At 73.2% G+C, this 454,866-nt stretch carries 388 protein-coding genes, 10 tRNA genes and 9 pseudogenes (2 of these 407 only partly in view); 210 read left to right on the top strand and 197 right to left on the bottom strand.

Going from position 1 to position 454,866, the window contains the following annotated elements:
- Together ACZ7MY_RS03600 and ACZ7MY_RS03595 are read left to right on the top strand one after the other, a co-directional pair.
- Positions 1-973: the 3' portion of a M6 family metalloprotease domain-containing protein gene (locus tag ACZ7MY_RS03600; protein WP_499599369.1), read on the top strand. 209 nt of this gene lie to the left of the window's left edge; only the last 973 of its 1,182 coding nucleotides appear in the window; its start codon lies beyond the left edge, outside the window; its stop codon occupies positions 971-973.
- A 4-nt stretch (positions 974-977) separates the two neighbouring features.
- The gene (locus tag ACZ7MY_RS03595; protein WP_499599203.1) at positions 978-2,210 is read left to right on the top strand and encodes a M6 family metalloprotease domain-containing protein; all 1,233 of its coding nucleotides are present in this window, start codon (positions 978-980) and stop codon (positions 2,208-2,210) included.
- 80 nt (positions 2,211-2,290) lie between these two features.
- Here ACZ7MY_RS03595 and ACZ7MY_RS03590 read toward each other — a convergent pair.
- The 7 genes from ACZ7MY_RS03590 to ACZ7MY_RS03560 all read right to left on the bottom strand — a co-directional run bounded on the left by ACZ7MY_RS03590 (position 2,291) and on the right by ACZ7MY_RS03560 (position 8,456).
- Positions 2,291-2,363, bottom strand: a tRNA-Lys gene (locus tag ACZ7MY_RS03590).
- 53 nt (positions 2,364-2,416) lie between these two features.
- On the bottom strand, positions 2,417-2,965 hold the full coding sequence (locus tag ACZ7MY_RS03585; RefSeq protein ID WP_499599201.1) for a bifunctional DNA primase/polymerase: 549 nt from the start codon (positions 2,963-2,965) through the stop codon (positions 2,417-2,419).
- A 112-nt stretch (positions 2,966-3,077) separates the two neighbouring features.
- Positions 3,078-3,449, bottom strand: a complete 372-nt coding sequence (locus ACZ7MY_RS03580) for a DUF8844 domain-containing protein (RefSeq protein ID WP_499599200.1) — start codon at positions 3,447-3,449, stop codon at positions 3,078-3,080.
- A gap of 77 nt (positions 3,450-3,526) precedes the next feature.
- Entirely contained in the window at positions 3,527-4,852 is a 1,326-nt protein-coding gene (locus ACZ7MY_RS03575; RefSeq protein ID WP_499599198.1) for an AAA domain-containing protein, read from the bottom strand.
- Positions 4,849-6,408: a hypothetical protein gene (locus ACZ7MY_RS03570; protein ID WP_499599196.1), complete on the bottom strand. Its 1,560-nt coding sequence runs from the start codon at positions 6,406-6,408 to the stop codon at positions 4,849-4,851. The genes ACZ7MY_RS03575 and ACZ7MY_RS03570 overlap by 4 nt, the downstream gene beginning before the upstream one ends.
- Positions 6,399-7,493: a hypothetical protein gene (locus tag ACZ7MY_RS03565; protein ID WP_499599194.1), complete on the bottom strand. Its 1,095-nt coding sequence runs from the start codon at positions 7,491-7,493 to the stop codon at positions 6,399-6,401. Before ACZ7MY_RS03565 ends, ACZ7MY_RS03570 begins: the two co-directional genes overlap by 10 nt.
- A gap of 78 nt (positions 7,494-7,571) precedes the next feature.
- Positions 7,572-8,456 (bottom strand): phosphatase PAP2 family protein, encoded by an 885-nt coding sequence (locus ACZ7MY_RS03560; RefSeq protein ID WP_499599192.1) that lies wholly within the window; start codon positions 8,454-8,456, stop codon positions 7,572-7,574.
- 260 nt (positions 8,457-8,716) lie between these two features.
- Here ACZ7MY_RS03560 and ACZ7MY_RS03555 point away from each other — a divergent pair, with 260 nt between their 5' ends.
- On the top strand, positions 8,717-9,400 hold the full coding sequence (locus ACZ7MY_RS03555; RefSeq protein WP_499599190.1) for a TetR/AcrR family transcriptional regulator: 684 nt from the start codon (positions 8,717-8,719) through the stop codon (positions 9,398-9,400).
- Between the two features lie 398 nt (positions 9,401-9,798).
- Here the strand turns inward: ACZ7MY_RS03555 and ACZ7MY_RS03550 are convergent, their stop codons facing one another.
- On the bottom strand, positions 9,799-11,187 hold the full coding sequence (locus ACZ7MY_RS03550; RefSeq protein ID WP_499599188.1) for a sensor histidine kinase: 1,389 nt from the start codon (positions 11,185-11,187) through the stop codon (positions 9,799-9,801).
- Complete coding sequence (locus ACZ7MY_RS03545; protein ID WP_499599186.1) at positions 11,184-11,861, bottom strand: response regulator transcription factor; 678 nt, start codon at positions 11,859-11,861, stop codon at positions 11,184-11,186. The genes ACZ7MY_RS03550 and ACZ7MY_RS03545 overlap by 4 nt, the downstream gene beginning before the upstream one ends.
- 108 nt (positions 11,862-11,969) lie before the next feature.
- Here ACZ7MY_RS03545 and ACZ7MY_RS03540 point away from each other — a divergent pair, with 108 nt between their 5' ends.
- On the top strand, positions 11,970-12,527 hold the full coding sequence (locus tag ACZ7MY_RS03540; protein WP_499599185.1) for a hypothetical protein: 558 nt from the start codon (positions 11,970-11,972) through the stop codon (positions 12,525-12,527).
- Positions 12,528-12,545: 18 nt separating this feature from the next.
- Here ACZ7MY_RS03540 and ACZ7MY_RS03535 read toward each other — a convergent pair whose 3' ends face one another.
- Both ACZ7MY_RS03535 and ACZ7MY_RS03530 read right to left on the bottom strand, forming a co-directional pair.
- Complete coding sequence (locus ACZ7MY_RS03535) at positions 12,546-13,409, bottom strand: spermidine synthase (RefSeq protein WP_499599183.1); 864 nt, start codon at positions 13,407-13,409, stop codon at positions 12,546-12,548.
- 34 nt (positions 13,410-13,443) lie between these two features.
- Positions 13,444-13,842, bottom strand: coding sequence for a hypothetical protein (locus ACZ7MY_RS03530; RefSeq protein ID WP_499599182.1), 399 nt, complete (start codon positions 13,840-13,842; stop codon positions 13,444-13,446).
- Between the two features lie 177 nt (positions 13,843-14,019).
- On the opposite strand from ACZ7MY_RS03530, the gene ACZ7MY_RS03525 reads away from it, so the two are divergent.
- The gene (locus ACZ7MY_RS03525) at positions 14,020-15,342 is read left to right on the top strand and encodes an NsdA family TPR-like regulatory protein (protein WP_499599181.1); all 1,323 of its coding nucleotides are present in this window, start codon (positions 14,020-14,022) and stop codon (positions 15,340-15,342) included.
- A 44-nt stretch (positions 15,343-15,386) separates the two neighbouring features.
- Here ACZ7MY_RS03525 and ACZ7MY_RS03520 read toward each other — a convergent pair whose 3' ends face one another.
- The 5 genes from ACZ7MY_RS03520 to ACZ7MY_RS03500 all read right to left on the bottom strand — a co-directional run bounded on the left by ACZ7MY_RS03520 (position 15,387) and on the right by ACZ7MY_RS03500 (position 21,547).
- Positions 15,387-17,360: a hypothetical protein gene (locus tag ACZ7MY_RS03520; RefSeq protein ID WP_499599179.1), complete on the bottom strand. Its 1,974-nt coding sequence runs from the start codon at positions 17,358-17,360 to the stop codon at positions 15,387-15,389.
- A 5-nt stretch (positions 17,361-17,365) separates the two neighbouring features.
- Positions 17,366-18,178 carry a nucleic acid/nucleotide deaminase domain-containing protein gene (locus tag ACZ7MY_RS03515; protein ID WP_499599178.1) on the bottom strand — a complete coding sequence of 271 codons (813 nt, stop codon included), beginning with the start codon at positions 18,176-18,178 and terminating at the stop codon, positions 17,366-17,368.
- Positions 18,179-18,221: 43 nt separating this feature from the next.
- Positions 18,222-18,785, bottom strand: coding sequence for an SUKH-4 family immunity protein (locus ACZ7MY_RS03510; RefSeq protein ID WP_499599177.1), 564 nt, complete (start codon positions 18,783-18,785; stop codon positions 18,222-18,224).
- 74 nt (positions 18,786-18,859) lie between these two features.
- Entirely contained in the window at positions 18,860-20,584 is a 1,725-nt protein-coding gene (locus ACZ7MY_RS03505; protein WP_499599176.1) for a nucleic acid/nucleotide deaminase domain-containing protein, read from the bottom strand.
- A 342-nt stretch (positions 20,585-20,926) separates the two neighbouring features.
- Positions 20,927-21,547 carry a hypothetical protein gene (locus tag ACZ7MY_RS03500; RefSeq protein WP_499599175.1) on the bottom strand — a complete coding sequence of 207 codons (621 nt, stop codon included), beginning with the start codon at positions 21,545-21,547 and terminating at the stop codon, positions 20,927-20,929.
- Between the two features lie 37 nt (positions 21,548-21,584).
- Between ACZ7MY_RS03500 and ACZ7MY_RS03495 the strand changes: the two genes are divergently transcribed.
- From ACZ7MY_RS03495 to ACZ7MY_RS03485, 3 genes are read left to right on the top strand one after another with little or no spacing between them, the layout of a single operon-like run.
- Positions 21,585-22,346, top strand: coding sequence for a GNAT family N-acetyltransferase (locus ACZ7MY_RS03495; RefSeq protein WP_499599173.1), 762 nt, complete (start codon positions 21,585-21,587; stop codon positions 22,344-22,346).
- 51 nt (positions 22,347-22,397) lie between these two features.
- Complete coding sequence (locus ACZ7MY_RS03490) at positions 22,398-23,213, top strand: helix-turn-helix domain-containing protein (RefSeq protein ID WP_499599172.1); 816 nt, start codon at positions 22,398-22,400, stop codon at positions 23,211-23,213.
- Positions 23,210-23,410 (top strand): DUF397 domain-containing protein, encoded by a 201-nt coding sequence (locus ACZ7MY_RS03485; protein ID WP_499599170.1) that lies wholly within the window; start codon positions 23,210-23,212, stop codon positions 23,408-23,410. Before ACZ7MY_RS03490 ends, ACZ7MY_RS03485 begins: the two co-directional genes overlap by 4 nt.
- A 22-nt stretch (positions 23,411-23,432) precedes the next feature.
- On the opposite strand, the gene ACZ7MY_RS03480 is transcribed toward ACZ7MY_RS03485, so the two are convergent.
- From ACZ7MY_RS03480 to ACZ7MY_RS03465, 4 genes are all read right to left on the bottom strand, one after another.
- Entirely contained in the window at positions 23,433-24,905 is a 1,473-nt protein-coding gene (locus ACZ7MY_RS03480) for a GH1 family beta-glucosidase (RefSeq protein WP_499599168.1), read from the bottom strand.
- A gap of 74 nt (positions 24,906-24,979) precedes the next feature.
- Entirely contained in the window at positions 24,980-25,897 is a 918-nt protein-coding gene (locus ACZ7MY_RS03475) for a carbohydrate ABC transporter permease (protein WP_499599166.1), read from the bottom strand.
- A 5-nt stretch (positions 25,898-25,902) separates the two neighbouring features.
- On the bottom strand, positions 25,903-26,934 hold the full coding sequence (locus ACZ7MY_RS03470; RefSeq protein WP_499599164.1) for a carbohydrate ABC transporter permease: 1,032 nt from the start codon (positions 26,932-26,934) through the stop codon (positions 25,903-25,905).
- A gap of 5 nt (positions 26,935-26,939) precedes the next feature.
- Complete coding sequence (locus tag ACZ7MY_RS03465) at positions 26,940-28,286, bottom strand: ABC transporter substrate-binding protein (RefSeq protein WP_499599162.1); 1,347 nt, start codon at positions 28,284-28,286, stop codon at positions 26,940-26,942.
- 157 nt (positions 28,287-28,443) lie between these two features.
- Here ACZ7MY_RS03465 and ACZ7MY_RS03460 point away from each other — a divergent pair, with 157 nt between their 5' ends.
- The 4 genes and pseudogenes from ACZ7MY_RS03460 (at position 28,444) to ACZ7MY_RS03445 (ending at position 31,332) form a co-directional block, all read left to right on the top strand.
- A complete protein-coding gene (locus ACZ7MY_RS03460; protein ID WP_499599160.1) occupies positions 28,444-29,472 on the top strand; it encodes a LacI family DNA-binding transcriptional regulator in 1,029 nt (342 codons plus the stop codon).
- Between the two features lie 107 nt (positions 29,473-29,579).
- Positions 29,580-30,365: pseudogene (locus ACZ7MY_RS03455) on the top strand (RNA-guided endonuclease InsQ/TnpB family protein); the annotation flags it as partial.
- 216 nt (positions 30,366-30,581) lie between these two features.
- Complete coding sequence (locus ACZ7MY_RS03450) at positions 30,582-30,773, top strand: hypothetical protein (protein WP_499599158.1); 192 nt, start codon at positions 30,582-30,584, stop codon at positions 30,771-30,773.
- A 55-nt stretch (positions 30,774-30,828) separates the two neighbouring features.
- A complete protein-coding gene (locus tag ACZ7MY_RS03445) occupies positions 30,829-31,332 on the top strand; it encodes a pyridoxamine 5'-phosphate oxidase family protein (protein WP_499599156.1) in 504 nt (167 codons plus the stop codon).
- 7 nt (positions 31,333-31,339) lie between these two features.
- On the opposite strand, the gene ACZ7MY_RS03440 is transcribed toward ACZ7MY_RS03445, so the two are convergent.
- The gene (locus ACZ7MY_RS03440) at positions 31,340-32,134 is read right to left on the bottom strand and encodes an isocitrate lyase/PEP mutase family protein (protein ID WP_499599154.1); all 795 of its coding nucleotides are present in this window, start codon (positions 32,132-32,134) and stop codon (positions 31,340-31,342) included.
- Positions 32,135-32,258: 124 nt separating this feature from the next.
- Between ACZ7MY_RS03440 and ACZ7MY_RS03435 the strand changes: the two genes are divergently transcribed.
- A complete protein-coding gene (locus tag ACZ7MY_RS03435; RefSeq protein WP_499599153.1) occupies positions 32,259-32,465 on the top strand; it encodes a hypothetical protein in 207 nt (68 codons plus the stop codon).
- Positions 32,466-32,532: 67 nt separating this feature from the next.
- Positions 32,533-33,042, top strand: a complete 510-nt coding sequence (locus ACZ7MY_RS03430) for a flavoprotein (RefSeq protein WP_499599151.1) — start codon at positions 32,533-32,535, stop codon at positions 33,040-33,042.
- 130 nt (positions 33,043-33,172) lie between these two features.
- Here ACZ7MY_RS03430 and ACZ7MY_RS03425 read toward each other — a convergent pair.
- The 3 genes from ACZ7MY_RS03425 to ACZ7MY_RS03415 form a co-directional block, all read right to left on the bottom strand.
- Positions 33,173-33,245, bottom strand: a tRNA-His gene (locus ACZ7MY_RS03425).
- A gap of 91 nt (positions 33,246-33,336) precedes the next feature.
- Positions 33,337-33,948 carry an oligoribonuclease gene (orn, locus tag ACZ7MY_RS03420; protein WP_499599149.1) on the bottom strand — a complete coding sequence of 204 codons (612 nt, stop codon included), beginning with the start codon at positions 33,946-33,948 and terminating at the stop codon, positions 33,337-33,339.
- Between the two features lie 5 nt (positions 33,949-33,953).
- Entirely contained in the window at positions 33,954-35,468 is a 1,515-nt protein-coding gene (locus tag ACZ7MY_RS03415; RefSeq protein ID WP_499599147.1) for a helix-turn-helix domain-containing protein, read from the bottom strand.
- A 714-nt stretch (positions 35,469-36,182) separates the two neighbouring features.
- Here ACZ7MY_RS03415 and ACZ7MY_RS03410 point away from each other — a divergent pair.
- Positions 36,183-36,704 carry a universal stress protein gene (locus ACZ7MY_RS03410; protein ID WP_499599145.1) on the top strand — a complete coding sequence of 174 codons (522 nt, stop codon included), beginning with the start codon at positions 36,183-36,185 and terminating at the stop codon, positions 36,702-36,704.
- Between the two features lie 107 nt (positions 36,705-36,811).
- The gene (locus ACZ7MY_RS03405; RefSeq protein WP_499599144.1) at positions 36,812-37,408 is read left to right on the top strand and encodes an acetate uptake transporter; all 597 of its coding nucleotides are present in this window, start codon (positions 36,812-36,814) and stop codon (positions 37,406-37,408) included.
- 72 nt (positions 37,409-37,480) lie between these two features.
- On the opposite strand, the gene glmS is transcribed toward ACZ7MY_RS03405, so the two are convergent.
- The 6 genes from glmS to ACZ7MY_RS03375 form a co-directional block, all read right to left on the bottom strand.
- Positions 37,481-39,295, bottom strand: a complete 1,815-nt coding sequence (glmS, locus tag ACZ7MY_RS03400) for a glutamine--fructose-6-phosphate transaminase (isomerizing) (RefSeq protein ID WP_499599143.1) — start codon at positions 39,293-39,295, stop codon at positions 37,481-37,483.
- A 43-nt stretch (positions 39,296-39,338) separates the two neighbouring features.
- A complete protein-coding gene (locus ACZ7MY_RS03395) occupies positions 39,339-39,614 on the bottom strand; it encodes a hypothetical protein (protein WP_499599141.1) in 276 nt (91 codons plus the stop codon).
- A 72-nt stretch (positions 39,615-39,686) separates the two neighbouring features.
- The gene (locus ACZ7MY_RS03390) at positions 39,687-40,853 is read right to left on the bottom strand and encodes an acyl-CoA dehydrogenase family protein (RefSeq protein WP_499599139.1); all 1,167 of its coding nucleotides are present in this window, start codon (positions 40,851-40,853) and stop codon (positions 39,687-39,689) included.
- A gap of 8 nt (positions 40,854-40,861) precedes the next feature.
- The gene (locus ACZ7MY_RS03385) at positions 40,862-41,785 is read right to left on the bottom strand and encodes a hydroxymethylglutaryl-CoA lyase (RefSeq protein ID WP_499599368.1); all 924 of its coding nucleotides are present in this window, start codon (positions 41,783-41,785) and stop codon (positions 40,862-40,864) included.
- Positions 41,786-41,814: 29 nt separating this feature from the next.
- Positions 41,815-43,812: an acetyl/propionyl/methylcrotonyl-CoA carboxylase subunit alpha gene (locus tag ACZ7MY_RS03380; RefSeq protein WP_499599366.1), complete on the bottom strand. Its 1,998-nt coding sequence runs from the start codon at positions 43,810-43,812 to the stop codon at positions 41,815-41,817.
- 22 nt (positions 43,813-43,834) lie between these two features.
- Positions 43,835-45,463: a carboxyl transferase domain-containing protein gene (locus tag ACZ7MY_RS03375; protein ID WP_499599137.1), complete on the bottom strand. Its 1,629-nt coding sequence runs from the start codon at positions 45,461-45,463 to the stop codon at positions 43,835-43,837.
- Positions 45,464-45,603: 140 nt separating this feature from the next.
- Here ACZ7MY_RS03375 and ACZ7MY_RS03370 point away from each other — a divergent pair, with 140 nt between their 5' ends.
- The 3 genes from ACZ7MY_RS03370 to ACZ7MY_RS03360 are packed head-to-tail and all read left to right on the top strand — an operon-like array spanning position 45,604 to position 48,345.
- A complete protein-coding gene (locus ACZ7MY_RS03370) occupies positions 45,604-46,227 on the top strand; it encodes an SACE_7040 family transcriptional regulator (protein WP_499599135.1) in 624 nt (207 codons plus the stop codon).
- Between the two features lie 38 nt (positions 46,228-46,265).
- Complete coding sequence (locus ACZ7MY_RS03365; RefSeq protein ID WP_499599133.1) at positions 46,266-47,423, top strand: acyl-CoA dehydrogenase family protein; 1,158 nt, start codon at positions 46,266-46,268, stop codon at positions 47,421-47,423.
- Between the two features lie 31 nt (positions 47,424-47,454).
- On the top strand, positions 47,455-48,345 hold the full coding sequence (locus ACZ7MY_RS03360; RefSeq protein WP_499599131.1) for an acyl-CoA thioesterase: 891 nt from the start codon (positions 47,455-47,457) through the stop codon (positions 48,343-48,345).
- A 40-nt stretch (positions 48,346-48,385) separates the two neighbouring features.
- On the opposite strand, the gene ACZ7MY_RS03355 is transcribed toward ACZ7MY_RS03360, so the two are convergent.
- The 4 genes from ACZ7MY_RS03355 to ACZ7MY_RS03340 all read right to left on the bottom strand — a co-directional run bounded on the left by ACZ7MY_RS03355 (position 48,386) and on the right by ACZ7MY_RS03340 (position 52,983).
- Positions 48,386-49,561 (bottom strand): sensor histidine kinase, encoded by a 1,176-nt coding sequence (locus ACZ7MY_RS03355; protein WP_499599129.1) that lies wholly within the window; start codon positions 49,559-49,561, stop codon positions 48,386-48,388.
- A complete protein-coding gene (locus tag ACZ7MY_RS03350) occupies positions 49,558-50,220 on the bottom strand; it encodes a response regulator (RefSeq protein WP_499599364.1) in 663 nt (220 codons plus the stop codon). Before ACZ7MY_RS03350 ends, ACZ7MY_RS03355 begins: the two co-directional genes overlap by 4 nt.
- 353 nt (positions 50,221-50,573) lie before the next feature.
- Complete coding sequence (locus tag ACZ7MY_RS03345) at positions 50,574-51,383, bottom strand: phosphatase (RefSeq protein ID WP_499599127.1); 810 nt, start codon at positions 51,381-51,383, stop codon at positions 50,574-50,576.
- A 103-nt stretch (positions 51,384-51,486) separates the two neighbouring features.
- Positions 51,487-52,983, bottom strand: a complete 1,497-nt coding sequence (locus ACZ7MY_RS03340) for a PucR family transcriptional regulator (protein WP_499599125.1) — start codon at positions 52,981-52,983, stop codon at positions 51,487-51,489.
- 175 nt (positions 52,984-53,158) lie between these two features.
- Here ACZ7MY_RS03340 and ACZ7MY_RS03335 point away from each other — a divergent pair, with 175 nt between their 5' ends.
- From ACZ7MY_RS03335 to ACZ7MY_RS03315, 5 genes are all read left to right on the top strand, one after another.
- Positions 53,159-54,631 carry a sodium:solute symporter family protein gene (locus ACZ7MY_RS03335; RefSeq protein ID WP_499599123.1) on the top strand — a complete coding sequence of 491 codons (1,473 nt, stop codon included), beginning with the start codon at positions 53,159-53,161 and terminating at the stop codon, positions 54,629-54,631.
- Between the two features lie 52 nt (positions 54,632-54,683).
- Positions 54,684-55,646: an agmatinase gene (gene speB / locus ACZ7MY_RS03330; protein ID WP_499599121.1), complete on the top strand. Its 963-nt coding sequence runs from the start codon at positions 54,684-54,686 to the stop codon at positions 55,644-55,646.
- On the top strand, positions 55,643-57,250 hold the full coding sequence (locus ACZ7MY_RS03325; protein ID WP_499599119.1) for a thiamine pyrophosphate-binding protein: 1,608 nt from the start codon (positions 55,643-55,645) through the stop codon (positions 57,248-57,250). The genes speB and ACZ7MY_RS03325 overlap by 4 nt, the downstream gene beginning before the upstream one ends.
- A 246-nt stretch (positions 57,251-57,496) precedes the next feature.
- Positions 57,497-61,273 carry an ABC transporter ATP-binding protein gene (locus ACZ7MY_RS03320; protein WP_499599362.1) on the top strand — a complete coding sequence of 1,259 codons (3,777 nt, stop codon included), beginning with the start codon at positions 57,497-57,499 and terminating at the stop codon, positions 61,271-61,273.
- 136 nt (positions 61,274-61,409) lie between these two features.
- Entirely contained in the window at positions 61,410-62,819 is a 1,410-nt protein-coding gene (locus ACZ7MY_RS03315) for a S28 family serine protease (RefSeq protein WP_499599117.1), read from the top strand.
- Positions 62,820-62,826: 7 nt separating this feature from the next.
- Here the strand turns inward: ACZ7MY_RS03315 and ACZ7MY_RS03310 are convergent, their stop codons facing one another.
- The 7 genes from ACZ7MY_RS03310 to ACZ7MY_RS03280 all read right to left on the bottom strand — a co-directional run bounded on the left by ACZ7MY_RS03310 (position 62,827) and on the right by ACZ7MY_RS03280 (position 70,489).
- Complete coding sequence (locus tag ACZ7MY_RS03310) at positions 62,827-63,447, bottom strand: hypothetical protein (RefSeq protein WP_499599116.1); 621 nt, start codon at positions 63,445-63,447, stop codon at positions 62,827-62,829.
- A gap of 98 nt (positions 63,448-63,545) precedes the next feature.
- Positions 63,546-65,339, bottom strand: coding sequence for a glycoside hydrolase family 3 protein (locus tag ACZ7MY_RS03305; protein ID WP_499599114.1), 1,794 nt, complete (start codon positions 65,337-65,339; stop codon positions 63,546-63,548).
- Positions 65,340-65,418: 79 nt separating this feature from the next.
- Complete coding sequence (locus ACZ7MY_RS03300) at positions 65,419-66,402, bottom strand: hypothetical protein (RefSeq protein ID WP_499599112.1); 984 nt, start codon at positions 66,400-66,402, stop codon at positions 65,419-65,421.
- An 88-nt stretch (positions 66,403-66,490) separates the two neighbouring features.
- Positions 66,491-67,396, bottom strand: a complete 906-nt coding sequence (locus tag ACZ7MY_RS03295) for a LysR family transcriptional regulator (protein WP_499599110.1) — start codon at positions 67,394-67,396, stop codon at positions 66,491-66,493.
- A 151-nt stretch (positions 67,397-67,547) separates the two neighbouring features.
- Entirely contained in the window at positions 67,548-68,345 is a 798-nt protein-coding gene (locus tag ACZ7MY_RS03290) for a sugar phosphate isomerase/epimerase family protein (protein ID WP_499599109.1), read from the bottom strand.
- A gap of 10 nt (positions 68,346-68,355) precedes the next feature.
- A complete protein-coding gene (locus ACZ7MY_RS03285; RefSeq protein ID WP_499599107.1) occupies positions 68,356-69,270 on the bottom strand; it encodes a bifunctional helix-turn-helix transcriptional regulator/GNAT family N-acetyltransferase in 915 nt (304 codons plus the stop codon).
- A gap of 112 nt (positions 69,271-69,382) precedes the next feature.
- Positions 69,383-70,489, bottom strand: coding sequence for a LacI family DNA-binding transcriptional regulator (locus ACZ7MY_RS03280; protein ID WP_499599105.1), 1,107 nt, complete (start codon positions 70,487-70,489; stop codon positions 69,383-69,385).
- 650 nt (positions 70,490-71,139) lie between these two features.
- Here ACZ7MY_RS03280 and ACZ7MY_RS03275 point away from each other — a divergent pair.
- The 3 genes from ACZ7MY_RS03275 to ACZ7MY_RS03265 are packed head-to-tail and all read left to right on the top strand — an operon-like array spanning position 71,140 to position 74,362.
- Positions 71,140-72,297 carry a Gfo/Idh/MocA family protein gene (locus ACZ7MY_RS03275; RefSeq protein ID WP_499599103.1) on the top strand — a complete coding sequence of 386 codons (1,158 nt, stop codon included), beginning with the start codon at positions 71,140-71,142 and terminating at the stop codon, positions 72,295-72,297.
- Positions 72,294-73,505: a dihydrodipicolinate synthase family protein gene (locus tag ACZ7MY_RS03270; protein ID WP_499599101.1), complete on the top strand. Its 1,212-nt coding sequence runs from the start codon at positions 72,294-72,296 to the stop codon at positions 73,503-73,505. The genes ACZ7MY_RS03275 and ACZ7MY_RS03270 overlap by 4 nt, the downstream gene beginning before the upstream one ends.
- A gap of 2 nt (positions 73,506-73,507) precedes the next feature.
- Positions 73,508-74,362, top strand: a complete 855-nt coding sequence (locus ACZ7MY_RS03265) for a sugar phosphate isomerase/epimerase family protein (protein ID WP_499599099.1) — start codon at positions 73,508-73,510, stop codon at positions 74,360-74,362.
- Positions 74,363-74,605: 243 nt separating this feature from the next.
- On the opposite strand, the gene ACZ7MY_RS03260 is transcribed toward ACZ7MY_RS03265, so the two are convergent.
- The 7 genes and pseudogenes from ACZ7MY_RS03260 to ACZ7MY_RS03230 form a co-directional block, all read right to left on the bottom strand.
- Positions 74,606-75,049, bottom strand: coding sequence for a DUF937 domain-containing protein (locus tag ACZ7MY_RS03260; protein WP_499599097.1), 444 nt, complete (start codon positions 75,047-75,049; stop codon positions 74,606-74,608).
- A 75-nt stretch (positions 75,050-75,124) separates the two neighbouring features.
- A complete protein-coding gene (gene rbsD / locus ACZ7MY_RS03255; RefSeq protein ID WP_499599096.1) occupies positions 75,125-75,514 on the bottom strand; it encodes a D-ribose pyranase in 390 nt (129 codons plus the stop codon).
- Positions 75,511-76,413: a ribokinase gene (rbsK, locus tag ACZ7MY_RS03250; protein WP_499599094.1), complete on the bottom strand. Its 903-nt coding sequence runs from the start codon at positions 76,411-76,413 to the stop codon at positions 75,511-75,513. The genes rbsD and rbsK overlap by 4 nt, the downstream gene beginning before the upstream one ends.
- 41 nt (positions 76,414-76,454) lie before the next feature.
- Positions 76,455-77,294, bottom strand: a pseudogene (locus ACZ7MY_RS03245) (D-ribose ABC transporter substrate-binding protein); the annotation flags it as partial.
- Positions 77,295-77,450: 156 nt separating this feature from the next.
- Positions 77,451-78,422, bottom strand: a pseudogene (locus ACZ7MY_RS03240) (ABC transporter permease); the annotation flags it as partial.
- The gene (locus ACZ7MY_RS03235) at positions 78,412-79,932 is read right to left on the bottom strand and encodes a sugar ABC transporter ATP-binding protein (protein WP_499599360.1); all 1,521 of its coding nucleotides are present in this window, start codon (positions 79,930-79,932) and stop codon (positions 78,412-78,414) included. The pseudogene ACZ7MY_RS03240 and the gene ACZ7MY_RS03235, both read right to left, overlap by 11 nt.
- 26 nt (positions 79,933-79,958) lie before the next feature.
- Positions 79,959-80,972, bottom strand: coding sequence for a LacI family DNA-binding transcriptional regulator (locus ACZ7MY_RS03230; RefSeq protein ID WP_499599093.1), 1,014 nt, complete (start codon positions 80,970-80,972; stop codon positions 79,959-79,961).
- Between the two features lie 193 nt (positions 80,973-81,165).
- Here ACZ7MY_RS03230 and recD2 point away from each other — a divergent pair, with 193 nt between their 5' ends.
- The 4 genes from recD2 (at position 81,166) to ACZ7MY_RS03210 (ending at position 86,964) form a co-directional block, all read left to right on the top strand.
- Positions 81,166-83,385, top strand: coding sequence for an SF1B family DNA helicase RecD2 (recD2, locus tag ACZ7MY_RS03225; protein ID WP_499599092.1), 2,220 nt, complete (start codon positions 81,166-81,168; stop codon positions 83,383-83,385).
- 131 nt (positions 83,386-83,516) lie between these two features.
- The gene (locus tag ACZ7MY_RS03220) at positions 83,517-84,806 is read left to right on the top strand and encodes a citrate synthase (protein ID WP_499599090.1); all 1,290 of its coding nucleotides are present in this window, start codon (positions 83,517-83,519) and stop codon (positions 84,804-84,806) included.
- Between the two features lie 424 nt (positions 84,807-85,230).
- On the top strand, positions 85,231-85,977 hold the full coding sequence (locus ACZ7MY_RS03215) for an SDR family NAD(P)-dependent oxidoreductase (protein WP_499599088.1): 747 nt from the start codon (positions 85,231-85,233) through the stop codon (positions 85,975-85,977).
- 219 nt (positions 85,978-86,196) lie between these two features.
- A complete protein-coding gene (locus ACZ7MY_RS03210; protein WP_499599086.1) occupies positions 86,197-86,964 on the top strand; it encodes a DedA family protein in 768 nt (255 codons plus the stop codon).
- A 46-nt stretch (positions 86,965-87,010) separates the two neighbouring features.
- On the opposite strand, the gene ACZ7MY_RS03205 is transcribed toward ACZ7MY_RS03210, so the two are convergent.
- Positions 87,011-87,673 carry a TetR/AcrR family transcriptional regulator gene (locus ACZ7MY_RS03205; RefSeq protein WP_499599084.1) on the bottom strand — a complete coding sequence of 221 codons (663 nt, stop codon included), beginning with the start codon at positions 87,671-87,673 and terminating at the stop codon, positions 87,011-87,013.
- A gap of 119 nt (positions 87,674-87,792) precedes the next feature.
- Here ACZ7MY_RS03205 and ACZ7MY_RS03200 point away from each other — a divergent pair, with 119 nt between their 5' ends.
- Complete coding sequence (locus ACZ7MY_RS03200) at positions 87,793-90,090, top strand: MMPL family transporter (RefSeq protein ID WP_499599082.1); 2,298 nt, start codon at positions 87,793-87,795, stop codon at positions 90,088-90,090.
- Between the two features lie 18 nt (positions 90,091-90,108).
- On the opposite strand, the gene ACZ7MY_RS03195 is transcribed toward ACZ7MY_RS03200, so the two are convergent.
- Together ACZ7MY_RS03195 and ACZ7MY_RS03190 are read right to left on the bottom strand one after the other, a co-directional pair.
- Complete coding sequence (locus ACZ7MY_RS03195; RefSeq protein WP_499599080.1) at positions 90,109-90,312, bottom strand: MarR family transcriptional regulator; 204 nt, start codon at positions 90,310-90,312, stop codon at positions 90,109-90,111.
- Positions 90,313-90,519: 207 nt separating this feature from the next.
- Positions 90,520-91,191, bottom strand: coding sequence for a TetR/AcrR family transcriptional regulator (locus ACZ7MY_RS03190; RefSeq protein WP_499599079.1), 672 nt, complete (start codon positions 91,189-91,191; stop codon positions 90,520-90,522).
- Between the two features lie 59 nt (positions 91,192-91,250).
- Here ACZ7MY_RS03190 and ACZ7MY_RS03185 point away from each other — a divergent pair, with 59 nt between their 5' ends.
- The 18 genes from ACZ7MY_RS03185 to ACZ7MY_RS03100 all read left to right on the top strand — a co-directional run bounded on the left by ACZ7MY_RS03185 (position 91,251) and on the right by ACZ7MY_RS03100 (position 114,863).
- Entirely contained in the window at positions 91,251-93,272 is a 2,022-nt protein-coding gene (locus ACZ7MY_RS03185; protein WP_499599078.1) for a M3 family metallopeptidase, read from the top strand.
- A gap of 293 nt (positions 93,273-93,565) precedes the next feature.
- A complete protein-coding gene (locus ACZ7MY_RS03180; RefSeq protein ID WP_499599076.1) occupies positions 93,566-94,084 on the top strand; it encodes a hypothetical protein in 519 nt (172 codons plus the stop codon).
- A 747-nt stretch (positions 94,085-94,831) separates the two neighbouring features.
- A complete protein-coding gene (locus tag ACZ7MY_RS03175) occupies positions 94,832-95,374 on the top strand; it encodes a hypothetical protein (RefSeq protein WP_499599075.1) in 543 nt (180 codons plus the stop codon).
- Complete coding sequence (gene pstC, locus ACZ7MY_RS03170; protein ID WP_499599074.1) at positions 95,371-96,399, top strand: phosphate ABC transporter permease subunit PstC; 1,029 nt, start codon at positions 95,371-95,373, stop codon at positions 96,397-96,399. The genes ACZ7MY_RS03175 and pstC overlap by 4 nt, the downstream gene beginning before the upstream one ends.
- Position 96,400: 1 nt before the next feature.
- The gene (gene pstA, locus ACZ7MY_RS03165) at positions 96,401-97,612 is read left to right on the top strand and encodes a phosphate ABC transporter permease PstA (protein ID WP_499599072.1); all 1,212 of its coding nucleotides are present in this window, start codon (positions 96,401-96,403) and stop codon (positions 97,610-97,612) included.
- 65 nt (positions 97,613-97,677) lie between these two features.
- On the top strand, positions 97,678-99,375 hold the full coding sequence (locus ACZ7MY_RS03160) for a phosphate ABC transporter substrate-binding protein PstS (protein ID WP_499599071.1): 1,698 nt from the start codon (positions 97,678-97,680) through the stop codon (positions 99,373-99,375).
- On the top strand, positions 99,372-101,873 hold the full coding sequence (locus ACZ7MY_RS03155; protein ID WP_499599069.1) for a hypothetical protein: 2,502 nt from the start codon (positions 99,372-99,374) through the stop codon (positions 101,871-101,873). The genes ACZ7MY_RS03160 and ACZ7MY_RS03155 overlap by 4 nt, the downstream gene beginning before the upstream one ends.
- 106 nt (positions 101,874-101,979) lie before the next feature.
- Positions 101,980-102,963: a hypothetical protein gene (locus ACZ7MY_RS03150; RefSeq protein WP_499599067.1), complete on the top strand. Its 984-nt coding sequence runs from the start codon at positions 101,980-101,982 to the stop codon at positions 102,961-102,963.
- Positions 102,964-103,018: 55 nt separating this feature from the next.
- Positions 103,019-104,593, top strand: coding sequence for an Ig-like domain-containing protein (locus ACZ7MY_RS03145; RefSeq protein WP_499599065.1), 1,575 nt, complete (start codon positions 103,019-103,021; stop codon positions 104,591-104,593).
- Positions 104,594-104,774: 181 nt separating this feature from the next.
- Positions 104,775-106,661 (top strand): hypothetical protein, encoded by a 1,887-nt coding sequence (locus tag ACZ7MY_RS03140; protein ID WP_499599064.1) that lies wholly within the window; start codon positions 104,775-104,777, stop codon positions 106,659-106,661.
- A gap of 44 nt (positions 106,662-106,705) precedes the next feature.
- Positions 106,706-107,575 (top strand): hypothetical protein, encoded by an 870-nt coding sequence (locus ACZ7MY_RS03135; RefSeq protein WP_499599062.1) that lies wholly within the window; start codon positions 106,706-106,708, stop codon positions 107,573-107,575.
- A gap of 17 nt (positions 107,576-107,592) precedes the next feature.
- On the top strand, positions 107,593-108,900 hold the full coding sequence (locus ACZ7MY_RS03130) for an Ig-like domain repeat protein (protein WP_499599061.1): 1,308 nt from the start codon (positions 107,593-107,595) through the stop codon (positions 108,898-108,900).
- On the top strand, positions 108,897-109,868 hold the full coding sequence (locus ACZ7MY_RS03125; RefSeq protein WP_499599059.1) for a sortase domain-containing protein: 972 nt from the start codon (positions 108,897-108,899) through the stop codon (positions 109,866-109,868). Before ACZ7MY_RS03130 ends, ACZ7MY_RS03125 begins: the two co-directional genes overlap by 4 nt.
- A 70-nt stretch (positions 109,869-109,938) precedes the next feature.
- Entirely contained in the window at positions 109,939-110,703 is a 765-nt protein-coding gene (locus ACZ7MY_RS03120) for a phosphate ABC transporter ATP-binding protein (RefSeq protein WP_499599358.1), read from the top strand.
- A gap of 9 nt (positions 110,704-110,712) precedes the next feature.
- Positions 110,713-111,318, top strand: coding sequence for a flavoprotein (locus ACZ7MY_RS03115; RefSeq protein ID WP_499599058.1), 606 nt, complete (start codon positions 110,713-110,715; stop codon positions 111,316-111,318).
- 358 nt (positions 111,319-111,676) lie between these two features.
- Positions 111,677-113,440 (top strand): phosphate ABC transporter substrate-binding protein PstS, encoded by a 1,764-nt coding sequence (pstS, locus tag ACZ7MY_RS03110; RefSeq protein ID WP_499599056.1) that lies wholly within the window; start codon positions 111,677-111,679, stop codon positions 113,438-113,440.
- Positions 113,441-113,743: 303 nt separating this feature from the next.
- Positions 113,744-114,184: a VOC family protein gene (locus ACZ7MY_RS03105; RefSeq protein ID WP_499599054.1), complete on the top strand. Its 441-nt coding sequence runs from the start codon at positions 113,744-113,746 to the stop codon at positions 114,182-114,184.
- A gap of 271 nt (positions 114,185-114,455) precedes the next feature.
- Positions 114,456-114,863, top strand: coding sequence for a DUF6416 domain-containing protein (locus ACZ7MY_RS03100; protein WP_499599053.1), 408 nt, complete (start codon positions 114,456-114,458; stop codon positions 114,861-114,863).
- Between the two features lie 409 nt (positions 114,864-115,272).
- Here ACZ7MY_RS03100 and ACZ7MY_RS03095 read toward each other — a convergent pair whose 3' ends face one another.
- Entirely contained in the window at positions 115,273-115,560 is a 288-nt protein-coding gene (locus tag ACZ7MY_RS03095) for a hypothetical protein (protein WP_499599052.1), read from the bottom strand.
- A 154-nt stretch (positions 115,561-115,714) separates the two neighbouring features.
- On the opposite strand from ACZ7MY_RS03095, the gene ACZ7MY_RS03090 reads away from it, so the two are divergent.
- Positions 115,715-116,200: a DUF5959 family protein gene (locus ACZ7MY_RS03090; protein WP_499599051.1), complete on the top strand. Its 486-nt coding sequence runs from the start codon at positions 115,715-115,717 to the stop codon at positions 116,198-116,200.
- Between the two features lie 233 nt (positions 116,201-116,433).
- Here the strand turns inward: ACZ7MY_RS03090 and ACZ7MY_RS03085 are convergent, their stop codons facing one another.
- Positions 116,434-116,730, bottom strand: coding sequence for a putative DNA-mimic protein (locus ACZ7MY_RS03085; protein WP_499599356.1), 297 nt, complete (start codon positions 116,728-116,730; stop codon positions 116,434-116,436).
- Between the two features lie 128 nt (positions 116,731-116,858).
- Here ACZ7MY_RS03085 and ACZ7MY_RS03080 point away from each other — a divergent pair, with 128 nt between their 5' ends.
- A complete protein-coding gene (locus tag ACZ7MY_RS03080; protein WP_499599049.1) occupies positions 116,859-117,449 on the top strand; it encodes an Imm21 family immunity protein in 591 nt (196 codons plus the stop codon).
- A gap of 86 nt (positions 117,450-117,535) precedes the next feature.
- On the opposite strand, the pseudogene ACZ7MY_RS03075 reads toward ACZ7MY_RS03080, so the two are convergent.
- Both ACZ7MY_RS03075 and ACZ7MY_RS03070 read right to left on the bottom strand, forming a co-directional pair.
- Positions 117,536-117,721: pseudogene (locus ACZ7MY_RS03075) on the bottom strand (NUDIX hydrolase); the annotation flags it as partial.
- Positions 117,722-118,105: 384 nt separating this feature from the next.
- Entirely contained in the window at positions 118,106-121,255 is a 3,150-nt protein-coding gene (locus ACZ7MY_RS03070) for an FG-GAP-like repeat-containing protein (protein ID WP_499599048.1), read from the bottom strand.
- 1,276 nt (positions 121,256-122,531) lie between these two features.
- Between ACZ7MY_RS03070 and ACZ7MY_RS03065 the strand changes: the two genes are divergently transcribed.
- Both ACZ7MY_RS03065 and ACZ7MY_RS03060 read left to right on the top strand, forming a co-directional pair.
- Complete coding sequence (locus ACZ7MY_RS03065) at positions 122,532-124,202, top strand: YVTN family beta-propeller repeat protein (RefSeq protein ID WP_499599047.1); 1,671 nt, start codon at positions 122,532-122,534, stop codon at positions 124,200-124,202.
- Positions 124,203-124,246: 44 nt separating this feature from the next.
- A pseudogene (locus ACZ7MY_RS03060) lies at positions 124,247-124,417 on the top strand (site-specific integrase); the annotation flags it as partial.
- A gap of 64 nt (positions 124,418-124,481) precedes the next feature.
- Here the strand turns inward: ACZ7MY_RS03060 and ACZ7MY_RS03055 are convergent.
- The gene (locus ACZ7MY_RS03055) at positions 124,482-124,838 is read right to left on the bottom strand and encodes a hypothetical protein (protein WP_499599046.1); all 357 of its coding nucleotides are present in this window, start codon (positions 124,836-124,838) and stop codon (positions 124,482-124,484) included.
- Between the two features lie 124 nt (positions 124,839-124,962).
- Between ACZ7MY_RS03055 and ACZ7MY_RS03050 the strand changes: the two genes are divergently transcribed.
- A complete protein-coding gene (locus ACZ7MY_RS03050; protein ID WP_499599045.1) occupies positions 124,963-125,328 on the top strand; it encodes a tyrosine-type recombinase/integrase in 366 nt (121 codons plus the stop codon).
- Between the two features lie 90 nt (positions 125,329-125,418).
- Here ACZ7MY_RS03050 and ACZ7MY_RS03045 read toward each other — a convergent pair.
- A tRNA-Arg gene (locus ACZ7MY_RS03045) sits at positions 125,419-125,491 on the bottom strand.
- Between the two features lie 304 nt (positions 125,492-125,795).
- Here ACZ7MY_RS03045 and ACZ7MY_RS03040 point away from each other — a divergent pair.
- From ACZ7MY_RS03040 to ACZ7MY_RS03025, 4 genes are all read left to right on the top strand, one after another.
- Positions 125,796-127,463, top strand: a complete 1,668-nt coding sequence (locus tag ACZ7MY_RS03040) for a dynamin family protein (RefSeq protein WP_499599044.1) — start codon at positions 125,796-125,798, stop codon at positions 127,461-127,463.
- A gap of 4 nt (positions 127,464-127,467) precedes the next feature.
- Positions 127,468-129,066 carry a GTPase gene (locus tag ACZ7MY_RS03035; protein ID WP_499599043.1) on the top strand — a complete coding sequence of 533 codons (1,599 nt, stop codon included), beginning with the start codon at positions 127,468-127,470 and terminating at the stop codon, positions 129,064-129,066.
- A gap of 115 nt (positions 129,067-129,181) precedes the next feature.
- Positions 129,182-129,625 (top strand): single-stranded DNA-binding protein, encoded by a 444-nt coding sequence (locus ACZ7MY_RS03030; protein WP_499599042.1) that lies wholly within the window; start codon positions 129,182-129,184, stop codon positions 129,623-129,625.
- Positions 129,626-129,857: 232 nt separating this feature from the next.
- Positions 129,858-131,279 (top strand): LAETG motif-containing sortase-dependent surface protein, encoded by a 1,422-nt coding sequence (locus ACZ7MY_RS03025; protein WP_499599040.1) that lies wholly within the window; start codon positions 129,858-129,860, stop codon positions 131,277-131,279.
- A gap of 195 nt (positions 131,280-131,474) precedes the next feature.
- Here ACZ7MY_RS03025 and ACZ7MY_RS03020 read toward each other — a convergent pair whose 3' ends face one another.
- On the bottom strand, positions 131,475-132,491 hold the full coding sequence (locus ACZ7MY_RS03020) for a DNA-directed RNA polymerase subunit alpha (RefSeq protein ID WP_499599038.1): 1,017 nt from the start codon (positions 132,489-132,491) through the stop codon (positions 131,475-131,477).
- A gap of 209 nt (positions 132,492-132,700) precedes the next feature.
- On the opposite strand from ACZ7MY_RS03020, the gene ACZ7MY_RS03015 reads away from it, so the two are divergent.
- From ACZ7MY_RS03015 to ACZ7MY_RS02995, 5 genes are all read left to right on the top strand, one after another.
- Positions 132,701-132,922 (top strand): hypothetical protein, encoded by a 222-nt coding sequence (locus ACZ7MY_RS03015; protein ID WP_499599037.1) that lies wholly within the window; start codon positions 132,701-132,703, stop codon positions 132,920-132,922.
- Between the two features lie 113 nt (positions 132,923-133,035).
- Positions 133,036-133,170, top strand: coding sequence for a hypothetical protein (locus ACZ7MY_RS03010; protein ID WP_499599035.1), 135 nt, complete (start codon positions 133,036-133,038; stop codon positions 133,168-133,170).
- Between the two features lie 354 nt (positions 133,171-133,524).
- Positions 133,525-135,189 carry an energy-dependent translational throttle protein EttA gene (ettA, locus tag ACZ7MY_RS03005; protein ID WP_499599034.1) on the top strand — a complete coding sequence of 555 codons (1,665 nt, stop codon included), beginning with the start codon at positions 133,525-133,527 and terminating at the stop codon, positions 135,187-135,189.
- Between the two features lie 7 nt (positions 135,190-135,196).
- On the top strand, positions 135,197-135,649 hold the full coding sequence (locus tag ACZ7MY_RS03000) for an acyl-CoA thioesterase (RefSeq protein ID WP_499599032.1): 453 nt from the start codon (positions 135,197-135,199) through the stop codon (positions 135,647-135,649).
- On the top strand, positions 135,646-136,341 hold the full coding sequence (locus ACZ7MY_RS02995; RefSeq protein WP_499599031.1) for a DUF8185 domain-containing protein: 696 nt from the start codon (positions 135,646-135,648) through the stop codon (positions 136,339-136,341). The genes ACZ7MY_RS03000 and ACZ7MY_RS02995 overlap by 4 nt, the downstream gene beginning before the upstream one ends.
- On the opposite strand, the gene ACZ7MY_RS02990 is transcribed toward ACZ7MY_RS02995, so the two are convergent.
- From ACZ7MY_RS02990 to ACZ7MY_RS02965, 6 genes are all read right to left on the bottom strand, one after another.
- Positions 136,338-136,895: a Pycsar system effector family protein gene (locus ACZ7MY_RS02990; RefSeq protein WP_499599030.1), complete on the bottom strand. Its 558-nt coding sequence runs from the start codon at positions 136,893-136,895 to the stop codon at positions 136,338-136,340. The two genes, ACZ7MY_RS02995 and ACZ7MY_RS02990, sit on opposite strands and share 4 nt — an antisense overlap.
- Positions 136,892-138,067, bottom strand: a complete 1,176-nt coding sequence (locus ACZ7MY_RS02985) for a hypothetical protein (protein WP_499599029.1) — start codon at positions 138,065-138,067, stop codon at positions 136,892-136,894. The genes ACZ7MY_RS02990 and ACZ7MY_RS02985 overlap by 4 nt, the downstream gene beginning before the upstream one ends.
- 37 nt (positions 138,068-138,104) lie before the next feature.
- Positions 138,105-140,279 carry a hypothetical protein gene (locus ACZ7MY_RS02980; protein ID WP_499599028.1) on the bottom strand — a complete coding sequence of 725 codons (2,175 nt, stop codon included), beginning with the start codon at positions 140,277-140,279 and terminating at the stop codon, positions 138,105-138,107.
- A gap of 5 nt (positions 140,280-140,284) precedes the next feature.
- Positions 140,285-141,085, bottom strand: a complete 801-nt coding sequence (locus tag ACZ7MY_RS02975; RefSeq protein ID WP_499599027.1) for a hypothetical protein — start codon at positions 141,083-141,085, stop codon at positions 140,285-140,287.
- Positions 141,082-141,936 carry a Crp/Fnr family transcriptional regulator gene (locus tag ACZ7MY_RS02970; RefSeq protein ID WP_499599026.1) on the bottom strand — a complete coding sequence of 285 codons (855 nt, stop codon included), beginning with the start codon at positions 141,934-141,936 and terminating at the stop codon, positions 141,082-141,084. Before ACZ7MY_RS02970 ends, ACZ7MY_RS02975 begins: the two co-directional genes overlap by 4 nt.
- Positions 141,937-142,034: 98 nt before the next feature.
- A complete protein-coding gene (locus ACZ7MY_RS02965) occupies positions 142,035-142,439 on the bottom strand; it encodes a globin (RefSeq protein WP_499599025.1) in 405 nt (134 codons plus the stop codon).
- A gap of 62 nt (positions 142,440-142,501) precedes the next feature.
- Between ACZ7MY_RS02965 and ACZ7MY_RS02960 the strand changes: the two genes are divergently transcribed.
- Positions 142,502-143,650 carry a methyltransferase domain-containing protein gene (locus ACZ7MY_RS02960; protein WP_499599023.1) on the top strand — a complete coding sequence of 383 codons (1,149 nt, stop codon included), beginning with the start codon at positions 142,502-142,504 and terminating at the stop codon, positions 143,648-143,650.
- Here the strand turns inward: ACZ7MY_RS02960 and ACZ7MY_RS02955 are convergent.
- From ACZ7MY_RS02955 to ACZ7MY_RS02915, 9 genes are all read right to left on the bottom strand, one after another.
- Entirely contained in the window at positions 143,631-144,563 is a 933-nt protein-coding gene (locus ACZ7MY_RS02955; RefSeq protein ID WP_499599021.1) for an FHA domain-containing protein, read from the bottom strand. The genes ACZ7MY_RS02960 and ACZ7MY_RS02955 overlap by 20 nt on opposite strands.
- A 99-nt stretch (positions 144,564-144,662) precedes the next feature.
- Positions 144,663-146,012, bottom strand: coding sequence for a VWA domain-containing protein (locus ACZ7MY_RS02950; RefSeq protein WP_499599019.1), 1,350 nt, complete (start codon positions 146,010-146,012; stop codon positions 144,663-144,665).
- A 53-nt stretch (positions 146,013-146,065) separates the two neighbouring features.
- Entirely contained in the window at positions 146,066-147,259 is a 1,194-nt protein-coding gene (locus tag ACZ7MY_RS02945; protein ID WP_499599017.1) for a protein phosphatase 2C domain-containing protein, read from the bottom strand.
- Positions 147,260-147,264: 5 nt separating this feature from the next.
- Positions 147,265-149,910 carry a serine/threonine-protein kinase gene (locus ACZ7MY_RS02940; RefSeq protein ID WP_499599015.1) on the bottom strand — a complete coding sequence of 882 codons (2,646 nt, stop codon included), beginning with the start codon at positions 149,908-149,910 and terminating at the stop codon, positions 147,265-147,267.
- Positions 149,907-151,163 (bottom strand): hypothetical protein, encoded by a 1,257-nt coding sequence (locus ACZ7MY_RS02935; RefSeq protein WP_499599013.1) that lies wholly within the window; start codon positions 151,161-151,163, stop codon positions 149,907-149,909. Before ACZ7MY_RS02935 ends, ACZ7MY_RS02940 begins: the two co-directional genes overlap by 4 nt.
- A 69-nt stretch (positions 151,164-151,232) precedes the next feature.
- Complete coding sequence (locus ACZ7MY_RS02930) at positions 151,233-152,258, bottom strand: glutamate ABC transporter substrate-binding protein (protein ID WP_499599012.1); 1,026 nt, start codon at positions 152,256-152,258, stop codon at positions 151,233-151,235.
- A 17-nt stretch (positions 152,259-152,275) separates the two neighbouring features.
- Complete coding sequence (locus ACZ7MY_RS02925) at positions 152,276-153,679, bottom strand: GlnX family signal transduction membrane protein (RefSeq protein WP_499599010.1); 1,404 nt, start codon at positions 153,677-153,679, stop codon at positions 152,276-152,278.
- A gap of 216 nt (positions 153,680-153,895) precedes the next feature.
- The gene (locus ACZ7MY_RS02920; RefSeq protein ID WP_499599008.1) at positions 153,896-154,912 is read right to left on the bottom strand and encodes an N-acetylglucosamine kinase; all 1,017 of its coding nucleotides are present in this window, start codon (positions 154,910-154,912) and stop codon (positions 153,896-153,898) included.
- Complete coding sequence (locus tag ACZ7MY_RS02915) at positions 154,903-156,165, bottom strand: 6-phospho-beta-glucosidase (RefSeq protein ID WP_499599006.1); 1,263 nt, start codon at positions 156,163-156,165, stop codon at positions 154,903-154,905. Before ACZ7MY_RS02915 ends, ACZ7MY_RS02920 begins: the two co-directional genes overlap by 10 nt.
- A gap of 154 nt (positions 156,166-156,319) precedes the next feature.
- Between ACZ7MY_RS02915 and ACZ7MY_RS02910 the strand changes: the two genes are divergently transcribed.
- Positions 156,320-156,604 carry a helix-turn-helix domain-containing protein gene (locus ACZ7MY_RS02910; RefSeq protein WP_499599004.1) on the top strand — a complete coding sequence of 95 codons (285 nt, stop codon included), beginning with the start codon at positions 156,320-156,322 and terminating at the stop codon, positions 156,602-156,604.
- Here ACZ7MY_RS02910 and ACZ7MY_RS02905 read toward each other — a convergent pair.
- The 5 genes from ACZ7MY_RS02905 to ACZ7MY_RS02885 form a co-directional block, all read right to left on the bottom strand.
- On the bottom strand, positions 156,594-157,499 hold the full coding sequence (locus ACZ7MY_RS02905; RefSeq protein ID WP_499599002.1) for a carbohydrate ABC transporter permease: 906 nt from the start codon (positions 157,497-157,499) through the stop codon (positions 156,594-156,596). The two genes, ACZ7MY_RS02910 and ACZ7MY_RS02905, sit on opposite strands and share 11 nt — an antisense overlap.
- A gap of 5 nt (positions 157,500-157,504) precedes the next feature.
- Positions 157,505-158,452, bottom strand: a complete 948-nt coding sequence (locus tag ACZ7MY_RS02900) for a carbohydrate ABC transporter permease (protein ID WP_499599000.1) — start codon at positions 158,450-158,452, stop codon at positions 157,505-157,507.
- Complete coding sequence (locus ACZ7MY_RS02895; protein WP_499598998.1) at positions 158,452-159,789, bottom strand: ABC transporter substrate-binding protein; 1,338 nt, start codon at positions 159,787-159,789, stop codon at positions 158,452-158,454. Before ACZ7MY_RS02895 ends, ACZ7MY_RS02900 begins: the two co-directional genes overlap by 1 nt.
- 110 nt (positions 159,790-159,899) lie before the next feature.
- On the bottom strand, positions 159,900-161,066 hold the full coding sequence (locus ACZ7MY_RS02890; protein ID WP_499598996.1) for an ROK family transcriptional regulator: 1,167 nt from the start codon (positions 161,064-161,066) through the stop codon (positions 159,900-159,902).
- A gap of 323 nt (positions 161,067-161,389) precedes the next feature.
- Positions 161,390-162,448, bottom strand: a complete 1,059-nt coding sequence (locus ACZ7MY_RS02885; protein WP_499598994.1) for a mechanosensitive ion channel family protein — start codon at positions 162,446-162,448, stop codon at positions 161,390-161,392.
- A gap of 233 nt (positions 162,449-162,681) precedes the next feature.
- Here ACZ7MY_RS02885 and ACZ7MY_RS02880 point away from each other — a divergent pair, with 233 nt between their 5' ends.
- On the top strand, positions 162,682-163,218 hold the full coding sequence (locus tag ACZ7MY_RS02880; protein ID WP_499598993.1) for an HNH endonuclease: 537 nt from the start codon (positions 162,682-162,684) through the stop codon (positions 163,216-163,218).
- A gap of 124 nt (positions 163,219-163,342) precedes the next feature.
- Here ACZ7MY_RS02880 and ACZ7MY_RS02875 read toward each other — a convergent pair whose 3' ends face one another.
- From ACZ7MY_RS02875 to ACZ7MY_RS02860, 4 genes are all read right to left on the bottom strand, one after another.
- Positions 163,343-164,722 carry an FtsX-like permease family protein gene (locus tag ACZ7MY_RS02875; protein WP_499598992.1) on the bottom strand — a complete coding sequence of 460 codons (1,380 nt, stop codon included), beginning with the start codon at positions 164,720-164,722 and terminating at the stop codon, positions 163,343-163,345.
- Positions 164,719-165,414, bottom strand: a complete 696-nt coding sequence (locus ACZ7MY_RS02870; RefSeq protein ID WP_499598991.1) for an ABC transporter ATP-binding protein — start codon at positions 165,412-165,414, stop codon at positions 164,719-164,721. The genes ACZ7MY_RS02875 and ACZ7MY_RS02870 overlap by 4 nt, the downstream gene beginning before the upstream one ends.
- The gene (locus tag ACZ7MY_RS02865) at positions 165,411-165,950 is read right to left on the bottom strand and encodes a PadR family transcriptional regulator (RefSeq protein ID WP_499598990.1); all 540 of its coding nucleotides are present in this window, start codon (positions 165,948-165,950) and stop codon (positions 165,411-165,413) included. The genes ACZ7MY_RS02870 and ACZ7MY_RS02865 overlap by 4 nt, the downstream gene beginning before the upstream one ends.
- Before the next feature lie 120 nt (positions 165,951-166,070).
- A complete protein-coding gene (locus ACZ7MY_RS02860; RefSeq protein WP_499598989.1) occupies positions 166,071-169,511 on the bottom strand; it encodes a beta-N-acetylglucosaminidase domain-containing protein in 3,441 nt (1,146 codons plus the stop codon).
- Positions 169,512-169,706: 195 nt separating this feature from the next.
- On the opposite strand from ACZ7MY_RS02860, the gene pepN (ACZ7MY_RS02855) reads away from it, so the two are divergent.
- Positions 169,707-172,277: an aminopeptidase N gene (gene pepN, locus ACZ7MY_RS02855; protein ID WP_499598988.1), complete on the top strand. Its 2,571-nt coding sequence runs from the start codon at positions 169,707-169,709 to the stop codon at positions 172,275-172,277.
- A gap of 181 nt (positions 172,278-172,458) precedes the next feature.
- Here pepN (ACZ7MY_RS02855) and ACZ7MY_RS02850 read toward each other — a convergent pair whose 3' ends face one another.
- From ACZ7MY_RS02850 to ACZ7MY_RS02840, 3 genes are all read right to left on the bottom strand, one after another.
- Positions 172,459-172,695, bottom strand: coding sequence for a hypothetical protein (locus tag ACZ7MY_RS02850; protein ID WP_499599376.1), 237 nt, complete (start codon positions 172,693-172,695; stop codon positions 172,459-172,461).
- A 48-nt stretch (positions 172,696-172,743) separates the two neighbouring features.
- Complete coding sequence (malQ, locus tag ACZ7MY_RS02845; protein ID WP_499598986.1) at positions 172,744-174,828, bottom strand: 4-alpha-glucanotransferase; 2,085 nt, start codon at positions 174,826-174,828, stop codon at positions 172,744-172,746.
- Positions 174,829-175,255: 427 nt separating this feature from the next.
- Entirely contained in the window at positions 175,256-176,695 is a 1,440-nt protein-coding gene (locus tag ACZ7MY_RS02840; protein WP_499598985.1) for an amidase, read from the bottom strand.
- 96 nt (positions 176,696-176,791) lie between these two features.
- Between ACZ7MY_RS02840 and ACZ7MY_RS02835 the strand changes: the two genes are divergently transcribed.
- Genes ACZ7MY_RS02835 through ACZ7MY_RS02825 form a run of 3 tightly spaced genes read left to right on the top strand, consistent with a single transcriptional unit; the run spans position 176,792 to position 178,469 of the window.
- A complete protein-coding gene (locus tag ACZ7MY_RS02835; RefSeq protein WP_499599355.1) occupies positions 176,792-177,316 on the top strand; it encodes a sigma-70 family RNA polymerase sigma factor in 525 nt (174 codons plus the stop codon).
- Positions 177,313-177,990, top strand: coding sequence for a hypothetical protein (locus tag ACZ7MY_RS02830; RefSeq protein WP_499598984.1), 678 nt, complete (start codon positions 177,313-177,315; stop codon positions 177,988-177,990). Before ACZ7MY_RS02835 ends, ACZ7MY_RS02830 begins: the two co-directional genes overlap by 4 nt.
- Before the next feature lie 14 nt (positions 177,991-178,004).
- Complete coding sequence (locus ACZ7MY_RS02825) at positions 178,005-178,469, top strand: hypothetical protein (protein ID WP_499598982.1); 465 nt, start codon at positions 178,005-178,007, stop codon at positions 178,467-178,469.
- A gap of 61 nt (positions 178,470-178,530) precedes the next feature.
- On the opposite strand, the gene ACZ7MY_RS02820 is transcribed toward ACZ7MY_RS02825, so the two are convergent.
- Positions 178,531-181,848, bottom strand: coding sequence for a S8 family serine peptidase (locus ACZ7MY_RS02820; RefSeq protein WP_499598980.1), 3,318 nt, complete (start codon positions 181,846-181,848; stop codon positions 178,531-178,533).
- A 407-nt stretch (positions 181,849-182,255) separates the two neighbouring features.
- Here ACZ7MY_RS02820 and ACZ7MY_RS02815 point away from each other — a divergent pair, with 407 nt between their 5' ends.
- Positions 182,256-184,004: a TIGR03767 family metallophosphoesterase gene (locus ACZ7MY_RS02815; protein WP_499598979.1), complete on the top strand. Its 1,749-nt coding sequence runs from the start codon at positions 182,256-182,258 to the stop codon at positions 184,002-184,004.
- A gap of 10 nt (positions 184,005-184,014) precedes the next feature.
- On the opposite strand, the gene ACZ7MY_RS02810 is transcribed toward ACZ7MY_RS02815, so the two are convergent.
- Both ACZ7MY_RS02810 and pepN (ACZ7MY_RS02805) read right to left on the bottom strand, forming a co-directional pair.
- On the bottom strand, positions 184,015-184,989 hold the full coding sequence (locus tag ACZ7MY_RS02810) for a hypothetical protein (RefSeq protein WP_499598978.1): 975 nt from the start codon (positions 184,987-184,989) through the stop codon (positions 184,015-184,017).
- 246 nt (positions 184,990-185,235) lie between these two features.
- Complete coding sequence (pepN, locus tag ACZ7MY_RS02805) at positions 185,236-187,815, bottom strand: aminopeptidase N (RefSeq protein ID WP_499598977.1); 2,580 nt, start codon at positions 187,813-187,815, stop codon at positions 185,236-185,238.
- A gap of 161 nt (positions 187,816-187,976) precedes the next feature.
- Here pepN (ACZ7MY_RS02805) and ACZ7MY_RS02800 point away from each other — a divergent pair, with 161 nt between their 5' ends.
- The gene (locus ACZ7MY_RS02800; protein WP_499598976.1) at positions 187,977-188,618 is read left to right on the top strand and encodes a mycothiol-dependent nitroreductase Rv2466c family protein; all 642 of its coding nucleotides are present in this window, start codon (positions 187,977-187,979) and stop codon (positions 188,616-188,618) included.
- 15 nt (positions 188,619-188,633) lie between these two features.
- Here ACZ7MY_RS02800 and ACZ7MY_RS02795 read toward each other — a convergent pair whose 3' ends face one another.
- Both ACZ7MY_RS02795 and ACZ7MY_RS02790 read right to left on the bottom strand, forming a co-directional pair.
- On the bottom strand, positions 188,634-189,335 hold the full coding sequence (locus ACZ7MY_RS02795) for an HAD family hydrolase (RefSeq protein ID WP_499598975.1): 702 nt from the start codon (positions 189,333-189,335) through the stop codon (positions 188,634-188,636).
- A gap of 54 nt (positions 189,336-189,389) precedes the next feature.
- Positions 189,390-190,319, bottom strand: a complete 930-nt coding sequence (locus tag ACZ7MY_RS02790; protein WP_499598974.1) for a carbohydrate kinase family protein — start codon at positions 190,317-190,319, stop codon at positions 189,390-189,392.
- 263 nt (positions 190,320-190,582) lie between these two features.
- Here ACZ7MY_RS02790 and ACZ7MY_RS02785 point away from each other — a divergent pair, with 263 nt between their 5' ends.
- Positions 190,583-191,176, top strand: coding sequence for a biotin transporter BioY (locus tag ACZ7MY_RS02785; RefSeq protein WP_499598973.1), 594 nt, complete (start codon positions 190,583-190,585; stop codon positions 191,174-191,176).
- Between the two features lie 72 nt (positions 191,177-191,248).
- On the opposite strand, the gene ACZ7MY_RS02780 is transcribed toward ACZ7MY_RS02785, so the two are convergent.
- Complete coding sequence (locus tag ACZ7MY_RS02780) at positions 191,249-191,995, bottom strand: hypothetical protein (protein WP_499598972.1); 747 nt, start codon at positions 191,993-191,995, stop codon at positions 191,249-191,251.
- A 178-nt stretch (positions 191,996-192,173) separates the two neighbouring features.
- Here ACZ7MY_RS02780 and ACZ7MY_RS02775 point away from each other — a divergent pair, with 178 nt between their 5' ends.
- Positions 192,174-193,928: a serine/threonine-protein kinase gene (locus tag ACZ7MY_RS02775; RefSeq protein ID WP_499598971.1), complete on the top strand. Its 1,755-nt coding sequence runs from the start codon at positions 192,174-192,176 to the stop codon at positions 193,926-193,928.
- On the opposite strand, the gene ACZ7MY_RS02770 is transcribed toward ACZ7MY_RS02775, so the two are convergent.
- Positions 193,892-195,355 (bottom strand): amino acid permease, encoded by a 1,464-nt coding sequence (locus ACZ7MY_RS02770; protein WP_499598970.1) that lies wholly within the window; start codon positions 195,353-195,355, stop codon positions 193,892-193,894. The two genes, ACZ7MY_RS02775 and ACZ7MY_RS02770, sit on opposite strands and share 37 nt — an antisense overlap.
- Positions 195,356-195,496: 141 nt before the next feature.
- Between ACZ7MY_RS02770 and ACZ7MY_RS02765 the strand changes: the two genes are divergently transcribed.
- Together ACZ7MY_RS02765 and ACZ7MY_RS02760 are read left to right on the top strand one after the other, a co-directional pair.
- Positions 195,497-195,985 (top strand): ribose-5-phosphate isomerase, encoded by a 489-nt coding sequence (locus tag ACZ7MY_RS02765; protein WP_499598968.1) that lies wholly within the window; start codon positions 195,497-195,499, stop codon positions 195,983-195,985.
- Between the two features lie 7 nt (positions 195,986-195,992).
- A complete protein-coding gene (locus ACZ7MY_RS02760; RefSeq protein ID WP_499598967.1) occupies positions 195,993-196,808 on the top strand; it encodes an Fpg/Nei family DNA glycosylase in 816 nt (271 codons plus the stop codon).
- An 82-nt stretch (positions 196,809-196,890) separates the two neighbouring features.
- Here ACZ7MY_RS02760 and ACZ7MY_RS02755 read toward each other — a convergent pair whose 3' ends face one another.
- Complete coding sequence (locus ACZ7MY_RS02755) at positions 196,891-198,120, bottom strand: GNAT family N-acetyltransferase (protein ID WP_499598965.1); 1,230 nt, start codon at positions 198,118-198,120, stop codon at positions 196,891-196,893.
- A gap of 128 nt (positions 198,121-198,248) precedes the next feature.
- On the opposite strand from ACZ7MY_RS02755, the gene ACZ7MY_RS02750 reads away from it, so the two are divergent.
- Positions 198,249-199,391: a SpoIIE family protein phosphatase gene (locus ACZ7MY_RS02750; protein WP_499598963.1), complete on the top strand. Its 1,143-nt coding sequence runs from the start codon at positions 198,249-198,251 to the stop codon at positions 199,389-199,391.
- On the opposite strand, the gene ACZ7MY_RS02745 is transcribed toward ACZ7MY_RS02750, so the two are convergent.
- Positions 199,372-200,541 carry an acyltransferase family protein gene (locus tag ACZ7MY_RS02745; protein WP_499598962.1) on the bottom strand — a complete coding sequence of 390 codons (1,170 nt, stop codon included), beginning with the start codon at positions 200,539-200,541 and terminating at the stop codon, positions 199,372-199,374. The genes ACZ7MY_RS02750 and ACZ7MY_RS02745 overlap by 20 nt on opposite strands.
- A gap of 452 nt (positions 200,542-200,993) precedes the next feature.
- On the opposite strand from ACZ7MY_RS02745, the gene ACZ7MY_RS02740 reads away from it, so the two are divergent.
- Entirely contained in the window at positions 200,994-201,188 is a 195-nt protein-coding gene (locus ACZ7MY_RS02740) for a hypothetical protein (RefSeq protein ID WP_499598960.1), read from the top strand.
- A 134-nt stretch (positions 201,189-201,322) separates the two neighbouring features.
- Here ACZ7MY_RS02740 and ACZ7MY_RS02735 read toward each other — a convergent pair whose 3' ends face one another.
- A complete protein-coding gene (locus ACZ7MY_RS02735; RefSeq protein ID WP_499598958.1) occupies positions 201,323-202,327 on the bottom strand; it encodes an asparaginase in 1,005 nt (334 codons plus the stop codon).
- 117 nt (positions 202,328-202,444) lie between these two features.
- On the opposite strand from ACZ7MY_RS02735, the gene ACZ7MY_RS02730 reads away from it, so the two are divergent.
- Positions 202,445-202,897, top strand: a complete 453-nt coding sequence (locus tag ACZ7MY_RS02730) for an Lrp/AsnC family transcriptional regulator (RefSeq protein WP_499598957.1) — start codon at positions 202,445-202,447, stop codon at positions 202,895-202,897.
- Positions 202,898-203,061: 164 nt separating this feature from the next.
- On the opposite strand, the gene ACZ7MY_RS02725 is transcribed toward ACZ7MY_RS02730, so the two are convergent.
- Together ACZ7MY_RS02725 and ACZ7MY_RS02720 are read right to left on the bottom strand one after the other, a co-directional pair.
- The gene (locus ACZ7MY_RS02725; RefSeq protein WP_499598955.1) at positions 203,062-203,475 is read right to left on the bottom strand and encodes an arsenate reductase family protein; all 414 of its coding nucleotides are present in this window, start codon (positions 203,473-203,475) and stop codon (positions 203,062-203,064) included.
- A gap of 21 nt (positions 203,476-203,496) precedes the next feature.
- The gene (locus ACZ7MY_RS02720) at positions 203,497-204,483 is read right to left on the bottom strand and encodes a magnesium transporter CorA family protein (RefSeq protein WP_499598954.1); all 987 of its coding nucleotides are present in this window, start codon (positions 204,481-204,483) and stop codon (positions 203,497-203,499) included.
- Positions 204,484-204,790: 307 nt separating this feature from the next.
- Here ACZ7MY_RS02720 and ACZ7MY_RS02715 point away from each other — a divergent pair, with 307 nt between their 5' ends.
- Both ACZ7MY_RS02715 and ACZ7MY_RS02710 read left to right on the top strand, forming a co-directional pair.
- Positions 204,791-204,997: a hypothetical protein gene (locus ACZ7MY_RS02715; RefSeq protein ID WP_499598953.1), complete on the top strand. Its 207-nt coding sequence runs from the start codon at positions 204,791-204,793 to the stop codon at positions 204,995-204,997.
- A gap of 159 nt (positions 204,998-205,156) precedes the next feature.
- A complete protein-coding gene (locus ACZ7MY_RS02710; RefSeq protein ID WP_499598952.1) occupies positions 205,157-205,903 on the top strand; it encodes an SDR family oxidoreductase in 747 nt (248 codons plus the stop codon).
- Positions 205,904-206,173: 270 nt separating this feature from the next.
- Here the strand turns inward: ACZ7MY_RS02710 and ACZ7MY_RS02705 are convergent, their stop codons facing one another.
- Positions 206,174-206,665, bottom strand: a complete 492-nt coding sequence (locus ACZ7MY_RS02705; RefSeq protein WP_499598951.1) for an ArsI/CadI family heavy metal resistance metalloenzyme — start codon at positions 206,663-206,665, stop codon at positions 206,174-206,176.
- Positions 206,666-206,769: 104 nt separating this feature from the next.
- Between ACZ7MY_RS02705 and ACZ7MY_RS02700 the strand changes: the two genes are divergently transcribed.
- The 3 genes from ACZ7MY_RS02700 to ACZ7MY_RS02690 are packed head-to-tail and all read left to right on the top strand — an operon-like array spanning position 206,770 to position 208,328.
- Positions 206,770-207,156 carry an ArsR/SmtB family transcription factor gene (locus tag ACZ7MY_RS02700; protein WP_499598949.1) on the top strand — a complete coding sequence of 129 codons (387 nt, stop codon included), beginning with the start codon at positions 206,770-206,772 and terminating at the stop codon, positions 207,154-207,156.
- Positions 207,153-207,893: an aquaporin gene (locus ACZ7MY_RS02695; protein WP_499598948.1), complete on the top strand. Its 741-nt coding sequence runs from the start codon at positions 207,153-207,155 to the stop codon at positions 207,891-207,893. The genes ACZ7MY_RS02700 and ACZ7MY_RS02695 overlap by 4 nt, the downstream gene beginning before the upstream one ends.
- Positions 207,894-207,908: 15 nt before the next feature.
- Positions 207,909-208,328, top strand: a complete 420-nt coding sequence (locus ACZ7MY_RS02690; protein WP_499598946.1) for an arsenate reductase ArsC — start codon at positions 207,909-207,911, stop codon at positions 208,326-208,328.
- Between the two features lie 326 nt (positions 208,329-208,654).
- Here the strand turns inward: ACZ7MY_RS02690 and ACZ7MY_RS02685 are convergent.
- A tRNA-Gly gene (locus ACZ7MY_RS02685) sits at positions 208,655-208,725 on the bottom strand.
- 111 nt (positions 208,726-208,836) lie between these two features.
- Here ACZ7MY_RS02685 and ACZ7MY_RS02680 point away from each other — a divergent pair.
- The 5 genes from ACZ7MY_RS02680 (at position 208,837) to clpX (ending at position 213,510) form a co-directional block, all read left to right on the top strand.
- Positions 208,837-208,913, top strand: a tRNA-Pro gene (locus ACZ7MY_RS02680).
- Positions 208,914-209,076: 163 nt separating this feature from the next.
- Positions 209,077-210,471, top strand: a complete 1,395-nt coding sequence (gene tig / locus ACZ7MY_RS02675; RefSeq protein ID WP_499598945.1) for a trigger factor — start codon at positions 209,077-209,079, stop codon at positions 210,469-210,471.
- A gap of 241 nt (positions 210,472-210,712) precedes the next feature.
- Positions 210,713-211,315 (top strand): ATP-dependent Clp protease proteolytic subunit, encoded by a 603-nt coding sequence (locus tag ACZ7MY_RS02670; protein ID WP_018556566.1) that lies wholly within the window; start codon positions 210,713-210,715, stop codon positions 211,313-211,315.
- Positions 211,316-211,377: 62 nt separating this feature from the next.
- Entirely contained in the window at positions 211,378-212,049 is a 672-nt protein-coding gene (locus ACZ7MY_RS02665; protein ID WP_499598943.1) for an ATP-dependent Clp protease proteolytic subunit, read from the top strand.
- 174 nt (positions 212,050-212,223) lie between these two features.
- Positions 212,224-213,510, top strand: a complete 1,287-nt coding sequence (gene clpX / locus ACZ7MY_RS02660) for an ATP-dependent Clp protease ATP-binding subunit ClpX (protein ID WP_018556568.1) — start codon at positions 212,224-212,226, stop codon at positions 213,508-213,510.
- 71 nt (positions 213,511-213,581) lie between these two features.
- Here clpX and ACZ7MY_RS02655 read toward each other — a convergent pair whose 3' ends face one another.
- The gene (locus ACZ7MY_RS02655; protein ID WP_499598942.1) at positions 213,582-214,421 is read right to left on the bottom strand and encodes a hypothetical protein; all 840 of its coding nucleotides are present in this window, start codon (positions 214,419-214,421) and stop codon (positions 213,582-213,584) included.
- 459 nt (positions 214,422-214,880) lie between these two features.
- Here ACZ7MY_RS02655 and ACZ7MY_RS02650 point away from each other — a divergent pair, with 459 nt between their 5' ends.
- The 17 genes from ACZ7MY_RS02650 to obgE all read left to right on the top strand — a co-directional run bounded on the left by ACZ7MY_RS02650 (position 214,881) and on the right by obgE (position 238,975).
- A complete protein-coding gene (locus ACZ7MY_RS02650) occupies positions 214,881-217,517 on the top strand; it encodes a valine--tRNA ligase (RefSeq protein ID WP_499598940.1) in 2,637 nt (878 codons plus the stop codon).
- Between the two features lie 127 nt (positions 217,518-217,644).
- On the top strand, positions 217,645-219,129 hold the full coding sequence (gene folC, locus ACZ7MY_RS02645) for a bifunctional tetrahydrofolate synthase/dihydrofolate synthase (protein ID WP_499599353.1): 1,485 nt from the start codon (positions 217,645-217,647) through the stop codon (positions 219,127-219,129).
- Positions 219,130-219,153: 24 nt separating this feature from the next.
- Complete coding sequence (locus ACZ7MY_RS02640; protein WP_499598939.1) at positions 219,154-219,489, top strand: DUF4233 domain-containing protein; 336 nt, start codon at positions 219,154-219,156, stop codon at positions 219,487-219,489.
- 96 nt (positions 219,490-219,585) lie between these two features.
- Positions 219,586-219,999, top strand: coding sequence for a nucleoside-diphosphate kinase (gene ndk / locus ACZ7MY_RS02635; RefSeq protein ID WP_499598938.1), 414 nt, complete (start codon positions 219,586-219,588; stop codon positions 219,997-219,999).
- Positions 220,000-220,314: 315 nt separating this feature from the next.
- The gene (locus tag ACZ7MY_RS02630) at positions 220,315-221,334 is read left to right on the top strand and encodes a rod shape-determining protein (RefSeq protein WP_499599351.1); all 1,020 of its coding nucleotides are present in this window, start codon (positions 220,315-220,317) and stop codon (positions 221,332-221,334) included.
- 122 nt (positions 221,335-221,456) lie between these two features.
- The gene (gene mreC / locus ACZ7MY_RS02625) at positions 221,457-222,404 is read left to right on the top strand and encodes a rod shape-determining protein MreC (RefSeq protein ID WP_499598937.1); all 948 of its coding nucleotides are present in this window, start codon (positions 221,457-221,459) and stop codon (positions 222,402-222,404) included.
- Positions 222,401-223,009, top strand: coding sequence for a rod shape-determining protein MreD (gene mreD, locus ACZ7MY_RS02620; protein ID WP_499598935.1), 609 nt, complete (start codon positions 222,401-222,403; stop codon positions 223,007-223,009). The genes mreC and mreD overlap by 4 nt, the downstream gene beginning before the upstream one ends.
- Before the next feature lie 85 nt (positions 223,010-223,094).
- Positions 223,095-225,305, top strand: a complete 2,211-nt coding sequence (mrdA, locus tag ACZ7MY_RS02615; RefSeq protein WP_499598934.1) for a penicillin-binding protein 2 — start codon at positions 223,095-223,097, stop codon at positions 225,303-225,305.
- Entirely contained in the window at positions 225,302-226,498 is a 1,197-nt protein-coding gene (gene rodA, locus ACZ7MY_RS02610; RefSeq protein ID WP_499598933.1) for a rod shape-determining protein RodA, read from the top strand. The genes mrdA and rodA overlap by 4 nt, the downstream gene beginning before the upstream one ends.
- Before the next feature lie 60 nt (positions 226,499-226,558).
- Complete coding sequence (locus ACZ7MY_RS02605) at positions 226,559-228,091, top strand: CYTH and CHAD domain-containing protein (RefSeq protein ID WP_499598932.1); 1,533 nt, start codon at positions 226,559-226,561, stop codon at positions 228,089-228,091.
- Between the two features lie 117 nt (positions 228,092-228,208).
- Entirely contained in the window at positions 228,209-230,134 is a 1,926-nt protein-coding gene (locus ACZ7MY_RS02600; protein WP_499598931.1) for a TIGR03960 family B12-binding radical SAM protein, read from the top strand.
- 162 nt (positions 230,135-230,296) lie between these two features.
- Positions 230,297-231,400 (top strand): hypothetical protein, encoded by a 1,104-nt coding sequence (locus ACZ7MY_RS02595; RefSeq protein ID WP_499598930.1) that lies wholly within the window; start codon positions 230,297-230,299, stop codon positions 231,398-231,400.
- A gap of 68 nt (positions 231,401-231,468) precedes the next feature.
- Positions 231,469-232,242, top strand: a complete 774-nt coding sequence (locus tag ACZ7MY_RS02590) for a TIGR03936 family radical SAM-associated protein (RefSeq protein ID WP_499598929.1) — start codon at positions 231,469-231,471, stop codon at positions 232,240-232,242.
- A gap of 219 nt (positions 232,243-232,461) precedes the next feature.
- Positions 232,462-236,592, top strand: coding sequence for an Rne/Rng family ribonuclease (locus ACZ7MY_RS02585; RefSeq protein ID WP_499598928.1), 4,131 nt, complete (start codon positions 232,462-232,464; stop codon positions 236,590-236,592).
- Between the two features lie 239 nt (positions 236,593-236,831).
- Positions 236,832-237,152, top strand: coding sequence for a 50S ribosomal protein L21 (gene rplU, locus ACZ7MY_RS02580; protein WP_499598927.1), 321 nt, complete (start codon positions 236,832-236,834; stop codon positions 237,150-237,152).
- A 14-nt stretch (positions 237,153-237,166) separates the two neighbouring features.
- Positions 237,167-237,421, top strand: a complete 255-nt coding sequence (gene rpmA / locus ACZ7MY_RS02575; protein ID WP_499598926.1) for a 50S ribosomal protein L27 — start codon at positions 237,167-237,169, stop codon at positions 237,419-237,421.
- 114 nt (positions 237,422-237,535) lie between these two features.
- The gene (gene obgE / locus ACZ7MY_RS02570) at positions 237,536-238,975 is read left to right on the top strand and encodes a GTPase ObgE (protein ID WP_499598925.1); all 1,440 of its coding nucleotides are present in this window, start codon (positions 237,536-237,538) and stop codon (positions 238,973-238,975) included.
- Between the two features lie 76 nt (positions 238,976-239,051).
- Here the strand turns inward: obgE and ACZ7MY_RS02565 are convergent, their stop codons facing one another.
- Positions 239,052-240,164: a CDP-alcohol phosphatidyltransferase family protein gene (locus tag ACZ7MY_RS02565; RefSeq protein ID WP_499598924.1), complete on the bottom strand. Its 1,113-nt coding sequence runs from the start codon at positions 240,162-240,164 to the stop codon at positions 239,052-239,054.
- Between the two features lie 296 nt (positions 240,165-240,460).
- Positions 240,461-242,494, bottom strand: coding sequence for a hypothetical protein (locus ACZ7MY_RS02560; RefSeq protein WP_499598923.1), 2,034 nt, complete (start codon positions 242,492-242,494; stop codon positions 240,461-240,463).
- A 340-nt stretch (positions 242,495-242,834) separates the two neighbouring features.
- Between ACZ7MY_RS02560 and proB the strand changes: the two genes are divergently transcribed.
- The 5 genes from proB to ACZ7MY_RS02535 all read left to right on the top strand — a co-directional run bounded on the left by proB (position 242,835) and on the right by ACZ7MY_RS02535 (position 247,752).
- On the top strand, positions 242,835-243,989 hold the full coding sequence (gene proB / locus ACZ7MY_RS02555; RefSeq protein ID WP_499598921.1) for a glutamate 5-kinase: 1,155 nt from the start codon (positions 242,835-242,837) through the stop codon (positions 243,987-243,989).
- A 126-nt stretch (positions 243,990-244,115) separates the two neighbouring features.
- Positions 244,116-244,565: a DUF8830 family protein gene (locus tag ACZ7MY_RS02550; RefSeq protein WP_499598920.1), complete on the top strand. Its 450-nt coding sequence runs from the start codon at positions 244,116-244,118 to the stop codon at positions 244,563-244,565.
- 91 nt (positions 244,566-244,656) lie between these two features.
- Complete coding sequence (locus ACZ7MY_RS02545) at positions 244,657-245,982, top strand: glutamate-5-semialdehyde dehydrogenase (RefSeq protein ID WP_499598919.1); 1,326 nt, start codon at positions 244,657-244,659, stop codon at positions 245,980-245,982.
- A 73-nt stretch (positions 245,983-246,055) separates the two neighbouring features.
- Entirely contained in the window at positions 246,056-246,544 is a 489-nt protein-coding gene (locus ACZ7MY_RS02540; RefSeq protein WP_499598918.1) for an SCO2584 family spore wall biosynthesis protein, read from the top strand.
- A gap of 65 nt (positions 246,545-246,609) precedes the next feature.
- Positions 246,610-247,752, top strand: a complete 1,143-nt coding sequence (locus tag ACZ7MY_RS02535) for an SCO2583 family membrane protein (RefSeq protein ID WP_499598916.1) — start codon at positions 246,610-246,612, stop codon at positions 247,750-247,752.
- Here the strand turns inward: ACZ7MY_RS02535 and ACZ7MY_RS02530 are convergent.
- The gene (locus ACZ7MY_RS02530) at positions 247,673-248,791 is read right to left on the bottom strand and encodes a M48 family metallopeptidase (RefSeq protein WP_499598914.1); all 1,119 of its coding nucleotides are present in this window, start codon (positions 248,789-248,791) and stop codon (positions 247,673-247,675) included. The genes ACZ7MY_RS02535 and ACZ7MY_RS02530 overlap by 80 nt on opposite strands.
- A 141-nt stretch (positions 248,792-248,932) precedes the next feature.
- On the opposite strand from ACZ7MY_RS02530, the gene ACZ7MY_RS02525 reads away from it, so the two are divergent.
- The 6 genes from ACZ7MY_RS02525 (at position 248,933) to ACZ7MY_RS02500 (ending at position 252,902) form a co-directional block, all read left to right on the top strand.
- Positions 248,933-249,091: a hypothetical protein gene (locus ACZ7MY_RS02525; RefSeq protein ID WP_018556595.1), complete on the top strand. Its 159-nt coding sequence runs from the start codon at positions 248,933-248,935 to the stop codon at positions 249,089-249,091.
- A gap of 34 nt (positions 249,092-249,125) precedes the next feature.
- Complete coding sequence (gene nadD, locus ACZ7MY_RS02520; protein WP_499598912.1) at positions 249,126-249,707, top strand: nicotinate-nucleotide adenylyltransferase; 582 nt, start codon at positions 249,126-249,128, stop codon at positions 249,705-249,707.
- A 37-nt stretch (positions 249,708-249,744) separates the two neighbouring features.
- Positions 249,745-251,538, top strand: coding sequence for an LCP family protein (locus ACZ7MY_RS02515; protein ID WP_499598910.1), 1,794 nt, complete (start codon positions 249,745-249,747; stop codon positions 251,536-251,538).
- An 85-nt stretch (positions 251,539-251,623) separates the two neighbouring features.
- Positions 251,624-252,061, top strand: coding sequence for a ribosome silencing factor (rsfS, locus tag ACZ7MY_RS02510; RefSeq protein ID WP_499599349.1), 438 nt, complete (start codon positions 251,624-251,626; stop codon positions 252,059-252,061).
- Entirely contained in the window at positions 252,058-252,711 is a 654-nt protein-coding gene (locus ACZ7MY_RS02505; protein WP_499599347.1) for a histidine phosphatase family protein, read from the top strand. Before rsfS ends, ACZ7MY_RS02505 begins: the two co-directional genes overlap by 4 nt.
- A gap of 118 nt (positions 252,712-252,829) precedes the next feature.
- Positions 252,830-252,902 (top strand) — tRNA-Ala (locus tag ACZ7MY_RS02500).
- Between the two features lie 175 nt (positions 252,903-253,077).
- On the opposite strand, the gene ACZ7MY_RS02495 is transcribed toward ACZ7MY_RS02500, so the two are convergent.
- Entirely contained in the window at positions 253,078-254,397 is a 1,320-nt protein-coding gene (locus ACZ7MY_RS02495) for a glycosyltransferase 87 family protein (RefSeq protein WP_499598909.1), read from the bottom strand.
- A gap of 148 nt (positions 254,398-254,545) precedes the next feature.
- Between ACZ7MY_RS02495 and ACZ7MY_RS02490 the strand changes: the two genes are divergently transcribed.
- A tRNA-Ala gene (locus ACZ7MY_RS02490) sits at positions 254,546-254,618 on the top strand.
- A 161-nt stretch (positions 254,619-254,779) separates the two neighbouring features.
- Here ACZ7MY_RS02490 and ACZ7MY_RS02485 read toward each other — a convergent pair.
- Together ACZ7MY_RS02485 and ACZ7MY_RS02480 are read right to left on the bottom strand one after the other, a co-directional pair.
- Entirely contained in the window at positions 254,780-256,360 is a 1,581-nt protein-coding gene (locus tag ACZ7MY_RS02485) for an NADH-ubiquinone oxidoreductase-F iron-sulfur binding region domain-containing protein (RefSeq protein WP_499598907.1), read from the bottom strand.
- Positions 256,357-257,508: a hypothetical protein gene (locus ACZ7MY_RS02480; RefSeq protein ID WP_499598906.1), complete on the bottom strand. Its 1,152-nt coding sequence runs from the start codon at positions 257,506-257,508 to the stop codon at positions 256,357-256,359. The genes ACZ7MY_RS02485 and ACZ7MY_RS02480 overlap by 4 nt, the downstream gene beginning before the upstream one ends.
- A 335-nt stretch (positions 257,509-257,843) precedes the next feature.
- On the opposite strand from ACZ7MY_RS02480, the gene ACZ7MY_RS02475 reads away from it, so the two are divergent.
- The 6 genes and pseudogenes from ACZ7MY_RS02475 to ACZ7MY_RS02450 all read left to right on the top strand — a co-directional run.
- On the top strand, positions 257,844-259,814 hold the full coding sequence (locus ACZ7MY_RS02475; protein ID WP_499598904.1) for a S53 family peptidase: 1,971 nt from the start codon (positions 257,844-257,846) through the stop codon (positions 259,812-259,814).
- A gap of 258 nt (positions 259,815-260,072) precedes the next feature.
- Positions 260,073-262,958 carry a leucine--tRNA ligase gene (gene leuS / locus ACZ7MY_RS02470; RefSeq protein WP_499598902.1) on the top strand — a complete coding sequence of 962 codons (2,886 nt, stop codon included), beginning with the start codon at positions 260,073-260,075 and terminating at the stop codon, positions 262,956-262,958.
- A gap of 253 nt (positions 262,959-263,211) precedes the next feature.
- Positions 263,212-263,886: a hypothetical protein gene (locus ACZ7MY_RS02465; protein WP_499598900.1), complete on the top strand. Its 675-nt coding sequence runs from the start codon at positions 263,212-263,214 to the stop codon at positions 263,884-263,886.
- 102 nt (positions 263,887-263,988) lie between these two features.
- A complete protein-coding gene (locus ACZ7MY_RS02460) occupies positions 263,989-264,834 on the top strand; it encodes a DegV family protein (protein ID WP_499598899.1) in 846 nt (281 codons plus the stop codon).
- 97 nt (positions 264,835-264,931) lie between these two features.
- Entirely contained in the window at positions 264,932-265,921 is a 990-nt protein-coding gene (locus ACZ7MY_RS02455; protein ID WP_499598898.1) for a ComEA family DNA-binding protein, read from the top strand.
- A pseudogene (locus tag ACZ7MY_RS02450) lies at positions 265,918-268,365 on the top strand (ComEC/Rec2 family competence protein); the annotation flags it as partial. The gene ACZ7MY_RS02455 and the pseudogene ACZ7MY_RS02450, both read left to right, overlap by 4 nt.
- Before the next feature lie 102 nt (positions 268,366-268,467).
- Here ACZ7MY_RS02450 and ACZ7MY_RS02445 read toward each other — a convergent pair.
- Positions 268,468-269,889 carry an APC family permease gene (locus ACZ7MY_RS02445; RefSeq protein WP_499598896.1) on the bottom strand — a complete coding sequence of 474 codons (1,422 nt, stop codon included), beginning with the start codon at positions 269,887-269,889 and terminating at the stop codon, positions 268,468-268,470.
- A gap of 215 nt (positions 269,890-270,104) precedes the next feature.
- Positions 270,105-270,548: a pyridoxamine 5'-phosphate oxidase family protein gene (locus ACZ7MY_RS02440; protein WP_499598895.1), complete on the bottom strand. Its 444-nt coding sequence runs from the start codon at positions 270,546-270,548 to the stop codon at positions 270,105-270,107.
- A 57-nt stretch (positions 270,549-270,605) separates the two neighbouring features.
- Here ACZ7MY_RS02440 and ACZ7MY_RS02435 point away from each other — a divergent pair, with 57 nt between their 5' ends.
- Entirely contained in the window at positions 270,606-271,394 is a 789-nt protein-coding gene (locus ACZ7MY_RS02435) for an arylamine N-acetyltransferase family protein (RefSeq protein ID WP_499598894.1), read from the top strand.
- Positions 271,395-271,409: 15 nt separating this feature from the next.
- On the opposite strand, the gene ACZ7MY_RS02430 is transcribed toward ACZ7MY_RS02435, so the two are convergent.
- The gene (locus ACZ7MY_RS02430) at positions 271,410-271,808 is read right to left on the bottom strand and encodes a RidA family protein (RefSeq protein WP_499598893.1); all 399 of its coding nucleotides are present in this window, start codon (positions 271,806-271,808) and stop codon (positions 271,410-271,412) included.
- A 227-nt stretch (positions 271,809-272,035) separates the two neighbouring features.
- Between ACZ7MY_RS02430 and ACZ7MY_RS02425 the strand changes: the two genes are divergently transcribed.
- Positions 272,036-272,302: a GlsB/YeaQ/YmgE family stress response membrane protein gene (locus ACZ7MY_RS02425; protein ID WP_499598892.1), complete on the top strand. Its 267-nt coding sequence runs from the start codon at positions 272,036-272,038 to the stop codon at positions 272,300-272,302.
- Here ACZ7MY_RS02425 and ACZ7MY_RS02420 read toward each other — a convergent pair.
- Both ACZ7MY_RS02420 and ACZ7MY_RS02415 read right to left on the bottom strand, forming a co-directional pair.
- Positions 272,265-273,731, bottom strand: coding sequence for a hypothetical protein (locus tag ACZ7MY_RS02420; protein WP_499598890.1), 1,467 nt, complete (start codon positions 273,729-273,731; stop codon positions 272,265-272,267). The two genes, ACZ7MY_RS02425 and ACZ7MY_RS02420, sit on opposite strands and share 38 nt — an antisense overlap.
- Positions 273,732-273,734: 3 nt before the next feature.
- A complete protein-coding gene (locus tag ACZ7MY_RS02415; protein ID WP_499598889.1) occupies positions 273,735-273,983 on the bottom strand; it encodes a hypothetical protein in 249 nt (82 codons plus the stop codon).
- A 40-nt stretch (positions 273,984-274,023) separates the two neighbouring features.
- Here ACZ7MY_RS02415 and holA point away from each other — a divergent pair, with 40 nt between their 5' ends.
- The gene (gene holA, locus ACZ7MY_RS02410; protein WP_499598888.1) at positions 274,024-275,007 is read left to right on the top strand and encodes a DNA polymerase III subunit delta; all 984 of its coding nucleotides are present in this window, start codon (positions 274,024-274,026) and stop codon (positions 275,005-275,007) included.
- 183 nt (positions 275,008-275,190) lie between these two features.
- Here the strand turns inward: holA and rpsT are convergent, their stop codons facing one another.
- A complete protein-coding gene (rpsT, locus tag ACZ7MY_RS02405) occupies positions 275,191-275,457 on the bottom strand; it encodes a 30S ribosomal protein S20 (RefSeq protein ID WP_499598887.1) in 267 nt (88 codons plus the stop codon).
- A 236-nt stretch (positions 275,458-275,693) separates the two neighbouring features.
- Here rpsT and lepA point away from each other — a divergent pair, with 236 nt between their 5' ends.
- The 3 genes from lepA to ACZ7MY_RS02390 all read left to right on the top strand — a co-directional run bounded on the left by lepA (position 275,694) and on the right by ACZ7MY_RS02390 (position 280,127).
- Positions 275,694-277,559 carry a translation elongation factor 4 gene (gene lepA, locus ACZ7MY_RS02400; protein ID WP_499598886.1) on the top strand — a complete coding sequence of 622 codons (1,866 nt, stop codon included), beginning with the start codon at positions 275,694-275,696 and terminating at the stop codon, positions 277,557-277,559.
- Between the two features lie 202 nt (positions 277,560-277,761).
- Positions 277,762-278,019: a hypothetical protein gene (locus ACZ7MY_RS02395; protein ID WP_018556619.1), complete on the top strand. Its 258-nt coding sequence runs from the start codon at positions 277,762-277,764 to the stop codon at positions 278,017-278,019.
- Positions 278,020-278,252: 233 nt separating this feature from the next.
- Positions 278,253-280,127 carry an AMP-dependent synthetase/ligase gene (locus ACZ7MY_RS02390; protein ID WP_499598884.1) on the top strand — a complete coding sequence of 625 codons (1,875 nt, stop codon included), beginning with the start codon at positions 278,253-278,255 and terminating at the stop codon, positions 280,125-280,127.
- 57 nt (positions 280,128-280,184) lie between these two features.
- On the opposite strand, the gene ACZ7MY_RS02385 is transcribed toward ACZ7MY_RS02390, so the two are convergent.
- On the bottom strand, positions 280,185-280,724 hold the full coding sequence (locus ACZ7MY_RS02385) for a response regulator (RefSeq protein ID WP_499599345.1): 540 nt from the start codon (positions 280,722-280,724) through the stop codon (positions 280,185-280,187).
- Between the two features lie 110 nt (positions 280,725-280,834).
- A pseudogene (locus tag ACZ7MY_RS02380) lies at positions 280,835-281,518 on the bottom strand (HAMP domain-containing protein); the annotation flags it as partial.
- A gap of 116 nt (positions 281,519-281,634) precedes the next feature.
- On the opposite strand from ACZ7MY_RS02380, the gene ACZ7MY_RS02375 reads away from it, so the two are divergent.
- Both ACZ7MY_RS02375 and hemW read left to right on the top strand, forming a co-directional pair.
- On the top strand, positions 281,635-283,470 hold the full coding sequence (locus ACZ7MY_RS02375) for a SpoIIE family protein phosphatase (RefSeq protein WP_499598883.1): 1,836 nt from the start codon (positions 281,635-281,637) through the stop codon (positions 283,468-283,470).
- 1,044 nt (positions 283,471-284,514) lie between these two features.
- A complete protein-coding gene (gene hemW / locus ACZ7MY_RS02370; protein WP_499599343.1) occupies positions 284,515-285,717 on the top strand; it encodes a radical SAM family heme chaperone HemW in 1,203 nt (400 codons plus the stop codon).
- Between the two features lies 1 nt (position 285,718).
- Here hemW and ACZ7MY_RS02365 read toward each other — a convergent pair whose 3' ends face one another.
- Entirely contained in the window at positions 285,719-286,549 is an 831-nt protein-coding gene (locus ACZ7MY_RS02365; RefSeq protein ID WP_499598881.1) for a DUF3097 domain-containing protein, read from the bottom strand.
- A gap of 30 nt (positions 286,550-286,579) precedes the next feature.
- Positions 286,580-287,314: an MBL fold metallo-hydrolase gene (locus ACZ7MY_RS02360; protein ID WP_499598880.1), complete on the bottom strand. Its 735-nt coding sequence runs from the start codon at positions 287,312-287,314 to the stop codon at positions 286,580-286,582.
- A gap of 208 nt (positions 287,315-287,522) precedes the next feature.
- Between ACZ7MY_RS02360 and hrcA the strand changes: the two genes are divergently transcribed.
- From hrcA to ACZ7MY_RS02320, 8 genes are all read left to right on the top strand, one after another.
- Complete coding sequence (gene hrcA / locus ACZ7MY_RS02355) at positions 287,523-288,539, top strand: heat-inducible transcriptional repressor HrcA (protein ID WP_499598879.1); 1,017 nt, start codon at positions 287,523-287,525, stop codon at positions 288,537-288,539.
- On the top strand, positions 288,539-289,678 hold the full coding sequence (dnaJ, locus tag ACZ7MY_RS02350) for a molecular chaperone DnaJ (RefSeq protein WP_499598877.1): 1,140 nt from the start codon (positions 288,539-288,541) through the stop codon (positions 289,676-289,678). Before hrcA ends, dnaJ begins: the two co-directional genes overlap by 1 nt.
- A gap of 114 nt (positions 289,679-289,792) precedes the next feature.
- Positions 289,793-290,530 (top strand): 16S rRNA (uracil(1498)-N(3))-methyltransferase, encoded by a 738-nt coding sequence (locus ACZ7MY_RS02345; protein ID WP_499598875.1) that lies wholly within the window; start codon positions 289,793-289,795, stop codon positions 290,528-290,530.
- A gap of 86 nt (positions 290,531-290,616) precedes the next feature.
- Complete coding sequence (locus ACZ7MY_RS02340) at positions 290,617-293,913, top strand: S41 family peptidase (RefSeq protein ID WP_499598873.1); 3,297 nt, start codon at positions 290,617-290,619, stop codon at positions 293,911-293,913.
- Positions 293,914-294,022: 109 nt separating this feature from the next.
- Positions 294,023-294,382, top strand: coding sequence for a histidine triad nucleotide-binding protein (locus ACZ7MY_RS02335; RefSeq protein WP_499598871.1), 360 nt, complete (start codon positions 294,023-294,025; stop codon positions 294,380-294,382).
- 6 nt (positions 294,383-294,388) lie between these two features.
- The gene (locus ACZ7MY_RS02330) at positions 294,389-295,303 is read left to right on the top strand and encodes a ribonuclease Z (protein ID WP_499598870.1); all 915 of its coding nucleotides are present in this window, start codon (positions 294,389-294,391) and stop codon (positions 295,301-295,303) included.
- A 547-nt stretch (positions 295,304-295,850) separates the two neighbouring features.
- Positions 295,851-296,840 (top strand): adenosine deaminase, encoded by a 990-nt coding sequence (locus tag ACZ7MY_RS02325; protein WP_499598868.1) that lies wholly within the window; start codon positions 295,851-295,853, stop codon positions 296,838-296,840.
- Positions 296,841-296,910: 70 nt separating this feature from the next.
- Entirely contained in the window at positions 296,911-297,426 is a 516-nt protein-coding gene (locus ACZ7MY_RS02320; protein WP_499598867.1) for a hypothetical protein, read from the top strand.
- Between the two features lie 86 nt (positions 297,427-297,512).
- Here ACZ7MY_RS02320 and ACZ7MY_RS02315 read toward each other — a convergent pair whose 3' ends face one another.
- A complete protein-coding gene (locus ACZ7MY_RS02315) occupies positions 297,513-298,415 on the bottom strand; it encodes an FHA domain-containing protein (protein ID WP_499598866.1) in 903 nt (300 codons plus the stop codon).
- 127 nt (positions 298,416-298,542) lie between these two features.
- Here ACZ7MY_RS02315 and ACZ7MY_RS02310 point away from each other — a divergent pair, with 127 nt between their 5' ends.
- On the top strand, positions 298,543-299,640 hold the full coding sequence (locus tag ACZ7MY_RS02310) for a carbohydrate kinase family protein (RefSeq protein ID WP_499598865.1): 1,098 nt from the start codon (positions 298,543-298,545) through the stop codon (positions 299,638-299,640).
- Between the two features lie 117 nt (positions 299,641-299,757).
- Here the strand turns inward: ACZ7MY_RS02310 and ACZ7MY_RS02305 are convergent, their stop codons facing one another.
- Together ACZ7MY_RS02305 and ACZ7MY_RS02300 are read right to left on the bottom strand one after the other, a co-directional pair.
- Positions 299,758-299,988, bottom strand: coding sequence for a hypothetical protein (locus ACZ7MY_RS02305; RefSeq protein ID WP_499598864.1), 231 nt, complete (start codon positions 299,986-299,988; stop codon positions 299,758-299,760).
- Positions 299,989-300,039: 51 nt separating this feature from the next.
- On the bottom strand, positions 300,040-300,555 hold the full coding sequence (locus ACZ7MY_RS02300; RefSeq protein WP_499598863.1) for a GNAT family N-acetyltransferase: 516 nt from the start codon (positions 300,553-300,555) through the stop codon (positions 300,040-300,042).
- A 136-nt stretch (positions 300,556-300,691) separates the two neighbouring features.
- On the opposite strand from ACZ7MY_RS02300, the gene ACZ7MY_RS02295 reads away from it, so the two are divergent.
- The 4 genes from ACZ7MY_RS02295 (at position 300,692) to ACZ7MY_RS02280 (ending at position 303,968) form a co-directional block, all read left to right on the top strand.
- Entirely contained in the window at positions 300,692-301,705 is a 1,014-nt protein-coding gene (locus ACZ7MY_RS02295) for a PhoH family protein (protein ID WP_499598862.1), read from the top strand.
- A gap of 13 nt (positions 301,706-301,718) precedes the next feature.
- Entirely contained in the window at positions 301,719-302,216 is a 498-nt protein-coding gene (ybeY, locus tag ACZ7MY_RS02290; protein ID WP_499598861.1) for an rRNA maturation RNase YbeY, read from the top strand.
- A 5-nt stretch (positions 302,217-302,221) separates the two neighbouring features.
- Positions 302,222-303,556 carry a hemolysin family protein gene (locus ACZ7MY_RS02285; RefSeq protein WP_499598860.1) on the top strand — a complete coding sequence of 445 codons (1,335 nt, stop codon included), beginning with the start codon at positions 302,222-302,224 and terminating at the stop codon, positions 303,554-303,556.
- A gap of 64 nt (positions 303,557-303,620) precedes the next feature.
- The gene (locus tag ACZ7MY_RS02280; RefSeq protein WP_499598859.1) at positions 303,621-303,968 is read left to right on the top strand and encodes a cytidine deaminase-like protein; all 348 of its coding nucleotides are present in this window, start codon (positions 303,621-303,623) and stop codon (positions 303,966-303,968) included.
- Between the two features lie 47 nt (positions 303,969-304,015).
- On the opposite strand, the pseudogene ACZ7MY_RS02275 reads toward ACZ7MY_RS02280, so the two are convergent.
- Positions 304,016-304,285 (bottom strand): annotated as a pseudogene (locus ACZ7MY_RS02275) (helix-turn-helix domain-containing protein); the annotation flags it as partial.
- A gap of 226 nt (positions 304,286-304,511) precedes the next feature.
- Here ACZ7MY_RS02275 and era point away from each other — a divergent pair.
- A complete protein-coding gene (gene era, locus ACZ7MY_RS02270) occupies positions 304,512-305,465 on the top strand; it encodes a GTPase Era (protein WP_499598858.1) in 954 nt (317 codons plus the stop codon).
- On the opposite strand, the gene ACZ7MY_RS02265 is transcribed toward era, so the two are convergent.
- Genes ACZ7MY_RS02265 through ACZ7MY_RS02255 form a run of 3 tightly spaced genes read right to left on the bottom strand, consistent with a single transcriptional unit; the run spans position 305,462 to position 308,305 of the window.
- Positions 305,462-306,907 carry a carotenoid oxygenase family protein gene (locus ACZ7MY_RS02265; RefSeq protein WP_499598857.1) on the bottom strand — a complete coding sequence of 482 codons (1,446 nt, stop codon included), beginning with the start codon at positions 306,905-306,907 and terminating at the stop codon, positions 305,462-305,464. The two genes, era and ACZ7MY_RS02265, sit on opposite strands and share 4 nt — an antisense overlap.
- 3 nt (positions 306,908-306,910) lie before the next feature.
- Positions 306,911-307,177 carry a protealysin inhibitor emfourin gene (locus ACZ7MY_RS02260; RefSeq protein ID WP_499598855.1) on the bottom strand — a complete coding sequence of 89 codons (267 nt, stop codon included), beginning with the start codon at positions 307,175-307,177 and terminating at the stop codon, positions 306,911-306,913.
- 9 nt (positions 307,178-307,186) lie between these two features.
- A complete protein-coding gene (locus ACZ7MY_RS02255) occupies positions 307,187-308,305 on the bottom strand; it encodes a M4 family metallopeptidase (protein ID WP_499598854.1) in 1,119 nt (372 codons plus the stop codon).
- Positions 308,306-308,609: 304 nt separating this feature from the next.
- On the opposite strand from ACZ7MY_RS02255, the gene leuA reads away from it, so the two are divergent.
- From leuA to ACZ7MY_RS02230, 5 genes are all read left to right on the top strand, one after another.
- Entirely contained in the window at positions 308,610-310,373 is a 1,764-nt protein-coding gene (leuA, locus tag ACZ7MY_RS02250) for a 2-isopropylmalate synthase (RefSeq protein ID WP_499598852.1), read from the top strand.
- A 357-nt stretch (positions 310,374-310,730) separates the two neighbouring features.
- The gene (locus ACZ7MY_RS02245; protein ID WP_499598850.1) at positions 310,731-311,468 is read left to right on the top strand and encodes a TerB family tellurite resistance protein; all 738 of its coding nucleotides are present in this window, start codon (positions 310,731-310,733) and stop codon (positions 311,466-311,468) included.
- A gap of 178 nt (positions 311,469-311,646) precedes the next feature.
- Entirely contained in the window at positions 311,647-313,776 is a 2,130-nt protein-coding gene (locus ACZ7MY_RS02240; protein WP_499598849.1) for an MMPL family transporter, read from the top strand.
- Positions 313,773-315,062: a sensor histidine kinase gene (locus ACZ7MY_RS02235; RefSeq protein ID WP_499598847.1), complete on the top strand. Its 1,290-nt coding sequence runs from the start codon at positions 313,773-313,775 to the stop codon at positions 315,060-315,062. Before ACZ7MY_RS02240 ends, ACZ7MY_RS02235 begins: the two co-directional genes overlap by 4 nt.
- Entirely contained in the window at positions 315,059-315,748 is a 690-nt protein-coding gene (locus ACZ7MY_RS02230; protein WP_499598846.1) for a response regulator transcription factor, read from the top strand. Before ACZ7MY_RS02235 ends, ACZ7MY_RS02230 begins: the two co-directional genes overlap by 4 nt.
- Positions 315,749-315,842: 94 nt before the next feature.
- On the opposite strand, the gene ACZ7MY_RS02225 is transcribed toward ACZ7MY_RS02230, so the two are convergent.
- Positions 315,843-316,205, bottom strand: coding sequence for a DUF1304 domain-containing protein (locus tag ACZ7MY_RS02225; protein WP_499598845.1), 363 nt, complete (start codon positions 316,203-316,205; stop codon positions 315,843-315,845).
- 56 nt (positions 316,206-316,261) lie between these two features.
- Between ACZ7MY_RS02225 and recO the strand changes: the two genes are divergently transcribed.
- Both recO and ACZ7MY_RS02215 read left to right on the top strand, forming a co-directional pair.
- Positions 316,262-317,008: a DNA repair protein RecO gene (gene recO, locus ACZ7MY_RS02220; RefSeq protein ID WP_018556655.1), complete on the top strand. Its 747-nt coding sequence runs from the start codon at positions 316,262-316,264 to the stop codon at positions 317,006-317,008.
- A 60-nt stretch (positions 317,009-317,068) separates the two neighbouring features.
- Positions 317,069-317,908, top strand: coding sequence for an isoprenyl transferase (locus ACZ7MY_RS02215; protein ID WP_499598843.1), 840 nt, complete (start codon positions 317,069-317,071; stop codon positions 317,906-317,908).
- A gap of 81 nt (positions 317,909-317,989) precedes the next feature.
- On the opposite strand, the gene ACZ7MY_RS02210 is transcribed toward ACZ7MY_RS02215, so the two are convergent.
- From ACZ7MY_RS02210 to ACZ7MY_RS02195, 4 genes are read right to left on the bottom strand one after another with little or no spacing between them, the layout of a single operon-like run.
- Entirely contained in the window at positions 317,990-318,415 is a 426-nt protein-coding gene (locus tag ACZ7MY_RS02210; RefSeq protein WP_499598842.1) for a Fur family transcriptional regulator, read from the bottom strand.
- Positions 318,416-318,468: 53 nt separating this feature from the next.
- Complete coding sequence (locus ACZ7MY_RS02205) at positions 318,469-319,362, bottom strand: metal ABC transporter permease (RefSeq protein WP_499598841.1); 894 nt, start codon at positions 319,360-319,362, stop codon at positions 318,469-318,471.
- Positions 319,362-320,153 carry a metal ABC transporter ATP-binding protein gene (locus ACZ7MY_RS02200; protein WP_499598839.1) on the bottom strand — a complete coding sequence of 264 codons (792 nt, stop codon included), beginning with the start codon at positions 320,151-320,153 and terminating at the stop codon, positions 319,362-319,364. The genes ACZ7MY_RS02205 and ACZ7MY_RS02200 overlap by 1 nt, the downstream gene beginning before the upstream one ends.
- A gap of 4 nt (positions 320,154-320,157) precedes the next feature.
- Complete coding sequence (locus ACZ7MY_RS02195; protein ID WP_499598837.1) at positions 320,158-321,114, bottom strand: metal ABC transporter substrate-binding protein; 957 nt, start codon at positions 321,112-321,114, stop codon at positions 320,158-320,160.
- A 194-nt stretch (positions 321,115-321,308) separates the two neighbouring features.
- Here ACZ7MY_RS02195 and ACZ7MY_RS02190 point away from each other — a divergent pair, with 194 nt between their 5' ends.
- Positions 321,309-322,691, top strand: coding sequence for a glycine--tRNA ligase (locus tag ACZ7MY_RS02190; RefSeq protein ID WP_499598835.1), 1,383 nt, complete (start codon positions 321,309-321,311; stop codon positions 322,689-322,691).
- A 93-nt stretch (positions 322,692-322,784) separates the two neighbouring features.
- Here the strand turns inward: ACZ7MY_RS02190 and ACZ7MY_RS02185 are convergent, their stop codons facing one another.
- The 3 genes from ACZ7MY_RS02185 to ACZ7MY_RS02175 all read right to left on the bottom strand — a co-directional run bounded on the left by ACZ7MY_RS02185 (position 322,785) and on the right by ACZ7MY_RS02175 (position 326,108).
- Positions 322,785-323,369: a TetR/AcrR family transcriptional regulator gene (locus tag ACZ7MY_RS02185; protein ID WP_499598833.1), complete on the bottom strand. Its 585-nt coding sequence runs from the start codon at positions 323,367-323,369 to the stop codon at positions 322,785-322,787.
- Positions 323,370-323,403: 34 nt separating this feature from the next.
- Positions 323,404-324,411 (bottom strand): aldo/keto reductase, encoded by a 1,008-nt coding sequence (locus ACZ7MY_RS02180; RefSeq protein ID WP_499598831.1) that lies wholly within the window; start codon positions 324,409-324,411, stop codon positions 323,404-323,406.
- Between the two features lie 164 nt (positions 324,412-324,575).
- Positions 324,576-326,108, bottom strand: a complete 1,533-nt coding sequence (locus ACZ7MY_RS02175; RefSeq protein WP_499598829.1) for an MFS transporter — start codon at positions 326,106-326,108, stop codon at positions 324,576-324,578.
- Between the two features lie 101 nt (positions 326,109-326,209).
- On the opposite strand from ACZ7MY_RS02175, the gene ACZ7MY_RS02170 reads away from it, so the two are divergent.
- Positions 326,210-327,076: a helix-turn-helix transcriptional regulator gene (locus ACZ7MY_RS02170; RefSeq protein WP_499598827.1), complete on the top strand. Its 867-nt coding sequence runs from the start codon at positions 326,210-326,212 to the stop codon at positions 327,074-327,076.
- On the opposite strand, the gene ybiA is transcribed toward ACZ7MY_RS02170, so the two are convergent.
- Positions 327,057-327,644 carry a riboflavin biosynthesis intermediates N-glycosidase gene (ybiA, locus tag ACZ7MY_RS02165; protein WP_499598825.1) on the bottom strand — a complete coding sequence of 196 codons (588 nt, stop codon included), beginning with the start codon at positions 327,642-327,644 and terminating at the stop codon, positions 327,057-327,059. The two genes, ACZ7MY_RS02170 and ybiA, sit on opposite strands and share 20 nt — an antisense overlap.
- Before the next feature lie 172 nt (positions 327,645-327,816).
- On the opposite strand from ybiA, the gene ACZ7MY_RS02160 reads away from it, so the two are divergent.
- The gene (locus tag ACZ7MY_RS02160; protein ID WP_499598824.1) at positions 327,817-328,767 is read left to right on the top strand and encodes a helix-turn-helix domain-containing protein; all 951 of its coding nucleotides are present in this window, start codon (positions 327,817-327,819) and stop codon (positions 328,765-328,767) included.
- 20 nt (positions 328,768-328,787) lie between these two features.
- Here ACZ7MY_RS02160 and ACZ7MY_RS02155 read toward each other — a convergent pair whose 3' ends face one another.
- Together ACZ7MY_RS02155 and ACZ7MY_RS02150 are read right to left on the bottom strand one after the other, a co-directional pair.
- Positions 328,788-329,243: a MarR family winged helix-turn-helix transcriptional regulator gene (locus tag ACZ7MY_RS02155; protein WP_499598823.1), complete on the bottom strand. Its 456-nt coding sequence runs from the start codon at positions 329,241-329,243 to the stop codon at positions 328,788-328,790.
- The gene (locus ACZ7MY_RS02150; RefSeq protein ID WP_499598821.1) at positions 329,240-330,652 is read right to left on the bottom strand and encodes an MFS transporter; all 1,413 of its coding nucleotides are present in this window, start codon (positions 330,650-330,652) and stop codon (positions 329,240-329,242) included. Before ACZ7MY_RS02150 ends, ACZ7MY_RS02155 begins: the two co-directional genes overlap by 4 nt.
- A gap of 97 nt (positions 330,653-330,749) precedes the next feature.
- On the opposite strand from ACZ7MY_RS02150, the gene dusB reads away from it, so the two are divergent.
- Complete coding sequence (dusB, locus tag ACZ7MY_RS02145; RefSeq protein WP_499598819.1) at positions 330,750-331,898, top strand: tRNA dihydrouridine synthase DusB; 1,149 nt, start codon at positions 330,750-330,752, stop codon at positions 331,896-331,898.
- A 439-nt stretch (positions 331,899-332,337) separates the two neighbouring features.
- Complete coding sequence (gene ppdK, locus ACZ7MY_RS02140) at positions 332,338-335,034, top strand: pyruvate, phosphate dikinase (RefSeq protein WP_499599342.1); 2,697 nt, start codon at positions 332,338-332,340, stop codon at positions 335,032-335,034.
- A gap of 84 nt (positions 335,035-335,118) precedes the next feature.
- Here ppdK and ACZ7MY_RS02135 read toward each other — a convergent pair whose 3' ends face one another.
- The 13 genes from ACZ7MY_RS02135 to ACZ7MY_RS02075 form a co-directional block, all read right to left on the bottom strand.
- Positions 335,119-336,276, bottom strand: a complete 1,158-nt coding sequence (locus tag ACZ7MY_RS02135) for an alkaline phosphatase PhoX (protein WP_499598818.1) — start codon at positions 336,274-336,276, stop codon at positions 335,119-335,121.
- A gap of 165 nt (positions 336,277-336,441) precedes the next feature.
- Positions 336,442-337,368 carry an oxidoreductase gene (locus tag ACZ7MY_RS02130; protein WP_499598816.1) on the bottom strand — a complete coding sequence of 309 codons (927 nt, stop codon included), beginning with the start codon at positions 337,366-337,368 and terminating at the stop codon, positions 336,442-336,444.
- 60 nt (positions 337,369-337,428) lie between these two features.
- Positions 337,429-337,626, bottom strand: a complete 198-nt coding sequence (locus tag ACZ7MY_RS02125) for an antitoxin (RefSeq protein ID WP_499598814.1) — start codon at positions 337,624-337,626, stop codon at positions 337,429-337,431.
- A 374-nt stretch (positions 337,627-338,000) separates the two neighbouring features.
- Positions 338,001-338,648: a PhzF family phenazine biosynthesis protein gene (locus tag ACZ7MY_RS02120; RefSeq protein WP_499598813.1), complete on the bottom strand. Its 648-nt coding sequence runs from the start codon at positions 338,646-338,648 to the stop codon at positions 338,001-338,003.
- A 28-nt stretch (positions 338,649-338,676) separates the two neighbouring features.
- The gene (nirD, locus tag ACZ7MY_RS02115) at positions 338,677-339,009 is read right to left on the bottom strand and encodes a nitrite reductase small subunit NirD (protein WP_499598811.1); all 333 of its coding nucleotides are present in this window, start codon (positions 339,007-339,009) and stop codon (positions 338,677-338,679) included.
- Positions 339,006-341,591 (bottom strand): nitrite reductase large subunit NirB, encoded by a 2,586-nt coding sequence (nirB, locus tag ACZ7MY_RS02110; RefSeq protein WP_499598810.1) that lies wholly within the window; start codon positions 341,589-341,591, stop codon positions 339,006-339,008. Before nirB ends, nirD begins: the two co-directional genes overlap by 4 nt.
- 1 nt (position 341,592) lies before the next feature.
- Positions 341,593-342,846, bottom strand: a complete 1,254-nt coding sequence (locus ACZ7MY_RS02105) for an NAD(P)/FAD-dependent oxidoreductase (RefSeq protein ID WP_499598809.1) — start codon at positions 342,844-342,846, stop codon at positions 341,593-341,595.
- A gap of 111 nt (positions 342,847-342,957) precedes the next feature.
- Entirely contained in the window at positions 342,958-343,362 is a 405-nt protein-coding gene (locus ACZ7MY_RS02100; RefSeq protein ID WP_499598808.1) for a PIN domain-containing protein, read from the bottom strand.
- On the bottom strand, positions 343,359-343,577 hold the full coding sequence (locus ACZ7MY_RS02095) for a type II toxin-antitoxin system VapB family antitoxin (RefSeq protein WP_319140420.1): 219 nt from the start codon (positions 343,575-343,577) through the stop codon (positions 343,359-343,361). The genes ACZ7MY_RS02100 and ACZ7MY_RS02095 overlap by 4 nt, the downstream gene beginning before the upstream one ends.
- Positions 343,578-343,629: 52 nt before the next feature.
- A complete protein-coding gene (locus tag ACZ7MY_RS02090; RefSeq protein WP_499598807.1) occupies positions 343,630-345,747 on the bottom strand; it encodes a molybdopterin oxidoreductase family protein in 2,118 nt (705 codons plus the stop codon).
- A gap of 347 nt (positions 345,748-346,094) precedes the next feature.
- Positions 346,095-346,850: an IclR family transcriptional regulator gene (locus tag ACZ7MY_RS02085; RefSeq protein ID WP_499598806.1), complete on the bottom strand. Its 756-nt coding sequence runs from the start codon at positions 346,848-346,850 to the stop codon at positions 346,095-346,097.
- Positions 346,851-346,985: 135 nt separating this feature from the next.
- The gene (locus ACZ7MY_RS02080; RefSeq protein WP_499598805.1) at positions 346,986-347,840 is read right to left on the bottom strand and encodes an alpha/beta fold hydrolase; all 855 of its coding nucleotides are present in this window, start codon (positions 347,838-347,840) and stop codon (positions 346,986-346,988) included.
- Between the two features lie 197 nt (positions 347,841-348,037).
- On the bottom strand, positions 348,038-348,859 hold the full coding sequence (locus tag ACZ7MY_RS02075) for an alpha/beta hydrolase (protein WP_499598804.1): 822 nt from the start codon (positions 348,857-348,859) through the stop codon (positions 348,038-348,040).
- Positions 348,860-349,462: 603 nt separating this feature from the next.
- Here ACZ7MY_RS02075 and ACZ7MY_RS02070 point away from each other — a divergent pair.
- On the top strand, positions 349,463-350,254 hold the full coding sequence (locus tag ACZ7MY_RS02070; protein WP_499598803.1) for an SDR family NAD(P)-dependent oxidoreductase: 792 nt from the start codon (positions 349,463-349,465) through the stop codon (positions 350,252-350,254).
- A gap of 79 nt (positions 350,255-350,333) precedes the next feature.
- Here ACZ7MY_RS02070 and ACZ7MY_RS02065 read toward each other — a convergent pair whose 3' ends face one another.
- The gene (locus ACZ7MY_RS02065) at positions 350,334-353,120 is read right to left on the bottom strand and encodes a helix-turn-helix transcriptional regulator (RefSeq protein ID WP_499598801.1); all 2,787 of its coding nucleotides are present in this window, start codon (positions 353,118-353,120) and stop codon (positions 350,334-350,336) included.
- 645 nt (positions 353,121-353,765) lie between these two features.
- On the opposite strand from ACZ7MY_RS02065, the gene ACZ7MY_RS02060 reads away from it, so the two are divergent.
- Positions 353,766-354,356 (top strand): TetR/AcrR family transcriptional regulator, encoded by a 591-nt coding sequence (locus ACZ7MY_RS02060; protein ID WP_499598800.1) that lies wholly within the window; start codon positions 353,766-353,768, stop codon positions 354,354-354,356.
- 72 nt (positions 354,357-354,428) lie between these two features.
- Here the strand turns inward: ACZ7MY_RS02060 and ACZ7MY_RS02055 are convergent, their stop codons facing one another.
- Complete coding sequence (locus ACZ7MY_RS02055) at positions 354,429-355,103, bottom strand: SanA/YdcF family protein (protein ID WP_499599340.1); 675 nt, start codon at positions 355,101-355,103, stop codon at positions 354,429-354,431.
- 95 nt (positions 355,104-355,198) lie between these two features.
- Here ACZ7MY_RS02055 and ACZ7MY_RS02050 point away from each other — a divergent pair, with 95 nt between their 5' ends.
- The 7 genes from ACZ7MY_RS02050 to ACZ7MY_RS02020 all read left to right on the top strand — a co-directional run bounded on the left by ACZ7MY_RS02050 (position 355,199) and on the right by ACZ7MY_RS02020 (position 363,254).
- The gene (locus tag ACZ7MY_RS02050; protein WP_499598799.1) at positions 355,199-355,621 is read left to right on the top strand and encodes a gamma-glutamylcyclotransferase family protein; all 423 of its coding nucleotides are present in this window, start codon (positions 355,199-355,201) and stop codon (positions 355,619-355,621) included.
- A gap of 108 nt (positions 355,622-355,729) precedes the next feature.
- Complete coding sequence (locus tag ACZ7MY_RS02045) at positions 355,730-356,608, top strand: sirohydrochlorin chelatase (RefSeq protein WP_499598798.1); 879 nt, start codon at positions 355,730-355,732, stop codon at positions 356,606-356,608.
- A 36-nt stretch (positions 356,609-356,644) separates the two neighbouring features.
- Positions 356,645-357,952 carry a deoxyguanosinetriphosphate triphosphohydrolase gene (locus ACZ7MY_RS02040; RefSeq protein ID WP_499598797.1) on the top strand — a complete coding sequence of 436 codons (1,308 nt, stop codon included), beginning with the start codon at positions 356,645-356,647 and terminating at the stop codon, positions 357,950-357,952.
- 174 nt (positions 357,953-358,126) lie between these two features.
- Positions 358,127-359,389: an NAD(P)/FAD-dependent oxidoreductase gene (locus ACZ7MY_RS02035; RefSeq protein WP_499598796.1), complete on the top strand. Its 1,263-nt coding sequence runs from the start codon at positions 358,127-358,129 to the stop codon at positions 359,387-359,389.
- 30 nt (positions 359,390-359,419) lie between these two features.
- Positions 359,420-359,869, top strand: coding sequence for a GNAT family N-acetyltransferase (locus ACZ7MY_RS02030; protein WP_499598794.1), 450 nt, complete (start codon positions 359,420-359,422; stop codon positions 359,867-359,869).
- Between the two features lie 31 nt (positions 359,870-359,900).
- The gene (gene dnaG, locus ACZ7MY_RS02025; protein ID WP_499598792.1) at positions 359,901-361,811 is read left to right on the top strand and encodes a DNA primase; all 1,911 of its coding nucleotides are present in this window, start codon (positions 359,901-359,903) and stop codon (positions 361,809-361,811) included.
- Positions 361,812-361,943: 132 nt separating this feature from the next.
- Positions 361,944-363,254: an RNA polymerase sigma factor gene (locus ACZ7MY_RS02020; protein WP_499598790.1), complete on the top strand. Its 1,311-nt coding sequence runs from the start codon at positions 361,944-361,946 to the stop codon at positions 363,252-363,254.
- Between the two features lie 59 nt (positions 363,255-363,313).
- Here the strand turns inward: ACZ7MY_RS02020 and ACZ7MY_RS02015 are convergent, their stop codons facing one another.
- The 4 genes from ACZ7MY_RS02015 to ACZ7MY_RS02000 all read right to left on the bottom strand — a co-directional run bounded on the left by ACZ7MY_RS02015 (position 363,314) and on the right by ACZ7MY_RS02000 (position 368,924).
- Entirely contained in the window at positions 363,314-365,269 is a 1,956-nt protein-coding gene (locus ACZ7MY_RS02015) for an ABC transporter ATP-binding protein (protein ID WP_499598788.1), read from the bottom strand.
- On the bottom strand, positions 365,266-367,014 hold the full coding sequence (locus ACZ7MY_RS02010; RefSeq protein ID WP_499598787.1) for an ABC transporter ATP-binding protein: 1,749 nt from the start codon (positions 367,012-367,014) through the stop codon (positions 365,266-365,268). Before ACZ7MY_RS02010 ends, ACZ7MY_RS02015 begins: the two co-directional genes overlap by 4 nt.
- Positions 367,015-367,083: 69 nt before the next feature.
- Positions 367,084-368,538 (bottom strand): FGGY family carbohydrate kinase, encoded by a 1,455-nt coding sequence (locus ACZ7MY_RS02005; protein WP_499598786.1) that lies wholly within the window; start codon positions 368,536-368,538, stop codon positions 367,084-367,086.
- Positions 368,539-368,624: 86 nt separating this feature from the next.
- Positions 368,625-368,924, bottom strand: coding sequence for a YtxH domain-containing protein (locus tag ACZ7MY_RS02000; RefSeq protein ID WP_499598784.1), 300 nt, complete (start codon positions 368,922-368,924; stop codon positions 368,625-368,627).
- 177 nt (positions 368,925-369,101) lie between these two features.
- On the opposite strand from ACZ7MY_RS02000, the gene ACZ7MY_RS01995 reads away from it, so the two are divergent.
- The 3 genes from ACZ7MY_RS01995 to ACZ7MY_RS01985 all read left to right on the top strand — a co-directional run bounded on the left by ACZ7MY_RS01995 (position 369,102) and on the right by ACZ7MY_RS01985 (position 369,506).
- A tRNA-Asn gene (locus tag ACZ7MY_RS01995) sits at positions 369,102-369,174 on the top strand.
- A 14-nt stretch (positions 369,175-369,188) separates the two neighbouring features.
- Positions 369,189-369,261 (top strand) — tRNA-Asn (locus tag ACZ7MY_RS01990).
- Between the two features lie 168 nt (positions 369,262-369,429).
- Positions 369,430-369,506: transfer RNA gene (locus ACZ7MY_RS01985), tRNA-Ile, on the top strand.
- 171 nt (positions 369,507-369,677) lie between these two features.
- Here ACZ7MY_RS01985 and ACZ7MY_RS01980 read toward each other — a convergent pair.
- Complete coding sequence (locus ACZ7MY_RS01980; protein ID WP_499598783.1) at positions 369,678-369,857, bottom strand: hypothetical protein; 180 nt, start codon at positions 369,855-369,857, stop codon at positions 369,678-369,680.
- The gene (locus ACZ7MY_RS01975) at positions 369,854-370,060 is read right to left on the bottom strand and encodes a hypothetical protein (protein ID WP_499598781.1); all 207 of its coding nucleotides are present in this window, start codon (positions 370,058-370,060) and stop codon (positions 369,854-369,856) included. The genes ACZ7MY_RS01980 and ACZ7MY_RS01975 overlap by 4 nt, the downstream gene beginning before the upstream one ends.
- 140 nt (positions 370,061-370,200) lie before the next feature.
- Between ACZ7MY_RS01975 and ACZ7MY_RS01970 the strand changes: the two genes are divergently transcribed.
- Positions 370,201-370,443 (top strand): GntR family transcriptional regulator, encoded by a 243-nt coding sequence (locus ACZ7MY_RS01970; protein ID WP_499598779.1) that lies wholly within the window; start codon positions 370,201-370,203, stop codon positions 370,441-370,443.
- 107 nt (positions 370,444-370,550) lie between these two features.
- Here the strand turns inward: ACZ7MY_RS01970 and ACZ7MY_RS01965 are convergent, their stop codons facing one another.
- Positions 370,551-371,795 carry a glycoside hydrolase family 88 protein gene (locus ACZ7MY_RS01965; protein WP_499598777.1) on the bottom strand — a complete coding sequence of 415 codons (1,245 nt, stop codon included), beginning with the start codon at positions 371,793-371,795 and terminating at the stop codon, positions 370,551-370,553.
- 232 nt (positions 371,796-372,027) lie between these two features.
- Here ACZ7MY_RS01965 and ACZ7MY_RS01960 point away from each other — a divergent pair, with 232 nt between their 5' ends.
- The 3 genes from ACZ7MY_RS01960 (at position 372,028) to ACZ7MY_RS01950 (ending at position 374,893) form a co-directional block, all read left to right on the top strand.
- Positions 372,028-373,341 (top strand): alginate lyase family protein, encoded by a 1,314-nt coding sequence (locus ACZ7MY_RS01960; protein ID WP_499598775.1) that lies wholly within the window; start codon positions 372,028-372,030, stop codon positions 373,339-373,341.
- 235 nt (positions 373,342-373,576) lie between these two features.
- Positions 373,577-373,957: a hypothetical protein gene (locus ACZ7MY_RS01955; RefSeq protein WP_499598774.1), complete on the top strand. Its 381-nt coding sequence runs from the start codon at positions 373,577-373,579 to the stop codon at positions 373,955-373,957.
- Between the two features lie 21 nt (positions 373,958-373,978).
- On the top strand, positions 373,979-374,893 hold the full coding sequence (locus ACZ7MY_RS01950) for an NmrA family NAD(P)-binding protein (RefSeq protein ID WP_499598772.1): 915 nt from the start codon (positions 373,979-373,981) through the stop codon (positions 374,891-374,893).
- 11 nt (positions 374,894-374,904) lie between these two features.
- On the opposite strand, the gene ACZ7MY_RS01945 is transcribed toward ACZ7MY_RS01950, so the two are convergent.
- Together ACZ7MY_RS01945 and ACZ7MY_RS01940 are read right to left on the bottom strand one after the other, a co-directional pair.
- Positions 374,905-375,165 carry a hypothetical protein gene (locus ACZ7MY_RS01945; protein WP_499598770.1) on the bottom strand — a complete coding sequence of 87 codons (261 nt, stop codon included), beginning with the start codon at positions 375,163-375,165 and terminating at the stop codon, positions 374,905-374,907.
- 343 nt (positions 375,166-375,508) lie between these two features.
- A pseudogene (locus ACZ7MY_RS01940) lies at positions 375,509-376,122 on the bottom strand (histidinol-phosphatase); the annotation flags it as partial.
- Between the two features lie 97 nt (positions 376,123-376,219).
- Between ACZ7MY_RS01940 and ACZ7MY_RS01935 the strand changes: the two are divergent.
- Positions 376,220-377,473 (top strand): cytochrome P450 family protein, encoded by a 1,254-nt coding sequence (locus ACZ7MY_RS01935; RefSeq protein ID WP_499598769.1) that lies wholly within the window; start codon positions 376,220-376,222, stop codon positions 377,471-377,473.
- A 20-nt stretch (positions 377,474-377,493) separates the two neighbouring features.
- Here the strand turns inward: ACZ7MY_RS01935 and ACZ7MY_RS01930 are convergent, their stop codons facing one another.
- On the bottom strand, positions 377,494-378,153 hold the full coding sequence (locus ACZ7MY_RS01930) for a YoaK family protein (RefSeq protein ID WP_499598768.1): 660 nt from the start codon (positions 378,151-378,153) through the stop codon (positions 377,494-377,496).
- Between the two features lie 124 nt (positions 378,154-378,277).
- Here ACZ7MY_RS01930 and ACZ7MY_RS01925 point away from each other — a divergent pair, with 124 nt between their 5' ends.
- The 8 genes from ACZ7MY_RS01925 (at position 378,278) to ACZ7MY_RS01890 (ending at position 385,198) form a co-directional block, all read left to right on the top strand.
- Entirely contained in the window at positions 378,278-379,279 is a 1,002-nt protein-coding gene (locus ACZ7MY_RS01925) for a Dyp-type peroxidase (protein ID WP_499598766.1), read from the top strand.
- A complete protein-coding gene (locus tag ACZ7MY_RS01920; RefSeq protein WP_499598765.1) occupies positions 379,276-380,076 on the top strand; it encodes a family 1 encapsulin nanocompartment shell protein in 801 nt (266 codons plus the stop codon). Before ACZ7MY_RS01925 ends, ACZ7MY_RS01920 begins: the two co-directional genes overlap by 4 nt.
- Before the next feature lie 29 nt (positions 380,077-380,105).
- Positions 380,106-380,306, top strand: coding sequence for a hypothetical protein (locus tag ACZ7MY_RS01915; RefSeq protein WP_499598764.1), 201 nt, complete (start codon positions 380,106-380,108; stop codon positions 380,304-380,306).
- A gap of 11 nt (positions 380,307-380,317) precedes the next feature.
- Positions 380,318-381,103: an Fpg/Nei family DNA glycosylase gene (locus ACZ7MY_RS01910; RefSeq protein ID WP_499599338.1), complete on the top strand. Its 786-nt coding sequence runs from the start codon at positions 380,318-380,320 to the stop codon at positions 381,101-381,103.
- Between the two features lie 222 nt (positions 381,104-381,325).
- Positions 381,326-382,231, top strand: coding sequence for a cupin domain-containing protein (locus tag ACZ7MY_RS01905; RefSeq protein WP_499598762.1), 906 nt, complete (start codon positions 381,326-381,328; stop codon positions 382,229-382,231).
- Positions 382,228-383,526 (top strand): beta-ketoacyl-[acyl-carrier-protein] synthase family protein, encoded by a 1,299-nt coding sequence (locus ACZ7MY_RS01900; protein ID WP_499598760.1) that lies wholly within the window; start codon positions 382,228-382,230, stop codon positions 383,524-383,526. Before ACZ7MY_RS01905 ends, ACZ7MY_RS01900 begins: the two co-directional genes overlap by 4 nt.
- Positions 383,523-384,779: a beta-ketoacyl synthase N-terminal-like domain-containing protein gene (locus ACZ7MY_RS01895; protein WP_499598759.1), complete on the top strand. Its 1,257-nt coding sequence runs from the start codon at positions 383,523-383,525 to the stop codon at positions 384,777-384,779. Before ACZ7MY_RS01900 ends, ACZ7MY_RS01895 begins: the two co-directional genes overlap by 4 nt.
- A gap of 134 nt (positions 384,780-384,913) precedes the next feature.
- Positions 384,914-385,198 carry a hypothetical protein gene (locus ACZ7MY_RS01890; protein ID WP_499598758.1) on the top strand — a complete coding sequence of 95 codons (285 nt, stop codon included), beginning with the start codon at positions 384,914-384,916 and terminating at the stop codon, positions 385,196-385,198.
- A 162-nt stretch (positions 385,199-385,360) separates the two neighbouring features.
- Here ACZ7MY_RS01890 and ACZ7MY_RS01885 read toward each other — a convergent pair whose 3' ends face one another.
- Both ACZ7MY_RS01885 and ACZ7MY_RS01880 read right to left on the bottom strand, forming a co-directional pair.
- Positions 385,361-385,654: a hypothetical protein gene (locus tag ACZ7MY_RS01885; RefSeq protein ID WP_499598756.1), complete on the bottom strand. Its 294-nt coding sequence runs from the start codon at positions 385,652-385,654 to the stop codon at positions 385,361-385,363.
- 61 nt (positions 385,655-385,715) lie between these two features.
- A complete protein-coding gene (locus ACZ7MY_RS01880; protein ID WP_499598755.1) occupies positions 385,716-385,991 on the bottom strand; it encodes a chaplin in 276 nt (91 codons plus the stop codon).
- Between the two features lie 173 nt (positions 385,992-386,164).
- On the opposite strand from ACZ7MY_RS01880, the gene ACZ7MY_RS01875 reads away from it, so the two are divergent.
- The gene (locus ACZ7MY_RS01875) at positions 386,165-387,784 is read left to right on the top strand and encodes a S8 family peptidase (RefSeq protein ID WP_499598753.1); all 1,620 of its coding nucleotides are present in this window, start codon (positions 386,165-386,167) and stop codon (positions 387,782-387,784) included.
- Between the two features lie 61 nt (positions 387,785-387,845).
- On the opposite strand, the gene ACZ7MY_RS01870 is transcribed toward ACZ7MY_RS01875, so the two are convergent.
- Positions 387,846-388,187: a chaplin gene (locus tag ACZ7MY_RS01870; protein WP_499598752.1), complete on the bottom strand. Its 342-nt coding sequence runs from the start codon at positions 388,185-388,187 to the stop codon at positions 387,846-387,848.
- A 432-nt stretch (positions 388,188-388,619) separates the two neighbouring features.
- Positions 388,620-390,518 (bottom strand): glycosyltransferase family 2 protein, encoded by a 1,899-nt coding sequence (locus tag ACZ7MY_RS01865; protein ID WP_499598750.1) that lies wholly within the window; start codon positions 390,516-390,518, stop codon positions 388,620-388,622.
- A 239-nt stretch (positions 390,519-390,757) separates the two neighbouring features.
- Between ACZ7MY_RS01865 and ACZ7MY_RS01860 the strand changes: the two genes are divergently transcribed.
- From ACZ7MY_RS01860 to ACZ7MY_RS01845, 4 genes are all read left to right on the top strand, one after another.
- Positions 390,758-391,534, top strand: coding sequence for an IclR family transcriptional regulator (locus ACZ7MY_RS01860; RefSeq protein WP_499598749.1), 777 nt, complete (start codon positions 390,758-390,760; stop codon positions 391,532-391,534).
- Positions 391,531-392,394: an SMP-30/gluconolactonase/LRE family protein gene (locus ACZ7MY_RS01855; RefSeq protein ID WP_499598747.1), complete on the top strand. Its 864-nt coding sequence runs from the start codon at positions 391,531-391,533 to the stop codon at positions 392,392-392,394. Before ACZ7MY_RS01860 ends, ACZ7MY_RS01855 begins: the two co-directional genes overlap by 4 nt.
- 138 nt (positions 392,395-392,532) lie before the next feature.
- Positions 392,533-393,243: an SCO2400 family protein gene (locus ACZ7MY_RS01850; protein ID WP_499598745.1), complete on the top strand. Its 711-nt coding sequence runs from the start codon at positions 392,533-392,535 to the stop codon at positions 393,241-393,243.
- A gap of 171 nt (positions 393,244-393,414) precedes the next feature.
- Positions 393,415-394,422 (top strand): NADP-dependent oxidoreductase, encoded by a 1,008-nt coding sequence (locus tag ACZ7MY_RS01845; protein ID WP_499598744.1) that lies wholly within the window; start codon positions 393,415-393,417, stop codon positions 394,420-394,422.
- A 76-nt stretch (positions 394,423-394,498) separates the two neighbouring features.
- On the opposite strand, the gene ACZ7MY_RS01840 is transcribed toward ACZ7MY_RS01845, so the two are convergent.
- On the bottom strand, positions 394,499-395,122 hold the full coding sequence (locus ACZ7MY_RS01840; protein ID WP_499598742.1) for a TetR/AcrR family transcriptional regulator: 624 nt from the start codon (positions 395,120-395,122) through the stop codon (positions 394,499-394,501).
- 155 nt (positions 395,123-395,277) lie between these two features.
- Between ACZ7MY_RS01840 and ACZ7MY_RS01835 the strand changes: the two genes are divergently transcribed.
- The 6 genes from ACZ7MY_RS01835 (at position 395,278) to ACZ7MY_RS01810 (ending at position 404,036) form a co-directional block, all read left to right on the top strand.
- A complete protein-coding gene (locus ACZ7MY_RS01835; protein WP_499598741.1) occupies positions 395,278-397,794 on the top strand; it encodes a beta-glucosidase in 2,517 nt (838 codons plus the stop codon).
- A 271-nt stretch (positions 397,795-398,065) separates the two neighbouring features.
- Positions 398,066-398,608, top strand: coding sequence for a hypothetical protein (locus tag ACZ7MY_RS01830; protein ID WP_499598740.1), 543 nt, complete (start codon positions 398,066-398,068; stop codon positions 398,606-398,608).
- 40 nt (positions 398,609-398,648) lie between these two features.
- The gene (locus tag ACZ7MY_RS01825; RefSeq protein ID WP_499598738.1) at positions 398,649-399,455 is read left to right on the top strand and encodes an EI24 domain-containing protein; all 807 of its coding nucleotides are present in this window, start codon (positions 398,649-398,651) and stop codon (positions 399,453-399,455) included.
- 87 nt (positions 399,456-399,542) lie between these two features.
- Complete coding sequence (locus ACZ7MY_RS01820) at positions 399,543-400,313, top strand: class I SAM-dependent methyltransferase (protein WP_499598737.1); 771 nt, start codon at positions 399,543-399,545, stop codon at positions 400,311-400,313.
- A gap of 738 nt (positions 400,314-401,051) precedes the next feature.
- Positions 401,052-402,272: a PA0049 C-terminal domain-containing protein gene (locus tag ACZ7MY_RS01815; RefSeq protein WP_499598736.1), complete on the top strand. Its 1,221-nt coding sequence runs from the start codon at positions 401,052-401,054 to the stop codon at positions 402,270-402,272.
- A 153-nt stretch (positions 402,273-402,425) separates the two neighbouring features.
- Positions 402,426-404,036: a pyridoxal phosphate-dependent aminotransferase gene (locus ACZ7MY_RS01810; RefSeq protein WP_499598735.1), complete on the top strand. Its 1,611-nt coding sequence runs from the start codon at positions 402,426-402,428 to the stop codon at positions 404,034-404,036.
- A gap of 51 nt (positions 404,037-404,087) precedes the next feature.
- Here ACZ7MY_RS01810 and ACZ7MY_RS01805 read toward each other — a convergent pair whose 3' ends face one another.
- The 9 genes from ACZ7MY_RS01805 to ACZ7MY_RS01765 form a co-directional block, all read right to left on the bottom strand.
- The gene (locus ACZ7MY_RS01805; protein ID WP_499598733.1) at positions 404,088-404,963 is read right to left on the bottom strand and encodes a hypothetical protein; all 876 of its coding nucleotides are present in this window, start codon (positions 404,961-404,963) and stop codon (positions 404,088-404,090) included.
- 215 nt (positions 404,964-405,178) lie between these two features.
- A complete protein-coding gene (locus ACZ7MY_RS01800) occupies positions 405,179-406,360 on the bottom strand; it encodes an aldose epimerase family protein (protein ID WP_499599337.1) in 1,182 nt (393 codons plus the stop codon).
- Between the two features lie 42 nt (positions 406,361-406,402).
- Positions 406,403-407,662 carry a multiple monosaccharide ABC transporter permease gene (gene mmsB, locus ACZ7MY_RS01795; RefSeq protein WP_499598731.1) on the bottom strand — a complete coding sequence of 420 codons (1,260 nt, stop codon included), beginning with the start codon at positions 407,660-407,662 and terminating at the stop codon, positions 406,403-406,405.
- A 1-nt stretch (position 407,663) separates the two neighbouring features.
- Positions 407,664-409,214, bottom strand: a complete 1,551-nt coding sequence (mmsA, locus tag ACZ7MY_RS01790; RefSeq protein ID WP_499598729.1) for a multiple monosaccharide ABC transporter ATP-binding protein — start codon at positions 409,212-409,214, stop codon at positions 407,664-407,666.
- Positions 409,215-409,279: 65 nt separating this feature from the next.
- The gene (chvE, locus tag ACZ7MY_RS01785; protein WP_499598728.1) at positions 409,280-410,401 is read right to left on the bottom strand and encodes a multiple monosaccharide ABC transporter substrate-binding protein; all 1,122 of its coding nucleotides are present in this window, start codon (positions 410,399-410,401) and stop codon (positions 409,280-409,282) included.
- Positions 410,402-410,407: 6 nt separating this feature from the next.
- Positions 410,408-411,454 (bottom strand): hypothetical protein, encoded by a 1,047-nt coding sequence (locus ACZ7MY_RS01780; RefSeq protein WP_499598727.1) that lies wholly within the window; start codon positions 411,452-411,454, stop codon positions 410,408-410,410.
- A 103-nt stretch (positions 411,455-411,557) separates the two neighbouring features.
- On the bottom strand, positions 411,558-412,580 hold the full coding sequence (locus ACZ7MY_RS01775) for a zinc-dependent alcohol dehydrogenase (protein WP_499598725.1): 1,023 nt from the start codon (positions 412,578-412,580) through the stop codon (positions 411,558-411,560).
- Complete coding sequence (locus ACZ7MY_RS01770; RefSeq protein WP_499598724.1) at positions 412,577-413,737, bottom strand: mandelate racemase/muconate lactonizing enzyme family protein; 1,161 nt, start codon at positions 413,735-413,737, stop codon at positions 412,577-412,579. Before ACZ7MY_RS01770 ends, ACZ7MY_RS01775 begins: the two co-directional genes overlap by 4 nt.
- A 200-nt stretch (positions 413,738-413,937) precedes the next feature.
- Positions 413,938-414,846: an SGNH/GDSL hydrolase family protein gene (locus ACZ7MY_RS01765; RefSeq protein WP_499598723.1), complete on the bottom strand. Its 909-nt coding sequence runs from the start codon at positions 414,844-414,846 to the stop codon at positions 413,938-413,940.
- Between the two features lie 236 nt (positions 414,847-415,082).
- Between ACZ7MY_RS01765 and ACZ7MY_RS01760 the strand changes: the two genes are divergently transcribed.
- Positions 415,083-415,577 carry a DUF3145 domain-containing protein gene (locus tag ACZ7MY_RS01760; RefSeq protein ID WP_499598721.1) on the top strand — a complete coding sequence of 165 codons (495 nt, stop codon included), beginning with the start codon at positions 415,083-415,085 and terminating at the stop codon, positions 415,575-415,577.
- On the opposite strand, the gene ACZ7MY_RS01755 is transcribed toward ACZ7MY_RS01760, so the two are convergent.
- Positions 415,565-417,700 carry an MMPL family transporter gene (locus tag ACZ7MY_RS01755; protein ID WP_499598720.1) on the bottom strand — a complete coding sequence of 712 codons (2,136 nt, stop codon included), beginning with the start codon at positions 417,698-417,700 and terminating at the stop codon, positions 415,565-415,567. The two genes, ACZ7MY_RS01760 and ACZ7MY_RS01755, sit on opposite strands and share 13 nt — an antisense overlap.
- 170 nt (positions 417,701-417,870) lie before the next feature.
- Here ACZ7MY_RS01755 and ACZ7MY_RS01750 point away from each other — a divergent pair, with 170 nt between their 5' ends.
- A complete protein-coding gene (locus ACZ7MY_RS01750) occupies positions 417,871-418,287 on the top strand; it encodes a MarR family winged helix-turn-helix transcriptional regulator (protein ID WP_499599335.1) in 417 nt (138 codons plus the stop codon).
- Positions 418,288-418,297: 10 nt separating this feature from the next.
- Here ACZ7MY_RS01750 and ACZ7MY_RS01745 read toward each other — a convergent pair whose 3' ends face one another.
- Genes ACZ7MY_RS01745 through ACZ7MY_RS01735 form a run of 3 tightly spaced genes read right to left on the bottom strand, consistent with a single transcriptional unit; the run spans position 418,298 to position 420,704 of the window.
- A complete protein-coding gene (locus tag ACZ7MY_RS01745; RefSeq protein ID WP_499598718.1) occupies positions 418,298-419,782 on the bottom strand; it encodes an SDR family oxidoreductase in 1,485 nt (494 codons plus the stop codon).
- Entirely contained in the window at positions 419,779-419,997 is a 219-nt protein-coding gene (locus ACZ7MY_RS01740; protein ID WP_499598716.1) for a hypothetical protein, read from the bottom strand. The genes ACZ7MY_RS01745 and ACZ7MY_RS01740 overlap by 4 nt, the downstream gene beginning before the upstream one ends.
- Positions 419,994-420,704: an alpha/beta hydrolase gene (locus ACZ7MY_RS01735; protein ID WP_499598714.1), complete on the bottom strand. Its 711-nt coding sequence runs from the start codon at positions 420,702-420,704 to the stop codon at positions 419,994-419,996. Before ACZ7MY_RS01735 ends, ACZ7MY_RS01740 begins: the two co-directional genes overlap by 4 nt.
- A 182-nt stretch (positions 420,705-420,886) precedes the next feature.
- On the opposite strand from ACZ7MY_RS01735, the gene ACZ7MY_RS01730 reads away from it, so the two are divergent.
- Genes ACZ7MY_RS01730 through ACZ7MY_RS01710 form a run of 5 tightly spaced genes read left to right on the top strand, consistent with a single transcriptional unit; the run spans position 420,887 to position 426,294 of the window.
- Positions 420,887-422,158, top strand: a complete 1,272-nt coding sequence (locus tag ACZ7MY_RS01730) for an NAD(P)/FAD-dependent oxidoreductase (protein WP_499598712.1) — start codon at positions 420,887-420,889, stop codon at positions 422,156-422,158.
- On the top strand, positions 422,152-422,907 hold the full coding sequence (locus ACZ7MY_RS01725; RefSeq protein WP_499599333.1) for a DUF1365 domain-containing protein: 756 nt from the start codon (positions 422,152-422,154) through the stop codon (positions 422,905-422,907). Before ACZ7MY_RS01730 ends, ACZ7MY_RS01725 begins: the two co-directional genes overlap by 7 nt.
- Positions 422,904-424,190, top strand: a complete 1,287-nt coding sequence (locus ACZ7MY_RS01720; protein WP_499598710.1) for a class I SAM-dependent methyltransferase — start codon at positions 422,904-422,906, stop codon at positions 424,188-424,190. Before ACZ7MY_RS01725 ends, ACZ7MY_RS01720 begins: the two co-directional genes overlap by 4 nt.
- Positions 424,187-425,473: a class I SAM-dependent methyltransferase gene (locus ACZ7MY_RS01715; protein WP_499598708.1), complete on the top strand. Its 1,287-nt coding sequence runs from the start codon at positions 424,187-424,189 to the stop codon at positions 425,471-425,473. Before ACZ7MY_RS01720 ends, ACZ7MY_RS01715 begins: the two co-directional genes overlap by 4 nt.
- Before the next feature lie 5 nt (positions 425,474-425,478).
- Complete coding sequence (locus tag ACZ7MY_RS01710) at positions 425,479-426,294, top strand: DUF1295 domain-containing protein (RefSeq protein ID WP_499598706.1); 816 nt, start codon at positions 425,479-425,481, stop codon at positions 426,292-426,294.
- Positions 426,295-426,687: 393 nt separating this feature from the next.
- On the opposite strand, the gene ACZ7MY_RS01705 is transcribed toward ACZ7MY_RS01710, so the two are convergent.
- The 3 genes from ACZ7MY_RS01705 to ACZ7MY_RS01695 all read right to left on the bottom strand — a co-directional run bounded on the left by ACZ7MY_RS01705 (position 426,688) and on the right by ACZ7MY_RS01695 (position 429,906).
- On the bottom strand, positions 426,688-428,046 hold the full coding sequence (locus ACZ7MY_RS01705) for a cryptochrome/photolyase family protein (protein ID WP_499598704.1): 1,359 nt from the start codon (positions 428,044-428,046) through the stop codon (positions 426,688-426,690).
- A gap of 496 nt (positions 428,047-428,542) precedes the next feature.
- On the bottom strand, positions 428,543-429,325 hold the full coding sequence (locus ACZ7MY_RS01700) for an anti-sigma factor (RefSeq protein ID WP_499598702.1): 783 nt from the start codon (positions 429,323-429,325) through the stop codon (positions 428,543-428,545).
- Positions 429,322-429,906: a sigma-70 family RNA polymerase sigma factor gene (locus ACZ7MY_RS01695; RefSeq protein WP_499599331.1), complete on the bottom strand. Its 585-nt coding sequence runs from the start codon at positions 429,904-429,906 to the stop codon at positions 429,322-429,324. The genes ACZ7MY_RS01700 and ACZ7MY_RS01695 overlap by 4 nt, the downstream gene beginning before the upstream one ends.
- A 99-nt stretch (positions 429,907-430,005) precedes the next feature.
- Here ACZ7MY_RS01695 and ACZ7MY_RS01690 point away from each other — a divergent pair, with 99 nt between their 5' ends.
- Entirely contained in the window at positions 430,006-430,881 is an 876-nt protein-coding gene (locus ACZ7MY_RS01690) for an NAD(P)-dependent oxidoreductase (RefSeq protein WP_499598701.1), read from the top strand.
- On the opposite strand, the gene ACZ7MY_RS01685 is transcribed toward ACZ7MY_RS01690, so the two are convergent.
- From ACZ7MY_RS01685 to ACZ7MY_RS01675, 3 genes are all read right to left on the bottom strand, one after another.
- Positions 430,882-431,643, bottom strand: a complete 762-nt coding sequence (locus ACZ7MY_RS01685; protein WP_499598699.1) for a bestrophin-like domain — start codon at positions 431,641-431,643, stop codon at positions 430,882-430,884.
- Positions 431,644-431,646: 3 nt separating this feature from the next.
- A complete protein-coding gene (locus ACZ7MY_RS01680) occupies positions 431,647-432,315 on the bottom strand; it encodes a hypothetical protein (protein ID WP_499598698.1) in 669 nt (222 codons plus the stop codon).
- Positions 432,316-432,387: 72 nt separating this feature from the next.
- A complete protein-coding gene (locus tag ACZ7MY_RS01675; RefSeq protein WP_499598697.1) occupies positions 432,388-432,990 on the bottom strand; it encodes a TetR/AcrR family transcriptional regulator in 603 nt (200 codons plus the stop codon).
- A 62-nt stretch (positions 432,991-433,052) separates the two neighbouring features.
- Between ACZ7MY_RS01675 and ACZ7MY_RS01670 the strand changes: the two genes are divergently transcribed.
- Positions 433,053-434,009: a beta-ketoacyl-ACP synthase III gene (locus ACZ7MY_RS01670; protein WP_499598695.1), complete on the top strand. Its 957-nt coding sequence runs from the start codon at positions 433,053-433,055 to the stop codon at positions 434,007-434,009.
- A 67-nt stretch (positions 434,010-434,076) separates the two neighbouring features.
- Here the strand turns inward: ACZ7MY_RS01670 and fabF are convergent, their stop codons facing one another.
- From fabF to ACZ7MY_RS01625, 9 genes are all read right to left on the bottom strand, one after another.
- Positions 434,077-435,339: a beta-ketoacyl-ACP synthase II gene (gene fabF / locus ACZ7MY_RS01665; protein ID WP_499598694.1), complete on the bottom strand. Its 1,263-nt coding sequence runs from the start codon at positions 435,337-435,339 to the stop codon at positions 434,077-434,079.
- A 64-nt stretch (positions 435,340-435,403) separates the two neighbouring features.
- Complete coding sequence (locus ACZ7MY_RS01660; RefSeq protein ID WP_018556746.1) at positions 435,404-435,649, bottom strand: acyl carrier protein; 246 nt, start codon at positions 435,647-435,649, stop codon at positions 435,404-435,406.
- A 76-nt stretch (positions 435,650-435,725) separates the two neighbouring features.
- Positions 435,726-436,757, bottom strand: coding sequence for a ketoacyl-ACP synthase III (locus tag ACZ7MY_RS01655; protein WP_499598692.1), 1,032 nt, complete (start codon positions 436,755-436,757; stop codon positions 435,726-435,728).
- Between the two features lie 14 nt (positions 436,758-436,771).
- Positions 436,772-437,707, bottom strand: coding sequence for an ACP S-malonyltransferase (locus ACZ7MY_RS01650; protein WP_499598690.1), 936 nt, complete (start codon positions 437,705-437,707; stop codon positions 436,772-436,774).
- Between the two features lie 100 nt (positions 437,708-437,807).
- A complete protein-coding gene (locus tag ACZ7MY_RS01645; RefSeq protein ID WP_499598689.1) occupies positions 437,808-439,007 on the bottom strand; it encodes a PucR family transcriptional regulator in 1,200 nt (399 codons plus the stop codon).
- A gap of 67 nt (positions 439,008-439,074) precedes the next feature.
- Entirely contained in the window at positions 439,075-439,890 is an 816-nt protein-coding gene (locus tag ACZ7MY_RS01640; protein ID WP_499598688.1) for an ABC transporter permease, read from the bottom strand.
- Positions 439,891-439,901: 11 nt separating this feature from the next.
- Positions 439,902-440,810, bottom strand: a complete 909-nt coding sequence (locus ACZ7MY_RS01635) for an ABC transporter permease (RefSeq protein WP_499598686.1) — start codon at positions 440,808-440,810, stop codon at positions 439,902-439,904.
- 7 nt (positions 440,811-440,817) lie between these two features.
- Positions 440,818-442,017 (bottom strand): ABC transporter substrate-binding protein, encoded by a 1,200-nt coding sequence (locus ACZ7MY_RS01630; protein ID WP_499598685.1) that lies wholly within the window; start codon positions 442,015-442,017, stop codon positions 440,818-440,820.
- Entirely contained in the window at positions 442,008-443,096 is a 1,089-nt protein-coding gene (locus ACZ7MY_RS01625; RefSeq protein ID WP_499598683.1) for an ABC transporter ATP-binding protein, read from the bottom strand. Before ACZ7MY_RS01625 ends, ACZ7MY_RS01630 begins: the two co-directional genes overlap by 10 nt.
- A 114-nt stretch (positions 443,097-443,210) precedes the next feature.
- On the opposite strand from ACZ7MY_RS01625, the gene ACZ7MY_RS01620 reads away from it, so the two are divergent.
- Positions 443,211-443,957 carry a FadR/GntR family transcriptional regulator gene (locus ACZ7MY_RS01620; protein WP_499598681.1) on the top strand — a complete coding sequence of 249 codons (747 nt, stop codon included), beginning with the start codon at positions 443,211-443,213 and terminating at the stop codon, positions 443,955-443,957.
- A 47-nt stretch (positions 443,958-444,004) separates the two neighbouring features.
- On the top strand, positions 444,005-444,727 hold the full coding sequence (locus ACZ7MY_RS01615; protein ID WP_499598679.1) for a cache domain-containing protein: 723 nt from the start codon (positions 444,005-444,007) through the stop codon (positions 444,725-444,727).
- On the opposite strand, the gene ACZ7MY_RS01610 is transcribed toward ACZ7MY_RS01615, so the two are convergent.
- Complete coding sequence (locus tag ACZ7MY_RS01610) at positions 444,699-445,517, bottom strand: serine hydrolase domain-containing protein (protein ID WP_499598677.1); 819 nt, start codon at positions 445,515-445,517, stop codon at positions 444,699-444,701. The two genes, ACZ7MY_RS01615 and ACZ7MY_RS01610, sit on opposite strands and share 29 nt — an antisense overlap.
- A 61-nt stretch (positions 445,518-445,578) precedes the next feature.
- On the opposite strand from ACZ7MY_RS01610, the gene ACZ7MY_RS01605 reads away from it, so the two are divergent.
- Both ACZ7MY_RS01605 and ACZ7MY_RS01600 read left to right on the top strand, forming a co-directional pair.
- Positions 445,579-446,040: a MerR family transcriptional regulator gene (locus ACZ7MY_RS01605; protein WP_499598675.1), complete on the top strand. Its 462-nt coding sequence runs from the start codon at positions 445,579-445,581 to the stop codon at positions 446,038-446,040.
- A 5-nt stretch (positions 446,041-446,045) separates the two neighbouring features.
- The gene (locus tag ACZ7MY_RS01600) at positions 446,046-447,071 is read left to right on the top strand and encodes an aldo/keto reductase (RefSeq protein ID WP_499598673.1); all 1,026 of its coding nucleotides are present in this window, start codon (positions 446,046-446,048) and stop codon (positions 447,069-447,071) included.
- Here the strand turns inward: ACZ7MY_RS01600 and ACZ7MY_RS01595 are convergent.
- The 3 genes from ACZ7MY_RS01595 to ACZ7MY_RS01585 form a co-directional block, all read right to left on the bottom strand.
- Complete coding sequence (locus ACZ7MY_RS01595; protein WP_499598671.1) at positions 447,032-447,820, bottom strand: DUF4429 domain-containing protein; 789 nt, start codon at positions 447,818-447,820, stop codon at positions 447,032-447,034. The two genes, ACZ7MY_RS01600 and ACZ7MY_RS01595, sit on opposite strands and share 40 nt — an antisense overlap.
- A gap of 146 nt (positions 447,821-447,966) precedes the next feature.
- The gene (locus ACZ7MY_RS01590; RefSeq protein ID WP_499598670.1) at positions 447,967-449,166 is read right to left on the bottom strand and encodes an alpha/beta hydrolase; all 1,200 of its coding nucleotides are present in this window, start codon (positions 449,164-449,166) and stop codon (positions 447,967-447,969) included.
- 53 nt (positions 449,167-449,219) lie between these two features.
- On the bottom strand, positions 449,220-449,903 hold the full coding sequence (locus tag ACZ7MY_RS01585) for a TetR/AcrR family transcriptional regulator (RefSeq protein ID WP_499598668.1): 684 nt from the start codon (positions 449,901-449,903) through the stop codon (positions 449,220-449,222).
- 106 nt (positions 449,904-450,009) lie between these two features.
- Between ACZ7MY_RS01585 and ACZ7MY_RS01580 the strand changes: the two genes are divergently transcribed.
- Entirely contained in the window at positions 450,010-451,611 is a 1,602-nt protein-coding gene (locus ACZ7MY_RS01580) for an MFS transporter (RefSeq protein ID WP_499598667.1), read from the top strand.
- 104 nt (positions 451,612-451,715) lie between these two features.
- Positions 451,716-452,108: a peptidase inhibitor family I36 protein gene (locus ACZ7MY_RS01575; RefSeq protein ID WP_499598665.1), complete on the top strand. Its 393-nt coding sequence runs from the start codon at positions 451,716-451,718 to the stop codon at positions 452,106-452,108.
- 80 nt (positions 452,109-452,188) lie between these two features.
- On the opposite strand, the gene aceE is transcribed toward ACZ7MY_RS01575, so the two are convergent.
- Positions 452,189-454,866: the 3' portion of a pyruvate dehydrogenase (acetyl-transferring), homodimeric type gene (gene aceE, locus ACZ7MY_RS01570; RefSeq protein ID WP_499598663.1), read on the bottom strand. 67 nt of this gene lie beyond the right edge of the window; only the last 2,678 of its 2,745 coding nucleotides appear in the window; its start codon lies off the right edge, out of view; the stop codon is at positions 452,189-452,191.

Genomic DNA, 454,866 nt, shown 5'->3' with positions numbered 1-454,866 from the left:
CGACGCCGCCCCCACCATCAGCCCCGGCGAACTGGCGGCCGATCACTTCCCGGCCACCACCGACTTCTTCGCCCGCGCCTCGTACGGCACCTTCCGGCTGCGGCCGCGCATCCTGCCGCACTGGCTGCGCATGCCCGCGCCGTCCACCGCGTACGGCATCGGCCGCGACTGGAGCCCCGCGCTGCGCGCCCGCTACCTGAGGGACGCCGTGGTCGCGGCCGACCGGCAGGTGGACTTCTCCCGGTACGGGGTCGTCTACCTGGTCGCCGACCCCGACGCCCCGGGCGTCGACCCGGACGCCACCAAGGTGGTCAACCTCGGCCGGCCGGTCCAGGTCGACGGCGCGGACCTGCACCGCTTCGTCACCGTCTTCGAGGGCCACCCGCCGGACATCAACGTGCTGGCCCACGAGACCGGCCACGCCTTCGACCTGCCCGACCTCTACTACCGGCCGCCCGCGGGCAGCATCGCCGACTGGGACACCCACGTCGGGGACTGGGACCTCATGGGCAGTCAGTTCGGCCTGGCCCCCGACTTCTTCGCCTGGCACAAGTGGAAACTGGGCTGGCTCCGGCCGTCCCAGGTCCGCTGCGTCATCGAGGGCGGCACGCACACCTTCCGCCTCAGCCCCGTCGAGCGGCCCGGGGGCACCAAGCTGCTGGTGCTGCCCGCGGGCCTGGAGGGCGCCGTCGCCATCGAGGCCCGCGCCGCCCTCGGCAACGACCGCCTCGCCTGCAGCCAGGGCGTGCTGATGTACCGCGTCCGGGCCGACGTGTCGTCGGGCGACGGTCCCGTGGACGTCGTCGACGCCCACCCGGGCAGCGAGGGGTGCGGCGAGTCCTCGGTGTACCCGCCGCTCGCCGACGCCCCGCTGCGGACGGGGGAGACGTACGCCCTCGGCCGCTCGGCGCGCGTCCGCGTCGCCGACCGCCACTCCGACGGATCCTGGACCGTCCAGGTCACCCAGGGCTGAGGCGATGCGCGGTCCCCGGGCGCTCGCGGTCCTGGCCTCGGTGCTCCTGTTCGCCGCCGGCAGCACCGCCGTCACCGAGGGCGCGCCCGCCGCGGCCCCGCCGGCCGACCGCCCCTGTGCGCTGCGCGCGGCGCCGGGCGTCACGATGTCCGAGGGGTTCGGGGGCGCCGACGGCCGGGAGTTCGCCCGCGCCACCGGCGAGGTGCGGGCGCTCACCCTGCTCGTCGACTTCCCCGACAAGCCCGCCCCCTACAGCGCCGCCGAGCGCTACAGCGAGTTCTTCCCCGCCGTGCGTCACTGGTTCTACCGCGCCTCGTACGGGAAACTGCGCTACGTCTCCACGCCGGTGCTGCGTTACATCCGCATGCCCCGGCCCTTCGAGTCGTACGGGATAGGGCGCGGCTACGGCTGGCGGACGCACACCGCCATGATGCGGGACCTGCTGCGCGTCGCCGACCGCGAGGTCGACTTCTCGGGGTACGACCTGGTCAACGTCCTGGTGACGCCCAACGCCGGTCCGCCCGCCGAACAGGCCGTCCTCTCCGTGACCTGGACCGGCGCCTCGGCCGCCACCACCGACGACGGCACGAGCCTGGACCGGGTCTCCCTGGTGTACGGCCACGACCAGTCCGGGGCACGGGTGCTCAGCCACGAGAACGGCCACGCCTTCGGGCTGCCCGACCTGTACTCCGTCGAGGACTTCGGGCACACCGACACCCTCGCGGGCCAGTGGGACAGCATGTCGCTGGACTGGGGCCTGCAGGGCGACCTCTTCGCCTGGCACAAGTGGCGGCTGGGCTGGCTGGACGACTGGCAGGTCGTCTGCGTCCGCGACCCGGGCGCCCGCTCGGTGCACCTCACCCCGGTCGAGGTGCCCGGCGGCCGCAAGGCGGCGGTCATCCCCCTGGGCCGGACCCGGGCGTACGTGGTCGAGGCGCGCGCCGCCCGCGGCAACGACAGCGAGGCCTGCCGCGAGGGGGTGCTCGTCTACCAGGTGCGCACCGACGTCGACTCGGGGCACGGCCCCGTCACGGTCGCGGACGCCCACCCGCGCACCTCCGCCTGCGAGTACAGCAGCGCCACCTTCAACGCGCTCAACGACGCCCCGTTCTCCACCGGCGGACGCTTCACCGACCGCGCCCGCGGCCTCACCGTCGAGGTCCTCGGCCGTGACCGGGAGGACGAGGGCTGGACGGTGCGCATCACCACCACGCGCCCCCTGTGGGACGGCCCGTAGCGGCCCCGGGAGCACGGCACGGAATGACGAAAGGCGCCCTCCCGATGGGAGAGCGCCCAGGTCAACGGCCTTGCCGTGAGTGCGCCGCCAGGGACTCGAACCCCGAACCCGCTGATTAAGAGTCAGCTGCTCTGCCAGTTGAGCTAGCGGCGCTCGCTGACGTCGTAGACATTAGCATCCGCTTGCGGGCGGGTGAAAATCGATAATCATCCGGCCTCCGCGCGGGCCGCCCGGACGCAGGCCCACAGCAGGACGTCGGCACCGGGGAGCCAGGGCCGGCGGGTGTCGGGGGCGACCAGCCAGCGGGAACGCGCGTGGCCGGTGTCCCCGTACGGCGGGGGCAGCGCCACCGAGTCCCCCGCGCCGTGGCACAGCATCGGCGGCACCGTCAGGCCCCACTCCTCCCAGCCCAGCAGCGTGGGGAGGCGTGCGGCGGTGCCCGGCTCGGCGAGCAGCAGCAGCCGTCCGCGCAGCGTCGCGGCCGGGCCGGAGCCCGGTCCCGCCGACCACAACTGCTCCAGGACCCGGCGCCCGAACAGGGCCGGCAGGTTCACCGCGTCGAAGGCCGTCCCGCAGGGCAGCACGCTGGGCGCGGTGGGCCGGGCGGACCACAGCGCACGCACGCTGCGCGGGAAGGCGCTGGCGGAGGCGAGCCAGTCGGCCCCGTCGGGGGTGGGGTACTGCGCGTACGGATATGGGTGGGAGGCGGACTCCGGCACGCCCCCCGGCCATGTGTGCCACTGCCAATCACTCATGACCCATACAACTACCGTGAGTGAACGTTTCGCTACGCGACATCTCCCGAAGGCCGGACACGCCCGCCATGTGTCGGGTACCTTGCCCCGAACGCATATGCCAGGTGCGCCGTCAGGACAGCGCCGCGTCCCCGCCCCGCATCAGGCCCTCGCCGAACTCGATCATCCGCTTCGCGTAGTCCTCGGACCAGCCCGCCTGCTCGGCGATGGCGGCGGGGGTCAGCCGGTCGAAGCGCTTGGGGTCGGCGAGCTGCGCGGCGGCCATGGCCTGGAACTCCGTCGCCCGGTCCGCGGCCGCGCGGAAGGCGAGGGTGAGCTCCGACGCACGCGACAGCAGCTCCCGGGGGTCCTCGATGGACTCCAGGTCGAAGAAGTGCTCCTCGTCCTCGGCCAGGGCGGCGGGCTCGAACAGCAGCTGGGCGGGTTTCAGGCGCGGGGCGGGCTGCTTGCCCGCCGCGCTGTGAGCCGACTGCGGCTCGGACATGAACGTACCTCCAGGATCGTCAGCGCCTTCCATTGTCCCGCCTCGCGCAAGAGTGCCCCGGGCGGACGGCCGGCGCGCTACGGCCGCCAGGCCACGCGGTGCTCGGACAGCTGGGCCAGCACGGCGTGGTTGGCCTCCCAGCCGTCCGGGAACTTCACGGTCACGCCGAGCTGCACCGGCTCCGTCGAGGGGTGCTCGTCCAGCAGCTCCGAGACCCCCGCCCGGCACACCACGATGCAGGCGTGCCGGTGACGCGAGGCCAGCACGCACAGCCGACCGGTTTCCAGGTGGAACGCCGTGGCGTCGGGACGCCCCGACAGCGGGTGCAGCACCACGGTGACGTCGAACTCCCGGCCCTGCAGCCGGTTGGCGGTGTCCACGGTGACCCCGGTCACCCCCAGGCCGGCCAGCGCCGTGCGGACCGCCGCCGCCTGGTCGCGGTGGGCGGTGCCCACCGCGATCCGGTCCGGGCCCACCGGGGCGGTACCCCGTTCGGAGACCGCCACGCCGCCGCGGTCCAGCAGCCGCCGGACGACCAGCGCGACCGCGCGCACCGCCTCCGGGTCCGTGCGCGGGGTGCGCCGCGCGGGCAGCTCCAGCAGCCCCCAGCCGGAAGCGGCGGCCTCGTCCACCACCCGGTCCGGGCCCGAGCCGTCACCGGGGACGCCGAAGGACAGCCGCCGGTCACCGTGGTCGGTGCCGCTGCGGAACGGGGTGTACGGGTAGAAGGCGTCCGAGACCAGCGGAGCGGCGGAGGCCGGCAGCCGCCAGGACACCGGCAGCCGGTGCTGCGGCAGCCCCGGGTTGTGCGCCAGCAAGGTGACCACCGCGCTGGCCGACGGGTCGTAGCTCAGGCCCGCCCACTGCTCGGCGCCGACCACGCTGAACGGGTCCAGCTGGCCGGGGTCGCCGACGAACAGCGCCCGCTCGAACAGCCCGGCCACCTGTAGCAGCGCGTCCGAGCGCATCTGGTAGGCCTCGTCGACGATGGCGTGCCGCCAGGGCTCGGTGTCCTTGACGAAGGCCCACTTGGCGGCGGTCGCGATCACCACCTTGGCCCCGGCGAGGTCCGCCGCCTTGGCGGACTTCAGCACCGCCTCGTGGCGGTCGAGCACCGGGTCCGGCGGCGAGTCGCTGCCGTGCAGCCGGCCGATCGGCAGCCCCGGGTCGGCGGTGGCCAGCCGGTCCACCAGGTCGTCCACCTGCGCGTTGGTCTGGGCGACCACCATCAGGGACTCGCCGGCCGCGACCAGCTCCTGCGCGGCGCGCACCACGAGGGTGGACTTGCCCGCGCCGGGCGGCGAGTCCACGACGACGCCGCGGTGCGTGCCGTGCAGGGTGTCGTGCAGGATCCGCTCGGTCGCGGTGCCGGCCGCCCGGGCGGCGTCGCTCACCGGGCTCACAGGTAGTCCTCCGTGGTCGCGGGGTCGGGGCTCTCGGCGGGGACGACGACGGCGGGGACGACGGCCGCGGGCGTGCCGCCGCCCGCGGTGGCGGCGCCCGGGGGCCCGCCGTGGGTCCACGGCGTGTCCTCCGGCTCCGGCAGCCCGGCGCCGCCGCGCGGCGCGTGCTCGAACAGCGTCCAGCACACCTCGTCCCCTTCCTCCGGCACCGTGCCGGGGTCGGGGACCTTGCCGCGGCCCATGCCGTTCACCACCCGCAGGAGCACCGCCCCGGTCCCCGCCCACTCGACGAACCGGGCCTGCTGGGTACGGCCGTCCGGCAGCGCGCGGTAGAGCTTCGCGTCCTCGTCCAGGTGGGGCCGGTCCTGTGTGAGGACCGTCACCAGGGGGCGCGGCTTGGGCACCTTGCCCTCGCTCATCGCCATCTCCACCCGGTCCACCCGGCCCGCGAAGGCCTCCCCGGCCAGCCGCCGCCCGGCCATCACCAGCGGGTCGTCCAGCGCCTCCTGGGCCTCCAGCCGCACCTGCGCGGTCTCCCGGCCGGCGAGCTTCTGGGCCGCCGACACGGCGTCGTCCCGGCGGGGCTGCGGCGGTTCCCCGGCGCGCACCCGGTCCCGGTGGGAGGTGTACGACCAGCGATCGCGCTTCCAGCGGTCCGCGACGTGGCCGCCCTCGGGCAGCTCGCGCAGCAGGTCCAGCGACCGCCACACCGCGTCCCAGGTGGGGCGCATCTGGCCGGCCAGCAGGCGGGCGATCTCCTCCCCGGCACCGCTGATCCCGGCGTCGTAGCGGGCGGTCGCCGGGGCGAGCACGGCGTTGTCGAAGACCGGGTCGGTCGCCGGGCCGGCCGGCGGGCAGACCAGCAGGCCGTCCGCGCCGCGGTGGGACTCCGCGCGGCGGGCCGCCGCCATGCCCGTCGTGCCCTCGGGCGGGTCGATCCAGGCCAGCAGCGCGCCCAGGTGCTGGTCCTCGAGGTTGCTCTGGCCGGTCGCCCAGTGCCGGGAGAGCAGTTCGGTCGCGGACAGCAGCAGCGCGGAGCCGGGGGTGCGGGCGCGTTCCCCGTAGTGGGTGAGCCAGCGGCCGAGCAGCGGCACCCGGGCCGGCACCGGGTGCGGCTCGTCGGGGTCGTCCTCGGCGGTGCGGCGGAAGCGGGTCGAGCGCCCGAGCAGACGCACGTACTCCGCCGCGGGCGTGTTGGCGACCACGATCTGGGGCGCGTCGGCGCAGACCTCGGACTCCTCCCGGTTGCGGGTCGCCGGCTCGGTCTCCGTGTCGTCCGCGTAGGACTCCAGGTAGGGGAGGACGACCTGGGCCAGTTCGGCGAGGAAGGCGAAGCGCAGGTCGCGGTCGCGCGGCTGCGGCACCGCCAGCACCCGCGGCGCGTCCCGGTCCGTGCCGACCAGGGCGCCCAGCGGTGCGCCGACCTCGCCTGCGGTGGTCAGCGGGACGAGGACCAGCGGCCGGTCCGACAGATGGCGGTGGCGCACCGTCGCGAGCGGGGTCGCCCGGCCGGTCGCCATGGCCTCCGCCCGGGCCAGCACGGAGATCAGCGACATCCCAGCGCCTCCGCCCGCAGGGCTTGCGCCCGCCGCAGCGCGGCGACCGCGGGATCGTCGGGATCGCCCTCGGTGCCGAGCGCTGCCGCCAGCACCTGCTCCACCTCGGTCAGCGAGCCCAGTTCACCGCGCACGCCGCGGCCGAGGACCTCCACCGCGCCGCAGCCCCGGGCCTGTTCACGGCAGTGGAAGGACAGCTCGCAACTGGCCAGGCACTCGGGCGCGTAGGCCGCGGGCAGCCGGTCCACCGCGTCGGAGAGCTCCGCGGCGGGGCGGGTCGCCGTCCGTCCGTCGTCGGTCAGCCGCAGGTCGAAGGTCGTGCCCTCGGGCAGGGCGGCGGCGATCTCCTCGATCCGGGTCAGCCGGTTCAGCTGCCGCCGGGTGACCGAGAGCTGCTTGCGGACGTCGACGAACTCGGAGGCGGGCAGGTTGGAGAAGTCCTTCGGGCACACCAGCAGCACCCGCTGCTCCGGGGTGCCGAACCCCAGCCGCTCCAGGGCCAGGACGTACACCGCTGCCTGCCGGGCCGCCGCGCCGACCTTCACCGCGTCCGCCGAACCGTCCAGGATCGGGAAGGACTTGACCTCCACCACCGTCCACGAGCCGTCCGGCCGTACGGCGATGGCGTCCGGCTCGAGGTAGACGGGCGAGTCCGCGACCTCGAGCACCAGCAGGGGGTGGTCGAGCAGGGTCCACCGGCCCGCCGCGGTCGCCTCCTTGAGCGCGAGGCGGGTACGGGCGACCCGGCCCTCGGGGCCCGGGGCGGACAGGTCGGGCAGCACGGCTTCGGTGTTCTCGGGCGCGCCCAGCAGGCGCAGCAGTTCCGCGCACCCCTCGGCCTTCACCCGGGCCTCGAAGGCATGGCCCCGTACGAAGGCGAACTGCGACTGCCCGAAGGGCGCGGGGTTGCCCAGCACACGGGCCACCGCCGCCTTGTCCACCCCCGCGGCGTCCAGCAGCGCCCGGCGCCGGCACCCGGGGTTCGCGGCGAGCGCCGCCAGGGCGCGCGCGTCCATCGGGCGCGGCACGGTCGTCGGGCCACGCAGCGCGGCCAGCCGCTCTCGCAGATCGTGCGTAGTGCTCACCCGCGCAAGTCTCGCACCCCCCACCGACAACGCGGGCCACAACGTGGACGCCGCCGGTCCGCGGCCCCGGCCGCGGCGTCAGTGCCGCGGTTCGACCGCGGGTTCCGGCAGGATCCCGACGTCCGCCGGGGCGAGGTCGCGGGAGGTCGCGACGACCGTGGAGGGGGCGGGCCGCGGTGCCGCGAACCGGGCGCGCGCCGCGTCCGTCGTGAGGTCCACCACACGCAGCGCGGGGCGCGCCAGCAGGAACCCGATGCCCATCACGGCGATGCCGGCCAGGGCGTCCAGCAGGTAGTGGTTGGCGGTGCCCATGACCACGAGGGTCGTGCCGAGGGGGTAGAGGACGCCCAGGGCGCGGACGAAGGACGTGCGTCCGTGGCGCCAGAGCATGATGCCGCACCACAGCGACCAGCCCACGTGCAGGCTCGGCATGGCCGCGTACTGGTTGGTCATCCCGCCCAGCCCGCGCGGCGCGCTCGCCTCGGCGCCCCACCAGCCGTAGGAGCCGTACTGCGCCATGGTGTCGACGAAGCCGTGGCCGGCGGCCAGCAGCCGCGGCGGGGCGGTGGGCATGAGCGTGAAGCCGATCAGCCCGATGAGGGTGGACATCAGCAGCCAGGTGCGGGCGAGCCGGTAGACGGTGGGCCGCCGGCGCCACAGCCAGACCAGCACCACGGGGGTGACCAGGTAGTGGAGGGAGGCGTACCAGAAGTCGGCGGGAACACCGAGCGCCCGGTAGCGGCTGAAGAGGGAGTTGAGCCAGCGCTCGGGGTCGAGGCTGAGCGCTCCCTCCAGGTGGAGTATGGCGATGCCGTGGTCGACGGCCCGGCCCACGTCGCCGCGTACGAGGAGGCGGCCCGCGGTGTAGAGGCCGTAGACCACCGCGATCAGCGGCAGTTCGGTCCACCAGCGGAGCCCGCCCCGGTAGGCGGACGCCCGCGGGGCGGTCATGCTCATGGTCATCCGGCCGTTCTCCCCCCATCTCTCCCTGTGAGAGTCACATCGGTCTACCGTACGACGTACGCTAGGGAACCCGGGCACCGCCCCCGCCTATTCCCTTCACCCCCGATTCGTCCTGGATTCAAGTAGCTGTGCTCGGGAAGACGTGCGAAAAGACGCCCCGACTCCTCCCCGGGTTGCCCGGGAACGCGGGAGAATCAAGGAAACCGCTCGACCCGCAGACCGCTCACCCACGATTCCCCCCGACCGGACACACATTCCACATGACTGTGACCCCGCCGGCCCGCTCCCCACGGCGCCGCGTCCCCCGCAACACCCTGAACCCGGACCGCGTCCTCGACGCCGCCGTCGCGCTCCTCGACCGCCACGGGCCCGAGGCCTTCACCATGCGTGCGCTCGCCCAGGAACTCGGCGTCGGCACCATGGCCGTCTACTCCCACTTCAAGGGCAAGGACGAGATCATCGACGCCGTCAACGAACGGATGCTCGGCGAGATCGAACTGCCCCCCGGCTCCGGCGAGCCGCGCGGGCAGCTTATTGAACTCTGTGTCGGTGTGTACCGGCTTTTCAGTGAGCATCCCTCCGCGCTCCAGTTGCTGACGAGCCGCCCGCTCCGCGGCGACGAGGCCATCGCCGTCATCGACCGCATGCTCTGCCTGCTGATCACGGCCGGACTCGATCCGCCGGCCGCCGCCCGGGCCCAAGTGGCCCTGATGCAGTACACGGTGGGCGCCGCCCTGTGGGTGGTCCGCCGCAAACGCGCGGAGTGCGAGGAGGCCGAGGCCGGGCTGCGCGAGAGGATCCGCAGCCGGCTCGCCGACCTGCCGCCGGACCGGTACCCCTCGCTCGCCGGGGTCGCCCCCGAACTCGTCGCGGCCCAGCAGTCGAGCCGCGCGCAGTACGAGTCCGGGCTGTCCGCGCTGCTGGACGGTCTGCTCCCCGGCTGAGCGCGCGGCGCGCACACGGGAGCGCCCCGGCCGGGGCGGGGTGCTGAACTGCCGGCCGGGGCGCCCGTGTGGGGGGAGCGGGGATGGTCGTGTGTTGCGGCCTCAGCCGCCGTGGGCCGCGAAGGGCCCGGCGCCCGCGGTCGTGCCCGTGGCCGTGCCCCGGAGGAGGGCGGCCCCGCGGGTGGGACGACGGCGATGCGAGTTCCTCATGGAGCCGCACGCTAGCGCCGCCGATTCGGACAAATGCCCAGAGCCGCGCGGGCGTTCGATCTTTTATGGCGCGCTTAAGGGAGCCATCGGGGCCGGTTAATGGTTCGGACCTCCGCGGGCCTCCCGGGGGGACGGGGTGACCCGGCGGCCGGGGCCCGCCCCGGGATCCGGCCGGGTCCCGGGGCGGGTCAGGCCTCCGTGGCCGCGGCGGGGCGCTTCAGCCGGCGGCGGCGCACCACCCGGTGGTTGCGCTTGCCGCCCGTCGCGAGCGGGCGCAGCGCGATCCACACCCGGATCTCCGCGCCTCCCAGCACCGAGGCGCCGAGGCGTACGTCGCCGCCGGTGGATTCCGCCATGCGCCGCACGATGTCCAGCCCGAGGCCCGTCGAACCGTCGCCGCCCGCGCCCTGGCCGCGTCGCATCGCGGCCGCGGGGTCCTTGATGCCGGGGCCGGCGTCGGAGACCAGCACGATCACCGCGTCCTGGCTGCTGTGCACGTCCACCGCGAAGGCCGTGCCCTCCGGGGTGTGCCGGAAGACGTTGCCGAGCATCGCGTCCAGCGACGCCACCAGGTCGGCCCGGGCCACCGGCACCCGCACCGGGCGTTCGACGCCGGCGGTGCTCACCTCGCGCCCCTGGTCCTCCGCGAGCGCCGACCAGAAGGCCATCCGCTCCCGGATCACCTCGGCCGCGTCGCAGCCCACCGCGACCGGCTGGCTCTGCGCCTGCTGGGCGCGGGCGGTGCGGATGACCTGGTCCACCTCGCGCTCCAGCTGGGCCACCGCGTGCCGGGTCTGCTCCCCGGCCGGACCGTCGCCCAGCGAGGCCGCGTTGAGCCGCAGCACGGTCAGCGGGGTGCGCAGCCGGTGCGACAGGTCGGCGGCCAGTTCCCGTTCGTTGGCGAGCAGTTGCACGACCTGGTCGGCCATCGCGTTGAACGCGGCGGCGGCGGAGCGCAGTTCGGCGGGGCCGTCCTCCGGGACGCGTACGGTCAGGTCCCCGCGCCCCAGGCCGTGCGCGGCCTCCGCGAGACGCCTGGCCGGGCGCACCATGCGTGTGCCCAGCCGGTCCGCCACCGCCACCGCGCCCACGATCAGGGCCACGCCGACCAGCGCCAGCACGGCCCAGGCGGTGGTGACCCCGCGGCTGACCTCCGCGTCCGGCACGAACACCTCGACCACGGCCACCGAGCCCGAACTGACCGCGGTCGGCTGCAGCAGGGCGTAGCCGCCGGCCACCGGGACGGTGGAGGCCCGGCCCAGTTCGGAGGCCCGGTCGAGGTCGGCGTCCGGCGCGTGCGGGTCGCCGATCCGGACCCCGGCCGTGCCCTCCGTCGCCGGCACCCGTACGGCGATGCGCCCGTCGGCGCCGGCCTGCGTGGAGGCGACGGCCCGCTCCAACTGGGTGCGGTCGGTGGTGATCGCCAGCGCCGGCCCTATCGCCGCGGCCTGCCGCTCGGCGTTGCCGATCGCCCGGTCCCGGGCCATCTCCTTGACCGTGAGCGCCAGCGGCACCGCGAAGGCGATGACGACCATCGCCGTCACCGCGACGCAGACCTTGACCAGCGCCCACCTCACCGGGGTGGCTCCAGTTTCACTCCCACCCCGCGCAGCGTGTGCAGGTAGCGCGGCCGGGCCGCCGTCTCCCCCAGTTTGCGGCGCAGCCACGACAGGTGGACGTCGATGGTCTGGTCGTCGCCGTACGACTGCTGCCACACCTCCGACAGCAGTTCGCGCCGCGCCACCACCACGCCCGGCCGGGCCGCCAGGAAGGACAGCAGGTCGAACTCGCGGCGCGTCAGGTCCAGTTGCGTCCCGTCCAGGACGGCCTCGCGGCGCAGGACGTCTATCCGGAGCCCGCCCACCCGCAGCACCCGGTCGGCCTCGTGGGTACGGGAGCGGCGCAGCACGGCCGTCATGCGCGCCGACAGGTGCTCGACCGAGAACGGTTTGATGAGGTAGTCGTCGGCGCCGGCGTTGAGCAGCCGTACGATCTCCGACTCGTCGTCCCGCGCCGTGGCGATGATCACCGGCACGTCGGTGATGCCGCGCAGCATCTTCAGCGCCTCGGCCCCGTCCAGGTCCGGCAGGCCGAGGTCCAGGATCACCACGTCGAAACCGACCTGTGCGACCTCCCGCAGCGCTTCCAGGGCCGTGCCCACGCTCCGTACGGTGTGCGCGGCCTCGGTGAGGTGCCGGATGAGGGCGGAGCGCACGAACTGGTCGTCCTCGACCACGAGCACACTTGCCATGGCCCGCAACCTAGCCCATCCGGGGGATGCCGGGTGGGCGCGAGCACGTCAGAACGCGAAGCGCAACCCCCAACCCCGCCCGGCGGTTGCGTCCGGCACCATGGACGGATGCGAAGAGGACTGGCGCACGCCGGAGCGTGGACGCTCGCCACGAGCGCCGCCGTCGCACTGTCGTGGTTCGGCGTCCACCACGTGCTGGCGGGTACGGCCTACGACCCGCCGCGGGCCCTGCCGATCTCCGAGCCGGTCGCCGACGAGGTCCGCGCCCCCACCCGGTCCCCGGACGGCGCCGCCACGCACCGTGCCGACCGGCCCGGGGCCGGCGGCAGCCCGGACCGTACCGCCCGGGCCAGACCGCGCACCCCCTCCACCGCCCCGGCCCGCCCGCCCGGTTCGGCCACCCCGGCCGCGACCTCCTCCGCCGACACCGGCACCGTGCACGGCTACACGGTCGAGGGCGGACGGGTCGTGCTCGACCTCGGCGCGGACTCCGCGACCCTGGTGTCGGCGACACCCGACGCCGGCTGGGAGATGAAGGTGTGGAAGCAACCGGAGTGGATCCGGGTCGACTTCGTCTCCGCCACCACGACGTCCTCGCTCTTCTGCACCTGGAACGGGCACCCGCCCACGGTCGACACCTACAAGGCGCGGAACACCGGCGGTTAGGGTCCGCCCCGGTCGCGCCTACCGGAACACCGACTCCGGGGGAACGGGGGAGGCCGCCGCCGTCGCGTCCGTGACCGCCGTCGCGCCGCCCGCGAAGGCCGCCAGCTCCCGGCCGTGCTCGACCCGTCCCGGGTGCGGGTCGGAGGCCACCCGCCGGGTGAACTCCGCGACCGGCAGCTCGCCGTCCGCGGCGACCAGGATCACGTTGCCGAAGCGCCGCCCCCGCAGCACGGCGGGATCCGCCGCCAGGCACGCGTGCGGGAAGCACGCCCGCACCGTGGCGATCTGCGCCCGCAGGAACTCCAGCCGTCCGCCGTCCGCCACATTGGCGGCGTAGACCCCGCCCGGCGCCATCGCGCGCCGCACCTGCGCCAGGAACTCCGTGCTGGTGAGGTGGGCAGGCGTCCTGGCCCCGCCGAAGACGTCCGTGATGACCAGGTCGGCCCAGCCCTCCGGGACCTTCGTCAGGCCCTCGCGGGCGTCGCCGCCGCGTACCTTGATGCGCCACGTGCGGTCCCAGGGCAGTTCCCGCCGCACCAGTTCGACCAGCGGGGTGTCCAGCTCCACCACCTGCTGGGTCGAGCGCGGTCTGGTCGCCGCCGTGTAGCGGGCCATGGTCAGCGCGCCGCCCCCGAGGTGCAGCACCCGCAACGGGCGGCCGGGCGGTGCGGCGAGGTCGACGACGTGGCCGAGGCGGCGCTGGTAGGAGAAGTCCAGGTACGCGGGGTCGTCGAGGTCGACGTGCGACTGCGGGGCGCCGTCGATCAGCAGCGACCAGCCGCGCGGCCGGTCCCGGTCCGGCACGAGCTCGGCGAGACCCCCGCCGACCTGCTCGCGTATGCCGTCCGGTGCCTTCGTCGTCCTCGTCCTGCGCGGTGCCATGCCCCCCAGTATGGGCGGCGGTCCGCGGGCGGGCTCAGAGCCGGTCGGCCAGCTCGATCATCCGGGCCGCCTCGCCCAGGGCGTCGCGCAGCACCGCCGGGTCCGTCACGGCGGTGTCGTTGTGCGGCGGCACCAGCCAGCCGGTGCCCTCCACCGGGGGCTCCCGCAGCTCGCCGGGGACGGTGAAGCCGCCGCCCGCGGTCTGGGTGCAGGCGCTGCCCGGCATGTCCCAGCCGTCGGCCGTGCCCGGCGGCACCAGGAAGCCGAGGCTGTCTCCCGAGCTGTCGTGCAGCACGGGCCCGAGGCCGGTCCGCAGGCGCAGGATGTCCACGGCCTCCAGCCCCTGCCGGGCCGGGACGGTGACCAGATCCCATGGCTCGTCCAACAAGGCGCATCCTCCTCGGGCTCGGACGGTGGGTTGCACGGTGTCCAACGCGCGCGGACGTCAACAGCTACGCCTCCTTGACGCCGCCAGGGGTGGCGTTTCATGGCGAATGGAGGGTGAGATATCCCTTTTGTAGCCAAACTCCCGGTACTTGGACCGTCACAGCGAGTACGGTCGTCGCGCCGCCACCCGGCACCGCACCGACCGTCCATCGGGAGCCCGGCGATGCACTCGTCACCGTCCACCCCCAACACCGCCTTCCGGCGCCTGCGCGGAGACCGGTCGCCCGGTGAGTTCGCCGCCGCCGTGCGCCGCGCGGGACGGGACATCGGTGAGCAGGTCAGTTGCGACGCCCGCTACATCGGCCGCGTGGAGTCCGGTGAGATCCGCTGCCCCAACTACGCCTACGAGCGGGTCTTCCGGCACATGTTCCCCGGCCGCGACCTCGCCGACATGGGCTTCGAGCCGCGCGAACTGGTCCGCGGCCGGCGCCTCCCGGCGACACCGGCCCCCCGGCCGGCCCCGTACGAGACCGAAACCGACGAGGAGAGCGACGTGCTGCGTCGCGCGTTCATGACCGGCGGCCCGGCCGCCATCGCCACGACCCTCATGCTGGGGCCGGCCGCCGCGGCGGAGGCGGTGCACAAGGTGGGCAGACCTCAGGCCCGCGCCGTCCGCGCGGCCGTCCGGGAGATCCGCCTGCACGACGACCGGCACGGCGCCGGCGCGCTCTACCGTCAGGCCGGCCACTCCCTCGGCGTCGCCTACCGCCTCCTCGACGAGGGCACGTACAGCCAGGCCGTCGCCGAGGACCTGATGGGCGGCGCCGGTGAACTCGCCATCTCCGTGGGCTGGCTGGCCCACGACTCCGGGCGCCTCGCCGACGCCCGCTCCTTCTACGGCGAGGCCCTCGCCACCGCCCGCATGGCCGGCGACCGCGCCCTGGAGTCGCACGCCTTCTGCAACGCGTCCTTCCTCGCCCGCGACGCCGGCCGCTCCCGCGAGGCCGTCCGCGCCGCCCAGGCCGCCCAGCAGGCCGCCCGCCACCTCGGCTCACCCCGCCTGCTGTCGCTGCTCGCCCTCCGCGAGGCGGGCGGCTGGGCGGGCCTCGGCGACCGCCCGGGCTGCGAACGCGCCCTGTCCCGCGCCCAGACCCTGTTCGGCCGCGGGCCCAGCGCCGCGGACCCGGAGTGGATGACCTTCTACGGCGAGGCCGAACTCGCCGGCCTGGAGGCCCAGTCCTGGTCCGCCCTCGGCGACCACCACCGCGCCGCGGAGCACGCGCGGCGCGCGGTGGGCCTGCAGGCACCGCACTTCACCCGCAACGCCGCGCTGTACACCGCCGAACTCGCCAACAACCTCGCCTCCGCGCGCCGCGTCGACGAGGCCACCGACGCCGGCATCCGCGTCCTCGACCTCCTCGGCCGCGTCCAGTCCCCGCGCGTACGGGGCATGCTCGCCTCCGCCGCCCAGACCCTCCAGCCGTACACCCGGCGCCCGGACGTCGCCGAATTCCTGCGCCGGCAGGCGGAGTCGCGACCGGCGTGAGCCGGCGACGCCTTACGGGCGGGTACGGCGGACGTCGCCACGGTCTACTGGGCCCACAGCCGGTCGAAGTGGAGCCGGAGGCCGTACGTCCCGCCGGGGCCGGTGACGGTGAGGGCGCCGTCGGGCGTGAGGGCGATCCCGTCGGCCCGGTGCAGCAACGGAAGGAGGTGGACGCGGGCGCCGAGCAGGTCCCAGACGCCGGCCCGGCCGTCGGCCCAGGCGGCGACGGCGACCGGGCCGTGGGCGGGGGTGTCCGCGGCGGCCAGGGCGGTGATGACGCAGTCGCGCCGCTCCACGGGGTCCGGCATCGGTTCGCCCGAGGTCGCCCACAGGCGCAGGGTGCCGTCCAGCCCGCCGCTGAGGCAGAACGACAGGTCGTGCCGGGCCGAATGGACGTGGGCGAGCGTGGAGACCGGCGCCTGGTGCAGGAGGCGGCTGAGGGGCTCGGGGTCGTACGCGGGGGAGCGCCACAGGTGGACGCGGCCCTCGGCGTCACCGACGGCCAGGAGACCGGAGGCGGGCACCGAGGCCACGGCCGACGGACCGTCCTGGTTGTGGCGGTGGGCGGCCTCGCCGAAGGCGACCGTGCCGGGCGGGAAGGCGTGCAGGACCTGGTCGCGGTCGAGGAGCAGCACGCCGTCGCCGAGAGCCGCCAGGGCCAGCGGCCGTACTTCGGTGGGGGCGGGCACCCTGCGCAGGTCCGCGCCCGTGGCGGGATCGAGGGCGTGCAGCCGGCCGAGGGGATCGGCCGCGAGCAGCTCCCCCTCGACCGTGCCGGGGCCGAGGGCGGTGAAGGAATCGCCGGGGCGGAACCACTCCGCGGTCCAGGTGTGCCGCTCGGCGACGGGGCGCAGCAGAGCGGCCATCTGCGGCGCGTCGGCGAGCGCGGCGGCGTGCAGGACGGCGGCGCGCTCGGGGTCGCTCAAGCCGGGGGTCGTCAGCACGGGCGCCGCGCGGCGCCACACGGGGGCCAGCACCGCGGGGGCCGCGGCTGCGGTGTCCGGGTCCGAGAGAGCCGCCGTCACGGCGGTCGCGGAGCCGTGGACGAGGAAGCCCGCGTCGCGCAGCAACCGGTCCGCCGTACCGGCGGCGACGGCGTGGCCGAGCACGTGTTCCCGGGCGAAGGAGCTGGTCAGGGCACGGGACTTGAGGACGTCGACGATGCGCTGGTCCAGGTCCGCGACGACCGGTCCCCCGGGCGGCACCTCGTACCGGGCTCCCGCGGGCAGGCGCTCCACGGCGGCGGCGACGGCCTCGCGCGCCGCGGGGTCGCCCGTCAGGTGCGCGTGGAGCAACTCCCACACGTCCCGGGGGACGGGGCCGCGCAGCGCGGCCAGAGTGTGCAGCGCGGGGCGGGCCGCCTCGGGCAGCCGCGCCCACCACACGGCCGGTACGGGCCCCTCGGCGGGGGGCCCGGGGACCGTCGCGGCGAGGCGGGCCGTGGCGGGGTGCGGGAACACCTGGTCCGCGGTGAAGGCGGCGCCGGCCGGGACCAGCCCGGCGTACCAGGCGGCGAACTCCGCGTGATCGGTCAGCACGGGGTCGTCCAGATCGACCACGATGGCGCCGTCCGGAACGCTGCCCGCATCCCCCGCTTCGAGGAGCATGCGCACGTGCGGGAAGTCCAGCAGGGGGTCCACGAGGCCCTCCCGGCAGCCGGGCCGGGCGCGGTGCAGGTCGGCGAAGCCCAGGGTCAGCGGCCGCGGGTCGGCCAGGATCCGCCCCAGCAGGTCATCCGGGGAGAGCGGCCCGTATCCCAGTTGCCGTCCCAGTTCCCAGGACATGGCGTCCACGGTCAGACCGCGGGCGGGGGCGAGGCCGTGCACCATGGTGCCGGGGGCTTCGTGCGCGCCGGCCACGAACCACGCCAGCAGATGGCTCTTGCCGGCCCCGGGGGAACCGGTCACCGCCAGCGGTGCCTTGGTGCCCGACGTCGCCCACTCCAGGATCCGCCGCCCGGAGGGCCCCCGGCCGGCCCCGAGAGCGGGCCGGTCCGCCGTCCCCAGTTCCCCGTTCATGTTCCTCAGCCTTCCTGTGCCGCCGCCTCGCGCAGCTTCCGGATGCCGGCGGCCCGGGACTCGGCCGTCTCCCCGTAGGGGAAGTTGTGCGTCAGCCCGGCTTCCGGGAAGAGGTCCGCGAGCATCATCGAGCAGTAGTGCCCCGGCATGAAGCACGACTCCAGTTCGGTGTGGATGCGCCTGACCTGCTCCGGTTCCACCCCGGACGCCCGCAGGTTCGCCCACAGCCGCTCCTCGGGGTGCACGCAGATCCCGCCCGAGGAGGTCAGGATCTTCGCCTCCCCGTCGGCGTCGACGACCTCGAACGCCGCGAACCACTCCGCGCTCGCGGTGTCCCGGATGTCGTCCAGCACCTGCGGCCACCAGTCCTCGCGGTCCGCGAACGCCGTCCCGTCCAGTTCCCGCAGCCGCGTCTCCAGTGCCGCGAACGCCTGCGACGCCGTCTCGGGCCGGTCGGTGGCCGCGATCGCCGTGAGGGCCTCGTCCAGCGCCACCAGGCTCCGGGCGAACGCCTCCAGAGTGCCGTTCACATGCCGCTCGGGCTCGTCGTACTCCACGAGGACGCCGCGTACGGCGCCGTTGGGGGCCAGGCAGATCTCGTACCCGCGGTCGTTGCCGAGCCGGACGTACTCGCGCGCCCGTTCGGGAACTCCCACCTCAAGGGTCGCCGCGTACTCGACCAGCGACTCCGGATCCTCCGGTGCGGTCGCGAAGTACGGTCCCACCTGGAGCGGCACCACCACGCCCGGAGCGCTCGCGAAGCGGCGGACGCCGCCCTCGCCGAACCGCGCGACCACGGGTTGCCCAAGGTCGGTCACTTGCCCTCTTCCTCCTCGACGGGCGCTCCGTCGCGTCGGTCCGTCAGTAATGCTCGGCGATGCTTTCCAGGAGACGCGTGTACGTGCCTTCCTCGTCGGCCAGCGCGCCGGGGTCGACGGAGCGGAAGCGCGCCGTGATCCGCTCCACGCTCTCCTCGCGGAGTTGCCGGTCCGTGCCGTCGCCGTAGTTGGCCCGCTCCTCGTACAGAACGGTCAGGAACTCCGCGAGTTCGGCGAGGCCCGGGTGAAGCGGCTCGGAGAGGGACTCACCCTGGGGGAGTGCGTGGACGGAACCGTCCACGCCGTCCACGACCAGACCGTCGTCGTAGCCGATCCAGCCGATGAAGACCCAGCTGCCCGATGTCCGCGGGAGGTCCTCCATGTCGCCGAAGAATTCGTACACCTCACCCGCGAGCCTCATGCCGCCGGCGACACCCGGTTCCAGTCCGAACAGGAAGTCCTTGGGATCGGGAAGACCCGCCTCGGCGAGGAAACGCCTGGTCTCCCCATGCGTGATGGCCGGGTTGAGGGAGTCCTCGGGTACACGGACGACGGCCTCGGGTCCGAAGACCTCAACGAGATGTGCGTGCGTCTGCTCGAGCGACATTCACCGGTCCTTCCTGCTCACGCCATGACGCCGCACGACCTGTCGGTGGGCGTCGGACCAGCGGAGTCTACTCATCACGCCCGACCGTGGCGTTGCTTGAGCCGCTCCATGTAGCGCTGGTGCTCCTCGTTGCCGGCGTCCTCGCTCGCCTTGGTGGGCCCGTACTGGAACGTGTGTTCCACCGAGGCGTTGGGGAAGTAGTGCTGCAGCCATGCGGCACACACGGGTGACCTGCGTTCGCAGGGTGCTCTCTCCGTATAGAGCTCCGTGATGTGGTCCTGGTTCCCGGTGTTCATGATGGGGACGCCGAGCACCCGCTCGGAGTGCGCGTAGATGGCGCGGTTGCTCCGCCCGACGAGGATGAACTCACCCCCCCGGTCGTCCTTGTACCGGACCGCGGCGTAGTTGTTGTCGCCGTAGTCGCCCGTGCCGTTGTGCGCCTGGCGCGCCAATTGGGTGGCTCGCGCCAGTTCCGACCCGCCCTCGGGAATCTGGCGCGAGTCCACCTTGGTCCGGATGTCGCCCTTCTTCTTCGGCGGGAGCGGGTAGTCACCCTTCTTGATGGGGGTCGTGGAGGACTTGCCGCCCGTGATGTTGTGGATCCCCGAGGTGTCCAGGGGGTGCACGTCGCTCGTCGAGGCGTCGGGATGGACGCGCTGGACCCTGCCGTCGTCGTGCAGCAGGTAGACCGGGGTCGGGTTGTTGGGATCGCGGTTCCGGGCCCCGTGAATGGTGTTCAGTTCGGTCGCGATGTGGTCGTCGTTGTCGCGGTGGTTCTGGTGCATCTGCTTGAGGCCCTTGCGCATGTCGCCGCGCAGATGGCCCACGGCCTTCTCGGCCGCCTCGCCGATGCCGTCCACGATCTTCGTGGCGATCGGCATGACGTGCTCGGCGATCTCGCCGCGGCCGCCGGTGCGGCTCTTGGCGTTGCGGGCGCGGCCTATGTGCCCCTTCGACTTGCCGTGCAGGGAGCCGGTGATGCCGTCGAGCTGGGTGTCGATCCGGTCGAAGCTGTCCCCGTCGCTCTGGAAGTGGGTGCCCCCGCCGCCACCGCCGGTTCCCGCGCCCCCGCCCCCGCCTCCACCTCCGCCTCCGCCGCCTCCGGCGCTGGCGAGCGTGAAGCTGTCGGCCTGCTTCTTGGCGCCGTCGACGCCCTCGCCGAAGCCCTCCTTGCCGGCGTCGGCGGTCCGGCCGAGGTCGACGCCCTTCTGGAGGCCGAGGGCATTGGAACCGACCTGGATGATCAGGTCGGCCGCCATCGACTCCAGGGCGGCGTAGATCGGGGCGGTGGCGATGGACATCAACTGGTCCACGACCTGGTTGATGACCTCGCGGAAGATCTTCTTCACGATCATCCGGGTCGCCTGTGTCGCGGCGGCCCCGGCGAAGCTCGACAGGCCGAGGGTGAAGGGCGCGGAGGCGATGGTCGCGACGATCTCCGCTGCCAGGATGCCGAGTTGGACGATCGCCGCGACCTTGGCGACCTCGATCGCGATCGCCACCCCGTCGAGCGCCGTCGCCCCCATCCGCGCGGCCTCGGCGAGATTGGCCAGATGCGTGCCCTTGACCTTGCCCCAGTGCGCCTCGAAGGCGTCCATCGCGGCGCCCGCGTTCGCGCCCAGCAGCTCCTGCACGGCGGTGTGGGCGTCCATGGCGCCGCCGTCCATGTCGTCCGCGAAGTCCCGCAGCGACGTGGCCATCTCGCGGTAGTCGTCCTCGTCGACGTTCGGCCACGCGATGCCTATCAGGTCGAGCACGTACGCCAGCTCGTCGGGCAGTACGACACCCACCGCGGACACCCCCGTGTCTCTTCTTGACTGCAGCAGCAGAGAAATTGACGCTACGTAAGAGGTATCAGTTCCTCAACTGCCGTGGGAATGACGGGCTGTGTATCGGACGTACGCTTGAGCACGCCGCCGTCGCGCACCCCGCCACGCGTCCCCGCCGACCGCGTCAGTTCAACCGCTCGCCGCCTGCTCGGCTGCGGCGCTCACGGTCAGTCCGAGTCGTCAGTGGTCGCCGGTGGCTCGGCGGGCCCCGTCTGGGTGGCGCCCGCCCTTCGACCACCCCGGCGACACAACCGGCTCAAGCAGCACCGACCCGTGGCCGCCAGGTACGGCACGTGATCGCCCGGAGCAGTCCTAGCGCCGCGGCCGGACGACGACGCCCGCCCGGCGGTAGGCGCCGTACGACATGGCGTCGTTCCCGTCGAGCAGGATCACGTACGCCTCGCCCCGCGGCCAGCGGACGTGCCGGGTGGCGTCGATGTCCTTGTACGGCCAGGGGCCCGCGGGTTCCGGCTCCCCGAGGCGGTCGCGCAGCAGGGCCCCCACCCGCCGGTACTCGGCGTCGTGGTCCTCCGCCGTCGCCTCGCGCCGCACGTCGGGGCGGCTGTGCCAGGGCCCGAACTCGTTGTCCCACTCGGCCGGGTCGTCGGGGTCGGCGAAGTACGCGAAGGGGTGCAGGACGTAGCTCCCCTCACCGCATCCGGCGTGGGCGCACACGGCGTCGGGGGAGCCGTCGTCCATGCAGTCGGGAGCCTCGCCCAGCTCCAGCCACCAGTCGTCGACGCCCTCCTCGCGCCCGGGGAGGAATTGCACCTCCCACCAGCCGATGACGGGTCCCTCCTCCTCGTCCTCCTGGACCTCCCAGCCGTTGGCCACGAACGCGTCCTCGACCGCCCGGCGGCTCCACGGCAGGTCCGCGAGCGCGATCATCCGGTCCACGAAAGCCTCGTCGGCGCCGAAGAGTTGTATCGCCATGGCACGCGACCCTAGCGGCCCGGCCTAGGCTGCCCCCATGTCAGGACCGCAAATGCCGCAGATCCGCGCCTTCGTCGCCGCCTTCGCCCGCCGCCAGGCCGCGCGCACCGTCGAACTACCCGGCGCCTTCGCCGTACTCGACGATGCCTACGCGTACTCGCACGGCAACAACCAGGTGGTCGTGGACGGGGCCGTGGACCCCGAGGCGCTGCCGGCCCTCGCCGACGAGGCGCTGGGCCACCTGAAGCACCGCGCGATCACCGTCCTGGACGACGCGGCGGGCACCGCCTGCGCCGGGCCCCTGATCCGTGCCGGCTACCACCACTCCGCCGAGCTCGTCATGCTGCACACCGGCCCGGTGCCGGACGGCGGTCCCGCGGAGGAGGTGGACCTCGACGCCTTCCGCGAACCCCTCGCCCGGCGCTGGCGCAGCTTCCTCCCGGAGGCCGACGACGAGACCGTCCGCCAGCTCGTCGACCGCCGTGAGGCCCGCCGCCGCGGCGCGGACGTCGTCCGCTTCATCGGCGCGCGGACGCCCGAGGGCGACGTCGCCTCCTGGGCGGATCTCTACATCGACCCCGCGTCCGGCACCGCCCAGGTCGAGGACCTCATCACCGCCGAGGCCCACCTCGGCCGCGGCTACGCCGACGCAGTCCTGTCCACGGCGTTGCGCCAGGCCGTCGACGCCGGGTGCCCCACCCGCTTCCTCGTCGCCGACGAGGACGACTGGCCCCGGCACTGGTACGGCCGCCGCGGCTTCACGGCCACCGGCCGCTTCCACAGCTTCGGGCGCGACTGACACTGCCTTTCCGTAGTCTGGTGACCACGGAGAGTACGGGGGTGGGTGCGGATGACCGGCGAGGTGACCCAGCCGCCGATGGCGTGGCGGTACTGCGGCAACCAGGTCAAACTCTGGCGCGAGCAAGCGGGCGTCACGCGTGAGCAGTTGGCCCGCGAGGCGGCGTACGGCTACGAGACGGTGAAGTCCATGGAGCAGGGCCGCCGCCGGCCCACCACTCGACTGCTCCAGGTCGCGGACCAGCTCTGCGGGGCCCACGGGAAGCTCTCCGCGGCGGAGGCGTACCTCAAACCGGAGCGGTTCCCCGCGAGGTCGCAGGAGTTCTTCCGTTATGAGGCGGAGGCCGTCAGCCTCTGGTCGTACGAGCCGCTGCTGATCCCCGGGTTGCTCCAGATCGAGGGAACCGTACGGGCGCTGCTCGGCGCGCATCGGCCGCCGCTCGACGACGAGGTCCTGGAGGAACGGGTCCGGGCACGGCTGGAGCGCCAGACCTTGTTGCGGCGCAGTCCACCCGTCGAGTTCAGCTTCGTGGTGTACGAGGCGGCCCTGCGCTGTCCCGTGGGCGGCCCGGCCACGGCGCGGCGGCAGTTCCTGCACCTGCTGGAGGTGGCAGGACTGCGCAACGTGTCCCTGCAGGTGCTGCCGTTCGCCGCCGGCGCCCACCCCGGGCTGAACGGCCCCATCGTTCTGTTGGAGAGCCGGGAGCACGAACGGCTCGCCCTCACCGAGGGGCAGTCACTCAGCCTGCTGACCGCGGACCCGGCACAAGTGGGGGCACTGACGCAACGGCATGGCATGATCCGAACGGAGGCCCTCGGAGCCGACGAGTCGGCGCGGTTCATCGAGCGGATGGCGGGTGAGGCATGAACGGCGCACTGTCCTGGCGGAAGTCCACGTACAGCGACACCGAGGGCAGCAACTGCGTCGAGGTCGCCACCACCCCCCACCGCGTGCACGTGCGCGACAGCAAGGACCCGGACGGGCCCTCCCTGTCCTTCACCCCCGCGGCCTGGACGGAGTTCCTCCGCGACGTGGGACGGGACGCGGCGCTCCCCTCCAAGTAGCGCGCCGCGTCCCGTCGCCGCGTCACGACGAGGCGTCGGCCTCCGCCGCGTCGGGGAGCGCGCCGTTGCGGGCGACGCCCGCGTACCAGTGGGCGCTGGACTTCGGGATGCGCTCCTGCGTCTCGTAGTCGACCCAGACCGCGCCGAAGCGCTTGCTGTACCCGTACGCCCACTCGAAGTTGTCCATCAGGGACCACAGGAAGTAGCCCCGGACGTCGGCGCCGTCGCGCATGGCGCGGTGGACCGCCTCGAGGTGGACGCGCAGGTACTCCACCCGCTCGGGGTCGTGCACCGCGCCGTCGGGGCCCACGGAGTCCTCGTAGGCCGCGCCGTTCTCGGTGATGAGCAGCGGGAGGTCGGGGAACTCGCGGTTCATCCGCATCAGCAGGTCGTACAGGCCCGTCGGGTCGACGGACCAGCCCATCGCCGTCCGCTCGCCCGGGGGCTGGTGGAAGGCGACGTCGTCCGCGCCCGGCCAGGGCGAGAACGCGCTGGAGCCGTGGCCGTCGCTGCGCGGTCCGTCCACGGAGGCGCCGTCCGACACCAGGGTGGGCGTGTAGTAGTTGATGCCGAGCACGTCCAGCGGGTGGCGCTTGATCGCGGCGAGGTCGCCGTCCTGGACGAAGGACCAGTCGGTCAGGCCGCGGGTGTCCTCGAGCAGGTCCCGCGGGTACGCGCCCTTGAGCAGCGGGCCGGTGAAGACCCGGTTGCCGACGGCGTCGATGCGGCGGGCGGCGTCCACGTCGGCGGCGGAGCCGGTGAGCGCGCGGACCTGGTGCAGGTTGAGGGTGATGCCGAGCTGGGCGCGGGCCGGGAGGACCGAGCGCAGCGCCTCGGCGGCGCGGCCGTGGCCGAGGTTGAGGTGGTGGGCGGCGCGCAGGGCGGCGACCGGGTCGGTGCGGCCCGGGGCGTGGACGCCGGAGCCGTAGCCGAGGAAGGCGCTGCACCAGGGCTCGTTGAGGGTGGTCCACAGCTGGACGCGGTCGCCGAGCGCCTCGGCGACGATCCGCGCGTACTCGCCGAAGCGCTCCGCGGTGTCGCGGGCGGGCCAGCCGCCGGCGTCCTCGAGCTCCTGCGGCAGGTCCCAGTGGTAGAGGGTGACGGCGGGCTGGATGCCGTGCTCCAGCAGCTCGTCGGTGAGCGCGCGGTAGAAGTCGAGGCCGCGTTCCACCGCCGGCCCGCGGCCGGTGGGCTGGACGCGGGACCAGGAGACGGAGAACCGGTAGGCGCTCAGACCGAGGTCGGCCATGAGGCGCACGTCGTCGCGGAACCGGTGGTAGTGGTCGGCGGCGACGTCGCCGGTGTGGCCCTCGAAGACCTTGCCGGGGGTGTGGCTGAAGGTGTCCCAGATCGACGGGGTGCGCCCGTCCTCGGCAGCGCCGCCCTCGATCTGGTACGCGGCGGTGGCCGCACCCCACAGGAAGCCGGGCGGGAACTGGTGGCCGCCGGCTGCGGCGGTGCCGCTCGCTGCGGGACGGATGTCGGACGCTGTCATACGGGAGCGCTCCCATCGGAACGAGTGAACAAGAGGAGTAAGGGGGAGGGGCGCGGCCGCGGCCGGGGGAGGGCTCAGCCCTTGACCGCGCCCTGCATGATGCCGCCGACGATCTGCTTGCCGAAGATCACGAAGACCAGCAGCAGGGGGAGCGTGCCGAGCAGCGCGCCGGCCATGATGACGGACTCGTCGGGGATGTAGCCGCGGCCGAGGCTGGTGAGCGCGACCTGCACGGTCGGGTTCTCCTGGGTCAACGCGATGATCGGCCAGAAGAAGTCGTTCCAGGCCGCGACGAAGGTCAGCATGCCCAGGACCGCCATCGCGGGCCGGGCGGCCGGGAAGACCACGTGCCAGACGATCCGCAGGCTGCTGGCGCCGTCGACGCGGGCGGCCTCGATGATCTCGGTGGGCAGCGCCTGGGAGAGGTACTGCCGCATGAAGAAGACACCGAAGGCGCTGACGAAGGTCGGCAGGACGACCGCCTGGAGGTGGTTCGTCCAGTCGAGGTCCGCGATCCACAGGAACAGCGGCACCACGCTCAGCTGCGGCGGCACCATCATGGTGCCGATGGTCAGCATCAGCAGGAAGTTCTTCATCTTGAACTGCAGCTTGGCGAAGGCGAAGCCGGCGATCGTGGAGAACAGCACCGTGCCGATGGTGATGCTGCCCGCGACGATGGTCGTGTTCAGCAGCGCCGTGCTGAGGTTGGCCTCGGTCCACGCGGTCTGCAGGTTGCTGAAGAGGTTCGAGCCGAACCAGAACGGCGGCGGGGTCTGCGCCAGCCGCGAGTTCGTCCGGGAGGCGGCGATCGCGGTCCACACCAGGGGGAAGAGCGATATCGCGGTGAAGACGATCAGCACGATGTAGGTGAACGGGCCCGCGTGCAGCTGCCGTCCGGCCTTGGGCGCCCCGGGGGTGCGGCGCTTGGCCTTGCGGGGCGCGTCCGCCGCGCCGGCCGCCTGATCCGCCGGGTTGGTCGAGATGGTGGCCATCGTCGTCACCCCTCGTGGTTCTTGCGCAGCCAGCGGGCGACCAGCCCGTTGACGGCGGCGATCAGCAGCAGGAGCAGGAACATCGCCCAGGCGATGGCCGAGGCCCGCCCGAGGTGGTAGTTCGTCCAGCCCTGCTCGTACAGGTACAGGCCCAGCGTCTGGAACTGGTGGGAGGAGCCGCCCTTCTCGCCGCCGGGGCCGCCGAAGAGGAACGGTTCGCCGAAGAGCTGGGTGGCACCGATCGTCGAGACCACGATCGTGAAGAGGATCGTCGGCCGCAGCATCGGGATCGTCACATGGCGGAACTGCTGCCAGCGCGAGGCGCCGTCCAGCGCGGCGGACTCGTACAGGTCGTGCGGCACGGCCTGCATCGCGGCCAGGTAGATCAAGGTGTTGTAACCGGTCCACCGCCAGATCACGATCGACGAGACCGCGATCTGCGAGGACCAGGTGCCCGCCCGCCAGTCGATGTGGTTGCTGAACCCGAGGTGCTCGAGGCCCCAGTTGATCATGCCGTAGTCGGTGCCGAACATCAGCGTGAAGACCAGCGTCGCGGCGGCGACCGAGGTGGCGTACGGGGTGAGCATCGCGACCCGGAAGAAGGTCGAGCCGCGCAGCTTGTAGTTGAGCAGGTGGGCCAGGCCCAGCGCGATCAGCAGCTGCGGGACGGTCGAGATCACACCGATGGTGAACGTGTTCTTCAGGGCGTTCCAGAAGAACTCGTCCTCCAGCAGACGGGTGTAGTTGTGGAAGCCGACGAACTCGCGCGCGTCGAGGTTGGTCAGCTCCACCCGGTAGAAGGAGGACCAGCCCGTGTAGATCAGCGGGAAGAGGCCGAAGGCGGCGAAGAACAGGAAGAAGGGCGAGACGAAGGCGTACGGCATCGCCTTGACGTCCCACCGGTAGCGGCGGCTGCGCCAGCGGCCGCGTCGCTCGTCACGTGCGTCGCGCGGACGGCCGGAGCCGCCGCGCGGGGCCGCGCCCCCCTCGGAGGGGGGCGCGGTCACTGCGGTCATGTCGGAGGTCTCCGAAGCCATGCGGGTCACTGGTCCAGTGCGTTGTCGATTTCCTTCTCGGCAGCCGCCCAGCCCTGAGCAGGGGTCTTGCCCTGCTGCTCGACCTGCAGGATGCCGACGTCGGTGATGGCCGTGTAGATCTGCTGGTCCTTCGGGCCGATCACCAGGGTCGGGATGCTCTTGGCCGCGTCGGCGAAGATCTGGCCGATCGGCGCGTTGTTGAAGTACTCGTGCTTGGCGTCCTTGACCTCGGGCAGGTCATAGGCGCCCGGGGCGCTCGGGAAGCTCGCCTGCTTGGCGAAGACCTTGGCCTGCTGGGCGGGGGCGGTCAGCCACGCGGCCAGCTTGACGGCCTCCGCCTTGTTCTTGCCGGCCGAGGGCACGCCCACGAAGGAGCCGCCCCAGTTGGCGGGCTTCGGCGCGGCGGCGACGTCCCACTTGCCCTTGCCCGCGTCGCCGGCCTTCTCCTGGATGTAGCCGAGCATCCACGACGGGCAGGGGAGCGAGGCGAAGCGGCCGTTGGCGAAGCCCTGGTCCCAGGCCTTGTCGAACAGCTTCAGCTTGGCGGTCATCTTGCCGGTGGTGGCCTCCATGGCCAGGTTCCAGGCCTCCTTCACGGAGGGGCTGGTCTTGTAGATGACCTTGCCGCTGCTGTCGTAGTAGCGCTCGGAGGCGGAGTTGCTGATCGCCTGGTAGAGACCGGCGGACGAGTCCAGGAACGTGGTGTTCTTGGGCGCGTGCTCGGTGTAGGTCTTGCCCGCGTCCAGGTACTTGCTCCAGTCACCGGCCCACAGCTTGCCGACCTCTTCGCGGTCGGTGGGCAGACCGGCCGCCTTGAACAGGTCGGTGCGGTAGCAGATGGCCATCGGGCCGATGTCGGTGCCGAGCGCGACCGTCTTGCCGTCGGAGGTGCTGGCCTGCGCCCACTTCCAGTCGAGGTAGTTCGACTTGTCGACGCCCTCGGCCTTGGAGAGGTCCTCGAACTTCGCCGCCTGGGTGGTGACGACCTCGTTGATGTTGCCGACCTCGATGGCCTGGATGTCGCTCAGGCCGCTGCCGGCGGCGAGGTGGGTCAGCAGCTGCGGGTAGTAGGCGTCGTTCCGCTCGATCACGTTCTCCTTGATCGTGATGTTCGGATGCGCCTTCTCGTACTCCTCGTACAGACCGGCCTGCTTGTAGCCGAAGACACCGAAGGTGCCGACCGTGAGGGTGATCTTGCCCTTGCCGTCACCCTCCGAGCCACCGGCCTTGGCCGGCTCGTCGCTGTCCTTGGAGCAGCCGGCGAGCAGGCTCACTCCCAGCGCTGCCACCGCGGTTATCGCGACGGCCGCGGTACGGCCTCGCGGCCGGGACGACTTCCTTGTCGTGCGCATTCGGGTCCTCCGGGTACGTGCGGGAAGTGTACGTGTTCGATAGTGTGGGAGCGCTCCCATACGTGATGTGTTGAAGAGTCTCCGTTCCCCGATGAGGTGTCAAGGGAGCAGACGCTCTAAGTTGGCGCAGTTACCACCTCGTGATTGGGAGGCCGCAATGGTGATCGGCGGACGGCGCAGCGGCAGGCCGACGCTTGAGGAGGTCGCCGCGCGTGCCGGAGTGGGCCGCGGCACGGTCTCCCGGGTGATCAACGGATCGCCCCGGGTGAGCGACCGCGCCAAGACCGCGGTCGAGGCCGCCATCGCCGAGCTCGGCTACGTCCCCAACCGCGCGGCGCGCGCCCTGGCGGGCAACCGGACGGACGCGATCGCCCTGGTCATCCCGGAGGCGGAGACCAGGCTCTTCGCCGAGCCGTACTTCTCCGACATCATCCGGGGCGTCGGCGCCGAGCTCGCCGACACCGACATGCAGCTGCTGCTCACGCTGCTGCGGACGCCCAAGGAACGGCAGCGCTTCGCCCAGTACCTCGGCGCGCACCGGGTCGACGGCGTCCTGCTGGTCTCGGTGCACGAGGACGACCCGCTGCCCGACCTGCTGGAGCAGCTGGAGATGCCGACGGTGCTGAGCGGCCGCCGCTCCGACCTGGAGTCGGTGTCGTACGTCGACTCCGACAACGTCGGCGGCGCCCGTTCGGCCGTCGCCCACCTGCTGGGGCGCGGGCGCAAGGCGGTGGCCACCATCACCGGGCCCCTGGACATGTACGTCGCCCGCTCCCGGCTCGACGGCTACCGCCAGGCGGTCGAGGGTGCCGGACTGGCCCACGACCACGCGCTGGTCGCGGCCGGCGACTTCACCGAGGAGGGCGGGCGTGCCGCGATGCGGGCGCTGCTGGAGCGCCGGCCGGACGTCGACGCGGTCTTCGCGGCCTCCGACGTGATGGCCAGCGGAGCGCTGCAGGTGCTGCGGGAGAAGGGGCGGCGCGTGCCCGACGACGTGGCGCTGATCGGCTTCGACGACTCGGCCATCGCCCGCCACACCGACCCGCCGCTCACCAGCGTGCGGCAGCCGATCGAGGAGATGGGCCGCACCATGGCGCGGGTACTGCTGGAGGAGATCGCGGCGAGCACCGCCACCCGCCGGCAGGTGGTGCTGTCGACGGAGCTCGTGCGCCGCGAGTCGGCCTGACCGCCGCGGGGCCGGAGTGCCGGAGCTCTCTGCACGTCCGATCTGACCTGCGTTCCCTTTTGTTGTCGGTGCGGGCTGTTAGGTTCCGGGGTGTGACGTCGACGGCGATGGCTGAGCAGGGGTCCGGGCCTGCCCGGTTCACCTTTCGGCTGCGGGTGTCGTCCACCGCGCGGGCCGGCCTGGAGGCGGAGTGGGCGCGATGCCGGTGGGTGTGGAACGAGTGCGTGGCGGTGTCCCGCAAGGTCCACCGCCTGAACAGGACCGCCGAGCAGAAGGTGACGTGCGGTCCCGCGCAGCTGGACAGGATGCTGACCGAGGCGCGGCGGTCGATGGCGTGGCTGCGGGAGGGCAGCTCGGTGCCGCAGCAGCAGGTCATCCGGGACTTCGCCAAGTCCCGTGCCAAGGCGTTGAAGGACATCGCGGCGGGGTTGCCGATGCGGCAGCGGGCCGGGATGCCCCGGGTCAAGCGCAAGCGCGAGGCCGCCCCGACGCTGAACCACACCACCCGCGGTTTCAGGCTCAAGGACGGACGCCTGCACCTGGCGGGCGGCATCGTTGTGACGGTGGTGTGGTCCCGCGACCTGCCCTCCGCACCCTCGTCGGTGCGGGTGTACCGGGACAGCCTTGGCCACTGGTACGCCTCGTTCGTCGTCGCCACAACCACAGAGCCGCTGCCCGCCACCGGCGCAGTGATCGGTATCGACTGGGGCGTGCGTGAGACCGCCACCACGACCAGCGACGCCCACGACCTGCCGCACGCCCAGCACGGGAAGAGCGCCGCGCAGCGCCTCGCGCGGTACCGGAGGACGATGGCCCGTCGGCGTACCCCACGGAACAGGCCAGACACCGGCGGGTACCGGAAGGCCCGCCGTGCCGCTGCGAAGGTGTCCAGAACTCCGCACGCGTGATGCTGGTCCGGGCTGGTCTCAACCCGGCTGGTGCCCGATCGTGTAAGCGCTGGAGGACCGCTGGTCCCCAGCCCACGTGAGCCAGGAATCCCCGCCCTCTGGGACGGGGAGGATGTCAAGTGAGGAGGCTCACGGTGTGACATGGGCCCACGAGGCCGTCAACCAGGGCTCTTTGTCACACCTCTCTCCTAAAATCAAGGCATGCCACCGACCGTTGTTCTTGACCGCCGATCCGTCGAAGCCGCCAATGAGGCCATACGGCGGTACGTCGCGGGCCGGCGCACCTGGTCGCGTGCTGAACTGGCCGAGCTGGACCGCCTGCGCGGCATCTGGCAGGCGGCCCGCCAGGGACAGGGCGACGCCCCGGCCCGCCGCCTTCCGGGCGAGGAGTGACGCCGCCCCGGCAATGCCGACAGAGGATGTCGGGTATGCCGGGCAGCATGGCGGCATGACGACCAGCTGGACAGACTTCCAGGAAGCGCAGCCCGGCCTCGCCGAGGCCGTGCGCACCCGATTCGGCGGCTACAAGCACCACGTCCTCGGCACCCTCCGCGCCGACGGCGCTCCCCGGCTCAGCGGCATCGAGGCCGAGTTCCGGTTCGGCGAGCTGTGGCTCGGCATGATGCCCCGCTCCCGCAAGGCCCTCGACCTGCGGCGCGACCCGCGCTTCGCGCTCCACGTCAACCCCGGCCCGGACACCTCCATGGACGGCGGCGACGTGCGGATCTCCGGGCGCGCCGTCGAGGTCACCGACCCGGCGGCGCTCGCCCGCTTCACCGGCGAGGTGACGGTGCCCGAGGGGCCCTTCCACCTCTTCCGCGCCGAGATCGCCGAGGTCGTACGCACCTACGTCGAGGACCCCGACCTCGTCCTGCAGGTGTGGCGGCCCGGCGGCCCGTTGCGCACGATCCGGCGCGGCAACGACGAGTCGCCGCCGCGCACGGACGGCTGACGGCCCGTCAGGCCTGCGTGAACGGGCTGTCCCCGCGTGCGACCGCCGCCAGGAGACCGGCGAAGTACCCCTGGACCAGCTGGTGGAGCTGATGACCGAAGCTGATCCTGGCCACCCCCAGCTCCGCCAGACGGGCCCGTGAGGGCCCGCCGGGCCGGGACAGAACGTTGACCGGACGGCCGTCCACGGCCTCGCTGACGGCCGCCACGGCCGGCTCGTCCAGCGCCCCGATCGGGTAGACGCAGTCCGCACCGGCCGCCAGGTACGCCCGTGCCCGCTCCACCGCCTCCGCCAGGCGCCGCGCGGGGTCGGCGTCGTGGCGCAGGAAGCAGTCCGTCCGGGCGTTGATCACCAGCTCGGGGTCCGCCGCGCGCAGGGCGGCGATGTACTCCGCCTGCTCCCCGGCGTCGGCCAGGAGGCCTGTGCGGTGGTCGGTGTCCTCCAGGTTGCAGCCCACGGCGCCGGTCGAGGCCAGCCGCTCCGCCAGCTCCGCGGGCGCCATCCCGTAGCCCCGTTCCATGTCGGCGGTGACCGGCACGCGGACGGCCCGGGCGATGCGGGCCACCGCGGCGAGCATCTCCTCCGCGGGGGTGCCCTCCCGGTCCTGGTACCCCAGGACGGGCGCCATGGCGGCGCTCCCGGTGGCGACCGCGGGGAAGCCCGCGTCGGCCACGGCGAGCGCGGAGGCGCAGTCCCAGACGTTCGGCAGGACCAGCGGGTCGCCCGGCACGTGCAGGGCGCGCAGACGGGAGGCGAGGGCGGTACGGGAGGCAAGGGCCGTACGGGAGGAGTCGGTGCTCATGCCCCCCACGCTACGAGCGCCGGGACGGGCCTGCCGAGGGCCATTCGCCCGCCGCGCGGCGGGGCCACTTCGGGCGCGCGGCGCGGCGGGTGCGGCGCGTGCCGGGGTGCCGCAAGCTGGACGGGTGAGCACCCTGATCGTCGTGTCCCCCGTCCAGGCCGGTGACCCGCCCTTCCGCATCGTGCAGATCGACGGGCAGCCCGTCGGCATCGCCCACGACCTGCTCGACGTCGTCCGCATCGCCCACGACGCCGGGCGGGAGCACGTCGACTTCGACGACCCGCAGGTCGTGCGCTGGCTCGGCGGGGGCAAGTACCACTGGGCCCCGTGAGGGCCGCCGGGCGTCCGGTCCCGCATACGGTTGCGTAAGATCCACTTCCCGCGATTGGGTGGGCCGCATGACTCGGACCCTCTACCTCTTCGCCGGTGCCGCCCCGCCCGTCTTCGACGTCGCGCGGGTCATCGAGGACGCGCAGGTGCGCGGCTGGGACGTGTGCCTCGGGCTGACGCCCACGGCGGCCCGCTGGCTGGAGCCGAGCCTGGACGGGCTGGCCGCGCTGACCGGCCGCCCCGTACGCCACGAGTACCCGCTGCCCGGCCTGCCCGAGGTCTGGCCCCCGGCCGACGTGATCCTGGTGGCCCCGGCCACCTTCAACACGATCAACGGATGGGCGCTGGGCCTCACGGGTACCTTCGTGACCGGGGTCCTCGCCGAGGGCCTCGGCAAGCGCGTCCCGACGGTGGCGATGCCCTCCGTGAACGCCGGGCTCATGCAGCACCCGCAGTACGAGCGTTCGCTGGAGACCCTGCGTGCCGCCGGGGTCACGCTGCTGCTCGGCGACGCCGGGCCCGGGCCCGAGTACCCCTGGCAGCCCGCGCTCGCCGCCGCCGAGGCCGTCGCCGGCTGACCCGCCCGGCCGGGGCCGCGTGGTCCCGGCCGCCGCGACCGGCGGGCCACCGCCGGGGGCCGGGCCCGTGAGCAGGTCCGCACACGACTGAGGGCCGGTCCGTTTCCACGGACCGGCCCTCAGTCGTCAGGGTGAGTGACGGGACTCGAACCCGCGACATCCTGGACCACAACCAGGTGCTCTACCAGCTGAGCTACACCCACCACGACCGGCGCTTGTCACTGCTCCGCACCGGCCGAGAAAAAGTGTACAGGGTCCGGCGGGGTGCTCGCTGCCACGTTTCCCGTGGGTCGCTCACTCCACCGTTTCCGCAGGCAGGACGTACTTCGCCGCGATCGAACGCGCGGTGTCCGTGTCGGGTCCCGGCTGCGGGACGAAGACCGCCTCGCGGTAGTAGCGCAGCTCCGCGATGGACTCCCGGATGTCGGCGAGCGCGCGGTGGTTGCCGTTCTTCTCGGGGCTCGCGAAGTAGGCGCGCGGGTACCAGCGGCGGGCCAGCTCCTTGACGGAGGAGACGTCGACGATGCGGTAGTGCAGGTGCTGCTCGAGGGCCGGCATGTCGCGGGCGAGGAAGCCGCGGTCGGTGGAGACCGAGTTGCCGCACAGCGGCGCCTTGCGGGGCTCGGTCACGTACTGGCGCACGTAGTCCAGGACGAGCTTCTCCGCCTCCTCCAGCGTCACCCCGCCGTCGAGCTCGTCGAGCAGCCCGGAGGTGGTGTGCATCGTGCGGACGATCTCCGGCATGCTCTCCAGGGCCTCGGCCGGCGGACGGATGACGATGTCCACCCCCTCGCCGAGCACGTTGAGCTCCGAGTCGGTGACGAGCGCCGCCACCTCGATCAGAGCGTCCTGGGCCAGGGAGAGCCCGGTCATCTCGCAGTCGATCCACACCATCCGGTCGTTCATACGTCTCACCCTACGGGGCGATCCCGCGGAGCAGGCATAGTCGCGCTGCGACTGCGCCCGTCACGGCCGTCCCGGTCGCCCCGCGGACGCCGGCTGCCGTGCGGCTCGCGCGGGTCGAAGCGACTGCCGGGCTGCTCCGGGATGCGCGCCGCGTAGGGCGGTTCGCCCTCGGTCTTGGGCGTGCCCGGGCCGGTGCCGGGACCGTTCTGCCCCGGGATCTGCAGCACCCCGCCGTTGCCGCGTTCCGCGGTGGGCACGGGGCTGCGGCGGGGGGCCGGGACCGGGCCGCCGGCCGCTTCGGCCCCGCGCGGTTCACGGGTGGCGCCGAGCGCGGCGGCGTCCGGATCGTCCTGCGGGCGCCGGGCACGGTAGGCGGCCCGGTACGACGCGGGGGAGGAGCCGAGCTGGCGGCGGAAGTGCCCGCGCAGCGCGACGGGCGAGCGGAAACCGCAGCGCGCGGCGACCTCGTCCACGGAGTAGTCGGAGGTCTCCAGCAGCCGCTGGGCCTGCAGGACGCGCTGGGTGATCAGCCACTGCAGGGGCGCGCTGCCGGTCAGGGTGCGGAAACGGCGGTCGAAGGTGCGGCGGCTCATGTAGGCGCGGGCGGCCAGGGTCTCCACGTCGAACTGCTCGTGCAGGTGCTCCAGGGCCCAGGCGACGACCTCGGCGAGCGGATCGCCGCCGATCTCCTCGGGTAAAGAGCGGTCGAGGTGCCGGGGCTGGCCGCCCCAGTCGCCGCGGCGCGGCGGTACGACCAGCCGGCGGGCGAGCGCGTTGGCGGCCTCGCCGCCGTGGTCGCTGCGCACGACGTGCAGGCACAGGTCGATGCCGGCGGCGGTGCCGGCGCTGGTGAGGACGTCGCCGTCGTCGACGAACAGCTCGCGCGGGTCGACGTGGACGGACGGGTAGCGCTTGGCGAGGGTCGGCGCGTACATCCAGTGCGTGGTGGCCGGGCGGCCGTCCAGCAGTCCCGCGGCGGCGAGCACGAAGGCACCGGTGCACAGCCCGATGATGCGGGCGCCCTCCTCGTGGGCGCGGCGCAGCGCGTCCAGCGCCTCGGCGGGCGGCGGCTGCGAGATCGAGCGCCAGGCGGGCACGACGACCGTGCCGGCCCGCGACAGTGCCTCCAGGCCGTACGGGGCGGACAACTCCAGCCCCCCGGTGGTGCGCAGGGGGCCGTCCTCGCCGGCGCAGACCAGCAGCCGGTAGCGCGGAACGCCCGCGTCCTGGCGGTCGATGCCGAACACGGAGAGCGGGATGGAGCTCTCGAAGATGGGCCCGCCGCTGAACAGCAGGACGGCGACCACCTCCTGACGGCGCCGTGCCGACAACTTGCGTGGCCCGCGCCCCTGTTGGGCGGTGGCGGACGGGCCGGACGGAACGGAGGTGCTCACCGGGGCGCCGGACGCTCCCGGGACGTACGGGACGTGCGCCGTACCCGTCGACGCGGACGGTGCGGTGGACGTGCCGGCGGCCGACTGGATCTCCGCCATGGTGCCGGTCCTGGACTCCTGTGTCATGGAGCTCAAGCCCCCCTCGGTCGTCTGGTCCTCTCGGTCCTGCACGGGTCCCCCGCCGTTGTCGCTCAAGATCGAATCTACTCGTTCCGCTGTACCCGCAGTGGCAAGTTCACCACCTGCCGGTATGTCGACATGACCACGTGGCGTGAAGCATTCGATCACGAAGCGTTCTCCTCGTGAAGTGTGCCTTCCGGGAGGGGAACCGGCGCACAACGCCCGTGCGCCCCCTCATTCCGCTTCCGCCCTGGTGGTGGCGGGGGTTGTGGCACATGATCCCAAGTCCCGCCCCAGGATGGGAAGTTGGCCGAAAATGATGGGAAGTCCTGTACGCGCCCCTGGTCAGCGCTCCGTCGTACGCCCCCTGTGTGGCCGGGGAACGAGTGCGCCCCCTCCGCCTCGTGGGGCCGGGAGGACGATTCCGGATATGGCCGGAGGCGGACAGTGGGAGAGGGCCGCGCGCGGGGTGACTTGTCCGATTGGCGACCGGGCGTTGCGCTCCGCCGCCCGCTCCGGCATTCTCCTGGAAACTCCGGGGTAGGGGGACGCTGTGAGGGCGACTGCGCATCTGTGCAGGGGCCCACAGTCGCCGTACTCTGGAGTCAGCGGGAAGGGCAGCCCCTTACCGGTCGAAATCAGGCCGGTCCCGCGGCCCCCGCACTGTTGTTGTCCGCCCACTCGGCGCCCCCGGCGCCGACCTTGCCGAGAAACCGCATCATGGCCGGTTACGAGCTCCCCGAGCCCGCCGAAGGAAAGCCGCTCGCCGAATCGGCGGCGGTGCCCGAGGCGGACTGCGAGCCGCGCACTTCCTGTGATCCCGCGTTCCGGCACGGCGTGGTCGTCGGTTTCGACGGCTCCGTGTCGAGTGAACGGGCCCTCGCGTACGCCATCGGCATGGCCCGCCGGTCCGGTTCCGCGCTGATCATCGTGCACGTCGCCAACCGGCTCCCGGCGACCGTGTGGGCGGGCTGCGAGCCGCCCGTCTTCGTCGACGTCCCCGACCACCGCACCGAGGTGCTGGGCCTGGAACTCGCCTGCGCCGACCACCTGTCGGAGGTGCCGTGGATCCTGGTCGAGCGCGGCGGCGACATCTGCCACGAGCTGGAGGAGGTCGGCCGGGAGTACGAGGCCGACGCCATCGTGGTGGGTGGGACACACGGGATCATCGGCAAGATCTTCGGGTCGGTCGCCGGGCGCCTCGCCCGCCGCGCGCAGCGGCCTGTCGTGGTCATTCCATAACGATTCGGTGCACGACGCCTTGAATCAGGCCTCCACGGGATTGCTTGTGCCCTTGTGAAGGGTATCTCGTCTGCAGTTTCTTCCCTCGTACCCGAAGGGGGCCCGCGGTGGACAACGACGTCTCCACGGCACGCACCGCAGGAGCCGGCGCGACGGCTCTGGGATATCTGACACTCGGCCTGACGCTGATCGCCTACGGGCTGCTCAGCACCGGCGTATTCGACAACACCGCGACGGCGGACGCCGCCCGGCTCGCACTCGTCGTCGGCGGCGTGACGCAATTCGTCGCCGGCATGTGGGAGTTCTACGGCGGCAACGGCTTCACCGGCACCGCCTTCGCCTCACTGGGCGCCTTCTGGGTGACCTGGTCGGCGGGGTCCGGTGCGAGTGCGAGCAAGGAGGCCGCCGGGCTCTTCATGCTCCTGTGGGCGCTGCTGGCGCTCAGCCTGACGATGGCCGCCTGGCAGATGGGCGGGGTGGCGCAGGCGGTCTTCGGGCTGCTGACCGTCGCCACGGCCCTGTCCGGTGTCGCCGCACTCGCATCCAACGGCGGCCTCGGCAAGGTGGCCGGCTGGGTCGCCCTCGCGGCCGGCGCGGTCGCCTGGTACGGCGGGACCGCACTGCTCACCAACGCCGCGTGGGGCCGGCGCGCCCTCGCCGACGGCTGGCGGCTGTCCGTGCCGCGCCGCGGGCACGCGGCCTGACCCTCGGGAACGAGGACGAGGCCCCCGCGCCGGGCAACGGCGCGGGGGCCTCGTCGTGACCGGGGCCGCCGGCTACTCGACCGTCACGGACTTCGCCAGGTTGCGCGGCTTGTCGATGTCGCGGCCCAGGGCCAGCGCCGTGTGGTACGCCAGCAGCTGGAGCGGGATGCCCATGAGGATCGCGTCGAGCTCGTCCTCGTTCTTCGGGACGACGATGGTGTGGTCGGCCTTCTCCTGCTCCTGGTGCGCGACCGCCAGGATCCGTCCGCTGCGGGCCTTGATCTCCTCCATCGCGGCGCGGTTCTTCTCCAGCAGCGAGTCGTCCGGGACGATCGCCACGGTCGGCATCGCGGGCTCGATCAGGGCCAGCGGCCCGTGCTTGAGCTCGGAGGCCGGGTACGCCTCGGCGTGGATGTAGGAGATCTCCTTCAGCTTCAGCGAGGCCTCCAGCGCCACCGGGTAGCCGCGCACCCGGCCGATGAACATCATCGACCTGGCGTCCGCGTACTCGGCCGCCAGCTTCTTGATGTCCTCCTCCTGCGCGAGGATCTCCTGGATCTGCGCGGGCAGCCTGCGCAGGCCCTCGATGATCCGCTTGCCGTCGGCCACCGACAGGTCGCGGATGCGGCCGAGGTGCAGGGCGAGCAGCGCGAAGGCGACGACGGTGTTGGTGAAGCACTTGGTGGAGACGACGCAGACCTCCGGGCCGGCGTGCACGTACACGCCGCCGTCGGTCTCCCGGGCGATGGCGGAGCCCACCACGTTCACCACGCCGAGGACGCGGGCGCCCTTGCGCTTGAGCTCCTGGACCGCCGCCAGCACGTCGTAGGTCTCACCGGACTGCGAGACGGCGATGTAGAGCGTGTCGGGGTCCACGACCGGGTTGCGGTAGCGGAACTCGGAGGCCGGCTCGGAGTCGGCCGGGATGCGGGCCAGGCCCTCGATCAGCGAGGCCCCGATCATTCCGGCGTGGTACGAGGTGCCGCAGCCGAGGATCTTCACACGGCGGATGCCGCGGGCCTCGCGGGCGTCGAGGTTCAGGCCGCCCAGGTGCACGGTGGAGAACTTGTCGTCGATCCGGCCGCGCAGTACACGGTCGACCGCGTCGGGCTGCTCGCAGACCTCCTTGTGCATGTACGTGTCGTGACCGCCCATGTCGTAGGAGGCGGCCTCCCACTCCACGGTCTCCGGGGTGGCGGTGGTGCGGGTGCCCGAGGTCGTGTACGTGCGGAAGTCGTCGGCCTTCAGGGTGGCCATCTCGCCGTCGTCGAGCGTGACGACCTGGCGGGTGTGGGAGATCAGCGCGGCGACGTCGGAGGCGACGAACATCTCCTTCTCGCCGATGCCGAGGACGACCGGCGAGCCGTTGCGGGCCACGACGATCCGGTCGGGGAAGTCGGCGTGCATCACGGCGATGCCGTAGGTGCCCTCGACGACCTTCAGCGCCTCGCGGACCTTCTCCTCCAGGGAGGCGGCCTGGGAGCGGGCGACGAGGTGGGTGATGACCTCGGTGTCGGTCTCGGAGGCGAAGACCACGCCGTCCGCGATCAGCTTGGCGCGCAGTTCGTCGGCGTTGTCGACGATGCCGTTGTGGACGACGGCGACCTTGCCCTCGGTGTCGAGGTGCGGGTGGGCGTTCTCGTCGCTGGGGGCGCCGTGGGTGGCCCAGCGGGTGTGGGCTATGCCGGTGGTGCCGGCGAAGCGCTTGGGGACCCGGGCCTCCAGCTCGCGGACCCGGCCCTTGGCCTTGACGGCCTTGAGCCCGCCGGACCGGCCGGAGATCACGATGCCCGCGGAGTCGTATCCGCGGTACTCCAGCCGCTGCAGGCCCTCCAGCAACAGCGGGGCCACGTCACGCTTCCCGATGTAGCCGACGATTCCACACATGTTTCCGTCCCTCCCGGTCGCACGAGGCGGCCCGGTCTCCCTGTCAGCCGTAGACGATGCGGCGCAGCTGCCGCAATGAGTACGCGGGCGGGGTGACCGCCCGGTGCGGCAGCTCGGCCGTGATCCGCTCGAAGATCTCCGCGTTCTGCAGACCCTTGGCCTGCAGCTCGCGGTGGCGGCGCCGCACGTAGTCCTCGGCGGGCTCGTCGAAGTACGCCAGGACGTCGAGGACCACCCGGGCGGCCTCACCGCGTTGCAGCGGCGTGGTCCGCACCAGGTGGTCGACGAGGTCGTCGTGGGTCGTCCGGCGTTCGAGCACCGGTCGATACTGAGGGACGGAGGAGGCTGATCGCAAGATTTCTGCCCGATATCGGGCAGGGAGGGGGTGGAACTACGCCGGAAGGCCGAGCTCGCGCGCGATCAGCATGCGCTGCACCTCACTGGTGCCCTCACCGATCTCCAGGATCTTGGAGTCCCGCCACATGCGGGCGACCGGGTACTCGTTCATGAAGCCGTAGCCGCCGTGCACCTGGGTGGCCTCGCGGGCGTTGGTGACCGCGATCTCCGAGGAGTAGAGCTTGGCCATCGCCGCCTCCTTCTTGAAGGGCTCGCCGGCCACCAGCCGGGACGCGGCGTCCCGCCAGGCCAGCCGGGCGGTGTGGGCGCGCGTCTCCATGTCGGCGAGCTTGAAGGAGATCGCCTGGTTGCCGCCGATCGGGCGCCCGAAGGCCGTGCGCTCCTTGGCGTAGCGGACCGACTCGTCCACGCAGCCCTGCGCGAGACCGGTGGCCAGCGCGGCGATGGCGATCCGGCCCTCGTCCAGGATGCGCAGGAACTGGGCGTAGCCCCTGCCCCGCTCGCCCAGCAGGTTGGCGGCGGGCACGCGGCAGTCGGAGAAGGACAGCTCCCGGGTGTCGGAGGCGTTCCAGCCGACCTTGCTGTACTTCTTCGACACCGTGAAGCCCGGGGTGCCCGACGGCACGGTGATCGAGGAGATCTCCGGGCGGCCGTCCTCCTTGCGGCCGGTGACCGCCGTCACGGTGACCAGGGCGGTGATGTCGGTGCCCGAGTTGGTGATGAAGCTCTTGGTGCCGTTGATCACCCACTCACCGGTCGCCTCGTCCAGCCGGGCCGTGGTGCGGGTGCCCCCGGCGTCCGATCCGCACTCCGGCTCGGTCAGCCCGAAGGCGCCCAGCTGCTCGCCGGCGGTCAGCTGGGGCAGCCAGGTGCGCTTCTGCTCCTCGGTGCCGAAGCGGAAGACCGGCATGGCGCCCAGCGAGACCCCCGCCTCCAGGGTGATCGCCACGGAGGAGTCCACCCGGGCGAGCTCCTCCAGGGCGATGCACAGGGCGAAGTAGTCGCCGCCCATGCCGCCGTACTCCTCGGGGAAGGGCAGCCCGAACAGGCCCATGCGGCCCATCTCGCGGACGATCTCGTAGGGGAACTCGTCGTGCTCGTAGAACTCGCCGATCTTGGGCGCGACGACGTCGTGCGCGAACTCCTCCACCGTGCGGCGGAGTTCCTCGTACTCGGCGGGGAGCCGGTGGGCGGTCGTCATGGCTGTGGTCACTCCTGGTGGGAGAGGGCGCGGACGGTACGGGACGGGCTCGGTCGGCCCAATTGCTCCGCCATCCACACGCTGGTGGCGGTGAGGCGGCTGAGGTCGACCCCGGTCTCGACACCGAGGCCGTCGAGCATCCAGACCAGGTCCTCGGTGGCGAGGTTCCCGGTGGCGCTCTTGGCGTAGGGGCAGCCCCCGAGGCCGCCTGCGGAGGCGTCGACGACGGTCACGCCGTGCCGGAGCGCGGCCAGGGTGTTGGACAGTGCCTGGCCGTAGGTGTCGTGGAAGTGGACGGCGAGCCGTTCGACGGGCACGTCCAGGCCGCCCAGGGCGTCCAGCAGCGCCACGACGTGACCGGGGGTGGCGACGCCGATGGTGTCGCCGAGGCTGAGCTCGTCGCAGCCCAGGTCGAGGAGCCGGCGGGCCACCGCGGCGACCTGCGGGACGGGCACGGGACCCTCCCAGGGGTCGCCGAAGCACATCGACAGGTAGCCGCGGACCCTCGCCCCGGCCTCCTTGGCGGTGGCGACGACCGGGGCGAACATCTCCAGCGACTCGTCGACGGTGCGGTTGAGGTTGGCCTTGGCGAAGGACTCGGTGGCGCTGCCGAAGACGGCGATCTCGCGCACCCCCAGGGCCAGGGCGCGCTCCAGGCCGCGCCGGTTGGGCACCAGCACGGGCAGCCGGACCCCGTCGCCCAGGTCGTCCAGCAGCGGCATCAGCTGCTCGGCGTCGGCCAGCTGCGGCACCCACTCGGGGCGGACGAAGCTGGTCGCCTCGATGGTGGTGAGCCCGGCGCCGGCCAGGCGGTGCACGAACTCGGCCTTGACCGCGGTGGGCACCGTGGCCTTCTCGTTCTGCAGCCCGTCGCGTGCGCCGACCTCGTGGACGCGCACCCGGGGCGGGAGCCCGGCCAGCGGCACGGACATGGGCAGTCCTGGGGTCCGTTCGACGTCCGTCACTCGGCCTCCTCCTGGTGCGGGGTGACGACGGCGAGCACCTGGTCCATGGCGACGGTGCTGCCCGGGGTCACGTCGATCTCGGTGACGGTGCCGTCGTGGGGGGCGGTGATGACGTGCTCCATCTTCATCGCCTCCACCACGAGCAGGCTCTGGCCCGCGGTGACCTCGTCGCCCTTGGCGACCTTGACCACGGTCACCGTGCCCGGCATGGGCGCGGCCAGGGTGTCCACCCCGCCGGCGCCGGCGCCGCCGCGCAGGGCGGCCTCGACCGGGTCGTACGGCTGAAGGTGCCAGCCGTCGCCGTCCCGGCCGAGCCAGTCGCCGGCGTGCTCGAAGACGTGCGTGACGCCGTCCCACTCGACGGTGACCCGCTGCCCGGAGCCGCGGAGCAGCCGGGCCCGCACCGGCGCGGTGTCCTCGACGCGCACCTCCGCCTCCCCGGCACCGCCGCGGACGCGCACGCGTACGGCCTCGGCCCCGGGCACCCGCAGCCAGTGGTCCGTCCAGGCGGGCTCCCCGCCGAGCCGCCAGCCGCTCGGCACGGAGAACGGGTCCCGCCAGCCGGCGGTCGCCGCGGGCTCCAGGGCGGCGTGGCGCAGCAGCGCGGCCGCCGCGTACACCTCGACGGGCACCTCGGAGGGCACCAGGCCGGAAAGCGCCCGGTCGATCAGGCCGGTGTCCATCTCCCCGGAGACGACGTCGGGATGGGCCAGGAGGCGGCGCAGGAAGCCGGTGTTGGTCTCCAGGCCCAGCACGGTCGTCCCGGCGAGGGCGGCCCGCAGCCGGCGCAGCGCCGTCGGCCGGTCGGGGCCGTGGGCGATGACCTTGGCGAGCATGGGGTCGTAGGACGTGCCGATCTCGCTGCCCGTGCCGAGTCCCGAGTCGACGCGCACGCCCTCGCCCGCGGGCTCGGACAGCGCCAGCACCGTGCCCGCCGACGGCAGGAAGTTGCGCGAGGGCACCTCGGCGCAGATCCGGGCCTCGACGGCGTGCCCGGTCAGGGCGACCTCCTCCTGGCCGAAGGAGAGCCGCTCGCCCGCGGCGATCCGCAGCTGCCACTCCACCAGGTCCAGGCCGGTGACCAGTTCGGTGACCGGGTGCTCGACCTGCAGGCGGGTGTTCATCTCCATGAAGCAGTAGGCGGACGGGTCGGCGCCCGGGACGATGAACTCCACCGTGCCCGCGCCGACGTAGCCGCAGGACAGCGCGGCCTGCACGGCGGCGGCTCCCATGGCGGCCCGGGTCGCCTCGTCCAGCAGGACCGAGGGGGCCTCCTCGATCACCTTCTGGTGGCGGCGCTGCAGGGAGCACTCGCGCTCGCCGAGGTGCACCACGTTGCCGTGGCCGTCGGCCAGCACCTGGATCTCGATGTGCCGGGGACGGTCGATCCACCGCTCCACCAGCAGGGTGTCGTCCCCGAAGGAGCCGCGTGCCTCGCGCCGCGCGGCCGCGATCTCCTCCGCGAGCAGGGCGGTGTCCCGGACCAGGCGCATGCCCTTGCCGCCGCCGCCCGCGGAGGGCTTCAGCAGCACGGGGGTGCCGATCTCCAGGGCGGCGGCCGTCAGCTGCTCGTCGCTGAGCCCGCTCCCGCTGCTGCCCGGCACCACGGGGACGCCGGCCTCGTGGACGGTCTCCTTGGCGCGGATCTTGTCGCCCATGAGCTCGATCGCCCGGGCGGGCGGCCCGATGAAGGCGAGCCCGGCCTCCGCGCAGGCGCCGGCGAAGGCGGCGTTCTCGGCGAGGAAGCCGTAGCCCGGGTGGACGGCCTGGGCGCCGGTGCGGGCGGCCGCCTCCAGCAGGCGCTCGATGGACAGGTAGCTCTCGGTGGCGGCGGCGGGGCCGATGCGCACGGCGGTGTCGGCCTCGCGCACATGACGGGCGCCGGCGTCGGCGTCACTGAAGACGGCGACCGAACGGATCCCGAGCCGCCGCAGGGTGCGGATGACGCGGACCGCGATCTCGCCGCGGTTGGCCACCAGGACGGTGTCGAACATCGCTGACATCTGGGTGCTCCCCCTACATCCGGAAGACGCCGAAGCCCGGCGCCTGCGGATCGCGTTGCGGAATCGGCGCGTTGGCGCAGGCGGTCAGGGCCAGCCCCAGCACCTGGCGGGTCTGCAGGGGGTCGATGACCCCGTCGTCCCACAGCCGGGCCGTCGCGTAGTAGGCGTTGCCCTGCTCCTCGTACTGCGCGCGGATGGGGGACTTGAAGCCCTCCTCTTCCTCCGCCGCCCAGCTGCCGCCGGCCGCCTCGATCTGGTCGCGCTTGACGGTGGCCAGCACGGAGGCGGCCTGCTCGCCGCCCATGACGGAGATCTTGGCGTTGGGCCACATCCACAGGAAGCGCGGCGAATAGGCGCGGCCGCACATCGAGTAGTTGCCCGCGCCGTAGGAGCCGCCGATGACCACGGTCAGCTTGGGCACCCGGGTCGTGGCCACCGCGGTGACCATCTTGGCGCCGTGCTTGGCGATGCCGCCCGCCTCGTACTGGCGGCCCACCATGAAGCCCGAGATGTTCTGCAGGAAGAGCAACGGGATGCCGCGCTGGTCGCACAGCTCGATGAAGTGCGCGCCCTTCTGGGCCGATTCGGAGAACAGGATGCCGTTGTTGGCGACGATGCCCACCGGGTGGCCGTGGATCCGGGCGAAGCCGGTGACCAGCGTCGTGCCGTACTCGGCCTTGAACTCCGCGAAGCGGCTGCCGTCGACGAGCCGGGCGATGACCTCGCGGACGTCGTAGGGGGTGCGCGGGTCGACCGGGACCGCGCCGTAGAGCCCGGCCGGGTCGACGGCGGGCTCCTCGACGGGGGCCACCGTCCACGGCAGTTCGCCGCGGGCCGGCAGGGTCGCCACGATGTTCCGCACGATGCGCAGCGCGTGGGCGTCGTCCTCGGCGAGGTGGTCGGTGACGCCGGAGGTGCGCGAGTGCACCTCGCCGCCGCCGAGCTCCTCCGCCGTGACCACCTCGCCGGTGGCTGCCTTCACCAGCGGCGGGCCGCCCAGGAAGATCGTGCCCTGGCCGCGGACGATCACCGCCTCGTCGCTCATCGCCGGGACGTAGGCGCCGCCCGCCGTGCAGGAGCCGAGGACGGCGGCGATCTGCGGGATGCCGCGCGCGGACAGGGTGGCCTGGTTGAAGAAGATCCGCCCGAAGTGGTCGCGGTCGGGGAAGACCTCGTCCTGCTTCGGGAGGAAGGCGCCGCCGGAGTCCACCAGGTAGACGCACGGCAGCCGGTTGTCCAGGGCGATCTCCTGGGCGCGCAGGTGCTTCTTGACCGTCATCGGGTAGTAGGTGCCGCCCTTGACGGTGGCGTCGTTGGCGACGACCACGACCTCGCGGCCGGAGACCCGGCCGATCCCGGCGACGACGCCGGCGGCCGGGGCCTGGCCCTCGTACATGCCGTCGGCGGCCAGCGGGGCGAGCTCCAGGAAGGGCGATCCCGGGTCGAGCAGCCCGTCCACCCGGTCGCGGGGGAGCAGCTTGCCGCGCGCGGTGTGCCGGGCGCGGGCCTTCTCGCCACCGCCGAGCGCGGCCGCGGCGAGCTTCTCGCGCAGCCGTGCGGACAGCTCGGCGTGCGCCTTCTCGTTGGCGCGGTAGGCCTCGCCCGCCGGATCCGCGGCGCTGGCGAGGACGGGTGCTTCCATGTCACGGGCCCCCGGAGGAGTTAGCGGTCGTTAACGTGTTCCCCACCACGTTAGCGGTCGTTAACACGGCTGTCTAGAATGGTAGGACGATGAGATCGCGGGGGCATCCGCAGACCGGACGCCTCGCGGAAAGGTGCGGTGTGGAGCCCACGAGGACGGCGGCCAAGGCGGCCAGCGGCAGGCGCGACCAGATCCTGAGGGAGGCCGCGCGGCTCTTCGCCGAGCGCGGGTTCCACGGGGTCGGCGTGGACGAGATAGGGGCGGCCGTCGGCATCAGCGGCCCGGGGCTGTACCGGCACTTCGCGGGCAAGGACGCGATGCTCGCCGAACTGCTCGTCGGGATCAGCGGCCGGCTCCACTCGGCGGGCCGCATGCGCGTCGCCGAGGCCGACGGTCCGGCCGCGGCGCTGGACGCCCTGGTCCGCGGGCACATCGACTTCGCGCTGGACGACCGGGCGCTGATCATCCTCCACGACCGCGAGCTGGACCGGCTCCGCGACTCCGACCGCAAACTCGTGCGCCAGCTGCAGCGCCAGTACGTCGAGCAGTGGGTCACCGTCGTCCGCGACGTCCACCCCGGGGCGGCCGAGTCCGAGGTCCGGGCGGCCGTGCACGCCGTCTTCGGCCTCCTGAACTCCACCCCGCACCTCGGCCCCCACGGTGGGCTGCCCGGCCGCGCGGCGACCGCCCTGCTGCTGCACCGGCTGGCCCTGGGCGCCTTCGCCGCTCTGGACAGCGCGCACAACCGGGAAGTAACTTACTGAGCGCTTGCTTATCGCTCGGTGTGCAGAGGAGGCGCCAAGTGCGTCGCACGGTATTCAACGAGGACCACGAGGCCTTCCGGGAGACGATCCGGGACTTCATCGCCAACGAGGTCGTGCCCGTCTACCCCGAGTGGGAGGAGGCGGGGTACCCGCCCCGCGACTTCTACCGGCGCCTGGGCGAGCTGGGCATCTTCGGCATCGAGGTGCCCGAGGAGTACGGCGGCGCCGGCATCACGGGCTGGAAGTTCAGCGCCGTGGTGACCGAGGAGTGCGCCCGCGCCGGCGTCAGCTTCGGCAGCAGCGGCGTGCACACCGGCCTGGTGCTCCCGTACCTCCTCGAGTTCGCCGGCGAGGAGCAGAAGAAGCGCTGGCTGCCGGACTTCATCAGCGGCGACATGATGACCGCCATCGCGATGACCGAGCCCGGCACCGGCTCGGACCTGGCGGGCATGACCACCACCGCGAAGCTCTCCGGGGACGGCACCCACTACGTCCTCAACGGCGCCAAGACCTTCATCACCGGCGGCGTGGTCGCCGACCGCGTGCTGGTCGTCTGCCGCACCTCGCCCGCCACCCCCGAGGACCGCCGCCGCGGGCTGTCGATCCTCGTGGTCGACACCACCAGCGAGGGCTACGCCGTCGGCCGCAAGCTCGAGAAGATCGGCCTGCGCACCTCCGACACCGCGGAGCTGTCCTTCACCGACGTCGAGGTCCCCGTCGAGGACCTGCTCGGCGAGGAGGGCAAAGCCTTCTCCTACCTGGCCCACAACCTGCCGGTCGAGCGGCTCGCGATCGCCGTCGGTTCCTACGCCCAGGCCGACGCCGCCGTCCGCTTCGCCACCCAGTACGTGCGCGACCGCAAGGTCTTCGGCAAGACCGTCGCCGAGTTCCAGAACACCAAGTTCGTGCTCGCCGAGTGCGCCTCCGACGTCGACGCCATGCAGGCCGTCGTCGACCGCGCCCTGGAGGCCCACGAGCACGGCGACTTCACCGCCGCCGACGCCGCGCGCGCCAAGCTCTTCTGCACCGAGACCGCGGCCAAGGTCATCGACCGCTGCCTCCAACTGCACGGCGGCTACGGCTACATGCTGGAGTACCCGATCGCCCGTCTGTACGCGGACAACCGCGTGCACCGCATCTACGGCGGGACCAGCGAGGTCATGAAGTCGATCATCGCCAAGTCGATGGGGCTGTGACCGGACGGTCCGCCGACCCCGAGAGACGCACGTGACCCACCACGCACACCACGCACTGCAGTCCCTGCTCGATCTGCTCGACCTCGAGCGGATCGAGCAGGACATCTTCCGCGGCGCCAGCCGCCCTGCCGTCGTCCCCCGCGTCTTCGGGGGCCAGGTCGCCGCGCAGGCGCTGGTCGCGGCGGGGCGCACCGTCCCGGAGGGACGCGACGCCCACTCCCTGCACGCCTACTTCCTGCGCATGGGGGACCCGGGCGCGCCCATCGTCTACCAGGTCGACCGCATCCGTGACGGCCGCTCCTTCACCACCCGCCGGGTGGTCGCGGTGCAGCACGGGCAGCCGATCTTCCACCTGTCCGCGTCCTTCCAGACGTACGAGGACGGGCTGGAGCACCAGGAACCGATGCCGCCGGCGCCGGACCCCGAGACCCTGCCCACCGGCGAGGAACTGCTCCTCCCGCACCGGGACCGGTTCCCCGACCCCTCGGTCGTGGACCGCCTCCTGGAGGCCCGGGCCGCCGTCGACCTGCGCTACGCCGAGGCCCCGCCGTTCCTAGCCGCGGGCGCCGGGCCGCGTGAACCCCGCTCCCAGGTGTGGTTCCGCACCAACGGCAAGCTCGCCGACGACCCGCTGCTCCACGTCTGCCTCGCCACCTATGTGTCGGACATGACGCTGCTGGACTCCGTGCTGCTGGCCCACGGACGCGGCGGCTGGGCGGTCGGCGACGTGGTGGGCGCCAGCCTGGACCACGCCATGTGGTTCCACCGGCCGTTCCGCGCCGACGAATGGCTGCTCTACGACCAGCAGAGCCCCTCCGCCTCCGGCGGCCGCGGGCTCGGCACCGCGCGCATCTACACCCAGGACGGACGGCTGGCCGTCTCCGTCATCCAGGAGGGCGTCGTCCGCGTCCCGCGGGACTGAGCCAGTTGAGCCACCGCGTCCCAGGCCGCCTGCAGGGCGGTCACCGGTGGGCGTCCAGCGGCAGGGTGGCCCGCACCAGGAAGCCGCCGCCGGGTTCGGGACCCGCGTCAAGGGTGCCGCCCAGCTGGGCGGCGCGCTCGCGCAGCCCGGTCAGGCCGTGGCCCCCCGACGGCAGCGCCGGGCCCGGGGCGCCGTCGCCGCACGGGGCGTTGCGCACCGCGACGTACAGCGCGTCGGCGGCGAGGCGCACCGTCACCTCGGTCCGTGCGCCCGGGGCGTGCTTGCGCACGTTGGTCAGCGCCTCCTGCACCGTGCGGTAGGCGGCGTGCTGCACCGGCGGCGGGCACCCGGTCCGGCCGGGGGCGGGCAGGTCGCCGCGGACCTCGGGACCGGCCGCGGCGAGCAGCGTGGGCAGCTCGGCCAGCCCCGGTCCGGCGTCCTCGCCACCCGCCGGCATCCGCAGCAGCCCCACCATGTGCCGCAGTTCGTCCAGTGCGTCGCGGCTGAGCTGCCGCACGGTGCCGGCCGCGGCCCGTGCCTCGTCGCCCTCGGCGGTCGCCTCCAGCGCGCCCGACTGCACGGCGATCAGGCTGATGTGGTGGGCCACGGTGTCGTGCATCTCCCGTGCGAGCCGGGTGCGTTCGCGGACCACCGCCCGCTCCGCGGCCAGCCGCCGCTCCCGCTCGCGGCTCTCGGCCAGCTCGGCGAGCCGCGCCGCCAGCTCCCGGCGTGACGCGGCGAGCAGCCCCAGCGCGGTCGGGGCCACGGCCAGCAGCGCCGACAGCAGCACGGCGAGCACGGTCGCCGCGGGGGCCCAGTCGACCTCCCCGATCCACGGCCAGGGGAAGAACGACACAAAGGCGACGGCTGCCGCGCCGCCGCACGTCACCACCATCGACGGCGGAATCCGCCTCCGGCCCGGAAGCGGCGGCCCTCGCCGCAGCAGCCGCCGGGCGCGCGCCACGGCCAGGGCGCCGCCGTCGGCGGCGATGGTGTACAGCGCGGCCATGGGGGCCAGCCACACGTAGCCCAGCGACAGGGCGGGCAGGGTGGCCAGCAGCACCGTCAGCGGCAGCCGGCGGCGCAGCGCGAGGGCGCCGGCCGCCGCATAAGCCGCCGTCAGCGCGAGCGGACCGCCCAGGGAGCGGGTTGCCCAGGCCTCGGCCGCGGCGACGGCGACCAGGCACCCGTCGACGGCAGCCCGGGGGAGCCTCACGCGGCGCTCCCCGGCGAGAGCCCGGCCCGGTGCGCGGTGATCGCCAGCGACACCCGGTTCGGGGCGTCGAGCTTGCGCAGCAGCGCCCGTACGTGGTCCTTCACCGTCGCCACGGTGATGTGCAGCCGCTCGGCGATCTCCAGGTTCGACAGGCCCCCGGCGACCAGCAGCAGCACCTCCCGCTCCCGCGCGGTCAGCCGCTCCAGGGCCGCCCCGGCGGAATCCGTCGCCCTGGCATCGGCCGTGCCCAGGTAGCCGTCGACCACGGCGCGGCTGACGGTGGGCGTGAAGACCGTCCCGCCGGAGGCGAGCACGCGGACGGCGTCGATGAGCGTGGCGACCGCCGTGTCCTTGAGCAGGAAGCCGGTCGCGCCCGCGCGCATGGCGGCCGTGATGTGGGCGCTGGTGTCGAATCCGGTGAGCATCGCGACGGCCGGCGGATCGGGCAGCGCCCGTACGGCGCGCAGCACGGTCAGGCCGTCGGGATCGGGCATCACCGTGTCCAGCAGCACCAGGTCGGGCGCGTGCCCGCGGACGGCGGCCAGTGCCGTGCGGCTGTCGCAGTCGGCGACCACCCTGATGTCCCCCGCGGACTCCAGGATTCGCCGCAGGGCGGTCCTCACCAGCGTCTCGTCGTCGACGACCACGACCCGTATCACGCTCAAGCGCCTCTCTCCGGACGGCCTTCCACTCCACCCGAGGGTGGACCGCGATGTCCGTCCCGGGGCTGATCCTCCGGCGGCGCGGGACCGGCAGAATCGACGGCGATCGTAACGAGCGCACCGCCTGGCCGCATGTCCGGGCGGCCGTGCCGGACGGTCGACGGGGGAAAGCGGGGCCGGCGGGGGAACGACCGCGGCCCACGGGGAACGGGGGTTCCCATGTCGTGGACCAAGGGCGGGGCAGGGGCCCCGGCCTGACGGCATCGGGCCCCGGGCCGCCATGGGGACGGCGGCCCGGGGCCCGTCGGGAGACAGCGGGCCACGCCTCCCAGGGGGGCGTGGCCGGTCTGTCACGCGGGGCCGGTCAGGCCCGCGGCGTCCAGCAGGTAGGCGGTCATCGGGTCGTAGTGGCGCGGGTCGGTGACGTGGTCGTCGAGCGGCACGGTCACCGCGACGGTGCCCTCCGCCTCCGCGAGGAAGAGCGCCGGGTCGTTGCAGTCGGCGAAGCCGATCGCGTCGATGCCGCGCTGCCCGGCGCACCCCGCCCAGCCGTGGTCGGCGACGACCAGGTCGGGCATCGGCCGGCCCTGCGCGGCCAGCGCGTCCAGGACCGCGGCCATCGGGTTCGGGGAGTGCGTGTGCCACAGCGTCGCGCCGCGCTCCAGCATGGCCACGTCGCAGAACTGGAAGACGCCGCCCTCGTCGGTGGACAGCCCGCCCGGGATCGCGACGACCTCGGCCCCGGCGGCCCGTACGGCCGCGGCCACGGTGCGGTGGACGTCCAGCAGACCTCCGGGGTGGCCGGTGGCGAACAGCACCCGCTGCCCGCCCTCCACGGCCTTGCAGAGCATCCGGGCGGCGCGGTCCAGGGCGCTGATCGTCAGCTCCGGGTCGATGGTGTCCTGCCCCCGGACGTGGCCGGGGTCGGCCACGACGCCGCAGCGCTCGGCCATGACCGCCAGCACCGCCTCCTCGTCCGTCCAGCGGTCGCCGAACTCCAGGCCGAACCAGTAGTGGCGGTCGCCCTCGGCGAGTCTGCGGTAGTGCGAGCGGTTGTTCTCGCGGGGAGTGGCGACGTCGCCCGCGATGCGCGTGCGGACGAGGTGGTCGGCGAGGGCCTTGCGGGACGGCACGGTGACATGGGGCAGCATGACCCCCATTGTCGCCTGCTGTCGGACGTGCGTGCGGGCGGCGGCCGATCGACGCCGGTCCGTTACCTCCTGCCGGGGCGTCAGGAAGCCCGCCGCGGCGGGCCGCACGGGTTCACAGCCAGCGCAGCGCGAACCACAGCTCCATGCGTACGTCCGGGTCGTCCAGGTCCGCCTCCAGCAGGGTAGCGGCCCGCCCGACGCGCTGGCGCACGGTGTTGCGGTGCACCTCCAGGGCCACGGCCGTGCGGTCCCAGCTGCCGTGCAGGCCGATCCAGGTGCGCAGGGTCTCCACGAGGGCGGGCGAGCCCGCCAGCGGCGCCAGCAGCTCCCGCGCCCGGCCCCGGGCGTCGTCCGGAGTGACCAGCCCGGTCATGCCGGGACCGGCCCCGCGGTGGACCACCAGCGGCACACGGGTGGCGATCGCCCGGCGCAGCGCCTCCGCGGCCTGGCCGTCGCCGGTGACGAGGGCGGCCACCGTCACCGGGCCGCTCACCCCCAGGGTCCACCCCGGCTGGGCGGTCACCTCGCGGCCGGCCGGCAGCAGCAGGCGTACGACCGCGTCGCCCGGCTCGACCAGGGCGGTGCCCAGTGCCGTACCGAGGGCGGCGGCCGGCAGCGGCCCGGCCGGGCCGGCGCGTCTGCGGGCGTGCACGACCGCCCACCGGGACTCCGGTCCCAGCAGCGGGGCCGCGTCCTCGGGGGCCGCGCCCAGCAGCAGCCGCACCAGGGCCGCGGACCGGCCCGCCTCCGCGCTGCCCAGGTGCGGCCCGGTGAGCAGGGAGAGCAGCACGGCGGCCACGTTGGCGACCGCGTGGTCGCCCGGGTCGGGGCGGCCCGTCGCCAGGACGAGCGCCGGCCGCTCGTTCGGGGGGCCGCCGGCGAGGGCGTACGCCGACAGGCGCGTCCCGGCGTGGGTGTCGGTCGCCGACGATGGTGCGTGGGCGTCCGGCGCCGGGCGGACCACCCCGGCGAGCCGGACCGCCGCCGTACGCGCCCGCGGGTCGGGGGCGGTGCCCGCCGCGAACACCTCCGTGCCGTCCGGGGCGATCAGCGCGGCCCACGCGCCCAGACGGCCGGCGAGCCTGCGCAGCACCGAGGGGACGGGATCCGGGCGCGCGGCGGCGGCGGCGAGGGCCTGCTGCGCCTCGGTGACGTGCCGCAGCTCGCGGACCCTGGCCTCGCCCATGGCCTGCCAGACCGCCCGCGCGACGGCGGTGAACGGCGTCTGCGGGGGCACCTCCACGAGCGGCAGGCCGTGGCGGTCGCAGGCGGCGAGCAGCGCGGGCGGGGTCGCGTCGTGCACCGGGGCGAGGCCGAAGCCGAGCGCCGCCGCCCCCGCCTGGACCGTGCGGGCCACGTAGCGGTCCAGGTACGCCTCGGCGCCCTTCGCCGAGGCGAAGTGCACCCCCGCGGTGAGCAGCAGTTCCCCGCCGAGGAGGTACGGGACGGGGTCCTCCATCTCGCTGGTGTGGACCCACAGGACGCGGACGTCGCTCCCGGCCGCGGACGGTCCCGCGACCTGGCGCAGGCCGAGGTCGGGCAGGGCCAGCAGGGAGGCGAGCGGGATCGGCGGGGTGGGCGGCGCCAGGTCCTGACGCGGGGGAGCCATGTGCGTTTCCTCCATGCGGACCGGTCGGGATGGAGGAAACGTACACTTCAGCGCCTCTCCCCGGCCACCTATCGTCACCGCAGAGGAAGCCCGCGGTTCCACCCGCGGCTCCGCCCGTGGTTCCGTCCGCGGCTTTGTCCGCGGCTTTGTCCGCGCCAACGATGGAGGAGGGCCCATGGCCGTCGACTACGCCGTGATCATCGGTTACCTGGCCGGCATGCTCGCCGTGGGCTGGTGGGGCATGCGCCGCGCCAGGTCCAAGAGCGACTTCCTGGTGGCCGGCCGCCGGCTGGGCCCGTCGATGTACTCCGGCACCATGGCGGCGATCGTCCTCGGCGGTGCCTCCACCATCGGCGGCGTCGGCCTCGGCTACCGGTACGGGCTGTCCGGCGCGTGGATGGTCTTCACGATCGGCCTCGGCCTGCTGGCGCTGAGCGTCTTCTTCTCGGCGCGCATCGCCCGCCTGAGGGTCTACACCGTCTCCGAGATGCTCGACCTGCGCTACGGCGGCTCGGCCGGGGTCATCTCCGGCGTCGTCATGTGGGCCTACACGCTGATGCTCGCGGTGACCTCGACCATCGCCTACGCGACGATCTTCGACGTCCTGTTCGGCCTGGACCGCACCCTGGCGATCGTCCTGGGCGGCGCGGTCGTGGTGGCGTACTCGACGCTGGGCGGCATGTGGTCGATCACGCTCACCGACATGGTGCAGTTCGTGGTCAAGACCCTCGGCGTGCTGGTCCTGCTGCTGCCGATCGCGGTGGTCAAGGCGGGCGGCTTCGCGGAGATGAAGGCGCAGCTGCCGACCGAGTACTTCGCGCCCCTGGGCATCGGCGGGCAGACGATCTTCACCTATGTGCTGATCTACACCTTCGGCATGCTCATCGGCCAGGACATCTGGCAGCGGGTGTTCACCGCCCGCAGCGACAGGGTCGCCAAGCTCGGCGGCACCGTCGCCGGCGTCTACTGCCTGGTGTACGCGATCGCCGGCGCCGTCATCGGCACCGCCGCGAAGGTGCTGTACCCGAACCTGGCGGCGGCCGACGACGCCTTCGCCACCATCGTCAAGGACGCGCTGCCGGTGGGTGTGCGCGGCCTGGTGCTGGCCGCGGCGCTCTCCGCGGTGATGTCGACCTCCTCCGGCGCGCTCATCGCCTGCGCCACGGTGGCCAACAACGACATCTGGTCGCGGCTGCGCGGCGCCGTCGCCCGCGGGAGGGACGGTCGGGAGGACGCCCACGACGAGGTCTCGGGCAACCGCGTCTTCATCCTGGTCATGGGTGTGGTCGTCATCGTCACCGCCATCGCGCTGAACAACGTCGTCGAGGCGCTGACCGTGGCCTACAACCTGCTCGTCGGCGGGCTGCTGGTGCCGATCCTCGGCGGTCTGCTGTGGCGGCGCGGCACCGCGCAGGGCGCCCTCGCCTCGGTGGCCGTCGGCGGACTGGCCGTCGTGGGCCTGATGGCCTGGAAGGGCATCCTCGCCAACGAGCCCGTCTACTACGGCCTGCTGGCCTCCCTCGTCGCCTATGTCGCGGTGAGCCTCGCCACCGAGCCGACCGACGCCGCCGTCCTGGCGGCCTGGCGGGAGCGGCTGGCCGGACGGGGCCCCGTCCCGGCCGCCGAGGGGACCGTTCCGGTCGGATAAAGTCACAAAGCGAGCAGAGCGCAACGAAGCGCATGAAAGAAGGCAGTTACCCATGAGCAGCACCGAACCGCGCGGCCCCATCGACTCCTCCCGTACCCCGCGGTACGCCGGTCCCGCCACGTTCGCGCGGCTCCCGCGCCTGGACGAGGTCGGCAGCACCGACGTCGCCGTGGTCGGCGTGCCCTTCGACGCGGGCGTCTCCTACCGTCCGGGCGCGCGCTTCGGCGGCAACGCGATCCGCGAGGCCTCCCGTCTGCTGCGCCCGTACAACCCGGCGCAGGACGCCTCACCCTTCGCCCTCGCCCAGGTCGCGGACGCCGGTGACATCGCCGCCAACCCGTTCGACATCAACGAGGCGGTCGAGACGATCCAGGCCGCCGCCGACGACCTGCTCGACACCGGCGCCCGCCTGATGACCCTCGGCGGCGACCACACCATCTCGCTGCCCCTGCTGCGCGCCATGGCGCGCAAGCACGGCCCGGTCGCCCTGCTCCACTTCGACGCCCACCTCGACACCTGGGACACCTACTTCGGGGCCGAGTTCACGCACGGCACGCCCTTCCGCCGGGCCGTCGAGGAGGGCGTCCTCGACACCTCCGCGCTCTCCCACGTCGGCACCCGCGGCCCGCTGTACGGCAAGCAGGACCTCACCGACGACGAGAAGATGGGCTTCGGCATCGTCACCTCCGCCGACGTCTACCGGCGCGGCGCGGACGAGGTCGCCCAGCAGCTGCGCGAGCGCATCGGCGACCGCCCGCTGTACGTCTCGATCGACATCGACGTCCTCGACCCGGCCCACGCGCCCGGCACCGGCACCCCCGAGGCCGGCGGCATCACCTCCCGCGAGCTGCTGGAGATCCTGCGCGGCCTGGCCTCCTGCAACCTGGTCTCCGCCGACGTCGTCGAGGTGGCCCCGGCCTACGACCACGCCGAGATCACCAGCGTCGCGGCCTCCCACACCGCGTACGAGCTGACCACGATCATGACCCGGCAGATCGCGGCGGACCGCGCATGACCGAGCGCAGCGGCGGCGACCTGGTCGTCGAGTCCCTGGCGGCGCTCGGCGCGACGACCGTCTTCGGGCTGCCCGGGCAGCACGCCCTCGGCGCCTTCGACGCCCTGCGGCGCTCCAAGCTGGAGTACGTGGGCCTGCGCGTGGAGAACAACGCGGGCTTCGCCGCGGACGCGTACGCCCGGGTCACCGGCGGCGCCGCTCCGCTGCTGGTCTCCACCGGCCCCGGCGCGCTGATGACGCTGGCCGCGCTCCAGGAGTCGGCCGCCGCATCGGTGCCGGTCGTCGCCGTCGGCAGCCAGGTGCCGGTCGCCGGTCTCGGCGGCGGCCGCCACGGCTACCTGCACGAACTCGTCGACCAGAAGGCGTCGTTCCGCGACGTCGTCAAGTCGGTGCACACCGTCCGCACCGCCTCGCAGATCCCCTCGGCCCTGGCCGCCGCCTGGGAGTCCGCCCTGACCGCGCCTTGCGGGCCGGTCTGGGTGGAGATCCCGCAGGACGTGCTGCTCGCCCCCGTCAGCGTGCCGCCCGTCGGGGAGCTGCCGGCCGAGCCCCGCCCGCTGCACCCGCGCGCCGAGCTGATCGCCGAGGCGGCCGCGCAGCTCTCCCGCGCCGAGCGGCCGGTCGTGCTGGCCGGCGGCGGTGTGGTGCGCTCGGGGGCCGAGGCCGAACTGCGCGCCCTCGCCGAGCGGCTCGACGCCCCGGTGGCCTGCACCTTCGGCGGCAAGGGGGCCTTCCCCTGGGAGCACCCGCTGTCGCTGCGGAGCTGGCTGGAGGACCGCCACACCACCGATTTCCTTGAGGAGGCCGACGTCCTGCTGGTGGTCGGCTCCGGGCTGGGCGAGCTGTCCTCGAACTACCACACCTTCCGCCCGCGCGGCCGGGTGATCCAGGTCGAGGCCGACCTCGGCAAGCTGGAGTCCAACCACCCGGCGCTGGGCATCCACGCCGACGCCCGGCTCGCCCTCGGCCGGCTCGCCGAGGCCGTCGACGAGCGCCGCGACGCAACGGCCCCCGAGGCGGTGGCGGCCCTGCTGGCGCGGGTCGGGGAGCGGATCGACGGCCAGGACCTCGGCCTGGAGCGGAGCGTCCTCGCCGCGGTACGCGACGCCCTCCCGGAGGACGCCCCCAGCTTCTGGGACATGACGATCCTCGCCTACTGGGCCTGGTCCGCCTGGCCCGGCCCGATGCACTCCGCCCAGGGTGCCGGCGGCCTCGGCTACGGCTTCCCCGCCGCCCTCGGCGCGGCCGCCGCCGACCGCTCCCGCCCTGTGCTGGCCGTCTCCGGCGACGGCGGGGCGATGTACTCGATCGCCGAGCTCGCCACCGCCCGGCAGTACGGGTTGCCGGTCACCTGGCTGATCGTCGACGACGGCGGCTACGGCATCCTGCGCGAGTACATGACGGAGGCCTTCGGCGAGGCCACCGGCACCGAGCTGGCCCGGCCCGACTTCGTCGCCCTCGCCGCCTCCTTCGGCGTGCCGGCGGTCCTGACCCGTCCCGAGCGGCTGCGGGACGACCTCGCGGCCGCCCTCGCGGCGCCCGGCCCGTCCGTGGTCGTGCTCCCCGCGCGCCTGCGGATGTTCGCGCCGACCCACCTGGGGTGACCGGGCGGCCGTGAGCCCGGCCCGGGCAAGAGGGGATACGTTTCCGCGGGCCGACGGCCCAGGACCTCAGGCGGAACGCTGTCGGACCCTCGTCGTAGGTTTGTTGCAGGAGGATGAAATCCGCACTCCAACGCGTTGTGATCCTCCGGCGAGAAGGACGGGACGGGAGGACACCGGGTGGCGGCGAAGGACGACGAAGCGAAGGCGGGGCAGACCGTGACGGCCCAGGGCTGGCTGCGACGGCTGATGGGGTACTGCTGGCGCTACCGGGGCAACGTGTCCCTCGCGCTGGGCTCCTCGCTCGCGGGCATGGCCGTGATGGCGCTCGTACCGCTCGTCCCCAAGTTGATCATCGACGACGTCATCGTCAAGCACGACAAGCCGCTCGCCCCGTGGGCCGGCGTGCTGGTCGGCGCCGCCGTCGTGGTCTACCTGATGACCTTCCTGCGCCGCTTCTACGGCGGCAGACTCGCCCTCGACGTGCAGCACGACCTGCGCACGGACATGTTCCACTCGCTCACCCGGCTCGACGGGGCGCGCCAGGACGAGCTCAACACCGGCCAGGTCGTCGGCCGGGCCACCAGTGACCTGCAGCTCATCCAGGGCCTGCTCTTCATGGCGCCGATGATGATCGGCAACGTCCTGCTGTTCGTGCTGTCGCTCGTCGTGATGTTCGTGCTCTCGCCGCTGCTCACCGTGGTCGCCCTCGCCGTCGCGCCCGCCCTGTGGTTCCTCGCCGACCGCAGCCGCAAGCGGCTCTTCCCCGCCACCTGGTACGCGCAGGGGCAGGCCGCCGCCGTCGCCGGGATCGTGGACGGCTCGGTGACCGGCGTCCGCGTCGTGAAGGGCTTCGGCCAGGAGCAGCAGGAGATGTCCAAGCTGCGCTCCGTCAGCGAGCGGCTGTTCGCCGGACGGCTGCGCACCATCCGGCTCAATGCCCGCTACAGCCCCGCCCTGCAGGCGGTGCCCTCGCTCGGGCAGGTCGGCATGCTGGCGCTCGGCGGCTGGATGGCCGTACGGGGCCAGATCACCCTGGGCACCTTCGTCGCCTTCTCGACCTACCTCGCCCAGCTGACCGGCCCGGTGCGCATGCTCACGATGATGCTCACCGTCGGCCAGCAGGCCCGGGCCGGCGTCGAGCGCGTCACCGAACTCATCGACACCCGCCCGAGCCTGGAGGAGGGCGCCGAGCAGCTGTCCCCCGAGGCCGCGGCGACTGTCGAGTTCGACCACGTCAGCTTCGGCTACGACCGCACCCGCCCGGTGCTGGACGACTTCTCGCTCACCGTCGAACCCGGCGAGACCGTCGCCGTCGTCGGCGCCTCCGGCAGCGGCAAGTCGACCGTCTCGCTGCTGCTGCCGCGCTTCTACGACGTGACCGGTGGCGCCGTCCGGGTCGGCGGCCGCGACGTGCGCGACCTCACCTTCGACTCCCTGCGCGACGCCATAGGCCTCGTGCCGGAGGACAGCTTCCTGTTCTCCGACACCGTCCGCGCCAACATCGCCTACGGCCACCCCGACGCCACCGACGAGCAGATCCTCACCGCGACCCGGCACGCCCAGGCGGACGGGTTCATCAGCGCCCTGCCCGAGGGGTACGACACCGTCGTCGGCGAGCAGGGGCTGACCCTCTCCGGGGGCCAGCGCCAGCGCGTCGCCCTGGCCCGCGCCATCCTCACCGACCCGCGGCTGCTCGTCCTCGACGACGCGACCTCCGCCGTCGACGCCCGCGTCGAGGCGGAGATCCACGACGCGCTGCGCGAGGTGATGGCGGGCCGCACGACCCTGCTCATCGCCCACCGCCGCTCCACCCTCGCCCTCGCCGACCGGATCGCCGTGCTGGAGGCCGGCCGGCTGGTCGACGTGGGCACCCACGAGGAGCTGGAAGCCCGTTGCCCGCTGTACCGGCGGCTGCTGACCGACCCCGACGAGCTCGGCTCGGACGTCGTCACCCACGACCCCGCGGGCGAGGTCGTGCCCCTCACCGAATGGCCCGGCGAGGGCGCGGTCGCGGTCCCCGCGTCGCGTCCCGCCGCCTCGGCGCCCGCGGACGGCGGCGTGACCGCCGCCCTGTGGCCGGGGGACCGCCGGCACCGCGACGAGGAGCCGGGACGGGCACAGGGGGCGCCCTCCCCGGCCGCCGTGCGGGGCGGACCGGGCGGGATGGCCTCGGCCATGGCCGGGATGCCCGCGACCCCCGAGCTGCTGGCGCAGGTGGCCGCGCTGCCCCCGGCCCTGGACACCCCGGACGTCGACGAGGACGCGGCGGCCTCCGTCGAGAAGGACTTCGGCCTGCGCAGTCTGCTGCGCGGATTCCGCGGCCCCCTGCTGCTGAGCCTGGTCTTCGTCGCCGTGGACGCGCTGGCCGGGCTGTTGCTGCCCGTCCTGATCCGGCACGGCATCGACTCCGGTGTGCGGCAGGCCGCGCTCGGCGCCGTATGGGTCGCGGCCCTGCTGGGCCTGGCCGTCGTCGCCGCGCAGTGGGCCGCGCAGTGGGGCTCCACGCGCCTGACCGGCCGTACCGGCGAGCGGGTGCTCTACATGCTGCGCGTGAAGATCTTCTCCCACCTGCACCGGCTCGGCCTCGACTACTACGAGCGCGAGCTGAGCGGCCGCATCATGACCCGGATGACGACCGACGTCGACGCGCTCTCGACGTTCCTGCAGACCGGTCTGGTCACCGCGCTGGTCAGCGTGCTCACCTTCCTCGGCATCCTGGGCGCGCTGCTGGTGATCGACGTCCAGCTGGCACTGATCGTCTTCGCCACCCTGCCGGTGCTCTTCGTCGCGACCTGGGTCTTCCGCCGCAAGTCGGTCAAGGCCTACGAGCTGGCCCGGGAACGGGTCAGCGTCGTCAACGCCGACCTGCAGGAGCACGTCGCCGGGCTCCGCGTCGTGCAGGCCTTCCGCGGCGAGCGCGGCGGCGCCGTGCGGTTCGCCGGCCGCAGCGACGCGTACCGGCAGGCGCGCGTGCGCGGCCAGTGGCTGATCTCGGTCTACTTCCCCTTCGTGCAGCTGCTGTCCAGCGTCGCCGCCGCCCTGGTGCTGATCGTCGGTGCCCACCGGGTCGGCGCCGGCACCCTCACCGCCGGCGCGCTGGTGGCGTACCTGCTCTACATCGACCTGTTCTTCTCCCCCGTCCAGCAGCTGTCCCAGGTCTTCGACGGCTACCAGCAGGCGTCGGTGTCCCTGGGCCGCATCCGCGAACTGCTGCGCACGCCCACCGCCACGCCGCCCGCCGAGTCCCCGCGCGGGGTCGGCCGGCTGCGCGGCGAGATCGCCTTCCGCGACGTGCACTTCCGCTACACCGACGAGGGCGCCGAGGCGCTGTCCGGGATCGACCTGCGGATCCCCGCCGGCCAGACGGTGGCTTTCGTCGGCGAGACGGGCGCGGGCAAGTCCACCCTGGTCAAGATGGTCGCCCGGTTCTACGACCCGACCTCGGGCGGCGTCCTCGTCGACGGCCAGGACATCCGCGAGCTCGACCTGACCGGCTACCGGCAGCGGCTCGGCGTCGTCCCGCAGGAGGCGTACCTCTTCGAGGGGACGGTCCGGGACGCCATCGCCTACGGGCGGATGGACGCGACCGACGCCGAGGTGGAGGCCGCGGCGCGCGCCGTCGGCGCCCACGAGATGATCGCCACCCTGGACGGCGGCTACCTGCACTCCGTCTCCGAACGCGGCCGCAACCTCTCCGCCGGACAGCGGCAGTTGATCGCCCTGGCCCGCGCCGAGCTGGTGGACCCGGACGTGCTGCTGCTCGACGAGGCGACGGCCGCCCTGGACCTGGCGACCGAGGCACTGGTCAACCAGGCCGCCGACCGGCTCGCCGTACGCCGTACCACCCTGGTCGTCGCCCACCGGCTGACCACCGCTGCCCGCGCCGACCGGGTCGTCGTCCTCGACCACGGCCGGGTCGTCGAGGACGGCACGCACGAGCAACTCCTCGCCGCCGACGGCCGGTACGCCGCGCTGTGGCGCACCTTCGTCGGCGAGGACGAGAGCAGCGAGGCCGTCGCCTAGACCGCCGCCCCTCGCCGCCCCGCGGCCCGGACCCGGTGGTCCGGGCCGCCGCTCTTTGCCCAACGCCCCCTGGCGGCACATGACTTCCTCCTCATAGGTTCACGGGCGACGCCCGTCGAACCCCGAAGGAGGGGGCATGCGCAACGCGCTCAGATGGCTGCTGGCGCTGGTGTTGCTCATAGGCATCGCCGGCGGTGGAGTCGCCACCGCGACCGCTGACGAGCCGGACATCAGGGACCGCATCCTGGCGATACCCGGGATGAGCCTGATCGAGGAGAAGCCGGTCACCGGATACCGCTTCTTCGTCCTCGACTACACGCAGCCGGTGGACCACCGGCACCCGTCCAAGGGGACGTTCAAGCAGCGGATCACCGTGCTGCACAAGGGGACCGACCGGCCCACCGTCTTCTACACCTCCGGCTACGGCCTCTCCACCACCCCCTCGCGCCGTGAGCCGACGCAGATTGTCGACGGCAACCAGGTCTCGATGGAGTACCGCTTCTTCACGCCGTCCCGTCCGGCCCCCGCCGACTGGTCCAAGCTCGACATCTGGCAGGCTGCCAGCGACCAGCACCGCATCTACCGGGCCCTCAGCCGGATCTACGCCGAGAACTGGCTCGCCACCGGCGCCAGCAAGGGCGGCATGACGGCCACGTACTACCGCCGCTTCTACCCGCACGACATGGCCGGTACGGTCGCCTACGTCGCCCCCAACGACGTGGTGAACGACGAGGACTCCGCCTACACCCGCTTCTTCCGCACCGTCGGCACCGCCGACTGCCGGGCGAAGCTGAACGCCGTGCAGCGCGAGGCGCTCGTCCGCCGGGGCGAGATCGTCGCCCGCTACCAGAAGTACGCCGCGGACAACGGGCTGACCTTCACCACCGTCGGCAGCGCCGACCGGGCGTACGAGAACGTGGTGCTCGACCTGGTGTGGGCCTTCTGGCAGTACCACCAGCAGGCGGAGTGCGCGGACGTCCCCGCGGCGAGCGCCACGACGGACGCGATCTACTCCTTCGTCGACTCCGTCTCCGGCTTCGACTTCTACACCGACCAGGGCCTGGAGTACTACACGCCGTACTACTACCAGGCCGGCACCCAGCTCGGCGCCCCGACGTTCGCCACCCCGCACCTGAAGGGGCTGCTGCGCTACCCCGGGATCTACCAGCCGCGCTCCTACGTGCCGCGCTCCATCCCGATGCGCTTCCAGCCCCGCGCGATGCACGACGTCGACTCCTGGGTGCGCCACCACGCGGAGCGGATGCTGTTCGTGTACGGGTCCAACGACCCGTGGGGAGCCGAGCCGTTCCGGCTCTCGCGCGGCGCGCACGACTCCTATGTGATGTGGGCGCCCGGCGCCAACCACGGCGCGGTCATCGGCGCGCTCGGCGCGGCGGACCGCGCCAAGGCCACCGCCGAGGTGCTGGAGTGGGCCGGGGTCGCCCCCGCGGCCGTACGCGCCGACCCCGGGTCGGCCAGGCCCCTGGCGGCGTACGACGCCAAGCTCGACCGGAGCACCGAGGCCGCCGGCCGGCTGCCCTTCTGATCGGGTGTCAGAGCCGGCGGGCGCATCCCACGCCCGCCGGCCCCGCGCCCACCCCGACGTACAGGGCCGTGCCCGTGGGGCAGGACCCGCGGCCGCGGGCCAGCTCCACGACCCGGAACTGCGGGGCGTGCGGCCCCGATCCGTCGCAGGGCGTCTCCTTCACCTGTCCCTTCCGGGACGTGTAGACGCAGTCGCCCGCGATCGTGCGGGGCCCGCCGCCCCCGCCCGGGTCCCCGGGGTGAGGTGCCGCCAGGTTGCGCATGCAGGCGTAGCCCTGGGGGCGGGCGGCGGTGACGGTGAGCAGGAAGTCCGTGGTCGGCGGGCAGCGGTCGCCGGCCCGTGCGGCGGCCGGGGGAGCGGGTGACGGCGAGGCCGGCAGCAGCCCGTACAGCCGGCCGACGACGCGGGCGCGGGCGGCCGGGTCCGAGCAGCCCACCTCCCGGTAGGCGCCGGCCCGGTCGCGGGCCGCGCAGTCGCCGCGGTCCAGGAAGACCGCGTCATGGGTGACGGACGGGACAACGGGAGCGGCGGCGCCGCTACCCGTGCCGCCCGGGCCCGGCGAGCAGGCGGCGAGCACCACCGCGACCAGCCACGCCGCTCCCAGGAGCTGTCCGGACAACACGCGCATGGCGGCCCCCCACCCGTCCCCCGGGCGAGTTGCCCGTTTTCGGCAGGATAGGTGGCGTGGCCCCTTTCCGGGAGGGGCCGCCCCCGCGCGCCGCGGGCTCAGTACCGCAGGCCCCAGCCGACCGGGTAGAGGGTCCGTGACGGGTCGTCCGCGGCGGGTACCGCCACCGGCAGCTTCCCGGTGGGCCGCACCTTGCCGGCCAGCACCCGTGCCGCCGCCCGCATCGACACGTCCGTCCAGCCGTAGGTGGCCAGGGACGCGGCCACCCCCTCCAGCCGCGCGACGTCGTACGGGTTGCGGATCGCGACCTGCACCACCGGCACGCCGGTGGCGACGAGCGCGGCGACCAGCGCGATCTGGCCCGTCGACGCCCCGGTGACGTTGTACGTGGCCACCACCACCGCGTCCTTGTCCCGCGCGGCGGCCGCCGCCTGGTCGATCGCGGCCTGCCCCGGCGCGGTCCCGGTCGACAGGACCTGGGCGGTGTGCCCGAGGCCGGCCAGCGCCGCGCCGAGCACCGCGGTGGGCGGGCCGCCGGTGCCCGAGGGCGCGGCCGGGTCGGCGCCGACGACCAGCAGCCGACGGTGGGCCGGCAGCGGCAGCGTCCCCCGGTTCGCCAGCAGCGTCACGGTGCGTTCGGTGATCCGGTCGGCCTCCGCCAGGTGGCCGCGGGTGCCGACCGTCCGGTCCACGCCGCGGTGGGTGACGTACGGGTCGTCGAGCAGCCCGCGCCGCGCCTTGAGCGTGAGGATCCGGGTGAGGGACTCGTCGAGGCGCTCCTCGGTGAGCTCCCCGGACCGCACGGCGGCCAGCACGCCCTGCCAGGCGGTCTCCAGGACCGGCGGGTTGAGCAACTGGTCGGCGCCGGCCTTCAGGGCGAGCACCGGGACGCGGTCGTCACCGTACTTCTGGCGTACGCCCTCCATGCCGAGGGAGTCGGTGACGACCACGCCGTCGTAGCCGAGTTCCTCGCGCAGGATGCCGGTGAGGATCGGCCGCGACAGCGTGGCGGGGTCGCCGGAGTCGTCGAGGGCGGGCACCAGGATGTGCGCGGTCATGATCGAGTCGATGCCGGCGGCGATCGCGGCGCGGAACGGCGGGGCGTCCAGGCGCCGCCACTCCTCCAGCGAGTGCGTGATGACCGGCAGGGCGTAGTGGCTGTCCGTGCCGGTGTCGCCGTGCCCGGGGAAGTGCTTGGCGGTGGCGACGACCCCGGCCCGCTGGTAGCCCTCCACCTGGGCGGCGACGAGCGCGGCCACGGCCTTCGGGTCGGCGCCGAAGGAGCGCACGCCGATCACGGGGTTGGCGGGGTTGACGTTGACGTCGGCGACCGGCGCGTAGTCCTGGCCGATGCCCATCGCCGCCAGTTCGGCCCCGGCGACGGCCGCGGCCCGCCGGGCGTCCCGGGTGCTGCCGCCCGCACCGAGCGCCATCCCGCCCGGGAAGAGCGTGGCGGGGGAGCCGACCCGGGCGACGGCGCCGTGCTCCTGGTCGGTGGAGATCAGCAGCGGGATCCGGGACGACCGCTGGATGCCGTTGGAGAGGTCGGCGATCTGGTGCGGATCACGGGTGTTGTGGGCCCACGCGAAGTAGATGATGCCGCCGACGTGGTACTTCGCGATCAGCTCGGCGGCGTCGGAGACCCCGATCTCGGCCTGGTTCGCGGCCACGTCGGCCGGATCGGGGGCGGTGGCCGAATGGCCGTACACGCGCATGACGAAGAGCTGGCCGATCTTCTCCTCGATGCTCATGCGGTCGATGAGCGCACGGACGCGTCTGCGGTCGGCCGCGGCCGCGCTCGCGGTGCCCGGGACGCCGAGGGCGAGGGCGGTGGAGGCGGCCGCGGTGGCACCGAGCACCGTGCGGCGGGAGGGACGGGGACGGCTGTGCATGACGGACTCCTTCCGGCAGGAGGAGGCGGAGGCGCTGAAAGAAACCTTCAAGCAGACACGCTTAGCCGGAAAGTAATTGTCAGTCAATGAGTCGGGCACGCTCCGGCACGAGCACCGCCGGCACCGCGAGCACCGCCGCGTAGTGCTGGACCTGGACGCACCGGATGTGCTCGTCCCCGGTGGGGGAGGCCGAGATCTCCTGCCGGCCGATGGTCAGGACGGCCCCGGTGGGCGCGCAGCCGGTCAGCACGAAGGCGAAGCGCCGCTCGTCCGGGCGCCGGGGATGCCGTGCCAGCTGCTCGCGCAGCGCGGCCGCCCCCTTGCGGGGCAGACCCGCGAGGAAGGCGTCGAGCTGCCGGGCCGTGGTGACCTCGGCACTGCGCCGGCCGACGCGATCCCGCATCCCCTCCAGGCCGCCGAACGCCACCGTGCTCCCCGGGGCCGGCGGATCGGCCCGCGGGTCCGCCTCCTGTGCGAAGCGCGGCCGCTTCGGCATCCGGTCGCGCGGCACCTCGAACACGGTGACCACCTGGTTGGCGACCAGGCACTGACCCATCGGCCGCTGCGCCAGGCCGAGCGTCAGCCGGTCGCCGCCCCGGAAGAGGACGGCGTCCCTGGTGCTGTTGCAGCCGGTCGTCCGGCTCCAGGCGACGAGGACCGAGCGCGAGAAGTCGGTCCGCGCGGCACGCCGCGCGATGTCGTCGGCGATCTCCGGTGCCGACTTCATGAAGTAGCCGGGGAACCGGCCCAGGTCGCGCTCGCCGTCGAGGACCGTGTGCACCGCGGGCACCCGGCGCGTGGTCTCGGTGAAGTACACGCGGCGGGTGGAGACCGTCCCGTTCCCCGGCGGGGACGGCGACGGCGGCGACGACAGCGACGTCGAGGACACGGACGGCACGGCGGGGGCGCCGGACGGCGCCGGACCGGCGGGCAGGGTGGCGATCGCGGAGGTGGAGGGGCCGCCACCGGCGTTGTCGGAGGGGGGTACGCCGGTGGCGGGCTGCTGCCGGCCGCATGCGGCGGAGAGGGTTGTCAGCGACGCAGCCAGCAGCGTGACCGACACCGCTTTGCGGAGACTCCCCGGCAGCACGCGGGTTGGACGGGACGGGGACGCGAACGGTTCCCTGCGGATGGGTGCCATCCGCCCATGGTCAGGCAACGACCCCCGGGTAGTGGGCGCGCAACGCCCGGACCGTCTCCGTGATGGCCGGACGTCGCGACGCCCCCGTCCGCCACAAGGCGTAAAGCCGCCGCACGGGAGCCGGCTCCAGCGGCACCACGACCACACCCTCCGGCACCGGCCCGCGCCCCAGCCGCGGCACCAGCGCGATCCCCAGCCCGGCCGCCACCAGCGCCAACTGCGTCTGGTACTCGGCGACCTGGAACGCCAGGTCCGGCTCGGTGCCCGCCTCCCGCAGGGTCCGCACCAGCCAGTCGTGGCACACGTGCCCGGGCGGCTGGCAGATCCACCGCTCGTCGACGACGTCCTCGCGGACCAGCGCGGCGCGCGCCGCCAGCGGATGCCCGGCCGGGACCAGCACGTCGCAGTGGTCCTCGCCGATCACCACCCGCTCCAGCCCTTCGGGGGCGGGCAGCGGGGCGATGTCCCAGTCGTGCACCACGGCCAGGTCGACGACGCCGCGCGAGACCAGGTCGACCGAAAGGTGCGCGCCCTCCTCCACCAGCCGAAGCTCCAGCGACGGGTGCGCGGCCGTCAGCCCGGCGAGCACCTCCGGGAGCAGACCGCGCGCGGCGGTCGGGAAGGCGGCCATGGTCAGCCGTCCGGTGGGGCGGCCGCGCCGCTCCTCCAGCGCCACCTCGGCCCGCTCCACGATCGCCATCAGCTCCTGCGCGGTCTCCGCCAGCAGCTGGGCGGCCTCGGTCAGCGCCACACCGCGCCCCTGCCGCTCCAGCAGCGTCGTACGGGTCTCCCGCTCCAGCTTGGCGATCTGCTGGGACACGGCGGAGGCCGTGTAGCCGAGCGCCGTGGCCGCGGCCCCCACCGATCCGTGCACGTGCACGGCGTGCAGCGCCCGCAGCCGGGCCAGGTCCAGCATCCGTTCACCTCGTCATCCCGTGCGCCCGCCGGGAGGGCACACCGTTCAGCAATGCTGAAACCGACAGCTTGGCAGCACTCGCTGGTGCTTAAGGGTACGGGTGCCCGGGGCCGGGCGCGGGCGTTGGGGCCGGAGGCGGGCTCAAGCGGGCTCAGGCGGACTCGCCGAGCAGCCGCAGCAGGTGCGAACGTCCCCGCGACAGCAGTTCCGGCAGCGCCCGCACCTGCGGGTACCAGCGCTTCTCGTACTCCCAGCACAGCCAGCCGTCCCAGTCCGCCCGGCTGAGCACCTCCACCGTGCCGGCCAGCGGCAGCGCCCCGTGGCCGAGCGGCAGCGGGGTGGTGTCCGCCGCCGATGAGACGTCCTTGACCTGCACGTAGCCCAGGTAGGGGGCGAGCACCGGATAGGTGTGCTCGGGCTGCTCGCCGCCCAGCCACGGGTGCATCACGTCCCAGAGCGCGCCCGCGTGGTGATGGCCCACCAGCCCCAGGATCCGCGCCACGTCCGCGCCGGTCCGGTGCGAGTCGTGGGTCTCCACCAGGACGCGCACGCCCGCGTCCGCCGCCTCCGGGGCGACCGCGGCCAGCCGGCGGGCCGCCCTGGTGTCCGCGGCGTCCCTGTCGTCCTCGCCGCCGCCGGGGAACACCCGTACGTAGGAGGCGCCGAGGTCGGCGGCGAGGCGTACGTGGTCGCGCAGCCCGCGCAGCGCGGGGGCGTCCTCGCCCGGAGCGGCCACCTGCACGTAGGAGGCGACCGCCAGGATTGCGACGCCGGAGCCGCGGAACTCCCCCGCCACGTCGGCACGCTGCCGTTCCGTCAGGCCGCTGTGCACCGGCTCCTCGTGACCCGCCCGCAGCTCCACGCCGTGGTAGCCGTGCTCCGCGGCGAGCCGGACCACGTCCGGCACGGGGAGCCCCGGCACGCCGAGGGTCGAGAACGCGAGCTTCACTTTTCGGACGTTACAGCACCAGTCGCCAGTCCTGCCCGACGAGATCGCGGCCGAAGCTGCGGTGCGGCTTCTGCCCGACGAGCTCGAAACCGGCCGCCTCGTAGATGCGCCGGGCGGAGACCAGGACATCGTTGGTCCACAGCACCAGCTCGCGGTGGCCGGCCGCGCGGGCGTGCGCGACGCAGGCCTCGACCAGCCGGCGGCCGATGCCGTGGCCCCGGGCGGCCGGGTCCACCAGGAGCAGGCGCAGCCGCGCCGTGCCGGGTGCGTCGTCGCGTACGCAGAAGACGCAGCCGGCGCGCTCGCCGTCGAGTTCGGCGATCCAGGCCCGTTCGTGGCCGTCCGCGACGATCCGGGCGACGAGGGTCTCGTACTCGGCGTTCCAGCCGTACTCATCGGCGTAGACCTCCGCGTTGCGCTGGACCACCCAGCCGAGGTCGCCGGGGCGCGGCTCCCGCAGCCGGACCCGGGCCGCGGCGGGGGGCCGGGTGTCGGCGGCGTCGCCGCCGAGGACGTCGCGTACCGTGCGCATGGCCTCGGTGAGGCGGTCGCGGTCGTGCGGGGCAAGCCCGCCGACCAGGGACCCGACCGCTTCCCGTGACCGTTCCTCCAGCAGCCGGGCGGCCTCGCGACCGTCGGGCGTCAGCTCCACGCGCTGCCGCCTGGCGTCCCGTGGTGACGGCGCGCGGGTCAGCAGGCCCCGTTCCCCGAAGGCCGCCAGCATCCGGCTGAGCTGGCCGGCGTCCACGGACAGGGCCGTGCGCAGGTCGGCGGCGTCCAGCCCGCCGTCGGGTGCGTGGGCGAGTTCGTAGAGGACGCGGGCCTCGGTGAGGGTGTACGGCGTGTGCAGGTGGCGGCTGTAGTCGAGCGCGCCGATGAGGTTGGTGTAGAAGCGGTTGAACGCCCGGATCTCCTGGACGGTCACGGCGGTCCTCCCGGAAATTCTTTGACTGGGTCAAAGATAATCCGACCCGGGTGGTCCTGCACAGGTACGGGCCCCCGGTACGGGCGCGCGCGCCGGGGCGCTCCCGCGGCCGCTACGCGACCTTCCGCGGCGCCGCCGTCGACGCCCGCACCATCAGTTCCGTCCGTACGGTCGCCAGCCCGCCGGGAGGCGGCGCCTGCCGCCCCATGACCAGGCGCCCCGCGCGGGCGCCCGCCTCCTGCAGCGGTATGCGCACCGTCGTGAGCGCGGGGACGGCGTCCACGCTGAAGGGCAGGTCGTCGAAGCCGGCGACCGAGACGTCCTCGGGGATGCGCAGCCCGCGCTCGCGCAGCGCCGCGCAGACGCCGAGCGCCACCGTGTCGTTGGCGGCGACGACGGCCGTGAGCCCCGGTTCGCGGCGCAGCAGCTCCAGCGCGGCATCGTAGCCGGAGGAGCGGTCGTAGTAGCCGTGCACGGTGAGGCGGTCGAGTTCGGCGGGGGAGCCCGCGAGTCCGGCCTCGGCCAGGGCGGTGCGATGGCCCTCCAGGCGGTGCCGGGTGGTGCTGCGCTCGGCGGGGCCCGCGACGTAGCCGATCGTGCGGTGGCCGAGGCCCAGCAGGTGCTCGGTCAGGCGCTGCGCGCCGCCGCGGTTGTCGAAGGCGACGGTCATCACGGAGTCCGCGGCGGGCCCGGCCAGGCCGGCGAGCTCGGGCAGCGGCGGGCGGCCGCACAGCACGATCCGGGTGCCGGAGGCGGCGAGCCGGGCGAGACGGCCGGCCACGGCGGCGCTGTGACCGGTGCCCTCCACGGCGCCGCCGGTGAGCACCACGCCGGCGGCGCGCTGCCGTTCCAGCAGGGTCAGGTAGTTGAGCTCGGCCTCGGGGGAGCCCCCGGTGTTGCAGACCACGGCGAGCTTCCCGGCACCCGCGGGCGGCCCCGACGGCTGTTCGGCGCCGCCGCAGATCTCGCTCTGCACGGCGCTGGCCATGAGCCCGAAGAAGGGGTCGGCGACGTCGTTGACCAGGACCCCGACCAGGTCGGAGGTGGCGGCGGCCAGTGCGCGGGCGTGCCCGTTCACGACGTAGTCGAGGTCGTCGACGGCCCGCAGCACCCGCTCGCGCGTACTGCCCGCGACCGGGTAGTTGCCGTTCAGGACGCGCGAGACGGTCGCGGCGGACACTCCGGCGCGCGCCGCCACGTCGGCGAGGGTCACTGCCATCTCGTCTGTTTCCTCCGGGTCGGTCATCCCCGGGCCCTCCGCCCGTAGCGGCACATGTTCTCACCTCGGGGGCCGCCGGGGGAGCGGAGTCGCGGGGCACCTTGCCGGGGGTCCCGCACCGCGGTGGGGTGGCGATCTTGGCAAGCGCTTTCTGTAAACGTTTCAGAGGTCGTGGCGTGCCGTGGCCGTCGTCGGCGGAGCCCGCCGCGGAGCCTGTTGCGGGGTCCCCGGCGGCCCCGCGGCGGCCGTGGTCCGGGGCCGTGGTCCGGGGTCGTCGCGGGAGGTCCGTCGCGCCGCGTCCGGCCGGTCGCGCCGAACACCCCACGGCGGGTGGCGCGTCGGGACCCGGGGTGCCGGAGCCCGGGGCGCACGGAGCGCCGCCGTGGGCGCACGCCGACGGCATCCGGTGTCGCCGGTCGTGCGGGCCTGCCGCCGTGCGGGCACCGCCCCGGGGTGCCGGGAGGTGAATGCGACGCGCCGGGGACATCGCCGCCCCGCGTCCGGAACGATGACCCCACGTCAGGCGGGGGACGCGCGGCCGCCCTTCGCCGTGTCCCCTCTTGTCGGCGGTGTCCGGCAGCCGTTAGCGTGAGCAGAGGGAAAGCGCTTACTGTCACCGCCCGGAGATCCACGGGAGAGGGGAACCCCACGTGACACGCAGGACCGTGCGGATCGCCATGAACGGCGTCACCGGACGCATGGGCCACCGCCAGCACCTCGTCCGCTCGATCCTCGCCCTGCGCGAGCAGGGCGGACTCGACCTCGGTGACGGCACGGTGCTGTGGCCGGAGCCCGTCCTCGTCGGCCGCCGCGAGCACGCGCTGCGCGCCCTCGCCGAACGCCACGGCCTGGACCCCACCCTGGTCTCCACCGACCTGGACGCCGTGCTCGCCGACCCCGCCACCGAGATCTACTTCGACGCCCAGGTCACCGCCGCCCGCGAGGAGGCGATCACCAAGGCGATCGCCGCCGGCAAGCACATCTACACCGAGAAGCCCACCGCGACCGGCCTGGACGGGGCGCTGCGGCTGGCCCGCCTCGCCACAGAGGCCGGAGTGCGCCACGGCGTCGTCCAGGACAAGCTCTTCCTCCCGGGGCTGCTCAAGCTCCGGCGGCTGATCGACGGCGGCTTCTTCGGGCGGATCCTCTCCGTCCGCGGCGAGTTCGGCTACTGGGTCTTCGAGGGCGACCGGCAGCCGGCACAGCGCCCCTCGTGGAACTACCGCGCCGCGGACGGCGGCGGCATCGTCGCGGACATGTTCCCGCACTGGGAGTACGTCCTCCACGAGCTGTTCGGCCGGGTGCTCTCCGTGCAGGCGCTCGCCACCACGCACGTCCCGCAGCGCTGGGACGAGCAGCGCAAGCCCTACGACGCCACGGCCGACGACGCCGCCTACGGGATCTTCGAGCTCGAGGGCGGCGTGGTCGCCCAGATCAACTCCTCGTGGGCCGTGCGCGTCAACCGCGGCGAACTGGTGGAGTTCCAGGTCGACGGCACCGAGGGCTCGGCCGTCGCGGGGCTGCGCGACTGCCGGGTCCAGCACCGCTCCACCACCCCCAGGCCGGTCTGGAACCCCGACCTGCCCGCCACCGAGGTCTTCCGCGACCAGTGGCAGGAGGTGCCGGACAACGGGGAGTTCGAGAACGGCTTCAAGGCCCAGTGGGAACTGTTCCTGCGCCACGTCCACCTCGGCGAGCCCTACACCCGGGACCTGCTGGCCGGTGCCCGCGGTGTGCAGCTCGCCGAACTGGGCCTGCGTTCCTCCGCCGAGGGCCGCCGGTTCGATGTACCGGAGCTGACGCTGTGACACTCCTCCACCTCCCTACTGAATCGGGCGAGTTGTCCGCGTACCGGCCGCGCACCGAGCCCGCCGCCCACGCCGTGGCTCCCACGACGCCGGACGAGCCGCGCAGGCGCGTCGTCTATGCGGCGGCCCACGTCGTCGCCGACCCCTTCCGCACGGCGGCCGACCGGCCCGCCGCGCTGGACTGGGAGGCCACGCTGGCCTTCCGCCGCCACCTGTGGTCTCACGGACTGGGCGTCGCCGAGGCCATGGACACCGCCCAGCGCGGCATGGGCCTGGACTGGGCCGGGGCCGCCGAACTGATCCGCCGTTCCTCCGCCGAAGCCCGTGCCGAGGGCGGCCGCATCGTCTGCGGCGTGGGCACCGACCAGCTGTCGCCCACCGGGTTCGGCCACCCCTACGGCCTCGCCGGCATTCGGGCCGCCTACGAGGAGCAGCTCGCCGTCGTCGAGGACGCGGGCTCGCGGGCCGTGCTCATGGCCTCGCGCGCGCTGGCCGCCGTCGCCAAGGGACCCGACGACTACCTGGAGGTCTACGGCCACCTCCTGCGCCAGGCGGCCGGGCCCGTCGTGCTGCACTGGCTGGGCCCGATGTTCGACCCCGCGCTGGAGGGCTACTGGGGCAGCACGGACCTGGACGCCGCCACCGCCACCCTCCTCGAGGTGATCGCCGCCCACCCCGGCAAGGTCGACGGCGTCAAGATCTCCCTGCTCGACGCCGGGCGCGAGGTCGAGTTGCGCCGCCGCCTCCCCGCCGGCGTGCGCTGCTACACCGGCGACGACTTCCACTACCCCGAACTGATCGCCGGCGACGAACGGGGCTTCAGCCACGCCCTGCTCGGCGTCTTCGACCCGCTCGCGCCGCTCGCCGCGCGGGCCCTGCACCTGCTGGACGACGAAGGGGGCGACGGCGGCGACGGCCCCCGCGAAGCCCGCGGCGCCGCGGGCTTCCGGGCACTGCTCGACCCCACCGTCGAGCTCTCCCGCCACCTCTTCGGCGCCCCGACCCGGCACTACAAGACGGGCGTCGTCCTCCTGGCCTGGCTGGCCGGCCACCAGTCGCACTTCACGATGGTCGGTGGTCTCCACTCGGCACGCTCCCTCCCCCATCTGGCCCGCGCCTACGAACTGGCGGACCGGATCGGACTCTTCCCCGACCCGGTGCTCGCCGCCTCGCGCGTGCGCCGGCTTCTCTCCGTGTACGGAGTGTGACATTGCGTACTGACAATCGGCCCTCCGGGGACCTCGCGCGGCTCAGCGTCAACCAGGAGACCGTGCGGCAACTGCCGCTCCCCGAACTGGTCGAGGGGCTGGTGACGCTCGGTGTCCCCGGCGTCGGACTGTGGCGCGGCCCGGTCCACGAGTACGGCGTCGAGGCCGCGGCGAAGCTGGTGCGCGAGGCCGGGCTCACGGTCACCACGCTCTGCCGCGGGGGCTTCTTCACCGCCTCCGACCCGGACGAGCGCGCCGCCGCCCTCGCCGACAACCGGGCGGCGGTCGACGAGGCGGCGGCCCTGGGCACCGGCACCCTCGTCCTGGTCTCCGGTGGCCTTCCCGCCGGCGACCGCGATCTCGCCGGTGCCCGTGAACGCGTCGCCGACGCGGTCGCCGGGCTCGCCCCGTACGCGGAGGACCGCGGGGTGCGGCTGGCGATCGAGCCGCTGCACCCGATGTACGCCTCCGACCGCTGCGTGGTCTCGACCCTCGCCCAGGCCCTCGGCATCGCCGAACGTTTCCCCGCGCGGCAGGTCGGCGTCGTCGTGGACACCTACCACCTGTGGTGGGACGACCGGGCGCCCCAGGACATCGCACGGGCCGGCGCCGGCGGCCGGATCGCCGCGTTCCAGCTCGCCGACTGGGTCACCCCGCTCCCGGAGGGCGTGCTCCTGGGCCGCGGCCAGCTCGGGGACGGCTGCATCGACCTCCGAGGCTTCCGCGAGCTGGTGGACGCGGCCGGTTACACGGGAGCGGTCGAGGTGGAGATCTTCAACCCCGCGCTGTGGGCCCGGGACGGGGCCGGGGTGCTGGCCGAGACGGCCGACAGGTACCGCCGCCACGTGCTCCGGTGAATCCCTGAAAACTTTTTCCGGCAGCCGTACAACCATCCCCGGGGCCGGTGTGTCTACGTACCGTCAAGACCCAGAGGGGGGCCTCACACGGGTCTTGAGTGGGGGAGAGCGTGAAGCCCGGAGGGGGCTCGGGGCATCGCGCAGAGGGAGGGGAACGCCAAAGGGGTCCGGCCGAGCCGGACCCCTTTCGCCATGTCCGCCCGGTCGTCCGGGACCTGCCCGGCCCTCGCGCCCCGCCGCCGCTCAGCGCTTCTCGCGGGCCCGCCGGGCCAGCACGGCCGCCATCACGGGGATCACCGTCTGCAGCACCGCCGTGACCGTCTCGACCGGGAGCCCGGTCCGTTTGGCCACCGCTCGCGCCGCCGGCCCGGCGACCTTCGCCAGTACGGCCGCCAGCACCCCGCGGCCCGGTTCCGCCCCCGTACCGCCCTGCACCCCGGCGAAGCCGACGGCGGCCGCCGGCAGCGGCTCGGGCTCGTTCGCGGCCTGTTCCATGGCCTGGCACAGCTCGGCGGTGCCGCCGGGCGTCACCGCGTCGTCGGTCAGCACCCCGGTGATCGAGGCCACCGCGCTCCCCACGACCTGCTGCGCCTGGTCGGCGTCGGTCCCGAGCAGCTCGGTGATCTCCCGGAGCCGGTCGTCCCCCAGCTCCTCCAGCACCTCGTCCTTCAGCGGTCGGTCGCTCATGGTCGGGACGCTACGCGCGATCCGCCCGCCCGGCCCGCCGACCGCAGCCGGACGGATGTACGCAACGCGTACGGCCTAGAAGGGCACGCCGCAGCGCAGGATGACGTTGGCGTACGGCCGGGACTCGCCGGTGCGGACGACGAGGCGGGCCTGCCGGGTGCGGGCCTTGAACTCCTCGTGCGGGACCAGCTCCAGGTCGGGGAAGGCCCCGTCGAGCCGGGCGGTCACCTCGGGATTGTGCTCGCGGACCTCCTTGGCCGCGATCGCGCCCTCCACCACCAGTTCCTCCAGCAGTCCGTCGAGGACCTCGGAGAAGGACGGGGTGCCGGCCCGGAACGCGAGGTCGACGACGATCGGCCCGGGAGGGATCGGGAGCCCCGCGTCGCAGACCACGACCAGGTCGGTGTGGCCGAGCACGGCGAGGGCGCCCGCGAGGTGGCGGTTGAGGATTCCGGACTTCTTCACAGCTGACCCACTTCTTCGAGGGTGGGGAAGGATTCCTGCGCACCCGGCTTCGTGACGGCGGCGGCGCCCACCCGCACCGCGAACCGCACCGCGGTCACCAGGTCGTCGCCCGCGCCGAGCCGCCAGGCCAGCGCCCCCGTGAAGGAGTCGCCGGCGCCGGTGGTGTCGACGGCGGACACGCGCGGGCTGGGTATGCGCACGGTGCCGTCCGCCGTCGCGGCGAGCGCGCCCGCCGCGCCGAGCGTGACGACCACGGAGCGCGGGCCGAGCGCGAGCAGCCCCGCCGCCCACGCCTCGGGGGTGTCCCCGGCCCCGGTGCCGAGCAGGACGCGTGCCTCGTGCTCGTTGACCACGATGGGGTCGCAGCCGGCGAGCACCTCACGCGGCAGCGCGGCGGGGGGCGAGGGGTTCAGTACGACCCGCGTGCCGGCCTCCGTGGCCGTCGCCACGGCGGCGGCCACGGACTCCAGGGGGATCTCCAGTTGCAACGAGATCACCTTGGCGGCGGCCAGCAGCTCGCGCGCCCCGGCCACGTCCGCCGCGGTGAGCCGGGCGTTGGCGCCCGGCGACACCACGATGCTGTTGTCGCCCGAGGGGTCCACGGTGATCAGCGCGACGCCCGTGGGGGCGCCGCCGCTCAGGACACCGGTGGTGTCGACGCCGGCCGATCTCAGCGAACCGGTGAGCAGCCGCCCGTGGGCGTCGTCGCCGACCCGCGCGAGGAGCGCCGTGCGCGCGCCCAGGCGGGCCGCGGCGACGGCCTGGTTGGCCCCCTTGCCACCCGGGTGGGTGGCGAGGTCCGAGCCGAGGACCGTCTCGCCCGCCGCGGGGCGGCGGTCGACGTGGATCACCAGGTCGGCGTTGGCCGACCCTACGACCACCAGGTCGTAGCCGTGCATCTGCGTGTCCCTTCGGGGTCCAGCCGTACCGGTGCGGCCTGTCAGGAGGAGAAGTCGGCGACGTTCTTCTCGGTGACGACCTTGACCGGAACCTTCACCAGGCTGCCGAGCTTCTCGCCCTTGGCGGCCTTCACCGCGTTCTGCACGGCCAGCTTGCCGAGCTCCTTCGGCTGCTGGGCGACGGACGCCGTGAGGGTGCCGGCCTTGACCGCGGTCAGGCCGTCGGGAGTGCCGTCGAAGCCGACGACCTTGACCGACTTGCCGGCCTTGTCGCCCAGCGCCTTGATGGCGCCGAGGGCCATCTCGTCGTTCTGCGCGAAGACACCGGTGACGTCGGAGTGGGCCTGCAGCAGGTTGGTCATGACGTCCAGGCCCTTGGTGCGGTCGAAGTCGGCGGCCTGCTCGGCCACGACCTTGATGCCCGGGTAGGCCTTGATGCCCTCGTCGAAGCCCTGGCCGCGCTCGTTGGCCGCGGAGGTGCCCGCGGTGCCCTGGAGGACGACCACGGTGCCCTTGCCGCCCAGCGACTCGGCCAGGGTCTTCGCGGCGAGCCGGCCGCCCTCGACGTTGTCGGAGGCGACGGTGGTGGCGAGCTCGGCGTTGTTGACGCCGCGGTCGGCCGCGACGACGGGGATGCCGGCCTTGTTGGCGGCCTTGACGGAGGGGCCGGCCGCGTCGGAGTCGACCGGGTTGACGACGATCGACTTCACGTTCTGGCTGGTGAAGTTCTGCAGCTGGTTGGCCTGCTGCGACGCGTCGTTCTGCGCGTCGGTGACGGTCAGGTCCACGCCCTCCTTCTTCGCCTCGGCCTGCGCGCCCTCCTTCAGCTGCACGAAGAACGGGTTGTTGAGGGTGGAGACCGACAGGCCCACCTTGATGTCGGAGGACGAGCCGGAGCCGGAGTTGCAGGCGGTCGCGGTGAGCGCGAGGGCGGCGACGGCGACGGTGGTGGCGGAGATGAGCTTGGTGCGCATGAGGGTTCCTTGCTGGTGCGGTGCGGAGAAGAAGAGGGGGTCCGGGGTGCGCGCGGCGCGTCAGGCGCGGCGGCGCAGGGTGTCGAGCAGGACGGCCAGCGCGATGACCGCGCCGATGACGACCTGCTGCCAGAAGGCGGAGACCGAGAGGAGGTTGAGGCCGTTGCGGAGGACGGCGAGGATCAGCGCGCCGATCAGGGTGCCGGACGCCTTGCCGACGCCGCCGGAGAGGCTGGCGCCGCCGATGACGACCGCCGCGATGGCGTCCAGCTCGTAGCCGTACGCGGCCTGCGGCTGCGCCGAGGCGAGACGGGAGGCGAGCACGATGCCCGCGACCGCGGCGAAGAGGCCGGACAGCGCGTAGATGATGATCTTCTGGCGCTTGACGCGGATGCCGGAGAGGCGGGCCGCCTCCTCGTTGCCGCCGATCGCGTACATGGCACGGCCCATGTAGGTGCGGCCGAGGATGATCGCCGTGGCGGCGCCCGCGACGATCATCACCAGGACCGGTACGGGCAGCCAGCCGCCGATGGTGTCGCCCAGGTGGGAGACGGAGTCGGGGAACGCGATGGGGCTGCCCTGGGAGATGACCAGGGTGAGGCCGCGGCCGATCGAGAGCATCGCGAGGGTCGCGATGAACGGCGGCAGCTTGCCGAAGGAGATCAGCAGGCCGCTCAGGAGGCCGCTGGCGACACCGGTGGCGACGGACAGCACGACCGCCAGCCACACCGGCAGGCCGGCCGAACTCGCGCTCCAGGCCAGCACCGTCGCGGAGAGCGCCGCGACCGAGCCCACCGACAGGTCGATGCCGGCCGCGACGATCACGAAGGTGGAGCCGAAGGCGAGGATGGCGACGACCGCCGCCTGGACGCCGACGTTGAGCAGGTTCTGCGTGGACAGGAAGTCGCCCGACAGGAACGACAGTGCCACGAGCAGGACGACCAGGGCGCTGAGCGCGCCGTTGTTGAGGAGCACACGGCGTGCCGCGGCGACGCCGCCCGTGTCCGTACTGCTTTTGAGCGTGTCAGTGGCCACGGGAGCCCTCCACATCCTTCGTTGCTGTTGCGTTGCCGCCCTCGGCGGGCGCTGTGCCGACGGCCAGGGCCATGACGGAGTCCTGGGTGGCCTCGTGCGCGGGGAGTTCGCCGGCGATCCGGCCCTGGGACATCACCAGGACGCGGTCGCTCATGCCCAGCACCTCGGGGAGGTCGCTGGAGATCATCAGCACCGCGTGGCCGGAGGCCGTGAGTTCGTTGATGAGCTGGTAGATCTCGACCTTGGCGCCGACGTCGATGCCCCGGGTCGGTTCGTCGAGGATGAGCACCTTGGTGTCGGCCAGCAGCCACTTGCCGATGACGACCTTCTGCTGGTTGCCGCCCGACAGGGTGCGCACGTGCTGGTGGAGCCCGGCCATGCGGACCTTGAGCTGCCCGGAGATCCGGTCCGCCGCCTTGCGCTGCCCGGCCCGGTCGACGAACCCGGCGCGGGTCGCGCGTCCGAGGGTGACCAGGCCCAGGTTCTCCTGGATGGTGGCGTCCAGCACCAGGCCCTGGCCCTTGCGGTCCTCGGGCACCAGGCCGATGCCCGCGTCCATGGCGGCGTTGACGTCGTGGCGGCGCAGCCGCCTGCCCAGCACCTCGACCGTGCCGGAGTCGTACGGGTCGGCGCCGAAGACCGCGCGGACGACCTCGGTGCGTCCGGCGCCGACGAGGCCCGCCAGGCCCACGACCTCGCCGGCCCGCACCTCGAAACTCACGTCGTGGAAGACGCCGCCCCGGGTGAGGCCCTCGACCCGCAGCAGGGGCGCGCCCGCTTCGGCGCGCTCTCGCGGGTACTGCTGCTCGATGCTGCGGCCGACCATCAGCCGGACGAGTTCGTCCTCGGGGGTGCTCGCGGGCACCTGGGCGACGCTGCGGCCGTCGCGCAGGACGGTGACGCGGTCGCCGAGGGCGGCGATCTCCTCCAGGTGGTGGGTGATGAAGACGATGCCGACGCCGTCCTCGCGCAGCTTGCGCACGATCCGGAAGAGCTTGTCGACCTCCTCGCTGGTGAGGACGGCGGTCGGCTCGTCCATGATCAGGACGCGCGCCTCCAGGCTGAGTGCCTTGGCGATCTCCACCATCTGCAGGCGGGCGATGCCCAGTTCGGAGACCGGGGTGCGCGGGTCGACGTCCACACCGACCCGGGCCAGCAGGGCCGCGGCGTCCGCGTTCATCTGCTTGCGGTTCACCAGGCCCAGACGGCGCGGCTGGCGGCCCAGGAAGATGTTCTCGGCGACGCTCAGCGCCGGGACGAGGTTGAACTCCTGGTAGATGGTCGTGATGCCCAGCTTCTCGGCGTCCTGCGCACCGTGGATGCGCACCTCGTCGCCGTCGACGAGGATCCGGCCCCCGTCGGGGCGGTTCGCGCCGGAGAGCATCTTGATCAGGGTGCTCTTGCCCGCGCCGTTCTCGCCGAGCAGGACGTGCACCTCGCCTCCGCGCAGGTCGAAGTCGACGCCGTCGAGGGCCACCACACCGGGGAACACCTTGCGGACGCCCTCCATGCGGAGGAGCTCGGGGCTGCTCGTGCTCAACGGGGGCTCCCTTCGGACGCGCCGCAGGAGCGGCGGACTACGAGACGGGCGGAGACGGTGACCGACGGCGCCGGCCTGCCCTCCACGCGGTCGATCAGCGAGCGCACGGCCGCGCGGCCGAGTTCGCCCGTGGGCTGGGCGATGGCGGTGATCGGCGGATCGGTGTGGAGGAACCAGGGGATGTCGTCGAAGGCGGCGAGCGCGATGTCGTCGGGCACGCGCAGGCCGCGGGCGCGGATCTCGTCCATGGCGCCGAGCGCCATGAGGTTGTCCGCGGCGAAGACCACGTCGGGCGGGACCGGCAGGTCGAGGAAGCGGGCGACGGCCCGGCGGCCGCTGTCGGCCTGGAAGTCGCCCTGCCCGACGTACTCGTCGGGCAGCGGCAGGCCGAAGGCGGCCAGTGCCTCGCGGAAGGCCTGCACGCGCTCGCGGCCCGTGGTGGTCGCGGCGGGGCCCGCGATGATCGCCAGCCGGCGGTGGCCCAGGCCGTGGAGGTGGGCGACCAGGTCGCGCACCGCGTCGCAGCCGTCGGTGCGGACCACCGGGACGTCGTTGCCTATGCCGGGGATCCAGCGGTCGACGAAGACCATCGGGGTGCCGGAGCGCACCGCGTCCAGGATCAGCGGGGAACCGCCGTCGGTGGGACTGACCAGCAGTCCGTCGATGCGGCGGTCCAGCAGCGTGCGGATGTGGTGGTCCTGCTGCTCCGGCCGCTCGTCGGCGTTGCCGATGATCACGCTGTAGCCCAGCGCCCTGGCCTCGTCCTCCACGGAGCGGGCGAGCTCGGTGAAGAAGGGGTTCAGCACGTCGCTGATGACCAGGCCGAGGGTCCGGGTCTGGTCGGTGCGCAGGGAGCGCGCCACCGCGTTGGGCCGGTAGCCGAGTTCGGCCACGGCCTCCAGCACCCGGGTGCGGGTGCCCGGGCGGACCGCCGGGTGGTCGTTGAGCACGCGGGAGACCGTCGCGACGGAGACACCGGCGCGTGATGCCACGTCCTTGATGCTCGCCACCCGTCCCACCTCCTCGTGGAATCGATTACAAAGAGGATTGGAATCGATTACATGCTTCGAGGCAAGAGCACGAAACCGGATCGTTACATTCCGAGAGGCGGCCGGGGGGAGTTGTCCACAGGGTCCCGGCGGTCTGTCGGGGCCGGGCGGTACCGTCGGATCACATCGCAGATCCGAGGAGGTGGCCCGCGCCGTGGGGGAGTTGAGACCGGCCGTCGTCGAGGGCGTCCTCGAGCGGATCACCTATGCGAATGAGGAGAACGGGTACACGGTCGCCCGGGTCGACACCGGCCGGGGCGGCGGCGACCTGCTGACCGTGGTCGGCTCGCTGCTGGGTGCCCAGCCGGGGGAGTCGCTGCGGATGGAGGGCCGTTGGGGCTCCCACCCGCAGTACGGCAAGCAGTTCACCGTCGAGAACTACACCACCGTCCTCCCGGCCACGATCCAGGGCATTCGGCGTTACCTCGGCTCCGGGCTGATCAAGGGCATCGGCCCGCGCATCGCCGAGCGGATCGTCGAGCACTTCGGCACCGCCACCCTGGACGTCATCGAGCAGGAGCCCGCCCGGCTGGTGGAGGTCCCGGGTCTCGGTCCCAAGCGCACCAAGCTGATCGGCGCCGCGTGGGAGGAGCAGAAGGCGATCAAGGAGGTCATGGTCTTCCTCCAGGGCGTGGGCGTGTCGACCTCGATCGCGGTGCGGATCTACAAGGAGTACGGCGACTCCTCGATCTCCGTGGTGAAGAACCAGCCCTACCGGCTGGCGGCCGACGTCTGGGGCATCGGCTTCCTCACCGCGGACCGGATCGCGCAGGCCGTCGGCATCCCGCACGACAGCCCCGACCGGGTCAAGGCCGGCCTCCAGTACGCCCTTTCCCAGGCGACCGACAGCGGCAACTGCTTCCTGCCCGAGGAGCAGTTGCTCTCCGACGCGGTGAAGCTCCTCCAGGTGGACACCGGCCTGGTCATCGACTGCCTCGCGGAGCTGGCCGGCGAGGAGGGGGTGGTCGTCGAGCCCGTGCCCGCCCCCGACGGCGGTGGCGACCCGGTCCGCGCGGTCTACCTGGTGCCCTTCCACCGGGCGGAGATCTCCCTGGCCGGCTCGCTGCTGCGGCTGCTGCGCGGCCCGGAGGACCGGATGCCCGCCTTCCACGACGTCGACTGGGAGAAGGCGCTGGCCTGGCTCGCCGAGCGCACGGGCGCGGACCTCGCCCCCGAGCAGCAGCAGGCGGTGCGGCTGGCGCTCACCGAGAAGGTCGCCGTGCTGACCGGCGGTCCTGGCTGCGGGAAGTCCTTCACGGTCAAGTCCGTGGTGGAACTGGCGCGGGCGAAGAAGGCCAAGGTCCTGCTGGCCGCGCCGACGGGACGGGCGGCCAAGCGGCTGGCGGAGCTGACCGGGGCCGAGGCGTCGACGGTCCACCGGCTGCTGGAGCTCAAGCCGGGCGGGGACGCCGCGTACGACCGGGACCGGCCCCTCGACGCCGACCTGGTCGTCGTCGACGAGGCCTCGATGCTCGACCTGCTGCTGGCGAACAAGCTGGTCAAGGCCGTGCCGCCGGGGGCGCACCTGCTCTTCGTCGGCGATGTGGACCAGTTGCCCAGCGTCGGCGCCGGCGAGGTGCTGCGTGATCTGCTGGCCGAGGGCGGTCCCGTCCCGTCCGTCCGGCTGACCCGCATCTTCCGGCAGGCCCAGCAGTCCGGCGTGGTGACCAACGCGCACCGGATCAACTCCGGAGCGCACCCGGTCACCCAGGGACTCGACGACTTCTTCCTCTTCGTGGAGGAGGACGGCGAGGAGACGGCCCGGCTCACGGTGGACGTGGCGGCCCGCCGCATCCCGCGCCGGTTCGGCCTCGACCCGCGCCGCGACGTCCAGGTGCTCGCCCCCATGCACCGCGGCCCCGCGGGCGCCGGCGTGCTGAACGGGCTGCTGCAGCAGGCGGTCACCCCGGCCCGCCCCGACCTGCCGGAGCGGCGCTTCGGCGGCCGGACCTTCCGCGTCGGCGACAAGGTGACACAGATCAGGAACAACTATGAAAAAGGCGCCAATGGCGTCTTCAATGGAACCGTGGGGGTCGTCACCTCCCTGGACACCGTGGAGCAGCGGCTCACCGTACTGACCGACGAGGACGAGGAGATCCCTTACGACTTCGACGAGCTGGACGAGCTGGCGCACGCCTACGCGGTGACGATCCACCGGTCACAGGGCAGCGAATACCCCGCCGTCGTGATCCCCGTCACCACCGGCGCATGGATGATGCTCCAGCGGAACCTGCTGTATACCGCCGTTACCCGGGCAAAGCGCCTGGTCGTGCTCGTGGGTTCGCGCAGGGCGATCGGCCAGGCGGTCCGTACCGTCTCCGCAGGCAGACGCTTCACGGCCCTCGACCACCGGCTGGCGCGGGCGGCAAAATAGGCACTGGGTGCCACCATTCGGCTCCCCGACCGACCCCGAGTGCACGTGGCCACGCCAAATGGGGGACAGTAGGGGTAGTCAGGGCACCTACCAACCTCGAAGAAGAGGCACGACGTCGGTGAGGGAATGACGTGAGCGACAACTCTGTAGTACTGCGGTACGGGGACAGCGAGTACAGCTACCCGGTGATCGAGGGCACCGTTGGGGACAACGGCTTCGACATCGGCAGGCTGCGCGCCGACACCGGCCTGGTCACCCTGGACAGCGGCTACGGCAACACCGCGGCCTACAAGTCCGCGGTCACCTACCTCGACGGCGAGCAGGGAATCCTCCGCTACCGCGGCTTCCCCATCGAGCAGATCGCCGAACGCGGAACCTTCCTGGAGACCGCGTACCTTCTCATCAACGGTGAGCTCCCCACCGTCGACGAGCTCGCCGCCTTCCGCGGCGACATCACGCAGCACACGCTCCTCCACGAGGACGTCAAGCGGTTCTTCCAGGGCTTCCCGCGGGACGCCCACCCGATGGCGATGCTGTCCTCCGTGGTCAGCGCGCTGTCGACCTTCTACCAGGACAGCCACAACCCGTTCGACGAGAAGCAGCGCTACCTGTCGACGATCCGGCTCATCGCCAAGCTGCCGACGATCGCGGCGTACGCCTACAAGAAGTCGGTCGGCCACCCCTTCGTCTACCCGCGCAACGACCTCGGCTACGTCGAGAACTTCCTGCGCATGACCTTCGCCGTGCCCGCCGAGGAGTACGAGCTCAACCCGGTCGTCGTCGACGCCCTGGACAAGCTCCTCATCCTCCACGCGGACCACGAGCAGAACTGCTCCACCTCCACCGTCCGCCTGGTCGGCTCCTCGCAGGCCAACCTGTTCGCGTCGATCTCCGCGGGCATCAACGCCCTGTGGGGCCCGCTGCACGGCGGCGCCAACCAGAGCGTGCTGGAGATGCTGGAGGCCATCCAGGCCGACGGCGGCGACGTGGACGCCTTCATCCGCAAGGTGAAGAACAAGGAGGACGGCGTCCGCCTGATGGGCTTCGGCCACCGGGTCTACAAGAGCTTCGACCCCCGGGCGAAGATCATCAAGGCCGCCGCCCACGACGTCCTCTCCGCGCTCGGCAAGTCCGACGAGCTGCTGGACATCGCGCTGAAGCTGGAGGAGCACGCGCTCAGCGACGACTACTTCGTCTCGCGCAACCTGTACCCGAACGTGGACTTCTACACCGGCCTGATCTACCGGGCCATGGGCTTCCCGACCACGATGTTCACGGTGCTCTTCGCGCTCGGCCGGCTCCCCGGCTGGATCGCGCAGTGGCACGAGATGATCACCGAGCCGGGTTCCCGGATCGGCCGTCCGCGCCAGGTCTACACGGGCGTCGTCGAGCGGGACTACGTCCCGGTCGAGGCCCGCTGACGCGAGCGTCCCGCACGAAGAGAAACGCCCCGCGCCGAATCCCCCCACGGGTTCGGCACGGGGCGCTCCCGTTTCCCGGAGCGGATCCCCCCACGGGTCCGTACCGGGCGTTCTTTGGGTGCGCTCGCCCAACCGGACCAAACCACCCGGGAGGGCCGCTCAAAGCTCTCCGGGCAGTTCGCCCCGGCATGGCGACCGGGCTGTCCCCCAAAGACAACCCGCTCATCATCTCACCGAGTCCGCCGGGAGCCCGGTGTCTTCGCTCGGTTAGACCCCCTCGTAAACCAAAAGGTTACGTTCCAGCCAGTGTGATCTCGGTCATGCCTACGTATCTTCTACGCCATCCGTATCATGGCGCACCCCCGTGTCCGTCGCGTAAGCGAGGTCCCGTAACGTGCTGTCCCTCCTCGAGGGGCGGAGCGTGATGTCGCAGAACGCAAGTGTGGGCCGGCACGTCGTGGTGACCGGCGGGGGAACGGGCATCGGCCGGTCGGTGGCCACCCTCTTCGCCGAGGCCGGCGACCACGTGACCATCGTCGGCCGGCGCCGCGAGGTGCTGCGCGCCACCGCCGACGACCTGCGCTCCCACCACGGCTACGACGTCACCCCGGTCGCCTGCGACCTCGCCGACCCCGACGACGTGGAGGCGACCCTGGCACGGCTGCCCCGGCGCATCGACGTCCTGGTCAACAACGCCGGCAGCCGGGAACTCGCGATCGGCGCCGGCCCGCACGGGGTGCTGGCCCGCTGGCGCGGCGACTTCGAGCGCAACGTCCTCACCGCCGTGCTGGTGACCGAATCCGTACGCGACCGGCTCCCCGAGGGCGGCCGGGTCATCACCGTCACCTCGGTGGCCGCCCTGCGCGGCGGGGGCTCCTACGGGGCCTCCAAGGCCGCCCTGCACGCCTGGAACCACTCCCTGGCGGCCCAGCTCGGTCCGCGCGGGGTGACTTGCAACATCGTCGCGCCGGGCACCGTGGCGGGCACAGAGTTCTTCGGCGCCCGGCTCGACGCCGCCGAGCAGACCCGCCGGGCCGGCCGGACCCTCCTCGGCCGGGTCGGACGGCCCGAGGACGTCGCCTCCGCGGTGCTCTTCCTCGCCTCCCCGGAGGCCGGTTTCATCACCGGGGAGATCCTGCAGTGCAACGGCGGCGAGCTGCTCGGCCGCTGAGCCGCCGCCCGCCGGGACCGGGGGTGTACGCCGGGCGTACTCCCCGCGCCACAGCCGGACCCCGCGGCCCCGTACCTGAGGATGAGGCGCCCCCGGGAAAACCCTGGGAATGCCCCGATCCCGGTGAAATCGCCTTGCCCCCGCCGTCGCGGCCCTGCGAGCGTTGGGGGCCTGGGACGGGACGCGGGGACGGGCCGGGGCGGGAAGAGGGGCGGCCGCATGGACGTTGCACGGATCGTGTCGGCCCTCGACTTCACCGCGGGCCTCGAGGGGTACCTGCGGGACGGCCACGTCTTCTGGGCGTACGCGGTGCTCGCCGCGACCACCGCGCCTCCTCTGGTGCCCAACGCGGCGCTCCTGGTCACCGGGGGCGTGCTCGCCGCCCAGGGACGGCTGTCCATCGCGCTCGTCCTGCTGGTCGTCGCCGGCAGCGCCCTCGCGGGCGACCTGCTGATCCACCGGACCGGCCGGGCCGTCAGCGGCCGGGTGCTGACCAGGCTCTACCGGCGGCCGCGCCGCCGTGCGCTGCTGGAATGGGCCAGCGTCCGGATAGAGCGGCACGGTGTGCCCTTCGTCATCGCCGTCCGGTTCCTGCCCAGCGGGCGGGTCGTCGGCGGCCTCGCGGCGGGCATCGTGCGCTATCCGGCCGGCCGCTACCTGATCGGGGCGGGCGTGGCCGAGGCGGTCTGGGCGACGTATTCGGTGGGCCTGGGCTACTTCGGCGGCCTCGCCATGTCCAACTCGCTGTACGCCGTCGCGCTGGGCCTCGGCGTCTCCCTGGCCGTGGCCGGAATCGGCAGCGTGGCGCAGCTGCTCTCCGGGCGCCGCTCGGCCGGGGAGGGCATGGCTTCCCCCGGCCGTGTGGTGGCCACCGGCGGCGGCGCGCCTGCGGGGGCGGACGCGGCGGAGGCGGAGGCCGGGAAGGGCGAGGACCGGCACGCGGAAGGCCGGCGGGGGGAGCCGGCGGACCGGGCGCTGCGTCGCTGAGGCGGGCCGGCGAGAGGGCGGGGGCCGCGTGCCGGCCGCCGCGCTCTCAGGAGGTGGCTGCGGGGGTCCGGCCGGCTTCCGTCAGGGGGACGGGCCCGGTGCCGACGTGCGGGGCGAGGTAGCCGTAGAGCGCGGCCTTGAGCTCGCCGACGTACGCCTCCCGCTCGGCGCCCTCGTGCGCCAGGATCAGGGCCAGGCCGGCCTTGAACAGGCCGAAGGCCATCGAGGCCACCCGCGCGCGTTCGGTGGCCGAGAGGGCGGGGGCGCGCAGTCCGAGGAGGGTCTCCACGCGCTCCAGCAGGGAGCTGTGCAGCGCGTCGTGCTCCACGACGACCGTCCCGGGGATGTCGCTGTCGTGGACCAGGGCCAGGAAGGCGGGGTTCTGGCAGTTGAACTCGATCATCGGGTCGACGATGACCTCGAGCATCTCGCGCAGCGGCAACGAGGCGTTCTCGGGGGTGAACAGCTCCCCGTGCCCCTCGCGCATCCGCTGGTTGAGGATGCCGCCCAGCTCGATGGCGATGGCCTCCTTGTTCGGGAAGAACTGGTAGAGCGTGCCGGGGGACACGCCCGCCTCGCGGGCGATCGCGTTCGTGGTGGCGGCGGTGTAGCCGACCTTGCAGAACACGTCGGAAGCCGCCGCCAGCAGCTGTGCCACGCGCCGTTCGCCGCGGGCCTGCCGGCGCCGAGGCCTCTGCTCCTCAGACACGTGTAATCCCCAATCACCTTTGACAAACGCGAGTGGTCGCTCGCATTCTGGAGAAACGCGAGTGGTCGCTCGTGTTCGCCATTTTACGGCGGTTCCTCAGGGGAGGGGACACCTCTGCCATGTCGGATGTCAACCGAGAGCGCCCGCCGCGGGGCTGGGCCCGGGCGATGACCGCCCGCCCACGCCTGACGCTGTTGCTCGCGCTGCTGTTCACCGCCCTGTCCGTGGTCGCGGGCAGCGGTGTGGCGGACCGGCTGCGCGGCGGTGGCTGGGAGGCCCCGGGCTCGGAGTCGGCCTACGCGGCCGAGGCGCTGGAGCGGTACTTCCCGGATGCGCAGCCCAATCTGATCCTCCTCGTCGAGGGACGGGGCGCCGGTGTGGACTCCCCGGAGGTGGCGGCCGCGGGACGGGAGCTCGGCCGCCGGCTCGCGGCGGACGAGGACATCGCCGGCGTCACCTCGTACTGGACCACCAAGGCGCCCGGGTTGCGCGCCGAGGACGGCCGTGAGGCCGTGATCGCCGCGCGGATCGGGGGCGACGACGACGCCGTCGCCGAGGCCGTCGAGCGCATCGCCCCCGAGTTCCGGGGCGGGCAGGGCGCGGTGCGGGTCAAGGTCGGCGGCATGGCCGCCTTCCGGCACGAACTGCAGAGCACGATCCAGGAGGACCTGGCGCGCGCCGAGCTCATCGCCCTGCCGATCACCCTCCTGCTGCTGGTCATGGTGTTCGGCAGTGCCGTCGCGGCCGTCCTGCCGCTGGGCGTCGGCATCGTGGCGATCCTCGGGACCAATGCCGTGCTGCGGGGTCTGACGTCCTTCACGGACGTCTCGATCTTCGCGCAGAACCTCACCACGGCACTGGGCCTCGGACTCGCCATCGACTACGCCCTGTTCGTCGTCCGCCGCTTCCGGGAGGAGCTGGACACCGGCGCCGACCCGCTGACCGCCGTGGCCGCCACCCTGCGCACGGCGGGACGCACGGTGCTCTTCTCGGCCCTCACGGTGGCGGCCGCGCTCTCCGCGATGTTCCTCTTCCCGCAGTACTTCCTGCGCTCGTTCGCCTACGCCGGCATCGCCGTGGTGCTGCTCGCGGCCGCCGCGGCGCTGGTGATCCTGCCCGCCGCCCTGGTGCTGCTCGGTCACCGGGTCAACTCCCTCGACCTGCGCCGCGTCCTGCCGCGCCGGCGCACGGAGCAGTCCGGGCAGGAGCCGGGGGCGGGCTACGCACGGCTCGCGCGGCTGGTGATGCGCCGCGCCCCGCTGTTCGCGATCGGCACGGTTGCCGGGCTGGTCCTGCTCGGGCTGCCCTTCCTGCAGGTGCAGTTCGGCACCGCCGACGACCGTCAGCTGCCGGCCACCGCCGAGGCGCACGTCGTGCAGCAGCACATACGGGACGGCTTCCCCGGCAACCCGGGCGGCGAGATCACCGTCCTCGCCGAGGGCCGCCCCACCGCGGAGCAACTCGGCGACTACAGCGGAAGGCTGTCCGCGCTGCCCGGAGTGGTCGTCGTCGACGGCCCGGCCGGCCAGTACGCGCAGGGCCGCCGGACCGCGGCGCCCGGCCCGGCCGAGGCCGCCAGGGTCACCGACGGTGCGGCGTACCTGACCGTGCTGCCGAAGGCGGAGTCCGTGGACGAGGCGAGCCAGGACCTGGTCGGCAGGATCCGGGCGGTCGAGGCCCCCTTCAAGGCCTCCGCCACCGGTACCGCGGCCCAACTGGTCGACACCAAGGACGTCATAGCCGAGCGTCTGCCCTGGGCGGCCGCCCTGATCGTCGCCGTGACGTTGCTTCTGGTCTTCCTCCTCACCGGCAGCGTGGTGATCCCACTGCAGGCCGTGCTGCTCAACGCCCTGAGCCTCACCGCCATGTTCGGCGCGGTGGTGTGGGTGTTCCAGGACGGTCACCTGTCCGGGGTTCTCGACTTCACCGCGACGGGGAGCATCGAGACGACGCTGCCGGTGCTGATGTTCTGTGTCGCCTTCGGCCTCTCGATGGACTACGGGGTCTTCCTCCTGTCGCGCATCAAGGAGGAGCACGACCGCAGCGGTGACCACCGTGCGGCCGTCGTCTTCGGGGTGCGCCGCACCGGCGGTCTCATCACGGCGGCCGCGGTGATCCTGGCGGTGGTGATGGTGGCCATCGGCACCTCCCGGATCGCCAACACCAAGATGCTGGGCCTGGGCATCGCGCTGGCCGTGCTGATGGACGCGATGGTGGTGCGCACCCTGCTCGTGCCGGCCGTGATGCGGCTGACCGGGCGGGCCACCTGGTGGGCGCCGCGACCGCTCAAGGCGCTGTACGACCGGTTCGGGCTGAGCGAGGGCGGGGACCCGGGCGGGGCCCCCGTGCGGGAGGAGCACGACCCCCACCCGGAGCCGGACGCGGAGCCGGTGCCGGAGCCGGCCCGCTCGGGCTGAGCGGCGGCGGGGCCGGCGTCAGTCGGACTCCCGGCGCCCGCGGTTCCCCGGGCGGCGGGAACTCCACAGACGGACGGTGTCCGCGTACCAGAAGGGCTTGCCGCCCTCCACGACGTCGGGGGGCGGCAGGTGCCCGTGCTTGCGGTACGAGCGCACGGTGTCGACCTGCACCCGGATGTGAGCGGCGATCTCGGCGTACGACCAGAGGGTCCGGTCCGTCATCTCCCACGCACCTCCCATGCGCCGGCCTCGGGGGGTGGCCGGCCTCGCCGGGACAACGACATGCGATCAAGGGCGGAAGGGGCTGTTGATCATCTGTGACGCGAAGCCCGCGTAACGGTGACAAACGTGGCGGAGGCAAGACCGGCCCCACCGATTGTCGGAGAAGCGGTCCGGCTGCGGGACGCCGTGTCCCTCCTCCGCCCTCCGTCAGCCCTCGTAGCGGGTGGGCAGCGAGGACACCGAGGACACCTCTTCCGCGGCCCCCTCGGCGGCGGCCCTGAGGCGGTCGAGGATCGCGGTGCCCGCCCGGGTGTAGGCCCTGGCGTCGTCGAAGAGCACGGACTGCAGGTTGCCGCTGTCCATCAGCGCGATCAGCTCGAAGGCCAGCAGCGGGACGTCGGTGTCCGCGCGCAGCTGCCCCGCCCGGCGGGCCTTCTCGAGGGTGATCTCGACGTACGTGGTCCACTCCAGCCGGGCCTGGGCGACGGCGTCGTGCACGGGCCCACTGCGGGCCCCGAACTCCGCCGACACCGCGAACAAGAAACAGCCGCCGGGGAACACCCGCCGCCGCGAGTGGTCCAGGTACGACCCGCACAGCCGCCACACCCGCGCCAGCCCCGCGGGCAGCTCCCGCGAGGGTTCCACGACCTGCCGTACGTACACCTCGCGGGCCGCCCGCACGGTGGCGAGCTGCAGTTCCTCCTTCGAACCGAACAGGGCGAACACCCCGCTCTTGCTGAGTCCGAGCTCGCTCGCCAGCCGGCCCAGGGACAGCCCTTCCAGACCCTCGACCGAGGCGATCGCCATGGTGCGCTCCAGCACCAGCCGGCGGGTCTGGTTGCCGCGCTCCACCCGGCCGTCCGTACGCGTAGCTGCCATCCGGGCATCCTAGGGAAGGCCGCCTCCGGGCGGCAGGCACCGGGCGTAAGGTCGGTGGGGTGACCTCGACGAATCCCTTCCTCAGCCCGAGCACCCTCCCGTACGAACTGCCGCCGTTCGCGGACATCCGCGAGGAGCACTACCTTCCCGCCTTCGAGCAGGGGATGGCCGAGCAGCTCGCCGAGACCGGGGCCGTCGCCGCGGACCCCGAACCGCCGGGTTTCGAGAACACCATCGTGGCCCTGGAGCGCTCCGGGGACCTGCTGGACCGCGTGTCGAAGGTCTTCTTCAACCGCGCGAGCGCCGACACCGGTCCGGGCATCCAGGAGATCGAGGCCAGGATCAACCCCGCCCTCGCCGCCCACGCCGACGCCATCCACCTGGACCCCGCCCTCTACGCCCGCGTCAAGGCGCTGTACGACCGGCGCGCGGAACTCGGCCTGGACGCCGAGGCGCTGAGGCTGCTGGAGCGCTACCACACCCGCTTCGTCCGCGCGGGCGCCGAGCTCACCGAGGAGGGCCGCGAGCGCTTGAGGGCGCTCAACGCGGAGATCGCGGAGGCCTCCACGGCCTTCGAGCAGAACCTGTTCGCCGACACCAAGGCCGCCGCCCTCGTGCTCGACGACGCCGACGAGCTGTCAGGGCTCTCACCCGACGCCGTCGCCGCCGCGGCCGCCAACGCCACCGCCCTCGGCCACGACGGCAAGTACGTCCTCAGCCTGAAGAACTTCTCCAACCAGTCCGAACTGGCCTCGCTCGACGACCGTGCCCTGCGCCGGCGCCTGCTGGAGGCCTCGCTCGGCCGCGGGCTGACCTCCAACCGCGAACTCACCGCCCGGCTCGCCCGGCTGCGGGCCGAGCGCGCCGCCCTGCTCGGCTACGAGAACCACGCCGCGTACGTCGTCGCCGACCAGACCGCCGGTACCCCCGAGGCGGTGACCTCCCTGCTCACCCGGCTCGTGCCGCCCGCGGTCGCCAACGCCGAGCGTGAGGCCGCGGCCCTGGCCGCCGCCTCCGGGCTGGAGGACTTCTCCGCCTGGGACTGGACGTACTGGTCGGAGAAGGTCCGCAAGGCCGAGTACGACATCGACACTGCCGCCATGCGCCCCTACTTCGAGCTGGACCGGGTACTCCGGGACGGCGTCTTCCACGCGGCCGGCCAGGTCTACGGGCTGAGCTTCACCGAGCGCACCGACCTCGTCGGCTACCACCCCGACGTCCGGGTCTTCGAGGTCTTCAACGCCGACGGCTCGCCGCTCGGCCTCTACCTCGGCGACTACTTCGCCCGGGCCTCCAAGCGCGGCGGTGCCTGGATGAACAGCCTGGTCGACCAGTCCGGGCTCTTCGGCCGCAAGCCCGTCGTGGTCAACAACCTGAACGTCGCCAAGCCGGCCGCCGGTGAGCCGGCCCTGCTCACCTACGACGAGGTCAACACCCTCTTCCACGAGTTCGGCCACGCCCTGCACGGCCTGTTCTCCGACGTGCGCCACCCCTTCTTCTCCGGCACGGCCGTCCCGCGCGACTTCGTCGAATACCCCTCCCAGGTCAACGAGATGTGGGTGACCTGGCCCGAGGTGCTGGCCCACTACGCCCGCCACCAGCGGACCGACGAGCCCATGCCCGCCGAGCTGGTGGAACGGATGGAGGCCGCGGAGCGCTTCGGGCAGGGCTTCCGCACGGTGGAGTACCTGGCGGCCGCCGTGCTCGACTGGGCCTGGCACACCATCCCGGCCGGTCACGACCCGGGCGACGCCGAGGAGTTCGAGGCCGCCGCGCTCAAGGAGGCCGGGCTCGCGCTGCCGGCGGTCCCGCCGCGCTACCGCAGCACCTACTTCGCGCACATCTTCGCCCACGGCTACAGCGCGGGCTACTACTCCTACATCTGGAGCGAGGTGCTCGACGCCGACACCGTGGAGTGGTTCAAGGAGAACGGCGGCATGCGGCGTGAGAACGGTGACACCTTCCGCCGTGAACTGCTCTCCCGCGGCGGCAGCGTCGACCCGATGGCCGCGTTCGAGGGCTTCCGCGGCAGGGCGCCGCGCATCGAGCCGCTGCTGACGCGCCGTGGCCTGACCGGCTGACACTTCCGGGACCTTTCCCGGCCGAAGGGGAGCGTCCGTTCCGTCGTGCGGGCGCTCCCCTTCCGTTTCCGCCAGGTGACCGACGGGCGACGGGCCGTCAGGGGGCGGGCGTCGGGGCGGCGGGACGGCAGGCGGGGCACGGTCGTACGAATCCGATCGGGCCCCTGATGCTCACTTATCAGGAATGATCTGTACCGGATCGGTCACGGCAACATTACAGACAGCTCTTGTCTCTGCGCGCATGGTGAAGCTCTGCCACGGTGTCTTCACATCCGAGCCTCAGGGGGTTCACCATGTCTCAGCCGTCGCACGCCTCACCACCGGGCCAGTACCCGCCGCCCCAGGAGCCGGACTGGAGCCGGCCGCCGAAGAAAACGGGCGCGGGCAAGATACTCGGCTTCGGGGCCGTCGCCATCGTCGTCGTCATCGGCGGCAGCGTCGCCTTCGCCCTCAATACGGGGGCGGACAAGGGAAGTTCGGGGAACGACTCCTCGGCCGTCAGCGCCTCCCCGGAGGATGGCGGCAGCGGGAAGTCGGCCCCGGGGGACGCGAAGATCACCTCGTGCGGCGTCAACAACTTCAGCAAGTGGCCGAGCGTCGAGGTCACCGTCACCAACCACAGTTCGGAGACCTCCGACTACCAGGTGACCATCGACTTCCTCGGCCCGAGCGGGGAGGCCGTCGCCCAGACCGTCGCCAACGCGACCGGCGTGGCCGCGGGGGACCAGGCCGAGACGAGTGCCCAGGGTTCCGAGGCGCTCACCGGTGAGGTCACGTGCAAGATCACCGAGGTGCTGCGCAAGGCGGGCTGACCCCTCGCCCGCGCCGGGCCTGGCGCCGGGGCGAGTACGCGGCGCGATCCGCCGCCCCTCCGGCGCCGGAACCTCCGGTTCGCCTTCCGGACCTCGCGGGACGGGACCGCGGGGTCCGTCCACGCCTCGCCGGAACCACCGCCGTGCGGGCGGAGGTCGGATTCCGTGAAGGTTCCGCATAAGGGGCCGACACCCTCCAGGTCGATCCGAAATGGCGGAAAAACGTCACGGTGCGGCGGCGTTCGGTGGCGGGCCCCGTGCCTACCGGTGGGTTCTCCCGGTCGCAATGGGGCGTGATGTGCGGACCGTCCGTTTACGTGCACCGACCACGGACCCCGTTTCGGGTGCGGAGTGTCACCGTTGCCCTGATCCTGATCACCTTGCGTGGACCTGCACGTCTCGTTCATCTTCTCTCCGTTCGGCCTTCACTCTTCCTTGAGCGCGATCCCCTCATGGGCCGCGACATTCAGTGCCGCCTGAGGATGCATTTCGGCCTGAGGCACAACGGCGCGAAGGGGAGGGAGGTCGGCCGCCATGGTCCGGCCACGCGTTCTGTACATGTCGGCGTACGGTGATGGCAGGTCCCTGCCACAGGCCTCATCGCCTGCGCGACCGGTGAACCCGGAGGACTCCGGGCACGCCCCGGACGGCTCTCCGCGTACCGCGAGACCCGGCGGGGGAGCCAGACCCGACGGCCCGGACCGCCGGGGCCGCGACGACCGCGGCGACCGGCACGAGCGTCCCGGGGTGCGGGCCACCGCGATCGGCTGGCGCCTGGTCGGCGCCAACAACCGCGAACTGGGCCGCAGCGCGGGCACCTATGCCTCCCTCGCGGAGTGCCAGGCCGCCGTGCTCATGCTCCGCGAGCACATCGGTCAGGTCCGGGCGCAGCTGTCCATGGCCCACGCGGGCGGCACCTGGACGTGGCGCGTCGAACTCGGCGGCAGGGACGTCGCCGTGTCCGGTCGGACGTACCACCGCCTGCGCGAGTGCCAGCAGAACCTCGGGCGCTTCCTGGCCGCGGTCCCGGTCGCCGAGATGACCGAGGGCACGGCCCACCGGCCGCGGCTGCGCGGCCTGCGCGCGTCGTCGTCCCCGGGGTCTACGCGAGGAGAACCGGAGGAACCGCGTGGCGGGCCCCGGCGGGACACCCCCGTCCGGGCCGTGACCGCCGCAGCCGTCGCGACCGCCGGATCCGCCGCTGCCTCCGCAGCCGTACCCACCGCGCCCGCCGCATCCGCGGCGCCCGCGGCGACCGCCGGTTCCCGCCTCGGGGCGGTGGCACGATGACCGCCCTCGCTCCCGATCTCACCGGCACGGAGCCCGGCCCCGCCGCCGAGGACGTACCGCGCGACATCAGTGCGTCCCCCGAGCCGGCCGACCGCGTCTTCCGCTTCGCCGCCCGCGGCAGCGGTGCCGCGGTGCTCGCGATCATGCTGCTGGTCGGCTTCTTCCTCACCTACCGCGCGTGGGAGGCGCTGAGCGTCGCCGGCTTCTCCTTCCTCACCACCACCGCCTGGGAGCCCGACTCCCACCACTTCGGCATCGCGGCGGTGCTCACCGGCACGGTGCTGATCGGCGTGGTCGCCATCTGCTTCGCCCTGCCCCTGGCGCTGGGCACGGCGCTGTACATCTCGGAGTACGCCCCGCGGCGGCTGAAGCGGTTCCTGGTCAGCCTCGTCGACCTCATGGCGGCGGTGCCGAGCGTGGTCTACGGCCTGTGGGGGGCGTTCTTCCTCCAGGGGCACGTGGTCGGCCTCTCCCGCTGGATCTCCACGTACTTCGGCTGGATCCCGATCTTCAAGGTCAACGGGGCCGAGCCCGACAACCCGCTCGCGAGCATGACGGTCTACACGTCCTCCACCTTCATCGCGGCCATGGTCGTGGCGCTGATGGTGACCCCGATCGCCTGCTCCGTCATGCGCGAGGCGTTCTCCCAGGCACCGCCCGGTGAGCGCGAGGGCGCGTTCGCGCTCGGTGCCACCAGGTGGGGCATGATCCGCTCCGTCGTCCTGCCGTTCGGGCTCGGCGGCGTGATCGGCGGGACGATGCTAGGTCTCGGCCGGGCACTGGGCGAGACCATCGCGGTCTACATGATCATCTCGCCGGTGTTCGAGATCCAGCCGCACATCCTGCAGAACGGCGCCATCTCCGTGTCGTCGCTGATCGCACTCCGCTACGGCGCCGCCAGCGAGCTCGGCATGTCGGCCCTCATGGCCGCGGGTCTCGCCCTCTTCGTCATGACCCTCATCGTCAACTTCATCGCCTCCTCGATCGTGGCGCGCAGCCGCTCGGGCGCGGGGGCGGAGGCCTGAAATGCCCGATCTCCTCAAGCACGAGCAGACGACGACGATCCCGTCGCGGGAGGCGGGCCCCGAGGTCCGCCGCAACATCTCCCCGGTGACCACCGCCGATCTGCTCGCACTGGCCGGTGCCCTGGCCGGCTCCGTCGCCCTGACCTTCCTGATCTTCGGCTGGATCGCCCCGTTCGACTCCGTGCTGGGCTTCGTGGTCGTCGCCTACCTGTGCTTCATCGGCCTGTACGGGGTGCTGGTCTCCCTCGACGAGAACCGCGTCGCGGTACGGGACCGGGTGATGGCGGTCGTGTGGCAGAGCCTGGCCGCCCTGCTCCTGATCGCACTGGCCTTCGTGGTCGTGTACGCCTTGGTGCGCGGCTACCGGGCGCTGGGGCACGGGAACTTCTACACGCAGGACATGTCGAGCACCGGCCCGCTGGAGCCGCTGACCCAGGGCGGCGTCGTGCACGCCATGATCGGCACCCTGGAGCAGATCTCCATCGCGCTGGCGATCACCGTGCCCCTGGGGCTGATGTGCGCGGTCTTCCTCAACGAGGTGCGCGGCGTGTACGCCCGCTTCGTGCGCACCGTCGTGGAGGCGATGACGGCGCTGCCGTCCATCGTGGCCGGCCTGTTCATCTACGCCACCGTCATCCTCATGCTCGGCTTCGACAAGTCCGGCTTCGCGGCCGGGCTCGCGCTGAGCGTGATGATGCTGCCGATCATCATCCGCGCGGCCGACGTGGTCATCCGGCTGGTGCCGGGCTCCCTGCGCGAGGCCTCCTACGCCCTCGGTTCCGGCCAGTGGCGCACGATCTGGACGGTGGTGCTGCCCACCGCCCGCTCCGGGCTCACCACCGCGGTCATCCTCGGCACCGCCCGCGGGATCGGGGAGACCTCGCCGGTGCTGCTCACCGCGGGTGCCGCGACCGGCATCAACGTCAACCCGCTGAGCGGACCGCAGGTCTCGCTCCCGCTCGCCACCTTCCAGCTCGTCAGCCAGCCCCAACCCAGCATGATCGCGCGGGGATTCGGCTGCGCCGCGCTGCTGATGTTCGTGGTGCTGCTGCTGTTCCTGCTGGCCCGCGTCATCGGCGGCCGTGGTCCCGGCGAGCTCTCCCGGGGCCAGCAGCACCGCCGGGTGCTGGCCTCCCGCCGCGACGCGGAGCGCATGGGCCGCCGCCCGCGGCCGGCCCCGCAGACCGCGGCAGACCCCAGGACCGAGCCGTGACGGCCCACCCCGCCCACCCCGCCCGTACCCCGGTTACCGCCCGCACCGATCAGGAGCCACCCGCCATGCCCGGAGCACGTCCGGCACCCTCCGAACGTCCCCGCGTCAGAATCCTGACCGCCCTCGCCCTGATCCTGGCGGCGCTGCTGTTCGGCGCCTCGCTGCCCGTCGCCGAGGAGGCGGCCGCCGCGACGTACGTCCCGATCTCGGGCGCCGGGTCCACGTGGAGCCAGAACGCCCTGGACCAATGGCGGGCCAACGTCAAGCAGTACAACATGACGGTCAACTACAACGGCACCGGTTCGTCCGACGGCCGCAACCAGTTCCGCAACGGCACCGTGGACTACGGCGTCTCCGAGATCCCCTACGGCATCAAGGACTCCGGCGTCGTCGACAGCGCCCCCCGCCGCAAGTTCGCCTACATGCCGATCGTCGCCGGCGGCACGTCGTTCATGTACAACCTCACGATCGGCAACCGGCGGGTCACCAACCTGCGGCTGTCCGGCGAAACGATCACCAAGATCTTCACCGGGGTCATCAAGACCTGGAACGACCCGGCGATCAAGGACGACAACCCCGCGCTCCGCAATTCGCTGCCCGCCCGCCGGATCGTCCCCGTGGTGCGTTCCGACGGCTCCGGCACCACCGCGCAGTTCACCGCCTGGATGGCCAGCGAGCACGCCTCGATGTGGGACGCCTACTGCCGCAAGGCGGGCCGCAGCACCCCCTGCGGGACCACCTCGAACTTCCCGATCGCCTCGGGCAACGGCTTCGTCGGCCAGGCCGGCTCCAACGGCGTCTCGGGTTACGTGGCCCAGAAGGGCAACGTCGGCACCATCACCTACGTCGAGTACTCCTACGCCGTCTACACCACCGGCTTCCCGGTGGCCAAGGTGCTCAACAAGGCCGGCTACTACACCGAGCCCACGGCCCGGAACGTCGCGGTGGGCCTCCTCAAGGCGGACATCAACCCCACGACCCTGACCCAGGAACTCACCGGCGTCTACCGGGACAGCGACGCGCGGGCCTACCCGCTGTCGAGCTACAGCTACATGATCATTCCGACCGCGGTGGAGTACAAGTTCAACGAGCAGAAGGGCAAGTCACTCGGCGACTTCGCGTACTACTTCCTCTGCCAGGGACAGCAGCACGTGGACGACCTGGGCTACTCGCCCCTGCCGATCAACCTCGTCGAGGCCGGTCTGAAGCAGGTCCGCCGGATCCCCGGCGTCGACGTCGAGTCGATCGACATCAAGAAGTGCCACAACCCCACGTTCTCCGCCAACGGCGAGAACACCCTCGCCAAGACCGCCCCCTTCCCGCCCGCGTGTGACAAGAAGGGCTCGTCCCAGTGCGCCACCGGCACCGGCGGCGACCGCAGGTCGACCACGGTGTCCGGCGGCAAGGGCGGCGGTTCGACTTCCGGCGGCTCCGGCAGCGGCACCAACGGTGGCGCGACGAACGGCACGGGCGGTTCGACCGGCAAGCCCGGCGACGGCGGGAGCTCGGGAGGCACGGCGTCGGGCGGCACGGACGCGTCGCCTTCGGTCGACCCCGACACCGGGCAGGTGGTCACCAACGACGGCTCGGCCTCGGGCACCGTCGACGGCGGCGCCTACTCCCAGCCCGTCACCACCTCCGCCAGCATCGGCGGCGGCACCCGCCGCGTCCTGATGGTGCTCGCGGCGGTGCTGTTGCTGGCGCTGACGGTGGCGCCACCGATGCTCACCACGCTGCTCGGCGCGAAGCGGAGGCGGTCGTGATCGCACCTCGCATCCGTCGGCCCCTGCTGCGGACGCTGGTCGCGTGCGTCCTGGTGCTGGCCGGTGCCGCCGCGCCGGTCGCCACCTCGCAGGCCGACACGGGCGCGAGCGGTTCCGCCGCGACCGTCTCCGGCACGGGCCGGTTCGCCGACCTGAAGGTGACCGTCGGCCAGACCCGCAACCTGGTCAACCAGGTCGTGAAGATCACCTGGAAGGGCGCCACGCCCACGGCGGACGACACCAAGTACCCCGCCGACTACCTCCAGATCATGCAGTGCTGGGGCGACGACCCCAAGGGGCCGAGCCCCGAGCAGTGCCAGTTCGGCGGCTCGGCCGACGCCGGGGCCGGCGTGGGTGCCGGCGCGTGGACCAACACCCGTCAGCTCAGCTACGGCGGACTCAAGGACCCGGCGCAGACGCTGCCGCCGCCCCCCGAGGACAGCAGCCTGTCGTTCATGCCGTTCCGCTCGGTCACCGGCGAACTGCTGAACACCGGCAACACCAACGTCTACTTCGACTCGAACACCACCAACGAGGTGCCCTACGCCCGCACGGGCCCCAACGGCACCGGCGAGGTGTACTTCGAGATGCAGACCGCGAGCGAGGCCCCCGGCCTCGGCTGCGGCGAGGTGCCCAAGGGCAGGACCACGGCGCGCTCGTGCTGGCTCGTCGTGGTGCCGCGCGGTGAGACCGAGGTGGACGGCAGCTCGTACCGCTCCCAGGCGGACGGCGTGCTGCAGTCCTCGCCGCTCTCCGCGACCAACTGGAAGGAGCGCATGGTCGTCCCGCTGCGCTTCGAGCCGACCGGCACCTTCTGCCCGATCGGGGCCGACGAGCGCCCGACCCTCGGCTCCGAGCTGGTGGGCGAGGCGGTGCGACGCTGGCAGCCCACCCTGTGCGGGACCGGTGACAAGACCATCTACGGCTACGCCCAGGTGACCGACGACACCGCCCGGGCCAAGCTGGTCTCCGGCAAGCCAGGCATGGTCTTCATCAACCGGGCGGCGACCGCCGACCAGGTGCCGCCGGACCAGAAACCGGTTTACGCGCCGGTGACGCTCTCCGGCCTGACCATAGGCTTCTTCATCGAGAGCCGGGCGAGGTCCGGCGCGCCGGACACCGTCAAGGAGCGCAACGGCAGCCGCCTCGAATCGCTCAACCTCACCCCGCGCCTGGTGGCCAAGCTGCTCACCGAGTCCTACCAGGACGGCAACTCGCGCTTCGCCGAGAGCACCGCGAAGAACCCGTACAACCTGGGGTACGACCCGGAGTTCGTCAAGTACAACCCGGGGTACACCGACCTGGAGTTCCCCGGGTACCTCGGCGACGCCATCGTGGCCCAGCCGCTGGCGGACGCCACCTGGCAGCTGTGGCAGTGGATCGACCAGGACCCGGCCGCCCGGGAGTTCCTCGACGGCACCCCCGACAACAAGGGCGCGCACGGCAACCAGGCCTTCTCCGGGATGACGGTCAACCCGCACTACAAGGACATGGCCCTGCCGCAGAGCAGCTTCCCCAAGAGCGACCCCTTCTGCCAGGAGTTCGCGTCCGACCCCGACGACCCGCGCGCCCAGCCGCCCCTGTGCATCCAGGACAAGCACCCCTACGCCGCCGACCTGCACTCGGCTGCCCGGGCCGCCGCACGCGGCGAGACCCTGTCCCGCGGCAACTGGGACCCGACCACCAATCCGCCCGCGTACAAGAAGGACCCCCCGCTGCCCGCGGGCAAGCGGGCGATCCTCGCCGTGACCGACACGGCGACGGCGCTGCGGTACGGGCTGGTGACGGCGAAGCTCCAGAACGCCTCCGGTGCCTTCGTGGCCCCGACCGGTTCCACCCTGCTGGCCGGTGAGAAGGCGATGAAGCCCGGTGGGGTGGCCGGGGTCCGCGTGGGCGACCCGCGGGCGACGGCCAAGAACGCGTACCCGCTCACCATGGTGAGCTACGCCGCCACCGTCCCCGAGAGGCTCAGCAAGCAGGAGGGCCGGGACTACGCGGCGCTGCTGCGGTACGCCGTGGGCAAGGGCCAGGCGCCCGGAGTGACCCCCGGCACGCTCCCCGACGGGTACGCCCCGCTGCCGGCGTCGCTGCGCAAGCAGACCGAGTCGGCCGCTGACGCCGTCGTGTCCCGGTCGGGGCCCTCCGTGCCCGAGGAGGAGGGCGAGAACACCTCCGACGGCACGGGCGGCGGTTCGGGCGGCAGCGGCAGTGGCGGCGGTCAGACGGTCGACACCACGCCTTCCACGACGCCGTCCTCGCCCCCGCCGGGCACCCAGGCGTCCACGGCGCCGCCGGTCCCCGTGGCCGCCGAGAGCCCGCTGTCCCGCACTCCGGCGTGGGCGCTGGGCGCCATGCGCTACGTCCTGCTGGTCGCCCTGGCCGCCGGGCTCGTCGCGGCGGTCTGCGGCCCCCTCCTGCCGAGGGTGGCGCCGCGACTCGTGGCGGGCTTCCAGACCTGGCGTGCGAAGGGCACGTCCGGACGAGAGCCGAGGGGGTGATGCCCGAACCCGAGACCACGACAGGTCCGCGCCAACGAACTGTCTGAAACAACCGTGCCGGGCACCACCCGGCGCAAGCCTATCCGAGAGGTAAACGCAAGTGAACATGCGCAAGTTCGCAGTGGCCGTCATCGGCGCCGCCGGCCTGCTCACCGGTACCGTCTGCGGCAGCGTCGCCGTCGCCGACCCCTCCGGTGCCCCGGCCTTCCGCCAGCTGTCCGGTGTCGGCTCCGACACCACTCAGGACGTCATGAACGGCATGGCCCAGTCGGTCACCATCGGCGGCCAGAAGGTCATCGGCTCCTACGACGCCACCGGCACGACGAAGATCTCGACCAAGAGCGGCGCCGCCTGCACCATCGACCGCCCGAACGGTTCGGGTGCCGGCCGCAACGCCCTGGTCGCCTCCCTCCAGGCCGGCGACAACTGCCTGGACTTCGCCCGGTCCTCCAGCCTCAACCTGGGCGCCGTGGACCCGGACCTCACCTACGTCCCGTTCGCCGTGGACGGCGTGACCTACGCGATCACCGGCTCCAGCCAGATCCCGCGCAAGCTCACGCTGAACGACCTGAAGCAGATCTACACCTGCAACAAGGACTACGTCGGCACCGCTCCCAACTTCACCATGACGGCGTACCTCCCGCAGGCGGGCTCCGGCACGCGCAGCTTCTGGGAGTCCACCGTCGGCATCTCGGACACCGACGTGAAGAACGGCGTCTACCCCTGCATCAAGGACGCCAAGAACGGCAACCCGGTGCAGGAGCACGACGGCCGCGTCCTCGACGACAAGTCGATCGTGCCGTTCTCCATCGCCCAGTACAGCTCGCAGGCCACGCAGACCATCGCGGACCTCCGCGGCAAGGCCGTCCTCGGCACCATCGACGGTCTCGCGCCGACCGTGCTGAACAGCAACTTCGGTGTGAAGCGCGACGTCTACAACGTGATCCCGACCAGCAAGGTCGGCACCGCGCCGTGGAGCACGGTCTTCGTCGGCTCGAACTCGCTGATCTGCCAGAAGACCGACGTGATCAACACCTACGGCTTCGCTGCCAACGCCAACTGCGGCGACACCAGCAAGCAGACCCCCTGATCACGCCCTGCTGTTTCCGTCACCTTCGCAACCTCCGAAGAGGGAGAACACGACAGTGTTCAAGAACAAGCTCTCGCGGGCCATGGCGGGCGGTCTCGCGAGCCTCGTCGCCGCCTGCGCGGCCGGCCTGATCGCGGCCCCCGCCGCGCACGCCGCCGAGATCGGCACCCTGTCCTTCAACCCGGCCACCGGTACCGACACCACGGGCATCGCGCTGACCACCACGGACGCCTGCCCCGACGAGGCGACCAACGTCATCGTGTCCGTCACCGGTTCGGGCTTCCCGGCCGAGGGCCAGACCGTCGTCGGCAACGCGTCCAAGGAGATCTACCCGATCTCCGGTGACGGCGGGATGGTCATCCCGCTGACGCAGACCATGCGCGACTACGCCAAGGACGCCGGCTTCAACGAGCTGAAGGGCGAGTACTCCTTCAAGGTCACCTGCCGCCTGGCCTTCGGCTCCTCGAACTTCGGCGACTTCACCGGTTCGATCTGGTTCACCTCCAACGAGACGTACCAGGACACCGACCCGAGCGTGAAGACCGACACCACCACCTCCCTCGCGGCCTCCCCGGCCAGCCCGGTCACCGAGGGCGAGACGGTCACGCTGACCGCGAACGTGGCCCCGGCCGCCGCCGCGGGCAAGGTGCAGTTCAAGGACAACGGCACCGCGCTCGGCTCCCCGGTCACCGTCTCCGCCGGCACCGCGGTGCTCACCACGAACGCGCTGGCCGCGGGCGACCACGACCTGACCGCCGAGTTCACCCCGACCGGCGCGGCGTACAACCCGTCCGCCTCCACCGCGGTGGCGTACAAGGTGAACGCCCCGCAGGCGACGGCGACGACGACCTCGCTGGCGATCTCGCCGTCCGACACCACGCCGCAGTTCAGCCCGGTCACCATGAACGCCACGGTCACCCCCGCCGCCGCGGCCGGTTCCGTGAAGTTCCAGGACACCGTGGGCGGTACCACCACCACGCTGGCCACCGTCCCCGTCTCGGGCGGCCAGGCCTCCTACACCACCAGCGGCCTCGACAAGGGTGAGCACGCCTTCTCCGCCACCTTCGTCCCGGCGAACTCCGCGGCCTACACCGGTTCCGACTCCGGCGCCGTGCCGTACCTGATCGGTGACTTCGCGGGCGTCTCCGCCTCGCAGGACATCACCACCACCGTCGAGTCCGGCGCCCTGGTCATCAGCGTCGACAACCCGCACGTCACCCTGCCGTCGCCGGTGCTGAACGCCGACGGCGACCTGCTGACGACCGCGGGCGACATCAACACCGTCACCCTGACCGACACCCGCGCCGGCAACCCCGGCTGGAGCGTCAGCGGCCAGGTGACCGACTTCTCCGACGGTGGCACGCACGCCATCAACGGCCAGAACCTGGGCTGGACGCCGAACGTGGTCGACCACGCCCCGGCGCAGACCGTCACCGCCGGCTCCGCGGTCGCCGCGGCGCAGGGTGTCGCCTCCGGTGACGCCGGTCAGGGCGGCCTGAAGGCCTCCCGCTCCCTGGCCACCGGTACCGGCCTCGGTACCGCGCACCTGGGTGCGGACCTCGCTCTGAACGTGCCGACCTCCACCGTGGCCGGCACCTACACCGCGACCCTCACCCTGACGGCCATCTGAGCCGGCGGACGGCCTGAGGGGCGCTGACGCCCCCGGGGCCGGCCCGGGCCGGGACGGGCAGCGATGCCCGTCCCGGCTCCCGGGTCCGGCCCGTCCGCACGCACCGGCCCATGCGCCCCGGTACCCCGCCGCGGCCCCCTGTACCACCCCGTCCCACCCGCGCCCGATCGGACGACCTGACATGATCACACGATCAGCCCGCCGTATCGCCGCCGTCCTGGCCGCCTGCGTCCTCGCCGTACTCCCGGCCGCCGAAACGGCGTCGGCCGCCACCCCGCAGGCCGCCGCCTCGCACGCGGCCTCCGCACGACCCGGCGCGGGCCCGAACGGGCGCACCACCTTCGGTGTCCAGCCGTCGACGGCCGACAAGCCCGACGGCCGGCCCAACTACTCGTACGGCGTGACCCCGGGAGCCGTCATCCGGGACCACATCGCCATCTGGAACTACAGCGCCAAGCCGCTGACGCTGGACGTCTACGCCGCCGACGCCGTCAACTCCGCCGAGGGCGGCTTCGACCTGCTGCCGAGGGCCACCAAGTCCGCCGACGCCGGCACCTGGGTCAAGCTCGGCAGGTCCCGGGTGACCGTGGCCTCCCGCTCCCGCGTCATCGTCCCCTTCACGCTGACCGTGCCGCGCACCGTGAGCCCCGGCGACCACCCCGCCGGCATCGTCGCCTCGCTGTCCGCGGTGCGCACCGGCGCCAAGGGCGACCGGGTCCAGGTCGACCAGCGCGTCGGCGCCCGGATGTACCTGCGGGTGGCCGGCCGGCTGCGGCCGCTGCTCGACGTCGAGGACGTCCACACCGAGTACCACGGCACGGCCAACCCCTTCGGGACCGGCACCGCGACGGTGTCGTACACCGTGCGCAACTCCGGCAACGTCCGGCTCGCCGCCGAGCAGACGGTCCGCGTCCACGACGCGTTCGGGGGCATCGCCACGGTGAAGGGCTCGCGCGACCTCGCCGAGATCCTGCCGGGCAACGCGCTGAGGATCAGCGTCACGGCCACCGGCGTCCTGCCCACGGTGCGGGACGCCACCACCGTCTCGGTCGACGCGGTCTCCGTACGCGGTGACGTCGCGATCCCCGACCTGCCGAGCCTGACCCGCACCCAGGGCTTCTGGGCGGTGCCCTGGTCGCTGCTGGCCGTGCTGCTGGTCGTCGTCGTGGCGGCCGTGGTGTGGTGGGTCCGCCGCAGGCGCCGCCGCCGCGGTCAGCGCCCGGACGCCGCGCGCACCGCCGCGACCTCGCCGAAGAAGCCGGCCCCCGCCTCGCGCGCCTCCGCCCCCGTCGCCATGGTGCTGGCCGCCCTCTCGCTGTGGGCGGGCGCCCCCGCGGCCCACGCCGCCGAGCGCGGCGGCCTCACGGTCGCGCCGCAGCACGGCAGCGCCACCGAGCCCATGACCCTCACCGCCGCCGGGCCCTGCCCCGACGGGACGCGGAACCTCATCGCCTGGGTGAAGGGCGCGGGATTCCCCCGCGACGGCAAGGTCGTCGTCGGCAACTCCGAGATCGGCACCTACCCGTCGGCGTCCGGCGGCGGACCCGTGGTCCCGCTGACGTACACGATGCAGGACTACGCCCTCGACGCCGGCTTCAGCACCCTGCGCGGCACCTACACCTTCACCGTCAGCTGCCTGGAGGCCCCCTTCGGCCTCAAGAGCCTGCGGGACTTCAGCGGTTCGCTCCGCTTCACCTCCAAGACCTCCTACAAGGACGGCACCCGGGCCACCCCCGAGAACCCCGGGGCGGCACGTTCCGCCCGGCCCGGCGGTACGGCAGGTCCCGGCCCGTCGTCCACCCCTGGCGGGTCCGGCCCGTCGGCCCCGGCCGGCGGCCAGGGCACCGTGCCCTCCGGCTCCCCGTACGCCTCCGGCGCGCCCGGCCAGGGCGGTGTCACCGGCGTGGTGAACGCCGCCTCGGCCGACCCGGCCGGGGACGGGAGCGGCTCCCTCGCCGCCTGGTCGCTCGGCGGCTTCGCGGTCGCCTTCCTGGTGCTCCTGGCGGGCGCCGCCCAGTGGGTGCGCGGGCGCAGAGGACGTACCGCGTCGGCGGACACGTCCGGCTGAGCACCCGTCACCCACGTCCATCACAAGCAATGAGGAGAAAGAAAGTGTCGTTCACACGCCTGCACCGCTCGACCGCGGCCGCGCTCGGCTCGCTCGTCCTGGCCGGAGGGGCGGTGGGCATCATGGCCGCGACCTCCGCGCACGCGGACACCATCGGCACCCTGAAGGTGAACCCGGCCACCGGCACGGACACCAGCGGGATGGACCTCACCACCTCGGGCATGTGCCCGGCAGAGGCGACCAACGTCATCGTGTCCGTCACCGGTTCGGGCTTCCCCGAGGAGGGCATGAACGTCGTCGGCAACGCGTCCAAGGAGATCTACCCCGCGAGCGAGGGCGGCTTCCGCGTCCCGCTGTCGCAGACCATGCGCGACTACGCGAAGGACGCGGGCTTCGACGTGCTCCAGGGCCGCTACGAGTTCACGGTCACCTGCCGCATGGCGTTCGGCGAGACCACGTACGGCGACTTCAAGGGGTCGGTCTGGTTCACCTCCAACACCGCGTACCAGGACACCGACCCCGCGGGCGGCACCCCGAGCACCACGCCGAGCACCACGCCGAGCACCACCCCGTCGAACACCACCACGCCGACGACGGACCCGACCGACACCGGCGAGCCCACCGACACCGGTGACCCGACGGACACCGGCGAGCCCACGGACACCGGTGACCCGACCGACACCAGCGGTGGCGACACGACCGGTGGCGACACGACCGACGGCGGCTCGGAGGGCATCTCCACCGAGGTCGACGGCGGCGCCTCGGGCGACGACGGCGGCTCCCTGGCCGCCACCGGCGCCGACGCCGGCTGGCTGGCCGCCGCCGCGGCCGCCCTGGTCGGGGCCGGGACCGTGGTCGTCCGGCAGGCGCGCCGCCGCGGCCTGCTGTCCTTCTCCGACTCCTCGAACGACTGAGACGGCGGGGAACGACCATGAAGATCACGACCGTGCGCCGGCGGCTCTCGCTGGTGCTCGCCTCGGCGCTCGCGGCCGGCGGCATCGCCGTCGCCGTCGCCGGGACAGCCAGGGCCGAGGTCATCGGCTCCATGGAGGTCGCGCCGGCCACCGGCACGGACCTGTCGGGGATGTCGCTGACCACGTCGGCGCCGTGCCCCGACGAGGCGACCAACCTCATCGTCAAGGTGACCGGTTCGGGCTTCCCGGCCGAGGGCCAGAACGTGGTGGGCAACTCGGAGATCGCCATCTACCCCGGGGCCCCCGGCGGCGGCTTCACCGTGCCGCTGATGCAGACGATGCGCGACTACGCGAAGGACGCGGGCTTCGACGAGCTGAAGGGCCGCTACGACTTCACCCTGACCTGCCGCAAGGCCTTCGGGTCGGCGACGTACGGCGACTTCACCACCGCCGTCTGGTTCACCTCCGACACCACGTACCAGAGCACCCCGCCCCCCACCCAGGCCGCCACCACGACCACCCTCGCCGCCTCCCCGGCGAGCCCGGTGGTGCAGGGCACCGCGGTGAAGCTCACCGCGACGGTGGCCCCGGCCGCGGCCGCGGGCTCGGTCCGCTTCCTGGACGGCGCGGCCCAGATAGGCTCGCCGGTCACCGTGTCGAACGGCACCGCCTCGCTGAGCACCGGCGCCCTGGGCGTCGGCAGCCACACGCTGACCGCGGCGTTCACCCCGGCCGACGCGGCGGCGTACAAGCCCTCGATCTCGGCGGCCCTCCCGTACACGGTCAAGGTCAAGCCCCCGGTGGTCGTCACCGCCGCGAAGGTGACCGGCACCGCCAAGGTCGCCTCGCAGGTGACCTGTTCCGCCACGTTCAGCGGGGCGACCTCGTACGCGTACGGCTGGCTGCGCGACAGCAAGGTCATCAGCGGCGCGACCGCGAAGACCTTCGGCCTGACCTCGAGCGACTACAAGCACAAGGTCTCCTGCCGGATCACCGCGAAGAACAGCACCGGCAGCACCGCGGCGACCAGCCCCGCGGTGACCGTGGCCGTCGGGCCGGCCCTGAAGTACACCAAGCTGCCGACCGTCAGCGGCACCGCCAAGGTCGGCAAGCGGCTCACCGCCAAGGCCGGCAGCTGGAAGCCCTCCGCCACGTCCTACGGCTACGAGTGGCGGCGTGACGGCAAGGTGATCCGCGGCGCCACGCACTCCACCTACGTGCTGACCAAGTCCGACCGCGGGCACCGCGTCGCGGTCAAGATCACCGCGAAGCGTTCGGGCTACTCCAACGGCAGCGCCACCTCCAAGTCGGTGAAGGTCGGATGACCCAGCTCGGCACCCCGGTCCGCGTGGCCCCCGGCCACGACCGGCCCGCCCCCTCGGGGGACGGGCCGGCGGACCGCACCCCGCCGGGGCCGGCGGCCGGCCGGACGCGCACGCGTCCGGCCGGCCCCGGCCTGCGGGTCACCGGTGCGGCACTGAGCATCCTGGCGGCCCTGCTCCTCGGCTTCGTCGTGGACGTGGGCCTGCTCGGCCAGGTCCGCCACGCCCGCGACCAGCAGGTCGACTACGCCGCCCTGCGCAACGACCTCGCCAACGGCGTGGCACCCGTGGGCGGCTCGGGCGACGGCCTCAAGCCGCTGACCTCCGGCACCCCGGTGGCGGTGCTCTCCGTCCCCGGGCTCGGCCTGCGCGAGGTCGTCGGCGAGGGCACCACCTCGGAGGTCCTGACCCGCGGTCCGGGCCACCGCCGCGACACCCCGCTGCCCGGCCAGGCCGGCGTCAGCGTCATCATGGGGCGCCAGGCGACCTACGGCGGCCCGTTCCGGCACCTCGGCGGTCTCCACCCGGGCGAGCAGCTCACCGTGACCACCGGTCAGGGCGTGCACCGCTACCGCGTCGTCGCGGTCCGCCGCGCCGGTGACCCCCAGCCCGCGCCGCCCGCGGCCGGCAAGGGCCGCCTGACGCTGATCACCGCCGAGGGCACCCCCTTCATGCCGAAGGGCATCCTGCGGGTGGACGCGGACCTGATGTCCGACGTCCAGCCCGCCTCCGCCCCCGCCGTTCCGGCCGGCGCGCTGCCCGCCGAAGAGGCCGCGATGGCCGTCCAGGAGTCCGCCTGGCTGCCGGTCGTCCTGTGGGGCCAGGCCATGCTCCTCGCCGCCGCCGGTCTCGCCTGGGCCCACGCCCGCTGGGGACGGCGGCACGCCTGGGTCGTCGGCGTCCCCGTGCTCGGCCTGCTCGGCCTCCTCGTCGCGGACCACGCGGCACTGCTCCTGCCCAACCTGATGTGAGGACCCGTTCGTGACCGAGACCACCATCCCGCTCCCGCCGATCACCGAGGACGCCCACGCCGGCGCGACCCTGGACGCCCGCCGCATCTCGTGCTGGTTCGGCGACCACAAGGTCCTCGAACGGGTCTCCCTGACCATGCCCGCCGGGCAGGTCACCGCCCTCATCGGCCCCTCGGGCTGCGGCAAGTCCACCTTCCTGCGGACCCTCAACCGCATGCACGAGCTCGTGCCCTCCGCCTCCCTGGCCGGCGAGGTCCTGCTGGACGGCGAGGACATCTACGCCCGCGGACGCCGCCTCACCGAGGCCCGCCGCCGCATCGGCATGGTCTTCCAGAAGCCCAACCCCTTCCCGGCGATGTCGATCTACGACAACGTCACCGCGGGCCTCAAGCTCACCGGCCAGCGGGTCCGGGACTCCCTGAAGGACGACCTCGTCGAGGAGTGCCTGACCAAGGCCGGCCTCTGGAAGGAGGTCCGGGCCCGGCTGCGCCAGCCCGGCGGCGCCCTCTCCGGCGGTCAGCAGCAGCGCCTGTGCATCGCCCGCTCGCTGGCCGTACGGCCCAAGGTGCTGCTCATGGACGAGCCCTGCTCGGCCCTGGACCCCACCTCGACCCGGCGCATCGAGGAGACGATCCGCGAACTGGCCCACGAGGTCACGATCGTGATCGTCACCCACAACATGCAGCAGGCCGCCCGCGTCTCGGACCAGTGCGCCTTCTTCCTCGCCGAACAGGGCACGCCCGGCGGCATCGTGGAGCACGGCCCCACCACGGCCATGTTCGGCAGCCCGACCGACCCGCGGACGGCCGACTACGTGGAGGGCCGGTTCGGGTAAGGGGTGGTCATGCCTTCGTACACGTCCCCACCGCGGGCACGGCCGGCCCGCGGGGTCCTCGCCGTCGTCGGCTCGGCCGCCGACGGCGTCGAGACCCTGCGCGAGGGACTCGTGCTGCCCGCGATCGCCCGCGGCTGGCGCGTCGCCGTGACGCTCACCCCGGCCGCCGCACTCCGGATGCGCGAACAGGGCGAGACCGGGCGGCTGCGCGACGCCACCGGCCTGCCCGTACGCGACCGGTCGCGGCTCCCCGGCGAGCCGCGGCCCCATCCGGACCCGGACTGCTGCGTGCTGGCCCCGGCCGACGCCGACACCCTGGCCAAGCTCGCCCTCGGCATCGCCGACAACCAGGGCCTCACCCTGCTCGCCGAGGTCCTCGGCACCCCGCACGTGCCGCTCGTGGCCGTCCCCGTCGTCAGCGCGGCCCACGCCCGCCACCCCGCGTGGCCGGGCCACCTCGCGACCCTCCGCGCGGCGGGCGTCCACCTGCTGCCCGTCCCGGACGTACGGCCCGACCCGGACGCACGGCCCCTGCCGGAACCGGGCGACGCGCCCGGCGGGCGCGGCCTTCCCTGGACGGACGTCCTGGAGACGATCGACCGCGTGACGGGCTGAGGGCGGCGCCGTCGCGGACCTGGGCCACCAGGTCCCGGCGTTGGTGCGTTGGCTGTTCGGCCTTCACCTTTCCGCCGCCCCGGGTTGCGGCCGGCCGCGCATCCTTGCGCGATGCGATCGGGCACGGGGAGTGACCCTCGATCGCGCCCCGGGCACGGACACCGTGCCCCGCGACAGGGGGGAACGACGGTTCATGGCAGGCGGTCGGCGATCAGCGGCACCGGTCCCGTCGGTGCGGGTCCGCACCGGGACGTCGAGCGCGCATGAGCAGGCGCGCCCACCCCAGGCCCTCCGGTCACCCGCAACCGCGCCACCACCACTGCCCGCACCCCTCCACACCGATCAGGAGTCACCCGCCATGCCCGGCCCGCGTCCGGCACTCTTCGCACGCCCGACCATCGTCACCGCCCTCTCCCTCCTGGCCGCCCTCCTGTTCGGCGCCACCCCGGCGACCGCCGCGACACACGTACCGATCTCCGGTGCCGGGTCGACCTGGAGCCAGAACGCGTTCGACCAGTGGCGTGCCGACGTCCAGCAGGACGGCATGCACGTGAACTACAACGGCACGGGCTCGTCGGACGGCCGCAACCAGTTCCGCAACGGCACCGTGGACTTCGCCGCCTCCGATGTCCCCTACGGCCTCGACGACTCCGGCGTCGCCGACCCGCCGCCGTCGCGCCAGTACGCGTACATGCCGATCGTCGCCGGTGGCACGTCGTTCATGTACAACCTCACCATCGGCGGCCGGCGCGTCACCGACCTGCGGCTGTCCGGCGAGGTCATCGCCAAGATCTTCACCGGCCGGATCACGATGTGGAACGATCCCGCCATCAAGGCCGACAACCCGGCGCTGGCCGCCACGCTGCCCGCCCGCCGGGTCGTCCCGGTGGTGCGCTCCGACAGTTCGGGTACCACGGCGCAGTTCAGCACCTGGATGAGCAAGCAGTACACGTCGCTGTGGGACGACTACTGCCGCGAGGCAGGCCGCAGCACCCCCTGCGGGACGGCGTCGCTCTACCCCGTCGCGCCGGGCAGTAGCTTCGTCCGCCTGGCAGGCTCGAACGGCGTGTCCGGCTACGTGGCGCAGTCCCGCAACGTGGGCACCATCACGTACGTCGAGTACTCCTACGCGGCGATCACGACTGGGTCCCCCGTCGCCAAGGTGCTCAACAAGGCCGGGTACTACGTCGCGCCCACCGCGCAGAACGTCGCGGTCGCGCTTCTGAAGGCGCGGATCAACGAGGACAGCTCCTCGCCCGACTACCTGACGCAGGCCCTCGACGGCGTCTACGACAGCACGGACCCGCGCGCGTACCCCCTCTCCGGGTACGGCTACGCGATCGTCCCGACCAAGGTGGAGCGCAACTTCACCCTGCAGAAGGGCGAGTCCCTCGGTGCCTTCGCGTACTACTTCCTCTGCCAGGGGCAGCAGCACGTGGACAAGCTGGGCTACTCGCCACTGCCCATCAACCTCGTCCAGGCGGGCCTGAACCAGGTCCGCAGGATTCCCGGCGTCGACGTCCAGAGCATCGACATCAAGAGCTGCCACAACCCCACCTTCTCCACCGACGGCACCAACACCCTGGCGCTGACGGCCCCTTACCCGTCCCCCTGCGACCGGGTGGGCAGCACGCCGTGCGACGGCAGCGTCCCCGGCGGCCGGACGCAGTCGATCACGACGACCCTCGCGCCGGGGGCGCTGCTGATCTCCGTGGCGGGTGACGCGCACGTCGAGTTGCCCGGTCCGCGGCTCGACGCCTCGGGCGAGTACCTGCACACCACGGGGCAGATGACCCCGGTCACCGTCACGGACACCCGCCCCGGCAACATCGACTGGACGGCTTCGGGCCAGGTCGGCGACTTCAGGGGCCAGTCCGGAAGCGTCCTCGACGGGAGCAGCCTGACCTGGGCCCCCGCGATCGTCGACCGCGGCAACGTCCGGTCCGTCACGGCGGGCGCCCCGGTCGCCCCCGGCGACGGCGGCGGGCTCAAGGCCGTCCGGACGCTGGCCAGCGGAGTCGGCCCCGGCACCACGGACGTCGGGGCCGGCCTCGACCTCGACGCCCCGAGCTCCACGCCGCCCGGCACGTACACGGCGGTCCTGACGCTGACCGTCATCTGACCCGAACCCCGGCAGCCCCCACAGCCCCGCCGGTGGACGCCCCACCCGACCACGGTCGGCCACGACGTCCACCGGCGCCGGAGCACTCCGGGCGGCAAGCTTCCGGCCGGGCAGAAACCCCTGCGGCCACGGCGCTCCCGCCGGTGGTTCCGGCCGGGCACGCCTACCCTGGCGGACGGGTTCCTGCCTCCGGATGGATCCCCCCGGGTCCGGCGGTCCGCGGATGTCGAAGACGTGTGATCGGCTCCGTCCCAGGGACACCAGCGGCCGCACCGGCCGCACGAGGAAGAGGGAGAGACCGGCATGGCGATTCAGCGGATGGACAACGTCGGCATCGTCGTCGAGGACCTGGACGCCGCCGTCGCGTTCTTCGTGGAGCTCGGCATGGAGCTGGAGGGCAGGGCCGAGGTTCAGGGCCCCTTCGCCGACCAGTGCACCGGACTCGACGGCGTGCACTGCGACATCGCGATGGTCCGGACCCCGGACGGCCGCAGCCGGCTCGAGCTGGCCAAGTACCGCAGCCCCGCCGCGATCGGTGCCGGGCCGCGCGACCGGCCGCACAACGTCCTGGGCACGCACCGCGTCATGTTCGCCGTGGACGACATCGAGGACACCGTCGCCCGCCTGCGCCCGCACGGCGCCGAACTCCTGGGCGGGATCGCCCGGTTCGAGGACAGCTATCTGCTCTGCTACCTCCGCGGCCCGGAGGGCATCATCGTCGGACTGGCCGAGCAACTGGGCTGAGCAGGCGGAGCCCGGCGGCTGCATGCCGAGCAGGCGGCAACCGTGCCGCGTCGTACGGGGAAGCCGAGGGCCGAGCCCCGCGGATCCATTCGTCCCCGGACAGCACGGGGACGTCCTCGCGGGGTCGGTTTCCCGCCGTGCCCCCGCGCACCGCTCGGCAGCGGGCCCTGCTAACCGGTAGAACTTCGACACGGATTCGACACGCAGTGTGCTGGCGGATCTGTACGGTGCGAACGACACACACGTTGGTGGCGAACCGTTGGGGGCGGACATGACGGCGTATCTGACCGAGGCTGATCCACGATGGGCCAAGCACTCTGGTGAAGCGGGGCACTACGGAGCCGCGGAATGGGGTCCGGAGGACTTGGAGCGCGCCGCGGTGTTCCTGGCCGAGCTCGCCCCACAGGCCCGGCGGATGTTCGACTACATGCTGCGCACCCCTGGCCGTATGATCCACTGCACGGAGCTGGCGGACAAAGCTCTGGGCTGGCCGAACGAGGGGAATCTGGCGGCGCGCGTGGCGGGTGTGGTGCATGGAATGGATAAAGGCCAGGGCAACAGCGGACGCCGGTATCCGTTCTACTGGTGGGCGGCCCCTGAGGGGAGCACGGGCGCAACGTACGCAGTCCGCCCCTCGGTGGCAGCTGTGTTCCTGGCCGCTCAGCTCAACGCCGCGTGACCTGTACAGCCACAACTGACCACAAACGGCCCTGACCTGCAGCCTCCTGCATGATCACCATGACCTGCTGCTGAGCCGTTGACGCTTGTCAGCGTTGGTCATCATTGAGCGCCCTTCCACGGCCCCAGGACGGCCCGGGAGGGCGCTCACGCGTCGGGGACGTCTGCCTTGTAAGCCTGGTGGTCGGGGTCGTCGGGGGCACGCAGGTCAACCCAGGTTTGAAGGGGACCCAGCTCAGTGGGTCATCTCGACTGCGACAAACCGTCATTGACCGCTGCTGACCTTCCGATGTGGCACGGTTGTGGCACGCGAACATCACCTGTCTCCTCGGGCAGCGTGATGTCGTTGAGGCTGCCAACCCCGACGGCCTTCGAGGTGGGCCAGGGCGGCAGATAGCAGCAGGAGTTGATCAATCCTCTGTCCCCAACTCTCCTGCGGTGCCGGCATCCTGGGCGTGGTAGCGCAGGGCGCGCATTACCGTGTCCGCCTCGTCGCCGTGCGTTTCCTGCATGGGTCCCCCGAGAGCGGCATTCCGGGCGGCGATGTCGCCCAGGGCGCGCAGCACGGCGTCCGCGTGCTCGGCCTGCAATTGCCGACTTGGCCCCGCCGCCTGGAGATCGCTTCCCATGGCGACGGAGATCGCTTCCCGGGCCGGGAGGAACACAACCGGAGCCGAGTACGCGGCCAGGTCGTTCACACGGACCAGGCGCAGCCCGACTTGGCCTGGCTGAGATCCTAGTGCTGGCACCACTGGGGATGTGCTCTGCCGGTGTCCGTGGCCGGAGCTAGCCTGTCGTGCGTTGGGCCGCTCCGAAGACGCGGAGATGGACGGGCGCCGAGAGTGAGGGACGATGACCGGGCAAGCAGCCGTAGACCTGATTCGCCTCGCCGATGACGAGGGAAACAGCGTCGCTGTACAGGTGACCGGACGGGAAATGCCGGGGGTGCTGACGGGTCATGACACCCTGATTGCGAACGTCCTGGTCACGACCGGGTTCGTCAGTGGGCAACTGAAAGTTTGGCTCTTGCCCAGCGACCTGATCGACTGGGAAACAGCTCTCGACTCGTTGGCGGCGGGGCGGGACGTCAGTTGGATGGGAGATCGCGCGCCCGAGATCAGAATCCGACTCGAAGGAGAGCGCGGCTGTCCCGACGTCATCGTTGACGACGTACCGGGCTCCATGGCGACAGTGACAGTCCCCGTGGCTCTCGAAGAGGGCTGGATAGATGATCAGCGTCGCCGTTTGGGCGAGGTTCGCCGGCGCTGGCCCCGCGAGGTGGTGCAACCCTCCTTCGGTGTCTACGAGTGGAGTCCGAACCGAAAGCGACATCCGTAGCCGGGTGGCCTGGCCTCATCTCCAGCCCCGCATATGGAGCGATTGCCGCAGCGCCATCGGGCGTTTTCGGCTTCACGTCGAGTGTCCCGGCACCAGTTGGGAAGACTGAGGCTGCGGACCGTGCCTGGGCGGACGCTGACCTGCGGCAGAGCGACCCCGTCACCGCCATTCCCCATGGGCCCCCGTTCGGCACTGCCTCACCTGGTACGGCTGTGGCACGCCCGATCCCCTTCTCAGCTGAAGGCGATGGCGGCTCCGGTCGCGATCGAGAGTCTCGCGGCCTGGATGAGTTGCAGGCAGACATACGATTCGACGCCGTAACGCGGCCATCCCTCGGTGGCCGGCTCTTCGGCATCGGCGACTTCGAAGACCTCTTCGGAGTGCGGATCGAGGTCTTCAGGAAGACCGAGGGCTTCAGCGAGCCGACGGGTTTCCGCGAGCAGTCGCACCGAGGAGCCGAGGTAGCCGCCGCGCGCCTTCTTGTCGACGATGACGCGAGCGAAGTCGACGGGGCCGTAGTAGCCCTCGATGAAGTAGAGAAAGTCTTACCGCGCTGTGTAGCCGTTGTTCCTGTCCTGTCTGGGCTGTGAGGATCACGTTGCGAGTAGCTGCTCAGGGTGCCCGCCGACGCTGTCGGTGGCTGGAGGCACACTGGGGCATGAGCATTTCTCCGACGGCCAGGGGCGCCGAACTGCCAGAGCCCTCCCCAATCTGGGTTGAGTCGCTGGGCGGCCCCTTGATCGTCGTTCCGGTCTCCGCTCTGCCTGTGTGGCGAGGCGCCACCGAGACGGGGGCACTTGCTGGAGACGCGACCGCACAGGATGACTACGACCGGGCATGCGCTGTGGACGACCTTGCAGGCGTGATCACCATTGGTGAGAACGGCACACAGGCATTGGTGCTGGCGGACGAGCCTGCCAACAGTTGCTATATGCCCGAGCATCGGGCTTTCCTGCGCTGGCTCGCCGCCGACTCCGCAGCCACGTTGAAGGCCGCAGGAGAGGCTGTCCTGCGAGACCCCACCACCCCGTGGGAAGAATGTGGCACGTGGGTATCGGACGGCCCGGCCGTTCTCTTTGACTCCGCTGGGGCGGGTGCCGAGCTGAACGTGGAATATCCCGGTGGTGGGATGCCCGCTCAGGCACCGGTCCTGCTGCCCGCCGGCCGCTGGAAGGTTCGCGCCGTTCACACCGAGGCGGACGAGGACAACTGGGTGGGCTTGGTGCAGCTTCTTCCCGCAGACGGCTGAACTCCGCGACGAGTACCGACCACCACGGCGCCGGCAGGTGGTTTGGCTACGCCGCTATTCCGCGGGCAGCCAAGATCAATCACGTACTACCGGCGCACTAGGCGCTTGCCGTCGTGGCTCCTGACGACGTGCGGAGCGTTGGCGTCGAGGGCGTCGAGCAGTCGGACTGCGCAGACTTCGGACATGCGCTCTGCGACCTCGTCGGGCGTGAGCGAGTCGACGGCCGTTGACTCGTCCCTGCCACCTACGCGCGTTGTGCCGCGGGTCGGCTCGGGGACCACCGGAGCCGGGTCGAGGGGCGGGGGAGACAGCGTCCCGCCCGCCGGAACCCCGGCCCCCGCGCGTCGAGGCCGCCCGCGCGAACCCGGTGGCGGCCGGATGGCACCGGGGCGCCCCCGCGATCACGCGCAGCCCCGACCGCTGCGGCGCTCGCCCCGGCAGGCCTGCGACCAGCAAAAAGCCCCTCCCTGAGGGAGGGGCGCAGTGGGTGCCCCCGGCAGGACTCGAACCTGCGGGCCAAGCGCTGAGAAGGCGCTTGGCACGTCGAGAGCCACACCCCTGCTGGGCCGCCCCTGGGTCGCTGCTGTCCGTGTCGGCACAGGGGGTGCGCTGTCGGCGCAGCGACTGCGCCGACACCGCACCCCCTCACTTCGAGGTCAGAACAGACCCTTGAATCCGTTCCAGCCGCCGGTGCCGATCAGCACCCGGCCGCCGTATGTGCCGACCCCCGTGGAGGCGTATCGCCACAGATTCCCGGCGGAGTCCCGCGCCAGCAGATCGGCGCGTCCGTCACCGGACAGGTCACCGACCCCGACGAGAGCGGAGTAGCCGCCCCACCCGCTGCCGACCCGCACCCGGGTGGTCACGCCACCGGTGGAGGTCCCGTAGTACCGCCACAGCACACCGGCCGAGTCGACCCCGAGCAGGTCGCCACGCCCGTCCCCGTTCAGGTCCCCGGCCCCGACGATCCGCTTGTACAGCTTCCAGTTCGTCCCGATGCGCAGCCGGGCCTTCAGCCGGTGATCAGCTGTGCCGGCGTAGAAGTACATATCACCGGTGGACGTCTGGCGTGCTATCAGGTCGACAAAGCCGTCCCCGTTCACATCACCCGGCGACGTCAGCTGGTCGTACTGGGCCCAGCCGGCACCGATCAGCGTGTACGGCGATGAGGCGGTGACGATCTTCCCGCACCCCGGCCGGTAGGCCCGCAGTTGGTCACCCACCCGCACGAGCACATCGGCGCACCGGTCCCCGTTCACGTCCCCGCCGGGCACAAGCACGGAGTTGGTGGCGAACTTGCTGCCGGACCCGGCGGTACGGGACGACAGCGCACCGGTCCCTGTACCCCTGTACAGCGACACGGCCCCGGTCGTGTCCATCGCCAGAAGGTCGCCGAACCCGTCGTCACCGACCATGTCCCGCCACACGGCGGCACCGCCGGTCACCGGTACCGTCCCGGAGACGGAGAGGTCCGCCTGAACGCCGTCGGCCGGCTTCGCGGTCAGGGTCCAGACGTACGCCCCGTTCGGGACGTACTTCCCGGCCGCGTCCTTGCCGTCCCACGACGGCGTGATCAGCCCCCGGGCCTCCCCGCCGGAGAGCGTCCGCACGGTCTTCCCGGTCGCCTTGTTCTTCATCGTCAGCGACCACGTCGCCGCCGGCTTCGACAGCCACCAAAGCGGTTTCCAAGCACCGGCCTTGCTGTCCATGGCGGGCGTGTCGGCGTCGATGACGGCGATCCGGGAGGCCGGCACGCCCGACGGGACGATCCGCACTCGGCGGTCCTCGCCCGTGTACGCGACGTGACCGCCGAAGCGGTCGACGGTCCACCCGGACCGGCGCCCGGTCCGGTCTCCGAGCTCGGCGGCGGTGACGACCACCCGCTGGGGCAGGTCCGCTTCCTTGCCGCTGAGCGGGAGGCCGTTGTGCAGGTCGACGAGGGTGAGGCCGGTCGCGTCCGAGCGGTGGACCAGGTAGCCGTCGCCGAGAAGCGTCTCGTCGGCCCCGAGCTTCAGGGAGCGCTTGGCTTGCCGGTCGTAGACACCGGCGCCCTTGAAGTCGTGCCAGTAGTCGCTGCACCGCCAGTACACCCAACGGCCCACGGCCTGCAGGTCACTGGGGACGCAACCCGCGTCGAAGGAGTCGCCGGCGGCACCCGTCGACAGGTTCTTCGCGGCCACCCCGGTCGGCACGCCCGAGCCGGTGTCGTCCCACCGGCCGAGGGAGCTCCACAGGGTGTTGCCCCAGACGGAGGCCGCGACCGGCTCCCGCTTCAGGAGCACGCTCCCGGTGTCGGCGTCCTTGAAGTGGAGGATCGCCTGCTGGCCGCCCGACGCCTGGTTCACGACGCCGAACCGGCCGGAGAGGTCGACGAGTTGCGGGCTGCCGAGCCCGGAGGTCACCCTCGGACCCCACGGGGCGGCGCCGTTCCGGTAGAGCATGGTGACGTCCTGCTCGGTCGCGGCCTTGCGGCCGTGATAGCCGTCGCCGCTCGCGAACATGGTCACGCAGTAGATGCCGTAGGTGGGGCTGCAGGAGTTGTCGTCCCGGCCGGACACGAGGCCGTCGACGGTCGAGTTCAGCTCCTCCGGACGGCCGGAGGTCTTCAGCCAGGTGCTCCGGTAGCCGCCGATGTAGGTGCCGGGGCTGTAGTACTGCGAGTCGTCGGCCGTGGTGAGGATGCCGCTGCCCAGCGAGATGCCGGCCGGCTTGGCCTCCCGGTCCTCGATGTCCGCGAGGCGCTTGCGGGTGACGGTGCCGTCCGCGGCGGGGGTGAAGAGGTAGTACCCCCAGTCCAGTGCGCCTTCGGTGGTGTTCTCCTCCGCACCGGCCACCAGGAGCGAGCCGTCGGGAGTGCGGTGGACCGAGGGGGAGGCGACGGCCAGCAGGGACTTCGAGTTCCCCTTGGCGTCGCGCAGGAAGAGCTCGTTGCCCCGATACTCGTTGTTGCCGGGGTTCGGCGGGGTCACGGTGACGAAGCCGTCGTCGAGGGGCCGGACGACTTCGTTGTACGAGGCCACGTCCCGCAGGTCGACGGTGGTCGGCTCCGCGTCCAGGTCGTCGCGGCGGTACACCAGGGCGGCGTCGCCGGACGGGGCGCCGAATTGGAAGACGGTGTCCCGGTCGAAGGAGACGCTCTCGCCGTGCGGGGAGAGCGCCTTCACGCCCCCGGTGGCGAGGTCGACGACCCACCACCCCTGGGACATCGTGGTGCCCTCCCACTTGATGCCGCGAACGGCGACGGACCGGGCGTCGCCCTCGCTGATGGAAAGGTTCCACCCCTCCGGCAGGCCCTCCAGTTTCCGGTCCAGCACCTCGCCGTCCTCCAGGTGCAGGAGGTGCAGGCTCGTGACGGCGTTCTCGGTGCCGGTCCGGGTGATGACGGTGTCGCCGTAGGTCGCGACGTACGTCTGGCCCTCCGGGATCGGGACCGTAGCCGATGGTCCGCCACCGGCCCGCTGCTGGAGCGTCACGTGCGGGGTCGGGGAATCCGCGTAGAGGGCGACGGTGTCGGAGCCGTGGCCGAAGTCCTCCGGGTACTTGGCGAAGCGGAACTCGTCCACGTCGTAGGCGAGCGGCTCGGGCAGCCGGTGCTCGAGGATGGTCGTCGCACCGGTGGCGTAGTCGATCCAGCGGAGGCGGTCGTCACCCTCCTGGGCGGTGAGGAAACCGGTCTCGCCGGCGTTCAGGACGATGGTGGCGCGGGGCACGAAGCGCGCGCCCGGGCTGATGACGACGGGATCGGCGGACGCGCTCGGAACCTCGGCGACGGCCGTCCCCGCGGCGGTGCCGATTCCGGCGGTCACGGCAAGCGTGACGGTGAGAGCGATACGGCCGAGCGCGCGCCGGCGGCGCCTGGCCCGTCTGTTCAGCCGACGAATCACGAAAGAGTCCTCCCCAGGGCAATCGACGCAAGGGGGGCGCTCATTGAATCGCCGCTCATCCCTGCGCGAGCAGGACGACAGTAGCAGGAGGATCACCGCACGGCATCGGGTTTTTGAACGTGTTCAAAGACTGATCGCGGTCCGTGTCACGCCCTACGGGGCGACGGCGACCGTTTGGGCGTTCGTTCTCTTCCTCCGGTCGAGAACTGCGACACGCAGTCGACACAGCCACCCGCGAAAACCCGGTGACGGTCGGACAGCACCGGAGCGTCCTGGAGTGCGCCCTTGATCGCCAAGGGGGCATCCGCGACTGGCCTGCGTCGAGTGAAGCCGTCCCTGGCCAGCAAAAGGCCCTCCCGCTGGGAGGGCTGGGTGCGGGTGCCCCCGGCAGGGCTCGAACCTGCGGCCAAGCGCTTAGAAGATGCGGGCATACCCCCATAGCTCGCGCCGGCCGGCTTCCGGGACCGCTGCGGCGGGTTGGTGAGAGTTGCCGTCGTTCGCCCTCGTTGCCGTCAGCGCTGCTGTCTCTGCCGTCGCTCGACCGAATGACTCACGTGCACGCTTTCCAAGTCTGCGTATGCCGGTCACAGGTCGGTACGGGATCGTTCCCCTCTGTTCATGTCGGCTCGTTCCCGCAGGTTCTGGCCGGCGGCGGGACTCGTCCGGACGGGGCTGAACGCATGCGAATGAGACCACGACTGAGATCAGCTCCCCGGCCGAACGCCACTGGGTATCAGGCGGGGCTGCTCCTGGCCGTCGCGGCGCTGTCTGCGCCCATGAGTCGTTCACGATGACGCTGCATGAAGCGCAACAGAAACATTTCTGAGCTCATGAGAGGAGGTCCCGGGAAACGATCACGTTCAGAGCATTCCGGCTGGCCGAGCACCTTGGCGGCCCAAAGGATGTGCATTGACGGACGGCTGGGCTCTCATTCCTGCTCAGCCGTCGCAATTCATCATGACGGCCCCCAAGAGCCGACCGGCCTGGAGGAACAATGTCCCTCGTCCCCCCTGAGCTCATATCCGGCGGCGTCTTCGCGGACTTACGCCGTAGCGCACGGCACCAGTCACTCACCCGGTTGAGCGTCATCCTGGCAGTGCTTTCCCTCGCCCTCCTGCCCACCGCTGCTTCTCACGCCTCCGCAGCAACACATAAGGACCTGCCCCACACTCGCTTGAACCCCGCGGACGGATCTGAGGTGCCCGTTGTGCAGGCGCGTGTGGCCGCGCCGTTGAGCGCGGCGTTCTCCACGGTGACGATCCCGGCGGGCACGACCCCGCTGGGGGTGGCGGTGGCACCGAACGGCAACGTCTACGTCGGCAACGCCAATTCGGCCAACGTGACGGTGATCAGCAGCACCACGAACACCGTCCTGGCCACCGTCCCCGTCGGCTCGGACCCGGCCATGATCGCGGTGGCGGCGAACGGCAATGTCTACGTCACCAACCAAAGCTCGAGCAACGTAACCGTGATCGACAGCACCAGTAACACGGTCCTGACCACTGTCCCCACCGGCGGGGGCCCGTTCGCGTTGGCGGTGGCGCCCAACGGCCGCGTCTACGTCGCCAACTCGACGTCGAACAATGTGACGGTGATCGACAGCGCCACGAACGCCGTCCTGGCCACCGTCCCCGTCGGCGTGGTCCCGGACGCGGTGGCGGTGGCGCCGAACGGCAACGTCTACGTCGCCAACCGAAACGACGACACCGTGACGGTGATCAGCAGCACCACGAACACCGTCCTGACCACCCTCCCCTCCGGCGGGTTCCCGGGCGCGGCGGCGGTGGCGCCGAACGGCAACGTCTACATCGCCAACCAGACCTCGAACAACGTGACAGTGATCAGCAGCGCCACGAACACCGTCCTGGCCACCGTCCCCGCCGGCACGGTCCCGGGGGTGTTCGCGGTGGCGCCGAACGGCAACGTCTACGTCACCAACACCGTTTCCAACAACGTGACGGTCATCGACAGTGCCACGAACACCGTCCTGGCGACCGTCGCCACCGGCGGGGGCCCGTTCGGGATAGCGGTGGCGCCGACCGGCAAGGTCTACGTCGGCAACTCAAATTCGAACAACGTGACGGTGATCGACAGTGCCACGAACACCGTCCTGGCCGCCGTCCCCGCCGGCGCGTTCCCGTTCTCGGTGGCGGCGGCGCAGAACAGCAACGTCTACGTCACCAACGCCAATTCGGCGAACGTGACGGAGATTTCGCCATTGACGGTGACGACCTCACCCACGTCGCCGACGTGCGGGCAACCGGTGACGTTCCGCATTTCCGGGGGCACTCCGAGCGGTACAGCGGTGGTGGACTTCGGGGACGGCAGCGCCACGGTCACCGTCGCCCTGGATGCCACCGGGAGCGGGCAGACCACCCACACCTACGCCCCCGGTACGTTCACCGCGACCGTGAACGGCAACCCCACCTCCGTCACCGTGCCGAGCGGATCCGGCAAGGCGTGCTGTCGCGATTGGTCCCACCCGGGCGATGGCGCTAAGCCTTCGCGGTCACCCCGACCGCACTGCTGCGCCGACATGGGCAAGCCGTCAAAAGCAGATGGACCTTCGCCCAGCACCGTCGCTCCGGCCGCCCATCCATCGCCCCGGCCGTCAAGCGGCTCATCCTGCCCTTGGCCCGCGAAAACAGCAGCTGGGGCCACCGCGGAACACGAGGCGAACTCGCCTGCCTCGGCCACCCGATCGCCCCATCCACAGTCTGGGAAATCCTTCATGCCGCCTGAATCGACCCTGCCCCGCAACGCTCCGGCCCGACCTGGCGCCAGTTCCTCACCGACCAGGCCCGCGGCATCATCGCCGCTGGCTTCCTGTACCTCGACACCGTCTCACTCAAGCGCCTGTACGTCCTGATCTCAATCGAGCACGGCACCCGGCGCGTCCACCTCGCCGGCATCACCGCGCTGCTGACTGCGGCCGGCGTCGCGCCCCGCGTGGTGATGGAGATCCTCGGGCACTCCCAGATCGCCGTCACGATGAACGTCCACACCCACGTGGTGCAGGACACCCAGCGTGAGGCCGTCAGCCACATGGACCGGCTGCTGCGGAGGCGTCCCGGCCGTGAGTGAGGGTGGCCGTTGATGTCAGATCTGGATGTCAAAGACCCCCAGCCATGACCGGCTGGGGGCCTTCTCACTGGTGGGCGTGGACTGCGCCCAAGGACAGGACACCACCCGCCCGGCGGCAAAGCGCCGCTGCTGCGCCGCGACGCCCAAGCGGTGCTGCGAGCGCACGCTGTCGCCTCGCATGGTGCAGTACCTTCACGCCGTCCTGCGCAACGCGCTCCAGCACGCCGTCCGGGAAGAGCTGGTGCAGCGCAACGTCGCCAAGTTGGTGCAGGTACAGACTCCTCGGTACCGCGTCGGCCGCGGCCTGTCGGTGGCGGAGGCGAAGAAGCTCCTTGCCGACGTGCAGGACAACCGGCTGGGCGCTGCGTACGTCCTGGCGCTCTACCTCGGTCTTCGCCGCGGGGAACTGCTGGGCCTCCACTGGTCCGATGTCGACTTGGAGCGGGGATCACTGGAGATCCGTACCGCGCTCCAGCGCGTCAATGGCGAGCTGACGCTTACAGCTCCCAAGACGCGCCGTTCCGAGCGTCCGGTCCCGCTTCCGGTTGTGTGCGTCGACGCCTTGCGCCGGCGCCGCGACCTCCAGATGGAGGAGCGCCACGCCGCGGGGGAGAGGTGGCAGGACTCGGGGCTCGTGTTCACCACTCGTCTGGGTACGCCGAATCGAGCCGCGCAACCTGAACCGGCACTTCTACCCGATCCGAGAGCGGCTGGAGCTGGACGTCCGGTTTCACGACCTGCGGCACACCTGCGTCACGCTGCTACTCGGTGTGGGCGTCCTGCCTCACATCGTGCGCGACATCGTCGGGCACGACGCGCTCGACGTGACCATGGACATTTACGCCCACGCGGACATGACCGACAAGCGGGCGGCTCTCGACAAGCTCGGGACGCTGCTGGCCGTCGAATGACGCGGCCGTTGCCGTCAGCGTTGCCGTCAGAGACGCGAAACGCCCTGGAGGGGAGTCTCCCTCTGGGGCGTTTGTGCTGGCAGGCGAGGGTGCCCCCGGCAGGACTCGAACCTGCGGCCAAGCGCTTAGAAGGCGCCTGCTCTATCCACTGAGCTACGGGGGCCGGACGTTGGCCGCGACCGAACCCGCCCCTTGTGTCGACGGTTCCGTGACCTTGCCGGGGACAAGGATAGGGCGAGGCTCATGTGCGGCCGGTTGCTTCGCCTTCATGACACGTTGTGTAGGTTCGGTGAAGCGGTCTGATAATCGCAGGCAGGTGCGAATGTCGCACCAGTTTTGGCGCCTCAGTCGGCGGCTGTTGTGCACTCGTTATGCCGGTGTCTCTTCCGGCCCTTCTGTCCCGTTCCGGGCTTCTTGCGGGCCGAAAGGCGTGAACTAGGCGGAATAGGCTTCAAAAACCCATCAAAATGGGGCATTCTGCCACTGTGGCGATCTTGGATGTACGGCCCGAACTCCTCGACGCGCTGTCGGCTCTGCGCGACCGCGTCGCGGACGCGCGTTTTCCCCTTCCCCTTCCCGGTGCCGAGCGGGCCCGCCGCACACGACTGGAACTGCTGGCGCAGCTCGACGACTACCTGGTGCCCCGGCTGAAGGCCCCCGAAGCGCCGCTGCTGGCCGTGGTGGGCGGCTCGACGGGGGCGGGGAAGTCGACCCTCGTGAACTCGCTGATCGGGCGGCGGGTGAGCGACGCGGGCGTGCTGCGCCCCACCACCCGCACCCCGGTGCTGGTGTGCCACCCCCAGGACCGCGCGTGGTTCGCCGACCCGCGTGTGCTGCCGGGCCTGGCCCGCGCCTGGGCACCGCGGCCCCGGACCGCCGCCGACGCCGACGGGGAGGACGGTGCGGACGGGAGCGACGAGGAGCGCGAGGCGGAGGAGACCCGGCTCTGGCTGCGCCTGGAGACCGACGACACGCTGCCGCGCGGCCTCGCCCTGCTGGACGCGCCCGACATCGACTCCCTCGTCTCCCGCAACCGCGAGCTCGCCGCCGAACTGCTCTGCGCCGCCGACATCTGGATCCTGGTGACCACCGCGTCGCGCTACGCCGACGCCGTGCCGTGGCATCTGCTCCGTACCGCCAAGGAGTACGACGTCACCCTGGCCACCGTCCTGGACCGGGTGCCGCACCAGATCGCCGAGGACGTCTCCCAGCACTACGCGGCCCTGCTGACCCGGGCCGGGCTCGGGGACGTGCCGCGGTTCACCGTCCCGGAGCTGCCCGAGTCGGCGGGGGCCGGCGGCCTGCTGCCGCACACCGCGGTGGCGGCACTCGGCAGCTGGCTGGCGCACTGCGCCGAGGACCCGGCCGCCCGCCACCAGGCGGTGCGGCGCACCGTGTCCGGGGTCCTGGGGTCGCTCGGCAACCGGCTCCCGGAACTGGCCGGCGCCTCGGCCGCGCAGCACGCCGCGGCGGTGCGCCTGACCCGCCGGGTGGACGACGCCTACGACGAGGCCGAGTCACGCGTCCAGGAGGCCGTGGACGCCGGGGCGCCGCTCTCCGGGGAGGCCCTCGCCAGCTGGCGCGGCTACCCGGACTGCGGCCCGGCGGCCCTGCTGTCCGCCCTGGCCGAGAGCCTGGCCGCGCTGCTGCGGACGGAGGTCGCCACGGCGGACGAGCGCACCCTCGACGCCTGGCGCGGCGACCGCGCGGGCAGCGCCCTGGCGGAGGACACCGACCCGGAGGCGGCGGCGGAGGACGCCGCCGAGCGGATCGAGGACGCCGTCGACACGTGGGGGTTCACGGTGAACCGCCTGGCGCACCAGGCGGTCCGCGGGAGCGCCGACGGAGTGGACCCGCAGCACGCGGCGGCGTTGATCGCCGTCGCCGTGCTCGGCGGCCGCAAGGGAACGGTCGCGGGCGAGCGGCTCGCCTCCCTCGTCGGGGCGCACGCGGCGCTGCGGTCCGGCGACCGGGCGCGCGAGGAGCTGGACCGGCTCGTCGGGGACGTGCTCGACGCGGAGCGCGAACTGCGGGTGCTCCCGGTGGACGCACTCGATGTGACGGCGGGCCAGCAGGCCTCGCTGATCGCGGAGCTTTCGGTCGTGCAGAAGTCGTACGGACTGCAGGAGAGGTGATCAGGTGCTCACGGAGCGGGTGGACGCGCTGTCGGAACTGCTCGGGCTGTCGCGCACCCGGGTGAGCCATGAGGCGCTCGACGGGGCGGGGGAGCTGCTGGAACGGGTCGGCGACCGGCGCCGGCTCTCCGCCGACCACACGGTGGTGGCGCTGGCGGGGGCGACGGGCAGCGGGAAGTCGTCCCTGTTCAACGCGCTGACGGAGCTGGACCTGTCGCGGATCGGCGTCCGGCGGCCCACCACCTCGGCGCCGGTCGCCTGCGCCTGGGACCCCCGGGGCGCCTCCGGGCTGCTGGACCGGCTCGGCATCGCGCCCAAGGCGCGGTTCGCCCGGCACAGCGTCCTGGACGAGGGTGCGGAGCGCACGGACGACGGGCCCGCCGGTTTGGTCCTGCTCGACCTGCCGGACCACGACTCGGCGGCGACCGCCCACCGCGACCAGGTGGACCGGGTACTCAAGCTCGTCGACGTGATCGTGTGGGTGCTCGACCCCGAGAAGTACGCGGACGCCGCCCTGCACGAGCGCTACCTGCGGCCGCTGGCCGGGCACGCCGACGTGACGATCGTCGTCCTCAACCAGATCGACCGGCTCCCGGAGGAGGCCGTCGAGCAGGTCCTGGACGACCTGCGGCGGCTGCTCGACGACGACGGGCTCGCCGTCGGCGAACACGGCGAGGACGGCGCCATGGTGCTGGCCGTCTCGGCGCTGAGTGGCGACGGCGTCGCGGAGCTGAGGGCGGCCATCGGACAGGTCGTGACCGAACGGGCCGCCGCGAGCCGGCGGCTGTCCGCGGACGTGGACGGTCTCGCCGAGCGGTTGCGCCCGCTGTACGTCGCCGAGGCGGTGGCGGGGCTCACCGACCGGGCCCGTGAGGACTTCACGGCGAGCCTCGCGCACGCCGTGGGCGCCGCGGCGGCGGGCCGGGCGGCGGAGCGTGCCTGGGCCAGGGCCGCCGACGAGGCGTGCGGCACCCCGTGGCGGCACCTGCGCCGGATCCGCGGCGGGGAGCCGGACGACGACGGCCTCGACGGGCGGCGTCCGGCGCTGTCGGCGTCCCGCGCCTCGGTCGACGAGGCGGTGCGCGCGGTCGCGGCGGAGGCCGTGGAGGGGCTCCCCGCTCCGTGGGCGCAGGCGGTGCGGGAGGCGGCGCGGCGCGGCGGCCGCACGCTTCCGGAGGCGCTGGACGCAGCGGTGGAACGGGCGGCGCCGGACGAGCCACCGCGTCCCCGGTGGTGGTCGGCGATCGGTACGGCACAGTGGCTGCTGGCGCTGCTCGCGACGGCCGCGCTGGTGTCCGGGACGGTGGCGGCCGCGGGCGCGCTGCGTCTGCCGTGGTGGCTGCCTCCCGTGCTGCTGGCGGTGGGCGCCCTGGGCGGTCCGCTGCTCACCCGGGTGAGCCGGTTCGCGGCCCGCGGCCCGGCGCGGAGGCACGGTCAGGCCGCCGAGCGGCGGATGGCCGACGCGGCGGCCGACTGCGGTCGGGCGCGGGTGCTGGAACCGCTGGCGGCGGAATTGCTGCGCTACCGGGAAGTGCGGGAGCAGTACGGGGTGCTCGCCGGAAACCACTTCCGGGTGACGGAGTTGTCCACAACGGGTCAGTAATCCACAGGTTGAATCCGATTTCTCCACGGGGGGCGGGGAGGGCGCACCATGGAGCCATCGCGGGGCCGGCGGCAGGGGGCCGCCGGCCGGCGACGGCAACGGGGGAGCATCGGCAATGAACGAGACACTGGTCACCGTCGTGGGGAATGTCGCCACCAGGCCGGAATTCCGGAAGACGCCCACGGGTGTCCCGGTCGCCAGGTTCCGCCTGGCGACGACCGCGCGCCGCTGGGACCGCGAGCGCGGCGGCTGGTCCGACGGGCACACCAGCTTCTACACGGTGTGGGCCTGGCGGCAGCTGGGGGAGAACGTCGTGGCCTCGGTCGGGGTCGGCGAACCGCTGCTCGTCCAGGGGCGCCTGAGGGTGCGTGAGGAGGAGCGCGACGGGCGGCACTGGATCTCGGCCGACGTCGACGCGTTCGCCTGCGGCCACGATCTGACGCGGGGCACCTCGGCGTTCCGGCGGCTGTCCGCGGCCCGGCCGGAACTCACGGTTCCGAATTCCGGGGGTGCCGGGGAGCCGCTCGTGGGCGATCCGCTGGCCGCACTGTCCGGATAAGCCGGACAGCTGGGCATTCGCCCCGCGGGAAAGCGTCGATGATTTATCGACAATTTCACGTTCATGCCTACGCGCGGGTAACGATTGCGATTCGAATTCTCGGGCGGCCGTGAATCCCGGTGGCTTTGGTGCGGTTGGTTCCTAGGATTCAGCGATACCCCGGCTTTCCGCGGGGATCCACAGCTGTCGGCGAGGCCCACCCCACGACCAGCCTCGCACGGAGGGGAAATTCATGTTCACTGTACGGAGGCGGGGAGCTGCCCGTCTTGCCGTCGCGATGGTGGCCTCCGGGCTCCTCGCCACTGGTTCCATAGCTGCTGCCGGGTCCGCCATCGCGGACGACGCGACCCCCACCGCGCCCGGTGCGACGGCGACCCTCGGTGGTCTGAAGACCGCCGCCCAGGCCGAGATCAAGGAGAAGGGCAAGGAGCCGGAGAAGGTCAGCGCCGGTCTCTTCGAGATGTCCGTCGACGGCGGCGGCACGATCCAGACGTACTGCATCGACATCAAGAACCCCACCCAGACCAAGGCCAAGTACAAGGAAGTCTCCTGGGACCAGTCGAGCCTGCACGACAACGTCGACGCGGGGAAGATCAACTGGATCCTGCAGAACTCCTACCCCCAGGTCGACGACCTCTCCGCGCTGCAGAAGACGGCCGGGATCAAGGACGGCGCCCTGACCCCGGAGCTCGCCGCCGCCGGTACCCAGGTGGCCATCTGGCGCTTCTCCGACAAGGCCGACGTGACCGCCGTCGACCCGCTCGCGGAGCAGCTCGCGGACTGGCTGGAGGACAACGCCAAGGACCTCAAGGAGCCCGCGGCGTCGCTGACCCTCGACCCGCCGGCCGTCTCCGGCAAGGCCGGTGACCTGCTCGGTCCGATCAAGGTCAACACCAACGCCTCCACCGTCCAGGTGAGCCCCGCGCCCAGCAACCCCTCCGGCGTCAAGGTCACCGACAAGAACGGCACCGCGGTCACCTCCGCGAAGAACGGCGACGAGCTCTACTTCGACGTCGCGGCCGGCACCGCCGACGGGACGACCTCGCTGACGGCCACCGCCAACACCAAGCTGCCGGTCGGCCGCGCCTTCACGGGCATCGACAGCACCACGCAGGTCCAGATCCTCGCCGGTTCCAGCGACAGCTCGGTCTCCGCGACGGCGACCGGCACCTGGGCCGCCAAGGGCCCGATCCCGGCGGTCTCCGCCGAGGTCAACTGCGCCAAGAACGGCCTGGACGTGACGGCCGCCAACGAGGGTGACCAGCCGTTCACCTTCAACCTGGCCGACAAGGAGTACACGGTCGAGGCCGGCAAGTCCGAGACCATCACCGTGCCGGTGGCCGAGGACCAGCCCTACAAGGTGACCATCACCGGCCCCGAGGGCTTCGAGAAGACCTTCGAGGGCGTCCTCGACTGCGAGACCGCGGGCAACGGCGACGACACCCCGTCCTCCTCGCCGAGCCCGGCCTCGGCCGGCGGCTCCTCCGAGGGCACGGCCGACACCGGCTCCACGACCGGCGGTGACCTCGCCGAGACCGGTTCGAGCAGCGCCACCCCGGTGATCGCCGGCATCGCGATCGCCCTGGTCGTCCTCGGTGGCGGCGCGGTGTTCTTCCTCCGCAAGAAGAAGGCGGCGGCCCCCTCCGCCGAGTGAACTGACCCCACAGGCCGCTCATGAGTGAAGGGGGCGGAGGTCGACAGACCTCCGCCCCCTTCGCCGTTCGCCCCGCGGGCGCGCGCCGAGCATGTGAACAGCCCCCTCGGAGAGATTTCCGAGGGGGCTGTTCACATGCTCAGGACCCAAGACTCAGGACCCAGGTCCCGGCGCCCGGGACCCGGTGCCCGGGGCTCAGTACTGCTCGGTCTCCACGAACCCCGCGTCCGCGCGGTCGTCCGCGCCGAAGGCGGCGGCGGTCGGGTCGAATCCGGGCGGGCTGTCCTTGAGGGCCAGGCCCAGGCCGGCCAGCTTCGCCTTGACCTCGTCGATCGACTTCGCACCGAAGTTGCGGATGTCGAGCAGATCCGCCTCGGAACGTGCCAGGAGCTCACCCACCGAGTGAACCCCCTCGCGCTTGAGGCAGTTGTAGGAGCGGACGGTGAGCTCCAGCTCCTCGATCGGCAGCGCCATGTCGGCGGCGAGGGCGGCGTCCGTCGGGGACGGGCCCATGTCGATGCCCTCGGCGTCGACGTTCAGCTCGCGGGCGAGACCGAACAGCTCGACGAGGGTCTTGCCGGCCGAGGCCATGGCGTCACGGGGACGCATGGCCTGCTTGGTCTCGACGTCGACGATCAGCTTGTCGAAGTCGGTGCGCTGCTCGACACGGGTCGCCTCGACCTTGTAGGTGACCTTGAGCACCGGGCTGTAGATGGAGTCGACCGGGATGCGGCCGATCTCCTGGCCCACCTGCTTGTTCTGCACGGCCGAGACGTAGCCGCGACCGCGTTCCACGGTCAGCTCCATCTCCAGCTTGCCCTTGCCGTTCAGCGTGGCGAGCGCGAGGTCGGGGTTGTGCACCTCGACACCGGCCGGGGGCGCGATGTCGGCGGCGGTGATCAACCCCGGGCCCTGCTTGCGCAGGTACATCACGACCGGCTCGTCGTGCTCCGAGGAGATCACGAGCTGCTTGATGTTGAGGATGAGGTCGGTGACGTCCTCCTTGACGCCCGGCACGGTGGTGAACTCGTGCAGGACGCCGTCGATCCGGACCGAGGTGACCGCGGCACCCGGGATCGACGACAGGAGGGTGCGGCGGAGCGAGTTGCCGAGGGTGTAGCCGAAGCCCGGCTCCAGCGGCTCGATCACGAACCGGGAGCGGAACTCGTCGACGACCTCTTCGGTCAGTGACGGACGCTGAGCGATCAGCACGAGGTATTGCCTCCAGGTTTGGCGCCCTCTATGTGACGCCATAGACAACACGAAGGGTACGGGGCCCACGGCCTCCCGTGCGGCAGCCCCGCCCGTCCGGCCTCCGGCGGGCAGGCCGGGCCCCCCTCGCGGGGTCCGAGCGCGACGATCCGCCTCGTGTGCCCCGGGAGCCGGTCGCCGCCGCATTTCGCGGGTGCATACTGGGGGCAATGACAAAGCCTCCTGCACCGAAGCGTCATTTGCCCACCAGCCCCTTCAAGGCGCCGGTCGCGCCGGCCCCGAAGGTCTTCGCCGTGGGCGACCAGGTCACGCACGACATCTACGGCCTCGGCCGGGTCATCGGCATCGACGAGGGAACCGCGGCGCTGGTGGACTTCGGGTCCACGCAGCTGCGGATCCCGAGCCCGTACAGCAAGATGACCAAGCTGTAGGACCGCCGTGCCGGTTCACGGCACGGCAGGCCCCGCCGGGGTCCGAGACGAAAGGGACACCTCTCATCGATTCGACGTCGCTGTTCTCCGCCCCGGAAGGGCAACCGCGCTCCGTGAGCGCGGCATCCCCGCCCCCGGCGACGAACCCCTTCCAGGCCCCGGACTTCGGGGACGGCGGGACGCCCCCGCCCGACGAAGCCCAGGAGCCCGCCCCGGGCAAGCACGCCCCGCGCCGCAAGGCCCGCTGAGTCCTGGCGCAGCGGCCGTCGCCTGGTCGGGGGAATGCCTCCGCCCGGCTTCGCTGCACGTTCCATCCGGCCGCCCGCCCTACGGGCGGACCGTCGCCGTACGGCTTCCCGACGAGGACGTCGCCCGCACCGGACCGCCGGCCGCCCCGGCCGGGCGGTCCACCGACGCGGAGCCCCGCCGGCCCGGGCGCGGCCCGGTACGGACCGTCCGTGATCCGTCTCCGGATCCGGGCGCCCCGCGGGCGCTGGTCAGCGGGGTGCGGAGCGGTGTGCGGGTACTCGTTTCCGCCCGGGGGTGGACGGCTGGCAAGATGGGGTGTATCTGCCCACACATCGAATGCCGGACGGTTTCTCTTGGCTGAGTTCATCTACACCATGCGCAAGACGCGCAAGGCGCACGGCGACAAGGTGATCCTCGACGACGTCACCCTGAACTTCCTGCCCGGCGCGAAGATCGGTGTCGTGGGACCCAACGGTGCCGGTAAGTCCACGGTGCTCAAGATCATGGCGGGGCTGGAGCAGCCGTCCAACGGTGACGCGTACCTCTCGCCCGGCTACTCGGTCGGCATCCTGCTGCAGGAGCCCCCGCTGGACGAGTCCAAGACCGTGCTGGAGAACGTCCAGGACGGTGTGGGCCCGGTCAAGGCGAAGCTGGACCGGTTCAACGAGATCGCCGAGCTGATGGCGACCGACTACTCCGACGCGCTGCTCGACGAGATGGGCAAGCTGCAGGAGGAGCTGGACCACGCCAACGCCTGGGACCTGGACGCCCAGCTGGAGCAGGCGATGGACGCCCTCGGCTGCCCGCCCGGCGACTGGCCGGTGACCAACCTCTCCGGTGGTGAGAAGCGCCGGGTCGCGCTCTGCAAGCTGCTGCTGGAGGGCCCCGACCTGCTGCTGCTCGACGAGCCCACCAACCACCTGGACGCCGAGTCCGTGCAGTGGCTGGAGCAGCACCTGGCCAAGTACGCGGGCACCGTCGTGGCGATCACCCACGACCGGTACTTCCTGGACAACGTCGCCGAGTGGATCCTCGAGCTCGACCGCGGCCGCGCCTACCCGTACCAGGGCAACTACTCCACGTACCTGGAGACCAAGCAGTCCCGTCTCAAGGTCGAGGGCCAGAAGGACGCCAAGCGCGCCAAGCGGCTCAAGGACGAGCTGGAGTGGGTCCGCTCCAACGCCAAGGGCCGTCAGGCCAAGTCCAAGGCCCGCCTCGCCCGTTACGAGGAGATGGCCGCCGAAGCCGAGAAGATGCGCAAGCTCGACTTCGAGGAGATCCAGATCCCGCCGGGCCCGCGTCTGGGCAGCATCGTGGTCGAGGTGAACAACCTCTCCAAGGCGTTCGGCGAGAAGGTCCTCATCGACGACCTGTCCTTCACGCTGCCGCGCAACGGCATCGTGGGCGTCATCGGCCCCAACGGCGCCGGCAAGACCACGCTGTTCAAGATGATCCAGGGCCTGGAGGCCCCGGACTCCGGGTCGATCAAGGTCGGCGAGACGGTCAAGATCTCCTACGTGGACCAGACCCGCGCCAACATCGACCCCAAGAAGACCCTCTGGGCGGTCGTGTCGGACGAGCTGGACTACATCAACGTGGGCCAGGTCGAGATGCCGTCCCGCGCGTACGTCAGCGCCTTCGGCTTCAAGGGCCCGGACCAGCAGAAGCCGGCCGGCATCCTCTCCGGCGGTGAGCGCAACCGCCTCAACCTGGCGCTCACCCTCAAGCAGGGCGGCAACCTGCTGCTCCTCGACGAGCCGACGAACGACCTCGACGTCGAGACCCTGTCCTCGCTGGAGAACGCGCTGCTGGACTTCCCCGGCTGCGCCGTGGTCGTCTCCCACGACCGCTGGTTCCTGGACCGGGTGGCCACCCACATCCTCGCCTACGAGGGCGAGTCCAAGTGGTTCTGGTTCGAGGGCAACTTCGAGTCGTACGAGAAGAACAAGATCGAGCGGCTCGGCGCCGACGCGGCCCGGCCGCACCGCGCCACCTACAAGAAGCTCACCCGGGGCTGAGCGGGAGATGGCCCGGCACATCTACCGCTGCCCGCTGCGCTGGTCGGACATGGACGCCTTCGGGCACGTCAACAACGTGGTCTTCCTCCGCTACCTGGAGGAGGCCCGGATCGACTTCATGTTCCGGCTGGCGCCCGGGGAGGGCAGCGCGTCGTTCACGGGCGGGTCGGTCGTGGCCCGTCACGAGATCGACTACCTGCGTCCGCTGGTGCACCGGCACGAGCCGGTGACCGTGGAGACGTGGGTGACCAAGGTGGGGGCCGCCTCACTGACCGTCGCGTACGAGGTCAAGGACGCGGACGTGGTCTACGTCCGCGCGTCCACGATCGTCGTGCCGTACAACCTGGAGAAGGGCCGGCCGCGCCGGATCACGGCGGAGGAGCGGTCCTTCCTCGAGGCGTACTACGACGACAGCGCGAACGGGTCCGGTGAGGCCGGCGAGGGGGCCGTTGCCGCATGACGGCACCCCTGCGACTCGCCGATGCCAGGGAGGCGGACGGTTTCGCCGCCTTCCTGGCCCGGCTGCTCCACTGGGACAAGGCCGCCGTCGTCCGGCTGCGCGCATCGGGCACGGTTCTCGCCGTGTTCGGGCAGCCGCCGTTCGGCGGCGGGGTCCTGGCCGTCCGCACCGCCGAACTGGACGGGGCCGCCGGAGACCTGGACTCGACGGTCTCCGCGGGCCAGTTGCTCGACGGCATCGACGACGTGACGGGCACGGTCGCCGTGCCCGCGGCCGTCACCGGGCCGGCCTGGGCCGGACTGCTCCCGCCGCGCGGCGGCTGGGAGCCGGTGCGGGGCCTGCCGTCCGCGGAGGACGTACGCGCCGTGGCCGCGGCCGCGGTGACGGAGTTCCGCGACCGCAGCGAGGCGCTGCGGCCCGAGAGCCGTACGCGGGCCGAACTGGACGCCATCGCCGACGACATCTGGTCCCGGCAGCTCGGCGCCACCGGCCTGCCGCTGCGCGTGGTGCACGCCGCCCACGCGCTGGGCTTCCTCCGCCCGGTCCGTACCGCCGTCCCGGCGCCGCGCACTTCGGAGCAGCCCGCGGTGCTGCTGCTCGCCGCCGGCCCGTGGCTGCGGCTGCGCACGCCGTACGGCTCGGTCGCCGTACGGCGCGGCCTGCCGGGGCTGTCGGTCAGCCCGGTCCGCTAACCCACGACGACCGCCGCGAGCCCGGTGAGCACGGCGACGGCGAACGCCACCGCGCCCAGGAGAACACAGCGGTGCTTGACGACGGCGATCCCGCTCGCGGAGACCAGGGCGGGGAGCAGTGAGGTCATCGGGTCGCGCGCGGTGTGCTCCAGCGCGCGGCGCAGCGGCTCGCCGCCGCCGGTCCGCACGACGTCGGCGAAGAAGACCAGGGGCCGGCCGGGCTGCCAGTCGCTGCGGATACGGCGCGGCAGAACCGCCGCGATGAGCATGACCAGCGAGATCACCCAGGCGCCGACGGCGCACCACCACAGGACGGTCCCGGTGGCCGGGAGCCGGCCCGGGTCCCACTGACGGGCCGCCAGGATGCCGGTCAGCGCGCCGCCGGTGAGGCCGACGGAGCCGAGCAGGATGGCGGCCTTGCTGTCGGCGCGGGTGATCTCCTCCCGGGTGCCGGCGAGCAGATGACGTGCCTGCTCGGCGACTTCGCCGTCCACGGCCGCGGGAGCGCCCTCCGCGGCCGGGGCCCGGGCGTCCTCGGTGTCCGCCGCGGTCACCGCGGGTACCCGTAGCCGCCGTCGGCCGGGGGCCGGGGCGGCATCGGCGGCGCCTGGGGCGGCGGGGCGGGGTGGGCGCCGGGGTGCGGGGGCGGGTCCTGGGGCCCCGGACCCGGTGCGGGGCCGGGTCCGGGTCCGGCCTGCGGCGGGAGCTGCCGGGGCGCGCCCTGGAGGAGTTGGCGCAGCTGTTCCACCGCGAGGTCCAGCGGCTCCTCGAAGTCGTGCGGCTGCAGGTGCCCCTGGTCGATCAGTTGCTTGATCATGTCGGCCTTGAGCCCGAGTTGCTGCCGGTCCTGCTCGTTCATGGCGGCGATCACCTGGGGCGCCTGGGCCGGGTCCTTGGCGAGCTGCACCGCGAAGCGGGCGACGTCGCCGTCCTGCAGGTACTGGGCGTAGAAGGCGGCGGCGGCGCCGGTCAGCTGCTGGTCGTAGTGCTGCTTGGCCGCGGCGACCTTGTAGTCGCTCGCGGCGGTGACGTACTCGCGTTCCCGCTGGCGGAGCGTGACCAGGTACTCCTGGGAGGCCTTGTCCAGGGCCAGCCGCACGGTGCACCAGGTGCGCAGGCCGAGTTCGGGACCGATGGGCTGCCCGGTCAGGGCCTCGTTGACGGCGTCCTCGGCGTCGGCGCAGCGCTCGATGTCGAAGCGGCGGGTGACGGCCCGGATCCGGCCGAGCAGCAGCGGCTGCAGCGCCGCCCGCACGTCGTGGAGACCCTCCCGCACCACGCGCACCGGATCGGCGACCTGCCAGTGCACGTCCACCTCCGACAGGAAGTGGAAGTGGTCGCCCTGGCTGGGCACCGACCCGCCGACGGGCAGGGCGTGCCGGCCCATGTTGACCTCGTAGTACGAGCGGTAGACCCGCCACAGCGGCTCCTGGCCGCGCTGGTCGCCCGGCGACCCGCTGACGATCAGCTCGTTGGACGCGTTCACGAAGATCATGACCGTGTCGGCGGCGGCCGTCGGCTTGCGGATCATGCTGTCGAGGAAGCTCAGCGGCCGCGGCCCGTCGACCGGGTTGTTGACGGGGCCGGGAGGCGGCCCCACCGGGCCCTGGCCGCCCGGCCAGGGGCGCGGTACGCCCTGCGGCTGCCGCCAGGCCTGCTGGGCCTGGTTGTGCTGCCAGGCGTTCGGGTCGGGCTGCTGGGGCCCCCACCACGGCGGTTGGGTCATGCTGTCCACTTCTTCCTGTCTCGCGCGGTCGGTTGCCTTACGGGGTCGTCACGGGCCAGGCCGGCGTCGGCGCGTCGAACGTGCCCAGGGACCGGCGCAGTTCGCGCAGCGCCGGGTCGGAGAGGTCGCCCGCCTGCGCCGTCCTGCGCACCAGGTGGTCCAGGCGCCGGCGGTCGCGCTCGGAGCGGACGAGCAGCGGGAGGAACCGGGCGAGGCCGCCGGTCATGCCCTCCGTCCGGTCGGCCGCCGCCAGCCACGCGTACAGCGCCCCGACGGCGCCCTCCCCGGTGGCGGGGGAGGCGAGCAGCACCTGCCACAGGGCGCGGACGGCGGCTCCCGCCGCCGGGTCGTCCGTGCCGCCCTCGTCGAGGCCGGTGCGCAGCAGCCGCGGCCACGGGTCGGTGCCGTCGACGCCCTCGTCCCAGACGCCGGTCGCCATGAGGAACCCCTCGGCGCAGGCGTCGCGCAGCTCCGGGGAGTCGTCCGTCGCCCAGTCCACCAGGGTCTCCAGCACCGGGCCGGGCCAGCCGCCGGCGATCAGGGCGCGCAGGGTCTCCAGGACCACCGCGCGCAGTTCGTCGCCGCCCGTCCGGCGCGCGACCAGCCGGAGGTCGGCCAGCGCGGACCTTGGGTGGTCGACGCCGAAGGTGGCGTAGGTACGGGCGGCGGTCCAGCGGCGGGCCGCCGAGCCCCGCTCGCTCCAGTCGTGCAGCAGCGCCTGGACGAGGGCGAGGAGCCCGCCCTCGGCCGCGATCTGCAGCGCCCAGGCGGCCAGTTGCCGCGGGCGCCGGGCCCGGCCGGCCGACCAGGGGTCGACCAGGGAGTGGAAGACGCCGCTGAAGTCCACGGGCAGCAGCTTCCCGGCGGTCTCCGCCGCGCGGACGCGGTGCAGGCCGACCGGGGAGCCGGCGAGTTCGTGGAGCCAGCGCGCGAAGGGCTCCCGCGCGGAGGGGTGTTCGAGCCACAGGTGGCGCAGCACCAGCTCCCGGGCGCGGGGGTCCTGGAAGACGACCGCGGTGGACGGCACCCGGCCCCAGGCGGTGGTCTCGTGGGCGGGCAGCTCCTCGGAGCGGGTGAGCTCCAGCAGCCGGCCGCGGTCGCGGTCGAAGCGCGGCAGGCCCAGGTGCCGCCGGGGGTTCTCGGCCTCCCTGAGGATCAGCGCCAGCCGGTCGGCCCGCTCCACGACCTCGTGGAACGAGCACTCCTCGAAGACCGCCAGCGCGATCAGGAAGGCCTTGTCGCGCGGGTCGGTGTCGGCGCCGTCCAGGATCCGCGTCACCATCTGCCGGGCGGCGTCGTCGACGAAGCGGTCCAGCGCCTCGTCGCCGGCCCGGCCGTCCAGCAGGGCGACGAGCAGCCGGGCGAAGGCGGCGGTACGGGCGGGCCCGGGGCAGGACCGCAGCAGCCGCTGCGTCTGCGGCAGGGCCAGCAGCCGCTCCGGGTCGGCGCCCCCGGGCTCGCGCCGGACGGCGACCAGTTCGTGCCGCAGGTGGCTGCGGAGCACCTGTTCGGGCGCCGGCAGCCGCCAGGTGACCGTCCGCACCCGGTTCAGGGCCGTCAGCGGGTCGACGACGATCACCATGCGGCTGCCGTGCGCGGCGAGCCGGCCGGCCAGCGCGTCCAGCCGGCTGGCCCCGAGCGGCCGGTTGTCGGGGCTGACCGGGTCCGGCAGCAGGTAGCCCGCCGGCTCGGAATCGGCGTACGGGAACTCCTGCAGATTGGTGTCGGGGTCCAGCCGCAGGACGCGGCCGCCGCCCAGCAGCCGCACCCCGGCGGCCTTGCGGCCCGAGCCCACCGGCCCCTGAAGGACGACCAGGGAGCGCCGGTCCAGTTCGGCGGAGGCGCCGTCGTGGCCGGGCCCGGGGACGTAGACCCGGGCGAGCCGGTCGAGTTCGGCGGCGGCCACGGGACCGGGGCGGTCCGCGTGGGCAGCCGCCGGGGAGCCGTAGTGGTGGTGGTGCTTGCCGCCGGTGAACTGGTCGCCGCCCACCGAGCCGGCGTGCAGGCGCTGCCCGCCGCCGCGCAGCCGGCCGAGCAGGCCGGGTTCGTCCGGCGCGTCCTCCTCCCGCGGTTCCTCCCGGGCGTTCGCGGCGCCGGGACGGTGGGGGACCCGCGCCGCCTCGTCCGCGCCGCGCTGTTGGGGCGGGGCCTGCTGCGGCCCGGGGTGCCGTTCCGCCTCCCCGTCGGCGGCGGGGGACCGGGGTGCGTCCACGGCGGTCACCTCCGGCCGTCGTGGTAGATGTGCTTGCCGCCGGTGAACTGGTCGCCGTGGACCGTTCCGGCGTTGAAGACCACCGGGCCCTCGGGGGCCGGCGCCCGTGGGGGAGCGGCTTCGGGCGGCGGGGCCTGCGAGGGCTGCTGCGGCGGTGCGGGCTGCCGCGAGGACACCGGCTCGGTGGCGGTGGCGGTGGCGGTGGGGGTGGTGGCGGTGGCGCCGGTGGCCGCGGCCGGGCGGTGCGGGGCGTGCACCCAGATCCCCACGGGGCCCTCCTTGGACGTGAACTCCTCGTGGTGGAACGCCGAGGGGTCGATGCCCGGGTAGCCGTGCCGCACGGTCGCGGAGTGCACGAACCCGGAGACCGCGACGGCGACCGGTGCCGCCGACTCCCGTAACGCGGCCCGCAGCGGTTCGCAGTCGAGCATGCGGAAGGCGGCGTCCAGGTCCGAGCCGTGCACCCCGTCGGGGTCCTGGCCGACCTCACCGCCGTGCAGTACGACGCGCAGCCGCACCCGGACCCCGGGCGCGGCCAGCCGGTTGCGGCCGGCCAGGTCCTCGGGAAGGTGGTGCAGCACCGCGTGGAGCAGCCGCGGCCGGGGCACGGAGGGGTCGACGAGCAGCATGACGCCGTCGCCCCGGTCCTCGGTCCGGTACTGCGTGCGCTCCGCGCCCGCCGCCCCGAGCGCGGCGTGCACGGTCTCGTACATCACGCGGCGGACGACGGGTTTCTCCACGTCGTCGCGGAGTCCCGAGCCCTCGATGTCGCAGAGCAGGATCGTCTGGTGCAGCGGATCGTTCACTCGCCCGTCCCTCTCGTGGTCGCCGGCGCCGCGGGTGGGGACCCCGGGCGCCCGGAGCGCGCTCCTCCCCCGGACACGGCGCGCGCTCCGGACGTGCCACCCATCGTCGGGTGCGGGGGTACGGCCCGCGATGTCACCGTGCCCGGAGGATCTGTGACCGTGTGCACAGAACCGGCGACGCGGCGCAGGAGCTGCGGCCGGAGGACCACCACCAGCCGGCGACGGGTCGTGACCGCGCCGCGTTCCCTGAAGTCCCTGAGCACCCTGGCCACCGCCTCGCGTGAGGCGCCCACCGAGCCCGCGAGTTCGCGCTGCGAGAGGGGCACGGTGATGGCGATGCCCTCGGGCTCCTCGGCCCCGTGCTGTTCCGCCAGGTCGAGCAGCAGCCGGGCGAGGCGTTCTGGCACCGTGTGGGCCGCGGCCTCCAGGCGGTTGCGGTCGGCGGCGCGCAGCCGGTCGGCGACCACGCCGAGCAGGGCGATCGCGGCGCGCGGATGCCGTTCCAGGAACGGCAGGAAGTCGGCGGACCGGACGGCGACCAGCCGCACCGCGTACAGGGTGGACACCCGGGCCGACCGCAAGGAGCCGTCCACCGCGGCGAGTTCGCCGACGACGTCGCCCGGGCCGCGCAGCCCCAGCAGCGCCTCGTGGCCGTTCGCGGACGAGGCGGTGACCTTCAGCCAGCCGCTCAGCACCAGCAGCACGTGCGAGGAGGGCTCGCCCTCGTGGAGCACGACGGTGTTCGGGGGCAGGGACTGCGGGAGTCCCAGCGACAGCAGGTCGTCGCGCGGGCCGTCCTCGAGCCGGGCGAGGTAGGGGACGCGGTCGCCGAGCGCTGCGCTGATCGTCACCCGTCCCCCTGATCACCCGTCGAGGGCACCCAAGGATAGTCAGGGGGCACGGTCCGTGCGGGCCCGGTCCCGGATAGTGACACATCCGGGCTACGGAATCAGCCCGCGGTGTTCACCATCGACGCCGCCGCGTAGACGAGGTAGTCCCACAGCTGCCGTTCGAGGTCGGGCTCCAGGCCCAGCTCGTCGACGGCGGCGCGCATGTGCAGCAGCCACGCGTCGTGCGCGGCCCGGTCGACGGTGAAGGGCGCGTGGCGCATCCGCAGCCGGGGGTGGCCGCGGTTCTCGCTGTACGTGCGGGGGCCGCCCCAGTACTGCATGAGGAAGAGCCGCAGGCGGTCCTCCGCGGGGCCGAGGTCCTCCTCCGGGTACATGGGGCGCAGGAGCGGGTCCTCGGCGACGCCCTCGTAGAAGCGGCGGACGAGCCGCCGGAAGGTCGGCTCGCCGCCGACCGCCTCGAAGAACGTCTGCTGCTCGACGGTGCCCCGCGGGATCTCATTCACGCCTCCCATGCTCTCAGACGGCCCGCGTTGTCCGGAGGGGGTCACCGTCGCAGAGTGGTCGTATGACGGATGGCGACCGGTACGCCGCCGCGGCGGGGCCGCTGCGGGCCCGGCTGGTGCGCCGGATCGCCGCGGCCGGCGGCCCGGCGGACCGGCGGTGGCGGGCGGCGTTCGAGGAGGTGCCGCGGCACCTGTTCGTGCCCGTCTACCACCGGCCCCGCTCGGACGGGGGGTTCACCCGGCTGTCGGCCGAGGACCCCGACCCGCGCGGCCGGTCCCGGTGGCTGTCCGGCGCCTACGCCGACGTGCCGCTGATCACACTGGTCAGGGGCGGGGAGCCGGTCTCCTCCAGCAGCCAGCCCTCGCTGATGGCCGCGATGCTGGAGGCACTGCGGGTCGAGGACGGGCAGCGGGTGCTGGAGATCGGCGCCGGGACCGGCTACAACGCCGCCCTGCTCGCGCACCGCCTGGGAGCCGGGGCGGTGACCACGGTGGACCTCGACGCGGAGATCACCGAGGACGCACGCGCGCACCTGGCGGCGGCCGGGCGCCCGGTTGCGGTGGTCACCGGGGACGGGGCGCTGGGCTGCCCGCAGCGCGCGCCCTACGACCGGATCGTCGCCACGTGCGAGCTCCCGTCGGTGCCGGAGGCCTGGCCGCGGCAGTGCCGGCCCGGCGGACTGATCCTGGCGCCTTTCGCGGGCGGGCTGATCGGGCTGCGGGTGACGGGACCGGAGCGGGCCGAGGGGCGCTTCCTGCACACCCCCGCGTACTTCGTCTCGCTGCGGGGCGCGGGCGCGGCCCCGCGCCGGGAGGCCGGCGCCGCGCTCGCCCCGGCCCGCAGCCGCGCCAGCGACACTCCGCCGCGGGTCCTGGAGGACGAGCTGTTCCGCTTCCTGCTCGGCCTGTACGCCGGGGACACGGAGGTGCACTGGACCCCGGGCGGCCCCACGGTCACCGCCGCCGACGGCTCCGCGGCGCACGCCGCACGGGACGGCACGGTCCGGCTCTCCGGGCCGCGGGACCTGTGGTCCGCCGTCGAGGAGGCGTACGTCCTGTGGCGCGCCGAGGGCCGGCCGCCCCGGGACCGCTTCGGCATGAGCCTGGCGGAGGGCCGCCAGTGGACCTGGCTGGACCGCCCGGACGGGCCGCACCGCTGGGAGCTGCGGCCCGTGCCGGGGCCGGCCGGGGTCAGTCGCGGAGGACCGTGATCGTCGTCCAGGCGCCGACGTGGACGCGGTCGCCGTCCGTCAGCGGGACGGGCACGAAGGGGTCGATGGGGTCCTCGCCGCCGTTGACGGTGGTGCCGTTGGTGGAGCCCTGGTCCACCACCGACCAGCTGCCGTCGGGCTGTTCCACCAGCACGGCGTGCTTGTGGGAGACGCCCGGATCCTCGGGCGCCCGGGACAGGTCGATGTCGGGGGCCTCGCCGGTGCTGTGCCGGCGGCGCCCGACGGTGATCTGCGGGCCCGTCAGCGGCAGCCGCTGCTCGGGGGAGTACGAGGGGAAGTACAGCCCGCGTGCCTCCGGGCCGCTGCGGGCCATCATGCCGGTGAAGTAGTCGCGGTCGGCGGCGATCACGGCGGTCCAGGTGCCCGGGCCCGCCTGCCCGGGACCGGGGTCCGGCGCGCTCGGCGGTGTGAGCAGGAAGTCGCCCGAACCGGAGGTCACCGACTCGGGGGCGAGCGGCTCCGCCGGGCGGTTGATCTGGGACGGGCGGGACAGCTGCGACTCGTAGCGCTGGTACGGCGGCCCGTCCGGCGGGTAGCCGGGGGAGGCCGGCGGCGGGGGCGGCCCCTGCGGGACGAAGGTCGTCCCCGCCTGGGTGACGAAGTTGTAGCGGCACTCCTCGCAGAACTGGGCGTAGCCCTCGCGCGGGGTGCCGCAGTTGGGGCAGGGCTCCGCGGCCGCGGTGGCGTCCGGGTCGTAGCCGAACCCGCCCTGGCCGCGGCCGTACCCGGGGTCGTACGCCGGTTCGTAGGCGGGCTCGTAACCGGGCGTGTACCCGGGGGAGTAGCCGCCGGAGTACGGCGGCGGGGGCGGCGGGGGACCCGGCGCCGGGTACACGGGCGGTGGGGACCCGGGCGCGGGGGCGGGGGAGGACGCGGGTGCGGACATGCGCATTCCGCACACCTCGCACCAGTCGTCCGTCTCGGACCGGTGACCGTTCGGGCAAGTCGACATGTCGCTTTCTCCCCCTCCGCCCCTCTGAGTCCCGCTGCTCTATTTCTTCACACGGACGGTCTTCGTCGAACGTGTCTCGAGGGTCATCTCGTCGGCGTCGGCCACCCGGGCCTTGAGCCGCACAGTACCCGTCACCGCGTCGACCACGTCCACGACCTTGGCCAGCAGCTTTGCGGTGTCGTCGTTGCCGGAGGCGCTGGCCAGCTGCACGGCACGGCCGAGCTTGGCGGTCGCCGAGTCGAGGTCGCCCTGCTTGCGGGCCTCCAGGCCCTGCTGGATGACCTGGGCCAGCTCCGCCTGCCCGGTGTAGTGGGCGACCTGCGGGTTGATCCGCGTCGAGGCCGCCATGTCGTCCGTCCACAGCGCCCGCACCAGGCCCTGGCCCAGGACGCGCGGCGTGCCGTCCGGCTGCGGCAGGACGAGGGAGATCCGGGCCGCGAGCATCTCCTGGCCGACACCGGCCGCCGGCACGACGACGTTGACGTGGTAGTCGCGCGACTCGTCGCCCCAGGAGCCCGTCGGGTAGTCGCCGGCGCGCGGACCGGCCTCGGTGCGGCGGGCGGTGAGGTCCTCGACGGTCGGCGCGACCTGCTTGACGTACTGGATCTCCGCGCCCTGCGGGGTCCACACGCGCAGGGCGACGTCGGCGACCTCCTTGCCCATCGCCGTCTCCATCATCTGCCGGAAGTCGGCCTCCAGGCCGGAGGGGTCGGCGACGATGTCGACGGAGCCGAGCAGCGCGGAGGCGATGCCGGTCAGCTCCTTGACCTCCCAGTCGGTGCCCACGCCGCGCGCGTCGCAGGTGAAGCGGCCGGCGCAGGAGTCGAGCGCGGCGCGCAACTGCTCCGGCTTCTCGTGCTCGTTGCGGCCGTCGGTGAGCAGGATGCCGTGCCGTATGGACACGTCGGCCGTGGCGAGCAGCCGGTTCGCCAGGCGCAGCCAGGAGCCGATCGCGGTGCCGCCGCCGGAAGTCAGGCGGCGCAGCGCCTCCTTGGCCTGGTGCCGGGTGGCCGGGTCGGCGACGGCGAGGCCGCCGTTCGCGGGGTAGACCTCCTTGGCCTGGTGCGTGCCGGCGACCACGGCGAAGGCGACGCCGTCGCGGATGGTGTCGACGGCGGCCGCGGTCGCCTCGCGGGCACTGCGCATTTTGGTCGGCGGGTACTCCATGGAGCCCGAGCAGTCCACCATGATCACTACGGCGGCCCCGGCCGCTGAGCCCGGTACGTCCCCGGGCGCATGGGTGGCCAGCGGCAGACCGCCGCTGGTGCCGCCGCCGGTCGAGGTCACGGTGACGATCGCGTTGACCTCGCGCCCGCCCTCGGGGAGGAACTCGTTCTGGTAGATGTCGACGGAGAACTGCGGCACGTTCGACTTGGAGAAGTTGGCCATCGGGTGCGCTCCTAGCGCTTGTTCAACCTTCGGAAGGGAGCATCAGGGAGTGGTCACGCGGCCGGGAACGGCAGTACGGCGACGGTGATGTTGTCGTGGCCGCCGCCGTCGATGGCGACCCCGACCAGGGTGCGGGCGCAGTGCAGCGGGCGGCTGCGGGCGTCCTCGGGCACCACGGAGGCCAGCTCCGCGGCCGACTCCGCGTAGTTCCACAGTCCGTCGGTGCACACCACCACTACACCCGGTTCGTCCGGTTCGAAGGAAGCGGTGTGCGGGTCCAGTTCCACGGCGTCCGCGCCGAGCCAGCCGGTGATGGCGTGGGCCCGCTCGTCCGCGTACGCCTCGGCCTGCGTCATCAGGCCCATCGACACCATGCGTTCGGCCCAGGAGTCGTCCTCGGTCAGCCGGGAGGCGGGCGCGGAGCGGTCGTCGGGGATCCAGTAGGCGCGGCTGTCCCCGATCCAGCCAATGGTGAAGGTCTTGCCGGAGGTGATCGCGCTGACGCAGGTGCACGCGGGCGCGTTGTGGTGGCGCCGGGCCTCCTCCTCGGGTGTCTCGGCCGCCAGGTCCGTCACGGCCTGGGCGGCCACGAGCAGCGCGTCGCGCATCGCTTCGTCGGGGCGGGCGCCACGGGCCAGGGAACGCACGAGCGAGGTGCTCGCGGTGCCCGCGGCCGTCTCGGAGGCGTCGTCGGGACGGTACGCGGACGACACCCCGTCGCAGACCACGGCGACGACGGCCGGGGTGCCGTCGGGCAGCGCGGTCGTGGCCAGCGCGAAGGCGTCCTCGTTGCGGTGGTGCCGCAGGCCCCGGTCGGTCACGGCGGCCACGCCGTCGCACTCCTGCTCCTGGTGGTCGCGGGGCCGGGGCTGGGCGTGCCCGCAGTGCTCGCAGTAGCCGTCCGGGTCGACGTCGCCCACGCCGCAGGCCACGCACCGCGGGGAGGCGGCGGGCGACGCGCCCGCCGCCGGGTCCAGCCGCGGGTCGGTGATCCGCGCCCGGGGCAGGTCGGCGGTGCCCAGACCGAAGGCGAGGGTGTCGTTGTCCCCCGGCGGGGCCAGCTCGTACGACTCCGGCTCGCCGCCCGGCGGTCCGGGGGCGGCGGCGGCCGAGGCGGGGTCGGGCGGCGCCAGTTCGTACGCCTCCGGTTGCCGGGGCGCGGACAGGTCGGCGCCGCAGACGCCGCAGAACTTGTCGTCGGGTTCCAGAGGCTCGCTGCACTCCGGGCAAACGGTCTCGTGCGGCATGGCGGTTACACCCACGTCCGGGGGCGGAGGCGGTTGGCGCGCTCCACCAGATCGATCCTTGTGCGGCCCTGGTCGGCGAGCCGGGCCAGTACCCGGTACGAGTGTTCCAGGCCGAAGCGCAGGCCCCGTTCGTCCAGCTCCCGGCCCAGGAGCCCGGGCGTGGCGGATCGCGCGGCCGGCACCCCGGCGGCGCCCTGCTGCCCCGCCAGCACCCAGTCCAGCGCGCAGCCCAGCACCTCGGTGGACAACTGCTCGCGCAGCCCGGTGTCCAGGCCCATCCGCTGCAGGTCCTCCACCTGCCGGGCCGCGGCCCGCAGGTCGTCCAGGAGCGGTTCCTGCGGGGCGCGCCCGCGCAGCCGCGCGCGCACCGCCGCCACCCGCGCGGCCGTGAAGTGGATGGAGGACTCGGGGACCGACTCCAGGGCGGCGACCGCCCCGGCCCGGTCGCCCGCGGCGAGCCGGACGCGGGCCAGGCCGAAGGCCGCGCTCACGTAGCTCTGGTCGGTGGTCCACACGAGGCGGTAGTACTCGGCGGCGTTGTCGAGCTGGCCCAGCACCTCGGCGCACACGCCCAGGGCCAGCTTGGGCGCGGGCTCGCCGGGGAAGGCGTCGTAGACCGCGTCGAAGGACAGCGCGGCGGTGGCGTCGTCGCGGGTGACGAGCGCGGCCAGGCCGCGGTGCCACACCACCCGCCAGTCGTCGGGATGCTCCTCCTGCAGCGCGCGCAACTCCTCAGCGGCCGCGCGGGCGTCGTCGCTGTCGAGCCGGGCGCGCACCGTGCGCAGCCGCAGCTCCGGGGACCGCACCGGCGCCGCCTGGAGCGCGGCCACCAGCTCGGACGGGGCGGCCGCCGCGAGACCGGCCAGGAAACCGGCGTTGGGGTCGGCGGGGTCGACGTGCGGCACGGGCAGTGAGAGCGCCGCCGCCCGCACGTCGAGCGGCGAGACGACGGGTCCGGCCGCCGTGGCCGGCGGGGCGCTCCGCTGGGCGGGCACGGTGACCGGGGAGCCCGGCGCGGTGGCGCCGAAGCCGCCGGGGGCGGGCAGCGCCGCCGACGACGGGGGCAGGACGGGCGCCGGGGCCCCCGCCGGCAGGGCCGGCACCGCGCCGCGCCGGCCGTTCGCGGCGCGGCCGCCCAGGGCGGAGGCGTCCTCGGCGGGCGCCAGCAACTCGGTGTCGACCACGCGCAGTTCCGGCCCGAACAGGGTGGACAGCGCGGGCCGCGGCTTGCCGCTGCCCAGGGCCACGACCTCGCGCAGCACCCCCAGCAACTGCTCGCTCATCTCCTCCGCGGAGGCGAAGCGCCGGCCCGGGTCCGGGTCGGTGGCGCGGACCAGCAGCCGGTAGAAGGACTCGTAGCGGGAGAAGACCTCGATGCCGTCCGGGTCCGGAAGGCTGTCCACGAACACGTTCGTGTAGCCCTGGAAGTCGAAGGTGAGCACCGCCAGCGTGCGCGCCACCGTGTACAGGTCCGAGGCGACGGACGGGCCGACCTCCGGCACTTCGGGGGCCTGGTAGCCGACCGTCCCGTAGATCGGGCTGTCCTGGTCGTCCATCCTGCGGACGGCGCCCATGTCGATGAGCTCCAGCCGGTCCTCGGTCTGGATGGCGTTGTCGACCTTGAAGTCGCAGTAGAGCAGGTTGCGGCTGTGCAGGTGACCGAGGGCGTCCAGTGCCTCGATGGCGTAGGCGACGGCCTGGTCGACGGGGAGCGGTTCGCGTCTGCCGTCGGGGCCCCGGCGGTCGTTGGCGATCTCCTTGAGGGACTTGCCGCCGACGTACTCCATGACGATGTAGCCGTCGAGGGTGCCGCCCCGCGGGTCGAGGTGCTCGACGAAGTTGTAGATCCGCACGATGTTGGGGTGCTCGATCTCGGCGAGGAAGCGGCGTTCGGAGACCGCCGCGGCCAGCGCGTCCTCGTCACCGGTGTCGAGCAGGCCCTTGAGCACCACCCAGCGGTCGCTGACCGCCCGGTCCACGGCCAGGTAGATCCAGCCCAGGCCGCCGTGCGCCAGGCAGCCCACCACCTCGTACTGCCCGTGCACCACGTCGCCCGCCCGGAGCTTGGGCGTGAACGAGTACGGGTGGCCGCACTTGGTGCAGAAGCCCTCGGTGCGTCCGGGGCGGTCGCCCCGGCTGCGCCCGACCGGCGCCCCGCACTCGCCCTTGCTGCAGTACCTCTTCCGCTCGGGGACCTGCGGGTCCTGCAGCACCGCGGCGGCCGGGTCGGGCCGGGGGATGGGCGGCACGGCCACCAGGCCCGCGCCCAGCTTGCCCCGGGTCGGCCCGCTGGTGGCGGAGCGCGCACTGCGCACGGAGACGGAGGCGGCGCCGCTCGTGCCGCCGCTCAGCGAACGCGACAGCCGCCCGGACACCGAACGGCGCGAGGAGCGGGACGTGCCCGAGGTCCGCGAGGAGCGCGAGGAGGAGCCGGAACCCGGCCCGCTCGCGGCGGCGTTCGAGGGCTGTGAGGACGGTGAGGACGGTGAGGACTGAGACGGGCTCGACGAGGCCCCGCCGCCTCCGCCGGCCCGGCCGGCGGCCGTTCCCGCAGCGGCGCCGAGCGGCGCCAGGCCGCACGTGTCGCAGAACAGCTCACCCCCGCCGACGTCCTCGATCGTCCCGTCGCAGCCCGGGCGCTGGCAGTTCATCGTGCATCCCCCCTGTGGTCGGCAGGTTCCGCCTGCCCCGGCACCAGCAGTTCGGCGACGGCCCGCTGGTAGCGCAGCACCGCGTTCTCCGCCGCGCGCAGGTCGCACGGCGCGCTCCACAGCAGTCGCCGCGCGTGGTCGTACCGCTCCATCAGGAACGGGTCCTCCGCCATGCCGTGGCGCGCCACCTTCGCCCGGTAGGCGTCGAGCCGGCCGCGCAGCTCGGCGCGGACGGCCAGCGGCGCGGTGACCGCGGTCAGCGACTCGCGGGCGCGCAGCAACTCGTCGTCCGCGCGCTGTTCGAGACCGTCCAGCAGCGGCGAGAGCCGGTGCCACTGGCCGGTCCTGCGGAAGTCGACGGCGGCGGCGAGCTGGTCGTGCAGCGCAACCGGCGCGCCGCTGACCGCGGGCACCTCCGAGGCCGCGATCTTGGCGAGCACCTCGACCCGGGCGCTGCGCGCCTCGGTGAGGGTGCGGTCGGCACGCGACAGGACGTCCCGCAGCCGCATCAGCCGGTGGTCGGCGTCGTCACGGACGTGGAGCACGGCCTCGACCTCGCGCCGTATGTCCTCGAGCGTCCGCCCCGCCCGGTCGTAGCGCCCGGTGTCGGGGCGGCCGGCGGACCAGAAGGCGAGCGGGTCGGAGACCACCTCGGCGCGCAGCGCCGCCAGCGCGTCCAGCATCCCCGCGAGGTCGTCGCCCGAGGGGTGGGTGCCGGGGCGCACGCCGACGGACTCCGCGAGCGAACGGACCCGCTGCGCCTCCGCGACCAGCAGGTCGATGCGGGCGGGCAGCGCCGACCACACCGCGTCGGCGGCCGACACCACGTCCATCACCTGCGCGTACCACGCGTTCATCCGCGCCAGCAGCTGCTCCAGGCTGATCCGCTCGCTCAGCCGGGCCGGACCGGTCAGGCCGCGCGCCGCCTCCGGCACGGCGCCGCCGGAGACGGTGACCCCGGAGCCGCGCAGCAGCTCGGTCAGCTCCCGCAGTTCGCTCTGGGTGGGCCAGCGGCGGCGGCCGCGCAGGCCCCGGGCGGTCGTCAGGGCCTCGGTGTAGGTGTCGAAGTGCGCCCACAGCAGGGCGACGGCCTGTTCGGCCGCGGCCCAGCGCTCCTTGGTGGCACCGCTGAGCTCCGCGCCCTCCAGCAGCCTGCGGCCGGAGTGGTCCTGCAGCGCGAGCAGGGACGCCTCGATCGCGTCCCGCTCGTCACCGAGCCGTGCCAGGGCACGGTCGACGTCCTCACGGCTCATCGCCGGTCCGGATGGTCCCGCGACCGCCATCGCACCTTCCTTCTCTCCAGCCGGTCCCCGTGCTTGCCGTCAGTCCTTGTAGAGCGGTTGCGGCGGCCCCTCGATACCGGGGAGGTCCGCTTCCAGCCAGGTACGGTACGCCTGCATCCAATGGCTGTCCGCGCCGCCGCCGCGGTAGTCCTCCAGCACCCTGTTGACCCGGCGCACCAGGTCGGTGTCCTTGTCGTTCATCGCCACGCCGTAGTACTCGGTGGTGACCGGCTCGCCCACCAGCCGCACCGCCGGGTCCTGCGCCGCCTGGCCGGCGGCGAGGGCGTTGTCGGTGACCACGGCGTCGGCCTCGCCGAGTTGCAGCATCACCAGGCAGTCCAGCTGGTTCGCCACGAGGAGGACGCGCGGCCGCAGCCGCTCCTTCTCCTTCTCCAGCTCGGCCTGGGCGGTGCTGCCCTGGGCGACGCAGATCCGTTTCCCCCGCGCGGAGGAGTCGAACCCCTTGATCGCCGAACCCTGACGGGGGACCAGCAGTTGCTGTCCCGCCTCGAAGTAGGCCGTGGAGAAGGCGATGTGCCGTTCCGTGATCCGCTCGCAGGTGATGCTCACGGTCCGCACCAGCAGGTCCACGTCGCGGTTGTTGACGGCGTCGAAGCGCTTGGCGGTCGGCACGGTCCTGTACAGGATGGCGTCCTCGTCGCCGAGGATGTCCTCGGCGATGGCCTTGGCCAAGTCGATGTCGAAGCCGACGATCTTCCGGGAGGCCGGGTCGCGGTAGCTCCAGCGGTAGCTGTTCTGGTCGACCCCGACGACCAGCTTGCCGCGCTTGCGGATCCGCTCGACCGCGGGACCGCTCGCGGAGGACGGCCGCAGGCTCGCCTCCGGGTGGCCGCCGCAGTCGTCATCGGCCTCGGCCTTCCCCGGCGCCGCTGCGGGACTCCCGGCGGCCGTCGTCCTGGCCTCCGGCCGGCCGTCCCGGCCCGCGCCCTCCTTCGGCGGCAGCACGGCGGCGGCGGCCGCGACGGCGGCCACCAGGGCCGCCGAGACCACGGCACCCCAGCCCCGCCCGCGCCACCGGCGCTGCCCGTGTCCCTCGCGTCCCATCGGCGGCCTCCCCCCGCTCACCGGTACTCCGAAAGCCGGCGCCCGATGCCGAGCACCGCGCCCGCGGCGCCCAGCACCGCCAGCAGCGCGGCCCCCGGCACCAAACCGCCCAGCGCGCCGCGCCCGTCGGCGGCGGCCTGTTCGAACTCCTGCTGCTCGTGCGCGACGGCACGGGCGAGATCGGTGTCCACCTGGTCGAAGCAGAAGCCGGTGTACTGCTCGGGCCGCCCGCCGTCCTCGTACGTGCCGCCGATCGTCTGGGCCACGGCGTCCAGGTAGTTGCCCTCGTCGTCCTTCTCACGGGCCTCCGCGTGCAGCCCCCACCAGGCCTTCGCGGCCTCCATGGCGGAGGTGACGCTCTCGCGGCCCCGGTCGTCGTCGGCCAGGCTGAGCGCCTGCGCCAGCAGGCCCGTCCGCCCGTCGGCGTCCGTGCCCGCCAGGCCCTGCAGTTGCTTGTCGTACGCCGCGCTGTAGGCGTCCCCGCTGCCGCGGGCCACGAGCGTCAGGTTCTCGTTGCCCCGGGCCTGCAGGGTCTGGATCCGGGCCTCGTTGAGGATCTGCAGCGACTGCGCCCCGTGCGCGTAGGAGTCGTCGAGCTTCGCGCGGGCGACACCGTGCCCGGCGACCAGCCACAGCAGGACCACGGCGGTGGCCACCGTGCCCGCCACCATGCCCGGGTTGAACACCCGCTGCGTGCGCCGGTACGAACGCCGCTGCGCCCACACCAGCGCGGCCAGCGCCACGACGCCGAGCGCCCAGGCGGCCAGCGGCAGCACCTTGGCGTCCGCGTAGTCCTCGCCCAGCCGCTCGGTCTCGATCGTCCACAACTGCTTGGCGTCGGGGAGGATCTCCTCGCTCATCATCTTGTTGGCGCGCCGCAGGTACGCCCCGCCGACCGGGAAGCCCTGGCGGTTGTTGGCCCGGGCCCGCTCGACCAGCCCGGTGTACACCGACAGCCGCTGGTTCAGCCGCTCCAGGCGTTCCCGCGCCTGGGCGGAGTCCTCGGAACTGGCCGCCGCCTCGGCGATGTTCCGCGAGGCCGTACGGATGTCCCGGGCGTACCGCTCGCGGTCCTGCGCGGGATCGTCGCCCCCGGCCAGGAAACCGCCGGCGGCGGTGGCGTCGGCGTCGGCGAGCGAGCGGTAGATGTCCGCGGCACGCGCGCTCAGCGGCCCGCTGTGGTGGATCACGTCGTCGGCCGCGGCCGAGCGCTCGGTGATCTGCCACGCCGTCACCGCGCCGAAGGCCACGACGCACAGGGCCAGCAGCACCCCGATGACGCGCAGCCTGCCCGGTTCCGTGGTGGCCGCGGCGCGCCACGCGCGTGGTCGCTCCACCCACGCCCGCGGTCGCCTGCCGCCGGGTGCGGGCGTGTCCACCCGCACGGTCGGCGACTCCGTCTCCATCGGCGTCCGTGTCACCTGCCGGCCCTCCCCCCGACCCGTTCGCCCGCGCGTACGCGCGACGAGCCCATGACCAGCAGTATGACCGTCGTCACAGACATCCACCCAGGGATTGCGTGGATCTTGCCGTCCGACACGGTCCGACCGCCGCCCGTGGGGTCCCCCCGCGCGCCGCCCCCTCGCAGCTCACCACGCACGGGGGAGCGTGTTCGGTTCCCCCGGCGTGCGCGCCGGTCACGACACGGAGCCCACCGATGCGTAGTGCGCCCGCAGCCGCGCGTGCGCCTCGGCGGCCGCGCCCGTGCGGTCCAGGCCCAGCAGGGCGGCGCCCAGCACCGGCGGCGAGGTGACCACCCGGGGTACGGCCTTGGGCGCCGCGGCGGCCAGCAGGGAGGTCACGGAGTCCATCAGCAGGGGGTGACGGGCGGCCAGCACACCCCCGCCGAGGACGACGTCGGTCTCCTCGTCGAGGAGGCCGAGCCGGCGCAGCGCGACCGTGGCCATGACCACGATCTCCTCGGCCTGCCGCTCCACGATCGCCCGCGCGACCGGGTCGCCGTCCTGCGCGGTGGCGAAGAGCACCGGGGTCAGCTCGTGCTTGCGGGAGACCGCGACACGGCCCAGGTGGAGGGCCTCGATCAGGGCGTACATCGAGGTCAGCCCGAAGTGCCCGGGCAGCGTCGTGGCGAGCGCGGTGGAGCCGCCGCGGCCGTCCTCGGCGCGCGCCGCCCACCACAGGGCCTCGTCGGCCAGGCCCGCCCCGCCGCCCCAGTCGCCGGAGAGGTGGCCGATCGCCGGGAAGCGGGCGGTACGGCCGTCCGGGAGCATACCCGCGCAGTTGATGCCCGCGCCGCACACCACGGCGACCCCGCGCGGCTCGTCGACGCCCGCGCGCAGCAGGGCGAAGGTGTCGTTGGCGACGCGGGTGTCCTCCCCCCAGCCGCGGGCGTGGACGGCGAGTTCGAGCTGCTGCTCCTCGACGGGCAGGTCGGCGTTGGCCAGGCACGCGGAGACGTGCCGCACCAGCGGCCCGCCGGACCGCGGGGACAGGCCCGCGGCGTCCGCGGCACGCTCCACGATCCGCGCGATCACCTCGACCGCCGTCTCGGTGCCGACGACCTGCGGCTGGAACCCGCCGCCGCGGGCGGTGCCGAGCACCGTCCCGTCGGCGGCGACCAGGGCCACGTCGGTCTTGCTGTTGCCCGCGTCGACGGCGAGCACGCCGTCGGGGACGAGAGGGTTCAGGCCCACGCGAGGTGCTCCCGGTTGTGCGCGATCAGACGGTCGGTCAGGGCCTCGGCGTACTCGTACTGGCCGACGAGGGGGTGCGACAGCAGGGCCTTGAAGACCCGGTCGCGGCCGCCGTGCACGGCGGCGGTCAGCGCCAGGTCCTCGTAGCCGGTGACGTTGGCGACCAGGCCGCCGAACAGCGGGTCCAGGGGCGGGACGGGCAGCGGGTGCGTCCCGTTCGCGTCCACGGTGGCCGGCACCTCGATGACGGCGTCGTCGGGGAGGAACGGCAGGGTGCCGTCGTTGCGGGTGTTGACGACCTGGACGTCGCCGGTGTTCCGCAACAGGGAGGAGGCGAGCGCCACGGCGGCCTCGGAGTAGTAGGCCCCGCCGCGCCGGGAGAGCAGCTCCGGCTTCTCGTCGAGGGTCTCGTCCCCGTACATCTCCAGCAGTTCGGCCTCGATGGCGGCCACCTCGGCGGCCCGGGAGGGCTTGTCCCGCATCTCCCGCACGACCTCGTCGTGGGCGTAGTAGTACCGCAGGTAGTACGAGGGCACCACACCCAGCCGGTCCAGCAGCGCGCGGGGCAGGTGGAGGTCGCCGGCGATGCCGTCGCCGTGCTCGGCGAGCAGCTTCGGCAGGACGTCCTCGCCCTCGGGTCCGCCGATCCGGACCCCGCGCTCCCAGGTGAGGTGGTTGAGGCCCACGTGGTCGAGGTGGACCTGCTCGGGCGTCACGCCGAGCAGCCCGGCGAACCTGCGCTGGAAGCCGATGGCGACGTTGCACAGCCCGACGGCCTTGTGGCCGGCCTGCAGCAGGGCACGCGTGACGATGCCGACCGGGTTGGTGAAGTCGATGATCCAGGCGTCGGGGGCGGCCCGGCGCACCCGCTCGGCGATGTCCAGCACCACCGGCACCGTGCGCAGCGCCTTGGCGAGCCCGCCCGCGCCGGTGGTCTCCTGGCCGACGCAGCCGCACTCCAGCGGCCAGGCCTCGTCCTGCGCCCGGGCGGCCTGGCCGCCGACGCGCAGCTGCAGCAGCACGGCGTCCGCCCCGGCCACGCCCGCGTCCAGGTCGGAGGTGGTGGTCACGGTGCCGGGGTGGCCCTGCCGGGCGAAGATCCGCCGGGCGAGCCCGCCGACCAGCCGCAGCCGGTCCTCGGCGGGGTCGACCAGGACCAGCTCCTCGACCGGCAGGGTCTCCCGCAACCGGGCGAACCCGTCGATGAGTTCCGGGGTGTACGTGGACCCGCCGCCCACGACCGCAAGTTTCATCAGGAACCTCCGAGGCAGCCTCCGCCTTCAGGCGGAGGAAGAATTTGACTCCTGCGGAGCAGGGCAGCGAGGGCCGAAGCACCCGTGGGGCGTTCGGCACCCACCCGCCACAACCCGTCATGGCGTCACAACGGAACGTGATAATTTGTGAGTGATGGCCAGTTCCGCGAAGGGGGCCTTCAGGTACCGCTTCCATCCGACCGATGCGCAGGCAGCGGAGCTGTCGCGCACCTTCGGGTGCGTGCGGAAGGTCCACGACCGCGACGTGAACGCGGCAAAGAACCTTCTGGCCGCCGGGCTGGCGGTGTCGGCCTGTGGTGCCGGTGTAAGACCTCAACGGGAGCGCTCCCGGACAGGGCAGTCGGCGACGAAGCAGGAAACCCAGTGGGCGACTGCTGGAATCCTCCGCCAACAGGTTGGGGAAGGAGTCAACCCTTGACTCCCGTCAACGTCACGCCTTCGATGAAGGCCTTTTGCGCGAAGAAGAAGACGACGATCACGGGTGCCATGACCAGCACCGTGGCCGCCATCGTCAGGTTCCAGTTGGTGTGGTGGGCGCCCTTGAAGGACTCCAGGCCGTAGCTGAGGGTCCAGGCCGCCGGGTTCTCGCTCGCGTAGATCTGCGGGCCGAAGTAGTCGTTCCAGCAGTAGAAGAACTGGAACAGCGCCACGGCCGCGATGGCCGGCTTCGCCATCGGCAGGACGACGCGCAGCATCGTGCGCAGTTCGCCGCAGCCGTCCACCCGGGCCGCGTCCGTGTACTCCTTGGGGATGGTCAGCAGGAACTGCCGCAGCAGGAAGATGGTGAACGCGTCGCCGAAGGCCATCGGGATGATCAGCGGCCACAGCGTGCCCGACAGGTGCAGCTGCTTCGCCCAGAACAGGTACATGGGCACGATGACGACCTGCGGGGGCAGCATCATCGTGGAGATCACGAGCATCATCGACAGGTTGCGCCCGCGGAAGCGGAACTTGGCCAGCGCGTAGGCGACCGGCGTGCTGGACACGACGGTCAGCACGGTGCCGAGGCCCGCGTACAGCAGGGTGTTGCGCCACCAGGTGAGGAAACCGGGGGTGTCCCAGACGGTGCCGAAGTTGCCCCACTCCCAGGTCCTCGGCCACAGGTCGCGGGTGAGGGCCTGGCTGTCGCTCATCACCGCGGTGAGGAAGACGAAGACGAAGGGCAGGACGAAGAAGAGCGCGGCGGCGATGCCGAGGGCGTGCACCGCGATCCAGCGGAGCGCCGCCTTGCGGGCGGCGTCGCGCCGGGCACCGGAGGGGAGACCGGTGGCGGGCGCCGTGGCGGAGGGGGCGAGGGTGGCGTGGGTGGTCATGGGTGTCAGTCCTCCGCCGTCAGGAAGCCGCTGCGGCGGCGCATGAGGAGCGCGGTGAAGGCCATGGCGAGCGCGAAGAGCACGAGGGCGATCACACAGGCCGAGCCGGTGTCGAAGCGCTGGAAGCCGAGGTTGTAGACCAGTTGCGGCAGGGTCAGCGTGGACTTCTCCGGGTAGCCCGGCTCGAACTGCTGGCCGGAGCCGCCGATGACGCCGCTGGCGACCTTCCCCGCCACCAGGGGCTGGGTGTAGTACTGCATCGTCTGGATCACGCCGGTCACGACGGCGAACATCACGATGGGCGAGATGTTCGGCAGCGTGACGTAGCGGAACCTCGCCCAGGGCCCGGCGCCGTCCAGCTCGGCGGCCTCGTACTGCTCCTTGGGCACGTCGAGCAGGGCGGCCATGAAGATGACCATGAGGTCGCCGATGCCCCACAGCGCGAGCAGTGTGAGGGCGGGCTTGGACCACGTCGGGTCGTTGAACCAGCCGGGCGTCGGCAGTCCGGCCTTGCCCAGCAGGTTGTTGACGGGGCCCGTGCCGGGGTTGAGGAGGAAGGCGAAGGCCATGGTCGCGGCCACCGGCGGGGCCAGGTAGGGCAGGTAGAAGGCGGTGCGGAACAGTCCCGCACCGGTCTTGATCTTGGTGATCAGCAGTCCGATCCCCAGGCCGAACACGACCCGGAGGCTGACCATGACCACGACCAGCCACAGGGTGTTGCGCAGCGCCGGCCAGAAGAACGGGTAGTCGTTGAAGACGTACGACCAGTTCCTGACGCCGTTCCAGGTGGGGGCGGCGAACCCGTCGTACTTCATGAAGGAGAAGTAGAGGGTCGAGACCAGCGGGTAGGCGAAGAAGACGCTGAAGCCGACGATCCAGGGCGACATGAAGGCGAGGGTGCGAAGCGCCTCGCGGCGGCGCTTCGCCCTCAGCATCGGGTGGACGGTGCTCATCAGCGGGCCTGCGCGATGTCCTTGTCGACCTGCTCGTCGACGCCCTTGAGGCCCGCGGCCAGGTCGGTCTGCTTTCCGGCCTCGTAGGCGTAGCCGAAGTCCTGCAGGGTCAGCTGGTAGGTGCCGCCGTTGACGCTGGCGGGGGTGGTGCTGCTGTTCGGGTTCTGCGCGATCTCCACGAAGGTGCGGAAGAGAGGATCGGCGTCCAGGTCGGGGGACTTGAGCGCGGCGAGCGTGGACGGCACGTTGTGGATGGCGTTGGAGAAGCTCACCACCGCGTCGGTGTCGGTGGCCATGTACTTCACCAGTTCCCAGGCGGCGTTCTTCTTGGCGCTGGTGTTGGCGACACCGATGATCGTGCCGGACAGGTAGCCCTTGCCGTAGGTGTCGGCCTGGTCGTCCGGTACGGGGAAGGGGGCGACGCCGATCTCGAACTTCGTGCCCGCCTCCTTGGCCATGCCGGCCCGCCACTCGCCGTCGACGGCCATGGCCACCTGCCCGGTGTGGAAGGGGTTCTTGGCGCCCCACTCGTCACCGAAGCCGGACCGGTACTTCTCCAGCTTCTTGAAGCCGCCGAGCACCTTCACCATGTCCTGCTGCCAGGTGAACATGGCGGCGAAACCGGGGTCCTTGGCGACGTTCGACTTGCCGTCCGCGTCGAAGTACCTGGCGCCCCACTGGGCGGCCAGGTGCGTGGTGGTGGACTCGTAGCCGTGGAAGTTCGGCATGAAGCCGAGCTGGGAGTAGGAGTCGCCCTTGCTCTTGGTGAGCTTGACGGCGTCGGCCTTGAACTCCGAGAGCGTCTTCGGCGGGGAGGCGATCCCGGCGGCCTTGAAGGCGTCCTTGTTGTAGTAGAGGCCGTAGGCGTCGCCGAGCAGCGGCAGCGTGCAGCGCTTCCCCTCGAACTGGGTGTACTCCAGCATCGGCTTGGGGAAGGTGGCGGCCGGGTCGATGCCGGACTTCTTCAGGAACGGGTCCAGGTCGGCGAAGGCGTTGGAGGAGCAGAACTTGCCGACGTTGTCCGTGGTGAAGGAGGAGACGACGTCCGGGGCGTTGGGGCCGCCGGCCCGCAGTGCCTGGTTGATCTTGTCGTCGGTGATGTTGCCCTGCACCTTGACGTGGATGTTGGGGTGGGCCTTCTCGAACGCCTTGACGTTGGCGTCGATCGCCTTCACCTCGCTGGGCGCGGACCAGCCGTGCCAGAAGGTGATGGTCACGTCCTTGGTGGGGTCGTCGCCTGCGGTGTTGTTGCTCGAGCCCGTGCACGCGCTCGTCAGCAGGGTTATCGCGGCGGCTGCCGCGACGGCGGCCGCGGCCGTCTTGGTGGAACCGGACACTTCGCTTCCTCCGGGGGGACTTCGGGCGGTTCGAGGGTGTGCGAGACCGGCGGAGGGACCCGGGGCGGGCCCGTCCGCTGCGAGTGCGGGTGGTGGGTGGGCTGTTGCGGTCAGCGCGAGGTGTCGAACACCTCGTCGCGGGTGGTGGCGAGGGCGCTCTGCAGCGCTCCGGACAGGACGGGGTCGTTCGGTACGCCGCCGAGCACCAGCCGGGGCCGGGGCACGGCCAGTTCGGCCAGTTCGGACTGGACGAGGGAGCGCAGCGGCTCCCCGCCGGCGGCGATCACCCCGCCGGCCAGGACGATCAGGCCGGGGTCGAGGACGGTCACCAGCGAGGCGAGTCCGACGGCGAGCCCGGTGGCGAAGCGCCGCAGCAGTTCCGCGTGCGCGCCGTCACCGGTCCCCGCCGCCGCGGCCAGTAGTGCCGAGGCGCCCTCGGCCTGCGTGCCGCGCGGCACGGGCAGTCCCAGTTCGCGCGCGATGCGCAGCACCGCGTTGCAGCCCGCCAGTTCCTGGAAGCCGCCGGCGTTGGCCTTGGCGACGTGCCGGACCAGGGGGGTCCCCGGCACCGGCATGAAGCCGACCTCGCCGGCGCCGCCGGTCCAGCCGCGGTGCAGCCGGCCGCCGATCACGATGGCCGCGCCGATGCCTTCCTCGTTCCACAGCAGGACGAAGTCGTCGTGGTCCCGGGCCGCGCCGAGCCGCTGCTCGGCGACGGCGGCGAGGTTCACGTCGTTGTCGTACTCCAGGGGGACGGGCAGGGCGGCGGCCAGCTCGTCCAGGAGGGCGGGGGAGTGCCAGCCGGGGAGGTGGCTGGCGTAGCGCAGCCGGCCGGTGCTGGGGTCGAAGGCGCCGGGGGTGCCGACGACGATCCGGTGCAGGTCGGTGCGGTGCAGTCCGGCCGCCTTGACCGCGCCGTCGACGGCCTGGACGACCTGTTCGACGGCGCCGCCCTGGCCGCGCCGGCCGCGGCCGGGGGTGGCGAGCTCGAAGACGCCGGCCACCCGGCCGGTGATGTCGGCGACGGCGGCGCGGATGCGCTCGGTCGTCACGTCGAGGCCGGCGACGTGCGCTGCCGCGGGGTTGACCGCGTACAGCTGGGCGTTGGGTCCCGGGCGTCCGGCGGTCGTGCCGGTGGCGAGCACCAGTCCGGCCGCTTCGAGGCGGGCGAGGAGCTGGGAGGCGGTGGGCTTGGACAGCCCGGTGAGCTTGCCGATCCGGGTCCGGGAGAGGGGGCCGTGTTCGATGAGCAGGTCGAGCGCGGCACGGTCGTTCATCGCCCGCAGTACGCGCGGTGTGCCGGGGGTGCCAGGGGTGCCTGGGCTTCCGGGGGTACCGGCCACGGTCTCGTCCTCCCTCGTCGTGACGGCTCGCGCCGCAGGCTACGGCACGGGGCTGGTGGGCTGGGTGGGGTCGGAGGGGCGGGTGTGCCCCCTGTTGGTAGTTAGGAAACTTTCCTGTTGGTGAAAGGCAAGGTAGGCGCCCGTAGCCGGAGCGTCAAGGGCGGTTCGCGAGGTCGCCGCCAAAGCGTTACCGGCCGCGCCGGGGCATGGAAAAGGGGCGCCGGGCGGTGCCCGGCGCCCCTGGTGGGCGGCGTTCGCTACTTGACCGTGCTCGGCTGGGACGACGCCGGCGCGGGCGCCAGCGGCTGGGCCGCCAGCGCCTGCGGGGAGGCCGGGTTGGCCAGCGCGGACGGCGGGGCCACGGCGGCCGAGGGGTCGGCCGGCTCGTCCTCCGCCACCGCCGGCGGCGTGCCGCCGACGATCGCGATCCCGGCCGCGTCGAAGGCCCGCTTGATCCGCCAGCGCAGTTCCCGCGCGACCGCGGCCGCCTTGCCCGGCATGGTCTTGGCCTGTGCCTGGATCAGCACGGAGTCCGAGGTCACCGACTCCAGGCCCAGCACCTCGACCGGCTCCCAGAGCACCTCGTCCCACGGCTGGTCCTTGGCCATCGCGGCGGCGGTCTCCTCGATCACCGCGCGGGCCCGGTCCAGGTCCTCCGTGTAGCCGACCTGGACGTCCACCACGGCCGTCGCCCAGCCCTGGCTGAGGTTGCCGATCCGCTTCACCTCGCCGTTGCGGACGTACCAGATCTCGCCGTTGTCGCCGCGCAGCTTGGTCACCCGCAGTCCGACCTCGACCACGGTGCCGCTCGCGACGCCCGCGTCGATGACGTCCCCGACGCCGTACTGGTCCTCCAGGATCATGAAGACGCCGGAGAGGAAGTCGGTCACCAGGTTCCGCGCGCCGAAGCCGATCGCCACACCGGCCACACCGGCGCTGGCCAGCAGCGGAGCCAGGTTGATCTTCAGTACGGACAGCACCGTCAGCGCCGCCGTCCCCAGGATCACGAACGAGGCCACGCTGCGCAGCACCGAGCCGATCGCCTCGCTGCGCTGCCGCCGCCGCTCCGCGTTGACCAGCAGTCCGCCCAGGGCGCTGGTCCCGGCGGCCTCGGCGCCGCGGTTCATGCGCTCGATGAACTTGGTGATCATCCGGCGCACGACGGTCCGCAGCACCAGCGCGATCACCACGATCAGCAGGATGCGCAGCCCGGCGGAGAGCCAGTCCGCCCAGTTCCGGCTGATGTAGTCGGCGGCGTCGGTCGCGCTCTTGTGGGCGTCGTCGATCGTCGTGACGGTGGACGGCGATGGGGACACGGGCGGAAACCTCCGGGTTGGGCAGGCTTCCCACACTAACGGTGGAGGCGAAGTGTCCCGTTGTGCTGTTCGAGCGCGACGTGCGGTGATTCAGGGCATGTAAAAGGGGTGTGGTTGAAAACACCCTCGCTCCGTTACCCGGTCATGGTGGCGCCGCGACCGGGCTTCCGGAGAGACTGTGGGCAGATCGTCCCGGCGCGAGCCACGCGCCGCCGGCGTAAAAGGAGGCACCCGTGCCGCATGTCCTGGTCCTCAACGCGTCGTACGAGCCGCTCGGCGTCGTACCGCTCCGCCGCGCGCTCATCCTCGTGCTGAACAAGAAGGCCGTGTGCCTCGAGGAATCCGGCGCCTATATGCACAGCGCGACCTGTACTGTCCCCGCTCCCAGTGTCGTCAAGCTCACCAAATTCGTCCGAGTGCCCTTTCGCGGCCCCGTGCCCCTGACCCGGCGGGCGCTGTTCGCCCGGGACGGCGGCCGGTGCGCGTACTGCGGAGGCGTCGCAACCAGCGTCGACCACGTGATCCCGCGCAGCCGCGGGGGCCAGCACACGTGGGAGAACGTGGTCGCGGCATGCCGCCGGTGCAACCACCTCAAGGCCGACCGCCACGTCGCCGAGCTCGGCTGGCGGATGCGCCACCAGCCCGCCCCGCCGTCGGGCCTCGCCTGGCGGATCATCGGGACGGGGCATAGGGACCCGCGCTGGCTGCCATACCTGCAGGCATTCGGCGCGGAGGACGCCATGGCCCGGATCGACGGCATATCCGCCTGAGACCGGGCCTTCGTGTTGTCCTGACCCGTTCCTGACCTGTTCCTGACCTGTTCCTGACCGGGCCCAGGGCCCCGGACCGCACCCCCGTGCCGGTCCGGGGCCCCCTTCCGGTGCCCTGCGCCCGCTACTCGTGGCGCAGCTGCGCCGGGTGCACGGTGCGCCGCAGCAGCGGCAGGCAGGCCGCGGTCGCCAGCAGTGCGGCGGCCAGGAGCCCGCCGGTGAGCAGTGCCGGCTCCAGCAGGGGCAGGGCGCGCCGCTCGGCGTTGAGCAGGACGGGCGAGACCAGTGTCAGGCCGCAGACGGCGCCCAGCACGAGCGCGGGGGCGAGGGGCAGCGCGGTCTCCAGCAGTGTGGCGCGCCACAGCACCTTCCGGGGCGTGCCCGCCGCGGCGAGTGCGGCCAGGGTCCGGCGCCGGGTCATCAGCGACTCCACGACGCCCACCGCGACGCCGCTTACGGTGACCGCACTGGCGATCAGGATGGCGAGCCCCGCCAGGTTCCAGCCGCCGATGTGGAAGGCGACGTCGGCGGCGCTGTAGCCGCTCTCCGCGCGCAGTCTGTCCACCGTCACCCGGCGCGCGGTCACCCAGCCCGCGCCGACCAGCGCCGCGAGCATCAGCACCGCGTGGGCCCGCGACGCGGCCCAGGGGTCGTTCCGCAGCCGTTGCCCGGCGATCAGCAGCACCGGGCGGCCCGACCGGGCGGCCAGCCTCCCCGTGAGCAGCGCGAACCCGGCGCTGCTGTGGAGCAGCCCGTAGACGTAGAGCGCGAGGATCACCGGCCCCACCACCAGCGGCGCCGGCGCCACCCGCGTCCCCGCCGGCATCAGCGCGGTCCCCGCCAGCAGCGCCACCGGGCCCAGCAGCCAGCGGATCGCCCCGCCGCGCGGCGGGCGCCGCTTCGCCAGCACGCCCAGCGGGTCGACGGCCGACCGGCGGAGGGTGAACCGCGCCTCCAAAGTGGCCAGCACCGGCACCGCGAGGACGACCAGGGCGGCCGCAAGCCACGGCACCGGCACATCGGTGGGCCAGGTCAGCGCCCCGCGGTCGCCCTGCACCGCCGTGAGCAGGGCGCGCAGCACCAGGAAGCCCAGCAGCCCGGCCACCGCCCCCAGGCCGCCCGCGGCGCCCGCCTCCAGTGCGGCGATCCGCCGGACCTGCCGCGGGCCGGCCCCGGACAGGCGGAGTGCGGCCAGCCGGTGCTCCCGCCGCAGCGCCCCGATCCGGGTGCACTGGCCGAGGAAGGCGAGCACCGGAAGCAGGAGCAGCAGGAGCACCACGACGACCCCCGGCCGCAGCCCGGCGCTGTTGAGCAGGCCGTTGGTGTACCGGGGAGGGCCGCCCCCGTACCGGGTGCCGATCACGGCCACGACCGCGGCCGCCAGCGCGAAGCCCGTGCCGAGGGCCGCGCCGAGCGCGGTCAGCGCCAGACGCCACCACTCACTGCGCGGGGAGCCCCGCAGCAGTGCCCAGGCCAGCAGGGCGTCCCCCCGCAGCCCCCTCACCGGGTCACCTCCGCGGCGGGCTCGTCCTCGGTCTCGACGACGCCGTCCCGGACGGTCGCCTCGCGGTCCGCGTACGCCGCGACCTGGGCGTCGTGCGTGATCAGCAGCACGGCGGTGCCGGACTCGCGGGCGGCGTGGACCAGCGCCGTCATGACCTGCTCGCCGGCGAGGGAGTCCAGGGCGCCGGTCGGCTCGTCAGCGAAGACCGCCTTGGGCGTGGTGACCATGGCGCGGGCCAGGGCGACGCGCTGGCCCTGGCCGCCGGACATCTCGCCGGGGCGCAGTCCGGCCTGGCCCAGGACGCCGAAGCGCTCCAGCCAGGTGCGGGCACTCCTGTGGGCCGCGGCACGCGAGGTCCCGGCCAGCAGCAGTGGCAGGGCCACGTTGTCGAGGGCGGTCAGTTCGCCGACCAGTTGCCCGAACTGGAAGACGACGCCGAAGTCGGTGCGCCGCAGGGTGGAGCGGCGGTTCTCGCCCGCCTGGTCGAGGCGCTCGACGCCGTAGTGGATCTCGCCCTCGTCGGGCCGGACGATGCCGGACATGCAGTGCAGCAGCGTGGACTTGCCGCTGCCGCTCGGTCCGGTGACGGCCAGCACCTCCCCGGGCAGTAGGCGCAGCGAGGCGCCGCGCAGGGCGTCGGTGGTGCCGTACCGCTTGACGAGGCCGTGTGCCTCGATCAGAGGTGTCGTCATGTTGAGGTGACCTCCTCGGCCAGTGCGCCGAGGCGCTGCGCGGCGTTGTCCATCCAGCGCAGGTCGGCGTCGAGATGGGTGAGGGCGTAGTCGGCGGAGAGCACGGCCGCCAGCGGGGCGCCGGCCGTGGTCTTCACGGTGGTCAGCTCGCGCATCCGCGCGAGGTGGGCGGCGCGCTGGAGGCGCAGGAAGGCGGCCGGGTCGCCGTAGCCGGAGGCGATGATCGCCGTGACCTTGGCGAAGATCTCGTTGGCCGCGCTGACCGGCGCGGGCGGTACGGGCTCGCCGAGCCAGGTCCGCAGGGTCTGCGAGCCGCGCTCGGTGAGCCGGTAGGTGGTGCGCTCCGGGCCGCCGTCGCTCTCCGTGGCGTCGACCTCGGCGAGGCCGTCGCGCACCAGGCGCTGCAGGCTCGTGTAGACCTGTCCGTAGGCGAGGGGGCGGGCTTCGGGGAAACGTTCGTCGTGCCGCCGCTTGAGGTCGTAGCCGTGGCCAGGACCGGCGGCGAGCAGACCCAGCAGGACGTTGCCGGTGCTCACGCGACGCCCCCCTCCTTCTATTCACTCAATACATGTACTGAGTGAATAGTTGCACCCGCACGGCCGTCGCGCAACGGCCCCAGGAAAGTGGTGGGTTGGGGAGGGCGGGCGGTCGCCGGCTCAGCCGGTGACGGCGTACGCCTGCAGCGAGTACAGCGAGTAGCCGTACTTGGTTCCGCGCTCCAGCCCCTGCACCCGGATGAAGCGCGTGCCGGAGGGGGCGTCCAGCCGTACGGACTCGGTGCCGCCGCGGCCGTCGGAGACCACCGCCGCGGTGTGCCAGCTCTGCCCGTCGGCCGAGGTCAGGATCGTGTAGCGGGAGGCGTACGCGTCCTGCCAGCGCAGCACCACCCGGCCGACCCTGGCGGTCCGCGGCAACTCGGCCTGCACCCAGGCGTCGTCCCGCACGGGGGAGGACCAGCGGGTCGCCGGGTCGCCGTCGGTCAGCGCCGAGGCCGGGAAGTCCGGCGTCTCGTCACCGGAGGAGGTGGCCGGGGCGCCCGCGGCGAGGTCGGGCCCGCCGGTGCGCGGACGGGCGTGCACGGTGACGGTCTGCCGCACGGTACGGCCCTCGGCGCGGAACACCAGCGGCACCTCGTACACCCCGGGGGCGCCGTCCGTCGGCAGGGACAGCCGCACCGGGACCACCACCTTGCCGCCGCGCGGCAGTCGCACCGTCCCGGGCGTCACGACCGCCACGCCCGGGGGCGCCTCGGCGGTCAGCGACACCTCGGCCGCCGCCGGTGAGTCGTCGGTCAGCTCGGCGGTGACGGTCGCGGGGGCGCCGCCGAGTTCGAGGTCGGTCTCCGTGCGGTCCAGGGTCATCCGGGCCGCGGGCCGGTCCGCGTACCAGGGCACGATCTCGTGGACGACCGGCGGGCGGGCCCCCTCCGACGCCATGACCCGCACCGCGTCGGCCGGCAGGCCCCGCGCCGGCAGTTCGGTCCAGCCGCCGCCCAGCGAACCGAGCCGGTGCCAGCCCTGGCCGGGCACCCGCACCTCCACCGACCCGGCGGCACCGGGCCCGGTGTCGGTGAGCACGGTCAGCGCCTCCAGCGGGCGGGCCGATCCGTACTCCAGGGTCAGCCCCCCGGCGGGCACGCGGACGGTGGTGGTGGCGTCGCCGTCGGAGGCCGCCAGGGACGAGGGGTCGGCCGCGAAGGCACCGGAAGTGCCGTCGTCCTCGGTGGTCACGGTGAACTCCCGCACCGACACGGCGTTCTCCTGCGGCGCGGTCGCGCGCAGCCGCACGTACCGCGCCCGGGTGCCCTCGGGCAGCCGCACGGTCACGGTGCGGTCGTCGTGCACCGTGGCGGCGGTCCGCCAGCCGCCCTCGTCGCCCGCCGAGTACTCCAGCACCGCCTCGCGCAGGTAGTCGCCCCGCTCGGGGCCGGGCTGCGCGGCGCCCATGGCGACCCGCACGGAGTGGATCGTGCGGGTGCCGCCCAGGTCGACCCCGAAGGCGTCGTCCTGCTGCGGCGGGGCGTCGCTGGCCCAGGAGGTGCCGTCCTTGCCGTCGGTCATCAGCGACGGGTCGGTCGACCGCGCCGAGCCGAGGGTGGCGGTGGCCTTGCGGCCCGTGGTGCGCACGCCGGTCCACGCGTCCGCCGTGGCCAGCGACGTGGCGAGGAACGGGTCGAGCACGCCCTGGCCGACGGTGGCCGGGCTGTCCGCTGTTCGCCGGCGGGCCCGCTCCAGCGCCAGCCGGTGCCTCCAGGCCCCGGTGCCGTCGCCGGCGCGCAGCGCCACCAGCATGTCGACGGCGTGTTCGCCCGCCGAACCGTAGCGGGCCAGCCGGCTCAGCCACGGCCGCAGCTCGCCGCCGAGGGAACCGCCCGCCGGCCCGTCCAGCTGTTCCGGGGCGCCGCGCATCGTGGTGAACTCCGCGCGCAGCCGGGTGGCGGCCGCCGCCACGCGGTCAGGGCCGCCGTGCGCGTAGGCGTCCAGGAACTCCGCGATGAGCGGCCGCAGGTACGCCGACTCCGACCCGTCCAGCGCCGAGGAGGCCGCGTTGCCCGCCAGGGCGCGCAACGCGTCCCGCGCCCCGGGGTCGGGGCCCGCCAGGTCGTCGATCGCGGCACGCCAGGACGCGGCGCGGTCGTACCCGCGCGGGTTCCACGCGTAGTCGGCGACGGTGAACAGCGCGATCCGGGAGGCGGCGGGCTGCCGCATCGCCGCCGCCAGCAGGCCCGCGGTGGCCGTCGCGACCGCGGGCTCGCGTCCGGTGTACGGGCCGAGGAAGACCCGGTCCTCGGCGAAGTCGTTGACCGGGTAGTCGTCCATCGTCAGCAGCGGGTGCTGCAGCGCCGCCCGCGCGTCGGCGACCTGCCGTCCGGTGATCTCCCCCGGGACGACTCCGACGCCCGTCCACGCCACCTCCACCCGCCGGTCGAGCTCCCGGGCCAGCGCGCGGCGGAAGTCGGTGGCACCGTCCTGGTAGTACTCCGTCGGCAGCAGCGACAGCGGCACCGCGGCCCGGTGGCGCTCCGCCAGGTGGACGGCGAGCGCGTCGGCCACCTCGGCCTGCGCCCGGGCGGCGGCCGCCGGGCCGTCGCCGTAGGCGTCCGCGTCGTCGTCGCAGTGCCACTCGCTGTAGCTCACGTCCTGGAACTGCAACTGGAAGGCGCGGACTCCCAGCGCCCACATCGCGTCGGCCTTGCGCAGCAGCGCCCTGCGGTCGTCCTGCGAGGAGAAGCACAATGCCTGGCCCGGCGACACGGCCCAGGCCAGGGTCACGTGGTTGGCCCGGGCCCGCTCGGCCAGTTCGCGGAACTCCGCGCGGCGCGCCGCCGGGTAGGGCTCGCGCCAGCGCTCCTGGCGGTAGGGGTCGTCGCCGGGGGCGTACAGGTAGCGGTTCTGCTTGGTGCGGCCGAGGAAGTCCATCTGGGCGAGGCGCTGTTCCCGGGTCCAGGGCTCGCCGTAGAAGCTCTCGGCGACGCCGCGGGTCGCGGCCGCCGGCCAGTCGCGGACGACGACGCCCGGCAGGCGGCGCCCGGTCGCGAGTTGGCGGAGCGTCTGCACCGCGTGGAACAGGCCGTCCCCGCCCGTCCCGTCCAGCGCGACGACCTCGTGGCCGCCGGTACGGCCCACGGCCAGCCGGTAGCCGCCGGAGGGCAGGTCCCCGGTGGGCGCGGCGCCCAGGGCGCGCAGCGCGCCGGCGGCCCGCGGGCCGCCGGCGTACACCACCAGCCCGCGCGGTCCGGCGGCGTCCTCGTGGAGCGTGGTCACGCCCGCGCCGCGCAGGACCGCGCGGAGGGCGTCCAGGGCGTACGGGTCGGCACCCGGCCCCGCGACCAGGGTCGCCGTGTCCGGCACGGCGACGGAGGTGCCGCGGGCGCGCAGCGACTGCGGCCTGGGGTGGACGGCCGGCAGGGCGCCGTCCGTCGCGGTGCCGTTCGTCGCGGTGTAGGCCGTCGCGGTGCCGTCCGCCACGCCGGACGCCGCCGAAGGGGTGGCGGGCGGGGTGGCCAGGGCGACCGGTGCGGTCCCGAGCAGTCCGCCGACGACGGCGGCGAGGAGTGCCGCCGTGCGGGTCGAGGCGGTTCTCCTGCCCGGGGTCATGGTCCGACAGCCCATCACCCGCACGGAGGGCGTGTCAACGGGCGGACGCGCCCCCTCCGCCCCGTGCGCGCGGCCCGTACCGCCGGTAGTCGGCGGCGGCCGGGGACACGGCCGGACCGCCGAGGGAAAACCCCCGGCCGTCCCACCCCTCCCGCGTGCGAGGATGGCCGAAAACCCGACGAAGGAGACGGACACGTGCCCGGCACGAACCTCACACGCGAGGAGGCGCGGCAGCGAGCGCGCCTGCTCACCGTGGACACGTACGACATCGAGCTCGACCTGAGCGGGGCCCAGGAGGGCGGCACCTTCCGGTCGGTGACCACGGTGCGCTTCGGCTCCGCCGAGGCGGGTGCCTCGACCTTCATCGACCTGGTCGCCCCCGCCGTCCACGAGGTGGTGCTCAACGGCACCGCACTGGACCCGGCCGAGGTCTTCGCGGACAGCCGCATCGCCCTGCCGTCGCTTCAGGCCGGCGCCAACGAGCTGCGGGTCGTCGCGGACGCGGCGTACACCAACACCGGCGAGGGCCTGCACCGCTTCGTCGACCCGGTCGACAAGCAGGCCTACCTCTACACCCAGTTCGAGGTCCCGGACGCCCGCCGGGTCTTCACCTGCTTCGAGCAGCCCGACCTCAAGGCGACCTTCACCTTCACCGTGAAGGCCCCGGCCGGGTGGACGGTCGTCTCCAACTCCCCGACCCCCGAGCCGGCCGGCGACACGTGGAGCTTCGCGCCCACCCCGCGCATCTCCACCTACATCACCGCGCTGATCGCCGGTCCGTACCACGCCGTGCACAGCACCTGGGAGGGCGAGGGCGGCCGCAGCGTGCCGCTGGCCCTGTACTGCCGCCCGTCGCTGACGGAGTTCCTCGACGCCGACGCCATCTTCGCGGTCACCCGGCAGGGCTTCGACTGGTTCGAGGAGAAGTTCGACTTCCCCTACCCCTTCGCGAAGTACGACCAGCTCTTCGTGCCGGAGTTCAACGCCGGCGCCATGGAGAACGCGGGCGCGGTCACCATCCGCGACCAGTACGTCTTCCGTTCCAAGGTGACCGACGCCGCCTACGAGGTGCGCGCCGAGACGATCCTCCACGAGCTGGCCCACATGTGGTTCGGCGACCTGGTCACCATGGAGTGGTGGAACGACCTCTGGCTCAACGAGTCGTTCGCCACCTACACCTCCATCGCCTGCCAGGCCTACGCGCCCGGCAGCAGGTGGCCGCACTCCTGGACGACCTTCGCCAACTCCATGAAGACCTGGGCGTACCGGCAGGACCAGCTGCCGTCCACCCACCCGATCATGGCGGAGATCAACGACCTCCAGGACGTGCAGGTCAACTTCGACGGCATCACCTACGCCAAGGGCGCCTCGGTCCTGAAGCAGCTGGTGGCCTACGTCGGCATGGACGCGTTCTTCACCGGCGTCCAGGCGTACTTCAAGCGCCACGCCTGGAAGAACACCCGCCTGACCGACCTGCTGTCCGCCCTGGAGGAGACCTCCGGCCGCGACCTGAAGACCTGGTCGAAGAAGTGGCTGGAGACGGCCGGCATCAACATCCTCCGCCCGGAGATCGAGACCGCGGCCGACGGCACCATCACCTCCTTCGCCGTTCGCCAGGAGGCCCCGGCGCTGCCGGCCGGTGCCAAGGGCGAGTCGATCCTGCGGCCGCACCGCATCGCGGTCGGCGCGTACGACCTCCAGGACGGCAAGCTGGTGCGCGTGCAGCGCGTCGAGCTGGACGTCGACGGCGAGCTGACCGCGGTGCCGGAGTTCACCGGCGTCAAGCGCCCGGCCGTCGTGCTGCTCAACGACGACGACCTGTCCTACGCCAAGGTGCGCCTGGACGAGGCCTCGCTGGCCACCGTCCGCGAGCACCTCGGCGACTTCACCGAGTCGCTGCCGCGCGCCCTGGTGTGGGCGGCCGCGTGGGACATGACCCGCGACGGCGAACTCGCCACTCGCGACTACCTGGAGCTGGTGCTCTCCGGCATCGGCAAGGAGTCCGACATCGGCGTCGTGCAGTCCCTGCACCGCCAGGTGAAGACGGCGCTGGAGCTGTACGCCGCGGACGGGTGGCGCGAGACGGGCCTCGCCCGCTGGACGGAGGCGGCGCTGGAGCACCTGCGCGCGGCCGCCCCCGGCAGCGACCACCAGCTCGCCTGGGCCCGCGCGTTCGCCGCGACGGCCCGCACCAAGGAGCAGCTGGACCTGATCGCGGGGCTGCTCGGCGGCACCGAGACGATCGAGGGCCTGGCCGTCGACACCGAGCTGCGCTGGTCCCTCCTGGAGCGGCTGGCGGCCACCGGCCGTGCCGACGAGGAGGCCATCGCCGCGGAGCTCGGCCGGGACGCCACGGCGGCCGGCGAGCGGCACGCGGCCACCGCGCGCGCCGCGCGTCCCACGGCCGAGGCGAAGGCCGCGGCGTGGGCCTCGGTCGTCGAGGCGGAGACGCTCACCAACGCCGTCCAGGAGGCGGTCATCGCGGGCTTCTCCGAGCCCGACCAGCGCGAGCTGCTGGCGCCGTACACGCAGCGCTACTTCGCGGCGGTCTCGGACGTCTTCGGCTCCCGCAGCCACGAGATGGCCCAGCAGATCATCGTCGGCCTCTACCCGGCGCTCCAGGTCTCCCAGGAGACCCTGGACGCCACCGACGCCTGGCTGGCGGCGGCCGATCCGGCGCCCGCGCTGCGGCGCATGGTGACGGAGTGCCGTGCCGGGGTCGAGCGGGCCCTGAAGGCCCGGGCCGCGGACGCGGCGGCCGGCTGACCGTCACCCGGAGCCGGACGAGGCCCCCCGCGGCGCACCGCCGCGGGGGGCCTCGTGTCCTTGCGGCGCTCCTCCCGACCGGGGGCCGACGCGCCGTCCGGGCGGGCACCGGCGGCGGCCGGGAACGCCTGAGACCGGGCCGTGGTGCTCCGCGGCCCGGTCAGCGAGGTGCGAAAAGGGGTCAGCCCTGGGTCTTGCGGGACTTGTCGGTCACCATGACCAGGCCCGCGATGACCAGGAACAGGACGACCGGCAGGACGAGGTACAGGCCCAGCGTCTCGACCACGCTCAGGCCGGGACCCGGGTCGTCGCCGTCGTCGCGGGTGTTCGCGAACGCGGGGGACGACATCAGCAGCATCAGCGCCGTGCCGGCCGTCACGGCACCGGCGCGCAGGGCGTTCTTGTTGGGCTTGTCCACGCTCTCAAAGTAGCGAACGCTCCCGCGGCCCGCGCGTCCGGGGTGGTGTTACGGCCCGTCCGGCCCCGCCATCGCGGTCCGCACCTCGTGCGCCAGCGCGTGCAGCCGCGGCGAGGCCGTCAGCTGCTCCAGGGTGAGCGGCCGTCCCTCCGGGTCCGCGACCGGAAGCCGCCAGTTGGGGTACTCGTCCCAGGTGCCCGGCAGGTTCTGCGGACGGCGGTCGCCGACCCCGTCCGGCAGCCACACCCCTACCATCCGGGCCGGCGTCCGGGCCAGGAAGCGGTGGACGGCCTTCACGACCGCCTCCTCGTCCCGGGTGCCCTCCGGCAGCATGCCGAGCCGGCCGAGCAGCGCCAGCCACTCCGCGACCTCCACCGCGTCCTCGGCCTGCTCCACCTCCAGCGGCCGGGTCAGCAGCCCCAGCCGGTGCCGCAGCCCCACGTGCTCCCCGGTCAGCCGGGCGGTCGTCGTGGGCAGGTCGTGGGTGGTCACCGTGGCCAGCGCGTCCGCCCGCCAGGCCGAGGGCGGCAGCGGCCGGGCGTGCGCGGAACCGCGGGCCCCCTCCCAGTCCCGCTCGAACCAGAGCACCGACGTGCCGAGGATGCCCCGGTCGGCCAGCTCCTCGCGGACGCCCGGCTCGACCGTGCCGAGGTCCTCCCCTATGACCACGGCACCGGCGCGCCGCGCCTCCAGCGCGAGGACCCCGAGCATCGCCTCCGCGTCGTAACGGACGTACGCGCCCTGCGTCGGCGGCTCGCCCTCGGGCACCCACCACAGGCGGAACAGCCCCATCACGTGGTCGATGCGCAGGCCCCCGGCGTGCCGCAGCACGTTGCGCAGCAGGTCGCGGTAGGGCGCGTAGCCCGTGGCGGCCAGGGCGTCCGGGCGCCACGGCGGCAGGCCCCAGTCCTGGCCGTGGGCGTTGAAGGCGTCCGGTGGCGCGCCGACCGACATCCCGTGGGCGAGGGCGTCCTGCAGCGCCCAGGCGTCGGAACCGGAGGGGTGCACCCCGACCGCGAGGTCATGGACGATGCCGACCGCCATGCCCGCGTCCCGTGCCGCACGCTGCGCCGCGGCCAGCTGGGCGTCCGTCAGCCAGGCCAGCCAGCAGTGGAAGTCGACCTGGTCCAGCCGCTCGCCGCGGAGCCGCGCGACCTGCCCCGAGCGCGGGTCGCGCAGCCCCGCCGGCCAGCGGTGCCAGTCCGGGCCGTGCAGCTCGGCCAGCATCGACCAGGTGGCGTGGTCGTCCAGCGCCTGCCCCTGGTCCGCGAGGAAGTCGCAGTACGCGGCCCGCCGTCCCGGCGACAGCGGCACCTTGCGGACCAGCGCGAGCGCCTCGCGCTTCAGCTCCCAGACCGCGTCCCGGTCGATCAGGGCGTCCTTGAGCAGCACCGAGTCGCGCAGCACCGCCGCCTTGCGCAGCAGGTCGGCCGCCCGCTCGCGGTCGTCGGCGTCGAGGTAGGCGTACTCGGGGATCTCCTCCACCCGCAGGTACACCGGGTCCGGGAAGCGCCGCGAGGAGGGGCGGTACGGCGACGGGTCCGTCGGATGTCCGGGCACGGCCACGTGCAACGGGTTGACCTGCAGGAAGCCCGCGTGCAGCGCCCGGCCCGTCCACGCCGCGAGGTCCGCGAGGTCCCCGAGGTCGCCCATGCCCCAGGACCGCGAGGACAGCACGGAGTACAGCTGCGCCATGAAGCCCAGGACCCGTTCCGGGGGGCCGGGCAGCCGTTCCGGCGCCACGACGAGCTGCGCCTGCGCGCCGCGCCCGTCGGGTGCCTGCGCGCGCAGCACGTGCCGCCCCACGGGCAGCGCCGCTTCCCCGTCCCAGGAGGTCTCGGTGCCGTCCTCCGTGGTCAGCCGCAGCACGGTGCCCTCGGGCAGCCGGTGCCGCAGCGGACGTCCGCTGCGCATCACGACGCTGCGGGGGAGCAGCCGGCGCCCCGTGCGGTGGTCGTGCTCGGCCAGCGCGCTCCGCACGGCCGCCGGGGTCGAGGCGTCGACGCCCAGCGCGGCCAGCACCGCCACGACCGTCCCGTCCGGCACGCGCACCTCGCGGTCCGGCGACGGACGGTAGGTGACGTCCACCCCGTGCAGCGCGGCGAGTCTGTCCCGGTCGGCGGCTTCGGTCATGGGATGCCCTCCTGGGGCGTCATCGCGGGTGCGCGTTCTCCGGACAGCCTCAGCCATACCCACTGCGTGGCGGAGCAGTCGCGTTCCGTGCACACGCCCCCACCCGAGAGTGGCGCCCTCGGCCGCACCGGACGCCGCGTCCTCCCCGCGGGGGCGGACCCGGTCAGGTGCCGGCCCACCGTCCCCCGAACGGCCCAGGCGGGTGGGGGGGCGTGTTGCTTCGTGCCGGGTGCGGGTGCGGGTGCGGGTGCGGGGCGCGCGACGCGAACGCCGGCGACGGGCGGCTGCGGTCCCGGGCGCACCGGGGCCCGACGCGGGGCGCGCTTCGCACCCAAGGCACCGCCGTGCCCGTCTGCCGGACGGCCCAGGCGGGCGGGGGGTCCGGCACGACCGGGGCGACGGTCAGGACACCCGGGCCCCGCGGGGCTCAGGCCGGCGGCCGGGCCGGTCCCGCCGGTTCGAACGCGCGGGACGTGCGGGTCCGCCAGGGGGAGGCGGCCTCCAGTTGGGCGGCGAGTGCGAGGAGGGGGCCCTCCTCGCCGTGCCGGGCGCCGAGCATCATGCCGATGGGGAGCCCCTGCGGTGACCACTCCAGCGGCAGGGACACCGCGGGCAGCCCGGCGATGTTCCAGGGCGCGGTGAACGGCGTGAACGCCAGTTGCGCCGCGAAGTCGGCCTCCGGGTCGGCGTCGTCGCGCAGGGCGCCCACCGGGGCGGGCGGCTGCGCCAGCGTCGGGGTGAGCACCGCGTCGTACGGCTCGACGGCGTCGGCCAGTTTGCGGCCCACCGCCTGCATGACGCCCAGCGTGCGCGCGTAGTCGAGGCCGCCCACGTCCTGCCCCTGGGCCCGCAGCCACCGCGTGAGCGGCAGCAGCTCCCCCTCGCGCTCCGGCGGCACGGGCGTCAGCGCGGCCAGCACGGCCCACACCGGGGTGAACGCGTCGCGGTCGCCCGGGGCGAGCGGCTGCGGCACGTCCACGACCTCGTGCCCGAGCCCGGCCAGCAGCGCCGAGGTGCGCTCGTACGCCGCCAGCACCTGCGGGGCGACCTCCACGCCCGCCACGTCCGGCACCGCCCAGCGGGCGATCCGCAGCCGCCCCGGTTCCCGTTCGCACCACCGCAGGAAGGAGCGCTCCGGCGACGGCAGCCGGAAGGGGTCGCCCGGCGCGGGCACGGCCAGCACGTCGAGCAGGGCCGCGGTGTCGCGGACCGTGCGCGCGATGGGCCCGTTGACGGCGAGGCCGCTCGCGTCGCCCCAGGGCGCGGGGCTCACCCGGCCCCGGCTCGGCTTGAGCCCGACGACCCCGCAGCAGCTCGCCGGGATGCGGAGGGAGCCGCCCCCGTCGCTGCCGTGCGCCGCCGCCGCGAGTCCGGCCGCCACGGCCGCGGCCGCGCCGCCGCTGCTGCCGCCCGCGCCGCGCGCCAGGTCGTACGGGGTACGGGCCGGCGGGCCCACGGCGCCCTCGGTGTAGGCGGGCAGCCCGAACTCGGGGGTGTTGGTCTTCCCGGTCAGGACGGTCCCGGCGTCCCGCAGCAGGCGGACGAGGTACGCGTCCTGGTCGGCCACCCGGTCGGCGAGGACCGCCGAGCCGGAGGTGAAGCGCACCCCGGCGACCGGCGTCAGGTCCTTCACCGGCACCGGCACGCCGAGCAGCGGCGGGAGCGGTCCGCCCTCCTTGAGCAGGCGCTCGGCGCGCCGCGCGTCCGCGAGGGCGCGTTCGGGCGTGACCGTCAGGTAGGCCCCGACCACGGGGTCGAGGCGCTCGATCCGGTCGAGGTAGTGGGCCGTCAGTTCCACGGGCGACAGCTCGCCCGCCCGGACGGCCGCGGCCTGTTCCAGCATCGTCAGTTCATGAGGGGCGGACACCCCGCCAGGGTAGGGCCGGACGCGGGACGGGCGGGGTGAACGTTTTCCCCCGTTGCCGCGTCATAGGGGAAATCGCGGAAGGGGAGGGGTGTGGCGCTGCTGAGACGGAGGTCCCGGCCGGGGGGCGGGGAGGACCCCCTCGCGCCGGAGCACCTCGATCGGGTTCGGGCCGTCCTGGCGCTCGGCGGGGTGCCCGCGGGGGACCTGCAGGACGGGGTGCAGCAGGTGCGGCTGAAGCTGCTGGAGCACCGGGCGGCCGGCCGCGAGCCGTTGCGGGACCCGGGGGCGTGGGCCGCCGTCGCGGCCTCCAACGTGGCGATGGACTGGCACCGTTCGCGCCGCCGGCAGGAGCGGCTCGGCGAACGCCTCGCGGCCCTGACGCCCCGGGACGAGGCCCGGCACGGCGGGGGAGAGGCGCATGTGCTGGCCCTGGCGGTCGCCGACGGACTGCAGGAACTGCCGCCGCGGCAGCGGCAGGTGCTGACGCTGCGGTTCTACGCCGACCTGCCCGTGGCCGAGATCGCCGCGGCGCTCGGCGTCCCGGAGGGCACGGTCAAGAGCCGGCTGCACGCAGCCGTCCGCGCGCTGCGCGGCCGGCTGCACACCAAGGAGGTGGTGTGACGATGCGCGGGGACGAGTGCGAGGACCACGGGGCGGACGAGGCGCTGGCGGCCGCCCTCGTGGACGCGCCGCCGGACGGGGCCGCGGGCGGGGAGGAGTACGCCGCGGCGCGCGCCGACGTGGATCTGCTGCGGGCCCACGTGCGGCTGATCGGCGACACCCTTGCCGCGCGGCCCGCCGCGCCCCCGGAGCGGCGCCCTCGCGGGCGGAGGGCGTTCGCGCTGTGCCTGGCCGCGGTCGTGGCGGGCGTGGTGGGGGCCGGCGGGATCGTCCTGGCCCGGAACGCCGCGCTGGGGGACGGCTCGGCGGTGAGCGACGCGAAGCCCACGGCGGAGGGTGTCGTCGCCTGCGCGAGCGACATCGCCGAGGGCACCGTCCGCGAGGTGACGCCCGCCGCCGCGCCGGGGGACCTGCGGGTGGTGATGGACGTCGAGCGCCGTCTCAAGCCCGCCGGGGGCGGGCCGCGGCTGACGTTCACGATCCACCTCGACGACGACCACGACGACGTGGCCCCGCCTCCCGAGCCCGGGTCCCGCGTGCTGGTGCTGGTCTCCGTCCTCCCCGGGGAGCAGCCGGACTGGTACCGGGGCGCGGACATCGCCCCCGCACGCGCCTGGATGGAGCGGGCGCTCACGGCCTCCAGGGGCCTGCCGTGCGAGAGCGACACCGCATGAGGGGAGTACGGGACATGGGAAGCAGGAGGGGACCGGCCCTCACCGTGGCGGCGCTGCTCGCGCTCGCCGCGCTCGCCGGCTGCGGGACCGGCGGCGGCGAGGCCGAATCCGAGTCGGTCCGCAGCACCGACGCGGAAGTGCTGGCCTGCACCGAACTCGTCGCCGAGGGAACGGTGCTGCGGGTGACGCCGGGAGAGGCAGCGGACCGGGTGTCGGTGCGGATGGAGGTGGACCGCTACCTCAAGGGCGGGCGCGGGGACCGCCGGCTGACCTTCCCCGTAGAGCGTGACGAGGAGGGGGAGCCCGAGATGGCCGTGGGGAGCCGGGTGCTCATCAGGGTCGGGTTGCGGCCCTGGGGCTCCACCTTCGTCCACCAGGGCGAGGACATCGCCCTGACGCGGGAGTGGGTGGAGCGGGCGCTGCCCCGTTCGCGCACGCTGCGCTGCGGGGAGCAGGAGTACGAGTGGCGGCAGAGCTGAAGGGGCGGGCGCTCCGGGGAGCGCCCGCCCCTTCAGGCGGTGATCAGGCCGTGGCCGCGGGTCAGCCCGCGTTGACCTTGTCGATCAGCACGCTGCCGGTGCCGGCGGCGGTGCCGTCGGCGTTGAGCAGCTGCACCTCGCCGAAGAACTGACGTCCCTCGGGGGCCGGGGCCGCGACCATGACGTTCGCCGCGACGTTCGCGGAGGCGCCGTTGGCCAGCGGCACGGTCGCCGCCTCGTCGACGTTCACCGAGCCCAGCGTCGTCGAGTAGAAGACGTCGCGGTAGTCGTACTCGGTGGTGCCGGCCGGGACCGAGTAGCCGTCCACCTGGATGGTGTACGTGCCGGCCGCCGGGTCGGCGATGCTTACGGCCTCCTCCGAGTCGCCGTCCGCGGACTGGGCGACCTGCACGCCGTCCAGGAACACGGTCAGGTCGAGGTCGGCGGAGGTGTCGGAGGTGCCGCCGATGGCGACGTCCAGGCGGGACGCGCCCGCGGGCACGACGACCGTGCTGGTGACGCTGTCACCGTCGGCGATCGTCTTGCGCGAGGCCGCCGCGGAGCCGAGCGCGCCGCCCTTCAGCTTGCCCTGCACCGGGGCGTAGCCGTTGGTGACCTTCCACGAGACCGGGGCGGCGGTGCCGACCGTGGCCTCCTCGACGGTCTGGACCTCGGGGTCGAAGGAGACGCCGAGCGCGGTCGCGGTCAGGTTGTACGGGTTGTTCAGCACCGGCGAGGTACGACGCGCCTCGACCTCGATCTCCCACACGCCCGGGATCGGGTTGGCGTAGGAACGCAGGTCGGGACGGCACCCGTTGGTGGTGGTGTAGTTCGGGTAGCAGAACGTCGTCGTGGTGTTGTCCGCCGGGACGCCCCACGGGGTGATCGCGATGAAGCGGGTCTGGCTGCCGGTGGCCAGGCCGCCCATCTTGATCTCGAGCGTCTTGGCACCCTCGGGGACGGTCACGAAGTAGGACGTGGTGCCGTTGCGCTGCACCGAGCCCGACGCCTTGACCGCGAACGACGGCTTGGCCTGCGCGGTGGCGACGACAACGGTGTTGAGGATCTGCTGGTCGGTGCCGCGCGTCGCCGGGTCGTCGACCGTCAGGATCGCGCTGTGCAGACCGGTCGAACCGGGCTTGGCCTTGACGCGCACGGTCACCGGCTTGTTCAGCGGCAGCCACACGTTGTCGTAGTCGGCGAAGCGGAACGTGCCGTCGTTGTTCACCCAGTCCAGGTCGTGCCGGACGGACCGGTTCGGACCGGTGGTGCGGGTGATGGTGACGTCGTACGTCTTGGTCTGGCCGGCCTTCAGGCCGCCCTCGCGGTCGTAGATGCCGGTGCCGAGGCCCGGGGTCGCGAGGAGCTGCGACAGGGCCGTGGAGACCGGGGCCTTGACCGTGTAGGTGTGGGCGTTCGCGCCCGCCCTGATCAGGCGCCAGGCGTCGACGATGTCGATCAGGCCGGAGCCCTGCGCGTACGCCGGGACGTCCTTGATCTTGTGTGCCGTGCTGGTCAGCGCGGTGCGCAGGGTGGCCGGGCTCAGCGGGACGCGGGCCTGCTTGGCCGCCGACAGCAGCAGCGCGGAGGCGCCGGCCGCCTGCGGGGAGGCCATCGAGGTGCCCTGCAGCATGGCGTAGCCGGGCGGCAGGGTGTAGCCGGCCTCGGCGACCGGGCCACCGGGCTCCCAGGTCGGGATGGTGTTGATGGAGGCACCCGGCGCGGAGATGATCGGCGCGAAGCCGCCGTCCTCACGCGGGCCGCGCGAGGAGAACGGCATCATGTCGTACGCCTTGGTGACCTGCGAGCCGTAGTTGGCCGCCCAGGTCTCCTTGGAGATGGTCGCGCCGACGCTCAGGACCTTGTCGGCCAGGCCGGGGTCGCCGATGGTGTTGGCGCCGGGGCCGCTGTTGCCGGCCGAGATGACCAGCTGCACGCCGTAGTCGTCGATGAGACGGGTGTACGTCCGCGCGCGGGCGTTGTTGCCGTCGTTCAGCGCGGGGAGGCCGCCGATGGACATGTTGACGATGTCCACACCGCGGTTGACCACCAGGTCGATCATGCCCTCGGTCAGCGCGACGTTGGTGCAGCCGCCGCCCCAGGTGCAGGCGCGCGAGGAGACGATCTTCGCGCCCGGCGCGGCGCCGTTCATCTTGCCGCCGAACAGGCTGTTGGCGGCGGTGATGCCCGCGACGTGGGTGCCGTGCTCGGACTCGATGACGCCGATGTTGACGAAGTCGGCCTTCTTGCCGACCCAGGTGCCGCCGTACGGGTCCGTGGGGACGTCCTTGCGGACCTGCACCACGAAGGGGATCCGCTCGGAGATGGCGGTGGCGGGGTTGTCGGTGCCGAAGTAGCCGATCTGGAAGCCGTCCTTGTACGGCTTCATCTCGGTGTCGTCGGTGAAGTCCCCGTTGTCGTTCAGGTCGAGGCGGACGGTGCCCTTGGCCGGGTCGTACAGGACGCCCCAGTAGTCGGTGGTGTCGCCGTCGCGGTTGAGGTCACCGGCCATGTCGCCGCCGACGGTGGCCGACTCGAAGAAGACCGTGACCTGCTGCGTCGCCTCGGGGGCCGACCAGGTGCGGCCCTGGTAGCTGACGCGCGGGCCGTTGGTCATGCGGCGCCAGGTGCCGTCGCCGTCGGTGATCGGGTCGGTGGCGGTGACCCAGTCGACGATCTTGCGCTCGCCGGTGGTGGTCTTCTGCAGCGCCGGGTGGCCGAGGTCGACGCCGGAGTCGAGGATGCCGATGGTGACGCCGCGTCCGTCGGCCTTCGGGTTGTCCTTGACGAAGTCCACCGCGCCGGTCTCGAAGGCCGGCTGGTAGGGGTTCTTCGCCGGGGTCTTCGCACCGGGAGCCGGGTACGTGGCGGAGCCGTGCCCGTGGTCGTGGCCGTGGCCCTTCGAGGAGCCCTTGCCGCCGTCGGCCGACGGGGACGGGTCGTCGAGGACGATCTCCTGCTTGAGGTCGATCGCCTGCACCGACGAGAGCTTCTGCGCCGCCGCGATCGCCGCGTCCGCCTTGGCGGTGGGAACCGTGGCGCGGACGTAGCCGAGGTTGTCGTAGGTGCGGTCCACCGACGCGCCCTTGAGCGCGCCGAGCTCGTCCGAGACCTGCTCGGTGGAGCCCTTGCTGGTGGCGATCATGAGGGTGACGTTCTTCTCGCCGCCGGCCTTGGCCTCGGCGAGGAGTTCGGCGTCGGCCGCTCCGAGCTTGTCGTGCGCGGTCTTTACCGCCGCGTCCGCCGGGTCGCCGGTCGTGTCGGCGAAAGCGGTGGAGGCGGAGATTCCGGTCGTCGTCAGAGCGGCCACCAGGCCCGCCGCGAGCGCGACTCGGACCACGCGTCTCTTCCCGCGTATGTGATCGAGAGACATGGGCATCCTGTTCAAGATTTGGGCGCCAGTTGACCGACACATTGCGCCATTCGTGGGGTTGTTGGGGAGTGCCGTAGATGGCGTAAGACCGACATGACGCGAATACGTCAAGAAGCCGGGACCCCGGCCGGGGCGCGAAGCAGCCCGAACCGGTCCATTGCGCGCGGGCGTTCGGTGCTGCGGGGGACTTCCGGCGCGGGCCGCGGACACGGCGGTGGATGAACAACGGATGAGCGTCCGGACACCTGCGGACCCGGCCCCGGTGACCCGCGGGAGGACTGCTGATCCAAGTCCGCAGATGGGTGCCGGACGTTCCGTTTCCGTTGCACCGCAGGCCACCCCGGGTGCCAACGATCCGGTGAGGAGCGGCACCGCAGTGCCGCCGCAGCCACCGTCCACCGGGGGAACCCGTCATGCCTGGTCCCGTGCCCGCTGCCGCCCTCAGCCGCCGCAACGTCCTGATCGCCTCGGGTGTGACCGCCCTCGGCGCGGGGCTCGGTTTCGCCCTCGTCCCCGGCTCGGGCGACGCGACGGCCGCGCCCCCGCTCGCGGAGCCGGCCACCGGACCCGCCTCCGGCCTTCCGGCCGCCCCCACGGCACCCGCCTCGCCCGCCGCGGCGCAGCCCTACACCGCGGGCACCACCCTGCACTCCGTCGCCGCACCGCGCGGCCGGGGCGGCTACCGCCGGCTGGGCGACGGCCCCGGCTGGAAGCGGGTCACCCGGACCGAACTGGCCGCCGCCAGGAGCGGCCGCGTCGAACGCCGCACGCCCCTTTCCTGCCTGGTGCAGTTCACCGACCTGCACCTCACGGACGTGCAGAACCCGCAGCGCTACGAGTTCATGCGCTCCGCCTCCCCGGCCGGCTGGCGTCCCCAGGAGGCGCTGACCAACGCCGGCGCCGTCTCCCTGGTCGAACGGGTCAACGCGCTGCGGCACGGGCCCGCCACCGGCACGCCCATCGGCTTCGTCATGACCACCGGCGACAACACCGACAACAACTCGCGGATCGAGCTGGACTGGTTCCTCGCGGTGATGAGCGGCGGCCGCTTCACGCCCGACTCAGGCGACCCGGGCCACTACGAGGGCGTGCAGGACTCCGGCCTCAAGGGCTTCTGGCAGCCCGACGCCGCGCTGCGCGACGCCGACAAGGCGGCCGGCTACCCCCGGCTGCCCGGCTTCCTCGCCGCCGCGGTCCGCGAACTCAACAGCCCCGGTCTGCGGGTCCCGTGGTACTCCACCATCGGCAACCACGACCAGCTGTACGGCGGTTCGTACGCCGCCTCGTCCTTCTTCCACGACCTCGCGCTCGGCTCGCGGAAGTTGTTCTGGCTGCCCCCGGCCGAGGCCGAGGCCGTGGGCGACTTCCTGCGCAAGGGGCCCGACCCCCAGGGCACCCGCTTCCGCCAGGCCTGGAACCGCTACCGGAGCAGCGCCCGCACCGTCACCCCCGACGAGCGCCGCGCGCCGGTCACCCCGCGCGAGTACATCGCGGCCCACCTGGACCCGGCGCACGCCGGGGCCGGTCCGGTCGGGCACGGCTACACGACGGCCGAACTCGACTCCGGCCGGCTCTACTACACGTTCCGGATCTCCGACGGCGTCCTCGGCGTCAGCCTCGACACCACAGACCGGGGCGGCGACTACCGCGGTTCCCTCGGCACGGGCCAGCTGAACTGGCTGGACCGGACGCTCACCGAGCACGCCGACGACACCGTGCTGGTCTTCAGCCACCACCCCAGCTGGTCGATGACCAACCTGGTCCGCGACCCCGCCCGCCCCGCCGAGCGGCGGCACGGCGGCGACGAGGTGCTCGCGCTGCTCGGACGGCACCGCAACGTGGCCGCCTGGATCAACGGGCACAGCCACAAGAACAAGATCGTCCCGCACGGCAGCTTCTGGGAGGTCTCCACCGCCTCCCACGTCGACTACCCGCAGCTGGCCCGGATCATCGAGCTGACCGACAACCACGACGGCACGCTCTCGCTGCACTGCACGCTCGTGGAGTCCGCGGCCCCCTACCGCACCGACTTCTCCGACCTGTCGCAGACCGGACTCGCCGCGCTCTACCGCGAGCTCGCGTTCAACGCGCCGGGATCGCGCGCGACGCTCTCCGGCGAGCCGGGCGACCGCAACGTGGAGCTGCTGCTGAAGAAGCGCTGACCGCCCCCGGTCACCGCGGCAGCACCACCACCCACGACGCGGGGTCGCGGTCGGCGGCGGCCATGAGGGCCGTACGGACGACCGTGGCCTGCTGCTCCAGGGACTCGCGCAGCTTGCGCGGAGTGATGTGCACGACCGAGATGCCGAGCCGCTCCAGGTGCTCGCGCTTGCGGGCGTACTCGGCCCACTGGGCGTCGTCCTCCTGCCGGGGCACGCGCGCGTCGAGCTCCACCGCGACCGCGTGCTCCGGCCAGTACGCGTCCACGCCGCCCAGGTGCGGGCCGCCGGGCAGCCGCAGGTCCACGTTCCACAGCGGGTCGGGCAGCCCGAAGCAGCGCACCATCGTGTACAGCCGGCTCTCGGCGATCGCCCGGCCCTCGGCCACCAGCGCGTCCACCGCCTCGACCACGTGCGGCCGGGAGAGCAGACGGGCCCGGCTCAGCTCCGCGACCAGCGCCGACGCCTCGCAGTGCCCGCCGCGCACCGCCTCCGTCAGCACCTGGCGCACCGCCCGGGCGTCCTCCAGCTCCTCCACCGCGTCCGCCAGGGCCCGGGGCAGCGGTGCGCACGGCACGCCCTGCACCTCCTGCGGCCGGGGCAGCGCGGGCGTGCGGACCAGCCCCACGTCACCGACGGCGCGCAGCCGGCGCTGCCGGGTCACGAGCAGGTCGATCCGGTCCAGGCCGAGCAGCGGCGGCACCGAGGAGAACCGGTGCAGGGCGAGCGCCGCGAGCCCCGTGACCATCGCCTCGCGGCCCGCGTAGAGCAGCGCCGCCCGGACCCGCTCGTCGCCGGTGGGTCGGCCGCGGTGCAGGACGTACACCCGGGGCAGCACCTCCTGCCACGGCCCGCCGGGGCGGCAGCGCTCGGCCAGCGTCTCGGGGGTGACGCCGTGCTCCCGCAGCTGGCGGGCCGACAGCACGGTCGGCCGGGTGCGGGAGAGGTGGTCGAGGGGGCGGGGGCTGAGGGGGATGTTGTGGTTCATGGCGGGTGGATTCCCGCTTCCCTCGGGGAGGCTAACGGCTGTTACCGTTCCGTCGACAAATGCGGACATCGCCGCACTAAAGTTCAGGCGTTCGGTTGCCGAGCGTGATTTTTCACCTATCCGGGTGACCGGCCCCCGTTCACCTGCTGCCCTGCCCCGGCGATGCTGCCGCACCACCGGGGTCGGACGGTACCCCGCGTACGCCATTGGGGTGACCGGTCACCTGTTCCCATCCGGGAGGGGGCCTCAGACGGCCCCGGCCGCCGCGTCCCGGTCCTGCGCCCGCAGCGCCCGCGCGAGGTCGTCACGGCACTCGGCGACCAGCCGCCGCAGCGCCGGCGGCGCGTCGGCGTGGCCGTCCAGCCAGGCGTCGGCGGCGTCGAGCGTGGCGGGCCGGTCCTGGTGGTGCGGGAACAGCCCGCGGACGACGGCCATGCCGATCTCGATCGAGCGCTCCTTCCAGATCCGCTCGATCACCTCGAAGTAACGGTCCGCGTACGGGGCGAGCAGCTCGCGCTGGCCCGCCTGGTCGAAGCCCGCGATGGTGGCCTCGACGAGCGCGTTGGACAGCGCGTCGGACTCCACGACCGACGCCCAGCACTGCTCCTTGACGGCCGCGGAGGGCCGTGCCGCCAGGCAGCGCACCTGGTGCCGTTTGCCGGAGGCGGTGTCGTCGCGGGCGAGCTCCGCCGCGACGGCGGCCTCGTCGGCCGCGCCGCCGGCGGCCAGCGCCTCCAGGAAGGTCCAGCGCAGCTCCTGGTCGACGTCGAGCCCGTCGATCTTCTCGGTGCCGTCGAGCAGCCCGCGCAGCACGGCCGTCCCGGCGTCACCGGAGGTCACGGCCGCGTGGAAGCGGGCCCAGGCCAGCTGGTGGCCGCTGCCCGGGGCCGCCGCGCGCAGCTCGCGCAGCGCCCCGTCCGCCAGCTCACGCGCGCCGTGCTCGCGCCAGGCGGGCGCCGCGTAGTCGTTCAGGGCCGTACGGGCCTGCATGTGCAGCCCCTGCAGCACGCCGATGTCGGTCTCGGCGCCCGCGAAGCGCAGCACCAGGCCGAGGTAGTCGCGGGCGGGCATCAGCCCGTCGCGGGTCATGTTCCACACCGCGGACCAGGTCAGGGCGCGGGCCATCGGGTCGGTCAGCGAGCCCAGGTGCTCCCGGACCGTGGCCAGGGAGTCCTCGTCGAAGCGGATCTTGCAGTAGGTGAGGTCGTCGTCGTTGACCAGCACCAGGTCGGGGCGCTCGGCCCCGGTCAGCTCGTCCACCACCGTGCGCGGGCCCGCGACATCGGTCTCCACGCGCGCGTAGCGCTCCACGGCGCCCTCGGCGGTGCGCCGGTAGAGCCCCACCGCGACCCGGTGCGGCCGCAGTTCGGGGTGCGAGGTCGCGGCCTCCTGCAGCACGGCCAGCTCGGCGACCCGCCCGTCGGCGTCGTAGGTCACCTGCGGGGTCAGCGAGTTGACGCCGGCCGTCTGCAGCCACGACCGCGACCAGCCGGCCATGTCGCGCCCCGAGGTCTCCGCCAGCACCGACAGCAGGTCGCCCAGCTCGGTGTTGCCGTAGGCGTGGCGCTGGAAGTAGCGGCGCGCGCCCTCCAGGAAGGCGTCCCGCCCGACGTACGCGACCAGCTGCTTGAGCACGCTGGCGCCCTTGGCGTAGGTGATGCCGTCGAAGTTGAGCTTGGCGTCCTCCAGGTCGCGGATGTCGGCCGTGACCGGGTGGGTGGAGGGCAGCTGGTCGGCGCGGTAGGCCCAGGCCTTGCGGCGGTTGGCGAAGGTGATCCAGCCCTCCTTGTAGCGGGTGGCCTCCACCAGTGAGAACGCTCCCATGAAGTCCGCGAAGGACTCCTTCAGCCACAGGTCGTCCCACCACCGCATGGTGACCAGGTCGCCGAACCACATGTGCGCCATCTCGTGCAGGATGACGTTCGCCCGGCCCTCGTAGGACGCCTGCGTGACCTTGCCGCGGAAGACGTACTCCTCGCGGAAGGTGACCAGCCCCGGGTTCTCCATGGCGCCGATGTTGTACTCGGGCACAAAGGCCTGGTCGTACTTCCCGAAGGGGTACGGGTAGCCGAAGTGGTCGTGGAAGAAGTCCAGGCCCTGCTTGGTGACGGTGAAGATCTCGTCGGCGTCGAAGTGGCGGGCGAGGCCCTTGCGGCACAGCGCGCCCAGCGGGATCTCCAGCTCGGAGCCGTCCGGCAGCGTGCGCCGGTAGGTGTCGTGGACCATGTGGTACGGCCCGGCCACGACCGCCGTGATGTACGTGGAGATCGGGCGGGTCGGCGCGAAGTGCCGGGTCTCGCCGCCGTCGGAGACCCCGGTGACGCGCTCGTTGCCCAGCACCACCCAGGACTCGGGGGCGGTGACGGAGAAGGTGAACGGCGCCTTCAGGTCGGGCTGCTCGAAGTTCGCGAAGACCCGGCGGGCGTCGGCCGGCTCGTACTGCGTGTAGAGGTAGACCTCGCCGTCCTCGGGGTCGGTGAAGCGGTGCATGCCCTCGCCGGTGCGGCTGTAGGCGCACTGCGCGTCCACCACCAGGACGTTCTCGGCGGCCAGGCCGTCCAGCGCGATCCGCGTCCCGTCGAAGACCTCCGCCGGGTCCAGCTCCCGCCCGTTGAGCGTCACCGACGTCACGGCAGGGGCGAGCAGGTCCGCGAAGGAGGAGGCGCCGGGCTCCGCGCAGCGGAACCGGATCGTCGTCACGGACCGGAACGCCGGCTCCTGCGGGCGCAGCGCCGACCGCAGGTCGAGGGCGACCTCGTAACCGTCCACGGCCAGCAGCCGTGCCCGCTCGCGGGCCTCGTCACGCGTGAGGTTCTCACCGGGCACGGGGTCTCCATCCTTCGCACGCCGTCGTGGGATCTGTCTTGTGGACGCCACGCATCTTCGCACGTCGGCCCGGACGGCGGCGCACGGGAATGGCGATGACGCCGAGGGCGTTGCGCCGTGGGAAACGACGCGTCAACGCGTCATGCCCGGAGGAGAGAAACGTGACCGAGACCACAACCACCCCCACCCCGGTGGACTTCTGGTTCGACCCCGCCTGCCCCTGGGCGTGGATGACCTCCCGCTGGATGCTGGAGGTGGAGAAGGTGCGTCCCGTCGAGGTGCGCTGGCACGTGATGAGCCTGGCGGTGCTCAACGAGAACCGCGACGAGCTCCCCGAGGAGTACCGCGAGTTCCTGACCACGGCCTGGGGCCCGGTCCGCGTCTGCATCGCCGCCGAGCAGAAGTACGGCAGCAAGGTGCTCGGCCCCCTCTACACCGCCCTGGGCACCCGCATCCACAACCAGGGCCTGGGCCACAAGGACCACGAGGTCATCGTCGCCGCCCTGGAGGAGGCCGGCCTGCCCGCCGACCTCGCGGACTTCGCCCGCAGCGACGCCTACGACACGGAGCTGCGCGCCTCCCACCAGGAGGGCATCTCCAAGGTGGGCCAGGACGTCGGCACCCCGGTCATCGCGGTCCCCGGCGCCGACGGCGAGCAGATCGCCTTCTTCGGCCCGGTCGTCACCCCGGCGCCCAAGGGCGAGGCCGCCGCCCGCCTGTGGGACGGCACCCTGCTCGTCGCGTCGACCCCCGGCTTCTACGAGATCAAGCGGACCCGCGACCAGGGCCCCGTCTTCGACTGATCCCGGCCCGTCCGGTCAGAAGTGCCGGAGCAGTTCGGGGAAGGCCGCCAGCCGCAGCACCCGCTCGTCGGCCGGGTCCAGCTCGGACTGCTCCAGTACCCAGGTGTTCTCGTTGGGGATGAACACCGCGCCCATCCCGGCCTCGCGCGCGGGCAGGATGTCCGACTTCGGGGAGTTCCCGACCATCCAGCTCCTGTCCGGCGCGAAGCCGTACTCCGCCAGCAGCGCCCGGTAGGTCCCCGCGGCCTTCTCCGGCACGATGTGCACGCCGCGGAAGCGGTCCGCCAGCCCCGAGGCCGCCACCTTGCGCGCCTGCTCCTCCTCGTCGCCCTTGGTGAGCAGCAGCAGCTCGTGGCGGGTGCCCAGCTCCTCCAGCGTGCTCGCCACGCCGGGCATCAGCTCGACCCGGTGCTCCACGAAGGCCACCGCCAGCTCGTCCACCCGCCTGAGCTCGGCCTGGGTGACGGGCCGTTCCCGCAGCCGCTCCAGGAGCTCGCCGAGGCTGCGCAGGAAGACCTTGCTGCCGTAGCCGTGGGCGACGGCGTTCGCCGCCTCGATTTCGTTGAGCAGCGTCCTGATCTGCGCGCGGTCCAGGACGGGATGGTCCACCCAGTCCAGGAAGTCCTCTATGACCCGCTCGAAGACCACGTTGTTCTCCCACAACGTGTCGTCCGCGTCGAAGACCAGTACCTGCCCCGTCAGCCGTGCCTCGTCCATCCCGCGAGGGTAGCCAGAGCCGGCGCCCGCCGGCCCCGCATTTTCCCGGCGGCGCTACCCGTGCCGTGCGGCGAGCGCCAGGTCCAGCTCGGCGCGGGAGGGCGGGTCGGCGCCCACCCGCGTGCAGTTGAGGGCCGCGGCCGTGACGCAGCGCTTCAGCACGGCGGCGAGGGCGTCCCGCGCGGCGGGGACGCCGGCACCGGCGACCGCGTCCAGCAGTGCCGCCTGGAAGGCGTCGCCCGCCCCGATGGTGTCGACGACGTCGACCTCGGGCGCCGCCACCCGTACGAGGGTGTCCCCGGTCACCGCGAACGCGCCCGCCGCGCCCAGCGTGACGACCGCGAGCCGGGGCCCCTCGGCGAGCAGCGTCCGCGCCGCCTCCTGCGGGGCCAGCCCCGGGAAGAGCCAGGCGAGGTCCGCGTCGCTGGCCTTGACCACGTCCGTGACCCCGGCCAGCCGCAGGCACGCCCGGCGGTAGGCGGCCCGGTCGGGCAGGACGGCGGGCCGCACGTTGAGGTCGGCGACGACGGTGCGCCCCGCTGCCGCGTGCAGCTCGCGGCAGAGCTCCAGCACCCGCGTCGCCCCCGGTTCGACCACCGTGGCGAGCGAACCGGTGTGCAGCACCGCGGTGTCCGCGGGCAGCGGCAGCCGCTCCGGGTCCCACGCGGCCAGGAAGTCGTACGAGGCGGAGCCGTCCCGGTCCAGGTAGGCCATCGCCAGCGTGGTGCGCCCGGCCGGGCTCGCGGCCCGCACCACCTCGACCCCGGTGGACTCCAGGTGCGCCCGGACCAGTTCGCCGGGCGGGTCGTCGCCCCACGTGGTGACCAGGGTGGTGGGCCGCCCCAGCCGGTGCAGGCCGACCGCGACGTTGGCCGGGCTGCCGCCGGGCACCGGTGTGACCTGCCGCTCCCCGGCACGCCACAGCAGGTCGACGAGGACCTCGCCGACGACGCCGACGCGGGAGGGGGAGGACGGAGCGCTCATGCGGGCAGCATAGGAGGCCGCCGGCCGGCCGCCGGAGCCGTGTCGCACCCGGCCGGCGGCGCCGCTCGGGCGGTCGTCGACGAGGCGTTGGAGAAACCCCACTAAGCCCCGGGTGACGAAGCTCACGCCCTGCGCGGCTTCCTTGTAGGAAGGCGACCAACGCCGTGATCGGGCCTTTGTGATCGGCGGACGATGATCGGTGAGGGCGGGGCGGGTTAACGTCACGGTGTCCCGAACCGACCCTCATCCCGCGGAGTCACCCGATGGCCAGCGCAGTTCCCGCCGCTTCCGCCGTACGGACCCACCCGGTCCTCGCCGACCTCATCCCCGCGTCGCGGCTGCGCGACGCGGCGCTCGTGACCGGTGGCGCCGTACTGACCGGCCTGGCCGCGCAGTTGTCGGTGCCGGTCCCCGGGTCGCCGGTGCCCGTGACGGGCCAGACCTTCGCCGCGCTGCTGGTGGGCACCGCCCTCGGCGCGCGCCGCGGCTTCCTGGCGCTCGCGCTGTACGCCGTCGCCGGTGTCGCCGGGGTCCCGTGGTTCGCGGAGGGGTCGTCCGGCGCGGCGGCGCCGAGCTTCGGCTACATCCTGGGCATGGCGCTGGCGTCCGCGCTCGTGGGCGCGCTGGCCCGCCGGGGCGCCGACCGCGGCGTGTGGCGGATGGCCGGGGTCATGGTGGCCGGCAGCGCCGTCACCTACGCCGTGGGCGTCCCCTACCTCGCGCTGGCCGCGCACCTGACGCTGGGCCAGGCCGTCGCCCTGGGCCTGACCCCCTACCTCATCGGCGACGCGCTGAAGGCCGCGCTCGCCATGGGCGCGCTGCCCGCCGCCTGGAAGCTGGTCGGCCGCCGCGGCTGACCGGGTACGCGGTACGACGCACCCGGGTGGAGGGGGCGGGGCGATCGCCCCGCCCCCTCCACGCGTCCTCCGTCAGTGCCGCGGTGCCGGCCCGCGCCGGGTCAGCCACAGCCCCGCGGCGCCCGCGGCCAGCAGCATCCCGCCGCCCAGCAGCAGGACGGCCGTGCGCCCGGGGACGCCGGTGTCCGGCAGGGCGCCGGGTGCGGAGGGGCCGGCGCTCGCGGAGGTGTCGGGGCCGAAGGGCACGTTGTCGGTGCCCAGCAGCAGCGGGGTGTCGGGGGCGTTCGGTGTGGGCTCGCGGGTGCCGAACGGGACCGGGCCCTGCTGCCACAGCAGGGTGCCGGAGTCGCCGAGCATCACGGGCAGGCAGATCTTGCCCCTGCCCTGGAGGTCGTAGGTCGCGGACACGGTGTACGCCTTGCTCTTTCCCGCCGCCAGTTTTCCGACGGCGCAGCTGAATCCGCCGTTGGAACCCTCCGGGAGCTTCGCCTCCGGAATCGGGTCGCAGCCCTTCACCGCGGTCACCTCGAGGGCGTCGAAACCGACCACCAGGAGCCGCAGCTCAGGGGACTGCGCGTCGCCCTTGTTGACGACGCGGGCCGTGATCGAGGTCTTCTCGGTCTTGTTGTCGACGGAGATCCTGGCCGGCAGTTCGGTGCTCACCTTCACCCCGGCCGGGGCGCTGGGACCTGGCGTACCCCCCTGGCCGCTGCCCGGTACGGGCTCGGCGCCGTACACGGGTCCGGCGAACGCCAGCGCCAGCACGGCGGCCGCCGCGGCCGATTTCCGAACATGAATTCGCCGATTGAAAAGGCGCATTGCTCTTCCCCCTTCTGCACCGCATCAGCGGTATCTGAAGAGGTACCACAAGATTCCGGGCAACTATGCTGTGATGGTGGCAAGTTCATACTTCTGTCCCGGTCCGCGCGTGAATTGCGGGCCGCCGGACAGGAATTGAGGGGCATGGGGAATTCCCTCCGCAGTGGGGAGTCCGGGCATGGTGGGAAATGCGGGCGGTGAGGTGCGCGGCCGGCTCGTGGTGGGCCGCTACCGGCTGGGGGAGCCGATCGGCCAGGGCGGCATGGGCCGCGTCTGGCGGGCGGTGGACGAGGTGCTGGACCGGCAGGTCGCGGTCAAGGAGATGCGCCTGGACGACAGGGAGGCCGAGGACGCGCGGGTCCGTCGTGAGCGCAGCCTGCGGGAGGCGCGCGCCACGGCCCGGATCGACCACCCGAACGTGGTCCGGATCTACGACGTGGTCCAGGAGGCCGAACGGCTGTGGATCGTGATGGAACTGGTCGACTGCCGCTCCCTGGAGCAGGTGCTGGTCCAGGACGGCCCGGTGGACGTGGCCGAGGCCGTACGGATCGGCACCGGGCTGGCCCGTGCACTGCGGGAGGTGCACGCGGTCGGCGTGCTGCACCGCGACATCAAGCCCGGCAACGTGCTGATCGACACCCGGGGCAGGGTCGTCCTCACCGACTTCGGCATCGCGGCGATCCAGGACGCCACCGCGCTGACCATGGCCGGGATGCTGGTGGGCTCGCCCGACTACATGGCCCCGGAACGCGTGGAGGGCCGCCGGCAGGGGCCGCCCTCGGACCTGTGGTCCCTGGGCGCGACCCTCTGCGCCGCCCTGGCGGGCGCCTCCCCCTTCTCCCGCGCCACCACCCTGGCCACGCTGCACGCCGTGCTCTACGAGGAGCCGCTGCTGCCGGCCGGCGCCGGGCCGCTGCGGGCCGCCCTGGCGGCCCTGCTGCGCAAGGACCCCGAGGAGCGGATGACCCTGGACGGCCTGGACGAGGCGCTGGCCGCCCTCGGCGCGCCCCCGGGCGGCCCGACCGTCGTCACCCGGCAGCCGCCGCCCCCGGAGGAGGGGCGCACCCCGACGCTCGCCGCCGGAAGGGCCGCCGCCCCGGCACCGGAGGCCGCAGGCGAGGCCGCACCGGGCACGGCACCGGAGGCCGAGCGGGAGGCCGAGCCGGAGGACGCCGTCCCGCCGGGCTGGGAGCGCCGCACCCCGGCTTCCCCCGCCTCGGAGCCGGACCCGGCCCCCGAGCCCCCGCCGGCCCCCGCACCCGCACCCGCCCCCGCGCCGGAGCCCGGCCCCGGACCGGGCCGTGCCGCCGGCGCCGCCGTGCCGGCCCCCTCGCGGCTCCGGCGGGCGGCCCTGCTGGGCGCCGCGGGAGCGGCCGCCGCGGCCGTCGCCGTCACCGTCGTCCTGCTCACCGCGCCGCGCACCGGCCACCGCGAGGGCCCCGTCGTCGCGGGCACCAGCCGCCCGCCCTCCACCGGCGCTATCTCGCCCGCCGCCCCGTCCACCGGCACGCCCGCCCCCGGGGAGCGCAACGAGACCGGCTTCGCCTGGGTGCCGCCGCGGGGCTGGACGCGCAGCGCCAAGAGCCCGTCCAACGTCCACTACCACGCCCCGGACGGACAGCAGGAGATCGCCGCCTCGTACGCACTCGCACGGGGCGGCGATCTCCTGGAGCAGTGGCGCGCCTTCGAGGCCGGCTCCCACGACGTGCCCGGCTACCGGAAGACCCGGCTGGAGCGGACGTCGTTCCGCGGTCGTCCGGCCGTGGTCTGGGAGTACTCCTTCACCCAGGCCGGCGCGCCCTGGAAGGCGCGGCAGCTCGGCTTCACCGCGGGGGGCAAGTCCTACCAGCTGAACGTCTGGTACGCGGCCGCGACCGGGTCCTCCGCGCCGGCCGCCTACGACCGGGTCGGCGCGTCCTTCCGGCCCTTGTGAAGCAGCTGGCGCGCCACCGCGACGGCCACCACGCCGAGCGCCACCAGCACCGAGACGACCACCTGGTCCCGGCCACCGCCGTCGGCGGTGTCGGTGAGCATGTAGCCGAGCACGAACACGATCATCGCGATCGTCGCCCAGGTCAGGTACGGGTACAGCCACATCCGCACCCGCAGCCGCTCCGGGGCCTCCCTCAGGATGATCTTCCGCATGCGCAGCTGCGAGAAGCAGATCGCCAGCCACACGAACAGCGCGATCGCGCCGGAGGCGTTGAGCAGGAAGAGGAAGACGGTGTCGGGGTACCGGTAGTTGAAGAAGACCGCGACGAAGCCGAAGACGACCGAGCCCAGGATCGCCGCCTGCGGCACGCCGCGCCCGGTGGTGCGGGCGAACGCCTTGGGCGCGTCACCGCGCAGGCCCAGCGAGAAGGCCATGCGGGAGGCGGTGTAGAGGCCGGAGTTGAGGCAGGACAGCACGGCCGTGAGCACGATCACGTTCATGATCTGGCCGGCGTGCGCGATGCCGATGGAGTTCAGCGCCGCGACGTAGGAGCCGTCCTCGGCGATCGAAGGGTCGTTCCACGGCAGCAGCGACACCACGATGAGGATCGAGCCCAGGTAGAAGACGCCGATCCGCCAGATGACGCTGTTGGTGGCCTTGGTGACCGCGCGCTCGGGGTCGGCGGACTCGCCGGCCGCGAGCGTGACGATCTCGCTGCCCATGAAGGAGAACACGACCAGCAGCACACCGGTGAGGATCTTGCCGGGGCCGTGGGGGAGGAAGCCGCCGTGCTCGGTGAGGTTGGCCAGCCCCGCGGTGTCGTCGTGGCTGCCGGGCAGCACGCCGGACACGGCGAGGGCGCCGAGCACGATGAAGCCGGCGATGGCCACGACCTTGATGCCGGCGAACCAGAACTCGAACTCGCCGTAGGAGGCCACCGAGGCCAGGTTGGTCGCGGTGAGCACGACCATCACGATCAGCGCCCAGCCCCACTGCGGCACGGCCGGGACCCAGCCCTCCAGGATCTTGGCGCCCGCGGTCGCCTCGACCGCCAGCACCACGACCCAGAAGAACCAGTACAGCCACCCGATGGAGAAACCGGCCCAGCGGCCCAGCGCGCGGTCGGCGTAGGCGGAGAAGGAGCCGGAGGTGGGGTTGGCGGCGGCCATCTCGCCCAGCATGCGCATGACGAAGACGACCATGAGGCCGACGAGGGCGTACGACACGAGGATGCCGGGACCGGCGGCGGCGATGCCGGAGGCGGAGCCGACGAAGAGGCCGGCGCCGATCACACCGCCGATCGCGATCATCGACAGGTGGCGGTTCTTGAGCCCGGCCTTGAGGCCCGAGCCGTTCCCGGGCTCCGTCGGGGCCTCGGGGGCCGGAGCGGTGGAGCCGGTCGTGGGGGTGGGGGGACGTGTACTCATGGGGTGGCATGAAACACCGCCCGGGTGCGAGCGGGGAACCTTTGATTCCGTTTCGTTGTCCCATCCTCAGCGGACCCTCAAATTCCCCCCACGGAACACCCACGGCATGTCGCCGGGGGTGCCCGTGCGACACTCGTCCGCATGCGCGTGTACCTCGGTTCCGACCATGCCGGCTTTGAACTCAAGAACCACCTCGTGGGGTGGCTCAAGGCCAACGGGCACGAGCCCGTGGACTGCGGCCCCCACGTCTACGACGCCCAGGACGACTACCCGCCGTTCTGCCTGCGCGCCGCGGAGCGCACCGCCGCGGACCCCGGCTCCCTCGGCATCGTGATCGGCGGCTCGGGCAACGGCGAGGCCATCGCCGCCAACAAGGTCAAGGGCGTCCGGGCCGTGCTCGCGTGGAGCCGGGACACCGCGACCCTCGGCCGCGAGCACAACGACGCGAACGTGATCAGCGTCGGCGCCCGCATGCACACCACGGACGAGGCCACCGCGTTCGTCGAGGTCTTCCTGGGCACGCCCTACTCCGGCGAGCCGCGTCACACCCGCCGCATCGGCATGCTCACCGCGTACGAGACCACCGGCGAGCTGCCCCCGATCCCCCCGCACCACCCGCAGGAGGGCTGATCCGGGCATGCCCGAGGGGCATACGATCCACCGCCTCGCCGCGGACCACGGGGAACGCTTCGCCGGCCGCGTGGTCCGCGCGAGCAGCCCGCAGGGCAAGTTCTCCGACGGCGCCGCCCTCCTGGACGGCGCCGTGCTGGAGTCCGCGGAGGCCCACGGCAAGCACCTCTTCCTGGGGTTCGGCCCGCTCGGCTGGGTCCACGTCCACCTGGGGCTGTACGGGAAGTTCGGCTTCGGCACCGGCCCCGGCGGGGCCCCCGTCGGCCAGGTCAGGCTGCGCCTGGCCACCGACGAGCACCACGCAGACCTGCGCGGGCCGACCGCCTGCGAGCTGATCACCGGGGCCGAGAAGCAGGCGATACACGACCGGCTCGGCCCGGACCCGCTCCGGCCGGCCGACACCGGGGAGCGCGCCTGGGCCCGGGTGGCCCGCAGCCGCACCAGCGTCGCCGCGCTGCTGATGGACCAGAAGGTCGTCGCCGGCGTCGGCAACGTCTACCGCGCCGAGGTCCTCTTCCGCCACGGCGTCGACCCGTACCTGGCGGGACGGGACCTGGACCGCGCGCGGTGGGACGCGATCTGGGCCGATCTGGTGGCCCTGATGCGCGAGGGCGTGCGCAACAACCGCATCGACACCGTCCGCCCCGAGCACACCCCCGAGGCAATGGGCCGCCCGCCGCGCGTCGACGACCACGGCGGCGAGGTCTACGTCTACCGCCGCGCCGCGATGCCGTGCCACATCTGCGGCACCGAGGTCCGCACCGCCGCCCTGGTGGCGCGCAACCTCTTCTGGTGCCCCTCCTGCCAGCCCGCCCGCGGCTGACGCCCGGTCACCCCGCGGCGGCCGGCCCCGCGAGCGGTGCGGGGCCGGCCGCGGGACGGGCGCCCGTACGGGCTCCGGGCCGCTAGAAGCCGTGCGGCAGCCAGGGGGCGACGTCACCGCTGAAGGCCACCGCCGCCTCCCGCAGCGCCCCCTGCCGCAGTTCCCGTACGCGGCCGGCCCGCGCCAGCGCGGTCAGCGAGACGTCGCCCAGGTAGGCGGCGCCCAACTCGCGCACCGACAGCGCCAGGTCCGCGGCGTCCGTGGTCCGCTCGCACACGGCGCCCTTGGTGTCGCCGCCGAGCCGCCAGCGGCCCTCGTTCCACGGGCAGAACGGGTCCGAGACCTCCAGCACGACGTCCAGCGGCGCCGCGTAGGTGCGGGCCGACAGGGCCGCGCCCACCTCGACCGGGCGCAGCAGCAGGCCCTCCTTGAACCGCACGCCGCAGCGGCGGACGTCGTCGACCAGATGCAGGACCGGGTCGTCGGCGGGACGGTTGCGGGAGGTGATGCGGCAGGTGAGGTCGATGCCGAAGAGGTAGCGCCACAACGCGGCACACGTGTCCGGATCCAGTGCCTCCAGGTCGCGCAGCACCACCGTGCCGTCGGGCCCGCCCGCGTTCCAGGAGGACTTCACCGCGTAGCGCGTGTAGCCCCGTACCTCGCCGTCGCGCTCGGCGACCACGCACAGCAGGTTCGACGCGCCGTCCCGGTACGCCTCGGGGTCGAGCACGCCCTTGCGCCGCCAGTTCGGCCGCCGCTCCAGCATGCCCGGCCGGCCGGGCACCAGCCGCGCGTAGACCTCCTCGCAGGCCGCCAGGGCCTCGTCCGGGTCGGCGAAGCGCAGGGTGACCTCGTCGGCGCCCGCGGGCACCGTCAGGCCCGCCCGAAGGGTGTCGACCTCCACCGCCATCTGACGGGTGGCGACCTCGTAGCCGTACCGGCCGTAGATCGCCGGCTCGGAGGCCGTGAGCACCGCGAGGGGCTCCCCCCGTTCGCGCACGTCGTCCAGCTGCCGCCGCATCATCGAGCCGAGCAGCCCGCGCCGGCGGTGCGTCGAGGCGACGGTGACCATCGTGACGCCGGCCGCCGGGACCACGGCGCCGCCCGGCACCGCCACCCGGAAGGAGAACGCCCCCGCCGTGCCGACGACCTCCGTCCCGTCCCACGCGGCGATCGACCGGGTGAGTTCGGTCACCCCGCGGTCGAACTCCCGCTCCTCCGCCGGCACGCGCGCGCTGCCGAACGCACGTTCCAGCGTGCTGAACCACTCGTCCCACTGTCCGGACTCGAGAACCCGCAACTCCACCGTCATGTGCCCTGCCTACCAGCCGCCCCAAGGGCGGGCGACCGGTTTTCGCCGGTCTCGGCGGCGAATCGGCGCACCATGAGGGGCACCTCCGATGCGGAGAACGGGTGAGGGTGGATAGGGTCGCCGGGAAGATGGCACGACGCCCGGTAGGAGACGGATTCAGGGCCCGGTGGCGCAGGACGGTCCACCGGGCTCGTGTCGGCCTGCGCAAATCCGCCGTGGACTACTTCCGCGGCGACGCGGCCGACTGGCTCGCCCTCACCGTCCTGATGATCGGCGTGCCGCTGATCGCCTGGGGCACGGTGCTGGCGCCGCAATGGTGCCCGCCCACCACCTTGGTGCTGCCCGTCCTCGTCGGCGGCCTGCTGCTGCGCCCCTCCAGCCTCCTGCTGCTGTACGGGGCCAGCGCCGCCGCGTTGGTCGTGGAGTCCGCCGTGCTCGGCCCGTACCGCGAGGGCGTGGGCCGGGTGACCCCGGGCACCGTGCTCGTGGTGGCGGCGGTGGCGCTGGCCGGGCTGATCGTCGCGCAGTTCCGCGCCCGGGTCGGCGTGCCCTGGATGCGCGGCGGCACGATGCTCTTCGACCTGCGCGAGCGCATCCGGGTGCAGAGCAGGCTCCCCCGGCTGCCCGAGGGCTGGCACGCCGAGATGGCGCTGCGGCCGGCCGGCGGCCAGTCCTTCTCCGGCGACTTCGTGGTGGCCACCCGCACCTCGGGCGGCCGCATCCTGGAGGCGGTCCTCACCGACGTGTCGGGCAAGGGCATGGACGCCGGTTCGCGCGCGCTGCTGCTGTCCGGCGCCTTCGGCGGCCTGCTCGGCTCGCTGCCGCCGCACGCCTTCCTCACCGCCGCCAACGGCTACCTGCTCCGCCAGAACTGGGAGGAGGGCTTCGCCACCTCCGTGCACCTGGTGCTGGACCTGGAGACCGGTGACTACGAGCTGCTCTCCGCGGGCCACCTGCCGGGCATGCAGCTCAGCGCGGGCACCGGCCGCTGGGAGGAGAAGGCGGCCGAGGGCCCGCTGCTGGGGGTGTACGACGGCGCCGAGTTCCACAGCGTGAAGGGCACCCTGCGCTCCGGCGACGTCCTGCTGCTCTTCACCGACGGCCTGGTCGAGGCCGCCGGCCGCGACCTCACCGAGGGCATCGACCGGCTCATCGGCGAGGCCGACCGGTACGTCGCGCACGGCTTCCGCGGTGCGGCCTGGCAGCTCATCGAGGCGGTCGCCAAGGACGTCAACGACGACCGCGCCCTGCTCATCGTGTGCCGGGACTAGGCGCCGGCCGGAACGCCCAGGACATCCTCGGCTCGATCGCGAAGCGGAAGATCCGTTGCACGGGCGGGGTGCACAGCGCGGTGACCACCACGACGGCGACCGCGGTGACGGCGACCTGGCCCAGTGGGGTGTGGATCCACTCGTGGTCGTACCAGCGGCCGAAGCGCGAGCCCTTGGCGATGAAGCCGTGCAGCAGGTAGCCGTAGAGCGTGCCGGCACCCAGCGCCGTGAACCAGGTGCGACGGCGCGGCACCCAGGCGAGGAAGCACACCGTCAGCGCCAGGGAGCAGCAGAACAGCGCCGGCGTCATGACCGGACCCGCCCACCAGGGCGCGCCCAGTTCCTGGGCGCTCGTGCGGTGGTAGAGCCAGGCCCGGTCCATCCGGGGCACCAGCCAGTAGGTGACGACCAGCGCGGTCAGCCCGGCCGGGACCGACAGCACGCGCACCGCCCGGCGCCGCGCGAGGTGGAAGTGCTCGGCCTTCAGGCACGTGCCGAGCACGAAGAAGGGCAGGAACTGCAGGACGCGCTGGAGTTCCAGTTCCGCGCCGATGGCCGGGGTGACCGAGGCGAGCGCCGCGATCAGCAGGGCGACCGCGACCGGCTGCCGCACGACCCGCCAGACGGGAGCGGTGAGCCGCCAGATGAAGAGGGCGGCGAGGAACCAGGTGAGGTACCAGGGGTCGAGCAGGCTCAGCGACTGGGGCGCGGCGTCGTCGGCCCAGTTCCGGAAGAGCGAGTAGGCGGTCTCGAAGAGCAGGTACGGGACGGCGACGCCGGTGATCAGTCTCCTGACCCGGTCCGGACGGGCGTCGAAACTCTTCGAGAAGTAGCCGGAGATGACGATGAACGCCGGCATGTGGAACGCGTACACGAGGTTGTAGAGCGCGCTCGCGGCCCTGCTGTGCCCGGTGAGCGGTTCCCAGGCGTGGCCCATCGCGACCAGGACGATGGCCAGGTACTTGGCGTTGTCGAAGAACGGGTCACGTCCGGCGGGGGCGGCGGGGGCCGTGGCCGGAGCGGGGGAACCGGAGGGTGCGGCCGGCCGGGCCCCGGCGGCGGGGGCCTCCTGGCGTGGTGCGGGGAGAACGGAATTCCCGGTCTGGGTCCTGCCGGGGAACAGGGTGTTCGTGCGGGGGAGCTGGAACATTTGAAGCACCATAGCGGGCGCCTCCGGCTGAGTGAAATTCCCGGCCGGAATGGCCGCGGCGGCACCGACACCCTGGAATGCGTCCCCAGATGGCTGCCCGTTCTGTACCGCTATGGGCGGTCATAGAAGGGTTGAACGGGGCATATCGACAGACCGGTTGACGTCTGTGCAGGTTTTTTGATGATCCTTTGTGTGGCAAGTGGGTGCGCGGGGAAATAGTTTGGGGAAATCCATTCGAACGTGCCGTGCAATTGCGAGATTAGCCTCGTCCGAAGCGATCAGTGGTGGTCGCGATGTCCTGCGTCACAGGTGTGCGACCCCCGCACGCGGGGAAGGGTGTGTCCCGCGGGGTCACGGTGTCGGTGGCAGGTGGCACGATGGACGTCGCGGGGGTGCGGCTGCGGTGGCTCTCCCCGGAACGGTGAGGCGTCAGACCGAGGATGTGATCCCCAGTGGCCATCTCCCTGTCCGTGGTGCTGTTGTTGGCGATCATCATGATCGTCCTGATAAGGGGCAAGACGCTCAAGGTCGGCCCGGCCATCATCGCCGCGCTCTTCGGCTTCTTCCTTGCCTCCACGGGAATGGCCCCGGCGATCAACAAGTTCCTCGACTCGCTGGCCGACACCATCAACCAGATAAACCTCTGACGCGGGTGACCGGCGCGGGGGTGCCTCGCGGCGCACCCGCCGCATGGGTGGCGCCCGTCACGAGCGCGCACGTCGCGCCTCGGAAGTGAAGTCACCCGTCACCCGGCGCGGTGGCCGCGCCGGGTGACGGGGAGTCAGGCGACGGCCGGCGCGCGGTCCTCGGCCGTTCCCACGATGCGGCGCAGCGCGGCGGTCCGCTCCGCGGGGTCCTGCGCGGACAGCAGCGCCGCCAGCACGGCGATGCGGGCCTGGCCCGCGCGCAGCGTCCCGGCCAGCACACCCCCCGCCGCGGCGAGGTCCACCGCACCGCCCCCGGTGTACATCGGGGCCACCGGCCCCGCCGCCACCCGGGTGCTCACGGCGACCAGCACGCCGGCCTCCACCGCCCGGCGCACCGCTGCCACGAAGTCCGGCGTCGCGTTGCCCGCCCCGGTGCCGACCAGCACGATCCCCTGGGCCCCCGCGCCCAGCGCGGCGTCGAAGAGCACGGGGTCGGCGTCCACGTGGTGCATCACGACGTCGACGCGCGGTGCCGTGGCGCCGGGGGCCGGCAGCGGCAGCGCCGCGGCACGCGGCCGCGGGGCGCCCCAGGCGATCTCGCCGAACTTCACCCGGCCGAGCGGCCGCCCCGAGGGGTCGGCGAACGCCTGGACGTCCAGGGTGTGCGCCTTGACCGTGCCCCGGGCGGCGTGCACGAAGCCCCCGAAGGCGATGACCACGCCGATGTCCTGGCCGGTCGCCGCGGTCAGCAGCGCGTCGTAGAGATTGCCCGCCGCGTCCCCGTCCACGGAGTCCAGGGGGAGCTGGGCGCCGGTGAGGACCACCGGGCGCCGGTCGTCGTGGTGGAGGTCGAGGAGGAAGGCGGTCTCCTCCATGGTGTCGGTGCCGTGCGTCACCACGACGCCGTCCACGGCCGGGTCCGCCAGCACCTCGTGGACCGTCCGCAGCAGTTCCAGCTGGTGGGCGGAGGTCAGCCGCGAGCTGTTCACGGTGAACAGGTCGCGGACGCTCACCTCGACGCCCTCGGGGACCGCACCCGCCGCCAGCACCTCGTGGCCGGCGGCCTCGGCCGCGTACCCGGCCCCCTGCCACCGGCTGGCGATCGTGCCGCCGGTGCCGATCACGACGATGTGCTTCACGTTTCCCTCGCTCGTGCGTTCGCCCGGTCCTCCCGCCGCAAGGATATGCGCTGACCCCTGGCATCGGATTGCCAATCAGCCCGCGTAGACCTGCCAGGCGTGGTATTCATCGCTCCTATGGACGCCATCGACAGAAGAATCTTGCGTGAGCTCCAGGCCGACGGCCGGCTCACCAACCAGGAACTGGCCGCCCGGGTCGGCCTCACCCCGTCCCCGTGCCTGCGCCGGGTGCGGCAGCTGGAGGAGGACGGGGTGATCCAGAGCTACCGGGCCGTCGTCGACCCGGCCGCCGTCGGCCGCGGCTTCGAGGTCTTCGCCTCCGTCGAGGTGCGGCGGGACCGCGAGTCCGTCGCCGCCTTCGAGGAGCAGGTGCAGGCCATCCCCGACGTCGTCGAGGCCTACCGGCTCTACGGCGCGCCCGGCTGCCTGCTGCGGATCGCGGTGGCCGACAGCGACGCCTACGAGCGCTTCTGGACCGAGAAGCTGATCGCCCTGCCGGGCGTCAGCGAGGTGAACTCGCAGATGATCATGAAGCGCATCAAGGGCCCCCAGGGCGTGCCGGTCGGCTAGGGCCCGTCCGCGTCCCGGTCCCAGGCCGGGGCCGTCCCGGGGCCGGGGGAGTCCGCCGACCGGGCCCTGGGTACCCGGCCCCGGCGGCCGCGATCGCCGGGCCGCCGAGACCGACGACCAGCGCGGCGGGGTACCCGGCTCCGGGACGGTGGCCGTCCGGCGCCCTAGGCGGGGTTCCCGGCGGCTCCGGCGGCTCCGGCAGTGCCGGCGGCACCCGGGACGCGTCCGAGGGCGTCCCGCACCGCTTCGGCGGAGCGCGCGACGACCGCCGAGCCGTCCTCGGCGGTGATGATCGGACGCTGGATCAGCCGCGGGTGCGTCGCGAGCGCCCCGATCCAGCGCTCCCGCTCACCCGGCTCGCGCGGCCACTCCCCGAGCCCCAGTTCCTTCGCCTCGGCCTCCTGGGTCCGCACGATGTCCCACGGCTCCAGCCCGAGCCGCTCCAGCACCGCGCGGATCTCGTCGGCGTCCGGCGGGTCCTCCAGGTAGCGGCGCACGGTGTACTGCGCGCCCTCCTCGTCCAGCAGGTGCAGCGCGGAGCGGCACTTCGAGCACGCGGGGTTGATCCAGATCTCCATCCCGCCAATGTAGTGAGGCGTTCAGCCGTCGTCGCGCCCGTCGTCGCGCAGCCTGCGCCAGATGCGGGTGCGGTGCAGCACGTAGACGGCGACGAGCATGACCAGCGCCTGGAGTCCCACGGCGAGCAGCCAGAAGACGATCCTGCTCTCCAACTCGTCCGTCATGTAGGTGAAGTTCATCCCGAAGAAGCCGGTCAGGAAGGTCAGCGGAAGGAAGATCGTCGACACGATGGCCAGCCGGTTGATCACCCCGTTCTGCTCGCCGGACACGAGTGAGGAGTAGCTGGCGAACGCCCGCCGGGCCGCGTCCTGGAGCGACTCGATGCTGGCGAGCACCATCCGCGCGGCCCGCTGGTAGGAGGCGGCGAGCCGCTGCCGCTCCTCCGGGAAGTTGCCGCTCATCATCCGCCGGGTGATGGTCTCGTCGGTCGCCTGCAGGTACGGCAGCAGCGCGTGGTGCAGCACGGCCGCGCGGCGGCGCAGCCGCGCCAGCCGGTACACCTGCTGCGGGTGCCGGCTCTCGAACATCTCGTCCTCGAGGTCCTCCACCTGCAGCAGCGCCTCCACGGCGGACTTGCGGAAGGTCTCCAGGGCGTCCTCCAGCAGCAGGAACAGCGCGGCCGTGGTGTCCGCGGGCCGTTCGCGCGGCAGCCGGGTGAAGAACCGGCCGACCAGTGCGTTCGGTCCCCGGTGGACGGTGACCAGGTACCGCTCGGTCACGAAGACGTGGAGGTGGACGACCTCGCCGTCGTCGACGACGGGCACGACGAACCGGGCGTTGTCGCCGTGGAACTCCGCCCGCGCCGCCTCGCCCTCCTTACCCAGCCATGCCAGGTCCTCGGCCTCCAGGCCGAGTTCACGGGCGATCGGCAGCTCGTCGGGCCGCCCCTCCCCGGGCACCTCGACGTCCACGAGCAGGAACCGGCACGCCGCGAGCCGCTCACGTACCTCCGACAGGGCGGCGGGGGCGGCGACGCCCTCGGGCATCGACACCACCGTAACGATCATCGTTCCTCACCGTGGGTCACCGGCACGCCTCCCAGCCTGCGCAGACTCCGGCGCCCACGCATGCGGAGGTGGCCGGTCAGGGGAGGCCGCGGTCCCGGCGGGCGCCTCCTGAGCGAGGCTGCGACCGCGTGTCAAGCCCCGAATTCCAGCGACGTGACGCGGGCCGGGCGCCGGGGCCTACCGGAGTCAAGAGGTCGCGCAACACCGACCGGAAGGAAGTCCACCGGGACGTTCCCCCGGTGCCGGGCCGTCCGAAGAGGGCTCGCCCGCAATTCCCGCCCCCATCGACCATTCGAGGAGTACTGCCATGCCCCGCACCCGCAAGATCGTCATGCTGACCGCCGCCACCACCCTCGCCGCCGGTGGCGCCCTGCTTCCGGCCGGCGCCTTCGCGGCCGCTCCCGCCCAGGCCGGCGCTCATACCGGCGTCGCCGAGGCCGCACCCCAGCGGCACGCGCTCCACGTCGCCGACGGCGGCGGGGTGAACAACAACATCCCGGTCTTCAACAACTGAGCACCCCGGCTTTCCGGTCCTCCCGGTCCGCACGGCCGGCCCCGCCCCGGCCGTGCGGACCGCGAGCCGTCATCCTCGCGTCTCCATTAGTATCGAGTAATACGGTCGCGAACGGAACCGTGAAAGGCCCGTCGCGACGCCGAGCGGACGGGAGCAGACATGAAGATCGCGGTTGCCGGTGGTACCGGCGTGGCCGGGCGGTTCGTGGTGGAGGAGGTGCGCGCCCGCGGGCACGAGCCCGTGGTGCTGTCGCGCGGAGAAGGCGTCGACCTGCTGAGCGGGTCGGGGCTGGACGCTGCGCTGACCGGGGCCGAAGTGGTGATCGACGTCAGCAATGTGACGACGAACCGCAAGTCGGTGGCCGTGGGCTTCTTCGACAAGGCGGGCCGGAACCTCGCGGCGGCGGCCGGGCGGGCCGGCGTGCGGCACCTGGTGACGCCGTCGATCGTGGGCGTCGACCGGGTCGGGCACCCGTACTACACCGGCAAAATGCGGCAGGAGGAGATCATCCGGGGCGGCGCCGTGCCGTGGACCATCATGCGGGCGACGCAGTTCCACGAGTTCGTGGGGCAGGCGCTGGAGGGAGTCCCCGGGCCGCTCGCGCTGGTGCCGACGGCCCCGGTGCAGCCCGTCGCCGTACGCGAGGTGGCGGAAGCCCTCGTCGGCCTCGCCCTTGAGGCGCCGCAGGGGATGGCCCCGGAGTTCGCGGGCCCGCAGGTCGAGTCGCTGGTCGACCTGGCCCGGAGCCTCATCGCCGCGGGCGGCGCGCGCCGCCGGCCGGTCGCGCCCCTGTACTTCCCCGGTGCGATGCGCAAAGGCGGCCTGCTGCCGTCCGGACCCGGCCCCCGGGGCACCGTGACCTTCGCCGACTGGCTCAAGGAGCAGAGCCCGGCGACACCTTCGTGACGGGACCTCGCCGGGGCGGGACCGCGTCCTCCAACTCGACCGCGATGCCGACGGGGTGGTCGCGTGCCCCAGGGGCATCAGCCCGCGTCGCAGTGATCCGCCCCGGGGCACAGGCTGTCCGTGTGAGGGCGCTGCGGCCGGCCTGCCCCGGGCCGTGCACCTGCCGCTGTGGCCCACGCCGCCCGGGCGGCTCGCCGACACGGCCGGTGCCGGGCGCTCAGGGCGGGAGCGTCCGGCCGTCGGATTCGGGGCAGGCGTCCGCCTGCCCCGTCAGCGGGGGCCGCAGGTGCATCCTCCGCCGGCGGTGGCCGGCGTGCCGTCGTGGGCCGGCGCGCCCTGTTCGCCGGAGGCGCAGCACCCGGCCGGGGCGTTCTCGGCGCTCCTGCCGAGGGTGCCGGCGTCGGCCTTGACGACGTAGACCTCCCAGGGCTCCTTGCCGGGGCCGGTGACCCAGACCTTGTCCTGGAGGGCGTAGCAGCAGGAGGTGCCGCTCTCCTCGAAGGTGGCCAGACCCGCCTCCTGGAGCCGCCCGGTGGCGGCTGCGACCTGGTCGGTCGACTCGACCTCGACGCCGAGGTGGTCGAGCCGGGTGTCCTGTCCTTCCTCGCCCTCGATCAGGACGAGCTTGAGCGGGGGCTCGGGGACGGCGAAGTTGGCGTAGCCGGGACGGAGCTTGGCGGGCCCGACGCCGAAGAGCCTGGAGTAGAACGCGATGGACCCCTCGAGGTCGGCGACGCGCAGGGCGAGTTGAACGCGGGACATGACGGACTCCCTCATCTGCCGTTCCGCAGTTGCATCGACATCCATCGATACAGCTCGACGAATCCGAGGTTGCCAGCTGCATCGACAGGCGTCAACATAGACACATGTCGAAATCAGAGCTGCGGGTGCTCGGCCAGGACGAGCAGGACCTCGCGTGCTGCTCGCCGATCGTCCGGGAACCGCTGGGCGAGGCCGAAGCGGTGGACCTGGCGCGGATGTTCAAGGCGCTGTCGGATCCCGTGCGGTTGCGCCTGCTCTCCCTGATCGCCTCCCACGAGGGCGGCGAGGCCTGTGTGTGCGATCTGACCGGGCCGTTCGACGTGTCGCAGCCGACGATCTCGCACCACCTGAAGGTGCTGCGGGAAGCGGGTCTGGTGGGCTCCGAACGGCGCGGTACCTGGGTCTACTACTGGGTGCTGCCGCCCGCGCTCGCCCGGCTCTCCTCCCTCCTCCGGGCCCCGGCCGAGCCGGCCGCCGCGGCCCGCGGATGATCGCCCTCGGCCGCCGTGCCGCCGCGGAGTTCCTCGGCACCGCCGCCCTGGTCGCCGTCGTGGTGGGCTCGGGCATCCAGGCCTCGGAGCTGTCCCGGGACGCGGGCGTGCAGCTTCTCGCCAACTCCCTTGCGACGGTGTTCGGCCTGGGCGTCCTGATCGTCCTGCTCGGCCCGGTCTCCGGCGCGCACTTCAACCCGGTCGTCACCCTCGCCGCCTGGTGGACCGGGCGCGGCACCGGTGACGGCCCGGCCCCGCGTGAGGTCGCGGCCTATGTGCCCGCCCAGTTCGCCGGGGCCGTCGGCGGAGCGGTCCTGGCCGACGCGATGTTCGCAGAACCGCTGGTGCGGTGGTCGGCGCACGACCGGTCCGCCGGGAACCTGTGGCTGGGGGAGGCCGTCGCCACGGCGGGCCTGATCCTGCTCGTCCTCGGACTCGGCCGTACGGGGCAGCGGCACGTCGGGCCCGTCGCCGTCGCCTCCTACATCGGCGCGGCGTACTGGTTCACCTCCTCCACCAGCTTCGCCAACCCGGCCGTGACGGTCGGGCGCACCTTCTCCGACACCTTCGCCGGCATCGCCCCCGCCTCCGTGGCGCCGTTCGTCGCCGCCCAACTCCTCGGCGCCGTCCTCGGCCTGGCCCTCGCCGCCGTCCTCTTCGGCCGCGACACGCCCACCGCGCCGCCCGCCGTTGCCGCGACGGCCGCCGCGCCCGTACTCGCCACCACCCGTCACTGACCGAGGAAGAACCCCGTGAGCACCTCCACCGTCCCGTCCGTGCTGTTCGTCTGCGTCCACAACGCGGGCCGCTCCCAGATGGCCGCCGCCTTCCTCACCCACCTCGCCGGGGACCGGCTCGAGGTCCACTCGGCCGGCTCGGCCCCCGCCGACGCGGTCAACCCGGCGGTGGTCGAGGCCATGGAGGAATCCGGGATCGACATCTCCGCGGAGGTCCCCAAGGTCCTCACCACCGAGGCCGTGCGGTCCTCCGACGTGGTCATCACCATGGGCTGTGGCGACGCCTGCCCGTTCTTCCCCGGCAAGCGCTACCTCGACTGGCAGCTCGACGACCCCGCCGGCCGGGGCGTCGACGCCGTCCGCCCGATCCGCGACGAGATCGAACGGCGCGTGCGCGGCCTGCTCACCGAACTGGGCGTACCGGCGGGGGCATGAGCCGTGCACCGTGACCGAGGGCGGCCTTCCGAGGCCCCCGTTGGGGTGAGTTGACCGGCCCGCATCGGCAGGACACCGGCCTCGGCCACGGCACGTTCCGCGTACCCCGTTCGGTCACCGTTCGCCCGCCGTTCGCGGTCCGGCCCGGGCCGCCGTGACCGGGAGCGCCGCGATCGCCGGGGCGACCGCGGCCGTGATCGCGAAGGCCATGAGCGCGATGCGCGCAGGAAGGGGCACGAGGCGGGTGCGGACGACCGGCCCGGCCGGGGGACGACGAAGGCCCAGGCCGGGGGAGATGTGCCCCTGACCTGGGCCTTTGCCTGCAGAGCGGGCGACGGGAATCGAACCCGCGTAGCCAGTTTGGAAGACTGGGGCTCTACCATTGAGCTACGCCCGCAACGGCCAGTCATTCTGGCACATCAGATCGTAGCCGATCGACCCGGCTCCCGCGCACGGCATATGTGGCCGTCAGGGTGTGCGGAGGCATGTACTCTACGTGTCGCACCGACGGGGTGTGGCGCAGCTTGGTAGCGCGTCCGCTTTGGGAGCGGAAGGTCGTCGGTTCGAATCCGGCCACCCCGACCAGTGCTCGGCCGTCCCGCGCCGAGCGGCCCGGCCGCAGGATTGTGGTACCGGTAGGATGGGTCGTCGGCCACGCGATACGCGGAAAAGCCAGGTCGAACACCAGCCGCCCCGCACGACGCCGAGCGGCCGCCCATCAACGTAAAGCCCCCAAGGAGACCCAACCGTGAAGAGCGCCGTCGAGACTCTGAACCCGACCCGGGTTCGACTCACTGTCGAGGTGCCCTTCGAGGAGCTCAAGCCCAGCCTCGACGCGGCGTACAAGAAGATCAACCAGCAGGTCACGGTGCCGGGCTTCCGTAAGGGCAAGATCCCCGCGCGCGTCATCGACCAGCGGTTCGGCCGTGGCGCGGTCCTCGAAGAGGCCATCAACGACGCCCTGCCGAAGTTCTACACGGAGGCGGTCAACGAGGGCGAGCTCAACGTCCTCGGCCAGCCCGAGGTGGACATCACCGAGTTCAACGACGGCCAGGAGCTGAAGTTCACCGCCGAGGTGGACATCCGCCCGGTCATCGAGATCCCGGACTACTCCGGCATCGAGGTCACCGTCGACGCCATCGAGGTGACCGACGAGGACGTCGACAAGGCCCTCGAGCAGCTGCGCGAGCGCTTCGCCTCCACCACCGTCGTGGAGCGCGCCGCCGCCGACGGCGACGTCGTGGTCGTCGACCTGGAGGCCTCGGTCGACGGCGAGGTGCTGGAGGACGGCGTCGCCAGCGGCGTCACCTACACCATCGGCTCCGGCCAGCTGCTCGACGGCATCGACGAGGCCGTCACCGGCCTGGAGGCCGGCGGTTCGGCCACCTTCACCTCCGAGCTCAAGGGCGGCTCCGCCGCCGGCAAGACGGCCCAGGTCAAGGTGGACGTCTCCACCGTCCAGGCCCGTGAGCTGCCCGCGCTGGACGACGACTTCGCCCAGCTGGCGAGCGAGTTCGACACCCTCGAGGAGCTCCGCGCCGACGCCGTGAAGCGCCAGGAGCGCATCAAGCAGTACGACCAGGCCACCCAGGCCCAGGAGAAGGTGCTCGACGCCCTCCTGGAGCTGGTCGAGATCCCGCTCCCGGAGAAGCTCCTCAAGGACGAGGTCGAGACCCGCGTCCACAACCTGGAGCACCACCAGTTCCCGGCCATGGGCCTGACCTGGGAGTCGTTCCTCGAGAACGAGGGCAAGACCCGCGAGGAGTACGACGAGGAGATCGAGGGGCAGGCGAAGAAGGGCATCAAGACCCAGTTCGTCCTCGACGAGCTCGTCAACACCGAGAAGCTCTCGGTCAACCAGGAGGAGCTCACCGAGCACCTCATGCGCCGTGCCGCCTCCTCGGGCATGAGTCCGGACCAGTTCGCCCAGGCGGTCGTCGAGGGCGGTCAGGTCCCGCTGCTCGTCGGCGAGGTCGCCCGCGGCAAGGCGCTGGCCCTGGTCGTCGAGGCCGCCACGGTCAAGGACACCAACGGCGAGGTCGTCGACCTGGAGGACGAGGAGGACGAGACCGGCGAGACGGTCGCGGCCACCTCCGAGGACGCGGACGCCGAGACCGCCAAGGGTGAGGGCTCCGAGGCCTGAGCCTCGCCCCGCAGCGACATCCGACGGGCCCGGACGACAGTTGCGTCCGGGCCCGTTCTGCTTCTTTTCGCTCTCCGCTTACACCCTCCCTGCGCTCACAGCGAACAGTTCCGCGTGGGGGATTGCCGGGCCCCACCTGCGCGTTAGGGTCCGTAAGTACGAGGGCCCGTGCCCTACGAGAAGTCCCTGTGACGGCGTCCGCGCCGTCCGACAACGAGCAGGTGGATACGTGACGACTCCGATGCCTTCCGCCGCCGGCGAGCCGACCATCGGTGGCCTCGGCGACCAGGTCTACAACCGGCTGCTCGGCGAGCGGATCATCTTCCTCGGCCAGCCGGTGGACGACGACATCGCCAACAAGATCACCGCGCAGTTGCTCCTCCTTGCCGCCGAGCCGGACAAGGACATCTACCTCTACATCAACAGCCCCGGCGGCTCCGTGACGGCCGGCATGGCGATCTACGACACCATGCAGTTCATCAAGAACGACGTCGTCACCATCGCCATGGGCCTGGCCGCCTCCATGGGCCAGTTCCTGCTGACCGCCGGTACCCCCGGCAAGCGCTTCGCGCTGCCGAACACCGACATCCTGATGCACCAGCCCTCGGCCGGCCTGGCCGGCTCTGCCTCGGACATCAAGATCCACGCCGAGCAGCTCCTGCGCACGAAGAAGCGGATGGCCGAGCTCATCGCGGAGCACTCCGGCCAGAGCGTCGAGGCGATCACCCGCGACTCCGACCGCGACCGCTGGTTCTCCGCCGACGCGGCCAAGGAGTACGGCCTGATCGACGACGTCATCACGCACGCCGTGAACGTGCCGGGCGGCGGCGGCACCGGGGCCTGACCGGGCCTGAGCCCGTACAGCCCCGCAGGACCGACCCCAGCCCACTGCTCATCTCCAGGACGGTGAACGTGACCACCCAGAACTTCCCCGGCAGCGGCCTGTACGACCGCGCGAACGCCGCCGAGGCCCGCTACGTCGTCCCGCGTTTCGTGGAGCGCACCTCCCAGGGCGTCCGCGAGTACGACCCGTACGCGAAGCTCTTCGAGGAGCGCGTGATCTTCCTCGGGGTGCAGATCGACGACGCCTCCGCCAACGACGTCATGGCACAGCTGCTGTGCCTGGAGTCGATGGACCCGGACCGCGACATCTCGGTCTACATCAACAGCCCCGGCGGCTCCTTCACGGCGCTGACGGCCATCTACGACACGATGCAGTTCGTGAAGCCCGACATCCAGACGGTCTGCATGGGCCAGGCGGCCTCCGCCGCGGCCGTGCTGCTCGCCGCCGGCACCCCCGGCAAGCGGATGGCGCTGCCGAACGCCCGCATCCTGATCCACCAGCCGTACTCCGAAACGGGCCGCGGCCAGGTCTCGGACCTGGAGATCGCCGCCAACGAGATCCTGCGGATGCGGGCCCAGCTGGAGGAGATGCTGGCCAAGCACTCCAGCACCCCGATCGAGAAGATCCGCGACGACATCGAGCGCGACAAGATCCTCACGGCCGAGGAGGCCCTCTCCTACGGTCTGGTCGACCAGATCGTCTCGACCCGCAAGGGCTCGTCGGTCGCGGTCTGACGCCCGGCAGGGCATTCTGCGACAAGAAGTCCCCTCTTGGAGCGACCGGGTTGTGCAGGTCACGGCCCAGTAGCTCCAAGGGGGGCCCGCACTGGGGGCGCGGCAAGGTACCGTCGATAGGCAAGCACCAGGACTCGTCGAACTGACGGGACCCAGGCGAAGGGGAAGCACCTCGTGGCACGCATCGGTGACGGCGGCGATCTGCTCAAGTGCTCGTTCTGCGGAAAGAGCCAGAAGCAGGTGAAGAAGCTCATCGCAGGACCCGGTGTGTACATCTGCGACGAGTGCATCGACCTCTGCAACGAGATCATCGAGGAGGAGCTCGCCGAGTCCTCCGAGGTGCGGTGGGAGGACCTGCCGAAGCCGCGCGAGATCTACGAGTTCCTGGAGAGCTACGTCGTCGGCCAGGAGCCGGCGAAGAAGGCGCTCTCCGTCGCGGTGTACAACCACTACAAGCGGGTGCAGGCCGGTGAGAACGGCGGCGGCCGCGGCCACGACGACGGCATCGAGCTCGCCAAGTCCAACATCCTGCTGCTCGGCCCCACGGGCTCCGGCAAGACCCTGCTCGCCCAGACGCTGGCCCGCATGCTGAACGTGCCGTTCGCCATCGCGGACGCCACGGCGCTCACCGAGGCCGGGTACGTCGGCGAGGACGTCGAGAACATCCTGCTCAAGCTGATCCAGGCGGCCGACTACGACGTCAAGAAGGCCGAGACGGGGATCATCTACATCGACGAGATCGACAAGGTCGCCCGCAAGAGCGAGAACCCGTCGATCACCCGGGACGTCTCCGGCGAGGGCGTGCAGCAGGCCCTGCTGAAGATCCTGGAGGGCACCACGGCCTCGGTGCCGCCGCAGGGCGGGCGCAAGCACCCGCACCAGGAGTTCATCCAGATCGACACCACCAACGTGCTCTTCATCGTCGGCGGTGCCTTCGCCGGTCTGGAGAAGATCATCGAGTCCCGGGCCGGCGCCAAGGGCATCGGCTTCGGCGCGACGATCCGCTCCAAGCGCGAGATCGACTCCGCCGACCAGTTCTCCGAGGTCATGCCGGAGGACCTGGTCAAGTTCGGCATGATCCCCGAGTTCATCGGCCGTCTGCCGGTCATCACCAGCGTGCACAACCTCGACCGCGAGGCGCTGCTGCAGATCCTGGTCGAGCCGCGCAACGCCCTGGTCAAGCAGTACCAGCGGCTCTTCGAGCTCGACGGTGTCGAGCTCGAGTTCGAGCGCGGCGCCCTGGAGGCCATCGCCGACCAGGCCATCCTCCGCCAGACCGGCGCCCGCGGCCTGCGCGCCATCATGGAGGAGGTGCTGATGTCGGTGATGTACGAGGTGCCCTCGCGCAAGGACGTCGCCCGCGTCGTCATCACCGAGGACGTCGTGCACTCCAACGTGAACCCGACCCTGGTCCCGCGCGAGCCCCGCATCATCGGCAAGGGCGAGCAGAAGAGCGCGTAACGCGCACCAGCCCGCGTACGTGAAGGGGGGCGCCCGGCAGATGCCGGGCGCCCCCCTTCACGTACGGGTGGTTACTTCTTGACGCGGACGTCGTTCCGGAACTTCGCCGTGGTCTCCGCGAAGTCGGCGACGGAGGGGGCGTCGGGGATGGTGCCGGAGCCGGTCGCCTCCGGGGAGGGGGACCAGATCAGCAGCGCGACGGTGCTGTCGTCGCCCCAGACGCAGAAGGGCGACTTGAAGACGCCGTAGTCCTTCTCGCCGCACTTCATCACGTCGCCGTCGAAACCGGCCGGGTGCTGCTCGCTCGCCGCGCTCCCGGCGAGAGCAGCCGAGATCATCTTGTCGACCGCGGCGCCGGGGTCGTCGATCCCGCCGTAGGCGCCGCCGAACCCGATCTGCTCGCCCCCACTGGTGTAGGCGGCGGAGATCGAGGTGCCGTTCGAGATGTACTGGTCGCTGCCGGACTCGGACTCCGCGAGCTTCTGGCTGGACTTGCTGTACGTGCCGTCCACGACCGTCGCCGGGGTCGTCAGCTTGTAGTCGCCGCCCCCGCCGCCGCTGCTCATGAAGAAGACGATGCCGCCGCCGATGAGCGCGACGGCGACCACGAGGCCGACCAGGATGCCGATGACCTTGCCCTTGCCGCCGGACCGGGGCGGCGGCGGGGCTCCCCAGGCGCCGGGCTGCCGGCCGTACGGACCCGGCTGCTGACCGTACGGGCCGGGCTGCTGGGGGTAGCCGTAGCCGGCGCCCGGCTGCGGGGCCGTGGGCTGCTGCGGATAGCCGTACCCCGGTCCGGGCTGCTGGGGCGGGCCGGGCGGCACCGGCGGCTGCTGGGGCGGGCCGGGCTGGGCCCCGTAGCCGGGCTGGCCGCCGTAACCCGGCTGCGGCGGCGGCTGGTTGAAGCTCATCGGTGAGAGTCCCCTCGTTGAACTGCTGTCTCCTCGTCATCATCCTCGCGGATTGTTTAAGCCGCCTTTACATCGGAGTCGTCAGGACTTGGTAACAAGACGGTGCAGATGCCCGGTTGATCACCCCTGGCGCCCGGACGGCCGGGACGGCGCCCACCGGTCCGACCGGGCTGAACAAGCGTCAGAAGCGCCCCGTACGCCGGTCGTTCGGGCCGGCGGGCCGCCACGCCCCCGCCGCCGGCCCGGGCGGGGTGTCCGCCCGCCGGCGCCGGAGCCCTCGCCGGGCCCGCGGCCCGCGCCGCGGCCCCGCCCCCGGTCCGGACGGCGGCGGCACCCCGGCCGGGTCCCGCGGCGGGCACGCGTCGCCCGGGCGGACCTCGCCCGTGCCCCGGCCCCGCCCCTCGCGCCCGGCACCGGTGGATTCGTAACGGGGCCCGCCGCGCCCGTAAACTGAGCGCCGTGACCGACAACACTCAGCAGGCCGCCGCGAGCGGACCGAACAGCGCGACCCCCGAACTGCCGACCCAGTACGCGCCGGCCGAGGTAGAGGGGCCCCTGTACGAGCGCTGGGTAGAGCGCGGTTACTTCGAGGCCGACGCCAAGAGCGACAAGAAGCCGTACACCATCGTCATCCCGCCGCCGAACGTCACCGGCAGCCTCCACCTGGGCCACGCCTTCCAGCACACGCTGATGGACGCCCTCACCCGCCGCAAGCGGATGCAGGGCCACGAGGCGCTGTGGCTGCCCGGCATGGACCACGCGGGCATCGCCACCCAGAACAAGGTCGAGCAGCAGCTCGCCGAGGAGGGCAAGTCCCGGCACGACCTGGGCCGCGAGGCCTTCGTCGAGCGCGTGTGGCAGTGGAAGGAGGAGTACGGCGGCAGGATCCTGGGCCAGATGCGCCGTCTCGGCGACGGCGTGGACTGGTCGCGCGAGCGCTTCACCATGGACGAGGGCCTCTCCCGTGCCGTCCAGACGATCTTCAAGAAGCTCTACGACGACGGTCTGATCTACCGCGCCGAGCGCATCATCAACTGGTGCCCGCGCTGCCTGACCGCGATCTCCGACATCGAGGTCGAGCACGAGGACCGGGACGGCGAGCTGGTCTCGATCCGCTACGGCGACGGCGAGAACTCCATCGTCGTGGCCACCACCCGGGCCGAGACGATGCTCGGCGACACGGCCGTCGCCGTCCACCCCGACGACGAGCGCTACCGGCACCTGATCGGCACCGAGATCGACCTGCCGCTCACCGACCGCCGGATCCCGGTCGTCGCCGACGAGCACGTCGACCCGGAGTTCGGCACCGGCGCCGTGAAGGTGACCCCGGCGCACGACCCCAACGACTTCGAGATCGGCCGGCGCCACAACCTGCCGTCCCTGACGATCATGGACGACCACGCCCGGATCACCGTCCACGGCCCCTTCCAGGACATGGACCGCCTCGAGGCCCGGGACGCCGTCGTCGGCGCCCTGCGCTCGCAGGGACGCATCGTCGCCGAGAAGCGGCCGTACGTCCACGCGGTCGGCCACTGCTCCCGCTGCAAGACGATCATCGAGCCGCGGCTGTCGCTGCAGTGGTGGGTCAAGGTCGGCCCGCTGGCGCAGGCCGCCGGTGACGCCGTCCGCGACGGCCGGGTGAAGATCCACCCGCAGGAGATGTCCGGCCGCTACTTCCAGTGGGTCGACAACATGCACGACTGGTGCATCTCGCGCCAGCTGTGGTGGGGCCACCGCATCCCGGTCTGGTACGGCCCCGACGGCGAGACGGTCTGCGTCGGCCCGGACGAGCAGCCCCCGGCCGGCGAGGGCTGGACGCAGGACACCGACGTCCTGGACACGTGGTTCTCCTCGGGCCTGTGGCCGTTCTCCACCCTGGGCTGGCCGGAGCGCACCCCGGACCTCGAGAAGTTCTACCCGACCGACGTCCTGCTGACCGGCCACGACATCATCTTCTTCTGGGTCGCCCGGATGATGATGTTCGGCCTGTACGCGATGGACGGCCAGGCGCCCTTCCACACCATCGCCCTCACCGGCCTGGTGCGCGACGAGCGCGGCAAGAAGATGTCCAAGTCCTTCGGCAACGTCGTGGACCCGCTGGACTGGATGGACAAGTACGGCTCGGACGCGCTGCGCTTCACCCTCGCCCGCGGCGCCAACCCCGGCACCGACGTGCCGATCGGCGAGGACTGGGTCCAGGGCTCCCGGAACTTCACCAACAAGATCTGGAACGCCACGCGCTTCGCGCTGATGAACGGCGCCACGGTCGAGGGCGAACTGCCCGCGCCCGAGGAGATGTCGGCGACCGACCGCTGGATCCTGTCCCGGCTGAACGCCACGGTCGCCGAGGCCGACGCGCTCTACGACGACTACCAGTTCGCCAAGCTCAGCGACGTCCTCTTCCACTTCGCGTGGGACGAGGTCTTCGACTGGTACGTCGAGTTGTCCAAGACCACCTTCCTCGCCGGCGGCCGTCCGGCCGAGGTCTCGCAGCGCGTGCTGGGCGAGGTCCTGGACAAGCTGCTGCGGCTGCTGCACCCGGTGGTGCCCTTCGTCACCGAGACGCTGTGGACCACGCTCACCGGGCGCGAGTCGGTCGTCGTCGCCGACTGGCCGGCCGACTCCGGCTTCCGTGACGCGGCCGCCGAGCGGGAGATCGCGGCGGTGCAGTCGCTGGTCACCGAGGTCCGCAGGTTCCGCGCCGACCAGGGCCTGCAGCCCGGCCAGAAGGTCCCGGCCCGGCTCGACCTGGGCTCCACCGGCCTGGAGGCCCACGAGGCCGCCGTCCGCCAGCTGCTGCGCCTGCAGCCGGAGGGCGAGGCGTTCACCGCGACGGCGACCCTCCCGGTGGCGGGCGTGACGGTCGCGCTGGACCTCTCCGGGGCGATCGACGTCGACGCCGAGCGGAAGCGGCTGGCCAAGGACCTGGCCGCCGCCGAGAAGGAGAAGGCGCAGGCCACGGCGAAGCTCGGCAACGAGGCGTTCCTGGCGAAGGCCCCGGAACCGGTCGTCGCCAAGATCCGCACCCGCCTGGAGGCGGCCGAGGCGGACATCGCCCGCATCACCGCGCAGCTCTCCTCGCTGCCGCAGGGCTGACGCACCGGGGGTGGGCAGGCGGAAACCCCTCCCCACAACCCGGATCTACCTGGCCCCTTCGTACAATGTGGTCGTGAGCAACCCGCGCCCCGAGAACGACGAGCCCCTTTCCGACCCGCTGGCCGCGATGGGTCTGGGCGGCGACGAGGACGAAGCCGACACCGACCCCGGCCGCGAGGCCGACCTGGCGGTGATCGAGGCGGGCAGCCGCACCCTCCGGGCCGGCGGACCGGTGCCGCAGGACGACGGCGTCCCCGCCCGCCCCACCGACCCGGAGGTCGACAAGGCCCTTCGCGAGGTCGAGGCGGAGCTGGCGGGCCGCTGGCCGGAGACGAAGCTCGAGCCGTCCCTGGACCGGATGAACGCGCTGATGGACATCCTGGGCGAGCCGCAGCGGAGCTACCCCTCGATCCACATCACCGGCACCAACGGCAAGACCAGCACCGCCCGCATGATCGAGCGGCTGCTGCTCGCCTTCGACCTGCGCACCGGCCGCTACACCAGCCCCCACGTGCAGTCCGTCACCGAGCGGATCAGCCTCGACGGCCGGCCGATCGCGGCGGAGAAGTTCATCGAGACCTACCGCGACCTCACGCCGTACGTGGAGATGGTGGACGCCTCCCAGCCGTACCGGATGTCCTTCTTCGAGGTGCTGACCGGCATGGCGTACGCCGCCTTCGCCGACGCCCCGGTGGACGTGGCCGTCGTCGAGGTCGGCATGGGCGGCAGCTGGGACGCGACCAACGTGGTGGACGGCACGGTCGCCGTCGTGACCCCGATCGACCTGGACCACACCGACCGCCTGGGCGCGACGCCCGGCGAGATCGCGGTGGAGAAGAGCGGGATCGTCAAGAAGGACGCCACCGTCGTCCTGGCCCAGCAGCCCATGGAGGCGGCCCAGGTGCTGCTGAAGCGGGCCGTCGAGGTGGACGCGACGGTCGCCCGGGAGGGCATGGAGTTCGGCGTCGTGCACCGCGAGGTGGCCGTCGGCGGGCAGATGCTCACCCTGCGCGGCCTGGGCGGGGAGTACGAGCAGGTCTTCCTGCCGCTGCACGGTGAGCACCAGGCCCACAACGCGGCCGTGGCGCTCGCCGCGGTGGAGGCATTCTTCGGCATCGGCACCGTGCACGCCCGCACCCTCGACGTCGACACCGTCCGCACCGCCTTCGCCGCCGTCACCTCGCCGGGCCGCCTGGAAGTCGTGCGCCGCAGCCCCACCGTGGTGCTGGACGCGGCGCACAACCCGGCGGGCGCCCGGGCTGCGGCGGCGGCCGTGGGCGAGGCCTTCGGCTTCACCCACCTGGTGGGCGTGGTCGGGCCGAGCGGCGACAAGGACGTACGGGGCCTGCTGGAGGCCTTCGAGCCGGTCTTCGCCGAGGTCGTGGTGACCCAGAACTCCACCCACCGCGCGATGGACGTGGACGAGCTGGCCGCCCTCGCGGTCGAGGTCTTCGGCGACGAGCGCGTGCAGGTCGAGCCCCGGCTGGACGACGCGATCGAGGCGGCCGTGACGCTCGCCGAGGAGCAGGGGGAGTTCTCCGGCGCCGGGGTGCTGATCACCGGATCGGTGATCACCGTGGGAGAGGCCCGGCTGCTGCTGGGCCGCAAGTGACGAGCAGGAAGCGAAACCAAGCGGATGCGGACCCTGTGCGCGAGCACCCTGATCGGTGAGTTCTTCGTGATCGGCTTCGCCGGTCTGGTGGCGATGAAGCAGCCGGAGCTGACGACCGGCACGGTGTGGACGGTCAGCGGCATCGCCATGGCCCTGTGCGTGCTGCTGTGCGGCATGCTCGGCCGGCGCGGCGCCCTGGCCGTCGGCTGGCTGCTGCAGGCCGGGCTGATCGCGAGCGGCTTCGTCGTCCCGGTGATGTTCTTCCTCGGCGCGGTCTTCGCCGCGCTGTGGTGGGCCGCCGTCCACTTCGGCCGGAAGGTGGACGAGGCCAAGGCGGCGCGTGCCGCGCAGCCGGCCTGAGAGCAGCCGTAGGGCCCCCGGCCGAGGGGGTGCCGTGGGCCGTGGGGATCACCGGTAATGTCGTCGTACCCGCATCCCGCACATAGGAGTCACACCGTGTCCCAGCGCACCCTCGTCCTTCTCAAGCCGGACGCCGTACGCCGTGGCCTGGTCGGCGAGATCCTCGGCCGCATCGAGCGCAAGGCGGGCTGGAGCATCACCGCGCTGGAACTGCGCACGCTCGACCGCACGATCCTCGAGCAGCACTACGCCGAGCACGTCGGCCGGCCCTTCTACCAGCCGCTGGTGGAGTTCATGGCCTCCGGTCCGGTCGTCGCCCTGGTCGCCGAGGGGGAGCGGGTCATCGAGGGGCTGCGCGCGCTGGCCGGCCCCACCGACCCGATCGCGGCCGCGCCCGGCTCGATCCGCGGCGACTTCGGCACCATCGTCCGGGAGAACCTGATCCACGCCTCGGACTCCGAGGAGTCCGCCGAGCGCGAGATCAAGATCTTCTTCCCCGGCCTGGCCTGATCCCCCGCGGCGATTCGCCCCGAATCCGCCGCTGACGCCCGATCAGCTCAACGGGCGGCCGGAAATTTCCCGGCCGCCCGAAGGCATATGCCGGGGGTTCGGGGGAACCAAATCCGCCGACACGGCGTCACCATTGCTGAGGACAGCTGTGTGTTCTGATGACAATGGCGGCGGAACCCTGACCCCGTGCCCTGGCGGGCGCGACTACGATGGAATCTCCGCTCCTCCGGCTCAGCGCACAGCAGCGCACCCGCCGTGCTCACCCCCACATCGCTCCAGCTCGGGAAGGCCAGACGTATCCTCATGGCGAACAACATGTCGTTCATCGGCCGTGACATGGCTGTCGACCTCGGCACCGCCAACACGCTGGTGTACGTCAGGGGTCGCGGGATCGTCCTCAACGAGCCATCCGTCGTCGCCATCAACACCAACACGGGCGGCATCCTGGCGGTCGGCTCCGAAGCGAAGAAGATGATCGGCCGGACCCCCGGCAACATCGTCGCCGTCCGTCCCCTCAAGGACGGGGTGATCGCGGACTTCGAGATCACCGAGCGCATGCTGCGCTACTTCATCCTCAAGATCCACAAGCGGCGCTACCTGGCCCGCCCCCGCGTCGTGGTCTGCGTCCCCTCCGGCATCACCGGGGTCGAGCGCCGCGCCGTCATCGAGGCCGCCACCCAGGCCGGCGCGCGCCAGGTGCACATCATCGAGGAGCCCATGGCCGCCGCGATCGGCGCCGGGCTCCCGGTCCACGAGGCGACCGGCAACATGGTCGTCGACATCGGCGGCGGCACCACCGAGGTCGCCGTCATCTCGCTCGGCGGCATCGTCACCGCGCAGTCCATCCGGGTGGCCGGTGACGAGCTGGACAACGCGATCATCCAGCACATCAAGAAGGAGTACAGCCTCCTCCTGGGCGAGCGCACCGCGGAATCGATCAAGCTCACCATCGGCTCGGCCTTCGCGGTCGACAACGAGGAGCACACCGAGATCCGCGGCCGCGACCTGGTCTCCGGCCTGCCCAAGACGGTGGTCATCTCGGCCGCCGAGGTGCGCAAGGCGATCGAGGAGCCGGTCAACGCCATCGTCGACGCGGTCAAGACGACCCTCGACAAGTGCCCGCCCGAGCTGTCCGGCGACATCATGGACCGCGGCATCGTCCTGGCGGGCGGCGGCGCGCTGCTGCGCGGCCTGGACGAGCGGCTGCGCAGCGAGACCGGCATGCCGATCCACATCGCCGAGTCCCCGCTGGACTGCGTGGCCCTCGGCGCCGGCAAGTGCGTCGAGGAGTTCGAGGCGCTGCAGCAGGTCCTGGACGCGCAGCCGCGCAGATGAGTCCTCACGATCCGTCGTACGGGTGAAGTCCCGCCCGTACGCCGGATCGTTCTACCTCCCGGGCGGGCCCGTCGGGCCCACGGGCTCACACGCTCTGACGAGGAAGGCACGGACTGGCCCCCGTGAGGGACACACGAGAGAGCCGGCTTCTGCTGGTGCTGCTGGTGGCGATCGCTTTCGCGCTGATCACCGTCGACATCCGCGGCGGTGAGGACTCACCGCTGGACGGCGCCCGGTCCGCCGCGGCCGCCGTCTTCGGCCCCGTCGAGGACGGGGTCGCGGCGGCTGTCGACCCGGTGGACAACGCCGTGGACGCGGTACGCGACTCAGGCGACCGGAGCAGCCGGATCAGCGAACTGGAGCGGGAGAACGCCGAGCTGAAGCAGCAGCTCGGCAGCAAGGACGTCACGCGCGAGCGGGCCCGCGAACTCGACAAGCTGCTCAAGCTCGCCGGAGCCGGCCAGTACCGGGTCAAGGGCGCGCAGGTCATCGCGATAGGAGCCGCCCAGGGCTTCTCCTGGACGGTCACCATCGACTCCGGTGCCAACGACGGCATCCAGCGCGACATGACGGTGGTCAACGGGGACGGCCTGGTCGGCCGGGTCACCACCGTCGGCCCGTCGACCTCGACCGTCCTGCTCGCCTGCGACCCGGACTTCACGGTCGGCACGCGGCTGGAGAAGACCTCCGAGCTGGGCTTCGCGACGGGCCAGGGCAACCGGCCGATGCGGGTGCAGCTCCTCAACGGCAAGGCCCACGTGAAGAAGGGCTCGCGCCTGGTCACCTTCGGCTCCCAGGCCGACAAGCCGTTCGTGCCCGGCGTTCCGGTCGGCACGGTCGTCAAGGTGGACCCCGCCGGCGGCGGCCTCACCCGTACGGTCGAGGTCACCCCGTTCGTGGGCTACACCAAGCTCGACATCGTCGGTGTCGTCGTCCAGGGCCCGCGCAAGGACCCGCGCGACTCGGTGCTGCCGGCCGGGCCCAAGCCCGTCCCGACGGTCACCGTCACCGCGACGCCGAGCGTGAACCCCTCTCAGTCCTCGCTCTACGGACAGGAGGAGGTCCGATGAAGCGCATCCTGTTCTCCACCGGCCTCGTGGTCGCCGGCATGGTCGTCCAGGTGTGCGTCCTGGCCCGCCTCCACCTGCCCGGCGCCGTGCCCGACCTGCTGCTGCTCGTCGTCCTCGGCCTCGCACTGACGTACGGTCACGTGGCCGGCTGCCTCATCGGCTTCGGTGCCGGACTGCTCGCCGACCTCGCCCCGCCCGCCGACCACGCCGCGGGCCGCTACGCCCTCGTGCTGTGCGTCGTCGGCTACATCGCCGGCCTGGTCAAGCCGGACGGCGGCCAGTTGCGGTCGGCCACCCGCCCGATGCTGGTCGTGGTCGGCGCCGCCATCGGCTCCACGGTGCTGTACGCGGCCGTGGGCGCCCTCGTCGGCGACACCGCGGCCCAGCACGTCGGCCTGGGCAAACTGCTGTTCACCGCCGCCCTGTACGACCTGCTGCTCGCACCGTTCACCGTGCCGTGGATCATGGCGCTGGCCCGCCGGTTCCAGGGCGATTCGCTCACGGAGGACGCCTCCGGCCCCGGCTTCGGCGCCCGCATCGGCGGCCAGCGCTCGAGCCTCCTGGGCCGGGTGGGGAGCGTCGCCAAGGGAGGCCGGCGGCTGTGAGCGGCGCACGCGAGGCCGCCGGGGGGCGGCCGACGACGAGGCACGCGCTGTCGTGCCGAGCGGGTGGAGAAGCGGGAGGGGCGGCGTGAGCAACATCCCCGAGACGGGGCGGACGCCGCGGGTCACGATCCGGCTGGTGGTCCTGCAGATCCTCGTCCTGTCCCTGCTGTTCACCCTCGGCGGGCGGCTGTGGTTCCTGCAGATCCGCGACGGCCACGAGTACACGGCGCAGGCCAACAGCAACAACGTCCAGGAGGTCGTCGCGCCCGCCGTCCGCGGGTCGATCCTGGACGACAAGGGCGTGGCGCTCGCCGACAACGAGACCCGGCTGGTGGTCTCCGCGAGCCGCACCGACCTGCTCAAGCAGAAGGACGACGGCAAGGCGGTGCTGACCCGGCTCGCCGACGTGCTGCACATGAAGCCGGAAGAGGTCCTGGGCAAGGTCCGGCTCTGCGACTCGCAGACCCCCAAGCCCTGCTGGAACGGCTCGCCGTACCAGCCGATCCCCATCACCGACGAGGCCACCACCCAGCAGGCGCTGCAGATCATGGAGCGCCGCGAGGACTTCCCCGGCATCACCGCGGAGCCCACCGCCGTGCGCCGCTACACCGCGCCGTTCGGGTCCAACACCTCCCAGGTCCTCGGCTACCTCTCGCCCGTGACGGACGACGAGCTGACCGCCGCCGAGAAGAAGGGCCGGTCGCTGCTGCGCTCGGACCAGATCGGCCGCTCCGGTCTGGAGCGCACCTACGACAGCGAGCTGCGCGGCACGGCCGGCGTCACCCGCTACGAGGTGGACAACCTCGGCCGGGTCATCGGCAAGGCGGGCGAGACCGCCGCGGAGCCCGGCAGCCACCTGGTCACCAGCATCGACGCGCGCGTCCAGGCGGTCGCCGAGAAGGAGCTCAACGAGGCGATGAAGGTCGCCCGGCAGACCTTCGACAAGGTCACCGGCAGCCTCTACAAGGCGGACTCCGGCGCGGTCGTCGTCATGGACGTGCACACCGGCCAGGTCATCGCGATGGCCAGCGCCCCCACGTACGACCCGAACGTCTGGGTCGGCGGCATCTCCGCCAAGGACTACGCCAAGCTGACGGGCAAGAAGTCCAACTTCCCGCTGCTCAACCGGGCCATACAGGGTCAGTCGGCCCCCGGCTCGACCTTCAAGGCGATCTCCACCTCGGCCGCCGTGAAGGCCGGCTACGACATCAACGGGCGCTACCCCTGCCCGTCGTCGATGACCATCGGCGGCCGGGTCTTCAACAACTTCGAGGGCGAGAGCGCCGGTTCCATCACCCTCGCCCACGCCCTGGAGATCTCCTGCGACACCGTCTTCTACGGCCTGTCGTACGACCAGTGGCTCAAGGACGGCGGCACCAAGCCCAAGAAGCACCCCAAGGACTGGTTCTACAAGACCGCCAAGGAGTACGGCCTCGGCTCGGTGACCGGCATCGACCTGCCCTCCGAGGTCACCGGCCGGATCCCGGACCGCCAGTGGAAGCGCGACTACTACGAGGCCAACAAGGACTACTGGTGCAAGGTCGCCAAGAGCGACAAGCAGGACTACGCCAGCCAGATCGCGCGCGAGAACTGCGTCGACGGCTACGTCATGCGCGCCGGTGACTCCGTCAACTACGCCATCGGCCAGGGCGACACCCTCGTCACCCCGATCCAGATGGCCAACATCTACTCGGCCATCTCCAACGGCGGCACGCTCTACCAGCCCACCATCGGCAAGGCGATCATCAGCGCCGACGGCAAGAAGGTCACCCGGATCAAGCCGAAGGTGAACGGCAAGGCCCCGGCCACCAAGAACACCCTGAAGTACATCAACGAGGCCCTCGAGGGCGTCGTCACCCACGGTACGGCCGCATGGCGTTTCGGCGGCTGGCCGCAGGACAAGATCCCGCTGCACGCCAAGACCGGTACCGCGGAGGTCGCCGGCAAGCAGACCACCTCGTGGTTCACGACGTACAGCAAGGACTACGCGATCGTCATGACGATCTCCCAGGGCGGTACCGGTTCCGGTGGTTCCGGCCCGGCCGTCCGCAAGATCTACGAGGCCATGTACGGCGTCCAGAAGGACGGGGCGATCGACAACAAGAAGGCCCTGCTGCCGCGCCCCCTCAGCAAGCTGCCGAAGATCGACGCCGACGGCACCATCCGGGTCACCAAGGCGGCCTGGGCCGACGTGCCGCAGGGGCCCGCCGCGCCCGGCCACGTCGTGCTGGCGACCGCCGCGCTGCCCCCGGACCGCGGCGAGAAGCTCCTGGCGGGCAGGAGGTACCGGTCATGAGCGCGCACGGCTACGGGGCGCGGCGCTTCACCCCCGAGCGCGGCACCCTGGGCAAGCTCCTGGCCAGGGACTCGATAGTGCGCCGGATGGACTGGCTGCTGCTCGGCGCCGCACTCGCGCTCTCCCTGATCGGCACCGCGCTGGTGTACTCGGCGACGCGCAACCGCACGGAGCTCACGCACGGGGACCCGTACTACTTCCTGCTGCGGCACATGCTCAACACCGCCATCGGCTTCGCCCTCGCCGCCGGCACGGTGGCGCTGGGCCACCGCCGGCTGCGCGGCGCGGTGCCGGTGCTCTACGCCATCTCGGTGCTGCTGGTGACCGCGGTGCTGACCCCGCTGGGCTCCACGGTCAACGGCGCCCACGCGTGGATCGTGCTGGGCGGCGGCTTCTCGCTGCAGCCCTCCGAGTTCACCAAGATCACCATCATCCTGGGCATGGCGATGATGCTGTCCGCCCGGGTCGACGCCGGCGACCGCCTCTTCCCCGACCACCGGACGGTCGCCCAGTCGCTCGGCTTCGCCATACTGCCCATGGCGATCGTCATGCTGATGCCCGACCTCGGGTCGGTCATGGTCATGGCCGTCATCGTGCTCGGCGTGCTGCTGGCCTCCGGCGCCTCCAACCGCTGGGTCCTCGGCCTGATCGCCGCCGGCGCGGGCGGCGCGATCGCGGTCTGGCAGCTCGGCGTCCTCGACCAGTACCAGATCGACCGCTTCGCCGCCTTCGCCAACCCCGCCCTCGACCCCGCGGGCGTCGGCTACAACACCAACCAGGCGCGCATCGCCATCGGCTCCGGGGGACTCCTCGGCAAGGGCCTCTTCGACGGCAGCCAGACCACCGGGCAGTTCGTGCCCGAACAGCAGACCGACTTCGTCTTCACCGTGGCGGGCGAGGAACTCGGCTTCGTCGGGGCGACCCTGATCATCGTGCTGCTGGGCGTCATCATGTGGCGCGGCTGCCGCGTCGCCCGCAACGCGACCGACCTGTACGGCACGATCATCGCCGCCGGCATCGTCGCCTGGTTCGCCTTCCAGTCCTTCGAGAACATCGGCATGACCCTCGGCATCATGCCCGTGGCCGGTCTGCCGCTGCCCTTCGTCTCGTACGGCGGATCGTCGATGTTCGCGGTCTGGATCGCGATCGGACTGCTGCAGGCCATCCACATGAAGCGGCCCATGTCGGCCTGACGCCGTCCACCGGGTGAACGCACCATTGCGGCCGGGCGAACCCGCGATTAGGTTCCTGACATGGGGAAGCGTGTCGCGGAGACCGAGCGCAAGTACGAGGCCGCCGAGCAGACCGGCGAACCCGATCTCGAAGGTCTGCCCGGGGTCGCGGCCGTGCGCGTCCTGGAACCCGCAGAACTGGACGCCGTCTACATCGACACGTCCGACCTGCGGCTGGCCACCCACCGGATCACGTTGCGCCGCCGCACCGGCGGCGACGACGCCGGCTGGCACCTGAAACTGCCCACCTCACAGACCGACACCCGCACCGAGGTGCACGCGCCCCTCGGCAAACAGGGCCGCAAGGGCGGCCCCAGGGTGCCCAAACCCCTGCTCGCCGAGGTCACCGCCGTCATCCGGGACCGGGAGCTCGTCCCGGTCGTCCGGCTGCACACCTCCCGCACCAGACTCCACCTCGTCGACGCGGAGGGCACGCCCCTCGCCGAGATCGCCCACGACGACGTCCGCGCCACCGTCCTGGATCACGCCGACGGGGCGGAGAACGCCTGGACCGAGGTCGAGACCGAACTCCTCGACGGCGACACCGCCCTCCTCGACGCCGTCGAGAAGCGGCTCCGCGCCGCCGGGCTACGGCGCTCGAAGTCCCCCTCCAAGCTCGCCCACGCCCTCGGCGACCGCCTGACCGCCGCCCCCCGGCCTCCGCAGCCGCCCTCCTCACCCCGCACCGCCGGGGACGTCGCCCTCGCCTACGTCCACGAGCAGATCACCGCCATCACCGACTGGGACCCCGAGGTACGCCGCGACGAGCCGGACTCCGTCCACCAGATGCGGGTTTCCACCCGCCGGCTGCGCAGCGCCTTCAAGTCCTTCCGCCGCGAACTCGACCGCGAGGTGACCGACCCCGTCGGCGACGAGCTGAAATGGCTCGCCGGGGTCCTGGGCCTCGAACGCGACCGCGAGGTCCTCGCCGAACGCCTCGGCGACCGCCTCGCGGAGCTCCCCGAGGAACTCGTCACCGAGACCCTCACCGCACGCATCGGCGGCGACGCCCCCGTCCACGAGGGCGCCCGCAAGGAACTCCTGCGCGAACTCGGCAGCGGACGCTACTTCCGCCTCCTGGACACCCTGGAGTCCCTGCTCACCGACCCACCCCTGCTCAAGGGAGCCAAGGCCCCCGCCACCGCCGTCGCCAAGGCCGTCAGCCGCGACCACCGGCGGCTGCGCCGGCGCGTCGAGCCCGCTCTGGAGAGGGAACCCGGCCACGAGCGCGACCTCGCCCTCCATGACGCCCGCAAGGCCGCCAAACGGGCCCGCTACAGCAGCGAGGCCGCCCGGGCCGTCCCCGCCCTGCGCAAGCCCGCCAAGAAGCACACCAAGCGCATGAAGGCCGTGCAGCAACTGCTCGGCGAGCACCAGGACAGCGTCATCTGCCGCGACGCCGTCCTGCGCCTCACCTCCGACGCCCGCGAGGCGGGCGAGGACACCTTCGCGTACGGCGTGCTCTACCAGCTGGAACGCGACCTCGCCGCCGCGGCCGAACGGCAGCTGCCCAAGGAGTGGCCCAAGGCGGACCGCGGCAAGCTGTCCGGCTGAACCGTCCCGCGGCGACCGTCACCAGGCGCCCCGCGCCGCGCCGAACGCGGCCGGGGAGCCCTCTGTGACGCGTTACGCTGAATGGTCACCCTTGCCAGCTCACGAAAGACACCTCTGATGCCTGTCGAGTCGGTCTTCCCCCAGCTCGAGGCCCTGCTGCCGCACGTGCAGAAGCCGATCCAGTACGTCGGCGGGGAACTGAACTCCACCGTCAAGCCGTGGGACGAGTGCGACGTCCGCTGGGCCCTGATGTACCCGGACGCCTACGAGGTCGGACTGCCCAACCAGGGCGTCATGATCCTCTACGAGGTGCTCAACGAGCGCGAGGGGGTCCTCGCCGAGCGCACGTACAGCGTGTGGCCGGACCTCGAGGCCCTGATGCGCGAGCACCACGTGCCGCAGTTCACCGTGGACGCCCACCGCCCGGTCAAGGCCTTCGACGTCTTCGGCCTCAGCTTCTCCACGGAGCTCGGCTACACCAACATGCTCACGGCCCTGGACCTCGCGGGCATCCCGCTGGAGGCCCGGGACCGCACCGAGGACCACCCGGTCGTGCTCGCCGGAGGCCACGCGGCCTTCAACCCCGAGCCCATCGCGGACTTCCTCGACGCCGCGGTGATCGGCGACGGCGAGCAGGCCGTCCTGGAGATCACCGACGTGATCCGCGCCTGGAAGGCCGAGGGCCGCCCCGGCGGCCGCGACGAGCTGCTGTTCCGGCTGGCCCGCACCGGCGGGGTGTACGTGCCCAAGTTCTACGACGTGGAGTACCTGGCCGACGGCCGGATCGCCCGCGTCGTCCCCAACCGCTCCGGCGTGCCGTGGCGGGTGTCCAAGCACACCGTCATGGACCTCGACGAGTGGCCCTACCCCAAGCAGCCGCTGGTCCCGCTCGCGGAGACCGTCCACGAGCGGATGTCCGTGGAGATCTTCCGCGGCTGCACCCGCGGCTGCCGCTTCTGCCAGGCCGGCATGATCACCCGCCCGGTGCGCGAGCGCAGCATCACCGGCATCGGAGAGATGGTCGACAAGGGCCTGAAGGCCACCGGGTTCGAGGAGGTCGGCCTGTTGTCGCTGTCCTCCGCCGACCACTCCGAGATCGCCGACGTCGCCAAGGGCCTCGCCGACCGGTACACGGAGGACAAGATCGGCCTGTCCCTGCCCTCCACCCGCGTCGACGCCTTCAACATCGACCTGGCCAACGAGCTGACCCGCAACGGCCGCCGCTCGGGTCTGACGTTCGCCCCGGAGGGCGGCTCCGAGCGCATCCGCAAGGTCATCAACAAGATGGTCTCGGAGGAGGACCTGATCCGCACCGTCGCCACCGCCTACGGCAACGGCTGGCGCCAGGTCAAGCTGTACTTCATGTGCGGTCTGCCCACCGAGACCGACGAGGACGTGCTGCAGATCGCCGACATGGCGAAGAACGTCATCCAGAAGGGCCGCGAGGTCACCGGCCAGAACGACATCCGCGCCACGGTGTCGATCGGCGGGTTCGTGCCCAAGCCGCACACCCCGTTCCAGTGGGCCCCGCAGCTCGGCGTCGAGGAGACCGACGCCCGCCTGGAGAAGCTGCGCGACGCCATCCGCGGCGACCGGAAGTACGGCCGCAACATCGGCTTCCGTTACCACGACGGCAAGCCCGGCATCATCGAGGGCCTGCTCTCCCGCGGCGACCGCCGCGTGGGCGCCGTCATCCGCGCCGTCTACGAGGACGGCGGCCGCTTCGACGGCTGGCGCGAGCACTTCTCGTACGACCGCTGGCTCCGCATGTGCGAGAAGGCGCTCCCGGAACAGGGCGTCGACCTCGCCTGGTACACCACGCGGGAGCGCACGTACGAGGAGGTCCTGCCCTGGGACCACCTGGACTCGGGCCTCGACAAGGACTGGCTCTGGGAGGACTGGCAGGACGCCCTCGACGAGACCGAGGTCGAGGACTGCCGCTGGACGCCGTGCTTCGATTGTGGGGTGTGTCCTCAGATGCAGACCTCCATCCAGATCGGCCCCACCGGCAAGAAGCTGCTGCCGCTGACCGTGGTGAAGTAGCGGTTCGCCGAGCACTCGAAGGCCCCCGCCGGCATGGCGGGGGCCTTCGTGCGTCCGGGGCGGGACGACGCGTCAGGCCGGCTCCGCGGCACGGCCGTTGACCCGGGAGGTCCGTGCCGGGAGGGGGAGGTGAACGCGGGGTTCCGGGCGTACCGTTCGGGGATGGAGGAGCGGGGGAGCGCCGGCGGGTACGGCGGGAGCGGGGACGGGGACGGGTGCCTGACGGTGGCGGTCAGGCTGCCGGCGCGGATCGTGGCGCTGGTGGTCGTGCTGCCGCTGCGCATCGCGTGGGACGCCCTGGCGGCGTCGGGGCGGGCGTCGGGGCGGTTGGGGCGGTGGCTGGTCGGGGTGTGCGTGGTCGCCCCCGCGGCGGCGCTGTGGCGGTACGCGCTGGCCCCGGTGGGACGGGCCGTGGGGGCGGCCGTGCTCTGGGTGGTCCGGCTGCTGGTCGTGGTGCCGGTGGTGGGGCTGTGGCGGTACGTGCTGGTGCCGGTGGGCGTGGGGGTGGTGTGGGCGGTCCGGACGTTGGTGGTGGTGCCCGTGGCGGCGCTGTGGCGGCGTGTGCTGGTGCCGCTGGCCACCGGGGGGGTGCGGCTGCTGGTCGTGCTGCCCTCGGTGGGGCTGTGGCGGTACGTGCTGGTGCCGGTGGCTGCGGGGGTGGTGTGGGCGGTCCGGACGCTGGTGGTGGTGCCCCTGGTGGCGCTGTACGGGCGTGTGCTGGTGCCGTTGGCCGCCGGGGCGGTGTGGCTGCTCCGGTGGGCGGTCCGGCTGCTGGTCGTGGTGCCGGCGGTGGGGCTGTGGCGGTACGTGCTGGTGCCGGTGGGCGTGGCCGTGGCGTGGCTGGCGCGGTGGGCGGTCGTGGTTCCGCTGCTGTTCCTGTGGCGGCGGGTGCTCGTGCCGGTCGCCAGGGAGGTCCGGGACGCCCTGCTGGTGGCCTGGCGGGTGGCGGGGTACGTCTCGCGTGCCCTGGGCAGGGCCCTGAAGTGGCTGGTCACCGTGGTCGTGGTGGTCCCGGTGGCCTGGGTGTGGCGCGCCGTCGTGCTGCCCGTGTGGCGGCCGGTGCGGCGGGCGGCGGCCGAGGCCCGGCGGGTGGTGCGCGACGCGCTGGCCGCGGTGCGGGAGACCGTGCGCGGGGTGCGGGCCGATCTGCGCAGTGCGCTGACGGGCGCGCCGCGACGGGTGGAGCGCGCTGCGGGCGCCGTGGGGAACCGGAAGGCCGGAACCCCCAGTAATCTGGAAGACGACAAGCAACCCCGTCCGGGGTGACCAGACGCACGAGGGACTGAACGACACTGGGCAAGCGACAGCCCGAAGGCCCGCCGCCCGCACCCGCGGTGCAGCGCATCCGACTGCGCTACACCAAGCGCGGCCGCCTCCGGTTCACCAGCCACCGCGACTTCCAGCGCGCATTCGAGCGGGCGCTGCGGCGCGCCGAGGTGCCCATGGCGTACTCGGCGGGTTTCACCCCGCACCCCAAGGTGTCGTACGCCAACGCCGCACCCACCGGCGTCGCGAGCGAGGCCGAGTACCTGGAGATCGCGCTCAGCGAGGCCCGTGAGCCGGAGAAGCTGCGCCTGCTGCTGGACGAGTCGCTGCCGGCCGGACTCGACGTGGTCGACGCCGTCGAGGCCCGTACCTCGGGGCTCGCCGAGCGGCTGGCGGCGTCGGTGTGGCAGCTGCGGCTGGACGGTGTCGAGCGGGACGAGGCCGAGCGGGCCGTGGCGGCGTTCCTCGCCGCCGGGACCGTCGAGGTCCAGCGCATGACGAAGAACGGCGTGCGGACTTTCGACGCGCGCGAGGCCGTCACCCGGCTCGAAGCGGTGGATCCGCAGGTGGCCGGGGCCCAGGACGGTGTTTTCGAACAGGGTGCCGATAGGCCGACGCCAGGAGCTTGTGCGATACTGCGGCTGGTTGTTCGGCATGTGACACCTGCCGTACGACCCGACGACGTCCTGTCCGGCCTCCGTGCGGTGGCCGACCTCGCGCCGCCGGTCCCCGCAGCGGTGACCAGGCTGGCGCAGGGGCCGCTCGACGAGGAGACCGGTACGGTGACCGATCCGCTCGCGCCCGACCGCGATGCCGCGAGGGTGCCGGAGGGTTCCGCCTAGGACCGTCGTCGTTGTGCGGCCGATGCATCTGGGGAAACCCGGGTCCGGCAGCACGCATCAGACGAGACTTTCGTCGGCCCGTCACTGCGGTGCCGACGAGCTATACGACAGCTCCCGTGTGGCGCCCGCGCCCCCCGGGCGGCGGAACCGCGATGACGCGGACCGCCGCGAACCGGACCAGGACGCGGCGCCCGGGAGCGTGACGGGAGAAATGCCCGCATGCTCGAGCACAACGAGCCGAACGAGGCGCCCGAGAACGGCGCCACCGAAGCCGCCTCCGGCGGCACCGACACCGAGGCGACGGCCGCACCGCGCCGTCGACGCCGGGCGGCGAGCCGCCCCGCGGGACCGCCCGCGGCCGGCGAGGCCGCGCAGGACGTGACCCCGGGGGCAGCGGCCGCCGGATCGCCGGCCATACCGGCCGAAGCTGCTTCCGCGGAGCCGGAGGCCGAGGCCGCGCCGGCGCGTACCCGCCGCCGGGCGACCCGCAAGGCCTCCGCCCCGGAGCCGCAGCCGGCCGGGTCCGGCGAGGAGACGGCCGAGGCCGCTCCCGCCCCTACCCGCCGCCGTGCGACACGGAAGGCCACCGCCGCGGCCCCGGCCCCCGAGGCCGTCGTGGCGGAGACGACTGCCGAGCCGGCCCCGGCCCCCGAGAGCACCCCCGAGACCTCTGGTGCGGAGCAGGCCGGCCAGCCGGCGGCTCCGGCCCGTACGCGGCGCCGTGCCACGCGCAAGGTGACCAGCCCCGAGGCGGCCCCGGCCGCCGAGGAGACGAGCGGCCCCGCGGCCGCCGCCGACACGCAGGCCAGGGAGCTCCAGGCCGACCTGCCGCTGCACGCCGAGACCGCCCCCGCGGCGGAGCAGGCCGAGCAGCCGGCGGCCCCGGCCCGTACCCGTCGCCGTGCCACGCGCAAGGTGGCCACCCCCGAGGCGGCTCCCGCCGAGGACGTCGCCGTGGCCGCCGCGGACGCGCCGGCGAAGGCGCTGCAGGAGGAGCCCGCGGAGCAGCCCGCCACGCAGCCGCGTCGCGGCAGGGCCGAGAAGCCCCAGGCCGAGAAGTCCCGGGCGGCCCGTTCGCGTCGGCGTACCGCCCCGGCGGCTTCCTTCCTCGCCGCCGACGACGGCTCGCGCCGTCTGAAGCCGGGTGCGCTCGCGCCTCGTGAGGAGGCGGAGGCCACCGCCGAGACCGTCGTGGCCGCCGCCCCGGAGCGGCGCACCTACACCGCCAAGGCCGTCCCGGACGGTTCCGGCTGGGCCGTCGAGGTCGAGGACGCGTACGAGATCCGCGGCTACGGCGACACGGTCGACGAGGCGCACGCCGCGGCGGTCGCGGCGGTCGCGGAGGCGTTCGGTGTCCCCGCGGACACGATCGTCATCCAGGTCCAGGAGGCGCAGGGCGCCGAGGCCGAGCCCGCGGCGGAGCCTGAGGCCGAGCCCGAGCCCGAGCCCGAGGCGGCTCCCGCCCGAGGACGCCGCCGGGTCGTGCGCCCGCCGGTGGCTGTCTTCCAGGCACCGGTGTTCCAGGCCCCCGCCCCGGCGCAGGCCGGGCAGGCCGCGCCGGCCGTGGAGCAGGAGGACCACGAGGAGCCCGAGGCCGAGGCGGAGGCCGAGGAGTACGCCGGCGGACGCCGTCGTCGCCGCCGCCGTCGCGGCGAGCCCGCGGAGGCCGTGGAGACCGCGCAGAGCGCCGTGGCCGAGCACGCCGACGAGGAGCCCGAGGCCGTCCACGAGGACGAGGCGGAGGCCGAGGCCGACGAGCACGAGGGCGACGAGCACGAGGGCGAGGGCGGCGAGCGGACCTCCCGTCGTCGCCGTCGCGGTGGCCGCCGCCGTCGTCGTGGTGAGGCCGCCGACGGCGAGGAGGCCGCCGGCGAGGACGAGGAGACCGAGGGCGAGGGCGCCGCGGACGAGTCCGATGAGGACGACGAGCAGGACGGCGAGAGCAGCAGCACCAGCCGTCGCCGTCGCCGTCGTCGCCGCCGTGGCGGCGAGGGCCCGGCCGAGGAGGGCCTGGGCGAGGACGCCCCGGAGCGCACGGTCGTCAAGATCCGCGAGCCGCGCAAGCCGTCCGAGCCGGCCGACGAGGTGCAGTCCATCAAGGGCTCCACCCGTCTGGAGGCCAAGAAGCAGCGTCGCCGCGAGGGCCGTGAGCAGGGCCGCCGGCGTGTGCCGATCATCACCGAGGCCGAGTTCCTGGCCCGCCGTGAGGCGGTCGAGCGCGTCATGGTCGTCCGTGAGAACGGCGACCGGACGCAGATCGGTGTGCTGGAGGACGACGTCCTCGTCGAGCACTACGTCAACAAGGAGCAGGCGACCTCGTACGTCGGCAACGTCTACCTGGGCAAGGTCCAGAACGTGCTGCCGTCCATGGAGGCCGCGTTCGTCGACATCGGCAAGGGCCGCAACGCCGTCCTGTACGCCGGTGAGGTCAACTTCGAGGCGCTGGGCATGGGCAACGGCCCGCGGCGCATCGAGGCGGCCCTGAAGTCCGGCCAGTCGGTGCTGGTCCAGGTCACCAAGGACCCGATCGGCCACAAGGGCGCCCGCCTGACCAGTCAGGTGTCGCTGCCCGGCCGTTACCTGGTCTACGTGCCCGAGGGCTCGATGACCGGCATCAGCCGCAAGCTGCCCGACACCGAGCGCGCCCGGCTGAAGCAGATCCTCAAGAAGATCGTCCCCGAGGACGCGGGCGTCATCGTGCGCACCGCGGCCGAGGGCGCGAGCGAGGACGAGCTGCGCCGCGACGTCGAGCGGCTGCAGTCGCAGTGGGAGGAGATCCAGAAGAAGGCGAAGAGCGGCAACGCCCCGTCGCTGCTCTACGGCGAGCCGGACATGACCGTCCGCGTCGTCCGCGACATCTTCAACGAGGACTTCAGCAAGGTCATCGTCAGCGGCGACACCGCCTGGGAGACCATCCACGGCTACGTCTCACACGTCGCGCCGGACCTGGCCGAGCGGCTGAGCCGCTGGACCTCCGAGGTCGACGTCTTCGCCACCTACCGGATCGACGAGCAGCTGCTGAAGGCGCTGGACCGCAAGGTCTGGCTGCCGAGCGGCGGTTCGCTGGTGATCGACCGGACCGAGGCGATGGTCGTCATCGACGTCAACACCGGCAAGTTCACCGGCCAGGGCGGCAACCTGGAGGAGACGGTCACCAGGAACAACCTGGAGGCGGCCGAGGAGATCGTGCGCCAGCTGCGGCTGCGCGACCTGGGCGGCATCATCGTGATCGACTTCATCGACATGGTGCTGGAGTCCAACCGCGACCTCGTGATGCGCCGTCTGCTGGAGTGCCTGGGCCGTGACCGGACCAAGCACCAAGTGGCCGAGGTCACCTCGCTGGGGCTGGTGCAGATGACCCGCAAGCGGGTCGGCCAGGGTCTGCTGGAGTCCTTCTCCGAGACCTGCGTGCACTGCAACGGCCGCGGCGTCATCGTCCACATGGACCAGCCCACGACGGCCGGTGGCGGCGGCAAGCGCAAGCGCCGTCGTGGCGGTGCGGCGGAGGAGCCGGCGGTCGCCGGGACCGCCGTCGCCGAGGCCGAGGAGGCCGTGGAGGAAGCGCTCGAGCTGGAGCCGGTCGCCGTGGCGGAGGCCGAGCTGGTCCCGGCCGTCGGTGGGGACGAGGAGTGGTTCAGCAGCCCGGCGGAGGCCGAGGCCGCGGCCGGCCGGCGTTCCCGGCGGCGTGCCTCGCGGCGGGTCACCGCTCCGGTGGGTTCGCCGGACGCGACGGCCGAGATCGTCACCGTCGTCCCGTCGGTCGCCCCGGTCACCGAGCCCCAGGCGGCGGAGGCCGCGACGGCCACCGCCACCGAGGCGCCCGCGGTCGTGGGCACCGCCGAGGTCGTGGAGGAGCCCGTCGCCCCGGTCCGCGGCCGGCGCCGGGCGACCCGCAAGGCCACCGCGCCGAGCGCCCCCGCGGGTGAGGCGGCCACGGTGGTCGTCCCCGCGGCGGAGACGGCCGTCCCGGCCCCGGCTCCCGAGCCGGAGCCCGTGGCGGAGGTCCAGGAGCCGGCCGCGCCGGTCCGTCGCCGGGCCACGCGCCGGGCGTCCGCCCCCGCGGGCGCGCCGTCCTCGGGCGAGGAGGCCGCGGTCGTGGTCGTCCCCGGCACCGAGGCGCAGCCGCAGAGCGACGCCGCCGAGACCGACGTCGCCGAGGCGGACACCGCCGAGGCGGAGCCGAAGAAGCGGGCCGCGCGCAAGACGGCCGCGAAGAAGGCGCCGGCGAAGAAGGCCGCCGCCAAGAAGACGGCCGCCAAGAAGACCGTGGCGAAGAAGACCACCGCGAAGAAGACGACGGCGAAGAAGGCCGCGAAGGCCACGGCCGAGGCGCCAACCGAGGCGTCCTGACCCGGGGTCACCGTCCGAGGGCCGTCCCCCACCGGGGGGACGGCCCTCGGCGTGTCCGGCCGGGGAGGCGCCGGTTTGACCCGGTCGGGGGTGCCCCGTAACCTTGACCTTCGGCGTTTTGACGTTTGACGCCCATTCCTGAGCACCTTCCTACCGGCCCCGGCCGGCAGAGGCCCCCCACGCACCGCAGGGACGGCTGGCGTCAGGAGTGACGATCCGAGCGAGAGAGTGAGTTCCGCGTGTACGCAATCGTGCGCAGCGGTGGCCGCCAGCACAAGGTGGCCGTCGGCGACATCGTCGAGGTTGACAAGATTTCCACGGGCAAGGTTGGCGACGCGGTCGAGCTCTCGACGCTGCTCGTCGTGGACGGCGACGCCGTCACCAGCGACCCGTGGGTGCTGGCCGGGATCAAGGTCCAGGCCGAGATCGTGGACCACCGCAAGGGCCAGAAGATCGACATCCTGCGGTACAAGAACAAGACCGGCTACCGCCGTCGTCAGGGTCACCGCCAGCAGTACACGGCGCTGAAGATCACCGGCATCCCCGCCGCTGCGAAGTAAGGGACTGAACAGAGATGGCACACAAGAAGGGCGCATCGTCCACCCGGAACGGTCGCGACTCCAACGCCCAGCGGCTCGGCGTCAAGCGCTTCGGCGGCCAGGTCGTGAACGCCGGTGAGATCATCGTCCGCCAGCGCGGCACCCACTTCCACCCCGGCGCGGGCGTCGGCCGTGGCAAGGACGACACGCTGTTCGCCCTCGCCGCCGGTGCGGTCGAGTTCGGCAGCAGCCGTGGTCGCAAGGTCGTGAACATCGTCCCGGTCGCCTGATCGGCCGCGATACGACTTCACCGAGGGCGGACGCTGCTTCCCGGGCGGGAAGCAGGTCCGCCCTCGGTGCGTTGAACAACAAGACATCCCGTACGTACCAGGAGGAACATCCGCATGACCACCTTCGTGGACCGCGTCGAGCTGCACGTCGCCGCGGGTAACGGAGGCCATGGCTGCGCCTCCGTGCACCGGGAGAAGTTCAAGCCGCTGGGCGGCCCGGACGGCGGCAACGGCGGCCGTGGCGGTGACGTGACGCTGGTCGTCGACCAGTCGGTCACCACGCTCATCGACTACCACCACCACCCGCACCGCAAGGCCACCAACGGCAAGCCCGGCGAGGGCGGCAACCGTTCCGGCAAGGAGGGCACGGACCTGGTCCTGCTCGTGCCGGACGGCACCGTGGTCATGGACAAGCGCGGCAACGTGCTCGCGGACCTCGTCGGCCACGGCACCACCTTCGTCGCCGGCCAGGGCGGCCGCGGCGGCCTCGGCAACGCGGCGCTGGCCTCCGCGCGCCGCAAGGCGCCGGGCTTCGCGCTGCTGGGCGAGCCGGGCCAGAGCCGGGACCTCGTCCTGGAGCTGAAGACGGTCGCCGACGTGGCGCTGGTCGGCTACCCGAGCGCGGGCAAGTCCTCGCTCATCTCCGTGCTCTCGGCCGCCAAGCCGAAGATCGCGGACTACCCCTTCACCACCCTCGTCCCCAACCTCGGTGTGGTCACGGCCGGTTCGACGGTCTTCACCGTCGCCGACGTCCCCGGGCTGATCCCGGGCGCCAGTGAGGGACGGGGCCTGGGACTGGAGTTCCTGCGGCACGTGGAGCGCTGCAGCGTCCTGGTGCACGTCCTGGACACCGCCACCCTGGAGTCCGAGCGCGACCCGCTGAGCGACCTGGACGTCATCGAGGCGGAACTGCGGGCGTACGGGGGTCTCGAGGGCCGTCCGCGGGTGGTCGTCCTCAACAAGGTCGACATCCCCGACGGCCAGGACCTCGCCGACATGGTCCGCCCCGACCTGGAGGCGCGCGGCTACCGGGTCTTCGAGGTGTCCGCGGTGGCCCACAAGGGCCTCAACGAGCTGGCGTACGCCCTCGCCGGCATCGTGGCCGAGGCCCGCGCCGCCCAGCCGGTCCAGGAGGCCACCCGCATCGTCATCCGGCCCAAGGCCGTGGACGACTCCGGCTTCACCGTCACCGCCGAGGACGGCTTCTACCGCGTCCGCGGTGAGAAGCCCGAACGCTGGGTGCGCCAGACCGACTTCGCCAACGACGAGGCCGTCGGCTACCTCGCCGACCGGCTCGCCCGCCTCGGCGTCGAGGAGCAACTGGTCAAGGCCGGCGCCCGCGAGGGCGACGAGGTCGTCATCGGTGACGAGGACGACGCCGTGGTCTTCGACTGGGAGCCGACGGTGGCGGCCGGCGCGGAGATGCTGGGACGCCGCGGTGAGGACCACCGCTTCGACGCGCCCCGCCCCGCCGCCCAGCGCCGCAAGGACCGCGACGCCGAGCGGGACGAGGCACAGGAGCAGTTCGAGGGCTTCGACCCCTTCGAGTCCTGAGCCGCGGCCGGATGTGACGAGGGCCGGTTCCCCCGCGGTCAGCGGGGGAACCGGCCCTCGTCGTCGTGCCGTTCGTTCAGCTCACGGAGGCGCGGAGCGCCGGGTCCTGGGTGTCCTCGCTGTCCTCGGCCTGCTCCTGCTCCTGGACCTCCGCCTGGAGCTGCGCCATGACGCCCTCGAAGTCGCGGGTGGAGAGCAGCAGCTTGTAGATGATGGCGAGTTCGAAGGTCAGCAGCAGCACGGCCGCGCCGATCGTGACACCGACGATGGCACCGGTGAGCGGGGCGATGATGAAGACCGCCATCTGGAACTCGATGCCGCTGATCAGGTGCGGCCGTACGCGGTGCTTGACCAGGAAGTCGCGGAACTTCTCGTAGGGGCCGAAGCGCTTCTTGAAGGTCTGCTGGAGGTCGATGACCCGCTGCGGGCCGTCCTCCTCCTCGGACGCCGGGGCGTCCTCGGCCGCGTCGGTCCCGTCGTCCGTCGTGGCCGTCACGTCCGCCGCGGAGGCGCCGGGGCCGTTCCACTGGGCGGGGACGGACCGCGGGCCGGGCTCGACGGAGCCGAGCACCTTGGCCGCGGCCTGGGCGTCCGCGTCGGCCTGCGTCTCGTCGTCCTCGGCCCGCTCGCGCAGCAGGTCCTCCATGAAGGCGGTCGGCTTGGCCGCCTCGACCTGCTGCAGGCGCTTGCGGATCTTCTTGCGCATCCCGGCCCGCACCTTGAAGATCTGCAGCGCGTCGAGGTAGCGCAGGGCGTCGAGGAAGATCACCGCGAGGGCGAGCCACATGTAGACCGGCTTGTCGGTGCGGTAGAACTGGCCGCCCATCAGGGCCGCGGCGCAGCACACCACGCGGATGCGGTCGAAGATGTAGTCGAGCCAGCCGCCGAACTCCGATCCCTGGCCGGTGAGCCGGGCCAGCTTCCCGTCCATGCAGTCGAGGATGAAGCTGAAGTGGTACAGCACGGCGCCGACGATCAGCCACTTCCAGTCGGCCATCGCGAAGCACGCTGCCGCGCCGAGGCCGAGGAACAGCGCGCCCCAGGTGATCTGGTTGGGGGTGACGCGGGTCCACCTGGCCGTCCAGCGCACCAGCGGGGTCGCCACCGGATCGACGAGGAAGACGGTCCACCAGGCGTCCCGCTTCTTCTCGGTGAGGCGCCGTACTTCCGCGAGCGGCGGTATTTCCATGGACCAGGAACCTTTCGGGGCGAGAAGGGACGCCGGACCGGCTTCCGGTCCGGCGTGGGCGGGAGGGTGGCGCGGCCGTCACGGACGGCTCCCGCATCCACCGCACCTACGACACCCGGCGACTCACAATGGTTGCACGGGTTAATGGCGAGTAAACAAAAAGTTGTCGAATGGTGTCTCGGGGCCCGGTGGCGTGATCCGGGTCACCCGGCGCGCGGGCACGCAAAAGGAGGAGGCCTCCGGCGGGAACGGAACGTTCCCGCCGGAGGCCTCCTCCGTCGTCCTGTGCGCCGCTGTCAGACGGCTCCGGCGCGCTGCCGGGGGAGCGCCTGGGGGGCGGCTCCCGCCGCCTTGGCCCGCCGTTCGTCGACGCGGGCCGCGAGGGCGTGCACGGCCTCCTGGAAGCGTTCCGCGGAAGTCGGCTCGGCCGGGCCCAGCAGGTGCACCCGCAGTTCCTCGCGGGCCGTCGCCAGGGTGTCGTCCTGACTGCCGCGGGCGACGCCCAGCAGTTCGTCGAGGCCCTTGGCGGTCGGGGTCAGCACGGTGCCGGCGCGGACGGTGGGGAACGTCTCGCGGAAGGCCCCCTCGGCCAGGTCCGTGGTGTTGGTGACCGCGTAGGGCTTGCCGCTCACGATGAACTCGGAGATGACGCTGGAGACGTCCGTGATCAGCACGTCCGAGTGGTTGAAGCAGGAGTAGAGGCCGGGCCTCTCCCCGGTGAGCACCTGGTGCTCGGTGGCGGGCAGCGCCGTCCAGTAGACGGCCTCCCACTCCTCGGTCGCGCGCCGCGTCGCCTCGGCGACGGTGACGTCCCCGGACACGCCCTTGTCGGCCATCCGCTCCAGGTCGTCCGCGGACATCAGCGTCCAGGCGGCGGTGAGCCGGTCCAGCTCGCGCTCGGTCCGCTCCAGCACCTCGCGCTGCGCGGGCGTCGCGACGGACTGCCGGCCGGCGGCGCGGGCCTCCTCGATGAGCTGGGTGATGCGGTGGTTGGCCGCACCGGCACGGGGGTCGACGGAGCCGGTCAGCGGGTGCGGGCGGTAGAGCAGCCGCACCCCGGGGTCGGCGAGCAGCCGGCGGACGATCGTCTCGCCCGCCAGGACGATGGAGGTGTTGCCCGGGTCGTCGGTCCACCCTTCCCAGGTGGGCGCGTACAGCACGGTGACCGGGGACCCGGCCGGAACCGGACCGGAGCCGCGCTCCACGCCGGCCAGCTGGGGGCGGCCGACCTCCACGACGTCGTCGTCGGCCACGCCGACCGAGGCGAGGGCGTAGCGCTCGCGGGCGGCGGGGCCCGCCACCCAGACCTCGTCGTAGGCCTTCGCGTACGGGTTGCAGCTGGACAGCTTGTCGCTCTCGCCGTGGTTGACGAAGGTGTGCATGATCGACGGGATGCGCAGCACCTGGGAGGTCTTCGGCGCGTTGGCCGGGTGCAGCAGCACCTTGAGGCTGGAGTCGCCGAGGCGCATGAGGTCGGCGACCCTCGGCAGGCACACGATGGGCAGGTCGGTGGCGCCGATGCGCGGCACCATCGCCCGCTCACGCAGCACGATCACGGGCCGGCCCTCGAGCTTCTCCAGCGCGGACAGCCACATGTTCGCCTGGTACGCGGAGCTGCGGCCGCCGGAGAAGTACATGCCGACGGTCGGCCGGTAGTCGCGCAGCCACGCGTCGAACCACTCCATGACCTCCTCCTGCCGCGGGGCGCGGCGCCCGGGCAGGAAGGCGAGCGCGAGCACCGCGAGGGCGGCGAGCGACAGGACGGCGGCGAGGCCGACCCCGGCGAGTGCCCAGCCGGTGGGCCCGCCCGCCGCGGTGAGCGAGAGCCCCGCGACGGCGGGGAGCTCGGCCAGCAGCAGCCGCAGCCCCGGCCGGCGGGTGATCACGGCCGGGGGAGCGGAGGGAAGCCTGAGGCCGGAGGTGTCGATGTTCCGGGTGACGACCGGCAGCTTGCGCGCGCGCTGCACCAGGATGGTGCCGGCCTGCAGGGCGACGTGCCCGCCGTGCACGACGAGCAGGCCGCCGAGGCAGACCAGCCAGAACCCGGTCGACGGCCCGACCTCCAGGCGCAGCAGGCCGGTCACCAGCAGCAGGTCGCGCAGCGCCTGCCGGGTGACCGCTTCCGCGTGGAGCTGGCCGAGGATCCTGGGCGGGGGCGTCTTGCCGGCGTGCATGACGAGATCGGCCGCGTAGCCGAGCGCCGCCGCACCGACGAGAAGTGCCATGCCGGGGAGCGCCACCCCCACGATCTGGGCGATCAACGCGCAGGCCTGCAGCAGCAGCAACGCGAAGTGGAATGTCTCCGGCCTGGTCCCAAAGGTGCGTTTCACAGCGGGCAACCTACCATCCAAAACCGTGGGGGCACTTGGCTCGAACGGGCGTCCAAACTCCCTGCACAGCAAGCCTGGTGGTCAGGAAGCGGAAGGCCGAGCGCCGGCTCTCCCGTGTGAGATGTCACAGGCGGATCTTCCTCTGGGCTGCTCGGGCGGCGCACGCGCGGCCCGAGGGCTTCGAACGCAAGGTCCCATGGTACGCGCGTTCCCGGTGCGGGCCTGCGGGTCCTTGGTCCCGTCGCCGCGGTCCCTCCGGCCCGTCCGCTGGGTGGAAGCCGGCGGCACCGGACCGCCCCTCTGCCGTAGATTGCGAAGCCGGGAGAGGAAAGGGACGGACGTGGCGAGCGCGAGGCAGGACGTGGCGGAGGCCCGGCGGGTCGTGGTCAAGGTCGGGTCGAGTTCGCTGACGACCGCGGCCGGCGGCCTGGACGCGGACCGGGTGGACGCCCTCGTGGACGTGCTGGCCAAGGCGCGCGGCAGCCAGGACGGCCCGGCGCAGGAGGGCACGGCCGCCAGGGAGGTCGTCCTGGTCTCCTCCGGTGCCATCGCCGCGGGCCTGGCGCCGCTCGGGCTCACCCGGCGGCCGCGGGACCTGGCCCGGCAGCAGGCCGCCGCCAGCGTCGGCCAGGGCCTGCTCGTCGCCCGCTACACGGCCTCCTTCGCCCGGTACGGCGTACGGGTCGGCCAGGTGCTCCTCACTTCCGACGACATGAGCCGCCGGGCGCACTACCGCAACGCCTACCGGACGCTGGACCAGCTGCTCGCGATGGGCGCCCTGCCGGTCGTCAACGAGAACGACACGGTGGCCACCGACGAGATCCGCTTCGGCGACAACGACCGCCTCGCCGCCCTCGTCGCCCACCTCGTCCGGGGCGATCTGCTCGTCCTGCTCTCCGACGTCGACGGCCTCTACGACGGCGACCCCGCGCTCCCGGGCACCTCGCGCATCGAGGAGGTCCACGGGCCGCAGGACCTGGAGGGCGTCTCCATCGGCAGCGCGGGCAAGGCCGGCGTCGGCACCGGGGGCATGGTCACCAAGGTCGAGGCCGCCCGGATCGCCGCCGGCGCCGGCGTCCCGGTCGTGCTGACCTCCGCCTCGCAGGCCGCGGACGCCCTGGCCGGACGGCGTACGGGCACCCTCTTCCACGCCACGGGAAAGCGCTCCGCCGACCGGCTGCTGTGGCTGGCCCACGCCTCCACCCCGCTCGGCGCGCTCGTCCTGGACGACGGCGCCGTGCAGGCGGTCGTCAAGCGCCGCACCTCGCTGCTGCCGGCCGGCATCGCGGCGGTCGAGGGCGACTTCACCGCCGGCGACCCGGTCGAACTGCGCGACACCTCCGGCCACGCCGTCGCGCGCGGCCTGGTGAACTTCGACGCCAGGGAACTGCCGCGGCTGCTCGGGCGCTCGACCCGTGAACTGGCACGGGAACTGGGCCCCGCCTACGAGCGCGAGGTCGTGCACCGGGACGACCTCGTACTGCTGCACCACTGAGGCGGACCTCCTTCGTGGTTACTTCGTGAAAACCGCCCCGCGGCCGCTTCCGGGCTGCTGGACTTTGTGGGCGGAGCACGGAATCCGGCCAGGGACGCGACGACAGGGACGACAGGGAGGCGACCGGTGAGACGAGGGCGCCCGGGGGCATCGTCGTCCCGAGGGACGGCGGAGCGGACACTGGTGAGCGTGACGAGCGACGACACCGCCCCGCCCGTGACGCGGGAGCGCCCCGTGTCCCGGCTCTGGCACGTGACGCTCAGCGTCTCCGGGCCCGAGGCCCCGCTCGCCGAGGTGCGGCGCGCGCTGGAACAGCTCGCGAACGACCACCCCTTCCTGCTCACCAGCAGGTACGCGGCCGACCACGCCGAGATCCGGTACTGGGAGGAGGCCCGCGACCTGCACGACGCCGCCGCCATCGCGCTGCGCCTGTGGGGCGAGCACCGCTCCTCCGCCAACCTGCCGCCGTGGGAGACCGTGGGCCTGGAGGTCATCGACCGCGACACCTACCACCAGCGCCTCGCGGAGGGCTACGGGCCGCCGCCGGCGGCGCCCGTCGGGGTGCACCCCTACTGACCCGCGGCGGCCCTGCGGCCGTGCTCCGCACGGGTCTCACCCGCTGGAAAGCCGCCCCGTCACGTGGCGCCCACGCCGTACCCTGGCCGCTATGAGCAGCCGCAGCCACAGCAACGACGACCTCGCCGCCTCCCTGCCCTCGCCGTGGCCGAAGAGCCCGGTGCTGCAGGCCGCCTACCGCGCCCGTGCGGCCGCCGACGACCTCGCCCCGCTGCCGCGCTCGGTGAAGGACGACGCGCTGCTCGCGGTCGCCGACGCCCTGGTCGTCCGCACCCGGGAGATCGTCGAGGCCAACGCCGAGGACGTCGCCCGCGCCCGCGAGGGCGGGACCGGCGAGGCGATCGTGGACCGGCTGACCCTGACCCCCGAGCGCGTCCGGGCCATCGCCTCCGACGTGCGGGACGTGGCCGGACTGCCCGACCCGGTCGGCGAGGTGGTGCGCGGCTCGACGCTGCCCAACGGGCTGGACCTGCGTCAGATCCGGGTGCCGCTGGGCGTGGTCGGCATCATCTACGAGGCCCGGCCCAACGTCACCGTGGACGCGGCCTCGCTGTGCCTGAAGTCCGGCAACGCGGTCCTGCTGCGCGGCTCCTCCTCCGCCCACCACTCCAACTCCGCGCTGGTGACGGTGGTGCGCGACGCGGTCGGCGGTGCCGGACTGCCCGCCGACGCCGTGCAGTTGGTGCCGGGGGAGAGCCGCGAGTCGGTGCGCGAACTGATGCGCGCCCGCGGCATGGTCGACGTGCTCATCCCGCGCGGCGGCGCCTCCCTCATCAAGACGGTGGTCGAGGAGTCGATCGTCCCGGTGATCGAGACCGGCACCGGCAACTGCCACGTGTACGTGGACGCGCAGGCCGACCTCGACGTCGCCGTCTCGGTCCTGCTCAACTCCAAGGCGCAGCGCCCGAGCGTGTGCAACGCCGCCGAGACCCTGCTGGTGCACCGGGACATCGCCGCCGACTTCCTGCCGCGGGCCCTGGACGCGCTGGCGGAGGCCGGGGTCACCGTGCACGCCGACGAACGGGTGCGGGAACTGGCCGCGAAGAGCGGCACCTCGGCCACCGTCGTCCCGGCCACCGCGGAGGACTGGGAGACCGAGTACCTCAGCCATGACATCGCCGCCGCCGTGGTGGACTCGCTGGACGCGGCCGTGCAGCACATCCGGTTGTGGTCCTCCGGGCACACCGAGGCCATCGTCACCACCTCGCAGCCCGCGGCCCGGCGGTTCACCCAGTTGGTGGATTCCGCCGCGGTCGCCGTCAACGCCTCGACCCGGTTCACCGACGGCGGCCAGTTCGGCTTCGGCGCGGAGATCGGCATCTCCACCCAGAAGCTGCACGCCCGCGGCCCGATGGGCCTGCCGGAGCTGACCTCCACCAAGTACGTCTTCACCGGGGACGGGCACGTGCGCGGCTGAAACGCCGCGCGCCTGACGGACGGACTTCACGAGCGGCCTGCCCAATCCGCGTCATCGGCCCTATTCTGGACGGGTGCCGGACGAACTGGGGGGCAAGCCGTTCCCGGACGGCGAGGACCACGGTGGCGCGGATGACGAATTCGCGTCCGTGGTGCTCGACGAGGCCTTCATACGGGCGGCGGCCTTCCACGAACCCAGCGCCCACGAGCGCATGCTCGCCGCCGCCACGGCCCAGGCCGAGGCCGAGGCGTCCCGCCCGCGCGTCCTGGGCGGGGAGGACGGCTCCGCTCCGTACGAGGAGAAGGACGCCGCGCGCTCCGACGAGGACGAGGAGTACGAGGACCTCTACTCCCAGCGCAGCCCCTACCGGGGGCACGGGCGCTGGCACCGGACCGTGGCGTGGGTGCTCGCCGTGGTGATGGGCATCGGCGTGGTGGCACTGACGTTCGCGGCGGTCTACCGGGGCGCCGGGGGCGCCCGCCAGCCCTCCGTCCCGCCCTCCCCGACGGGCCGGATCGGAGCCCCCTCGCTCCCCCCGGTGGCGGTCAGCCACAGCCCCTGAGCACCGCCCGAACTTGTCTCGTACCAGGACGTTTTAAAGGGCCCTGACAGACCTACGCTTGTTGTATGAGCGGGCCTGGTGACCCACCGGAGGGGAACCCCGAGGGCTCCCCCGGCGGAGGCGAGGACGAGTACCGATCCGTCGTCTTCGACGAATCGTTCGTGCGCGCTGCCCGGATACAGGAGTTCTCCGCGCGTGAGCGGCTGGACGGCTCGGCCCGCTCGGTACGCACCCGCCGCCCCTGGGCCCGCGGCGGCGCCCCGCGGCAGGCCCTGGTCCTCGTCCTGCTGATCGCGGTGGCCTTCGGCACCGCCGTCTACCTGGGCATACGCAACCCCTACGACGCACCCGCCCCTCCCGTGGCGGAGCCGCTGCGGATCACCCTGCTGCCGCTCGTCCCCACGGCCGCGGTGGCCGCCGTGGACCGCTCCCGGCCCTTCGCCGGGCAGCGCGCCGAGCACTACCGGGCCGGCGGCAAGGGTTACGCGCTGCCGCCGGCGCGCCGTACCGCGCACTTCAGCGAGAGCCAGGTGATGCAGGCCCTGGTCTCCGCGAAGGAGTACCTGGTCGCCTCCTCCGCCGACCCCGGCGCCCTGACCGGCGGGGACGTCCGTGCGGTGCGCCTCATGCTCGACCCCGGCCAGCTCGACCAGTTCGACCGCAGCCTGGAACGTCCGGCGGACGACGGGCGCCACGCGGCGACCGGCTGGCTGGTGCGCTTCGACCCCACGCGCGTCGCCCTCGCCGACGACGAGGTCAAGGTGCGCGGCACCATGAGCGTGGCCGAGGCGGGGGAGGAGACCCTGGAGGTCGTCACCGACCACACCCTGGTCTACGCCGTGCGGGCCGCCACCGGGGGCAGCGGCCAGGCCTCGCTGTTCACCGTGCGGCGCGAGCTGCGGCTGCGCTTCGACCGCGCGGACCTGCGCGACCGGCACGTGGAACTGCTGCAGGCCGCCGTCGAGGCCGGGCCGCTGTCCTGCGCGGGCGCCCCCGTGGCGCACTTCCTGCCGCTGCTGGCCGGGCAGCGGCCGCCGGCGCAGCCCGGCGTGGACCCCCACGACCGGCGCCACGCGATCAGTTCGGTGTGCGGGGTGCTCGCCCCGGCCCCGGCGGCCGGACCGGGGATCAGCCCTCCGACGGCGGGTCCTGCGCGTCCTTCGGCGGGCGGCCCGACGGGCCGGAGTCCGGGCCCGGCGTCCCGGTGAAGCGGTCGCGCAGCCGGCCGCCGATGTCGCCGGCCCCCGAGCCGAGGTCGGACAGCAGCTTCATCAGCGGGTCCTTGCTCGTCCTCACCGTGTCGGCGTAGTGGCTCGCGGATTCCCTGAACGAGTCGTAGACCGAGGTGTCCTTGTCCTCGCTGCGCCGCGGGTAGTGGCCGTCCATGATGCGCTGGTAGTCGCGGCTCGCGGCCCACTTCTTCAGCTCCGCGGCCCGCACCGTGGTGAACGGGTGGCTGCGCGGCAGGACGTTGAGGATCTTCAGGACGGAGTCGCGCAGGTCGCCGGACTCCTCGTACTCCTCGGCCTGCTTCAGGAACGCGTCCACGTTCATTTCGTGCAGGTGGTTGCCCCCGGCGATCTTCATCAGACCCCGCATCGAGGCCTGCAGATCCTGGCCGACCAGGAGCCCGGCCCGGTCGGCGGACAGCTCCGACTTGCGGAACCACTCGCGCAGCGCGGTGACGATCGCCATGATCGCGAGGTTGCCCAGCGGTATCCACGCGACCCGCAGCGCCAGGTTGGTCAGGAAGAGCAGGATCGTGCGGTAGACGGAGTGGCCCGACAGCGCGTGGCCGACCTCGTGGCCCACGACGGCCCGCATCTCCTCCTCGTCCAGCAGCTCCACCAGCCCGGTGGTGACGACGATGATCGGCTCGTCCAGGCCGATGCACATCGCGTTGGGCTGCGGGTCCTGGGTGACGTACATCGGCGGGACCTTGGGCAGGTCGAGGATGTAGCAGGCGTCCCGCAGCATGTCGTTGAGGTGCGCGAACTGCTGGTCGCCGACGCGCACCGAGTCCGAGAGGAACAGCAGCCGCAGGGAGCGCTCCGGCAGCAGCCCGCTGAGCGCCTTGAAGACGGTGTCGAAGCCGCTCAGCTTGCGCAGCGCGACCAGGGCCGAGCGGTCGGCCGGGTGTTCGTAGGCGCGCGAGGAGATGCCCTCGAAGCGTCGCCGGTTGCGTCCGGGCAGCTTCCCTCCGCTCGCGCCGCCGTTCGCACCGCTCGAATCGTTCGGACCGGACATATGTCCTCGCCCCCCTGCTCGCCCGTCGGGTACGTAGTGAGGACGCGTGGAGCCACCGCGAAGTTCCACCCGCACCGCCCGTACGATGTTGCCGAGCCTTCCGCCCGTCGACAGACCCGAAGCCACCAGGGGAACGCCGAGATGACCTCCTACGCGACCGCCGCCGTCCTGACCACGCTCGCCGAGGGCGAGGGTGGCGGCAACCACGAGAGCCTGAGCCCGTACCTCACGGGCGGCGGCGCGCTGTTCGCGCTGCTGCTCCTGCTCTTCATCACCACGCGCTTCAACCGCGACCGCTGAGCCCGACGAGGTGATGCGGGTAGGGTCTATCCGCATGAAGAAGCGAATCGGTGTGATGGGTGGGACGTTCGATCCCGTCCACCACGGCCACCTCGTGGCGGCCAGCGAGGTGGCGCACCTTTTCCAGCTGGACGAGGTCGTCTTCGTGCCCACCGGCCAGCCCTGGCAGAAGAGCGACCAGAAGGTGTCCGCGGCCGAGGACCGCTACCTGATGACGGTGATCGCCACCGCGTCGAACCCGCAGTTCTCGGTCAGCCGCAGCGACATCGAACGCGGTGGCCGCACGTACACCATCGACACGCTCCGCGACCTGCGGGCCGAGCACCCCGAGGCGGAGCTGTTCTTCATCACCGGGGCGGACGCGCTGGCCCAGATCTTCTCCTGGCGCAAGGCCGAGGAGCTGTTCTCGCTGGCGCACTTCATCGGTGTCACCCGCCCCGGGCACACGCTGTCCGACCCCGGCTTCCCGGCCGGCGGGGTCTCCCTCGTGGAGGTGCCCGCCCTGGCGATCTCCTCCACCGACTGCCGGCAGCGGGTGGCCAAGGGGGAGCCGGTCTGGTACCTCGTGCCCGACGGCGTCGTGCGCTACATCGACAAACGCAGGCTGTACCGGTAAGTGATCAGCGGCTGATCGGCAACTGGAGGGGTCCCCAGTGAACGACTACCCCCGATGGCAATACGCCGAGGGAACACCCGAGCAGGGCGGTCAGGACCCTTACGGAGAGGACCCCTACGCACAGCAGCGGGCCGACTACGCAAACGGTTACGGCGAGGAGTACGGGCAGTACGACCCGTACGCCCAGCAGACCGGCCAGCAGCAGGCCTACCAGGGGCAGCAGGGACAGCAGGGCTACTCCGGGCAGCAGCAGTACGGGCAGCGGCCGCAGCACCCCCAGCAGCAGCCGCAGCACCCCCAGCAGCAGCCGCAGCACCCCCAGCAGTCCCAACAGCAGCCGCAGCACCCCCAGCAGACGCAGCAGTACCAGGGGTGGATCCCGCAGCAGCCGCAGTACCAGGAGCCGTACTACCCGCAGGAGCAGCAGCAGTACGGGCAGCAGCCCCCGGCGCCGGCGCCCCCGCAGACGCCCCCGCAGGCCCCTCCCGCCCAGCGGCAGCCCGGATACGAGGAGCAGCAGCCTGCGGCCCGGCCCGCCGCGGGCCGCGACCCCTCCGGCGAAGCCGACTTCCACACCGGCCAGTTCTCCTTCGTCGACGAGGAGACCGAGGAGTCGGAAGAGGTCATCGACTGGCTGAAGTTCACCGAGTCCCGCACCGAGCGCCGCGAGGAGGCCAGGCGCCGCGGCCGCAACCGCGTGGTCGCCGCCGTCGTGGTCCTGGCGCTGGCCGCCGTCGGCGGCGTCGGCTACCTGTGGAAGGCCGGCAAGATCCCCGGCCTCGGCGGGGACACGGGGACCGCGCAGCAGGCCGCGGGCGGCCAGAAGCGCGACGTGATCGTGCTGCACCTGCGCCCGGTCGGCAGCGAGGAGACCTCCACCGCGCTGCTGGTCAGCAACTCGACCACCAAGAAGGGCACCACCGTCCTGCTGCCGAACTCGCTCGCCGTAGGCAGCGACGACGGGGGCAGCACCACGCTCGGCAAGTCCGTCGTGGAGGGCGGTTCCGCCCCCACGCGCGAGGCGCTGGAAGGCCTGCTCGGCACGAAGATCAGCGGCACCTGGCGGCTGGACACCCCGTACCTGGACAACCTCGTCGAGTCCCTCGGCGGCATCCTGGTCGACACCGACGTCACGGTGAAGGCCGGCAAGAAGAAGGGCGACAAGACCCTCGTCAAGCCCGGCAAGCAGCAGGAGCTGGGCGGCCAGGCCGCCGTCGCGTACGCCGTCCACCGGGAACCGGGCGAGGGGCCCGACAAGCAGCTCGCCCGCTTCGGCCAGGTCGTGCAGGCCATGCTGAAGAAGATGTACAGCGACCCCGACCTGGCGACCAAGACCGTCGAGGGGCTCAACCAGGTCATCGAGCCCCCGCTGACCGAGAAGGACCTCGGCAGCAGCCTCGCGGCGCTGTCGGAGGAGGCCAAGGGCGGCGACTACACCACCGAGACGCTGCCCGTGGAGCCGGACGGCACGCTGAGCGAGAAGTCCACCGAGGACGTCGTCAAGAAGGTGCTCGGCGGCACCGTCACCAACACCGACTCCGACGGCATCCCCCGGGTCACCCTGCGCAACGCCACCGGCGTGGCCACCAACACCGGCGAGGCCCAGGTCCAGATCGTCGGCGGCGGCTACACCTTCGTCTCGGGCGCCTCCGCGGGTACCCAGGCGACCTCGCAGGTCCTGTACGCCGACGCCGCCAAGAAGGCGGACGCGGAGGAGCTGGCCAAGACGCTGGGCCTGCCCGCCAAGGCCGCCAAGAAGGGCGAGGTGGCCTCCAACGCCGACATCACGGTCGTCCTGGGGCAGGACTACAGCCCGCCGGAGAAGAGCTGACCGGGGCGGCGCACGACCGGTCGGGGACCGAGGACGGTCCGTGAGACCCTGGACGTACGACGTCCCCGACCGGAAAGCCGCACCTGTGACCGCCACGGACCGCTCCATCGAGCTCATCAAGACCGCCGCCCAGGCGGCCGCCGACAAGCTCGCGCACGACATCATCGCCTACGACGTCAGCGACGTCCTCTCCATCACCGACGCGTTCCTCTTGGCCTCCGCGCCGAACGACCGCCAGGTGAAGGCCATCGTCGACGCGGTCGAGGAGCGGCTGCAGGAGGAGCTCGGCGTCAAGCCGGTGCGCCGAGAGGGCGAGCGCGACGGTCGCTGGGTCCTGCTCGACTACATCGACATCGTGGTGCACGTCCAGCACTCGGAGGAGCGGGTCTTCTACGCGCTGGAGCGGCTCTGGAAGGACTGCCCCGAGCTCGAGCTCCCCAAGGACGCCGTCGCCACCCGCGGCAAGGCCGAGGAGCACGCCCGCGCCACCGCGGCCGCCGACGAGGACGGAGACCTGATCTGAACGGGCACGCGCGCGGCCGCGGCCGCCGTGTCGTCTTCTGGCGGCACGGGCAGACCTCGTGGAACGTCGAGGGCCGTTTCCAGGGCTCCACGGACATCCCGCTGACGTCCACCGGCGTCGCCCAGGCCAAGCGGGCCGCACGGCTGCTGGCCGCGCTGCAGCCGGACGCGATCGTCTCCTCCGACCTGCAGCGCGCCGCGGACACGGCCGCCGAGCTGGCCGCCCTCACGGGCCTGGACATCTCGTACGACGAGGGGCTGCGGGAGACCTACGCGGGCGTCTGGCAGGGCCTGACCCACGAGGAGATCACCGAGCGGCACGGCGACGAGTACGCCGCTTGGAAGCGCGGCGAGCCCGTGCGCCGCGGCGGCGGCGAGCTGGAGACCGAGGTGGCGGAACGGGCCGCCCCGGTGGTGCTCGCGGCGGCCGACAAGCTGCCCGACGGCGGTGTGCTGGTGGTCGTCAGCCACGGCGGCGCCATCCGCACCACCATCGGCCGGCTGCTCGGGCTGGACCCGCGCAGCTGGGAGGCGCTCGGCGGGCTGTCCAACACCTGCTGGTCGGTCCTCGGCGAGGGCGCCCGCGGCTGGCGGCTGCTGGAGCACAACGCCGGGACGCTGCCCGAGCCGGTGCTCGGCGACGACGACTGACGGGCGCGGCCGACGGGTCCGTCGGGCGGGGCGGGGCCGGGCCGGAGCCGATTTCAGGAATCCGGCCCCGACCGGCTAAGCTTCTTCTCGTTCGCCGGGCCGAAAGCCCGAGGACAGCGGGGCTATAGCTCAGTTGGTAGAGCGCTTGCATGGCATGCAAGAGGTCCGGGGTTCGAATCCCCGTAGCTCCACAGCGGCACCGGATCCCGTCTCCCCTCAGGGGAGGCGGGATCCTCGCGTTTCACCCGGTCCGTCCGGGCGCCGGTTCGCGGCGAGCGCCGTCGAGCGACGCCGCGGTCCCGGCCCGGTGCCGCGCGGTGGACGGCAGCACGAAACCGCCCTCCCGGCCGCGCTGTTCGGTGGCGCTCAGCCCCACCCGGCCGCGGGGACGCCGCGCCGGGCCCGCAGGGCGACGGCGGCCGACAGGCACAGGAAGGCGGCACCGACGGCCGGGTAGACCGCGGAGAGGGCCATCTGCCCGGCGGACTGGTGGAGTTCGGGCCGCGAGACGCCGTCGCCGTGCGGGGTGAGCCAGAGCGCGTACGAGCAGAAGACCAGGGCGGACACGGCGGCGCAGGCCCACCAGCGTGCGGGGCGGCTCCGCCGTGCGGCCTCGGCGGCCAGGAGGACGACCAGGGGGACCGCCCACACCCAGTGGTGCGACCAGGAGACGGGACTGACCAGCAGTGCCGTGACGGCGCACGACAGGACCGCCCAGGCGGTCTCCCCGGCCGCCAGGTGGGCCGCGGCGACGGCCAGGCCCGCGGCGGCCACCAGGACGGCCACGAGGAGCCACCAGGCGCCGGGGTCACCGGTGTGCAGCGCACGGGCCAGGACGCCGCGCAGCGACTGGTTGGCGGTGTCCTCGCCGTGGCCGGCCCGGTCGGCGGAGACCACGACCTCCGTCCAGAAGCGCCGGGAGTCCCGCGGCAGGACGAGCGCGGAGAGCCCCGCGGTCGCGGCGAAGGTGACGGACGCCACGACCGCCGCCCGCAGCCACGCGTTCCAGCGCTCGCGCCGGCGCCGGGCGAGCACCGCCCCGCCGACCGCGAGGAAGGCCACGAACAGCAGCGGCGTCAGCTTGATCCCGGCCGCGATGCCGATGCCGATGCCGGCGACGATGCCCGCCCCCGCTCCCGCCCCCGCTCTCGCGCCCCGGGCCGGGCCCGCGTCCCGGATCCTCGTGAGGTCCCCCAGGACGAGCACCGCGAGCAGCAGGTTGATCTGCCCGTACCTCGACGTCGTCCAGACCGGCTCGCACCACACCGCGCCCGCCGCGACGCCCAGCGCGGCCGCCGCCGGGGGCAGCCGCCGCGGCAACCCCGCCAGCCGGAGCGACAGGTGGCACAGGACGACCAGCAGGCCCAGGTTGGCCGCGGTCGCCGCGATCCGCGCGGCACCCGGCCCGAGCAGCGTCAGGGACGTGAAGAGCAGGGCCGCGAAGGGCGGATAGGTGTTGGGCAACTGCGCGTGGGTGACCCGCATCGCGTACAGGTCGTCCCCGTTGCGCACCGACCAGCCCTCGGCCCGGTAGACGGTGAGGTCGATCATCGAGACGTGGGCGGCGCGTTGGGCCGCCCAGAACGCCGCGAAGGACACCAGGCACACCAGCGCCGCGACCAGGGTGGCCCGCGGGACCCGGGGGCCGGGCGCCACGGTGTCGGCGATCGGCTGCGTCGCGGTCACTGCGGCCTTCTCCAGGTTCGTCCGGGGAGCGGGTCAGCCGACAGTACCGGGTGCCCTGCCCAGGGGCCAGGAATGGATTTGGCGAACCGGCCCCGGGGCCGTGTAATGTATCCCAGGTCGCCGGGGGAACCCGGAGGAACGGCACCGCGGGGCTATAGCTCAGTTGGTAGAGCGCTTGCATGGCATGCAAGAGGTCCGGGGTTCGAATCCCCGTAGCTCCACTTCCGCAGTGCGATGAGAGCCCGTCCGATCGGACGGGCTCTTCGCGTTGGCCGCCCGTGTGCGGCGGCTCCCCACCGCCTTCGGCGCACGCCGCGTGGCCCCGACGTGACAGGGGCCCGGCACCGAAGAGGTGCCGGGCCCCTGTGCCGTGCGGCCGCGGTCAGCGGCGGCCGCCCTCGTCCATGCGCAGCGCCAGCGCGGGGCAGCGGGCCACCGCGCGCTGCGCCGCCGCGTCCAGGTGCGGCGGTACGGGCGTGCCCGCGATGTCGGGGTAGCCGTCCCGGTCCAGCCGTACGATCTCGGGCAGCACGCCGGCGCACAGGCCGTGGCCCTTGCACAGCGTCCAGTCGACGTTCAGCCGCTTGTTGCTGGTCGCCGCGGCCGCCGAACCCGCGGAGCCGCCGCGCGGCGCGGGCGGGTCGGACTTCAGCAGCGGCAGCACACCCACCGTGGGGCGGCCGCAGCCGCCGCCGAGGACGTGGGCGGCCAGGTCGTCGGTGAAGGCGTTGATGGTGGACATCACGAAGCGCATCGAGCCGTCGGGGTGCTTGCACACCCCGCGTCCCTTCACCGCGACCGCGGTCTGCCGCAGTTGCTCCAGCGCGGCCTGCCCGCCGCCGTTGAGCACGTCCTGCAGCAGCCCGGCCATCCGGGGCAGCCCGAGGCGGCACGGCCCGCACTGCCCGGCCGTCTCCGCGGCCAGCCACTGCGCGACCCGCAGCGACTCGCCCAGCGGGCACAGGCCGGGGTCGAGGGGGAGCAGGGCACCCGCGCCGAGGGTGGCCTTGTGGGCCTCCAGGCTCTCGCGGGCGATGGTCACCATCGAGGCGACGCTGGGGTCGATCCAGTTGCCGTGGTAGCCGCCGACGAGCACGCCCTGCCCGGGGTTCCCGCCGCACATCTGCAGGATGTACGACATCGGCACGCCCGTCGGGGTCTCCACGACGGTCTGCCGGGGCACCGAGCCGGAGACGGTCAGCATGGCGGTGCCGGGCTCGCCCGGGGCGCCCGCGGAGCCGAAGCGGATCGCTCCCATGCGGGCGCCGATGGCCAGTTGGGTGAAGGTCTCGGTGTTCGAGAAGAGCGTCGGCATCCCGCCGAGGCCGGACTCGCTCGCGCTCACCTTCTTGCCGGGCGGCAGGGGCAGCCCGCCGTTGGCCGCCGAGATGATGCCCGAGGACTCGCCCGACACGAAGCGCTCCGGCATTCGCACGATCCGGGCCCTGAGCTGGCGGCCGCGCTTGCTGCCGAGGCCGCGCTCGGCCAGGGCGTCGCGCACGGACTGCTCGTTGGTGTCGCGGGTGACGCTGATGACCAGTTCGCGGGCGCCGAGGACCTCGGCGCACAGCAGGGCCCCGTCCAGCATCAGGTGCGGGGCGCGGCGCAGGATGACCGCGTCCTTGCGGCAGGCCGGTTCGCCCTCGCAGCCGTTGACCATCACGGCGGTCGGGGTGCCGCGGCGGCGCGCCGCCTCACCGACGGCCTTGAGCTTCTTGTAGAAGGGGAAGCCCGCGCCGCCCCGGCCGCGCAGGCCCATCAGCTCGGCGAGGTCGAGCAGTTCGCCCTCGGTCATGGTCGGCATGGAGCCGTGCACGTTCAGGTGGGTCACCCGGTCCAGGCGCTCCACCTCGTCGAAACCCGCGGTGATCCGGGGCAGCCCGACGGTCCGTACGTCGGGCAGCACATCACCCGCCCCCGAGCGAGGGGCGGGTGACCGGTCCGGTATGGCGGGAACGCTCATCGTTGTCCTTCATAGGGTCCGGGCGTGGACTGCTGCCAGGCGATCGGCTGGAGCCGGTCGGCCCCGAGCGGGTCCGCGTCCTGTGCGCCGCCCGGCATCGGCGTGCCCCATGCGGGGGTGCCGTCCCAGCCGGTCTGCTGGGGTTGCTGCTGGTACGGCACCTGGGGTTGCTGCGGGTACGTCGCCTGGGGTTGGGCGGGTACCTGCGGCATCTGCATCGTGGCGGCCGCGGGATCCATGCCGAGGGTACGGTCCGGGGCCGGGGGAGGGACAGCCGTGTACTGCTGGGCGGTGGGGAAGTTGGGCAGCGGCGGCAGCGGTTCGCTGTAGGCGCTCGCCAGGCTGGGCCCGGTCTCCTCGCGCGGCACGGCACGCCGGCGGCCGCCCGAGCCGCCCCGGGACGCGGCCCGTTCGCCGCCGAGCTTGCGGAAGGAGGCGGAGCGCTCACGGGTCTCGGGGAAGAGCGCCTCGCCGCGCGTCCTGCGGAGCCGGTAGATGAGGCCGATGGCGACGCCCACCAGGCAGATCCCGTAGGCCACGACGATCCACGACTTGGCGGAACGGCCGGACTGCAGGCCGTGGATGAGCGCCATGCACCACGACGCGTACGCGGTGCTGTGCAGGATGCGCCACCGCACCGGGTGCCGGTTGGCGGCGAAGACGCTGCGCATGGCGCCCGTGGCGGCGGCGAGGATCATCAGGTAGGCGGCGAGCACGCCGAGGGCGATCAGCCCGTCCCGGCCGGTCACGCCGAGGGGGAGGAAGGCGCCGGCGGTGGTGACCCGTACCTCGACGACCTTCGTCGTCACGTGCAGGATCAGGAACCCGATCGCGGCGACGCCGAGACCGCGGTGGATGCCCTGGGTGAGCAGGCGTTCGCGGGGCCCGAGGAAGAAGGTGTCGGTGGACACCAGGCCCCAGATGACGGTGCAGCTCAGGGAGACGAGGGTGAGGACGCCGGCGCCGAAGTCCAGGAACGCCCGCAGGTACGGACCCGCGGTGACGGCGAGGACGAGCAGGGCGGCGGCGGTGCCGGCGATCGCCCAGGCGCGGGGCGACCGTGCGGCGCGAAGGGCCCCGGACAGGATGTCGCTCGCCGGTATCGGGGGGGTCCGGCGACCGTCCGGGGACTGTCGGTTGGTGCGCATGCGGCAGACGCTAACCCGTACGGGTGGCCGGAACGATCGTCTTTCGACAACCCGGGATGAGGATCATTACGAACTGCTAACGTTGGTTTGTTCGGGCTCCGTTCGGCAAGGATGATCGGTCCTTCACCGGAGTGTCCGGTCCGCGGCGCCGAATGTCCGGATTCCGGAGCGATTTTCCGTCCCAATTGCCCTTTCGTGGGCCTTCCTTGGGATCTTCTTGGCGAACGCATGTCCCTGGCATGAGCTGTTCACGTGAAGAGTGGCGTGGCGGTCCACGCGCGTCGCGGTTCCGGCGCGCCGCCGTTCCGCGAGAACTTCACACAGCAGGGGGTCACATGAGTTCCACCCGCTCGAGAAGGCGGGCCGGCCTGGCCCTGGCGGCGACACTGCCGCTGGTCGCCGGTGCGCTGGCGATGGGCATACCCAGCGCCCAGGCCGACGCCCCGCACGGACGGCACGGCCTCGCCGGCAGCAAGCCGGCCTGGGCCACCGCCAAGGCCGACAAGGGCGCGACGGCGGACTCGGCCTCGGTCACCCTCCGGGTCTACCTCGCCGGCCGCGACGCCCAGGGCCTGGCGGCCTACGCCAAGGCGGTGTCCGACCCCGGTTCCGCCTCGTACGGCGAATACCTCTCGGCGCAGCAGGCCAAGGCCCGTTTCGGCGCCACCGCGCAGCAGGTCGCCCAGACCCGGCAGTGGCTCGAGTCCTCCGGCCTGAAGGTCACCGGTGCCAACGACCGCTACCTGACCGTCACCGGTGACGTCGCCGACGCGGAGAAGGCGTTCGGCACCCAGCTCCACAACTACGCGAAGGGCGCCAGGACTTACCACGCCCCGACCGGGACCGCCTCCGTCCCCGCCGCCCTGGGCGGCGCGGTCCTCACCGTCACCGGCCTGGACAACTCCCCGCGGCGCGCGCGGCACCAGGACACGCTGCCGCCGCCCGGCGCCGTCTTCAAGAACGCCGGCCCCTTCTCCACGTACTACGGGTCGAACACCGACAAGAAGCTGCCGGTCGCCTACGGCACGCACGCCCCGTACGCCGTCAAGGGCTACACGGGCAAGCAGCTGCGCGCCGCCTACGGCGCGGGCTCGTACAACGGCAAGGGCGTCACCGTCGCCATCACCGACGCCTTCGCCTCCCCGACGATCGTCGCCGACGCCAAGAAGTACGCGGCACGCAACGGCGACGCGGCGTACAAGCGCGGCCAGCTCTCCCAGGTGCTGCCGCGCGACTACCGCTACACCAGCCCCGAGGAGTGCGACGCCTCCGGCTGGTACGGCGAGGAGACCCTGGACGTCGAGGCGGTGCACGCGGTCGCCCCGGCCGCCGACATCACCTACGTCGGCGCCTCCTCCTGCACGGACGACGACCTGCTCGACGCCCTCGCCAAGATCGTCGACCACCGGCTCGCCGACATCGTCTCCAACTCGTGGGGCGACCTCGAGTCCAACGAGACGCCGGACATCGCCGCCGCCTACGACCAGATCTTCCAGACCGGCGCGGTCGAGGGCATCGGCTTCTACTTCTCCTCCGGCGACGCGGGCGACAACGTCGCGAACCCGCTGGGCACCGGTGCCAAGCAGGTCGACACCCCGGCGAACTCCCCCTGGGTCACCTCCGTCGGCGGCACCTCGCTCGCCGTCGGCAAGGGCGACAAGTACCAGTGGGAGACCGGCTGGGGCACCCTGAAGGCCTCCCTCTCCGCGGACGGCTCCGCCTGGACGGCCTTCCCCGGCGCCTACACCTCCGGCGCGGGCGGCGGCACCAGCAAGCTCTACGCGCAGCCCTTCTACCAGCGCGGCGTCGTCCCCAACGCGCTCGCCCTGGCCAACGGCGGCACGGTCAAGCAGCGCGTCGAGCCGGACATCTCGGCCGTCGCCGACCCGAACACCGGGTTCCTGGTCGGCCAGACCCAGGCCTTCCCGGACGGGTCCTTCCAGTACAGCGAGTACCGGATCGGCGGCACCTCGCTCGCCGCGCCGGTCATCGCGGGCGTCCAGGCGCTGGCGCAGCAGGCCCGGCACGGCGTGCCGATCGGCTTCGCCAACCCGCTGATCTACGACCGCTACGGCACCGGCGCGTACCACGACGTGACCGACCACCCGCTGGGCCGCGGCAAGGACCTCGCGGTGGTCCGCGTGGACTACGCCAACGGCTTCGACGCGGCGGACGGCCTGCTCACCTCGCTCCGCAGCCTCGGCAAGGACAGCTCGCTGTCCGCGGTCGTCGGCTACGACGACGTGACCGGCGTCGGTACCCCGGCGCGCGGCTACCTCGACTCGTACCAGCCGCACCACCGCTGAGCACGGCCGGGAACGGCACGGAAGGGCCCGCACCGGGGGGAACCTCGGTGCGGGCCCTTCCCGCTCTGGGGTACCCTGACCGCATGCGTGCCGTACGCCTTCTGCTTAGTAAGCCGTGCTGACCAGGTTCGATGTCAGCGCGGCGCCCCTCCTGTGCGAGGGGCTTTTTCGTTTCCGCAGTTCCGCGGTTCCGCAGGCAGATGTCCGTACGGCGGCCGGGCCGCAGGCCGTCATGACAGCGATGGAGTACGAAGGACGATGAGCGAGACCACCCCCGCCGCGGAGGCGGCTGCGCCCCACCGCTACACGGCCGCCCTGGCCGCCGACATCGAGGGCCGCTGGCAGGACTTCTGGGACGAGCACCAGACCTTCGCGGCCCCGAACCCCACCGGTGACCTGGCCGGGGACGGCGAGCTGGCCAGGCCCAAGAAGTTCATCATGGACATGTTCCCGTACCCCTCGGGCGCGGGGCTGCACGTCGGCCACCCCCTGGGCTACATCGCCACCGACGTCTTCGCCCGCTTCCAGCGGATGACCGGCCACAACGTGCTGCACACCCTGGGCTTCGACGCCTTCGGCCTGCCCGCCGAGCAGCACGCCGTGCAGACCGGCGAGCACCCCCGGGTCACCACCGAGGCGGCCATGAACAACATGAAGTCCCAGCTGCGCCGGCTGGGCCTGGGCCACGACAAGCGCCGGTCGTTCGCCACGATCGACCCGGATTACTACAAGTGGACCCAGTGGATCTTCCTGCAGATCTTCAACTCCTGGTACGACCCCCAGGCCGACCGCGCCCGCCCGATCGCGGAGCTGGTCGAGCAGTTCGAGAAGGGCGAGCGCGCCGTGCCTGGGGGCACCTCCCAGGCCGGAGGCTCTGGGGGAGGCCGCGCCTGGGCGGAGCTGACCCCCGCCGAGCGCGACACCGTCCTGGGTGAGTACCGCCTGGCCTACGCCTCGGAGTCCCCGGTCAACTGGTGCCCCGGCCTGGGCACCGTGCTGGCCAACGAGGAGGTCACCGCCGACGGCCGCTCCGAGCGCGGGAACTTCCCCGTCTTCAAGGCCAAGCTGCGCCAGTGGATGATGCGCATCACCTCCTACGCGGACCGCCTGCTGTCCGACCTGGACGCGCTGGACTGGCCCGAGGCGATCAAGCTGCAGCAGCGCAACTGGATCGGCCGCTCCGAGGGCGCCAAGGTCGACTTCGCCGTCGACGGCCACGCCGGTACCCCGGTCACCGTCTTCACCACCCGCCCGGACACCCTGTTCGGCGCCACCTACATGGTGCTGGCCCCCGAGCACCCGCTGGTCGACACCGTGGTGCCGGCCGCCTGGCCGGAGGGCACCAAGGACGCCTGGACCGGCGGCGCGGCCACCCCGGCCGAGGCCGTCGCGGAGTACCGCAGGCAGGCCCAGGCCAAGTCGGACGTCGAGCGGCAGACCGAGGGCAAGAACAAGACCGGCGTCTTCAGCGGCGCCTACGCCGTGAACCCGCTGACCGGCGCCCGCATCCCCGTCTTCGTCGCCGACTACGTCCTGATGGGCTACGGCACCGGCGCGATCATGGCCGTCCCCGGTCAGGACGAGCGCGACTGGGAGTTCGCCACCGTCTTCGACCTGCCGATCGTCCGCACCGTCCGGCCGCCCGAGGGCTGGGAGGGCGAGGCGTACACCGGCCAGGGCCCGGCGATCAACTCCGCCAACGACGAGATCGACCTGAACGGCCTGGAGGTCGCCGACGCCAAGCGCAAGGTCATCGCGTACCTGGAGCAGCGCGGCATCGGCGAGGGCACCATCAACTTCCGCCTGCGCGACTGGCTGTTCAGCCGCCAGCGGTACTGGGGCGAGCCCTTCCCGATCGTCTACGACGAGGACGGCGTGGCCCACGCGCTGCCCGAGTCGATGCTGCCGCTGGAACTGCCGGAGGTCGAGGACTACTCGCCGCGCACCTTCGAGCCGGACGACGCGGACACCGAGCCCGAGACCCCGCTGTCCCGCAACGCGGAGTGGGTCCACGTCGAGCTGGACCTGGGCGACGGCCGCGGCGTGCGCCCGTACCGCCGCGAGACCAACACCATGCCCAACTGGGCCGGTTCCTGCTGGTACGAGCTGCGCTACCTGGACCCGCACAACGACCGCGCGCTGGTCGACCCCGAGATCGAGCGGTACTGGATGGGCCCGCGCGAGGGGCAGCCGCACGGCGGCGTCGACCTGTACGTCGGCGGCGCCGAGCACGCGGTGCTGCACCTGCTGTACGCCCGCTTCTGGTCCAAGGTGCTGTTCGACCTGGGCCACGTGTCGTCGGTGGAGCCGTTCCACAAGCTGTTCAACCAGGGCATGATCCAGGCCTACGTCTACCGCGACGGCCGCGGCTTCCCCGTCCCGGCTGCCGAGGTCGAGGAGCGCGACGGCGGCTGGTGGTACGGCGGCGAGCAGGTCAAGCGCGAGCTGGGCAAGATGGGCAAGTCCCTGAAGAACGCCGTCACCCCGGACGAGATCGCCGCCGAGTACGGCGCGGACACCCTGCGCCTGTACGAGATGGCGATGGGCCCGCTGGACGTCTCCCGCCCCTGGGACACCCGCGCCGTCGTCGGCCAGTACCGGCTGCTGCAGCGGCTGTGGCGCAACGTCGTGGACGAGGCGACGGGCGAGGTGACGGTCACGGACGCCGAGCCGGACGAGGACACCCTGCGCGCCCTGCACAAGGCGATCGACGGCGTCCGCCAGGACCTGGAGGGCCTGCGCTTCAACACCGCCATCGCCAAGATCACCGAGCTGAACAACCACCTGACCAAGGCGGGCGGCCCCGTGCCCCGCTCGGTGGCCGAGCCCCTGGTGCTGCTGATCGCGCCGCTGGCCCCGCACATCGCCGAGGAGCTGTGGCGGCGGCTGGGGCACGACGGGTCCCTGGCGCACGAGGACCTGCCGGTGGCCGACCCGGCGTACGTGGTGGACGAGTCCGTCACCTGCGTCGTCCAGATCAAGGGCAAGATCAAGGCCCGTCTGGAGGTGCCGCCGACGATCTCCGACGCCGACCTGGAGGCCCAGGCCCTGGCCGACCCGGCGGTCGTCGCCGCGCTGGACGGCGCGGGGGTCCGCAAGGTGATCGTGCGGGCGCCGAAGCTGGTGAACATCGTTCCGGCGTGACGCGTGACGCGTGACGGTGTGACGGCTGGGGTCGTCGGCGTGATGCCGGGCTGATCGTTCGGCCGGTTGGCAGGTTGGCCGGTTGGCAGGTTGGCCGGTTGGGCGGTCGGCTGATAGGCCCAGGTCGGTGTAAGGGGCGGGTAAGGGTTCTCCCGGAACCCTCGCCCGCCCCCGTCCGTTTACGGTGGACGAACAGCCGACCGAGCAGACCGGGCCGGTCAGACGACCGGGCCGACCGGGCAGAGGAGCCGCCGTGGATGTCGCCATCGCCCTGATCCTGCTGCTCTTCGCCTCCTTCGTGGTGCTCGGCGTCGTCGCCACGGTCAAGACCGCGCGGGCGGTCAAGCGCGGGGTGGAGCGCACCGGCATCGAGGCCCGCCGGGTGGTCGAGGAGACCGGCCTGAAGGCCCGCCGCTACAGCCGGCCCGGGCCCGCCGGGAAACTCGCCGAGCTGCGCCTGGCGCTGCGCACGTCCGTCACGAGCACGGGGGAGGCCCTGGAGGGACAGGCCGCCGCCGACCCGTCGCTGAGCGAGGCCGTCGCCCTGCTCGGCCGGCTGCGCTCCCACGCCCAGGAGCTCGACGCGGAGCTGAGGCTGCTGGAGCGCGAACCCGACCGCTCCCGCATCGCCGCCCGGATCGGCGAGCTCGAGGAGCGCACGCGGCGTATCACCCACTCCGCGGACTCGCTGCGCTGGGCCGCCCAGGACCGCGCCCGGCGCTTCGCCGACGACGACCTCGCGGCGCTGGGCCGCGACATCGACCTGGAGGCCGGGGCGTTGCGCCACTGGGCGCCCGCGGCGCTCCCGGAGCCGGAGCCGGGACCGGGGTCGGAACCGGGACCGGGGTCGAAACCGCACATTCAGCCGGGGACGCGGCGCGAGCGGGCGTCCGAACCCGGCGCCGGGCAGCCGCCCAAGGCGCTGTGACGGGTCCGGTGCGGCCGGGACGGGAACCGGGGACGTTCACCCGGGTTCACCTCGGCGGAGCCGTACTGTCGCCGGGCCTTCCGCGCGGGTAACCTCCCGCACATGTCGTCCCATGTCGCTATCGTCACCGATTCCACGGCCTACCTGCCGCAGGAGGCCCTGACCCGGCACCGGATCACCGTGGTGCCGCTGGCGGTGGTGATCGGCGACGAAGCGCTGGAAGAGGGCACCGAGGTGTCGGCGCCCGCGGTCGCCCGCGCACTGCAGCGGCGCAAGCCCGTCACCACGTCGCGGCCGAGCCCGGAGGAATTCGCCGCCGCCTACCGCGCGGTGGCGGAGGCGGGCGCGACCGAGATCGTCTCCCTGCACCTGTCGGCCGAGTTCTCCGGCACCTACGACGCGGCGCTGCTCGCGGGGGCGCAGGCTCCGGTGCCGGTGCGCGTGGTGGACACCGCCATGGTCGCGATGGCCCTGGGGTTCCCGGTGCTGAGCGCCGCCGAGGCGGCGGAGGCGGGGGGTTCCGCGGACGAGATCGTGGCGGCCGCGGAGAAGCGGGCCTCGGACACGTCGGCGTACTTCTACGTGGACACCCTGGACTACCTGCGCCGGGGCGGCCGTATCGGCGCGGCGCAGGCGCTGCTCGGGTCGGCGCTCGCCGTGAAGCCGCTCCTGCAGCTGGACGAGGGCCGTATCCAGCTGCTGGAGAAGGTCCGTACGGCCTCCAAGGCCCTCGCGCGGCTCGAGGAGATCGTGGTCGAGCGGGCGGGCACCCGGCAGGTGGACATCGCCGTCCAGCACCTGGCCGCCGCGGACCGCGCGTCCGCCCTGGCGGAGCGGCTGCGGGCGCGGGTCCCCGGGCTCAACAGCCTCGTCCTCAGCGAGGTCGGCGCGGTGATCGGCGCCCACACGGGACCCGGGCTGCTGGGGGCGGTCGTCTCCCCGCTGTGACGTCTTTCGGGTGACGGGGTTATCCACAACTTGTGGATTGTCCACAGGATTTGAGCAAGATCATCTTGTGGGCGGTGTTCCGCCTACCGTCCCTGACATGGGATCGACCACCGCAACTCCTCGCCATCGCAGGCATCCGTCCGCATCCGCGGTCACCGCGGCGTCCGCGGCGACCCCGCATGGGGCCGCGACCGCAGCCGCCCCCACCGCGGTCCTGGAACGGGCCGCCGCGCTCTTCGAGCGTTCTCCCGCACCTGCCGCGCGGCGGGGTGTGCCGGAGCCACGGGAGCGACCGGAGCCACGGGAGCGACCGGAGCCGCGCGAGCGGCTTGAGTCACGGGAGCGGCCGGGGCCGCCAGGGCGTGGGGCCGCGCCGGACCCACCAGGGCGCCGGGTCGGGGGCGCCTGGCGCCTGGCCCTCACCGAACGCCTCCCCACCTGGTTCTCCGTCCGCTGCGGCATCGAGGCCAGGACCGCGGCCGCTCTCGCCGTCGTGCTCCTGGTCGCCATGGCCTTCGCCGTGCACCACTTCTGGACCGGCCGGCCGCGTACCGTCGCGGTGCCCCCGGTCGCGGCGGCGCTGCCCGCCGCCGCCGAGGCCCCCGTCGCCGCCCGGCCGTCCGCCGCGGCCGGGCCACGGGCGCCGGATCCCACGCCGGGGGCGAAACCGGTGCTGGTCGTGGACGTCGCCGGCAAGGTCAGGGCGCCGGGGCTGCGGCGGCTGCCCGCGGGTTCCCGTGTGGCGGACGCCGTGGCGGCCGCCGGGGGAGCGCTGCGCGGCACGGACACCAGCGCCCTGAACCTGGCCCGCCTGCTGGCCGACGGGGAGCAGATCGTCGTCGGCCGCCCCGCCCCGCCGCCCGGGGCCGCCGCTCCCGGGGTGGCCGCCGCGAGCGGTCCCGTCAGCCTCAACACCGCCACCGCCGAGCAGTTGGACGCCCTGCCCGGGGTGGGCCCCGTGCTCGCCCGGCACATCATCGACTACCGCGGTCAGCACGGCGGCTTCACCTCCGTCGAGCAACTGCGCGACGTCAACGGCATCGGCGACCGCCGGTTCTCCGACCTCAAGCCGCTGGTCACCCCATGAGCGCGCCCGCGTCCCGCCCTGCGGTGCACGCGGCGGCCGCCTCACCGCGCGGCGCGTCGAACCCGCGTCAGGAGGGCCCGGCGGACCTGCGTCTGGTGATGCCGGCCCTCGCCGCCTGGCTCGCCGCGGGCCTCGCCCTCGCCGTTCCGGGGCGAGCCGTGGTGGGGGCGTGCGCGGTGGCCGTCCTGGCGGCGTCGGCGTCCCTCGTCCGCCGGTGGACGACGGCGGCCACCGTGGTGCTCTGCGCGGCGGTGTCCGCGGCCGTGGCGGGGCTGCACGCCGCGGACCTGCACCGCGGCCCGCTGCCCGCCCTGGCGGCCGAACACGCGCACGCCAGGGTCGAGTTACGGCTGACCTCGGATCCCCGGCTGGTCCGCCCGCAGGTGCGCGGGGCCGTCCGGGCCCCGGACGCGGTGGTGGTGGAGGCCGAGGCCGTGCGTGTGGTGGCCCGGGGCGCGACGACGGCCGTCCGCACACCGGTCCTGCTGATCGCCCGGCAACCGGCCCGCACATGGCTGACGTTGCTGCCGGGGACACGCGTCGACGCGCAGGCCCGGCTCGCCCCGGCGGCCGGCCCGGGCGACCGGGTCGCCGCGGTGCTGTCGGTCCGCGGGCCGCCCCGCGTCGTCGAACCGCCGGGCCGTGCGCAACGGGTGGCCGGCGGACTCCGGGCGGGGCTGCGCGAGGCCACCGAGTCACTGCCGCCCGACGCGCGGGCCCTGCTTCCCGGGCTGGTCGTCGGGGACACGTCCCGAATCCCGGTGGAGTTGCACGAGGCGTTCGAGGACACCGACCTGACCCATCTGACCGCGGTCAGCGGTTCCAACCTCTCCCTGGTGCTGATCCTGCTGATCGGTCCGCCCGGCCTCGCCCTGCGCGCCGAGCGCGGCGGCCTGGCGCCCCGGCTGGCCCTCCCGCTCCGTGTGACGGCCGTGCTCGGGGGCGCCCTCACCGCGGCCTTCGTCGTCGTGTGCCGGCCGGACCCGAGCGTGCTGCGTGCCGCCGCCTGCGGACTGATCACGCTGCTGGCCATCGGCACGGGCCGTCGCCGCAGCCTGCTGCCCGCGCTGTGCGGAGCCGCCCTGCTCCTGCTCCTCCTCGACCCCTGGCTCGCCCGCTCCTACGGCTTCGCGCTGTCCGTGCTGGCCACCGGTGCGCTCCTGCTCCTCGCGCCGCGCTGGAGCGCCGCCCTGCGGCGGAGGCGGGTGCCGCCGCGCCTCGCGGAGGTCCTGGCCGCTTCGGCGGCGGCGCAGGCGGTGTGCGCGCCCGTGGTGGCGGTGCTGGCCGCCCACGTCAGCCTGGTCGCCGTGCCGTGCAACCTGCTGGCCGAACTCGCGGTGGGCCCGGCCACCGTCCTCGGTTTCGCCGCCCTCGCGGCGGCGCCGTTCGCCATGCCCGTCGCCAAGGCCCTCGCCTGGGTCGCGGGCTGGCCGGCCGGCTGGATCGCGGCGGTGGCCCGGCACGGTGCCGCCCTGCCCGGGGCGACGGTCGACTGGCCCGGGACCTGGGCGGGCGCCCTGCTGCTGGCCGCCGTCACCGTCGTGGTGGTCGCGGCCGGGCGCCGGCTCCTGCGCCGCCCCTGGCTGTGCACCGCCGCCGCGCTGCTGCTCGTGGCCGCCCTCGTGCGCCCGGTGCCGCTGCCCCGCTCGGTGACGGGCTGGCCGCCGCCGGCCTGGCGGCTGGTGGCCTGCGACGTCGGACAGGGCGACGCGTTGGTGCTCTCGGCAGGGGACGGCACCGCCGTCGTGGTCGACACCGGCCCGGAGCCCCGGCTCGTCGACCGCTGTCTGCGCTCCCTCGGGGTCACCGCCGTCCCGCTGCTCGTCCTCACCCACTTCCACGCCGACCACGTCGCCGGCCTGCCCGGGGTCCTGCGGGGTCGCTCCGTGGGCGCCATCGAGACCACCACCCTCGACGAACCGGCCGACCAGGCCGCCTTCGTCCGCCGCCAGGCGGCCGCCGCCCGGGTCCCCGTGCTGCGCGCGGCGCCAGGGGAGCGCCGCCGCCTGGGCCCCCTGGACTGGCGTGTGCTGTGGCCGGCCGCGCCCGCCCTCCCCGCGGCCGCCGACGGCACCGCCGACGACGCCAACCCCAACGACGCCAGCGTCACCCTGCTGGTCCGCACGGCGGGACTCAGCGTGCTCCTCCTCGGCGACCTGGAACCCGCCGCCCAGCGCGCGCTTCTGAGTGCCGTCCCCGACCTCCCGCCCGTCGACGTCCTCAAGGTCGCCCACCACGGCTCCGCCTACCAGGACCCGGCGCTCCTGGCCCGGCTCCGGCCCCGTCTGGCCCTGGTGAGCTGCGGCGCCGGCAACCCGTACGGGCATCCGTCCCCCCGCACCCTCGCCGCGCTGCGCGCCCAGGGCACCACCGTCCTGCGCACCGACCGGGACGGCCCGGTCGCCGTCCTGGGCGACCGGGAGGACCTGCGGGCGGCCGCGGGCGGTCCGTCGCCCGGCGCAGAGCGGGCCGTCCGGGGACGGCGAAGGGCCCGCACCGGTGTGCGACCGGTACGGGCCCCAGGGGTGCCGGGGACGGGCGGCGGCTCAGACGTTCCCGAGGCCCATCTCCTCCTCGGGCACGGAGATCACCCACCGGGTGCTCTGCCGCGGCCGGAGGTAGCAGAGCCAGTAGGCGAGGGAGGCGGCGACGATCACCCCGGTGATCACCAGGTCCTTGGTGGTCTGCTGGGTCAGCACGTACGCCAGCACGACGACCAGCAGCAGCGGCACCGCGGGCCACAGGGGCATGCGCCAGGCCGCGCGCTTCCCGTGCCCGCCGCGGCGCGAACCGAGGGCCGCGAGGGCGACGACGACGTACATCGCGGCGACCGCGACACCGGTGACGCCGCTCAGCGTCTCCACCGGCACGAAGCACAGCACCGCACCGGGCACGCCCACCGCGAGCGTCGCGATCCACGGGGCGCCGAACCGCTTGCTCAGCGTGCCGAAGGCCCTGTTGACCGGGGCCGGCCAGGCGCGGTCCCGCGCGGAGGCGTAGAGCACCCGGGAGTTCTGGATGACCATCACGATGCCCGCGTTGACGATGGCCAGCGCGATGCAGAGGCTGATGAAGGTGCCGACCGCCGAGTTGCTCCAGCCCTGCACGAGGGCGGAAAGGTCCCCGGCCGTCAGGGAGTTCATGTCCGGCGCGCCCAGCGTGATCGCGATGGTCGGCACGATCACCACCAGCGCGCCGATGCCGAGCGTCCAGAGCACCGTCCGCGAGACCGTGCGCCGCGGGTTCTCCATCTCCTCGGACAGGTACACGGCGGTGCTGAAGCCCTGCAGCACGAAGAGCGCGATCGCCAGCCCCGCGATGATCGTGCCCGCCGTGACGGCCGTGCTCACCCCGTGCCCGGCCTCCGTCACCGGGTGGACCAGCACCGAGGCCGGCCGGGAGGTGTGGGAGAAGCCGAGGAAGGCCACGACCCCCGCCGCGACGACCTCCAGCACCAGGAAGATGCCCGTGATCCAGGCGTTGGCCCGCAGGTCCAGCAGGCCCATGACGGTGGCGAGCAGCATGACGGCGGCGCCCGCGATCTTCGGGTCGATCTGCATGATCGGCGCGAGGTACTCGCCCGTGCCGAGCGCGATGATCGGCGGCACGATCATCACGACGATCAGGGAGAGCACGAACACGATCCATCCGGCCAGCCGGCCGATGAGCGTGCCGACCATCGCGTACTCGCCGCCCGCGCTCGGTATCAGCGTGCCGAGTTCCGAATAGCAGAAGGCCACCGCGATGCAGAGGACGGCCGCGACCACGATCGTCAGCGCCGTCCCGGTTCCCAGGTCGGCGAAGAGCGGGGGCACGATGACGAACAGCGAGGAGGCCGGGGTCAGGCACGACAGCGTCAGAAGCGTTCCGCCGACCACACCGATCGACCGCTTGAGCGACTTCGGGGCCTCGATGGGCGGGGCGAGCGGCGAGTGCGGGGCCGTCGGCGGGTGGAGCGTGTCGGTCATGCGCGCATCCGATCGGGTCGGGCTTGAGGGGGCTACCGCCTCCGGTCCAGGGAAACACGAAGCGGAATGTTCATTTCCGCTTCCGAGGATGAAACCGCGCCCGTCAAGCCCGCGTCAAGAGTCTCCGGGCAACGAAATCCGAAGATCAACTACCCCATGTCCGACGCAAAACCGGCAACTTCAGATCCAACGCTGTGGATATCGACGCTCGGAGATCAGAATAGCCACACCCCTTCCTTCATCAGGTCCCGGTCCCGCATCTCGGTCGCCGTCCCCCAGGCCTGCACCCATTGCGGCCGGATCGCGTAGAACGCGTACGAAGGCCCGTCACCTCGGGGATCCCACGCGGCCTTCGCCGCGAAGGCGTCGCCGACGCCCTCCGGCAGCCCCGCGAACTCCACGACCCGGGCCGTGCCGTCGACGAGCACCAGATCCCGGGTCTGTCCCAGGCTCAGCCGCACCCGCCCGGAGTCCGCCAGGTTCCGCCCGGTGGGATTCGTCCTCCGGGTGGCGAGCCACAGCTCCGTCCCGTCCCACCAGAAGGACAGCGGCACCAGGCACGGCACCCCCTGCCCGTCCGCCGTCGCCACCCACACGTCCTCGTCGTCCCTGAGCCGGGCCATCGCCCCGGCGTGCCGCTCGCGCAGTGTTCGAGTCATGCGGGCGAAGCTATCCGGGTCTGGCGCGGCCGTCGCGGATTCCCCAAGACTGCCGCCATGGACGCTTCCCAGGTCGACGCCTACCTCCGTCGCATCGGCGCCGCGCGCCCCCGGCGCCCCGACGCGGCGGCCCTCCACGAGTTGCAGGTGCGCCATCTCGTCGCCGTCCCCTTCGAGAACCTCTCCGTCCATCGGGGCGAGGGCGTCACCCTGGACCCCAAGGCCCTCTACGACAAGCTCGTGACCGCCCGCCGGGGCGGCTTCTGCTACGAGGTCAACGGCGCCTTCGGAGCCCTCCTCACCGCCCTCGGCTACGAGGTCACGCCTTATGCCGCCCGCACTTTCGACGGCCGGCGCCTCGGCATCCCCTTCGACCACATGGCGCTGCACGTCCGCACCTGCGACGGCGCCACCCTCCTCGCGGACGTCGGCTTCGGCCGCCACGCCCACCACCCGCTCACCCTCACCCCCGACGTCGAACAGACCGACCCCGGCGGCGTCTTCCGCTTCACCGGCGCCGCCCACGGCGACCTCGACCTCCACCACGACGGCGAACCGGTCTTCCGCCTCGAGACCCGGCCGCGCGAGCTCGCCGATTTCGAGGTCGGCTCCTGGTACCAGCAGACCTCCCCGCACTCCCACTTCACACGGTCCCTGACCTGCTCCCGCCTCACCGAGGACGGCGGCCGGCTGACCCTCTCCGGCCGTACGCTCATCACCACGGCCCCCGACGGCACCCGCCGGGAGGAGGCCCTCGGCACCGACGCCGCCGTCCTCGCCGCCTACCGCGACCGCTTCGGCCTCGCCCTGGACGAGGTCCCCGAGGTCCGCGCACGGCCCGCGTGAACCGCCCGCCGCGGCTCAGGGCACCACCGCCGTGGCGGTGACCTCCACCAACTGGCCGGTGTACCCGAGGCAGCCGACCCCGAGCAGCGTCGACGTGTGGGGCCCCTCGCTCAGCCCCGAGTCCCGCACGACCTCCCAGACCCGCGACAGTTCGGCGGGGTCGGTGCCCACCACGTACACCGTGCTGGCGACGACGTGCCGCAGGGCGCTCCCCACGGCGCGCAGGGCCTCGTCGAGGTTGGCGACGACCTGACGCGCCTGGGCGACGGGATCGCCGGGGCCCACCAGGGCGCCCTGCGCGTCGAGCGGTACGGAACCGGCCATGAAGGCGAGCCGCTGTCCGGCCTCGACGACCGCGGCGTGCGCGTACCCGGGCGGCGGGAACAGGGTCGGGACGATCGTGCGCTGCACCACGGGGGCCTCCTGGCTCGTACCGGCTGACCCCGCGATCCTGCAGAGCCACCGGCGCGGACGCCACCGGGTTTCCGCCGCCCGCGCCCCGCGCCCCGCGCCCCGCGCCCCGCGCCGCCCGCTGCCGCGGGGCCGGGAGCCCGCCGTGAAGTGCAACCACCGTGTCACGGCTTGTCCATGGCTCCGTCTCGGCACGCATGAAGGGCCGGGGGCCGTGGCAGGTTGACGGCATGACCATCATCGGCTGGATCGTACTGGGCCTGATCGCGGGCGCCATCGCGAAGATACTGCTCCCCGGGAAGGACCCGGGCGGCGTGGTCGGGACGACGCTGATCGGCATCGCGGGCGCGGTGGTCGGTGGCTGGCTCTCGGCGAAGTTCCTCGACCACCCCATCACCAAGGACTTCTACGACCTGCCCACGTGGGGTGCGGCCATAGGGGGCGCGCTCGTCCTCCTGATCATCTACCGCATCCTGTTCGGCGACTCCCGCCGCTGACCGCGGACGCAGCGGACGCGGCCGACGCGGGCAGCAGTTGCACGTCCTCCCGGCGCACGGACAGGGCCTGCGAGCGGCGCGGGTCCCACAGCCAGATCCAGTCCCCGGAGGCCCCGAAGGACAGCACGGGGTGGTCGGCCGGCACCGGGCCGTTCTCCACCGGAAGGGGACCGTCACCGACGGGCACCACGCACATCAGGGTGCCGCGCACCCCGAAGTACGCCACCGGTGCGTGCCCCCGCCGCGCGGCGGAGGCCGCCTCCCCGGCGGCGCGGTCCGCGTCGCGGGCCCCGGCGAGGAGCGCGACGGCCGCGAAGGACGCCGAGAGCAGCACCGTGACGGCGACCAGGGCGAGGCGGTTGTCGCCCTTGGCGATGTGCACGTGCCGGAGCCAGCCCGCGACCGTGGTGAAGATCAGCACGAACCCCAGCGCGAGGCCCAGCGGTTCCGCGGCGGCCGCGTACGGCCACAGGTCCCCGGCGGAGCGCACGGAACCCGAGGGGACGCCGAACCGGTCGAGGTAGGACGCCTGCATCAGCCGGCCGAGCCAGGTCGTCATCGACCACCCCACGGGCAGGGCGAGCGGCACCAGCCAGACCGCGTTGCGCGAGAACCACGAGTCGCGCACGGCGAAGTACACCCCCGGCGCGCAGAAGGGGGCCACCACCGCGGGCCACCACAGCGGTCCCGCACCCGCCTCGGCGGCCGCCCAGCCCAGCAGCGCCGCCGCCGCGACGGCGACGGCCGCACGAGGCACCGCCCGTGACGCGCCACGGCCCGCCCGCGCGGCCGCACCGGCCACCGCCCTGGCCGCCGCCTCCTCCGTCTCGGGCGGCGCCGGCCGCAGTTCGAAGGACTCGGTGGTGAAGGCGGCGCCGCCCAGGGGCCGTTCGGCGACCTCCCGCTCGACCGCCTCGCGGGTCAGCCCGGCCGGCAGCCGCAGCAGCCGGTGCGCGCCGCGCCCGCCGAGGGCGGCCCGCCACCGGACCAGCCGGTCACGCGGTCCGGTGCCCGTCCCGGGACGGCGGACGACGCGGTACTCGGTCCGCGGGTCGTCGGGCCGGAGCAGCAACGCCACGTCCCGGACCCACAGTCCGAGCTGATGGGTCCTCGCCAGCCGCTCCACGGCCCCGCACGCGGCCCTCTCGGCCCTCCAGCGGGAGCCGCCCAGCCGTACCTCGACGACGAGCGCGACCCGGCCGCCGCCCGCCGTGGCCGGGGCGTCCTCACGGGCGGGCCGGCGTACCGTCCAGCCCCGCGCCTCCATCAGCCCCTGCGCGAGGGTGAGCTCGTCGGGATGGTCGACGGCCTCGACCAGGAGGCGTACCCGCTGGTTGAACGGGACGGCCGGGAGCGACCCGGCCGTCCCGGGGGGCTCCGCCCCCGGCTCCTGTGAGCGGCGGCGCTGGGCGGGGACGCGCAGCGGCACGGCCTAGTCCTCCTCCTCGAGCCAGCCCTCGAACTCCTCCGCCAGGTCGTTCAGGGCGGCGGGGTCCAGTTCCTCGTCCTCGTCGTTGATGACGACGAGCCACTGGGCGTCCTCGGCGTCGTCCTCGCCGGCGAGCGCGTCGCGGACGAGTTGGGGACGGTGGGGCAGGTCGAAGCGCTCGCTGGCTTCGTCGGCGGCCTCCTCCGCGGCATCGCGGTCGGGGAGGACGAGCACATGTCTGACGTCGGTCACCGGGACATTGTGTCGGACCCGCGTGGGATGCTGGACCGCGATGGCCAGGAACAGTACGACAGACAGCCCGCTCGCCCCCGTGACGCTCGCGGTGGGGCAGGAGGACCTGCTCCTCGACCGCGCCGTACGGGAGGTCGTGCAGGCGGCGCGGGCCGCCGACGCCGACACCGATGTGCGCGACCTCACCCCGGACGCGCTCCAGCCGGGCACCCTGGCGGAGCTCACCAGCCCCTCGCTCTTCTCCGAGCGCAAGGTCGTGGTCGTACGGAACGCGCAGGACCTGTCCGCGGACACCGTCAAGGACGTCAAGGCCTACCTGGAGGCCCCGGCCGAGGAGATCACCCTCGTCCTGCTGCACGCGGGCGGCGCCAAGGGCAAGGCCCTGCTGGACGCGGCGCGCAAGGCCGGTGCGCGCGAGGTGGCCTGCCCGAAGATGACCAAGCCGGCCGACCGGCTGGCCTTCGCCCGGCAGGAGTTCCGCACCCTGGGCCGGTCCGCGACCCCCGAGGCGTGCCAGTCACTGGTGGACGCCATCGGCAGCGACCTGCGGGAGCTGGCGAGCGCCTGCGCCCAGCTCGCCGCCGACGTGGAGGGCGCGATCGACGCGGCGGTGGTCGCCCGTTACTACACCGGCCGGGCCGAGGCGACCGGCTTCGAGGTCGCCGACCTCGCGGTGACCGGCCGCGCCGCCGAGGCGCTGGAGCGGCTGCGGTGGGCGATCGCGGTCGGGCAGCCGCTGCCCGGCATCACCTTCGCGCTCGCGTCGGGCGTCCGGGCCATCGGCAAGCTGGCCTCCGCCCCGCGCGGCGCCCGCCCCGGGGACCTGGCCCGCGAACTGGGGATGCCGCCGTGGAAGATCGACCGGGTCCGCCAGCAGATGCGCGGCTGGTCCGGTGACGGCGTCTCCGCCGCCCTGCGCGCGGTCGCCGAGGCCGACGCCGCGGTCAAGGGCGGCGGCGCGGACCCGGCCTACGCCCTGGAGAAGGCGGTCGTCGCCGTCGCGCGGGCCGCACGGTCCCGCTGAGCTCCACCCGGCCGCGCACGCCCATGCCGAAGGGCCCCGTACCGGGGAGGTACGGGGCCCTTCGGAGGCCGCACCCGCGTGGCGAACGCAGGCCGCGTGCGGCCGGTGGATCGGGGGTGCCGGTGGAGGAGCGGGTGAGAGGGACCGCTGTGTCCTCGCCGGCGGGTACTGCTACGGGAAGGTTCAGCCCTGGAGGGCCGCCACCTTGAGGGCCAGCGCCGACTTCTTGTTGGCGGCCTGGTTCTTGTGGATGACGCCCTTGCTCACGGCCTTGTCGAGCTTCTTGGAGGCGAGGCGCGCGGCCTCGGTCGCCTTCTCGACGTCGCCGGTGGCCACGGCCTCACGGGTGCGACGGATGGCGGTCTTGAGCTCCGACTTGACGGCCTTGTTGCGCAGGCGCGCCTTCTCGTTGGTCTTGTTGCGCTTGATCTGGGACTTGATGTTCGCCACGAAAGAGCCTTCTCAGGTGTGATCTGATGGGGTTCGCGCCTCGGGTAGAGGGCACGAGACGCGACTGCCCAGGTTAGCAGTCGGCCGCCGCGCCGCCCAAACCGGTGGCCGGCGGCGGGTCCCGCGGCCCTTCCCGCACCGCCCGGCACGGCCGTGGGCCCCGGCCATGGGACTATGGGAGCCATACGTATCGATCCGACCAGAGGCGACAGGCGCCTCAAGAGACAGGACCCTGCGTGCCCGCGACCCCTTCGAACGTGCCGGAGCCGAGCCGTACCGACCCGGCGCTGATCCGCAATTTCTGCATCATCGCGCACATCGACCACGGCAAGTCGACCCTTGCCGACCGGATGCTCCAGCTGACCGGTGTGGTGGATCAGCGGCAGATGCGCGCCCAATACCTCGACCGGATGGACATCGAGCGCGAGCGCGGCATCACGATCAAGTCCCAGGCCGTCCGTCTGCCCTGGGCGCCCACCGAGGGCGCCGGTCAGGGGAGGACGCACATCCTGAACATGATCGACACCCCGGGGCACGTGGACTTCACCTACGAGGTCTCCCGGTCGCTCGCGGCCTGTGAGGGCACGGTCCTGCTGGTCGACGCCGCCCAGGGCATCGAGGCGCAGACGCTGGCCAACCTCTACCTGGCGATGGAGAACGACCTCACCATCGTCCCGGTGCTGAACAAGATCGACCTGCCGGCCGCGCAGCCCGAGAAGTTCTCCGAGGAACTGGCCAACCTCATCGGCTGCGACCCCTCCGACGTGCTGAAGGTCTCGGCCAAGACCGGCCTCGGCGTCGAGGCGTTGCTGGACCGCGTGGTGGAGACCGTTCCGGCCCCGGTCGGCGTCGCCGACGCGCCCGCCCGCGCGATGATCTTCGACTCGGTCTACGACTCCTACCGCGGTGTCGTCACCTATGTCCGGGTCGTCGACGGTCAGCTCAGCAAGCGCGAGCGCATCAGGATGATGTCTACCGGCGCGACCCACGAGCTGCTGGAGATCGGCACCAACTCGCCCGAGATGTTGCCGGCCGACGGCCTCGGCGTGGGCGAGGTGGGCTACCTGATCACCGGTGTGAAGGACGTCCGCCAGTCCAAGGTGGGTGACACGATCACCCAGCAGAACAAGGGCGCCACCGAGGCCCTGGGCGGCTACAAGGACCCCAAGCCGATGGTGTTCTCGGGCCTCTACCCGCTGGACGGCTCCGACTACCCGGAGTTGCGCGACGCGCTGGACAAGCTCCAGCTCAACGACGCCGCCCTGGTGTACGAGCCGGAGACCTCCGCGGCCCTCGGCTTCGGTTTCCGCGTCGGCTTCCTCGGGCTGCTCCACCTGGACGTGATCCGCGAGCGGCTGGAGCGCGAGTTCGGCCTCGACCTGATCGCGACGGCTCCCAACGTGGTCTACCGCGTGGTGATGGAGGACGGCGCCGAGCACGTCGTCACCAACCCCAGCGAGTTCCCCGAGGGCAAGATCTCCGAGGTGTACGAGCCGGTGGTGCGGGCCACGATCTTGGCGCCCACCGAGTTCATCGGCGCGATCATGGAGCTCTGCCAGACCCGGCGCGGCTCGCTGCTCGGCATGGACTACCTCTCCGAGGACCGGGTGGAGATCCGCTACACCCTGCCGCTCGCCGAGATCGTCTTCGACTTCTTCGATCAGCTGAAGTCCAAGACCCGCGGGTACGCCTCCTTGGACTACGAGCCCACCGGCGAGCAGACCTCCAGCCTGGTCAAGGTCGACATCCTGCTGCACGGCGACAAGGTGGACGCCTTCTCGGCGATCACGCACAAGGACGCGGCGTACGCCTACGGCGTGCGGCTCGTCGCCAAGCTGCGCGAGCTTATCCCGCGGCAGGCCTTCGAGGTGCCCATCCAGGCGGCCATCGGCTCCCGGGTCATCGCCCGCGAGACCATCCGCGCCATCCGCAAGGACGTCCTCGCCAAGTGCTACGGCGGTGACATCTCGCGCAAGCGGAAGCTGCTGGAGAAGCAGAAGGAGGGCAAGAAGCGGATGAAGATGGTCGGTTCCGTGGAGGTGCCGCAGGAGGCCTTCATCGCGGTGCTCTCCAGCGACGAGAGCGCGGCCAAGAAGAAGTAGCCGGCGCGAGCCGGCCGGCGCGGCCCAACCGGGCGCACAGGAAGGGCGCTTGTCCGATTACCGGGCAGGCGCCCTTTCGTATGAGCGGTCCGGCATTCGGGTGATTGGCAAAAACCCCGGCCCGCGCGGTTTCTGCCGGGAGTCCCCGACGTTACTCATCGTGACAGGGGCGAAAGGCGTCGCTGTGGAAGGGGAATGTGAAGTGAAGTACTCGAAGGCCGCGGCCGTCGTCGCCGGTTCCGTGATCGCGCTGGGCGCCGCCGGTGCCGCCGCGTCCCCCGCCTTCGCCGGGGAGGCCCTCCCGCTCGGCAACGGGCCGATGAAGATCCTGGACGCCAAGGACGAGGTCGCCAAGACCGGTCTGAAGGCGGTCACCGGCAAGACGGGCGAGCTGCTCGGCGGCGCGGGCAAGACCGGGGGCACCAAGGGCATGATCGGCGGTCTGCCCATCGGCGGCTGAGCGCCGCGTTCCCCGCGGTGCCGCCGGTGGGTGGCCGGAGCGGTGGCCGGAAGGCGGGCTCCCCGGATTCCGGGAGGGCCCGCCGTTATGTGTACGTGCCATCCACTGGTCGTCACGGTTGCATCGCGGTGGCCGCGGCCTCTTACCAAGCGGGCGCCGATTCCCTACTCTGATCACCACTCGGTAGTTACTCACGAGTCACCCAGCTAAGAGGCGGGCCCCCGGAGGTTGTCGTGACCGACACGCAGACTTTGATCGAGAACCGGCCGCCCTCCGTGGCGAACCTGTTCCTGGAGCGCGTCGAGGCGACGCCGGACGCCGAGGCCTACCGCTTCCCGGTGGCGTCGGACGGCGGTGCCGAGTCGTGGAGGTCGCTCACCTGGAAGCAGGCCGCGGACCGCGTCCACGCCGTCGCCGCGGGCCTGATGGACCTGGGTGTCCGCCCCGAGGAACGGGTGGCCATCGCCTCCGCCACCCGGGTCGAGTGGATCCTGGCCGACCTCGGCGTGCTCTGCGCCGGCGCGGCTACCACCACCGTCTACCCGACCACCAACGCCGACGAGACGGCCTTCATCCTGGCCGACTCCGGCAGCCGGGTGCTGATCGCCGAGAACGCCGTGCAGCTGGCCAAGGCCGTCGGGCGCCGCGCCGAGCTGCCGGAGCTCGCGCACGTCGTGGTGGTCGACGCCGAGGGCGCCGACCTCGGGGACGACGGATGGGCGCTGTCGCTGACGGAGCTGGAGCAGCGCGGCAAGGTCTACCTGGAGAAGAACCCCGAGGCCGTCCGCAAGACCGTGGGCGAGATCACCAAGGACCAGCTGGCCACCCTCATCTACACCTCCGGCACGACCGGCCGCCCCAAGGGCGTACGGCTGCCGCACGACTGCTGGGCGTACATGGCCCGCGCGATCCAGGCGAACGGGCTGCTGGAGGCGGACGACGTCCAGTACCTCTGGCTGCCGCTGGCGCACGTCTTCGGCAAGGTGCTCACCGCCGGGCACATCACCATCGGCCACGTGACCGCCGTCGACGGCCGGGTCGACAAGATCATCGAGAACCTGCCGGTGGTGCAGCCCACCTACATGGCGGCCGTCCCGCGCATCTTCGAGAAGGTCTACAACGGCGTCGCCGCCAAGGCCCGGGCCGGCGGCGCGGCCAAGTACCGGATCTTCAAGTGGGCCGCCGAGGTCGCCCGCGAGTACGCCAAGGCCACCCAGGACAACCGCCGCCGCACCGGCAACGCGAGCGCCCCCTTCGGCCTCGCCGCCAAGCACGCCGTCGCCGACCGCCTGGTGTATGCCAAGCTCCGCGACGCCTTCGGCGGCAAGCTGCGCGCCTGCGTCTCCGGCTCCGCCGCCCTCTCCCCGGAGATCGGCTACTTCTTCTCCGGCGCCGGCATCCACATCCTGGAGGGCTACGGGCTGACCGAGTCCAGTGCCGCCAGCTTCGTCAACCCCGGCGAGGCCTACCGGACCGGCACGGTCGGCAAGCCGCTGCCCGGCACCGAGGTCCGCATCGCCGAGGACGGCGAGATCCTGCTGCGCGGCCCCGGCATCATGCAGGGCTACCACGGGCTGCCCGAGAAGACGGCCGAAGTGCTGGAGTCGGACGGCTGGTTCCACACCGGTGACATCGGGGAGCTCTCCGCGGACGGGTACCTCACCATCACCGACCGCAAGAAGGACATCATCAAGAACTCGAACGGCAAGTACATCGCGCCGGCCGCGGTGGAGGGCCAGTTCAAGGCGGCCTGCCCGTTCATCAGCAACATCCTGGTGATCGGCGCCGACCGCAACTTCTGCACCGCCCTGTTCGCCCTGGACGAGCCCACCATCCTCGGCTGGGCGAAGGAGAACGGGCTGGAGGGCAGGGGCTACGCGGAGGTCGTCGGCTCCGAGCAGGTGCGGGCCCTGATGGACGGCTACGTGCGGCGGGTCAACGAGGAGCTGCAGCGCTGGCAGCAGATCAAGACCTTCCGCATCCTGCCGCGCGACCTGGACGTCGAGCACGGCGACCTCACGCCGAGCCTGAAGCTCAAGCGGCCTGTCGTGGAGCGGGAGTTCAAGGACCTGATCGACGACATGTACGCCGGCACGCGGGAGGACTGAGCGGGAGGACTGAGCGGGCCGACCGGCGGGCGGCAGGACCCGGGCGGCCCCGCCCCCTCAGTCGCCCGTCCGGGGGCCCGGCAGGTCCACGCCGTGCAGCGCGCGTTCCAGCCGGGCCACGCGCCGGGCCAGCGCGGCGACGTCCGGGCGGCCGTCGGCGGCGAGTTGCCGTTCGACGGCCGCGAGGCGCTGCTCGATCGCCTCCAGCCGGTCCCGGTCGCGCGCCAGCAGTGCCCGCAACTGGCGGGTCTTGTGGTGCAGTTCGAGGAAGACGGTCACCTTCGCCCGCAGCACCCACGGGTCGAAGGGCTTGGTCAGGTAGTCCGCCGCGCCGGTGGCGTAGCCGCGGAAGGCGAAGGTGGTGTCCAGGTCGTTCCCGGTCAGGAAGATGATCGGGATGTCCTTGGTCTGGTCGAGGCGCTTGATGTTCGCCGCGGTCTCGAAGCCGTCCATGCCGGGCATCAGGACGTCCAGCAGCACCACCGCGAACTCCTGGCGGAGCAGCGCCTTCATCGCCTCCTCCCCGGAACGGGCCCGGACCAGCGGCTGGTCCAGGATGCCGAGGACGGCCTCCAGGGCGACCAGGTTGTCCTCCATGTCGTCGACGAGGAGGATGCCCGCCTTCCCCGTGACCGTGCCCGTGCGGCCCGTCGTCACGACGCGGGCCTCGCGGGGTCGTCGGAGCCGCCCGGACCGCCGGGACCGGGGCTGAGGCGCTTCCAGGTGCCGTACACGCGCTCCACCCGGGCCTGGCCGCCCAGTTGGCCCGCGGTGCCGACCCGGGTCACCTCGTCCGCGAAGGCCGAGAGCTGGTCCACCATGGTGTTCACGGTGAGCTTGAGCTCCAGCAGCTCACCGGTCGCCTCGACCGTCACCTGGCGGGTCAGGTCGCCCCGCGCCACCGCCGTCGTCACCAGCGCGATGTCGCGCACCTGGGGCTGGTCCACCATGCGGTTGACCGCCCGGCCGAGCCTGCGCAGGTCCCCGCGCAGCGGCCGGTTGCCGTCGTGCAGGTCCACCCGCTGGGTCAAGTCGCCGCCCGCCACGGCGTCCAGCACGCGGGTGGTGTTCGCTGCCTGCACGCTCACCGCCCACGAGCCCTGCCCCGGGCTCTCCGCGAGCCGCTCGCCCAGCCTGCCCCGGCGTACGACCTCCCGCTTGACCCGGCCCGGTTCGGCCGTGACGTGCTGCTCCCGGGCGACGATCCGGTTGAACGTTCCGGCGAGTTCCGGCGGCACCCCCTCCGCCCCGTCGCACAGCGAGCGCATCACCGTGAGCAGCGGCCGCAGTTCCGCCGCGCGTATCCACTCACCGTCCGGCGGCGGGTCGACGACACGCGGACGCGCGGGAGCCGTGGTTTTCGGGGCGGGAACAGCCGATTTAAGAGCCATGACGGCCTTCTTCGGTGACTCGGCGCTTATGAGCGCGCTCAGTCTGTCACGCTGTCCGTGCCGTTAAGGGCGCAATGCCGGATCTGCTCGGGAGCCGCACAGTGGGGCCAGAGTCCATGCCACGGAAGTTCGTCTCCCGTACCAGCCTGCCCGGCAACCAACTGGCGGCCTCCGCGGCACGGAGGTTCGTCCGCGCCGCGCTGGCCGAGTGGACCGCGGAGGAACCCTGGCCGGCCGAGAGCGTCGGGGACGACCTCGTGGACGACGCGGTGCTGCTCGTGAGCGAGCTCGTCACGAACGCGGTCATCCACGCCGGCACCACCGTCGAGCTGCTCTGCCGGCTGGAGGGCGCGGCGTCCGGCGGCCGCGAGGAGGACGGCCTCGTCGTCGAGGTCTCCGACCACCACCCCGCCCGGGTCGTCCGCGACCGCGCGGAACTCGCCCGCGAGGGCCGCGACGGCGGGCGCGGGCTGCAGCTCGTCTCCGCGCTCTCCGAGGAGTGGGGCATCACCTACCGGCGCGACCTCAAGACCATCTGGTGCCGCCTGGCCGCCCGTGAGCCCGGGGAGGCGGTGCCGCCGGCCCCCGAGGCCGACCGCGGCCTGCTGCACGGACTGCGCGCCACCGACGTCCTCGCGGCGACGGCCCCCCGCCTGCCGCGGCGGCACGACAGCGAGTGGATCAACCGCGGCTCGCTCTCCTTCCTCGCCGAGGCCTCCGACCTGCTCGCCGGGCAGCTCGACGAGGACATGGTCGCCTCGCTCGCCGGGCAGCTGCTCGTGCCCCGGCTCGCCGACTGGTGCGCCGTCTGGCTCTCCGGGGACGGGCCCGAGGGCGCCGAGCCGCGCCTGGCGCGCGTCTGGCACGCGGCGGAGAGCCGCATCGACGGACTGCGCATGGTGCTGGAGAAGGAACCCCCACCGCCCGGCGGTCGCGCCGGCGCCGTGCCCTGGCCGTGGCCCGCCACCGGCCAGGGCACGGACGCGTTCGGCGCGGCGCTGGCGTGCCCCCTGGTCACCGGCGGCCGCAGCCACGGCACGCTGCTGCTCGGGCGCGCCGGGCTGACGCGCTTCCCCGACGAGGTCGTCGGCCTCGTCGAGGACTTCGCGCGCCGCGTCGCGCTCGCGGTGGGCACCGCCCGCCAGTACGCGCGGCAGGCCATGATCAGCCGGGTCCTGCAGCGCGGCCTGCTGCCCGCGGGGCTGGGCGCGGTGCCGGGCGTCGACACGGCCGTCGTCTACGAGCCCACGCGTGCGGACGTCGTCGGCGGCGACTTCTACGACCTCTTCCCGGCGGGCGGCGGCCGCTGGTGCTTCGCCCTCGGCGACGTCCAGGGCAACGGCCCCGAGGCGGCAGCGGTCACCGGGCTCGCCCGGCCCGTCATGCGGCTCCTCGCACGCGAGGGCTACGGCGTCGCGGAGGTCCTCGACCGGCTCAACCGGGCCCTCGCGGACGAGGCCGCGGCGGCCACGCTCGGCGACGCGCTCGGGCCGGGATGGGACGTGGGGCCGCGCTTCCTGTCCCTGCTGTACGGGGAGATCGTGCCGGAGGGGGCCGGACCGGGGGCGGGCGGTCCGAGTGGCCCGGGTGGTGCCCTGTGCACGCTGGCCAGCGCCGGGCACCCCCTTCCGCTGCTCCTCACCGGCGGCGGCGCGGTACGGCCCGCGGCGGTGCCGCAGATACTGCTGGGGATCACGGACGACGCGCGGTACCGCAGCGAATCGTTCCGGCTGGCTCCCGGGGACACGCTGCTGTGCGTCACGGACGGGGTGACCGAGCGGCGCAACGGGAGCCGGCAGTTCGACGACGACGACGGGCTCGCGGCCGTGCTGGCGGCTTGCGCCGGGCTCGGGGCGGCGGGGGTGGCTGAGCGGATCCGGCGGGCGGTGCACGAGTACGATGTGGCGCCGCCGGACGACGATCTTGCGGTGCTCGTGCTTCAGGCCCAGTGAGGGGCGCTACGCGGTGCCGGGTCGTTGGCTACGGCCTGTTGTCGTGTGCGGGTCGTTTGTGGCTGAGGTTGAGGATTTTTCCCCGCCCTCCCTCCCGATTGCCCGGCGCGATTGGTGCGGGCCTGCGCTCTGTGGGTTGGTGGGCCGGGGGCGGGGCCTCCGGGGTGGGCATTCTGTACCGCATATTTATGTGCATGGCGGGGATCACTTGTTCTTGCCGTCTGTGCCGCACATCAAATACACGTCAGCGTCCAGAACGCCCACCCCTACGACCCCACCCCCTCCGTATCCGTGGCGACCAACGGCCGGTGGGGGGTCAGAAGGCAGTCCGGGGGCACCGCACCTGTCCCACGCACCCCCAACGGGACACCCTGCGCCCGCACAAGGGGAAGGGGGTGTGGCGGGGTGCTTCCCCTGGCCGAAGGCTGGGGGGAGGCGGTTGGCAGACCCGGTGCCCAACGATGCGGGCCTGAACCACGGGGCCGCGGGGTCAGTGAGCGGTTCGGGGCGCCCCGGATTGCCTTCTGACACCCCGACCGGCCGTTGTGCGCCGATACGGCGGGAGGGGGTGTGTCGGGGTGCGCCCGGAAACGACGAGCGGTTAAGTGCGGTGCCGAATGATGTAGTCGTAAACCGCGAGCGTTGAGGACGTGCGCCGGCGCGGCGCCGACCCCACAACGACGTGCGAGACCCGCACCAACCGCGCCGGGCAATCGGGCGGGAGGGCGGGAGACAGCCCGCCGCAGGCGCACACAGCGTGCACGCAAGCAACCAGGTGGCGCGGCGCAGCCGCCCGCAGGCGCAACGGACCCGCACATACCCACCGAGCAGCGCGGCGCAGCCGCCGGCAGGCGCACACAACGTGCACGCGAACATCCAGGTGGCCCGGCGCAGCCGCCCGCAGGCGCACACAACGTGCACGCAAACGACCAGGTGGCCCGGCGCAGCCGCCCGCAGGCGCCCGCACGAGGGGACCGGAACCGCACCCGGAGGGGATGGCGGACAATGGGGGGCATGCCATCCGTACTGCCCGACGGGGAGCCGATGCCCGAGGACGGCGCGCTCCCGCCGACCGCCCTGCGCGACGCGCAGTCCCGCCCGCTGGGGTTCTACCTGCACGTCCCGTACTGCGCCACCCGCTGCGGCTACTGCGACTTCAACACGTACACCGCCGCCGAGCTGCGCGGCACCGGCGGCGTGCTCGCCTCCCGGGAGAACTACGCCGACACCTTGGTCGACGAGATCCGCTTGGCCCGCAAGGTGCTGGGCGACGACCCCCGGCGCGTGGAGACCGTGTTCGTCGGCGGCGGGACGCCGACGCTCCTGCCGGCGGCGGACCTGGCGCGGATGCTGGGGGTGATCCGGGACGAGTTCGGCCTGGCGGAGGGCGCGGAGGTCACGACGGAGGCGAACCCGGAGTCCGTGGACCCGGCGTACCTGGAGGAGCTGCGGGCCGGGGGGTACACGCGGGTCTCGTTCGGGATGCAGAGCGCCCGGCCGCACGTGCTGCAGGTGCTGGACCGGCGGCACACGCCGGGCCGCCCGGAGGAGTGCGTGGCGGAGGCGCGGGCGGCCGGGTTCGAGCACGTCAACCTGGACCTGATCTACGGCACGCCCGGGGAGTCGGACGACGACTGGCGGGCGTCGCTGGACGCCGCGATCGCCGCGGGGCCGGACCATGTGTCGGCGTACGCGCTGATCGTGGAGGAGGGCACGCAGCTGGCGCGCAGGATCCGGCGCGGCGAGGTGCCGATGACGGACGACGACGTGCACGCGGACCGCTACCTGATCGCGGAGGAGCGCCTGGCGGCGGCCGGGTACGGCTGGTACGAGGTGTCGAACTGGGCGACCTCGCCGGAGGCCCGGTGCCGTCACAACGAGTTGTACTGGACCGGCGCGGACTGGTGGGGTGCCGGGCCGGGGGCGCACAGCCACGTGGGAGGGGTGCGCTGGTGGAACGTGAAGCACCCGGCGGCGTACGCGGCGGCGCTCGCCGAGGGGCGCAGTCCCGGGGCGGGCCGTGAGGTGCTGGCGGCGGAGGACCGCCGGGTGGAGCGGATCCTGCTGGAGCTGAGGCTGTCCGACGGCTGCCCCCTCGACGTGCTGGCCCCGGCGGGGGCCGGGGCCGCGGAGCGCGCCGTAAGGGACGGTCTCCTTGAGACCGGTCCTTACCGCGAGGGCCGCGCCGTCCTCACGCTGCGCGGCCGGCTGCTGGCCGACGCCGTCGTCAGGGACCTGGTCGACTGACTCACCCCGGGGCCGTGACGAAGTCGATCAGCTCCTCCACGCGGCCCAGCAGTTCCGGCTGCAGGTCCCGGTAGGAGCGGACGGCGCCCAGGATGCGCTGCCAGGCGGCACCGGTGTTCTCGGGCCAGCCCAGGGCGCGGCACACGCCGGTCTTCCAGTCCTGGCCGCGGGGGACGGCCGGCCAGGCGGGGATGCCGAGGGAGGAGGGCTTCACGGCCTCCCAGACGTCGATGTAGGGGTGGCCGACGACCAGGACGTGCTCGCCGGTGACCTGCGCGGCGATGCGGGACTCCTTGCTGCCGGGCACGAGGTGGTCGACGAGCACGCCGAGGCGGGCGTCCGGGCCGGGCTCGAAGGAGGCGACGATGGCGGGGAGGTCGTCGACGCCGTCCAGGTACTCGACGACGACGCCCTCGACGCGGAGGTCGTCGCCCCAGACCCGTTCGACCAGTTCCGCGTCGTGGCGGCCCTCGACGTAGATCCGCCCCGCCCGGGCGATCCGGGCCCGGGCGCCGGGGACGGCGATCGAGCCGGAGGCGGTCAGCCGCGGCCCGGCCGCGGGGGCGGCGGTGGAGGGCCGCACGAGGGTGACCACACGGCCCTCCAGGAGGAAGCCGCGCGGGGCCATCGGGAACACGCGGTGCTTGCCGAAGCGGTCCTCGAGGGTGACCGTGGGGCCCTCGGCGGTCTTCTCGCAGCGCACGACCGCGCCGCAGAAGCCGGTGGACACCTCCTCCACCACCAGGTCGCGCTCGGCCGCGACCTCGGGCGCGGGTGTCGCGGGCCGTTTCCACGGCGGGGTGAGGTCGGGGTCGTAGCTGCGGCTGCGCATGCCAGGGATCGTATCCGCGCGGTGCGCGGCTCAAGCGGATCCGAACCGGGCGGCGAGCGCGTCCCGTTGGGCGCGGACGAAGCGGGCGTCGACGACGGCGCCGTGGCCCGGCACGTACAGCGCCGTCTCGCCGCCCAGCAGGAGCAGCCGGTCCAGGGCGGCGGGCCAGGCGTGCGGTGCGGCGTCGGGCCCGGCCTGGGGCTCGCCGGACTCCTCGACGAGGTCGCCGCAGAAGACCACGGCCGGTGTGCCCGGTACGACCACCACCAGGTCGTGCGTGGTGTGTCCCTCACCCGGGTGGACCAGCATGACCTGCCGGTCGCCGCCGAGGTCGAGTTCGTACGAGCCGTCCACGAGCCGGCCGGGGCGCACGAGCGCCTCCACTGCCTGCGCGGACTCGGCCTCCGCGGCGCCGTGCCCGACGGCGTCCCGGCCCAGGGAGAAGCGCTCGCGGTCGAGGTAGGTGTCGAGGGTCATCTCGCCGAAGACCTCGGCGCCCTCGAAGGCGGCGGTGCCGAAGACGTGGTCGAAGTGGCCGTGGGTCAGTGCGATGTGCGTCACGTCCCGCCCGGTCAGTTCGCGGACCTCCCGGCGCAGTCCGGCGCCCTCGGGGACGGAGGAACCGGTGTCGACCAGCAGCACGCCCCCGTCGCCGACCACGACCCCGACGGTGACGTCGAGGAACGGCAGCCGCCGCCGCGCGACCCCCGGTGCGAGCTGTTCCCAGCCGCCGGGGGAGCCCGGCGGGGTCGGTGTGGTCTCCACAACGCGACGGTATCCCCGCGACCGGCCCGGCGCCCGCTACGGTGGCCGGTCAAGGACGTCCCGGGGCCGGACCCGTGGACGGGCCCTTGCCGAGGTCTTGCCACCCCGCCGTACACTGACTTGGGGAAAACTGGCACTCAGGGAAGAGGAGTGCCAGGCCACGGGGGCGACACGACCCGCACGGTGACCGAGCGACTGGAGGTGCGCGATGCTCAGTGAACGACGGCTGGAAGTACTGCGTGCCATCGTCCAGGACTACGTGGGCACCGAGGAGCCGGTCGGCTCGAAGGCGCTCACCGAACGGCACGCCCTCGGCGTGTCCCCGGCGACCGTCCGCAACGACATGGCCGTGCTGGAGGAGGAGGGCTACATCCAGCAGCCCCACACCAGCGCCGGCCGCGTGCCGACCGACAAGGGCTACCGGCTCTTCGTCGACCGGCTCACCAGCGTCAAGCCGCTCTCCGGCGCCGAGCGCCGGGCCATCGGGAACTTCCTGGACGGCGCCGTCGACCTCGACGACGTGGTGGCCCGTACGGTGCGGCTGCTGGCGCAGCTGACCCGGCAGGTCGCGATCGTCCAGTACCCGTCGCTCACCCGCTCGACGGTGCGCCACGTGGAGCTGCTCGCGCTCGCCCCGGCCCGGATCATGCTGGTGCTGATCACGGACACCGGACGGGTGGAGCAGCGGCTGGTGGACGTCCCCGCACCGGTCGGCGAGACCGTGCTGGCCGACCTGCGCGCCCGGCTGAACAGCCGGGTGGTGGGGCGCCGGTTCAGCGACGTCCCGCCGTTGGTGCAGGAACTCCCCGAGGGCTTCGAGCCCGACGAACGGCCCTCCGTCCAGGTGGTCCTCGCCACACTCCTGGAGACCCTGGTCGAGGAGACCGAGGAGCGGATCATGCTCGGCGGCACGGCCAACCTGACCCGCTTCGGGCACGACTTCCCGCTGACGATCCGCCCGGTGCTGGAGGCGCTCGAGGAGCAGGTGGTGCTCCTCAAGCTGCTGGGCGAGGCCAAGGACTCGGGCGTGACGGTGAGAATCGGTCACGAGAACTTCCATGAGGGCCTGAACTCCACATCGGTCGTCTCCGTCGGCTACGGTTCGGGCGACGAGGCGGTGGCGAAACTCGGCGTGGTCGGACCGACCCGCATGGACTACCCCGGAACGATGGGAGCGGTACGCGCAGTGGCACGTTACGTCGGACAGATCCTGGCGGAGTCGTAGTGGCCACGGACTATTACGCCGTGCTCGGCGTGCGCCGCGACGCAGGCCCGGACGAGATCAAGAAGGCATTCCGCCGTCTCGCGCGAGAGCTGCACCCGGACGTCAATCCGGACCCGAAGACCCAGGAGCGGTTCAAGGAGATCAACGCCGCCTACGAGGTGCTCTCGGACCCGCAGAAGAAGCAGGTCTACGACCTCGGCGGCGACCCGCTGTCCGCCAACGGCGGCGGTGCGGGTGCGGGTGCGGGCTTCGGCCAGGGCTTCGGCAACTTCAGCGACATCATGGACGCCTTCTTCGGCACGGCGTCGCAGCGCGGCCCGCGCTCGCGCACCCGGCGGGGCCAGGACGCCATGATCCGGCTGGAGATCGAGCTGGACGAGGCGGCCTTCGGCACGACCAAGGACATCCAGGTCGACACGGCCGTGGTCTGCAACACCTGCCACGGCGAGGGCGCCGCCCCGGGTACGACCGCGCAGACCTGTGACATGTGCCGCGGCCGCGGCGAGGTCTCGCAGGTCACGCGGTCCTTCCTCGGCCAGGTCATGACCTCCCGGCCGTGCCCGCAGTGCCAGGGCTTCGGCACCGTCGTGCCGACCCCGTGCCCGGAGTGCGCCGGCGACGGCCGGATCCGGTCGCGGCGCACGCTGACGGTCAAGATCCCGGCCGGTGTCGACAACGGCACCCGCATCCAGCTGGCGGGCGAGGGCGAGGTCGGCCCCGGCGGCGGCCCCGCCGGCGACCTGTACGTCGAGATCCGCGAGTTGCCGCACGCGGTGTTCCAGCGGCGCGGCGACGACCTGCACTGCACCGTCACGATCCCGATGACGGCCGCGGCGCTGGGCACCAAGGTCCCGCTGGAGACCCTGGACGGGATGGAGGAGATCGACATCCGGCCGGGTACGCAGTCCGGCCAGTCGATCCCGCTCCACCAGCGCGGCATCACGCACCTGCGGGGCGGCGGCCGGGGCGACCTCATCGTGCACGTCGAGGTCCAGACCCCGGGCAAGCTCGACCCGGAGCAGGAGGAACTGCTGCGCCGCCTGGCGAAGCTGCGCGGCGAGGAGCGCCCCCTGGGGCAGTTCCAGCCGGGCCAGCAGGGGCTGTTCTCCCGCCTGAAGGACGCGTTCAACGGGCGCTGACCGCCCAGCGGCCCGCGGTCCGGGGTGTCGTCCACCCCGGACCGCGGGCCGTCGTCCGCCGTGGCACGATGGGCGCATGGCCGCCCTGACCCACCGCTCCCCGAGGACCGCCGCGTGACCGCACCCGTCTTCGTCGTCGAACCCGGCGTGCTGGACCTGGCCCGCATCACGCTCTCCGGCCCCGAGGGACGGCACGCGGTCTCCGTGCGCCGGCTGCGGGCCGGGGAGGAGATCGTGCTCACCGACGGCCTGGGACGCGGCGCGTACGGCACGGTGGCGGCCGTCGACGGCAAGGACACGCTCGAGGTCGCCGTCGCCGAGGTCCGCGAGGAGGCCCCGCCCCGCCCGCGGATCACGGTCGTCCAGGCGCTGCCCAAGGGCGACCGCGGTGAACTCGCCGTCGAGACCATGACCGAGGTCGGGGTGGACGCCGTCGTGCCGTGGGCCGCGGCGCGCTGCATCACCCAGTGGAAGGGCGAGCGCGGCGCCAAGTCGCTGGCCAAGTGGCGTTCCACCGCCCGTGAGGCGGCCAAGCAGGCCCGGCGGCTGCGGTTCCCCGAGGTCCCCGACCTGCTGACGACCCGTCAGCTCCTTGAGTTGCTGTCCGGCGCCGCGTTCGCCGCGGTCCTCCACGAGGAGGGCTCCGAGCCTCTCGCCACCGCCCCGTTGCCGCCCGAGGGCGACATCGTGCTCGTCGTGGGGCCCGAGGGCGGGGTGTCCCCCGAGGAGCTCGACGCCTTCGCCGCGGCCGGGGCCGAGCCGTACCGCCTCGGTGCGAGCGTGCTGCGCACCTCCACCGCCGGCGTCGCCGCGACGGCCCTCCTGCTGGGCCGCACCGGCCGCTGGGGCTGAGGCGGCCGCCGGGGCCGAACGCCCCTGGCGGGCAATGAGATCGAAAACCCCCGACCAGCGTGGCCCCGGGTGGTTAGTGTGACGACGTGACGCAGCAGCCTTCGCACCCCGCGTACCTCCGCTTCCCGCACCTGCACGGTGACCTGGTCACCTTCACCGCCGAGGACGACGTCTGGGCCGCCCCGCTGGACGGCACCGGCCGGGCCTGGCGGGTCAGCGCCGACAACATGCCCGTCAACCACCCGCGGTTCTCGCCCGACGGGACGCTCATCGCGTGGACCTCGACCCGGGACGGCGCACCCGAGGTGCACGTCGCGCCGGCCGACGGCGGGCCGTCGAAGCGGCTCACGTACTGGGGCAGCGGCCGCACCTCGGTGCGGGGCTGGACGCCCGGCGGCGACGTGCTGGCCATCAGCACCTACGGTCAGGCCTCGCTGCGCCGCAGTTGGGCGCGGGCGATCCCGGTCGACGGCGGTCCTGCCACGACGCTGCCGTACGGACCGGTCGGGGCCGTCGCCCACGGCCCGGACGGGGCCGTGCTGCTGCTGTCGGCCACCATGGGCCGCGAGGCGGCGGCCTGGAAGCGCTACCGGGGCGGCACCGCGGGCAAGTTGTGGATCGACCGCACCGGCGACGGGGAGTTCGAGCGCGTCCACGCCGACCTGGACGGCAACCTGGAGTACCCGATGTGGGTGGGTGGGGTCCCCCATGCCGAAGGCCAGGGGAGGATCGCCTTCCTCTCCGACCACGAGGGCGTCGGCGCCCTCTACTCCAGCCTTCCCGACGGCGGCGACCTGCGCCGCCACACCGCCGTCGAGGACGGCGGCTTCTACGCGCGCCAGGCCGCCACCGACGGCACCCGCGTCGTCTGGACCAGCACCGGACGGCTGTTCCTGCTGGACGACCTCGACGGCGCGCAGGCCCGCCCGGTCGAGGTGCGCCTCGGCGGCCAGCGCGCCGACCTGCAGCCGCACCCGGTCCACGCGGCCCACCACCTCGGCGACGCGCGGCCCGACCACACCGGCCGCGGCAGCGCGGTGGAGATCCGCGGCACCACGCACTGGGTCACCCACCGGGGCGGCCCCGCACGGGCGTTGGCCGCCGAGCCGGGGGTGCGCACACGGCTTCCGCGGGTGTTCGGCGGCGAGGGCGACCAGCAGGTCGTCTGGGTCACCGACGCCGAGGGCGAGGACGCGCTGGAGATCGCCCCCGCGGCGGGCACCGGCCCTGCCGCGCCCCGCCGGCTGGCCGCCGGGCGGCTCGGCCGGGTGCTGGCGATGACCGTCTCCCCGGACGGCCACCGGATCGCCGTCGCCTCGCACGACGGCCGGGTGCTGCTCGTCGAGGCCCAGACCGGCGAGGTCCGCACCGTCGTGGAGGGCGAGCACGGCCACGCCACCGGCCTCGCCTTCTCGCCCGACTCGGCCTGGCTCGCCTGGTCGCACGCCGGACCCGACCCGCTGCGCCAGCTCAAGCTGGCCTCGACCGCCGACCTCACCGTCGTCGACGCGACCCCGCTGCGCTTCCGGGACTCCTCGCCCGCCTTCACCGCCGACGGCAAGCACCTGGCTTTCCTCTCCGAGCGCTCCTTCGACCCGGTCTACGACGACCACGTCTTCGACATGGCCTTCCTCGGCGCCTGCCGCCCCCACCTGATCACCCTCGCCGCCACCACCCCCTCGCCCTTCGGCCCGCAGCGCCACGGGCGCCCGGTCGACTCCTCCGCCGAGGACAAGGACGGCGACGACCGCGCCCAGGACGACGGCAAGAAGGACTCCCGCACGGAGGACGGCGAGGACCGGCCCCGTACCCCCGTCACCAAGGTGGACGCCGAGGGCCTGGCCGACCGCATCGTGCCCTTCCCGGTCGAGGCGGCCCGCTACTCCACGCTGCGCGCGGCCAAGGACGGCGTCCTGTGGCTGCGGCACCCCGTGCGCGGGGTCCTGGGCGCGAGCCTGGCCTCGCCCGAGGCCGAGCCGCCGTCCACCGCGCTGGAGCGCTACGACCTCAAGCAGCTGCGCGTGGAGGACATCGCCGACGACGCCGACGACTTCACCGTCAGCGGCGACGGCAACAAGGTCCTGGTGACGTCCGGTCACCGGCTGCGGGTGGCCTCGGCCGACCACAAGTCGGCCCCGTCCGACGACGAGACCGACAGCAACGTCACCGTCGACCTCTCCCGGGTCCGCGTCACCGTGGACCCGCAGGCCGAGTGGCGCCAGATGTACGACGAGTCGCACCGCCTGATGCGGGACAACTTCTGGCGCGCCGACATGGGCGGCGTCGACTGGGACGGCGTACGCGAGCGCTACCGGCCCGTCCTGGACCGGGTCGCCACCCATGACGACCTCGTCGACCTGCTCTGGGAGGTGGCCGGCGAGCTCGGCACCTCGCACGCCTACGTCATGCCGCCCGGCGGCCGCGGCGACGGGTTGCACCGCCAGGGCCTGCTGGGCGCGGACCTCGCCCGCGACGCGGACGGCGTGTGGCGCGTGGAGCGGGTGCTGCCCTCGGAGACCTCCGACCCGCTGGCCGGCTCCCCGCTGGCCGCGCCGGGCGTCGCGGTCCGGGCCGGCGACGCGATCCTCGCGGTCGACGGACGGCCCGTGGACCCGCTGACCGGCCCCGGCCCGCTGCTGCTCGGCACCGTGCGCAAGCCGGTCGAGCTCACCGTCGGCCCGGCCGACGGCGGGGCGGCGCGCCACGTTGTCGTCGTGCCCATCGCGGACGAGGAGCCGCTGCGCTACCACGACTGGGTCGCCGGACGCCGGGCGTACGTGCGCGAGCTGTCCGCCGGCCGGCTGGGGTACCTGCACGTCCCCGACATGGTCGGCTCCGGCTGGGCCCAGCTCCACCGCGACCTGCGCGTGGAGGTCGTCCGGGAGGGACTGGTCGTGGACGTGCGGGAGAACCGCGGCGGCCACACCTCGCAACTGGTCGTGGAGAAGCTGGCGCGGCGCATCGTCGGCTGGGACCTGCCGCGCGGGCTGCCGGCCTTCAGCTACCCGCTGGACGCGCCGCGCGGGCCCGTCGTGGCCGTCGCCAACGAGTTCTCCGGCTCGGACGGCGACATCGTCAACGCGGCGATCAAGGCGCTGGGGATCGGGCCCGTGGTGGGCACCAGGACGTGGGGCGGCGTCATCGGCATCGACTCCCGCTACCACCTGGTCGACGGGACGCTGGTCACCCAGCCGAAGTACGCCACGTGGCTGGAGGGCGTGGGCTGGGACGTGGAGAACCACGGCGTCGACCCGGACGTCGAGGTCGTCCACACCCCGCAGGACCACGCCGCCGGGCGCGACCCGCAGCTCGACGAGGCCGTCCGCCTCGCCCTGGAGGCGCTGGAGGCCGACCCGGCGCGCACCGCGCCGCCGTTGCCGTAGCGGCGGGGCGCGGGGCCCGGCGCGACCCGGGCCCCGTGGCGGCGCGCCGCCACGGGGGGCACCGGTAGCATGCGGGACGTACTGGTCAACCCCTGGACGGAGGCGTCAGGTGGCGGGAGAGCCGCAGGCGGACTGCCTGTTCTGCAAGATCGTCGCGGGGAGCGTCCCCGCGACCGTCGTGCGGGAGACCGCGACGACCGTCGCGTTCCGCGACATAAACCCCCAGGCGCCCACGCACGTCCTGGTCATCCCCAAGGCGCACTACCCGGACGCCGCCTCGCTGGCCGCCCAGGCGCCCCAGCTCGCCGCGGACGTGCTGCGGGAGGCGGGCGAGGTCGCCACCGAGGACAAGGTGGACGGCAGCGGCTACCGGATCGTCTTCAACACCGGCGCGGGGGCGGGCCAGACCGTCTTCCACGCGCACGCCCACGTGCTGGGCGGCCGTGGCCTCGAGTGGCCGCCCGGGTAACCGACGGTGTCCGCACGTGAATTGGTCGTGCTCGGCACGGCCAGCCAGGTCCCGACCCGGCACCGCAACCACAACGGCTACTTCCTGCGCTGGGACGCCGAAGGCATCCTCTTCGACCCGGGGGAGGGCACGCAGCGCCAGATGCTGCGGGCCGGGGTGGCGGCGCACGACCTGACCAGGCTGTGCGTGACCCACTTCCACGGGGACCACAGCCTGGGCCTGGCCGGGGTGATCCAGCGGATCAACCTCGACCGGGTGCCGCACCCCGTCACGGCCCACTACCCCGAGTCCGGCCGCCGCTTCTTCGACCGGCTGCGGTACGCCACCGCCTACCGCGAGACCGTGCGGCTGCGCGAGGAACCGGTGGCCGGCGAGGCGGCCGTGCTGGTCGACTCCGACGCGTTCCGGCTGGAGGCGCGCCGGCTGTCGCACCCGGTGGAGGCCTACGGCTACCGGCTGGTGGAGCCCGACGGGCGCCGCATGCTGCGCGAGCGGCTCGCGGCGCACGGCGTCACCGGCCCCGCGGTGGGCCGGCTGCAGCGCGAGGGCGAGGTGGACGGGGTGACCCTCGCCGACGTGAGCGAGCCGCGCCCCGGGCAGCGCTTCGCCTTCGTGATGGACACCCGGCTCTGCGACGCGGTGTACGCCCTCGCCGACGGCTGCGACATGCTGGTCATCGAGTCGACCTTCCTGGACGAGGACGCCGCGCTCGCGGAGGAGCACGGGCACCTGACGGCAGGTCAGTCCGCCCGGGTGGCGGCGGAGTCCGGCGTCCGGCACCTGGTGCTCACCCACTTCTCGCAGCGCTACACCGACCCCGCGCAGTTCGAGCGCCAGGCGCGGGACGCGGGCTTCGACGGCGAGCTGACCGTCGCCCAGGACCTCGGCCGGGTCACGGTCCCGAAGCGCCGCCAGGACTGACTTCCGACCTCGAACTCCCCCTTCCCGGCGTCCTCTTCCGCGTCGGCGTGGGCGCGCCCGCCCGCGGCATCCGCGTTGCGGGGTGGCGGTGCCGGGGGCGGGGTGCGCGTCACGGTGACCGTGCCGGGGGACTTCCGGCGGAGCGGGGGACCTTCAGGACCCGCCTTCGGGGAGCCGTTGAGGCGCCGCTCCGCCCGCCCGGGGTCTCCGAAGGGACTTCTGGCGGAGCAGGGGATCTTCAGGACCCGCCTTCCGGGCGGTCGTTGAAGCGCCGGGCCGCCGTGCGCCGCGCCGTCCGCCCCCTCACGGTGTCCTCTTCCGCGCCGGCATGGGCACGCTCGCCGGGGTATCCGCGTTGCGGGGTGGCGGTGCTGGGGGTGGGGTGCGCGCCACCGTGCCGCGGCGGGACACTCCCGGCGGCAGTCGAGGCGCCGCTCCGCCCGCCCCGGGCATCCGCGTTGCGCGGCGGCCGTGCCGGGGGATGATCCGCCGCAGCGCTCCGGGCGGGCGGAGCCGTCCGTATGCCCCTGACCTGTACGGTTGCCGGGTGAGCATTCCGAAGGCCGAACTGCACCTGCACATCGAGGGCACCCTCGAACCCGAACTCGCCTTCGCCCTGGCCGAGCGCAACGGGGTCGACCTGCCGTACGCCTCGGCCGAGGAGCTGCGGCAGGCGTACTCCTTCAGCGACCTGCAGTCCTTCCTGGACCTGTACTACGCGCTCATGGCGGTGCTCCGCACCGAGCAGGACTTCACCGACCTCGCCGACGCCTACCTGGCCCGCGCCGCCTCGCAGGGCGTGCGGCACGCCGAGGTCTTCTTCGACCCGCAGGCCCACACCGCGCGCGGCGTCCCGCTCGGCACGGTGGTGGAGGGCCTGGCGAGGGCGCTGGACCGCGCCCCGGAGCGGCACGGCGTCAGCACCCGGCTGATCATGTGCTTCCTGCGGGACGAGTCCGCCCAGTCCGCGCTGGAGACTTTCGAGGCCGCGAGGCCCCACCTGCACCGGATCAGCGCCGTCGGCCTGGACTCCGCCGAGGTCGGCCACCCGCCGTCGAAGTTCCGCGCGGTGTACGAGGCGGCCGCGGCGGCGGGTCTGCGCCGGGTCGCGCACGCGGGCGAGGAGGGCCCGCCGGAGTACGTGCGGGAGGCGCTGGACGTGCTCGGCGTCGACCGGATCGACCACGGCATCCGCAGCATGGAGGACCCGGACCTGGTGGCCCGGCTGGTCCGCGACCAGGTGCCGTTGACCGTCTGCCCGCTGTCCAACGTGCGGCTGCGCTGCGTGGACACCCTCGCCGACCACCCGCTGCCCGCCATGCTCGACGCGGGGCTGCTGGTCACCCTGAACTCGGACGACCCCGCCTACTTCGGCGGCTACGCGGGCGACACCTTCGACGCCGTGGCCGGCGCGCTCCCGCTCGGCGAGGACGACCTGCGCAGGCTCGCCCGCAACTCCTTCCTGGCCGCCTTCCTCGACGACGAGGAGGAGTTGCGGGCCCGGTACCTCGCCGAGGTGGACGCCCACACGTTCTGAGTGCGGCCGCGCGCCCCGTCTGAGTACGCGCACTCATGCGGGCCGTGCCGCACGGGCGGAGCATGGAGGCATGCGAAAGCACCTGATACGGACCGCGGCGGCCGCCGCTCTGATCGTGACCGCGCCCGTCGCCACCTGGGGGCTCATGGGCCGGCAGGACGCCGCGGGCTTCGAGCCCTCCGAACTGGACTACATGGTCCGGCCCTTCGGCATCCCGGAAGGCGCGGAGACCGCGATCGGCGCGGCCGCGGCCGTGCTGGCCACCGCCGCGGCGGTGCTGCTGGGCCGCGCCTCCCGCCCCGGGCCCGACCGTTTCGACGGCCGGTGGTGGGCGGTGATAGGGCCGTTGGCCGCGGCCGGGGTGCTGACCGGGGCGATCTGGCGGACGGTGACGGCCGGGGTCATCGGCGCCAACATCGGGGCGGGGCTGGCGATCCTGCTGGGCGGGCCCGTCGTCGCCGGGCTGGTCCTGTGGTCCCTGGGCCGGGGCCTGTGGCTGGCCCGTTCGCACCGGCGCGGCCCGCGCCCGCCGCGCGGGGGGACCGGCACCGCGGGCTGGCGGCCCGCCGCCGGACAGGGCACGTAGGACGCCGGGCCGGGAGCCCGGACGGCGCGTGGGCGTGACCGCCCTCAGATCGCTTGCCGTACCCCGGCGTCGGGCACGGCGCCGGTTCAGTGGCGGTGCCGGCCGGGGCGCCGCCGTCGCGGCGCGGCGCTCCTCCCGCGCGCGTGCCGGGACAGGGCCGCGCCGCCCGCGCAGAGCACGGCGCCCGCCGCGAACGCGGTGAAGCCCAGCGGTGCCTTCGGCACCCCCCACAGGGTCTCAGTGAAGGGGTCCGGCGGGGTCTGTGCGCTGCCGGCGCCGCCCAGCAGGCTGAGGATCAGGGACACCCACAGGGCGAACCCTGCCAGCGCCACCAGTACCCCCGCGGCCATGAGCACCCGACCCGGCCCCGGCACCCGGAACAGCCCGGTCCAGGCGTCCTCGGCGGCTCCGGGGTCCGCCTCGGGCACCTCGTCGCCGCCCCCGTAGCGCCGGCGCCCGGCGAGGTACTGGGCGCGCCCCGACGGGTGCCGGTGGGTGCGGCCCGGCCCGGACGGGGCGCGGGTGTCCCCGAGGTCGTGCAGGACGGTCAGCGGCGGGGGAGCGCCGCCCGCGACCTCCCCGGCCTCCCCGGCCCCCGCGGCCTCCCCGGCCCCCGCCTCGTCACCGGTGTCCACGGGACCGACCGGGTCTGCGGGGTCCGCCCGCCGCTGCCGCGCCGACTCCACCGACAGCCGCAGTTCGACGTGGCCGATGCGCAGCAGGTCCCCGTCGTGGAGGGGCCGCGGGGCGACGAGCAGGGCCCCGTTGAGGTAGGTGCCGTTGGTCGAGCCGAGGTCGCTGAGCACGACGTGGCTGCCGGCGCGGTTCATCGCCGCGTGCCGCCGGCTCACGCCCTCCTCTTCCAGCCGGATCCCGCTGCCGGGGAGCCTGCCGATCTCCGAGTAGCCGGCCGGCACGGGGTAGGCGCGTCCGGAGTCGGGCCCCGTGGTCACGATCAGTTGTGGCGGTGCGGCCGAGTGTCCGGGCATCTCCAGCCCCTGGGGGTCATCCGCTTTCCCTCAGCATCCGTCCGCGTCCCCGCGCGGACAAACGCTGGTCACGGCCCCGGGCGCGCGTACGATCGGTCGGAACGACACCAGGTCGGGAGGAGCCCGGGTGGAAGACCAGCCCGTCCTCGACCCGCTCGCGGCGGTGCGCGGGCCGGACGACCCGGAGACCGATGTGTACCTGACCGGCACGGTCTTCCTGGACATCATCTTCACCGGTCTCGACAGCGCGCCCGTGCGCGGCACCGAGTCCTGGGCGCGCGGCATGGGGTCGAGCCCCGGCGGGGTGGCCAACATGGCCACCGCCCTCGCCCGGCTGGGGCTGCGCACCTCGCTCGCGGCGGCCTTCGGCGACGACGTGTACGGCGAGTACTGCTGGGACTCCCTCGCCGAGGGTGAGGGCATCGAGCTGGGGCTGTCCCGCAAGATCCCCGGCTGGCACTCCCCGGTCACGGTCTCCATGGCGTACGAGGGCGAGCGCACCATGGTCAGCCACGGCCACGAGGCCCCGCCGCCCGAGGAGCCCGCGCCGCCGTGCCCGCCGCCGAGCCGGGCGTGCGTGGCCTCCCTGGTGCCCGGGGTCCCGCAGCAGGAGTGGATCGGCACCGCCGCGGACCGGGGCAGCCGGATCTTCGCCGACGTCGGCTGGGACGACAGCGGCCGCTGGGACAGCGCCGACCTCGCCGACCTCGCGCACTGCGAGGCCTTCCTGCCGAACGCCGCCGAGGCCATGCGCTACACCCGCACCGACTGCCCCCGGGCCGCCGCCCGCAAGCTGGCCGAGCTGGTCCCGCTGGCCGTGGTGACGCTCGGTCCCGAGGGCGCGTACGCGGTCGACTCCGCCGGCAGCCGGGCCGCCGAGGTCCCGGCGCTCTCCGTGGAGGCACTGGACCCCACCGGCGCCGGGGACGTCTTCGTCGCGGGCTTCATGACCGGCACGCTGGCCGGCTGGCCGCTCCCCGACCGGCTGGCCTTCGCGTGCCTGACGGCCGCGCTGTCGGTGCAGGAGTTCGGCGGTTCGCTGTCGGCGCCCGGCTGGATCGAGATCGCGGCCTGGTGGCAGCACGCGAAGGCCTACGACGACCAGGACCGCTCCGCACTGCGCCGCTACGCCTTCCTGGACGACCTGCTGCCCACCGGCACCCGCCGCTGGCCCCTGCGCCGCGCCGTACCGACGATCGGTTTCCGCCCGCCACCGATGCGCTGACGCGGTGGGCGGGCCGTGGCGGGTCAGGCGTCAGGCGATCACGTCGACGGGGCAGCGGGCCGCCTTGGCGCGCTCGATCCGGGCGTCCCCCGCCGGCTGCTCACGCGTCGACGACGATCACCCGCGGCGCCCCTCGTCGATGGGTCCCAGCAGGTCCTCGACGGTGTGGCCGGCAGCCGCGGACTTCCGGGCGACGCGGGCCAGGATGTCGTCGACCGTCGGTGTTCTCGCCTGCTCGATCAGCCTCCGGCGCAGGTAGTCGTCCAGGGACTGGTGTGCCGCGATCGCGCGGCGCTCGAGGGTGCGGTGCACGTCGTCGGGGACGTCCTCGATCCGGATGTTCGCCATGTCGTCACGCTGGCATGCGAAACGCGTGCACGCATGCCTTTCGCGGGCGCATCACACCCGGCGCTCCAGGATCTGGCCCGGCCAGGGGTCGTCCTCGGCCCGGGAGACGGCGAAGGGCTGGGCGCGGGTGAAGCCCAGGGCCTCGTACTGCCGGACGAGCCGGCCCTCGCCGCCCGCGTAGCAGTCGACCCGCAGCAGCCCGAAGCCGCGCCGCCGCGTCTCGGCGACGGCGTCCTCCACCAGGGCGGCGCCGATGCCGCTGCCGGACAGCGACCGGTCGGTGACCAGCAGCCGCAGGTACAGCTCGGGCTCGTCCACGGGCGGGGCGTAGTCGGGCCGCTCCTCGGCCAGCACGCACACGCCGACCACCCGGCCGTCCACCTCGGCGGCGCGCAGCAGGTACTCCTCGGCGTAGCGGGTCACCCGTTCGACCGCCGGGGGCCGGGAGGACCAGGGGCGGGTGCCCCACTGGCCGCCGCGGCCGTGCGCGGTCAGCCACGCGATCGCCCCGTCCAGCAGGGCGAGCGTCGCGGGCAGGTCCTCGGGTCCTCCGGTGCGGATCTCCATTCCGTGCTCCTACCCGTCGCGTGACGCAGCGTAAAACCTCTCGGCACCCCAGCCGTACCGACGTACCCTTGAACCCCAAGCCCAGTGGCATGTCGAACAGCAGAAGGCGGGATGAGCAGGCCGTCGAGCCTGGCCCATGACTCAGACACCGACAACGCAGCAACCGCAGGCGAGCGCCCACTTCGTCGTACCGGCCAAGCACCCCATGGTGACGGTCCTGGGGTCCGGTGACTCGCTCCTGCGCGTGATAGAGCAGGCGTTCCCGGCCGTCGACATCCATGTACGAGGCAATGAGGTCAGCGCGAGCGGTGAGTCCGCGGACGTCGCGCTGGTCCAGCGCCTCTTCGACGAGATGATGCTGGTACTGCGCACAGGCCAGCCGATGACGGAGGACGCAGTGGAGCGGTCGATCGCCATGCTCCGCAAGGACAGCGGAGCCGACGGCCTGGAGGAGACCCCCTCCCAGGTGCTCACCCAGAACATCCTGTCCAGCCGGGGCCGCACGATCCGCCCCAAGACCCTCAACCAGAAGCGCTACGTCGACGCGATCGACAAGCACACGATCGTCTTCGGCATCGGCCCGGCCGGTACCGGCAAGACGTACCTGGCCATGGCCAAGGCCGTCCAGGCCCTGCAGTCCAAGCAGGTCAACCGGATCATCCTGACCCGTCCCGCCGTCGAGGCCGGCGAGCGGCTCGGCTTCCTGCCGGGCACGCTGTACGAGAAGATCGACCCGTACCTGCGCCCGCTGTACGACGCGCTGCACGACATGATCGACCCCGACTCGATCCCGCGCCTCATGGCGAGCGGGACGATCGAGGTCGCTCCTCTGGCGTACATGCGCGGACGCACGCTCAACGACGCGTTCATCATCCTCGACGAGGCGCAGAACACCAGCGCCGAGCAGATGAAGATGTTCCTCACCCGGCTCGGCTTCGACTCCAAGATCGTCATCACCGGCGACGTCACGCAGGTCGACCTGCCCGGTGGCACGAAGAGCGGACTGCGCCAGGTCGTGGACATCCTGGACGGCGTCGAGGACGTGCACTTCTCGCGGCTGACGAGCACGGATGTCGTACGCCATAAGCTGGTGGGGCGCATCGTGGACGCCTACGAGCGCTACGACGACCTCAACGGCAACCGAAAGTAGCCACCGAAGCACTATGGCGATCGACGTCAACAACGAATCCGGCTGGGACTTCGACGAGGCGGCGGTACTCGACATCAGCCGCTACGCCCTGCAGCACATGCGCATCCACCCACTGTCCGAGCTCTCCGTCATCGCGGTCGACGCCGACGCCATGGAGCAGCTCCACATCCAGTGGATGGACGAACCGGGCCCCACCGACGTCATGTCCTTCCCGATGGACGAGCTGCGTCCCGGGAAGGACGACGAGGAGCCCCCGCAGGGCCTGCTCGGGGACATCGTGCTCTGCCCCGAGGTGGCCAAGAAGCAGGGCGACGCGGCCGTGACCAAGCACTCCATGGACGAGGAGCTGCAGCTGCTCACCGTCCACGGGGTGCTGCACCTGCTCGGTTACGACCACGAGGAGACCGACGAGAAGGCCGAGATGTTCGGCCTGCAGAAGGCCATCCTCGACGGCTGGCGCGCCGAGCGCGGCATCCAGGGGCCGTCGCCGGCCCCGACGACCACCCACTGATCGCGATGGTGGTCTTCGCCGTCCTGCTGGTGGTCGTCGCCTGGCTGGCCGCCTGCGCCGAGGCCGGTCTCGCCCGCACCTCCCGCTTCCGCGCGGAGGCAGCGGTGCGGGCCGGCCGGCGGGGCGCGGACAAGCTGCTGGCGGTCTCCTCTGACCCGACCCGCTACCTCAACGTCGCTTTGCTGGTCCGGGTGGCCTGCGAGATGGCGGCGGCGGTGCTGGTGACCGTGGTGTGCGTCCGGCACTTCGAACGGACCTGGCAGGCCGTCCTGGTGGCGGTCGCCGTCATGATCGTCGTCTCGTACGTCGCGGTGGGCGTCTCGCCGCGCACCATCGGCCGCCAGCACCCGATGAACACCGCCACCGCGGCGGCGTACGTGCTGCTGCCGCTGGCCCGGGTCATGGGCCCGGTCCCGGCGCTGCTGATCCTCCTCGGCAACGCCCTCACCCCCGGCAAGGGCTTCCGGCAGGGCCCGTTCGCCTCCGAGGCGGAGCTGCGGGCGCTGGTGGACCTCGCCGAGAGCGAGTCCCTCATCGAGGACGAGGAGCGCCGCATGGTGCACTCCGTCTTCGAGCTCGGCGACACCCTTGTGCGCGAGGTGATGGTGCCGCGCACCGAGCTGGTCGCCATCGAGCGCTTCAAGACGATCCGTCAGGCGATGACCCTCGCCCTGCGCAGCGGCTTCTCGCGCATCCCGGTCACGGGCGAGAGCGAGGACGACATCGTCGGCATCGTCTACCTCAAGGACCTCGCCCGCCGGGTGCACATCAACCGGGACGCCGAGACCGACCCGGTCTCCTCGCTGATGCGCCCGGCCTTCTTCGTCCCCGACACCAAGAACGCCGGCGACCTGCTGCGCGAGATGCAGCGCGAGCGCAACCACGTCGCCGTCGTCATCGACGAGTACGGCGGCACGGCCGGCATCGTCACGATCGAGGACATCCTGGAGGAGATCGTCGGCGAGATCACCGACGAGTACGACCGGGAGCTGCCGCCCGTCGTGGAGCTCGGCGGGGGACGCTACCGCGTCACCTCCCGCCTCGACCTCGGCGACCTGGGCGAGCTCTACGGAGTGGACCTGGACGACGAGGACGTCGAGACCGTCGGCGGCCTGCTCGCCAAGACGCTCGGCCGGGTGCCGATCCCCGGTGCCTCCGCCGTCGTGGCGCTCCCCGAGACCGCCTCGGCACCGCAGGCGCCGGCCGCGCTGCGGCTCACCGCGGAGGCCCCGTCGGGCCGCCGCAACCGCATCGGCGCGGTCCTCGTCGAGCCGGTCGCGGCCGTCGTGGACGAGGACCCGGCGGGCCCGGAGCCGGACGGGGCGATGCACGGCGGGTAGCGCCCCTCCGGCCGCGGCCGCAGGCGGCGGGGGCCGCGGGGGCGGGACGGCTACGCTGACCGCCATGAGTGACGAGCTGCACCCGGAAGACCGCAAGATCATCACCCTGGCCCGCTCGGCCCGGGCGCGCAACGGCGTCGCCGAGGGCGCGGCGGTCCGCGACGAGACGGGCCGCACCTACGTGGCGGGCACCGTCGCCCTGGAGTCGCTGTCGCTCAGCGCGCTGCGGACCGCGGTCGCCATGGCCGTGGCGAGCGGCGCCACGTCGCTGGAGGCGGCGGCCGTGGTGTCCGAGGCGGACGCGGTGCCGGAGGCGGACCGTGCGGCCGTGCGCGACCTCGGCGGAGCCGGCACCCCCGTGCTGCTGGCCGGGCCCGACGGCGCCGTCCGGGCGACGGTCACCGCGGGCTGACCCGGCCGCGGCAGACCGGGTCGGGCCGGCGGTCAGCGCGGGGCCGGCCCCGCCGAGCGGGCCGTCTGCAGGGCGTGCGCCCATTCGCCGACCAGGGCGCGCGCGGCGGGCAGCAGTGCCGCGCCCTGCGCGGTGAGCGCGACGCCGCGCGGCCCGCGGTCGAAGAGGCTGAAGCCGAGTTGCCGTTCCAGGGCCCGGATCTGCTTGGAGAGCGCCGGCTGGGAGATGCGGAGCCGCTCGGCGGCGCGCGTGAAGTGCAGCTCGTCCGCGACCGCGGCGAAGTAGCGGAGGTCACGCAGGTGGACGTCCATAGCCATCGGTCATAGCAGCGCTTCCTGGACGGTTCCGTGCCCGCGGCGGAACACCGGTCGACGGCCGGGGAAACGCCGTCCGAGCGCCGCGACCCGGCCGGAACGCACAGGTCAGCGGGGAGGACGCGGCCCCGAGGACCGTGCCTGCGCGCGGCGGGCGGCCCCCGTACCGGGCACGCGGGGCCCGGGCCGCGGCCCGAGGGCGGCAGCCGGGCCCGGTGGATCAGGGACAATGGTCGCCATGAGCGTTCGCACCGAGACGACCCCCGCCCCCGCCCACCGGGCCGGCTTCGCCTGCTTCGTGGGCCGCCCCAACGCGGGCAAGTCCACCCTGACCAACGCTCTGGTCGGCACGAAGGTGGCCATCACCTCCAACCGGCCGCAGACCACCCGGCACACCGTGCGGGGCATCGTGCACCGTCCGGACGCGCAGCTGGTCCTCGTCGACACGCCCGGTCTGCACAAGCCGCGCACCCTGCTCGGCGAGCGGCTCAACGACGTCGTCCGCACCACCTGGGCCGAGGTCGACGTGATCGGCTTCTGCCTGCCCGCCGACCAGAAGCTCGGCCCCGGCGACCGCTACATCGCCAAGGAGCTGGCCGAGGTCCGCAAGACCCCCAAGGTGGCCATCGTCACCAAGACCGACCTGGTGGACTCCAAGCGGCTCGCCGAGCAGCTGCTGGACGTCAGCCGGCTCGGCGCCGAACTGGGCATCGAGTGGGCCGAGATCGTCCCGGTCTCCGCGGTCGGCGACCGGCAGGTCTCCCTCCTCGCCGACCTCCTCGTCCCGCTGCTGCCGGAGGGCCCGGCCCTCTACCCGGAGGGCGACCTCACCGACGAGCCGGAGCAGGTGATGGTGGCCGAGCTGATCCGCGAGGCCGCGCTCGAGGGCGTGCGGGACGAGCTGCCGCACTCCATCGCCGTCGTGGTGGAGGAGATGCTGCCGCGCGAGGACCGCCCGGCGGAGAAGCCGCTGCTGGACGTGCACGCCAACATCTACATCGAGCGCCCCAGCCAGAAGGGCATCATCATCGGCCCCAAGGGCGCCCGGCTGAAGGAGGTCGGGACCAAGTCCCGCCGCCACATCGAGGCGCTGCTCGGGACCCCGGTCTTCCTCGACCTGCACGTGAAGGTCGCCAAGGACTGGCAGCGCGACCCCAAGCAGCTGCGCAAGCTCGGCTTCTAGGCCGTGCCGGCGGGGGCACCTCCGGCGGCTTCCGTGCCGCTGAAGACCCCGTGGAAGCCGAAGGGCACCGCGTGCGGGACCTCGGCGCGGGCCAGTTCGCGGAACGAGGCGGCGTCCAGCACCAGCAGGAAGGACGAGCCGGCCGCGGCGTCGAGGACGACGGAGAGCACCACGCCCTCGCCCTCGCTCTCCGCCGGGGCCTGCGGGTCCGCGACGAAGACCGGCTCCCCGGGGTGGCAGTCCTCCTCCCACCAGGTGAGCGTGCCGCCGTCGGCCGTGTCGAGCCGCACCAGCTGGTCGGCGAAGTTCCCGCCCCGCCCGTCGCGGCTGCCGACGCCGTACGCGAAGCGGTAGGGGCGGCCGTTGCACCGCCCGTAGTCGATCCGGGGGAGCTCCATCGGCTCCTCGCCGAGCCGTTCGGCGGTCACCGCGCCGTCCGCGCCGATCCGGTACCGCGTCGGACGGGCCTGGGGGACGCCGCCGCCCTCGCGCAGCCGGTCGAGGTAGAGGGCGTCGATGACGGACGGGTCCTCGTAGGCGCACAGGTCCAGCACCAGCGCGTCGCCGTCCTCGAAGGCGTTGACGTGGTGGAAGGCGAAGAAGGCCGGGCCCTTGGCGACCCGGCGGACGGTGCCGTCCCGGCGGTCCATGACGATGAAGCGGGTGCCGCGCTCCGGGCGCCAGCGGTAGTTCTCGATGAAGGGCCGGCCGCTGAGCAGCAGCGCCGGCGGGTTGACGACGAGCGGGAACTCCACCAGCACCACGTGGCGGTCGGTGATCGCGAAGCTGTGCATGTAGCCGGGCCGGGACACGGGCAGGCTGCCCAGCAGCCTGCGGCGGGCCGTGCCGTCGGAGGCTTGGCGGTAGACGCGGTACTCGCTGCGCCGCGCGAAGTGCGCCACGAAGTTGACCAGTTCGCCGGTGACCGGGTCCTGGTGCGGGTGGGCGGTGGTCCACTGCCCGGCGAGCGCGTCCTCGTAGCCGACGACGCCGACCGTCTCCAGCGTCCTCGGGTCGAACTCCACGGGCAGCGGGGTCTCGGTCAGCGCGACGAAGCGCTCGCCGAAGCGGGCGACGCTGACGTTGGCGTTCCCGGACGGCCTGCGCAGGAAGGGGGTGAAGACCCGGGCGAAGAGCGAGCGGCAGGGGTCGGTGGCGAACTCCTGGTAGGCGATGCGGCCCTCGTGCCGGGCGGTTCGGCTGCTCGGGACGTCCAGGAAGCGGTTGGCGTAGGAGACCCGGCCGTCCTCGATCGCGAACCGGTGGAGCATCGCCTGGCCGTCGAACCAGTGCCGGTAGCGGTGTCCGCCGGCCTCGAAGAGGGCGGGTCCGTTGCGCAGCAGGACCCCCTCCAGCCACCGCGGCAGCCGTCCGCGTACCGGCAGCGAGGGGACGGTCACCTCGTCGGTCAGGCTGCGCAGCCCGGTCGGGTACCCGCTCATCGGTTACGCGCCCTCCTTCAGCACCAGCCGGACCAGTTCGCGCTGTTCCTCCGTCAGCCACGGGTCGGCGCACCGCACCGTGCGGCCGTCGAGCGTGATCTCGTAGCGGAAGCCGTCCGGCACGCCCTGCGGAGGCTCGTCCGGGGCCGCGGCGAGGACGTCGCGGGCCAGGGCGTGCAGGCGGAAGGCGTCGGGCCGGCCGGCGGTGTCCAGCACGGCCCGGCGCTCGATCCCCGCGAAACCGCCGGAGCGGATCACCTGTATGCGCATGGCGGACGTCTACCCCTGCGCGGGCGGTCGCGCACCTTCCGGGACGGGGGACTGCCGCGGCACGTCGCTGCCGTTGACGGCGGCCGGGACGCCGACCTCCGACCACGCCTTCACCACCGCCGTGTGCTCCTCGCCCTCGCCGAAGCGCCCGGCGGCCGCGGCGACCGTCGCCTGGGCGAACTCGGCGAACGTCGCCCGCGGCGACAGGGCGCCACCGGTGAGCACGTCGTACCAGACCAGCCCGGCCCGCTCCCAGGCGTTGCCGCCCAGGGTGGTGGCGCACAGGTGGAACGCCCGGTTGGGGATGCCGGAGTTGATGTGCACGCCGCCGTTGTCCCGCGAGGTGCGGACGTAGGCGTCCATGTGACCGGGCTGCGGGTCCTTGCCGAGGACGTCGTCGTCGTACGCCGTGCCGGGGGCCTTCATGGAGCGCAGCGCCACCCCCGTGACACGCGGGGCGAGCAGCCCGGCGCCGATCAGCCAGTCGGCCTCGTCGGCGGTCTGGCCGAGCGCGTACTGCTTGATGAGGGAGCCGAACACGTCGGACATCGACTCGTTGAGGGCGCCGGACTGGCCGAAGTAGTCGAGGTTGGCGGTGTACTGGGTGACGCCGTGGGTGAGTTCGTGGCCGATGACGTCGAGGGGGAGGGTGAAGTCGAGGAAGAGCTCCCCGTCGCCGTCCCCGAAGACCATCTGCTCGCCGTTCCAGAAGGCGTTGTTGTAGTCGCGGTCGTAGTGGACGGTGGCGTCCAGCGGTAGCCCGGCGTCGTCGATGGAGTGGCGGCCGTACGCCGTCAGGTAGAGCTCGAACGTCGCCCCCAGCCCGTCGTAGGCCCGGTTGACGGTGTCGTCGGCGAGAGCCGGGTCGCCCTCGCCGCGGACCGCGCGGCCCGGCAGGTCCGTGCCGTGCTCCGCGTCGCCGATCGTGCGGCGCGGCCGGTCCGAGGGCTCCGCCCCGGTCACCGGGAGGGCGCCGATGACGGTGGTCAGCCGGCGGCGGGTGCGCTCCGCGGCGTCGCGTTCCAGGGTGCGGCGGGCGGGTGCGGCCAGCGCGCGGTCCTCGTTGCGGGCGACCTCGTCGAGGATGTGCGGCGGCACGATCGTGCAGAAAACAGGTGTCTGCTCCATCAGGGCAATGTGGCACGGTGCTCACTGTCTGTCACTAGGTGTCACCATGATCCACGAAAAGGGGGGAAGTTCTGTGTTTTTCCTGCCATCACGGGCGGTCTTGCATACTGAGAAGAACGCCGCAGCGGCTGCAGGGTCCCCGGGGGCTCGGCTATGGTCGATCGCATCATGCGTTTCGGGCTGCTTCTTCTTAGCTGCCGCGGCGAGGGCCTGTAGTCCAGGTCGACTCCCTCCCCGCGGGGTTTGGCGTTGCACCAGCGCCGGTCGGCCGCTTCACAGCCGCAACCGAGGAGCACCCCCGCAGATGTCCACCCCGAACGCCGTCGGCCGCCCCACGCCCATCACCGCCGCGACCGTGCGTCAGCGCCCGACCTCGATGCCGGTGCACAAGTACAAGCCGTACGAGGCCGTGGAGATCCCCGACCGCACCTGGCCCGACAATCGGATCACCAAGGCCCCCCGCTGGCTGTCCACCGACCTGCGCGACGGCAACCAGGCCCTGATCGACCCGATGTCGCCGGCCCGCAAGCGCGCGATGTTCGACCTGCTGGTGTCGATGGGCTACAAGGAGATCGAGGTCGGCTTCCCCGCCTCCGGCGAGACCGACTTCGCCTTCGTGCGCTCCATCATCGAAGAGGGCGCGATCCCCGACGACGTCACGATCTCCGTGCTGACCCAGGCCCGCGAGGAGCTGATCGAGCGGACCGTGGAGTCGCTGCGCGGCGCGGCGCGCGCGACCGTGCACCTGTACAACGCGACCGCCCCGACCTTCCGCCGGGTGGTCTTCCGCGGCTCCAAGGAGCAGATCCGGCAGATCGCCGTGGACGGCACCCGGCTGGTCATGGAGTACGCCGACAAGGTCCTGGGCGACGAGACCGTCTTCGGCTACCAGTACAGCCCGGAGATCTTCACCGACACCGAGCTGGACTTCGCGCTGGAGGTCTGCGAGTCGGTCATGGACGTCTGGCAGCCCGAGGAGGGCCGCGAGATCATCCTGAACCTGCCGGCGACCGTGGAGCGCTCCACGCCCTCCACGCACGCGGACCGCTTCGAGTGGATGTCGCGCAACCTGTCGCGCCGCGAGCACGTGTGCCTGTCGGTCCACCCGCACAACGACCGCGGCACGGCCGTCGCCGCCGCGGAACTGGCGCTGATGGCGGGCGCGGACCGCATCGAGGGCTGCCTGTTCGGCCAGGGCGAGCGCACCGGCAACGTCGACCTGGTCACCCTGGGCATGAACCTGTTCAGCCAGGGCGTGGACCCGATGATCGACTTCTCGCAGATCGACGAGATCCGCCGCACCGCCGAGTACTGCAACCAGATGGAGGTCCACCCGCGCCACCCGTACGTGGGCGACCTGGTCTACACGTCCTTCTCCGGCTCCCACCAGGACGCCATCAAGAAGGGCTTCGACGCCATGGAGGCCGACGCGGCCGCCCAGGGGAAGGCGGTCGACGACATCGAGTGGGCGGTCCCGTACCTGCCGATCGACCCCAAGGACGTCGGCCGCTCCTACGAGGCCGTGATCCGCGTGAACTCGCAGTCCGGCAAGGGCGGCGTCGCGTACGTCCTGAAGAACGACCACAAGCTGGACCTGCCGCGCCGCATGCAGATCGAGTTCTCGAAGATCATCCAGGCGAAGACCGACGCCGAGGGCGGCGAGGTCACGCCGAAGGAGATCTGGGCGATCTTCGAGGACGAGTACCTGCCCACCCCGGCCAACACCTGGGGCCGCATCGTCCTGCGCTCGGCGCAGACCTCGACCAGCAGCGACGGCACCGACACCCTGACCGTCGAGGCGGTCGTGGACGGTGCCGCGACGGCCTTGACCGGTACCGGCAACGGCCCGATCTCGGCGTTCTTCGACGCGCTGGCCTCGGTCGGGGTCGACGCCCGACTGCTGGACTACACCGAGCACACCATGAGCGAGGGCGCCAGCGCCCAGGCCGCCTCGTACATCGAGTGCGCCATCGACGGCAAGGTCCTGTGGGGCATCGGGATCGACGCCAACACCACCCGCGCCTCGCTGAAGGCGGTCGTCTCCGCCGTCAACCGCGCGGCCCGCTAGGCCGTGTCGTCACATGCGCGCCTGCCCCACGGCGCCTGGCACGGCACCTCGCTACGTTGTCGAATCGTCCGAGTAGCCCACTACGAGGACGATCCTCCGCCTTGCGATGCACCGCACCAGACGCCGTGGGGCCCGCCCTGCGGGCGGCCGGCGCTCATCTGACGACACGGCCTGGCCACCGCACGCGGTGAACCGGCCACGGCGCCCGCCCGGGCGCCGTGGCCGATTCTTGTATTCGGCCCTCCCGTGGTACTGACTGCGCGTCGCTCATGTGGCTAACATCACGTCATTGCGGCGCCGTTGCCGGAGCGTTACCCACGCCTACGGCGCGTAATGGGACGAACCGGTGTAATCGGGATGCTGGCCGGAGGGTGCGAAGTGCTCCAGATCAAGGGCTTGTGCATCTTGGGCGTGCGAACGGTCTGGCACACCGAAGGTGACGGGGAGTTCTTCTGCGCGGGCTGCGGCGGCGACCGCGGCTACCGGCGGCGCACCGGGACCCGGCGGCTGACCGTGCTGGGCCTGCCCCTGCTGCCGCGCGGCTCGGCCGGCACGGTCGTGGAGTGCGTGGTGTGCCGTACGCACCACGGCCCTGAGGTCCTGGAACAGCCCACCACCACCGTCTTCTCCGCCATGCTCCGCGACGCCGTCCACACCGTCGCCCTCGCCGTGCTCACCGCCGGCGGCGCGATGGGGCGGGGCGCCCGCGAGGCCGCCGTCGGCGCGGTCCGCTCGGCCGGGTTCACCGACTGCACCGAGGACCAGCTGCTCGGTCTGCTCGCCGCGATCGTCGCCGACGAGGGCCGGTTCCCCGGCGCCTCCGACGCCCTGGACGCCGACGGGCTCGCCGACGCCCTCGACGGCTGCGGCAGCTGGCTGTCCATCGAGCTCCACGAGGCCCTGGAACCCCTCTCCCGCCACCTCGCCCCCCAGGGCCGCGAGCACATCCTGCTCCAGGGCGCCCTCATCGCCCTCGCCGACGGTCCCTACCTGCCCGCCGAGCGCGAGGTCCTCGGCGCCGTCGGCCGCTGCCTGGGCCTCGTCGGCGCGGACACCGAGCGCATCCTGGAAGCCGCGGCCCGCACGCCCTCCTGACCCGCCCGCCCCCGCCCGGCGGTGCCGAACCGCCGCCGGGCGTACTCCCCGGGGAGTAACGGGAGCCGTCCCGCACCCCGGGCAGTAACGCGCGGCTCGCCCTCGGGCCCGACGAAACGGCGCTCCGCGGCCGGGAGTCTGGAAGCGACCAGACCACCGGCCCGGAGGGAGGCCCGAGATGGGGGCCACGAGCACGAGGAGTACGGCGGACGCGCCGGAGCAGGCGCCGGCGCGGCGCGGACGGGACGGAGGGCGCGCGGCACGCCTGGTGCCCTGGGGGGTGCTCGTGCTGTGGCTCGCGGTGCTCGCGTTCGCCGGGCCGATGGCCGGCGGCCTCGCCGGGGACCAGCAGAACCGCGCCGTCGACTACCTCCCGGCGAACGCCGGTTCGACGCGGGTGGCCGAACTGCAGGAGGCGCTGCCCGGCGGCGAGGCCACCGAACTGTTCGTCGTCTACCACCGCGACGGCGGCCTGACCTCCGCCGACCGGGCCACGGCCGCGGAGCAGGTCGCCGCCGTCGCCGCCGCGCACCGGCTCACCGGCCACGGAACGCCGCGCGGCGTTCCCTCCCAGGACGGCAGCACGCTGACGTACCCGGTCGCCAGTACCGAGCCCGGCCGGGACGACGCGGCCGCGGCGGCCTTCGTCGAGGACGTACGCGCGTCGGCGAACGGCGGCGGAGGACTGACCGTCCAGGTCGGCGGGCCCGGCGCGGTCGCCACCGACATGAAGGAGGTCTACTCCTCGCTGGACGGGCCGCTGCTGTACACCACGGTGGCCGTCGTCGCCGTCCTGCTGATCCTCATCTACCGCAGCCCGCTGCTGTGGTTGCTGCCGCTGTTGGTCGCGGGCGTCGCCGACGCCACCGCCATGGCCGCGGTGCACGGCCTCCACGGGGCCCTCGGCATCACCGTCACCGGCCAGAGCCAGGGCGTGATGACCATCCTCGTCTTCGGCGCCGGAACGGACTACGCGCTGCTGCTCGTCTCCCGCTACCGCGAGGAACTGCGGCGCGTACCACGCCCGTACGACGCCATGCGCGCCGCGCTGCGCGGCTGCGGCCCCGCGGTGCTGGCCTCCTCCGCGACGGTGGCCGCGGGCCTGCTGTGCCTGCTCGCGGCCGACCTCAACAGCAGCCGGGGCATGGGCCCGATCGCCGCGGTCGGGGTGCTGTGCGCGCTGGCGGCCATGACGACCCTGCTGCCCGCGCTGCTGGTGCTGCTGGGCCGCCGGGTCTTCTGGCCGCTGGTCCCGGCCTACGGGAGCCGGCCGCCCACGCGGCGCGGGCTGTTCACCGCGATGGGCGGCTCCGCCGCCCGCCGGCCGCTCGCGGTGCTCGCGGGCGGGGCGGTCCTGCTGGGCGCGCTGGCGCTCGGCGCGGTCAACCTGCCCGGGAGCCTCGGGAACGACGACGCCTTCACCAGCGCCCCCGAGTCGGTCGCGGCCATGCGCACCCTCGCCCGCGCGGACGGCGACGGCGGCGCCCAGCCGATCACCGTCATGGCGCCCGCCGGCCGGGCCGGCGAGGTAGCGGCCGCCGCCCGGACGACCGAGGGCGTCACCGCGGTGGAACGCGGCCGCAGCGGCGCCGGCTGGACCGAACTGTCGGTCACCGCACGGGCCCTGCCGGACTCGGCGGCCGAGGCGGCCACCGTCAAGGCGCTGCGCGCGGAGCTGGGCGGCCGTCACGGGGCGTACGTCGGCGGCCCGGGCGCCCAGCAACTGGACCTCGCCGACACCAGTGCGCGGGACCGCCTGCTCGTGGTGCCGCTCGTCCTGCTCTCCGTGCTGCTGGTCCTCGTGGTGCTGCTGCGCAGCCTCGTCGCGCCGCTGCTGCTCGTCGCGGCGGTGGTCGCCGTGTGGGGGGCGGCGCTGGGCATCGGCGGACTGGTCTTCGGCCCGCTCTTCGGCTTCGCCGGGACGGACCCCGGGCTGCCGCTGCTCTCCTTCGTCTTCCTCGTCGCGCTCGGCGTCGACTACGGCATCTTCCTGATGCACCGGATGCGCGAGGAGTCCCGCGCCGGTGCCGATCCCGCCGCCGCGGCCCTCACCGCGCTGCGCACGACGGGCGGGGTCATCGCCTCCGCCGGGCTGGTGCTGGCGGCGACCTTCTCGGTGCTGCTGGCCATGCCCCTGGTGTCGCTGGTCGAACTGGGCTTCGTCATCGCGGTCGGGGTGCTGCTGGACACCTTCCTGGTGCGGACCTACCTCGTCACGTCGGCGAGCCTGCTGCTGGGACGGCGGGTGTGGTGGCCGGGCGGGCTCGGCCGGCCGTCGCAGCACCCTGGGAACGCCTCGACCCCGTGACGGAAGATGGAGCCGTGCCGAAGCAGCCACGTATCGTCCTCGCCTCCCACGGCGACGTCCTCCTGGCCGTCGCCGTGCTGGCGGCGCAGTGCGCGCTCGCCCTGTTCTTCCCCGACCGCAACGGGCACCGGCCGGACGCGCTGGGGTGGACGCTCCTCGTCGCCGGCGCGCTGGTGCTGACGGCGCGGCGGCGGGTGCCGATGGCCGTGATGACCGCGACCGTCCTGATCGTCGGCCCCTACCACGCCCTGGACAACCTCCACGTGGCCGTCGTGCCGGCGAGCATGGTGGCGGTGTACTCGCTGGCCGTGGCCGGGCCGCCGCTGCGGACCTTCCCGACGGTGACGGTGGTCATCGGGATCATGGCGTCGGTGATGGCGGCGACCCCCAACCGGCACGCCGTCTCCGACATGCTCCGCAGCGGCGGCTGGGTGCTGGCGATGGCCCTGGTCGGCGAGGCGGTGCGGATCCAGCGCAAGTACGTGGCGGCGGTCGTGGAGCGCGCCGAGCGGGCGATCCGCACCCGTGAGGAGGAGGCGGCCCGCCGGGTCGCCGAGGAGCGCCTGCGGATCGCCCGGGACCTGCACGATCTGCTGGCCCACAGCATCACCGTGATCGGCGTGCAGACCTCGGTCGCCGCCCATGTGCTGCTCGCCGACCCGGACCGGCTGGACCGCACGGCCGTCGCCGGGGCCCTGGACAACATCGCGGAGACCTGCCGCGACGCCCGTACGGAACTGCGCGCCACGCTGCAGGTGCTGCGCGGCGACGACGAGCGCGGCCCGCTGCCTGGCCTGGCCGGGGTGACCGACCTGGCCCGGTCCGCGGAGGCCGCCGGGGCCCGGGTGGAGCTGGCGGTGGCGCCGGAGGCCGACGGGGTGCCCCCGGCCATCGGTGCGGCGGCGTATCGGATCGTGCAGGAGGCCCTGACCAACGCGGTCCGGCACGCGGGCGGCGGCACCCGGGTGCGGGTGGGCGTCCTCCTGGACGCCGAGGCGGCCGCCCTGCGCGTCGCGGTCACCGACGACGGCCCCGGGTGCGCGGAGGCGGAGGCGTCCGTCCCGCGGCAGCAGGACGGCAAGTGGCGTCCCTGGCGGGCCGTGGTGCCGGCCACGCCGCCGCAGGAGGAACCCGCCCCGGCCGGCTACGGCCTCATCGGCATGCGCGAGCGAGCGCGCAGCGTCGGCGGCACCCTGACGGCCGGTCCCTGCCCGGAGGGCGGCTTCACCGTCGCGGCCGTCCTGCCGCTCGGCGGGGGCGGCGCGCTCGTGGGGGACCCGGCGTGATCCGGGTCCTGCTCGCCGACGACCAGACCCTGGTCCGCGAGGCCTTCGCGATGCTCGTGGACTCCGCACCCGACATGCGGGTCGTCGGGCACGCGGCCACCGGGCGGGAGGCCGTGGCGGCGGCCCGCGCCGGCCGTGCCGACGTGGTGATCATGGACATCAGGATGCCGGACCTCGACGGCATCGAGGCCACCCGGCTGATCGCCGCGGACGAGGACCTGGCCGGTGTCCGGGTGCTGGTGCTCACCACGTACGACACCGACGACCACGTCCTGCCCGCCCTGCGCGCCGGCGCCAGCGGCTTCCTCGTCAAGGACACCCGCCCCGCCGACCTCCTCGACGCCATCCGCACGGTGGCCGCCGGCGAGGCGCTGCTGTCGCCGGGACCGACGGCGCGGCTCATCGCCCGGGTGCTGCGCCTGCCCGAGGGCCCGCCGCCGGGCGGCCCGGCCCCGGAACGGCTCACCGCGCTGTCGGAACGGGAACGGCAGGTGCTCACCCTCGTCGCGCGCGGCCTGAACAACACGGAGGTCGCCGAGGCGCTGGGACTGAGCCCGCTCACCGCCAAGACGCACGTCAGCCGGATCATGGGCAAGCTCGCCGCCCGCGACCGCGCCCAGCTGGTGATCGCGGCCTACGAGTCGGGCCTGGTCGCGCCCGGCGGGACGGCGGGGCCCGGCGGTTGACCGCCCCCGGCGGAGGACCGCGGGTCCCCGTGCCCCCGCTCCGGGCGGTCCGCTCGCACCACGCGCGGGTGACGCCCGTGCGTGACGGAGTGCCTCAGCGGGCCGTCAGCACCAAGGCCAGGGCGACGAGCGCCGGGACGGTCTGCACGAAGAGGATCCGGCGGCTCGCGGTCGCGGCCCCGTACAGCCCGGCGACCGCCACGCAGACGAGGAAGAACACCTTCGCCTGGAAGCCCACCGGGTCGGACGCCACCGCGCCCCACACCAGGCCGGCGGCCAGGAATCCGTTGTAGAGCCCCTGGTTGGCGGCGAGCGCCTTGCTCTCCTGCGCGAACTCCTCGGTGGTGCCGAAGGCGGCCCGGGCGCGCGGGGTGGTCCACAGGAACATCTCCAGGACCAGGATGTAGACGTGCAGGGCCGCTATCAGCAGCACGGCGACGGTTGCGGTGATCGACATGGGCCGTAGCGTACGACCCGGGCCGGACCGGTCGCTCCGTACGGGAGAATGGGCGCATGAGTCTGTTCCGCGACGACGGCATCGTGCTGCGCACCCAGAAGCTGGGCGAGGCGGACCGGATCATCACCCTGCTCACGCGCCGGCACGGCCGGGTGCGGGCGGTGGCCCGCGGAGTGCGGCGGACGAAGTCCAAGTTCGGGGCGCGGCTGGAGCCCTTCTCCCACGTGGACGTGCAGTTCTTCGCACGCGGCGGGGAACTCGTCGGCCGGGGCCTGCCGCTGTGCACCCAGGGCGAGACCATCGCCCCCTACGGCAGCCGGATCGTCACCGACTACGCCCGCTACACCGCGGGTACGGCGATGCTGGAGACCGCCGAGCGCTTCACCGACCACGAGGGCGAACCGGCCGTGCAGCAGTACCTGCTGCTGGTCGGCGGACTGCGCACGCTCGCCGACGGTGAGCACGACCCGCGCCTGGTGCTCGACGCCTTCCTGCTGCGCTCGCTGGCGGTCAACGGCTACGCGCCCAGCTTCGGGGACTGCGCGAAGTGCGGGATGCCCGGCCCGAACCGGTTCTTTTCGGTCGCCGCGGGAGGAGTCGTATGCGGCGAGTGCCGCCCGGCCGGAAGCGTCGTACCCTCACTGGAGTCACTGGAACTCCTCGGCGCGTTGCTCGGAGGGGACTGGGAGACCGCCGACGCGTGCGAACCGCGCCACTGCCGGGAGGGCAGCGGACTGGTCGCCGCGTATCTGCAGTGGCACCTGGAGCGCGGCCTGCGCAGTCTGCGTTTCATCGAGAAGTAGCGGTACCCGGCGGCCCCGGCAGCACCAAGTCGTGAGGCACAGGAAGTGGAGAGCAAGGTCATGGCAGTACGCGGGATTCTGAGCCGTCCCCGGCGCGAGTACCGGGCTCCCGACCCGCACCCGTCCGGCGCGCAGCCCCCCAAGATCCCAGGCGAGCTGGTCCCCCAGCACGTGGCCATCGTGATGGACGGCAACGGCCGCTGGGCCAAGGAGCGCGGTCTGCCCCGCACCGAGGGGCACAAGGTCGGCGAGTCCGTCGTGCTGGACGTCCTGAAGGGCTGCCTGGAGCTGGGGGTCAAGAACCTCTCGCTGTACGCCTTCTCGACCGAGAACTGGAAGCGTTCGCCCGACGAGGTCCGCTTCCTGATGAACTTCAACCGGGACGTCATCCACCGCCGCCGCGACGAGATGCACGAGATGGGCATCCGCATCCGCTGGGCGGGCCGCATGCCCCGGCTGTGGAAGTCGGTCGTCAAGGAGCTCCAGGTCGCGGAGGAGATGACCCGCGACAACGACGCGATGACGCTGTACATGTGCGTCAACTATGGTGGCCGCGCGGAGATCGCCGACGCGGCGGCGCGCCTGGGCGAGGACATAAAGGCGGGTCGTCTCGACCCCTCCAAGGTCAACGAGAAGACCCTCGCCAAGTACATGTACCACCCGGACATGCCGGACGTGGACCTGTTCGTCCGCCCCTCCGGCGAGCAGCGCACCTCCAACTTCCTGATCTGGCAGTCCGCCTACGCCGAGATGGTCTTCCAGGACGTCCTCTGGCCGGACTTCGACCGCCGCGACCTGTGGCGCGCGTGCCTGGAGTACGCCTCCCGCGACCGCCGCTTCGGCGGCGCGATCCCCAACGAGCAGCAGCCGGGCGAGGAGAGCGGCGCGGACGGCGCGTAGTCGCCCCGCGGTCGCCCACCGGGCGACCGCGGTCACGGGGGACGGCGCCGCGCGCGTGCAGCAGCGCGGCGGCGCCGGGGCTCAGACCTCCGCGGGGCGGCCGCAGCCGGCGCAGTCGGCGCAGGTGCCGAAGATCTCCACGGTGTGGGCGACGTCGACGAAGCCGTGCTCCTCGGCGATGGTGTCGGCCCACTTCTCGACCGCCGGGCCCTCGACCTCGACGGCCTTGCCGCAGACCCGGCAGACCAGGTGGTGGTGGTGACCGCTGCTGCAGCGCCGGTAGACGGACTCGCCGTCCCCGGTGCGGAGCACGTCGATCTCGCCGGCGTCGGCGAGGGACTGCAGCGTGCGGTAGACCGTGGTGAGGCCGACCGAGTCGCCCCGGTGCTTCAGGAGGTCGTGCAGCTCCTGGGCGCTGCGGAACTCGTCGACCTCGGCGAGGGCCGCGGCGACGGCGGTACGCTGCCGGGTCGATCGTCCGCGGACGGGGGGCTTGGCGGTCGTCACCGGTGGCCTCCTACTCGGTCGGGTTCGGTCGGTCATTCTGCCAGGCCGGGCGCTCATACCCGGACGTCGTCCTCGGTCGGACGCGCCGCGGGTACCTCCAGGGTGCACCGTGTCGTGTCCCCTGCGGCACGGCGTGCACGCTTTTTCGCCAGCGGTACCGCCAGCAGCGTCAGTACGACGAACACGCCGATGGCCAGCAGCACGATGGTCGCCCCGGAGGGCACGTCGGCGTAGTACGAGGTCACCGTCCCGGAGAAGGCGACCACCACGCCGATCACGACCGACAGCGCGAACGCCGTGGCGAAGCTGCGGGCGATCTGCTGCGAGGCGGCGACCGGGATCACCATCAGCGCGCTGACCAGCAGCAGCCCGACGACCCGCATCGCGACCGTGACCGTGACAGCCGCGGTGACGGCGACCAGCAGGTTGAGCAGCCGTACCGGGAGGCCGGTCACCCGGGCGAACTCCTCGTCCTGGGAGACCGCGAACAGCTGCCGCCGCAGGCCCACGGTGACCAGCACCACGAAGCCGGCCAGCAGGCAGATCGTGGTGATGTCCTGCGGGGAGACGGTGGTGATGGAGCCGAACAGGTAGGTGAGGAGGTTGGCGTTGGAGCCGTTCGGCGCGAGCGAGGTGAACATCACGCCGGCCGCCATGCCGCCGTAGAAGAGCATGGCGAGCGCGATGTCGCCGCGCGTCCTGCCGTACCAGCGGATGAGTTCCATGACGACCGCGCCGGCGACCGACACGGCCGTCGCCATCCACACCGGGTTGGCGCTGAGCAGGAAGCCGAGGCCGACGCCGGTGAGGGCGACGTGGCCGATGCCGTCGCCCAGCAGCGCCTGCCGGCGCTGGACGAGGTAGATGCCGATCGCGGGGGCGGTGATGCCGACGAGGACGGCGGCGATCAGCGCCCGCTGCATGAAGGCGTAGGAGAACAGCTCCATCAGAACAGCCCCGTCCGGATCGGTTCGGCCGCGTGGCCCGCGTGCGGGTGGACGTGGTCGTGGCCCGGCAGCGCGTGCTGCCCCTGGGCCTTCGGCGGGGGCCCGTCGTGGACGACGCAGCCGTCGCGCAGCACCACCGCGCGGTCGATCAGCGGCTCCAGCGGTCCGAGTTCGTGCAGCACCAGCAGCACGGTGGTGCCCACCGCGACCTGTTCGCGCAGCGTCCCGGCGAGCACCTCCTGGCTGGCCAGGTCGACGCCGGCCATCGGCTCGTCCATGATCAGCAGTTCGGGCTCGACGGACAGCGCGCGGGCGATCAGCACCCGCTGGTGCTGGCCGCCGGAGAGCGCCTCGACCGGGTCGCCGGCCCGGTCGGCCATCCCGACCAGCTCCAGGGCGTGCTCCACGGCCCTGCGGTCCGCCTTGCGGGGCAGGCCCAGCCTGGTCCGGGCCAGCCGCCCGGCGGAGACGACCTCGCGGACGGTGGCGGGGACGCCGGAGGCCGCGGTGGTGCGCTGCGGCACGTAGCCGATCCGGGCCCAGTCGCGGAAACGGTTCAGCGGGGTGCCGAACAGCTCCAGGGCGCCCGAGGTGAGCGGCACCTGGCCGACCACGGCGCGGATCGCGGTGGACTTGCCCGAGCCGTTGGCGCCGAGCAACGCGACGACCTCGCCGCGCCGCACGGTCAGGTCGACGCCGCGCAGCACCGGCCGTGAGCCGAGCGCGGCGGCCGCACCCCGCATCGATATGACCGTGTCCATTCCAGCCTCCGTACCGGGCTCCGTCATCATGGCCTCACTTCGCGCCCAGCGCCGTGCGCAGGGCCTGGAGGTTGCTCCGCTGGACCTCGAAGTAGTCGCGGCCCGCGGACTTGTCGGTGATGCCCTCGATCGGGTCGAGCACCGCGGTCTTCAGGCCGAGGTCGCCGGCGAGGGTCCTGGCGGTCCGGTCGCTGGCCAGCGTCTCGAAGAATACGGTGCTGACGCCCTTGTCCTCGGCGAGGGTGTGCAGCGTCTTCATCCGGGCCGCGCTGGGCTCGGACTCCGGGTCGATGCCGCCGATCGCCTCCTCGACCAGCCCGTAGCGTTCGGCGAGGTAGCCGAAGGCGGCGTGGGTGGTGATGAAGGTGTCCGAGGTGCGGTCCCTCAGCCCGTCCTCGAACCCGGTGTTCAGCGCGTCCAGCTTCTTCACCAGCGCGGCGGTGTTCTTCCCGTACGTCGCGGCGTGGTCCGGGTCGGCCTCGGCGAGGGCCTTGCCGACGCCCTCGGCGACCTGGGCGTAGCGGACCGGGTCGAGCCAGATGTGCGGGTCGGCGCCCGCGTCCTCGTCCTCGCCCTCGTGTCCGGTGTCGTTGTCCCCGGTGGTGTGGTGGTGGCCGTCGACCTCGGTGCCGTGGTCCTCCAGCGGGGTCAGAGCGGCGGCGTCGACGACGGTCCTCACGCCGGACTGGGCTATCGCGTCGTCGACGGCGGGCTGCAGGCCCTTGAGGTAGACGACGACGTCGGACTCGCCCAGCTCGCCGGTCTGCCGGGGGGTGAGTTCCAGGTCGTGCGGCTCGGTCCCCGGCTTGGTCAGTCCCGTCACGTGGACGTGCCCGCCGCCGATCTGCTCGGCGAGGAACTCCATCGGGTAGAAGGACGCCGTGACCGCCAGCTTGCCGTCCTGCCCGGTCCCGCCCGCGGTGGAGCAGGCGGAGAGGGCGAGCAGCCCGGCGACGGCGGCGAGGGGGACCAGAGCACGACCTATGTTCATGACACCCATTTTCAACAAAACTGGAAACGATTGTCAATTGACTCCGTGGCCGGACCCGGCGGCCCGCCCGACGCTCCCGGACCGTGGAACCGATTTGATACAGGCCCCGCACCCGCCGGTAATCTGAGGTATTCGCCGGACCGCACGCGATCCGGCGGACCTCACCGACCGCTTCGTCGTCTGAAGAGAGCACCGTGGCCGCCGACAAGATCGACACCATCGTCAGCCTGAGCAAGCGCCGTGGCTTCGTTTTCCCCTGCAGCGAGATCTACGGCGGTCAGAAGGCCGCCTGGGACTACGGACCGCTGGGCGTCGAACTGAAGGAGAACATCAAGCGCCAGTGGTGGCGCGCGATGGTCACCTCCCGGGAGGACGTGGTCGGCCTCGACTCCTCGGTGATCCTGGCCCGCGAGGTCTGGGAGGCCTCGGGCCACGTCGCCACGTTCACCGACCCGCTCACCGAGTGCACCTCCTGCCACAAGCGTTACCGCGCCGACCACCTGGAGGAGGCGTACGAGGCCAAGCACGGCCACCTGCCGGCCAACGGCCTCTCCGACCTCAACTGCCCCAACTGCGGCAACAAGGGCACCTTCACCGAGCCCAAGCAGTTCTCGGGCCTGCTCTCCACCCACCTGGGCCCGACCCAGGACTCCGGCGCGGTCGCCTACCTGCGCCCCGAGACCGCGCAGGGCATCTTCACCAACTTCGCCCTGGTGCAGCAGACCTCGCGCCGCAAGCCGCCGTTCGGCATCGCCCAGACCGGCAAGTCCTTCCGCAACGAGATCACCCCCGGCAACTTCATCTTCCGGACCCGCGAGTTCGAGCAGATGGAGATGGAGTTCTTCGTCAAGCCGGGCGAGGACGAGACCTGGCACGAGTACTGGATGCAGCAGCGCTGGGACTGGTACCGGGGCCTCGGCATGCGCGAGGAGAACATGCGCTGGTACGAGCACGCCAAGGAGAAGCTCTCCCACTACTCCAAGCGCACCGTCGACATCGAGTACCGCTTCAACTTCGGCGGCACCGAGTACTCCGAGCTCGAGGGCATCGCCAACCGCACGGACTACGACCTCAAGGCCCACAGCCAGGCCAGCGGCCAGGACCTGTCGTACTTCGACCAGGAGGCCGGCGAGCGTTACTTCCCGTTCGTCATCGAGCCCGCGGCGGGTCTCAACCGCGCCATGCTCGCCTTCATGCTCGACGCGTACAACGAGGACGAGGCCCCCAACGCCAAGGGCGTGATGGAGAAGCGCACCGTCATGCGCCTCGACCCGCGCCTGGCGCCGGTCAAGGTCGCCGTCCTGCCGCTGTCGCGCAACCCGCAGCTCTCGCCGAAGGCCAAGGGCCTCGCGGCCGACCTGCGCCGCCACTGGAACATCGAGTTCGACGACGCCGGCGCCATCGGCCGCCGCTACCGCCGCCAGGACGAGATCGGCACCCCGTTCTGCGTGACCGTCGACTTCGACACCCTCGAGGACAACGCGGTCACCGTGCGCGAGCGCGACACCATGAAGCAGGAGCGCGTCTCGCTGGACCAGGTCGAGGCCTACCTCGGCGGCCGGCTGCTCGGCTGCTAGGAACCGTCCCGGACGCACGCACGAAGGCGCCCGGCCGACCCCGAGAGGGGTGGCCGGGCGCCTTCGTGCGTGAACGGCCCGTACGGGCGGCGCTCAGGGCCGCAGACCGCGCAGGACCAGGTCGATGACCGCGGAGAACGCCGCGTCGATGCCCGGGGCGAACCAGTCGCCGGCGTACGCCGGGTCGTGGAAGCGCACGGTGGCGTCCCACACCGCCTGCGCGGCGGCCTCCGGGTCGCCGGCGGCGAACTCCCCGCCGGCCACGCCGTCCCGGACGATCCGGGTGAGCAGCCCGACCATGATGGCGACGTGCTCGGCGACCACGGAGCTGTGCTCGTCGGTCAGCGCCATGTAGGTGGCGAACAGCTCGGGGTCGCCGCCCGCCTTGCGCTTCTTGGCCGCGAACAGCGCCTCCAGCCAGGCGTGCAGCCGTGCGGGCGCCGGGCGGCCGCCGTCCTCCGCGATCGCCGACAACTGCGCGTGGGCCTGGTCCAGCCACCGCTGGGTGACCGCCTCGCGCAGTGCGGCCTTGGTGCGGAAGTGCCGGTAGACGCTGCCGTGGCTGACCCCGAGGGCGCGGGCCACGTCGACCACGGTCGCCTTCGCGGGACCGTAGCGGCGCAGCACCTCTTCCGTGGTCTCGAGGATGCGTTCGGCGGTCAGCGTCTCGGGTGGCATGCTCGCCATTGTCCCAGTACCGGGCCGGTGCCCGTCAGTGCTGCCGCTCACTGTCCAGGTGCGCCATCTGCGCGTGCGGGTAGCGCTCGCCGGCGGCCGCGCCGGCCGGGACCGCCTCCTCGATCGCCGCCAGGTCGGCGGCGTCCAGGGTGACCTCCAGCGCGCCCAGCGCCTCGGCCAGTCGCTCGCGGGTACGGGCGCCGATCAGCGGCACGATGTCCTCGCCCCGGGACAGCACCCAGGCGATGGCGGTCTGCGCCACGGTGACGCCCCGCTGCTCGGCGATCTTGCGCAGCGCCTCGACGAGCCCGAGGTTGTGCTCCAGGTTCTCGCCCTGGAAGCGGGGGCTCATGGCGCGGAAGTCGTTGCCCGCCAGCTGCCGGTCGCGGGTGAAGTGCCCGCTGATCAGGCCGCGGGAGAGCACGCCGTACGCCGTGACGCCGATGCCCAGTTCGCGGGCGGTGGGCAGGATCTCGTCCTCGATGCCGCGGGAGATCAGCGAGTACTCGATCTGCAGGTCGCTGATCGGCGCCACGGCGGCCGCGCGGCGCAGTGTGGCGGCGCTGACCTCGGACAGGCCGATGTGGCGCACGTAGCCGGCCTCGACGAGCTCGGCGATGGCGCCGACGGTCTCCTCGATCGGGACGGCGGGGTCGACCCGGGCGATCCGGTAGACGTCGATGTGGTCGGTGCCGAGGCGCTGCAGCGAGTACGAGGCGAAGTTCTTCACGGCGGCCGGGCGCCCGTCGTAGCCCAGCCAGGTGCCGGCGGGGTCGCGCAGCGCGCCGAACTTGACGCTGACCAGGGCGTTGTCACGGCGGGCGCCGGCGGAGCGCAGGGCCTCGCCGACGAGCATCTCGTTGTGGCCCATGGCGTAGAAGTCGCCGGTGTCGATCAGGGTGATGCCCGCGTCGAGGGCGGCGTGGACGGTGGCGACCGCCTCGCCGCGGTCGGTCTCGCCGTAGAGGGCGGACATGCCCATGGCGCCGAGGCCGAGGGCGGAGACGGTGGGGCCGGTGGAACCGAGGGTGCGGTTCTGCAAGGGGGCTCCTTGGTGGGGAGGGGGAGGTCGGGTGGGGACGCTGACAACAGTGACACATGCGCTGACAGATTTCAATATCTGTCAGCGCACGTGTCATCCGTCGCATTCCCGCGGGACCGATCCGGGGGCCGGCCCGCGGGTCCCGGTCCCCGCCCCGCGGCCCCTCAGGCCACTTCGCGCGGCAGCCGCAGGCTGGCCAGCGCCGTCACCGCCACCGCCGCCAGTTGCACGAGCAGCACCACGACCAGCGCCTGCCGGGTCCCGTGCGAGGGGGCGAGGGAGAGGAAGAGGGTGCCGAGGGTGGCCACGCCCAGGGCCAGCGCCGACTGCTGGGTGGTCACCATGACGCCGCTGCCGACACCGGCCCGCTCACCCGGTACGTCCGCGAGCACCAGCCGGAACAGCACGGGCAGTTGCAGCCCCTGGCCGAGGCCGGCGACCGCGACACCCGGCAGCAGGGCCCACGCCGTCATCCCGGGCTGCCAGCTGCGGGCCACGGTCAGAGCCAGCACGGCGATGCCGACGCCCTGCAGGACGCCGCCCGCGGTGACCACGCGCCCGCCGTACCGGCCCACCAGGCGCGGCCCGGCCAGCGAGGCCAGGAAGAACGCCACGGCCATCGGCACCAGCGTGGCGCCCGCCTCCACCGGCCCGTACCGCAGGCCCTGCTGCAGCGCGACCGCGATCACGAACATGAAGCCGCCGAAGCCGATGGAGAACGGCACCAGCAGCGGCAGCGCCCGCCGCATCCCGGCGAGCGCGAAGAGGCTCGGCGGCACGAGCGGGATCCGCCCGGCCCGGTCGGCCCGCCGCTCGACCAGGAAGAACGCCAGGGCCGCGAACGGGAAGACGGTCAGCGACACCCACGTCCACACCGGCCAGCCGGCCGCCCGGCCCTCGGTCAGCGGAGCCAGCAGGGTCACCAGGGACACCGCCAGCAGCAGGGTGCCGGGGCGGTCGACCGGAGCGGGCCGGTCGGAACGGGTCTCCGGCACCGAACGCACCGCGAGCAGCAGACCGGCCACCGCGACCGGCACGTTGACCAGGAACACCGCGCGCCAGCCGGTGCCCGCGATGTCCGCGGCGACCAGGATGCCGCCCAGGATCTGGCCCGCCACCATGGACAGGCCCGCGGTCGCGCCGTACAGGCTGAGCGCCTTGGCCCTGCGGTGGCCGGAGGTCGCGGAGTGGATGGTGGCCAGCACCTGGGGCAGCATCAGCGCGGCCGCCGCGCCCTGTGCGACGCGGGCGCCCACCAGCACCCACGCGTTCGGGGCCAGGCCGCAGGCGAGCGAGGTCAGGCCGAAGGCCGCCATGCCGGCGAGGAAGAGCCGGCGGCGGCCGAAGGAGTCGCCGAGCCGGCCGCCGAGCACCAGCAGCACGGCGTACGCCACGCCGTAGCCGGCCACGACCAGCTCCAGGACGGCGGCACCGGCGTGCAGGTCGGTCTCGATGGCGGGCAGTGCGACGTTGACGATGAAGAAGTCGATGAGCGGGAGCGCCGCACCCAGCAGCACGGTGAACAGGCCCAGCGGGCCGAGCGCCGGTGCGGCGTGGCCGGGCGGCGCCTCGGCGGCCGGTGGCGTGGTTCTCGCGGCCGGCGCCGGGCCGGTGGCGCCGACCCGGATGACCCGGGGCCGCACCTGGGCGCGGGAACCGAGGCCGGCGGAGAGGGGGGCTTCGTTGTGATCGGTCACGTATGCCACGATGACCTTGTTCCCAGGGGGGTACCAGAGACCGTTTATCCGGGTATCGCGACCACCTGGAAATGGCCTGGGGAGTCAGGCACCCTGGAGGTATGACGTCTCCCAGCGCCGCCGCGCGGAGCGAGCTCGCTTCCTTCCTCCGCAGCCGCCGTGAACGGATCTCCCCGGAGCAGGTCGGACTCCCGCCCGGCCGCCGACGGCGCACCCCCGGGCTGCGCCGTGAGGAGGTGGCGCAGCTGGCCGCGGTCGGGGTCACCTGGTACACGTGGCTCGAACAGGCCCGCGAGATCCAGATCTCCGCGCAGGTCGCCGACTCCATCGCCCGGGCCCTGATGCTGGACCCGAACGAGCGCACCCACCTCTTCCTGCTCGCCGGGGTCCCGGACCCCAATCCGCGTGCCCAGTGTCCGGGGATGTCGGACCAGATCCGGGAGATGCTGGCGAAGCTGGAGCCGCTGCCGGCCGCGGTCCTCAACAGCCGCACCGACGTCATCGCCCACAACCGCACCTACGGGCGGCTGGTCGACGACCTCGACCGGCTCCCCTTCGAGGACCGCAACATCATGTGGCTGGCCTTCACCGACCCCGCCTGGCGCGAGGGCCTGCCCGACTGGCACGAGACCAGCCGGCAGCTGGTCGCCAAGTACCGTGCGGCGATGGCCGAGCACCTCGCGGAGCCCGCGTGGAAGTCGCTGGTCAAGCGGCTGGAGCAGGCATCCCCTGAGTTCTGCGAGCTGTGGGAGCGGCACGAGGTGCAGGAACCGGAGAACCGCACCAAGCGCTTCCTCAACCCCCGGGTCGGCCTGCTGACCTTCCACTTCACGCACCTGTGGCTCGGCCCCGGCCAGGGCCCGCGGCTGGTCACCTACTCCCCGGCGGACGCCGCGACCCGCGAACGTCTTGACCGGCTCTACGAGATGGCCGCGTCCGCGCCGAGCGCTATGCCGATGCCGGTGTGAGCAGCCGCTGCCGCGCCTCCATGAGGGCGAAGCCCAGCAGGTTCAGGCCGCGCCACCGCGCTGGGTCGTCGGCGCCGTCCTCGTCGGCCGCCAGGCCGATGCCCCATATGCGGTCCACCGGGCTGGCCTCGACCAGCACGCGCGAGCCGGTGCCCAGCAGGTAGTCGCGCAGCGCCGGGTCCTGGCCGAACTTGGCGAGGTTGCCCTCGACGACCAGTTCCTCGCGGTGCCGTTCCCAGGTCGCGTTGTCGAAGCCGCGCACCTGGCGTCCGAGCTTCTTCGCGGCGTGCGGGTGCGGGGCGGCGAGGATGCGGGCGAGGGTCTGCTCGTCCCCGAAGAGGCGGGCCTTGCCGGCCATCATCCAGTGCTCCGCCGTGGCGTAGCCGACGCCCTCGACGGTGAACTCCGAGGGCCACCACTGGCTCAGGCAGCCCGCGCCCACGCCGCCGTCGCGCTGCGGCTGGTGGCCCCAGAAGAACAGGTACCTGGCCCGGACGCCGCGCGCGGTCAGCTTCGTCAGCGCGGCCCGGGAACGGGCGTCGCGGGGCTCGGTGATCTGCGTCGTCATGTGCGTGACGCTACCGCCGGGCACCGACAACGGCCCCCGGTTTTCCCACGCGAGGCCGCGTGGAAATAAAGGTGCACAATACAGTAAAAGTCCTGGAAGCGGACCGTCGGCGGCAGTACCGTGGAGACCTGCCCGCAACGCAGGTCCCGCGACCGGTTCAGGAGGCAGCCGTATGACAGATCGACTCGACGTCGCGTCGCTGGCCCCCGGCGATCGCGCGGACGCGATCCGCGAATTCTCGTGGTCCGTCAACGGCCGCATAGAGGTAGACCTTCCACCGGACCCGAATCACCTGAGGGCCAATGCGACCACCAGCGCGGTGGGGTCGGTGAAGGTCTCGGAGATCGACTGGAACGTGGCCCGCCTCCGCCGTGCCACTGCCCCGGTGGGCGAGGACATGGTGCCGCACGTCCTCGTCAGTCTGCAGGAAGCGGGGGTCTCCCGGTTCCGCCAGGGGGGCAGGCAGGGTGTGGTGCGGGCGGGAGATCTCGTGGTGCTCCAGAACGCGAAGCCCTATGAGGTCCTCTTCCACGGCACGGTCCAGGCGGTGCTGGTGCGTGTTCCCACCCACATCCTGGGGCTGCGGCCGTCCCTGCTCGACCAAGTCACAGCCGTCCGACTCGGTTCGGAGCGCCCCGTCGTGGGTGCCGCAGCGGCGTTCTTCGCCCGGCTGGCCCATGACCGGGCGGCCGTCGGCGAGGCCGAGACCGCCCTGTTCGCGCAGCCGTGCGTCGACCTGATCAGGGCTGTGGTCACCACGGCCATGGGCCGTGACGACCTGGCCGGACCGCCGCTGAACCGCACGCTTCTTCAGCGTGTTCAGGAATACGTCGGCCTCCATCTGGCGGAACCCGACCTGACTGCCGCACGCATCGCCGCCGAGCACCAGGTTTCGGTACGCCAGCTCTACCTGACCCTGTCCCGAGCCGGAATCACCCTCGGCGAATGGATAAGGACGCAGCGCCTCGAAGAGTGCAGGAGGGAACTGGCCTCGCCGGCACATCAGTTCATGACGATCGAGGCGATCGCGCACCGGTGGGGGTTCGCCAGCGCAGCCCACTTCAGCCGCGTTTTCAAGGCGGCGTACGGCGTGAGCCCCCGCGTGTCGCGGTTGCGGGATTAGGGCCCCCGGTCTTCCCCGGATCACCCCGGTGCGGGCCCCAGCAGCTTGGTCACCACCCGGTCCAGTCCCGCGAGTTCCTCCGGGTCCAGTTCCACCAGGCCGGGCGGGGGAGTGCCCAGGATGCGGTCGGCCTCCCCCGCGGCCGCGGCGCCGGCCGTGGTGACGCTCAGGAGCTTGCGGCGCCGGTCCCGAGGGTGCGGCGTGCGTTCCACCAGACCCCGCCGGGCGAGGTCGTCGACGACGAGCGTGACGTAGGGGCGGTCCGTCATGAGGTCGGCGGCGAGGTCGCCGGGGGTCACGGGGGCCGCCGCGATCCGGCGCAGCGCCTTGACCCGGAAGAAGCTCATCCCGAGGGCGTCGGCGACCTCGCGGCGGCGCTCGTTGCGTTCCAGGACCAGCGTGCGCAGGCCCCGCCACACCCGGGTGGCCGTGGCCTCGTCCGGTCGGGCCCCGTCCAACGGGCGGGCCCCGGTCACCGGGCAGCCACCGGCTGGCGGGCGGCGTCCGCGCTGAGCCGCTCGGCGGCGCGTTCGGCGGTGCCCGCCGCCCAGCGGCCCGAGGTCAGCCACCCCAGCGTCAGGATCGCCACACCGCAGCCGGTGATGATCCACCAGGCCGTGAGGTCGAGCCCGGCGGCGAGCGCGGCGCCCATGACGGCCACGCCCAGGGACTGACCGACCTGCCGGCTGGTCGAGGCGACCGCGGCCGCGACGCCCGCCTGGGTGCGCGGCATGCCGGAGACGGCGGTGTTGGTGATCGGCGCGTTGACGAAGCCGAAGCCGATGCCGAACAGGACGTACGCCGTGAACAGCTTCGCGTCCGAGGCGGTCGCGTCCAGCGCGGCGAACATCACGCCGCTCGCCGTGGTGGCCAAGCCCGCCAGCAGCAGCGGCAGCCGCGGGCCGCGGCTGCCGACGATGCGCCCGGACAGCGGGGCGCAGACCAGGGCCATGGCCGCCATCGGCAGCAGGTGCAGACCGGCGTCCAGGGCGGACAGCCCGCGCACGTCCTGGAGGTACAGGGTGTTGAGGAACAGGAAGCCGGCGAGGGCGGCGAAGGCGCTGACCGCTATCACCGTCGCCCCGCTGAAGGGGGCGCTGCGGAAGAAGCGCGGGTCGATCAGCGGTTCCCTGCGCCGCCGCTCGTAGAGGACCAGGCCCATCGCGGAGCACAGGGCGAGCACGAGGCAGCCGACGATGACCGGGGAGCCCCAGCCCGCCGCGGGCGCCTCGATGATGGCGTACGTCAGCGAGCCGAGCAGCGCGACGACCAGCAACTGGCCGACCGGGTCGATGCGGCGCGGCCGGGGCGCCCGGGACTCGGGCACGTACAGCGCGGTCAGCACCAGGGCCAGCACGCCGATGGGCAGGTTGATCCAGAACACCGAGCGCCAGCCGACCGTCTCCACGAGCGCGCCGCCGATGATCGGTCCGGCGGCCATGCTGATGCCGACGACGCCGCCCCACGCCCCGATCGCCCGCGCGCGTTCGCGCGGGTCGGTGAAGACGTTGGTGATGATCGACATGGCGACGGGGTTGAGCATCGAACCGCCGACCGCCTGCAGCATGCGGAAGACCACCAGCCACTCCAGGCTGGGGGCGATGCTGCACAGCGCGGAGGCCACGGTGAAGATCACCAGGCCGGTGCGGAAGATCCGGCGCCGGCCGATCCGGTCGGCGGTGGAGCCGGAGAGCATGAGCAGCGAGGCCAGCACGAGCGTGTAGGCGTCGATGGTCCACTGCAGTCCGGAGATGGACGTGTGCAGGTCCCGCCGCATGGCGGGCAGCGCGACATTGAGGATGGTGTTGTCGAGGCTGACGATCAGCAGGCTCATGCAGCAGATCGCCAGCACCAGCAGACGTCGGCCCCGGCTCAGCTCGGGCATCGGCTGTTCGGTCTCCCTTGATCCGGATTGATTGTACGTGTGTAACCATTTCACGCTACACCCAGTGTCCCCCCGGCGATACGCGAGAATGGTCCGCATGACTGCTGACGCCACCGCTCCCGCACTCCGCATCGGCCCGCACACCGTGTGGCCGCCGGTGGTGCTGGCGCCGATGGCCGGGATCACCAACGCGCCGTTCCGCACGCTGTGCCGCGGGTTCTCCGGCGGCAAGGGGCTCTTCGTCTCGGAGATGATCACGACCCGGGCCCTCGTCGAGCGCAACGACAAGACCATGCAGCTGATCCACTTCGACGACGGCGAGAAGCCGCGCTCGATCCAGTTGTACGGGGTCGACCCGGTCACCGTCGGCAAGGCGGTCCGGATGATCGTCGACGAGGACCTCGCCGACCACATCGACCTCAACTTCGGCTGCCCGGTCCCCAAGGTGACCCGCAAGGGCGGCGGCTCGGCCCTGCCCTACAAGCGCAACCTGCTCCGCTCGATCCTGCGCGAGGCGGTCGGCAACGCGGGCGACCTGCCGGTCACGATCAAGATGCGCAAGGGCATCGACGACGACCACACCACCTACCTGGACGCCGGCCGGATCGCCGTCGAGGAGGGCGTGACCGCCGTCGCGCTGCACGGCAGGACCGCCGCCCAGCACTACGGCGGCACGGCCGACTGGGAGGCGATCGCCCGCCTCAAGGAGCACGTCCCGGAGATCCCGGTGCTGGGCAACGGGGACGTCTGGAGCGCCGCGGACGCGGTCCGGATGATGCGGGAGACCGGCTGCGACGGCGTCGTCGTCGGCCGCGGCTGCCTCGGCCGCCCCTGGCTCTTCGGCGACCTCGTGGCCGCCTTCGAGGGCGGCGGCGCACCGGCCGCCCCGTCGCTGCGCGAGGTCGCCGGCGTCATGCGGCGCCACGCCGGGCTGCTGGGGGAGTGGCTGGGCGACGAGGAGCGCGGCGTCATCGACTTCCGCAAGCACGTCGCCTGGTACACCAAGGGCTTCTCGGTCGGCTCGGAGATGCGCCGCAAGCTGGCGATGACCTCCTCCCTCGCCGAGCTCGACGCCCACCTCGCCGACCTCGACCTGGACCAGGAATGGCCGGATGGCGCCGAGGGGCCGCGCGGCCGGACGGCGGGGAGCAAGCGCGTGGTGCTCCCGGACGGCTGGCTGGCGGACCCGTACGACTGCTCGGTCGTCGTCGGTGCCGACGCCGAGCTGGACACTTCGGGCGGCTGAGGACGTTCCGCCGGTCCGGGCCGGGGTCCGGACCGGTCCGGACCGGGTCCGGACCGTGGGACGCAGGGCGTACGGGGCGAGTGATTCTCGCCACGCCTGATAGGGGTGTCGCTCAGATGAGCGGGTGGAGTGTCACCACACCTCTCCAATGACTGGCACTGGGTGCCATCGTTGTCGTGGACACATGGTCAAGCCATCCCTCACGTGGAGTGACCGGTTCCGGGTGTGCCGATCACGTGGCGAGAGCATGTGTTCGACGGTTGAACGCACTCCCCGGTCACCCGGAGGGGCGCCATGACTTTCGATCTCTCGGCGGATGGGTGGTTACGACCGTGTGACCTGGTGATTGACGTACTGCGGCGCCTTCGAGATGGGTACGCTCCCCGCCGTCAGGGCATCCCGGCCGCGAGGAGCGAGTCCCGTGTCGGAAGAACAAGTAATCCAGAAGTTCGTCTACGACTTCACTGAGGGCAACAAGGACCTCAAGGACCTGCTCGGCGGCAAGGGCGCGAACCTCGCCGAGATGACCAACCTCGGTCTGCCCGTCCCCCCGGGCTTCACCATCACCACTGAGGCGTGCAAGGTCTACCTGGAGTCGGGCGCAGAACCCGCGGCGCTGCGCGACGAGGTGAGTGCGCACCTCGACGCGCTGGAGCAGCGGATGGGCAAGAGGCTCGGGCAGGCGGACGACCCGCTGCTGGTCTCCGTCCGCTCCGGGGCGAAGTTCAGCATGCCGGGCATGATGGACACGGTCCTCAACATCGGCCTCTCCGACGCCTCCGTCGTGGGCCTGGCCGCGCAGGCCGGCAACGAGCGCTTCGCCTGGGACTCCTACCGGCGCCTCATCCAGATGTTCGGCAAGACCGTGCTGGGCGTCGACGGCGAGCTCTTCGAGGACGCCCTGGAGGACGCCAAACGCGCCAAGGGCACCCACGACGACCTCGACCTGGACGCCGCCGACCTGCGGGCCCTGGTCGACCAGTTCAAGGCCGTCGTCGCCAAGGAGACCGGGCGGGACTTCCCGCAGGACCCGCGCGAGCAGATGGACCTGGCCGTCCGCGCCGTCTTCGACTCGTGGAACGGCGAGCGCGCCAAGCTCTACCGCCGCCAGGAGCGCATCCCCGGCGACCTCGGCACGGCCGTCAACGTCTGCTCCATGGTCTTCGGCAACCTCGGCTCCGACTCCGGCACCGGCGTCGCCTTCACCCGCGACCCCGCCACCGGCCACCAGGGCGTGTACGGCGACTACCTGTGCAACGCGCAGGGCGAGGACGTCGTGGCGGGCATCCGCAACACCGTGCCGCTCGCCGAACTGGAGCAGCTGGACAAGACGTCCTACGACCGGCTGATGCAGATCATGGAGACCCTCGAGACGCACTACAAGGACCTGTGCGACATCGAGTTCACCATCGAGCGCGGCAAGCTGTGGATGTTGCAGACCCGCGTCGGCAAGCGCACCGCGGCCGCGGCCTTCCGCATCGCCACCCAGCTGGTCGACCAGGGCCTGATCGACGAGGCCGAGGCACTGCAGCGGGTCAACGGCGCGCAGCTGGCGCAGCTGATGTTCCCGCGCTTCGACGAGAAGGCCAAGGCCGAGCGGATCGGGTGGGGCATCGCCGCCTCGCCGGGCGCCGCGGTCGGCAAGGCCGTCTTCGACTCGTACACCGCCGTGAAGTGGTCGCGCTCCGGCGAGCAGGTCATCCTCATCCGCCGCGAGACCAACCCCGACGACCTCAACGGCATGATCGCCGCCGAGGGCATCCTCACCTCCCGGGGCGGCAAGACCTCGCACGCCGCCGTCGTCGCCCGCGGCATGGGCAAGACCTGCGTGTGCGGCGCGGAGGAGCTCGAGGTGGACACCAAGCGCCGCCGGATGACGGCCCCGGGCGGGGTCGTCATCGAGGAGGGGGACGTCATCTCCATCGACGGCTCCTCGGGCAAGGTCTACCTCGGCAAGGTGCCGGTCGTGCCGTCCCCGGTCGTGGAGTACTTCGAGGGCCGCATGCACGCCGGCGCCGACGACGCCGACGAGCTGGTGCGGGCCGTGCACCGGATCATGGCGTACGCGGACCGGGTCCGCCGGCTGCGGGTGCGCGCCAACGCCGACAACGCCGAGGACGCCTCGCGTGCCCGGCGCTTCGGCGCCCAGGGCATCGGCCTGTGCCGCACCGAGCACATGTTCCTCGGCGAGCGCCGCGAGCTGGTGGAGCGGCTGATCCTCGCGGACACCGAATCCGAGCGCGACAAGGCGCTCTCCGCGCTGCTGCCGCTGCAGAGGTCCGACTTCGTCGAGCTGTTCGAGGCGATGGACGGGCTGCCGGTCACCGTGCGCCTGCTGGACCCGCCGCTGCACGAGTTCCTGCCCGACATCACCGAGCTGTCGGTGCGCGTGGCCCTCGCCGAGGCGCGCAAGGACGCCAACGAGAACGACCTGCGGCTGCTGCAGGCCGTCCACAAGCTCCACGAGCAGAACCCGATGCTGGGTCTGCGCGGCGTGCGCCTCGGGCTGGTCGTGCCCGGGCTGTTCGCCATGCAGGTGCGGGCCATCGCCGAGGCCGCCGCCGAACGCAGGAACGCCAAGGGCGACCCGCGGGCCGAGATCATGATCCCGCTGGTGGGCACCGTCCAGGAGCTGGAGATCGTCCGCGAGGAGGCCGGGACCGTCATCGCCGAGGTCGAGGCCGCCACGGGCACCGAACTCGGCCTCACCCTCGGCACGATGATCGAGCTGCCCCGCGCCGCCCTGACCGCCGCCCAGATCGCCGAGGCCGCCGAGTTCTTCTCCTTCGGCACCAACGACCTGACGCAGACGGTCTGGGGCTTCAGCCGCGACGACGTCGAGGCGAGCTTCTTCACCGCCTACCTGGAGAAGGGCATCTTCGGCGTCTCCCCGTTCGAGACCATCGACAAGGACGGCGTCGGCTCCCTCGTCCGCTCCGCCGCCGAGGCCGGCCGCGCCACCCGACCCGGCCTCAAGCTCGGCGTGTGCGGCGAGCACGGCGGCGACCCCGAGTCCGTCCACTTCTTCCACGAGGTGGGCCTGGACTACGTCTCCTGCTCCCCGTTCCGCATCCCCGTCGCCCGCCTGGAGGCGGGCCGGGCCGCGGCGCAGGGCAGGCGCGGCGACAGCCGGTAACCCCGGCCCGGAAGACCATCTCCCACCCTCACCGGGGGCGGCACCTTTGTGCGAAGGTGCCGCCCCCGCTTCCGTTCCGCCCGGTCACGACCGGAACGGGCCACGGACCTCGTAGGTGATGCCGCCGGACGAACTGCCGCTCGTGCCGCGCTGGGAGGAGAAGTACAGCCGGGTGCCGTCGGGGGAGAAGGCGGGGCCGGTGATCTCGGAGGCGGACTGGCCGCTGACCCGCAGGAACGGCGAGACGACGTCGGCCGGGGTGATCAGGCAGATCTCCATGGTGCCGCCGTCCTCGGCGACGTAGAGGTCGCCGGAGGAGCTGCCGGTGATGTTGTCCACGCCGGTCAGCGGGGCGGTGCCGGAGACCAGGGAGTCGTCGTACGCCAGCGCGTAGGTGCCGGCGGCCAGGTCGAGCCGCCAGACGCGGTTGTCGCCCTTGGTGGTGAACCAGACGGCGTCGTCGGCGTAGTGGCAGCCCTCGCCGCCGTTGAACCGCTTCGCACCGGAGACCTGACTGCGGGTGGCCGTCGGGGAGCCGTCGGGGTCGGGCACGTTCGCCCAGCCGAAGGAGCCCGACGCGGCGCTGCCGGCCACCAGCACCTGCAGGGTCCCGGCCGACAGGTCGCCCCAGGTGGCCGGGACGAAGCGGTAGAAGCAGCCGTTGGTCTCGTCCTCGGTCAGGTAGACCACCCTGCGCACGGGGTCGGCGGCGGCCGCCTCGTGCTTGAACCGGCCCATGGCGTCGCGGCGGACGGCCGCCTGCACGCCGCGGGGGTCGGTCTCGTAGACGTAACCGAGGCTGACCTCCTCGCAGGACAGCCAGCTGTTCCACGGCGTGCGGCCGCCGGCGCAGTTCTGCCGGGTGCCGGACAGGACGCGGTAGGCGCCCGTGACGTTGCCGGAGGAGTTGAAACGGACCGCGCTCGCACCGCCGTTCGGGTTGACCTCCGAGTTGGACACGTAGATCCAGCCGGTGCCGTCGGCGAAGCACGCGCCGCCGTCGGGCGCACTGTGCCAGGTGTACGAGGTGCCCGCCACGGTCTGGCCGGAGCGGGCGACGACACGACTGGTGAAACCGCTGGGCAGGGCGATGCCGTTGGCGTCGGGCGCCTGCAGCGCGCCGTAGGGGCCGGTGCCGGGCTGGGCGGGCGCGGCGTAGACGGCGCCGCGCATGAGGGTGCCGCCGAAGGCGGCCGCCGAGCTGCCGACCACCGCTCCGCGCAGGAAGGTTCGACGTTCCACGATCACTCCAGGGACGACGGGTGGCCCGCCCGGACCCATCGCCGCGGGCGGGTCGCGCACCGGAAGGCTAGGGCGCGCCCCCTGACGGCGATGCCAACGCAGCGTGAACCCTCCGCCACGGTCTGTCGGATTCACCGTCATGGCAGAGGCACGCGGACGCCCGGCTCACCCCGCCGCGGGCAGCCCGTAGCGGACACCGGTGAGCTGTTCGGAGGCCGCCCACAGCAGTTCGCCGGCCCGGTCGTCGCGGGTCCGCGGGGCGCGCCAGGACGGGGCGGGGGAGCCGCGCCAGCCCTGGAAGCGGGGGCCGGTGAAGGAGTCGGGGCGCACGCCGGGGGCCGTGGCGGCGTACAGCAGCGGGAGCGCTCCGGCGTCCGCGGACTGGGCGACGACCCGGTTCCCGAGTTCCACCACGCGCTCGACGGTCCGGCGGTTCTCCATACGGGCGGCGCGGGTCTGCAACGCCGTGCGCGCGTAACCCGGGTGCGCCGCCGCGGCGACGGTGCCCGCGCCCGCGGCGGCCAGCCGCCGGGACAACTCGTGGACGAAGAGCAGGTTGGCGCTCTTGGAACGGGCGTACGCGATCCAACGGCGGTAGCGACGCTCGCTGTTGAGGTCGCCGGGGTCGATGGTGGCTACCACGTGGACGACGCTGGAGACGGAGACGACCCGGGCGCCCGGGGCGGCCAGCAGGCGCGGCAGCAGCAGCCCGGTGAGGGCGAAGTGGCCGAGGTGGTTCACGCCCATCTGGGTCTCGAAGCCGTCGGCGGTGGTGCCGTACGGCAGCGCCATCACACCGGCGTTGTTGACCAGCAGGTCGAGGGCGGTGCCGTCGTACCCGGCGGCGAAGGCGCGCACCGAGGACAGGTCCCCCAGGTCGAGGTGGCGGTACCCGGCGCGGGCGCCCCGCACTTCGGCCTTCAGGCGGTCGACGGCCTCCTTGCCGCGCGTCTCGCTCCGGCAGGCGAGCAGCACCCGCGCGCCCCTGCGGGCGAGTTCGCGGGCGGTGCAGTAGCCGATGCCGCTGTTCGCTCCGGTGACGACGGCCGTGCGGCCGCTCTGGTCGGGGATGTCCTTCGCGGTCCACACCATGCGGGCCAGCGTAGGGCCGCCGCGCCGCCCTTCACACGGGTGCGCGACGGCCCTTCGGCGTCAGGAGTGCGGGGGACGGTCCTCGCCGGTGCCGCCGGTGCCGAACTCGTCGCCCATCTTGTCCTGAGCGGTGTCGACCTGGCGCTGGTACTTCCCGCCGGTCTTGTCGTCCAGCATGTCGCCGCCCTTGTCGATGCCCTTCTGGGACTGGCTCTCGTGGCCCCTCAGCTTGGCCTTGATCTTGTCGAACATGGACATCGCTGTCCTCCTCGCCGTCAGTGGCACTGCTCTCAGCATCACCGCCCCGACGAAGATCCGCATCCGGAACCCGCGTGGTTGCGAATCCGCAGGTCAGAGGGCCCGCGCCCACCGCGACCGCGGTGGCCGGCTCGTATGGCGGCCGCCCGCCGGACGGTGTACGCGCATCCCGGGGCGCCCCGCGCGGCGGCGTTCCCCTCCACCCGCCCCGCCGGGTCCGGCCGCCGTTGCCGGACCGTCGTCGCGGGTGCCCGAAGGGCGCCCGGCCGCGGCCGCCACGGGCTCGTACCGTGACCCGGCACGACCTGTTCGGCGATCGGCATGTAGCAGGGCGCGCGAGGTGCCGTCGCGGGCGAGGGCGGCCGGCCGGCGGGTCAGGGGGCGGGGACGACCCGGCCGCCGATGTCGACGGTGCCGTCGCGGTGGGGGCGGGTCAGGATCTGGGAGGCGACGCCCTGGCGGACGTCCAGCGGGCGTCCCAGTTCGGCGGTGAGCACCAGCGCGGCGGCCCCCGTCGCCTCGTCCTCGACGATCCCGTCGCCGCGTCGCGGGAAGCCCCGCGCGCGGACCCGCCCGGCGGCCTCGTCCGCCCAGGCCCACGCGTAGAGCCAGCCCTCGCCCGGCGGCGGCGCGGGCAGCGCGTCCACCTCCGCGGGCGAGCCGAACCGCTGGGCGCGGCGCCCGGCCGCCCACTCCGCGCGGCCGCGCACCCAGGTGAAGTCCCCGTCGGCCCAGGCCCTCACCTCGCCGGCCGGCGGCCGGAGCACCTCGGCCCCGAGCAACCACGCCGTGCCCACCGTCGGATGACCCGCGAAGGGCAGCCGCACGCTCGGCGTCCAGATGTCGACGACGCCGCGTGCGGTGTCGTCGACGAAGACGGTCTCGCTGTAACCGAGCTCCGCGGCCAGCCGCTGCCGCGCCTGCGCCCCGGGCACGGACGCGCCGTCCCGCACCACTGCGAGCAGGTTCCCGCCCCGTCCGTCGGGACCCGTGAACACCCGCAGCACCTCGATGTCGGCCATGGGCCGATTCAAGCAGGTGCCGCGCCCGTCACCGCATCCGCACGGGGAAGGCCGGGACCGAGACCGCCTCGTCGTCGAGGCAGCGGCCGCTCTCGAGGTCGAAGCGCTGCTTGAGCAGCGGCGAGGCGACGAAGGCCCGGCCCTCGGCGGTCGAGCCGAGCAGGCCGCGGGACAGGACGTAGGCGCCGGTGAAGGGGTCGCGGTTGTCGATGGCGTACGCACGCCCGTGCCGGTCGGTGAAGAGGGCCGCCTGCCGGCCGTCGGGGAGGAGCGCGGCGACGCCGCGGCCGGGGGTGAGGGCGTCGTGCCCGCAGACGGCGAACCAGTCGGCGGTGCCGGGCAGGAGGACTTCGACGTTCATGCGGTGGTGGTCCCTTCGAGGGTGCGGACGGGGAGCACGGGGCCGGCCAGCAGGCCGAGGTCGGGCCTGACCTGGTCCCGCTCGGGGACGAAGCGGACGGAGGGGTCGGGCACGCCGGGCGCGTTGACGAAGGAGACGAAGCGCCGCAGCCGCTCCGGGTCGTCCAGCGTCTGCGCCCACTCGTCGCGGTAGTTGGCGACGTGGTCGGCCATCTGGCGTTCCAGCTCCGCGCAGATGCCGAGCGAGTCGTGGACGACGACGTCCCGTACGTGGCCGAGCCCGCCCTCGATCCGCTCCAGCCAGGCGGAGGTGCGCTCCAGGCGGTCGGCGGTGCGGATGTAGAACATCAGGAAGCGGTCGACCAGCCGGACGAGTCCGGCGTCGTCCAGGTCCTGGGCGAGCAGGTCCGCGTGGCGCGGGGTGGCACCGCCGTTGCCGCCGACGTAGAGGTTCCAGCCGCCCACTGTGGCGATGACACCGAAGTCCTTGCTCCGCGCCTCCGCGCACTCGCGCTGGCAGCCGGAGACGGCCGACTTGAGCTTGTGCGGGGAGCGCAGGCCCCGGTAGCGCAGCTCCAGGTCGATGGCCATGCGGACGCTGTCCTGCACGCCGTAGCGGCACCAGGTCTGCCCGACGCAGGACTTCACGGTGCGCAGCGCCTTGCCGTAGGCGTGCCCGGACTCGAAGCCGGCGTCCACCAGCCGGGTCCAGATCGCCGGGAGCTGGTCGACCCGGGCGCCGAACAGGTCGATCCGCTGCCCCCCGGTGATCTTGGTGTAGAGGCCGAAGTCGCGGGCCACCTCGCCGATCACGATCAGCTTCTGCGGGGTGATCTCACCGCCGGGGATGCGGGGCACGATCGAGTACGAGCCGTTGCGCTGCAGGTTGGCCAGGAAGTGGTCGTTGGTGTCCTGCAGCGCGGCCTGCTCGCCGTCCAGGACGTAGCCGGAGGCGCCGATCGTCGGGGCGAGCGAGGCGATGATCGAGCCGACGGCCGGCTTGCAGACCTCGCAGCCCTCGCCGCCGCGGGCGCCCTCGCGGCCGTGCCGGTCGAGCAGCTCGCGGAAACCGGTGATCCGCAGCGCCCGCACGATCTCGTAGAGCTCCTGGCGGGTGTGCGCGAAGCAGCCGCACAGCCCCTTGTCGACCTCGACGCCCGAGGCCTCCAGCTCGGCCGTGACCAGTTGGCCCAGCACCTTCACGCAACTGCCGCAGCCGGTCCCGGCCCTGGTGCACTTCTTCACCTCGGGGACGGTGGCGCAGCCGTGTTCGGTGACCGCGCCGCGGATCGTGCCCTTGGTGACGTTGTGGCAGGAGCAGATGACCGCCCCGTCGGGCAGTGCGGACGGGCCCAGCGTCACGGGGGCGCCCGCGCCCGCCGGGAGCACCAGCTGCTCGGCGGGGACCGGGGGCACCGAGCCGGTGAGCGGGCGCAGCATGCCGTACTGCTCGGCGTCGCCGACCAGGATGCCGCCCAGCAGCACACCGTCCGGCGCGACGACCAGCTTCTTGTAGACCCCGGAGCGGGAGTCGGAGTAGACCACGTCGAGGCAGCCCGCGGTCGCGCCGTGCGCGTCGCCGAAGGAGGCCACGTCGACGCCGAGCAGCTTCAGCTTGGTGGAGGTGTCGGCGCCGGTGAAGGAGCCCTCCTCGCCGGCGACGGCCTTCGCCGCGGTCTCCGCCATGTCGTAGCCCGGCGCGACCAGGCCGTACACCCGGCCGTCCGAGGCGAGGGCGCACTCGCCGATCGCGTAGACGTGCGGGTCCTCGGTGCGGCAGGTCGCGTCGACGACGATGCCGCCGCGCTCGCCGACCGGCAGCCCGCAGTCCCGGGCGAGCTGGTCGCGCGGCCGTACGCCCGCCGAGAAGACCACCAGGTCGGCGTCGAGCGACGAGCCGTCCGACAGCGCCATGCCCCGGACCGAGCCGTCGCCCGCCGTGAGGATCTCCTGCGTGCCCACCCCCGTGTGGACGGTCACGCCCATGTCCTCGACGGTGCGCCGCAGCGCCTCGCCGCCGCCCTCGTCGACCTGCACCGGCATCAGCCGGGGCGCGAACTCCACGACGTGCGTGTCCAGTCCGAGGCCCTTGAGGGCGCCCGCCGCCTCCAGCCCGAGGAGTCCGCCGCCGACCACCGCGCCGGTGCGGGAGGTCATCGCGTACTCCTCGATGGCCAGCAGGTCCTCGATGGTGCGGTAGACGAAGCAGCCGCCCGCGTCCTTGCCGGGGACCGGCGGCACGAAGGGGTAGGAGCCGGTGGCGAGCACCAGGGTGTCGTAGCCGACGGTGCGGCCGGAGCGGGAGGTGACGGTCCGGGCCTCCCGGTCGACGGCCACCGCCGGGTCGCCCAGGTGCAGTTCGATGCCGTGCTCCGCCATGAAGCCGGCCTCCACCAGGGAGAGCGCCTCCGGGCCGGTGCCGGCGAAGTACGAGCTGAGGTGGACGCGGTCGTACGCCGGGCGGGGCTCCTCGCAGAGCACCACCACCCGGGCGCGGGAGGTCAGGCCCCGGTCGGCCAGCGCCTCCAGGAACCGCTGTCCGACCATCCCGTGGCCGACGAGCACAATGGTGGGCGTGGTCATGTCAGGACCCTCCGTTGTCGGTGAGCAGGTGGAGCGGGGGAGCGGGCAGTGCCTCGTCGCCCTCCCAGGTGCGGGCGAGGGCGCCCACGGTGCTGAGGTCGCCGAGGAGGATGCCGCCGACGAGGCGGTCACCGCGCAGGACGACCTTCCGGTACGCGCCGCGCGTGGCGTCGGCGAGCCGGAGCACGTCGTCGCCCGGTGCGGGGGTGGTCTCGCCGAAGGAGGCGATGTCCAGGGCCGCCGGGCCGTTGAGGGTGAGCCGGGTCAGCGAACGGGTGCCGCCGTACCGTGGCCCGGGGCCGGCCGTCAGGACGTCCGCCAGCGCGTCCGCCTGCTCGGTTGCCGGGCCCGCGAGGCCGTAGACGACGCCGTCGTGCTGGGCGCAGTCGCCGACGGCGTGCACCGACGGGTCCGAGGTGCGCAGCGCGTCGTCCACCACCACCCCCTGGGCGACGGCCAGCCCCGCCGCCCGGGCCAGCCCGACCCGGGGCCGCACGCCGCAGGCCAGCACGACCAGGTCGGTGCCGAGGCGGTAGCCGTCGGCGAGTTCGACCGCGGTGACGACGCCGGGCGCCGCCGTCCGCGTCCGCCGTGGGGGCCGCGCGCCCCCGTCCGCGTCGCGGGTCAGCAGACCGCGTACCCGGCACTGGGTGTGCACCTCGACGCCCAGCCCCTCCAAATGCACGCGCAGCAACTCCGATGCAGCGCTGTCGAGATGGCGTTCCATCAGGTGCTCGCCCTGGGTGGCGACCACCACCTGCGCCCCGCGCGCCGCCAGCGCCCGCGCCGCCGACACCCCGAGCAGCCCGCCGCCGACGACCACCGCCCGCACCCCGGGGTGAGCCGCAGCGGACAGCGCCAGGCAGTCGTCCATCGTCCGGAAGGCGTGCACCCCCTCGGGGAAGGAGCCGCCGTCCTGCGCGAACAGCCCGCGCAGCGGCGGTAGTACGGGGTTGGAGCCGGTCGCCAGCACCAGCCGGTCGTACCGGAGCACCCCGCCGTCGTCGCAGACCACGGCCCGCTCGGCACGGTCGATCCGCACCACCCGGACCCCCCGGCGCTGCACCGCGCCGGGCACCCCGGGCAGCGCGACCGCCTCCGGCGCGTACCGGCCCGCCAGCACCTCCGCGAGCAGCACCCGGTTGTACGGGGCGTGCCGCTCCTCGCCGACCACCGTCACGTCCGCGCCGGAGGGCGCCAGACGCTGCGCGAGGCGCGCCCCCGCCATTCCGCCGCCGACCACCACCATCCTCATGGCACGAGCCTGCGGTGCCGCTGTTACCCGGCCGCATCCCCGTCGTTTCCCCCGGGGAACAGTGCCCTCAGCGCCGGCCCGGACCTGCTGTGAGCCCGAAGCGGCATCCGACTACGGCCGGTCGACCCTGATCATGGCGATCCCGGGCCGGACCTTGGCCACCGACGCGAAGTCCTGGTCGGCGTGGATCAGGGTCAGACCGTGGGCCTCGGCGGTCAGCGCGATGAGGATGTCCATGGGTGACGGTCCGCGGTGGTGCCCGATGGCGATCAGATCACGCTGCACGGCATGGATCCGGCGCCAGGGGTCGTCGAGCGCAGGGCACCAGCCGAAGGTCCGGCGCAGCACGGAGAGGAACGGTTCGTAGTCGCGATCTGCGCGGACCCCGGTCATCAACTCGGCTTCGACCGGCGGGCACATGGCGACCAGCCCCCGGGCCAGATGCGTGGGCCACGGCTCGGGGATCTGTCGCCGCAACAGGCGCCACACCGCCGAGGTGTCGGCGAGGTAGCTCATCGGCCGCCGCGCTCCTGTTCCGCCAGGTAGTCGAAGTCCAGGACGTCCTCGGCGTGCTCCTGGAGCCATGCAAGACCGCGGGCACGGTCGTCCGCGCTTGTCCCGGCCGCTATCGACAGGGCCAGGTTGATCGTCTCGCGCTTCGTCTTGGTGCCGAGCTGCCGCTGGGCGAAGGCGAGCATTGCGTCGTCCAGATCGATGACCGTGCGTGCCATGACAAGCCTCCCGGTTGATATCAGGCAGGATGCCAGTATATCAACAGTGATATCAGACGTCGATGGTCCGCGGCTCTGCCCGCTCGACGCGGACCGCGCACACCTTGAACTCGGGCATGCGGGACGTCGGGTCCAGCGCCGGATTGGTGAGGGTGTTGGCGCGGCCCTCGCCCGCCCAGTGGAAGGGCATGAAGACCGTGTCCGGACGGATCGCGCCGTCCACCCGGGCCGGCGCCACCGCGCGGCCCCGGCGGGAGGTGACGGCGACCGGGTCGCCCTCGGCGACACCGATGCGCTCCGCCAGGCGGGGGTGGAGCTGCACGAAGGGACCGGGCGCGGCGGCGTTCAGCTCCGCCACCCGCCGCGTCTGGGCGCCCGACTGGTACTGCGCCAGCACCCGGCCGGTCGTCAGGTACAGCGGGAACTCCCCGTCCGGCTCCTCGGCCGCCGGCCGGTGCAGCACCGGCACGAACCGGGCCCGGCCGTCCGGCGTCGCGAACCGGTCGAGGAACAGCCGGGGCGTGCCCGGGTGCGCGGCGGCCTCCCCGGCCGGGACGTCCGGGCACGGCCAGAACACCCCGTCCTCCGCCTCGATCCGGCGGTAGGTGATCCCCGAGTAGTCCGCGGGCCCGCCCGCCGACGCGCGGCGCAGCTCGTCGAAGACCTCCTCCGGGTCGGCCGGGAAGCCCTTCTCCGTACCCAGCCGCGCGGCCAGCGCGTTCAGCACGTCCAGGTCGCTGCGCACGCCCTCCGGCGGGTCCACGGCCCTGCGCCGCAGCAGCACCCTGCCCTCCAGGTTCGTCGTGGTGCCCGTCTCCTCGGCCCACTGCGTCACCGGCAGCACCACGTCGGCCATCGCCGCCGTCTCCGAGAGCACCACGTCGCACACGGCGAGGAAGTCCAGCGCCGCGACGCGCTCCGTGACGTGCGCCGCCCGCGGCGCGGAGACCACGGGGTTGGAGCCCATGAGCAGCAGGCCCTTCACGTCCCGGCCCAGCGCGTCCAGCAGTTCGTACGCGCTGCGCCCCGGCCCCGGCAGGTCGTCCGGGTCGACCCCCCACACACCGGCCACGTGGGCGCGCGCCGCCGGGTCGTCGAGCCTGCGGTAGCCCGGGAGCTGGTCGGCCTTCTGGCCGTGCTCCCGGCCGCCCTGGCCGTTGCCCTGCCCCGTGAGGCATCCGTACCCGGACAGCGGGCGCCCCGCGCGGCCCGTCGCCAGGCACAGGTTGATCCACGCGCTCACCGTGTCCGTGCCCTTCGACTGCTGCTCAGGGCCGCGCGCGGTGAGCACCATGGCGTCCGGCACGCCGCAGAACATCTCCACCGCCTCGCGCAGTCGCGGCACCGGCACCCCCGTGATCCGCTCGACCAGCTCGGGCCAGAGCGTCATCGCCGCGGCGCGCGCCTCCGGCCAGCCGGTCGTCCGCTCCGCGACGAAGTCCTTGTCCACGCGGCCCTGCGCGACGATCAGGTGCAGCAGGCCCAGCGCGAGGGCGAGGTCGGTGCCCGGACGCGGCTGCAGGTGCAGGTCGGCGTGCTCGGCGGTGCGCGTCCGGCGCGGGTCCACGACGATCAGCCGGCCGCCGTTCTCCCTCAGCTCCGTGAAGTACCGCAGCGCCGGCGGCATCGTCTCGGCGAGGTTCGAGCCGACCAGGATCACGCAGCCGGTCCGCGGGACGTCCGCCAGCGGGAACGGCAGGCCCCGGTCCAGCCCGAAGGCCCTGGAGTGGGCGGCCGCGGCGGAGGACATGCAGAAGCGGCCGTTGTAGTCGATCTGGGAGGTCCGCAGCACCACGCGGGCGAACTTGCCCAGGGCGTACGCCTTCTCGTTCGTCAGCCCCCCGCCGCCGAACACACCGACGGCGTCGGGGCCGTGGGCGGCCCGCACCCGGCGCAGGCCTTCCGCGACCCGGTCCAGGGCGTCCTCCCACGAGGCGGGCTCCAGCCCCCCGGAGGCGGGGTCCCTGACCAGGGGGCCGGTCAGCCGGGCGGACGGGGCCAGCACGGCGGGCGCGGTGCGGCCCTTTCCGCACAGGGCGCCCCTGTTCACGGGGAAGTCCCGCTCCACGACGTCCGGGACGCCCCCGGCGGCGGGGCGGAGGCCCATTCCGCACTGCAGGGCGCAGTAGGGGCAGTGGGTGTCGACGGTTCCGCCGGGGCTCACGCTCATAGCGTCCACGATGCGGCGCCGGTGTTTCGCGTCGCGCCCGTGGGGGTTACGGGGGCCGCACGGGCGGCTCCCCGCGGGGCTGCACCGGTTGTGAGGGTGCGGCGCCGTCGTTGTGTGCGGGTTCGTTGCGCCTGCGGCGGGCTGTCCGCCGCCCGCCCGCCCTCCCCCAGCCTTCGGCCTGGGGGACCCCATCGGCCCACCCCGGCACACCCCCTCCCGCCGATATGGGCGCACAACGGCCGGTGGGGGACATGGAGGCAGTCCGGGGTTGCCCCGAACCGCGCTCTGACCCCGCGGCCCCGTGGTTCAGGCCCGCATCATTCGGCACCGGGTCTGCCAACCGCTGCTCACTCGCGCAAGGCGCGGGAGACCCTTCGGGCCGCCGCGCGAACGGCGGGAGCGAGCGTCTGGGGGGATTGACTGCCCGCCCTGAAGGCGATCGACAGGGCCGCAACGACCGAGCCGCCCGTACCGTGGATCGGCGCTCCGACGCAGTGGACGTCCGGCCCCACCATCCTGTCGCTGCTGGCGTACCCCTGCCTGCGTACGTCGGCCAGCAGGGAGCGGAGCCGGGCGGGAGAGGTGACCGTGTAACCGGTGTACCGACGCGGCGGGGTGCTCAGGTACTCCTCACGGACGTCGTCGGGTGCGTGGGCGAGCAGGACGAGTCCCGCTCCCGTGGCGAAGGCTCCGAAGCGGCCTCCCACCCGGCTGTCGGCCTGCGGGGCGCCCGGCGCGCTCAGCCGCTCCAGGAAGACGACGTCCAGGTGGTCCCGCACGGTGAGGTGGATGTGTTGCTCCTTCGTGACGTCGTACAGGTCGTGCAGGATCGGCAGGGCCACATCGCGCAGCGGGAGGCCGCGGGGCGCGAGGGCGGCCACCTCCCACAGGCGCAGGCCCACCCGGTAGCGCCGGTCCGGTCCGCGCTCCAGGGCTCCCCAGGCGACGAGTTCGGCGGCACGACGATGGACCGTCGGCAACGACAGGCCCGTTCGCGTGGACAACTCGGTGAGGGTGAGGGCGGGGTCCTCGTGGGTGAAGGCCCCGAGCAACGCCAGGACCTTGCCGGTCACCGACATACCGTGTTCGTCGGGCATGTTCATGCCCCTTCCTTCGTGTGCGGGACGGTCTCCGCGCCGTTCGCCGGACGTGCCGGCCGGGGCCCCTCCCCGCACGACGGCCTGCGCCGTCGTGCGGGGAGCGGCGGGCCGCCGGGCGATGCCGGGGCCCGCCTGCCGTCAGTGGACGGTTGCGGCGGCCTTCTTGATGAGGTCGGTGACGATGCCGGGGTTGGTGACCTGGGCGGCGTGGGGCGTGTTGGCCTCGACGGTGTGGGCGTGGGCGCGGTCGGCCATGAAGCGCTCGGTGGCCGGCGGGATCACGTGGTCGTCCTTGGAGACGAGGTACCAGGACGGGACGGTCTTCCAGGCGGGGTCGCCGGGGGAGCCCTCGGCGAGCGCCTCGGGGGCGGCGGGGCTCTGGGTGGCGGCGAGTTCGGCGGCGGTCCTGGCGCTGACGCGGTTGCTGAGGAAGAGGTTGCGGTACTGGTCGGCCTTGGCGTAGAGATCGACCCCGGTGGTGCCGTCGGCCTTGGGGAAGGCGAAGGGGGTCAGGGCGGTGGGGATCTGGGCGTCGGGGTCGTTGGTGATCTGGGAGCCGGGGAACTTCTTCGTCAGGGTCGTGACGTCCTCGTACTTGTCCGGTGCGAAGGCGGAGATGTAGACGAGCGCCTTGACGTTCTTGTTCCCGGTGGCGGCGTTGGTGATGACCATGCCGCCGTAGGACTGGCCGACCAGGACGACGGGGCCCTGGATGGTCTTGAGGTACGAGGCCAGGTAGGAGGAGTCGGCGGTCACACCGCGCAGACCGGTGGGCGGCGCGACCACCGGGTAGCCGTCGCCCTGGAGGCGCTTGACGACGCCGCTCCAGCCGGCGGCGTCCGACCAGGCCCCGTTGACCAGGACGACGGTCGGCTTGGGAGCCGCCGGGGTGCGGTGGGCGGGCGAGGCCGACGCGAACGTGGTCACACCGCCGGCGAGGGCGACCCCGGTCGCAGCGAGTACGGCGACACGGAACGTACGACGGCGAAGCATGGATGTCTCCTAGTGCGATGGGGTTGTCGGCGCGGGCACACACGCCCGGCCGGTGGGGAGCGCGACGATCGCGTCCCCTGGAGAGCCCCCGTGAGCGGCGGGGGTGGCGCGCGGACCGTCGGTGCCGGACGCCGCGTTCATGAGGTCAGGGGCCGGCGGTCTCCGGGCCCCGCGGCCGGTGCCCCCGCGGACCGCGGTCACGCGTGGGCGGGCGCGTGGCCCGCGGCCCAGTCCAGCGCGAAGTCGGCGACTTCCTGCCAGCCGTCCTGGCCGATGATGAAGTGCGAGCGGCCGGGGAACTCCCGGTACTCCGTCACGGCCGGCGACTTGCGGTAGAGCTTCCAGTTCGCCTTGTTGACCTTGGCCGGGACGATGTGGTCGACCTCTCCCGCGATGAACAGGAGCGGGGACCGGCGGCCGTTCCGGAAGTCGATCCGGGTGACGGCCCGGGGGTTGAAGTTGGCGAACGCCCCCTGGAAGAGGACGCGGGCCGAGCCGGGGACGGCGTACCGCTCGTAGCGGGCAGCCGATTCGCCCTCGCTCAACGTGTTGGTGATGGCGTAGTGGAACTGCCGCGCCGTCAGCGAGACCGCCTTGTTCTTGTTGGCAGGGCTCTTCAGGACCGGCCAGGCCGATCTGAGGGTGGACAGCGGAAGGGGCAGCACACCCTTGACGGCCGCGGAGTCGATGGCGACCCCGGCACTGCCCAGGCCCCGGTCGAGCAGGATCTGCACGACGGTGCCGCCGAAGGAGTGGCCCATCAGGATGGGCGGACGGGACAGGTCACGGATGACCCTCTCGTAGTGGTCGACCACCTCGCCCAGGCCGATCCCGGCGATGCCCGAGGGGTCCCTCCGCAACTCCTCCACCTCGCGGTCGAGCCCGGGCCAGGCGGGAGCGATGACCCGGTACCCCCGCGCCTCGTAGTGCTTCTTCCATCCCTCCCAGCTGCGCGGGTTCACCCACAGGCCGTGGATGAGCACGATCGTGCCCGCCTCATTGGCGTGGGGCTCACTCATACGGACCTCCACAATGAATAGAACGTTCTGTTCACTAAAGCTAGTCGAGCGGTTGCCCGCGGGCAACCGGTGACGCGGAAGGCAGGGGCGGACCTGGACGTGGCCCGCGCACACGGGTGCGCACCGGGCACATGGCGAGCCCGCATCGACCCGTGTCGAGCACGAGCCGGCAGCGTGAGCCGGCCTCCCGCGGCGCTCCACAGACTGTCGCCGCAGGCCCGGGGCCCACATCCGTCGAACATCTGCGGGAAAACCGGCATCGGCCCGCGCCGGGCAGTCGTTTCGACAGCGGGCCAGGTGCCCGGCCGGTCGCCGACGGACGGAGCGGGCGCCGCGGATCGCGTGAAACCCGGATTCCTCGGGGGGAAAGGCGCAGGCGTCGCGTCCCGGAGCCGGGGCGGGCCCTTCCGGCCACCGAGCGGACCGGGACCAGCCGTGAGCCCCAGTCGCCGGCACTGTCGGATGACCTATGCGGGCCGCTCCCACCGGCACCGATACTGAGCGGGTGCCCGGCGGTCACGCGCCGGTGCCGGTTCCGTCGTGGCCCGTCGCCGGCCAGGACTGTGGCCGCCTCACCGCTCCCACCATGCGCCGAGGAGCATGATGTCGAAGATCATCCTTGTCACCGGGGCGTCCAGCGGCCTCGGAGCAGCGACTGCCCAGGCCCTGGCCGAAGCCGGTCACATCGCCTACGCAGGCATGGGCGCGGCCTCGGGCCGCCCACCGATCGCCCCCGAAGCGGACGGGGACGCAGGCCGTCGGGGCGCCCGGCCGCGTCCGTTCACCCTCGACGTCGCCGACCAACGCTCGGTCAGCGCCGCGGTCACCGGCATCACGGCGGAAGCCGGGCGGATCGACTGCGTGGTCCACACCATGGGACCTGTACCACGGGGCCCCGTCGAGTCCTTCACCCCTTACCAGTTGGCGCAGATCTACGACGCGAACGTGCTGTCCACGCAGCGGGTGAACCGTGCCGTGCTGCCGCAGATGCGCGAGCGGCAGGACGGTCTGCTGGTCTGGGTGGTGTCCCACGGCGACCCCGCGGACGAGGCCCCCTATCTCGCCCTGCACGCCGAAAGCGTCGCGGTGATCGACCACCTCGCGGCGAGCTACGCGAAGGAGCTGGCCGGCTTCGGGGTGGACGTCACGGTCGTCGTGGCCGGCCTGACCGTGCCCGAAACCGGCCGGCGGCTGCGGCTGGTGCTTCCGGACGACCTCGGCACGGCGCAGGAGTACGAGGGCCGGTATCCCGGTCTGGTCGACCGGGTCGACGCCCACCTTGCCGGTCAGGCCGTCACCGCGGTACGTCTCGCCCGCACGGCGCGGGCCGTCGCAGCCGTGGTGGACAGCCCGAAGGGCGCTCGCCCGCCACGGGTCACCGCCGAGGACCGGTGACCGCGGCCGGGCCGGACCCGGGCGGACGCGGAAGGGGTCGGTCAGGGCGCGGAAGCGGGGAGGTCCCCGGGTGCGTGTCTCACTCCTCCAAGGCTTCGAGCGCGTCCCGGAGCGCCGCCCGGGAGGTGATCCCGAGCTTGGGGAAGAGCTGGTACAGGTGCGCTCCGACCGTCCGGTGCGAGAGGTAGAGCCGTTCGGCGATCTGCTTGTTGCTCAGCCCCGATGCCGCGAGGTCCGCGATCTCCCGCTCCTGCGGTGTGAGCACCTTCCCGCCCGCCTCGGTCCTCGGCGCGACCCGTCCGGTGGCCCGCAGTTGCTTGGCCGCACGAGCCATCCAGGGGCGGGCGCGGAGCTCGGCGAAGGCGTCGTGGGCCAGCGTCAGCTGCCCTCTGGCCTCCGCGTTCGCCCGGGCTCGCCGCAGCCGTTCGCCGTGGGCCAGCCGCACCCGGGCCAGGTCGAACGGCCATTGCTCGACGTCCGGCAGGGCCAGTGCCTCGCCGAACAAGCGCGCCGACTCCTCGACGTCCGTCGCGCACAGAGCGGCCGAAGCGCCGGCGAGGAGCGCGAGCCGCGGGGAGAGCGCGGCGATGTCGTCGTCTCGGATCGCGCGCACATGAGCGGCCGCTTCGGCCGGGCGGTCGGTGCGGACCGCGGCCTCGACGAGATCCATCATCACCCACAGGGCGTGCGGCACATGGGAGGCGAAGGCGCCCGCGGGGCTGATCGCCGTCGCGTGCCGGTAGGCGCCGGTGAAGTCGCCGCGTCCGAGATCGGCCACGGTGCGTATGTGCCGGGCGTAGTGCAGTGCCGTCCCGACGCCCCGCGGTGCGGCCCATCGTTCGATGCGGCCGGTGAGGAGGCCGACCGTCGCGTCCTCCCCGCGGGGGGCGGCGACGACGGCGCGGCAGTACCAGAAGTACCAGGTGAAGAACCGGTATCCGGAGTCCTCGCAGAGCTGGACTCCTTCCTCGGCCAGTTCGACGCACTCGTCCCACCTGCCGGTCAGGTAGTCGTCCAGGCACAGGTGCATCAGGGCGCCGAGGTGCCGGCGTACCGGGCCGCCGTCCCGTCCCTGGCGGACGACCTTCCACGAGGGCTCGCGGAGGGCGGGCAGCCGGTCGAGGTAGAGCGCCGCGGTACCGACCCTGACGATGCGGCCGGGGTCGGTCTCCTCGGGCAGTCCGCCGAGGATGCCCTCCAGCTCGTCCAGCGCGGCCGCTCCCGAACGCGCCGGGTCGGAGAAGGTCCTGCCGGCCACGGACAGCAGTGCGGGCGGCTCCGGGCGCAACCGGGAGAGCGCGGTGTAGAAGGGTTCCCACAACTCCGCCCGCCCGCTGAAGAAGCACAGGAGCAGCAGCAGGTGCACGGCGTCGACGACGGCGTTGTCCTCGGCGTCGTACTGGTGGGTGCCGGACTCGATGGCGCCCACCAGCAGGCGGTGAGCCGTGTCGATGTCCCCGTCGCCGTTGATGACCAGGTAGACGGCGGCAGCGGCGGAGCGCAGGGACCCGGCCAGGTCCGGGTCGGCGCGTCGGGCGTCTTCGAGCAGCTCCGAGACACCACGCAGTTCCCCCGTCGCGTCGGCGCCGATGTAGGCGGCCTCGGCCAGGCGGCGAGCCCGGTCCGACCCGTGGGGACTCAGGTCGGCCGCCCGTATCAGCGCGGCGACCGCCCCCAGGGCGTCGCCGCGCGCCGTGATGCGTTGGGCGGTCCGCTCCAGCAGGGCGGCGACCTGCTCGTCCGGTTCGACGGACGCCTCTCCGAGATGCCAGGCCCGGCGCTCGGGCTGATGCGCCAGAGCCTGGGCCAGGGCCCGGTGCGCCGCTCGGCGCTCGGCGCTGGAGCAGGCGTCGACGACGGCCGAACGGATCAGGGGGTGGCGGAAGACCAGCCGCCGGGCGCCCTCGTCGACGGTGACCAACTGGTCCTGCTCGGCCGGGGCGAGGTCTTCGAGGTCGGCGCCGCAGCCGGTCCGCCGCGCCGCCGCGTGCAGGACCCCGAGATCGCCCGTCCCGTCCATCGTGGCGAGCAGCAGCAGACGGCGGGTGGCAGCCGGGAGGCCGGAGACCCGGGAGAGGAACAGCGCCTGGAGCCGCTGGCTCAGCGGCAGGACCGCGGGAAGGTTCTCCAGCGCCATGCGCTGCTGCCCGCTCAGCACCGTGGGCAGTTCGAGCAGGGCCAGCGGGTTCCCTTCGGCCGCGGACAGCAGCCGGCGACGTACGCGTTCGGCGAGGCCCGGGAACCGCGCGTCGAGCAGCGCCCGCGACGAGGTCTCGTCCAGCGGCGGCACCTCGTACTCGGGCAGTCCACCGCGGTTGAAGAAGGTCTCGCTCCCCTGGCGCACGGCGCCGAGGAAGCCGACCCGGCTGCCGCCGAGCCTGCGGGCGACGAAGCCGAACACGGCGGCGCTGGCGCGGTCCACCCACTGCAGGTCGTCTATGACGAGCAGCAGGGAGTCGGTCGCCGCCACCTGGCGAAGCAGCATGAGGGTCGCGCTGGACACGACGAGCCGGTTCGGCGACGCACCGCTGCCGAAGCCCAGCGCGACACGCAGGGCGTCCTGGTGGGTGCTGTCCAGATCACCGAAGGTCTGGGAGAGGGGGAAGAGGAGTTGGTTCAGGCCGGAGTAGCTGACGTCGGCCTCGAACTCGACGCCGGCCGCTCGCAGGACCCGCGTCCCGGTCGCTGAGGCCGTCTCCGCGACGGCGTTCAGTAGAACCGTCTTGCCCACCCCGGCCTGTCCCGACAGCAGGAGCGCCCTGCCGCGGTCGGTGGCGCCGAGGAAGTCGCGTATACGACCCAGTTCCTCGGCGCGCCCCACCAGAGCGGCGGCGGCTCCGTCGTCAAAGGGGTCGCCGTAGCCCACCCGTCCACGCTCCCGTCAGCCGTCCACGTCCGCCCGGGTTGCATTCGGGCGGGCATTCTTCGAATTCATTGACAAGGGGAGCTTCATGCTACCGCGCGAACCTTCGGCATCATGTTGCCGAGCCGTATTTCCACGCAATCCTTCGACACGTCCGAAAAACGCGGGAGAAAATTCTTTCACTGGGTGAAAGCCGGAATCCGGCGAGCGTCCGCGGGGAGTAGTATGCCGTTCGGGCGCGGGTTCCGTCGACGGGAACCCGCCTCACCCCGCGGGTCCCACGCAGGTGGGCGGCCGTCAGACGCCCGTCCGGCGGCAGGGGCGCGACGGCGCGGGGGATTCCGGAACGCGCGTGACGCGGGGATCGGAAAAGGCGCCTCGCCGGCCCGCCGGCGTCCCGCTTCCATTCCGGCGGGGAAAGCCGTCGGTCTCCCGGGGGTATTTCCCGCCCTCCTGCCGTAGAACGGCCGGTACCGCCGGCCCGCATATTGGCCCCACATCCTTTCCGTGGCCCCCTCCCGGCGGGAATGCCGGACGGCACTTCGGGGCATTGCGGGCGGTCGCGCGGCGGGCCCGCCGTCATGCCCCCGGCCCAGGCGCTGACCATCGCCCCCAGATTGTGGAAGGAACGTTCTATATAATGTCCCCATGACCGAGACGAAGAGCGGGCCTGCCACGACCGGCCGCAAGTCGGCGGCCCGGGAGCGGCTGCTGACCACGGCGAGCAGGCTCTTCTACACCGAAGGGATTCGCGCTGTCGGCGTGGACCGGGTGATGGCCGAGGCCGACATCGCGCGCGGCACCTTCTACCGGCACTTCGAGGGCAAGGACGACCTGGTGCGCGGCTACCTGGACGCCACCGATCAGGACATCCGGGCCCGGGTGGCCCTGGCGGCGGAGAAGACGGGGGGCGGCGCGGCCTTGCTCGACGTCGTCGCGCACAGCATCGGCGAGGAGATCTGCGGTCCGGGGTTCCGGGGGTGCCCCTTCATCAACGCGGCCGCGGAGTACCCGGATCGGAAGTGCCCGATCCACCAGGTCGTACTGAGGCACCGCGAGTGGTTCCGCCACGTGCTGGAGGACACCCTCGCGACCATGGGCGTCGCGGACCCCCGGCGGTCCGCCGACCTGGTGGTCGCCCTGCGCGACGGAGCGATGGTCGCGGGTTACCTCGGCGACTCCGGGTCCGCGGCGCGCACCCTGGTGCAGGGCGTCGGCCTGGTCGTCGCTGCGGGCTGAACGCGGGGAACGGGCCCGCGGCGGGCGCGACGGACCCGCACACGACGACGCACCGCGACCACGGACCCCGGGTCACCCCAGGGCGCGCTGGACGCCCCCCTCACGGGGCCCGAGGAAACGCGGGTCCGGGGTGAACGCCGCGTCGAAGGCGGCCTTCACCGCTCCCGCGACCTCACGGGTGCCCCCGTAGTACCAGGTCGCGTCGTGCCGCTCGTCGACCCCGATCCCGTACGCCTCGATCCCGGCGGCCCCGCACAACGCCAGCGCCCGCCGTATGTGGAAGCCCTGGCTCACCAGCAGCGCCCGGTCGACGCCGAAGACGCGCCGGGCCCGGGTGCAGGAGTCCCACGTGTCGAATCCGGCGTAGTCGAGCACGACCTTGTCGCGGGGCACCCCGTGCGCCGCCAGGTAGTCCCGCATCGCGGTGGGCTCGTCGTAGTCGGTGCGGCTGTTGTCGCCCGTGACGAGGACCGCCCGCACCTTGCCCGCCGTCCACAGTTCGGCGGCCGCGTCGAGGCGGTGCGCCAGGTACGGGGAGGGCTCGCCGTTCCACAGGCCCGCGCCGAAGACGACGGCGACGGGCTCCGCGGGGGCGTCCGCCACCGTACGGACCCGGTCGCCCGCCGTGACCTGGAGCCACGTCGCGGGCAGCAGCGCGAGCACGCCCAGGGCCACGGCGGCCCACAGCAGGCGCCGCCGCCCCCGCCGGGACCGGGGCGGACGCGCGAGCCGCCGCAGCCGCGACAGGACGGCCTTCGCACGCGCCCCGGGGGCCTTCCGGTTTCCACTTGCTTCCACGTCCGAGTCGACGTCCCGCACCTCCCTGCGGTTCCATGATGATGATGCGTGACGACCATTCCCGCCTCCCGTTCTTCGTGTACGGGACCCTGCGGCCCGGCGAGATCAACCACTCCTGGCTGCTGCGCGGCCGGACGACGTCCGAGACGCCCGCGGTGCTGCACGGCGCGCTGCTCTTCGACGGCCCGGGCTACCCGTACGCCGTGGCCGACGAGCGCGGGCGTGTGCACGGTGACGTGATCCATCCGGTCGAGGACCTGTACCAGGAGGTGCTCGCGGACCTCGACCGCCTGGAGGAGTACAGCCCGGGCGCGTCCGGGAACCTGTACGAGCGCGTCGTGCGCGACGTGCGCACCTACTCCGGGCAGACGCTGCCCGCCTGGGTGTACCTGGCGGCCCCGGACCACGAGCGGGAGCTGCGCGAGAAGGGCCGCCCCATCGACGGGGGCGACTGGAAGCGCCGCTGACCGGCGCCCGCCGCCCCTCACAGCGGGGCGCGCGGGCTGTGATGCGGCGGAAACCGGTCGTCACGCCGGTGCAACGGCCCGGCAACGCCGCCCGGCGACACTCGGTCCATGACGGCCGAGGAACCCGCGCCGCAGGGCGCGCCAGGAGCGGACCACTTCGACAGCACGGCGCAGCTCATGTCCCGGATCACCGAACAGCTCAGCAGCCGGCTGTCCCGGGTGACGCTGCGTGCCGCGCCGCCGCGGCCCCCGGTCCTGGTGGTCGTCGCGCACGGCAGCCGGGACCCGCGGGCGCTGCGCACCGCGCACGCCCTGCTGCACCGGATACGGGAGCTGCGCCCGGGCCTGTGCGTGCGGCTGGGGCACATCGAGATCGACGAGCCGCCGCTGGACGGGGTGCTGGCGGCGCTGCGCGGCGAGGTGGTCCTGGTGCCGCTGATGCTGACCCGCGGCCACCACGCCAAGCGGGACGTCCCCGAGGCGCTGGCGCGTGCCCCGCACCTGCGGGGGCGCGTCGCGGCGCCGCTAGGGCCGCATCCGCTGCTCGCGGAGGCGCTGCACGGCCGCCTGGCCGAGGCGGGCTGGCGTCCGGGCTCCCCGTGGGCCGCCCGGCGCGCCGGGGTGGTGCTGGCCGCCGCCGGGTCCCGGGACCCGGATTCCGCCAGGGACACCGAGGCGACGGCGGCCCTGCTGCGGGCCCGGCTGGGCGGGACCGTCCCGGTGGTGCCCGCGTACGCGTCCGGGGGGCCGGACGTCGCGGCCGCGGTACGGCGGCTGGCGGCCGACGGCCGGGACCGGGTCGCGCTGGCGTCCTGCTTCGCCGCGCCGGGCCGCTTCGCCACGGCGACGTCCGCCGCGGCCCCGGGCATCGCCGCCGCCCCGCTCGGCGCGCATCCGGCGATGGCGGAGCTGGTGCTGCACCGCTACGACCGGGCGCGGGCCGGCGCGGCCGGGGGCGCCGCCGCGGCGCAGCGGGCCACGGCGTAGCCGCCGGTACCCGGTCGTGACCGCTACCGTCGCGGTATGGACGCGAACCACCCCGCGGCGGCCGACCACGCCCCCTACAGCGAAGCCGACACCGAACGCTACGTACCCGAGCCCGACAAGCGGCCCGGCCGCACCTCGTTCCAGCGGGACCGGGCCCGCATGCTGCACTCCGCGGGGCTGCGCAGGCTGGCCGGGAAGACGCAGGTGGTGGACCCGGTCGACGACGCCCGGGCGATCAACAGCAGCCCGCGGACGCGTCTGACGCACAGCCTGGAGTGCGCCCAGGTCGGCCGGGAGCTCGGGGCGGCCCTCGGTTGCGACCCGGACCTGGTCGAGACCGCCTGCCTGGCCCACGACATCGGCCATCCGCCCTTCGGCCACAACGGCGAGATGGTGCTCGCCGAGGTGGCGGCCGGCTGCGGCGGCTTCGAGGGCAACGCCCAGAGCCTGCGCATCCTGACCCGGCTGGAGCCGAAGCGTTTCGCCCACGCCGAGGACGGCGCCCTGGTCAGCGTGGGTCTCAACCTGACCCGGGCGGCGCTGGACGCGGCGACGAAGTACCCGTGGCCCCGCGGCGGGCACCCCACCGACCCCGCCAGCCCGAAGTTCGGCGTGTACGAGGACGACCTGCCGGTCTTCGAGTGGCTGCGCCGCACGGCCCCCGCCGGCCGCCCGCTCGGGCAGTGCTTCGAGGCGCAGGTCATGGACTGGGCCGACGACGTGGCGTACTCCGTCCACGACGTCGAGGACGGGCTGCACGCCGGCCACCTGGACCCGGCGGTGCTGCTCGCCGAGCCCGAGCGCCGCGAGATCTTCGCCGTCGCCGCGGCCCGCTACGCCCCCGGCGCGGCCGTGGACGAGCTCGCCGAGGCGCTGGACCGGCTGCTGGACATGGAGTGGTGGCCGCACGGCTACGACGGCTCCGCCATCGCCCAGGCCCGGCTCAAGGACGCCACCTCGCAGCTGATCGGCCGTTTCTGCCTGGCCGCCGAGCGCGCCACCCGGGACGCCTACGGCACCGGCCGGCTCACCCGGCACCGCGCGCAGCTGGTCGTCCCGCGCGACCAGCGGCTGGAGTGCGCCGTGCTGAAGGCGGTCGCCGACCGGTACGTCATGCAGCGCGAGGCGCAGGAGCGGCGGCGCGCCCAGCAGCGGGTGGTCATCGGGGAACTCGCCGAGGCCCTGCTGGCCCGGGCGCCGGAGGGGCTGGACCCGCAGTTCCGCGGCATCTTCGACGCGGCCAAGGACGACCGGGCCCGGCAGCGGGCCGTCGTCGACCAGATCGCCTCGCTCACCGACGCCGCGGCCACCGCCCTGCACGCCCGGCTCACCGCCCCCCGCTGAGCCCCCTCGCCGAGCCCCCCGCCGAGCCCCCGACCGCCCCCGCGCGCCGCGCCGCCCCCGTTCCCGGTCGGCGCGGCGCTCTTCACGTCGGCCCTGCCGTGCGGGACGCTCACATGACTGGCAATTGCCAGAGGGAGGGCCGCCGGGCACCCGAGGACACCAGGGAGGCGCACAGTGGTGGACGCAGACCACACATTCGTCATCGTCGGGGCGGGGCTCGCGGGGGCGAAAGCGGCGGAGACGCTGCGCTCCGAGGGTTTCACCGGCCGCGTGATACTGATCGGGGACGAACGCGACCACCCCTACGAACGACCCGCGCTCTCCAAGGGCTTCCTGCTGGGCAACGAGGAGCGCGACTCGGTCTTCGTCCATCCCGCCGCCTGGTACGCCGAGCACGACGTCGAACTCCACCTGGGCCAGCCGGTCACCGGCCTGGACCGGGATGCCCGGCGGATCACCCTGGGCGACGGCACCTCCATCCCGTACGACAGGCTGCTGCTGACCACCGGCGCCGAGCCGCGCCGGCTGGACATCCCCGGCACCGACCTGGCCGGGGTGCACCACCTGCGCCGCCTCGCGCACGCCGAGCGGCTGAAGAACGTGCTGACCTCGCTCGGCCGCGAGAACGGCCACCTGGTCATCGCCGGGGCGGGCTGGATCGGCCTGGAGGTGGCGGCGGCCGCCCGCGGCTACGGGGTCGAGGTGACGGTCGTCGAGCCGCAGCCGTGCCCGCTGCACTCCGTCCTCGGCCCCGAACTCGGCGAGGTCTTCGCGGACCTGCACCGCGAGCACGGGGTGCGCTTCCACTTCGGCGCGCGGCTGACCGAGATCACCGGCCAGGACGGCATGGTGATGTCGGTGCTCACCGACGACGGCGAGGAGCACCCCGCCCACCACGTGCTCGCCGCGATCGGCGCCGCCCCGCGCACCGCGCTCGCCGAGGCCGCCGGGCTCGCCCTCGCCGAACGGTCCGCCGGCGGCGGCATCGCCGTGGACGCCTCGCTGCGCACCTCCGACCCCGACGTCTTCGCCGCCGGTGACGTCGCCAACGCCGAACACCCACTGCTGGGCGGCCGGTTGCGGGTCGAGCACTGGGCGAACGCGCTCAACAGCGGGCCGGTGGCGGCGCGTGCCATGCTCGGCAGGGACGTCGTCTACGACCGGGTCCCGTACTTCTTCACCGACCAGTACGACCTGGGCATGGAGTTCTCCGGGCACGCCGCCCCCGGTACCTACGACCAGGTGCTGGCCCGGGGCGACATGGGCAAGCGGCAGTTCATCGCCTTCTGGCTGCGCGAGGGCCGGGTGCTGGCCGGGATGAACGTCAACGTGTGGGACGTGACGGACACCGTCCAGAAGCTGATCCGTTCCGGCCGCCGGGTCGACACCGACGCGCTGGCCGACCCCACGGTGCCGCTGGCCTCCCTCCTGGAGTGACCGCGAGGGCGACCGCCTAGCATGGCTGCCATGGAGCCCAGGACCGCCGTCGTACCCGTCGAGGAGATATTCGATCTGCGCTGGAGGGTCCTGCGGCCGGGGCTCCCGCGGGAGTCGGCGATCTTCCTGGAGGACGGGCACCCGCTCGCCTTCCACATGGCGGCCTACGGCGGCTACGGCGGCGACGAGGCCGTGGCGTGCGTCACGCTCTTCCCGGAGCGGCTGCCCGGCGACCTCGCGGTCGCGTACCGGATCCGCGGCATGGCGAGCGCCCCCGAGGTCCGCGGCCGCGGTTACGGGGCGGCGCTGCTGCACGCCGCGCTGGAGCAGGCCCGGGAGCGCGGGGCCGAGCTGGTGTGGTGCAACGGCCGCACCTCGGCCCGCGGCTTCTGGGAGGGGCAGGGCTTCACGGCGGTGGGGGAGGAGTTCGTCCTGGAGCCGGCCGGGCCGCACTACCTCTTCGTCGCCAAGCCGGTCTGACCTTCCGCGGACCGCGCCGTAGAATCCTTCCGTGGCTGGGCGGATCAGGGACGAGGACGTCAAGGCGGTGCGGGACGCGGTCCCGATCGACGCCGTCGTCTCCGAGTACCTGCAGCTCAGGAACGCGGGCGGCGGCAACCTGAAGGGCCTGTGCCCCTTCCACGACGAGAAGTCCCCGTCCTTCCACGTGAGCCCGAGCAAGGGGCTCTACCACTGCTTCGGCTGCCAGGAGGGCGGCGACACCCTCGACTTCGTGATGAAGGTCGACCACCTGTCCTTCTCCGAGGCCGTCGAGCGGCTGGCCGCCGTGGCGGGCATCACCCTGCGGTACGAGGAGGGCGGCTACACCCCGGGCCGCCAGCAGGGCGAGCGGATCCGGCTGATCGAGGCGCACAAGGCGGCCGCGCAGTTCTACGTCGAGCAGCTGGGCGGCGCCGAGGCCGAGATCGGCCGGAAGTTCCTCGCCGAGCGCGGCTTCGACCAGGCCGCCGCCGAGCACTTCGGCGTCGGCTACGCCCCGGCGGGCTGGGACCACCTCGTCCGCTTCCTGCGCGGCAAGGGCTTCACCGACCGCGAGCTGATCGTCTCCGGGCTGGCCAGCGAGAGCCGCCGCGGCGGCGCCATCGACCGCTTCCGCGGCCGGCTGATCTGGCCGATCCGGGACATCACCGGCGAGGTCATCGGCTTCGGCGCGCGCAAGCTGCGCGAGGACGACCAGGGCCCGAAGTACCTCAACACCCCCGAGACGCCGATCTACAAGAAGTCGCAGGTGCTGTACGGCATCGACCTGGCCAAGAAGGAGATCGCGCGCAGCAGCCGGGCCGTCGTCGTCGAGGGCTACACCGACGTCATGGCGTGCCACCTGGCGGGTGTCACCACGGCCATCGCGACCTGTGGCACCGCCTTCGGCGGCGATCACATCAAGATCCTCCGCCGGCTGCTGATGGACAACTCCAACGCCGAGGTCGTCTTCACCTTCGACGGCGACGAGGCCGGTCAGAAGGCCGCCCTGCGCGCCTTCGAGGACGACCAGAAGTTCGCCGCCGAGACCTCCATCGCCATCACCCCCGGCGGCATGGACCCGTGCGACCTGCGTTTGGCCGAGGGCGACGCGGCCGTGGAGCGGCTGGTCGACTCCCGTACGCCGCTGTTCGCGTTCGCGCTGCGGTCGGCGGTGGCGCGCTACAACCTGGAGACCGCCGAGGGCCGGGCCTCCGCGCTGGAGGCGGGCGCGCCCATCGTCGCCGGCATCAAGAACTCCGCGATCCAGCACGAGTACGCCGTGCAGCTCGCCGGCATGCTGGGCATCCTCGACACCCAGTTCGTCGTGCGCCGGGTGGGCCAACTCGCCCGCTGGCAGCGCGAACGCCGCCAGTCCGGCGGCCCGCCGGGCCCCGGCGGCAGCCGCGGCGGCCCGCCGCAGGCGCAGCAGGCGGCCCCCGCGGGACCCGCCGCGCCGCGCGGTCCCCGGCTGGACCTGCGCAGCCCGGCGCACCGGGTCGAGCGCGAACTGCTCAAGCTGGCCCTGCAGCACCCGGGGCTGGTCTCCCCGGCCTTCGACGCCTACGGGGAGGACGAGTTCACCGCCCCGCCCTACACCGCCGTGCGCCGTGCCATCGCCGAGGCGGGCGGCGCGGAGTCCGCGGACGACGGCTACCTGGCCCGCGTGCGGGACGTCGCGCCGGACGACACGGTCCGCAGCATGGTGACGGAACTCGCTGTCGAGGCCGTGATGCACAAGACCCCCGACATCTACGCCGGCGAGGTCCTGGTCCGGGTCCGCCTGCTCGCGGTGGACCGCCGCGTCGCCGAGGTCCGGGCCTCCCTCGCCCGGCTCGGCCCCCGCGCGGACGAGGCCCAGCTCTCCGCCGTCCAGGGCGAGTTGTGGGCGCTCCAGCAGTACGGCCAGCGGCTGCGCGTCCAGGGCGCCGCCGCCCTGTGAACCGGGGCGCGGACGGCCGTCCGGCCCCGGAACGGACGGGGACGCGGGCGTGACGAGGGGGTTGCCCTCCGTCACAAAAAAGCGGCGCACGACCCTCGTGGGCACGGTGTGCCGTACGCCACACTGGGGGCGGTGCAAGAGTCCTCGGAGCGCGGACTGCCGAGCGGTGTCGACGGTGACACCACCGGAGTACCGCTGACGGCGAACTCACGGACGGGCCGCGGCGAGGGCGTCGCGACCGTTCCGCCGGTGCGCGTCTCCGAGTCCGTGGCTGCGCTCACCGTGGAGGTCGCTCCCGTGCACATCCAGACCCTGACGCCCCCGGCGGCCCCGGCCGACGACCTGCTGGAGCGCGTGCCGGAGCAGAACCACGCCGCCGTGCACCCCGAGGAACCGGCCGGCGAACCCGACGAGGCGGAGGCGCAGGCGCAGGCCCGGGCCGAGGCCGCGGCCGAGGCGGGCTCCGACCCGGACCCCGGGTCCGATCCCGACCCCGGCCCGGTACGACGGCGTTCCGCCGAGGAGGTCTCCGGCCCGTCCGCCGACCTGTTCCGCCAGTACCTGCGCGAGATCGGCCGGATACCCCTGCTCACCGCCGAGGAGGAGGTCGAGCTCGCCCGCCGGGTCGAGGCCGGCCTCTTCGCCGAGGAGAAGCTGAACAGCACCCTGGACCCCGACTCGCGGCTGGCCGTCGACCTCGACCGGCTGGTCGTCCTCGGCCGGATGGCCAAGCGCCGCCTGATCGAGGCCAACCTGCGCCTGGTCGTCTCCGTCGCCAAGCGGTACGTGGGCCGCGGCCTGACCATGCTCGACCTGGTGCAGGAGGGCAACCTCGGGCTGATCCGCGCCGTGGAGAAGTTCGACTACGCCCGCGGCTACAAGTTCTCCACCTACGCGACCTGGTGGATCCGCCAGGCCATGAGCCGCGCCCTGGCCGACCAGGCCCGCACCATCCGGGTCCCGGTCCACGTCGTGGAGCTGATCAACCGCGTCGTCCGCGTCCAGCGCCGCCTGCTGCAGGAACGCGGCTACGAGCCCAGCACCGAGGAGGTCGGCGCCCACCTGGAGATCCCCCCGGAGCGGGTGAGCGAGGTGCTGCGCCTGGCGCAGGAACCGGTGAGCCTGCACGCCCCGGTGGGCGAGGAGGAGGACGTCGCCCTCGGTGACCTCATCGAGGACGGCGACGCCGCCTCGCCCGTGGAGTCCGCCTCCTTCCTGCTGCTGCGCGAGCACCTGGAGGCGGTGCTGTCCACCCTCGGCGAGCGCGAGCGCAAGGTCGTCCAGCTGCGCTACGGCCTGGTCGACGGCCGCCCACGCACCCTGGAGGAGATCGGCCGGATCTTCGGCGTCACCCGCGAGCGCATCCGGCAGATCGAGTCCAAGACCCTCAACAAGCTGCGCGACCACGCCTTCGCCGACCAGCTGCGCGGCTACCTGGACTGAGGACGCGCGAGCCCCCGCCGGCCGGGCCGGCGGGGGCTCCCGTCAGGGCGCGCGGACGGTCAGTCGACCTCCGCCACCGCCTGCGCGAACTGCGCCGCGTACAGCCGGGCGTAGGCACCGTCCTTGGCCAGCAGCTCCTCGTGGGTGCCCTGTTCGACGATGTCGCCGCTCTCCATCACCAGGATGACGTCCGCGTCGCGGATCGTGGACAGCCGGTGCGCGATGACGAAGCTGGTCCGCCCGTGGCTGAGCTGCGCCATGGCCCGCTGGATCAGCACCTCGGTGCGGGTGTCGACCGAGCTGGTGGCCTCGTCGAGGACGAGGATCACCGGGTCGGACAGGAACGCCCGCGCGATGGTGATCAGCTGCTTCTCGCCGGCGCTGACGCCCGTGCCCTCGTCGTCGATGACGGTGTCGTACCCGTCCGGGAGGGTGCGGATGAAGCGGTCCGCGTGCGCGGCGCGCGCGGCCTCCTCGATCTGCTCGCGGCCGGCTCCCTCGGTGCCGTACGCGATGTTCTCCGCGATGGTGCCGCCGAACAGCCAGGTGTCCTGCAGCACCATGCCGATGCCGGAGCGCAGTTCCTCGCGCGGGACGGACGCGATGTCCGTCCCGTCGAGGGTGATCCGCCCGCCGGTGACCTCGTAGAAGCGCATGAGCAGGTTGACCAGGGTGGTCTTGCCCGCGCCCGTGGGGCCGACGATGGCCACCGTGTGGCCCGGTTCGACGGTCAGCGACAGGTCCTCGATGAGCGGCTTCTCCGGCTCGTAGCGGAACGCCACGTCCTCGAAGCGGACCTCGCCGCGCTGCTCCTTGCGCAGCCCGAGCGACTTCGGCTCAGGGCTCTGCTCCTCCGCGTCGAGCAGCTCGAAGACCCGCTCGGCGGAGGCGACCCCGGACTGCACCAGGTTGGACATGCTGGCCACCTGGGTCAGCGGCTGGCTGAACTGCCGGCTGTACTGGATGAAGGCCTGGACGTCGCCGATGGACAGCGCGCCGCTCGCCACCCGCAGACCGCCCACGACGGCGACCAGGATGTAGTTGACGTTCCCGATGAACATCATCGCGGGCTGGATGACGCCCGAGATGAACTGCGCCCGGAAACCCGACCGGTAGAGCGCCTCGTTCTGCTCGCGGAAGGCCTCCGCGGACTCCTCCTGGCGGCCGAAGACCTTCACCAGGGTGTGCCCGGTGTACATCTCCTCGATGTGGGCGTTGAGCTTGCCCGTGGTCCGCCACTGCTGCACGAACTGCGGCTGGGCCCGCTTGCCGACCGCCGTGGCGACGAACACCGACAGTGGCACGGTCACCAGCGCCACCAGCGCCAGCAGCCAGGAGATCGAGAACATCATCACCAGCACGCCCACGATCGACAGCAGCGCGAAGATGATCTGGCCCATCGTCTGCTGCAGCGTCTGGCCGATGTTGTCGATGTCGTTGGTGGCCCGGCTCAGCACCTCGCCGCGTGCCTGCCGGTCGAAGTACGACAACGGCAGCCGGGCCAGTTTCGCCTCGACGTCCTGGCGCAGCCGGAACACCGTGCGCTGGATGACCGTGGTCGCCAGCCGGCCCTGGACGATCGCGAAGACCGCGGCCACCACGTAGATCGCGAGGGCGGTCAGCAGGACGTGGCCCACGGCGTCGAAGTCGATCCCGGCGCCGGGGGTGAAGTCGGCGGACTGCAGCAGGTCGGCGAGGGTGTCGTTGCCCTGCTGCCGCAGGTGCTCGATGGCCCCCGCCTTGTCGGTGCCGGCGGGCAGCGAACGGCCCAGGACCCCGGCGAAGATCAGGTCGGTGGCCTTGCCCAGGATCCGCGGGCCGATGACGTTGAGGGCCACCCCCAGCGTCGTGCAGGCCAGCATGGCGACGACCAGGGCGCGTTCCGGACGCATCAGCCCCAGCAGCCGCTTCCCGGAGCCCTTGAAGTCCATGGACCGCTCGGTGGGCTGGCCGCTCATGAACCGCATCGGTCCCGCCGCGGGTGCGGGCCCCCTGCGGGGCGCGGGGACGCTCATGCCGCCTCCTGCTCGGTGAGCTGGGAGAGCACGATCTCCCGGTACGTGGGATTGCCGTCCATCAGTTCGTGGTGCGTGCCGGTGCCCACCACGCGGCCCTCGTCGAGGACCACGATCCGGTCCGCGTCGCGGATGGTGCTGACCCGCTGCGCGACAATCACGACCGTCGCTTCCGCCGTCTCCCGGGCCAGTGCCCGGCGCAGCGCGGCGTCGGTGGCGTAGTCCAGCGCGGAGAAGGAGTCGTCGAAGAGGTAGACGACGGGCTTGCGGACCAGGGCCCGCGCGATGGCGAGGCGCTGGCGCTGGCCGCCGGAGACGTTGGTGCCGCCCTGGGCGATCGGGGCGTCGAGCCCGGAGCGGCCGTCCTCCTCCGCGAGCCGTTCCACGAAGTCCTTGGCCTGCGCGATCTCCAGGGCGTGCCAGAGTTCCTCGTCGGTGGCCTCGGGGTTGCCGTAGCGCAGGTTGGAGGCGACCGTCCCGGAGAACAGGTACGGCTTCTGCGGGACCAGGGCGACCGTCTCGGCCAGGTGCACCGGGTCCAGTTCACGGACGTCGGTGCCGTCGATCAGCACCTGGCCGCCGGTGGCGTCGAACAGCCGCGGCACCAGCCCCAGCAGGGTCGTCTTGCCGCTGCCGGTGGAGCCGATCACCGCCGTGGTCTCGCCGGGCCGGGCGATCAGGTCGACGCCCCGCAGCACCTCGGCCTCGGCGCCCGGGTACGCGAAGTCCGCGGCCCGCAGTTCCAGCTCGCCGCGCCGGGACGGCAGCCGCACCGGCTCCGCGGGCGGGACGACGCTCGGGTCGGTGCCCAGCACCTCCTCGATGCGCTCGGCGCAGACCTCGGCGCGCGGCACCATCATCACCATGAAGGTGGCCATCATGATCGACATCAGGATCTGCATCAGGTAGCTGATGAACGCCGTCAGCGCGCCGATCTGCATGCCGCCGCTGTCGATCCGGTGGGCGCCGAACCACAGCACGGCCACGCTCGTGATGTTCACGACGGCCATCGCGACCGGGAACATCAGCGTCATCGTCCGCCCGGCGCGCAGCGCGACGTCGGTGAGGTCGTCGTTGGCCTTGCGGAAGCGGTTCTGCTCGAAGTCGTCCTTGACGAAGGCGCGGATGACCCGGATGCCGGTGATCTGCTCGCGCAGCACCCGGTTCACCGTGTCCAGCCGCTCCTGCATGGACCGGAACAGCGGACGCAGCGTGCGCACCAGCAGCAGCACCAGCACGCCCAGCACCGGCACCACCGCCAGCAGCAGCGAGGACAGCGGCACGTCCTGGCCGAGCGCCATGATGATGCCGCCGAAGCACATGATCGGCGCCGAGACCATCAGCGTGAAGGTCATCAGCACCAGCATCTGGACCTGCTGGACGTCGTTGGTCGTCCGGGTGATCAGCGAGGGGGCGCCGAACTGCCCGACCTCGCGCGAGGAGAAGCGCTGCACCCGGTCGAAGACCGAGGCGCGGATGTCCCGGCCGACGGCCATCGAGGTGCGGGCCCCGTGGTAGGTGGCGCCCACCGAGCAGGCGAGCTGGACGAGGGTCACGGCGAGCATGACGCCGCCGATGCGGAGGATGTAGCCGGTGTCCCCCTTCACGACGCCTTCGTCGATGATGTCGGCGTTCAGGGTGGGGAGGTAGAGCATGGCGAGGGTCGCCACGAGCTGCAGTACGACGAGCACGGAGACGGCGCGCCGGTAGGGCAGGAGATGGGACCGGAGGAGACGGATCAGCACGACGGATGACCCTATAGTCCGATGGTTGCCGCAGGCACTCGGTTTACCGGCTCATGGCCGACCCCGTGATCAACCCGGGAAGGCCCCCGGATGCGTCTGCTCACGCACCGCGACGTACTGCTGCCGCACCGAGTGCCCGACCGGCCCGTCGTCCGGGCCCGCTTCCACCACGGTGTAGTCCGCCGGGTGCCAGTACGGGGGCTGCTCCGGCGAGGCCGTGCCGTTCACCACACCCAGCGACCATGCCGCCTGCCGCGCCGCGCCCAGTGCCGCGTACTCGCCCGGCGGCGGCACCACGATCTGCGCGCCCAGCAGCGCCGGGGCCATCGACCGTACGGCGGGCAGGTCGCCCGCCGGGCCCAGCAGGAAGATCCGGCGCACCTCCACCCCGCGCGCCCGCAGCACGTCCAGCGCGTCCGCCAGCCCGCACAGCATCCCCTCGAACGCCGCCCGCGCCAGGTGCTCCGGCTTCATGCTCTCGCGCCGCAGCCCGTGCAGCGTCCCCGCGGTGTGCGGCAGGTCCGGGGTGCGCTCGCCCTCCAGGTACGGCAGCAGCACCAGGCCGTACGAACCCGGCGTGGAGCGCATCGCCAGCTCCGACAGCCCGGCCAGGTCGGTGCCGAGCAACTCGGCCGTACCGCGCAGCACCCGTACCGCGTTGCGGGTGTGCACCACCGGCAGGTGGCGGCCGGTCGCGTCGGCGAAGGAGGTGATCATGCCGGACGGGTCGCTCAGCGCGTGGTGGTGCACCGCGAAGACCGTCCCCGCCGCGCCCAGCGACACCACCGCGTCCCCGGGGCCGACGCCGAGGCCCAGGGCGGCCGCCATGTTGTCCCCGGTGCCGGCCGAGATCAGCAGCCCCTCCGGGGTCCGGCCGGCCGGTTCGGCGGGGGCCAGCACATCGGGCAGCTGCACGGGATGGCCGAGCGCGAGTTCCACGAGGTCCGTGCGCCACCGGCCGGTCGCCGCCGACCAGTAGCCCGTGCCCGAGGCGTCGCCGCGGTCCGTCGTACGTCGTTGGGGGCGGCCCATGAGCTGCCACACCAGCCAGTCGTGCGGCAGCAGCACCTGCGCGGTGCGCTGCGCCGAGGCCGGTTCGTGCCGGGCCAGCCAGCGCAGCTTCGCCACCGGGTACGCGGCCTGCGGCACCGCCCCGACCGCCTCCGCCCAGGCGCCGGGACCGCCCAGCTCCTCGGTCAGGTCGGCGGCCTGGATCTGCGCCCGCTTGTCGTTCCACAGCAGTGCGGGCCGCACCAGCGCCCCGCCGGTGTCCAGCGCCAGCATCCCGTGCTGCTGCCCGGAGACCCCGATGGCCTCCACGCCCTCGAGCATCCCGCCCTTGGCGGCCTCGCCCAGCGACAGCAGCCACGCCTCGGGGTCGACCTCGGTCGGCGTCGCGCCGCCCTCGCCGCCCGGCAGGGGGTGCGGGGCGTGCGTCTGACGGAGCACGGCCCCGCTCCCGGTGTCGCACACGACCACCGTCGTGCCGGTGCCCGAGCTGTCGATCCCCGCCACAATCCCCATGCGGGCATCATGCCGCACGCGGCACGTACGGCGGAAAACCGGTCACCCGGACCCGTGCCCTCACCCCCGCCGGTGCGGCCGGGTCGTCAGGTGTTGCTGGTGCCCCAGTCGTCCTCGACGCCCGAGCCGTTGCCGCGCACCCGGCGCAGCCGCTCCGCGACCGCCGGCGGCAGCCGGTCCCCGACCTTGGCGGTCACCACGTCCACGGCCTTCACGGCCGCCCCGCGCCCCGCCTGTCCCGCGGACTCCACGGTGTTCCGCACCGCCGGGTTGTGCGCGATGCGCTGGGCGCCCTTGCGCAGCTGCTCGTACCGGTCGCGGCCGGCCCGCGCCCCGAGCACGTACCCGACGGCGACCCCGCTGATGAACGTCAGCCGGTAGCGCATGGCTCCACCCTCTCCTCGTCTCGGGGCTGTGCTTGGCGCCTACCCTTCGTGGCCTGCGGACAACCACGGAGATACCGGTTGGCGGAGCACCCCCCACCTTGCGCTAATGTATGTGTCGCAGCGAGCGCACGCCGTCCGGGATGCCGGAAACGGGTGCATTCGGTGCAAGCGGAGCGATCCCCTGTAGCTCAATTGGCAGAGCAGCCGGCTGTTAACCGGCAGGTTACTGGTTCGAGTCCAGTCGGGGGAGCTCGCGCTCCTCTATCCCCTGTAGCTCAATTGGCAGAGCAGCCGGCTGTTAACCGGCAGGTTACTGGTTCGAGTCCAGTCGGGGGAGCAGCGGCCAAGGACCCCCTCGGGGGTCCTTTTTCGTACCCCCGGGAACCGATCGTACGGTGATCGCAGTCCACCAGGTGGTGCGTCTGTGACCCGCGAGGGCGACAGATCGTATGAGCAGCTATGCTGCGGCAGACGGCGTGCACGGGATGGTGACGGCGCGCCGTACGGGGCGGTAGCTCAGCCGGTTAGAGCAGCGGACTCATAATCCGTCGGTCGTGGGTTCGAGTCCCACCCGCCCCACCAAGGGCCGTGGGCCCGCAGGTTCAGGACCTGCAGCGGGATAACGAACGAAGCCCCTCCGGGTCACCCGGAGGGGCTTCATCGCTCGTCAGCCGGCCTGCTCCCGGGCCGAGTTGCCGGCCGTTCCGCCCGACGGGCCGTCACCCCATTCGGCCGCCCGGCGACATGCGGCGGTCAGCGGGGGCCGGTGTGGAGCGGGGCGGGCGCGCGCCGGACGCACGCCTCGGCGTCGGCGCAGAGGACGAGGATGCCGCCCGGGCCCGAACCGGTCTCGACGAGGTGGGAGACGCCGTCCTCGGTGTACGTCCGGCAGCGCGCGCAGGTGCCGGTGACCCGGTCGCCGGTGGTGCTCATCGCGGGCCCTCCCGGTGGCAGGAGCAGCGGCAGCGCGGCGTGACGAGGATGCCCGGGTGCCCGGGCAGCGGGTGGTCGTCCAGTCGCCTGCACTGGCGGTGCAGCTCCTCGTGCTCCGGGCGCTTCGCCAGTTCGCAGTGCTCGGACAGGCGGGCCGCGGCGGCCTCCGCCCCTCGTGCGCGCAGGTGGACACCGTCGTCCATGTCGACCCCTTCCGGCCGGCCGTGCCCCGTCGTCAGCGGGCGCGAGGCTTTCCGCGGCCGACGATACTCCTAGTGCGGGGTAGTACACCACCGTATTGCGCGGATCGCGGGCGAGTGGGGCGCATGTCTACGGTGCACTCATGATCGACGAGTGGGCCGAGGACCGACCCAAGTGGGAGCAGATCGCCGACGTGATCCGAGCGCGGATCGCCGACGGGACCTACCCGCCGCGGTCCCGGGTGCCGTCGGTGCAGCAGCTCGTCGCCGACACCGGCGTCGCCGTCGACACCGCGCAGAAGGTCCTGGCGAACCTGCGCGAGGAGGGCGTGATCTACACCGTCCGCGGCCTGGGCTCCTTCGTCGCGGAGCCGGACGAGGGCTGAACCCGGCTGTTCGGACTCCCTTCCCGTCCGCGCGAAGGCGCCCCCGGCCCGGCCGGGGACCGGCGGGCAGGGGGCGCGTCGCGGGGGAGGCGTCGGCGGACGGGGCGTCAGACCGAGGAGAGGCCGATCGCGCGGTCGGCGTCCGCGGGGCGCAGGACGCGGAGGATGCCCTCCAGGAGGTAGTAGTCGGCGTAGGGGACGGAGACCTCGACGCCGTCCTCGGCCGGGCGGTTGCGGGTGCAGCGGGCGACGACGGCCTGGGCGCGGGTCGAGCGGGTCGTCAGGCAGGTGCGGGAGAGGGCGAGGAGCAGGCGCAGGGCGCTGTCGCGGTAGCGCGCCGTGCCGGTGGCCGCGGCCAGGTCGAGCAGGCCGCAGGCCAGGACCGCGCCGGCCGAGGCGTCCTTGACGTCGTTCGGCTGCTGCGGGGCGAGGTAGTCCCAGACCGGTACGTGATCGGGCGTCAGCGCGCCGAGCGAGAAGTCGGCGAGCCTGCGGGCGGTGGCGAGGAAGGTGGGGTCGCCGGTCCGGCGGAACATCGTGGTGAAGCCGTAGACGCCCCAGGCCTGACCGCGGGACCAGCAGGAGGAGGGGCTGTAGCCCTGCACGGTGTTCGGGCCGAGCGGGGCGCCGGTGGCCGGGTCGAAGTCGAAGACGTGCGGGGACGAGCCGTCGGGGCGGAGGAAGTGGCGCTGGGTCGTGCGCGCGTGCGCGACGGCGACGTCGAGGTAGGCCGGGTCCCCGGTCTGCCGCGCGGCGAAGGCCAGCAGGTCCAGGTTCATCATCGTGTCCATGATCACCCGGCCCGCGTTGTTCGCGCTGCCGAGCGCGCCCCAGGCCCGGATGAAGCGGCCCGCCGTGTTGTACCGCTTGCTCAGGCTGGAGGCCGCCTGTAGCGCGCCGTCGCGCCACTTGGGGTCGCCGGTGAGCCGCCAGGCGGTCACCCAGGACGGGTAGAAGAGGAAGCCGAGGTCGTGCGTGCCGGTGTCGGTGCGCCGGGGGGCGAGCCGGTCGGCGGCGGCGAGGGCGAGGGAGCGGAACTGCGCGTCGCCGCTGTGCAGCCACGCCATCCACAGCGTGCCGGGCCAGAAGCCGCCGACCCAGTCGCCGCCCGCGGAGTAGGTCCACTTCTCGAACTTCGTGATGACGGGGAACGAGGTCACGCCGGGTGCGACGGCGCGCAGCTTCGCCACGGCGTAGTCCGCCGCCTCCCGTAGTGCGCGGAGCGTCGCGGCCGGGTCGTCGGCGTGGGCGGCCGACGTGCCGGCCGCGGCCTGTGCCGGGGGTGTGAGCGCGGTGGTCGCCGCGGCGGCGCCGGCGGCGGAGGTCAGCAGGTGACGCCGGGAGATGCCCATGGGTGCCAGCCCTTCGGAGTGGGGGGCGGTTCACGAGGAGGCCACGGGTCAGCGTGGCATGCCTGTGACATGCCTGTACACCTACGTGGTGTCAGTTCCTGTACATGAACACCGAGTCGGCCACTTTGGCCGGAGGGGCGCTCTTGACGCCCTTCCGGTGCCGCCCTAGGTTCCGGTGGCGCGTTCATGGAGTTGTGCTCTGTTCATGTACACAGACGCAAGGAGAAGAGACATGCGCACCCCCTCAGGCCGGTCCCGGCGCCGCCGCGCAGGCGTCGCCGCCGTCCTCGCGGCCCTCCTCGTCCCGCTGGTCTGCGCCGCGCCCGCCGCGGCCCGGCCGGACGGTCACCACGGCGCGGCCGGCGGGCCCACCGCGGCGCCGCGGACGGTCGTCCTCGACGGGCAGGACCTCGTACGGGCGAAGGCCCGGCTCCGGGACGGTGACCCGCGGGCCCGCCGCGCCCTGCGGGACCTCGTCGGCCAGGCCGACGCGTGGCTGGGGCAGGGTCCGTGGACGGTCGTCGACAAGGACCGCGTCCCGCCCAGCGGCGACCCGCACGACTACTTCAGCCAGGCCCCCTACTGGTGGCCCGGCGCGCCCAGGACCCCGGACAACCCGCAGGGTTGCCCGTACGTGCAGCGCGACGGGGAGCGCAACCCCGAGGTCGACGAACTCACCGACCACGACGAACGGGGCAAGGTCTTCGAGTCGGCCTACGAACTCTCCCTGGCCTGGTATTACACCGGCCGGCGCGCGTACGCGGAGCACGCGGCCCGCATCCTGCGCACCTGGTTCGTCGACCCGGCGACGCGGATGAACCCGAACCTGGGCAACGCCCAGGCGATCCCCTGCCGTTACGACGGACGGGCGATCGGCATCATCGACTTCTCCCAGGGCTTCACCAGCCTCCTCGACGCCACCGCCGTCCTGGACCTGGGCGCCCCCGGCTGGTCGGCGGGCGACCGCGAGGGCATGCGGGCCTGGGAGGACGGCTTCCTCGACTGGCTGCTGGACAGCGACTTCGGCCGGCAGGAGGGCGCCGCCGCCAACAACCACGGCACCTTCCACCACATGCAGGTCGCCGCGCTCGCCGCCGCCACCGGCCGCACCGCGCTCGCCCGGCGGACCGTCAGCGACGCGGGAACCGGGTTGATCGACCCTCAGATCGCCTCTGACGGCGCCCAGCCGCAGGAGCTCGCGCGCACCCGCAGCTGGCACTACTCCACCTTCAACCTGGTGGCCTTCACCCGGCTGGCCGCCGTCGGCGAGCACGTCGGCGTCGACCTGTGGCAGCGCACCGGCCCGGGCGGCGCGTCACTGCGGCAGGCCGTCGGCTTCCTGCTGCCGGCCGCCACCGGCGCCGAACCGTGGCCCCACCCGGAGCTGGACTTTCACGCCTACGCCGCCTCCGACCTGGTGCACGCCGCCGCCGACCACGGCGACCGGCGGGCGCGCGCGGCGCTCGCGGACCTGGAGGCGCCCCCGGGCGGCGACCTGTGGACGCTGCGGCCCGCCCCGGAGCAACTGGACGGCATCACGGGCTGAACGGGGACCGGCCGGGGCCCGGAGGTCCTCCGGATGCGCCATCCGGGTGACTGTGATGTGCTGGGTCTGTCGATGACGGCCCGGCACCGTGATGCGGTGCCCCGGGCCCCGGCTATCCCGCCCCTCTCCAGGGGGCCGGTGATCCGCGCTCCCTCGCAGGCACCGTCGTGTGCCCGGTGCCTCGGGAGCGCCGGCACCGGCAGATCCGAACCACCCGACCCCCGAGGTGGACCCCATGGCTCTCACGAAGAAGCTCGCCACCGCCACGGCCGCCGCGCTCGCGGCGGGGGCCCTGGCCCTCGGCGGTGCCGGCACGGCCGTCGCCGAGGACGGCTGCCACGGTCAGGACGGGCAGGGCGGTTCCGCCTCGCACTGCGCGCCGGACGTCTCGGAGTGGTCCACGGCGGACGTCCAGGAGGCCCTGCAGTCCTTCCTGCAGGCGCACCCGGACATCGCGGCCGATCCCCATGTGCAGGCCTTCGCCGCCCTCGCGACGCAGTGGCTGCAGGCGCATCCCGGGATGACGGCCGACCAGTTGACGGCGGCGCTCGGGCCGGTCGTCTCCTGCCTGACGGCGGGCGGCGCGCCGCAGTCCTGTGTGACGTCGCAGTCCTGACGGCCCCGGCGGAGCGGTCCGATGTCGCCCGAGGGCCCGATGATCCTCGTGACCGGCGCGGCCGGCAGTGTGGGAGGGGTCGGTCGCACGACCGTCGAGTTGCTGAGGGAACGCGGCTTCCCCGTCCGCGCCTTCGTCCACCGGGAGGACGAGCGGGCGGAGCGGCTGCGGGCCACCGGGGCCGAGGTGTCCGCCGGCGACCTGACCCGGACAGCGGACGTCGCGCGGGCCGCGGAGGGGTGCGGCCGGATGTACTTCGGGATGGGCGTGTCGGCGCAGTACCTGCAGGCCGCCGCGACGACGGCGGCCGTGGCCCGCGCCCACGGGGGTCTGGACGTGCTCGTGAACATGTCGCAGATGACGGTCTCCCAGATGGACCTCACCAGTACGACCGAGTCGAAGCAGCAGTGGCAGCAGTGGCTGGCCGAGCAGGTCATGAACTGGTCCGGGGTGCCGGTGTGCCACATCCGGCCGACGGTCTTCATGGAGAACCCGCTCTTCCTCGGGCTCGGCTTCCGCTCGATCACCCGGGACGGCACGATCCGGCTGCCCTTCGGCGACGGGCGGACCTCACCCGTCGCGGCCCGTGACGTGGCCGAGGTGGTCACGGCGGTGCTGACGGACCCGGCGCAGCACGTCGGCCGGGTCCACGAGCTGACCGGTGCGGAGTCCCGCGACATGACCGCGATCGCGGCCGAGTTCACCGAGGTGCTGGGCCGGAAGGTCGGCTACGTCGACGTGCCGTACGAGGAGTGGCTCCCGGAACTGGACGCCCTGGGGCTTCCCGACCACGTGCGGCAGCACATCGCCACCATGGCCCGCCTGCACGCGGCGAACCGCTACGACCGCGCCACCGACGACATCGCGCGGATCCTGGGCAGACCGGCCCACGGCGTCGCGGAGCTGGTCCGGGAGCACCCCGAGGTGTTCGGCTGACGCCGCCGCCGTCAGTGGTCCGCGCAGCAGGGCGTCGGGTTGGGCACCTCGAACGGGGCGAGCCGTCCGCCGACCGCGGGGACCAGCGGCAGGACCAGCTCACCCGCGCGCCACTCGGGGCGGACGTGTCCGCTGGTGAGGATCTCCGCGGACGGCGCGGGCCGCTCGTCCGTGGGGGAGCCGAGCACGACGAGCCGGGTGATCGGGGTGCGGTCCAGCAGTTCGGCCACGGTGACCGTGCCCGTGAGGCCGTCGACACCCGGGTACACCACCGCCCGGCCCGCGGTGCGTGCCCGCGGCCTCGGCCAGGGCGGCCGGGCCGTGGCTGCGGCCGGCCAGGAAGACGCCGAGGCCGGCCGGGGCCCTCCCCGGCGCCGGTCCCGTCCGCGCCTGTCCTCTCCGCCTCCGTGAGCAGGCGCCATGCCGCCTCCGCGACGGCGTGATCCGCCGTCGCCGGCGAGACCGCCGTGTGCGGATCACCGTCGCGTACCAGGTGCCTGCACGCGATGGTGCCGGCGGGGAGGCCGAGCCGGTCCACCGGGTGGTGGACCAGGTGGTCGGCCTCCCTCAGGCCCGGGGAACCGGCGTCGACGCCGAGGACCGTGGGGGCCGTCGTCACGCGGGCAGCACCCCGACCGGGTTGGAGCAGAACCACAAATCCTTCCAGGGGCCGGCGTCGCCCAGGACGTCGATCGCGGACCCGCCGGGTCCACCGCGGCACCGTTGATGCCGACCGCGCCGCGGTTGCCGTCCGTACCGCGCAGGCGGACGTAGAGCGGCTTGTCGACGCGACCCAGGGAGTACGTCAGCCGCACCGCGCCCGTCGAGCGGTCGACCTCGAAGGACTTCACGACCCTGGTGTCCGGGGTGGCGAAGGTGTCCTTGTCGGAGACCCGGCCGGTGACCGCGCCGCGGATCACGTCCACGCGGGCCGGATTCGGCACGAACTGGGCCCGGTTGGGGCCGTTCGCCAGGTCGATGTCGACGACGAGGTCGACCTTGTCGCCGCGGCGCACCCGCAGCATGCCGCCGAGCGTCTCCTCGCGCCCGCCGGAGCGCAGCCCCGCGTCGAGACCGCTGATCAGCCCGCCGTGGTCGACCCAGACGCGGCCCTCGCAGATGCCGTCCATGACCGCGCGGTACGAGAAGCCGTCCGCCCCGACGTGGGTGCGGCTGTACTGGCCGGGCCAGAAGTCGCCGTCGGTCAGGCTGAGGCCGCCGCCGTAGACCGCCGCCGCTCTCCTTTCCGCGGCGCTCGGTCAGGGGCCCGTCGAGGCGGCCGCAGGGGCGGACGAAGCGCCACGAGCCGCCTCTTAAGGTGGGGACATGGCCTCCTCCACTTCGCCGAACGCCGTGCCGGACGCCGTTCCGGACGCCGTTCCGGACACAACGCCGCCCGGGCAGGCTCCCGTCGGCCCCGCCGAGCTGATCGCCGACCCCTACGGGGCGTACGGCAGGCTCCGCGAGGCCGGTCCCGTCCATCGCGTCACCGGCACCGACGGACGTCCCGCCTGGGTGGTCACCCGGTACGAGGACGTGCGCCAGGCGCTCGGCGACCCGCTGCTGTCCCTGGACAAGCGCAACGCCCTGCCCGGCAACTACTCCGGGTTCGCGCTGCCGCCCGCGCTCGACGCCAACCTGCTGAACATGGACCCGCCCGACCACACCCGCATCCGGCGCCTGGTCGCGCAGGCGTTCACCCCGCGCCGCGTCGCGGACCTGCGCGAGCCCGTCCGCCGGACCGCCGTCGAGCTCCTGGACGCCGTCGCACCCGAGGGCCGCGCGGAGCTGATCGCCGCCTACGCCGCGCCGCTGCCGATCCGCGTGATCTGCGACCTGTTGGGCGTCGCCCCCGGCGACCGCCGCGACTTCCGGGGCTGGACGGACGCCCTGGTGGCGCCGGACCCGTCGCGCCCCGCCGCGGCGAAGGAGGCGGTCGCCGCGATGCTCGGGTACTTCGCGCAGCTCATCGCGCGCAAGCGCGCGCACCCCGAGGACGACCTGCTCTCGGCGATGATCGCGGCCCGCGACGACGGCGACCGGCTCAGCGAGGACGAGCTGATGTCGCTGACCTTCCTCGTCCTGTTCGCCGGGTACGAGAACACCGTGCAGCTCATCGGCAACGCCGTCCTGGCGCTGCTGACGCACCCCGCACAGCTGGCGGCCCTGCGGGCCGAGCCGGGCAGGACCGCGGCGGCGGTCGAGGAGCTGACCCGCTGGGACGGGCCGGCGCCGCTGGCCATCCGGCGCTTCCCGCTGGAGGACGTACGCCTCGGCGGCGTCACGATCCCCGCGGGCGAGACGGTGCTGCTGTCACTGGCCGCGGCCAACCGCGACCCCGCCCGTTTCGCCGAGCCCGACCTGCTCGACCTCGACCGCACCGACACCGCGCACCTCGGCCTCGGGCACGGCATCCACTACTGCCTCGGCGCGCCCCTGGCCCGTCTGGAGACCGAGATCGCGCTCACCGAACTGCTGGCCAGGTTCCCCGGGCTCGCCCTCGACGCGGACCCCGCGGAGCTGCGGTGGCGCCCCTCCCTGCGCACCCGGGGCCTGATCGCCCTCCCGGTCCGCTTCTGACCCGCGGTACGGGGCCGGGGTCACCGGCGGGCGGCGACGGTGGCCGCCCCCGCCACCACCAGCGCGCACCCGGTGGCAGCGCCGAGCGCGGCGGGCGGTGAGACCAGGAGCACCATCAGGCCCCCGGTGAGCGCGCCGACCACCAGGGCGGCGACGCTCAGCGCCTGGCGCACGGCCACCCGCCGGTCGTGCGCCGCGGCGCCGGTGTCGCCCAGCAGCCCGACCAGGGTGCGGGTCATCACGGTCGTGGTCAGCCCCGCGATGCCGACGCGTCCCGCCATGGCGTTCTGCACGCCCAACGCCACCGCGCAGACCACCACGAGCACCCGCCGCGGCCCGTCCAGCGCGTGCAGCGCCGTGGCCGAGGCGAGCAGCGCGGTCTCGCACAGGGCGGCCGCGCTCATCAGCGCGACCGGCCGGCCCAGCCGGTACAGCGCCGCCCGGCAGAAGAGGATGCCGACGGCGAAGCCGCCGAGCGCCACCAGCGAGGTGACGACGGAGAACCCGGGTGCCCCGGCCAGGCCCAGGCTGACGAAGACCAGGTTGCCCGTCATGTTCGCCACGAAGACGTGGCCCAGGCTGAGGATGCTCACGGCGTCGACCAGCCCGCTGAGCACGGTGAGCACCAGCAGCAGCACGGTCAGCAGGCGCCGCCCTTCCCCTTCCGGGCCACCGCTCATGTCCAGCCGCCTTCCGCACGGGTTCGGTGCCGCTCCTGGTCAGGATGCACCGGACCGGGGCCCGGAGCAGACTTGTGCGTGTCCGCCCGGACCAGGGCGCGCCCCGACACGAAGGAGCGTGGTGATGGCGCAGCCGCTGCCGCAGCCGGTGCTCAGCCCTCTCACCACGTCCGCGATCTTCCTGGTTGTGACGGTCGACCCCGGCGGCGAGAGCGCCGTCCGGGATCTGCTGGAGGACCTGTCCGGGCTGCAGCGTTCGGTCGGCTTCGGGACCCCGGACGGGCGGCTCAGCTGCGTGGCGGGGGTGGGCTCGAGCGTGTGGGGCCGGCTCTTCTCGGGACCGCGCCCCGCCGAACTGCACCCGTTCACCGAGCTGACCGGGGCCCGCCACCAGGCGCCCGCCACCCCGGGCGACCTGCTGTTCCACATCCGGGCCGCCCGGCTGGACCTGTGCTTCGCCCTGGCCTCCCTGGTGATGGACCGGCTGCGCGGCCACGTCACGGTCCGTGACGAGGTGCATGGCTTCAAGTACCTCGACATCCGCGACCTGCTGGGCTTCGTCGACGGCACCGAGAACCCGGTCGGCCCCGAGGCGACCGAGGCGGTGCTGACCGGCGACGAGGACCCGGACTTCGCGGGCGGCAGCTACGTGGTCGTGCAGAAGTACGTGCACGACCTCGACGCCTGGAACGCCCTGCCCGTCGAGGCGCAGGAGCGGGTGATCGGCCGCAGCAAGCTCGGGAACGTCGAGATGGACGACGACGTGAAGCCGGCCGACTCCCACGTCGCCCTGACCACGATCGTCGAACCGGACGGCACCGAACGGCAGATCCTCCGCGACAACATGCCCTTCGGCCGGGTGGGCACCGCCGAGTTCGGCACGTACTTCATCGGCTACGCCCGGACCCCCGAGGTCACCGAGCGGATGCTGCGCAACATGTTCCTCGGCGAGGGGCAGGCGAGCCACGACCGGATCCTGGACTTCTCCCGGGCCGTGACCGGCACGCTGTTCTTCGCGCCCTCCGCCGACTTCCTGGACGACCTTCCCGATCCCCCTGCCGTCGCGGCCGTCCCGGTCGCGAAGTCGCTGGGGATCGGCGACCTGAGGAAGACCGTCACGCCATGAACAACCTGCACCGGGAACTCGCCCCGATCTCCGAAGCCGCCTGGGACGACCTGGAGGAGGAGGCGCGGCGCACCTTCAAGCGCCATGTCGCCGCCCGCCGGATCGTCGACGTGCCCGAGGCCGCCGGCCCCGGGTTCGCCGGGGTGAACACCGGCCGGCTCGACCCGGTCGAGGCGCCGCACGAGGACGTCGTCGCCCGGGTGCGCCGCGCGCAGCCGGTCGTCGAACTGCGCGTGCCCTTCACGGTCGACCGCGCCGAGGTCGACATCGTGGAGCGCGGCGCCGAGGACGCGGACTGGCAGCCCGTGAAGGACGCGGCCCGGCGCATCGCGTTCACCGAGGACCGGGCGGTCTTCGAGGGGTACGCGGCGGCCGGCATCGCCGGCATCCGCGCGAGCGCGTCCAGCCCACCGCTGAGCCTCCCCGGGGACGTGCGCGACTACCCCGACGCCGTCAGCCAGGCCATCTCGGCGCTGCGCCTCGCGGGCGTCGGCGGCCCGTACACGCTCGCGCTGAGCGCCGACGCGTACACCGCCGTCAACGAGACCTCCCACTACGGCTACCCGGTCCACGCGCACCTGGCCCGGCTCCTGGACGGGGAGATCGTGTGGGCGCCCGCCATCGACGGGGCGTTCCTGCTCTCGACCCGGGGCGGCGACTTCGAACTGCGCATCGGTGAGGACGTGTCCATCGGCTACCTGTCGCACGACGACACGAGCGTGCGGCTGTACTTCCAGGAGTCCCTGACCTTCCTGGTGCACACGGCGGAGGCGGCGGTCGCCCTCACGGCCGCGTGAGGACCGCCGGGTGCGGGTATTCGACCGTTATGACCGGAAAGCACAGGAAGGCATCGCTCTGGCCGCACCGCTCCCGGGTCAGGACCGGCGGTCCCGCCCGCCACGCGGCCCCGCACGGTGTGGACGCCCGCGGCCACGGGAGCGTCCCCGACGAGCTGCCGCCCGCCCACGCCCCAGTGGTGCCCGGTACCCACGTGGACGGCACGGAGGCCCCCCACCACCGCGCGTGAGCGGCCGTGCCGTGCCCGAGCTGCCGGACGTGGAGGCTTTCCGCGGCGTCCTGTCCTCGTACGGAGGCGGGCGGCGCATCGAGCACGTCGAGGTCGCCGATCCGTCGGTGCTGCGCGGAGTGGGGGCGACCCGGTTGCGCCGGGCGCTGGAGGGGCGCCGGTTCGGCACGCCGAGGCGGCACGGCAAGTGGCTGATCGCCCCCACCCGCGAGGGCCCCGTGCTGCTGATCCACTTCGGCATGACCGGTCTCCTGATGCGCTGTTCCCCGAGCCGGCCGCGGCACCCGCACGATCGTCTCCTGCTCACCCTCTCCGGCGGACGCGGACTGCGCTATCGCGACCAGCGCAAACTGCAGGGCCTGCGCCTCGTCGACACGGAGGAGGCCGTCGCCGACGCCTTGGCGGGCCAGGGGCCCGACGCCCTGGAGGTCGACCGCCGCCGGTTCGCCGAACTGCTCGCGGGGCGGCGGGGCCGCATCAAGGCCGTGCTGATCGACCAGTCCGTCGTCGCCGGCCTCGGCAACCTGCTCGCCGACGAGATCCTGTGGCGGACGCGAACGCCGCCCACGCGCCCCGCCGCCTCGCTCGACGAGCAGGAGTGCGACCGGCTGCGCACCGCGATGCGGCGCGTCCTGCGCTCCGCCGTCGGCGCGGGGTGCGTGCCGGCCCGCCGCTCCTGGCTCACCGGCCATCGGGACGGCCCCGCCCCGGGCTGCCCGCGCTGCGGGGGCCGGCTGCGCCGGGACCGGATCGCCGGACGGACGACCGTCTGGTGCCCCCTCTGCCAGCAGGCCTGACGACGTGTCCGGGTGCCGTGGCGCCGGTGCCGGAGCGCCCGCTGACGGGGCCTCACGAAGTGTGCCCCCGTCCGGGTGGAGCGCACCGGGAGGGCGTGACACGTTCCGTCACCGCGGGGACCGATTGTGTGATTATTCGGCCCGCTCGGTTGGAGGTAGTCCCCCCATGAAACCAGTGACGGAACGTCAGTCCGGCCACCGCGCCGCGGAGGTGCGCACCCGATGACGATGCACACCGAGAACGAGATCGTCATCGACGCACCCCTGCGGTACGTGTGGCTGCGGACCAACGACGTCGCCGGCTGGCCCGGCCTCTTCAGCGAGTACGCCGAGGCCGAGATCATCTCCCGGGAGGGCGACACCACCCGCTTCCGCCTCACCATGCACCCCGACGAGAAGGGCCGCGTCTGGTCCTGGGTGTCCGAGCGCACCGCCGACCCCGCCACCCGCACCGTGCGGGCGCGGCGGCTGGAGACCGGCCCGTTCGAGTTCATGAACATCTACTGGCAGTACGAGGAGCTCGGCCCGGAGAGCACCCGCATGCGCTGGCTGCAGGACTTCCGGATGAAGGTGGACGCGCCCGTCGACGACGAGGGCATGCGGCAGCGCATCAACAGCAACTCCCGCGTCCAGATGCAGCTCATCAAGGACCGCCTGGAGTCCCGCCGCATCCGGCCGCTCGGCACCCTGGACACGCACGCCGACACCCGCCGCGGCGGCGACATCCGCACCCTGCTGACCACCGCCTCGGTCGGCACCACGGACGGGTTCTGCGGCATGGTCACCGTCGGCCCCGGCGAGGCCGTCGCCGAGCACTACCACCCGTACTCGCAGGAGCAACTGGTCGTCGTCGAGGGCGAGGTGCGGGTCGACCTCGACGGTTCGCCGCGCAGCGTCGCCGCCAACGAGGCGCTGCTCGTGCCGCGCGGGGTCCGCCACCGGCTGGTGAACACCTCGGGCGCCGTGGCCCGCGCCGTGTTCTTCCTGGCGCCGCTGGCTCCGCGCCCCGACCTCGGGCACGTCGACACCGAGACCCGCGAGGAGGCCGCCGCCATCGCGCGCGCCGCCGCCGCGACGGGACCCGCGACGGAGGGCCCGCCGCCGGGCCGCGAACTGGTCGACCGGTGACCGCGGGCCGTACCGCGCGCAGGGTGGTGGTGACGGGCGTCGGAGCCGTCGCCGCCGGCGGCGTCGGGCGGGAGGCGTTCTGGGAGCGGATCGTCGGGGGCAGGCCGGCGATCCGCCGGATCACCCGCTTCGACCCCTCGCGGTACCGCTCGCGGATCGCCGCCGAGGCCGACTTCGACCCCCTGGCGGCCGGGCTCACCCCGCGGGAGATACGCCGCAACGGCCGCTTCGCCCAGTTCGCGCTCGCCGCCGCCGCCGAGGCGCTCGCCGACAGCGGACTGCGCACGGAGGACGAGGACACCGACCGCGCCGGGGTCTGCCTCGGCACCGCCGTCGGCGCCACCGTCACCCTGGAGGACGAGTACGTCGTCGCCAGCGACGGCGGCCGGCACTGGGAGGTCAGCCCCGACCACGGCATGCCCTTCCTGCACCGGGCGATGCACCCCTCCTCGGCCGCCGCCGAACTCTCCCTCCGGTACGGCCTGCACGGCCCGTCCTCGGTCGTCTCCACCGGCTGCACCTCCGGCGTCGACGCGATCGGCTGCGCCTTCCGCACGCTCAGCGACGGCGAGGCCGACATCATGCTGGCGGGCGCGGGGGAGGCGCCCATCTCCCCGGTCACGGTGGCCTGCTTCGACGCCATCGGCGCCACCACCGCCTTCGCCGGCGACCCCGAGTCGGCACCGGCGCCCTTCGACGCCCGCCGCGACGGCTTCGTGCTCGGCGAGGGCGGCGCCGTGCTCGTCCTGGAGGAACTGGGGCACGCCGTCGCCCGGGGCGCGTCCGTGTACTGCGAGGTCCGAGGCTGGGAACACCGCACCGGCGCCTACCACATGACCGGTCTGCGCCCCGACGGCTACGACCTGAGCGAGGCGATCATCTCCGCCATGTCGGAGGCCGGCATCGCCCCGTGGCAGCTCGACTGGATCAGCGCGCACGGCTCCGGCACGGTGCAGAGCGACCGTTACGAGACCGCCGCCTACAAGCGCGCCCTCGGCGAGTACGCGCCCAAGGTGCCGGTCAGCTCCGTCAAGTCCGTCATCGGGCACTGCCTCGGCGCGGCGGGGGCCCTGGAGATGGCCGCCTGTGCCCTCGCCGTGCGGCGGGGGGTGATCCCGCCGACCGCCAACCTGCTGCGGCCCGACCCGCAGTGCGACCTCGACTACACGCCGGTCCTCGCCCGCGAACGGCGGGTGCGGCACGCGCTGTCGGTGGCCTGCGGCCTCGGCGGTTTCCAGTCGGCGATGGTCTTCTCGGCCCTGGGGCCGGACGCGGAACGGGAGGCGGAGGCATGACCACACGCGCGGTCCTCAGCGGGCTCGGGGTCGTCGCCCCCACCGGTGTGGGCGCCCGGCCCTACTGGCGGGCCACCGTCGCCGGGCGCAACGGCATCCGTCCGATCGGCAGGCCCGACGCGAGCCGCTCCCCGGTGGTGCTGGCCGGGGAGGTCACGGGGTTCGACACCACCCGCTGGATCGACGACCGGCTCCGCGCCGAGACCGACCGCTGGACCTGGTTCGCGCTGGCCGCAGCCGAGATGGCGCTGGCCGACGCGGCGCTGCGGCCCGCCGACCACCCCCCGTTCCACCTGTCGGTGGTCACCTCCAGCGGCTCCGGCGGCAACGAGTCCGGCCAGCGGGAGACCCACGCGCTGTGGGCGTCGCGGCAGCCCGGCGAGGCCGACGCCCACCAGTCCATCGCCTGGTTCCACGCGGCCGGTGCCGCCCAGATCTCCATCCGGCACGGGCTGACCGGCGGCTGCGGCGTCGTCGCCGCGGACGGCGCGGGCGGTCTGGACGCGCTCAAGCACGCCTGGCGGCTGCTGCGGCGCGGCGGCAAGGCCGTGATCGTCGGCGGCACCGAGGCGCCGCTGTCGCCCTACGCCCTGGCCTGCCAGTCCACCCTGCCCACCGTGCACCGCGGCACCGACCCCGAACGGGCCTACCTGCCCTTCAGCCCGCACGCCTCGGGGTTCGTCCCTGGGGAGGGCGGCGCCCTGATGGTCCTGGAGGAGAAGGCGCACGCCGCCGAACGCGGGGTGCGCGGCTACGCCGAACTGCTCGGCCACGCCGCCACGCACGACGCCCACCACCACACGGCCCCCGCGGCCGACGGCGTCCAGTTGGCCCGGGCCGTCACCACGGCACTGGAGCAGGCCGGCCGCGGCCCCGGGGACGTGGACGTGGTCTTCGCCGACGGCGCCGGCGACCCCGCCGGGGACGCGGCCGAGGCGGCGGCGCTGCGGCGGGTGTTCGGCGACCGGCTGGCGGAGGTCCCGGTCACGGTGCCCAAGGCGGGCGTCGGCCGGCTCACCTCGGGCGCGGGCGCCCTGGACGCGGTCACCGCCGCCCTCGCCCTGCGCACCGGGGTCGTCCCGCCCACCCGCGGCGGCGACGCGCGGGCCGCCCGGGAGCGGTATGGCATCCGCCTGGTGACCCGCTGGACGCGGCCGGAGCGGCTGACGACGGCCGTGGTCCTCGCCCGGGGGACCGGCGGATTCAACAGCACCGTCGTCCTGGGGTCGTTGGACGCGGACTCCTCGTATTAGCGGCGCGGCCTACGGCCTGGGAGTGAATGAGGGAAAACCTGGAGCAATGCCCGTCACGTCCGCACGGCGGGGGGCGTTGCTCCTGATGTCGGCGTCCGGAGGACGTCGTTGAACTCCCAGAGGAGAAACTCCCCATGCTGAAGAAGGCTCTCGCCTGCGCTTCCCTCGCCGTCGCGGCCACCGGTGCCGTGGTTCCCGCCGCCGTGGCCTCCGACACCTCGGGCGGGAACTACTCGCAGAACGTCAACCTGATCCCCCACCCCTGCCTGGACGTGAAGCGCATCAACGTGCTCAACCCGGTGGCGGTCGACCTGCTGACCGAGACCAGCGGCCAGCAGTGCAACGAGAAGTCGAAGGTCGTCGACGGACACAAGTCCGCGCTGTCGGACCTGATCGACGCCGGCGCCTACCAGAACTGACGGACCGGGCGCACCGAGGGCCCGGCCCCACGGATCTCCGTGGGGCCGGGCCCTTCTCCGTTCTTCGTTCTCCGGCGTCCGGCGCCCGCCCCCGTCCTGCGCGCGCACGAACGGTGGCCGCCCCCGTGTGCCGGGGACGGCCACCGTGGATCCCGCCCGGAATCAGTTCTGGTACGCGCCGACGTCGGCGAGGTCGGACAGCGCGGACTTGTGCGCGTCCACCACGCTGGACTTCTCGTTGCACTGCTGGCCGCTGGTCTCGGTCAGCGCGTCGAGCGCGACGGGGTTGAGGGCGTTGACGCGCTTCACGTCCAGGCACAGGTGCGGCAGGACGTTGACGTTCTGCGAGTAGTTCCCGCCGTGGACGTCGGAGGCCTGTGCGGTCGGCGCGAGGGCCGCGGCGCTGCCGGTGGCGGCCACTGCGAGGGTGGCGCAGGCGAGTGCCTTCTTCAGCATGTTGCGGAGCTCCAGATGGGGTGCGGACGGATGGCCGGGCGCCCGGGGGCGGGCGCTGCCGTCAGGAGTTGATGCAGACGTTGCCGGCCGTGAAGTTCAGCAGCGCGCCGGCGTTGATGCCGTTGCCGCAGATGTTGACCGGGATGTTGACCGGGACCTGGATGACGTTGCCGCTGAGGACACCGGGGGAGCCGACGGCCGCACCCTCGGCCGAGGCGCCGCCGCGGTCGTAGTGGCGGTCCTTGCCGCCGTCGCTTGCGAGCGCGCCGCCCGCACTGCCCATCACCGCGACACCGGCCGCGACGGTCAGCACGGCGGCCTTCGAAAGACGCTTCACGGGTTCTTCCTTTCCTTGGTCACTCACGTGCGGACTGGTCAACGACGCGCGACACGGGGCGGATGCGGAGCGTCACCCGAACAGCGGCCGGAACCGGGCGTCCGGGATGCCGAGCTGATAACCAGAAACCTGGGGGGCCGTCAGATCCCGATACCGGTCAAGGAGCTCCGCAGATGCGAAAGTCCTTGTGGCGGACGGCCTCCGCCGCCCTGACAACCGCCCTCCCCGCCCTCGCCCTCGCGGCCCCCCACCCGAGCGCGGCGGAACCGCTGCCCCGCACCCCCGGGGCGATCCCGGACCAGTACGTCGTGACGCTGGACCCCGGCACCGCACCGCACACCGTCCTCGAAGGGCTGGGCGTCCAGCCGCTCTTCACCTACCGGCACGCGCTGACCGGCTTCACCGCCCGGCTCACCCCGGACCAGGTGCAGCGGGTCCGCGCCGCGTCCGGGGTGGACGAGGTGGAGCAGGACGCGGTGGTCGCCATCCCGCTCGGGGAGGACGCCCCCGCCGACAGCGACCTGGAACCCCCCTACCCCGGCGGCCTCCCGGGCGAGCCGGCCGGCCCCGTCGACTTCCCCCAGGACACCGGCGCACCCGGGGCGGCCCTTCCGGCGGGCCCGGGTGCCGGGCCGCTCCCCGTGCCGTACGAGCAGCCGCCGGAACAGTCCCCCGAGCAGGCGGTGCCGGAACTGTCCGGCCCGGACCCGGCGGCTCCGTACGGGACCTCCCCGGATCTGACGGTGCCGTTCCAGGTGGTGCCGGAGCCGGCCGGGCCGGGGCAGGAGCCGCCCGGGCAGGAGCCGCCCGGGCAGTCCTCGCCGGTTCCCGCGGCGCCGGGGACGTCCGTCGCCCCGGGGCCCGGGACCGAGCCGGTCCTGGTCCCGCAGGCCGTACCCGGTCCGGTCACGCCCTCGGCCCCGGTGCCCGACTCCTCCGGGCCCCGCTCCAGGGGGCTGCGCGGCCTGGGCGGTTTCACGCCCTGGGGCCTGACCCGGATCAACAACCGGGCCCTCGGCGGCACCGGCTTCGAGGTGCGGGCCACCGGCGCCAAGGTCACCTCGTACATCGTCGACAGCGGCATCGAGTTCTCCCACCCGGACTTCGGCGGCCGTGCGGTGCCCGGGTACGACGCGATCGGCGACGGCCTGGACGGCGGGGACTGCAACGGCCACGGCACCCATGTGGCGGGCGTGGTCGGCGGCAGCTACACCGGTGTCGCGCGCAAGACGACGCTGGTGTCGGTGCGGGTCTTCCCGTGCGCCGGGCGCACCTCCACCTCCGCGGTGATCGCGGGCATCGACTGGGTCGCCGGTCACGCGAAGAAGCCCGCCGTGGCGAACCTGTCGCTCTCCGGGCGCTGGTCCCTGGCGGCCAACCGGGCCGTCGAGGGCCTGGCCGCGGCCGGGGTGTTCCCCGTCGCCGCGGCCGGGAACGACAACCTCAACGCGTGCTTCGTCTCGCCGGCGAGTTCGCGGACGGCCTTCACGGTCGGGGCGATCGACCAGGAGGACCGCCGCGCCTGGTTCAGCAACTGGGGCACCTGCGTCGACATCCACGCGCCGGGCATGGGCATCCTGTCGGCGTACCTCAACGGGAGCTTCCGCGACATGGACGGCACCTCGATGGCCGCCCCGCACGTCACCGGGATCGCGGCCCTGTACAAGGACACCCACGGCGACACGTCCTTCACGGCGCTCAGCGCGTGGCTGACCGGGCACGCCGTCCGCAACGTGCCCATCGACGGCGGCTTCGGCACCGCGCGGCTGTCGGCCTTCACCAACGACCTGTGACGTGGCGGGGCCGCCGGAGGACGGTGTCCTCCGGCGGCCCCGGGTGGTGCGGCGGTGTGCGTCAGCCGTTGATGCAGACGTTGCCCGCGGTGGGGTTGAGCAGGCCGACCGCGTTCAGGCCGTTGCCGCAGACGTTGATCGGGATGTTGATCGGTACCTGGATGACGTTGCCGCTCAGGATGCCGGGGGAGCCGACGGCGATGGCACGGGCGTTGGCGCCGCTGCGGCGGTTGCCGTAGCCGTAGCCGTCGAAGCCGTAGCCCTTGCCGTAACCCTTGCCGTAGCCGTGGCCACCGCCCTTGCCGCCGCCGTCGTAGCCGCCGGCGAGGGCGGTGGTGGCGGAACCGAGGACGAGGGCACCGGTGGCGACAGTCAGCGCGACAGCCTTGGAGAAACGCTTCACTTCTGTTCCTTTCGGACTGGAGGGGACCAAAGGTCGTGATCTGATCAACGACCCGATTTGTCCATGGATGCGCATGATCACCCGAATAGTCGTACCGGATTCGGATACGGCATGACGACTCGTCAGTTATTCGGGTTCCCGGCGGCCGTTCGGCGCACCGGGGGCGGCCGGGCCGGGCGGGCGATGTGACGGGAGGTCATGTGCCTCTCGCCGCGATCGCACGTGCGCGACGGCCCAGCCTCCGCACCGTCCGCGCCGCGGTCCCGCCCCGGCTCCGGTGGCCGCCCCGGTGCGGTCGGCCGCCCCGCCTCCGGTGGCCGTCACCCCGCGTCCCCCGCGGGGGATGACGGCGGGGCGGAACGACGGAGAAGCGGGAAGGGGACGGCCACCCGTACCGGGTGGCCGTCCCCTTCCCGCTTCTCAGCCCCTCCTTCAGCGGCGCACCAGGTGCTGCCGCACCGCCGCCATCCGGATGGCGGGACGCTGCCTGGGTGCGCGGTGCCGCCCCTTGGCCGTGCGCCGGGACCGCCGCGCGGCCAGGGCGCCCGCCACCCGGCGCCGCAGCACACTGCACCGCCAGACCACGAGCGGTACCAGGGCGGTCAGCAGTGCGATCGCCGCCCAGGTGCGCATCGCCGCGTGGCCGTGGCCGAGGAGGACCGAGGCGAGCAGCGAACCGGCGAACACGGCCGCCCACAGCAGGTGGACACCGAAGGCGGCGAGCCGGTCCGGGCGGCCCGGGTCGGCCTCGGCCGCGGTGACCGGGCGCGGCCTGCGCCGGAGCGGGGTCGTCACGAGGGCGGGCACGCAGACCGGGCCGGCGACCGCGGCCATCACCGCGCCCGCGACGCCGGAGGAGCCCTTGGGCCGGTGCGGGCTGACGTTGCGTCCGCGGTTGCCGAGGCAGAGGGCGAGCCGCGCCGCGACGGCGGTGCCGTGGAGGGCCAGCCACACCGCGGGGTCGATGGGGGCGACGGAGGCGCCGGGTCCGAGGAAGAGGACGCAGGCGAGCGCGGTGAGGAGCCAGCCGAGGCCGGTCAGGGGGTAGTGGGCGGCCGTCAGCGTGTAGGTGAGCAGGCTGCCGGGGCGCAGCTTCCACGGGGCCTTCCAGAACTGGCGCAGGAGGGACTCGCAGACGCCGCGGCTCCGGCGCCGCTCCCGGCCGAGGAACCCGGCCCAGGTGGACGGTCCGCCGCCGACGGCCACCACGTCAGGGGTGTGCACCGAGCGCCACTTGCGGCCGGTGGCCGGGTTGCGTCGGCTGTGGATCTCCAGCCCGGTGGCCAGGTCGGCGGCGGCGCAGTCGTACACCCCGCCGGCCTGCCGCAGCGCCGAGACGCGGACGACGTCGGCGGCGCCGGTGAACAGGGCGGAGCCGTAGCGGTTGCCGGCCCGCTGGGCGGACGCGTCGACCAGCAGCCGGTGGCTCTCGGCGGCCCTGGCCACGACCGTTCCGTGGTTGCCGGGGACCAGCGGGGCGACGACGAAGGCGACGTCCTGGTCGTGGAAGTAGCCGAGCGTCCGCTCCAGGTAGGTGGGGAGCGGTACCTGGCCGGTGCCGAGGCGGGCGGTGAACTCGTAGGCGTCGCCGTGGGCCTCGAGCCAGGCGTTGTGGGCGCCGTGGCGGGCGCCGGTACGGAAGGCGCCCTTGGGCCGGTTCCAGCGTTCGACGCCCTTGCGGGTGAAGTGCCGTACGCCCAGGGACTCGCAGAGCCGCCGGACCTCCGGGTCGTCGTCCTCGTCCAGCAGCCACACGTCGAGAGGGCCGTCGTGCCGGACGCGCACGGCGCCCTCCAGGGTGGCCCGCACCCGGACCAGGGACTCGTCCCCCGGGTCGGAGGAGGCCAGCAGCGCCACCCGGGTGCCCGGTGCCGGGGCGACCGGGACCGGGTCGCGGGCGACCAGGGTGGCGTGGGCGTGCGAGACGGCGGAGACCAGCCGGAGGAGTTCGACGAGTCCGAGGCAGACCAGCATCGCGATGCCCGCGATGTGCGCCCACTGCGGTACGGCCTCGCGGGCCGCCCAGTGGCGCGGCTGCACGAGCCAGGCCAGCACGCCCAGCGAGGCCAGGGGTGCGGCCGTGAGCAGCAGCCAGGTGCGGACCCGGTGTCCCTCGCGCGCCATCAGGCTGCGGTACCTGACCCGGTACAGCACCCCTGGACGCGGGGGGTCGTTGAGGGGGCCGGCGAGTTTGGCGTGGCGTGCGTAGTCGTGGCGGCGGGGAGCGCCGGCCTCGGGCGCCGGCCGGTCGCCGTCGCCGGTGGCCGGGGAGGGGACGAGCCCGCCTTTCCTGGCGGGCGTCTTGCGCATGCTGCTGGGCGTGATCGTCACGGCGACCCCGTAGGAGGAGAGGGAGTGGTGAAGGAATCACCGGAAAGTCGGAAAGTGGGGCAAAGCCCCTGATGGGCACTGAGAAAGTAGCAAACGGCCCTAGAGTTATCTGACAAGCCGACAATCGGCGTGGCGTGGCGCGCGCCCATTGCCCGCTGCGACCTGGCACGGATACGCTGCGTTCGCGATACCGATCGTTATACGGAATCTCGAACAGGCGCCGGAGAGAGCGAGCAGAGATGGGACGTCTCGTACCCGCCGTGACCAGAGCCCTGGACATCCTGGAGCTCTTCCTCGAAGGCGACGGCACGATGTCCGCGCCCGAGATCACCCGCAGGCTGGATCTGCCGCGCACCACCGTGCACGAGCTGGTGACCACCCTCGCCGCGCGCAACTACCTGGTGCCGCAGCCGGGCCAGACCGGCCGCTACCGGCTGGGCGTGCGCACGTACCAGCTCGGCAGCCGCTACGCCGAGCAGCTGGACCTCGCCGCCGAGGGCCAGCAGGTGGCCCGCTCGGTCGCGGAGACCTGCGACGAGACGGTGCACGTGGCGATCCTGGAGGGCACCGACGTCATCTACATCGCCAAGGTGGACAGCACCCACGCGGTGCGGATGGTGTCGGCGGCCGGACGCCGGCTGCCCGCGCACTGCACCTCCGTCGGCAAGATGCTGCTGGCCTCGCTGCCGCCGGACGACCTCGACCGGCGGATGCCCGTGGACGGGCCGCTGCCCGCGATGACCGAGCACAGCATCACCACGGCCGGTGAACTGCGGCGCCAGCTCGACGCGGTGCGCGAGCGGGGCGTCGCCGTCGAACGGCGCGAGTCCAACCCCGACGTCTCCTGCGTCGCCGCCCCGGTCCGCAACTCGGCGGGGCGGGTGGTGGCCGCGCTCAGCATCTCGGTGCCGATGATCCGCTGGAGCGAGGAACGCCGGGCCGAACTGGAGGAACTGGCCGTCAAGGGCGCCGCCGAGCTGTCCGAGCGCCTCGGCCACCGGGGCGGTGCGCGGTGAACGGGGTCGAACTCGCCCTGAAGGCCGGGGCACGGCTCGGCGAGGGACCCACCTGGGACCCGGTCGGCGCGCGGCTGCTGTGGGTGGATATCCTCGCCTCCCGGGTGCACTGGTACGACCCGGCGGGCGGCGGCGGGACCGTGATGGCGACCGGGCAGCACGTCGGCGCGGCCAAGCCGCGCACGGCCGGCGGCGTGGTCGTCAACCTGCGCGACGGCGTGGGGCTGTACGACGCGGACGGCGCCTTCCGCTGGCTGCACCGCGACCCCGTACCCGGCCGGCGGGCCAACGACGCCGCCGTCGACACCGCGGGCACCCTGTGGGCCGGCACCATGCGCTACGACGAGGCGCCCGGCGGCGGCACCCTGCGCCGGGTGGCGCCGGACGGCACGGTCGTACCGGTGCTGGACGACGTCACCGTCAGCAACGGCACCGACTGGAGCCCCGACGGCACCCTGATGTACTACGTGGACAGCCCGACCCGGCGCGTGGACGTGTTCGACGTCGACCCGGACACCGGACTCGTGCGCGGACGGCGGCCGTTCGCGGTCGTCGAGGAGGAAGCGGGTCTCCCCGACGGGCTGACCGTGGACGCCGAGGGCTGCGTCTGGGTGGCCCTGTGGGACGGGGCGGCCGTCCGCCGCTACACCCCGCGGGGCGAGCTGGACCGGGTCGTGGAGGTGCCGGTGCGGCGTCCCACGGCGTGCGCCTTCGGCGGCCCGGCCCTGACGGATCTCTACATCACCTCCGCGAGCACGGGTCTTGACGCCCGGGAGCTGGCGGAACGGCCCCTGTCGGGATCGCTGCTGGTGGTGCCGGGAGCCGGGCAGGGGATGCCCGATGTGCCGTTCGGTGGTTGATTCCGTGGTGGTTCGGGGTTGATTCGGGGCTGTTCGGCGCCCTAAACCCGCATGTCCCGGGTTTCACAGAGGTTTCACGGGATCGACGGGCAACTCATATGTACGTCGTATCGGTGCGTCCCATACGCTGCCGGGGCGATGGACTACTGCGCAGCCTGCCGACGGCACATCAACGGCGCCCTTTCTTGCCCGGGGTGCGGAACGCCCGCCCACCAGCTCGGTGCGCAGGGGCCTGCCGACGCGCCCGCGCGGGAGCCCGCCGACGGCGAGACCGCCGCGTCCGCCGAGGGCGGTCGTGCGGAACGCCGCAAGACCGCCGGGCGTGGCCCGGAGCAGGGCGCCGCGCGCCGCTCCGGCAGCCGGGCCCGCACCCGCCGCGTCCGTACCCGCCGCCGTTCGCGGCTGCTGGTCGGCACCCTGGTGGGCGCCGCCATCGTGCTCGTCGGCTGGAGCGTGGCGGAACTCCCGCTCGCCGGCTACGTGACGGGCGCGAACTCGGCCGCCTCCGACCACGCGCCGAGCGGCGGCTCCTCCCCGAGTGCGACCTCCTCGCCAGGTGGCGACGCCTCCGAGGACCCGGCCGAGCCCGGCTCCGAGGCCTCGGCGTCCGCGAGTGCGAGCACCTCCGCGTCGCCCAGCGTCTCCGAGAGCGCCAAGAAGTCGGCGTCGCCCAAGGTCTCCGCCTCCGCCACGGTCAGTCGTTCACCCGCCGGCTCCGGGGGCACGGCCCCCGCCGGCGGCGGCTCCACCGCCTCGGCCCCGCCGAACTCCGCCCCGGCCTCGTCGCCCGCCACGCACACGCCGAAGCCGACGCCCTCCTGCACGCGTTTCCTGTGGTGGTGCACCTGACGGGCACCGTTCCCGTCCTCCCCGCCCCTCCCGTCGATCCTCAGCGCCGGCCGGTTCCCCCGGCCGGCGCTCCGGTGTGCGACGGGACACGCCCGTGCCGATTTATTTGACTTCCTCAAACATCCAGGCTCATGGTTAGTTAAGAACCTAAAGCTTTGGAGGCTTCCCCCCATGCCGAAGAGCCGTGAATGGCACCTGGTCGCCCGCCCCCACGGGTGGCCCAAGCCCGAGGACTTCGCCCTGCGCGAGACCGAGGTCCCCGAGCCCGGACCCGGTGAGATCCTCGTCCGCAACCTCTACGTGTCGGTCGACCCCTACATGCGCGGCCGCATGAACGACGCCAAGTCGTACGCGGAGCCGTACCGGCTGGACCAGCCGATGCACGGCGGAGCGGTCGGCCGGGTCGTCGCCTCGGGCGCGGAGGGCCTCGCCCCCGGCGACCACGTGCTGCACCCCCTCGGCTGGCGCGAGTACGCCCTGGTCAAGGCCGAGAGCGTGGTCAGGGTCGACCCCGACCTCGCCCCGCTCAGCACCTACCTGGGCGTGCTCGGGATGACCGGCCTCACCGCCTACGCGGGCCTGCTGCGCGTCGCGGACCTCAAGGAGGGCGACACGGTCTTCGTCTCCGGCGCGGCGGGGGCGGTCGGCAGCCAGGCCGGCCAGATCGCCAGGCTCAAGGGCGCCTCCCGGGTGATCGGCAGCGCCGGCTCGGACGAGAAGGTCAAGCTCCTGGTCGAGGAGTACGGCTTCGATGCGGCCTTCAACTACAAGAACGGCCCCGTGGCCGGGCAACTGGCGGCGGCCGCCCCCGACGGCATCGACGTCTACTTCGACAACGTGGGCGGCGAGCACCTCGAGGCGGCCATCGGCGCCCTCAACCTGCGCGGCCGGGTGGCCGTCTGCGGCATGATCGCCCTCTACAACGCCACCGAGCCCGCGCCCGGCCCCCGCAACCTGTCCCGGCTCATCCAGAACCGGCTGCGCATCGAGGGCTTCCTCGTCGGCGACCACTACGACCTGCAGCCGCAGTTCGTCCAGGAGGTCGGCGGCTGGATCCGCGAGGGCAGGCTGCGCTACCGCGAGACGGTCGTCGACGGGATCGAGAACAACCTGGAGGCCTTCCTCGGCGTCCTGCGCGGCGACAACACCGGGAAGATGCTGGTGCGCCTGCCCGAGTGACGGCGGCGGCCGGAGCCGGCGACCGGAGCCGGCGACCGGAGCCGGGACGAGGGGTGCGCCCGGCCGGGCGCACCCCTCACGCGTCGCCCGCTGCGCCGTCGTCGCGGCCCGGGTCGAGCAGGGCGACGAAGTGCCGGAAGACCGCCGCCATGTCCACCGCGCCGGGGTCGTGCAGCCACTGCAGTTGCAGCCCGTCCATGACGGCCACCAGCAGCGGGGCGGCCTGCTCGGGCGTGAGGCCGCCGGGCAGCGTGTCGCCGTACTCGGCGCGCAGGGAGTCGGCGGCCCAGCCGCGCACCCGTGCGTAGCGGTCCCTGAAGTACCCGCGCGCGGGGTGGCCCTCGGTGACGCTGTCGCCGGCGAGGACGGTGAAGACCTGGACGACGCCCGGCCGGGTGGCGTTGTACTCGACCAGACCGGCCACCATCTCCATCGGCCAGGCCGTGCCGTGCAGCGCCGCCGAGGCCATGTCCCACCGGTCGCGGACCTCCAGCACCGCGACGAGCAGGGCCTCCTTGCCCGGGAAGTGGTGGAGCAGCCCCTGCTGGGTGAGCCCGGCCCGTTCCGCGACGGCGGCCAGCGTGGCGCCCCGGTAGCCGCGTTCGGCGATCACTTCGAGGGCGGCCCGGACGATCTCCGCCCTGCGGTCCTCGTTGCGGACCGCGCGGCCGAGTCCCCGGCCGCGGTCGTTGGCAGTCACGGGGGCGAGCCTAGGGCGTGCCGCGCGGGCCGCCGGAATGTAACGAAGAGGTGACGACGCCTACCGATCAGCAGGGCGCGGGCCGGAGGATGGCGACGGTCCGTCAGGCACGGGCGGGCGACGGGTTGTCACGTCCTCACGAAGGAGTCCGCCCCATGACCGACACCTCCGGAACCCCGCTCGACGACGCGGTCGAACGCGCGCTGGGCAAGCTCGACCTCGACGCGAAGGCGCGGCTGCTGGCCGGGCAGGACATGTGGTCGCTGCCCGCGCTGCCCGAGATCGGACTGGGCCCGCTCGTCATGTCGGACGGGCCCATCGGGGTGCGCGGCGTGCGCTGGACCGCCGACGACCCCTCCATCGCGCTGCCCAGCCCCACGGCGCTCGCCGCCACCTGGGACCCCGCCCTCGCCCGCCGCACCGGGCGGCTGCTCGCCCAGGAGGCCCGCCGCAAGGGCGTGCACGTCCTGCTCGCGCCGACCGTCAACCTGCACCGCTCGCCGCTGGGCGGGCGGCACTTCGAGGCGTACTCCGAGGACCCGTACCTCACCGGTGAGATCGGCACCGGCTACGTCGCGGGCGTCCAGGACGGCGGGGTCGGCACCACCGTCAAGCACTTCGTCGCCAACGACGCCGAGACCGAGCGCTTCACCGTCGACAACGTGATCGGCGAGCGCGCGCTGCGCGAGCTCTACCTCGCGCCCTTCGAGGCCATCGTCAGGAACGCCCGCCCCTGGGGCGTCATGGCCGCCTACAACTCCGTCAACGGCACCACCATGACCGAGCACCACCACCTGCAGAACGAGGTGCTGCGCCAGGAGTGGGGCTTCGACGGCTTCGTCGTCTCCGACTGGGCGGCCGCCCGGGACACCGCCGCCGCCCTCGCCGGCGGCCTCGACGTGGCGATGCCCGGACCGCGCACCGTCTACGGGGAGGCGCTGGCCCGCGCCGTGCGCGAGGGCCGCGTCGAGGAGTCCGCCGTGGACACCGCGGTGCGCAACGTGCTGCGGCTGGCCGGCCGGGTGGGCCTGCTGGCGGACACCCCCGCGGCGGTGCCCGCCGGGCGGATCCCCGCCCCGGTCGACGGACCCGCGCTGGCCCGCGAGATCGCCCGCCGCTCCTTCGTCCTGGTACGCAACGAACCGCGCGGCGAGCGTCCCGTCCTCCCTGTGGACCCCACCGCCGTGCGCCGCATCGCGCTCATCGGCGCCGCCGCGCGCGACGCCAGGGTGCTGGGCGGCGGATCCGCGCAGGTCTTCCCCAGCCGTGTCGTCTCGCCCCTGGACGGCCTGCGGGCGGCGCTGCCGGAGGCCACCGCCCTGACCTTCGCCGTGGGCGCCGACCCCAACGGGGAACTCGCGCCCGCCGGGCCCGGGTTCGCGCTGCGCGCGGTCTGCCGGGACGTCGCGGGCGAGGTCCTCGGCGGCTGCACCCTGCCCGGTGGCCACGTGCAGTGGATGGGCGGCGACCTGCCCGACGGCGTGACCCACGACGCCCTGCACTCCGTGGAGGTGACCGGCACCTTCACCCCGCGCGAGAGCGGCGCCCACCACTTCGGCACCCGCGGACTGGGCGGCTTCCGGCTCGTCGTGGACGGCGCGGAGGTCTTCGACGGCACCCAGGTCGCCGGCCCCGAGTCCGGCCCCTTCGAGGGGATGTTCGGCGCGCCCGTCGAGCGCGGGCGGGTCGAACTGACCGCGGGGGTGCCCGTCGCGGTCTCGCTGACCCACGTCGTCCCGAAGGACGGCCGGGGACCGGTCCGCGCGGTCGTCTTCTCGCTCGTCCACGGCGAACCGCGGCGGGACGGGGACGAGTCGATCGCGGAGGCGGTCGCCGCGGCGCGGGACGCGGAGGTGGCGGTGGTCGTCGTCGCGACCACCGAGCGGGTCGAGAGCGAGGGCTTCGACCGCGCCGACCTGCGACTGCCGGGCCGGCAGGACGAACTCGTCCACGCGGTGGCCGCGGTGAACCCGCGGACGGTGATCGTGGTGAACGCAGGCTCGCCGGTGGAGATGCCGTGGCGCGAGGAGGTCGCCGCGGTGCTGATCGGCTGGTTCCCCGGGCAGGAGGCCGGCGCGGCACTCGCCGACGTGCTCCTCGGCGCGGCCGAGCCCGGCGGCAGGCTGCCCACCACCTGGCCGGCCCGGCTGGCCGACGCCCCGGTCGTGGACGTCGTCCCCCTGGACGGGGTGCTCCGCTACGACGAGGGCGTCTTCGTCGGCTACCGCGCCTGGGAACGGGCCGGGACGGCACCCGCGTACCCCTTCGGCCACGGGTTCGGCTACACCGACTGGGCCTACGAGGACGCCTCCTTCACGCCCGCGCAGGGCCCGGCCGCGGACGGCGGGCCGGACCTCCTCGGCACGCTCACCGTACGGCTGCGCAACACCGGCGAACGGCCCGGGCGCGAGGTCGTGCAGGTCTACCTGGCGCCGCCCGCGGACGAGGACCCGGCGGTCGGCCGTCCGGCCCGCGTCCTGGCCGGATTCCTCGCCGTCGAACTCCCCGCGGGCGCCGCGACGCAGGCCCGCGTCGCGCTCACCCGCCGCGCCGCGCAGATCTGGGACCCCTCGGAGGGTGACTGGCGCCTTCTCGCGGGTACGTACACAGCCGAGGTCGCGCGCAGCGTCGCCGACCGCCGTCTCACGGTGCCGGTGGCCGTGGACGGCTGACCCACCACCCCGGGGAGGTCCCTGACACCCTCCCCGGGGTGCGGGGCCGTCGCCCCTCGCGTCGTGCGTTGCCGCGGGACGGACCGGTGCCGGACCGGTGGCGGACCGGTGCCGGGCGGGCGTACGGCGGCGCGGTCGTGTGGTGACGGTGCGTCAGAGACCCGCGCCGGCAGGGTCCCCCGGGCGGACCCCGCCCGATTGCGGGCCGCGTGCCGTGCCGTGACGCTCGTGCCGAACGCGCCCACCCCGGGCGTCCACCCGAGGAGCAGCGATGACGGCACGTACGCGCACCCGTCCGGTCCTGGTCGGCGCGGCACTCGCCCTGGCCGGCGCGTCCGTGCTGCTGACCGGGTCCGCGCGGGCCGGCGAACCGCCCGCGCCCGCCGTCTGCACGGTGAACGGCCGGCCGGTCACCGGCGGCGTCGTCGCCGGCACCGAGGGCTTCGACGAGATCGACTGCGCGTACGGCGTCCCCGCCGGCGTGGTGGTCGCCGGGGGCGGCGGCGTCGACGTGATCACCGTCCACGGTGGCAACGCGGGCACCGTCGACGGCGGCGACGGGGCCGACATGATCGAGGTCGACGGCGGGAACACCGGGCTGGTCGCCGGCGGCACCGGCGACGATCTGGTCGACCTGCTCGGCGACGCCGAGGCCAACTCCGGCACCGTCAGCGGCGGGCCCGGCGACGACGTGCTCTTCCTGAAGGCCGAGGACATCGCGGGGACCGGCGTCGTCAGCGGCGACACGGGCTCCGACGTCTGCCTCTTCGACCCCGACCCCGCGGGCCCCCGGGACTGCGAGGTCATGGTCTGAGCCGTCCCGGCCGGGCGGGGGTTCGCATACCCTGTCGCGCATGCGAGATCTTGCCTCCGGGATACGGCTCTTCGTGGACGGCCAGCGCTGGGTGCTCCGGCACGGCCGCTGGTTCGGCTTCGGGCTGCTGCCCGCGCTGATCACACTCGTCGGCTACGCGGCGGCACTGGTCGCCCTCGCCTTCTGGGCCGACGACGCGACCGCCTGGGCCACGCCCTTCGCCGACGACTGGGACTCGCCGTGGCGCGGCCTGTTCCGCGGGCTGCTCACCGCGGTCGCCTTCGGCGGCGGCCTGCTGCTGGCGGTGATCTCCTTCACCGCGGTGACGCTCCTGGTGGGCCAGCCCTTCTACGAGTCCCTGGCCGAGCGGGTCGACGTCTCCGAGGGCGGCGCCCCGGACGCGCCCGACGTCCCGCTGTGGCGGGAACTGCTGCAGTCCGCGCGGGACAGCCTGCGCGTGCTGGTCCGGGTCGCGGCCTGGGGCGTCCTGCTCTTCGCCGCCGGCTTCATCCCCGTCGTCGGCCAGACCGTCGTCCCCGCGATCGGCTTCTGCGTCTCCGGCTACTTCCTCGCCCTCGAACTCACCGGCGTGGCCTTCCAGCGCCGGCAGGTGCCGCTGCGGGAGCGGATGCGCCTGCTGCGCGGCCGGATGACGCTCACCCTCGGGTTCGGGGTGCCGCTGATCCTGTGCTTCCTGGTGCCGCTGGTTTCCGTCCTGCTCATGCCCGGCGCGGTCGCCGGCGCCACGCTCCTGGCGCGGTCCCTGATGCCGCCGCCGCAGGAGGAGCCGGAGCCGCGGGCGGAGCCCGGAGTGCCGGCGGGGCCGCCGGACCTCCGCAAGCCGTAGCGCCGGGAGCGAAGCGGAGGGAACCATAGTCCGCACCTGCCGCGTGACGTATGTCGGGAGGACGAGCACGCGAGGGGGAGGCGCGCCATGGCGCAGCGCACCAACCAGTACGACGACAACCCGCAGAGCTACCGCAGCTACTGGGTGGGCCGCGGCTACGAACACGCCGCGGAGGTGGCCGCGTTGCGCCGGCTGCTCGCGGGCCGGCACTTCGGCCACGCGGCGGACGTCGGCGGCGGCTACGGCCGGCTCGTGCCCGTGCTGCGCGAGTTCGCCGACCGGGTCACGCTGGTGGACGCCAGCCGCAAGCAGCTCAACGACGCGGAGGAGTACCTCAAGGGGCTCGCCGGGGTGAGCATGCGGCTGATGAGCGCGGGAGGCCTGGGCCTGCACTCCGAGAGCGTGGACCTGGTCACCCTGATCCGCGTCATGCACCACCTGCCCGACCCGCGGGCCGCCCTGACCGAGATGACCCGGGTGCTGCGCCCGGGCGGCACCGCCGTCGTCGAGACCGCCAACCTCGCGCACGCCGCCAACCGCCTCCGCTACGCGGCCCACCGGCGGCGGGTGCCGCTGTCCCCGGTGGACATCCGCTCCGCGGAGAACCGGGAGCGCGACAGCATCCCGTTCGTCAACCACCACCCGCGCACGGTCGCCGAGCAACTGGAGGCGGCGGGGCTGCGCGTGGAGCGCCGGCTGTCGGTGTCCAACCTGCGCAGCGCACGGCTCAAGCGGGTGGTCCCGCACTCGGCACTGGTACGCGCCGAGGGCGCCCTGCAGTCCCCGCTGGCCCGCGTGGGCTTCGGGCCGAGCATCTTCTTCCTCGTCCGCAAACCGGGCCGGGCCCTGTCGTCCTAGGCCCGACGGACACCCACGACGGTGGCGTGGGACACCCTCCGGGCCCACGAGGTGACGCGCCCCGTCGTGTGCGCCGCCCGAACGCTCCGGCGGCGCGGCCTCCCGCCACGCCGCGCGGGACGCCCCTCCGGGAGGGGCGCCGGGGGCGTTTGCGGTGCCTTTCCGGGGCGGGAGGGCCGGTAGCCAGCCCTGGGGGCCCGGCCCGGGGACCGGTCAGCGGTGGGTGCGGCGTCGGGCTTTGTCCTGATTGCGGTTGGGCGCAGCCCTCCGGGTGGGTGCCGGGTGCGCTTGGGGGCGTTCTCGCGGTGGAGGGGCGGTGGCTGTGGGTCCGCCTGGGGGACGGTCAGCGAGCGGTCCGGGGGTTGAGGTGGGCCGGGCTTCCGGGAGGGGTGCCGGTGTCTCTGGGGCACGTTCTCGGGGCGGGAGGGCCGGTAGCCGTGGGGGCCCGGCCCGGGGGACCGGTCAGCGGAGGGTGCGTCCCTGGCGGGGTACCGGGCGCCCGGGGCGCGTCCTCCGGGCGGAGGGGCGGTGGATGTGGGGGCCCCGGCCTGGGGGCCCGGTCAGCGGTGGGCGGGGCGGCTGGCCCAGGTCTCCCGTACGGCTTCGTGCCGCATGGCCGCGGCGGCGGCCCCGGGCCGGGCCGGGCCGCCTTGGCGGGGGGGGCCTGGCGGGGTGGGGGGACGGTGGGGCATGCTCCGGTCGGCCGACCCGTACCCGACCGTCCGGAGGTTTCCCGCGATGCGGTTGCCGCTCCACCCCGGTGTGCCCGCCGACGTCCCGCCGCCCACGGCCGAGGAACTGCGCCTGGAGGGCGAGGTGCCGCGCGAGATCCTGCGCCGCGGCGGCTTCGACGCCGCGGCCCCGCGGTTCGCCCGGGCGCTGGCGGAGGCCCGCGACCCGGCCGCGGCGGCGCGGACGGTACGGCGGCACGGGCGCGCCCTGTGGCGGGCCGCGGTGGACCGGGCCCAGGGCCGCGGGCCGGTGGAGGGCGACCTGAGCCACGACGACGACCGGCCGCTGTACTGGGCCCGGCTCGCCCTCGGCGCGGAACTGCGGCGCTGGGAGCCGGCGTTCCCACTCCCCGCCGCCGTCCGCGCGGCGCTGCGGGCCCGCCTGGAGGGTGCCACACGGGGACAGGACGCCCTCCGCCCGCCGCCCGCGGAGGGCGTCCTGCGCGTCCTGCTGACCGGCTTCGACCCCTTCCGGCTGGACGCCGACGTACGCCGCAGCAACCCCTCCGGGGCCGCGGCGCTCGCCCTGGACGGCGTCACGCTGGAGACCGCCGCGGGCCCGGCCCGCGTCGAGACCGTCGTCTTCCCGGTGCGCTGGGGCGACTTCACCGACGGCGCGGTCGAGCGGGTGCTGCGCCCCCGGTTCCGGCCCGGACCGCGCCGGGTCGACCTCTTCGTCACCGTCAGCCAGGGCCGGGACGGGCGTTTCGACCTCGAACGCTTCAACGGCGCCTGGCGCGGCGGCCACCCCGACAACGCCGGCCTGTCCGTCACCGGCCCGGTCCCGGTCGCCGTCCCCGGTCCGCAGCCGCAGTGGACGGCGTCCACGCTCCCGTACGCGGCGATGGCCGCCGCCTGCACCGGCGCCTTCCCGGTGCACGACCGCACGGCGGTCACGGAGGTCCCGGCCGGGGCGGGCGCCCCCGTCGCCCGTGACGGCGGCCCGACGGCCGGCTCCGCCGCCCGCGCCGGGGGCGGCGGCGACTACCTCTCCAACGAGATCGCCTACCGGGCGACCCTGCTCCGGGACACGCTCGCGCTGCCCGCCCCGGGCGGCCACGTCCACACCCCGGTGCTGCACTTCGGCCCCGGCAACACCGACCCGGCCGGCGGCACGGTCACCGACCCCGCCCTCGTCGCCCAGCGGCTCGCGGTCACCGCGCAGATCCGCGCCCTCCTCGTCGCGGCCACGGACACGCTGAACGCAGGCGCGACCGGGCCCGTATGAGACGCGGGAAGGCCGCAAGACAGCCGAACCGTGCACCACTTGTCCCATGAACAACCCATGTGCGCCAGATGCGAGGGTTGTGCGACACGGTGGTGCGGGCAAGGGGAAGCGGGCCGCCGCGGCGCGGCCCCCGTGATCGAGGGAGGTCCTGCCGTGACCGTCGCTGTCGGCGTCACCGGTAATGCCACCGAGTTGTTCCGCGCCAACACCGCGCACAGTCCCTCGTACTTCGCGCTGCGCCGCGCCGCCGGCGGCGCGGCGTCCTCGGGCCAGGGACGGGACATCGTCGACTTCTGCATCCCGTGCAACCCGTACTTCCCGAGCCCGGCCATGTACGACAAGCTCCAGGAGTCGATGCGGGACATCCTCACCTACTACCCGAGCAGCACCGACGTGATCACCAACGAGCTGTGCTCGCTGCTCGGCCTCAACCCGCAGACCGTGGCCATGGGCAACGGCTCCACCGAGCTGATCACCTGGATTGACCACCTGCTGGTCCGCGAGAGCCTGGCCGTCCCGATACCGACCTTCGGCCGCTGGACCGACCAGCCGATGGAGACCGGCAAGCGCGTCGACATGTTCCTCCTCCCGGAGGCCGCCGGGTTCGCCCTCGATCCGGCAGCCTTCGTCGCGTTCGTCCGCGCCCGCGGCTCCCGTACGGCCGTGATCTGCAACCCCAACAACCCCGACGGCGGCTTCCTCCCCAAGCACGCCGTCGTGGCGCTGATGGACGCCCTGTCCGACCTCGACCTCGTCGTGATCGACGAGTCCTTCCTCGACTTCAGCGACGCCGAGGCGTGGCCGAGCGTCGCCGACGAGGCCGTCCTGCGGCCCAACGTGGTCGTGCTGCGCAGCCTCGGCAAGAACTTCGGCCTGCACGGCATCCGCTTCGGCTACCTCGTCGCCAACCCGGCGCTGGCCGGGAAGGTCCGCCGCATGCTGCCGAAGTGGAACCTCAACTCCTTCGCCGAGGCGGTGGTCTTCATGCTCAAGGACCACCGCGAGGAGTACGCGCAGAGCCTGCGCATGGTCTCCCGCGACCGCCAGGAGATGACCTGGCAGCTCGCGGCGCTGCCGGGGCTGACGGTCTACCCGTCGCAGGGCAACTTCGTCTTCGTCAAGCTCCCCGACGGCGTCGACGGGGCGGTGCTGCGCGACCGGCTGCTGGCCGAGCACGGGGTGCTGGTCCGCGAGTGCGGCAACAAGCTGGGCAGCAGCAGCCGTTTCATGCGGCTGGTGGTCCGCCCCCAGGCCGACGTCCAGCGGCTGCTCACCGGGCTGAGCACGGTGCTCTACGGCAGCACCTGGTACGCGGCTCCCGCGCCCGCGCCCGCGGCCGCCGCACCCGTCCAGGAGCAGCCCCCGCAGCCCGTGCCGCAGCAACTGCCGCAGATCCAGGCCGCCCCGCCGGTGCAGGCCGCCGTACCGCCCGTGCAGTCGTTCCCGCAGATCCAGCAGGCCCCGCCGCCCCAGCCGCTGTACGAGCAGCCCTTCGCGCCGCCCCCGGGGCCGCCCCAGCCGGTCTACGAGGTCAGACCCGAACCGCAGCCCCAGCCACCATCCCCGCCGCAATTTCAGGTTCCGCCCCAGGTCCAGCCCCAGGTCCAGCCGCAACCGCAGCGGCAGCCCCAGCCGCCGCAGCCGCGGCCCGAGGCGCCCGCCACGGAGATGTACCCGGCGCCGGCCGCCGAGGTCCCGCCGGCCTTCGCCTCGGTGCCGCCCGGCACTCCGCGGCCCGCGCTGTACTGGCAGGACGCCTCCTGACGCACCACGCCCGCGCGGGCCGGTCGCTCACCGGCCGACGCGGGCGCCGGGTCACCTGGCCGAGCGGAACGAGCGGCTCTCCAGGGTCTTCCACGCCTCGCACGAGCTCTGCTTGCCGCTCGTCTCGTTGACGGTGCAGTGCGTCTCGACCACCCTGCCGTCCCGGGTGATTGCCTTGACCCACACACCGGAGCCGACGGAGGTCACCGTGGCGCCGCAGACACCGCGCGGGTAGCCCCGGTTGTTGCTGAGCGAGTGCCAGACGAAACGCCCGCTGGGAAGGGTGCGGCCGCCGATGTAGAGGCGGCCCTCGAACACGGCGACGGAGATCTCCTGGTCGCCCCTGCGGAGGGTGGAGTCGATGCTGACGCAGGCGCCGTCGCGGGAACCGTCGTCGCGGTTCCCGCCCTGGTCGTCGCGGCGCTGCTGCTGCGGCCCGTCCCCGCGCTGGTTCCCGCCCTGCTCACCCCGCTGGTTCCCGCCCTGGCCGCCGTCCTCGCCCTGATCGCGCTGTCCGCCCTGGCCGCCCTGGTCACCGCGGTCGTCCCGGCCGTTCCCGCCGTTCCCGCCGTTCCCGCCGTTCCCGTCCTCGCCGCTGTCGCCCCGGTCGGTCTCCCGGCCGCCCCGCTGGTCCGAGCGCTCCCCGCCGTCCCCGGAGTCCTCGCGGCCGCCCCCGTCGCGGGCGTCCTCCTCGCCGCCGTCCCCGCCGTCCTCGTCGTCGTCCGCGGCGACGCCGCGGGTGGCGGGCGGCCTGGGGTCGTGGGCGGCCGTCCTCGCGCCGGCCGCGGTGGTGACGGTGCCGGGGGTCGTGGCGAGCACGGGCGCCGACACCGCGGCCGCGGCGACGGCGAGCGGCACGACCACGCCGGTCATCCGTCCGTACCGCCGGAACCTGCGCGGCGAAGGCGACCTGCCGTCAGGACTCATGGGGGACTCCTCGTCGAATGCGAAAGCCGCAGGGCTCGATCGACGGGATCCGTACCCCCCGGCGCGCGCACTGCCCGCCGCTGTCATTCCGGTGGCCCAGAACATTCCCGTACGGCCGAAGGGGCGTTCACCGGGTGCCGGTACCGAAGTCGACAGGCGGGGGCGCCCGGGAGAGAATCCCGGCCGCCCCCGCCCGCGGGGAGGAGTGGCGCCGCTCAGTGGGTGCCGAAGGAGTGCACCGTGGTGGAACGGTAGGTCTGCCCCGGCCGCAGGACCGTCGACGGGAACGCGGGCTGGTTGGGGGAGTCCGGGAAGTGCTGGGTCTCCAGGCAGAAGCCGTCGCCCTGCCGGTAGACCCGGCCCGAGGAGCCGGCGAACGCCCCGGTCAGGAAGTTGCCCGTGTAGAACTGCACACCGGGCTCGGTGGTGGCGATCCGCATGACCCGCCCGGAGACGGGCTCGGTGACCGTCACGATGTGCTCGGGTGCGGCCGTGCGGCCCTTGTCGAGCACGAAGTTGTGGTCGATGCCCTGCCCGTACAGGATCTGCTGGTGGGCGGAGCGGATGTCGCGGCCGATCGTCTTCGGGGAGCGGAAGTCGAACGGGGTGCCGGCGACGGGCGCCAGCTCACCGGTCGGGATCAGGGTGGAGCCGACCGGGGTGTAGCGACGGGCGGCGATCTGGACCTCGTGGTCGTAGATGCCGCCGTCGCCCTCGCCGCGCAGGTTGAAGTACGTGTGGTTGGTGAGGTTGACGACCGTCGCCTTGTCGGTGGTGGCGGTGTAGTCGATCCGCCACCGGGCGTCGGCGGTCAGGGTGTAGACGACCTTGACCTTGAGCGTGCCCGGGTAGCCCATCTCGCCGTCCGCGCTGGTGTAGCGCAGCACGAGACCGGCGTCCGAGCCCGCCGTGAAGCCCTCGACCGCCCAGACCCGCTTGTCGAAGCCCCGGTCGCCGCCGTGGAGGCTGTTCGGGCCGTCGTTGACGGGCAGCTGGTAGGTGTGGCCGTCCAGGGTGAACTTCCCGCCCGCGATGCGGTTGCCGTAGCGGCCGATCAGGGCGCCGAAGTACGGGCTGTTCGCCACGTAGCCGGCCAGGTCGTCGAATCCGAGGGACACGTTGACGCGGCGGCCGCGCCGGTCGGGCAGCTCCAGGGTCTGGACGACGCCGCCGTACGAGAGCACCTTGAGGGTGATCCCGCCGTTGCTGACCGTCCAGATGTCGACCTTGGTGCCGTCGTCGAGGGTCCCGAAGTGTTCCTTGCTCACCTTGCTCCTGCCCGCGGGCCTGTGCCTGGCGTCGGCGGTCTGCCGCGCCGTGGCGGCCCTGCCGGCCGCCCAGGCGTTCGTCCCGCCGATCGCGGGCGCGACCGCCCCGAGCGCCGCGCCCGCGATCAATGTACGTCTGTTCACTTGCGGCTCCTTCGATAGGTAGCTGCTTTACGAACCGACCTTGCGCTTGTTCCAGACGTCGAAGCCGACCGCGGCCAGGAGCACCAGACCCTTGATGACCTGCTGGTAGTCCGTGCCGATGCCGACCAGCGACATCCCGTTGTTGAGCACCCCGAGCACCAGGCCGCCGATGATGGCGCCCAGCACCGTGCCGACGCCGCCGGTGGCGGAGGCACCGCCGATGAAGGCGGCCGCGATGGCCTCGAGCTCGAAGTTGATGCCGGCCTGCGGCACGCCGGCGTTCAGCCGCGCCGCGTAGACCAGTCCGGCGAGGGCGGCGAGCACGCCCATGTTCACGAAGACCAGGAAGACGACCCGCTTGTCCTTGACGCCCGAGAGCTTGGCCGCCGCCTGGTTGCCGCCGAGCGCGTACACGTGGCGGCCGACCACGGCGTTGCGCATCACGAAGCCGAAGACGATGAGCAGTCCGGCGAGGATGAGCAGCACGATCGGCACGCCGTGGTAGCTGGCGAGGGTCATGGTGAAGGCGACGACGCAGGCGACGATGGCGAGCAGCTTCAGCAGGAAGAAGTTGCGCGGCAGCACGTCCAGGTCGTACGCGAGCTGCTGGCGGCGGTCACGGATCTCCTGGACGACGGTGATGGCGATCACCACGAGACCGATGAGCAGCGTCAGGTTGTGGTAGTTGGTGTGCGGCCCGACCTCGGGCAGGAAGCCGTTGCCGATCTTCTGGAAGCCCTGCGGGAAGGGCGAGATGGACTGGCCCTCCAGGAAGATCTGCGTGCCGCCGCGGAAGAGCAGCATGCCGGCCAGGGTCACGATGAACGACGGGATCCCGACGTACGCGATGAAGTAGCCCTGCCAGGCACCCGCGACCGCGCCGATGAGCAGGCAGGCGACCAGGGCCAGCGGCCACGACACGTGGTGGTGGATGATCATCACCGCGGCGGCCGCGCTGACGAAGGCCGCGAGCGAGCCGACGGACAGGTCGATGTGGCCGGCGATGATCACGACCATCATGCCGATGGCCAGGATCAGGATGTAGCTGTTCTGGCCGATGAGGTTGGTGACGTTCTGCGGTTTGAGCAGGATGCCGCCGGACCATATCTGGAACAGCGCCGCGATCAGCACCAGCGCGATGATCATGCCGTACTGGCGCATGTTGCGCCGTGCCGCCTGCAGCAGGAGGCCGGCGGCCCCGCCTCCCGTGCCGCCGCCCCCGGCGGTCGCGGCCGCGCCCCCGGCGGGCGGCGGAGGAGTCTTGTCGGTCTTCACCGGGCTGCCCATCTCAGTTACCTCGGTCCATGGTCATGTGGCGCATCAGCACTTCCTGCGTCGCGCTCTCGCGCGGGATCTCCCCGGTCAGCCGCCCCGCCGACATCGTGTAGATGCGGTCGCACATGCCGAGCAGCTCCGGCAGTTCGGAGGAGATGAAGACGACGGCCTTGCCCTGGGCCGCCAGGTCGTTGATGACCGTGTAGATCTCGTACTTGGCGCCGACGTCGATGCCCCGGGTGGGCTCGTCGAGGATGAGGACCTCGGGTCCGGCGAAGATCCACTTGCTGAGGACGACCTTCTGCTGGTTGCCGCCGCTCAGCTTGCCCGTGGTCTCGAAGACCGTCGGGGTCTTGATGTTCATCGTCGAGCGGAAGGACTCGGCGACGCGGGCCTCCTCGTGCTGGTTGACGACACCGCGCCGGGCGACCTTGGACAGGGCGCTGAGCGAGATGTTGCGGCTGATGTCGTCGATGAGGTTCAGCCCGTAGTGCTTGCGGTCCTCGGTGACGTAGGCGATGCCGTGGCCCACCGCCTCCGGGACGGTGCGGGTCCGGATCTCCTCGCCGTGCAGGTAGACCCGGCCGCTGATGCCGCGGCCGTAGGAGCGGCCGAAGACGCTCATGGCCAGTTCGGTGCGGCCGGCCCCCATCAGTCCGGCGATGCCCACGATCTCGCCGCGCCGGACGTTGAGGGAGACCCCGTCGACGACCTTGCGCTGCTGGTCGATCGGGTGGTGCACGGTCCAGTCCTCTACGGCGAAGGCCACCTCGCCGATCTCCGGCTCCCGCTCGGGGAAGCGGTGGTCGAGGTCGCGGCCGACCATGCCGCGGATGATCCGCTCCTCGGTGACGGTGCTCTTGCCGTCCGCGTCGGTGGCCTTCATGTCGAGCGTCTCGATGGTCCGCCCGTCCCGCAGGATGGTGATGGAGTCGGCGACCCTGGCGATCTCGTTGAGCTTGTGCGAGATGATGATGCAGGAGATGCCGTGCTCCTTGAACTCCAGGATGAGGTCCAGGAGCTTGCGGCTGTCCTCGTCGTTCAGGGCCGCGGTCGGCTCGTCCAGGATGAGGAGCTTGACCTCCTTGGACAGCGCCTTGGCGATCTCGACGAGCTGCTGCTTGCCGACGCCGATGTCCGCCACGCGGGTGGACGGGGCGTCGGCCAGCCCGACCCGCTTCAGCAGCCGGGCCGCGTGCAGCATCGTCTCGTTCCAGCTGATGACACCACGGGTGGAGTGCTCGTTGCCGAGGAAGATGTTCTCGGCGATGGACAGGTAGGGCACCAGGGCGAGTTCCTGGTGGATGATCACGATGCCGCGCTGCTCGCTCGCGCGGATGTCGCGGAACTCGCAGGTCTCACCGCGGAAGAGGATCTCCCCTTCGTAACTGCCGTGCGGATAGACCCCGCTGAGCACCTTCATCAGGGTCGACTTGCCCGCACCGTTCTCACCGCAGATGGCGTGGACCTCGCCCTCGGCGACAGTCAGGGTGACGTCGGAGAGCGCCTTGACCCCTGGGAAGGTCTTGGTGATGGAGCGCATTTCGAGGACGGGTCCGGCCATTCCTGCTTTCCGTTCTCCTCGGGTGGTGGGAGGGGGGATCGTCGGTCGTGCTCCGGGCTCCGGGACTACTGGAGCTCGGACTCCTTGATGTAGCCGGAGTCGACCACGGTCTCCTTGTAGTTCGACTTGTCGACGCTGACCGGCGGCAGCAGGTAGGTCGGGACGACCTTCTTGCCGTTGTCGTAGGTCTTGGTGTCGTTGGTCTCCGGCTTGCCGCCGGTCAGCACCGCGTTGCCCATCTGGACGGCGACCTTGGCCAGTTCGCGGGTGTCCTTGTAGACGGTCTGGGCCTGCTCGCCCGCGATGATCGACTTGATCGAGGCGACCTCGGCGTCCTGGCCGGTGACGATCGGCAGCGGCTTCTGGGCGGTGCCGTAGCTCACGCTCTTCAGCGCCGAGATGATGCCGCGGGAGATGCCGTCGTACGGGGACAGGACCGCGTCCACCTCGTCGGAGGTGTACGACTTGCTGAGCAGGTCGTCCATGCGGGCCTGGGCGGTGGCGCCGTCCCAGCGCAGGGTGGTGACCTGGGTCATCTCGGTCTGGCCGCTCTTGACCACCAGCTGCTTCTTGTCGATGTACGGCTTGAGGACGTCCATCGCGCCGTTGAAGAAGTACTTGGTGTTGTTGTCGTCGGGCGAGCCGGCGAACAGCTCGATGTTGAAGGGGCCCTTCTTGCTGCCGTCCTTCAGGCCCAGCTTCTCGACGATGTAACCGGCCTGGAGCTGGCCGACCTTGAAGTTGTCGAAGGTCGCGTAGTAGTCGACGTTCTCCGAGCCCAGGATGAGGCGGTCGTAGGAGATGACCTTGATGCCCGCGTCGTGGGCCTGCTGCAGCACGTCGCTGAGGGCCGAGCCGTCGATGGCGGCGATCACCAGCAGCTTGTCGCCCTTGGTGATCATGTTCTGGATCTGGGCGACCTGGTTCTCGACCTTGTCGTCGCCGTACTGCAGGTCGGTCTTGTAGCCCTGGGCCTTGAACTGCTTGACCATGTTGTCGCCGTCGGCGATCCAGCGCTCCGACGACTTGGTGGGCATGGCGATGCCGATGGTGCCGCCCTTCCCCCCGTCCTTGTCGCCGCCGCCGGTGTTGTCGCTCTGCCCGCAGGCGGTCGCGGTGGCCCCGAGGGCGAGGGTTGCTATCAGCGCGGCTGTGGTGCGCAGGTGTGCGGCTCTGGCGATGCGCATGGCTGATCAGATCCTTTCGGCGGCCAGGCGGGGGTCGGTCGCCTGGTCCGGGTCGGTCGCGATGTCCTGGGGGAAGCGGTGGAGCGGGCCCGGCAGTCGCGCGCCCAGCGGGGAGTGCCCGCCGTCCGCGCCCAGCCGGGAGAGCAGGTCGAGCACAAGGCGGCCGCGCCGGACCCGCTCGCGGGCGGTCGACAGGGCGACCTCCCGCAGCTGACGTCCGTACGGGTAGATGCCGGGGGCCTTGCTCAGCCCGAACTTGAGGTAGATCGGCGCACCGCGGCGGATCAGCTCCGCCGCATCGTAGAGGCGTACGAAGCCGCCGAGGTCGTCGGGGGCCTCGATGTAGAAGTCCATCGGCGCCCGGCTGACCCGGCGGATCTCGGTGATCTGCTGGAGGGTCAGGTCGGAGGGGATGTTGATGGAGTCGGCGCCGAGGCGCTCCCACACCGCGTAGGCCGCCGGGTTGACCGGGCCGACCAGCGCCGAGACCTTGAAGGTGGTGTCGGCCGGCAGCAGCCCCTGCTCGCGCAGCTGGTGCAGCAGCCACAGCACGCCCTCGTCCGCGACGAGCAGGCAGCGCACGCCGAGGGCGGCCGCCCGCAGCGCGTCCTCGACGCAGCCGGCCACCTGGTCGTGACCGCGGGCGCGCAGTCCCCCGCCGCGGGAGTCGGTACGGGTCGCGGCGCCGATGTCCCACGTGCCGCGGGGGCCGGTGAACAGGCAGAGCTCGACGTCGCGTTCGGCGCAGGCGGTGACCATCTCGGTGATCTCCGCGTCCGTCAGCATCCAGATGCCGCTGCCCTGGCTGATGCGGTGGACCGGCACCTCCAGCCGCTCGCTCTCCTCCAGCACGGTGGCGAGCGCCTCCGGGCCCTCCACGGAGGGGATCTCGGTGCGCCAGGTGCCGCCGTCGGGGAAGGAGTGCGGGGAGGCGTCGGCCGGGTCGTCCGCCGGCGCGCCGTGACCGAGGAGGGCGAGCGCGTACTGGCCCGGGCGGCGGGCGCCTGAGGCGGCGCCGGCCGTGCCGGGGCTCGGGGTGGGTGCGTCGGTCACGGTGCTCCTTCGTTCTCGTCGTTCGACATGTCGGACGACGTTCGGTTCATTGGGTATGGGAGGGCACGGAAGGGACATCGTGTGCCCGCTGTGCACGGAGCGGTCACGGACGCAGCAGCACCTTCCCCACCTTGGGGTCCCGGCTCCCCAGCAGCTCCAGGGCGTCGGCGTACTCCTCCAGGGGGAGGTCGTGCGTGATCAGCGGAGCGGGGTCCAGGATCCCGGCGTCGAAGGCCCGGACGGTGTGCGCCCAGGCGGCGGGCGGCGCGCCGAAGACCGTGTGCACGGTCAGCTGGCGCACCACCAGGTCGGTCGGGTCGAGTCCGAGCGCCCCCGGCGCGGGGATGCCGGTCAGCGCCAGCCGGCCGCCGCGGCGCAGCAGCCCCGCCGAGACGCGGGCCGCGGAGGCGGACCCGGCGGCCTCGACCACCAGGTCGTACGTCCCCTCCTCCGCGCCCAGTTCGGCGGCGGTGCGGAACCGCGTGGCACCGAACGAGGCGGCCAGCTCCTCCCGGACCCGGCCCGTGCCCACCACCAGCAGTTCCGCCGGGGACACCGCGGCCAGGAACTGCACCGCCAGCATGCCGAGCGTGCCGGTGCCGACGACCGCCACCCGGTCGCCGGGCGCGGCCGGGGCCTTCAGCAGCGCCGCCGCCACGCACGCGGCCGGCTCCAGGAGCACGGCGGTGCGCAGGTCGGCGGCGTCGTCCAGGACGTGCAGCAGCCGGGCGGGCAGCGTCAGGGTGTCCGCCATGGCGCCGGGCTGCGTGAAGCCCGTCTCCTCGTACGGGGCGCTGCACAGCGTGGTCTCCCCGGCGTGGCAGCGCTCGCAGACCTGGCAGTTGCGGAAGCCCTCGCCGACGACCTTCCGGCCCACCAGGCCCGCGGTCACCCCGGCACCGACCGCCTCCACCGTGCCCGACCACTCGTGGCCGGGGGTGACGGGGTAACGGACGTACCCCTCGGGGCGGGTGCCGGCGTACATCTCACGGTCGCTGCCGCAGATGCCCGCCGCGTGCACGCGGACCAGCGCCTCGCCCGGACCGGGCGGCACCGGTCCGGCCGGCGCGACCCGGTGCCGGCCGGGCCCGTCGAGCACGACGGCGCGGGGGGTGTGGACGGTCACTTCGCGCCCTTCGGCTTGCGGCGCTCCCAGCCCTCGGCCCACAGGTCGAAACGGGCCTGCTGCTGCGGGAACTCGGCGGCGGCGTCGACGTCGAGCTCGACACCGAGGCCCGGCGCGTCCGAGAGGGTGAAGCAGCCGTCCTCACCCACCACGGGGGCGCCCTTGACGACCTTCTTGATCTCGGAGTCCGCGAAGTCGTTGAAGTGCTCGAGGATCTTGAAGTTGGGGGTGCACCCGGCGAGCTGGAGGCTCGCGGCGGTCAGCACGGAGCCGCCCACGTTGTGCGGGGCGACCAGCACGTAGTGGGTCTCCGCGGTGGCGGCGAGCTTCCGGACCTCGTTGATGCCGCCGATGTGCCCGAGGTCGGGCTGGATGATGTCGGCGGCCTGCAGCTCGAACAGCTCGCGGAACTCGTAGCGGTCGTGGATGCGCTCACCGGTCGCGATCGGCAGGTCGGTGTGGGCGGCCACCTTCGCCAGGGCCTTGAGGTTCTCCGGCGGCACCGGCTCCTCGATCCAGCTGGGCTTGAAGGGCGCCAGTTCGTTCGCGACGCGGATCGCGGTCGCCGGGCTGAACCGCCCGTGCATCTCCACCAGCAGTTCGGCCTCGGGGCCGATCGCGTCGCGCACGGCCTCGATGAGGGATATGGAGTAGGAGGTCGCCGCGTGGTCCAGCTCGAAGTGGCCGGTGCCGAAGGGGTCGATCTTCAGGGCGCGGTAGCCCCGCTCCACCACGGCGCGGGCGGCCTTGTGGTACGCCTCCGGGGTGCGCTCGGTGGTGTACCAGCCGTTGGCGTACGCCTTGACCTTCTCGTTCACCTTGCCGCCGAGCAGCTGCCAGACGGGGACGCCCAGGGCCTTGCCCTTGATGTCCCAGCAGGCCATCTCGATGACGGCGATGCCGGACATGACGATCTCGCCGGCGCGCCCGTAGTCGCCGTACTTCATCCGGCTGACCAGGTCCTCGACCGCGAAGGGGTCGGAGCCGGCGATGTGGTTGACCTCCGCCTCGCGGAGGTAGCCGAGCAACGCGTCGGTGTGGCCGAGCATGCGGGTCTCGCCGACGCCCGTGAGCCCCTCGTCGGTGTGGACGAGTACATAGGTGAGATTCCGCCAGGGAGTGCCGACCACATGGGTGCTGATGCCGGTGATGCGCACGGAAGCCGCCCCTTACAGGGTGTGTCGTTCGAGATTTCGTCACACGTTCGAAATGTTGAAGGGAACGTAGTTACGGGCTCCCGGCGGTGTCAATGGGTGTGCCGGGGAGGTGACGGCGATGTTGCCGAAGTGAGTCCGTCCGCCCGGGCGCGCACCGCGCCGTGTCCGAAACCCCGAACGGGGGAGGCGGGTCCGGCCGCCTAGCGACCGACCGCGCCCGGCCCGAAGGCCGCCGCGTAGACCAGTCCCGCCAGCTTCGCCTGACCCTCGGCGCTCGGGTGGAACCAGTCCCAGGGACTCAGCTCCTTCTGGGTGAACCTGTAGTCGAAGACCGCGCCGTCGTCGTAGCGGCAGCGCTCGAGGCGCGCGCACTCCTGCCGCAGGACGTCGTTGTAGGCCATCACCCGTTCGCGTACGGTCTGCCGGCGGTCTTGGGCGGCTGTGGTCATCGACTGCGCGTCGGAGAGCATCGACGGGCACAGGCCCAGCTTCCAGATCTGCCGCCCCAGCGCGTTCTGCCGGCCGACGTCCCACAGGCGCATCAGGTCGGGCACGCTCGCGACGAAGACCTGGGCCTTCGGCAGTTCGCGGTCGAGGGTCCTGAGGGCCGCGGAGAAATCCTTGCGGTATTCGGCCACCGGGGTCATGCGGTCGGTGCTGCGCGCGCACGCGTCGTTGGCCCCCATCAGGATCGTCACCTGCTGCGGCCGCAGTTCGACCGCCTTCTTCGCCTGGGCCGGCAGGTCGTGCATCTTGGCGCCGCTGGCCGCCAGGTTCCAGCTCTCGGTGGCGGGCTTGTCCAGCACCCGGGAGGCCACGCTCTCCACGGACTTGCGGCTGCCGGTCGCCCAGGACAGGTCCGGACAGTCCGTCAGGATCCCGCAGGCGTCGAAGGCGCGGGTGATGGAGTCCCCGAGCGCGGCCAGCGAGTTCGGGGTGGTGTCCCACACCCGCGTGGGGCGCTTCTCCGCGCCCGCCCGCCCCGCGGCGGCGGCCTCGGTGCTGTTCGGGCCCTGACCGGCCGAGCAGCCGGCCGCGAGTGCCGTCGTGAGCAGGGTGACCAGCACGATCAGGGCGCCGCTGGCCCCGCGCGGGAGCGACTGGCGCATCCGTTCTCCCTCGGACGAGTGGGTGACTTCTCGCTGATCCCGACAGTACGTCACTCCTCGCCTGACGCCGCGCGGTAGCTTTTTCCCTGACAGGTGGTGCGAAAGAGGTGATCAGAGGTCAGATCTTGTCTCATTCGTTATGATTAGTGCAGAATGTCCACTGCTGTCCCGGATGGCTCGGTTATGGGCATGAGGCCGCTGGGGAAGGCGTACCTCGTCCCACACTGGAGGTCCCGGTGACGACACGTGGAGTTCTGTACGTGCACTCCGCGCCACGCGCGCTGTGCCCGCACGTCGAGTGGGCAGTGGCGGGCGTCCTCGGCGTGCGCGTGAACCTGGACTGGATCCGCCAGCCCGCCTCTCCGGGCACCTGGCGGGCCGAGTTCTCCTGGCAGGCGGAAGCCGGCACCGCCTCCAAACTGGCGTCCGCGCTGCGCGGCTGGCACCTGCTGCGCTTCGAGGTGACGGCGGAGCCGTCGGCCGGCTCCGAGGGGGAGCGCTACAGCAGCACCCCCGAACTCGGCATCTTCCACGCCGTCACCGGCATCCACGGGGACATCCTCATCCCCGAGGACCGGCTGCGCGCCGCGCTCGCCCGCGCCCGCAAGGGCGAGGCCGACCTGGAGACGGAAGTCGCCAAGCTGCTCGGCAAGCCGTGGGACGACGAGTTGGAGCCCTTCCGCTACGCGGGTGAGGGCGCCCCCGTGCGCTGGCTGCATCAGGTCGTCTGACGTTCCGCCACCCGCGGCGGTGCCGTGGTGCCTTCCGGCGCCGGCGGACCGTCGCCGGCGCGTGCCGCGGCGCCGGGCCACCACACCGTGGGGCCGATGTCCCGTACCAGCGCGGGCAGCAGGAACGAGCGCACCAGCAGGGTGTCCAGGAGCACCCCGAAGGCGACGATGAAGGCGATCTGCACCAGGAAGGCCAGCGGGATCACCCCGAGCGCCGCGAAGGTGGCCGCGAGCACGACGCCCGCCGAGGTGATCACCCCTCCGGTGGCGGTCAGCCCGCGCAGGACGCCCCGCCGCGTGCCGTGGGCCAGCGTCTCCTCGCGGACCCGGGTCATCAGGAAGATGTTGTAGTCCACGCCGAGGGCCACCAGGAAGACGAAGCCGTACAGCGGCACCGAGGCGTCCGTCGCCGAGAAGCCGAACACGTGGCGGAAGACCAGCGCCGACACCCCCAGGGTGGCCGCGAAGTTGAGGGCCACCGTGGCGACCATCAGCAGCGGCAGCAGCAGGCTGCGCAGCAGTGCCCCGAGGATCACCAGGATGATCGCGAGGACGACGGGGACGACCAGGGTCCGGTCGCGCTCCGCGGTCCGCTGGGTGTCCAGCTGCTGGGCGGTGTATCCGCCGACCACCGCCTCCGCGCCGGGCACCGCGTGCACGGCCGTGCGCAGCCGCTGCACCGTGGCCTTGGCGGCGTCGCTGTCGGCGGCGTCGTCCAGCGTCACCTCCAGCAGGACCCGGCCGCCGGCGACGAGCGGCTCGCCCCCACCGGGGCGGCCCGAGGCGGTGCGCGGGGCGACGGAGTCGACCCCGGCGGTGCCGGCCGCGGCCCGGGTGACCTGGTCGAGCCGGTCCGCCTCCGCGATGACCACCGCGGGGTTCCCCGATCCGCCGGGGAAGTGCTCGCCGAGGACGCGCTGGGCGGTCACCGAGGGGGCCTGGTGGACGAAGATCTCGTCCAGCGGCACCCCGCGGGCGGTCAGCGCGGGGGAGAAGGCGGCGCAGCCCACAAGGACCAGCAGGCTCACGGCCCAGACCCGGCGCGGCGCGCGGTCCACCAGGGCCGCGATCCGCCGCCACACGCCCTCGCCCTCCGGGCGCCGCTCCCGCGGCCGGGCGGGCCAGTAGGCGGCGCGGCCGAGCAGCAGCAGCGCCGCGGGCAGGAAGGTCAGGCTGCTCGCGACGGCGCAGACGATCCCGACGGCGCCGACCGGGCCGAGGGCGCGGTTGTTGGTGAGGTCGCTGGCGAGCAGCGCGAGCAGGCCGAGGGCCACGGTGGCGGCGCTCGCCACGATCGCCCCGGCGGAGCGGCGCAGCGCGGCCCGCATCGCCGCGAACCGGTCGCCGCGGGCCGCGAGTTCCTCGCGGAAGCGGGCGGCCAGCAGCAGCGCGTAGTCGGTGGCCGCGCCGATGACGAGGATCGACAGGATGCCCTGGACCTGGCCGTCGACCCGGACGAGGCCGTGGTCGGCCAGGACGTAGACCACCCCGCAGGCCAGGCCGAGCGAGAAGACCGAGCCGGCGATGATGACCAGGGGCAGCAGCAGGGCGCGGTAGACCAGCAGCAGGATCGCCAGCACCACGCCGAGCGCGGTGAACAGCAGCAGCCCGTCGATGCCCGCGAAGGCGTCGCCCAGGTCGGCCTGCGAGGCCGCGGGTCCGGCGACGTGGGCGGTGGTCCCCTCGACGCCGACCGCGGTGTCCTGGATCCGGCCGACGGCGTCCCCGACGTCCCGGCCGAGGTCGGGGCGCAGCTGCACGACGCCCTGCAGGGCCCGGCCGTCCTCGGAGCGCACCGCGGGGGAGGGGCGCCCGGCCACACCCTGCGTACCGGACAGCGAGGCCAGGGCGGCCGTGGCGGCCTGCTGCTGGGCGTCCGTCACCGGGCCGCGGTCGGCGGTCCAGACGACGATCGCCGGCACCGTCCCGTTCCGGGTGAAGGCCGTCCGTTCGGTGACGGCCTTCGTGGACTCGGCGCTGCGCGGCAGGAAGGCCGCCTGGTCATTGGTGGAGACCTCGCCCAGCTTGCCCGCGTACGGGCCGAGGTTGCCCCCGATGCCCAGCCAGGCGACCAGCACCAGCACGGGCAGCAGCCAGCGGACGGCGCGCGGCAGGGATGTCATCGCTCTCTCCCGTGGGACGTGGAACCGGGGGATTCTCCCCCGCGAGGAAGGGTATATCTCAGCGATTGAGTATCTTGATAATCGAGATTATTTACGATGGGGGGGTGCCCGACAACCTCCAGGACGAGTCCCCGACCGGGCTGCAGGCCTTCGCCGTGCAGCTGCGCCGGATGAACGGCGAGTTCAACCGCATCGCGCAGGACTTCGCGCAGAGCCAGAAGCTGCACCACACCGACGTGCAGGCGCTGGTCGCGATCCTCGACGGCGACGGCCGGGGCGGCGCCATGACCCCCGGTCTGCTCCGCGAACGCCTCAACCTGACCTCCGGTGCCGTCACCGCCTGCCTCGACCGGCTCGAACGCGCCGGCCACATCCGCCGCACCCGCGACGCCGCCGACCGCCGCGTGGTCCATCTGGAGTACGCCCCGCGGGGCATGGCGGTGGCCCGGGAGTTCTTCCGCCCGCTCGCCCACGGCACCGACGCGGCACGCGCCCGCTTCACCGAGGACGAACTCGCAGTCGTGATGCGCTTCCTCGCCGCGATGAACGACGAGCTGACGGCCCTGCGCGCCCCCGTCCAGGACTGAGCGGCCGCCGTCAGGGCCCCGCCGCGCCCTCCCGGGCCGCCGCGGCTATGTTGCGCGCCATGCCGCCGAACACCACCGAGTGGAACGGCGACACGCTCCACCAGTACGCGTGGCCCGCCAGCCCGCGCGGGTGGAACAGCGCCCGCTGCCCGTAGACGGTGCGCCCGGCGCCGTCCCGGCCGGCCGTCAGCTCCAGCCAGGCCATGCCCGGCAGCCGCATCTCGGCGCGCAGCCGCAGCAGCCGGCCCGGCTCGATCTCCTCCACCCGCCAGAAGTCCAGCGAGTCGCCCGCCCGCAGGTGCGCCGCGTCCCGCCGCCCCCGGCGCAGCCCGACCCCGCCCACGAAGCGGTCGAGCCAGCCGCGCACGGCCCAGGCCAGCGGGAAGGAGTACCAGCCGTTGTCGCCGCCGATGCCCTCGATGACCCGCCACAGCGCCTCGGGGGACGCGTCCACCACCCGCGTCCGGCGGTCGGCGTAGAGGGAGCCGCCCGCCCAGTCCGGGTCCGTCGGCAGCGGGTCGCTCGGCGCGCCGGGCACCGCGGCCGACGACCAGCGGGTGACCACGTTCGCCTCCCGGATGCGCTGCAGCGCCAGGCGCAGCGCCTGCTCGACGCCGATCATCCCCTCGGGCGGGTCCGGCACCCACCGTGCGATGTCGTGGTCGCGGCAGACCACCTCGTACCGCAGCGACTCCGTCAGCGGTCGCGCGATGCCGGCGGGCACCGGGGTGACCAGGCCGACCCAGTGGCTCGACAGTCCCGGTGTCAGCACCGGCACCGGCACGATCAGCCGCTGCGGCAGCCCCGCCACCTCGGCGTACTTCAGCATCATGGCGCGGTACGTGAGCACGTCCGGGCCGCCGATGTCGAAGGCGCGGCTCACCTCGGGCGGCAGCGTCGCGCAGTCCACCAGGTAGCGCAGCACGTCCCGTACGGCGATCGGCTGGATCCGGGTGCCCACCCAGCGCGGGGTGACCATCACCGGCAGCCGTTCGGTGAGGTAGCGCAGCATCTCGAAGGAGGCCGAGCCGGAGCCGATGATCACCGCGGCCCGCAGGGCCGCCGTCGGCACGCCGGAGGCGAGCAGCACCCGGCCCACCTCGGCGCGGGAGCGCAGGTGCGGCGACAGTTCGCGCTCGGGCACCGCGGCGGGGGTCAGCCCGCCCAGGTAGACGATCCGCCGGACGCCCGCGGCCCGCGCGCGGGACCCGAAGACCTCCGCGGCCCTCCGGTCGGTCCGCTCGAAGTCCCGCCCGCTGCCCAGGGCGTGCACCAGGTAGTACGCGACGTCCACGCCCTCCAGCGCCGCCGCCACCGACCCGGGGTCCGTGACGTCGCCCTTGACGACCTCCACCTCGCCCGCCCAGGGGTGGTCGCGCAGCTTGCCGGGCGTACGGGCCAGGCAGCGCACCCGGTGCCCGGCCTCCAGCAGTTCCGGGACGAGGCGGCCGCCGATGTAGCCGGTGGCGCCCGTCACGAGGCAGGTGAGGCTCATCGCGGACTCCCCGCGTCACGGGCGTACGGGCCGGCCGCCGGCTCCGGCGGCAGCAGGGCGCGCAGCACGGTCGCCAGGGCCGCCAGCGCGGGCAGGGCCACCGTGAGCAGGAGCGGGACCAGTGGGACCAGCGCGGCCCGGGCGTGGTGTGCGGTCGGCGCGGTGCCCGTCGGGCCGGGGGCCGGGCGGGCGGCCGTTCGCAGACGCGGGCTCATCGCGCTCCTTCCGTTCCCGGGGCGGTCAGCGCGCCCGCCACCTCGGGCGGCAGCGGACGCAGCCGCAGCAGGCCGGCCACCAGGCGGGTCGTCAGGGCGTGCCAGGTCCCGGCGCCGCGCAGCATCGCGTGGTCGCCGCCCGGCACCACCAGGTGGCAGGCCCGGGCGCCCGCCTCCCGTGCCCGCCGCGTCAGGGTCAGTGAGCCCGCGGGGTCGGTGACCCGGTCCCGGTCGCCGTGCAGCAGCACCAGCCGGCGTCCGGCCAGGTGCCCCACCGGCTCGCCCTCCGGGCACCACGGCGCCAGCCCCACGACCGAGCCCACCAGCGGGTGCCCGGCCGCCCGCAGCGCCGCCCGGCCGCCCATCGAGTGCCCCACCAGCACCACGGGCACCTCCCCGGCCCGTTGCCGCAGCGCCTCCAGCGCCCGCAGCGCGTCCCGCGCGGCGTCCTCCCGAGCACCGTTCCAGCCGCGGTGCCGGTAGCGGACGCCCGCCAGCGCCACCTCGTGCCCGGCGGTGGCCCGGCCGATCGCGCGGACGAACGGACGCATCCGGGCCGCCGGGAGGTTCCACGGCGGGGGCGGTTCCAGGCCCTCCGCGCGGCCGCCGTGCAGCACCAGGACGGCGGCGCGGGGCCGCCGGGGCAGCACGTACGGGACCAGCGCCGGACGCGGCCCGCCGTCGCCCGCTTCGTCACCGTACGTCATCGGATCCGCCTCTCTCGTGCGCTCTCCGTCATTATCGGCCGCCCTTCGCGGCCCCGCCCGTCACGTGCCTCCACCCATGGATTCGCCGCCGCGGGCACGGTGGATTGCCCTACGGACCAATCCGCCCCGCCGCGGGCTCCGAACCACCCAGCAGGGAGAGGAACGCGACGAAGGGACGGAACGTGACCGACAGAAGGCGAAGGGTGGCCGTCGTGGGCAGCGGGGTCGCCGGGCTCACCGCCGCCTACCTGCTGCAACGGCACTGCGACGTATCGCTGTTGGAGGCCGACGACCGCCTCGGCGGACACGCCCACACCCACGACGTCCCCTCCTGCGACGGCAGGGTGACCGCCGTCGACAGCGGCTTCATCGTCCACAATGAGCGCACCTACCCCCACCTGCTGCGGATCTTCGCGGAACTCGGCGTCCCCACGCAGGAGTCGGAGATGAGCATGTCCGTCCGCTGCGAGGGCTGCGGACTGGAGTACGCCGGCGCCCGCGGCCCGTCGGGGATCTTCGCGCAGCCGCGCAACGCGCTGCGCCCCGCCTACCTGCGTATGCTGGCCGAAGTGCCCCGATTCCACCGCCTGGCCCGGCGGCTGCTCGCGGAGGGCGGTTCCGACGACACCGCCACGCTGGGGGAGTTCCTCGGCGCGGGGGAGTTCTCGGCGTACTTCACGGCCCATTTCATGACCCCCCTGGTGTCCTGCGTCTGGTCCTGCTCGCCGCGGACCGCGGCGCACTACCCGGCGGCACACCTCTTCCGCTTCCTTGACCACCACGGGATGCTCTCGGTCGGCGGCTCACCCACCTGGCGCACCGTCACCGGCGGCTCACGCGTCTACGTCGAGCGCATCGTCAAACGGCTCTCCGCGGTCCACACCGCAACCCCCGTGCGCGCCCTGCGGCGGCACGCCGACGGCGCCGACGTTGTCACCGACGACGGGGAGACCGAGACCTACGACTCGGTGGTCGTCGCCACCCACCCCGACCAGGCGCTGCGGTTGCTCGCCGACCCCACCGCGGACGAGCGCGCGGTGCTCGGCGCCATCCCGTACTCCCGCAACCCGACGCTGCTGCACACCGACACCGCGGTGCTGCCCCGCAACCGCGCCGCCCGCGCCTCCTGGAACCACCTCATGCCGTCCTGCGCCCCCGACACCGGCGGGGTCCGCGTCAGCTACGACATGAACCGCCTCCAGCGGCTGGACACCCCCGAGCGCCACATCGTCACCCTCGGCGACGACGGACGGGTCGACCCCGCCCGGGTCCTCGCCCGCATGGTGTACGAGCACCCCGTCCACACCCCCGGGTCGCTGGCCGCGCGACGGCGGCTGCCCGCCCTCGCCACCCCCGTCACCGTCTACGCCGGGGCCTACCACGGCTGGGGCTTCCACGAGGACGGCTGCCGCTCCGGCGCCGAGGCCGCCCGCCGGCTGGGGGTGATCTGGTGACCCCGGCCGGCCTGCCCGCGCAGGTGCCCGCCCTGTACGAGTGCACGATCACCCACGTCCGCACCCGGCCGCTGCGGCACGCCTTCACCCACCGCACCTACATGTGGCTCACCGACCCCGCCCGGCCGCCCCGGCTCCCCGCCGCGCTGCGGCCGCTCGCCCGCTTCGACCCCCGCGACCACTTCGGCGGACGGCACCCGACCGTACGGGCCGCCCTCGACGCCTACCTCGCCGCGCGGGGCGTCGACCTGCACGGCGGGCCGGTCCGGATGCTCTGCCACGCCCGGGTCCTCGGCCACGTCTTCAACCCGCTGACCCTGTACTGGTGCCACGACCCGGCCGGCGCCCTCGTCTGCGTCGTCGCCGAGGTCCACAACACCTACGGGGAGCGGCACGCCTACCTGCTGCACACCGACGAACGCGACGGAGCCCACGTCGCCAAGGACTTCCACGTCTCCCCGTTCTTCCCCGTCGACGGCGGCTACCGCATGCGGCTGCCCGAGCCGCACGACCGGCTGCACCTCACCGTCCACCTGGAACGCCCCGGTGGCGGCACCCCGTTCACCGCCACCGTGCGCGGCGAACGCCGCCCGGCCACCGCGCCGGGCCTGCTGCGCGCCGCCGCCCGCCACCCCTGGTCCACGGCCGCGGTGTCGGCCGGCATCCGCCGGCACGGCATCCGGCTGCTGCTGCGCGGACTGCCCGTGCAGCACCGTCCCGTCCACGCGCCCCAGGAGGGTTTCGAGTGACCACGTCCACCACGTCCGTCCCCCTCTCCGCCTCCGCCGCCGCCCGCGCCACCGGCGTGGACCCCCGCCGCCGGCCGGACGTCGCCGCACCACCACGCTGCTCCCGTCTGCGCGCCGCCGCCGCCGGCGCCGTCGTACGACGCGCCCTGAGCCGGCTGCCGCTGCGCTGCCGCCTCGGCGAGGGCGGCCCCGTCCTCGGCACGGGCGGTCCCGCCGTGCTGATCGCCGACCCCGAGGCCTTCCACCGCCGCGTCGGCACCGGCGGCCTCATCGGCTTCGGCGAGTCCTACATGGCCGGCGAATGGGACGCGCCCGACCTGACGGCCGTCCTCACCGTGCTCGCCTCGCACGTCACCGAACTCGTCCCACGGCCGCTGCAACGGCTGCGCCCCCTGTGGGCGCACCGGCAGCCCTCGGAACGGCGCAACACCCTCGACGGCGCCCGCGGCAACATCCACGCCCACTACGACCTGTCCAACGAGCTGTTCTCGCTCTTCCTCGACGAGACCCTCACCTACTCCTCGGCCGTCTTCCGCGGCTTCCCCGCCCGGCGCGCCCAACTGGCCGCCGCACAGCACCGCAAGATCGACCGGCTGCTCGACCTGGCACGCGTCGGCGAGGGCACCCGGCTGCTGGAGATCGGCACCGGCTGGGGCGAACTCGCCGTCCGCGCCGCCCGCCGCGGCGCCGAGGTCGTCTCCGTCACCCTCTCCGAGGAGCAGCGCCGGCTCGCCACGGACCGGATCGCCGCCGCGGGGCAGCAGGACCGGGCCACCGTCCGGCTGCGCGACTACCGGCAGGTGACCGGGAGCTTCGACGCCGTCGTCAGCGTCGAGATGATCGAGGCCGTCGGCGCCGAGTACTGGCCGGCGTACTTCACCGCCCTGGACCGGCTGCTCGCCCCCGGCGGCACGGTCGCCCTCCAGGCGATCACCATGCCCGACGAGCGCATGCTCGCCACCCGCGGCACCCACACCTGGATCCAGAAGTACGTCTTCCCGGGCGGCCTCATCCCTTCCCTGGAGGCGATCGACCGGACCCTCGACGAGCACACCGCGCTGCGCGTCGCCTCCTGCGACGGCTTCGGCCCGCACTACGCCGAGACGCTGAGGCTGTGGCGCGAGCGCTTCACCGAACGCGCCGCCGACGTCGCCGCCCTCGGCTTCGACGAGACCTTCCGCCGCATGTGGACCCTCTACCTCGCCTACTCCGAGGCCGGCTTCCGCTCCGGCTACCTCGATGTGGTCCAACTGCGGCTGACCCGTGGGGAGACCGGCAGGTGAAGGGCGCCGCGGACACCCTCGCCCCGCTGCTGGAGCGGTTCACGGGCGGCCCGCTGCCCGTACGGCTGCGGGCCTGGGACGGCAGCACCGCCGGGCCGCGCGACGCCCCGCTGGTCGTCCTGCGCTCCCGGCGCGCGCTGCGAAGACTCCTGTGGCAGCCCGGCGAACTCGGCCTCGCCGAGGCGTACATCACCGGCGACATCGACGTGCGCGGCGACCTCACCGAGGGGCTGCGCGCCCTGTGGCACGCCACCCGGGACGGCGGGCTGCGCCCTCCCCGGCTGACCGCGGGCGACCGGCTCCGCGCCGCCGGCGCCGCCTTACGGCTCGGCGCGGTCGGGCCGCGCCCACCCGCCCCCCGCGGCCGCGCCAGGCTCCACGGCACCCCGCACACCAGGAGCCGCGACCGGGCCGCCGTCAGCCACCACTACGACCTGTCCAACGACTTCTACGAACTCCTCCTCGACCCCTCCATGGCCTACTCCTGCGGCTACTGGACCCGCGACGACGACCCCACGTACGGCCTCGCCGACGCCCAGCGCGACAAGCTCGAACTCATCTGCCGCAAGCTGGACCTGCGCCCCGGCACGCGGCTGCTCGACATCGGCTGCGGCTGGGGCGCGCTCGCCCTGCACGCCGCCCGGACCCACCGCGCGCAGGTCCACGCCGTCACCCTCTCCGCCGCCCAGCGGGACTTCGTCCGGGAGCGGATCCGCCGGGAGAGGCTGGAGCAGTACGTCACCGTCGAACTGCGCGACTACCGCGACCTGGAGGGGGACGGCGGCTACGAGGCGGTCAGCGCGGTCGAGATGGGCGAGCACGTCGGCGACGAGCACTACCCGCGGTTCGCGGCCGCCGTCCACCGCATGCTGCGCCCCCGGGGCAGGGCACTGGTGCAGCAGATGTCCCGCGGGCGCGCCGCCCCCGGCGGCGGCGCCTTCATCGGGACGTACATCGCCCCCGACATGCACATGCGGCCGCTGGGCCGCACCGTGAACCTGCTGGAGGACGCGGGGCTGGAGGTCAAGGCCGTGGAGTCGCTGCGCGAGCACTACGTGCGCACCGTGCGGGCCTGGCTGGCCACCCTGGAGCGGCGCTGGCCCGACGTCGTCCTCCTGGCCGGCGAGGAGACCGCCCGTGTGTGGCGGCTGTACCTGGCGGGCGGCGCGCTGGCCTTCGCGGAACGCCGCATGGGCGTCGACCAGATCCTCGCCGTACGGCCCACCACCGACGGCACCGGCGCCCCGGCCGGCATGCCCGCCGCCTGGTACGCGGGGTGGTGAGGGCGATGGACGGCTTCCCCTGGGGCGCGTTCGGGGCGGGCGCGGCCGTGGCGGCCGGGGCCGCGCTCGCCGTCATGCTCGCCACCTTCGCCTTCGCGCTGTCCCGCGGCCGGCACCGCTACGTCGACGTCGCCTGGGGTGCGGCCTTCACGGCGGTCGCCGCGTCCGCCTACGGCATGTCCGCCGGGCACGGCGACCCGGCCCGCCGCGCGCTGGTGTTCGCGCTGACCGCCGTGTGGGGCCTGCGGCTCGCCGTCCACATCGCGCGCCGCGGGCGCGGCCACGGCGAGGACCCCCGCTACGAGGCCTTCCTGGCCAAGGCCCCCGGCAGCCGGGCCGCCTACGCCCTCCGCGCGGTGTACCTGCTGCAGGGCGCGCTCGTCCTGGTCGTCTCGCTGCCCGTCCAGGCCGCCTCGTACATCCCCGGCCCGGTCGGCCCGGCGGCCGTCGTCGGGGCGCTGCTCTGGCTCACCGGCCTGCTCTTCGAGGCCGTCGGCGACCACCAACTGGCCCGCTTCAAGGCCGACCCGGCGAACCGCGGCCGCATCATGGACCGCGGCCTGTGGAGCTGGACCCGGCACCCCAACTACTTCGGCGACTTCTGCGTCTGGTGGGGCCTGTTCGCGCTCACCTGCGACGCCTGGCAGGCCGCCGCGGCGTCGGCCGTCTCGCCGCTGCTGATGTCGTACCTGCTCACCCGGGGCAGCGGCAAGGCCCTGCTGGAGCGCCACATGGCGGACCGCCCCGGCTGGGCCGGCTACGCCGCACGCACCAGCGGCTTCTTCCCCCGGCCGCCGCGGGGGGCTGACCCGCCCCGGTGAGCGGCGCCCCGCGGCGCCGGGCCGAGCGCGGGGTGCCGGGTGGCCCGGCGGTCTGGTGCGGGGGTCCGCGGGCGGCAGACGCGTGCCGCGGCAAGGTGGACGGGCCCGGGCCGCGCTTTCGCCGAGCGTGGGGGTGCTGGATGGCCCGGCTGTCCGGCGCGGGGTGTGCGCGGGCGTTGCTGCGTGCCGCGGGCGCCGTGGCAGCGGGCCGGGTGCCGTGGCCGGGCGGGGCGGGTGGTCGGGCTGTCGGACGGTCGCGGGCGGCCTAAGGCGGGGTGCCGGGGTGGAACGGCTGTCCTGTCCGCGTGTTCACGACCGCGGAGGATGCCGCGTTTCCCGGGCGGACGGCCGCCCGTCCGCACGCCGGGCGATGCGGCTCACACCCCCGGGCCGCTACTTGCCGCGGGCGCCGCGGAAGCGGGCGAGGGCCTCGTCGAGGTCGACGAGGGGGGCGGGGTAGTCCAGGGCGGCGCGTTCCGCCTCGGGGAGCCGCCAGGGGCGGTGCACGGCGCTGCCCGGCACGTCGGCCAGTTCCGGCACCCAGCGGTGCACGTAGGCGCCGTCCGGGTCGAAACGGCGGGCCTGCACCAGGGGGTTGAGCACCCGGTTGGGGCGGGTGTCGGTGCCGGTGCCCGCCACCCACTGCCAGTTGAGCTGGTTGTTGGCGACGTCGCCGTCCACCAGCAGCTCAAGGAAGTGCGCGGCGCCGATCCGCCAGTCCACGTACAGCGTCTTCGTCAGGAAGCTCGCGGCCAGCAGCCGCGCCCGGTTGTGCATCCAGCCCTCGTGCCGCAACTGCCGCATCGCCGCGTCGATCACGGGGTAGCCGGTGCGGCCCTCGCGCCACGCGTCCGCCTCCGGGCCGTCGCCGCGCCAGCGGTCGCCGCGCGTGCGCAGGTCCCGGGAGGCGGCGTCGGGGCGGGCGGCGAGCACCTGGTGGTGGAACTCCCGCCACGCCAGCTGCCGTACGAACGCGTCCGCGCCGGGCCCGCCGGCGTCCCGGCCGCTGCGGACCAGTTCGGTGGCCGACAGACAGCCGAAGTGCAGGTAGGGCGAGAGCCGGGAGGTGGCGTCGCCCGCCAGGTCGTCGTGCCGGTCCTCGTACGCGGAGAGCCCCGACGCCCGCCAGGCCCGCCAGCGTTCGCGGGCCTCGGTCTCCCCGCCCGCGGGCAGCCCGGGCGAGGTGTCCTTCGGCGCCTCCGGGAGCGGGCGGGACGTCACGCCGTCCGGCACCCGGACGGTGCGGGGCGCGCCCAGCGGGTCGCGCAGGTCCACGGTCTCCCAGCGCCGGAAGTACGGGGTGAACACCCCGAAGCTGTCCTTGCCCGCCGGGGTCAGCGCACCGGGCGGGACCGCCGTCAGCACGGCGTCGTGCACCCGCAGTTCACGTCCGGCCCCGGTCAGCGCCTTCCGCAGCCGCTCCTCGCGCCGCGCGGCGTAGCGGCTCACCCCGGCGGCGATGTGCACCTGCCCGGCACCGGTCTCCTCGGCGACCCGGCAGGTCTCGCGTGCCACGTCCCCGCGGCGCAGCACGAGCCGTCCGCCGCGCTTCCGCAGCCCCTCGTCGAGGTCGGCGAGGCAGTCGGCGAGGAACGCGGCGCGGTTGGGCGCGGCGAAGCCCGCCGCCTCGATGGCCTCGTCGAGCACGAACAGGGGGACGACCTGTGCGGCGGAGCCGAGGGCGGCACGCAGGACGGGGTTGTCGTGCAGCCGCAGATCGGCGGTGAACAGGCAGATCGACGTCGTCGTCACGTCCGTTGCACTCCTCCAGGCCGGTGGTGCCGCCCGGCGAGCCTATGGCGCCGCCCGTTCCCACGCCGTGAGGCGCCCCGCCGCGTCGCGCTCCGCGACCCAGCAGGGGGCGCGGCGCGCCGACGGGTTGCCCGTGCCGGGCAGCGTTCCCCGGCGGTCCACGCGTCGGTGTGCCGCCTCGGCAGCCGGGCAGCCCGTGTCCACGCCCGCGGCGGGGCCGGTGCAGCGGCGTGCGGTGCGACTCGGCGGATGTGTGGCGTAACCCTCCCGGGGTTCGCCGGGCCGTGGGCCGGGAGGGAGCTCCACGGCCTCCTCCCGGCGACTTCGTTCCGCGGGCGCGTGGGCCGCGCATTCGGCCGGAGGGCCGTCTCGGGCAGTGTCACCCGGCGGATGCCGTACGAGTCGTGTGGCGGGCGTCCGGGTGCCTACGGGGCGCCCTCAGCGGCGGCCCGTGCCGCGCACCGCGCCCGGGGCGGGGCGGTGCGCGGCGGGGGTGCTACGCCGGGAAGGTCACAAGGGCCAGCGGGTCGGAGGTGGGCCGGGGGGAGCCGCCGGGGGGTTCGACGGTGATGCCCATGCCGGAGGCGCCGTCGACGGCGCCCTGGAGGAGGACGGCCTGGGTGGTGTCGCCACCGGACGGCTTGGGCATGAGGCCCGCGGAGCGCATCGTGTCGCCGTCGGCGTACCAGAGTTGGTAGACCCGGTCGCCGGTCAGCGCCGGCATGCCGTGGGCGAAGAAGACCGCGCGGTCCTGGCTGCGGGAGACGACGACCGTGCCGTTGGCGCCGCCCGCGAGCTTCGCGGAGGTCGTGACGGCGTCGGGCGCCGCCAGGACCCGGGAGATCTGCTCCGCCTGCGCCTGGGTCTGCCGGTTCTCCTGGCGCAGGTCGCCGAGTTGTTGCTGCTGCCAGACCGCGACCCCGCCCAGTGTCGCGGCTGCGGCGAGGCAGGCCGCCAGGGCGAAGCGGACGCGGCGCCGGGCGGGCTGCGAGGCGCGGCGGCGCGTCGCCCGGGCCGCGGCGCGGGGCGGCTCGGGCACCGACGGCGGCTCCTGCCGCACGTTGGCGATGAGCCGCATGACGTCGTCCTTCATACGGGGCGGGACGGGCTCGGCCGCCGCGAGCCCGAGCCGGGCGGCGGTCGCGCCCAGCTCGCGCACCTCCAGCGCGCAGGCCTCGCACTCCGCGAGGTGACGTTCGAACTCCGCGCGCTCGTGCCGCGTCAGCGCGTCGACGGCGTAGGCGCCGGTCAGGGTGTGCAGTTCGGCCTCGGTGCTCACGCGGTCACCCCCAGGCAGTCGCGCAGCCGGATCAGGCCGTCCCGGAGCCGGGTCTTGACGGTGCCCAGCGGCAGCGCCAGCAGTTCGGCGACCTCCCGGTACGTCAGCCCCCGGTAGTAGGCGAGGGTCACCGACTGGTGCTGCACCTCGGTGAGGGTGCGCATGCAGCGCCGCACCTGTTCGGCCTCCAGCCGGGCCTCGACCTGTTCGGTGACCTCGTCGTAGGCGGGGGTGCGCTCCAGCAGCGCCGCCTTGTGCTCGCGGTCGGCCGCCGCGTTCGCGGACCGCACCCGGTCCACGGCCCTGCGGTGGGCCAGGGTCATCACCCAGGTCATCGCGCTGCCTTTCTCCGGCCGGAAGCGGGCGGCGGTGCGCCACACCTCCACCAGCACCTCCTGCGTCACCTCCTCCGACTGCGCGGGGTCCCTGAGCACTCCGCGCACCAGCCCGAGCACCGGTCCGCTCACGGCGTCGTACAGCCGGGCGAAGGCCTCCTGGTCGCCGCGCGCGACGGCGAGCAGCAGCTCCGAGGGGTCCGGCCCCTGCCGTGCGGGCCTGCCGAACCGCAGCGGTTCCCTCACCACACCTCCAGCGTTCGATTCCGGGTGTCGCGGACAAGTGTCCCGTCCGGCATTCGGCGCCGCGAGCGTTTCGGATGGGTCCGTCGTACCGTGGCAGTCATGTCCGACACCACTTCAGCAGCAGTTCTGGGCACCGGGATCATGGGTGCCGCGATGGCCCGCAACCTCATCGGGGCCGGCCTCGACGTCCGCGTGTGGAACCGAACGAAGGAGAAGGCCGAGCCGCTCGGCAAGGACGGCGCACGCGTCGTCGACACCCCCGCGGAGGCGGTGGACGGTGCCGACGTGGTGGTGACCATCCTGCACGACGCCGACTCCGCCCTGGAGACCATGCGGCAGGCGGCGCCGGCGCTGCGGGAGGGCGCGGTGTGGGCGCAGTGCACCACCGCGGGCGTGGCCGCTCTCGGGGCGTTCGCGCAGTTCGCACGAGAGCACGGCGTCGTCTTCCTCGACTCGCCCGTGCTGGGCACCCGGCAGCCCGCGGAGAACGGGCAGCTCCTGGTGCTGGCCGCCGGGCCGCAGGAGGCCCGGCAGAAGGTGGCGCCGGTCTTCGACGCGATCGGCAGCCGCACCGTGTGGGTGGGGGAGGACGCGGCGGAGGGCGCCGCCAGCCGCCTCAAGCTGGTCGTCAACAGCTGGGTGCTGACGATCACCCACGGCACGGCCGAAGCCCTCGCGCTCGCGAAGGGCCTCGGCGTGGACGCAGCGGACTTCCTCCAGGCCGTCTCCGGCGGCCCCCTCGACATGGGCTATTTGCGGGCGAAGTCGGCGGCGGTCCTGGCCGGCGACTTCACCCCCAGCTTCGCCGTGCACACCGCGGAGAAGGACGCCCGGCTGATCGTGGAGGCCGGCGAGTCCGCCGGGGTCCGGCTCGACGTCATGGCGGCGGGCGCCGAGCGCTTCCGCCGCGCGGCCGAGCTCGGGCACGGGGCGGAGGACATGGTGGCCTCGTACTTCGCGAGCTTCGAGAAGTGATCACCCGATGTGCGGGAAGAGGCTGGTGAAGGACGCCGCCGCCTCGGCCGGGTCGCGCCCGAAGGGGGCGTCCAGGTCCCAGATGAGGAAGAGCAGGAAGGCGATCAGGGCGCTGTAGAGCCCGGCGAGGACGAGTTCCCGCCGGGAGCGCCGGATCTGCAGGCTGAAGATCAGTCCCACCGCGACGAGGGCGCCGGTGACCAGGCCGAACCACACCACCCCCGGCATGGTCGGTCCGGCGTTCTCGCCGCGTGCGGTGCGCGCGTCGTCGGCGGCCGCGACCTGGTCGACGACCGGCTGGTACGCCTGGTTGGCCAGCGGGGTGCGCGGTTCGAAGTCGGTCACGTCGCGGCGCACCTTGTCGAGGAGCTCCGAGCCGCGCCCGGTGTTCTCCCCGTGCTTGATCATGTAGGGCAGTTCGGTGTGCGCGACGTAGGAGACGTACGCGTCCACGTCGGCGCGCACCTGGTCGCGGACCTCGGCCGGGTAGACCTGGACCCGCTGCCGCACCTCGTGCAGGGCCTGGGTCTCGCGGTGGAAGGTGTCCTCGGCACCCCCGCGGGCCTCCCAGACGCCGGCGATGGCGAGGCCGAGGACGATGGCGTACACCACGCCGATCATCATCGTCATGTACTCGATGACGTCGGGGGTCTCCGAGGGGTCGTCGTCGTCCCCGATGCGGCGGTGGTTGATGAACACGATGGTCAGCACCACGGCGCAGGCCGCGGCCATCGCGATGCCCAGGACGAGCCAGTCCGACATCGATCACCTCCGGGAGCGGGCTTGGGAGCGGGGTTTGAGCGCCGCGGCGGACAGGACCGCCGGGGCGGTGACGAGCAGCATGAGCTGGACGATGCTCGGCCCCTCGGGCGGGGGCGGCGCGCTCGCCTTGCGGTAGGCGACCACCGGGAGTTCCGCGCGGGGCGTCGGCGTCGGCGTCGGCGTGGGTGTCGGGGTGGGGGTCGGTGTCGGTGTCGGTGTCGGTGTCGGGGTGGGGGTGGGCGTGGGTGCCGGGGCCGGTGCGCGGCGCACGGGGCGGGCGGGGGTGGGGCGCGGCGCCGGCCCGCAGGGGTGCCGCCAGGACACCGAGCCCCGCGAACCGCCGCCGTCGGTGCGGGCGTTGACCGTCGACTCGTACGCGGGACAGTGCCGTCGCCGGACGGTCGCGGACGAGCCGCCCTTGCCCGTGCGGGCGTCCACGGTGTCCCCGCCGTGCGAGACCCGGGCCCGGGTCTCCCCGTCACGTGTCTCCACCCGGACGGCCCCGCCGCCGGTCTCCACCCGCACGGTGCCGTCGGGCAGGAACCGGACCACGGGCGGCCCCGGTGGCCCCGGTGGGTCGTGCGCGTACGCCGTCCCCCCGGCCGCGCCCGGCACCAGCACCGTCAGCGCCGCGGCCGCCGTGAGGCCGGCCCCCCTCAGCCAGATGCTCATGGACACGATCCTGCGCGGGGCCGGGCGCGCCCATCCGGGGGATGCGGCCAATCCCCCCGAAGGGCTGATTCGTCAGCTCAGGACACGCCGCAGCGCACGCCGGGCGCGGTCGGGGGCGCTCCGGTCCCCGAAGAGCTGGACGGCGTGGTTGAGCGAGAAGTAGATCCCGTTCAGCTCGAAGACCAGCTGCTCCGGGTCGGTGTCCGGGGGCAGTTCGCCGTGCTCCACGGCGGCCCGGATGTCGCGGGTCAGCCGGCGCCGCCAGACGCTGTAGAGCCGGGCGACCGCGTCCCGGACCGGCCCCTCCCGGCCGTCGAACTCCACGGCGGAGGCGGTGAACAGGCAGCCGCCCGGGAAGGCCTCGCGCTCGCGGTCCAGGTAGGTCACCCAGGCCTCGCAGATCGCGGTCAGCCGGGCGAGGCCGGGGGCGGCCCCCGACGCGGGCACCCACACGGCGCGCGTGAAGATCTCCGAGGCCCGCCGCAGCGCGGCGATCTGCAGGGCCTCCTTGGTACCGAAGTGCCCCAGCAGCCCGGACTTGCTGATCCCGAGGTCGGTCGCGAGCCGGCCGATCGTGAGGCCCTCCAGACCCTCCACGGAGGCGACCGCGACGCTGCGTTCGATGATCCGCTCACGGGTGTGGCGCGCCTCGGCGGCGGACTTGCGTGGGCTCATGCGCCCATCGTAGCCACCCCTCCGCCTTTAGAGTCCGATCGATCGGTCGCTATAGTTCCGGCATGACTGCATCCCGCATCGCCGCCCTGGGCCACCACCAGCCGCAACGCGTCCTCACCAACGACGACTTGGCCACCATGGTCGACACCAGCGACGCCTGGATCCGGCAGCGCACCGGCATCGCCACCCGGCACATCGCCGACGAGGACGAGTCGGTCGCCGACATGGCCGTGGCCGCCGCGGGCAAGGCCCTCGCCACCGCGGGCCTGGACCCCTCCGAGGTCGACCTGGTCGTCGTCGCCACCTCCAGCGCCGTCGACCGCAGCCCCAGCACCGCCGCCCAGGTCGCGGCCCGGCTCGGCATGACGGCCCCCGCCTCCTACGACCTCAACAACGCCTGCGCCGGCTTCACCACCGCGCTCGCCGCCGCAGACCACGCCGTACGGGCCGGCGCCGCGCGCCACGCCCTGGTCGTCGGAGCCGAGAAGATGTCGGACCTCACCGACTGGACCGACCGCAGCACCTGCGTCCTGCTGGGTGACGGGGCCGGCGCGGCCCTGGTCAGCGCCGCGGACGCCGCTCCGGGGGCGCTCCCCGGCATCGGCCCGGTCGTGTGGGGCTCGGACCCCACCCGCGCCGACGCCGTACGGCTGGCCGGCGCCTGGCAGCCCCGCTTCGCCCAGGACGGCCAGGCGGTTTTCCGCTGGGCCACCACGACCCTCGCCCCGGTCGCCGAGGAGGCCTGCCGGCGTGCCGGTGTCACCCCCCGCGAGCTCGGCGGCATCGTGACGCACCAGGCCAACCTGCGGATCATCGAGGCCGTCGTGAGCCGGTTGGACGCCCCGCAGGCGGTCGTGGCGCGTGACGTCGTGGACTCCGGGAACACCTCGGCGGCCTCCGTGCCGCTGGCCTTCGCCAAGCTCGTCGAGCGGGGCGAGCTCACCCCGGGCGCTCCCGTGCTGCTGCTCGGTTTCGGCGGCGGGCTGTCCTGGGCCGGGCAGGTCGTCGGCTGCCCCTGACCCGGGGACGGCAGAGGGCCGGTCGGCCGCGCGAGCGGCTGACCGGCCCTCAGGGGTGCCGTACGGCTCAGGCGCTCTTGAACGCCATGACGACGTTGTGGCCGCCGAAGCCGAAGGAGTTGTTGACGGCCACGATCGGGCCCTCGGGCAGCTTGCGCGCCTCGGTGGAGACCAGACCGGGGTCGATCTCGTCGTCCAGGTCGTCGATGTTGATCGACGGCGGCGCGAGCCGGTGGTGCAGGGCGAGGACGGTGGCGACCGTCTCGATGCCGCCGGCGCCGCCCAGCAGGTGACCGGTCATCGACTTGGTGGCCGAGATGGCCACGTGGTCCAGGTGGTCGCCGAGCACCTTGCGGAGCGCCTTGACCTCGGCCACGTCACCCTGCGGGGTGGAGGTCGCGTGCGCGTTCAGGTGGACGATCTGCGCCAGGTCCAGGCCGGTCGCGGCGATCAGCTGCTCCAGCGCGGCGGCGATGCCGCGGCCGGTGGGCTCCGGCTGCGCGATGTGGTGGGCGTCGGACGACAGGCCCTGGCCCAGCACCTCGGCGTAGACCCGGGCGCCGCGCCGGGCGGCGTGCTCGGCCGACTCCAGCACCACGACACCCGCGCCCTCGCCGAGGACGAAGCCGTCACGGCCCTTGTCGTACGGGCGGGAGGCGCCCCGCGGGTCGTCGTTGTTCTTGGACATCGCCATCATGTTGGCGAACGCGGCGATCGGCAGCGGGTGCACGGCCGCCTCGGTGCCGCCGGCCACGACGACGTCGGCGCGGCCGGAGCGGATCATCTCGTACGCGTAGCCGACGGCCTCGGCGCCGGAGGCGCAGGCGCTGACCGGGGTGTGCACACCGGCGCGGGCGTTGACCTCGAGGCTGACGTTGGCCGAGGGGCTGTTGGGCATCAGCATCGGCACGGTGTGCGGGGACACCTTGCGCGGGCCGGAGTTCTTGAGGTTGTCGTACTGGTCGAGCAGTGTGGTGACGCCGCCGATGCCGGAGGCGATCACGGTGCCCAGGCGGTCGGGGTCGACCGAGCTGTCCTCGCCGGCCTTGGCGGTGAAGCCCGCGTCGGCCCAGGCCTCGCGGGTGGCGATCAGCGCGAACTGCGCCGAACGGTCGAGCTTGCGGGCGACCGGGCGGGGCAGGACCTCCAGCGGCTCCACGGCGATCTGCGCGGCGATGCGCACCGGCAGCTCGGCGGCCCAGTCCTGCTCCAAGGGGCGTACGCCGGAACGTCCGGCGGTCAACCCTTCCCAGGTCGACGCGCTGTCCCCGCCCAGCGGAGTGGTTGCGCCGATACCGGTGACGACCACGGTGTGATTGGTCGGGCTCACAGGGATTGTCTCTCCACGTCTAGAAGGGCGGGCGACAGACACGTCGTCCAGGGGTGGCTCAGGCTCAGGCCTGGGCCTTGAGGATGTAGTCGACGGCGTCGCCGACGGTCTTCAGCTGCTTGACGTCGTCGTCCGGGATCTTGACCTCGAAGCGCTCCTCGGCGGCGACGACGACCTCGACCATGGACAGCGAGTCGACGTCCAGGTCGTCGGTGAAGGACTTGTCCAGCTGGACGTCCTCGGTCGGGATGCCGGCGATCTCGTTCACGATCTCCGCGAGACCCTCGACGATCTCTTCCTGGGTGGCCATGGCGGCGCTCTCCTTCTTCGTGCTGGTTACTACGGGCTGCGGCGGGCGGGAGTGCGCGCCGCGTGGGTGGTGGTGCCTAGGGGAGGGTAACGACAGTGGCGGCGTACACGAGCCCTGCCCCGAAACCGATGATCAGTGCCGTGTCGCCGCTCTTGGCCTGTCCGGTGGCGAGCAGACGCTCCATCGCGAGCGGGATCGACGCGGCGGAGGTGTTGCCGGTGGTCTCGATGTCGCGGGCGACCGCGACGTGCTCCGGCAGCTTGAGCGCCTTGATCATCGAGTCGATGATGCGCATGTTGGCCTGGTGCGGGATGAAGACGTCCAGGTCGTCCGCGCTGATCCCGGCGGCGTCCAGCGCCTCCTGGGCCACCTTGGCCATCTCGAACACCGCCCAGCGGAAGACGGTCTGGCCCTCCTGGGTGATCGCGGGGAACTTCAGCTCCCCGTCCTCGCCCACCGGCAGCTGCGAGACGTCGCCCACACGGAAGCGGTCCCACGCGACGGTCTGGGTGATGGTGTTGGACTTGTCGCCCTCCGAGCCCCAGACGGTGGGGCCGATCTCGGGCTCGTCGGCCGGGCCGATGATGACCGCGCCCGCGCCGTCGCCGAAGAGGAAGGCGGTGGCGCGGTCCGACTTGTCCGTCAGGTCGCTCAGCCGCTCGACGCCGATCACCAGGACGTGCTTCGCGCTGCCCTCGGTGACCATGCCCTTGGCGAGGGTCACGGCGTACGTGAAGCCCGCGCAGCCCGCCGAGATGTCGAAGGCGGCCGGCTTGCCCGCGCCGATCCGGTGCGCGATCTCGGTCGCGACGGCCGGGGTCTGCTTGAAGTGGGAGACGGTGGCGACGATGACGCCCCCGATGTCCTCCGCCGAGATCCCCGCGTCGGCGATGGCCTTGCCCGCCGCGGTCACCGACATCTCGGCGACCGTCTCCTCCGGGCCGGCCCAGTGCCGGGAGGCGATGCCCGAGCGCGAGCGGATCCACTCGTCGCTGGAGTCGATGTTCTCCAGGATCACCTCGTTGGGCACCACACGGGTCGGCCGGTAGCCGCCGACGCCCATGATGCGCGCGTACGGGGAGCCCTTGCTGGGCCTGATCTTCGCCATGTCTGCGGGGACTCCTATTCCTGGGTGCCGTGCTCGGCCACGATCGCGCGGGCGGCCTCGAGGTCGTCCGGGGTCTTGAGGGCCAGGGTCGCGACGCCGGGCAGCGCGCGCTTGGCCAGCCCCACCAGGGTGCCACCCGGCACCAGCTCGATGATCGCGGTGACGCCGAGCTCCTTGAAGGTCTCCATGCACAGGTCCCAGCGGACCGGGTTGGACACCTGCGACACCAGGCGCGAGACGACCTCGGCGCCGGAGCGGACGACCGCGCCGTCGGCGTTGGACACGTACGGCAGGGCGGGGTCGGAGACGGCCAGCGACTGCGCCAGCTCCTCCAGCACGGCCACGGCCGGGGTCATGTGGTGGGTGTGGAACGCGCCCGCCACCTTCAGCGGGATGACCCGCGCCTTCTCGGGCTTGTCCGAGGTCAGCTCCGCGAGCTGCTTCGCGGTGCCGGCCGCCACGATCTGACCGGCCCCGTTGATGTTCGCCGGGGTGAGGCCGAGGTTCTCCAGGTGGGCGACGACGACGTCCGGGTCGCCGCCGAGCACGGCCGACATGCCGGTCTCGGTGACGGCCGCGGCCTGGGCCATCGCGGTGCTGCGGGTACGGACGAAGCTCATCGCCGCCTCGGCGCTCAGCACGCCCCCGACGGCCGCCGCCGTGATCTCGCCGACGCTGTGACCCGCCACGGCGCCCAGCGCGGAACGCGTGGCGGCCGGGCCGTCGAGCAGCTGCTCCGCCGCGACCAGACCGGCCGCCACCAGCAGGGGCTGGGCGACCGCGGTGTCACGGATCTCCTCGGCCTCGGCCTTGGTGCCGAAGTGGGCGAGGTCAAGACCGGCGGTCGAGGACAGACCGGAGAGACGGTCGGCGACACCGGGGAGTTCGAGCCACGGGTTCAGGAAGCCGGGGGCCTGGGCGCCCTGGCCGGGAGCGACGAGTACGAGCACGCTTTCAACTCTCTCTTGAGCGAGGTGATCCCCGCCCGTGGGGACAGGGACCAAGAACCGACGGGCGATTTGTTGGTGTCCCACAAAGGCCCTGAGTGGTCTACGGTGTCTGCCCCGACTCGGAGAGCCGGCCCAGGATGAGCGCGATGCGAAGGGTGAAGGCGGAGCGCACGTCCGAGGGCGACCAGCCGGTGACGTCCGTCACACGTCGGAGCCGGTAGCGAACGGTGTTGGGGTGAACGAACAACATCCGGGCGGCCCCTTCCAGCGACGAGGCCTGTTCGAGGTAGACGGACAGAGTCTCAAGCAGTGCCGAACCAGCTTCCTCCAACGGCCTGTAGATCTCCTCCACCAGCTGATCGCGGGCGTGTCGGTCGCCCGCCATCGCGCGCTCCGGGAGCAGGTCGTCGGCGATCACCGGACGCGGCGCGTCGGGCCAGGCCGCGCACGCCTTCAGGCCCGCGGCCGCGGCCGCCGCCGACTTCGACGCCGCCAGCAGGTCGCCGACCACGGGCCCGGCGACCACCGGACCGGCCGCGAACGGCCCGATCAGGGCCTTGGCGACCCGCAGCGGCTCCCCGTCACCACCCGCGACCACGATCAGGCGGTCGCCGAGGACCCCGGTGAGCACCTGCAGCTTGGCGTGCCGCGCCGCCCGCCGGATCGCCTCGACGGTCAGCTCGCTGTCCCCGTTGGGTGCCGTGCCCAGCACCACCACGATCTTGTCGGGGGAGCTCCAGCCCAGCGCCGCCGCCCGCGACAGCACGCCCTCGTCGGCCTCGCCGGACAGCACCGCGTTGACCACCAGGGACTCCAGCCGGGCGTCCCAGGCGCCGCGCGCCTCGGCGGCCTGGGCGTAGACCTGGGCCGTCGCGAAGGCGATCTCCCGCGCGTAGACCAGCAGCGCCTCGCGCAGCACCGACTCGTCGCCGGGGGCCGCGACCTCGTCGATCGCCGACTCCATGACCTCGATGGTGGTGCGCACCATCTCCACCGTCTGGCGCAGCGAGATCGCCCGGGTCAGCTCCCGCGGGGCGGTGCCGAAGACGTCGGTGCTGATCGCCTGGGGGGTCTCCGGGTGGCGGAACCACTCCGTGAAGGCCGCGATGCCCGCCTGCGCCACCAGCCCGATCCACGAGCGGTTCTCCGGGGGCATGGCCCGGTACCAGGGCAGCTGCCCGTCCATCCGCGCGATCGCGGCCGCCGCCAGGCGCCCCGAGGACTTCTCCAGCCTCCTCAGCGTGGCGGAGTGGGGGTGGTCGCGGGCGGGGTCGAATGCGTTCAGCGCGGGTTCTGGCACGGGTACAAGCCTGCCTTATCCGGGCGGATGCATTGGCACGTACCCCTCACCTGCGGCCACCTGCGGCTCAGAGGCGGCCTCCCGAGGCGGAGTCGGCCGACAGCCGCTGCGCGAGGTAGACCGGGATCACCGACGCGACGACGAGCACCGCGGCCACCACGTTGACGACGGGCGCCTGCTGCGGCCTGGCCATGTTGCTGAAGATCCACACGGGGAGGGTCTGGACACCGGGACCCGCGGTGAAGGTGGTGACGACGATCTCGTCGAAGGAGAGGGCGAAGGCCAGCAGTCCGCCGGCCAGCAGCGCGGTGCGCATCAGCGGGAAGGTGATGTCGCGGAAGACCTGGAAGGTGTCGGCCCCCAGGTCCATCGCCGCTTCCTCGTACGAGCCCGAGGTGCGCCGAAGCCGGGCCGCGACGTTGTTGAAGACCACCACGACGCAGAAGGTGGCGTGGCCGACGACGACCGTGAACAGCCCCAGCCCCACGCCGAGCGGCTCCAGCACCGCGCGGAACGCGGTGTTGAGGGCGATGCCCGTGACGATGCCGGGCAGCGCGATCGGCAGGACGACGACGAAGGAGAGCGCCTCCCGCCCGAAGAAGCGGTACCGGGAGACGGCGAAGGCGATCAGGGTGCCCAGGACCAGGGAGACCGCTGTCGCGCCCAGCCCCGCCTTCACCGAGGTCCACAGCGCGGAGCGGGCGCCGGAGCTGTGCCAGGCGTCGGCCCACCAGTGCAGGGTCAGCCCCGAGGGGGGCCAGCCGAAGCCGCGGGCGGCGTTGAAGGAGTTGAGCAGGACGAGCAGCAGCGGCACGTAGATGATCGCGAAGCCCAGCGCGGCCGCGACGCGCAGGGCGATGCGGGCGGGACGGGAGAGTTGCATGGTCACGGCCCTCACAGACTCCGGAGCGCGCCGGTGCGGCGCATGGCCAGCAGGTAGAGGACGATCACCGCGACCGGCACGGTGCCCAGCGCCGCGGCGAGCGGCAGGTCGAGGGTGATGTTGGAGTAGACGACGTTGCCGATCAGCTGGGTCTTGCCGCCGACGATCTGCACGGCGATGTAGTCGCCGAGGCTGAGCGAGAAGGTGAAGACCGAGCCGGCCGCGACCGAGGGCAGCACCATGGGCAGCACCACGGACCGGAAGGTGCGCCAGGTGCGGGCCCCGAGGTCGGCGGAGGCGTCCAGCAGGGCGTCCGGCAGCTGCTCCAGCCCGGCGTGGATCGGCAGGATCATGTAGGGCAGCCACAGGTAGGCCAGCACGACGACCGCCGCGGGCAGCCCGTAGCCGGGTCCGCTCAGGCCGAGTGGCGCCAGCGCCCAGTCCAGCGGCCCGCCCTCGGAGAGCATGATCCGCCAGGCGTACGCCTTGACCAGGTAGCTGGCCCACAGCGGGGTGAGCACGGCGACCACCAGCAGGTGCCGGTACCTGGGGGCGGCCACCCGGGCGGTGTAGAAGGCGATGGGGAAGGCGACGACGACGTCGATCGCGGTCACCGCGACGGCCACGCCGACGCTGCGCAGGGCGACGTCCCGGTAGACGTCCGTGGTGAGGAGGGTGCGGAAGTTGTCGGTGCTCCAGACCCTCACCACGTCGGAGGTGAAGGGGTCGGTCGTCCAGAACGCGGAGAGGAAGAGCGCGGCCAGCGAGCCCAGGTAGGCGAGCACCAGCCAGAGCAGCGGTGCGGACAGCAGCAGCGACAGCCGCAGCCGCGGGCGGCGGTGCAGGGAACCTGCCAGCCGCCGCCCGGGGGTGCCGCCCGCCGTGGTGGGCGGGGTGGGCGGGGTGGACGTGGTGGTCACGGACGGCTCAGCCCTTGATCTCGGTCCAGGCCTGGACCCACTGGGCGTACGGCACGCACTTGACGTCGGTGCGGCCGTCCAGGCACTGCGGGATGGGCGTGTTCCAGAAGTGGACCTGCTTCCAGTAGGGCTCGTCGGCCGCGTGGAAGACGGTGCAGTGGTCCTTGGCCGCCGTCTGGGCGCAGGACCTCTCGTTCGCCGGGGCCTCGCCGAACCACTCGGCGACCTGCGCGTTCACCTTCGGCGAGACGATCCAGTCCAGCCACTTGTAGGCGCAGTTGGGGTGCTGGGCCTTGGCCGAGACCATCCAGGTGTCGGACCAGCCGGTGGAGCCCTCGCTCGGCAGGACCGCCTCGACCGGTGCCTTCTCGGCCTTGGCGAGGTTGGCGATGACCTGCCAACTGGTGCCGATGACGGAGTCGCCGCTCTTGAAGGAGGAGATCTCCTTCAGGTAGTCGCTCCAGTACTCGCCGACGTTGGCGTTCTGCTCCTTCAGCAGGGCGACGGAGGCGTCGAACTGCTTCTGGTCCAGCGCGTACGGGTCCTTGATGCCCAGCTCCGGCTCGGTCTTCATCAGGTAGAGGGCGGCGTCCGCGATGTAGATGGCGGAGTCGTACGCGGTGACGTGGCCCTTGTAGGGGGAGGCCTTGTCGAAGACCGCCGACCAGGAGGTGGGGGCGGGGGAGACCTTGTCGGTGCGGTACATCAGCAGGTTGGCGCCGCGGCCGTGCGGGATGCCGTAGGCGACGCCGTTCACCGAGTTCCACTTCTGCATCTTCAGGTCGGCGAAGACGTCCTTGTAGTTGGGGACGAGGCCGGTGTTGACCGGTGCCGCGTCGCCCGAGGCGATGAGGCGCAGCGAGGCGTCGCCGGAGGCCGACACGGCGTCGTACTGGCCGGTCTTCATCAGGCTGACCATCTCGTCGGAGGTGCCGGCCACCTTGGTGTTGACCTGGCAGCCGGTCTCCTTCTCGAACGGGGTGACCCAGTCGACGGACTTGTCGTTCGAGCCGTCCTCGGCGTAGCCGGCCCAGGCGATCAGGTTCACCGCGCCCTCGGTCTTGCCCAGCGCCTTCGGCGCGCTGAGCTTGGGCGGGGTGAAGGCGCCGCCGGAGGAGCCGGCGCCCTTGCCGGGGGAGGACGACCCGCCGCAGGCGGTGGCCAGGGTCAGGACGGTGCAGGCTGCGAGGGTACGGGTCAGACGCACGTGGACTCCGTTTCCGGGTGGGGGGACTGGACGGTGACGTTGTGCCGGCGGTGCCACTGGAGGCGGACGCGGGTTCCCCGGTAGGCGGCGACGTCGGCCGAGGAGGTCTCATGGTTCTGCTGCAGGGCGGTCAGCCGTCCGCCCCCGTCGAGGTCGACCAGGAAGCGTGTGCTGTCGCCGAGGTAGACGACCTCGGCGACGGTGCCGGAGACGGTGCGCAGCTCGTCGTCGGAGGCGTCCGGGGCGTTTGGGGCGTCCGAGGGGCCGCCGGGACCCAGCAGGCGGATCTTCTCCGGGCGGACGCTGTAGGTCCCGGTGCCGTCGGTGAGCAGGTTGGAGATGCCCACGAAACCCGCGACGAAGGGCGTGGCCGGCCGCTCGTACACCTCGGCGGGGGTGCCGACCTGCTCGATCCGGCCCTGGTTGAAGACCGCGATCCGGTCGCTGAGGGTCAGCGCCTCCTCCTGGTCGTGGGTGACGAGGACGAAGGTGATGCCCACCTCGCGTTGGATCGCCTTCAGTTCGACCTGCATCTGCTCGCGCAGCTTGAGGTCGAGCGCCCCCAGCGGCTCGTCGAGCAGCAGCACCCGGGGACGCCCCACGAGGGCGCGGGCCAGTGCGACGCGCTGCCGCTGGCCGCCGGAGAGCTGTGCCGGGCGGCGCCCGCCGAACCCCTCCAGCCGGACCGACGCCAGCGCCGCGCGGGCGCGTTCGACCCGTTCCGCCTTGGGCACCTTGCGGACCTTCAGCCCGTAGGCGACGTTCTGCTCCACCGTCATGTGCGGGAAGAGCGCGTAGTCCTGGAAGACGGTGTTGACGTCCCGCTCGAAGGGGGCGAGCCGGGTGACGTCCCGGCCGGCCAGCTCCACCGTGCCGCCGGTGGGGGCCTCGAAGCCCGCGACCATCCGCAGCACCGTGGTCTTGCCGGAACCGGAGGGGCCCAGCATCGAGAAGAACTCGCCGTCGGCCACCTCCAGGTCCACCCCGGCGACCGCGTGCACCTGCCCGAAGGACTTGCGCAGGTCCCGCAGGCGTACGGCGGGGGTGCCGCTGTCCGGTTCCTCGGCCGTTCCCTCCATCGGTGGGGAACCTCCCTCTTGGCTGGAGCGTTGACGCGTTGACCGAAAACCTATGAAGTTATATTTCAGAGGACAAGGCCTGCCCGGGGTAAAGCTTTCGCCAAGTGAGAAGGTGTGCGGGTGAGCAAACTTTCGAATGGCGCGCTGCACGCGGTCTTCGCGCCGGTCGGCAACCTCGCCCGGGTCGACGCGGTCGTGCGTCGCCTCGCGGACGCCATCGAACTGGGCCTGCTCGCCGACGGGGAGCAACTGCCCGGCGAGAGCGAGCTCGCCACCCGCCTCGGTGTCTCCACCGTGACCCTGCGCGAGGCCCTCATGGCCCTGCGGCAGCAGGGCCTGGTCACCACCCGCCGCGGCCGCGGCGGCGGCAGCTTCGTCACCGCCCCCGACCGGCCGCGCACCGCCCGGCTCGGCCACCGGCTGGCCGACTGGAGCACCGAGGAACTGCGCGACCTGGCCGACCACTGGGCCGCCGTCGCCGGTACCGCCGCCCTGCTGGCCGCCCAGCGCACCGCGCCGGAGGACCTCGCCCCGCTGGAACGCTCCCTGGAGGAGTTCGAGGCCGCCGCCGACCCCGCCGCCCGCGGCCGCGTCTACGGCCGGCTCCATGTGGAACTCGCCGCCGCCTCCCAGTCGGCCCGTCTCACCAAGGAGGAGATCCGTATCCAGGCGGAGATCGGAGCGCTAATCTGTCTCGCACTCGGGGAGGACGACGCCCGCGCGGCGGTCGTCGGGCTGCACCGCGCGCTGCTCCGCGCCGTGCGCGACGGCGACCCGGAGTTGGCCCGGTCCCTGGCCGAACGACGGGTGCAGGACGCGATGGAACGCCTGATCGGACTGCGTCTGACCGTCACCGGCTGACCCGGGCGTCCCGCACCTCCCGTCCTCCCGCACCGGAGGCAGCCGCCGTGGCCGTCAGCTCAACCGCCCTCGTCGACGAGGTCGTCGCCGACGTCGTGGACCGGGTCCGCGGCACCCTGGAGGACGTCTTCGCCGACGTCGCCCGGGTCGCCGAGCGCACCACCGCCATCGCCGCGGTGCGCGCCGCCGGCCGGGCCCCCACCACGGCCGACCTCGCCGCGCTGCGCCCCCTGCTGCACGACCGGCTGCGGCGCCGTCACGACCTGGTCTCCGGCATCGGCTTCATCGCCGAACCCGGGCTGCTCGGCGACGTACCCGCCTGGCTGGAGTGGTGGCAGAACCACGGCGAGGACGGCCTGCGCCCACTCCTGCCCGACCTCGACCCGGGCACCTCGGCGTACTCCGACTACACCCACTGGGACTGGTTCGCGCTGCCCCGCGCCACCGGCGAACGTGCCGTGGCCGGGCCGTACGTGGACTACCTGTGCTCCGACGAGTACAGCCTCACCCTGTCGGTGCCGGTCCGGCACGGCGGGCACTTCCTCGGGGTCGCCGCGGCCGACGTCTACCTGCGCCACTTCGAGGCCGCCGTGCTGCCCCTGCTGCACCGGCTGCCCGCACCGGCCGCCCTGGTCAACGCCCGGGGCCGGGTCGCCGCCTCCACCGACCCCCGCCACCTGGCCGGTTCCCTCCTGCGCGGTGTCAGCGGCCGGTCCTGCGGACCGATCCCGCTGACGCTGGTCACAGCTCTGCCAGGACCGCGTCCGTGAGCGCCGGCCACAACGGCAGGGCCCACTCGCCGAAGTCACGGTCCGTCAGGACCACGCAGGCGGCGCCCGCGTCGGGGTCCACCCACAGGAAGGTGCCGGACTGGCCGAAGTGGCCGAAGGTGCGCGGGGAGGACGCGGCGCCCGTCCAGTGCGGGGACTTGTGGTCCCGGATCTCGAAGCCCAGGCCCCAGTCGTTGGGGTTCTGACCGCCGTAGCCGGGCAGCACGCCCTTGAGGCCGGGGAAGACGACGGAGGTCGCCGCGGCGACGGTCTGCGGGGCCAGCAGCCGCGGTGCCTGCAGTTCGGCGGCGAAGCGGACCAGGTCGTCGACGGTGGAGACCGCGCCGGCGCCCGCCGAGCCGGGGCAGTCGGTGGCGTGCATGCCGAGCGGCTCCAGCACCGCCTGGCGCAGGTACTCGGCGAAGGGGATCCCGCCGGCCTTGGTGATGTGGTCCGCCAGCGCGTCGAAGCCGGCGTTGGAGTAGATCCGCCGCGTGCCGGGGGCCGCCATCACCCGGTGCTCGTCGAAGGCGAAGCCGGAGGCGTGGGCGAGCAGGTGCCGTACGGTGGAGCCCTCGGGCCCGGCCAGTTCGTCGAGCTCGACCGCGCCCTCCTCCACCGCGACGAGCGCCGCGTAGGCGGACAGCGGCTTGGTCACCGACGCCAGCCGGAAGCGCCGTCCGGTCTCGCCGTACGTTCCCAGGACCGTGCCGTCACGGCGGACGACCGCCGCCGACGCCGTCGGGACAGGCCAGTTCTCGATGGCGCTCAGGCTGCTCAGGCTCCGCATGACGGTGAGCCTAACGAATGGCCTTGCCTGGAGTGCACTCCAGGGTTTTAGCGTGGAACCCATGACCGTGACGCAGGTGGCCAAGAGCAAGCCCGGAAGCGTACGCAACTGCTCCGACGAGGCGCGGCACCCCCTGCCGGACGGCCGGGACCGCTACACGATCAGCGAGGTGGCGGCCTTCACCGGACTGACCGCGCACACGCTGCGCTGGTACGAGCGCATCGGGCTGATGCCGCACGTCGACCGCTCCCACACCGGGCAGCGCCGCTTCACCAACCGCGACCTCGACTGGCTGGCCTTCGTCGGCAAGCTGCGGCTGACCGGCATGCCGGTCGCGGACATGGTCCGCTACGCCGAGCTGGTGCGGCTGGGGCAGCACACCTTCCCCGAGCGGCAGGAGCTGCTGGAGTCCACCCGGCGCGACGTGCTGCGGCGGATCGCCGAGCTGCAGGACACCCTCGCGGTCCTGGACCACAAGATCGACACCTACGCAGACGCCCGCCGGGCGTCGGAGAGGGCGTGAAGCGCATGAGTGACAGCGACACGTACGAGCCGATCGCCGAGGTCACGCTCGGCACGGACGGCCCCCGGGTCGGCGTCCAGGGGCTCGGCTGCATGGGCATGAGCGAGTTCTACGGCCCCACCGACGAGGCCGCCGCCCGCGCCACCCTCGACGCCGCCCTGGACCTCGGGGTCACCCTCCTCGACACCGCCGACGTGTACGGCCTGGGCGCCAACGAGGAGTTCCTCGCCCCCTTCGTGCGCGAGCACCGGGACGAGATCACCCTCGCCACCAAGTTCGGCATGGAACGGAAGGCCGACGACCTGCGGTACCGGGCCGTGCGCAACGACCCGGAGTACGTCCGCCGGGCCGTCGACGGCAGCCTGCGCAGGCTCGGTGTGGACGTCATCGACCTGTACTACATGCACCGCCGCGACCCCGCCGTGCCGCTGGCCGACTCCGTCGGCGCGATGGCCGAGCTGGTGCGGGCGGGCAAGGTCAGGTACCTGGGCCTGTCGGAGGTGACCGGGGCCGAACTGCGCGAGGCGCACGCGGTGCACCCGATCACGGCCGTTCAGTCGGAGTGGTCGCTCTTCAGCCGGGACGTGGAGGTCTCGCTGACCGGCGCCGCCGCCGAGCTGGGGGTGGCGCTCGTGCCGTACTCCCCGCTGGGCCGGGGCTTCCTGACCGGCTCCTTCCAGGACGCCTCCGAGCTGACGGCGGACGACTTCCGGCAGAGCCAGCCCCGCTTCTCGGGGGAGAACGCCAAGCGCAACCTCGACCTGCTGGAGCCGCTGCGGGAGATCGCCGGGGCGCACGGCGCCACGCCCGCACAGATCGCCCTGGCGTGGGTGCAGCAGCGGGCACAGGTGCACGGCCTGACCGTGGTGCCGATCCCGGGGACCCGCAAGGCCGGGCGTCTGCGGGAGAACGCCGCCGCCACCCGGATCGTGCTCGACGCGGCGGAGCTGGGCCGGCTGGAACCGATCGCCGGTCAGGTCGCGGGTGACCGCTACCCGGACATGTCGTCCACGTCGGCGGCGCGCGAGTAGCTCTCACGCTCCAGGGCGGGCCGGGTCCGCGCGGCCCGCTGGACGGCCGCCACGACCGCCGCCGCGAGCGGCAGCGACTCGTGGACGAGGCCGTAGCCCAGTCCGAAGACGACGGTCGCCGGGTCGTCGTCGGGGTTGCCGGCGCCGTGGCCGTCCGCGTCGCGCGGCAGCAGCCGCAGGTGGCCGCCGAGCATCTCGGGGGAGCGCCAGTCGACCCCCGACAGCGCGGCCACCGGGAAGTGCTGGTCGCCGGCCTTCCACTTGGCCGTCGAGGCGCCCGTCCAGAACCAGCGGAAGGACACCGTGTCGCCGTCGAAGGTGGCCTTGCCGTCGTACGCCTTGAACGAGTGGGGAGCGGACGGCACGTCCACCAGGTGGCGCTGGGCGGGCCCGGCCTCCGCGCCGCCTCCGGCCGCGCCGATCGCGGACAGCAGCTCCCCGGCGTAGTACTCGGCGAGCAGTTCCCGCTCCGCGGGCAGCACCAGCCGGTAGGGGTCGGCGGACTCCTTGAGCTGGCCCTTGGCGGCCTCCATCAGGGGGTCGGCGCCCCGGCGCGGAAGCGCGCGCAGCACCATCGTCCCGCGCCGCCCCGGGGCGAGTTCGACGCCCGCGAGGGCTTCGAAGGGGACACGACGCCGGCCCAGGATCTGCAGCAGCTTCGAGTTGCGCATCCCCCGCTCGTAACGGATGAGCACAGCGTCGGCATCGAACTCCCATACGGCGTTGGATCCGGCCAATACGTCACCCATACGGGTCATCGTAGGCCGCGTCGCCGTTTCGGGAACCGGCCGGGCGCGGCCGGACTAGGCCATGTCGGCACACGGGGTGCCCCATCCGGCGCCGCAGGCGCACCGGGTGCGGTGCGTCGCGCGGCGGAGCGCCGTCCTCGGGGTGGCTACTCGGCCACGCCCGCCGTGCAGTCGCTGCCGTCGGCGCACCGGACGTCCGGGTAGCGGCCGAGGGCGATGCTGGTGAAGTTGGCGAGGCTGTCCGTGCCGGAGCGGAAGTAGCCCGCGTGCCCTTCGGCGGCCTCGGAGCTCACCACGCGGGCGCCGAAGGCCCGGGAGACGGGGTCGGCGCCGTGGCCGAGTCCGGCGAACTCCATGTGCGGCACGTCGCCGATCCAGTCGGTGCTGTCCCGGGTCGCCCAGACCCGGGCGGCCGTGCCCAGGTCGGCCGCCTTGTCGACCCGCATGCCGGGGCTGCCGAAGACGGCGATGTCGGAGACCCGGCCGGCCGGCAGGCCGGGGGCGGCGACTCCGCACAGCACCGAGCCGTAGGAATGGCAGAACAGCGAGACGCGGCCGCGGGCGGGCAACGCCCGTACCAGCGCGGCCAGCCGGACGGCGCCCTGCTCGGCCAGTTCCCCGGTGGAGGCGTCCAGGCCGACGCCCTGCGGGGTGGTGTAGTCGGCCCAGGCGATGACGGCCGTCCGGGTGCGCGGGGCGGCGGCGCGCTCGGACGCGTACAGCGAGCGGGCCATGCCGACGGGGGCCCGGGTCGGGTCGTCCTCGCGTTCGAAGGAGAGCACGTCGGTGTCGACCCCGGGCACGACGAGCGACACCCGTTCGGCGGAACCGAGGTCGCCGAAGACCTCGGCGGCGCGGCCCCGGCCGGTGGGGTCGAAGGCGAGGATCTGCCGTCCCCCGTCGAGCAGTGAGGCGTAGCGTTCGGCGCGTCGCGCGGCGTCCTGGCGGCCCTCCGCGGTCAGCAGGGCACTGCGCGAACGGGCGGTCTCCTGGACGCGGGCCGTGCCGAGCGAACGCCGGTTGGCCTGGTAACGCAGGGCGAGCGGGGCGCCGTTGAGGTTGCCGACGACGAGCGGGTAGCGGTCGGCGAGCCGTTTGGCGCCGTCCGGTCCGACCGAGGCGAAGAAGCGCGCGATCACACCGGGGGCCGCCTGGGGATCGGGAAGAGCACGCCCGCCGACCGAGCCGTGCCGCCACGCGGCGGTGGCCACCGACAGCGCGTCCCCGCCGCCCTTGTGCTGGCGCAGCGCGGTCCAGCCGGTGGTCGCCAGCATGACGAAGACCACGGCCAGGGCCAGAAGGGCGCGCAGGGAGGGGGAGCTGAAGCGCTCGTCGACGAGGTTCACTGGGGGACACCCTAGGAGACGCCGGAGACCCCCTGGGCACGCCGTGAGCCAAGTCACGTTTGGAACAAGGAGATTCCGGACACACCCTGGTGTTCGTCCCACGGTTGTGCGAGGACCGGGACCAGCAGGTCGAGGTGTTCCTCGGTGACCCGTCGGATGGACTCCACGGTGGTCTCGTCGCCGTCGCCCCACAGCCGCTGGGCCACCCGGATGACCCCGCCGACGGCCGCCACGAGCACCCGCGGCCGCGGGTCGGCCGCGTCCAGTCCCTCCCGGGCGGCGATGACCGAGGCGAGCCGCTCCTCGACGAGCGCCGAGTGGCGCATCTGGGCGGACAGCAGCGTCGGCGTGGACTCGATCACCCGGTACATCGCCATGTACGTCGACAGCGGCACGACGGCGGCGATGACGGCGCTGATGCTGTGCCAGGACTCGTCCAGCGCCGCGCGCAGCGCCTCGAAGGGCGGTTCGCCGGCCGGGCGCTCGGCCACGGCGGAGACGAAGGCCTCCTCGACGCTGTCCTCCAGCGCGAGCGCGACCTCCTCCTTGCCCGCGAAGTAGCGGAAGAAGGTGCGCTGCGAGACCTCGACCTCGGCGGCGATCTCGTCGACGGTCGTGCGCTCGTAGCCCTTGACGACGAACAGTTCGATCGCGGCCCGTATGAGCGCGTCGCGCGTGCGCTGCTTCTTGCGTTCGCGCAGTCCGCACACGGGCGTCGCGCGCATCGCGTGCTTCATCTGCCGTCCACCTCCAGGGGGCCCCACGATAGTTCCGTGCTTCCTGACAGTTACCGACGGATGACTGCTTTGGTCAAATGTCAGGCACTGACATAATCTCTTGCCCATGACCCAAGGCTCCGTCGTCACCGACAAGGCCCCGGACTCGATACCGGCGCCTTCCAAGAAACCCCTCCGCGGCCACCCCTGGCTGACCCTGTTCTCGGTCGCCATCGGCGTCATGGTGGTGGCCCTGGACGGCACGATCGTCGCCGTCGCCAACCCGGCCATCCAAGCCGACCTGGGTGCCTCCCGCGAGCAGATCCAGTGGATCACCACCGGCTACATGCTGGCCCTGGCGGTCTCGCTGATCACCGCGGGCAAGCTCGGCGACCGGTTCGGCCACCGCCAGACCTTCCTCGTCGGCCTCGCGGGCTTCGCCCTCACCTCCGGCCTGATCGGGGTGTCCAGCGGCGTCGGCATGGTGATCGCGCTCCGCGTCCTGCAGGGCGTGTTCGGCGCGCTGCTGCAGCCCGCCGCGCTCGGCCTGCTGCGCGCCACCTTCCCGGCCGAGAAGCTCAACATGGCCATCGGCATCTGGGGCATGGTCATCGGTGCCTCCACCGCCGCCGGGCCGATCGCGGGCGGTCTGCTCGTCGAGCACGTCAACTGGGAGTCGGTCTTCTTCATCAACGTGCCCGTGGGTCTGGTCGCGCTGGTCCTGGGCCTGGTCATCCTCAAGGACGTGCGCGCCGAGAACGCCCCGCGGTCCTTCGACGTCCCCGGCATCGTGCTGCTCTCCAGCGCGATGTTCGGTCTGGTCTGGGGCCTGATCAAGGCCCCGGAGTGGGGCTGGGGCGACCCGCTGACCCTGGGCTTCCTGGTCGGCTCCGTGCTGCTCTTCGTCCTGTTCGCACTCTGGGAGACCAAGGCCTCCGAGCCGCTGATCCCGCTGCGGATGTTCCGTTCGGTACCGCTGTCCGCGGGCACCGCGCTGATGGTGCTCATGGCCTTCGCCTTCCTGGGCGGCCTGTTCTTCGTCACCTTCTACCTGCAGAACGTCCACGGCATGTCGGCGGTGGAGTGCGGCGTCCACCTGCTGCCGCTCACCGCGATGATGATCGTCAGCTCGCCCGTCGCGGGCGCGCTGATCACCAAGTTCGGTCCCCGGGTGCCGCTGGTCGGCGGCATGGTGTGCACGGCGGTCGCCATGTTCGGCATGACCGGCCTGGAGGCCGACTCCGGCACCGGGGTCATGTCCCTGTGGTTCGCGCTGCTGGGCCTCGGGCTGGCCCCCGTGATGGTCGGCGCCACCGACGTCATCGTCGGCAACGCCCCGCTGGAGCTGTCCGGGGTGGCCGGCGGACTCCAGGGCTCCGCCATGCAGGTCGGCGGCAGCCTCGGTACCGCCGTCCTCGGCACGATCATGGCCTCGCGGGTGGACAGCGCGCTGCCCGAGAAGTGGGCCGCGGCCGGCCTGCCGCCGCTGAAGGGCGAGCAGGCGGCGCAGGCCGCCGACGCGGTCGTGGTCGGCGTGCCGCCCGTCGCCAAGGACACCCCGGCCGAGGTCGTCGCGCTGATCACCAAGGTCACCAACGAGACCTTCCTCTCGGGGATGGGGCTGGCCTTCACCGTCGCCGGCGTCGTGGCCGCCTTCGCCGCGGGCATCGCCTTCCTGACCAAGCGCGGCGTCAACGCCGACGCCGCGGGCGGCGGGGTGCACATCTGACCCCGGACGTTTCCCTATCCGGGTGAACGAGGCCCGGGGCCCTTGGCGGCCCCGGGCCTCGCCGTTCACCGTGGAACTCCGACCACCACGGGGGAGTGATCCACATGCGCAGTGCGGCCCTGACCCTTGCCCTGACCGCGGCGGCAGCGGCCCTGGCGGCCCCCGCGCCGCCCGCGGCCGCCGCCCCCACGGCGTCCGGCCCCACGGCGGCCGGTCCGGCCGGCCGCTGCGACCCGGGGGAGCTGTGCCTGTGGGGGAAGCCGGGATTCCGCGGGGCGCGTCTCGTCCACGAGCTCGCCGACACCGACGTCAACTCCTGCGTGCCGCTGCCGCCCGGGACGTCCGCGAAGTCGTTCGTCAACCGGACGCGCAAGCTCGTGACGACCTACCAGAGCGCCGAGTGCTCCACCGAGGGCGACTTCGAGACGTTCCCGTCCGGCACCTGGGTCCCGGAGTCCGGGCACACCGTCCGCGCCTTCCAGATCGTCGACCAGTGACACGAGCCCGCGGGGAGCCGGGAAACGCCGGGGCCCCCGCCGCGCACTCGCGCGGCGGGGGCCCGGTCGGGACGACGGTGTTACGCGTCGCCGCCCGCAGCGCCGGGGTCGGCGGCGGCGACGTCGAGCAGCTGGTAGCGGTCGATCGCCTGCTTCAGCACGGAGCGGTCGATCTTCCCCTCCCGGGCGAGCTCGGTGAGCACGCCGAGGACCACCGACTGGGCGTCGATGTGGAAGAACCGGCGCGCCGCGCCACGGGTGTCGGCGAAGCCGAAGCCGTCGGCACCGAGCGACTGCCAGGTGCCCGGCACCCAGCGGGAGATCTGGTCCGGGACGGCCCGCATCCAGTCCGAGACGGCCACGAACGGGCCCTCGGAGCCGCTGAGCTTCCGCGTCACGTAGGGGACGCGCTGCTCCTCCTCCGGGTGGAGCAGGTTGTGCTCCTCGGCCTCGACGGCGTCGCGCCGCAGCTCGTTCCAGGAGGTCGCGGACCACACGTCGGCCCGGACGTTCCACTCCTCGGCGAGGATCCGCTGCGCCTCCAGCGCCCACGGCACGCCCACGCCGGAGGCCAGGATCTGCGCCGGGATCGCGCCCGCCTCGGCGGCCCGGTACTTGTACAGGCCCCTGAGGATGCCCTCGACGTCCACGTTCTCCGGCTCGGCCGGCTGGACGATCGGCTCGTTGTAGACGGTGAGGTAGTAGAAGACGTTCGGGTCCTCGCCGGGGGCGGGCTCGCCGTACATGCGGCGCAGGCCGTCCCGGACGATGTGCGCCATCTCGAAGCCGAACGCGGGGTCGTACGCGACGACGGCCGGGTTGGTCGAGGCCAGCAGGTGCGAGTGGCCGTCGGCGTGCTGCAGGCCCTCACCGGTGAGGGTGGTGCGGCCCGCCGTGGCGCCCAGCACGAAGCCGCGCGCCAGCTGGTCGGCCATCTGCCAGAACTGGTCGCCGGTCCGCTGGAAGCCGAACATCGAGTAGAAGACGTAGACCGGGATCAGCGGCTCGCCGTGGGTCGCGTAGGACGACCCGGCGGCGATCAGCGAGGCGGTGCAGCCCGCCTCGGAGATGCCGTCGTGCAGCATCTGGCCGGTCGGGGACTCCTTGTACGCCAGCAGCAGCTCGCGGTCGACCGACTCGTACGTCTGGCCCAGCGGGTTGTAGATCTTGGCCGACGGGAAGAGCGAGTCCATGCCGAAGGTGCGGTACTCGTCCGGGGCGATCGGCACGAAGCGCTTGCCGATCTCCTTGTCCCGCATGAGGTCCTTCAGCAGCCGGACGAAGGCCATGGTGGTGGCGATCGTCTGCTGGCCGGAGCCCTTGCGGGTGCCCGCGTAGGCCTTGTCGTCCGGCAGGGCCAGCGGCTTCGCGCGCACGACGCGGGTCGGGACGTAGCCGCCCAGGCCCTTGCGCCGGTCGTGCATGTACTGGATCTCCTCCGAGTTCCGGCCCGGGTGGTAGTACGGCGGCGCGCCGGACTCCAGCTCCTTGTCGGCGATCGGCAGGTGCAGACGGTCGCGGAAGCGCTTGAGGTCGTCGACCGTCAGCTTCTTCATCTGGTGGGTCGCGTTGCGGCCCTCGAAGTTGGGGCCGAGCGTCCAGCCCTTGACGGTCTGGGCCAGGATCACGGTCGGCTGGCCCTTGTGCTCGCGGGCCGCCTTGTACGCCGCGTAGATCTTGCGGTGGTCGTGGCCGCCGCGGCCCAGGTGCAGGATCTGGGCGTCGGTGAGGCCCTCGACCATCTTGCGCAGCCGGTGGTCGTCGCCGAAGAAGTGGTCGCGGATGTACTCGCCGGTCTCGGTGGCGTAGGTCTGGAACTGGCCGTCGGGCGTGGTGTTGAGCTTGTTCACCAGCACGCCGTCGCGGTCCTGGGCGAGCAGCGGGTCCCAGGTGCGGTCCCAGATCAGCTTGATGACGTTCCAGCCGGCACCGCGGAACTGCGACTCCAGCTCCTGGATGATCTTGCCGTTGCCGCGCACCGGGCCGTCGAGCCGCTGCAGGTTGCAGTTGACGACGAAGGTGAGGTTGTCCAGGCCCTCACGGGCGGCCAGGGAGAGCTGACCGAGCGACTCGGGCTCGTCCATCTCGCCGTCGCCGAGGAAGGCCCACACGTGCGACTGCTCGGTGTCGGCGATGCCGCGCGCCTGCAGGTAGCGGTTCATCCGCGCCTGGTAGATCGCGCCCAGCGGGCCGAGGCCCATGGAGACGGTCGGGAACTCCCAGAAGTCCGGCATGAGCCGCGGGTGCGGGTAGCTCGACAGGCCGTACGGCGCCTTGGACTTCTCCTGGCGGAAGGCGTCGAGCTGGGTCTCGGAGAGCCGGTCCAGCATGAAGGCACGGGCGTACACGCCGGGGGAGGCGTGGCCCTGGAAGAAGATCTGGTCCCCGCCCTTGCCGTCGTCCTTGCCCCGGAAGAAGTGGTTGAAGCCCACGTCGTACAGGGAGGCCGAGGACGCGAAGGTGGCGATGTGCCCGCCGACGCCGATGCCCGGGCGCTGCGCCCGGGACACCATGACCGCCGCGTTCCAGCGGGTCGCGTTCAGGATGCGCCGCTCGATGTCCTCGTTGCCGGGGAAGAACGGCTCGTCCTTGGTGGCGATGGTGTTGACGTAATCGGTGCTGCGCATCTCGGGCACGGCAACCCGCCGCTCGCGGGCTCGCTCGATCAGGCGGAGCATGAGGTAGCGGGCGCGCTCGCGTCCGCGCTCGTCGATGGCGGCGTCAAGCGAGTCGAGCCATTCCGCCGTCTCCTCGGGAT

The organism is Streptomyces sp. NPDC111520 (genome assembly GCF_055635295.1).
This window is presented reverse-complemented; position numbering and strand designations above follow the sequence as displayed.

Excerpts from the sequence above, each read along its gene's own strand:
- ACZ7MY_RS03150 (WP_499599067.1), top strand. The coding sequence starts at position 101,980 with ATGCGCAAGTTCGCAGTGGCCGTCATCGGCGCCGCCGGCCTGCTCACC.
- ACZ7MY_RS02215 (WP_499598843.1), top strand. The coding sequence starts at position 317,069 with ATGGCAGTACGCGGGATTCTGAGCCGTCCCCGGCGCGAGTACCGGGCT.
- ACZ7MY_RS02080 (WP_499598805.1), bottom strand. The coding sequence starts at position 347,840 with ATGCTTCGCCGTCGTACGTTCCGTGTCGCCGTACTCGCTGCGACCGGG.
- ACZ7MY_RS01965 (WP_499598777.1), bottom strand. The coding sequence starts at position 371,795 with ATGGGCATCTCCCGGCGTCACCTGCTGACCTCCGCCGCCGGCGCCGCC.
- ACZ7MY_RS03525 (WP_499599181.1), top strand. The coding sequence starts at position 14,020 with ATGCACTCGTCACCGTCCACCCCCAACACCGCCTTCCGGCGCCTGCGC.
- ACZ7MY_RS02305 (WP_499598864.1), bottom strand. The coding sequence starts at position 299,988 with ATGGCGAACATCCGGATCGAGGACGTCCCCGACGACGTGCACCGCACC.
- ACZ7MY_RS01980 (WP_499598783.1), bottom strand. The coding sequence starts at position 369,857 with ATGAGCACCACCGGCGACCGGGTCACCGGCACCTGCGCGCGCTGCCGG.
- ACZ7MY_RS03195 (WP_499599080.1), bottom strand. The coding sequence starts at position 90,312 with ATGACGGACCGGACCCTCTGGTCGTACGCCGAGATCGCCGCTCACATC.
- ACZ7MY_RS03100 (WP_499599053.1), top strand. The coding sequence starts at position 114,456 with ATGACGGCGTATCTGACCGAGGCTGATCCACGATGGGCCAAGCACTCT.
- ACZ7MY_RS03465 (WP_499599162.1), bottom strand. The coding sequence starts at position 28,286 with ATGCGCACGACAAGGAAGTCGTCCCGGCCGCGAGGCCGTACCGCGGCC.
- ACZ7MY_RS02435 (WP_499598894.1), top strand. The coding sequence starts at position 270,606 with ATGGACGCTTCCCAGGTCGACGCCTACCTCCGTCGCATCGGCGCCGCG.
- ACZ7MY_RS03375 (WP_499599137.1), bottom strand. The coding sequence starts at position 45,463 with ATGGAAGCACCCGTCCTCGCCAGCGCCGCGGATCCGGCGGGCGAGGCC.
- ACZ7MY_RS01580 (WP_499598667.1), top strand. The coding sequence starts at position 450,010 with ATGACCCAAGGCTCCGTCGTCACCGACAAGGCCCCGGACTCGATACCG.
- ACZ7MY_RS03190 (WP_499599079.1), bottom strand. The coding sequence starts at position 91,191 with ATGGCAGCTACGCGTACGGACGGCCGGGTGGAGCGCGGCAACCAGACC.
- ACZ7MY_RS01690 (WP_499598701.1), top strand. The coding sequence starts at position 430,006 with ATGTCCGACACCACTTCAGCAGCAGTTCTGGGCACCGGGATCATGGGT.
- ACZ7MY_RS02940 (WP_499599015.1), bottom strand. The coding sequence starts at position 149,910 with ATGAACTGCCAGCGCCCGGGCTGCGACGGGACGATCGAGGACGTCGGC.
- ACZ7MY_RS03380 (WP_499599366.1), bottom strand. The coding sequence starts at position 43,812 with ATGTTCGACACCGTCCTGGTGGCCAACCGCGGCGAGATCGCGGTCCGC.
- ACZ7MY_RS02760 (WP_499598967.1), top strand. The coding sequence starts at position 195,993 with ATGCCCGAGGGGCATACGATCCACCGCCTCGCCGCGGACCACGGGGAA.
- ACZ7MY_RS02765 (WP_499598968.1), top strand. The coding sequence starts at position 195,497 with ATGCGCGTGTACCTCGGTTCCGACCATGCCGGCTTTGAACTCAAGAAC.
- ACZ7MY_RS02440 (WP_499598895.1), bottom strand. The coding sequence starts at position 270,548 with ATGACTCGAACACTGCGCGAGCGGCACGCCGGGGCGATGGCCCGGCTC.
- ACZ7MY_RS03570 (WP_499599196.1), bottom strand. The coding sequence starts at position 6,408 with ATGTCGCTGATCTCCGTGCTGGCCCGGGCGGAGGCCATGGCGACCGGC.
- ACZ7MY_RS03030 (WP_499599042.1), top strand. The coding sequence starts at position 129,182 with ATGAACGAGACACTGGTCACCGTCGTGGGGAATGTCGCCACCAGGCCG.
- ACZ7MY_RS01955 (WP_499598774.1), top strand. The coding sequence starts at position 373,577 with ATGGCTCTCACGAAGAAGCTCGCCACCGCCACGGCCGCCGCGCTCGCG.
- ACZ7MY_RS03485 (WP_499599170.1), top strand. The coding sequence starts at position 23,210 with ATGAACGGCGCACTGTCCTGGCGGAAGTCCACGTACAGCGACACCGAG.
- ACZ7MY_RS02535 (WP_499598916.1), top strand. The coding sequence starts at position 246,610 with ATGAGCGGGCCTGGTGACCCACCGGAGGGGAACCCCGAGGGCTCCCCC.
- glmS (WP_499599143.1), bottom strand. The coding sequence starts at position 39,295 with ATGTGTGGAATCGTCGGCTACATCGGGAAGCGTGACGTGGCCCCGCTG.
- pstC (WP_499599074.1), top strand. The coding sequence starts at position 95,371 with ATGACCGCCCTCGCTCCCGATCTCACCGGCACGGAGCCCGGCCCCGCC.
- ACZ7MY_RS03130 (WP_499599061.1), top strand. The coding sequence starts at position 107,593 with ATGAAGATCACGACCGTGCGCCGGCGGCTCTCGCTGGTGCTCGCCTCG.
- ACZ7MY_RS01835 (WP_499598741.1), top strand. The coding sequence starts at position 395,278 with ATGACCGACACCTCCGGAACCCCGCTCGACGACGCGGTCGAACGCGCG.
- ACZ7MY_RS02285 (WP_499598860.1), top strand. The coding sequence starts at position 302,222 with ATGGTGGTCTTCGCCGTCCTGCTGGTGGTCGTCGCCTGGCTGGCCGCC.
- ACZ7MY_RS02200 (WP_499598839.1), bottom strand. The coding sequence starts at position 320,153 with ATGATGACGGAGCCCGGTACGGAGGCTGGAATGGACACGGTCATATCG.
- ACZ7MY_RS01960 (WP_499598775.1), top strand. The coding sequence starts at position 372,028 with ATGCGCACCCCCTCAGGCCGGTCCCGGCGCCGCCGCGCAGGCGTCGCC.
- ACZ7MY_RS01640 (WP_499598688.1), bottom strand. The coding sequence starts at position 439,890 with ATGCAACTCTCCCGTCCCGCCCGCATCGCCCTGCGCGTCGCGGCCGCG.
- ACZ7MY_RS02710 (WP_499598952.1), top strand. The coding sequence starts at position 205,157 with ATGAAGATCGCGGTTGCCGGTGGTACCGGCGTGGCCGGGCGGTTCGTG.
- ACZ7MY_RS02820 (WP_499598980.1), bottom strand. The coding sequence starts at position 181,848 with ATGCCCATGTCTCTCGATCACATACGCGGGAAGAGACGCGTGGTCCGA.
- ACZ7MY_RS02815 (WP_499598979.1), top strand. The coding sequence starts at position 182,256 with ATGCCTGGTCCCGTGCCCGCTGCCGCCCTCAGCCGCCGCAACGTCCTG.
- ACZ7MY_RS02150 (WP_499598821.1), bottom strand. The coding sequence starts at position 330,652 with ATGCCCGAGCTGAGCCGGGGCCGACGTCTGCTGGTGCTGGCGATCTGC.
- ACZ7MY_RS01845 (WP_499598744.1), top strand. The coding sequence starts at position 393,415 with ATGCCGAAGAGCCGTGAATGGCACCTGGTCGCCCGCCCCCACGGGTGG.
- ACZ7MY_RS02945 (WP_499599017.1), bottom strand. The coding sequence starts at position 147,259 with ATGCCGCACGAGACCGTTTGCCCGGAGTGCAGCGAGCCTCTGGAACCC.
- ACZ7MY_RS02160 (WP_499598824.1), top strand. The coding sequence starts at position 327,817 with ATGACAGATCGACTCGACGTCGCGTCGCTGGCCCCCGGCGATCGCGCG.
- ACZ7MY_RS02985 (WP_499599029.1), bottom strand. The coding sequence starts at position 138,067 with ATGACCCAACCGCCGTGGTGGGGGCCCCAGCAGCCCGACCCGAACGCC.
- ACZ7MY_RS02045 (WP_499598798.1), top strand. The coding sequence starts at position 355,730 with ATGACGGCCGAGGAACCCGCGCCGCAGGGCGCGCCAGGAGCGGACCAC.
- ACZ7MY_RS02255 (WP_499598854.1), bottom strand. The coding sequence starts at position 308,305 with ATGGAGCAGACACCTGTTTTCTGCACGATCGTGCCGCCGCACATCCTC.
- ACZ7MY_RS02280 (WP_499598859.1), top strand. The coding sequence starts at position 303,621 with ATGAGTGACGAGCTGCACCCGGAAGACCGCAAGATCATCACCCTGGCC.
- ACZ7MY_RS03460 (WP_499599160.1), top strand. The coding sequence starts at position 28,444 with ATGGTGATCGGCGGACGGCGCAGCGGCAGGCCGACGCTTGAGGAGGTC.
- ACZ7MY_RS02425 (WP_499598892.1), top strand. The coding sequence starts at position 272,036 with ATGACCATCATCGGCTGGATCGTACTGGGCCTGATCGCGGGCGCCATC.
- ACZ7MY_RS02530 (WP_499598914.1), bottom strand. The coding sequence starts at position 248,791 with ATGTCCGGTCCGAACGATTCGAGCGGTGCGAACGGCGGCGCGAGCGGA.
- ACZ7MY_RS02300 (WP_499598863.1), bottom strand. The coding sequence starts at position 300,555 with ATGGAGATCCGCACCGGAGGACCCGAGGACCTGCCCGCGACGCTCGCC.
- folC (WP_499599353.1), top strand. The coding sequence starts at position 217,645 with ATGGGTCTGGGCGGCGACGAGGACGAAGCCGACACCGACCCCGGCCGC.
- ACZ7MY_RS01925 (WP_499598766.1), top strand. The coding sequence starts at position 378,278 with ATGGCGCAGCCGCTGCCGCAGCCGGTGCTCAGCCCTCTCACCACGTCC.
- ACZ7MY_RS02785 (WP_499598973.1), top strand. The coding sequence starts at position 190,583 with ATGGCCAGCGCAGTTCCCGCCGCTTCCGCCGTACGGACCCACCCGGTC.
- ACZ7MY_RS03115 (WP_499599058.1), top strand. The coding sequence starts at position 110,713 with ATGCCTTCGTACACGTCCCCACCGCGGGCACGGCCGGCCCGCGGGGTC.
- ACZ7MY_RS02525 (WP_018556595.1), top strand. The coding sequence starts at position 248,933 with ATGACCTCCTACGCGACCGCCGCCGTCCTGACCACGCTCGCCGAGGGC.
- ACZ7MY_RS01860 (WP_499598749.1), top strand. The coding sequence starts at position 390,758 with ATGGGACGTCTCGTACCCGCCGTGACCAGAGCCCTGGACATCCTGGAG.
- ACZ7MY_RS03440 (WP_499599154.1), bottom strand. The coding sequence starts at position 32,134 with ATGAGCACCGACTCCTCCCGTACGGCCCTTGCCTCCCGTACCGCCCTC.
- ACZ7MY_RS02170 (WP_499598827.1), top strand. The coding sequence starts at position 326,210 with ATGACGTCTCCCAGCGCCGCCGCGCGGAGCGAGCTCGCTTCCTTCCTC.
- ACZ7MY_RS02005 (WP_499598786.1), bottom strand. The coding sequence starts at position 368,538 with ATGGGGATTGTGGCGGGGATCGACAGCTCGGGCACCGGCACGACGGTG.
- ACZ7MY_RS02890 (WP_499598996.1), bottom strand. The coding sequence starts at position 161,066 with ATGAACGACCGTGCCGCGCTCGACCTGCTCATCGAACACGGCCCCCTC.
- mmsB (WP_499598731.1), bottom strand. The coding sequence starts at position 407,662 with ATGGGCAGCCCGGTGAAGACCGACAAGACTCCTCCGCCGCCCGCCGGG.
- ACZ7MY_RS02545 (WP_499598919.1), top strand. The coding sequence starts at position 244,657 with ATGAGCAGCCGCAGCCACAGCAACGACGACCTCGCCGCCTCCCTGCCC.
- ACZ7MY_RS03160 (WP_499599071.1), top strand. The coding sequence starts at position 97,678 with ATGCCCGGAGCACGTCCGGCACCCTCCGAACGTCCCCGCGTCAGAATC.
- ACZ7MY_RS03125 (WP_499599059.1), top strand. The coding sequence starts at position 108,897 with ATGACCCAGCTCGGCACCCCGGTCCGCGTGGCCCCCGGCCACGACCGG.
- ACZ7MY_RS01935 (WP_499598769.1), top strand. The coding sequence starts at position 376,220 with ATGGCCTCCTCCACTTCGCCGAACGCCGTGCCGGACGCCGTTCCGGAC.
- orn (WP_499599149.1), bottom strand. The coding sequence starts at position 33,948 with ATGAACGACCGGATGGTGTGGATCGACTGCGAGATGACCGGGCTCTCC.
- ACZ7MY_RS03280 (WP_499599105.1), bottom strand. The coding sequence starts at position 70,489 with ATGGCAGTGACCCTCGCCGACGTGGCGGCGCGCGCCGGAGTGTCCGCC.
- ybeY (WP_499598861.1), top strand. The coding sequence starts at position 301,719 with ATGGCGATCGACGTCAACAACGAATCCGGCTGGGACTTCGACGAGGCG.
- ACZ7MY_RS02060 (WP_499598800.1), top strand. The coding sequence starts at position 353,766 with ATGACCGAGACGAAGAGCGGGCCTGCCACGACCGGCCGCAAGTCGGCG.
- ACZ7MY_RS01675 (WP_499598697.1), bottom strand. The coding sequence starts at position 432,990 with ATGAGCCCACGCAAGTCCGCCGCCGAGGCGCGCCACACCCGTGAGCGG.
- ACZ7MY_RS01740 (WP_499598716.1), bottom strand. The coding sequence starts at position 419,997 with ATGAGCCCGCGTCTGCGAACGGCCGCCCGCCCGGCCCCCGGCCCGACG.
- pstS (WP_499599056.1), top strand. The coding sequence starts at position 111,677 with ATGCCCGGCCCGCGTCCGGCACTCTTCGCACGCCCGACCATCGTCACC.
- ACZ7MY_RS01905 (WP_499598762.1), top strand. The coding sequence starts at position 381,326 with ATGACGATGCACACCGAGAACGAGATCGTCATCGACGCACCCCTGCGG.
- ACZ7MY_RS02730 (WP_499598957.1), top strand. The coding sequence starts at position 202,445 with ATGGACGCCATCGACAGAAGAATCTTGCGTGAGCTCCAGGCCGACGGC.
- ACZ7MY_RS02725 (WP_499598955.1), bottom strand. The coding sequence starts at position 203,475 with ATGGAGATCTGGATCAACCCCGCGTGCTCGAAGTGCCGCTCCGCGCTG.
- ACZ7MY_RS02295 (WP_499598862.1), top strand. The coding sequence starts at position 300,692 with ATGACTCAGACACCGACAACGCAGCAACCGCAGGCGAGCGCCCACTTC.
- ACZ7MY_RS02930 (WP_499599012.1), bottom strand. The coding sequence starts at position 152,258 with ATGGGACGCGAGGGACACGGGCAGCGCCGGTGGCGCGGGCGGGGCTGG.
- speB (WP_499599121.1), top strand. The coding sequence starts at position 54,684 with ATGAGCAGCACCGAACCGCGCGGCCCCATCGACTCCTCCCGTACCCCG.
- ACZ7MY_RS01745 (WP_499598718.1), bottom strand. The coding sequence starts at position 419,782 with ATGAGCCTCACCTGCCTCGTGACGGGCGCCACCGGCTACATCGGCGGC.
- pstA (WP_499599072.1), top strand. The coding sequence starts at position 96,401 with ATGCCCGATCTCCTCAAGCACGAGCAGACGACGACGATCCCGTCGCGG.
- ACZ7MY_RS01950 (WP_499598772.1), top strand. The coding sequence starts at position 373,979 with ATGTCGCCCGAGGGCCCGATGATCCTCGTGACCGGCGCGGCCGGCAGT.
- ACZ7MY_RS01680 (WP_499598698.1), bottom strand. The coding sequence starts at position 432,315 with ATGAGCATCTGGCTGAGGGGGGCCGGCCTCACGGCGGCCGCGGCGCTG.
- nadD (WP_499598912.1), top strand. The coding sequence starts at position 249,126 with ATGAAGAAGCGAATCGGTGTGATGGGTGGGACGTTCGATCCCGTCCAC.
- dusB (WP_499598819.1), top strand. The coding sequence starts at position 330,750 with ATGACTGCTGACGCCACCGCTCCCGCACTCCGCATCGGCCCGCACACC.
- ACZ7MY_RS02600 (WP_499598931.1), top strand. The coding sequence starts at position 228,209 with ATGCCTGTCGAGTCGGTCTTCCCCCAGCTCGAGGCCCTGCTGCCGCAC.
- ACZ7MY_RS01625 (WP_499598683.1), bottom strand. The coding sequence starts at position 443,096 with ATGGAGGGAACGGCCGAGGAACCGGACAGCGGCACCCCCGCCGTACGC.
- recO (WP_018556655.1), top strand. The coding sequence starts at position 316,262 with ATGAGTCTGTTCCGCGACGACGGCATCGTGCTGCGCACCCAGAAGCTG.
- ACZ7MY_RS02090 (WP_499598807.1), bottom strand. The coding sequence starts at position 345,747 with ATGAGCGTGAGCCCCGGCGGAACCGTCGACACCCACTGCCCCTACTGC.
- ACZ7MY_RS01685 (WP_499598699.1), bottom strand. The coding sequence starts at position 431,643 with ATGTCGGACTGGCTCGTCCTGGGCATCGCGATGGCCGCGGCCTGCGCC.
- ACZ7MY_RS02910 (WP_499599004.1), top strand. The coding sequence starts at position 156,320 with ATGGCCAGTTCCGCGAAGGGGGCCTTCAGGTACCGCTTCCATCCGACC.
- ACZ7MY_RS01750 (WP_499599335.1), top strand. The coding sequence starts at position 417,871 with ATGAACGGCGAGTTCAACCGCATCGCGCAGGACTTCGCGCAGAGCCAG.
- ACZ7MY_RS02770 (WP_499598970.1), bottom strand. The coding sequence starts at position 195,355 with ATGAGTACACGTCCCCCCACCCCCACGACCGGCTCCACCGCTCCGGCC.
- ACZ7MY_RS01735 (WP_499598714.1), bottom strand. The coding sequence starts at position 420,704 with ATGACGTACGGTGACGAAGCGGGCGACGGCGGGCCGCGTCCGGCGCTG.
- ACZ7MY_RS01885 (WP_499598756.1), bottom strand. The coding sequence starts at position 385,654 with ATGCTGAAGAAGGCACTCGCCTGCGCCACCCTCGCAGTGGCCGCCACC.
- ACZ7MY_RS02655 (WP_499598942.1), bottom strand. The coding sequence starts at position 214,421 with ATGAGCTTCAACCAGCCGCCGCCGCAGCCGGGTTACGGCGGCCAGCCC.
- ACZ7MY_RS02585 (WP_499598928.1), top strand. The coding sequence starts at position 232,462 with ATGCTCGAGCACAACGAGCCGAACGAGGCGCCCGAGAACGGCGCCACC.
- ACZ7MY_RS03585 (WP_499599201.1), bottom strand. The coding sequence starts at position 2,965 with ATGAGTGATTGGCAGTGGCACACATGGCCGGGGGGCGTGCCGGAGTCC.
- ACZ7MY_RS01585 (WP_499598668.1), bottom strand. The coding sequence starts at position 449,903 with ATGAAGCACGCGATGCGCGCGACGCCCGTGTGCGGACTGCGCGAACGC.
- ACZ7MY_RS01600 (WP_499598673.1), top strand. The coding sequence starts at position 446,046 with ATGAGTGACAGCGACACGTACGAGCCGATCGCCGAGGTCACGCTCGGC.
- ACZ7MY_RS02750 (WP_499598963.1), top strand. The coding sequence starts at position 198,249 with ATGGCACGACGCCCGGTAGGAGACGGATTCAGGGCCCGGTGGCGCAGG.
- ACZ7MY_RS02695 (WP_499598948.1), top strand. The coding sequence starts at position 207,153 with ATGATCGCCCTCGGCCGCCGTGCCGCCGCGGAGTTCCTCGGCACCGCC.
- ACZ7MY_RS02475 (WP_499598904.1), top strand. The coding sequence starts at position 257,844 with ATGAGTTCCACCCGCTCGAGAAGGCGGGCCGGCCTGGCCCTGGCGGCG.
- ACZ7MY_RS02795 (WP_499598975.1), bottom strand. The coding sequence starts at position 189,335 with ATGGACGAGGCACGGCTGACGGGGCAGGTACTGGTCTTCGACGCGGAC.
- ACZ7MY_RS03385 (WP_499599368.1), bottom strand. The coding sequence starts at position 41,785 with ATGTCCGTGCCGCTGGCCGGGCTCCCGCCCCGGGTGCGCGTCCACGAG.
- ACZ7MY_RS02950 (WP_499599019.1), bottom strand. The coding sequence starts at position 146,012 with ATGGCCAACTTCTCCAAGTCGAACGTGCCGCAGTTCTCCGTCGACATC.
- ACZ7MY_RS03260 (WP_499599097.1), bottom strand. The coding sequence starts at position 75,049 with ATGAGCGACCGACCGCTGAAGGACGAGGTGCTGGAGGAGCTGGGGGAC.
- ACZ7MY_RS02445 (WP_499598896.1), bottom strand. The coding sequence starts at position 269,889 with ATGACCGACACGCTCCACCCGCCGACGGCCCCGCACTCGCCGCTCGCC.
- ACZ7MY_RS01805 (WP_499598733.1), bottom strand. The coding sequence starts at position 404,963 with ATGAGTCCTGACGGCAGGTCGCCTTCGCCGCGCAGGTTCCGGCGGTAC.
- ACZ7MY_RS02955 (WP_499599021.1), bottom strand. The coding sequence starts at position 144,563 with ATGCGCATGTCCGCACCCGCGTCCTCCCCCGCCCCCGCGCCCGGGTCC.
- ACZ7MY_RS02810 (WP_499598978.1), bottom strand. The coding sequence starts at position 184,989 with ATGAACCACAACATCCCCCTCAGCCCCCGCCCCCTCGACCACCTCTCC.
- ACZ7MY_RS01655 (WP_499598692.1), bottom strand. The coding sequence starts at position 436,757 with ATGGCGAAGATCAGGCCCAGCAAGGGCTCCCCGTACGCGCGCATCATG.
- ACZ7MY_RS03140 (WP_499599064.1), top strand. The coding sequence starts at position 104,775 with ATGATCACACGATCAGCCCGCCGTATCGCCGCCGTCCTGGCCGCCTGC.
- holA (WP_499598888.1), top strand. The coding sequence starts at position 274,024 with ATGGCCAGGAACAGTACGACAGACAGCCCGCTCGCCCCCGTGACGCTC.
- ACZ7MY_RS03310 (WP_499599116.1), bottom strand. The coding sequence starts at position 63,447 with ATGCGCGTGTTGTCCGGACAGCTCCTGGGAGCGGCGTGGCTGGTCGCG.
- ACZ7MY_RS03345 (WP_499599127.1), bottom strand. The coding sequence starts at position 51,383 with ATGGGGGTCATGCTGCCCCATGTCACCGTGCCGTCCCGCAAGGCCCTC.
- ACZ7MY_RS02365 (WP_499598881.1), bottom strand. The coding sequence starts at position 286,549 with ATGCGCAGCCGCAGCTACGACCCCGACCTCACCCCGCCGTGGAAACGG.
- ACZ7MY_RS02050 (WP_499598799.1), top strand. The coding sequence starts at position 355,199 with ATGCGTGACGACCATTCCCGCCTCCCGTTCTTCGTGTACGGGACCCTG.
- ACZ7MY_RS03445 (WP_499599156.1), top strand. The coding sequence starts at position 30,829 with ATGACGACCAGCTGGACAGACTTCCAGGAAGCGCAGCCCGGCCTCGCC.
- ACZ7MY_RS02130 (WP_499598816.1), bottom strand. The coding sequence starts at position 337,368 with ATGGTGTGGACCGCGAAGGACATCCCCGACCAGAGCGGCCGCACGGCC.
- ACZ7MY_RS02915 (WP_499599006.1), bottom strand. The coding sequence starts at position 156,165 with ATGAAACTTGCGGTCGTGGGCGGCGGGTCCACGTACACCCCGGAACTC.
- ACZ7MY_RS02015 (WP_499598788.1), bottom strand. The coding sequence starts at position 365,269 with ATGAGCGTCCCCGCGCCCCGCAGGGGGCCCGCACCCGCGGCGGGACCG.
- ACZ7MY_RS02825 (WP_499598982.1), top strand. The coding sequence starts at position 178,005 with ATGGGAAGCAGGAGGGGACCGGCCCTCACCGTGGCGGCGCTGCTCGCG.
- ACZ7MY_RS02775 (WP_499598971.1), top strand. The coding sequence starts at position 192,174 with ATGGTGGGAAATGCGGGCGGTGAGGTGCGCGGCCGGCTCGTGGTGGGC.
- ACZ7MY_RS03415 (WP_499599147.1), bottom strand. The coding sequence starts at position 35,468 with ATGACACAGGAGTCCAGGACCGGCACCATGGCGGAGATCCAGTCGGCC.
- ACZ7MY_RS02075 (WP_499598804.1), bottom strand. The coding sequence starts at position 348,859 with ATGAGTGAGCCCCACGCCAATGAGGCGGGCACGATCGTGCTCATCCAC.
- ACZ7MY_RS01975 (WP_499598781.1), bottom strand. The coding sequence starts at position 370,060 with ATGGACGACGGTGTCCACCTGCGCGCACGAGGGGCGGAGGCCGCCGCG.
- ACZ7MY_RS02790 (WP_499598974.1), bottom strand. The coding sequence starts at position 190,319 with ATGAGCGCTCCGTCCTCCCCCTCCCGCGTCGGCGTCGTCGGCGAGGTC.
- ACZ7MY_RS03325 (WP_499599119.1), top strand. The coding sequence starts at position 55,643 with ATGACCGAGCGCAGCGGCGGCGACCTGGTCGTCGAGTCCCTGGCGGCG.
- ACZ7MY_RS01595 (WP_499598671.1), bottom strand. The coding sequence starts at position 447,820 with ATGGGTGACGTATTGGCCGGATCCAACGCCGTATGGGAGTTCGATGCC.
- ACZ7MY_RS03500 (WP_499599175.1), bottom strand. The coding sequence starts at position 21,547 with ATGGCGATACAACTCTTCGGCGCCGACGAGGCTTTCGTGGACCGGATG.
- ACZ7MY_RS02705 (WP_499598951.1), bottom strand. The coding sequence starts at position 206,665 with ATGTCCCGCGTTCAACTCGCCCTGCGCGTCGCCGACCTCGAGGGGTCC.
- ACZ7MY_RS03315 (WP_499599117.1), top strand. The coding sequence starts at position 61,410 with ATGCGCAACGCGCTCAGATGGCTGCTGGCGCTGGTGTTGCTCATAGGC.
- ACZ7MY_RS01875 (WP_499598753.1), top strand. The coding sequence starts at position 386,165 with ATGCGAAAGTCCTTGTGGCGGACGGCCTCCGCCGCCCTGACAACCGCC.
- ACZ7MY_RS03000 (WP_499599032.1), top strand. The coding sequence starts at position 135,197 with ATGGCCCGGCACATCTACCGCTGCCCGCTGCGCTGGTCGGACATGGAC.
- ACZ7MY_RS03540 (WP_499599185.1), top strand. The coding sequence starts at position 11,970 with ATGCGAAGAGGACTGGCGCACGCCGGAGCGTGGACGCTCGCCACGAGC.
- ACZ7MY_RS02120 (WP_499598813.1), bottom strand. The coding sequence starts at position 338,648 with ATGGCCGACATCGAGGTGCTGCGGGTGTTCACGGGTCCCGACGGACGG.
- leuA (WP_499598852.1), top strand. The coding sequence starts at position 308,610 with ATGTCCACCCCGAACGCCGTCGGCCGCCCCACGCCCATCACCGCCGCG.
- ACZ7MY_RS02900 (WP_499599000.1), bottom strand. The coding sequence starts at position 158,452 with ATGAGCACCGTCCACCCGATGCTGAGGGCGAAGCGCCGCCGCGAGGCG.
- hemW (WP_499599343.1), top strand. The coding sequence starts at position 284,515 with ATGCCCGAGGACGGCGCGCTCCCGCCGACCGCCCTGCGCGACGCGCAG.
- ACZ7MY_RS02960 (WP_499599023.1), top strand. The coding sequence starts at position 142,502 with ATGACGGATGGCGACCGGTACGCCGCCGCGGCGGGGCCGCTGCGGGCC.
- ACZ7MY_RS01575 (WP_499598665.1), top strand. The coding sequence starts at position 451,716 with ATGCGCAGTGCGGCCCTGACCCTTGCCCTGACCGCGGCGGCAGCGGCC.
- ACZ7MY_RS01660 (WP_018556746.1), bottom strand. The coding sequence starts at position 435,649 with ATGGCCACCCAGGAAGAGATCGTCGAGGGTCTCGCGGAGATCGTGAAC.
- ACZ7MY_RS02375 (WP_499598883.1), top strand. The coding sequence starts at position 281,635 with ATGCCACGGAAGTTCGTCTCCCGTACCAGCCTGCCCGGCAACCAACTG.
- ACZ7MY_RS03390 (WP_499599139.1), bottom strand. The coding sequence starts at position 40,853 with ATGACGACCGCCCACCGGCTCCCCGCCGAGTACGAGGAACTCCGCCGC.
- ACZ7MY_RS01930 (WP_499598768.1), bottom strand. The coding sequence starts at position 378,153 with ATGAGCGGTGGCCCGGAAGGGGAAGGGCGGCGCCTGCTGACCGTGCTG.
- ACZ7MY_RS03215 (WP_499599088.1), top strand. The coding sequence starts at position 85,231 with ATGTCGCAGAACGCAAGTGTGGGCCGGCACGTCGTGGTGACCGGCGGG.
- ACZ7MY_RS01755 (WP_499598720.1), bottom strand. The coding sequence starts at position 417,700 with ATGACATCCCTGCCGCGCGCCGTCCGCTGGCTGCTGCCCGTGCTGGTG.
- ACZ7MY_RS02640 (WP_499598939.1), top strand. The coding sequence starts at position 219,154 with ATGCGGACCCTGTGCGCGAGCACCCTGATCGGTGAGTTCTTCGTGATC.
- ACZ7MY_RS03490 (WP_499599172.1), top strand. The coding sequence starts at position 22,398 with ATGACCGGCGAGGTGACCCAGCCGCCGATGGCGTGGCGGTACTGCGGC.
- ACZ7MY_RS01815 (WP_499598736.1), top strand. The coding sequence starts at position 401,052 with ATGCGGTTGCCGCTCCACCCCGGTGTGCCCGCCGACGTCCCGCCGCCC.
- ACZ7MY_RS03040 (WP_499599044.1), top strand. The coding sequence starts at position 125,796 with ATGGGGCATTCTGCCACTGTGGCGATCTTGGATGTACGGCCCGAACTC.
- ACZ7MY_RS03535 (WP_499599183.1), bottom strand. The coding sequence starts at position 13,409 with ATGGCACCGCGCAGGACGAGGACGACGAAGGCACCGGACGGCATACGC.
- ACZ7MY_RS01895 (WP_499598759.1), top strand. The coding sequence starts at position 383,523 with ATGACCACACGCGCGGTCCTCAGCGGGCTCGGGGTCGTCGCCCCCACC.
- ACZ7MY_RS02605 (WP_499598932.1), top strand. The coding sequence starts at position 226,559 with ATGGGGAAGCGTGTCGCGGAGACCGAGCGCAAGTACGAGGCCGCCGAG.
- ACZ7MY_RS03210 (WP_499599086.1), top strand. The coding sequence starts at position 86,197 with ATGGACGTTGCACGGATCGTGTCGGCCCTCGACTTCACCGCGGGCCTC.
- ACZ7MY_RS01830 (WP_499598740.1), top strand. The coding sequence starts at position 398,066 with ATGACGGCACGTACGCGCACCCGTCCGGTCCTGGTCGGCGCGGCACTC.
- ACZ7MY_RS03340 (WP_499599125.1), bottom strand. The coding sequence starts at position 52,983 with ATGGCTCCCCCGCGTCAGGACCTGGCGCCGCCCACCCCGCCGATCCCG.
- ACZ7MY_RS03320 (WP_499599362.1), top strand. The coding sequence starts at position 57,497 with ATGGGGTACTGCTGGCGCTACCGGGGCAACGTGTCCCTCGCGCTGGGC.
- ACZ7MY_RS02320 (WP_499598867.1), top strand. The coding sequence starts at position 296,911 with ATGCGAAAGCACCTGATACGGACCGCGGCGGCCGCCGCTCTGATCGTG.
- ACZ7MY_RS01850 (WP_499598745.1), top strand. The coding sequence starts at position 392,533 with ATGGACTACTGCGCAGCCTGCCGACGGCACATCAACGGCGCCCTTTCT.
- ACZ7MY_RS02905 (WP_499599002.1), bottom strand. The coding sequence starts at position 157,499 with ATGACCACCCACGCCACCCTCGCCCCCTCCGCCACGGCGCCCGCCACC.
- ACZ7MY_RS01920 (WP_499598765.1), top strand. The coding sequence starts at position 379,276 with ATGAACAACCTGCACCGGGAACTCGCCCCGATCTCCGAAGCCGCCTGG.
- ACZ7MY_RS02095 (WP_319140420.1), bottom strand. The coding sequence starts at position 343,577 with ATGGCACGCACGGTCATCGATCTGGACGACGCAATGCTCGCCTTCGCC.
- ACZ7MY_RS02480 (WP_499598906.1), bottom strand. The coding sequence starts at position 257,508 with ATGCGCACCAACCGACAGTCCCCGGACGGTCGCCGGACCCCCCCGATA.
- ACZ7MY_RS02700 (WP_499598949.1), top strand. The coding sequence starts at position 206,770 with ATGTCGAAATCAGAGCTGCGGGTGCTCGGCCAGGACGAGCAGGACCTC.
- ACZ7MY_RS01605 (WP_499598675.1), top strand. The coding sequence starts at position 445,579 with ATGACCGTGACGCAGGTGGCCAAGAGCAAGCCCGGAAGCGTACGCAAC.
- ACZ7MY_RS01970 (WP_499598779.1), top strand. The coding sequence starts at position 370,201 with ATGATCGACGAGTGGGCCGAGGACCGACCCAAGTGGGAGCAGATCGCC.
- ACZ7MY_RS03555 (WP_499599190.1), top strand. The coding sequence starts at position 8,717 with ATGACTGTGACCCCGCCGGCCCGCTCCCCACGGCGCCGCGTCCCCCGC.
- ACZ7MY_RS02565 (WP_499598924.1), bottom strand. The coding sequence starts at position 240,164 with ATGGAAATACCGCCGCTCGCGGAAGTACGGCGCCTCACCGAGAAGAAG.
- ACZ7MY_RS03025 (WP_499599040.1), top strand. The coding sequence starts at position 129,858 with ATGTTCACTGTACGGAGGCGGGGAGCTGCCCGTCTTGCCGTCGCGATG.
- era (WP_499598858.1), top strand. The coding sequence starts at position 304,512 with ATGGTCGCCATGAGCGTTCGCACCGAGACGACCCCCGCCCCCGCCCAC.
- rodA (WP_499598933.1), top strand. The coding sequence starts at position 225,302 with ATGAGCGCGCACGGCTACGGGGCGCGGCGCTTCACCCCCGAGCGCGGC.
- ACZ7MY_RS02870 (WP_499598991.1), bottom strand. The coding sequence starts at position 165,414 with ATGACGACACCTCTGATCGAGGCACACGGCCTCGTCAAGCGGTACGGC.
- ACZ7MY_RS02100 (WP_499598808.1), bottom strand. The coding sequence starts at position 343,362 with ATGAGCTACCTCGCCGACACCTCGGCGGTGTGGCGCCTGTTGCGGCGA.
- ACZ7MY_RS01915 (WP_499598764.1), top strand. The coding sequence starts at position 380,106 with ATGACCGGAAAGCACAGGAAGGCATCGCTCTGGCCGCACCGCTCCCGG.
- ACZ7MY_RS03470 (WP_499599164.1), bottom strand. The coding sequence starts at position 26,934 with ATGGCTTCGGAGACCTCCGACATGACCGCAGTGACCGCGCCCCCCTCC.
- ACZ7MY_RS03235 (WP_499599360.1), bottom strand. The coding sequence starts at position 79,932 with ATGGAGGGCGTCCGCAAGGTGTTCCCCGGTGTGGTGGCCCTCGACGGC.
- chvE (WP_499598728.1), bottom strand. The coding sequence starts at position 410,401 with ATGCGCATCGCCAGAGCCGCACACCTGCGCACCACAGCCGCGCTGATA.
- ACZ7MY_RS03200 (WP_499599082.1), top strand. The coding sequence starts at position 87,793 with ATGTCGGATGTCAACCGAGAGCGCCCGCCGCGGGGCTGGGCCCGGGCG.
- ACZ7MY_RS01825 (WP_499598738.1), top strand. The coding sequence starts at position 398,649 with ATGCGAGATCTTGCCTCCGGGATACGGCTCTTCGTGGACGGCCAGCGC.
- ACZ7MY_RS03510 (WP_499599177.1), bottom strand. The coding sequence starts at position 18,785 with ATGTCGCTCGAGCAGACGCACGCACATCTCGTTGAGGTCTTCGGACCC.
- ACZ7MY_RS02995 (WP_499599031.1), top strand. The coding sequence starts at position 135,646 with ATGACGGCACCCCTGCGACTCGCCGATGCCAGGGAGGCGGACGGTTTC.
- ACZ7MY_RS02225 (WP_499598845.1), bottom strand. The coding sequence starts at position 316,205 with ATGTCGATCACCGCAACCGTCGCCGTGCTGCTGATAGCGGCCCTGCAC.
- ACZ7MY_RS03560 (WP_499599192.1), bottom strand. The coding sequence starts at position 8,456 with ATGACCATGAGCATGACCGCCCCGCGGGCGTCCGCCTACCGGGGCGGG.
- ACZ7MY_RS02780 (WP_499598972.1), bottom strand. The coding sequence starts at position 191,995 with ATGCGCCTTTTCAATCGGCGAATTCATGTTCGGAAATCGGCCGCGGCG.
- malQ (WP_499598986.1), bottom strand. The coding sequence starts at position 174,828 with ATGACCGAAGCCGCCGACCGGGACAGACTCGCCGCGCTGCACGGGGTG.
- ACZ7MY_RS02460 (WP_499598899.1), top strand. The coding sequence starts at position 263,989 with ATGTCGTCCCATGTCGCTATCGTCACCGATTCCACGGCCTACCTGCCG.
- ybiA (WP_499598825.1), bottom strand. The coding sequence starts at position 327,644 with ATGACGACGCAGATCACCGAGCCCCGCGACGCCCGTTCCCGGGCCGCG.
- ACZ7MY_RS02085 (WP_499598806.1), bottom strand. The coding sequence starts at position 346,850 with ATGAACATGCCCGACGAACACGGTATGTCGGTGACCGGCAAGGTCCTG.
- ACZ7MY_RS02185 (WP_499598833.1), bottom strand. The coding sequence starts at position 323,369 with ATGCCACCCGAGACGCTGACCGCCGAACGCATCCTCGAGACCACGGAA.
- ACZ7MY_RS03410 (WP_499599145.1), top strand. The coding sequence starts at position 36,183 with ATGGCCGGTTACGAGCTCCCCGAGCCCGCCGAAGGAAAGCCGCTCGCC.
- ACZ7MY_RS01820 (WP_499598737.1), top strand. The coding sequence starts at position 399,543 with ATGGCGCAGCGCACCAACCAGTACGACGACAACCCGCAGAGCTACCGC.
- ACZ7MY_RS02595 (WP_499598930.1), top strand. The coding sequence starts at position 230,297 with ATGGAGGAGCGGGGGAGCGCCGGCGGGTACGGCGGGAGCGGGGACGGG.
- mreD (WP_499598935.1), top strand. The coding sequence starts at position 222,401 with ATGAAGCGCATCCTGTTCTCCACCGGCCTCGTGGTCGCCGGCATGGTC.
- ACZ7MY_RS01765 (WP_499598723.1), bottom strand. The coding sequence starts at position 414,846 with ATGCGCCAGTCGCTCCCGCGCGGGGCCAGCGGCGCCCTGATCGTGCTG.
- ACZ7MY_RS03545 (WP_499599186.1), bottom strand. The coding sequence starts at position 11,861 with ATGGCAAGTGTGCTCGTGGTCGAGGACGACCAGTTCGTGCGCTCCGCC.
- ACZ7MY_RS02315 (WP_499598866.1), bottom strand. The coding sequence starts at position 298,415 with ATGCCCGGACACTCGGCCGCACCGCCACAACTGATCGTGACCACGGGG.
- ACZ7MY_RS02205 (WP_499598841.1), bottom strand. The coding sequence starts at position 319,362 with ATGGAGCTGTTCTCCTACGCCTTCATGCAGCGGGCGCTGATCGCCGCC.
- ACZ7MY_RS02265 (WP_499598857.1), bottom strand. The coding sequence starts at position 306,907 with ATGAGCGGGTACCCGACCGGGCTGCGCAGCCTGACCGACGAGGTGACC.
- ACZ7MY_RS02755 (WP_499598965.1), bottom strand. The coding sequence starts at position 198,120 with ATGACGGTGGAGTTGCGGGTTCTCGAGTCCGGACAGTGGGACGAGTGG.
- ACZ7MY_RS02670 (WP_018556566.1), top strand. The coding sequence starts at position 210,713 with ATGCCTTCCGCCGCCGGCGAGCCGACCATCGGTGGCCTCGGCGACCAG.
- ACZ7MY_RS03180 (WP_499599076.1), top strand. The coding sequence starts at position 93,566 with ATGTCTCAGCCGTCGCACGCCTCACCACCGGGCCAGTACCCGCCGCCC.
- ACZ7MY_RS03080 (WP_499599049.1), top strand. The coding sequence starts at position 116,859 with ATGAGCATTTCTCCGACGGCCAGGGGCGCCGAACTGCCAGAGCCCTCC.
- ACZ7MY_RS01890 (WP_499598758.1), top strand. The coding sequence starts at position 384,914 with ATGCTGAAGAAGGCTCTCGCCTGCGCTTCCCTCGCCGTCGCGGCCACC.
- ACZ7MY_RS03430 (WP_499599151.1), top strand. The coding sequence starts at position 32,533 with ATGACTCGGACCCTCTACCTCTTCGCCGGTGCCGCCCCGCCCGTCTTC.
- ACZ7MY_RS02030 (WP_499598794.1), top strand. The coding sequence starts at position 359,420 with ATGGAGCCCAGGACCGCCGTCGTACCCGTCGAGGAGATATTCGATCTG.
- ACZ7MY_RS03595 (WP_499599203.1), top strand. The coding sequence starts at position 978 with ATGCGCGGTCCCCGGGCGCTCGCGGTCCTGGCCTCGGTGCTCCTGTTC.
- ACZ7MY_RS02455 (WP_499598898.1), top strand. The coding sequence starts at position 264,932 with ATGGGATCGACCACCGCAACTCCTCGCCATCGCAGGCATCCGTCCGCA.
- ACZ7MY_RS01610 (WP_499598677.1), bottom strand. The coding sequence starts at position 445,517 with ATGCGGAGCCTGAGCAGCCTGAGCGCCATCGAGAACTGGCCTGTCCCG.
- ACZ7MY_RS03520 (WP_499599179.1), bottom strand. The coding sequence starts at position 17,360 with ATGAACGGGGAACTGGGGACGGCGGACCGGCCCGCTCTCGGGGCCGGC.
- ACZ7MY_RS02070 (WP_499598803.1), top strand. The coding sequence starts at position 349,463 with ATGTCGAAGATCATCCTTGTCACCGGGGCGTCCAGCGGCCTCGGAGCA.
- ACZ7MY_RS02720 (WP_499598954.1), bottom strand. The coding sequence starts at position 204,483 with ATGATCGTTACGGTGGTGTCGATGCCCGAGGGCGTCGCCGCCCCCGCC.
- ACZ7MY_RS02385 (WP_499599345.1), bottom strand. The coding sequence starts at position 280,724 with ATGGAGGACAACCTGGTCGCCCTGGAGGCCGTCCTCGGCATCCTGGAC.
- ACZ7MY_RS03450 (WP_499599158.1), top strand. The coding sequence starts at position 30,582 with ATGCCACCGACCGTTGTTCTTGACCGCCGATCCGTCGAAGCCGCCAAT.
- ACZ7MY_RS02745 (WP_499598962.1), bottom strand. The coding sequence starts at position 200,541 with ATGTTCCAGCTCCCCCGCACGAACACCCTGTTCCCCGGCAGGACCCAG.
- ACZ7MY_RS02860 (WP_499598989.1), bottom strand. The coding sequence starts at position 169,511 with ATGACCCCGGGCAGGAGAACCGCCTCGACCCGCACGGCGGCACTCCTC.
- ACZ7MY_RS02715 (WP_499598953.1), top strand. The coding sequence starts at position 204,791 with ATGCCCCGCACCCGCAAGATCGTCATGCTGACCGCCGCCACCACCCTC.
- ACZ7MY_RS02245 (WP_499598850.1), top strand. The coding sequence starts at position 310,731 with ATGCTGGCCGGAGGGTGCGAAGTGCTCCAGATCAAGGGCTTGTGCATC.
- ACZ7MY_RS02125 (WP_499598814.1), bottom strand. The coding sequence starts at position 337,626 with ATGTCCATGTTCGACAAGATCAAGGCCAAGCTGAGGGGCCACGAGAGC.
- ACZ7MY_RS02040 (WP_499598797.1), top strand. The coding sequence starts at position 356,645 with ATGGACGCGAACCACCCCGCGGCGGCCGACCACGCCCCCTACAGCGAA.
- ACZ7MY_RS03295 (WP_499599110.1), bottom strand. The coding sequence starts at position 67,396 with ATGCTGGACCTGGCCCGGCTGCGGGCGCTGCACGCCGTGCACGTGCAC.
- ACZ7MY_RS02195 (WP_499598837.1), bottom strand. The coding sequence starts at position 321,114 with ATGAACATAGGTCGTGCTCTGGTCCCCCTCGCCGCCGTCGCCGGGCTG.
- ACZ7MY_RS03015 (WP_499599037.1), top strand. The coding sequence starts at position 132,701 with ATGACAAAGCCTCCTGCACCGAAGCGTCATTTGCCCACCAGCCCCTTC.
- rpmA (WP_499598926.1), top strand. The coding sequence starts at position 237,167 with ATGGCACACAAGAAGGGCGCATCGTCCACCCGGAACGGTCGCGACTCC.
- obgE (WP_499598925.1), top strand. The coding sequence starts at position 237,536 with ATGACCACCTTCGTGGACCGCGTCGAGCTGCACGTCGCCGCGGGTAAC.
- ACZ7MY_RS02000 (WP_499598784.1), bottom strand. The coding sequence starts at position 368,924 with ATGCGCTACCGGCTGACGTTCATCAGCGGGGTCGCCGTCGGGTACGTG.
- hrcA (WP_499598879.1), top strand. The coding sequence starts at position 287,523 with ATGCTCAGTGAACGACGGCTGGAAGTACTGCGTGCCATCGTCCAGGAC.
- nirD (WP_499598811.1), bottom strand. The coding sequence starts at position 339,009 with ATGAACGTCGAAGTCCTCCTGCCCGGCACCGCCGACTGGTTCGCCGTC.
- ACZ7MY_RS03335 (WP_499599123.1), top strand. The coding sequence starts at position 53,159 with ATGGCCGTCGACTACGCCGTGATCATCGGTTACCTGGCCGGCATGCTC.
- rbsK (WP_499599094.1), bottom strand. The coding sequence starts at position 76,413 with ATGCACGGCTACGACCTGGTGGTCGTAGGGTCGGCCAACGCCGACCTG.
- ACZ7MY_RS02105 (WP_499598809.1), bottom strand. The coding sequence starts at position 342,846 with ATGAGGATGGTGGTGGTCGGCGGCGGAATGGCGGGGGCGCGCCTCGCG.
- ACZ7MY_RS03475 (WP_499599166.1), bottom strand. The coding sequence starts at position 25,897 with ATGGCCACCATCTCGACCAACCCGGCGGATCAGGCGGCCGGCGCGGCG.
- ACZ7MY_RS03305 (WP_499599114.1), bottom strand. The coding sequence starts at position 65,339 with ATGCACAGCCGTCCCCGTCCCTCCCGCCGCACGGTGCTCGGTGCCACC.
- leuS (WP_499598902.1), top strand. The coding sequence starts at position 260,073 with ATGAGCGAGACCACCCCCGCCGCGGAGGCGGCTGCGCCCCACCGCTAC.
- ACZ7MY_RS02630 (WP_499599351.1), top strand. The coding sequence starts at position 220,315 with ATGTCGTTCATCGGCCGTGACATGGCTGTCGACCTCGGCACCGCCAAC.
- ACZ7MY_RS02935 (WP_499599013.1), bottom strand. The coding sequence starts at position 151,163 with ATGAGCCGTGAGGACGTCGACCGTGCCCTGGCACGGCTCGGTGACGAG.
- ACZ7MY_RS03495 (WP_499599173.1), top strand. The coding sequence starts at position 21,585 with ATGTCAGGACCGCAAATGCCGCAGATCCGCGCCTTCGTCGCCGCCTTC.
- ACZ7MY_RS02260 (WP_499598855.1), bottom strand. The coding sequence starts at position 307,177 with ATGCGCATACAGGTGATCCGCTCCGGCGGTTTCGCGGGGATCGAGCGC.
- ACZ7MY_RS03090 (WP_499599051.1), top strand. The coding sequence starts at position 115,715 with ATGACCGGGCAAGCAGCCGTAGACCTGATTCGCCTCGCCGATGACGAG.
- ACZ7MY_RS01710 (WP_499598706.1), top strand. The coding sequence starts at position 425,479 with ATGGACGGCTTCCCCTGGGGCGCGTTCGGGGCGGGCGCGGCCGTGGCG.
- ACZ7MY_RS03480 (WP_499599168.1), bottom strand. The coding sequence starts at position 24,905 with ATGACAGCGTCCGACATCCGTCCCGCAGCGAGCGGCACCGCCGCAGCC.
- mmsA (WP_499598729.1), bottom strand. The coding sequence starts at position 409,214 with ATGGCCGGACCCGTCCTCGAAATGCGCTCCATCACCAAGACCTTCCCA.
- ACZ7MY_RS03580 (WP_499599200.1), bottom strand. The coding sequence starts at position 3,449 with ATGTCCGAGCCGCAGTCGGCTCACAGCGCGGCGGGCAAGCAGCCCGCC.
- ACZ7MY_RS02240 (WP_499598849.1), top strand. The coding sequence starts at position 311,647 with ATGGGGGCCACGAGCACGAGGAGTACGGCGGACGCGCCGGAGCAGGCG.
- nirB (WP_499598810.1), bottom strand. The coding sequence starts at position 341,591 with ATGACCACGCCCACCATTGTGCTCGTCGGCCACGGGATGGTCGGACAG.
- ACZ7MY_RS03105 (WP_499599054.1), top strand. The coding sequence starts at position 113,744 with ATGGCGATTCAGCGGATGGACAACGTCGGCATCGTCGTCGAGGACCTG.
- ACZ7MY_RS02485 (WP_499598907.1), bottom strand. The coding sequence starts at position 256,360 with ATGAGCGTTCCCGCCATACCGGACCGGTCACCCGCCCCTCGCTCGGGG.
- ACZ7MY_RS01670 (WP_499598695.1), top strand. The coding sequence starts at position 433,053 with ATGACTGCATCCCGCATCGCCGCCCTGGGCCACCACCAGCCGCAACGC.